Genomic DNA, 461,373 nt, shown 5'->3' on the forward strand with positions numbered 1-461,373 from the left:
AAACACTTCAGCGTGAGCTCATGGCGTTGGTTGATGAGGGAGTTTTACAAAAGTCCGGGAAGCGGAGGTGGACACGGTATTCGTTCGCGTAGCGTCTGCCGGTAAGGGCGTAGTAGAGCGCTCTGCTACGCCCTAGTTCTTGCCCTGGGTCCTTGACTCACACGACGTTTCCTTTTAAAGTAGCCGCACGTTGAAATATGCAATAGAGCTTGTAACCAAACACTTCTTCTGCTGTTTAGTTTTGTGTTCTTCGAGACGTTGTCCGGTGTAAAGATCCGGTGTAAAAGTACAGACCGGACTACGGCTCATAAGAAGAAAAGTGATAAAGAGTAGAAGTGGTGCTTGGTTGTCCACACAATTATTTTGCTCACTAATCAATGTGGGGATATAATTTAAGAGAGGGGATAGGTAATAAGACCTGTGTGCCTGTTTCTCGTACGGAAACAGGCTTCGGTGATACCTCCCCTCTGAGGTGTAAGAGAATAGAAAGTAGACGATAGACAGAAGACGAGCAGTCTTGACAAGCTACTTCTTCTATTCTTTAGAAGATGAAGAAGCTCGCGACGTGTAATATCTGAACGAGTTTCTGAGTCTACACGACCAAGCACTGGAATTGTCAGATATAACGAACATTTTTCGTTCGTCCTGTCTGAAAATTATAGTGCGTATGTCCTTTGACAATTAAATACAGATTCGTGTCACGGTGCTCTTAGCACGGTGACCACTATCCAGTATGCCTAAGGCATACTCACTATAATCCAGAGCAATATACATATTGCCCTGCTGTGTCGCTTGTCGTATACCATTCATTTGTATACCAAGGACATGGAAAAGAAGGCTGTGAAGAGAAAAAGGAAGAGAAGAAAGTAAAAGTATAAGTGATGACTGTTCAACAGTTTCATCACTTTCAATTCAATCGATTGTATTGGAAGAGAAGAATGAAAGGAAGAACGAGGCGGCGGCTCAGAGCGTGCTGAAAAACTGCTTTCGAGTCGAGGGTTCCAATTTTGAGTCGAGGCGCGAGCTGGAGACCGAAAAATATTTTAGATATTTTAAGGTCGAAGCAAAGTGTCGCAGGCCAAAATTGAAATTCGTAGACCGGAATGAGTTTTTCCGGCACGCTCATCCTCTCGGTGCTCGGCTTCGCTCACTAAACACTTCATTGATCCGGCGACACTTTGGTGAGGTCAGATCAAAGAAGAATTGTTTAATAGCGATGCCGGGCGCCGAGGTGAGCGGCCCGACGATACACAATGCGTATCTACACTACTTTGTAGCATAGGTCGCATGGTGTCGTGCGCCAGGTCGGGAAACCGATAGGTGCGCTATTACAAGCATTGCTCCGTATGCTTCGTGCGCAAGTGCGGAGAATACAGTACGGAGGAATAGTGATTACAAAGTCTGCCCGTTACACACAGCTAATTAGTGAATAGTTAGTATTATCAACAAGACAGATAACGGGTAGCAACAAAATTAGTAGAAAATATGACTGCACAAGACACGATAAGAAGTAAAGCAATTGCTGGCTTTGTAGGCCTCGCAATGGCTATGACCTTTGCATTCGCTGGCGCCATGAGCGTAAGCGCGCAGAGTGACAGCGTTGCCGAACTACAAGCACAGATCGAAGCACTGCAAGAAGCGCTTGCAGCATTAACAGGAGGTAATGCATCTGCTGAATGTTCAGTAACTTTCAGCCAGAACCTTTCACAGGGTGACACTGGTTCAGAAGTTATGGCTCTTCAGCAGTTCCTTAACGCCAACGGCTACACTGTAGCTTCAGCTGGCGCAGCAGGATCAGCAGGTATGGAGACCAGCTACTTTGGTCCCGCAACCCACCAGGCTGTTGTAGCGTTCCAGAACGCTAACTCAGCTCAGGTACTTGCACCGGTTGGCCTTTCCATCGGAACAGGTTACTGGGGTCCATCTTCACGCTCACACGCAAACACAATGTGTGCAGCTGACTCAGGCTCTGACTCAGATGACTCTGACTCAGATGGCGACTCAACTTCTGGTGACCTCGAAGGTGGCGTTGGCGACATTGACGACGCTGACTTCATCTCAGGCATCAACAACGAAAGCGTTGGAGAAGGCGAGAGCGACGTAGAGGTTCTCGGTCTTGAGATCGAGGCTGACGACGGTTCAGACATTGAGATTATGGCTGTAACCATCGACTTCGACTACAACGGCACATCAAGCGACGACTTCGATGACTACGCTGAGGAGGTCTCAGTATGGTTCGAGGGAGAGAAGGTTGCTGAAGTTGACGCTGATGAGTTTGAGGACGATGACGACTACAACCGAACTGTCTCACTTGACCGCGGTGCGATCATTCGCGCAGGTGACACAGCTGACTTGACTGTAGCTGTCTCAGGACAGAACACCATCGACTCAGCTGATCTTAACGACAGCGACTGGGACGTATCGGTAGAGCAGGTTCGCATCCGTGATGCAGCCGGCGCTATCCTTACCGTTTCTCAGGGAGATATCGATGCAGCCAAGGAGCGCAGCTTCGACTTTGAGGACGAGGCAGCAGACGAGAGCATCGAGATCAAGTCTTCATCAAACGACCCTGACTCAGACGTCTTCCTCGTAGAGGACGACACCAATGAATCTGACTGGTTCGAGACATTCATCTTCCGACTAGAAGGTGAAGAGAATGACATCGAAGTTGATGAGATCGTTATTAACCTCGAAATCGGCTCAAAGGCATACAGTGCTGTTGTAAGCGACATGGCTCTTGAGATCGACGGCGAGGAGTTCAGCGATTTCGATGTATCAACGAGCTCAGCTAGCTCAACAAACGTTACCTTTGACATCGACGGTGACTTCACTATCGATGCTGATGACGACGTTGAGGTAGTTGTACTCATGGAGTTCCAGGGAACTAACAGCGGAGCTAACTACGCTGACGGTGAGACCATCCAGGTCAACACTGTATCTGTTGAAGGTGAAGGAAACGACGATGTTTCTGACACTGCAACTGTTACCGGTGACGAGCACACGCTCAGCACGTCAGGTGTTGTGATCTCTGGTGTTGACTCTGAGGGAAGTGTCAACGAGGCTGGCGACACAGCATTCATCTCATGGGAGTTCACCATCGGCGCTGAGGACGGTGACATTGACTTCAATGTTGCTGACAAGAACAACGTTGATGGAGACACTGACGATGTACGATTTGATGTCCTCGGTGGAGGAAACGCAACGTCATCGATCATTCTTCTCTCAGGAGACGCTACTTCTGATGGAAGTGGTTGGACTATCAACGAGGGTGACGAGGCAACATTCGGTCTCGACACTACTATCACAGGATCAGGTACACACCGTGTACGACTTGAGACAGTTGAAGGTGTAACCGTAGATGAACTATCTGGTTCACAAAACATCTAACTAACCTTAGTTAGAGGTAACAGCAAAGGATCACGGGTGTAACCCGTAGGACAGTCAAGCAGGTCTCAAACAGAGCCGTTGCAGGTCCGAAACAAAAACCCCGCCTCCCTTTTGGGACGGCGGGGTTTTTGTTATGTATTTTTTGCCAACCCCTGGGGTTGGCAAAAGTGGAAGGATGTGGATTGGACGACGTCTTTAGCTGATATACTAGAAGGTATGCTGAAGTATTTCGACAAAGCTTTTTTCCGATTTATGACCGGATTCCTCATCACGCTGGCTGCCAGCTTGGTGGTTTTGTATATAGCCGTAGATTCTTCTTCGAACCGACCTCCATCTCATACGGCAGATGTTCCTGATCAGAGTGAAGATAACAATGCGGGTCATAGAGAAGACCGCAATAAAAGTCGCAACGAAAGGTGATCATCATCATGGATTTTTGCCAACCCCAGGGGTTGGCAAAAATATTCTAATTCAACGTGTAAAGTAGTTGACGCGGGAGAGTTTGTGCGTATACTGACTCACATAAGGCCGTAGACAAGGGGCGAGGTGGTGCGCAGTGCGTACGCCGGTAAGTCCTCTCGAGGTCACTGAAACATGCGCCGGAGCATGTTTGGTGATGATCTACTTAACCGGCCCTTATAGGTCGATTTTTTATTAGCTGTGAGTGAAGCGAATAGCTAACCCAGTTAAATGATTTCAAATCAGGAGCATGCGTTTTATTACGTTTACGTCCTTTACTCAGTGAAAGATACTAATCTTTACGTTGGGTTTACTAGAGATTTGAAATCACGATTTGAGGATCATCAAAAAGGAATAGTCCCGTCTACAAGGGATCGTGCGCCTCTAAAGTTAATATACTACGAAGCGTACGTTTCAAAATCAGATGCGGTTCACAGGGAAAAGTATCTGAAGACATATCACGGACGTTTTTTCCTTAAGAAAAGACTTAAATCGTATTTAACCGGGTAGGTTTAACTTCACTACGTTACGTTAAACCTATGCCTTTAACCCGAACGCAAAAAGAAAAAGAAGTAGAAAGTCTCGCCGGTGCGGTAAAGAGCTCCGCCTCAACAGTGTTCGTGAACTTTCACGGCCTCACTGTTGATCAGGCAAGCGAGCTTCGAAGCGCGCTTCGTGAGAACGACGTGTCCTACAAGGTTGTTAAAAAGAGTTTGACGAACATTGCTCTTGATAACAGTAAGATCGCCGGGAAGAAGCCTGTACTCGAAGGAGAGCTTGCTATTGCCTACAGCGACGACTACCTTGAGCCGGCTCGCGGAGTGTACGAATTTCAAAAGAAGTTCGAAGGACACCTCTCGATCATCGGAGGTATCTATGATGGCGAGTATCAAAGCCAAGCTCAGATGCTTGATATCGCGCTTATCCCGCCAAAGGACGTCTTGCGTGGTATGTTCGTGAACATCATCAACTCACCGATCCAGGGATTTGTTGGTGCGCTCGGTCAGATCGCAGAACAGAAAGAAGCACAAGCTTAATAGTATTTACCCATAGGCTATACGTTTATTTTTAAACGATACCTTACAATCAATAACTTAATCATATGGCAGAAGAAGACAAAAAAGACGAACAGCAGGCACCTGCTGAGGAAGTAAAGGAAGAGAAAGTCGAAGAAGCACCTGCTGAAGAAGCAAAGGAAGAGGCTCCGGCAGAGGAGAAGAAAGAGGAGGAAACTGAAGAAGCAGGCGAGGATGTAGAGGTTCCGGAGAAGTTCCAAGACCTCGTTACCCAGATCGAGAACATGTCAGTTCTTGACCTTAACGAGTTAGTGAAACTCCTTGAGAAGAAGTTCGGTGTTTCAGCAGTCGCTGCCGCCGCTCCTGCAGCCGCAGCCGGCGAGGAGGCCGAGGAGAAGAGCAGCTTCACCGTTGAGCTTACTGACGCAGGGTCTCAGAAGATCGGTGTTATTAAGGCAGTTAAGAACGCCCTAGGTCTTGGTTTGAAAGAGGCGAAAGATCTTGTGGATGGCGTGCCGGCAAAATTGAAGGACGATATGCCAAAGGAAGAAGCAGAAGCACTAAAATCAGCCATTGAAGAGGCTGGAGGTTCTGTAGAACTTAAGTAAGTTATTGAAGAGCCATCCTTCGGATGGTCGGCCGAAGGCCGAAGGAAGCAGGTGGAAGTGTGGAGCTGAAATAAGTATAGAGATCATAGCTGTACTGAAATACAATAAACCGCCCGGCTTTGCCGGGCGGTTTTTGTGTCCGGCTTCCCGGATCTTCATTGTTTCAACCTAAACAATGGTTTATACTACGATTACCATGGACGTACTGGACCGACTATTTGGAAGTCACGCGCAAGTTAAGATAATGCGCCTATTTTTATTTCACCCTGGGGAGATCTACGAACCCAAGGATGTTGTTCGGTTGGCTCGCGTGGACAGTAAGGTGGTGCGACGTGAGCTTGAGAACCTCTCTAAGGCAGGTCTTGTTCAGAAAAAGTCTGCTTCGAAAGAAACCAAGGTTCTTAATAAGAACGGCAAGCCCAAGAAAAAGAAGGTTTCCGGATGGATGCTGAACGCAGATTTTCCCTACCTCAAGCCGCTTCAGAATATCCTGGTCAATGTGCGTCCGCTTTCATCGGGTGAACTCGCCAAGCGCTTTCACGGCGCAGGGACCATAAAGTTCCTGGTAGTCTCGGGTGTCTTTCTCCAGCAATGGGAAAGCCGAGTTGATCTGTTGGTAGTAGGCGACAAGTTGAGCGAAGCTCGCGTTCATAATGTAGTGAAAGTGCTGGAATCCGAAGTGGGTCGTGAGCTTTCGTACGCTTCTTTTTCAACTCAAGACTTCCTGTACCGCCTAGACGTATACGATAAGCTTATTCGTGACATTCTCGATTACCCTCATGAGAGGATCGTAGACAAATTGCAGATCCAGTAGCTGATTCAAAGCTGCCTGTCTCTATGAATAATGTGTCGTCAGTTGTTTGTGTCTGATAGGACCGATCTAAACACTGAATCTCGTCTTTTTATCCGTGTAACAGCTGGTAAGTGATACTTTTTACTGTCTGAGACATTTGGCTAAAAGAAACTAAGATAGTGACAAAATAGAAGTCGGACAAAAACTGGTGATGTGGGTTGACACAGCATCAAAGCTGTATATAATAGCAAGACAAACTTATGGCAATAGGAACTTGTTTGTATACTTGTTTGAGTACGTAGAGCGGATGGCACCAAACTCCTCACGGAGAACCTAGACGGTGTACCGCTTCACAGGCGGTTTTTCTTTTGTTAACGTAGGTTGTGCGTCAGAAAAGAAAACCGCATCAGCTGCTAAAAATAGTAGGAAGACAGTAAAATATTCTTGCTCCTCACATGGGTCGCTTACGCTTGAGTGGTTGTATGACTTCTCCCGTTCGTACGTGCGAGCCAGGTGAGAGGCCGGAATAGGGCCTGTCCTTTGACAACTAAATAGTTCTAGCAATGACATGAGCCTCATTGTTAGAACGAGGTAACAAACAGCAAATGAAATGTTGATACATTGATTGTATGTATCAGAGCAAAACATTGGTTAATGAATTTCCTAATAGGAAATTAAAGGGCGTATGGTGGATGCCTTGACTTCAAGAGGCGATGAAGGACGTGGTACGGCTGCGATAAGCTTCGGTGAGGTGCCTAACAACCTATGAACCGAAGATCTCCGAATGGGGAAACCCAATTCCGTTTAAGCGGGATTACCCTGTCGTTGAAGAACGGCAGGGAGTACACCCGGGGAAGTGAAACATCTCAGTACCCGGAGGAATATAGACAAATATGCATTCCCTTAGTAGTGGCGAGCGAAACGGGAGGAGCCTAAACCACTGTGCTTGCACAGTGGGGTTGCAGGGTAGAAGTGCGGGGAATCCCGGATTTATTATTATTGTTAGCAGAATCAGCTGGGAAGCTGAACCCAAGGGGGTAATAGTCCCGTACGCGAAAACAATAATGTATTTCTGACTTCTATTCCTAAGTAGTTCAGGACACGAAAAGCCTGAGTGAATCTGCCAGAACTAACTGGTAAGGCTAAATACTCTTGAAGATCGATAGTGAACAAGTACCGTGAGGGAAAGGTGAAAAGAACCCCGATAAGGGGAGTGAAATAGATCCTGAAACCATACGCCTACAAGGAGTCGGAGCGGGCGCTTGCGTCCGTCACGGCGTGCCTATTGAAGAATGAGCCAACGAGTTGATATATGCGGCTTGGGTAAGCTCTGAGAGGAGCGCACCCGTAGGGAAACCGAGTGTGAATAGCGCGTATGCTCCACAATGTGGGGTCGTCGTATGTATCAGACCCGAAACCAGGCGATCTTGCCATGGGCAGGGTGAACTCCGGCGAAAGCCGGAGGGAGGCCCGAACCGAATGGCCGTGCAAAACCATCGGATGACCTGTGGTAAGCAGTGAAAAGCTAATCGAGCTTGGTAATAGCTGGTTCTCTCCGAAACAGCTTTAGGGTTGGCGTCCGGATTACCCGCTTGGGGTAGAGCTACTGGATGGTCTAAATAGGGGCTACGCCTCATTAGACCAATCAAACTCCGAATACAAGCGGTCAACTTCCGGGCAGTTAGACCATGGGCGCTAAGGTCCATTGGTCAAAAGGGAAACAGCCCAGACCTCCAGTTAAGGTCCCTAAATCTATGCTAAGTGCACTTAAGGTGGTGGAATTTCTCAGACACTGAGGAGGTTGGCTTAGAAGCAGCCATCCTTTAAAGAGTGCGTAACAGCTCACTCATTTAGAGATTCTGCGCCGAAGATAATCGGGGCTAAGCATAGTACCGAAACTGAGGATGTTTACGATCTCCGGATCGTAAGCGTGGTAGGAGAGTATTTCACGCTGCGATGAAGCTGAAGGGGTGACCCACAGTGGAGCGCGTGGAAGTAAGAATGTTGGCACAAGTAACCGCAAGGCAGGTGAGATCCCTGCCCGCCGAAAGACTAAGGATTCCTTGGCGATGGTGATCAGCCAAGGGTTAGTCGGGGCCTAAGGCAATCCCGAACGGGGGAGCCGATGGAGACTATGGTTAATATTCCATGACCCCCATATAGTCCGATTGGAGTGACGGAGCGCTGTACTTCTCGCATATTAGCGGATTTATGTCCTTTCTGTGAGGCCGCTCTCTAGGTAAATCCGGAGAGCATAAGCCGAGCAGCGAGGCGAATCCGTCGTACGCGACGGAGAAGGAGGAGGAGCGCGCTTCCAGGAAAAGCTTCTCAGGATAACTATATGGGGCCCGTACCAAAACCGACACAGGTAGTCAGGTCGAGTAGACCAAGGCGAACGAGTGAAATGTCCCTAAGGAACTCGGCAAAACAGCGGCCGTACCTTCGGTATAAGGCCTGCCTTCACTGCTTCGGTAGTGAAGGCCGCAGCTAAAGATTCCCTGGCAACTGTTTACCAAAAACATAGCTCCCTGCGAACTCGATAAGAGGATGTATAGGGAGTGACGCCTGACCAATGCCAGAAGGTTAAACATGGGCTGTACACGCGTTTACGTGTGTGCCGACTTTTGTATGCCCTGGTGAATGTCGGCCGTAACTATAAACCTGACCGTTGTAGTTACGTAAATAAACTTTGCTATATGCGGGAAAACCCGGATGCATCTTGACGGTACTCGCTTCTTGTCGAAGAAGCAGTAACAAGCCGTCAAGTGAGCTTCGCATGAGCGCCGGACGATCCGCAGGAAAGACTTCCGCAAGTCACATCTATGGAAGGATATAAGGTGCAATCAGTAAAACCAGAGCATGGATATTACATAGCCGGCTTTACTGACGGAGAAGGAAGCTTCAACGTTTCGATAAAAAAGAGAAAAGATTATCGAAATACGTGGAAATTAACAGCTTCCTTTAACATTTCTCAACGAGATCGTGTAATACTCAGCTTCATTAAGAAGCAGTTACAATGCGGAACGCTCCGCACACGGAAGGATGGGGTGGTGTACTACGAAGTAACTAACCCAACTTCCTTGTACGAGAATGTTATCCCATTCTTTACACGATTTCGGTTTCTGTCTGCTAAGAAAAAGCGAAATTTCTCGTTATTTTGTCAGATAGTAGAGAAGATGTACCGAAAAGAACATCTCTCAGAGGAAGGATTTCAAGAAATTCTTCAACTGAGGGAAAAACTCAACAAGGGTATTGGAAGGAAGAGAAAGTACGATATTACAAGTTGTAGTTAATGCGGAAGAATCCTCAGAGACTATACGCAAAGTACCACTGAAACAATGATTGGAAGCCGACTGTTTCAGGGTAATGATATAGTCCGATCCTTATGGCGACATAAGGTCTGAGCGTCAATCTGACGCTTGGTAGAAAACAGAGACGAACGGTCCTAAGGTAGCGAAATTCCTTGTCTGGTAAGTTCAGACGCGCACGAATGGCGTAATGACTGGGGAACTGTCTCAGGGGCATGCTCGGTGAAAATACAATACCAGTGAAGATGCTGGTTACCTGCAGCAGGACAAAAAGACCCCAGAAGCTTTACTGTAGTTTGATATTGGATGTACAGTTTCTCTGCGAAGTATAGGTGGGAGACTTTGAAGCGTTGGTTTCGGCTAGCGTGGAGTCGTCAGTGGGATACCACCCTTAGAACCTGTATATTCTAACCCGGTGAGAAAAACTCATCAGGGACAGTATCTTGCGGGCAGTTTGAGTGGGGCGCTCTCCTCCCAAAAAGTAACGGAGGAGCCTATAAGGTCGGCTAGGCGCGAATGGAAACCGTGCCGATAGTGTAATGGCACAAGCCGGCTTAACTGTAAGACGTACATGTCGAGCAGATGCGAAAGCAGAGCATAGTGGTCCGACGGTTCGTCTTAGAGACGGCCGGAGCTTAACGGATAAAAGCTACTCTGGGGATAACAGGCTGGTACCGCCTAAGAGTTCATATCGACGGCGGTGTTCGGCACCTCGATGTCGGCTCGACTTATCCTGGCGCTGGAGAAGGTGCCAAGGGTTCGGCTGTTCGCCGATTAAAAAGTCACGCGAGCTGGGTTCAGACCGACGTAAGTCAGGTTGGTCTTCTATCCGCTGCAGGCGTAGATTCTTGAAGAGATTCGCTCCTAGTACGAGAGGGCCGGAGTGAACTGACCTCTGGTGTATCAGCTGTCACGCCAGTGGCACTGCTGAGTAGCTATGTCGGGAATGGATAACCGCTGAAAGCATCTAAGCGGGAAGCCAACTCTAAGATTAGGAATCATAGATCCCTGGGAGATGACCAGGTTGATAGGCACTAGGTGTGCGCACAGTAATGTGCTTAGCCGAGGTGTACTAATTCATCATATCCTATTAGGAAATTTGGATGCCAGCGTCCGCACCACACAGGTGTGGCGCGGGCGAAAAGTGTTTTGCTCTGTTAGATGGAATGAATGCGTTTGTTTCATTGTTAGTTTGTAATATTGAGTTGTGTGTATTGGGTGTATACGGGATGTAGCCGGTCGTGCTTTCTTAGTAGTGGCGAGCGAACAGAATGTGAGTGAGGGTACGCCTTCGCCGGCTCGACCATAGCGCTCCGTCATGGACGGAGAGTGGGGGAAGGACCCATCATCCCGATTTCTGAAATTAGCGCCAGTTCTTTTCACGCACCACTAACGTGGTGCCTAATATACACAGCTCAATAATACGATCAAAAAGTAACGCGAATTGAGTATTGTATGCTGGTGCTTTGGCGAGAGGGGTACACCTGTTCCCATCCCGAACACAGCAGTTAAGCCTTTCAGCACCGATGATAGTCTTTCAAGGCGAAAGTAGGTCGGCGCCAGCATAGAGTACTTAATTTTCTTTTCAGATATAATTTCGGAATATATTTAGACGGTAGCGAAAGTAAGCAAAGCTTGCTTTGACTGCATTCGGACGAAATGTGAATGCTTCGCATTCCCGTTTCGCTCCTCATTTGTCAAAGTAGGTCGGCGCCAGCACTACAAGAGCACTTCTTGTTTTCTAATTCACAGCAAAGCTGTTCACAAGAAAACAAAGTCGCACTACCAGAGCACTTCTTTATCCCTAATTCACTATCGTTCATAAGGGCTAAATGTCGCATAGAGTACTCAATTTTCTCCATAAACAATCTCCTTCAAGGAGGTTGTTTTTGTTTATAAACACCCGGTATCAACAGTAACGAGTGTTTATTTGATATACTACGTAAATATATGGAAAAAAATGTAGACCAGAGCTCCGCGCCAGTTGAAAAACAAGAAGAGATCTCTGAAAAGCAAACCGGTATTGACTGGGCCACAAAACGAAAGATAACCGTTTTGAGTATGATCGCGGGGGTTTTGTTTGTCGTGACCGCGTTGGCCATGTTTTTCTTGTTTTACGAGGAGTCAGCGCCGGTTTCTGAGGATCTTCCATCCGGCACAGTTTCTGATCCGATCGTGCTGTGGGAGCGTGCGTTTCCGGCGCGTGAAGGAAGTTATAGCCTTGTCGCTTACATTGAGAATCCTAATACAGCAACCCGGGTATCATCAGCGCCATATGAGTTCAGTGTGTATGATCGAGATAACGTGCTTCTTGAAACAATTCAAGGAGCAACAGTTGTTCCACCTGATCAGTTTTTTGCGGTTTTCGAGGGACCTGTTAGTTTTGATCGGGAGCCCGCTCGTGTAACGTTCAGATTTGCTGATGAGCTGCCGTGGAGATCCGTTCAAGATCATGAAAAAAATCTGATCAGTGTATCTAATAGAGTGTTCTCCTCACTGGAAACTCGTCCACGGGTACAGGCTGATTTTACGAACACGTCGATCTTGCCAATAAAGAACATCGAAGCGGTCACGATCGTTTATGACAGTAATAATGTTGCCATTGGCGCGTCGCGCACCGTTATAAGTGAGCTGAAAAAAGGAGAAACTACAAACAAAACATTTACCTGGCCGAGACCGTTTGACGCGGGGACCCGCATTTGCCAGCAACCGGCTGATACCATGCTGGTGATCGACCGTTCAGGTAGTATGCAGTTCGACAGCGAAGATCCGCCGCAACCTCTAACTGATGTTAAAGAGGCGGCCAAGTCGTTTCTGGATATGCTTTCGGATACGGATAAGGCCGGCATGGTGTCGTTTGCGACCGAGGCGAGTGATCCGGTCGATCAGCAGCTGACCTCAAGCCTTGATACGGTTAAACAAGCGATCGACTCGATCTCGATCGGTACACCACACCTCGATGAGCACACGAATATAGCAGACGGTATTCGTCGCTCGCTGGATGAGATGCGCTCATCTCGTCGTTCACCGGAAACGTCTGGCGTGATCGTGTTGCTTAGTGACGGTGTTGCGACAAGACCGCTTCCTCCTGAAGACAGTGACTTGAGTCGGCAGGAGTATCCGAAACAGCAAGCACTCGACGCAGCAGAAGTGGCTGCCGAAGAAAATATAGAACTATACGTAATCGGGCTTGGTGAAGGAGCAAGTGGTGATTTTTTGAGGGAGCTTGCTCCTTCATCGGATAATCATTTCTTTGCCCCTACCACAGATGATCTTGATGGCATCTACCAGGAAGTTGCGACAAGTGTGTGTGAGCAGGACCGTGCTGTTGTGCGGATTCTCACAAAAATACTCGAATAAGGTTTTGTTGAAAGGTGTGCAGGTAGATCTTTTAAGATCGAAAGCTTTTAGGATGGGTGTTTTGCCAGTATGATATGATGTCGCTACATGTTAGGGTATCTTACTGCGTTTTCACGACGAGCGATCGACACAGCCTGGTCGTTTGACTGGATATTGTTCGGCGCTGCTTTGGCGATATCTCTTGCCGGACTTATCACAATGAATTCGTTTACCGGCGAGGATAGGTTTTTTGAAAAACAGATCGTATGGATCGGCGTATCACTCGGAGCCTGTTTTCTGGTTAGTATGATCGATCTTCGATTTCTTCGAAGGACCGGGGTCGTTGTAGCGTTGTATGTGCTCACAGTTGCATCACTTGCGCTTCTCTTTGTTGTAGGAAGCACGTTTCAAGGTGCGGAAAGTTGGTTTTCGATCGGCGGGTTTTCGTTTCAGCCGGTTGAGCCGGCAAAACTTGTGCTCGTTATACTGCTGGCAAAGTATTTTGCCCGCCGGCATATAGAAATAGCTAATATACGACATATTCTATTATCCGGGTTTTACGCGTTTGTACTTTTTGCGCTTGTGTTTCTTCAGCCGGACTTTGGCTCAGCTCTGATCCTAGGGGCTATTTGGCTGGGTATGGTGCTTGTTTCAGGTATTTCTAAAAAGCATCTCATCGCGCTTATTCTCATCGCGGTAGTTACTGTTATCGGTATGTGGTCGTTTGCGCTTCAGGATTACCAAAAATCACGTATCACCTCGTTTCTTGATCCGTTCGCAGATATTCAAGGTACCGGATATAACGCATATCAATCTATGGTCGCTGTCGGCTCCGGGGAGTTAATGGGCAAAGGAGTGGGGTACGGTACTCAGTCAAAGCTTGAATTCTTGCCGGAATACCAGACAGACTTCATTTTCGCGGCGTTTTCCGAAGAGTGGGGTTTTGTCGGCGTCATTGTGCTCTTTAGCCTTTTTGGCGTGCTGTTTTGGCGTATTCTCTCAGCGAGCCTGCAAGGTGCCAGTAATTTCGAGATGCTTTTTATGCTTGGTATCGCGGTGTATTTCATGGCTCACGTTATAATTCACACCGGTATGAATATCGGGCTGTTGCCGGTTACCGGAACAACGATTCCGTTCATGAGTTACGGCGGTACCCACCTGCTTACTGAATTTGTGGCACTTGGTATGATCATGGCGATGCGTAGGTATCGTCGAGAAGTTCAGATGGAAGGGGTTGAATTGGAGGTATAATTGTTGCACTATTGAAACCATGAGGCCAACTCGAGACAGTGTAATATTATTCTTCGGTGACCTGGCGGTCTTTTTTGTATCGCTGTGGCTTACATTGGCGATCCGTCACTTAAGCCTGCCTTCCGAAGAGATCTTTCTTGAGCACCTTGCTCCGTTTTCAGTTCTCTTCGCTGTGTGGGTTGTCGTGTTCTATATTGCCGGCCTTTACGAACGGCGAAGTGTGCTATTTCAGACCGAGCTCCCAAGACTGCTTCTCAAGACGCAATTTGTGAACATTGCTCTGGCAGTGCTTTTCTTCTACGCTGTTCCATACTTTACGATCACTCCAAAGACGAACCTTTTCATATATCTCTTTATTTCGTTCGGGTTCATTCTCTTCTGGCGATTGTACGGGCACGGCTTTCTCGGTCCGCGACAAAAGTACAAAGCGGTCATCATTGGTACCGGCGAGGAAACTGATGAGCTTGTAGAAGAAATAAACAACGGATCACATCTCGATTTTTCCTTTTTGTTTACGGTTGACCTCAATGAGCTTGATGGTCTGGACATTCAGACCGATATCATTGAGCGGGTCTACAGCGAGGATGTGCGGGTTATTGTGGTTGACCTTCGTCACCCGGGTATCGAACCGCTTCTGCCGCATTTATATAATCTTATTTTTTCCCACGTTCGATTCTTTGATATGCATCACGTATATCAGGAGGCGTTTACACGGGTTCCGCTGTCACTGGTTCGATACAACTGGTTTCTTGAAAATGTTTCGGCCAGCCCTCGAATTATGTACGACTCGTTTAAGCGACTCATGGATATACTCCTTTCCGGTACGGTCGGTTTAGCCTCGTTGCTTCTGTACCCTGCGGTGATTATTGCTATTAAACTCGAGGATGGAGGCCCTATTTTTATTCACCAAGAACGAGTGGGTAAGAACAATCAGCGTATTCGTGTCACAAAGTTCAGAACGATGACGACCGATGACGGTGGTGAAGAAGATCGGAAAAAGGGGAATCATGTAACACGTGTCGGTGGTTTTTTGAGAAAAACACGAATCGATGAATTACCTCAATTATGGAATGTGCTTTCCGGATCTTTATCGCTCATTGGTCCCCGGCCCGAGTTGCCGAGTTTAGTAAGGCAATACGAAGAGCAGATCCCATATTACGATGTTCGCCATCTAATAAAGCCCGGTCTTTCAGGGTGGGCTCAGCTGTATCATAAAACACCTCCAAAACGAGATATGGACGTGGTGCAGACTAAGCGCAAGCTCTCCTATGATCTTTACTACATTATCAACCGTTCACCGACCGTCGATCTGGCGATCGCACTCAAGACGCTCAAGGCCTTGCTTTCACGGAGCGGTACATAAAATGAATGTCTTGTTCGGTGTCTAAGATAGGATGTGATAGATTAAGCATATGGCAACAAAATCAATTGTTACAGGAGGGGCTGGATTCATAGGTTCACACCTTGTAGATGCATTGATAGAACGCGGAGACGACGTGCACGTGATCGATGATCTTTCAGGAGGCAAGAGGGAGTTGATACATGAGAAAGCGACTTTTCACGAAGAAACGATCTGCGACCGAGAGGCTATCGCACCGATCTTTGAAGGAGCGGATTATGTTTTTCATACAGCCGCACTCCCGCGAGTACAGTTTTCTATTGAGTATCCTATTGAGACGCATGAGGTGAATGTTACCGGCACACTCAATGTTCTTAAGGCGTGCGTTGATAGCGGAGTGAAAAAAGTAGTATTCTCGTCGTCGAGTTCCATCTACGGCGATCAGCCAACTATGCCGCTTGTTGAAGATATGGATCCGGGTCCGAAGTCGCCGTACGGACTGCACAAGTACATGGGCGAGTTGTACTGCAAAATGTGGAACGAGATCTATGGGCTTCCGAGTGTGTGCCTACGGTATTTCAATGTGTACGGGCCGCGCCAAAGTGCCGAGGGTGCATACGCGCTCGTGATCGCAAAGTTTCTTAAACAGCGCGAGGAGGGAGGATCGCTCACTATTACCGGCGATGGTAAGCAGACGCGCGACTTTACGCACGTAACTGACGTGGTGCAGGCTAATTTGAAAGCAGCTTCAAGTGATTCTGTCGGCAGTGCAGACGTGATCAACGTGGGAGCCGGGAACAATGTCTCGATCAACAAGATCGCGGAGTTGATCGGTGGCGAAGTAGAGCATATCGAAGCTAGATATGAGCCCCATGACACCTTGGCTGATAACACGCGGGCACGAGAATTTCTGAGCTGGGCGCCGAGTGTGACGATAGAAGAAGGGATAGCTGAACTTAAAAAATTACACGGACTTTCCTAGATCTGATAATTGAATAATCATGGCAGATACGTATCATCCAAATAAGAAAACACTAGAGAAGTATGCTGACGTTTTAGTAAATTTTGCTCTGAATAGCGGCAAGGGTATTAAGAAAAATGATGTGGTGCGTGTCGTTGTTAACGAGTCTGCAAAGCCGCTGTATATTGAACTTCAAAAGGCTGTATTGAAAGCCGGTGGGCATATTATCGGTGTGTATCGGCCGGATGACGATCGATCGTTTAATTTTGCAAAAGCTTTTTATGATCTGGCCAACGATAAACAGCTGAAGTATTTTCCGGCAAATTATATGAAAGGTATGGTTACCGATGTCGATCACAATATTGTGATCATAAGCGAAGCAGATAAGCAGGCTCTAAAAGGTGTTGACCCAAAGAAGATGATGGCTCGCGGGCAGGCGATGAAGAAGATCCATGAGTGGCTAGACGAGAAGGAAAATAACGGGAAATTTACCTGGACACTAGGCTTGTACGGCACGCCGGCAATGGCGAAAGAAGCGGGTCTCTCAGAAAAAGAGTATTGGAAGCAGATCACCAAGGCTTGTTTTCTCGACAAAAAAGACCCTATTGCTGAGTGGAAAGCCGTGGCAAAAGAGCTCGAAACGATTCGTCGAAAGCTCAACAAGCTTAAGATCGAGCAGGTTCACCTTCAGGGCGAGGATGTTGATCTTACCGTGAAAATAGGTGCAGATCGGAAGTGGGCCGGAGGAAGCGGGCGCAATATTCCAAGCTTCGAGCTTTTCACGTCGCCTGATTGGCGCGGGACGAACGGATGGATCAGATTCAATCAGCCACTCTACCGTTATGGCAATCTTATTAAAGATGTAGAGCTCGAGTTCAAGAACGGCAAAGTTCTTAGAAGCAAGGCGTCTAAGAACCTGAAACTTTTGCAGGAAATGATCAATACAAAAAATGCAGATAAAGTGGGTGAATTCTCACTGACCGACAAGCGTCATTCGCGCATTACCAAGTTTATGGCAGAGACGCTGTTTGACGAGAATGTGGGCGGCAAGTACGGTAACACCCATATTGCGCTCGGAAAAGCATACTCAAATTGCTATAACGGCGACATCACAAAAATGAAGGCGAAGGATTGGCAGAAGGTCGGGTTCAATGATTCTTCGGTTCACACGGATATTGTCTCAACAACAGACAGAACGGTCACCGCAACACTCCAGGACGGGAGCGAAAGGGTGATTTATAGGAACGGGCAATTTCAGGTCTAGGCCGGAGTAGCCGGCAAAAACGCTTTGCGTTTTTGCCTTTCCTGCGCTAGGATACGTCTATTATTGATTCGAACGAGTGTTTTTGACCGCCATGATCGCCAAATACCGTTTCAGCGCACTTATCATCTTACTCCTCCTTGTTGGGCTGGGGTATTTCATCTATTCAACGCAGACCACTGAAGATTCAAATTTTCCGTTTCAACTCGGACTTGATCTTTCCGGCGGAACCGAGCTTATTTACGAGGCAGATGTTTCTGAGCTATCCGAAGGTGATGTGGATGGCGCAATGCAGAGTCTGCGTGAAGTTATAGAGCGCCGAGTGAACGCGCTTGGAACCGGAAGTCCTATCGTTCAGACCGAGCAGGCCGGAGTCCTTACCGGTGAAATATCTCATCGGCTGGTTGTGGAGTTGCCGGGAGTGACGAATATTGAAGAGGCAACAGCGATGATCGGTGAGACGCCGGTACTTGAATTTAAGTTATTGAGAGAGGGTGCGTCTCCTATTGACGGTGCAGGAATAGAAGTGCAAACAAGTGACGGGACCAGCACGCTTCAAGCGCAGAATGGTACTTCTACCGATGCTTCATCAGACGATCGATACGAAGCTACCGGCTTAACCGGTCGTTATCTTAGCGATGCTCAGCTTCAGTTTAATAACGTTACCGGTGAGCCGCTCGTGACGCTTCAGTTCAATAGCGAAGGCGCGGATCTGTTCGCCGATATAACTCGCGAGAACCAAGGAAGGATCCTGGCGATATTCCTGGATGGTGTGCCAATTTCACAGCCGGTTATCCGTGACACGATCACGGGCGGTCAGGCACAGATATCAGGCGGATTTGGTGGGCCGGACGGTGTTGAGGAAGCGCGTGAGCTCATGAATAACCTTAAGTTCGGCGCACTGCCAATGCCGGTTTCGCTTGTGAACACGCAGACGATCGGTCCGACACTTGGTCAAGAGACATTGAATGCGGGTGTTTTTGCCGGTTTGATCGGTCTGGCTGGAGTGACACTGTTCTTACTTGCGTGGTATCGGCTCCCCGGACTCGTTGCTACTGTGTCACTTGTACTCTATATAGTACTTATGCTGGCCCTTTTTAAGATTTTGGGCATTACTCTGACCGCAGCCGGTATTGCCGGCTTTATTCTCTCGGTCGGTATGGCGGTTGATGCAAATGTTTTAATATTTGAGCGTCTCAAAGAAGAGCGTCGGGCTGGTCGCGATCTTCAGGATGCAATTCACGCCGGTTTTGCTCGGGCATGGCCGTCGATCCGTGACGCTAACATCTCAAGCATCATCAGTGCGGTGATTCTGTACTGGATGGGCACATCACTGGTAAAAGGGTTTGCACTGGTGTTCGGGATCGGTGTGCTGGTATCTATGCTCACCGCTATCACGGTGAGCCGCACATTACTGCTTGCACTCGCGAGTGAACAGGTAGGGAAGACCACCGCTTTGCTTTTTGGTTCCGGAGCTGAAACAACGAGATCGCAGGATACGAAATACTAAATACCTGCCTGCGCAGGCAGGCTGAATACTTCACTTCAACACTAACACTATGTTTATCACTCAGAACAAAACAATATTCTTTGCTGTTGCCGGCGGACTTGCGGCGCTCGCTCTTGTAGCGATCCTGTCGTTCGGTCTTAAATTCGGCATTGAATTTACCGGTGGTTCTACTTTTGAGGTGAGATACGAGACTGAGCGCCCGGCCCAGGAACGAGTTGAAGGAGTCATCACGCCGCTATTCGATCGCAGCGTATCTGTGCGCCCGGCGGGTGACAGCTCATACATTATCCAGACACCGTTTGTTCAAGACGATGAGCACAGCGAGGTTATGGAACAGCTGTCATTCGGGGGAGAGTTGGAGGTGATTGAAGAGCGATTCAGTTCGGTTGGCCCGTCTATTGGCGAGGAGCTTCGGGCGAAAGCGCTAGTCGCGATCGCTTTGGTCGTGACCGGTATCGTGCTGTTCGTGGCATTTAGTTTTCGGCGGGGAATGGATACAGAGGGCAACTATCTTAACGAAGGAGTTTCATCGTGGTATTACAGCCTGGCGGCGATCGTTGCGCTCATCTTTGATATTCTTATTCCGACCGGTTTGTTCGCGCTTTTGGGCGTTGCTCTTGGGGCAGAAGTTGATGTTCTGTTTGTGACGGCTCTGCTCGCGATCATCGGTTTCTCAGTGAACGATACGATCGTGGTCTTTGACCGGGTTCGTGAAAATTTGCAAGTTAATCGAGAGACAAATCACAAAGAGAATTTTGATGAAACAGTTGGCAAAAGTTTGACTCAAAGTTTTGCCCGCTCGATCAATACATCGCTTACTACGTCGCTTGTGCTGATCGCGTTGTATGTATTCGGTGGTGCCGTAACCCAGGCGTTCGCGTTGACGTTGCTGGTCGGCGTACTTGCCGGTACATATTCCTCCTTATTTATCGCCTCACCGCTCTTGGTCAAATTTCAAGAATGGGGAGAAAAGAGAAATTCATAAAATTTGTTGACATCCCCTCGCAGATGTATATAATGGTCCATACCTCAGGAGATGGGGTTTTATTTTGACTAAAGGGTCCTTTGACAACTAAATATTGACGGAACAACTTCGACGTAAAAATCGGAGTTCCGACCAACGCGTCGGAATTGTTTTTTCTTTTGTTCCGTCCACATTAATTACCCTCATATCGGTTTCGATCGATATGAGGGCCCCGTCTTCTTTTTGAATCAAATTGAAGACAAAATGATCAATACTCTTTTAGTTATGATTCATTCTTAACTTAAGAGTTTGATCCTAGCTCAGGATGAACGCTGGCGGCGTGGATAAGGCATGCAAGTCAAGGGGCTCTTCGGAGCACCGGCAAACGGGGTAGTAACACGTAGGTTACGTACCCAGAAGTCGTGAATAGCCCGAGGAAACTCGGGGTAATACACGATACGCCTTCGGGTGAAAGATTTATCGCTTCTGGAACGGCCTGCGGGATATCAGCTTGTTGGTAGGGTAAAAGCCTACCAAGGCTATGACGTCTAGGGGAGGTGAGAGCCTGACCCCCACCATTGGAACTGAGATACGGTCCAAACACCTACGGGTGGCTGCAGTCGAGAATCATTGTCAATGGACGAAAGTCTGAACATGCGACGCCGCGTGGTTGATGAAGTCCTTCGGGGCGTAAAAACCTTTTCTGGAGGAGGAAGTTTATTGACGTTACTCCAGGAATAAGGGGTTGCTAATCATGTGCCAGCAGCAGCGGTAACACATGAACCCCAAGCGTTATCCGGATTTATTGGGCGTAAAGGGTGCGTAGGCTGCTCTGTTAGTCTTTTGTCAAAGACCTCAGCTTAACTGAGGAATGGCAAAGGAAACGGCAGAGCTCGAGGATGTGAGAGGTATACGGAACTCATGGTGTAGAGGTGAAATTCGTTGATATCATGGGGAACACCAAAGGCGAAGGCAGTATACTGGCACATTCCTGACGCTGAGGCACGAAAGCCAGGGTAGCGAACGGGATTAGATACCCCGGTAGTCCTGGCCCTAAACGATGTCCGCTAGCTTTTCGGAGTATCGACCCTCTGAGAGGCGAAGCTAACGCGTTAAGCGGACCGCCTGGGTATTACGGCCGCAAGGCTAAAACTCAAAGGAATAGACGGGGGCTCGCACAAGCAGTGGAGCATGTGGTTTAATTCGATAATAAGCGAAGAACCTTACCAAGGCTAGAAATTCAGCTGTGGGTTCCTAGAAACAGGAACCGTCTTCGAGATCGCTGAACAGGTGTTGCATGGCCGTCGTCAGCTCGTGGCTTGAGCTGTTCCCTTAAGTGGGGTAACGAGCGCAACCCTCATTGCCTGTTATACGTGTCAGGCGAGACTGCCCGGTCCTCCGGGAGGAAGGAGAGGATGACGCCAGGTCAGCATGACCCTAGACGCCTTGGGCTACACACATGCTACAATGGCGAGGACAACAGGATGCGACGGGGTAACCCTGAGCTAATCCTTATAAACCTCGCCCCAGTTCGGATTGTGGGCTGCAACTCGCCCACATGAAGTTGGAATTGCTAGTAATCGCAGGTCAGCCATACTGCGGTGAATACGTTCTCGAGCCTTGTACTCACCGCCTGTCAAGTCAAGGAAACTGAGAGTACCCGAAGTCCCGCCTCTGGCGGGCCGAAGGTAAATTCAGTAACAGGGACTAAGTCATAACAAGGCACGGCTAGCGGAAGCTGGTCGTGGAAATATCCATTTTTCTGAGTTCGCCACCGGTGAACTCAGTGAAACGGTCGGTCCTGCACCTCGATCGAGTGCAGGAAAAATCCTTCGTGGCGTATGTCATGAAGGGCAAAGGTTTTGGTCTCGGAGCCTCAAGTCGAGATCATGTGGACGGAACGAAAGAGAGAAGAATTGTCTAAGATCCTCATTGTTGACAATCAGCAATGGGGATTTTGTATTCAGCTTCTTCCCTTTACAATAGAGCGTATGTATGCTATACTTGCTTTCTATTGTTAAAGTTGTTCTTTTTAAACCACCTACGCTCACGGAGGATCCATGAGTACACCCCAACACATTCGTAGTCTTCTGGGTATGAAGAAGGTTGCGGAAAAACAGCTTCGAGAGCAAGAGCAGAATCCGGATCGCCGCGGTGGCGAACCGGAAGCAATCGGTACTATTGCCAAGCGTGAGCTGGATCGCGTGATCCACGAGCATCGCAAGGCAAGCAACTGAGGGAGGATCGCTATGTCAGGAACGGACTCAGGGGATTCCCAAGGACGGGAACGGAATGATGATCTCGATATGGATCGGGCGGCACAGACAGTGCGTCGGGTGAAAGCTCAGATCGAACAAGGGACGTATCCGGACATTCCCGAAAATCACATGCTCGAGCAGTGCTTGGTTCCGCTTGCTCGGGACATGGGATATGCCCATCTCACTGATTGATCCTGGGGCGGAGGCGGAGGAGAAAGAAGCATCTGTCGGAGGGTCCATTTGGTCCGATCGCTGATGCAAGACCCTGATAGGCAACTATCAGGGTCTTTTTTTGTACTATTGACAATATACTATATTAATAGTATGATTATATCAGATATAACCAGGGTGGTTATTGCCGTTATTTTCAAACAGGGAGTTTATTGATGCGATATACGATGCTGCTTCTTACGTTAGTTGTCACGACTATGGTTGCGACAACCGCTTTCGCAGACGAAACACCGGAGACGACGTTTCAGAAAGCGACGGCATTTGTGCTCGATTCTGAGGGTGGCTACAGCGATCATGTTGCAGACACCGGAGGTGCTACCAACTATGGAGTTACTCAGGTCGCCTACGATTCCTGGCAAGATTCTTTGGATAAGAGGCGTCGACCGGTTTCCCAGATCGAGTTGTGGGAAGTCAAAGGCATTTATTATGCTTACTGGCTTGAGGCTCGTTGCTATGAGATCGAGGAGGTTTCTCCGGCGCTAGCGATCGCTCATTTTGACTGGGCGATCAATGCGGGGCCATCACAGGCGATGCGAACGCTTCAGCGGTGCATCGGGACCGAAGCTGACGGCATTTGGGGTCCGAAAACCCGTGCTGCATTTCTGAAAAGCGATCCGGCAGAGGTGCTCGAGGAGTATTTCGAGCGCCGCGAGCGGTTCTACCGGAGTCAGCCTGAAGAGCGACGCGACGCGTTTCTCTCTGGCTGGCTGAATAGACTCGATAAACTTCGAAATTTTCTATCAGATAGGGAAGAATAATGGTGCTCAGAATTGAAGAAAACGAAACCGGCGGATGGAATGCGGAAGTTGTACATGAAGAAGATCAGCAGATTAAGGTGGCAAAGAAGGACGGGGTTGGGGGAGTCTTCCTCTGCCTTCTTGTCGCAACCCTGGTCATCCTGATTCTCTTGGCAGCTGTCTGGTAATGAGAATGAATCGACTCTCGAAGAACGTTTGCTCCGGCAAGCGTTCTTTTTTATTTTTATTGCATTGATTATGACGGTTTCTTGTCTGAAAGAGGGATTTTTGGTAGTGTAGGCGGGTGTGAGGGTATTTCTATATGGCGTGTAAGTAAACTTGCTTTGCCGGCGCTCGGACGAAACGATAACTAGTTCTCGATCGTTCCTCACTTGGCAAAGTAAGCAGAGCTTTCACACGCTTCACTCAGACGAAATGCCGCTTGGCGCTTGAATGCATTTGCCTTTCAGAAATTATTTGTGTGCAAGCACCCAAAATTTCTTCAATGCAAATGCGCTCACTATCGTGAGCAGCGCCTCGCTCCTCATTTGCGCGTGTAAGCAAAGCTTTCACGCGCGGCACTCGCGAGTCATGCGAGAGCGAGCACAGCTCTCTTCAGCTTCACTCGGGTAACACTGTGAGCAAGCTCCCGTGTTACCCTCGCTTGCTGAAGATCTGGCTCTCGCACGACGTCGCTCACTTGCGCGTGTAGCTCAGCTGGTAGAGCATTCGACTGATACTCGAAAGGTCCCAGGTTCGATCCCTGGCACGCGCACCATAAAATAAATAACCGGCATTTTGTGCCGGTTATTTATTTTATAGACGACAGTCAGGGATCGAACCGTGAAGGGGACGGGAAACGGTAGTTTCCCGTGGAGGAAAATACTAAAAACCGAGAGGTTTTTAGAGCGCAGCGCAAGCGAGCAGTGAGTGTCCCTGGCACGCGCACAAGAATTCTCCCTAGGTTTAACCTAGGGAGAATTTATTTGTATGAAAGTTCAAATTCTACACTGGATACAAAATACTGAATACACTATACTGTTTCTATGATGATCGTATTCTGGACAATTGTTTTTATTGCCGCACTGATCGCGTTGGTCAAAGGGGCGGACTGGCTGATAGGCGGAGCCGAGCGTATCGGTCTTGCTGTCGGCATGTCTTCCTTTATTATCGGTGTGACGATCGTTGCTATCGGAACATCGTTCCCGGAGCTTATTGCTTCAATCTCTGCCCTTATGAAGGGAGTGCCGGAAGTGATCGTCGCGAACGCTGTTGGTTCGAATATTACAAATATTCTTTTGGTTATCGGTCTGTCTGCTCTTATAGGCCGTCAGCTTTCGGTTGAGAAGAATCTGATAGATCTTGATCTTCCGCTTTTAGCAGCGGGGACGGGAATCTTTCTAGTTGTTGCTTGGGATGGAACGATCAACCCTCTCGAGTCGATCGTCCTTGTCCTTAACTTCGCTGTGTATCTCGTTTATACGGTCACTCAACGAGACAGGACGGTGGTGCATTTACCGGAAGAAGAGATTTCCAAAGAAGAGCAAAAGCATCCGAAACGTTACATAAAAAAAGACATAGTGCTTATAATTTGTGGAGCAGCCAGTCTTGCTCTGGGTGCTCATTTTCTTATCGATTCGATCATTGTTTTCTCTACCCTTCTTGGGTACTCAACGGGATTGATCACTATCACTGCGGTGGCGTTGGGAACATCTCTGCCGGAACTTGCTGTTTCAGCTCGGGCGGTAATTCAAGGTAAAACGGAAGTAGCAGTAGGAAATATCTTTGGATCAAACGTTTTTAATATCCTCATGGTTGTCGGTGTTCCGGGTATTTTTAGTACGTTGCCGCTCGATGAGCAGACGCTCGCTGTCGGTGTCCCGGTTCTCGCATTGGCTACTTTCCTTTTTGTTATTTCAGGTATTTCACGATGCATTCATGCATGGGAGGGAAGCTTCTATCTTTCGCTGTACATACTCTTTCTCGCTAAAGTGTTCGGATTGTTTTAAGCAGTATATTGCTAATATGGCTAGAACATGGTATTGTATTTTCTTATGCCATTTAGAAAAAAAACAAAAATTGTTGCAACGATAGGTCCGGTAAGTCAGGACGAAAAAACTCTCGAGAAATTAGCCAAGGCCGGAATGAATGTGGTGCGTTTAAATTTCTCTCACGGTGATTTTGAAGAACACCAGGGCAAGGTGGACGCAGCCCGTGCTGTCGAAAAAACGATCGGCCGACCGATCGCTATTCTCCAAGACCTCTCCGGTCCGAAGATCAGGATCGGAGATTTTTATAAAGAAAAGGTTGTACTCAAGAAGGGAAGCGAATTTACTCTTACAACTCAAAAGATCGTAGGCGATGAAACAAAGGCGCATGTGAACTATAAGTTGCTACCCAAGGAACTCGCTAAGGGTGACCAGGTATTACTTGATGATGGAAAAAAACGCCTCACCGTGGTTCGTACTACAAAAACAGATGTGGTCTGCAAGGTTGTCGTAGGCGGTGAAACAAAAGGTCGCCGTGGAGTTAATCTCCCGGGTGCAAATATTTCTATCGATGCTCTAACACCTAAAGACAAAAAAGATCTTGAATTCGGTATTACAAACGACGTTGATTTCATTGCGCTCTCATTTGTTCGTCGGCCGAAGGATGTGACAAAGCTCCGCACTATTCTCAAGAAGCGTGGTTCGGATGCGATGATCATCTCGAAGATCGAGACACAGGAAGCTATAACAAACATCGATGAGATCATTGAATTATCTGACGGTATCATGGTTGCCCGCGGTGACCTAGCTATCGAAGTGCCGGCTGAAAAAGTTCCGGAGTTGCAGAAAGAGATCATTGCTAAATGTAATCGTCTTGGTAAGCCGGTTATTACCGCCACTCAGATGCTTGAGAGCATGATCCACTCACCGGTACCGACACGCGCTGAGGTGTCCGACGTTGCTAATGCTATTTTTGACGGTACCGACGCGGTTATGCTCTCGGAGGAAACAACGCTTGGTGAATATCCGGTTGAGGCGGTCGAGACAATGGCCCGTGTTGCTCAAGAGGTGGAAAGTAATTATAAAGAGCGTTATGCACTAAACGGAGGCGTGGAAATTAGTACGACTGATGCCGTAACTACATCGGTTGTAGAAACATCTCACGATATAGATGCCACTCTTATTGTTGCGGCTACGCTAAAAGGATTCAGTGCTCGCATGCTCTCACGGCACAAGCCGCTTCCGCTGATCCTCTCGCTTACACCAAACAAGAAAACCTGGCACCAGCTCCAGTTGTCGTTTGGTGTCTTTCCGGTTCTCACAAAAGAGTTAACGTCGGTTGAAGATGTTTTTGACGCGGTACGAGTTCAGGCACCTAAGTTCAAGTTAGCAAAGAAAGGCGACAAGGTTGTCGTGGTTGCTGGTGTGCCGTTCTCTTCCAAGTCACCTATGGAGACGAACATGATGCTGGTGGAAACGGTATAAGAAATTTGGTACAGTTTTTCTGTCGCGAAGGGCACGTGGCGGAATTGGTAAGCAAAGCTTGCTCCGGCTGCGCTCAGGAAAAATAAAAGTAAACTTTTGTTTTCTCCTTCGCTTGTCGGAGTAAGCAAAGCTTCCTTGAACTGCGTTCAGACGGAACGAAAATAAATTTTCGACCGCTCCTCACTTGTTCAAGTAAGCAAAGCTTGCTCCGGCTGCGCTCGCGGATCATGCAAAAGCAAGCTTTTGCGCGATACCGCTCACTTGCCGGAGTAGACGCGTACCGCTTCTATATCTTTAAACATATATAGTTACAATAGTGTAGAGTAATATAGGTTCGCCGTGGTGGCGGAATTGGTAGACGCGTACGCTTCAGGAGCGTATGTCCTTACGGACATGGAGGTTCAAATCCTCTCCACGGCACCGGTACAAAGAGACAGTGCGGCTTTACAAAAAAACACCTGATCGATCAGGTGTTTTTTGTTGTGTAATAAGGTTCTATGTTAGCGCCTTTCAACCGTTCTTTCATTCGTAGCGTCCACTATAAAGTCTACGAGCTCTATCAGGAGCCATCCAATAATTGCGTAGATAAGGATGGCAAAGAGGGTCGAGAATTCTAAGATAAAGTTTGCTTCAACCACAGGCGTGGGAAACATTCCCTGGAACGGCACTAGCAACGGCTCGGTCATGCCGTATATCCAAGCCACAAAGCCGGCATTTGGATTGGCTCCAAGCAGTTTAAGTACTAACCGGAGACCAAGAAAGATCAGAACAAGGCCTATAATTATATTGATCAAGCGAAGGAGAACTATACGAGTTGTCATAATGAAGTAAAACTAAGAATAAATAATACATACTGCTTATTATATTAAGACAGGATAACCCCTGTATTTCTTTCAATAACAGGTTGTTGTCATATTTTAGAATTGTTTATACCACAATGTCTTGAAAATTTTACGGGCACTATCCTTTGTAGTATCATTTTGAAGTAATGAAGAAACGACCTCGAACAGTAGTCCGCTCGCAGGCAATGTATGATAAGTATGTGCAATACAAGGAGACTGCTCCAGAGGGGTGCCCGCTTTGCAAAGCTAATCCTATTAAAGAGTACAAGTACTGGAAACTCATTCCGAATGATTTCCCCTATGACGTGATCGCCCAAGAGCACTGCATGCTGATACCCAAAGACCATACCGGATTCTTTGAAGATCTCAGCGAGGCGGCAAAGAGTGAGTACTACGCGCTGCTCAAAAAACTCGATCACTTTGATTCGCTGTTCAATAACTTTCAAAAAAACCAGACGATCCCCGAGCATTTTCATGTGCATTTGATCACCTATAAATTAGCCCAGTAGCATAACTTCCTTATGAAACAGTACACCCACTATTTTAAAGATAAACACATCACCGTAATGGGTCTAGGGTTGCTGGGGCGCGGCGTGGGAGATGCTCGTTTTTTGGCTGAACAAGGGGCTAAGGTGTTGGTAACTGATCTCAAAACCGAAGACGAGTTACGGGAGAGTGTTGAGCAGTTAAAAGAATATGAGAATATCTCGTTCGTGCTCGGTGGGCACCGCGAAGAAGATTTTGCCGGTAAAGATGGAGAGAATGTGCCGGATATGGTGATCAAGGCTGCCGGCGTGCCGTTTGATTCGCCGTATGTTCAGGCAGCTCAAAATGCCGGCGTGTCGGTGACCATGTCGACAGCACTGTTCGCTAAGCTCACCCCGGCAACGATCATAGGCATAACCGGCACGCGGGGGAAGTCGACCGTTACTCATCTTGTTGCGGATATCCTCGAAGCATCGGGCAAGAATGTGTTTCGAGGAGGGAACGTACAAGGGGTTTCGACACTAGAGCATCTGCCGGAGAGTACCGAAGGGGAAGTTGCCGTGCTTGAGCTGGACTCGTGGCAGCTACAGGGATTCTCTGAGGAAAAGATATCTCCGCACATCGCTGTGTTCGCTACATTCAAGGCTGATCACATGAACTATTATACTTCAACCGGGCTCAGTACAGGCAAAGCGATGGATCGGTATCTCGAAGACAAGGCGAACATTTTTAAATATCAAACTGCTGATGATCTGTTGGTGCTGGGTGAGCAGTGTGCCGAGATCATCCAAGAGAAATATTCCAATATAAAAAGCAATGTCGGTATTGCTTCGGCGAACGATGTGCCGGATGACTGGTCGCTACCACTTCCCGGTGAGCATAACCGGTCGAACATTGCCTGTGCACTGAAAGCAGTAGAGTCATTTGATATACCAAGCGCAACAATCCGGCAGGCGGTAGAAAATTTCAAGAGCGTACCCGGTCGTCTTGAGAGTATTGGTCTAGTGAGTGGAGTGGAGGTGTACAACGACAACAACGCAACCACACCGGATGCAACCGTCGTCGCTCTCAGTGCACTTAGGAGCAAGGCGTCTAAGTCAGTGGTGTTGATCGCCGGCGGTGCGGACAAAGGGCTCGAGACCAATGAGCTACTCGAAGCAATTCAGAAATATTGTAGAACGGTTGTGTGGTTGCCGGGAACCGGGACAGATCGTATAAAAGATAGCGTTGAAGGCGTTGAAACATTTGAGGTTAAAAATATGCAGGAAGCGGTAGAAAAAGCCTTTGATAAAGCAGAGGAAACGGATACCGTGTTGTTCTCTCCGGCCTTTGCGTCGTTTGGGTTGTTTAAGAATGAATATGACCGTGGAGAAAAATTTTTACAGGAGATACAGGAGCTGTAGAAATGCCCGCCCGAGGCTGGTCAGCCTCTGCCTGAAATATCACCTGCGTCGTATAAATGTATTAAAAAACGGCTCGATCCTTGGATCGAGCCGTTTGATTTCCTTTTTGAGAAGGTCAGCAAGAGTCAGCCAGAGAAGACCAGTATGCCGTTGCGCCCGCTTGCGTTGCCATCCCGTCGATGCGAATGCCATTGGTGCGCACCCGTAGGGGAAAGATCGCTTGCGGTGCAAATGGTGTCGTATTCAGCACGTACGTTGTATTCCCTGAACTGTGCCTGCACCAGCGCACGCACATCGATACAGCCTTCCCTCCTTCGCCCCGGGATCAGGGTGTTGGTAACGAAGCTGCCCCAGCGGGTCTGGATGTAGTTCGTGAGAATTTCGTTAAAGGTGCCGTAATCGGCGCGGTCGAACGGGTGCTTGAACATCGAGGCGCGGATGCCGCAGACGCTGTGCGCCGAGAGATCTTCCGGTGAGCAGCCCGGGTAAGACGCGAATTGAGTCATCAGGCGTTGGACCACCGAGTCAAAGTCTCGGGACGATGAGGGTGCTCGGTGAAGGTTGTGGTCAACCAAGGAATTTCGTCCGGTGTGGAGCACGTATACTTCACCGGTTCGGTGGCACTTTACCACGGTCGTGTGGCAGTCTGCGGTCCGAAACAGTGCTCCTACCGTCGGCGAGTCAGGAGGAAGTATCACTCCGTCAGTCGCTACTCCTCGGTGAATGGTCACATTGCCGATCGAAATAGTTGGCTCAAACTCGTCGGCGGTAGTGATCCGGGTGTTGCTTTCGCTGAGATTGGGGACCAGGATGTCCGTGAGTCCGTTCTCTTCAGCGATCGCTTGAAGGGTCTCCAGGTCTGCTCGTGCGACGTTGCTCTCTCCGGTGGGGTCATCACCGATCCAGCGGTAGCGAAAGTCCAGTGGTTTTCCGTACAGCTGAATGTTGACATCTCCATGGACGCGCAGTCGCTTGGTCGGCTTGGTCTGTAGGGTTGGTGGCATAATACGCTCCTCAAAAAAGGTTCACTGAGTTCTACTGAGTAAGGACAGCTTGAAGGATTAAAGCACATTGAACTTCATGCGTCAATTTATCGTGCATATATTGTATGCATGGCAGGTGTGCTATAGTTGCGCTATGGAGAAAAAACACTACTATTTCATCGGCATCGGAGGCATCGGTATGAGCGCGCTGGCGCGAATGATGCTTAATGAAGGCCATACAGTAAGCGGGTCAGACCGGGCTCAGTCTAAGCTTACCGAAACCCTCGAGACCGAAGGAGTTTCTGTGGTATACGAGCAAAACGCTCAAAATATTACGGATGAGATCGATCAGGTGGTGTATACAATGGCGATCCCACAAGATCACCCGGAGCTTGCGGCTGCACGTGAAGGGGGACTGGTGACACTCTCATACCCCGAGATGCTCGGTGAGATCTCCAAGGACAAGTACACCATAGCGATCGCGGGTACGCACGGCAAAACAACCACAACAGCAATGGTGGCGCGTATTCTCATTGAAGCCGGATACGATCCGACAGTGATCGTCGGTAGCTTGCTTCGTAAAGGTTCGGTTGATACATCGACTGACACAGCTGAAAAAGAGCAGTGGGGTTCGAATTTTATTCCCGGCAAAAGCGACTATCTTGTTGTTGAAGCGTGCGAGTACAAGCGCTCATTTCTGCACTTGAATCCGAACGTGCTTATCATTACGAATATCGAGGAAGATCATCTCGACTACTATAAAAATCTAGCTGATATTCAGTCAGCGTTCGATAAGCTTGCGGAGAAGGTTCCCTCTGACGGCGCAATTATTTGTAACCCGCAGAGTACAAATGTGATGCCGGTTGTGGGACGGTATCGCGAGCACGTTGTTGATTACACACAAACACCGCTCGACGGGGTCACCTTGAGGGTTCCGGGCGAACATAATAAGGCAAATGCGCAAGCAGCGCTTTCAGCAGCTGCGACTCTCGGTGTGAAGGGCTCAGCAGCTCAAGATGCATTGAGTGGATTTGAAGGAACGTGGCGACGCTATGAATATAAAGGCGAGCAAAAAGTCGGGAAGGCTACCGGCGCTCTTTTCTATGATGATTACGCTCACCACCCAAGTGAGATCAAGACCACCCTCGCTGCATTTCGCGAGCAGTATCCTGACCGAAATCTGCGCATTATTTTCCAGCCTCACCTCTATTCGCGCACGTCTCAGCTACTCGATGCCTTTGCGGAAAGTTTTGAGCAAGCAGACGAAGTGATCGTGGCACCGATCTACGCCGCTCGAGAAGATCCCGCAGAAGGTGTAGACAATCACGCACTTACCGAGGCGATCGTGAAGCACGGTACTCCCGCGAATGTTCGCGCTCTTGATTCATTTGAAGCGATCGCCGAATATATCTCTGACTCACTTGAGCCGAGCGATCTAGTGGTCACCTTCGGCGCCGGCGATATCAGCGCTATTCACAGTCATTTTGTGTAGCCCTACGCAAGCGCTCTCTGCTATACTTGAGGTGTATTATTATGCTTAAGTTACCCTCTTCATCAACGCTCTATATCAGTAGTGCCTGTATTGTCATAGTAGGCGCTATTACTATGCTTATATTTGCTCCTCACTTAGAGCTTGGATCTATTGAGTACGATGCTTCCGAGGCTTCTGCGACAGGTGTGGTTTCTAGCGCAACAAGTACACAAGGAGAGAAAGAGAAGGAAGATGATCCGGTCGAGACCGTAGCGCATGTTGAGACACCTGATTCGGTCCGAGCGATCTATATGACCACCTGCGCCGCCTCTACACCAAGTTTCCGACAGCGCCTTACTGACTTGCTCAAAACAACCGAGGTTAACTCGATCGTGATCGATATCAAGGATTACTCCGGCGGGATCAGTTTCCCGGTGAATGACCCTGAGCTTAAGCCTGCGCAAGGGATCAATTGTTTCGTGCCGGACATGAAAGAGTTCATTGAGGAGCTTCACGAAATGGGCGTCTATGTTATCGGTCGCATCACGGTCTTTCAGGATCCGTTCTATGCCAGACGCAATCCGGACGTAGCGGTTCAGCGAGGAGACGGAAGTGTCTGGACAGACGGCAAAGGACTTAGCTTTACCGACCCGAGCGCGCGTCAGGTGTGGGAGTATACGATCACGCTTTCCCAGGAGTCGTATGCACTTGGATTTGATGAGCTGAACTATGACTACATTCGGTTCCCCTCTGACGGAAACATGAAGGACATCAAGTTTCCGGTCAGTGGCGACCGAGCCAAGGACGTAGTGATTGAAGAATTCTTTGCGTATTTGTTTGAGAAAGTAAATGACCCGGAAGTGTTCCCGAACGGCTCACCTGTCACCTCGGCTGATCTGTTCGGTATGGTAACAACGAATTACGATCATCTCGGTATTGGCCAGGTGCTGGAGCGAGCGATGCCGTACTTTGATTATATCGCCCCAATGGTTTACCCGAGCCACTATCCAAACGGCTTCAACGGTTGGGCGAATCCAAATCATTACCCGTACGAGATCATCAAATACACCATGAGCCGTGGAGCTGACCGAGCGGTGGCAACAACCACGAGTATTGCTTTTTCCGGCGCAAAACGGATCGGCACCAGCACACCTGCCGTGTATGAAAAGGAGGTGTACGACAAAGACAAGCTTCGTCCGTGGCTTCAAGATTTTGACTATGGTGGGGACTACGGACCCGACGAAGTTCGGGCACAGATCCAAGCAACCTACGACGCCGGGCTCGACAGCTGGATGTTGTGGGACCCGGGAAACTACTACACCCGCGAGGCGCTCAAATCAGCCAGTAGTTCAGGAGGAATGTGATACCGGTAAAATTTTTCTTACAGATACTGTTTGGTGTGATAAAATGCAGACATGAGTAATGAAGAGCGTGTAACGTACTTTGCGAAAACTGATTCACGCAATCGCCAAAAAACCTTCGGCATTAAAGCGAAGGACCGGAGCCGTCATGTCTATGTGATCGGAAAGACCGGCATGGGAAAGTCCACTCTGCTTGAGAACATGGCGATCCAGGACCTCCGCAATGGCGAGGGTATCGCTTTCATTGATCCGCACGGCAAGACCGCTGATCTCTTGCTGGACTATGTACCGGAAGAGCGTCTCGATGATGTGGTATATTTTGCCCCGTTCGACATGGAGCATCCGCTCTCTTTCAACGTGATGGAGGATGTCGGGGCTGATAAGCGCCACTTGGTAGCAAGTGGCTTGATGAGTAGTTTCAAAAAGATCTGGATAGACGCGTGGTCCGCACGAATGGAGTACATTTTAAATAACATTCTCTTAGCGCTTTTGGAGTACCCCGACTCAACCTTGATGGGAGTGAACCGAATGCTTGCTGATAAAGATTATCGAAAGAAGGTGGTAGAGAACGTCACTGACACCTCGGTCCGGGCGTTTTGGACCGATGAGTTTGCCAAGTACGGCGAGCGGTATATGCAGGAGGCCGGCGCCGCTATCCAGAACAAGATCGGTCAGTTTATTTCCAATCCGGTCATTCGCAATATCATTGGTCAGCCACATTCCAGTTTTGATCTGCGTCGGATCATGGATGAGCGTAAGATCGTGATCATTAACCTCTCCAAGGGGCGAGTCGGCGAGACGAACGCCAACCTCTTGGGCGGTATGCTTATCACCAAAATGTATCTCTCTGCCATGTCGCGCGCCGACACTGACCCGGAGACCATGGAGAAGTTGCCGAACTTCTATCTTTTTGTGGATGAGTTCCAGTCCTTCGCCAACGAGTCCTTTGCCGACATTCTCTCCGAGGCACGTAAGTACAAGCTGAACCTCACCATGGCTCACCAGTATATCGAGCAGATGGATGAGACCGTGCGCGCCGCGGTCTTTGGCAACGTCGGTACTATGATCACCTTCCGTGTGGGAGCATATGACGCTGAGTTCCTCGAGAAAGAATTCGAGCCGGTCTTTGATGCCAACGATCTGGTGAACCTCGGCTTTGCGCAGATCTATTTAAAGCTGATGATCGACGGTGTGTCCTCGCCGCCATTCTCAGCTATTACCTTGCCACCGTTAGAAGAAAAAGACACCTCGCACAGAAACGAGGTTATTGATGCGTCACGGGCGAACTATTCGAAGTCGCGCGAGGAGGTAGAAAAGTCTATTAACGAATGGCAAGGTATTCATGTGAAAGACTATGAAGAATCACCGGCGGATAAGCAGCAGAAGAAGAAACCCAAAAGGGACCAGCAGAAGGATCAGCAGAAAGACCCGTCAAAAGCACAAGGTACCGACCGGCAGCGAGGGGAAGCAAGACCGCAATCACAACACTCCGGGCACAGCAACGGGGCTTCTCAAAAGCCGGCGGAAGGAAAGAGTAGCGATGAGTTGCGTGCCGCGCTTGCAGCTATCAGCAAGCAGGTAAGTCAAGGTCAGAAGACAGATCAGACGACCAATCAGAAGGAAAATAAATCTAAACAAGAGAATAGTGCTTCTCGATCGGATCGGAAAAGACCACGAAAAGATACGTCCGGCACATCTCTCAAAGATGCGCTTAAAGAGCGAGGCCTGCTTGGTAGCAACGACTCAGCACCAAAGGAAAAAGAAGAAGTGAAAGAACAGCCGGACAAGAGCGAAAAAATGAACGAAAAGAAGAGCAAGGATGAAAGAGACAACAAAGAAAAAGATCAACAAGAGAGTATTCCGGAGGAAAAACCAAAAGAAAAGAAATTTCGAGAAGTCCCCCGAGAAGTCCTCGATGAGCTTCTTGGTGCTGACGAAGATGACCCAAAGAACGCAAAACGCTAATTATATACCGTTTGGATAATGTCTTGGAAGATCGCACAAACACTCATTCTTATTGCGATTTTCTCTGTGCCGGTGTTTTCACTCCAGGCAGATCATGCGATCAATATAAATACAGCGAGTGTGGAGATGCTCCAAGAGCTCACCGGTGTCGGAGAAGTAAAGGCCGGTGACATTGTTGCGTACAGAGATAATAATGGCCACTTTAGTTCGATCAGCGAGATTGAAGAAGTGAGCGGTATCGGCCCGGCAACCTTCAACGGTATAAAAGACCACATTACGGTAAGCGGTTCTTCCGATACTGATACAGACGACACTGATGACGACGATGATACAGATACCAAGGAGGAGGAAAACACCACGGACGACTCAAAGAGTGAAGAAGACGCAGAGAGAAGTAGTTCCAGCTCCGGCGGTAGCGATGACTACGAGAGCAAGATGGAGTCACCACTTTCGGTCTCGCTCGATCTCTCACCCTCTGTTGCTGTGGCCGGAGCCCCGGTAACCTTTATGGTCGATGCACGCATTGAAGAGAGTGAGGCAAACACAACTTCCTTTGATTGGAATCTGGGCGATGGTACCCAGGCACAGGGAAAGGAAGTGACGCATATCTATGCAGCTCCGGGTACGTACGTTGTGGTGATCAATGCTGAAACACGCACAAAAGAAGCGCGGATCAAAGAGACGATCACGGTCCACGAAGGAGGTGTATCGATACGTGACGTCTCGCTTTCTCCCGATGGGTCGATCACCCTCACCAACAATGACGTTCAGGAATATCTGCTGACCGGTTGGCATCTTTCAGCCGGTGGGCAGACATATACGATCCCCGACGATACATTCATAGCCGGAGGCAGCTCGATCACCTTGCCTTCGGTGGTTACCGGCCTGGAGCTTGCCCGGCCGGATGTCTCACTCTTGTATCCGAACGGCGATCTAGCCGATAAGTATAATACACAGGAGCCAAAACAGGCTGATGCCTCACAGACTAGATTAGAGACCAACCCAAGCAATTCAGCGCCTGTTCAGTCGGCAGCTGAGAATGCGGTTGCCGAAGAAGAAGACGGTGAAGCGGGTGATGAAGGAGGCGGGGAAGTACGAGGCACGACAAGCGTTGCCGCTTCGGTCTCGCTTTCTGATTCATCCGGCAAGCTCTGGCCGTGGCTTGCCGGCTTGCTTGGCGTCGTTGCGCTGGGTATACTCGGGTTTATCGTAGCAAAGCCCCAGGAGGGTCTTGAGGAAGGTCTTGTAGCCCAAGAGACAGCAGAAACAGAGATAGCAGCAGGTGATTCCGCTGATGATTACGAGATCTTAGAGAGTCTTCCTAACGACGAGAGGCAGAAACGAAACGTATGATCGAATCTCACTTTAAAGTACTTATCGTCGTTACCCGAGGAACAGTCGGCGGAGCCCAGACCTCTGTGTTCAACCTTGCCCGCCAACTCGCTCGAAGCCCTCAGGCAGACGTGACCGTCGGCTCCGGCGAGGGAGAGCACCTGGCACTGCGCTGCCGGGCCGCCGGTATTGAGCACGTTCGATTCGAATACTTACGCCGTAGCCTTAATCCGATCTACGCCGTGCGCTCGATCGCCGAGTTTGTGCGGCACTTTAATCAAGAGCAGTACGATGTTGTACACATCAACAGCTCAAATGCACTTTTTGCCGCCCTCGCCGCAAAACTCTCAAAGAAAAAACCATGGATCGTGTTTACATTCCGCGGTCTCTCGCTCCTCGACGAGCACTATGAGATGTCGAGCCTAAAGCGACGACTCTATATCTGGATATACCGGATCCTGCTCGCGTTCGTTGATGAGCCGGTCTTTGTGAGTTTTGAGAATTTCGAGACCGCCACGCGGATGGGGCTGGTTAAGGAAGGCGCCGGCACCGTGATCTACAACGGACTGGACCCTGAGGAGCTTGTCTTTGAAGATCGCTCTGAGGCCCGGCAGGCGCTCGCTGAGTTATCCGGCGCGAAGATAACCGACGAGACGTTTCTTATCGGATCGATCGGCCGACTGGCGTACCAGAAGAATTATGAGTTTTTGATAGATCAAATTGCTGATCTGTCGGGTAAGCATCCTTTACTCAAAGTTGTTATTATTGGCGATGGTCCTTTACATAAAACTATCCTTGGCCATATTCGGAGAGAAGGGCTTGAGCAAATAATATATTTGCCCGGCGAGATCCCTGAAGCTTCTCGTTATATGAGAGGTCTTGATCTTTTTGTTCTACCAAGCCGGTACGAGGGGCTTTCGGTCACCCTGATAGAGACGCTCTTTGCCGGGGTGTCGGTCCTTGCCTCGGATGTCGGTGGAGCGCGTGAGCAGTTCGAGCAAGCGCCGTTTCAGGTATATCCTTTGGATAACAGCGAAGAATTTCAGAAGCGTCTCTCGCGCTTGATCGAGCACGCGGATGTGCGGGCCGAGCTCGCCGAGGCAAACAAAAACCGCGCAAACGATTTTCACATCAGCAAAACCGCCGCCGGGTACCGGAGCGTGTATAATGAAGCACATAATACATCACGGTCGCAATCGTAGATTATGAACACAAAACCGAAAGCATTATATATCAGACGGGATCATTCACGTGAGCCGTTAAAAAAGAGGATCGTTTCAACATGGCGTCATTTTGCGTATTACACCGGTCAGGAAGGGTTTTTTGAAGAAGCGCTTGCGTCCCAGTTTGATGTGACAGAACAGACCGCTGAAGCGTTTCTAAAGAGTGGAAAGAATGCTCAAGGGTACGATGCGGTTGTTGTGAATTTTAAGTGCGATCACAAAGCTATTGCGTCAGATCGATATGAAGCAATGAGGATTATCGCTGAAGGTGTTTCAGTACCAACAGTGTTGTTTATCGGACTTGACCGCGCCGCGCATATGCCCGTTAACGAGGTTTTGGATCAGTATGATGTTGTGGTAAAGCGAGAGCCGTTCATCGACCGCGACAGGTATTCCTTGTCAGAAAGCAATAAGCACAAGATCATCGCGTCTATGCTTTCATGTCCGCTGTTACGCCGGGAGAAAACGCCGATCGTAAAACCGATCACATGGCTCACGAACCAGCGTCAAACCGCTCAAGAAAATGAAGCGTATAAGTATGACGTGTTCTTTTCGGGGGCGGTCACGCGAGAGAATGATGTACGACCGGATGTATGGCGACGGGTCCTCGAGGAGCCAGACATTAACGCGTACGGCGGACTACAGCCGAGCGCCTCACGTGATCGTCTGCCCGATCCTGAACTCGAGTTCGGCAAGCTGACACCCCAGGAGTTCATTGATACGATCCATCGTTCAAAGATAAATCTTGCCCTCGACGGGATCGGCGAGTTCACGTACCGGCATAATGAGCTGTGGCACCTGGGTGCGTTTATGATCAGCAGTCCTTCGTTTCGTGATCTGGAGATACCGCTTCCGGCCAAAGAAGATGTACATTATGTCTCATACAACAACCTCGATGAGTTAATAGAGAAGATCCACTACTATCTCGAGCATGACGCAGAGCGGAATAAAATTGCTCACGCCGGAAAGGAGATGTTTGATCAATACTACAACCCAAAGAGTCACGGGCGAGATATAAAGCAAGCGGTAGATCAGCTGCGTATTAGTGGAGAGTGATGATATAGTATCGACTATGGAAACAGGAGCACTCGCCATATCCACAATCATATTTCTAAGTGTTTGTTTGTTCTTATTGGTTAATAACAAAAGATTGCGTGATGAACTTCGACGAGTGGAGAAAGAGAAGCAAGAAGAGGAAGAATCATTTGAACGGTCAGGTGGTTTAGAGGAATATCACGCTGAACGTCAGCGAGTGAAAGATGAGCGCAAAGATAGCATTCTTGTTCTTTTCGAGGGCAAGAAGAAGATCAAGAACGCTGACGTTGTGAATGTGTTGGATGTATCCTCGGCAACAGCGACCCGGTATTTGGATGAGTTGGAGGAAGAAGGACGTATTCAACAGAATGGCACAACCGGAAGAAGCGTGGTATACGTAGCGGTAAAATAAACAGCTCACATTGCTTGTGAGCCGTTTAGAAAGCCTATATATGGCGGAAAACCAACAAAAACCAAAGATACTGATCGTTATTAGCAACCTCGAAGTCGGTGGTGGTGCTCAGCGGGTTGCATCTACAGTCGGGAACGAACTGAGTGATAAGGGCTTTGAGACGCATCTGCTTACGTTCTATGAATATCCGCAGACGTATCCGTATTACGGGGTTTATTATAGTAGGCATGAGAAGCCAAAGAAATTCAGTAAACCGATAAAAGCAGTGATGCGGGTTTGGGATATTGCACAGTATTGTAAACGACATAATATACAAACGACAGTAGCCTTCCTTGAAGAGGCGAGTTTTTATTCCATACTAACGAAGCTTTTTTTCAACAGAAGTAGAATAATAGTTTCAGTGAGAAACAATCCTCATTATAGAAACACATTATATAAAGTCTTAATGCGGCTCCTATATCCATTTGCTGACAGAGTGATCTCTGTCACAAGAGGTATTGAAGAGATCCTAAAAAAAGATTATAAATTAACGAACACAGCGACGATATATAATCCGATTGATAAAGAGATGATAGAAAAAAGAGCAGAAAACCCCCTTCCGGAAGAATTTCGCTGGGTAGAAAATAGAACACCTTTATTTATATCTATAGGACGTTTGGTCCAACAAAAAGGTCAATGGCATCTCGTACGCGCGTTTCAAAAAGTTGTGGAAAAAAATAATGATGCAACGCTTGTCCTTGTCGGGGATGGGAAATTGAAAGATAAACTAAAAAAACTCATTGCTGATTGCGGCTTGAATAATAATGTTTTTTTGTTCGGAAAACAGAGCAACGTTTTTTCTTTTCTTAAAGCAAGTGATGTATTCATATTTAGTTCTCTCTGGGAAGGGATGCCTAACACGGTACTTGAAGCTCTTGCAGTCAATTTGCCGGTTGTCACAACTGATTGTGCTACTGGTCCGCGTGAGATCATCGCGCCGGAGCTTGGTATTTTTGAAAATATTACATACCCCTACATGACACAGTATGGTATTTTGACCATGCCGCTTGGTTTTGAACAAATTTGGGAAAGCAGTGAATCATGCGCATTGACGCAAGAGGAGAAAGTATTTGCTGATGCTATGATACAGATCTTAGAAAAACCGCTCAAAGATCGGCTAACCGGTCTTAAGGCGTTTCAAATGAATTCTGTTATTGAGCAGTGGTGTAGAGTAGTTAGCGAGAAGGAGGAATAATATCGAGTCGTGGCCGTTCAGTTCTTCGATCGTTTTCTACGGACTGTTCGTCTCGCCGTAAGGCGATCGTGTTTTTACAGCTATCAATTACATACCAGTGGCCGCCTGCAAGCAGTTCGCCAACAACTCGAGTAACGCCCGAAAAAGAAATGTGATCATCAAATATGAGACAGCCTCCATCTCTTACGTACGGTGCGAATTTATCTGCATCCTTGCGGCAGGCTTCATATGAGTGATCTGCATCAATAAAGACAAGGTCAAATGTACTATTTTCTGGAACAGCAACATGATGACTGTTCCCTTGTATCGTTTTGATTATATCTTTCCAGGGATCAGTTGTTTCCTGGAAGGATTCAAATGTATCCTGTTGTCCTTCAGACATTGCATCGTTATTCCAAGTATCAATGCAGTACAAAAACACGGATGTTTCAGGGTTTCTCTTGCTATCTATAAGACCTTGTGCAATAACCGCAGTTGACGCGCCTCGGTAGGATCCAATTTCAAGTGCAACTCCAAGCTTGTGGTGATTGATCATCATGCGGTACAAAAAAAGCCGCTCTTCAGTGTTCGTTGTTCCTTTTGCTTTACTTGCACTGCCGACAATTCTCCCAAGTTGTTTTAAGGGAAAAAAAGTTGTTAGGTAGTGATTGTAAAATCTCCGAATTTTATTTTTTATTTTTTTTATAAATTTCATGTTTGTTTTGTAAGGTTTTAATCTTTTGTGTGATACCCAAAAAAGGGAGATAGGAAATTATTGATTTGATCGTTTAAATATTTTATATCATCAGGCTGTAGAGCATCTTTGTAACCGCCCACCTTCCCTTGACGGACTTTATAGCTTTGTTCGTCTTTTGTTTCTCCTGCGCCAAATCGTCCTTTAATATAAAGTTCACCAGAACGTTCACGTTTTTTCATATTGTCGAATGCTGAAAATGCAATAGCTTGAGTGAGAGCCTCTTCTTTCAAAGGAAGACCTAATATGTTTATTAGACGGACCATTTCATGATAGGTGTCACTAGACATGTCTTCATAACGAAGCAAGGTAAATGATGCAGGTATTTTTTGAGCGTTATTCCAGTGGTTAAGAAAGGTAATAAGCTTGCGTATGCCAAACCGATCATCTCGTATGAAATCGCTCAAAGTACCTTCAAATACTTTTTGACGATGTGTGCAGTGAAAATAGTAAGAAACCAGTACGTCTCGAGGATCCCGGACAAGCAAAACAACTTTTTTTGTTTCAAAAGCGGTTTTGTCTGCATTTAACTCTTCAGAAGGTACGTTGATAGGCTGAGCGTACGTGCTTCCATCATGAACAAAAACTATATGTGGTATATCAGAAATTTGGTGACGTAGGTCTGTAATGTCTTCTTGGTGGTCGAGCGGTTTACCATGGAGCGCGGCTACGTAGGCGCTGATGATCATTCTGAGCCAACTTCTTCCCGATTTTGGGTAAGATACGATCATGACCTCGGCAAATCTGTTGCGATGCATTTCTGGGTATTCTCGAGAAAATGGCCCGCTTCCAAGACCAATGTATTTTGCTGTCCGATACCACTTTTCTGGATGTAGATATGATCTTATTACCATGTTGTGTATAGTTGAGAAAATACATCTTCCACTTTTGACCTTAGTAGCTCCTCGCTTTCAGAAGGTAAAGCATTTTTATTGCTACTTCCTCCGTGCCAAGAAGAAAATATATTTGCAAGTCCTGGATCGATAGCTGCAGCATCTTCTTCTGCATTTTCATACCTGATCAGTATGGGATCCAATTCTTTTTCCTTAAGCAGCAAGTACTCTTCAGCAAGGCCTCTCCAAAGAGTTGAAAATAGAGTTATACCGCCTACTGAATTAACTCCACCATAAGGTTCAACTACACTTAAATGACGGTGTGGCTTGGTCCAGCTAACATATGCGTAGAGTGGGTGGCGGATTAGAAAAACAACATCTTGAACATTGTGCCGACTAAAGAAATTCATCACCGGCATCATGTTAAATAGGGCGGTTTGACCGTGTTCTTTTACATAGCCAAGGTAGTTGACCAAGTTTTCATCAATCGTTTTGTCCAAGACAAGTTGAAATCCTGATCGTTTGTAGAAGGTTGCGCAAGATGTTTCGTTAGGGTATTCCTCATATCCGTTGATTACTTGTCGAGCATTATATTCAGGCAAATTTTGATCTGCTGACATATATTGCCTGGGCACGAAGCTCGTGTCAGGCTTTGAAGAGTGGAATGCCCCATAACCGCTTTTTGGAATAAGGGTATTCAGTGCGCTTGACCCAGAGCCTCCTCGTGAGCAAAAAAAGTGATACCTCATGATGATAGTATTAGCGACGTTTAAAAATAGATAGTTGTCCAGTATTTGTATCTTGATTCATTACTGGGATCTGGTCAAACTCTGAGTCGATCATTGCTCTTGGAAGAAGGTCGTTCGTTCGTATTGCCAAGTATGTTTTCGTGCGTTTAATAATATTTTGAAGTGTGTTTTTAGCATCCTGTTCATTAAGATGATGAAAAACACCAAGGAAAAGAACTATATCATAGGAAGGAAGAAGTAAATCGGCATTTTCATGTTCAAATTTTCCCCAATCATTGATGTCCGCCTGTCGAAATTCAAAAGAAAGATTATCTTTCTCTTTTTCAAATAACTCATTGGCAAGTGTTATTGAAATATCTTGGATGTCGAATCCATGGATGAGACGTATACCTTTTTTGAAAAACTCATATGAAATTAAACCTTCTGCGCACCCAAGATCGAGCAGCGTCGCGTTTTTGCAGATTGTCGTAGTCGCGATTTCTTCAAGTCCACGAAATCGTGTTGAAATATCAACACCTTCTCTTCTTCCTTGTGTATTTAAAACAGTACTTTTGAAGTAGGGTTGATCACTTTCTTTACTGTAGCCCTTTACGGATTGTTTTCTTTTAAAAAAAATCATGAGCTTTTCTTAGGGTGCTATTGCAGGAAGCAGAATTATCTTAGATTCTAACCACAATACCATATACTCTTTGTTTTTAGAGTATGGCGTGGTTGTTATTTGAGCATGTTGTTAATTTTATACCAAAGTCGGCTTGTATAGTAGAAAATAGTAAGAAGAGCTGCTAGTAAATAACTCCACATAACGTGCCCTAAGCGTGTCAGTATATTGTTTGAGGAGGTGTTTGGTGCAAGGATGCCCGTTGAGTTATTAACAGTGATTCCGTTAAAAGTAAGTGGTTTTGGTAGATGTGCTTCGTGATGTGGGTACTGAGGTATTAGTTTGGCAAGGTTCAACACCCCTTTTTCATCTGGCAGCTTAACATCATGTGTCGTTAGTGTTGTAGAAGAATGTGTGTGCTGTGCGATCGAGTGCAGCGTAGGCCGATTGATCGATCCATCAATAAAACAGAAGTCTATCTGTGTGTCTCTAGGTAAATTATCGATAGCCTTTTCGCTCGGTGCGTTAACGAAGGTAATAAATTTATCGTAACTTGAACCTAGTGCATAATAGATATTTATGTCACAGGTGTATATATGACCAGCACCGTTCTTTTTGAGTGCTTCAGCCATAAACATTGAACTCGTACCGATCCATGTACCGATCTCAAAAATAATGTTTGGTTTAAGTTCTCGCACTAATAAATAAAGATAAATACAATCTGATAAACCGGTTGATCCAGCGATGGTTCCGTTTGGGGTTCGCCTGATAGTTGGGAGTTCTTCTTTGGGGGTTGCGTGTAGATTCTGGTGAATCTTTTGAAATTCAGGCATACGTTCTAGTACTTCTTCGGCATATGTTTCCCATAAATGGGACGGCATTACGTTTTTATCCATAATGTATTTATAGTTTAAGATGCCCGAAAAGTGATCCGGTGTCATACGCCAGTATACCTTTTTCATTCAGCTCTGCCGCAAGAATTGTTGCAGTAACTCCACCAGAAATTGCAATGAGGGGGTTTTTAAATTGATTGGCTTCATTTGTGATCTTTTTAAGTAGTGTGTGATAGTACTTGTAGGTGTTGTGGGATGGAATGGGAATTGAGGTTGCTGGTGAAATGTGCTTGGCTACATCCTGCCCGCTGCCTACATAAATGACATCTCTTTCCTTAAATAAGGAAAGAACAAGTTCTTTATATTCTTCGGGGTTATCGTCTATTACATCTTGTAAGCGAAAGCAGAAAGGTGACCCGTACACAGCGCCTTTCTTGAGAAGAGGTAACGCAGCGTATTTCGGGGCTCGCCAGTTTTCCGGTGTGCTGTTGCGCTCAGCGTAGTTCTTGGTCAAGAGAAGATCAAGTGGGACTGCCAAAAGATAGGTTTTTGGTCCGGCGTAGCCTGCAAGAACGTTAGTCAACTTTCTTTTGAGCGTTGCGTTTTGCGTTTGATGTACGGCGGGATAACCGACGGTATAGTTAAGCTCGCCGTCACCGTATCGGACGATGCCGACGTTGCTATTTTTGATGTATTCAATTGTCTCGCGGTCTGAGAGAAACCGAAAATCTTCAAGAGAAGCGTTGAGTTTGAATGGATTGCATGCAAGCCGTGCGGCAATTCTTGACCAAACCTTCAGTTTTCGGATCTTTTTGTTCATACGTGTTTCCAGTGAGAGAGGTCTCTGTTGGTCAGACGCTCGAGTTTCTCGATGTCTGTATAAAAGTATTCTACCAGTTCTTGTTTGAACGTGTCTGAGAGAGGCTTCGCTCCGCCGATGAGTTTCTGGACGAACGGAAGGTTCCGTAGGCTGCGGCGGATGCCGAGTGCTTTCTTAAGTCGGCCAGCCAATTTTATAAGCCGGCGAGCAAGAGGTGAGCGAGTTGCTTTCCTGCGGTGAATAACCGGGAAGTCGTTTCTGCCGTCGTCCTCAACACCGAGAAACGAGAGGGTTTTTTGGTAGACGGCTTTCGGGTCTTTCTTGAGGTCGTCGTAGAAGATAACAAGTACTCGGTCTTCTCCTGCTTGCTTAAATACACGTTCGAGCTGCTCGCCGGTCCGGCAGATCTCGCCGTAGCGAAGTTCACCGTTGTTGGTATCACCGGGTTGGCGCGGCTTTTTGGTGTCTATTTGCTTATGTTTTTCCCACGCTTCTTCCGGAGCATGTGCTTGCTCAGATCCTTCATAGACACGTTGCCAGTAGAGAGACTCGAACATCTCTATCGGATTGCGGAGCATTACGATAAACCGGGTGTCGGGATTATGTTCAAGAATGTTTGGAATAGCTTCCGGGGTCCGTAGAAGTCGTGTCGGTGCTCCGCCGAGAGCCGTGTGCCCGGCGGCGCCGGCGAATGCCTGAGCAAGATATTCCTCGCGTGTGCGGTATTTGTCTCGGGCGCGAGAATAGGCGGTGTAGTACTCAGCCTCTTTTGGTTCCGATACGAATATATCCGGATGATCGCGTAGGTACTCGGAAAGCGCGGTGGTGCCGCATTTTGGCGCGCCGAGAATAAAGAAGGTGGGCTGTGGTGTGTTCGTGAACATTTCTTATACACGCTTGAGCTTCTGTTTGAGCGATCGCTTCCATCGGCGAAAGTAACCGATCAGGACGCGTTTGTTTTGGAACACTTTTTTGAGAAAGAGCCGCGCTCTGTTTTCAAGACGGTCCAGTTGTGTATTCCGATCTACTTTTTGAGCGTATACGGTTGAGCTGGCGATACGCGGCTTTTTGAAGTGAGGAGACCGATATACGGTTTCGTCGACAAGGCGAGAGACGCCTTCCCAAGTAAGAGCGTCGTGAAAGGCAACAATGCCGCCGACGGCAACTTTGGGAAACCACAACTCAAGATCCTCTTTGGCAGATTCGTAGGAATGATCGCCGTCGATAAAAAGCAGTCCGATCGTTTGGTTGTAGGTGCCGGCGAAGGTCTCGGCGGCTTCGGCCGAGGTCGATACGATCGGTGTTACACTCTGAGCAACACCGTGCTTTTCCAGATTATTTTTAAATTCATCAAACGTCCATACCTGGCCGAACAGTTGTTGGTGTTCCTTGGATCCGGTGTGTGGATCGATCGCGTACACCCGCGCGCTGTTTCCCTCGGTTGACCCCGAAGCCAGACAGAGTGTCGAGCGTCCCTTCCAGGAGCCGATCTCGACAATAGCCATATCACTTGGGCACGCTTGAGCAAGTGTATAGAGAACCGCTCCTTCTTTGTCGGTTAGCCAGCCGTCAATAGACCGCATCGACCGGAGTGTTGTAGCAAGATTAATCATGATGGTATACGATCATATGTATGCGAGAATGAGTACAGGCTGATCTATAGTATAGATGCAAGCAGTGTATAATTTTTCTATGGTTAGAGCAAAAGAACGATTGAAGCATTTATTGCGCTGGAGCGAGCAATATACGAAAACCGATATGATCTACGCGGCTCGGGGCGGGTTTTGGTTAACCGTGGGTAAAATCGTTCTCTCCGCCACCTCGTTTGCTACGATGGTGGTGTTTGCCAATCTGCTTCCGGCTGAAATATACGGTAACTATCAGTTCGTGCTTGCTACGGTAAGCGTACTGACCATTTTTTCACTGCCGGGTATTAAGAACGCCCTGGTGCGTAGTGTGGCTCGGGGAGATGAAGGATCATTCCTCACGGCGTTCTGGGTGAGAATGAAATGGTCAGTGCTTACAAGTATTGCGTTGGGTTGTGTCGGGCTTTGGTATTTTTGGAATGAGGATGTTCTTCTTCTCGCGGCTTTTCTCGTCGCAGCCTTTTTGTTCCCACTGCGAATGGCTGAACCAACGACTGAGCAGTTTTGGCAAGGGAGAAAACAGTTCAATATACAGATAGCGACACATTTGATCGTGACCTTTGCTTCAGCGGTGGCCGTTATGGCGACACTGTGGGTAACCGATAATCTTGTCTACATCCTTCTGGCTTTCTTTGGAGTTCAGGCGGTATTCGGGATTGGTGTGTATCTATTTACGATGTCTCGGTTGCGCAACCACCGCGTTGATAAAGATATGGTCTCTTACGGCAAGTCGTTGACGGTCATGAGTGTCATAGGGACAGCTGCAGACCATTTAGATAAAATACTCCTGTTTGCGTTTCTCCCCCCGGCCCATCTCGCGGTGTATTCTTTTGCGATCGATCCGGTAAAAAAGGTGAAGGGATTTTTCTCGATCAAAGAGCTTGCTCTCCCTAAACTCAGTCAGCACGGAGTTGCCGGTGAGGCTCGAAAGAAAAAAGTGTTTTATAAGACGCTTCGATTGTTCGCGGTATCAGTGCCGGCGGCGTTTTTGCTTGCGGTAAGCGCGCCGTATATCTATGAGTTCATATTTCCTCAGTACGTTGAGTCAGTTGTATATTTTCAGGCATTGACCGTTCTTGTTGCATTCACGCCATTTGCCATCTTTGGCGCGTCACTTCTGGCGGAGATGAAAACAACCTCACAATACATACTTCAGATCACGGTGCCTTCGCTTAAGATACTTTTCTTTTTTGTCCTTATACCGCTGTGGGGCATCTGGGGGGTCGTCTTTGCTATTGTTGTAGCTGAAATAGTGCGAGGAGTGTTAGTGACGTTCTTGTACTGGCGGATGTGATCGCTGAATAAATAACAGGTGCAGTGGTGTATACAGTATGTTATCTGATATAGTGTGCGATATATGAAAGACGTGAATGACATTATTCGGTATGCGGTCATCGGACTGGTAATGCTGGTGCCGGCCGTGGCGCTTATTGTTGCCAACGATCTGTTCTTTCCGTACATCACCGGAAAGAACATTATGTTTCGGGTGTTGGTAAGTCTGGCACTTGCCGGCTGGCTCTTGCTCGCTGCTGCGGATCCACGGTATCGACCGCATCGCTCACCGATGCTGTATGCGCTTTTACTATTTGTGCTGGTTGTGGGGCTGGCTGATCTATTCGGTATAAGTCCCGCCCAAAGCTTGTGGTCGAACTTTGAGCGAATGGAGGGCTTCGTTACGATACTTCACCTGCTCGCGTTCTTTGTCGTAGCAAGTTCTGTTCTGACAACCGAGCGATTGTGGAGCTGGTTTTTTCACATATCTATTGGCATCTCGGTCATTGTCGGACTGCATGCTCTAGGAGGTGATTCGGTACGAGCAAGTAACCTGCTCGGAAACTCGATCTACGTGGCGATCTACATGCTCTTCCATGCTTTCCTGGCGTGCTTGTTCTTGGTGCGGACGTGGGGGAAGCATATCGGATACACGATCAGCTACGGCGCGATCATTGCGTTTTTGATATTGATCATGATGCTGACCGATACGCGAGGTACCATGCTCGGACTTCTCGTGGGCTTTGGTGTAATGGCGCTTATAGTTGCTGTTCTTGGGAGGGGATATCCGGCACTTCGTAAGATCGCTCTTGGGGTGGTTGCACTCGGTTTGATCACTGCGATCGGATTTGCTTCGGTTCTGACTATAAACAATGCGTATCCTGACGTTGCTGAGGAGAATAGTTTTGTGCAAGCAGTAAATGATGTGCCGGTGATCGGTACGCTCGCGTCGATCAATCTTACCGGGGTCAATAGCGGTACAACCCGTCTCTACATTTGGGGAATCGCTCTGCAGGGTCTGGAAGAGCGTCCGGTGCTTGGTTGGGGGCAGGAGAACTTTGGTGTGGTGTTCGATAAAAACTATGACCCGATCCTCGCTACTCGTGAGCAGTGGTTCGATCGCGCTCACAATACGTTCGTCGACTGGCTTTCGGCGGCCGGTATTCTTGGTCTGCTCACGTATGTCTCACTGTACGGGGTATTACTCTGGCTTATCTGGAGAGACCCGAGTGAGAACTGGCCGTTTCTCGAGAAGGTGGTGTTGACCGGTATGGTCGTGGCGTATGCGGTACATAATCTATTCGTGTTCGACAGTATCACGAGCTATATTCTGTTCTTTGTGGTGATGGCGTATGTCGCTCGACAGACTGCTTCGGATGATCGGCGCGTGCTTGCCGCTTTGCCGGCGGTAAATATGCCGGTGTACAGTGTTGTTGCATCACTCGCGCTGGTGGGGGTCATCGCTTCGATCTATATGACGGCATACCGGCCGTATGTAGCGAGCAATGAGCTTTTAACCGGACTTCGTAATGTGGCAATGGATCAATACGAAAGTGGACTTCCGCATTTTGAGAACGCTCTGGCGTACGCAGAAAGAGGAATTGGTTCTCAGGAGATACGCGAACAGATCGCTCAGACAGCAGCGGATCTAATAAATCAGGACGTAGACCCGTCGATCACCCAAGGGTATGTTGAGTTAGGAGATTCGGAACTTGAAAAACACGCCGAGAGTTTTCCTCACGATACGAGGCCGTATGTTGTGTGGGGGCAAATGCTGACAGAGGCCGGTCAGTTTGAGTTGGCGGAAGAGAGGCTGCTTTCGGGACTGGAAACATCGCCACACAAACAGATGATCATGTTTCAGTTAATGAGCATTCATGTTGAGCAAGGACAGTACGAGGAAGCGGTAGAGTGGAGCAAGCGGGCATTCGAGTTGAATCCGGATTATGATCAGGCGCGTATTCGCTACGCGATCGCGTTGCGATATGCCGGGGAAATGGAGCAGGCAGAAGAAGTGCTTGAGCCGCTCGGAGAATCCGCTCTTTTTAGTGATCAGCTTCTGGGGCCGTACCTGGCAAGAGGCGAGTATGAAGAGCTTATAGCGGTACGCCGACAGCGTGTTGAGATACTCAATGAACGCCTAGAAGCAAGTGAGGATCCCTCAGTTCTTGAACAGGTCGCGCAGGAGCGAGTGTTGATCGCTGTGACCTATTACGAGATGGGGGACTCAGAGCGAGCGATCCAAGAGTTTGAAAGTATAAAGGCGGACTACCCGAACTTTGCCTCGCAGATCGACTCGTACATCGAACGAATTCAGGAGGAACGGTAATACACTTCTTAGTGTCGGGTATGAATATCGAAGAACAGAAACCACTTGCTCCGTTAACCACGTTCGGTGTTGGTGGACCCGCTACGTATTATGCGCGGGTGACCACGGTCGACGAGTTAGAGGAGGCGCTTGCACACGCGCGGGAGAATCAGCTCCCGGTTTTTATTCTCGGGGGAGGCTCCAACGTGGTCATTGACGATGCGGGGCTCGACGGTCTTGTGATTCATTGCGCACTCACCCGAGTGGGTTATGAGGAGAAAGAAGAAGGGCAGGTGGAGGTGGTTGCCGGGGCCGGCGAGCGTTGGGACGAGCTGGTTGCAGACACAGTGAATCGCGGGTTATGGGGGCTCGAAAATCTCTCCGGCATCCCCGGCAGTGTCGGGGCGGCACCGGTTCAGAATATCGGCGCGTACGGGGTGGAGATACAGGATGTGCTGGAGTGGGTCGAGGCGGTGGATATCGAGACCGGCGAGAAGAAGGTGTTCTCGCCCCAGGAGTGCGAGTTTGCGTATCGCTGGAGTTACTTTAAATCAAACGAAGGCCGGCGCTGGGTCATTGCCCGGGTGGCGTTTCGGCTTGCTGTTGAGACAAATCCAAAACTTTCATACAAAGACCTTCAGGAGTATTTTACGGACATGTCTGTGCAACCGTCGCTGGCTGAGATACGCGAGGCGGTATTGACGATACGGGCAAAGAAGTTTCCCGACCTCACTGAGCTCGGAACCGCCGGCAGTTTTTTTACTAACCCGATCATCTCACGCCAGGAGCTTCCCCGCCTCCTCGAGAAGTACCCGGAGCTTCCGCACTATGAGGTTGATGATCAGGATGTAGACGACAAGGATGGAAAACAGCGGGTGAAGGTGTCGGCCGCCTGGATACTCGACAAAGCGTGCGGACTCAAGGGGTATCATCGTGGTCCGGTCCGGTTGTTTGAGCGCCAGCCGTTGGTTGTGGTGGCTGAGCGAGGGGCAACAGCTGCGGATATTCATGCGTTGGCAGATGATGTGCAAAAGCAGGTCCAAAAGGCAACAGGTATTACACTTGCTCGCGAGGTGCGCTATCTGCCGGAAGAATGATACGAAAGAATAATAGCAAAATGAGGATAGTAGTTTTTCTTTGGTATACTCTAAGGCATGTCTAAAAGCTCTTCAAGAAATACGAAAAGAAACACGAAAGCTACCGCCGGCCGAACGTATCCTGCTCACGGCGGGGACCTGAAAGATCTTTTGTATGCCGGAGACAGTGACGATCTTCGTGAGCGCATTGCGGGTGCCGTGCGCATCATATTGACTCCGCGTCAGCTGTGTGACCTGGAGCTGCTTTTGGTGGGTGGATTTTCTCCGTTGGAAGGGTTTATGGATGAGGTGACATATCGCAGTGTCGTGGATACGATGCGTCTTCCTGGTGGTGCAGTGTGGCCGATGCCGATCGTGCTTGATCAAGATCGGGTACATGTGGCTGAGGGCGATGAGGTTGTACTGTGTGACAGCTACAACAAACCGCTTGCGCTATTGCAGGTGACATCTATCTACAAGCCGGACAAGACAGCCGAAGCCGAGGGTGTGTACGGGACAACGGACAAGTCGCATTTCGGTGTGCGGTATCTATTTGAGAAAACTGGTTCAACTTACATTGGTGGTCCGGTCACCGGTATTAGTTTGCCGGAGTATTTTGATTTTACCGAGTACCGTCTCACCCCGCGGCAGTTGCGTGACCGGTTCAGTGAGCGAGGTGTCTCGCGCGTGGTTGGATTTCAGACACGCAATCCGCTTCACCGTGCCCATCATGACCTGATCCGTCGGGCTGCTCGCGATCACGGTGCGCTGGCGCTCGTTCATCCGTCGGTCGGAGTCACCAAGGACGGGGATATTGATCACGTGACCCGGGTCAAGGCGTATAAAGTGCTCCACGAAAATTATCTCTCAGACATTGCCGAGCTTTCTTTGCTTCCGTTGGCGATGCGAATGGGCGGTCCGCGTGAGGCACTGTGGCATGCGATCATCCGAAAGAATTACGGATGCACGCATTTTATTATCGGTCGTGATCACGCGGGTCCGGGAAAGAACGAGGCGGGCGAACCGTTTTATGGGGATTACGATGCTCACGAGCTCGTTGCTCAATACGCAGATGAACTGGGTATAGAAGTAGTGCCGATGAAGAAGGTTGTGTATGTTGAGGAAAAAGATGAGTTCATACCTGAAGATGAAGTTTCACCGAATCAATCAATAAAAGAACTATCGGGTACGGAGGTGCGCCGCCGGCTTCTCGAGAACGAAGATATTCCGGAATGGTTCTCGTTTCCCGAGGTTGTTTCGATTCTTCGTAAAAGTACTCGTAAAAATAATCAGGAGAACGGACAGGTGGGCACGACCCGTGGTGCCGTTATCTTCTTCACCGGTCTTTCCGGTTCCGGCAAAACAACAGTAGCCCGAACGCTTGCGGCATATATCCTTGAGCGGTATAACCGCGAGGTGACATTGCTCGATGGGGATGTGGTTCGAGAGAATCTTTCAAAAGGACTAACCTTTTCAAAAGAGGATCGAGACACCAATGTTGAGCGGATCGGTTTTGTTGCCGGCGAGGTTGCCAAGCACGGAGGTCTCGCGATCTGCTCTGCCATCGCACCATATATAGCGGCTCGAGAAGCAAATCGGCGCCGAGTGAGCGCAAACGGTGAGTATATTGAGGTGTATGTCTCGACGCCGCTGGAAACCTGCGAAGCACGCGATGTGAAAGGGTTGTACGCCGGAGCACGGGCAGGGAACATAAAAAATTTCACCGGCATTTCTGATCCGTACGAGGAGCCGACCGATCCCGAGATCAAACTTGATACGAGCGCGCAAACACCACAGGAATGTGTTGCCACTATTGTTGCGTATCTTGAATCTCGTGCACTTCTTACTGAATAAACGTCAAAACTGCAAATAACAGGCACGTTCTTCAAAAGGTGCCTTAAAACTTGAAACAGGCCTATTCAGCGTGTATGCTGGTACAGTTATGCTGAATACGATCAAGAAACTATTTGGAGATGAAAGCGCCCGAGCACTTAAACCGCTCTGGCCGATCGTGACTCAGATCAATGAGCTCGAGGAGGGTATCAAGGCCCTATCGGATGAAGAGCTTAAAGCAAAGACTGACGAGTTCAAGCGCCGACTGAATCCGCCGGAAGGCAGGGCTGAGACGCTTGATGACATTCTCCCTGAGGCGTTCGCGGTCGTTCGCGAAGCTGCTCGGCGCACACTCGGCGAGCGGCACTTTGACGTACAGCTGTTAGGAGGTATCGTGTTGCATCGCGGGAACATCGCGGAGATGAGAACCGGTGAAGGAAAGACCTTGGTGGGAACACTGCCGACCTATCTCAATGCGCTAACCGGAAACGGTGTTCATATTGTTACGGTGAACGACTACCTCTCACGGCGTGACGCGGTCTGGATGGGCCAGATCTACCATTTCCTTGGACTCCAGGTCGGCGCGGTCAACACCCAGGTGTCGTATCTGTACGATCCGGCTCGTGCTGAATCACTTGATAAAGAGCGAGACGAAAAAGGGTCGTTCAAGGTCGTTGATGACTATCTGCGCGAAGTAGCTCGTCCCGAAGCGTACGCGGCAGACATTACGTACGGAACCGACAGCGAATTTGGGTTTGACTATCTGCGCGACAACATGGAGCAGGACGCAACCCGGCTTCGACAGCGCGGATTTAATTTTGTGATCATTGATGAGATCGACTCTATTCTTATCGATGAGGCACGAACACCGCTCATCATCTCGGTTCCGGCGGCTGAGTCTGAGCAGCTATACCAGACGTTCACCTCGATCGCGCGTCAGATGAAAGTGAATGAAGACTACGAAGTAGATGAAAAGATGAAGGCGATCTCACTTACTGACGATGGTATCAGCAAGGCGGAGCGTCTATTGGGCGTGGATAATATCTATACAGAAAAGGGAATCAAGTACGTGCACCATCTTGAAACCGCCGTACGAGCTAAGGCGCTCTTCGAGCGTGATACTGATTACGTGGTTCGTGATGGAGAGGTGGTGATCGTGGATCAGTTTACCGGACGTCTCCAGCCGGGGCGCCGATGGTCTGAAGGATTGCACCAAGCGATCGAAGCAAAAGAGGGGATCGAGACGAAGCATGAGTCACGTACTGCCGCGTCTATTACGTATCAGAACTATTTCCGGATGTACCCGAAGATCGCCGGAATGACCGGTACGGCTATTACCTCGGCGGAGGAGTTCCGAAAAGTGTACAACATAGATACGCTTGAGATCCCGACAAACAACCCGATCCAGCGAAAAGATCTCAATGATTTTATTCTTCAGACCGAAGCCGGAAAGCTCAAGGCGATAGCGCGAACGGTAAAGGAGCGCCACGATAAAGGGCAGCCGGTATTAATCGGTACTATCTCGATCGAGAAGAACGAGATCCTTTCTGAATATCTGAAAGCAGAAGGAGTGCCGCACAAGATGCTGAACGCGAAGAACCATGAGAGTGAAGGAGGCACCATCGCGCAAGCCGGACAGAAAGGAGCGGTTACGGTCGCGACCAACATGGCCGGTCGTGGAGTGGACATCAAGCTTGGAGGAAGCCCAACGACTCCGGAGCTTGCCCGAGAAGTGAAAGATCTTGGTGGACTGTATGTTCTGGGAACCGAGCGGCACGAAGCGCGAAGAATCGATGATCAGCTTCGTGGTCGTGCCGGGCGACAGGGTGACCCGGGTGAGACGCAGTTCTTCGTCTCGCTCGAAGATCGTTTGATGCGAGTATTTGCCTCAGACAGGATTAAAGGCATGATGGGTCGGTTCGGCATTGCTGAGGACGAACACATCGAAAATCGAATGATCACCCGTGCGATCGAGAGTGCCCAGCGAAAGATCGAGGGACTCAACTTCGATGCACGTAAGCGTATTCTTGATTTTGATAACATTCTTGACCATCAGCGCAAGACAGTGTATAGCCAGCGGCGAACTATTCTTACCGGTGATCTTGAGATGGTTAAACTTGAAGTGGCTCGACTTATGGACGGCGCTCGCGAGGACGTTGTCGAGATGATCGAAAAGCGCCAAAAAGAGCTTGGTGAGGAGGCGTTCTATACCGGTGCTCGCAAGGTGGTTTTGCAGACCATCGACATGTTGTGGGTGGAGCATCTTGAGGTAATGGACCACCTTCGAAACAGCGTGAATTTGCGCGCGTACGGTCAGCACGATCCATTAACTGAATACAAGAAAGAGGGAGTTCGATTGTTTAGTGAACTTCAGGAGTCGATCGAGAATGAAGTTCTCAAGAGCCTTATGAATCTAGAAGGTGAGAACATTGCCATGGGCGGATTTGGCAAAACTGTTGCCCAGCATCAAGACCCGTCTCAGGTCGCCGCTGTTAACACAACTGGTACGCCGCCGGAAGGATCGTCACAGCTTCCTCCTGTTTCTCGAGGGCTTCAGCGTCCATCCGGAAAGAGTTTTGGTCGTAATGAAAAGGTGATCCTGGTGAAAGATGGAGAGGAGATGGAGATCAAATACAAGAAGGCCGATCCGTATTTCAAGCAAGGCTGGCGCATCAAGAGTAAATAACAGGGTGCCGCCTTTAGTATAGAGGGAGGTAGAGAATACAATAGAAGAGTCATGAGCTCGAAAGCTCTTGGGGTGTAGCCCGTCATACAGTGTATGGCGGGTTTGATACAATGCAGAACTTCCCTCCCTGTTAGTTTGCTCTGAGGGGATATAATGTTTGTGGTATAATCAGTACATGAAATATTGGCTTAAGAATAACGTGGCGTTACTTATAGCACTTACACTGCCGGTTATTCTTATTGTCGCTATTGTATTTGTGGTCTATGTCCCGCGTGTATTTGCGCCTGAACCACAGTACGATCTTCTCTATGGTGTTCCGTATGACGGTCCGCGCGTCATGGGACACTGCTCGTTTGGCTATGAGGTGTTAGATGGCGTCCTCGAGCAGCGCATAACCAACAGTTGTGATGAGGGTGATGAGCCGGAGGCTTTGTACGATCTTTTTGTGCATCGTGTAGCGGATGGCGAGAATGAAAGTATATCGTTCGATGAGGCTCGACAACTGACTCTTGATGAGAATGTTGAGGCTCCGGATGGATATTCGCTGGTTCATAATTCTAATCACCGCGGTATCTTTGAATTGTTCGGCACCTCCGGCGGGCGCACGTGGTATCTTGAGCACGGTGTTGCTCGCCGGTCTATTGAGCTTGATAGATCAGCTTCACCGTACTACTACAATATTCAATTTTACGGCTGGATCATAAACGAATAACATACATTTCTATGGATAGAGACACATTGGTTGCACAGCTGAAGCGAGCACTTGATCAGGGTGAGATAACTGCTCAGGAGGTTCAGTCTATTGTGGCGCCGTATAAAGAGGATCCGGAAGACAAGAATCTCGTTTTGATCCGTATACTTTCGTATATCGGCGGCGCCATTATTTTGATGGGCGTGATCGTGTTTGTGGTAATGAACTGGGATCAACTCGGATCATTGGCTCGTGTACTTTTGAGTTTGGGCGTAAGTGTCTTTGCGTACATTCTCGGTGTTGTTGGGTACATGACCACAACTCTAGATAGATTGAAAAGAAGACAGTCTGAATTTGTGGCAAATGCGCTGCTGCTCATAGGTGTTGTTCTGTTTCCGATCGGGTTAGCGGTGTTGCTGCACGAAGCGGGTATGCAAGTTCACACCGCCGGCACGCAAATAGTGATCAGTGCTTTTAGTGTGATCCTCGCTATTGCGTCATACCTATTGCTTCAAAAGCTTCGACTTTTCTTGTTGGTTGCGATTATTCTGGGTACGTGGTTTTTGGTGGCGTTCATTAATTTTACGACTGACCACGGCAACGCCGTGCCGTTCGATAGTTTTTATCTATATCAGTGGCTCACGATCGTGATCGGGACAATGTATATCGCCGGCGGACAGTGGCTTGTTCAGCGAGGTGAGCAGTCGCTTTCCGGCGCGCTATATGCGTTTGGCGCTATTGGCATACTTGGTGCCGGGCTTGCGGGAGGTGATCTTTGGAACCTTGCGTATCCTCTTTTGTTGATTGGCGGGTTTGCCGGCAGTGTATATCTTACGAGTAGAAGTATTCTTGTTGTGTCATCGTTGGCACTTATCGTCTATCTCATAAAGATCACGTCAGAGTATTTTCCGGATGCGGTAGCTGCATGGCCGATCGCGCTTATTGCGCTCGGAGGTGTTATCATAGCAGTCAGTTACGGTGCCTATCGTTTGCATCAACGAATGAAAACATCATCACATACTGAAGCAGATCAATTTAATAGTTCTCAAAACCTTCGTCTATGATAGAAACACTCATAACGTTTATTGAAGAGACATTGATCCCGCTTGGAGGCGTGGGACTTTTTCTTGCGTCAATCATTGAAGAGGTGGTCGTACCGATCCCGGCAGCCGTGGTTCAATTGGGTGCCGGGTATTTTTTGTTGCCGAATGAAGTAACGACTGATTTTGCAGTTACTATGATCTTTTCAATTATTGTGCCTATCGCACTTGGCGTGTCGATCGGGTCGCTTGCGATCTATTATCTCGGGTACTTCACCGGAAAACCTTTGCTTGAGCGCTGGGGTAAATATGCGGGTTTAAGCTGGCGTGGTGTAGAAAGAAGGCATGACAAGTTTAAGAGCACGCAGGCGGACGCCACGGTGTTGTTCTTCTTGCGAATTGCCCCTCTTGTGCCGAGTGCGGTCATCTCGCTGTCTTGCGGTGTTATTCGCATGAAGCTCTGGAAGTATCTGCTCTATACCTTTTTGGGAACCATGATCAGGGTGGCATTTTTGGCAATGATAGGTTCGCAGGTCGGTGTATTCTATCGTCAGTACTGGACGATCATTGATCGATTCGAATACGTGATACTGATGGCTGTTCTTGTCTCCTTCTTTATATTCATGTTGTATAAATTAGTGTGGTTTCGGTACCAAGAGTCACCTCGTAGATCAATATCGTAGTGCGTAGTATGAACTTATTTACTGATTGGTTTAATAGCATTGCTGCCTCTGCTGTGTTGGTGGGGATGGCGCTTATTGTCCTATACCTCATAGCTGTTTGTTTCTCGTGGGTGAGGTTTTTTGCTTTTCTTCGGGAGAAGTTGCATACATATCATCTTTGGCTGGGTTTTCTTATTTCAACCGGAGCGTTGATCAGTACGCTGATCTACTCACAGATAATCGCTTTTGAGCCGTGTGAGTTTTGTTGGTGGCAGCGGGTTGCGATGTATCCGCAAGTGCTTATTTTTGGTGTTGCACTATTTAGAAGAAGACTTGAAGAATATGTCGTGCTGATCATGTTGTCTGTCATAGGTATGGTGTTAGCCGTTATTCATATTAGTATTCAGTTGCGTGATGACACTATATTTTGCCTGCCAGGAGAAGTGAGTTGCAGTACTATTTACATCACCGAGTTTGGTTTTATAACTATGCCGGTAATGTCGCTTACGGTCTTTACCATACTTGCCTTGATCGCCGGCAACGGTTTGTACGAACAACGCAAGAGCGCTCGAGTCTAAGTAGCTATATAGTCGTACGTCCGGTGTGGATAGTATCTCCTATGCACAGTCTGAGATGATGCGTGGTGTGGTACGATTAGACTATCTTCACATGTCTCGTGACATCATACAGCTTAGTTACTTTTTCGCTCTTCTGGTCGCTGCAGCGGTGCTGATCGGACTGGTGTTTCTGCCGTATATACCGGCTATCTTTTTTGCGATCGTGTTAGCGATCGTTTTTTATCCACTCCATCAAAAAATACTGGATGCAGTTAATGGACGGGCTTGGCTTGCGTCGACTCTGAGTACCACGGTTGTTTTGATAGTAATAATCATTCCGCTTGTTATCTTCAGTATCTTGCTGTTTCAGGAAGCCTCAAGACTCCTGTCCCTCATAGCCGCATCTGAGTTTAATCTTGATGACTCACTTACTGCGTTTGTGGAATGGGTCGCTGCTTTTTCGCCGACCATAGCTGAGTATATTGGCTTGTATACGTTGGATATTGCTCCGCAGGAGCACATCGCTCAGGGTATTTCGTGGGTACTTGAGAGAGCGAACATGTTCGTTGGTCAGGCGTTTCGAATCGTGATAGCGGGCGCGATCAGCTTGCTCGCCCTTTTCTATCTTTTTCGGGATGGTGATCGTGCGGTGCGCTATCTTGTTCGGGTCACGCCACTCGCGCGCGGATACGAAACAATGATCCTGCACAAAATAAAAGATGCGGTAAACTCAGCTGTTCTTGGGAGAATACTTACAGGAGTTATCCAAGGGGTGCTTACAGCTGTTGCGCTCAGTGTCGTGGGTATACCGGCGCCACTGCTTTGGGGGGCTGTTGCGGCGGTCCTCTCTGTAGTGCCTATGTTGGGTCCGGGTTTAGTTATCACGCCGGCCGCGCTGTATCTTATTGCGATCGGCAATACGTGGAGTGGGGTCGGGTTAATTGGATGGGCGGTCCTAGCCATCTACCTTGTGGATGATATTTTGGGACCTATCTTTATTGAACGGGGCATGAAAATTCATCCGTTTTTGATCCTTGTTTCTATATTAGGAGGTGTGTCGTTGTTCGGTCCTATTGGTTTCGTGGCCGGTCCGGTTCTACTTGCATTGCTCTTTGTACTGCTCGACATGTATCCGATGATCCTTGAGAAAGAATTGTCAGCGAAACAAACAGATATATAACGTATGGCCGATCGCACTCAAAAAAACGCTCCCTTGCGAGTTTTGATGTTCGGCTGGGAATATCCGCCGTATAATTCAGGTGGCCTTGGCGTGGCTTGCAAGGGGTTGGTCGAGGCGCTCGCTGCCGACGGAGTAGAAGTGACGTTTGTATTGCCAAAGCGTATACCGGTAACTGACACGTCGTGTCGTTTTATTTTCGCTGATGATTCAGAAGAAATGGTAACCAAAGAAGGTACGCCGGTCTTGTTGTCCGCGTATCTTACCGCTGAAGAGTATCGACTGCGACGTGAGAAGTACGGAGGCAGCGGCGCGTATACGATCTATGAAGCGGCAGCAGAATATGCCGAGAATGCACGTGCGATCGCTCGTGATCATGTCGGTGAGTTTGATGTAATTCATGCGCACGACTGGCTTACGTTCGGGGCGGGTATTGCTGCAAAAGAAGAATTAGGCAAACCCCTTGTGGCGCATGTTCACGCTACTGAGTTTGATAGAGGTGGCGGCAATCAGGTCAATGAATACGTATACGGTATAGAGCGAAAAGGTATCGAAGCGGCTGATCAGGTTGTGAGTGTTTCGGCTTTTACAAAGAATATTCTCACAACTCATTATGGAGTTGACGATCAAAAGATCATGCCAATTCATAACGGTATTAATGCGGCGGAATATGCTCCTGACAAAATAGCTACTGATCATGTGGTCCAACTGAAGCGATGCGGATATAACATTGTGTTATTTGTCGGGCGCCTAACTCTGCAAAAAGGGCCAGACTACTTTGTTCAGACAGCTGCAAGGATTCTTGACCATGAACCGTCTACAATATTCGTTGTTGCGGGTTCCGGCGATATGCATCAGCGTATGCTTCGCGATGTTGCGGCTGCAGGTCTAAGTAACAAGTTCATTTTCGCCGGGTTTGCGCGTGGGGCTGATCTTGCTCAGTTATACAAGGCGGCGGATCTCTATATTATGCCGTCTGTCTCTGAACCGTTCGGCATCACTCCGCTTGAGTCACTTATTAATGGCACGCCGGTGTTGATATCAAAACAGTCCGGAGTGAGTGAGTGTCTCACTAATGCGCTTACGGTTGATTTTTGGGATGTGGAAGAAGCGACCAATAAAGCGGTGTCAGTACTGAGGCACCCCGGTTTGAAGAAAACGCTGTCAAAGAACGGGTATCAGGATGCGTTGCAACAAACATGGCAAAAGGCCGCGGATAAGGTTCGTGAGCTCTATGCTACAATGGTGTTAGTCACGAAGAACTAATTCTCTTTCTTTTATTTGTTATGACCTCTGTTTGTTTTTATTTTCAGGTTCACCAACCCTTTCGACTCGATAAACATAGTATTTTTGATATTGGAACGGGCAAGCCGTACTTTAGTGCTTCGGACGGAACCGATCTCGATAATCAAGCAATTTTAAACAAGGTGGCGGGGAAATGTTATCGACCGATGAACGATCTTCTGCTGGGGCTTTTGGAGCGTCACCCGCAGTTTCGGGTGTCGTTCTCTGTTACAGGCACGGTTCTTGAGCAGCTCGAGCAGTATGCTCCGGATGTGCTTGACCAGTTCAAAGAACTTGCGAAAACGGGTCGTGTTGAGTTTCTCAACGAGACATATCATCACTCGCTCGCGTTCATTCACTCGCCGGAAGAATTTAGGCGGCAGATACAGATGCACACAGATAAGATGAAGGATCTGTTCGGTATTACACCGAAGGTGTTTAGAAATACAGAGCTTATATATAACAACGATCTTGCAGATGTCGTACAAGAACTTGGCTTTACCGGTATGCTTGCCGAGGGCGCAGACCATATTCTTGGCTGGCGTTCACCTAACTTCGTGTATCGGTCTCTTGGGAAAAAACCGTTGCCGCTTTTACTAAAAAATTACAAGCTGTCTGACGATATCGCGTTTCGATTCGGAGAGAAAGGATGGAAAGAATATCCACTTTCAGCTGAAAAATTCGCTAGCTGGGTAAACAGCAACCACGGCTCAGGTGATGTTGTTAATCTCTTCATGGACTACGAAACATTTGGCGAGCACCAATGGGAAGATACCGGTATCTTTGAGTTTATGAAGGCGTTGCCGACCGAACTGTATCGACACCCGGATACCGTGTTTGCTACTCCCTCTGAAGTGCTTGCCTCAGCCGATCCGGTCGGTGAGATCGATGCCCCGCATTACGTGTCATGGGCAGATGTTGAGCGAGATCTGTCGGCGTGGCATTCAAATGACATGCAGGCTGATGCGCTCCGCAGTGTTTTCGATCTTGAAGAAGACGTTCTTTCCAGTGGTGACGAGCAATTGATCGACGATTGGCGTCGACTGACCACCTCGGATCATTTTTATTACATGTGTACGAAGTGGTTTGCTGACGGCGACGTTCATACTTATTTTAATCCGTATCAGTCGCCGTACGATGCTTTTATTGCTTACATGAACGTTATCCATGATGTACAATTACGGGTAAAGGAGATCCAATCGAAGCGTGAGGCGGGCGAGCCGGTACCGTTGCGCAAGGTTACCTGATCAAATGAAGGGCTGATCTTTTGGCAACCTAACACTATTGCAACCTATGTTCATTAAACACAATTACTCACATCCATTACTTCGCAAGTTTTTGAGTCGTCACGAACCGCAGAATGTTCGGCCGGTGCGGGCCGGAAGCGCACGCATGCGTCAGTATCTTTCGGTGTGGCGAAGACAGCCTGAAGCTGCTCGTGTGATACGAGAGTGTCAAAGGGTTGATGAGGAAAATGCGTTCAAAGCGATCGATGGCTCTGCGGTATATACATTGGTAGACCTCCATGAGTTGCTTCGGCGTTTAGAAACAGAACACTACGAGCATCACACCGGTGGCACATGCAATGATTTTTCCTGTTGGTTGCGTGATGTTTGGAACGAAGAGATCGCGGCTGAACTTATCAGTCGAGCAGCTGCTCAGGCGGAGGCGGCAGCTATTCTTGAGCGACTATGTCGCCGACGGGGCGAGCTGTAAAGACAGGGCGGTGTAAAAGTTTCAAAAGAGAAGGTAAAACGACAAATGTAATCTATGTCACGCTCATTAGTTCTTGGTAACGGTACAATATTAGTTTGCATGGACGCAGCCGGTCAGGTGCGTGATTTTTACTTCCCGTATGTTGGGCACGAAAATCATATTGCATCTGGTGACGCGTTGAGCGTGGGTGTGTGGGTTGATAATGAGCTGACCTGGATAGGCGATGAGGGGTGGCACGTAAAGGTTGATTACGAAAAAGAGACTTTGACCTCGAATATTGTAGCGTCTAATGACCGCCTTAAGATCAATGTATATTTCCGCGATGTGGTATATAACGAAGACAACGTTCTTATTCGACACGTCACAGTGGAAAACCTGGGGCACAAACGTGATGTTCGTGTATTTTTTAATCAGCAATTCACTATCAGCGCAACATCGCATGCAGATACGGCATACTATAACCCTAATGAAAAAGCAGTCGTTCACTATAAAGGGCGTCGAGTATTTTTGATAAGCGGACGGGCAAATGGTGAGTCGTTTCAGGATTACACGGTCGGTTTATTCGGTGTAGAAGGGAAAGAGGGGACATGGCGTGATGCAGAAGATGGAGAGCTAGCAAAAAATCCTATTGAACACGGATCAGTGGATTCAACGCTCGGATTTCATCTTACGTTGAAAAAAGGCGAGTCAACAGAGATCACCTATTGGGTGTTGGTCGGGGAGACATACAAGGAAACAAAACACCTTCATGAGATGGTCGCTCGTAAAACAGCGAAGCATATTCTCAAGAGCGCTCCTGATTTCTGGCGGGCCTGGGTCAATAAACGTAATTTTACATTCTCCGGGTTGAGCAGTGACGTTGTCGATCTATTTAAAAAATCGCTATTGATATTGCGTACACATTGTGACGATCGCGGTGGCATACTGGCTTCCGGAGACGGCGCGAGCGGTATGTACGGCAAGGATACGTATGGGTATGTTTGGCCCCGTGACGGTGCTTTTATTGCGCTCGCGCTTGATCATGCCGGGTACGACGATGTTGCTCATCGTTTTGTTGAATTCACGCACGATGTACTGACAGAGAAAGGATATATTTTGCATAAATATCAACCGGACCGATCGCTTGGAAGTTCGTGGCATCCGTGGATCCAGGAAGGTGTTGAGCAGTTGGCGATTCAGGAAGACGAGACCGCTTTGCTCCTCGTCATGTTCTGGGAGCACTATAAACTCAATAAAGATCTTGAGTATTTGGAGGTAGTGTATAACTCATACGTGAAGCGTATGGCGGATTTTCTTGTTTCGTATCGGGACGAGAAAACCGGCCTGCCGAAGCCGAGTTATGATCTGTGGGAGGAAAAAAACGGTGTTTCTACATTTACGTGTGCCAGTGTCTTTGGAGCGCTGAACGCAGCCTGCCAATTCGCAACACTTCTTGGAAAAAATGATGACGCGAAGCTCTATCAAGAAACAGCGGTCACTGTACGTGAGGGTATTTTGACTCATCTGTACGATAGTGAGGCAGGGTATTTTGTAAAGTTGTTGAATATAAATAATGACAAGATCGAATATGATAAAACAGTAGATGCGAGTAGTTTTTACGGGATATTTCGATTTAATATTCTGCCACCGGACGATGAGAGACTGCAACGTACGTTTCAGCTCACCCGAAAGGAACTTTCAGATCCGATCCCGACCGGCGGAGTGGCTCGTTACAAAGGAGATACATACTTCACGGTCGATCATCAATTACCTGGTAATGCCTGGTTTGTGACAACGTTGTGGTTCGTGCAGTATACGATCTTGAAAGCAAAGACGATCGATGATCTTTCGGGCATTAATGAGGAGCTTGAGTGGGTCGCTCAGCACGCGCTAGCTTCCGGGGTTCTTTCCGAGCAGATCGACCCGCACACCGGCGAACAGGTTTCGATAGCACCGCTCGCCTGGAGTCACGCAGAGTATGTCTACACCGTGATCAATTATATGGAAAAACTCGAAGAGCTTGGTGGAAGTGAGGCTACTGCTCCGATCGAAGACGTGATCTAGTCCGCGTATGTTGTGAGGCGTGTTAGGATAATGAAGAAGATGTTCAAAGAGAGTATGTTGGAGAGTTTGCTAGGGGATAGTTTTGGAAAGAAAACTCGCCTGCCTGCTGTCTATAGCAGAAGAGGGTTGTAACTAATTAAACTATATGTATATCATCACTCGTTGGCTACTTATCGCGCTCTCACTCGTTGTCGCTGCTTGGATCGTCAGCGGTGTTTCTCTGAATGGGCTTTATATAACACTTATCGCGGCTGCACTTTTGGGTTTGGTGAATGCGATCATTCGACCGGTCCTTATCTTGCTTACCTTGCCGATCAATATTGTAACCCTGGGATTGTTTATCTTGGTCATCAATAGCTTCCTGTTCTTGTTTGTCGCAAGTTTTGTTGATGGATTTGAAGTTGATGGATTTGGGTCGGCATTTCTCGGGGCGCTCGTGGTTTCGATCGTGAGCTTTCTTGGAAATCGGCTTATTGTCGCCCAGCAAAAACCTCGTAGCGCAGTATCGAATTAATAACGGCGAAAAAGCATTTAAAATAAAATCTACGTATGACCACCATCGTTACTCACAGCGCCCGTTTTCATACTGATGATGTGTATGCCGTTGCTACCCTCGAGCTGATCCTTACAAAGCGAGGCGAAGGGCTTCCTCGTGTTGTGCGAACTCGACAGCAGGAAAAAATAGATGCGGCCGATATTGTTGTCGATGTTGGCGGGGTATATGATCCGGAGAAAAAAAGATTTGATCATCATCAAGGCGGACTCGAACCGAGGACAAACAGTATTCCCTACGCTTCGTTCGGTCTTGTGTGGCGTGAGTACGGGGAAGAGCTTGCGGGAAGTTCTGCGGTGGCTGAGGCGATCGAACATAAACTTGTTCTCTCAATTGATGCGAATGATAACGGAGTAGATCTCTCTGCGTCAGTGCTCGAGGGCATTGAGGTCTACACGCTTGATGATCTGATCGGTTCGTTTGTGCCGGCATATACCGAAAGCGAGCTTGATATCGATAAGCAGTTTCGCTATGTGTGTGATATTGCTAAGGCGCATCTTTTACGTGTTATTGCTCACAAACGTGCGGTGGAGGTTGCACGAGAGGCGGTAGAGGAGGCTTATCAGAAAGCCGCGGACAAACGGATCATCGAGCTTGACTATCCGGTGCCGTGGAAGGAGGTAATAGCGCAGTACTCAGAGCCGCTTTACATGGTGTATCCGATCGAGGCTGACGGCAAAGAGCAGTGGTACGTACGCACTGTTCCTGTGGAGAAGAACAGTTTTGATAATCGTAAGGATCTGCCTGCAAGCTGGGGCGGATTAGAAGGTGAGCCTTTCCGGCAAGAGACTGGTTTGGACGATGCTATTTTTTGCCACAAAGGGCTTTTCTTGGCCGGGGCTTATTCGCATGAATCCGCGCTTATACTTGCTCAAAGAGCGGTAGAAGCATGATAAATGGCTCACAAAGCATGTGAGCCATTTAATAAGGGTGGTTTTGAGCTTTTTTCGTTAAAAAATGGCTTAAAAACTGGATACTGACCACTGAATACGCTATACTCCCCGTATGGCATTTGTAGATGAACTCACGGTACATATAAAGGCAGGGAAAGGAGGGGACGGCGTTGTACGCTGGCTTCGGGAGAAATTCAGGCCCAAGGGCGGCCCGGCTGGCGGTGACGGCGGAGACGGCGGAGATGTGTATATTCGCGCGGTCCGTGACCTCTCTATCCTGCAGGGGTACACGCACACCAAGGAGTTTCGAGCCGAAGATGGAGGCGATGGAGGCAAAAAAAGTTTGCACGGCAAGAACGGTGAGGACCTGACCATCGATCTTCCGATGGGTGCGAAAGTAACGAACCAAACCACGGGCGAGGTTTTTCAGCTTACACGAGCTGACGAGACAATTCGTATTCTTGAGGGAGGAAAAGGTGGTCTGGGTAATGAGCAGTTCAAGTCAGCAACGAACCAACAGCCTCAAGAATGGACTCCGGGCACAAAAGGCGAAGACGCAGATTTTCATATAGAACTAGAGTTGATAGCCGACGTAGGTTTTATCGGACTGCCGAGCGCCGGCAAGTCTACGCTTCTCAATGAACTCACGAATGCGCACAGCAAAGTTGCGGCGTATCACTTCACCACGCTTGATCCGCACTTAGGGGAATACCATGGCTATATTTTTGCGGACATTCCCGGACTGATCGAAGGAGCTTCCGGCGGGCGAGGATTGGGCCATACATTTTTGCGTCATATTAAAAAGACCGCTCTCTTGGTTCACTGTGTCTCGTTTGAAAATGAGGACATGGTGCAGGCATACAAGACGATTCGCAACGAACTTGATAAGTATGACGTCTCGCTCACGGATAAACCCGAGCTGATCGTGTTGACCAAAAGCGACGTGGTAGATGAAGGGATCGTCAGCGAAATGCTGGCAGCGTTTACAAAGATCGGTCAGCAGGTGATAGCGGTTTCTATTATTGATGAAGCGCTGATCAAAAGGCTTGGTGACACGATCGTTGAGTACGTTCGTGACAGTGAACAAGTAGAGGCAAACCATCCTGCTGATAAAGACGATGAGGAAGAGGACGTCATGGAATAGCGGTGTGTTAGAATTGGTGAGATAGATATTAGTATGATCACATCTGTATGACCACATATTTTCCGACAATTGGACTAGAGATACACGCGGAATTGAATACGGTGACCAAGATGTTCTGTAACTCCAAGAATGATCCCGACGCAGAACCAAACACCAACATCTGTCCGGTTTGCATGGCGCATCCCGGTACACTGCCCACGATCAATTTTGAGGCGGTTAAGCATGTGATCAAAGTCGGTCATGCTGTAGGCGGTACGATCGCTGATTTTACAGAGTTCGATCGAAAGAATTATTTTTATCCGGATATTCCTAAGGGATATCAGATAAGTCAGTACGAGCATCCGTTGGTTTCGGGTGGCGCGCTACACGATGTTGAGCTTACGCGTATACACCTTGAAGAGGACACGGCAAAATCTACTCACGATCAAGGTGATTACAGTCTCGTTGACTTTAACCGAGCAGGGGTGCCGTTGATGGAGCTTGTGACCGAACCGGTTATTACAAGCGGTGAGCAAGCTGCCGCGTTTGCGAAAGAACTTCAGCTGCTTCTGCGGTATCTTGGGGCAGGTGAGGCTAATATGGAGAAGGGGCAGATGCGCGTCGAGGCGAATATTTCAGTAAGTGCGGATAAAGATGTTTTTGGTACAAAAGTAGAAGTTAAAAACCTGAATTCGTTTCGGTCAGTTGAAGGAGCTATCGCGTGCGAGATAGAACGACACACAAAGGCACTTGAGAGCGGTGGTGAAGAGATCATTCAGGAAACACGTGGCTGGGATGAGCAAAAACAGACCACATTCTCACAGCGACAGAAAGAAGGATCAGCAGACTATAGGTACTTTCCGGAACCGGACTTGCCGAAGATCTGGATCTCGCGCGTGCCGGAATTTCAGCCGGATAAGATCACGAAGGAAATGCCCGAGTTGCCATGGGAGCGACGAGAGCGCTACGCAACGAGTTATGATCTCGATACGCAGACGAGCGATATATTTGTGCAGTCACTGCCGTGGGCAGCTTACTTTGAAGCGGTCATAAAAGAGATCGGTGAGGACCCAAAACAACAAAAACTGGCGGTGAACTATATCACTTCAGATTTCATTGGCTTGATGAAAAAGGACGAGAACGTGCCGTACTTTGCTGAAGTTGACCCGGCGCGTTTTATCGATCCGATACATTTCGCTAAGGTTATAGAGATGGCGGCCGAACAGAAGCTCTCTTCACGTGGGGCAAAAGACCTGCTTGCTACGCTGTATCGAGAGGGCGGTGATCCTGAGGAGATAGCTGAAAAGGAAGGACTGCTTCAGAAAAGCAACGAAGGAGACCTTGCGCAGATAGTGAGTGATGTAGTTGTCGAGAATCCGGACGAAGCAGAGTCGTATAAGCAAGGAAATGAGAAAGTGCTTCAGTTTTTGGTCGGGCAGGGGATGAAGAAGAGTAAAGGTTCGGCGAACCCGCAGGTTTTAAAGGAATTGTTTGAGAAGGAGTTGGCAGCCTAAGGAATTGAGATACTTGCGTTGTTTTGTTTGAATGGTATAATATAGAAGGTGATATGTTGGACGATCGCTGAGTTTTTTTTGCAAGAACTTAGAGGAAAGTCCGGACACTTATTTCTGTTCCGTCTTTGACGGATAACGGATCTAAAATGGTAGCGGCTCCGACGCTTCGGCATAGCCGAGGTGCGGAGCTCCGACTCCATCATATGATGGACGTCGGAGGTAACACCCGTCATCCGCCCCAGGCGGAAGAGGTGCGAGCAGTGACGCTCGATTCCGAAAGGATAGAGATTCCAGGAATGGAATAACCTTTATATAAGCTTGAGGTTTCCTTAAACGAAATTGAAGGGTGAAACGGCTAAATCCTTACCCAAGTGCAAGGCCGTACTCCAATGCTCTTGTAACAACAAGGTTTCATTGGTTTGTGCCGCACGAGCTGTCTGGTAACAGACAGCCCAGATAAATGATCGTCCAGGGCCCTCTTTTAGGGGTTCGGACAGAATCCGGCTTACAGACATATCGCTTCAAAACACAAAAACCCGCCGAAAGGCGGGTTTTTGAGTATCCTTTTGGATGGAATAGAACAAATGAATTTGAATGGTGTAATGTGCCCTGTGTATAAGATGCATTGATGAGTTTCCGCTGGTAATATATTATTGATGCATTAACCTTTATCAGTAGCTATTAGTAAGTAGCCGCATTTTAAAATATGGTACGTATTCCTTTACTTTCTCGATTGATCGATTCTTCAGCCGCTCGAACTGAGCCCTCACCGCACGCAGGGCAAGCACTAACCCTGGTATCTCGTGGTATTCTGATCGGACTTATATTCCTTCTGCCGTTGTTTTTTGTACCTTCCGCGTTGGTAACATTCCCTTTCTCAAAAATATTATTGGGTGAGGTGTTCGTCATTCTTGCTTTCATTCTCTATCTGATCACGGTTTTGCGGCGCGGTGAGTTCTCGTACCCTCGACACATCGCTCTGCTGGCTATTCCGACAGTAGTTGTTGCGTACTTGCTTGCATCCCTCTTCAGTAGTACGCCTGCTCACTCATTGTTCGGGTATGGGTTTGAGCCGACAGCGTTTAGCTTTATTCTGGTGCTATTCCTGCTTCTGTTCCTTGTCGTTCAGTTGTTCCAAACAAAAGAACATATTTTTTACGCATATCTTGCGTTCTTCGGCGCCTTCATTCTTCTAGGCGTTTTTCACCTACTTCGTTTTATTGGCGGCCCGGATCTTTTGTCGTTCGGAATTTTCCCTTCAATGGCGTCAAACACTATTGGTAGTTGGAATGATCTCACAGCCTTTTTTGCGGTGGGTACTTTGCTGTCACTCGTTACGCTTGAGGAGCTTCGCCTTCGAACTGCGTTTAGGAGCGTGATCTACGTTGTTTTCGGTGTTTCTCTCGTGTTCCTCATTATAGGTAATTCTGCTGTCGTCTGGTACGTTCTCGGCTCGATCTCGCTGCTTTATCTGATCTATGCATTTTTGATGCGAGACAGTTCAGTAGAAAGCGAGACGGACTCGACCGGACCACGTGTTAGCGTGAACGCATTGATCGTATTGATCATTTCGGTCCTATTCGTGCTTGTTGGAGGATCGATCGGCGACAGCGTGTCACAGTACTTGGGCATTTCAACATTTGATGTTCGTCCGTCATGGACAGCAACATTTAATGTTGCCCGAAGCACGCTTTCCGATTCTCCGATCGTTGGAGCGGGTCCTAACCACTTCTCATATGAGTGGAATAATTTCAAGCCTGATGGTGTAAACGAAACACAGTATTGGAACACCGAGTTCAACTACGGTGTTGGTCTTGTTCCGACATTTCTTGTGACCACAGGCCTTCTGGGTGCGCTCGCTTGGATATTCTTCTTGGGCACAATCGGCTATCTCACAATTCGCACGCTCTTCCGTGTTAATTTGGCTCCGCTGAACAGGTACCTTACTCTTTCGTCCGGCGCTGTTACCATCTTTCTCTGGTCCATGGCGATCGTGTCGGTTCCGGGTACGGTGATGATCGCCATAACATTTGTGTTTACAGGTCTTTTCCTTGGATCTGTAGTTGGCAATGGAGTTGTAGATAAACATCTTCTTAAATTCTCAGCTTATCCGCGAGCCGGATTTGTTGCAGTCCTTGTTCTCGTATTACTGTTACTGTCCTCGGTCGTGTTCGGGTATGTTCTCGGTCAGAAAACTGTTGCATCAGTATTCTTCCAACGCAGCTCCCTCGCTGCCGGTGAAGGAGAGCTTGAAAACTCAGATCAACTCATGAGACAGGCTATTCAGTTAGATGAGAACGACATATACTACCGTAGTCTCTCTCGCATCAATATTGCACAAGCAAATACGCTTGTGGCTGAGGCTGGAAATGATGGATTTTCAAATCAGCAGGAAGCTGAGTTTACGCAAAACTTCCAGGACGCCATCGTTGCAGGTGAGATCGCGACTCAAGTGAAGCCGATTGACGCACAGAATTGGTCAGCACTCAGTGGGATCTTTCACCAAGCTGTTCAGTACGGTATCGACGGCGCTTATGATCGGGCAGATCAAGCTCTTGCAGAAGCGATCGAACGAAATCCAAAGAGTCCGGCCCTTCGGCTTCAGCGCGCTCGTCTTGAGATAGCGAATGAGGATCTTCAGGCCGCTCGAACATATATCGCGGAAGCACGAGAGTTAAAATCAAACTACACAGAAGCGATCTTCCTTCTTGCTCAGATCGAAGCGTCCGAGGGTAATATCGCAGAGGCTATCGCACAGACTGAGCAGGTAGCGAACCTGGCACCACGTGACGCAGGATTACTCTTCCAGCTTGGATTACTCTATTACCAGGACGAGAATTATTCAGGTGCCGTACAGGCTCTTGAACGAGCAACGGAGCTTGTAGAGGGATACGCAAACGCTCAATACTTCCTGGGGCTCAGTCAGTACCGCCTAGGAGATACCGAAGAAGCGATCGCACTGTTTGAGGAGCTTATAGAAACAAATCCAGACAATAGCGACCTACAGCAGATCCTTACGAACATGCGAAATAATTTCCCACTCTTTGAGGGTGTAAGTGATCCTATCAGCGATCAGGTAGATAGTGATGCAGAACTCCCGGTAGAGGAGACTTCTCCTGAAGAGGGTACAAGCGAAGCGAACATTAGCGAAGACGAGGTTGTCGAGGGTGCTGATGCCGAAGGGGGGACAGATGAAGAGTAGTCTCTACGACGTTTTGCTATATCCTCGGTGAGTTGACATGATGCATGGATAACGTACCGTGTTTAACGCGGCGTAGTTAAATATGGTCACTAAACTTATCCAATTCATTCATAGAGAAGTGGCTGGCATCCATCAGGCTGCTTACGTCCTCGGTGTATTTGCTTTGAGCTCGCAGTTGCTGGGGCTTCTTCGGGACAGGTTGCTCGCCGGTCTTTTTGGAGCAAGTCGAACACTGGATGTGTACTATGCGGCATTTCGTATACCTGATCTACTGTTCCTTACGGTCGCCTCGATCGTATCGCTTTCGGTATTGCTACCGTTTTTCGTTGAGCGTCTCGAGCGTGATCGTGAGACGGCAAAGATCTTTCTTGATCGAGTCTTCTCTATCTTCTTCCTAACGGTTTCTGTGCTCAGCATTGTTGCGTTCTTTGCTATGCCGTATGTGTTGCCGCTAATATTTCCGGGATTTGCAGGAAGCGACCTAGCACAAGCGATCAGTCTTAGTCGTCTCCTCCTTCTCTCACCTATCTTGTTGGGGATCTCAAATTTGTTGGCGGCAGTAACTCAGGCCCACCAGCGCTTTTTATTGTATGCAATTAGCCCACTCCTGTACAACCTCGGGATCATTGCCGGTGGGATCGCTGTATTCTTTGAGCCGTCGCTGGGCATAACCGGAGTAGTGTATGGAGTATTATTCGGAGCGGTATTGCACCTGGTGGTTCAGGTGCCGTTCGTGATCTCAAAAGGGTTTTTGCCACGTTTTACATTCTCCTGGAATACCCCCGAGATCTGGAGAGTCTTATTTTACTCAGCACCTCGGCGTATCGCGCTTTCGATCAACCACATTGCCATTATCTTTCTAATATCGATCGCTTCGCTTATGGCTGAAGGGTCGATCGCGATCTTCCAATTCTCGTTTAACCTTCAATCAGTCTCGCTTTCTATTATTGGAGCGAGTTATTCTGTAGCGGCATTTCCGGCATTAACTCGATTGTTTGCAAAAGGTGACATGCAAACATTTCTTCAGCAGTTTACGACCGCAGCCCGTCATATCGTTTTTTGGGCGCTTCCGCTTACCGCGCTCTTTATTGTTTTACGTGCCCAGATCGTTCGAACAATACTTGGTAGCGGTAGTTTTGATTGGGCTGACACTCGTTTAACCGCTGCCGCTTTGGCACTTTTTATAATTTCACTTGTGTTCCAGGCGCTTATGCTTCTGTTTGTGCGAGGTTATTTTGCGGTTGGCAATACGCGTACTCCATTTTTGATTAATATTACTTCAGGCGCGGTAATGGTCGTGAGCGCATTCGGCCTCTGGTATCTGTTTGAAGCAAGCGTGCTATTTAGAACGGTTCTGGGCACAGCGTTGCGGGTGACAGATCTCGACGGGATCATTGTATTGGTTCTTCCGCTTGCTTACACTCTTGGATTTCTATTAAATGGTGTGCTGTTGTGGTTCTGGTTTGAGCGTGATTTCGGGCATAGCTTGAAGGGTGTTTTTTCGTCTTTTTGGCAAAGTTTGGCTGGCGCTGTTCTCACCGGTCTAACCGCCTACGGATCTCTTCAGGTATTAAGCGGATTCTTTGATCTTAATACGTTCTTGGGTATCTTTCTCCAGGGCGCATGTGCCGGTTTGGTTGGCGCAAGTGCCGGCCTTGGTGTATTGTGGTTACTTGGATCTAGTGAACTCAATGAGCTGTGGAGCTCTCTTTCGCGTCGATTTGGGCGGAAAAATGTCGTTGCGAGCGGGACAGACACGCTGGAGAACTAATAAACTGCAAATGTGCGGTCAATGCACGTAACTGGATGTCAGGTAGCTATTTCATGGGTAAAAAGTTCGATTTTTGTAAAGGAAGTGTTAGTGTAGAAGGGTATTCATTATGGAACATAGTCAGATCAGAAATTTTAGTATTATAGCTCACATTGATCACGGCAAGTCTACGCTTGCCGATAGAATGCTCGAACTCACTCACAGTGTTGAAGATAGGCGCATGCAGGATCAGGTTCTTGACTCGATGGAGCTTGAACGAGAGCGAGGCATTACCATAAAAATGCAGCCGGTTAGAATGGCGTATTCCTCGGATCGTTCAGGAAAAAAAGAGTCATATATTTTGAATTTGATTGATACCCCGGGGCATATTGATTTTTCGTACGAAGTATCACGAGCAATGAAGGCTGTAGAAGGAGCGATCATGTTGGTAGATGCAACTCAAGGAGTTCAGGCGCAGACACTGACAACGCTTCATATGGCGCAGGATCTTGGTTTGGTTATTATCCCGGTTCTCTCTAAGGTCGACTCTGATCTTGCGCGTATTGACGAGGTAAAGCTCGAAGTCGCTGAGCTTCTTGACTGTTCTCCCGATGACGTGATCGAGACATCCGGAAAGACCGGGGCAGGTGTGGCTGAACTTCTTGAAGAAGTAGTTGAGCGCGTGCCGGCGCCTGAGATAACTGACGAGAAATCACTCAAGGCGCTCGTGTTTGATTTTGAGTACTCGAATCATCGCGGTGTTATTGTGTATGTACGATTGTACTCAGGTAAGGTGAGTGCAAAAGATGATCTGCAATTTCAGGTAGCAAATGAGCGCTTTGGCGCAAATGAGGTTGGTGTGTTCACTCCACAGCTCCTTGCAGCGGATTCGCTGTCAGCCGGCGAGATCGGCTACATTGTGACCGGTATCAAGGAGCCTGGTATTGCCTCAGTAGGTGATACGATCGCTCGGGCCGGTGATTCGACTCCGGTGCTGGATGGGTATCAAAACCCGGCTCCGGTGGTCTGGGCATCGATCTTTCCGGAAAGCCAAGATGACTTTGATTATGTGCGCCGCGCGCTAGATCGGCTGAAACTTGAGGATTCCTCGCTTTCCTTTGAAGAAGAAAGTTCCCGCGTGCTTGGCCGCGGCTTTCGATGCGGGTTTTTGGGGATGCTTCATCTTGAGATTGTTACCGAACGATTGAAGCGTGATTTCGATTGTGCTGTTATAACAACGGCTCCAAGCACGACGTACGAGATAGAGTATGTGGACGGTACGACTGATACCATTTACACGCCGTCCGAATTTCCTGAAGGTCAAGAAGTAAAGACTGTCTACGAGCCCGTCGTCTCACTAACAATAATCACTCCACCGGAGTATATCGGCAATGTTACTCAGATCTTATATGAACATGAAGCCACAACAGGTTCCTCGGATAATTTTGGTGATAACCGAACTGCTATCAAAGCAATAATGCCGCTTCGAGAACTTATGCGGGGCTTCTTTGATGACGTGAAGCGTGTGTCGGCCGGATATGCGTCAGTTTCGTATGAGGTGGGTGAGCGAGCACAGGCAGATGTAGTGCGTATGGATGTGCTGGTGGCAGAAGAGGAGGTGCCGGCCTTAACACGCATTATATCCCGACAAAAGGTTGAGCATGAGGCGCGGCAGGTGGTTGATCAACTTTATACTATACTGCCTCGACAGATGTTCACGACAAAAATTCAAGCGCGCTCGGCCGGGCGAATCATTGCGTCAAAGACACTCTCGGCGCTTAAAAAAGACGTGACCGCGAAGCTCTACGGTGGCGATATTACTCGTAAGCAAAAACTGTGGAAGAAGCAAAAGGAGGGGAAGAAGAAAATGCGTTCCCAGGGCAAGGTGAATATACCTCACGAAGTATTCTTGAAAATGATGCGTCAGCAAAATTCGCCTGATTCTTCCTAAGCAGGACAAAGAAACGTGGACTAATACATAGGAGCACCCGCGCTGAACGCAAAGATCATGCTCAGTATGACAAGAATAGCGAGTACAGCAAATGCGTACTTGATTCGTTTTTGATTTCCCGGATTAAACATCATAATACAGATATCATATCACCAATGAGCGTGTTGCCAAGTGTTTTTCTGTGCATGATATACTGTTTCTATGAGTAGCCGTCTTCATTCAAAACGTCTTCTCAAACGGATTGTTTACTCAAAACCGTTTGTGATATTTTTGGTTATAGTAACGGCGTTTTCCTTGAAGGCTGCTTGGGGGGCGTATCAGAAAATGAGTGAGAGCGGGGAGCGGGTCGCGATCGCCCAGGCAGAAAAGCAAGAGTTGCAGGAAGAGCGGGAAGTTATCAGCGAGAACCTTGAGCGCCTGCAGACACGGCGAGGGATAGAGGAGGAGCTTCGCAAGAAGTATAGTCTGACGAAAGAAGGGGAGGAAATGGTGGTCATTGTAGACAGTCAACCGGAACAAGTTGCTGAGGAGACAAAAGAGAAGTCGGTATTCGGTCAGATCTGGGGTGCGGTAGTTAACTTTTTTGATTGACGATAAGAATGAATTTAAGTAGGTTTAAATGGGTTTTGCAGCGGATATAGTTCAGTGGCAGAACGGATGCTTCCCAAGCATCAGACGCGAGTTCGATTCTCGCTATCCGCACAGGTGTGCATATTTTTATTTCAGTAAAATTCCTTACTACTCCCCGTAGCTCAACTGGATAGAGCAGTCCCCTCCTAAGGGACCGATGTTGGTTCAAGTCCTGCCGGGGAGACAAGAGACAAAAGCAAATACAGCACCAGTTAGAAACTGATGCTGTATTATTTTGGTGCCTGGGGGCGGACTCGGGGTCAGCTCACATCAATATTTTCGTGCGCTTCGCTTCGAAAATATTGTGTGCCCCCCCGGGGCTCGCCCGTCGTACTCGCTATCACTCCGTGCGACACGTCTCCGCCTTTCTCGTCCGCACAGAGGCGCAGCAGTGCGCCTTTTCTCCAGATACACAAAAACCGCCTCGCGGCGGCTTGTTTTGGTGCCTGGGGGCGGACAGAACATCTTGGAAACCCACGGTTTTCCAACACTCCCTCCGGTCGCTGCCTTCCTCCACGGGGAGAAATACTTCTCCCCGACCCCCTCTTGGTTCGAGTCCGTCTACCACATAAAACAATACAGCACTAGTTAGTAACTAGCGCTGTATTGTTCTTGTGCCTGGGGGCGGACTCGAACCGCCGACCCTTCGCTCTTCAGGCGAATGCTCTAGCCAACTGAGCTACCCAGGCAAATGAAAAGTGTTGCGCAAGAGCCTGTATGCTGACAAATGAGTGTAAAAAGTAAAGTTTTACTTTTCTTTTTACACTCATGAAGTCAGCGAGCTTTGCTCGTCTGCCGTTAGGCAGACAGGCTCCTGCATTATCTTTGAGTGCCGCCTGGGCAAGCTTTGCTTTCCCAGGCATTCGGCACCAACTCTGCTCGCTCTCGCATGATTGGCGAGCGCAGTCTGGGCAAGGTATTCCCTTACCCAGTTTTTCAAATACTTACTCCTCCACCACTTCCGTCTCGCCGCCTCCAAAATACCCCTGAGCATTTTCGATGGTCCCCTTGAAGCCGTTGTAGAAATCTCCAAGCTGTTCTATGTATGGCTGAATGAAGTAAAATGCTCCAACGGCTATACCGATAAGGAGCACCCAATAGATGAACGTAAATATACGTCCCCATTGCATGGCGCGGTAAAGCTTGTCTACTCGGGAATGATTATGTTCAACGAGCTCAAGGATCCGTTCCAGTTTCCGACGTTCATCAGGTTCCATACGATGTATACTATACCACAGAGAAGTTAGAATCAAAGTGCGCTATTGCTTCTTTATCCAGTTTTTACACGAACCTTAGCTTCGCGATTTTTGTTTATTTTAGGGAGCTTGATCTCTAAGATGCCGTATCGCTCTGTAGCCTCTGCTTCTTCTACCTCTATTTCTTGCGGCAGGGTAATAGTGCGAGAGAATAATCCCCAGTACAATTCTTGATAATAGTACCTATCATCCGGGACTGATTCATTCATGAGTCTGCGTCCACGGATAGTGACCATTTCACGTGTGATCGTTACGTCAAGGTCGTCCGGAGAAACTCCGGCAACGATTGTTTTAATAATGATCGCGTCACCGCTCTCGTACAGGTCGACCGTGAGGTGCCCTTCCTCTTCTTCTTGTGTTTCTTGCGTCCAGTACGTGTCTTGGTCGGGCTGATTCATTTCTTGTGTGAATCCTTGCGGCTCGACGGGCTGGTCAACTTCGATATCGTCATCATCAAAACGCACTGCCCCGGTTAGTCGTTCAAATAGTGATTGTTTACGTCGTGGCATTGTGTTTTCTAGTTAGAGCCTTAATCTTTTCAAAGAAAAGGAGCAAGATGATAATAGCGCCCCAAACAAGCGCGAAGGCAGCGAATAATAGTTCAGGTGTCTCCTTATGTATACTGTCAATTATAAGGTAGTTAAAAGCTGTATGCAATATGATTGCTATACACAAGCCAACACTTACGTAGATGATTCGCAATATTATTCCTTTATAGTAAGCGAACGCAAGAGCAATACCGACTGTTGCTGAAGCAAGGAGATGGAGAAGCGTGGCACCGATGAAGCGCGTATTGCCTGAAACAAGTCCCTGGGTAAGATTGCCGTCCAGAAGCGGAGTAAGGAGGTAAAAAACATTTTCGAGAGCCGCGAATCCAAGGGCTGCTGTTATCAGATATATTGGTGCGTCAATCGGTTCATCAAAAGATCTTGTATTAATGCCGGCTATGTATGATGCGGCAAATTTAACAACTTCTTCTATCGCTGATACTAAGAATAGGGCTGCTGTAAATGTGACAGTGAAATATTTATCTTGAATGAGCTGAAGCTCTAAGGCAACGATAGCAGCTAGCATTCCGGTAGCAAACGTAATGATAAGCTGCCAGGTCGGTTCCGGGTGCTCTTGGTCTTCTCTAAGCCAAAACCACAGCCAAAAAAGAGCTGGGAGGATACCGCCGGCGATCGCTAATAAAAGAACAGTGGTTTCGGTCATATAACGTTATAGCTATTGAGAAGGTGTCTTCGGCCACTGATGGACCATAAGAATGTCATCGGTGCTTGTGGTCGGAAGTAATGACCAGATCTTTTCAGTTATAAAGGGCATAAAAGGATGGAGTGCAATAATGCTTTGAGTCAAAATATAGTACAGCATCCATTCTGCAGACGCTCGAGTAGCGTCGTCGCTCCCATTTATAGCTTCTTTCTTCTCTTCTATAATAACATCAGCAAATGTATGCCAGAAGTAGTCATAAAGTTTTTCTGAGGCAATATGGAGGTGGTATTGGTCGATCTCCTTTGTGGTCGTTTCAAAAAACTCCCGAAACTCATTTATGCGTTCCTGATCATCTTGCGTGAGTGTGGGTTCTTCTTTTGTTATGTTCTCAGTTGATACATTGCTCAAAACAAAACGAGATGCATTCCATATCTTATTGGCGAAGTGCTTGTAAGCCTTGATCTTGTTCTCAGAGAGCGAAAGATCCGTGCCGGGTGTGTTGCCGACAATGAGAGCCATCCGCAGTGCATCGGTCCCGAATTTTTCTATCTCTTCGAGTGGGTCGATCGCGTTGCCTTTTGATTTACTCATCTTCTCTCCCTTTGCGTCCCGTACCATGCCATGCAGGTATACTTTCTCAAACGGAATTTCTCCAAGGTGGTAGGTGCTCATTAAGACCATGCGTGAAACCCAGAACGGAAGAATGTCGTGCCCGGTCTCGAGCATGCTTGTAGGGTGGTACGTCTCCATATCAGTAGTTTTCTCCGGCCAGCCAAGAGTTGAAAAGGTCCAAAGACCTGAAGAGAACCAGGTATCAAGTGTGTCCGGGTCCTGCTCCCACCCGTCGCCATCAGGTGCTTCTGTTCCTACATAGATCTCTTGCCCGTCAGCCTTCGGCTGATCGGCCGGAGGCCGATACCACACAGGTATTCTGTGACCGTACCAGATCTGCCTGCTAATACACCAATCGCGCAAGTTGTTTACCCAGTTAAGGTAGTTTTTAGTAAATCGATCGGGGATGAATTGTATGTCGCCGCCTTCGATCGCGGCTCGCATTAAGGTTTTTAAGGTTACTGTCGCCCCATTCTCAATTCCGGTTATTTTTGACTGGGGAAGAGTAAATTCTTTGTTAACATCGATAAACCACTGCAACTTCGGTAAAGGCTCGATAATCCCGCCGCTTCTTTGAGCAGTTGAAATGTTCTGCTCGATCACGTCCTCTTTTTCGAGAAGACCATTTTCTCGTAACCACTTTGCTATCTCCTCACGGGCTTCGCGTGTCTTCTTTCCGTTCAGGAGGTCGTTATCCACTGTCATGCGTGCGCGTTCATCGATAACCTGGATCATGGGCAGATCGTGTCGTTCAGCTATCTCTGCGTCGGTCATGCTGTGCGCAGGAGTTACTCCAACAGCACCTGTGCCATATTCAGGATCTATTTCGTTATCGGCAACGATGAGCAGACTGAGGTTAACACCGCAGAATGTTACATCGAACTTCTTTCCGATGTACTGCTTGTATCGTTTGTCCTCCGGGTGAACTGCCACAGCTGTGTCGCCAACCTTTGTCTCCAGACGGGTTGTGGCTACAGGAATGGGGAAGTCAGCGCTGTAACGAAATGTGTACAGCGTTGCGGTGCCTTCCTCGTGCTCGACTTCTTCATCCGAAACGGTTGTCCGTCCTTTGGGATCCCAGTTCACAATACGATGACCACGGTAGATAAGTCCGTCATCGTACATTTTTTTAAAAGCGGTATATACTGCTTTTTGTCTTGGCTCGTCGAGTGTGAATGCCTCCCGCTTCCAATCAACTGACGCCCCCATCCTCCTAATCTGATTTTGAATCGTTGACTGGCTTTCTGAGGCAAATTGATGGACCTCCTTAAGGAATGCTTCGCGACCGAGATCCTGTTTTTTAATACCTTTCTTGTCGAGCAGTTTCTCTACTTTCGATTGGGTTGCAATGGCGGCATGGTCCGTGCCTGGGATCCAGAGAGTTCGATATCCACGCATGCGTTTGTAACGAACCATGATGTCCTCTATCGTGATGGTCAGAGCGTGTCCGTCATGCAATACACCGGTTACGTTCGGTGGCGGGAGAACAATAGAAAAACGTGGGGCATCCGCAGGAATGACACCTTTTTCTATTTGGTCTTCAGGATGAAAACATCCCGACTCTAGCCAGTGGTCATAGATATTTTCTTCAACACTGCCCGGATCGTACGGGGAAAGAAGTTCATTCGGGATATTTTGTTCCATAAAATCTGGCGCATTTGTATACTATTGATAGTAGCATATAAAAATGGGCGTTTACAGTGAGCTCTTTTTGGAAAGAGCAAGTCTTTTTAAGAGACAAAACGATATAATGTCTTTTAAAAATAACGCTTAACCTAGCTGTCCTATTTGGATATATAATGTCCTTTATATAAAAACACGATTATATAAAGGACACTTTCTAAGTATTATAGCTAATTAGAGCCATATTTTGTTTTTTGTAAGGAGTAACACAGCCTTACCACATAATAGATTGTTGATATTGACAAGAGCTAGAGAAGGGGCGTAGTATACATTTGAATATGATCTTTCTCTCAAATTCTATTCCTTCCGCTTAAATAGACCTTCTGTTTATTTAACCGGTTGGCACTAAATGAAATGACATAGATGAAGTGAGTTTCTTTAAGGGCTCTTGTTGTTGTGTGATCGATCAGATCCACTCTTCTTAATTTATTGTTATTGATTGAAGTGTAATTAAAAATCTCCCTAGTTGTCTTAACAGTAGTACGATATGAATTATTACCAACCGATGATGTGCACATATACGAAACGATTACTCTCCGTATGGGTAATTGCCTTCTTTGTGTTTGCTTTTGGTGGCGTTGTGTCAGGTGATGCAACCATTGTGTTTGCGGATAGCGCGACGACATCTGAGCAAACACAGGAGCAAGAGGATGGCGAACAGAGTCAGTCTCAGACTCTTGGTGACATGGAGCAGAGTCAGGACCAGTCATTCTTTAATAATACTAATGATGACAGTGATGATAGTGAAGAGGAGGATAATAAAAATGAACAAGACGACAATAACAAGGACAAGGAAGAAGAGGGTGATGATCAATCTCAAACTCAAACACAAGATCAAACATTAGACTCCACTTCAACCTCAACTTCAACACAAGACCAGTCTCAAGAGCAGGATGATGAGGGACAGTCTCAGTTTCAGTCACAAGATGTGAAAGAAAAGGCTCAGTGTGATAACCCAACCCCAAACGATGATCTGAGCGGTTCTATCGGACAAAATGGCGAGGCAACGGTTACGAACGATTCAGACGTATGTGAATACGAGGTAGGACTTGCGTCATACAAAAAGTTCGACAATATCATCGACAACCAGGAGATATTTGATTTTGCAACAACAACAATAGGAACAAGCACAACGATCGATCTTTCAATTGATGTGCCGCAGTGTGCATATCAGATCGATCTGTTCCACGGAGACGTGCTCATGTCTCTCGATGGACAGCGATATACAGATCGACTTCTTGATGCTGACCACCCAAACAATGCTGCCGGGTTCTGTGAAGTTCCAGAAGATCCTATCCACCCGACAGCTACTATCTCTGCTGATCCGGATGAAGTAGAAGAAGGCGACTCGACCGAGATCACGTGGGGTTCTGAGGATGCAGTTTCGTGTGAAAGTGATGATTTTGACACGGACAACGCAACATCAGGAACGATTACAGTAGACAATATTGTGAACGATACTACGTTTGAAGTGACCTGTGAGTCAGAAACCGGACACACGGCTTCTGACAGCGTGACTGTTGTAGTAACTCAGAAGGAGGAGTCGCAGCAATGTGAAAACCCTGATCCAAATGGTGACCTGAGCGGCTCTATCGGAAAAGATGGCGAGGCAACGGTTACGAACGATTCAGACGTATGTGAATACGAGGTAGGACTTGCGTCATACAAAAAGTTCGACAATATCATCGACAACCAGGAGATATTTGATTTTGCAACAACAACAATAGGAACAAGCACAACGATCGATCTTTCAATTGATGTGCCGCAGTGTGCATATCAGATCGATCTGTTCCACGGAGACGTGCTCATGTCTCTCGATGGACAGCGATATACAGATCGACTTCTTGATGCTGACCACCCAAACAATGCTGCCGGGTTCTGTGAAGTTCCAGAAGATCCTATCCACCCGACAGCTACTATCTCTGCTGATCCGGATGAAGTAGAAGAAGGCGACTCGACCGAGATCACGTGGGGTTCTGAGGATGCAGTTTCGTGTGAAAGTGATGATTTTGACACGGACAACGCAACATCAGGAACGATTACAGTAGACAATATTGTGAACGATACTACGTTTGAAGTGACCTGTGAGTCAGAAACCGGACACACTGATTCAGATAGTGTAACGGTTACTGTTATCGACGATGAGATCGAATGGTGTTCGTTTGAAGGTAAGGTCATTGACCACACGGATCACAGCGATGCTAAAACTCACAATGGTAGTGCTGTAAATTCAGATCGACGTGATGTTGACGGGGTTGAGAACGGACCGGCCTCAAACGTAAATACAGCCGGACAAGAGAAAAACTACTCGACTGACGACTTCTTCTCGTTAGGTGTTAATGGTTATCTTGTGTACGAATTCACAGACTCTGTGGTATTTGACCAAGCAGGAGCTGACATTGCTATCTACGAGATCACCGGTGGAGACGAAGATGAACAAACAGAGGAGAAGATAGAAGTATTGGTAAGTACCGATAACGTTACATATGAATCGCTCGGAATGTATACCGGTGACGCGTATGTAGATATCGATTCTGCAGACCTACCGTTTGTAAAATACATTAAGCTTGTGGACCACACTCCGCACAACGTTCACGGTGGAGGCGGAGATGGCTACGATGTAGACGCGATTATTATTTTGAATGGAAGTTGCGGAGATGCTGTGCTTCCATCAGTAGATCTCAAAGCTAACGGACAAAACGGACCGATCACCATCGACGAAGGATCAACCACAACCCTCTCATGGGATGTAGAGGACGCAGATAGCTGTGTTGCCGGAGGCGACTGGAGCGGTTCAAAGACTGCAACGTCAAGCTCAGAGAACCTTGGCGAGTTGAGCGTCGGCAACTACTCATTCGACCTCACTTGTGCAAACGAACACGGCACCTCAAGTGATAGTGTTGATGTGACTGTCGAGGAGGATACGAATGGTGGCGACGATGATAAAGAAATGACGATCGTTGCTTCTAAGATCGTTTGTGAAGATGAATCCGATCTGCCTAACTGGCACAGTGGTTCAAGTATTGATGCTGATACAGCGCAAACATTTGTCGACAACAATCCATCATGTGAATTTGCTGACGACTGGTCATTCCAATGGGGATATGAGGGAGTTAATGAGCTTCCAGGTGATCACATTGGAGAAGCTGATGGCTCAGCCGGTGTAGGTACTGATACTGGATCAGGGTCTGATGACTGGAAAACGTTCGGCCCTACCAACGCTAGCGGAACAGCTACGGTTGAGATAGAAGATACAAAAGATTCTTCACGTATCTGGGTTCGCGAAGTACTGAAGGATGGATTTGTGTCCTTTAGTGACGCAAACTCACAGTCAGGCAATGTATCCGCTGAGATGTGGTGCCACAATGATGTTCTCAATTACGATAACTACGACTTTATTTCCAACCCACAGCTGGATAAAACATATTACTGTGTTTCAATCAACGCACTGATTGACACTGCAACAACGACGCTTCCATCAGTAGATCTCAAAGCTAACGGACAAAACGGACCGATCACCATCGACGAAGGATCAACCACAACCCTCTCATGGGATGTAGAGGACGCAGATAGCTGTGTTGCCGGAGGCGACTGGAGCGGTTCAAAGACTGCAACGTCAAGCTCAGAGAACCTTGGCGAGTTGAGCGTCGGCAACTACTCATTCGACCTCACTTGTGCAAACGAACACGGCACCTCAAGTGATAGTGTTGATGTGAAGGTTAAGAAAGACGGAAACGGTGGTGGAGGCGACAACAAACCTGACGTTGACCTCAAAGCAAATGGCTCTAACGGACCGATCACTATCGATGAAGGATCGACAACAACATTGTCATGGACACTCGATCATGACCCGGAGACCTGTGTAGCTGGCGGTGACTGGAGTGGTTCAAAGGCTACAAGCTCTGACTCGGAATCACTTGGCCTGCTTAGTGTTGGTGACTACACGTTTGATCTCACGTGTGCAAACGAACACGGCACCTCAACCGATAGCGTTGATGTGACTGTCGAGGAGGACAACAACGGCGGTGGAGGGAACAAAGCTCCGACCGTTGACCTCAAGGCAAATGGCAGCAACTCTCTTACTGTAGATGAGGACACCGAAATAACTCTTGATTGGAGTATTGGCAACAACCCGGAGACATGTGTCGCCGGAGGCGATTGGAGTGGCTCTAAGGCTACAAGTTCTGATTCAGAACTTCTTGGTGAACTCAGTGAGGGAAATTACAGTTACACGCTAACGTGTGCAAACGAACACGGCACCTCAAGTGACAGTGTTAATGTGACTGTTGAGGATGACAACAACGGTGGTGGAGGTGGTACCGGTGGAGGCAGTATAGTTACCGGCGGATGGATCGGCAATGGTATCGAACCTGACAGGAGACCGGAAGGTGAAGTGCTTGGTATTCAGTCATGTTCATACCTTGAAGACTTCTTGCACATTGACTGGAACAACGACCCTGTTGAAGTTGCTAAGCTTCAGTACTTCCTCAGAGAGTTTGAAGGCTACAATATCGATGTGACCACGGTCTTTGACCAGCACACCTATAACACAGTAGTTGATTTCCAGGAGCGATACTTCGACGAAGTACTTGCTCCGTGGGATCACACAGGGGGTACCGGCTTCGTTTACATCACTACTAAAACGAGGATCAACGAGATCGTTTGTCAGGAGGAGATCAACTTCACCGATGCGGAGCGCGAAGAGATGAGAGAGTTCCGTTCCTACCTTGCTTCTATAGGGGGTGATTGGAGAGGTGGTCAAGGTGGTTTTGGAGCGGTTAGCGACACCAATGGTAGTGTTGCCGGAGTGAATGGTGTTGGTGGCGATAGCCCTGCTGCAGATGATCAGGATGATAATGCAGATGAAACAGGAACAACCTCAACCAGTAGTGGAGCAACGGACACCACGAACGGCTATCTAAGTACGGTGGCTGATGTGTTAGGTACAGGTACAGGCACCATGGCCTCCTTCGCCGCTTCAGCTCTTAACTTCCCAAACACTACTGCTGAAGCTGCGCAGTGCTTGGTTAATCTTCTTTTGGTCCTTGCTATCATATTCTTGATAGGTACGATCATTGTGAACGCCCAAGAAACAGAGCACCTTTCAAAGAACACGCTGTGGGCTCGGCGCATCATGATCTATATTCTTGGAACCATTGTTGCCGGAGGTATTGCTTACTTTACAGCGCTATTCTGTCTCATTGTTCCATTGCTCGTTGTTCTTATTATTCTTGCGGTCTCACTCTTGCTTGTGGTCAACAAGGATAATGGAGAAATTGAAAACGACGCAGTGTCTAATGGTGACCATGGATCTTCGTCCGGTAATGGAGAAAAGAAAGGTCTTCGTGATTCAGTTCGATTTCACGAGGGGCATTCACATTCTCACTAGAAAAAGTCTTTATACTAATGAAAAGAAAAACACCGGTTTTTGCACCGGTGTTTTTCTTTTTGTGTAGTAGCACCTAGTCTTTTTTAATTCGCTTTTCTTCAAGAGAAAGGTTGCCAATAGCTTGGATCTGGCTAGGGTCTTGAAGTATAAGTGAAGGGTCGTATTGTGAGCGAATCCATCCAGCTAGGGCGATCATGAGCGCGTTGTCGCCGGTGAGTGCACGTGAGGCAATATGTGCCTCTGGAAGGCCACTATGAGCCTTAAATGAGCTTATAAGGCGTGTATTAGCGGCTACTCCTCCGGCAATAAGGATAGAGGATGCTCCATACGCATCACATGCACGCTCTGTTTTGGTCAGGAGGGTTTCAACGACTGCATCTTCAAATTCTCGAGATATACCCTGCTTTTGTTTATCAGTAAGTTCAGCAGTCGACTCGGCGATCTTTATGTTTTCTATGCCGTTGCGTACGGCTGTTTTTATTCCGGAAAAAGAGAAATTAAGATCGCCGGAGTTAAGCATTGGCCGAGGAAGAGCGAAGGGCGATGCGGTATCATCTTCACGTGCTTGTGTTGCCAGTTTTGATATTTCCGGACCTCCCGGATAGGGAAGCCCTAGCAAGCGCGCCACCTTGTCGAATGCTTCTCCCGCAGCGTCGTCTACCGTCTGGCCAATGATCGAGTAGTCGCCCCAGGCTTTGATGAATACAAGCTCAGTGTGACCACCTGATACAAGAAGCGCGAGAGCGGGAAATTCTATTTTGCGTAATGGCTGCGCGGTGGCGCTTGCGGGGTCTTCTATAAGAAGGGAGGATATATGCCCTTCCATGTGGTTGACCGGTATTACCGGTACCTGCCAAGCGGCGCTGAGTGACTTGGCAAGATTGATACCAACCCAAAGCGTTGGTTCCAGGCCGGGGCCGTGTGTGACAGCGACAGCATCGATGTTTGGCTTGGGAGTTTTGGATAGGAAGGCGAGAAGAGCTTCGGCGAGTCCGGTCTCTCGAGCAAGTAGTTCGGTTATCTGGTTTTGTACCGTTTGTGATATATCGGGGACAGATGTGCCGAGAGCGGTTTTTTCAAGTGTCTTTTTTATAAGAGGAACAGCGTTTTGTGCATGCTCACGCTTTGCCAGGGAAGGAAAGACGCCGCCGTACTCTCGGTGAATGTCAATCTGGGAGAGTATCTCGTGGGCGTGTATTGTGACCGATGAACCGTCGATGTCGATTAATGCAAAGGAGGTTTCATCACAGCTTGTTTCGATCGAGAGAAGCTTCATAGGTAATTATCTATAACTTTGTTGCAATAGCGGTTGAACAGATGTTTCAGCCTCCTTTGTATATGAATGTTGCCACACCTTACATGGCAAACCCCTTTATAGTAAGAATAAGTTTTCGATCCTTTTGTTCTAAGATCTTTGGATACAGTGGTAAAATTTTTCAGAGGTAACTTGAGCTGTTGTGACCAATAGTGTTTGATCGTATCAGGGTCTTGGTCTGCCCGAATATTAAGTTCACAACGTATTTGACTATCTTCGATTCTGTAAAGTTTTCTCAGGCTGGCTATGAAAAACTTTAGCACAAAGGGATCTGAATTTCCGAGTGCCGTTTCCCCATTTCTTTTTGAACCTTCACCTAAATAGAGAAGAGCAAGAGAAAGTTCTAAAAAAGTTTCTTGCGTCGTATCTATTTTTTCGAACACCTCTTCTGCTTCCTTTTGGGCGTGGGCGATTCTTTTCTCCTTTTCGTTCTTATGCCATTGCGTAGCCTTTTTTCGAGCTTCAACAAGACCTCTTTCCCATCTTTTGCGTAACTGGTCTTGGTGTTTTTTAGAAATCTTTATATCTTTGAACCATCCACTAAGAGTGGAACGGGGTATACCAAGCTTGACTTCGATATCTCGTATAGAATTTCCCGATTGGCGCAGAAGCAAAGCTTTTTCTTTTTTATGGAACCACTTAGACTGCATGTATACAGTATATCATCTATGGTTCCAATACTTGATGTGGAAAAGAAATGTGGGCGTGATAGGAGTTGAACCTATGACCTCCTGCGTGTCGAGCAGACGCTCTAACCAACTGAGCTACACGCCCGCGTGTGACCCCACGGGGAATCGAACCCCGATTTTAAGCTTGAAAAGCTCACGTCCTAACCGTTAGACGATGGGGTCAGAACGAAATTATCCTATCATTTTTTTGCGATAAATGCCAAAATTTGCTACTTTTGATACACCAATTTGGAGGGGTCGGATAATGGCTATTCCACCGCTTTCGAAAAGCGGCGCCTTCACGGGCTTGCGGGTTCGAGTCCCGCCCTCTCCGCAGTAAAAATTTAGTATCGGAAGACCCGAATACCCTTATTTTTAGGGATTTCTAGAAACCGATGAAAGTGCAAAAAGTTCGAACCTTTGTGGGGCAGTAGTCACGTGATATAGACAGTGTCTCCTGAAATAACCATATTTTGCAATGCATATTTAGAACGAGTCATGGGTTCGAACTTTTGTGATTTTTGCTAAAAACAATAAAGTTCTATTTCAAGCCATATTTTCAGTTCGAATCTTAGAGACTTTTTTTCCGACATTGATTCCTCGCTCGATTGACTAAGGGTATATTTTCAATAGAATTAAAATAATGTTGCTAGACGCTTATAAAAAAATGTTCCTTATTCGAATTGCAGAGGAACAATTGGCTGATTATTATCTTAAAAATAAGATAATGAGCCTCGTTCATTTTTATGTTGGGCAGGAAGCGATAGCGGTCGGGGTATGTGATGCTTTACATAAAAATGATCGTGTTATGGGTAATCATCGATCCCATGGACACTATTTGGCTAAAGGGGGCGATCTTAAAAAAATGGTATGTGAATTGTTCGGAAAGGAATGTGGTTCGTCACATGGTAAAGGTGGCTCAATGCACATGATTGATACTTCAGTTAATTTCATTGGATCAACACCAATTCTATCTAGCGCTGTACCGCTTTCATGCGGTAGTGCGCTTGAACAAAAATATCACAAAAGCGACATGATAACAGTCGTGTTTTTGGGTGACGGCGCATTTGAAGAAGGAGGTGTATATGAATCTTTGAATTTGTCCACGCTTTTTAAATTACCACTACTTATCGTTCTTGAGAATAATCTCCGGTCTATTGACACACGTCTTTGGGAACGTCGATCTTCCGCACACGATACTAAAAAGATCGTTACTGGATTTGGAGTGCAATATGTAAAAGCTGATGGGAATGATTATTTAGATGTAGTAGGAAAAGTTAGAAAGCTTATTCCTGAAGTGCGCGAAGGAAAACCTGCTCTTATTGAGTGTATGACTTATCGTCATATGGCACACAGCGGACCAACTTTTGAGGAAGAAACCCGCGAGGAGGATACTATAGAACAACGAAAGGAAAACGATTCAGTATTGAAGATTAGACAAAAAATACTCGATTCAGGAATCACGGAGGAAGAGGTTATTGCCGTGGAGAATAATATTAAAAAAACTGTTACCAATGCCATCGTGTTTGCTAAGAGGGCACCTTTTCCGAAGAAAGAAAGCTTATACACCGATCTTTATGTCTAATAGAATTATCACATACACTGAAGCAATTAAAGAAGCCACAGACCAAATAATGGATGTGGATCATAATGTTGTTGTTATGGGACTCGAAGTTTCATATAAAAATGGTGCAGACGGAACAACGGCCGGACTTAAGAAAAAATATCCTCACCGCATAATTGAAACACCTCAATCAGAAAATGCAGTAACAGGAATGGCAGTTGGCGCTGCTATAACAGGCCTTCATCCTATTGTGCATCATGGCCGAGTTGAGTTCGCGCTCTTTGCTGCTGATCAAATATTTACACAGGCTGCGAAGTGGAATTATATGTTTGGCGGTGGACATCCTGTTCCAGTTGTGTTTAGGATAAACATCGGTCGTCAGTGGGGTCAGGGTCCTCAGCATACACAAGCTCTCTATTCACTCTTTGGTAACGCGCTTGGTATTAAAGTCGTTATTCCTTCTACGCCATCTATGGCAAAGGGTCTACTTATCTCGGCGGTTCGTGATAAAAATCCTGTAGTTATATTGGAGCCACGTTGGCTTTTTTCTTTGAAACAAAACGTGTCAATTGAATCATATGATAAACCGCTGGATAAAGCTGTTGTGGTGAATGAGGGAGCGGATGTTACAATTGTTGCTTATGGGGATGGTTTAATCGCGGCACATGAAGCTTTAGAACTGATTGGTGATGATGTCGGCGTGGATCTTATAGATCTTGTTTCTATAAATCCGATTGATTATGAAACCGTCTATAAATCAGTAAAAAAAACAGGTCGAATTATCACAATTGATACTACAAATCACGCCTTTAGTGTTGGCTCAGATATAATTTCTAATGTTGCGCAACAGAAGTTGCTACATTTGAAGAATATTCCAATTTCAATTTCTTGCCCCGATGTTCCGGTTCCGACATCAACAATACTGACTGAATCTTATTACCCAACCAAAGTGGACATTGCTAATACTGTGTTACGTCAATTGGGTAAACCTACCATTAAGCACGATCTAACTTTTGAAGAAATTCACACTTCTCCTAATTACATTATTAAATAAATTGAACAAAAGATATTTATAAATAACATAAAATAAAAATTGATTTCATCCACTCGGACTTATCTATCTTCGATGTTTTGTGGTTTATATAGCTATTAATTACAAATCTATCAAAAGCGATAGGGGTGCTTAGAGATTACATTTTACTATAGACTTAGGTAATGTTTTATGGTACTATAATATGGAAAATATGGAAAATAATAAACAAAAGTTTATAAGAGATAAAAACCTCCCTAAATCTATACGATCTGTAGTCCGCATGTATCCATCTAATCAGATCAACAGATTGTTCTATGGCGGACTACCTCACTTGGGTAATACACTTTTGAACTCTTGGAAATCTGTTGAAATACAAGAAGCCGCCAAAGTGTACGATGAGTATAGTCTATCCACAAACCTTCTCATTAGAGGCTTCAAGGAGCCTACGGTAGATAAAGTAAGATTAGGTGTCGGCAGTCCTGCACGTTTTAAGCCTTTTGATAGGTGTCTTGCGGGTATTAAAAATGCCTTGAAAGATAGAATTCTTTCTGACTATCAATTAGCTGCGGGATATAGTGAGGATAAAAAACCAGTCATGAGATACTTAAAAGTTTCTCATGACTTAGAAACAAATGAGAATAATATTATTTTTACACATTCAAGTACACAGGCATTTACTCTTGTAATGGAAGCCATACTAGATTATGGAGATGTTGTTATTATGACAGCTCCTAATTATGGTCTTTTTTCTTTTATCCCAGAAAGAGTTGGGGGTAAAGTCAGGCTTTTACCTCTTACGAGCACTGACAATTGGAAGATAAACCCTCAAGATCTAAAAAAACTCATTTCTAATACTAATGATGAACTTAAACAAGATTATGATGTGAATCGTGAAAAATATGTTTTAAGACGTTCTGATATAGCACCAAAAGTTTCTGCTTTTCTCAATTTAAATCCACATAACCCAACAGGGGTCGTTTATAGTAAAAAAGATGAGTCATTATTATTAGAAATTTCTAATATTTGCAAGGCCGCTGGTGTATTTATTATAGATGATTTAGCTTATTCTGGTTTAGAATTTGATAGAAGTTCTACTGCATTACCCATGAATAGTTTAAAAGATCACTTTGAGAATACAATATCATTGTACTCTCTTTCTAAATCTTACGGGTTAGCTGGTTTAAGATCGGGTATGATCATTGCTAATGAGGTGATTATCTCTTTAATAAGAGATAAAATTTTTCAGAATCTAGATTCGTTGTCTTTACTGCAATCGGCAGCCATGAGTTCAACCTTCTTAATTGAGGATGATGCCACTACAGAAAAAGAGAAGTACTTTACTGATATTGCTAAGAAATATTATGAGAGATATGTTTTTGCAAAATCAATTATTATAGGAGCTGATAAAATTAAAAGGAAAGAGAGAATACTTCTTAAGAAAATAATTCGTAATAATAATCTTATTCTTGATATCGATAAATCTATGAGTGGTATCAAGGAGGTTAGTATAATACTTGATCCAGAATCAGGATTTTTTGTTCTTTTAGATTTTAGTAAATTGATTGGAAAATCTTATAAAGGATTTAAAATTACTGATGATACGACCTTGTTACAGTTTCTATACACCTCAGGCAATATTAAATTATTGACAGGCAAAGCATTTTGTTGGCCTAATCAAGACCAACTTGTTGCAAGAGTAACTATTGCATTTGATGACTACGAAGAATTACTGAAATCTTTCTTACGCCTCAAATCATCTATAGAATTATTAAAATGAAAATATATATTGTCTCATCAGAAAAGCACGCAGGAAAAATCCAAGAGGATGTTTATATGCGTGATGTTTACAGGAATAATGGTTTTTCTTGCGAAATTCGCATCTTAAAAGACATTGTAAAGATCTCAAAACCCTTTGATGTGGTAATTTTAAAAAGTATCTGGGGATATCACTTACATCATCGTGATTTTCTAAAGCAGATATTAATACTCAAGAAAAAAAATATTAAACTAATAAATGATTATGATTTTATTTTTTGGAATATTGACAAATATAAGTACTTAGAGGAATTAAAGGACGTAAATGTAATTCCAACCACACTACTTAATTTTAAAAATACAAAGAAAAAATCAGAGATTATAGATATAATATTACAAACAAATACAACATTAAATACGGATGTATTAGTTATTAAGCCTTGTATTTCAGAAAGTGGGTACTTAACACTTAAATACGATAAAGCAAAAGATAATAAAATTATTATTTCCTCACTACAAAAGAATAAACAACTTAATTTTATTGCACAACCATATAGATCCAGTGTCTTGTCTGGAGAGATTTCCGTAGTTGTAATCAATGGAGTTCCTTTATACGGTATAAAGAGATTTCCTGGAATTTTTTGCGAAAAATTAAATCCAGTCTATATAAAGTTTGATAGTTTACCAATTACTATAAAAAAAGAAGTGAACGTATTAGGATCGTTTTTCTTAGCCAAGTTTGGTAGTTATCCTAATATATGCAGAATTGATTTCTTGAAGTTTAATACTACTTATGAAGTTTTGGAGGTAGAATTGATAGATCCTGATTTATTCTTTAGGTACACACCAGACAGTTTGAGAGAAAAAGCAACTCTCATGATTAATAAATAATTTATAATTAACTATGTATAGAAAAGGAGTTTCAGCAATTATAGTCAACCAAGAGAATGAGTTTCTCTTGGTTAATTTAGAATCTTTTGAGGAGAAGTATTTTGCTATTCCGGGTGGTGGAGTTGAGCAGGAAGAAGAACTAAAAGATGCTGTGTATAGAGAAATAGAAGAAGAGTTGAATATAGAGAAAAAATCTCTTTTACTGATTGGAAAAAGTAATTTACCAGTAATGATTAAATTTAAAACCATTAAGTTTAATGATGGTGGTAAAGAATTTGATGGAATGGAAAGATATTTTTTCGGATTTAAATTTATTGGTGATGATAAGATAATAACCCCGAACCCCGGAGAGGTGCGAACTTACAAATGGGTTGCGTACGACAATTTGAAAGACTATCTTTTATTTGATAATCAATTAGAAGAAACAACAGAAAAAATACTTGAAATATTCAGCACGGAAATAACCCCTAACAAAGGATCATAAATATTATTATTTGACACCATAATCATATCGTGTTAATTTGTACATAGATTCATTATATGTTGTTCTGATTTTAAGATCTGTTCTTCACATCCAAAAACGGAGGTAAGTCATGAAAGAAGTATCGAAAAGTTACGAAGAAGTTAAGACGATGCAGGAGTCCTTTTGGGAAACCATCCACAGCAGAGGCGAGTGGTGGGATTTGTGTTTCGTTCCCAACCCACTCGCCACTGACCTTCAAGAAATTCTCCCAGCGAGATCAAAAATTTTGGAGGTCGGTTGCTCTTCAGGGAGAGATGCGAGGTACTTCGCATCTCATGGTCACTTCATTGTGGCTATGGATTTTTCAAAAAATGCCTTGAAGCGAATGATGGATCACGCAAGAAAACAAGGCATTGATGTACAAATAACACCTGTACACAAAAACGTGGCGGAAGGTCTCCCTGATTTTCAGGCGGATTCAATTGATTGTTTCTATTCTCGGTCATCTCTTCATGTTGATGATGACACTATGGTGCAGTTGGCTAAAAAGATTAGCCTCTACACAAAAAAGGGTGGTATTATTGCTATCGAAGGAAGAACTGAGAATGACACCCCGATATTGGAAAGTGAGGATATCGGTGATGGGTTGGCAATCAATTGGAAGCAGGGAGGGCACCTACGACGCATTTGGAGAAAAGACTTTTGTATACAACTTGCGAAAGATCTTTCCTGGGAGATTATAACTCTCGAGGATCGTCATGATGATCTAGGAAACGAAAAGAACCTCCTGCGTTTTGTTGCCAAAAAAGGCTCTGTGTAAAATACAGAGCCTTTTTTTATAATTTATAATTTATTTTAAAGTCTGTATACTGATATGTAAGCATACGGAGCTAAATTTTTATGAAAAGACCAACATTATTATTTGTAGAAGAATATGAAAATACACTATCAAGGAGCGTGGTGTCAAACAGAACTATCAACTTAGTCTTGATAAGATTTAAGCAGAATATGTTCTTTAGTCAAACCCATCTCAAAAAAACATCTAATATTCCTTGTTTCGTTTTTAATAAAGCAGAATCCATGGAACATGAAGTTGAGAGGTTTAGAGAATTCTGTAATAAAAATGAAATTGTTGTTGACTATTTTTATAATGACTCTGAATACAACCAAGAAGTGATCCAGAAGTTTGCTTCGTTACTTAGACTTCCCGGCGCTCTTAATGAGTATCAAGCTCTCTGTGTAAGAGATAAAGCGGTAATGAAAGATAAAATGCAGGAACTTGGATATCGAACAATGCCATATCAAGAACTCAATTCCATTGATGATGCCTTGGAATTCTCAGAAAAAAACGATGGTTTCCCATTTATTATTAAATGGCGTAAAGGAATGTCATCGAAAGAAGTGTATAGGATTGAAAATAAGAATCAACTAGAATCATTACAGTTAGATTATTCTACAGGGAGATTTATAGCGGAAACATACTGTCCTTACTTAATATGGAGCTTTGATTCCCTTATTCAGGACGGTGGGGTGGTTGGAACTTTTCTTACTTGGCTTCCATATACTAATCTTAGTTTCGCCGAGAAAAAGGATAAGTTTGCTCAGATTACAGTTGCAGAAGATCATGAGAATATTAAATTCGACGGAAGAAAAATAACCCAAGACATTATCAGTGAGTTTGGCTTGAAAAATGGATATATAGAAATTGAGTTTTTTGTTGACTCTCAAGGGCAGCCTATAATATGTGAGTTTGCATGGAGAACTGCTGGTGAACACATGTTGTCAAATCAAAGCATTGCGTTTGGGGTAGACGCTTGTTCTTTATTAACCGATATTGTGGTTGGAAGAAAAATACAGCCTCTTCCATTAAGTGGTAAACAGTGTGTCGGTGACATGTTCCTGCCGTTGACTAATGGAATTGTCGCTGAAATTTCTACATATCAGGATTTAAGTGACCTTGCTGGGGTAATCGATGGAAACATTACATACAAGGCGGGAGATGTCATTGAGTCAAAAAGGCAATATACGAGTTGTGCTGGCTGGATTCAGGTTACTGGACAAACCCCTGAAGAGGTTTTAGATAGAATGTTAAAAGTATATGAAAAGTTTAAAATTGTCACAGTTTAATCAATCTATCGCAACATGTTTAATTATTAATAAACACCAGACGAAATATGGATAATAAAATTAGGTATGAAAAAATTTAATAAAATAGCAATCATTAACACGGTTAAGATTACTGAAGAATCAAAAGAAAAAATCCAGCTTTACTCAAAAGAGCCTATTGTTTATCCTGAGTTTGACACAGAAAGTGAAGCGGAAATTTGTCAAAGAATTGATAACGCTGACGCAGTCTTGGGTAATTTTCATTCAATTATAAATGCTTCTATTTTGGAACATTCACCGAATCTTAAGTATATTGGAATTTGTGGAACAAGTTTGACGAATATTCATTTAGAGGAGGTGCGAAGAAAAAACATAGTTATAAAAAATGTCACTGATTATGGCGATGATGCGACGGCTGAGTATATTTTTACTCAACTACTTAATCTTCTCAGAGGATTTGGTCAATATATGTGGAGAGATGGCCCTAGTGAGCTTAATTCAAAAACAATTGGAATTGTTGGTTTAGGAGCAACTGGAAAGAAAGTTGCTAATATAGCCTTGGGGTTTAAGATGAAAGTCTTTTATTACAGTAAAACCAGAAAAACAGACTGGGAGAATAAGGGAATTCAATATTTGCCTATCAATGATTTACTTGAAAAAAGTGACATTATAACTATACATGTCCCTAGAGATACTAAAGTAATTGGAACTGATGAACTAGATACAATGGGTAATGGAAAGATTTTAATCGATACATGTCTAGGAAATATTTATAAAGATATTAACGCTGTTAAAAAATGGCTTAAAAATAAAGATAATTTTCTCATAAGAGATCATCATTCTGAAATAAAAAAAGATCTTGGTCATTTGGAGGGTTTAATATATACAGAGGATGTGATAGCTGGAATGACCTTAGAATCTAGAAATTTATTGAGTGTAAAAGTTATAGATAACATTGAAGCATATTTAAAAACTAATTGATTAGATCTTTGAAAAAGTTATAGTGGACACCAAAAAGTTTAGATCTAATCCCCTGATTAAAAAAGTGCCCAGACAGTAAAACTGTTTGGGCACTACAGCATGCGGAAAACCTCGATGTCTTTTTTAGCTTCCGCGCTGTTTCTGGAACGGTGTATGACATTCTTATAATACCTCACACCGTCGATCATGAGTGGTTCTGGTGTACCGAGTTTAAATCGGATACTTTCAGGAGCACAATCAGTGGGACTAAGTTCTGTGCCTGTGATTTGAAGAAGTGTATTAATGGCATCTCTCCCAACCACAAGTCCTGTTTCAACATATGCGTTTACATAGGGTTTAAAGACCGCATTCCTGTACCTTTCGGGAAGGTCGGAATATACGATTTCTAGTGCCCAGTGTGGCATTATAAGCTTCTTAGTCTCTGGGATGCTTAGACCACCATTCTCAATCATTTTCTTGACTTTATCATGGAATACTAAACCGTGAGGCTTGATCATGTAGAAGCTGGTTTCCAAAGTACGGCCCTCCTTTCTTATTTAAGGTTTCCTATTCTGATAAGGATAATATAATATATTTATGTTTCCGTCAAATGCAAAAATTTATAACCTAATAAGAGATTTACATAATATTGTTATACGTAACTAATCTCTTAGTAAAAAATTGATAATTCTCATCAAACTTCAGAATAGATCAGGGATTATGTCTTAAGTAAAATAAGAAAACATATATTCTAAGCCACATTCAGTTTGAGACCGAGACAGTTTCGAACTTTTTCTGTATTTACGCCATCAAATCAACTTTCTTGTCTTTTACTGTTAACCTACTCTTAAGACAATTCATCAGCTCTCGCTTCTCATCGTTGGTACCCTCCTGCAGAAGGTACTTTGCATACGTCCTCATATCAAACTCTTTTATTTTTGATTCATCTTCATGCAAGATTCCTTTCCTAAATTTATTGAATCGTTTCAGTTCATCTTCAAACTTCTTTTGTATACCTAGTTCGCTGACACTCACTTTATCAATGATTCCAATTAGTTGTTTTATTAAATCTTCTTCACGCAGATACGGATTTTTGCAGTGTCGATCTCGTGATCTACCACAACCGTAGTAGATGTATTTGGCGGTCGTGCCGTCACGGAGTTTTTTGTATTTCTCTTCAGCTGAGATACCTGATCCGCACTTGCCACAGAGCATGAGTTTGGTGAAGGCAAACTCCTTATGCTCTCTAACAATCTTATCTCGTTTCAAATGCTCTTGAGCTTCGTCAAATAGCTCTTTAGTGATGAGCGGTTTGTGCTTTCCTTGATACCAGTTGCCGGAGTCTCGTGGATACTCAAAGACACCGTAATAGAACGGATTGTCGAGCAGTCGGTAGATACCGCTAAGAGTAAGTGGTTTGTTTCCTCTGGTATGGAAATTAAGTTCAAATCGAAGCCAATGATACAACTTTCTGCCAGACCATTTATCGTGTGCCACCTTCTCAAACATCTGCCTTACCACATGACCGCGCTCAGGATCGACTAGTAACAAACCTTTCTTGTCGGTTCGTTTTTGGTTGAGATATCCTAATGGTGCCACCGTCGGCCAGTATCCCATCTCACAACGTGCCCTGAGTCCTCGCTTCACGTTAATGCCTCGGTTATCGTTCTCAAGCTTGGCCTGTGAGCCAAGAATCATTAGGAGGAACTTCTCATTCGGATTATTAGTGAACACCTGTCCATATGTTCGTATCTCATGGAGTTTCCCTTGGTCCATTAGATCAACAACTGCGCCGAGGTCTCCGGCATTCCTCGACAGACGATCAGGTGCCCATGCCAGAATACCGGTATACTTGCCAACCCTAACCTCATCCATCAGCTCATTGAATACTGGCCTCTGAGCAGTATCTTTGGCTGAATGACTCTCGCGCTTAATATCTACCACTTCAAGCCCTTCACGCTCAGCCAACTGAAGCATCTCCTTGATCTGCGAATCGATTGAAAGTACCTGACGTTCTTCGCTCTCGGTACTTTTTCGTGAGTACAAGCAGTACTTTATCTTTTCTTTCGGTACTACTTGGTTTTGCTCCTTTTCTTGTACTGGTATCTCCATTACTCCAATGAATGACAGAATAGGTTTGAGGAGTCCAGAGCGTCCCGAGTTGATAAGAAGTTGATAAAAATCACTTTACTTTATTGGTAATTAATGGTAAGTTAGAAGTTAATGGATAATGAATCTAAAAACTTGGAAGATTTGCCTGAGATATTGACCCTGCGACAAGCCGCAAATGTTCTTAATTGTCACCCTAATACCTTGAGAAACTGGGATAATGAAGGAGTACTTAAGGCAATTCGTATCGGTCGCCGGAAAGATCGACGATATAAAAAAGAGGATGTGTTTAAAATTTTGAAACAAAACAATGGCTAAAGATTACTCAAAAATGAATAAGGAAGAATTACTGAATGAGATTACGAAATTAGAATCTCGCAAGTCTTATGGTTTGGTGTGGGAAGATAAGCCAGAGGATGTTGTTGAACAGTGTAAAACTCAAATACCGATTCTTACTGAAGTTAAAAAATATTTTATCGAAAAAGATTTGGATAAGCCGACAAATCTTTTGATCGAAGGAGATAATTATCATGCTTTAGCAACATTGAATTATACTCATAGAAAACAAATTGACATTATTTATATTGACCCACCGTACAATACTGGTGCAAAGGATTGGAAATACAATAACGATTATGTGGATGAGAATGATTCATTTAGACATAGTAAATGGTTGTCGATGATGAACCATCGGTTACGTTTATCTAGAAACTTACTTACGGACGAAGGCGCCTTAATTTGCGCGATTGATCATAATGAACAAGAAGCGCTGGGCGTAATGTTGGATGAGCTTTTTCCAGAAAGAGAGAAAGTTTGTGTAACCATCATACATAATCCTGGTGGGATTCAAGGAAACAATTTTTCTTACACACACGAATATGCATACTTTGTTTTCCCTAAAAATGGCACGTATATCTCAAAGGTTATTAGAGACGATGTAAAGCCTACTCCGCTTAGAGATTGGGGCGGTGAAGAATCTAAACGCGAATCTGCTAGAAATTGTTTTTACCCAATTCATGTAGATAAAGAAATGAATGTTACGGGATTTGGTGATGTGTTACCAGAAAATAAACATCCCAAGTCTGCTGTATTAAAAGAAAAAGATGGATCAATGGTAATTTACCCCATTGACTCTGATGGAGTTGAACGTAAGTGGAGATTTGCGCGACATACTGTTGAAAGTATTGAAGATGAACTTAGATGTGAAATAGTAAATGGTGAACCATCAATACGCCGATACAAACAAAAATATAGATGGAAAACTGTTTGGAATGATAGTAAATACAATGCAAATGTCCACGGTACACAATATCTTGCAGGTATTATTAAGGAAAAATTCCCTTATCCTAAATCAATCTTTACAGTAGAAGATTGTATTAAGGCCATTATTCACGATAAACAAACTGCAACCGTATTAGATTTTTTTGCTGGATCAGGTACAACTGGTCATGCGGTTTTGAAACTTAACGAAGAAGATGGAGGTAATCGTCGATTCATTCTTTGCACTAACAATGAGAATAAAATCGCTGAAGAAGTAACTTATCCTCGGGTTAAGAACGTTATCAAGGGGTACGGTGACGTAGAAGGTATTCCCGCGAATCTCCGATACTACAAAACTGATTTTGTGGATGTTGAATCAGTTCACAGTGTTTCAGATCAAAAGAAAATAGAGCTTACATATAAAGCAGGTCGGATGATTGCTCTACGAGAGGACACGCTAGAGGAGACTGAGAAGAATGACTGGTGGCAAATATTTACTGACAAAAAAGGAAAAACCACAGCTATTTATTTTAAAGAGGATAAAGAAAAACTTGATGATCTTGTAAAGAAAATCAGTAAATCTGAATCTGCTGTTCTTTACATATTTAGCTGGGGTAAAAATGAGTATAAGAACGAGTTTACTGGCCATAAAAACATACGGGTCGAAGATATCCCAGAACCGATCCTTGAGGTATACAAGGAAATTAACAAGAAATAATTATGTTTACACTTAAAACCTTTCAAGAAAAAGCGATAGCTGAATTACGGAAAAACTTCCTAGAACTTTGGAGTACAGGGAATAAGAGGCTAGAACTTATATTCAAATCACCAACTGGATCAGGAAAAACAGTAATGACTGCACAGTTTTTGCGTGACTTAACTGGTGATCCACAATTCAACGCTGACAAAGCATTCGTGTGGTTTACCTTTAACGAGGAATCATACGAACAAAGCAAGAAGAAGCTTTTTAAATATTATGGCGGTGCCGGAGAAATCGAACTCCTTGATTTAAATGATCTTACCCGTAACGCCAAACTGGAGAAAAACAGTGTCTTCTTTATTAACTGGCAGAAGGTAAAGTCTTCTACTAAAGATGGTCGTAAGTTACGAAAAGACAACGAGAATGACATTACTTTTGACTCATTCATAGAAAAATCAAAAGCAGATGGTCGTGAGATTGTATTGATTGTTGATGAAGCACATCGAGATGCGAACACTGACCTTGCTCAGGAACTTATTGATCTCATTGATCCGCGCATTATTCTCAAAATTACAGCCACTCCGAAGAATGAACCGTCGTATTCTGATGTGAAAAATAAGAAGGTCGGTTTTGTAGACGTTGAGCGTAAGGCTGTAATCGAGGAAGGTTTGATTAAAGAAAAAGTTATTACCCAAACTAAGGAAGATATTGAGAAAGAGGCAAAGAGAGAAATTGACCAAGATTTATTATTGCTCGATTTAGCGTATCAAAAGCGTCTCGAGCTTAAGAAGAGTTATGAAAAGCTTGGTATTGATATTAATCCTCTTGTACTGGTCCAACTTCCCAATGATGATAAAGCTCGCAAGGAAACCTTAGATAAATCAAAGAAGGATGTCGTTCTTGATTTTCTAAAAGATAAAGGTGAAGAAGATCACAATGTTGCTGTTTGGCTTTCAAACGACAAAGAAAATTTGGATGAAATTGAAAAAAATGACTCAGAGATAAATTTCTTAGTTTTCAAACAGGCGGCTGCCACTGGTTGGGATTGTCCTCGAGCGGCTATCTTGGTGATGTACCGAGAGATTAAAAGTCCGGTCTTTCACATACAAACTGTCGGGCGAATTCTTCGTATGCCTGAAGCTATTCACTATCCAAGTCCTGATCTAAATATTGGATATCTATATACAAACTACGAGCGAAATCAGATCCTCGCTGAATACGATAAGCAAAAAGGAGAAAATCGTCCTGCGACACAGATAAGTCGACGCAAGAAAGATGTTAAACCAATCAAGCTCGACTCTGTATTTATGAGTCGTGCTGACTACAACGACCTTGGTGACTCATTCCAGAAGACATTTAAGCAAGTCGCGAATAAAGAGTTGGGTATTAAAGATGGAAATACTAAAGCACAGATTAAGAAGACACTGAAAGAACAGAACCTAGATGTCACAGATGTGAAAGTAGAGAGTAGTCTTATTGTGGATGCTGAAATAGAAAACTACGATAATTTTATTGAGGAACTAAGAGCAAATACGGTAGAGCTTTCAAATGAAATTTCACGTAATGATCTGGAGCGTCTCTACAATCTCCTTTGTTTCAATATCATTTCTAAACAAGAGGATGAGAACAAGAAATTTGCTCCTGAACGTTCATGGGGAAAGTTGAAAACTGCACTCAACGTCTACTTCTCAAATATGCTAGACATCCCTCGTGAGGATTACTACAAAGTCATTGTAAATGATCTACTCCGACCAGATAGTGTATTGCGCCCTATTCTTGGGGAGACACTTGAGAAATATCGTCCAATCCGTGAAAAGGAAGTCAAAGAGAAAGCTAAGCGAACTCGACGTGATGAAGTGTTGGAAATACCACGAGAGTATCTATTCTTCACAGATCTGTATGAAGAGATGAAAGTGAAGAAGTCTGCGATGCATCCTTTCTATATTCAGAAGGAACCTGTTCAAAATGAAAATGAGTTTATCAAATATCTTGAGGCATCAAGTAAGGTCGAGTGGTGGTATAAGAATGGTGACTCTGGAAGTGAATATTTCTCAATTCCTTATTATCACGAAACAGAAAATCGTGAACGCCTTTTCTATCCTGACTGGATTGTGAAGACTAAGAACAAAGTTTGGATCCTCGATACCAAAGCTGGCTTTACTGCCGAAAGCAACGATACTCAATACAAAGCAGAAGCATTGAAAGGATGGTTAAAGGGAAAGAATAAATTTGACGGCGGTATTGTGGTGCCAGACGGTCCGAACGGGTGGAAAATTGGTGGTAAGAAATTAATTTTATAATTATGTCATCCCGTCAAGTAACAAATTGGATTTCTCTTTCTGACATGATGACAGGGTTAATGCTGGTCTTTCTCTTGATTGCTGTTTTGAGTATTGCGCAGGTTGTTGCAAAAGAAGAAGAGCGACAGGAATTATTGAATGAATATGATTTATCTAAGGAGGAAATTTACAATGATCTAGAAGATACGTTTGGAGACAAAAAAGAAGAATGGGGAATTGAGATAAGTCGAGATTTGAGCATCAAATTTCAAAATCCTGACGTATTGTTTGGTTATTTAAGTTCTGATATCTCCTCAGAATTTGAAACTATTCTAGAAGAATTTATTCCTTCGTATCTAAAGATAATAAATAAAGAAAAATATCAAGACAAAATTAAAGAAGTTCGCGTTGAGGGTCATACAGCTGATTGGAATGATTATATGTTTACGGTTAAATTGTCTCAAGAAAGGGCAAATGCTGTATTAAGGACTATACTTAACAGTAGCTATTACAACAATTTAGATGCTAAAACAAAAGATAAAATTAAGTTTTGGTTTACAGCTAATGGACTGGGAAATGGTAGAACTTTGGACTCAGAAGGTGAGTTTACTTATTATTCCGATAAAGATATAAGCACAAACTCTCGTCGAGTTGAGTTTAGGATTGTGACAACAAGTGATGAACTAATTGAGGAGATTATCAATAGACAGCAATAGAACATTATGACTTTAATGACAATATTTATAGTGGTTTGGATTGTGCTAACAATTTACATTCCATACAAATTTAAAGAAAGAGGTATCCAAGAGATGCAAACTATTGCAACTACGTTTGGTATCCTTGGAACATTTATCGGTATTATTGTTGCTTTGTATAATTTTGATACTTCGAACATTGAAGCCGCGGTTCCATTGTTGCTCGACGGATTAAAGTTTGCTTTTGTAACATCTATTTTTGGAATGTTAACATCTTTACTTATTGGACTTTTTCCTCAAAAATTTGGACACGGTGTTGCCAATGAAGAGGGTGTAACTGAAGACAAGGATAAATCAGAGCCAGAATTACTCGCTGAGTTACTTTCAGAAGTTAAAATTCTTAATGGGAATATATCTGGAGAAAGCGATACTACTTTAATTACGCAAATTCAAAAAATGCGAACAAGTATTGTAGATAAGCAAGATGATCTAAATAAGGCTTTTGACAAATTTGCCGAAGATATGGTTAATAGTAATATTGACGCTCTCGCAGAAGCTATTGAAAAAGTAATGGGTGATTTTAACACGACAGTTAATGAAAAGTTGGGCAGGACCTTTGATGATTTTAAGAAATCAGTGGAAAATCTTAATGTTTGGCAATCTGAGTATAAAGCTCAGATATTGTCTCAAACTGAAAATATGAAATCAGTTGCAGACTCACTAAGTACTACAGAAAAAAGTATGAGTGAGGTTAAAGATTCTTATCAAGAAATTGTTTCTATAAAAGAAAAATTTGATGAGCTTCTTAAAAACCTGAATGCGCAATTACAAGGTAGTTTAGATTTTGCAGACGCAATGAAAGACTTAACAACTGATCTAGAAGGATCGGGCGATGTTATAAAAGAAGAGATGAAAGAGATTACTTATGGAGCTGCTACAGAAATGGAAAAAACAATGAATAAAACATTAGCTGATTTTGGGAGTAGTTTAGCAGATATTTCTGGAAAATTAGCGGAGAATTTTGGAAAAATGCAGCGAGCACTTGATAGTCATGAAAATAACTAATATCTATGGAAAAGGACGAATTTAACAATAAAATATCGGATATAGTAAGCTATTTTGATGACATTAAACAAAGAATCGGTGCTAAAGATACGGGGTTTGTGATAGTGCCAAGAGAATTGAAAACTCCAACTGGTAAATTTAATGCTGGTAAACCAATTACTGGTGCTGAATTACAAAGAATTTCTAAAAATTGGAAATCAAAAGATCCTTTGATTGATGAGGAAGGTAATGCGTTCGTTCTTTATATACCTGATTTTACAAGTAATCATTATAGGAGAGGCTTTTCTCCAGAAAATTTACCAAAGTATCATACTTCTTGGTGTTGGACATTAGATAATATGAAGGAATCAGGAAGAATGAAAAGATATATTAAAAAGACGGATATAGAAACAAATATCTTTAAAGGGAAAAAGGATGGAGATAGAAATATTGAGAGTGTATTATATGCTTGTCAAAATTGTAGAAAAACATTAGAAGATATTTACGGAAGAAATATGTATTTTGACGTTAAAAATATGGATATGCTCAAGTTTTTCTCTTTGTACGGAAAACATTATTTATATGACCCTAAAGTGAAAAAACCTTATTCTGTAATGTATCCAAAACATTGGGATGAAATTTCAAAGAAATATAGAGAAAAAGCAAATTGGAAGTGTGATCAGTGTGGTGAGTCTTTCGCGAATAACAAAAAGGAATTAGATGTTCACCATATAAATGGAATTAAAAGTGATGTTAGGGATACAAACCTAAAAGTTTTATGTAAAAAACATCATGCTGAACAACCTATGCATAGTCATTATAACAAAATTATAAATTAGTATTTATGAATTTAACAAAAACAGACTTTAAAGAATACTTAATTTGCCCCAAATGGTTATGGGTAAAGAAAAAGAAACCTGAACTTGCAGTTGAGGGTGAGATGTCGCTATTCCTGAAGAAACTTATTAAAGATGGATATGAGGTTGAGGAATTCGCTCAGCAGATGTTTCCAAGTGGTGTTGAGATAACTGGCAACTCAGGTGTACTGAAAGAAAAAACTCAGGAATATCTAGAAAAAAATCAAACAATGTTTCAAGCGACTTTTGAGACAGACAGAGGCTTGTTTGCAAAGGCAGACGTTCTCGAATTTGATGAAGAAAGTGGTAAGTGGAATATCTATGAAATTAAGGCAAGTTCTTCAATCAAGACCGATCTTCAACATAATCATCTAAAAGATATTACATTTCAAACAATCGTCGCCGAAGAATCAGGGATTCCTATAAATAAAAGTTTTATCATCCATATCAATAAGGAATACAAACGAGAGGGTGAAATAAACCCAAGAGAATTATTTGTTATAGAAGACGTCTCTAAAGATGTCCAAGAAGGTAAAGAAAAAGTAAACCAAGAAATTGAGACTGCTTTAGATTTTTTAAGTAAAGATAAAATCTCAATGGAAGGTTGTGAGTGTTTATACAAATCACACGGACAAAGATGTGATTCATTCACAGTCTTTAACCCTAAGGTGCCTGAATATTCAGTTCATCATATCGTTGGTGGAAAGAAACTCCTCTCACTTATTGAAACTGATGTATTTGATGTGAAAGAGATTCCAGAAGATTTTAATCTTACCGATAAGCAACAAGAAAAAGTCACACTCCAAAAAACCGGTAAGCCAATAATCGATGAAGAGTCAATCAGAGAAACGCTTTCTAATTTAACTTTCCCTCTGTATTTCTTAGATTATGAGACTTTTGGTAAGCCATATCCAATACTTGATGGATACACCTCAAATCAGCAGATTGTATTTCAATACTCACTACATATTCTAAAGGAAGATGGTTCTTTAGAGCATCGTGAGTATTTAGCTGATGATTTTGAGAATGCCACAAAAGGACTCCTTGATCATATGAATGAGCATATTGGCCCTACAGGAACTGTTGTCGTCTGGTATGAATCATTTGAAAAAGGAAGAAATAGGGAGCTTGCTGAAATACATTCAGAATATGCTGACTTTCTGCACAATATAAACAGCCGAATCTACGATCTAATGCTTATATTTAAAAAAGATTACCTACACCCTGATTTTTATGGGAGTGCCTCTATCAAAAAAGTGCTTCCTGTAATGCTTCCAGAATTATCCTACAAGAACTTAGAAGTTCAAGACGGAACAATGGCTATGAGCGAATGGGAGAAGATAGCTACTGGAAAAATTACAGGTGAAGAGGCAGAAGAATTACGAAAACATCTACTGGAATACTGTGAACGAGATACGTTTGCGATGGTTGAGTTGTTTAAGAAGCTACAACAATTATAAATATGATGCATGTTATTGAACTTATAAATTATCTTACAGATGTTTTCAAAGTTAATTTTTTTAAAAGACAAACTGTTTCTTAAAATAAGAAACAAAAAGGATGTAAGACTATACACCTTCAAATCAAAACTACTGCTATATGGAAAAAGAAATTTTAAGCAATATTTCACGATAGCAAGAGACGGAACTGTGACAGAGAGGATTCTTTTGAATGTACCTGATGTTTCATTAAGAGAAGAAATTATTTGTAAACACTACCTTTCTTTTTTAGTTAAAAACTTAATAAAGGAACCTATCGGTATCAACTTGCTAAAAAGGGATCAGCCATGGGATTTTAGTGTTGAGCTCAGTAATGGTGATAAGTTTAATATAGAAATCACATCAATCGCTGAAAACAAGGAGTTGTTTGAGAAATTAAAACGTGAAGAGGAGTTTGAAAAAATAGTCGCGAGAAAAAATATTTTATTGCGCGAACTCAAAAAAATCCATTTCTGGTTTCGTAACAAAAAGGCAAAACAGACCATCAATGATGCTGAAGAAAATTTTTTAAATAAAAACGATAAAGTATTGAATCCTTTTTACAATTATCCAAGCAGGATTTTCTATAGTAGTTACATAAAGAATGAGGGGGACTCTCTGAAAGATTTGATATCAGGAGCAATTAAAAGAAAGGTGTCCAAGTCTCATTTAGATAAAGATAAAACTATTTTAATAATTGATAACCGAACTATCCAATTCGGCCTGGAAGACATTTTTTGGGTAATTAAGGAGTTAGAAGTTGAGTGTGCACACATTCCTTTTCCTGAGATTTATTTCTACACAGGCCACTACTCAGATGACGATGGGAATAATGCTAGGTATTCATTCGTACCCCTTAAGTAACCAGAAAAACATTAAAAACATGCTCACGTCCCTCAGCTATCGAGTTTTCTGAGGGGGGTTACCGTTTATTTCTCCTTATCTTTTTTCTATCAAGAAGTTTCTGAAGATTATCCGCCACCTCTTTAGCTCCGTCTATTTTCAATTTATCTTTTACATCATAAAACTGATCAAAGAAATCATTTATAATATGACGCACCTCCTCGCTAGTTCGTTCTTTGGTTCCAAGTTCTTTAATTCTTTTCGATAGCTCGTGAACCAAATCTTCTTTACTTATTTTCTGTTTTTTTCTGCCTCTATACTTTTCTATATTGGGTTCTTTATAACCACAAACCCGACATGTTTCTCCAGATTCAAGTTTGTGTGGATGAGTAACTGGATCGACATAAGTTGTACGAACTGGTTTGTATCTCGGATTGTTGTATTGAAGCCAGAATATAATAAGGCGAGCATTTTCGTTTTTGATGCCTTTAATAACCGCTGACTCAGCCATGTCATTTATGTTCTGCCGACCTATTTCCAATATCGCATCAGTCTGATCACGAAAGTCTTTATCATCCTTACGCCATCTGTAGTAGGTGGTTCGATCAAGGCCGATTTTCTTACAGGCAAAAGACACAATTGGTGTCTCTGCCAATATTTGTAATAGTTTCGATTTATCACCCAACCTAGCCATTAATCTTTACCCGTTTCTTACCCGTATATTTCTCCCATCTATTCAAGATCACTTCCGTATAGACATTCGATTTTTCCATGAGGAAACAACGCCTATTTAACCTATTGGCTGCGATTAAGGTAGATCCGCTTCCACCAAACGGTTCATACACCAATTCGTCTCTTTTCGTTAGTATCTTTATATACGGAATCAGTATTTCTACAGGTTTCGTGCCAAAGATAATTCCCTGACCGCTAGATTTTTCATCCGCCGCATTATGTTCAATAAAGTCAGTTGGGCAGTACTTTTTGTTTTTTCCATATGACTCCCAGTGTGGTTTGCCGGATATAGCAAACAGAGCGGTTTCGTATTCATTTTCAACAAGTTCCCCCTCTTGTTCTAAATTAACCTCTTTGTTATCCGTACCAACCATAGCAATGTCATACTTTGAAAAGAGTTTGTGCTTTCCGGCATACCCTTGATTTCTGTTGGGGAGATGCCAGATAAGCATATTCCTGACTTTCCAGTATTTCTCCATCTCATTCCAGATCGTCCTGATATTTTTCCAGTTTTCATAGACAATGATAGCGAAATGCTCGTCTTGTATTTTATTCACATTCGCCATCCACTTTTCGGTAAAGTCTTCGGGGATAGATTCGGTTTCTAAGTACCTTCTGTTTTTCTTGGCTCCAAAGCCGGTGGTTGCTTCACCGTGTTTAGTCTTGCCGTGTAGGTAATCTAAAATATATGGAGGGTCCGTCATAACCATCTGGGCTTTTTCTTTACCAAACAGTTTTGTGACATCTGCCTCTGTTGTGCTATCACCACACATTAAGCGTGACCCATCGAGATCATAGATATCTCCCTTTTTGACAGTGACTTCTTTGATATCCAGTTTTTCTAGTTCTTTTTGGAGATCAAAAAGTTCTTCTTCGTGATCTTCGTCGAAAATAATATCTAGTTCTTCGGAATCAAATCCGATGTCAGCTAGAATGGTTTCATCGAATTCTGCCAAAAGGTCATAATTAAATTCTCCTTGATTTTTGTTTAAACGAAGATTTAATTCTTTTTCTTTTTCCTCGGTTAGATCAAGAAAAACCACAGGAATAGTTGTGTGACCAAGCTCCTTACACACCTCGAGTCGAAAGTGGCCACCAATAACGACATTGGTTCTCTCTTTATTTTTATTAACAATCAACGGATCAATTGTGCCAAAACGATTGATACTCTCTTTTAATTGTTTTTTCTGAAATTCATCCCATGTACGAGGATTATATTCAGAAGCGTGAAGTAGATTTATATCTACATATTCTATTTTGATGTTGCTCATAATAACTTAATAATTAAACTAATAAACCGTAGCTTTTTGCTACGGTCTTATTTAATCATTAAAAATTTTTGGATTTCATAAAAAAGTACCTCACTTTTTTATGAACTTTTTAAATACCCGATCCCTTATCTTTTTTATTTGGTCGGATATATTATATATCTCTGACTTACTCGGTCTTTTTCCAGTCTTATCTTCTATAAAGTCTGCTATATCCTCTGATGTTCTGGTGATATATTCTTGGTCTCCATAGTCAAAATAAATTCTTTTGTTTTCCCATTGATCTTTGATTGCGAGTTTTCTATCTAAATCTTTTATTTTCTTGTTAGAAAAAAGTCTCTTACCAAAAAACTTATTTGTAAACTCTTTTATAGTTAACCAATCTTTGTCAGTTAATTTATTATTTATAGTAAGTTGTACCGCTCTATTTCCAACAGTTGGTTTGATAGAAAAAGGTAACCCTGGAAGTTTTTTAATTTCACCAGTTATTATGTATTGTCTTATCGTCTCAAACCAGTTATCAGGATAATTAAAGTCCTTAATTATCTCTTGGATACTTGCAGTAAAATAGTTTATGAGTTCCTCCGCATTTTCCTTATGTAGTAATTTATTAAACCAAGCCTCAATTGATTGATCCTCATCTTTAGATTCGCTATCTCCATAAAGGCCTTCAGGGATTTCTAAATAGGATCGAATTTCTTGAATTCTTTTTCCAAATTCTGGATCACTAAAAGCCAATCGTATATTGTCTTTGTTTCTAGAGCCGTATTCACTTATTTTCCGTTTTAAACCCTTATCTTTCATTGTTTTGATGATAGTTTGTTTGTATTATGAAAGCAACAGTTATATGCTCCCTCGTGTAGTATTTGTTGCATTTTTTACAAGTTACAGCCCGACCCGACCTCCTCAAAATCCGCTATACTAAAACCACCAAGAAACCCTTGTGGGGCTTGAAATAATTTATTACTTAACCCGAACTGCCCGCCGAAGAGTTTTGCGATGAGGTGGAGAGGGCGAGCGCAGTATTTTTGAAAAAAATACGTCGCGCGGACTCGAAAAGGTTCTTTAGATATTTTGTGAGCTTGCCTGCTGGCAGGCAGGGAACGAGACAAAATATCAAAAACCTGTACTGATCCTGTAAGGATCGAGTCCCGCCGCCTCCGCAGATTTGAGTGTAGCAAAAAGCTGCGGAGGAGAGCAGGGTGTTTTTAAGCGTTTAGGTGGATTTGAGAGAGTCTGACTTGCACAACATTTGTTTAAGCTGGGTACGTACTTTATTGCGGTTCCTGCGGAATATTTGTATAGTGTTGTTACTATGACAAATAAACAAAACAATGTTAATATCTCACCGCGTAAGAGTAAGAAAGTTGTTGCTATAAGTTTTCTTTTCTCAGTCTTTCTGGCTGTGTTATCAATTTTTATATCAAATCTTATTATTACACCAAGTCCTTGGGGACCGGTGTATTTTTTTTGGGGTTTTGAAATAGCTAAAATTTTTAGTGCGAGTGTGCTTTTTACATTTATAGCATCAGTGCCGTTCATTATTCTAAATTTTTTTGCTGTATTTATTTTTAGAAAACACAGAAGTATTAGGGTTGGATTATTACTGGGTTATTTGAGTATAATATTAATCTATTTAGTATCATTAGCGCTTTATGGATCTATCCCTTCACTGAATACTATAAATCAAGTTGGTCCGGAAGATGCAAGTCAATGTGCAGAAATGCAAGTTACTAATAGTACAGAAGGTGCGTTAAGAAACTATTGTTATATAGAAGTTGCTGAAGAGACCTTGAACATTGATTTGTGTGATGATCTTGTGAGTGAATATGTAGCCGGAGATATACAATCATGTAAAGATAATATAAATCTTAAGCTTGCATTGGAAAACCTGGATGCTAATTATTGTGAAAATATAGTTTACAGCAATAATCGTAATACCTGTAACCTATCTATGTCATTACAAACTGAAAATTATAGTCTTTGCACTAAAATTATTGAGGGAGGCGTCCTTGATACTGAGATGTGCTACATGAGGTTCATCAAGCAATATAACTCAGAGGAGATAAGAAACGAACTTTGTCCACTAATAAAAAACCACAGGGATAATGTGAATAATCCTTGTAATAAACCCATACCTGAGTAGTTTGTTTAACATTTAGTCAGTAAGTTTCAACCTTGCGGTTTGGGACATTTGGCATAATTATTTTTGCTTTAACAAACCCTCGTGAATTATTTCACGAGGGTTTGCTTAAATTCTATAAGCCGTAAGCTGCAACCTATAAGCTAATCTTTACACAAACAACTCCTTATAAATATCTTCCAACGCTCGGACACCGTCACCGGCAGCAATGTTATTCTGGTGATAAAGCACGTTCGTGCAATCTCCGGCAGCCCAAATACCATCATCAGTTGCTTTCTGGGTCCATGGGTCGATCTTGATCTGCTTAAAGTCATTCAGTTCAACAATGTTCTCAACGAAAGAAGTATTCGGTACGAGCCCGATCTCAACAAACACACCGGTTGCTGCAAGCTCGTGTGTTTCTTCGGTTGCGAGGTCTTTGTAAACAATTGCTTCTACCATCGCATCGCCTTTGATCTCGATCGGCTCGGCGTTAGTGATACCGGTGAACTTCTCGTTCTTTTGGAGTTTTTCGACGGTGATCGGGTCACCTTTGAATTCTTCACCTCGGTGAAGAAGAGTAACGCTTTTGGTGTATGCAACAAGTTGCATGGCGGTTTCAAGGCCTGCGTTACCACCACCGACCACAACAACATCCTGATCAGCAAACATCGGCCCGTCGCAAGATGCGCAGTATGTTACTCCTTTGTTGTCAAACTTTTCTGCTCCGGGGATCTTAAGCTTGCGCCGGTGGCTACCGGTACCTACGAGAACCGCCTTGCTCTCTATCTCTGTGCTGTTCTCAGAGATGGTCTTGAAGTGAAACGGTTCGATTTTTTCGATCATTTTGACGCGTTCTCCTTTGAACACAGTCAAGATGTTTTCGGCGTATGCATTAAGGTGTTCCTCGAGTTGTTTTGCAAGGTCGTGTCCGGAGATCGAAGGAGTTCCGATCCAGTTCTGAATATCAGTTGAGACTTCACTTTGTCCTCCGAACGTATCGGTGACAAATGCGGTTTTAAGTCGTTTACGGGAAGCGTATACCCCTGCTGCTACTCCTGCAGGACCGCCACCTATGATCGTTAGGTCGTACATAATTGATTCAGTCTTATTTTATCCGTTCTCATCTCAGTTTTTATCGTTGCATTGTACCAAGTATTCAGTATGCCGTATACCGTATTCAGTGATCGCTCTGCGGCGGAGCCGCAGAGCGATACAGGATACTCGATACTGAATACAGAAGGCTATTTCAATTTGGATCGTCGTAGAAATGCCGGTACTGCGCCCCAGTCGTCATCGTCATCATCGTCCTCCTCAATATCAACTTTCTTCGGAGTTTCCGCTGGCTGACTTTTTGGCTCTGCCTGTTGTTTCGAACCTGTAAAGGTATTAAAGATACGTCCTGACGTTGAGGGTTCTTCGCGTTCCTGTTGAATGGGTTGTGTCTGCTGCGTCGCCTGTTGCTGAGGCGGCGTCATGTTCTCGGGGATACCGCTTCCGGCAATCGGCCCGCCGCTCTGCACGCTTTTCTCAGGGAAGCCACTAGCAATAACCGTGATCTTGATCTCGTCCTTGCGCAGCTTGTCGCTGTTTACTGTACCAAAGATGATCTTGGCGTTCTGGTCAACTGATTCAGTGATCGTTTTAGCTGCTTCCTGGATCTCGAACATGGTTACGTCAGCACCGCCGGCGATAGAGAAGAGTACACCTTGTGCGCCGTCAATAGAAAGCTCGAGAAGAGGGGAGTTGATCGCCGCCTTCGCTGCCTCAACAGCTCGATTTTCACCACTTGCTGTACCGACACCCATAAGTGCGTGTCCGGCGTTTTCCATGATAGATCGAATATCAGCAAAATCGATGTTAGCTACTTCACCCGGTGTGGTGATAAGGTCGGAGATACCTTCAACAGCTTGGCGTAACACTTCATCACACATGGCAAACGCGTCTCTCGCACGTGTTTCTTTGTCGATCGAAGCGAGAAGTTGATCGTTCGGGATGATGATGATCGCGTCAACACTCTTGCGGAGTTCCGAGAGTGCATTATCTGCTATTTCTCGTCGGCGCTGACCTTCAAAAAAGAATGGCTTGGTTACCACACCTACCGTGAGCGCCCCTTGCTCTTTAGCTGCTCGGGCAACAATAGGAGCCGCGCCGGAGTAGGTCCCGCCACCAACACCACCGGCTACAAAAACCATATCCGACCCCTTTATGCTTTCCTGGATCTCCTCAGTGGTTTCTTCGGCAGCCTTGCGTCCCATTTCCGGGTTCATTCCGGCACCGAGCCCGCGGGTTATGTTCTTTCCAATGTGGATCTTTTTCTTCGCTAGTGAATGGTGGAGGTCTTGAGAATCAGTGTTGATAGCAACAAATTCCACTCCTTTTACTTTGGAGTTGATCATGTGGTCAACCGCATGCCTTCCTGAGCCACCGACTCCGAGGACTTTGATGCGTGCAAACGCTTCAACTTCTGGTTTCACTTGTGGCATAAATGAATTTCAGCTTATTTCTTGCCTTTGGTCACGAACATACACGCTGCCAAGTTTTATTGCAGTTGTACCGGCAAAAGACGTTTTTGCCTTACAGCTGCATTCAGAGCAGTTTTGTGCTATGTCTACTGGTCGGTAAGCCCGGTTGCAAACATAGAATGCATAATTTCGTGAGTCAAAGATTACGTTGAAAACATCATATCATACTTTACAGGGATGCAAAGCCACCCTGTACGCTTTATTTGTTACGGAAGAAATTGCTTGATCCAGCGAAATATTTGGGGGACAAGACGCTTAAGCCAAAGACCTCGCCTACCAGCACTATCACCTGATGACAGGCCGTAGATACAGATGCCATAGGCAACTGCCCATCGGGCATCTTGTATCTGTCGCGAAGTTTGTTTACCGAACTCGACTGAAGCTACTCTTGAAGGAAGTTCGAGAGAACTTTTTGCCAGGTCACTTATGTTGGCAATTCTGGCTCCACCTCCGGTAATGATGATGCCCGCCGGAAGCATTTTGTTGCGCTTGATCCGTTTGAGATGTGTTTCTATTAATTCAAAAATATCCGACAGACGGGCGTTTACTATTTCATTGAGTTGTTGACGGGAAATGTTCGTGCCGGTTCGTTCGCCGTGCTTGATCTGTTGCGCTTCTTCAAGAGGTATCTTCAAGCCAAGCGCAATGTCGTTGGTGATATCTGTTGAGCCAAGAGAAAAAGTTTCAAGTGATATTGGAAGATTGTTTTCAAATACAGCTATCGATACGGTCTCAGCGCCGATGTTCGCTAAAACACAGCCGGCGATCTTTTGGCTTTTAGAGAGACTTACTAAACTGGCAGCGATAGGTGAAGCAACGTAGTCGGTGACTTCAACGCCGGCGTTCTCGACTGCGTCGACCAGATCGCTCACGTGTGGTTCGAGGGCTGTTATGAATAGGTACTTTGCCTCAATTCTCATACCTTTGAGGCCAATCGGACTTCCCATTACCGGCTGACCGTCTATGGAGTGTTGGAGAGGGATCCGGTGAATGATTCGACGGTTCTGGAGTTGTGCTGGCGGAATGTTCGCCTCGCAAGCCTCTTCGATCGTGGTAAGATCTAGTTCACTTATTTCGTTGTCGCCCCGAGAAACAGTTGATGTACCTTCGGCAGTTATGCTTTCAAGACTGATACCACCTATAGCAAGATAGCCCTCCTCGACGGTAACCCCACTTGCTTTTTCCGCCTCCGCAAGGGCGACAGCAATACTGCTGGTTACTTCATTGGTGTTTATAATGTAGCCGTGTCGTAGGCCACGAGATTCAGCAATACCGGTACCAATAACGTGAGGAACTGCTTTGCCTTGAGCGTTGCGTGAACGTTCAGCAATAACAACCTTAACGTGGTGAGTTCCAATATCTATTCCTGCTGTTGTGTTGCGTGACATAATAAGGAGAGAAGCACGCCACACGTTTCGTTTTAATTGTGCAAAGTGGTTACACTTTAAAACGGTGGCGGATACGAGCTTCGCTTGCTTCCATTCTACCCCCGTGTTCCATTCCTTTCAAATGAAAACAGCCGTGGATAAAGAGAAAAACTAAAAAGTGATCCAGTTCACGATCAAAATCAGGTGCTTTCATTCGGGCGATCTCCGGGCAGATAACGATCTCGCCGCTTGTGTCTGAATACGTAAAACTCAACACATCGGTCGGCTTGTCTTTGTTGCGATACGTGCGGTTGAGTGTCTGTGATCGCTTTCGTCCAACAAGGACAAGTGAGCATTCAAAGTGTTTGCCGAGGATCGCATTCTTTATAGCTTCATAATCAAACCCCGTCGTCCTGCGGACGACGGGGTTTGAGGTCAATGTTGTGGAGATGGAAAAATGAGAAGCCAAATATTCAGCAAGGATCTTCATAACAGATGTACTGTTTGTCCGCTAGTTTCGTCGTCGGTTATCGGTCTTTTCACCGATTTTGCCGAGTTTTACAAGCCATTCGATACGAGCCTTTCGCTCTAATTTCTCAAGTCGTCTCTGTTTAGTAAGCTCGCTGGAAAGCGGTCGCTGAAAATAGCGGTGCTTACGGGCAGACGAAAGGGTATTTGAGCTTTGTACGCGACGGGTAAAACGACGCAGCAAGCTGGTGTTGTTCTCGTTTCCTTTTTTGATTACTTCTGCATTTCGTGCCATAGGTTGTTTAGATTAGCACAAGAGAAGAAAACAGGCAATATTTTGTTTATTTTTCGTAAAGTGTGTAATAGAAACGTATTTAGTATCCTGCATCCGGTATTCAGTACACCGCGACCAAAAGGTGAGGTGTGCACTGGCTTTTGGATACAGATCACATCGTGTACCGCTTGAGATAACTGACCAGCTGGTCTAGAGGTACGGTTTCTTGGGCTCGAGTGTGGGCGTTACGGACTATAACAACGTTTTCCATTGCCTCCTTTTGACCCATGATGATCGTGTACGGCAGTTTGAGTTGTTCTGCTCGAGCGAGCTGTTCGCGGATCTTGTCGCGGACAAGAGAGTGGTACACCGGAATGCGGGCAATTCGCAATTCGTCAATAAGCGCGAGACTTTTTTGCCGGGCAACATCACCAAGGTGTGCGAAAAAGTGTTTTGGCTGCAAAGGTGTTTTTCTCTGTCGGCGAGTTTTATTTCGAGGTGTATAGGAGAGAGAGATGCCAACGGCACTGATGTCGTGGCCGAGGCGGATCTTTCGACTGAGGCGGTTGTAGCGAGTCCCCATTGCCAGCGGTGCCGTTTTTTCTTCGAAGTCATCGTCCATTTCTCGGATAGAAAAAACGGTTTGGGATGAGATGTTTCGGTTGCCTACCAAGGTGTTCTTGATGCGATACGGCACGCCGAGTTCCTCGAGGTGTTCAAGGACATCCATAAAATGATGGCGGCTGGCGTCGCTGAGATAACTGATCGCTTTGGGCGCTTCCTCGTTAAGCCGCTGGCAGATCTCGTCATTCGAGAACTGAAGCATATCGAACACATCATTTTTTAAAATATCGTGGAATTTTGGTGGCAGGTCGCCAATACGGTCACGATAAAATTGGATCAGTGCTCGTTCGAACCGCTGGATCGATTCACGATCGCCAATACTGTTCACGTCTACGATCAAGTTCTGATAACCTTCCTCGCGCAAAATGCAGTACGCGGTCTGGATCGTAAGTGCGTCAGCAACACTGTGTGATGCACCGATCACATCGAGACCAAGATGGATGTTGCCGTCGCTCGATACGCCACTAACGCTTTTATTACGTGCATAAAAAAGGAGGAGAGGGTAGGAGCACTTATGAAATTTGTTTGCGTGATAAAAACGTAGGAGGGAAGTCTTCTCTTCAGGTGCGCATAAAAAGAGCGAGCGATCATAGGCGTGAAAGCGCTTTGAATCAGTTCGGTCTGTGCGAGATATGGTAGGAGCTTTGATCGGTGCAAATCCGTAATACATTGCGATCTCAGCCGGTGCGTCAAACTGCCGTAAGAGAGGAAGCGGCTCGGGAAATATAGTCGGCGTATCGTACATATTGCGTTCCTCTGGTGCTGAAGAAAATGGTGCCATAGTGCCTATATTAATGGATAAATTATTCGATCATTGATCCTGCTTGTAACTTCCGGGTAACAGGTTTAGTTCTTGAAGTGGAAAAAGGCGGATAAGCGGTCGCCCTTGAATAAGTTCGCGTTCGAGCGGTCCCCAGCTGCGAGAGTCTGAACTTGCCTGGCGGTTATCTCCTAAAACAAAGTATTCATCGTTCTTGAGAGAGGTTCGGAGACTGTCTATTTTTGTATGTTCAACGTATGGTTCATCAAGAAGAATTCCATTGGGGTGTTCAGCGTTGTGTATGATGACATCTCCCCGGTTTATCTCCACTGTTTCTCCGGGCAGACCGACAATACGCTTAATGAAGAACGTGGACCTGTCTTCAGGGGAACGAAATACGATCACGTCACCACGATGAGGATTATTGAGCTGATAACTTAGTTGGTCAACGATCAGATACTCACCGGTATCAAATGTCGGAGCCATTGACTGACCATTGACAATGAACGGTTGGGCAATAAAGATCCTGAACGGTACAACAATGATCAGTGCAATAAATGCAAAGCGAATAACATCAATAAAAAATGAGGAGGCAATCGAGCGCGGCTGAGGAGGGGTTTGGGGATGTTCAAGGCTCATACCACGAGTGTTACAAGAGCTATTGTACTTTACGAATGGTCATTGACACAAGCTCTTATTGATTTTTTAAATTTTTTGGCACATATAGTATGTCAATCAGAGCAGACATTTGCTTACAGTATCGGTGCGTCTTGTTAAGAAATACAAAAATGATCGTTTGACTTGTTTGTAGATGCGAATGGTCTTAGAATACCTTTATGATAACCCACTACATTATTGGTCTTGGCAATCCCGGTGAAAAATATCAGGACACACCTCACAACGTCGGCTTCCACGTGCTCGATGAGCTTTTGAATACTTGGCAGGGCGGCAGCTGGAAGCACGACAATGTACTCAGTGCTTCGATCGCTCGTTTTGAGTTTTCTAATACCTTGTTTGTATTTATAAAACCACAGACATTTATGAATCGTTCTGGTGAGACGCTCCGCGCACTGACCAAACAGGTTGATCCCGGGGACCTCATAGAGAACATGCTCGTTATTCACGATGATATTGATCTGCCTGAAGGAAGGATCAAGATAACGCAACGCAGTGGTGCCGGTGGGCATCGCGGTATTGAGTCTATCGCTCAGGTACTTGGAAGCAATGAGTTTAAACGACTGAAAATAGGTATTGCTCCGCTCGATGAGAATGGGGAGATGCGTAAACCTAAAGGTGAGCGCGCTGTCTCTGACTATGTTCTCGGACAGCGTCCGCGGTTTTCAAAGCGGGTGAGTGAAGAGATCGCACCGCTCACCGCGGATGCTATCTGTGTTCTTGTTCGTGACGGGGTTGAGAAAGCAATGTCATTATATAATGCGCAGTCTGAAGATCGAACCGAGAAACAAGGAGAAGAATAAAACAGTCATTTATTTTGCTTGCGATATGAACGCATTACAAAAACCGATCACGTGAGTGATCGGTTTTTGTATTTTGTTTCGGTAATTTCTCTTACACTATTCTGTCGTATTTGTTGAAGGTTGTTGGGTCGGTCGGCTTACTTGCTTGTTAACCGGATTGCCTTCCTCGTCAACAAGAGTCAATGCCATGCGCTGGCTGTTCGGATCGAACAAGGTGATCTTAAGTGGATACGTTTTTCCGAGCTCGAGAGTTTCACGAAGTGCATCGGTGTTGCCGAACTCAGAAACATGGATCAAGCCGGCGATACCTTCTTCGATCGAAGCGAGGGCGCCGTGCTTGTTGTACTTGATGATCACACCTCGTACGATCTCACCGCGTTGGTAGCGCTTCTCAGCTTCTTTCCATGGATTTGCTTTCAAAGCCTTGATCGAAAGTGAGATCTTACCGTCTTTGATGTCGACGATCTTTACACGCACTTCGTCACCGACATTATAGAGTTCCTTAGGGTCTTCCACCAATGACCAATCGATCTCAGAGATGTGGACAAGTCCTTCAAGTCCGTCTTCGATCTTAACGAAGATACCGAAGTCAACGATACCGGTAACTTCGCCGGCAACTTCATCGCCGAGTTTGTAGCGGTCGATGATCTTCTCTTTGTTCTCGGCGTCAGGAGTTTTCTCTGAGAAGATGAGTTTCGATTCGCTTGGCACTGCCGAGATGATCGAGACCGAAAGTTTTTCGCCAACCAGTTTGCGCAACTCGTCAAGGATGCGGTCTTTGTCGCCGTCCTCAACACGTGGGTAGTGCTCGGTTTTGAGCTGGGAAGCAGGCAAGAAGCCCTGGATGCCTTGCCAGCTGATGATCAAGCCTCCTTTGTTTGCCTCAGTTACCGGTAGTTCGAGAACTGTTTTGTTCGCTACTAACTCCTCAGCCTCGCTCCAGATCAGTGCCTGGCGAGCTTCTTTCAAGCTGATCTCAGTGTAGCCTTGGTAACCCTCGCGCTCTACAACCTTTCCAGTAACGGTATCACCGATCGCGACACGCTTTATAAGGTCGCGAGCGTTTATGTATTCCTTTCCAAAAATGATACCGGTGCCGAACGGAGGCAGATCGATATAAAGAGTGTTTTTACCGTGTCCGATGACCGGTCCTTCTACAATGTCACCTTCTTGAGGCGGTTCCGGTGTTTCCTCGAGAATGCTGGACATCACATCACCGCGATCATCCAAGTTGACGTCCTGCAGATCTTCCGGCGTCTGTCCCTGATGGGTGATCTCCGGTGTTTTGCTTGCGATTCCGCTACCAGCCTTTTCTGGCTCTGCTGCCGGAGCAGCTGTTTGCGTCACTTCGTCTTTATCTGTTGCTGTTGCCATAAAATAAAGGGCCTTACGTGCTCCTATATAAAATTAAGAGGTACGTAAAGCGGGGCAGAGCTCAGGGGTCACCGGCGCCATTTCTCGTTGCCGTATTCATCGCCGGCGGATTAGCCTGTGCTCTGCGGTTTGATAATGCTACCTAATATCGTTTTCCGAGGCTCCTTTTCAGGAATCTCTGGGAAGGCAGTAGTGGTGGAAAGTATACTGAATAAAAAGCCAATGTCAAAGCTTTTTAGAACTCCATAGTGGTTTGGTAGTGGGTTGATTTTACTCTCGCACTACTTGGTTGGGTGTGGTATGCTATGAAAAACTCGGGAAAACTCGATTTTTGAGTGTAATTGACTGTATTTCCATTTCCGACTGTTTTGTTCATATTATTTTGTTTGCCGTATCATTTTTTGACTGACCATGATCATCACCTACCACTCAGCAGCATGCTTCAAAGTGCAATTTGGCGACACTACGCTCGCCTTCAATCCTATATCTAAAAAAAGTTCGTCTTATAAACCGGTTCGATTTAGCGCCGATGTTGCGCTGGTGAGTATCCAGCACCCTGATTTCAATGGGGTTGACCAGGTCAAGCATGGAGATAAAGAGCCTTTCATCGTTCGCGGTCCGGGTGAATACGAAGTAAACGGCGTGGCTATACGTGGATACCTTTCGAGTTCTGAATATGACGGCAAGAGACACCACAACACTATTTATGTGGTCGAACTAGATGGAATGAGACTTTGTTATCTTGGTGCGTTGGGCGAGAAAGAGATCTCGCACGAAGCTCGTGAAGCGCTTGAAGATATCGATATTTTGTTCGCACCGATCGGTGGCAACGGCGTTCTGGATGCGACCAGCGCATATAAGCTATCGGTTGCTCTAGAGCCACGGATCATCATTCCGATGCTTCACGATGGAAGCGGTTCAAGCGATGACAGTATTGCCACCTTCCTTGAGGAAGGTGGCCGGGAAAAGGTGACTTCAGTCGACAAACTAACGGTGAAACAAAAAGATGTTGCCACTAAAGAAGGGGAGATCGTGGTTCTGGCAGCACAATAGTTCGACAGTCTATGGGTTCATGGCTCACAAATTTGCGTAAGAAACCGCCGGAAGCAAGACAGAAGTATGCGCTTTTAACTGCCGGCACGATCACGTTTGTTCTCATTGGTGTGTGGGTTATGATGAGTGTGCCGACCTGGACGAATACACAAAACGAAGAGACGGTCTTCTCTTCTTCGATGTCATCTATCACGTCAACGTTTCAGGATCTGTTCGAGTCTTTTGATCTTGTGAGCACATCGACTCCACCAAACGCTGAGGAAAATGTTGATTCACCGTACATGATCGAAGGGGCAACATCTACTGCAACGTCTATAGATGAAGCGAATGATCAGGAGGCTAACGCCACCTCTTCTGAGGGGTATTCGAGCGCAACTACAAGCACATCGACTATTGATACAGTTGAATGAGGCGAGGGAAAGGTATAAGATACGAGAATTACGCGTTATAGCTTAGCGCTAACGTCACGGACCATGGCAGAAAAAAATAATTCCAATAATAAAAACGAGGAGAACAAAGAAGAAGGCAAGACCTCTACGCCGGAAGAATTGGCGCTGGCGAAACAGGTGGTTAGCGCGAGTATCACTGACGAGATGAAGGAGTCGTATCTCGATTATGCGATGTCAGTTATTACGTCGCGCGCCCTGCCTGATGTAAAAGACGGCTTAAAGCCTGTGCAGCGCCGTATTCTCTATGCAATGCACACAATGAACCTTAACGCCGGGGGGAAGTTTCGTAAGTCGGCCGCTATTGTCGGTGAAGTTCTCGGTAACTATCATCCACACGGTGACTCTTCTGTGTATGCAGCGATGGTTAACCTGGCTCAATCATGGTCGCTACGCTACCCGCTTGTATGGGGTCAAGGAAACTTTGGTTCGATCGACGATGATCCGCCTGCCGCTCAGCGTTATACGGAGGCAAAAATGACCAAGATATCAGGTGACATGCTCAACGATATTGAAAAGAGCACGGTTGACTGGCGGTCTAACTATGACGGTACAAAAAAAGAGCCGATCGTTTTGCCGGCAGGAGTACCGAACCTGCTTTTGAATGGAACATTGGGTATCGCTGTGGGTATGGCGACTAATATTCCGCCACATAATCTCAATGAGGTGATCGATGCGACAATGCATCTGATCGATACCCCGAAGGCTACCAACGAAGACATTCTTGGTTTTATAAAAGGACCTGACTTTCCGACCGGCGGGATCGCTTTTAACGAAGCTGATATTCATCATGCGAGCGCTACTGGAAAAGGGGGAGTGGTTGTGCGTGGAGAAGCGGAGATCGTGGAGGGAGCAAAGGGAACACATCAGATCATTATTACTTCGGTTCCGTATCGTACGAATAAAGCCGATCTGATAATTAAGATCGCTGATCTGGTGCGAAATAAAAAGATCGAGGGTATTAAAGATATCCGCGATGAATCAACTGACGAGATCCGCGTCGTGATCGATCTGAAAGGGGGAGGGCACCCGCAAAATGTGCTTAATAACATTTACAAATACACGCAACTTGAAGATACATTTCATTACAACATCGTAACGCTTGTTGACGGTATTCCGCAGACCCTTTCACTCAAAGGAGTGCTTGAGCAGTTTGTCCTGCACCGAGTTGATGTGATCACCCGGCGCACAAAGCATGATCTGGCGAAAGCAGAGGCTCGTGAGCATATACTGATCGGGCTGAAGAAGGCGCTTGATCACATCGATGCGATCATCAAACTCATAAAGAAATCAAAAGATACGCAGACCGCGCACGCGAATTTGATGAAGGAGTTTAAGTTCTCTGACCGACAGGCGACCGCTATTCTTGAGATGCGCTTGCAAAAACTGGCCGGTCTGGAGCGTCAAAAGATCGAAGAGGAATTGAAAGCAGTACAGCAACTGATCGCTGAACTTAAGGAAATTCTTTCCAGTGAGAAGAAGATCCGGAAGGTTATTAAGGACGAATTGACAGAAATGCAAAAATTGTACGGCGACGATAGGCGAACAAAGATCGTGAAAACGGGAGTTAAGTCAATGTCGGTTGAGGATCTTATTCCGGATGAAGAATCTACGTTGGTGCTGACAGCAAGTGGATACATCAAGCGCATGAGCCCTGACGAGTTTAAAAAGCAGAAGCGAGGTGGTGTTGGCGTGGTAGATATCGCAACCAAAGATGACGACTTTGTTCATACATTCCTGACCGCAAATACGCACAACGATCTGCTCTTCTTTACTGATGCTGGTAAGGTGTACCAGACAAAAATGTATGATGTGCCGGAAGGTAAGCGGGCGACTCGCGGTAAATCGATCATGAACTTCTTGCCAATAGAAGGTGATGAGCGTATTACAACTGTGTTGCCGATGCCCAAGGAGATCAAGAAAAGCGACGACCTTTCAGTTCTCATGATGACAAAACAAGGTGTGACCAAGCGGGTGAAGGCAGAGAATTTTTATGACGTGCGCCGAAGTGGGTTGATCACAATGAAGCTCGGCGACAATGATCAGCTCATCTGTGCTGATTTTGTGAGTGCCGGAGATGATGTGATAACGGTGAGTGCTCATGGTCAAGCAATTCGATCAAGCGCCAAAGAGATCCGTGAGATGGGACGAAGTGCTGCCGGTGTGCGTGGTATGAAACTCGGGAAGGATGACTATGTTATCGGTGCGCAGGTCATAAGAAGCGATGCGGTCAACCCCGGCCTGCTTGTATTGACCGCGGCAGGGTTTGGTAAAATTACCGATATTGATGAGTACAAAAAGCAAAAACGTGGCGGGAGCGGGATCAAAACATCAAAGGTGACAAAGAAAACCGGTGATATTATTGCCGCGCGTGTAGTAACCGACGAAGAAGAGCTTGTGGTAATGTCTAAGAAGAGCCAGGTGATTCGGACCAGTTTGACCGAAATTCCTCGTCTTGGTCGGGTTTCTCAAGGGGTGCGCATCATGAAGCTTCGTGAAAACGACGCAATCGCTTCGTTCATCTGTCTTTAAATGAAATGCACGTAGAGTATTAGGCCGTAAATTCATTTGAACGTAAGGAAAGTAAAAGAAACAATAGTATGGTGCTATTGTTTCTTTTGTTTATCACTATATTTTTTAGGCTTTATCTATATAGAATAGATAGAAAAGTTATCCCCTGGAACTCGTACTCCGCCCTGTTATACTAATTACAATTAATGTAAGCTTGAACCGCCATGACTGACCCTGCACATAACTGCGAACAACTTGGTTTACAGCCCGGACAACATGTAGCTGATCTTGGGTCAGGTGCCGGGTACTATACGATAGAGCTTGCTAAACGTGTTGGCACAGAAGGAAAGGTGTTTGCGATCGATGTGCGCAAGGATCTATTGGAAAAAGTAAAAAGTGCAGCACGAGATGAAGGGTTTGAAAATGTTGAAGTGGCTTGGGGAAATATAGAGGTGGAGAATGGAACCCGACTGCGTAGTGATTCGATCGACGTTGTGATCATAGCGAACACACTTTTTCAGATAGAAGATCAGGCTGGCTTGGCACGGGAGACGGTGCGCATTCTCAAGCCGAAGGGTACGTTGCTCGTGGTTGATTGGACAGGTTCGCACGGTGGAATTGGGCCGGTTGAAGAGCAGGTTGTGCCGGAAGAGAAAGCGCGAGAGTTATTTGAACTTGCCGGTCTTGAATTTGCAAATTCTATATCGACCGGTGAACATCATTACGGATTTATAATGGAAAATCGAACATGACAGATCTATCCCCCTTCAAGGTTGCTGTTTTAATTGGCTTTGGGCTCATGCTTTTTGGCGGTTTTATTGCGCTTACGTTGTTTTCCGGTGCGGGTGGTGGTGAGACGGTGACTATTAATCTATGGGGCACGGCGCCACAAAGTATTGTAAGAGAGGCTATTAAACAATCTGTGCCGGACGATACAACGGTTCGAGTTGAGTATATAGAAAAGGAAGCGGATACATTTGATACAGAGTTATTAGAAGCACTTGCTGCAGGAGAGGGGCCTGACCTGTTTTTCTTGCCGCAAGACAAAATATTGAAGCACCAAGGCAAACTTTGGACTATTCCGTTTGAGTCGTATGAAGAGCGAAGGTTCCAGGATACGTTTGCGAGTGTTACTGAGGTTTACCTTACATCGCAAGGATCGATCGGTCTGCCGATCATTGTTGATCCAATGGTGATGTACTGGAACCGAACGCTTTTCGATCAACATAGAATTTCCGCACCCCCGCAAACATGGGATAGTTTTAACAACGAGCCTCTTCGTTCGTTTATCGACAGAGATGGCCAGCAGATAGACCAAGCAATGATCGCTTTTGGTAACTTTAGTAATATTACAAACGCAAAAGACATACTTACCACACTGGTCATGCAGTCAGGGTCTCCGTTAGTAGAGCGCCAAGGTCTAGATACGTATCGGGCGGTCATGGGCATTTCTCAGGAAGGACAGGTGATCTCTTCGGCTGTCGCTGCAGTGAACTTCTATACCCAATTTGCCGATCCGAATAAGGTTGTCTATACCTGGAACAACTCTCTCCCTGATTCAAAGCAGATGTTCTTGAACGGTGACTTGGCGGTTTACGTAGGTTTTGCCTCAGAGCGTAATGATCTTATGCGGGAGAATCCTAACTTGGATTTTGGGGTGGCTATGCTTCCTCAGTCTTCCGGGAGAGATCAGCAATTAACCGGTGCGCGACTGGAGGCCCTTGCGATACCGTCTCAATCGCAAAAGAAAGGGGTGGCACTCACTGCTGCGGCACTGCTCACGGAAGGTGAGGGTGCGCGCATTATTGCTGAATGGAGCGGCTTGCCACCGGCACGCCGAGATCTGTTGTCTGAAACACAGAGTCGGTCGCATATGGACGTATTCCATGATTCTGCTTTTATTTCTCGAAGCTGGTTCGATCCGGAGCCGGAATCAAGCACAGAGGTTTTTCGGGAAATGATACAGTCGATCCAGTCAGGTCGGTTGCAGCCAGCTGAAGCTATAGGTCGAGCGAATAGAGAGCTGCAAAATCTTTTGGACCAGTGATATGACCACGATACTAAAACACAATAAACTAATGTGGGCGGTATGTAGTACTGTTGCGTTGCTTGCTGTAGTTGTTGGAGGGGTCGCGCCCACGCAAGCTAGCGCGCAGGAGCCTGGTGACTGTCGAGCAGATGGAGGGGGTGGCGTGTTGAGCGGGCTCGTTCCATGCGGGTGCGATACTAATGGGGACGATATAGTGAATGGCGATGAGCGCTGTGATTTTTCAGATATAATGACGCTGATCCAGAATATTATCACCTGGATCATTCTGTTCACTATCCCGGTCGCTGCTTTGATGTTCTCGTATGCTGGCTTCTTATTGATATCTGCGCAGGGTGACGAAGGGAAAATAAGGCAAGGCAAGCAGATATTTGGATATGTGCTGACAGGTTTTGTGTTTGTGCTAGCAGCGTGGCTGATCGTGTACACAGTTGCCAGTGTGTTATTAGACGACGAATTTTTACAATTTCTTGAGTAATAATATGATCAATAAAAAGTATATCTCACTTGTTTTCTCGTATTGTCTCGTGTTCGTTTTTCTTGTAGCGCTGGTCACTCCTGTTGTTGTCGGGGCTCAAAGTGGGACAATCCCCGGTGATTCCGGAATACAGAATCCGCTTGGTGAAGATGGGCCAACTACATTAATGAGTTTCATTGAGATCATCATTACTAATATAGTATTACCTATCGCTTCGGTAGTTGTGGTTCTAGCGATTATTTACAGCGGTTTTCTCTTTGTTGCAGCGCGTGGGAACCCGACTAAGCTTGAACATGCTCGTACGGCATTTACTTGGACAGTTGTTGGTACTGCTGTGCTTTTGGGCTCCTGGGTTATCGCAGCGGCGATCGAGGGGACGCTCTGTGAGATCACTGACGGTAATATTCCGGGACTGTGTAATTAATTCTAGCCATGCGTAACTCTGTTTCTACCCAGTTTAAACTCATAGCAGCCTCACTGTTCGGATTGCTGATCATGACGGCCCCGTTTACAGTCAGTGCTCAGTCACCGGGAACGTTTGCGGAGGTTGTGGGCGAATTTATTAGTATACTTAACGTTCTTTTCCCGCTTCTTGTTCTGGCTGCCATCATGATGTTTTTTTTGGGGCTGGCTAAATACGTTTTTCGAGCTGATGAAGAACCAATGGTGCAGCAAGGAAAGTTCTTGATGACTTGGGGACTCTTGGCGATATTTGTCTTATTCTCGATCTGGGGAATACTAGGTTTTATTTACGGCGAGTTTGGCTTTACTGATCCGTTCGGTGCGTTCTTGCTCCCAACGAGTTAGTTGCCTTCTTGTAGATCGTGTATACAAATTTCTATATGAAAAAATTCTTAAAAGAACAATGTTTTCTTCAAATGGTTATTTCAAGCTTGTTCATGTTACTCGTTGTTCCTGGTGTGGTGCGTGCGAGTAGCCATCTTGAAGTGGAAACAATGCTTGAAAACGTGATAGGGATCATTGAGACATTAATTCAGGTCTCTTTTGTTCTTATATTGGTAGCCTTTTTCTGGGGACTCGCTCGGTATGTTTTTAATGCGGGCAGCGAAGCGTCGATCCAGCAAGGCAAGCGCATTATGACCGGTGGCGTTATTGCTTTGACGGTCGCTTCACTGATCTGGGGAATTATAACGTGGGTTCGTGTTGAATTAGGGATCAGTGACACGTCTACTATAGAAATAATAGAAGGTCCTGGTGGGAGCGGGGCATAGAAGGGGTCGAGCGGAGGAGGAAGTCTACTTCCTCGTTCATCTTATTCCTTCAGGCTGCCCGGCGCAGCCGTGTATATAGTGTTGTTGTCCACAGAAGGGTCTAGTATAATGTTGTATGGGCTATTATAATGTTAAAAGCTACCTTTATTACCAATTATCACTAACAGGAGCTAGTCATATGAAAAAACAATTTTTAATGTACGGAACGCTTGCAGCAGTAATGGTGTTGACACCAGCTGTAGCTCTTGCGCAGGACCTGTCAGGAGTAGAAAACCTCATTGATTCGGTGCAAGATATTGTTAACACTTTAATTCCGATCATGTTTGCATTGATCGTTATCGCATTCTTTTATGGATTGGCGCGATACGTATTCAATGCTGACAACGAAGACGCTCGTGATCAAGGAAAGCGGATTATGGTGGGTGGTGTTATTGCACTAACCGTTGCAGCTTTGATCTGGGGTATTGTTTCTTGGATCGGTAACATTCTTGGAATTGAAGAAGATTCTAACCAGACCGTACCAACTATAAGCGTACGTTAGCTTTAACTGATGCCTTCTAACGTTCCAGAACTGCTCGATAAGATAAACGCCACGATCCTTAATCCACTGATCCTGCTCATGTTTACTGTCGCGACAGTACTCTTTGCATGGGGAGTGATAACATTCATCACGAGTGAAGAAGGGGGAGAGGCTCGACAGCAAGGAAAAACAAACCTTGTATACGGACTGCTCGGACTCTTTATCATGATCGCGGTCTACGGAATTATTAGGATCATTGGTGCGACGTTCGGTATACCTATCGCTGACCTCTATATTTTCTAGCTGAAAGCTAAAAAGAAATGAAAAAAGCTCCCTGTGCGCGCTGCGCAGAGGGAGCTTTGGTTTGATCGAAATGAACAGGTCGCTAATAATCCTTATATAAAGGCTGAACGACGATCGAACGATCAATCGGAGCAGTCACGTACACTGTGTCGTCCTCACCGATGTCTGGTTCTTCTCCGGGCAATATCCAAACCCCTTTATCGTTCCGGTCAGCCTTGAAGAGGTAATAGAAGTTACCCTCTTGGGAGGAAGTAACCTTTAGGGTCCAGGGCGTCCCGGGCTCACCTTCCAACCGGATCATCCGTTCCTCTCCCGCCTCCACGAAAATCTCTTCACCTGCCCGATTGTATTGGGTCCATGGGACCGGCTCATTCCGAGTGCGTTGAACTCGACGATCAGATCTGTGTTCTTGATCGTCGGACAACAGCGGTGGAAGAAAGATAAAGGCGCCGATGATAACACCTGCCCAGATAAGTGTTTTTTTGAGAGAAGAGTTTCTTGCTCCAGAGGGAAGAGACATCTTGGGGATGTACGCCTTCATCGTTGCAAGATCGATCTTCCTCGTTTTTTTGGTTTTGCTCGTGAGGCTTTGGTCTCTAATAAGTCTCCAGACGCCAATGCAGAATACTATGAGTAAAAGGACGCTAACGAGTATAAGTGCCATTTGGGTACCTCCGTGTTTGGTTGTGGTAAGGTTCAGTCAGTAGATATTATTACATATATGAATACATATGTCAATTTATATTGAATATAAAAAACTGCTCGTTGCTTGTGCAACGAGCAGGGGGTTAAAATAACATCTTACGTTTAGTCAATGTGCGCCTTGGAAATTGATGTGACGCTCTTGATAAGATCATCGAAGGTGCCGCCTGTCATAAGCAAGTGATTGTTGCCCTGTTGAAGAGCTCTTTCCATTTGCTGGAGTTGGTAGGCAAGTCTGCCTTCGTCGTCTTTCATTTTCTTGGCTAGCTGTCCAACACCAAGAGCACGGGCCTTGTAGAGAGCTTTCTCAGCTTCTGCACGAGCTTTACCCTCAGATTCAATTACCTTTGCGCTCCCGATCCCTTCGAGTTCTAGTCGTTCTCTCTCTGCTTGGGCGTTCGTTATGGTCGTGCGTTTTTGAGCCAACGCACTGCTTGCCTCGGAAACTGATGCATTAACTACGCGAGGGATCCCAAAATCGGAAACCCAAACGCCTTCAACATCGATACCCCACCACTCCTTTTGTTTTGTGGAAGCATTTGATCCAGCTTCCACATCGTTTTCGGGTGGTTGCGCATCCGGTTCGCCGACCAGGAATTCGACAGCTTTGGTCAGTTGGTCGTTGATCCAGTGATGTCGCCGGGTTCCCTGTGCCAATGTTGTTTTTCCAGCAATGGCCTGAAGTGCAGGCTCAGCTGTCTGCATTTGATGCCGGTTGGCTTTGTTAACACTGCCCACCATTTTCAGAAATAGAGCATGGGCACCGGGTTCCCCATCTATCTTCCAGCGAACGACTACTCGGGGGCATGTGCTGATCCGTGCACCGTATGGTGACTGAGCGTCTTCTTCCCGTAACAGTTTCCCTTCCTCACCATCCGGATACTTAGCTGTTGCTGCCGGCTCCCAGACTACCTCAAAGGCATCTTCAACGATAAACGCTTCATCGTTTTCAGAGGCACTTGTGCTGACAGGATTTCCCAATTCGTCTTTCTTGATGACAGAACCAAACTCAAGTTGTATGTAGTTTTGGGTTGCTGTTTCAAGAGAGGAGATGCCAAAGGGAACGAAGTGAATACCGGTGTCTGCGTGTTTGATCGGTGCTCCAAAGTAGAGTACTGTACCGATTTCGTCTACTCTAACTTTTTTGAAACTAAAGATCGTGTAAATTGCAACCACGATTATGCCGGGAATTAACCAGCGGACGTCTGTAAACACAATAGGCAAGAGTAATCCCGCCAAAGCGATGACTAAGTAGATCCAGATGACTGTGCGAAGGAAGCTTACTTCCGTCTTCTTCATATCTTTACATATCCGTTCGATCGCTTCCTTTTTTCTCTGGTCAGCGGTACTGGGTTTTTCCGAGGCGGTTGAATCAGAACTCATGACGATCTTTCCTTCCTCTCCCAATAGGGAGATATGTTGTAAGGTGCACTTTGTGGGAGAACGAACTGGTTATAATAGTACTTAAATTAATGAATTTGTCAATATATTATATGGGTAATATTTTGACAAATAGGTGTTTAATGTTATATTAAGTACACCTGATTGTTCCTTTTATACACTTGTTTGAAGGAGTGAAGTATGACTTTGTCACCGACTGCATCCGTGTTTGGTTTATTTCTTGTTGTTGGGCTTCCGATCTTCTTAATGGTAGGGGTCTTTTGGGTGCTGATTCGAGGTTCTAAAAACATGGAGATTGAGGCTGAACGTAAGAAGCAGGCTGCGCGTAACCCACGGAAGCGCTACTATGGGCCCCCGTTTAAAGTTTGGCAGACGGTTTATGTTCCGGATATGGAACGTAAAGCTGTTGCTCAAAGTTTCCAAGTCCCAAAAGTAATCAATAAGCGGACAAAGGCAATGCTGCTCTCGGAGCAGTTTCCTTACTGGAGAAGCGGAAAAGTCTCCTTGGTTCGTACAACGCCTTATGACTTAGGTTTCGAGGCGGGGTGCGAAGGCCACGTTGCGGTCGACCTGAAAACTGAGCGTAAAACGATACTCATTAGAAGGGTCTTGGCGCGCGCTAAGAGTCTTGGGTTGAAACCGTGCCACCCGGTACTCCCTCTGTTTTTACGACTCCAATTAGATACCAAGGACAAGATAGAGGTTGTTGTCGATCCGGTCTCCTGTAACGATACACGTTTATTCCGATGCATATTGCACTATGGGTTCAGTAATGATCGGAGTAGTAGTGTGGAGCGCTTCCGTGTTGAAGAGTTTGTGCCAATCGATGAGGGCGACGGAGTGGACGTGTTCACCCGACTGATCTTTGCTTTGCCGAACGAATGATTATTTGGATTGATGTTTTTCACCAAATCAAGCCCTCGCCTATAAAGCGAGGGCTTTTAAACAGGTGTTATATTTCTAACTGTTGAAGGTATTTTTAGTGGTTACTTATTATGTGGGCAGGGGGAGACTCGAACTCCCAAGCCGTAAAGGCACTAGCTCCTAAGGCTAGCGTGTATACCAATTCCACCACCTGCCCATTTATTCTATTGTACTAGCGCCACAACTGGTGTGAGTACGTAGCGCGTTGCCTCGCGCATCCACTCGTGTTCTCGGATCACATCCGCGATCGGCGGGCTCACCGTATAATACAGGGATACGAGAGAATTGCCAACCGGATTCGGCAGAAGTGTGTTGTCACGAAAATTACGAAGATGAACTATATCCTGATCAAGGTCAGTGCCGAATGCAGCTGTTGCGATGAAGCATCCACCACCGTCCTCAGGAGCCTCTTCGACCACGGCTACAGCGCACTGGAAAGTGAGAGTCCGCTCTTCTGTTTGTATGTCTACCTGTGCCTTCTTGATTCCAACGGTACCGTATACTCCAATTGCACGGTCTGGATCATCGTTATCTTGATTAAGATCATTGTCGCCGTCCCATATATAGCTAAACTCTCGCGTATTAGCCCCGAACGCGTTTGCGCGCCATTGGATTTCTTCACCAATAACATGCGGCGGACTTTCAACGTCGCAGGAGAGTCGGGCACTGTCAAGTTCTTCGGGTGGAAACTGCATGAACTCCGCCTTGCAGGGGAGTGTAATAGACTGATTTCCGGATGAGATAGTGACAATGCCATCCTTTATGCCGTCATTAAAGTATTCTTTGGTAACTGTGTGCTCACTGCTTTCAAGTCCCTCTGATCCTTCCCAGTCATACACAACGTCGTTTATACCGCCACGGGCGTTTGCTTCCCAGGTTATTTCATTTGTACGCGTATTTAGTTCTGCAGTGCACGAGCCGGTTAGTGGTGGTTCGATGACCTGTATAGACCGAGAACAAGTAAAGCTGGTACGGCTTTCTCCATCGGTGGAAACCGAAACAGAGGCTGTTTTTTGCCCCGTACTTTCGTATCGGATCACTCTTTGCTCTCCGGTTCCTTCAAGATCACCGCTTCCATCCCACTCATACTGATAGCGACCGGTACTGCCGCCAATAGCAAACGCGCGCCAATTAGCTTCTTGGTTAATTTCTATGCGTTCCTTCTCAGGTTCACATGATCCGGTTATGCCGGTAGTATCTATGTCCTCAGCTATTACTTCCTGTAGAACGGTAAATATCCGCTCTGCCATTATTTCGTATCCCTCGTCGTTTGGATGGACCGGATCGGAAAGACGCGATGGTTTACCGTGAATGTCTTGCATAATGTTGCGCACATACGCCGCATCGGTCTCGTCGGCAAGATCTTGATAGTCTTGTTCACGATCAAATCGAAACAGCTGTCCATGGGCGCTGGCTAAAATGACATGCGCTCCGTTATCCTGGATCCGAGTTACAATTTCCTCGAGGTTATCAAATGTTTCTTCTTTAGGTACATCTTGAAGTATATCGTTGCCGCCAAGTAAAACTATGACAATGTCCGGATCTTTTCTGAGAACCGCGGTATCAAGTCTATTTAGAGCATCTTCAGTTGTGTCGCCGGTTCGACCTTCATTGTCGATCGAAAGTTCTGTCCAACGTTCCAGGTCGGAAACATATCCATTGTCGCTTGAACCAACGCCAACCGTGAGGCTGTCACCGAATGCGACAATATCAAGATTATTGACTGGTGTTGCAGCAGAAAGGGTGAAGACAGGTATAAGTAAGACCGCGCCAACAAGTGCGCCAATGAGGAGCATGATCGTAATGAGTCGGCGGGAAAATATCATGACATTAGTAAACTCCTTCCCAGGGAGAGTGTCAAGGGTCTGGGAAGGAAATTATCTAGAGTTGTCTTATAAAAAGTTCGAGTGTGATAGTACTCGAACGTAACATTATTTTTTCCTCCACGGGAAAACTACGTTTTCTCGACCCCTTTCCTTGGTTCAAATCTAAGATGGCCGAGATATAGAAAATCACCCATATAAAAATGAGTGACGTCACTTGTCCGCCCACTTGGATTTGGCCCCGCGAGTTCTAAGTATTTTGCTTCGCTCACTCTCAAAATAAAACTTCTTGTGTTTTCTTCGAAAAAATCCGCGAAGCGAATGTGTGCTTTTTTGGATATGGAACGTTACACTTGCAAAAAACACACATTCGCCTGGCCGGCGCCTCACATCACTTCGCGATATGTTCCGGCGCTTCAAATCCAAACGAAAGATCATAAATGACCTTTCTCTGGGCGGACAAAAAACCGCTCCGCTTTTTTGTCCGCCCACTTGGATTTGAACCAAGGACCGTTCGCTTAAGAGGCGACTGCTCTACCAACTGAGCTATGGGCGGATATATAGGTTGTTGAAATTTTATAACACAAAAATACTTGTATTGCACGTGTGGGCGAGGCGGGAGTCGCCGTCAGCTCACATCAATCTTTTATTTCGCTTCGCTCATAAAAGATTGTGTGGCTCCTGGCCGGGCTCGCCTGCCTCTCCAGGTATTCGAGACATGGCTCCGCCTTTCGACTCCCGACGAACACGCATAAATGCGTGTTCTCCTCTTCTCTGTGATTAACAATAGTGTAGGTACCATAGGTATCCAGTTTATTGTTGTGTGGGCGAGGCGGGAGTCGAACCCGCATCCGCATGGCGGACAGCATTTTAAGTGCTGCGTGTATACCATTCCACCACTCGCCCTATCGCTTTTTGCCTTTTCCTCCTAAGGCGGACCAGCCTCGGGCTGGCAATTCCCGACGCACCTAAAGCAGTTTAGATGCTCCTCAACCACTGCGAAAACCCGAAGGTTTTCTTGAGGCCGAGGCGGGAATCGAACCCGCGTGTAAGGGTTTTGCAAACCCGTGCCTTACCACTTGGCGACTCGGCCGTCTGTCTCTATAACATCATACTGTATCACAGATCTCGTGACACCTCCTCAATGCGCTGGCGATGTTTTTCGCCACGATCGAGTTCAACGCTCAGCCACGGAATACGACCAAGTTCAGTGTGAGATTTCATGTATTCTTTGAGCTCGTATATTTTTTTCTGGCCGAGAGCAACGATTTCATCGGTTCGCTCGTCAGGGAATACCGTAATGTAGATGGTTGCGTACTGGTAGTCGCTACTCACTTTTGTATTCGTCACTGTCACGAGGCAGTTAGTAGGGGTGACGTCATTAAAAAAAGCAGCAGCTTCGTGCTTTAAAAGTTCAGCTACTTGTTCCTGTCGGCGAGCCATAACGAAGCAATTAAAACATTATCTTTTAATAATGTCAAAAGCCTCAATGAAGTCTCCTGGCTGGATCTCGATCCGCGCCTCGATCTCTGTACCGAATTCCATTCCTTCTTCAACTTTTGATACGTCTGCTTTCTGTTGCTGAAGATTTTTTATGGTGCCTTTGGCTATCTCCGCCTCTCGTCGATAGATAGAGATCTTTTCGCCAACTTTGAGAACACCTTCCTCGACTCGACCGCCGAGAACTTGCCTGTGTTTTGTTTGACTAAACCGTCGAAGAACTTTTGCTTTACCGGTAGTTTCTTTCTCCTCGATCGTTGGTGTGCGTCGTTCAACCGCTGTGGTAAGCCAATCAACAGCGTCATAGATAATATCAAATGTACCCATTTCGATATCATCGCGTTGCGCAATGGTTTTTGCAGTGTTGCTTATATCAATATTAAAACCAACGATGATCGCTTTGTTGTTGGTCGATGCTAGCATGACGTCGTTTTCATTGACCGGACCGATACCTTTGTGAACGACATCGAGCCTCACTCGTTCATTTTCAAGCTTCTTAAGTTCGTGACTCAACCCTTCAATGCCACCGGTTGTATCGGCTTTCAAAATGATCGGAATACTTTCTTGCTCGGGGTTACCTGCATCTTCTGCTGGTCTATCAGTTCCTCCTGATAGCTGTTGTTCAATATCCTGCTCGGCCTCTTTCTTGTTTGCAACTGTTTTCCATTTTGCACCTGCTGCTGGCATGTCGCTCCAGCCGACAATGTTAACAGGTTGAGATAATGTTGCTTCATTAATGGATTCACCGCGAAAGTTTTCCATAATACGTACTGGGGCATACGTAGGTCCGGCGGTAACAAATACATTTTTAGTAAGTGTGCCGTTCGTCACAATAAGTGTTGCGGCTATGCCGCGCTTGGGATCACGTTTACTCTCGAGAACAACGCCGGAAGCGGGTGCGGCCGGGTCAGCTGATAGTTCTTCCATTTCAGCTACCAGTCCGATCATTTCAAGTAGTCCGTCGATGCCGGTGCCTTTGAGTGCCGATATTTCAACGATCGGTACGTTGCCTCCGAATTGTTCAATATAGACCTCATGCTCAAGCAAGCTTTGTTTGGTTCGCTCAACGTCAGCGTTTTCCTTGTCGATCTTGTTAACTGCCACAATGTACGGGATCTCAGCTGCACGTATGGCATCGAGAGCTTCTTTGGTCTGTGGCTTCATACCGTCATCAGCGGCAACGATGAGAATGGCAATGTCGGCAACCTCAGCTCCACGGGCACGGACACCTGAAAACGCTTCGTGGCCGGGTGTGTCCAAAAAGGTCATGCTGTGTTCCTTGCCGTCTGATCCGGTTGAGGTGACTTCGTATGCGGAAACGTGCTGGGTGATACCCCCGGCTTCACTGTCCACTACTTTGGTATGCCGAATAGTATCAAGTAGCGTGGATTTTCCGTGGTCGATATGGCCCATTACGGCTATGATCGGCGGTCGTGTTGTAGTAGAGGTGGTTGTACTCATAGGTAGTAGTTTTTTATTCATCAAACACCCTCTTTCCTCCGGGTGTTACTTCTTGTTGCCTTGCGTTAGAACTCGGGCGAGGTCAATAACATTCTGTTCCTCCTCAGATAATTCCTGGTGGGGCTTAAAGCTCGTCACGCGCTTAGAGAAGACATTTGTTCGCTCGCGTGCATAAAGACTTGAGAGCACAATGCCATCACCGCGCTCAGAAATCAAGGCTGTAGCAAAACTATGGTTGCCACCAGACCCATCTCCGGCGAATGGATTGAACCGAACCGTTTCAACTCCACGAACAGCAGTTTGCATTCTATTTTCTAGATCATTGATGTGGGTTTCTGTTTTTTCCCGAAATCCATTGAGTTTATCGAGGTTCTTGTAGATCGCAACTAATGTGTCCTCTAGAGTTTCAGCGTTTTTTGTAGCTAAGAGGATGCTGAATTTTCGCTCAATACGAATGATCCAGTAAATGAGGAATAGCACAAGTGCTACGAGAACAACAATAACAGCAATTACAAGAATATCGAGTGAAACAGGTAGGTCAATGTTCATAGATGTGCAACAGAGTACGTGAAATGATTAAATATCCCCAATAGGATCGGGGAAGGCAAAACAAGGCCAATAAAGTCACTTTTGATTATATACGGGACACAACAGAAGTGCAATTCAGGGATATTCACGCGTACCCCATAACTAGAAAAATGGGTCTAAATATGATATAGTTTGAGTATAGAAAGAAGCGGGCGAATGACTTCCATGGCAGTGTGTCGGGTATGAATTATCTATTAACTAACGCATATTCTCAAAAATTGTTATGAACATGCCTCCATTCCACAACTTTACAACAAAGGGCAAGGAAGCGATTCGCAAAGCGCACGAGCTTGCGATCGAGCGTGGGCAGAACCACGTGAACCCGCTCCACTTGCTTACGGCTCTGATTCTGCAGGAAGAGTCAATGGTGACATCGATCCTCGACAAACTCGAGATCGATACCATCATGCTGACCGATTCTCTGATTGAGCAGATCGAGGCACCGGAGGCCGCTCACACTATGTCGCCGTCGTACCAGATCTACCTCACTCCTGAGCTGGCAACCATTATCGAGGATTCTGCTCGTATTGCTCAAGAGCTTGGCGATGAGTTTGTTTCAACCGAACACCTTTTTATCTCTACGATCGAATCGCCGGGCAATGCTAAAGAGATGCTGAATCAATTTCACATCGAAAAGGAGAGTGTATTGGCTGTACTTGAGGAGCTTAAGCACAGTTCAATGGTGGATACTGAGGAGACACCAAAGAAAAATAAGAATCTTGCCCGGTATACCCGCAATCTCACTCAGGAAGCGGCTGAAAATAAGATCGACCCGGTCATTGGACGAGAAGAGGAGATCGCTCGCATCATTCAGATCCTCTCACGACGCACAAAAAACAACCCAATGCTTATCGGTGAAGCCGGTGTCGGTAAGACCGCCATCGTCGAGGGTCTGGCAGCAAAAATTGCATCCGGGGATGTGCCGGAGTCATTGAAAGATAAGGAGATCGTTTCGCTCGACCTCGGTCTCTTGATCGCCGGTACGAAATACCGCGGAGAGTTCGAGGAGCGTCTTAAAAATATTATTAAAGAGGTCGAACGATCAGAAGGTCAGATCGTGCTCTTTATCGATGAGATCCACACGATCGTCGGTGCTGGTGCGGCTGACGGTTCGGTTGATGCTTCGAACATGCTTAAACCAGCGCTTGCTCGTGGAGGGTTGCGCGCTGTTGGGGCTACAACATTCAAGGAATATCAGCGTCATATTGAAAAAGATCCGGCACTCACTCGTCGTTTTCAGCCTGTGCATGTAAATGAGCCGACCGATGAAGACACTATTACGATTCTTCGTGGACTCAAGGAACGCTATGAGCTGTACCACGGTGTCGGTATCACCGACGAATCTATCCGCTCAGCGGTGACGCTTTCGAGTCGATATATAACCGATCGTTTTCTGCCAGATAAGGCTGTTGATTTGATCGATGAATCTGCTTCATATCTCAAGATCTCTCTTGAGAATATGCCGCCGCAACTTCAGGAAACTCACCAGCAGATCATGAAACTCGAGATCGAGCGAGAAGCTTTGAGAAAGGAAGCGGAAGAAAATAATAATAAAAAAGCAAAAACGCGTACGAAGCAAATTGATCGCGAGATCGCTGATCTGCGTGAGAAGACATCCGAGTTAGAATTGAAATGGAAGAACGAAAAGGAGACTGTGTCAGGTATTAAAGTAGATAAAGAACAGCTCGAACGGCTGCGCCTAGAAGCGGAAGCGGCAGAATCACAAGCTGACCTCACGAAAGCCGCGGAGATTCGCTACGGAGCCATTCCGGCGATCGAAAAGGATCTGGAAAATAAAACAAAACGCCTCAAGCAACTTCAAAAAAGTCGACGGATCCTGCATGAAGAGATCACAGGCGAGGATGTCGCAAGTGTGGTCTCACGCTGGACCGGTATCCCGGTAGCACGAATGCTTGAGGAGGAAGCAGAGAAACTTAATCGAATGGAAGAGATGCTCAAGGCTCGGGTTATTGGGCAGGAAGAGGCTGTCCAGAAAATAGCTGATACGGTTAAGCGATCGCGCGCAGGTATTGCTGATCCTAACCGACCGATCGGCTCGTTCATGTTCCTTGGTCCGACCGGTGTTGGAAAAACAGAGCTGACCAAGGCCCTTGCTGAATTTATGTTTGACGATGATGAGGCATTGATCCGAGTTGATATGTCAGAGTTCATGGAGCGACACGCTGTGTCCAAGCTCGTCGGTTCACCTCCGGGATATGTAGGTCATGAAGAGGGTGGTAACTTAACCGAACAAGTACGCCATCGACCGTATTCGGTCATTCTTTTTGATGAGATCGAAAAAGCGCATCCGGAAGTGTTCAATATTCTACTTCAGGTGCTCGATAACGGTCACTTAACTGATGCAAAGGGAAAAAAGGTCAACTTTAAGAACACGGTTATTGTTATGACCTCAAACGTTGGAGCAAGCTATATTGATCAAATGCAGCAGATCGGTTTCTCAAGCGCGAATGATCAGGATAAAGAAAATTACGATCATGCAAAAACTAAAGTAATGGAGAGCTTGAAGGAGTCGTTCAAACCTGAGTTTTTGAATCGACTTGATGATATTGTCATGTTCGATATTCTTAGTCGCCAGGCAATACGGGGCATCGTGCGCAACCAGGTTGATATAGTGAAAGATCGACTTGCTGAAAAAGAGATTACCTTGAAGGTTTCTAACAAGGTTATATCGTATCTTGCAGACGAGGGGTACGACCCACAGTACGGTGCGCGCCCGCTTAAGCGCTTGATTCAAAGCAAGATCCTAACACCTGTTGCGTCGATGATGGTCTCACAAGGGGTGATGCGCGGTGGATCGGTCAAGGTTGATCTGGACGATAAAGGAGAATTTTCCTTCGATGTAAAGAAAGGGAAAAAAGGAAGCTTTATACGAGATAAAATTGAGATTGAAGATCAAAGCGCCTCAGAAAAGCCTCAACAGAAAAAGACAACAACAAAGACATCTGCCAACACAAAGTCAAAACCAAAGCAAAAGAGGAAGGAGCCAGTGGGAGCGAAGAAGTAAAAAATACAAAAAACAGCCCAAAGCAAATGGGCTGTTTTTTGTTGAACAACACGAGGAATTGAGTTAGAATGACCGTTCGTTGCCAGTTAGAATGCGTCGGTGGCAGAGCGGTCAAATGCACGAGGCTGTAAACCTCGCGACTTCGGTCTTCGCAGGTTCGAATCCTGCCCGGCGCACAAAATTAAAAACGACACTATTTATTTTAGTGTCGTTTTTAATTTATAGTGGTGACAGGATTCGAACCGTAGGCGCCTAAAAACAAGGAGCCGTGCGACTATGTTTTTAGTGCGTTTCGACCGAAGGGAGAGGCGAATCCTGCCCAGGAAAATTATTTGTGACCGAATCCCTATGTTTTCTAACTAGAGCGCCGGGAGATGAGCGAATTTCTTCGCTCGCGTCAGGATTCGAAGCGCCGGAACATATCGCGTAGCGATGTGAGGCGCCGGCAAGGAGTCTTAGTATTTTCGAAGCGAAGCGCACGAAAATACTTAGAACTCGCGGGGCCGAATCCTGCCCAGAAAAAATATTCTTAACTGAATCCAGCACACCCACACCCTTTTATCTCTCTCCCGAGGTTAAACCTCGGGAAACTCGGTTCGATTTAAGAGAAGGTAGATCCTGCCACACACTCTTGCCCTTTCACTCCTGTTCCATTAGAGTTAACCTAGTTCTTTTGAACAAGAAAGGAGATGATTCGATGGAACAGCAGCATACCAGAAATTGGGTAATGAAATTTCTTCAGCAGAAGAAAGATCGTTTAAATTCAATCGTCGGCCAGTCGTGGAGAAGTATCACCGGATGGTTTTCCCGAGAGCAGAAGGGCCACGTCATTGATCCGTCAATCGCGCTGGCACACTTGAAGGGTTCTGTTCTCATAGACACGTTGCACGTGTCTGTCAGTGATTCAACAGATACGTTGCATGCAGATGCTGACCCGGGACAAAAAAGTGGATCGTATCACGTTGAGCTCGAAGGCAGGTTTACTCCTTCTCTCGAACAGTGTTCAGACGAGGGTATAACCGGCGATAAGGTGCTTCCTGAATCGGTGATGCTTGAAGTGATCACGCAGGCTGTTATGGCTGCGGTGGTTGATCATCTCGATCTCGAAGGTGGGAAGGTTATTAAGCCGCGACACGCTGATATCGATTGGTCCGGCGAGGTGCCCGCTGACTTTCGGTTCATCGTGACCATTCCGTCGATCGAGTTATCACCGGATAACACAGAGGTGTTTGCCAAAAATATCATCGGAGAAGTGAGTGGCGCACGTGTCGTTACTGTGTCGTTGTTCACCTTTGCGATCATTGAGCAGCAGAAAAGTTCCACAAAAGTTTCATAGCCCCGTCACACTTTTTGGTAAGTAATCAGAAGTGTGGTGGGGCTTTTTCATTGTGCTTACTGCTTTTGTAAAAATTTGCTACAGTTGCTCTATGCAACCACGAGAATATAACTCAAACGCACTTCGTACCTGGATCGATGTTGATACCAAGGTACTTGAACACAACTACAATCTTTTTAGGGAGGTTCTCTCTAAAGAGACAACGTTGTGTGCGGTCGTTAAGTCAAACGCGTACGGGCACAGTCTCGTTGATTATGCTAAGCAGATGGAAGGGTTTGGCGTGGATTGGCTTGCGGTCGACACGCTTGTGGAAGGTCTTCGACTGCGCGAAGAAGGTATCACTGCACCGATATTGGTTCTGGGGTATACGCTGCCTGATATGTTCACAAAGGCAGCAGACAATGATATATCCATAATGATCTCCGGGTTTGAATCGCTCGGCCACGCGCTTCGGTATGCGGGCAAGAAACCTCTTAAGATTCATATTAAATGCGACACCGGAATGCATCGGCAAGGATTCTTGGAGGGTCAGATAAAAAAGGCGGTGCGAGACATTCGCAAAGCAGAGAATCCGAAGGTTGTGATTGAGGGCGTCTTCACACATTTTGCGGATGCCAAAAATCCATCCGAGCCGCGCCGGACGCAAGAACAAATAGAGATCTTCGAGAGGGTCAGACAAGAGTTCGTTGACGCAGGGCACTCACCTATTGTTCACGCTGCCGCTACGTCGACTACTGTTATCTTCCCTGAAGCACATTATGACATGGTGCGTGTCGGCATCGGTCTCTATGGCTTGTGGCCCTCTGTCGCTACCAAGCAGTATGCGCAAGAATGGCTTCCACTCCAACCCGTGCTTTCCTGGAAAAGTGTTGTAAGCGAGGTGAAGGCGGTCCCTGCCGGTTCGCAGTTCGGATACGGTTTTACCGAAAGCGTTGCTCGGGATTCAAAGATCGCGGTCATTCCGATCGGCTACTGGCACGGGTATCCACGCTCGCTTTCATCGATCGGTCATATGTTGATCCGTGGCAAGCGTGCCAAAGTGCTCGGCACCGTTTCGATGGATATAACGGTAGTTGATGTTACTGACATTAAGGGAGTTAAGGCAGGGGATGAAGTAATGCTTATTGGAAAAGACGGCAAAGACGACATTACTGCCGATGAGCTCGCCGGTATGACCGGCACGATCAACTACGAGATCGTTACTCGTATCAATCCATTAATTAAGAGGTTTTACGTTTAGTATAAATTGTGACACGGCGTGTTGTACGAGTTATCAAATACACACATGTATTTGATAAGTACGTTGATTTTGGTAGTGTTGCGGTGGGAAGACGGTAAAAACCTTTTTAAGGAGAAAACTCGTGCGTTGGAAAAAACGATTGCTGACGTTGGCAAAGTGTTGTTGGCTCGATAAACAAATCGCCACTCATTGGTTTGGTTGGGAAATGGATCCCGGTGATGCTGGAGCAAAGCCGGGAATTAATGCGTATCATTTTCACGTCCCGCCTGATCACAATATTGTGAACCTCACCGACTACTGGCCGCCGGCGAGATCACAAGCTGTAAAGGAGCGGGAACGAGCAATCAGGCGGGTGTTGAAACATCGGTTTATGCCATAAATGTGCAAAATCAGGCATGATGTTCGTATGCAAGAAAAGCTCAAGCAGAAGGTAACCGCACCTTCTGCTTTTTTTATTTTTGTGGCACACTTGGTCGTATGCGACAAAACATAGTACATCCGGGCGCAGATGAATTAAGTTACGAGATACGAGAGATTGTTGAAGTAGCAAACCAGCTTCAGGCTGCCGGTCAGACGATCTACTGGGAGAACATAGGTGACCCGGTCGCCAAAGGTGAGAAGATCCCCGACTGGATCAAGGAGAAGATCATCGAGGTCATCAAAACAGATGACAGTAGTTTTGGCTATTCTCCCACAAAGGGTGATGTAGGTGCGCGTGAGTACATAGCCCACGAGCGCAACATCGAAGGGGGGATACAGATCACCGCCGATGATATCCTGTTCTTCAATGGGCTTGGTGACGCTATTTCTAAAATATACGAATACGTTCATCCGGATGTTCGCGTCATCGGCCCAAACCCGGCCTACCCGACTCATTCCTCTGCTGAGGCAGCCCACGCCGGCTCTCATCATCTGACCTACCGTCTTGATCCCTATAACAACTGGTATCCGGATCTGGAGGATCTGCGAAGTAAGGTGGAAAAAGATACGTCTATTGGCGGGATCATCCTGATCAATCCGGACAACCCGACGGGTATGGTGTATTCACAAGAAGTGATCGCCGGACTAGTGGATATTGCCCGTGAATTCAACTTGTTCATTATCTCCGATGAGATCTACTCGAACATTTTTTATGGAGGTGTTGAGCATAAGAAATTAGCACAAGTGATCGGTGACGTGCCGGCGATCGCAATGCGCGGTATCTCAAAGGAGTTTCCATGGCCTGGTGCGCGGTGCGGTTGGGTCGAGTTTTATAATCGGGACAAGGATGAAACATTTAATCGGTACTGCCGTTCACTGGTCGACGCCAAGATGCTTGAGGTGTGTTCAACCACGTTGCCGCAGAAAATGATCCCAAAGGTAATGGGAGACGAGCGGTATTATCCATATTTGGCTGAGCGTAATAAACAGTATGAAAAGAGAGCGCAGCAACTGTATGACGCGCTGGCAGATATCGAAGGTCTGGTGGTGAACAAAGCCAACGGCGCATTTTATATGACAGTAATGTTCAAGAAAGGGGTACTCACCGGCACTGAGATGATCCCGATCGAAAATGAGGATGCGAGGGGGATCGTTGCACCATATCTCAAAAATGGTCACGAGGCGGACAAACGCTTTGTTTATAACCTACTCGCTTCGACCGGTATTTGTGTCGTGCCGCTTTCGACCGGGTTCAATTCAGACCTCTTTGGTTTCCGGATCACGCTCCTCGAACGAGATGATGATACATTCGAGTATATAGTGGGTACCTTAAAAGACGCTATAGAGAAATATATTCAGAAAGCTTGATTTTCTGCTACTTTTCTTGTAATCTAGTTCAATACTTCATGTTTATGCCCGTGGTGGCTTAATAGGCCTAATATGTAGCGCCTTATAATCAAATTATGTCACAAGATAACCTAATAAAACTCCAGTGTGGAGACTGCAAACAGATCAACTATTGGTCTCGTAAGAATAAGAAGCTTGATCAGAACAAGATCACGCTTCAGAAGCACTGCAAGTGGTGCCGAAAGCACGCGGAGCACAAAGAGATGAAGAAATAGAAGGGGACAACCCATAAAAAAAGAAAAGCCCTTTATCAGGGCTTTTCTTTTTGCTATAGTAACAGCGATCAATTAGGGGCGTAGCTCACCTGGTAGAGCGTCGGTCTCCAAAACCGAAGGTAGCAGGTTCAAGTCCTGTCGCCCCTGCAATTTAGGATTTTTAGCGTAGATTTCACTCAAATCCCTTTTATCCTCGCCGTATTTAGGTGGTTCTAACCTATCGTGAATAGCGTCCACTGCTTTCTTCATTGATTTCATAGGAAATAGCAGATTATCCCAATCAATTCGCAGTATTTTGTCTTTAAGGATTAGGTTCGAACCTAATGTAGCGAATATTTCTTTTTTCGTTTCCAAATTGTTACTTTCTCTAGCTTCGGCAAAGAGGGAAGACGCCTTTTCAGCAAAACTAAATCCACGTTCTGCTATCTCAAGCCAGTTATCTACACGCTTGTCTGTGCCCTTGAGAAGTTCTTGATATTTATCCTTCTCTTCAAGTAGTTTTTGTTTTCGCTCACGAAACTCTTCCTCACTAAGTTCATCATTGGCACGCATATCAATCAGGTTATCTAACCTGCGTACGCATGATTCATATCCTCGCCTCTGTGAGCTGTAAATGAGTTCTCGGTCATCTACCTCCTTTGAGTTCATTTCCTTGAGCCGTGCCAGTGCCCAGTCTTTGAAATCAGTGGGTATTTCTACAGATTCCAATTCTTTTGCTATTTGCTTTTCAAGCTCCTTTTCTTCAATCGGGGACTGACTGCAATTTGGGTCCTTTCGTTTCGTGCAGTGATAATAGGTGTAATAGTGTGAGTTGCCATTCTTTTGGTGCTTCACTTTCTCCTCAGCTGTAATCATGGCTCCACACTCACCACATTTTAGAGGACCACGGTAGGCAATAGTATGTCGTTTTGGTCGTGTTGTATTTTCTCTGCCTAGCATTTGCTGTACTCGCTCATACTCTTCTCGAGTCACCAGAGGCTCATGTTTCCCCTTATAGGTATTACCGTCGTGCTCAATAACTCCCATATAGAAAGGATTAGTAAGTATCCTGTAGGCAGTACTTCTAGCGACTGGTTTGTTGCCACCTCGCTTTGTTTTACGAGTTCGCAGACCCCATTCATTATTTGCTATATCTAAAATCTGAGTCGGACGATAATTGCCTGTTAGCATTAAATCCCAAATCTTACGGATAAGGTTGAACCGCTCTGGGTCCTTGATGATGGTTTTTTCAGATTTGTCATTTAGGTAACCAATTGGCGGTAGGCTAGTAGCCCATCCTCTTTTTAGTCTACCTAAGTTGCCTCGTTTTACATTTTTACTTAAATCAAGAACGAATTGGTTTGCTACTCCACTTTCCACATTAAATAGCAGTACATTATCTCCAGGGAGGTATTCTCTGTCTACTGTTTGTATGCTCTGGAGTACGTTGCTTTGCAAGAGCCAGCTTAATCTACCACTGTCTACTGGATTGCGAGAGAGGCGGTTGATTTGCCAGCAAAGTATGCCGTCCGCTTCACCGTCCTCAACTCGTTGCAACATCTCCTCAAAAACAGGGCGATTGTTTGGAGTTTTTGCTGATTTCGATTCCGTAAGGTGTTCAATAATTTCAATGTTGAGATTATGAGCAAGTTCCGTGAGGCGGTTTGTTTGGTCCTCTATAGATTGTATCTGTCGGTCCTCACTCTCAGAGGATTTCCGAGCATATAAAAAGTATCGTTTTTTGTTCGTATCTTTGCTCATATAAAAACCCGAAAGGGACGGTCTGTGTTGAACCAACTACACGTGGCAATCACAGGGATAGACACGATAGCGGAGCAGACCGCCCCTCTCGGGCTACTATAGTATCTATCCCCGTGCATACACCTACGCATAGTTGGTTCAACAATTACATTATATCATCTTTTCTCAAGTGAGGACCGAGTAATAAGCTCAAATCTATCAAGTGCTTCGTCCACAAAAGCAATGCCATTGGAGTAGGGTAAGTTCTTGGTTAGTTCTGATGCTTCACGTATCTTCTTTGTGAGACGTTCAGGATGACTTGGACTCCAGCAGCTGGCTACCAATTTACGGAGTTCTTTTACGCCACGGTCTTTAATAATACATGTCAGACCATAGGAAATAAAAGCCCGATTCATACTGTGCACCTCTCCTTTTTTTCTTGCTTCCTCAGCTATGTGAAGAAGCAGCTTAAAGTCGTCCGTGGGACCAATGAGTGCAAGTTGATTTTCTGGTCTTTGTACAAGTGTATGCCATGATTTAAGTAGTATTGTTTTGCTTAAGTTATCAGAAAACAAATCCCTGAACGCCACATAGGTTTTTGGTTTTCTGTCCAAAACAGCGTTTATGTCTCGCTGAACCGCCTGCGTCTTTTTTATACGATATTCGAATCGAAATACCTCTTGATTCTCGAGTCCGTACTTTTCAACGATACTTCTTTCACCCACAATTTTCCCTTTGTCTTTACGTTTCACTTTGGGTCGCATTGCGTCAGCTATTTTGTCGTAGAAAACACGTTCAACGGTTCCAGAATAGATATGAAGGACCTGCCCACCATTCTTGTTCTCTTTAGTGGTTATATCCACAGTTTTATTTATATCTACTTGTTGTAACTCTGCGAGTATGTCTTGCAATCGTATATCTCGCGGAAGTATTACATTCTTACAGAAGTGGACACCTGACACACGAGCGTTCGCAATTACATTTGCTTCAACGATTATCCCAACACTTGAGAGTGATTTCTGAAGAACAGTAAGAGCTTCCCCTAGGTTCTTGTCAGACACTTCTTGCAAGCTGTTACCGTATAGGAGTTTGGGAAGTGAGAACTCTGCTATAAGTACATACAGAACCTCTTTGCGTTCTTTATCAAGCGTCTCCAGAACATCTACTTTTGGTAGATAGGTGTCTTGTGCTGGGGCTTTTAAAACGAAACGACGAAGGTAGTGTCGGTTTGATTGCTTTTCTGTGTCAGAAAGCTCGGTGTATTCTCTGCGAACTATTTCTGGTAGAAACCGTTGTTTGTAACCAATTTTGAACTTGCCTGGTCCGTATATCTTTATGATGACAGTATCCATAGTATTTTTGTTGTTGGCGGTGTTTTTCAAGGAAACCTCTTTAATCAGGTAGATTCTCTGAGGTATGACAAACACTCTCTTTGGCTTCATGCTTAGAAGTAATCTCAATCAAACGGATGAGACGTGAGCCTTTATCAAGAGCCTCGGCTTTGCTGATGTCTTTACCGAAATGTTTTCGATAGAGTGCCTGAAACTCGATTATGTGTTCATCCGTTAGTTGCATGACTAATCAGAGTAGAGCTTGTTTTTAAGAGCTTTCAGGTTGTCAAAGTACGACCGCGCCTTGACTTCTAATTGGTTAGAAAAATACTTATTGGCATGCTCCTCAATTTCTTTATCTCGTTTGAATACAAAAAGGACCTTACGAGAGTTTGTTTTCTCTAGTCCCTGAAGTTGGTAACCGCTAGACAGTAGTGCTGCCGAGGCTCCGAGGTCATACGTTGTGAAGACTGATGATGAGTCCTCGCGGAATGAGACTGCTTCTTGGTTCATGGTAATGATTTCTAAACTCCGAGTAATGCGGGTTTCTCTAAAGAAAAACCCAGTGCCTATAGTGGCAAACTGGGTTACTCAGATATGAAATCTACGCGAAATCTACGGTCAGGACCTCTTTTGTTTTCTACGCCATTCTATTGCTAAACGCCTATTACGCTCCCTTTTACATTCGTCACTTTTACATATCTTTTGAGGTTTACCACCTCGTCTTAATGTTGGTGGGTATTCATTGCCGCAAATCTCACATCTTGAGATTTCAAGAGGAACAGAGTGCATTGAAAGCATAGGGACTATCGCAGGTGAGGTGATTTTCTTTCCAGTAAGGCATTCATAGTAAAAAGCTAAATATTGCACGAGTTCTAGATACCAGTTAGACAATCTGACCGCATTAGCGACTCCGTGTTTTACACCCAGCTTTTTCATTCGTACTGAATCTTTCTGAGAGATTTTTAAAATAGCGGGGGATTCGTGGGCTTTTATAAGAAGAGGATTCAAAAGGAAAGCCTGATGCAACAATGTTTCTATCCAATGAGGAATGTGCTCCTCTGTAACATTCGGGTTTTGCTTTTTAATCAAGTCAGCATAATGCTTACCTGTAATGGCTGAATAGTGACTCATAAAATCATTCATGAGCTTGCTTCTTATTGGACCATTTCCACGACTTTTCCATATTGTTCTTGCTGCATCTTCAAAAAAACAATCCTGTAAATCTCTAATGTCGAGAAGTAGAGTTGCTACTTCATCCCAGTGTTTGCTCCCTTGCATTATCGTTTCCTTGTTAAGGTCGAGAAGCTCCTGCCAAGTTGTAAGTATTGCGTTAGAGTTTTGCTTAGGGTACTCAAGCGTCTTTTCCTTCCATCTTTCTATCTGGACGAGCGAATGTAACTGGTATGTAGCATAGTAGCTGTCACCTTTGTGCTTTGCGAGGGGCGTTATTAAGTTATTTTCTTCATACCAGCGTAAGTGTTTTTCGGGGATAATGAATCCCCTATGTCTATACAAGCCCCTAAGAGTATCCACGGTATGTAAGCGTTCAACGACTATTGTGGAGCTTCTGTGTTCGACTCTTTTTTTAAGAGATGTTGGGGTGTAAACAATTCTCTTCTGAATCTCCTTTGCCTCTTTCTCATTTTTTGTTGGTCTATAGGTTCGTATATTTTCACTAAGAATACCCCACATTTTTAGCCCCAGTTCCCTAGAAGTAGCAGCTTTAACCTCTTCTAGTCGTGCTGCATGTTCAAGTGATAACTTGTCCAACGTGTCTTTGTTTATAGTGAAATACGGACAATGCGTCTTTGACCTTTTGAAAGAGTTTTCTTGCTCTTTTACCCACTTATTATAAGAAGCGATAATCGCTCTTTTGGTTCTTTTTTCTGCCATAGTAATTGTAATATGGTTCCCATACTAGCATCTTTATATACTTTCGAAATCTTGAAGTGTATGGTTTAATAAACCTACACAACTGAATATTGTTACGACCTAACCCTTAGGAATTGCTCTTGAGGCATGGTCCAAAAACGCTACGAACATAGAAAACCCGTCATCAGGGCGTTCGTAGCGTTGCCAGGGGAAACTCTGGTAGAGGTAACCGAAAGGTGCCTTCCTGGTGGCGGGCTTTGTGTATCTGCCGCCAGGCGTTACTAACTATTACTATTTTCGTATGGAAGAACAAAATAAAAAATGGTATCAGAAGCCAGTTGGCATAATTGCTTTATTGGTCCTATTTTTTCCTGTAGGACTTTATTTAATGTGGAAGTACGCTGAGTGGGATAGGAATGTAAAGTGGGTTGTTACGGGGGGTGTTTTAGTGGTTATTATGATTGGTACTGTCGCAGGTGAAGTAGACGAACAATCAACCTTGTCAGAGGGAGAAAACCAGGAAGAAAATAAATCGGTTGATGAATCTAACCTCACAACAGAAGAAAAAGTAACGCGGGCGGCTGAGGAAATCGTAGGTAATCACGACAGTGTCGAGGTAATGGTGTCTGAAGGAGATGCGTTTCTTATATTTGAGGAAGAAACTTTTTATACCATCGAATCGGCTGTTAGAGACACATATGAGTATTTTGTGAAATGGGGAGAGGAAGCACTTGCCTATGATGAAATCGGTTTTGTTTCTGTTGAGGCAAAAACGCAATTTACTGATGAAAAAGGTAGAACATCTATGGGCACAATTATTCGTGTCCAGATGAATGAAGAAAACTTTAATGAATTTGAGTGGAAGAATCTTGATTTTAGACCTATTCACAATCAGATAGACGAGTACGGGACGTTGTTTGTCCATCCACAGGTCTGGAGAGAGGTAGACATGAACGAAGATGCATACCTATCTTTGTAAAAAAGCAAATAGCTCTAGATATAGCTAGTTATGAAAAATCTACTTAAAAAATATTGGGCACTGCCAAAGATATATCAATTTTGTATCGCTGCCGTGGTATTCGTGTGCCTTTTCTTGGTTTTACCCAATGTTATTGCGTATATTTTTGCCGCTGCCGTTTCTTACGATTTGATTGATAAGAAGGTTTGGAAATATAGTGCAGTATCATTTCTTGCAGTTGTTGCTTTTTCTTCGGGCGTTCTGTGGATTGACGGGAAAACAGATTCACAACCAGTTGAAAGTAGTAGTGTTACTCAATCTGTAGACAGTGCAGAGCATAGCGAATCTAACCAAAAAGCAAAAACTACAAACGAAAGTGCTACTACAAGCCAAAATAATGTAGCGGAAGTAGAAGCGAGCCAAGGAGAAAGTAGTCAGCAGGATAATGGAGATGAAGCAGAAACTGATATTACGGGTCAAGAAGAAAATAATGAACAGGATGACAAAGACGAGGACTCACAAATTGAAACTGAATCCAATCAAGTTAATGAAGGAAATGACGAAATCAGTCAAGATTCTCTAGCTGAAAATGATAGTGTCGATGAACCATACGAAGTTGTCGATGTCGTTGATGGGGACACGGTAAAGCTGAGTATTGATGATGAAGTGGAAACTATTCGTCTGATTGGTATCGATACACCCGAGACTGTGCATCCGTCTGAGCCAGTTGAGTGTTTTGGGAAGGAAGCGTCAAACAAGGCAAAGGAGCTGCTTTCTGGGAAAACAGTTGTGCTAGAGGCGGATGAGTCACAAGGGACAAGAGACGCTTACGGTAGATTGCTTGGGTACGTTATTCTGCCTGGCGGCAGGAACTTCAACAAACTGATGATTGAACAAGGGTATGCGTACGAATATACGTACTCTACACCGTATAAGTATCAGGACGCATTCAAGACGGCGGAACAAAATGCTCGAACAAGTGAAGTTGGTTTATGGGCTGATGGGGCGTGTGATGATTGGGAAGAGAAATCCGAACAAGAGGACCAAACGAGCGATAGTACAACGTCAGAAGGTAACTGGTATGTGAGCTCACATCATTCATCGAAGTACTACTACTGCGAAGAGAGTGACGGCTGGAAGTCCCTTTCAGAAAGCTACTTAAAGGTCTATGAAAGCGAATCGGCACTGCTTGCTGACTTCCCAAACCATACCTTGCACGAGAGTTGTGAGTAACATTACCTATTGACAACATCTCACATTGTATTATTTTATCACTATGAAAAGATTTTTAATTCTTACATCTCTCTGCGTAGCTTTCGTGTTCTCGGCGGTAGTACCTAACGTCGTTTCAGCAGATGTGTGGGTAGATGGGTACTATCGGAGTAACGGCACCTATGTTAATGGACATTACCGAAGTAGCCCAGACGGTAACCCTTACAACAACTGGAGTTATCCTGGTAACACCAACCCATATACAGGAGAAACTGCTGACGGAAACGCGAATACTTATTTAGATAACTACTACGACAATAGTAGTGGTTATGATAGTTACAACTGGAGTTACGATTCGTATGACTATGATTATGATAGTTATGACTCATATGATTATGACTACGACAGCTATGACTCGTATGATTACAGTGATTCTTCGTATGACACTTACGACTACAGTTCTACCTACGACTCAACACCTAACTGCCCAATAAACTCCTATTACAGCAGTATTGATGATGCGTGCACGTGCTATTCTGGTTACGCTGCGCAAAATGGTTCTTGCGTGAGAGCAAGTTCAATTTGCAAAGACGAGTATGGTTATAACGCTCGATACAACTCTTTAAGTAACTCGTGTGAATGTAGATATGGTTATATTTTCAGTGGGGGTGAGTGTGTAAGTAAAGACCAAGCCTGTGAGGACCAATTTGGATACGGGTATGACTATAATTCACTTAGCGGATATTGCGAGAAATAGCAATTTACTATGCCTAAAACCAACACTTCTACTGACTGTAAGTATTGTGGGGCTGAAAATAGCTCAATAAACTCTTTCTGTATTAAATGCGGTAGGAAAATTGAAACAGAAGAACTGACAAAATCTTCAGTTACTGGATGGTCTCTGGGCATCCTTTTGGGTGGAGTGTTTATAGCGTTATCTATAATACTTTATGGCTAAATATGAAAATACTTAAGATTATTACAATTATTGCAAATGTTCTCGCTCTCTTTGTTTTGTTAGTCTTATTAGACGGTGGAGATTTGAGTGGCGGTGGCTTCCTTTTCTTTCTGATTATTTTTGTACTTAACACTATATTTGTTATTCGCTTTCGAAAAATGAATACGAATAAAGGATGGATTGGTTTATTTTTGGAGCGGAAAGCGATGGAGGAAAAACGAAAAATAAGAGATTTAGAGGGAGGGTCCGAAAAGCAGGATGATACAGTTAAAGAAAAGCGGGAAGACGAGAAAAGGGAACAAGATTCTGAGCAGGTAGAGCAAGTAGACAGTTCACAGAGTACTGCGGGCGATGTAAAGTACTGTGGTCAATGTGGGGCTAAATCGGATATTGATGATATGTACTGTGAGCAGTGCGGAACTAAACACGAGATATAAACATTACTATGAAATGCAGAGAGTGCGAAAAAGAGGTAAAAGATAGTGCAGTTTTTTGCTCTGATTGCGGATGCAAATTAAGTGGTCCTAAAGAATATAATTCTCCAGTAAATATCAATTACTATGCAAGTGACTGGAGGCAAACGAATACGTTATCAGTAGCTACTTTGGCTTATGTCGACCTTCTAGTGAAAGAAGATGGGTTATACATCATACAACTTCCTCGTTATCGTAGCGGTGTAATACTTGCATCCTTAGTCGGTTTATTAATCGCTAATTTTTTTGGTTTTTTGATTGGTTCGACAATAGCTCACTCAGTGAATAAAGGTAAGCGTAGAGAGTTAAGGAAGAAATGGTTAAATAAAAATAATCAATTGGCTACCGATAGTTTTAAGGAGTACGTACTTTTACATATTCCACAATCAAACCTTGATGCTTCTCTTAAACTCAGGAGACGCAAGGTGGTCATTGAGTACGGTGGAAATAAGGTAGTTGCAAAGAAAAACAAAAAAGAAGTCAACAACTTACAGCGTGCTATAAATGGAGAAAAAGTTCCAATGCCGATTAGAGATGAGCAGCAGGCACAGGAAATACAAGAAGATGAAGCAACGAAGAAAAAACAAGCAATTATTGTTTTATCAATTGTTGTAGGATTGTTTGCTTTTTTGTTGGGAGGTATCTTATTAGTAACTCTACTTATTTAACTAATATATGAATTGTTCGAACTGTAACAAGGAAATAAAAGAGGGTGCTAACTTCTGCTCTGCTTGTGGTACCGAGGCGGTTAATAATCCTGGTGGTGCAGTGAAAGTGCTAGGAGAAACAGATGAAAGGTCTCAGCTTGAAAGAAGTAAATATAATAAAGCTCGACTGCTTTGGATTCTTGTTCCGATTGCCTCTATGTTCGTCTTAGCTATTCTTTGGGGTATTGTCTCATTTCTTGAGGAGGTTGCTCCGTCTTTAAGAGTTCTAGTGGAATTATTTAATGTTTTTGTTCCAATCTTTTTTGCTCTTGCTCTGATATTTATTCCAATTGGAATTGTAGTGGCTATTAGAATCACGAACAAAATAAAGAGATTGGGTGTTGAATATGACTCACGCTCTGGTAAAGGCGATGCGTCTATTGTTCCTGATGAAGTTAAGAAAGGTCTAAACTGGGGTCCAGGACTTGGTATTATATGGGGAGCTTACTTCAACATATGGAGCTCTCTTCTTGTGCTTATTCCATTAGTTAATCTAATCTGGTTTATCGTTGCTTTGGTTGAAGGAAACGAATGGATGTGGAGGAATAATAAATGGGTTTCCGTAGAGGAGTTTCAGGATTCACGTAGAAGATGGAATATAGCTGGTGCTACAGTACTGATAATCTCTCTTTCTCCATATCTGCTAGTCATACTGATAGCCTTAGCATCTGCTTAATACGTTACCCTATGAAACAGCACACAAAGTATTTTTTATTGTCTGGAACACTGGTCTTTATAGTTATCCAAGCAATAGGTAACTATTCAACCTATAGTTTTTTATTGGCAGGTCTATGGCTTGGCTTTTGGGTTGGTGTTGATGTGAAAAATAGATACGAGAACTTCTTAAGTGAGTAATAAAATAACTTTTTTATATGCTAAATGGTTGGGCGATAATAATTGCAGTTGTTGCGGGTTTGTTTGCAGGAGCGATTACTAATGCCTTGCTTCAATTCATATTTGATTCTAACGAGGATTACTCTGGTAGTGCTTTTTTAGTAGGATGGCTTGTTTTGATGTCGATACTCTTTTTTTGGCGTATTATGTTTCACTAAGTGGCAAAAAATCTTTTAGGAGTCTTCAACCATCTCATGTGATTCAACCGAGAGCAGAAAACAATGATGAAAGGAGTGGCGGGGTATATAGTATTTTTGTTTTGATGGTTTGAGCAAACATGACGGAAAAGAATAGCATAACTAAAAGACAGCACTACGTCCCTCAGTTTTACCTGAAGAGGTTTGTAAACCCTGATGGTAAGCTAAACATTCTTGATTGTGAAAGACGTAAAGTCGTTGCTTCAAGAGCACCCAGAAGTGTCTGTAAAGAGGATTACTTCTATGCTCTTAATGGTGAATTGGATGAAGTCAGCCAGTCTTTGGAGGAAGGGCTTCAGAAGATAGAAACTGATATTGCGAATGGTTATGACGATGTAGCAAAAAGGGTCTCTGATTTCAAAGAGATAACGCACGATGATAAAATGCTCGTCGCGACTTTTATGTCCTTGCAGTACTTACGTGGACTTTATATGAGAAAGCAAACGAAAAGAATGGACGAGGACTTTATCAAGAAAATCACTAGGCTACGGTATGGCTCTGGCAATATACATACATCGCTTGATAGGCTTGAAAATGAAACTGGAGAAAAACTATCAGAGAAAGAAAGGGAAGAGTTAATCGAGTTCGCTAAAAGCGGTGATTATAGAGTTGAAACAAATAACGCGTCCCACTTGCAGCTATTATCTCAGATTGAGGGTTTCAGAAATCTGTTTTACGGGAAAAGATGGACTGTTTATGTTTCAAAATCCAGTAAGAAGTTCGTTACGTCTGATAATCCTGTGGCTGAAATGTTTCCAGAATGGACCGGTAGGTTTTTCTACGGACCATCTTTTTTTCAAAGAACTCACTATTTTGCAATGACTCCAGACATACTAATTGTTGCAGGTGATGTTTTGCGTGGTGAGAAAAGAGTAAAACGAAAAACACTTTTTGATAGCAGGGAGGGAAACGCTAAAATCCTCACGCTGAACTTCACTGTCTCTAGACACGCCATTGCTTATGCGTATGCTAACGATAAGACCTTATTACAGGATATCGTGGACGGTGTTAATCTGTACGATAGGCAGCAAAGTAAAAAAGCATAAAATATGTCACCAATAGTTCAAATTGAGATTACTGCATCTGCTGTAGCTTGGTATGCAGCAATAGTCGCAACTCTGGTAGGAATTGCTCAGATTGTGGCTGTATGGAGGGACAGAAAGCATGTCAAAATAAAAATAGAGAAAGGAATAAGGATTATGGGTCCCGATGGTCCTGGTCCGTATGAAGAGAATACAGACTACGTTGCTATTCGTATTATTAATGCAGGGCGTAGAGAAGTTAGCATTCTCACCGCAGGTGCTAGTTTGTTAAAAGGGGGACAGCTTATCCCTACCGATATACTGAAGGCGGGAACGGTAACTCTAGGTGAAGGAAAACGATACGATGCTTTTGTAAAACAAGAGCAGTTAGATTTTTCTCAAATTGCTTATTTTTACGTAACAGATGCCACGGATTCAACTTATAAGAAACCAATCGCGAATCCCTTTAGACGTTTATATTGGTTTGTTAGAAGAAATGTTCAGATTTTTACAGGTTGTTTGTAGAAAAACTCACTCTCTCCTTCAAGCAAACAGGTTCTAACGTCGTCCATAAGTCCCTGCATCGTGAAATTAAAACCCCGACGAGGGGTTTTAATTTTGCGAAATTCAGAGGCGGCGACAGGACTTGAAAGACGGAGGCGGTACACAAGACGACCGTAGGGAGTGCTTGTCGCCGAGTCCGGGGAGAAAGCACTTAGTGAATGAAGACCGAAGGGATGAGTGAGCTTAGTGACTTGACCCCAAGTCCTGTCGCCCCTGCAATAGTTGACAAGAAACATACATATGTTATTTCTATATATAGAAGACATATAGCTAGCCGGCCAGCTAGTATCGTCTTCAGGCCAGGTCCTACGGGATCCTGGCCTTTTTATTTTTCCACAACACAGAGTTTGACCTCTGATTAGACCGCTCTAAACACTAAACCCCCGGTCCTTAGTGTTTAGAATGAGTCTCGTACGCGGGCCTGAACTTTTTATTTTGTCACACACAGAGGCCAGACATCAGTAAGTAATCCATTGACGAGTTTTTGATGCTGTAGTTAAATAGAAATAGCGGATCAGTTCATTGTTTTTCTTCATTTCGTTTGACGCTTAGCGTCAGAAAGGAGGATACCCGATGCGGTATCTGATCCTGATAGCAGCGGTGGCACTGATGAGTGTCCCCGCGCTCGCGAATGCGCCTCCGGAGAATGTCGAGAGCGATACTTTTTATTTGATCAGCCTCGACGTCATCCCGACGGCGGACATCGGCGAGCTTATGCCGGCAATGGCAGAAAAGCGGGATCGATTGTCTCCAACGCCTGTTTCCAGGATCGCGCCGGCATTCGCCAAGAGCATGAATGATTCGTGTCCGAAGGGAGGTGCGCCGGCGATTGCCGGCATGAGTACGCGTTCCCCACGCGGAGCGTAGCAACCTCACGGATGAGGATACCAAGAAAAGCACGGCCCCGGTTCGAGTGAACCGGGGTTTTATCGTGTAAGACTTCTGTTGTGATCTTGCAGTGGGTTCTTAAAACGTGTGGTGCCAGGTAGGTGGCGCGTTACGTATTTTGGGGATAAGTTATTTTGAGTCGGCATTAGCGTGATATACTTTAATTAGTATTAATAATTCACTATTTTTGTATGGCTAAAAAAGTATATTATTACGTAGTTTCGATGGTCTTTTTTGTAGTTATGTTGCTTCACTTGGCCCGCATTGTTTACAGCTGGGATGCTGTGGTTGGCGGGGCAGTCATTCCTCTATGGGTCAGTTGGGCGGCCGTTGTGATAGCCGGGTATCTCTGTGCTCGCGGTTGGATGTTTGCAAAAAATGCTTAAATTATTGATCTATGGATACTATGAATGATCAAGATATACAACAAGAACAAGTTCAATCTACTACTCAAGACTCACATCTGAACACAGCGGGTCCTGAACAACAAGATAGAAAATCTACTGAGGAAGATAACGAATTACTCATGGGTATCTTGGCGTATCTGGGACCCCTTTTCCTTGTGCCGCTTTTGGCAGCGAAGGAAAATGATTTTGCTCAGTATCACGCTAAACAAGGTGCTGCATTATTTATTGGTGCTGTGGCGATCATGATGATAGCCTGGTTTCCGATCATCGGTTGGTTGATCGGTTTCGTCGCCTGGATCGCGTGGGTTGTGTTAACGATCATCGGTATCATGAATGTTGTACAGAAAAAGAAGAAGTCATTGCCGATCGTCGGCGGACTAGCGAAGCATTTCTAGTTCGAATTTTTAAACATAAGACCTTGCCTCTAGTTTGACACCCTTAGCAGTGATGCTGCGCAGGGTGTTTTTTATTGTAGAAATTTTTTTACTGCTGCATGAATCTGCTTATCTTCATCAGGTCGGAACCACTGGATTCGGCTGTCCCGTTTAAACCAGGAACGTTGACGTTTGGCATACTGACCTATCGCTGTTGTAAGCTGGTCAACCATCTCTCCTTTTGAAAGATCTCCCTGGAGGTAGTAAGCGAGATATCGGTACTCGAGCCCGAGTTGTATCATTCGCTCGAATGGTAAACCGTTTTCATGAAGGTTTTTTGCTTCATTGATCATGCCGGCGTGTAAGCGCTTTTCAAGACGACTTTGTATTCGCTCTCGTAGTTCGTTCATTTCAAGCGTAAGACCTATTTCAAGCACGTCATACGGTGATGCGTTAGTTGAAAGGGGTGGCACTTTCCCCACATGCTCAACTACCTCAAGCGCGCGTATAAGTCGTCGTTTGTTATCCGGCTCGATAGTCGCTGCTCGCTGGGAGTCTTTTTCTTGAAGTTCGGCAAAAAGCTCCTCGGTGTTTTTCTGTTCGAGCGTTGCGCGAAGTTCTTCGTCGGGCGGAACTTCAGGAAACGCAACATTGTCAACAACTGCTTGGATATAAAAACCGGTTCCGCCAACTAGAATTGGAAGTTTATCTCTGGAGTGAATACTAGCAATAGTGTCTTGCGCTATCTTCTTATACTCCGTAACAGTTATCTGCTCGTCTGGCTCGGCAATGTCGAGTAAGTAGTGAGGGACACCTTTCATCTCTTCGCGGGTGATCTTGCCTGTGCCGATATCAAGTCCGCGGTAGATCTGTCGCGAGTCGGCGGACACTACTTCGCCGTCGAATGCACGAGCGAGCTCAACCGCGAGGTCGCTTTTACCGGTCGCGGTCGGACCGAGTATGACGAGGAGTTTTTGTTTTTCGTTCATCTGTGCCGGAGGTGGGACTTGAACCCACATCCCTTGCGAGACACGATTTTGAGTCGTGCGCGTATACCAATTCCGCCACTCCGGCAATCATCGTCAGCGTACTATAAAACAAGGGGTATTTCAATTTACATGTGGTTCTGTGGACTGGGTTCGTGTGTTATACTGCAGCTATATCTAATTTCTAAAGCCTAGGACCTAACGCTAAACTATGACCGGTTTTTATCAAGATTCTATATTTTGGGTTGAGGTGGATAAGATCCAACCAAACCCGTATCAACCCCGCAAAGAGTTCAACCAAGAGGAGCTACAGAGTTTGGCGGATTCAATTCGACAGTACGGGGTGCTTCAAGCGCTGGTTGTAACCAGAACTGAATACCAGAAAGAAGACGGCGGATTAGCTGTGCAGTACGAGCTTATTTCCGGTGAACGACGGTTGCGAGCAGCAAAGCTTGGCGGCGTAAAGCAGGTGCCGGTGATGATCCGAACCGGGGAGGACAGCACGCAGATGAAACTCGAACTCGCTATTATTGAAAACATTCAGCGTGAAGAACTGAATGTGGTGGATCGGGCGCGAGCCTTTCAAAAACTAGTAGATGAATTCAGCTTTTCTCACGCCAAGATCGCGCAGAAGGTAGGTAAGAGTCGTGAGTACATCACTAACAACTTACGCGTGCTTTCGCTACCGGATAACATTCTTGATGACCTGAGTGCTGGTAAACTATCTGAGGGTCATGCACGACCATTGATGGCGCTTAAGGACAAGCCGGAGGAACAGGCGGTTTTACATAAAGAGATCATGTACAAGAAGATGAGTGTTCGCGAGGCCGAGCGAGTAGCACGAAAGATAGCGCACGAAAATACTCGCAAAAAAAGCGCTAATTACAATTCTGAGGTCGCCAGTTTAGAAAAGGAGTTTTCCCAGTCACTTGGAACCAGGGTGCATATTGAAAAGCGCGATCAGGGAGGCAAGCTTACCATCGATTATTTTTCAGACGAAGATCTTCAGCAGTTGCTCGAGTTGTTCAAGCAGCATGGTGGATCAAAAAGCCCGACTGAGATGATGGAAAAATTCATTGCATCCAAGCAGGAGAAAAAGCAAGAGAGAGAGCAAACACAAAACCAAGGAAGCATTCAGGAGGAAAAACAAACAGTCGAAGGTTCGGTGTTGCAACAAACACCGGAAGAAAATCAGAATGAAAACCCGAGAGATGAAAAAGTTACACCAGATGAAAGTGATGGGACTATGTCTACAAATGTAACAGCGGGCGCGGGTACGGTTGCTTCGAGTGCTTCTGGTCAAGAGCCTGCACCGGCACCGGAAGATCAACGTCAGGATGATTCTGTAGCGCAAGCCCAGTCTACAGATCAGTTTTCTCCAGAGTCCGTATTAACTTCAAATGAGTTACATGAACCTGTCGCAAATAAGGAGTCAAACGATACTCAAACACATGTATCGCAACCGGGTAGCGAAAGCGGTCAAGCGCAGTCTGAATCAGAGCCTGAATCAAGTCCGATAACCGCACAGTCGTTTGTGGAGGAGGAATACGGCACAGACAATGAACAGTCAAAGGATGCGCCGGAAACCCCTGAAGATGACACAACAACTGACGACGATTTGTATTCGGTTAAGAATTTTACGATATAGCGATATAGATAGAGGCTTGCTACGCTAAGATCAATAAAATAAATGGCTCACATTGCTTGTGAGCCATTTATTTTCACTTATTTACCTTCCTGTTCTTTCTCCTTTTGCTTTTTTTCTTTCGCTTTCTGGCGTTTCTCCTTTTCTTTAAGTATTTCAAGTGCGCGATCGAGCTTTACTGTGTAGACGTCGTCATCTTTTTTAAGACTGGCGTACACATCGTTGTGCCACACGTACGGACCGAATCGGCCAATACTTGCTTTGACCGGTTCACCGGTTTTCGGATGATCGCCAAGATCGCGGGGAAGTGAAAGATACTTTTCTGCATCCTTCATGGTCAACTTTTCTAAGTCCATCTCTTTTGGAACACTGGCACGTTTCGGCTTTTCAGCTTTTTTGTCACCTTTCTCCGGTGATTCGCCAAGCTGGACGTATGGACCAAAGCGTCCGGTAAGCAGGTAAATATTTTCACCGGTCTTTGAGTGCTGGCCGATCGGCTCATCTTCTTTTATCTCCATTCCTTCAAGGGTTAGCGCGCCGTCACAATCAGGAAATGTCGAGCAGGAAAGGAACTTGCCGCCACGTCCGAGTTTGATGACCATGGATTTGCCGCACTTGGGGCACTTGAATTTCTTGTCGGCTTTGCCAAGGTTGGTTATCTTTTCAATATCTTCTTTTGATTTAACAGTTTTAAGGAATGGCTTGTAAAACTCGTTCAGGGTGCCAACATAATCCCCGTTTCCTTCAGCAATATCATCAAGCTTCTGCTCCATTTGAGAGGTAAAGTCATCGTTAATGTACTCCATGAAGTGGCTCTCGAGAAAATCACTCACGACCATGCCGGTGTCTGTTGGTATAAGCGCCTTGCTCTCACTCAGAACATACTCACGGTCCTGAAGTGTTTGAATAATAGAGGCATAGGTACTCGGTCGTCCGATACCTCGCTTTTCGAGCTCCTTAACGAGTCCGGCTTCTGAGTAGTGAGAGGGCGGTTGGGTTTCTTTGCCTTCAGTCGATATGTCTTTAAGATCTAACGGCTCACCGGCTTCAACTCCCGGCACCTCTGTTTCTTCGCCTCGTGCGCCCGGATCTGCTTTAAACCAGCCATCGAACGCGATCTGTGAACCGGTAACACGAAAGTCGGGCAGGTCGTTATCGACGGTGTTAGATACGATCGTGGTTCGAGTGATCTTGGCTGAAGCCATTTGCGAGGCAACCGTTCGCTGCCAGATAAGCTGATACACTTTTTGTTGGTCCGGATTATTGCCGGCTTTGTCTTTTGAGAAGGTGGTGGGACGAATCGCTTCGTGGGCTTCTTGCGCACTTTTGCTTTTCTTTGTGTAGGTGTGTGTTTCAAGGTACTCCTCACCATATTGCTTCTTTATCAGAGATGTGATCTGCGTGATCGCTTCCTTGGCAAGGTTCGTGCTGTCTGTACGCATATACGTGATGTGCCCTGCCTCGTACAGTTTCTGGGCCAGGCGCATTGTGCGCGACGGTGAGAAACCGAGCCGAGAGCTCGCTGCTTGTTGAAGGGTCGATGTGATGAACGGTGGTCGTGGCTTCCGGGTGACTGTTTGTTCTTTTACATCTTTGACGTGCCAATCTTTTTTCTTCGCAGTGGCGACGATATCCTTGGCTTTTTTCTCGTCCGTCGGTTCTTCTGAGCAGACGGCAACAAAACCGGCCTTTTTCTTTGGTTTTAGATCAGCGGTTATTACCCAAAACGGGGTTGGGACAAATGCCTGAATCTCGCGCTCGCGCTCGGCGAGGATCCGGAGTGCAGGGGACTGAACGCGTCCGGCAGAAAGACCGTAGCGTAGTTTCTTCCAGATCAATCCGGAAAGGTCGTACCCAAAGAGTCGGTCAAGAACTCGCCGGGTTTCTTGGGCTTCCTTGAGATTGTGATCAATGTTGCGTGGATGCTTGATCGCTTCTTGAACAGCGTCCTTGGTGATCTCGTTAAAGACAATACGTTTGGCGTTCTTGATACCGGCAGCTTCTCGAACGTGCCAGGCGATCGCTTCGCCTTCTCGGTCGGGGTCAGTCGCGAGATATACATCTTTTGCTTTTGATACTGCTTCTTTGATACCCTCGACCACGTGCTCTTTTCCGGGCGTGATCTGGTAGTGAGGCTTGAAATCATTGTCGATCTCAACAGCGTCAGCGTTCTTCTTCGGCAGGTCACGAATGTGGCCAACCGATGCTTTAACGATAAAGTCACTGCCAAGATATTTCTTTATTGTCTTCTCCTTTGCCGGGGACTCAACAATAACGAGGTTCTTTTTAGTAGTTGTCATAGTGTACGTTTGTATAACAGGATAGCATAGAATGCAAGCTTGGCCAGATACTGTGACCTCAATGCTTCCGGTAAAAAAGGTTTGGAGAACCCGGATAAATTCACTAGGTATGTGAATCGTTCACAGACGAAAGAGTGATCCTCGCTCTTCTTTGATAACACTTTTCATCTCCAGCGCGGCAATGGTCATGTTTGCTTTGCTGGTGCCGAGTCTGCTCAGGCGGATCACTTCATCGCGACCTCTCGGTTCAGCTAGAACCTTGAGGATGATCTGTTCGTCGCCTGAGTAATGTGACAGTTCAAGGGGCTCTTGCGTTACGGTCTCGCTTGTTAGAGCAAGTGCTTCGTGGAGGTCAACGGCCGACGTGATCGGCGTGGCTCCGTCACGGATCAGTTGGTGAGGGCCAACGCTTCCATCAGAGAATAGAGAGCCGGGTGTTGCCAGAACATCACGGTTGTACTCACCGGCTAGACGGGCAGTGATAAGCGTGCCGGAGCGATCGCGGGCCTCAATGATCAGTATGGCATGCGAGAGACCGGCCATGATGCGATTGCGTTGCGGGAAGGCCCAGGGAGTGGACCGAAAGTCGGGTTCAAATTCAGAGACAAGTGCGCCGCCGCACTCAACGATCCGGTCGGCTAGACCGAGGTTGGAGCGGGGAGCGATCACCTTACGACCAAGTCCTGACCCCGGGACGGCTACGGTAGCGAGGCCGGCAGCTAATGCGGCTTCGTGGGCAAGCGCATCGATGCCGAGGGCAAGACCGGAAATGACTGTTACCGGCTTACCTCGAAGCGAACTGATGAGTGTGTCAACCACTTGTTTTCCATACGGAGAGTGTTTGCGAGAGCCGACCACGCACAATGTTGTATTCGTGTCCGGGGGCAGTGTCCCTTTTATGTACAACTGTTTCGGCGGGTCGGGAATCTCTTGGAGCAACAGTGGGAATTGAGCCGGCGCAAGCTTAAAAAGTTTCTCAGAGGTCATTTCCCGCATTGTAACACCTCGTGGTACTATACTAAATACAGAATACGATATACTGAATACTGCATATGTTAGATATACATTTCATTCGAGATAATAAAGACCTAGTGCAAGAAGCTGCTCGTAAAAAACGGATCGATTTTGACGTAGCAAAACTTATCGAAGTAGACGATAGTCGTCGTAAGCTTCAGCAAGAGGTGGACGATCTGCGCGCGAAGCAGAACGTCGCAAGTAGCGCAATTGCGTCAATTGAGAACACCGAAGAGAAACAGCAAAAGATCGCAGAATCAAAAGAAGCAAAAGAGGCGCTCCAGAAGAAAGAAGAGGAGCTCAAAAGCGTAATGGAGGAGTGGAAGAATCTCATGATCGCTGTGCCTAATGTCCCCGACATGTCTGTGCCGGACGGCAATGACGAGAATGACAACCAGGAGGTCAAGCAGGTGGGTGAGAAGCCAACATTTTCGTTTGAACCAAAAGATCATGTTGAGTTAATGACCAACCTCGGCATGGTTGATTTTGATAGGGGAACAAAGATCCATGGTTTTCGCGGATATGTGTTGATCGGAGATGGTGCCCTTCTCTCACACGCTATTTGGGACTGTGCTCGTGATTTTTATCTGAAAAAGAACTTTACCTACGCACTCCCGCCTGCGATTGCAAAGAAAGAGTATTTCTATGGCACCGGACACCTTCCAACTGAGGCTGAGGATCTATATCAAACGCAAGATGACGACTATCTATCGGGCACCTCTGAGGTACCTATGATGGCGTATCACTCAGATGAAACACTTAAAAAAGAAGATTTGCCAAAACGGTATCTGGCTTTTTCTCCATGTTATCGACGTGAGGCGGGCAGCTATGGAAAGGACACCAAAGGACTGTTGCGCGTGCATGAATTTTATAAACTTGAGCAGCTTGTATTGTGTGAAGCAGATCACGAGCAATCGGTTCAATTTCATGAGGAGCTGAATCGAAACACTGAGGAGTTTCTTGAGTTGCTCGGTTTGCCGTATCGGCAAGTATTAATAAGCTCGGGAGATCTTTCCAGTGGAAAGGTGAAACAGTACGATACCGATCTTTGGATACCGTCTCAAAAAACATACCGTGAGATATCCAGTGCATCGTATTATCACGATTTTCAATCTCGTCGATTTAATATTCGCTATGACGATGAGGGTAAGAAGCGGTATGTGCACTCACTGAATGCCACCGCCATACCGACACCTCGCGTACTCATCTCGCTTATTGAAAATAACCAGCAGAGTGACGGGTCGGTTACGATTCCGGAAGCATTGCGTCCGTACCTCGGCGGACGTGAGGCGTTCACTCTGCGTTCATAGTATTTATTCTTATGGCTCCACGACGGCGTAATGTAAAACCATACATGCGACGCCGACGGCGGCGCATAGCGCTTGTCGCCGTACTTTTTATCAGTGCTACTGTTTTAGTTTTCGGTAGTGCGTACATCGCCCGGCTCAGTTGGTGGACGGTACATGATATCGTTGTGCATGGAGCAGACGCGACATCGCCCAGCAAGATGAAGTTCGTCGCTGAGAAGAACTTGTCCGGCTCTTATGCCTGGATTATTCCGAAACGTAACGCGCTGTTCTATCCGAAGTCAGCAATTCGGCAGGATCTTCTGGAAACATTCCCTCGAATCAGTGAGATAGATCTATCGCTCGATGGTTTTAGCAAGTTGGATATAACGATTCGGGAACGGCAAGCGTACGGAATGTGGTGCAACGACAAGATGTCGACAGCAACAAGCACCGATCAAGGAGACGAAGAGCACGAAGACTGCTTCTTTCTCGATGGTCGTGGCTATATTTATGCAAGAGCAGCAACATTCTCAGATGAAGTGTACCTGACCTTCTATGGAGGCAGATTCGATCACGTGGGTGGTGGTGAGAAGAAAGAAGATTCAATCGTTGATGAAACGCATGCAAGCTCTACTTCCAGCGTTGCATCGTCTACCGATCCCATCGGCACCACTTTTCTTGCGAATGAATTTTCTGACTTAAGAGTGTTTCTTGAGCGACTTGAGCATCTAGGTCTGCGTCCACGATCTGTGTACGCGGATCTACCGCAGGATTTTCGTATAGAACTAGATAACGGCAGCTACGTCATAATTAATCTCAAAAATGACCTCGAAAGTACCTTTGGGAATCTTCGATTACTGCTTGAAACAAGAGAGCTTGAACTTCAGGACGGTGACGGTGACTTCCGATTTTCCTCCATTGATCTTCGGTTTGGTAATCGTGTTTTTTATGAGCCACTGGAAAATGAGGATAGTGAAGATGATTCTCCACAATAGAGGTGCCGGCACTCGATTAAGCCGGAAGATCTCGTGATATACTGGTAGTAATGTGGGTCCATTCTTTTCTCGTTGACTATGCACTCTGGCACTATACGCGTGCCATCAGTGATGGTGTGCGTATTCTACGCAATTTTGTGTGGTTTTGTTTTCATTTCTTCTCTCTAGCTCTTCTTGCTCGAACATTATTCGCGCCGTTCGAGAAACTTGGCGAGCGGTATCCTCGCGGTTTTGATGTGCCTCAAATACTGTCTGCCTTTGTGGTAAATATTCTGATGCGTATCGTCGGGGCACTTAGCCGTCTGATTATTATAAGTGTTGGACTTCTTTGCATGGCAGGCGTAGTGCTCTTCGGAGTCATCGGTTTTATTGTCTGGATCATTTTTCCGTTTGCGGCACTTGGTGCCGGGGTGACCGGAATATTACTTATTATCGGGGTATGAATTTTCAGGACCTTTTAAAACAGTCGAGGCGGTACGTACACGCGATCCGATTCAACGATCTGCTGTCACTTTCGCATCGTTTGCAACTAAGCCATGTGCTTGAAGGGGCGATCGTTCTGAGCGTGTTGCTCATCGTTTTTTCGGTCGCCTCGGACATGTTTGACATCTCTCGCTTTGTCGGCTTCACGCTCCTTGCGTCAGGCTGTTGGCTTGTGTTGTTTGCTATTGATGCGTATGTCTTTTCGTACTATCTTCGAGAGTTTAGTTCATCGCCGTCTGTCACGTTCGAGCTGGCTGAAGTAGTTCTTTCAAGTGACCGCCATGATCTGACGGCAGGTCTTTTGGTGCATCCCCACGGAGATAGAATTTTGAGAAGACTTGGCCTTTCTATAGAGGACCTTGAGTCATTTTATGCTGATCGTCGAGAGACGGTGTCAACGGTAACAGTAAAGGATAGTCGGCCGATAGATGTTGCTCAGTACGCGATAGCTCTTTATAAAACAGATGAAGACCTCAGAACCTTTCTTTTTACCCGAGGAGTCACCGAGGAGGTCTTTGTGGGTGCGGTTGAGTGGGTGCACGCGGAGATAGTGGGCCGGAAGCAACGGTATCGATGGTGGAGCCTTGAGCGGCTTCGAGAGATCCCCGGCATTGGAAAAGATTGGTCGTTCGGGAAGGCGTACCATCTTGAGCAGTATTCACGACCTGCAACATCTCTTGTGCGTGTGGGTAGCATCCTGCGCGATTACTATCGAAAAGAGGCGGACCGCCTGGAGTCTATACTGAGTCGCGGACGGAGTGCGAACGCTATATTGGTTGGAGAAGAGGGAAGCGGACTTCGAGATGCGGTGGCGGTTTTTGTTGATCGGATCTATCGTCAGACGATAACGCCCGAGCTGGAGCATTTTCGGGTGTATATCCTCAATACGGATCTTTTGATCGCTGATCATTCCTCGAAAAAGGAGTTTGAGGAGATGCTTGTCCGTATATTTGATGAAGCTTTAAAGACCGAGAATATTGTGATCGTTATTGAGCACTTGCCGACGTTCCTTGCAAACGCAGCTGAGCTGGGAAGTAATCCGGCAAGTCTTATTGAGGGGTATTTGGAAGATCCACGATTGCACGTCGTCGCAACCAGTTCGCCTGATGCATATTACGACCACCTTGAGCATGAGCCGCGGCTGAAGCGATGGTTCGACCGGGTGACAATGGAGCATGACGATCGCGAGAGGGTTATCTGGCTTTTAGAGGAGTTGGCAATGGAACGTGAGCGTCGGGATATTTTTGTAACGTATCCCGCTATACAGTCGGTGTATGATAATGCTAAACGATATTTAACCGGCGGGGTCATGCCAAACGTTGCACTTGATCTGCTCGAGGAGGTTATCTCGCTCGCACGAACCAAGCAGCAAGATCGAGTGACCAGGCGATCTGTAGACAATGTAGTGGGAGAAAAAACCGGCGTGCCGACCGGAGAGGCAAGTAAAAATGAAAAAGAACGATTGCTTAACCTCGAAGATATTTTGCATAGTAAAATAGTTGGCCAGGATGCGGCGGTTGTTGCGGTGAGTGACGCGCTCCGGCGTTCACGAAGCGGAATAGGGAACCCCGATCGACCTCTTGGTGTATTTTTGTTCCTTGGACCTACCGGTGTCGGCAAAACAGAGACAGCCAAAGTGCTAGCGAATACGTTCTTTGATGGACACGATGACATAGTGCGCTTTGATATGACAGAATTTTCAGAGGGCGACTCGCTCTCCCGCTTGATCGGTAATGTTGGCACACAGACCACCGGCATGCTGTCGAGCGCAATAACTGACAATCCTTACAGTGTGCTCCTACTTGATGAATTCGAAAAAACAACCAAGGATGTTCATAATTTGTTCTTGCAGATATTCGATGAAGGTGTATTTCATGACGCGTATGACAGTGAGGTGAACTGTCGTAACATGATCATTATCGCGACCTCTAATGCCGCCAGCGAGACTATTCACTCACTTATTAAGGAAAACGAGAAACTTGCACCACATAAAAATGAGATCATCGACGGTTTGATCAGTTCTCACACATTTCGTCCTGAGTTGATCAACCGTTTTGATGAGGTGGTCCTGTTTCACCCTCTCTCACATGCTGAAACAGCCGCAGTGGCTGAACGGGAGCTGGCTAAGCTTCAGCTCAGACTTAATAAACGCGGTATAGCTTTTGAGATCACGCAAACCCTTATTGATTATCTGGTTGAGCATGGGTACGATGAGAGATTCGGTGCACGAGCGATCCGCAGGATCATTGTTAGCGACATAGAGAAGGTAATATCTCATAAGTTACTGACGGGTGAGATAAAAAAGGGCGATACCGCAATTATTACCGAAAAAGATCTTACCTCACTGGCACAACCCGGCGTGATGCGTAAAGTAGCGGCGGGACTTAGCGGTCGTGCTTCGCACTCAGCTGCGGGGAGCGAGTTGTAGGAATCTTGCGTATTTTGCACACTAATTTTGACGAATGATTGTTTTTATTCTATATTAATTGCTATATGGAAGATTTTATTAAAAAACAGTTTCTTAGAGAGCGGTGGCAAGACGCTTCTGAAAAACAAACTCAACGTATTGAGGAAGAGGAAAGCGAAGCATTGAGATCGTACCAACAGATCAAAAAAACTGTTGCAGATCTACCGGAGCATATATCGGAGGAAAATCGTGAGTTGATCAAAGAATACTTTGAGGAGCTACAGGAAAGTATTCAACGCTATGTTTCGTCTATCGACGCTTTTACCAAGGCACGGATCAGTAAAACCGACACTCAGGACATGACTCGCTTGGATGAAAGTCGGCGTCGTATGCACGACGGCCTAATAACTGTTTTAGAAGTACTTGAACGACTACTTAAGAGGGAAGGACTTGACACATCATGGAGAAGTGTTATAGGATCTAATAGGACAAGAGTTAAAGAGTGGGCGCAGGAAGTGACTGGCCACATATCACGGGAGGCAGAAAGGAGCGTTGAAGAGTGACCATCCAGGAGCTCTATCAGTTCTGCAGGAGAAAAAGTGAGCTTGACCATGCGTGGCGCACTATGGCACTTGCTGCTATCGATCTCTGCTCTGCTCACAATCAAAAGGGCTGGGTTTCAGAGATAAAGAGTCAGCCGCTGCCGACCAATGGAGAACTTGAGAAGCTAAGGGTAAATTTCGAGAGCGCCAAGCAGGTACTTGTGGAGAAGTGTATTGCTCATCGGATCCCTGTGCCGGAATTCACGGCACGGGATGTCTACAACCTCGTCGCTCAATAACCAGCTCCCCGAACAGTGTTTCGGGGAGTTTTTTTATGCTGACAAGTAATTACTTGTACATTAAAGCGAAGAGGTATTTTGTACCTGGGTGCTCGATTGCAATATTTGACAAATATGATATAAATACTCCTGGTTTAGATTTCAGAAGTTCTTTCTAGGAGAAGACATGTTACATTCTGCTGGTGGAAATGGTGCAGGCAAAGTATCTGACCTCAGATTTTCTGAGGTGTACGATGTCGAGGTGGATTACAATCGTCCTACCGCTGAGCTGGCGATTGACTACCATTTGCGTATCGCAACTGAGAGTGTGTTTGATGCAGTGTCTCATTCACACGATCGGCATGGCAACGTGAAGCAGCCCAAGAAAAAGTTCATTCGGATGGCTTCTGTTATGTATGAGCCTGATGGAGATCTCGACGGGGGGTTGGAAAATATGGTTATCCATAACCATCTCTGGCAAGCAAGGATGCGACCAGCCACGCTACATGAGCTCATTAGCTGGTACGCGATGGATCGGACCAGTAATCTCTTCTATCACGATGCTGAAGAAAGCGGGCTCATAGCGCTGGGCGATACGTTTGAGCAGGATGGTGATGATGAGGTGTATGCGCCGGTCATCTACGCCTTCGGTTGGCAACAGCTGTGCGACGAAGAAACAGCCGAAGAGATCGAAGGGGCTATCATGCAAGGCGAATCGTGTGCCATGGCTTTGCTGAAACGCGCCATTGTGCCATCGATCGACATCTACGGCACAAGCGGCAAGCAGTGGGGTGAGTTTGCCGAGTTTGCTGTCGTGCTGATGTGATCGACCAAAGGTGTCTCTTGTGTCCTGTACAACACAAAAGAGCGAGTATGAAACTCGCTCTTTTTTATTACATGCTAGAGATAAATGAGCGGGGATGAGGTTTAGCCATGTTGGCGCAGGTATATTGACATATATACAATATGATGTATTATATATTTCAGTATGTTGTTGCTTTTACATAAGGAGTTTCAGATGAACATGATGTGTGAGTGCCCCGGTTGTTCGGCGAAGCGAATGGTCTTTCTAGTGATCTATCGTGAGGCCGTTGGCGAGTTCCCTTCGATCAAGAGGGGGTGGTGTCCGAATTGCGGCGAGCAGATCTTCTACTATCGAGATAGCGGTCGCGACCGCTTTATCGGTCGTGATCAGTTGGTCGCGCTCGAAGAAAGTCGCTCGGTACAATTGGAGGCGCAGAAAGGAGAGTGAGATGTCGTTCATTCGACTGACCTCGACAGGGAGAAAGATCCTGATCCTGGCGTTTCTTTTGTTTGCGGCGCTGTGTTGAAACAGGGTCGAAAGACGAAACTCCTTCTGGTTGCCCCCGATGGCTTGCGCGTGCAACCATCGGGGGTTTTATTTATCCGACAGATGATTATGTGATAGTGTTTTGATGATATGATCAGCGGTTTTTGGCAACAGCTTAATACACCTATTATGGCACTGGCGCCGATGGCGGACGTGACCGACGCGGCATTCCGGCGCATTATCGCAAAATACGGCAAACCGGATGTGACATGGACCGAATTCGTCTCGGCCGACGGGCTTTTTTTAGGTGGGCGAGACTCGCTGATGCGTGATCTGTGGTTCGACGAATCAGAGCGGCCGATCGTGGCGCAGTTCTTTAGTCCGGATCCAAGCCGAATGAAGCAGGCGGCTGAGTTGGCAGTAGAGCTTGGATTTGACGGGATAGATCTGAATATGGGGTGTCCGGACTCGAGTGTCTGTAAGCAGGGCGCGGGCAGTGCTATGATCCGCACTCCCGAGTTGGCCCAAGATGTTGTGCGGGCAACAATGGACGGCGCCGGCGAGCTGCCTGTATCAGTCAAAACCCGGTCCGGATATTCCTCAGACCGCGAGCTTGATGCCTGGATGAGCGCACTGATTGAAACACAGCCGGCGGCGATTACGGTTCATGCCCGAACCAAAAAGGATATGTCTAAAGTGCCGGCACGCTGGGAGCTACTGCCCCGCGTGGTTGAGTTGCGAGATCAGCATTCTCCCGATACCCGTATTCTGGGAAATGGAGACGTGTCGAGTCTTGAGGAAGCGCATCGGCGGGTCGAGGAGACCGGCGTGGACGGAGTAATGATCGGTCGGGGAATATTCGGCAATCCGTGGTTTTTCAATACTGACAGTGACGCGAGTACGGTTACGATCGAAGAGAAGCTTCGGGTGCTGGTGGAGCACACCAGACTTTTCGAGGAGTTGCTGGGCAACGAGAAGTCCTTTTACTTAATGAAAAAACATTTTAAGGCGTATGTATCCGGTTGGGAGGGGGCAAAAGAGCTACGAGGAAAGTTAATGGAGGCAGAGGATGCCGACGATGTGGAACAAACGATAAATACATATCTGACCCGAAAAACAGAGAAAAATACTTGACAAATAATTTAATGATGTTATCTTATACCCACTGTGGTGAGATCGTCACACGAGTGACACACCGCAGGGTTCTTTCAGAGGAGCCTTTCTATGAGGTCACCCCCGATGCAGCGTCACGAGGAGAATCTTGCTTTGAATAATTCCAGCAACGGTGACAACAGCTCCGGCGACGGCGGCGCCTACGGCGGGCGCTGACCCAGGCCGACGGCCGACTGTTTCCATGGTGGAGACAGTCTGAACGGGTACGCCCTTTAACCAGTGTAAAGCGCGGGAAGAGAGGTAAGCGACGAAGCACCCACACCCCGTAGTTTGGGGAGGGCTCGTTGACTGGAGGCGAAAGTCTCCTGTTGGCAAAAGAAAAAGATGCTTAGTGATTTTTAGGGCGGATTCTAAAATAGGATCCGCCCTTTTTCTATACGTCAGCGCTATCCTGCAGCTATGTCAGGAACTATTGACAAATTTTCAGGTAATCGTACAATAAAACTGTCGTTCTTTGCCTTAAGAAACCCGCAAGCGAAAGGCAGTGCTATGGAAGGTTGCTAAACTCAGTGCCCGAGTTGCCACAATAACGTGATCGTTACAGACCTTGTCGACTCACCGTCGCAGGTTTCGGGGTTGCGTACGAAGGAAGGAACCTGTCCCTTCTGCGAGGAGAAGATTTACCGGGTCTTGGCAGGGAATATTGGGATCTGGTATACCCGAGAGTACATCGAAACAGCGAGGGGTATCTCCAATGATCGTTCGAAATCGCGTTCGCACGCGCATCGGTGAGCCCCGGGAACACTTTCCGCGCAAGATCATTATTCTCGCGGCCCTCGTGTTCGCGGCGCTCTGCTAATGGACATCTGAACAAAAACCCGCTTCTCGAGCGGGTTTTCTTATAGGTATTGACAAAAATACTATATTTAGTATAATCATACGCAGACAATTCACAGCGACAGGGAGTTGCTGTTTAAAATATACGTTCGTTGGAAAGGGAAGAGAGAGAGAGCTCCGTACGGTGGAATCCGTGCGTTAACCAGCCTTTACTAAAGGCAGTGAACGGAAGCACCTACACAGTAGGAGCGTCTCATGTTTGGATGCGATGAAGGTAAGCGGAAAATGCAAGGTGTTGCTTTGGCGGTCGGCCTGTTCGTGGGAATGATGATGTTCGTCATTCTTTCGGGAGGTTGCACAACCCAGGTCGGCACCGGACGCATGGTCGGATTTGAAGCCGGCGTCGGTCTGTCGCTTGGAGAGAACACGTCTCTTCAGACGACGTCCAAAGACGAAACGGAAAGCGGGCGGAACATAACCGGTCGCAGTCCGTATGCCGGCAAATCGAGCACCGATACCTCGGCTGACGGTCGGCGTCAGGCGTGGGACACCCGTTTCTAAGGAGGTTCAGGATGAAATTTGACCTAACACCTTCTCAGAAAACGGCCGTCTGGTTTTTCGGGTTCTGGGTCGTGCTACTGCTCATCGGAGCATTTGCCGGTACTCAGGACCAGTGGGGACAGACCGCAGTGTATGTTGCCGGCGGATTCCTCTGGCTTGCGCTGATGCAGTTTCTTGCAGTGTCAGTGCTCTCGCGTATCATTCTTGGTTTCATTTTGCTGATCGCGTCACTTGGCAGTACGGTTATTTTTTCTGTGACGCTGGCGAACGCGATCGAGCACATCGATCCGTTGATGGTGTGGAGCACAACGCTTCACCATGCTCAGGTGATCGTGATGATGCCTCGGCAGATATTCGAGGGAGCGAGTCAATGGGTCGCAACCGGTGACCCTGACGCGTTTCGACAGACCGGTTGCGCCGGACATCATCTTTTTCTGGCACTCCTTATTGGTATCGCTGTAATAGCGATGGTAGCAAAGGGAATGTCAGGATGGGCCCGAACTTCTTCTTGAACCATTACCGCCACATCGAGCGGTGTATTGAACCCCACAGGTATCGCTACCACCTGTGGGGTTTTTCTATAGGAGGGCTGCTGACTATTGACAAAATATTTGTGTGTATGATATACAAAGGTCAGTTCAGAACCTTGCCCCCCCTCAGCCGACGAAGTGTGCGCCCCCCCCAGCACACTTCGTCGGTTTTTTATTTTTAACTATTATTTAACATGGGGCACTGTCTTTCTGTTATAATACATTTCTATGTCAGAATCAGCTCTCTATCGAAGATATCGCCCGCAGAAATTTTCTGATGTGATCGGTCAGGAACATGTAGTGAAAGCGATCGAAGGCGCGATCAAGAATGAAACGTTCGCTCACGCGTATCTTTTCTCCGGTACGCGCGGTACCGGCAAGACCTCTATTGCCAGGATTTTCGCCAAGGAGATCGGGGTGAGTCAAAACGATCTCTACGAGATAGACGCCGCCTCTAATCGCGGTATCGATGATGTACGTGAACTACGTGACTCAGTGAGCGGTATGCCAATGGAGTCTCCGTATAAGGTCTACATCATAGATGAAGTACACATGCTCACCAAGGAAGCCTTTAACGCGCTTCTTAAAACACTCGAGGAGCCGCCGAAGCATGTATTGTTTATGCTTGCTACAACCGAGCTTCATAAACTGCCGGACACCGTTGTGTCCCGCTGTCAGACATTTCACCTACGACAGCCGAACCAAACGATTCTTCGCGATGTAGTGCTACGGGTTGCGGAAGAAGAAGGCTACGAACTGGAGGGAAGTTCAGCAGATCTGATCGCGCTGTTGGGTGAGGGGAGTTTTCGTGACACGCTGGGTATGCTTCAAAAAGTGCTTTCTGCATCCGGTGGCAAGAAGATAAAGGAAGAAGAGGTGGAGCAGATAACCGGAGCCCCTCGATCCGAAACGATCAACAAGCTGATCAAGGCTATCGGCACCAAGGATCTTGCTGAGGCGCTAACGGTTATTCACGCGGCGTCCGCGCAAAATTCGGACATGCGTTTGCTCATCTCGCTACTTCTGCAAAAGCTTCGTTCGATACTGTTGCTTCGATTCGCTGCCGGCCTTGAGGAGGATCTCAAAGATGAGCTTTCAGAAGATGATTTTGCGTTTCTCTCTGAGAAAGCAAAAGATAAAGATTTTGTATTGACCGCTGAGACCATCCGCGAACTTCTCGACGCATTTGAGCAGACCGGTCGAGCCGCAGTGATTGAGCTTCCCTTGGAGCTTGCGTTGACCCGATTGTTGGGTGACGTTGAGTAAGAAGAGATTTTGGTGTAGTGTAGAATATAAAATATTGCCCGGTCGTCTAATGGCAGGACAGCGGCTTTTGGAGCCGTTAATTGGGGTTCGAGTCCCTGCCGGGCAGCCAAGGAATGAAATGACGAGGATGCCCGGCAGGGCGCAGCCGAATTTGTGTTTTTTGCTAGCGAAGCGCTCCATATCCAAAAAAGCACAAATTCGCTTCGCTGTATTTTCGATAGAAAACACAAGAAGATTTGAGTTATAAATGAAAAAACGCGTCGCGCGGACTCGAAAAGGTTCTTCTGATATTTTGTGAGGAACGAAACAAAATATCGAAAACCTGTACAGAATTCGTAGAATTCGAGTCCCTGCCGGGCAGCAACTGTTGTGATACGACATATAGTAATTCAGCCGCTAAGACGGTAGCTTAGTGTGTTATAATGAACACATTATCAGTAACTGACTTATTACGTATGTTAGATACGATCATAACTAAGACAAAAGACACTATTACAGCTGCGGTCAAAGGGACAGCCGATGTGCTGGGAACGCTTCGCAGCAGCGTTAAGGATCTTGTTGTAGATACGCTCAAGGACGCCGGTGAGGTAACCGGTACGGCGATTGAGGTTGTATCAGGAGTTGTAAAGGGAGCTATCACCGGAGCATCAGAGATGGGCACTTCTGCTGTTGAGGCCTCATCCGATGTTGTAAGTGGTGCCGTGCACGGAGTTTCGGAGGCGGGCGGTGATATTATTGTCGCAGCCAAAGAGGCAACGCGCGGTGTGGTACAAGGAGCTTCGGAGGTTGGCGGTGATGTCGGTACTGCTGCTGTAAACGGTGTGCGCGGAGCCATCAAGGCAACGCAGGACATTGGCGGTGACACCGGAGAGACAGCCAAGTCGGCAGTTCTTGGTGCGGTTCGTGCCGCCGATGAGATCGGCGACGAGACCGGTAAGACTGTTCGAGACGCTCTTCTGGCAAGTGCTGAGCTGCCAAGGGATATCGTGGAAGCTGCTATCGGAAAAGAAGAAAAGGAAGAGTAAGAAGTTTTCGTTCCTTAGTAACTTAGTCTTCTTCGCGAAGCAATAACACATATTCTAGAAAAACCGCCCGAAAGGGTGGTTTTTCTGTTAAAATAGCATAATGGCCATACTTTCTAAAAACACCTGGAAACGTCACGCAAATCCATGGAGCGGCTGGACGCGTGTGCTCGCGATGCCTGTTATTGCTGTGGGACTCTATCTACAAAGCTACTGGATACTTGGTCTGGCGGTGGTTTGGCTTATCGTTAATCCACTTATTTTTCCAAAACCCAAAAGCACGAATAACTGGATGAGTCGGGGTGTCCTAGGAGAAGAAAAGTACTACGCCGACGGCAAAAAGCTGAAAAGAGATCTGCCAACACTTCTGAATAGTATAAATGTACCGGTATTTATAGCCTTCATCTATTTCGGCTGGACCGGGCAACTTATTCCGCTTATTCTTTCCGGGCTCCTCGTAATGACACTTAAATTCTGGTTCATTGATCGCATGAATCTCTTGGTGAAGTAACTACGATCAAACCACATTTTGTATAATGCATATACGTGTTAGCGTGAATATATATGAATAAAAACAAACTTCACCTTGGCACGGGACTTATCTGGGGAGCTGTATTGATCGGCACTTCACTCCTCACTGAAGCAGAGCCGGGAAGAATGCTTGACTGGGAATTGATGTGGGTGATCGTCGGAGGATTCTTGTTGCAGAGCCTACTCATTAACGTCTATTTCAAAAAGTAGAGTACGCTTCATGAAAACAACCCCGGAACACGATAAGAGAATGGCAACAATGACCTTTGCGGAAGTGTATCCGCACTACGTGGCAAAGGTAGAGCGAAAAGGCAGAACAAAAGAGGAGTTGCACCGGGTCATACACTGGCTGACCGGTTTTGATGATACAACAATACATTGATGAGAACGCAACATTTGAAACCTTCTTTGCAAATGCAACGCTCAACCCCAACGCTCACCTCATAACCGGCGTAATATGCGGCTACCGAGTAGAAGAAATTGAGAATCCGCTCACCCAAAAGGTACGTTACCTCGACAAACTCGTCGACGAGCTAGCCAAAGGCAAACCGATTGAGAAGATTCTGCGGAAAGAGTAACCAGTGAAAGATTGAATGTATCGTAGCGAGTCCGTAGGACGAAGCGAGATACGAGATATGTTATCTGCATGCTGGTACAAAGCCGGCTCCATCGAAAAACCTTTTTTAATTTATGTGCTAGTATTTATCAATTAGTATTATATACAATGACTATGAAATACATTGTTTTCAGTATTGTTATGGTAGCGATTATGGTGGCAGGAGTAGGGGGTTCAACGTCTACCGCTCACGCTATGAATAAAGCAGAGCTTATCGAAGCAATGGCTTCAAAAGCAGGGTTAAGTAAGGCAGACAGCAAAAAAGCTCTTGAAGGATTTCTAGATGCAGGAACTGACGCCTTAAAGAAAGGAGATAGACTCTCACTTATTGGTTTTGGTTCTTTCTCAGTATCGAAGCGAGCAGAACGTGGTGGAAGTGTGAATGAAGTAGAGTTCTTCCCTGAGGTACGCAGTAAAGGAGCAGAAAAACGACATGCTGGTGAGACTGTTACCGGAGAAGAAATTGTAAAAATCCTGTCGGATAGATGTGCAAAAGAAAGTAAAGAACGAGAAGGCGAAGCACGTTGCCCGGCATACGAAAAAATGCTTGACGCGCTTATTTCAGTTACCTCGGATGAACTTGTTCGGGGAGAGTTTGTCGAGTGGGGAACGGAAGAGTGGGGTGATTTTGGTACATTGCAATCGGCAATGGCTACCAGTATCAGCAAGCGATCAGCTCGTACCGGTCGAAATCCGCAAACCGGTAAAGAGATCAAAATAGCCGCAAAGAATACAGTAAAATTTAAAGCAGGCGCTGAGCTTTCTAAAGCAGTGAATTAAGCCATACATTTTTGAAAGAAAAACCGGCGTATACTACGTCGGTTTTTCTGTGCATGCTTGATGAATACAAGGTTGTGTAGACTATACGTAGTAGACAAACAAGGATGCTGTTTACAACAAGAGAAATGGGGCAAGCTATCGTTTGTGGTTGTGAGTTTCGACAGCTTGCCGGGATGTTAAAACAGGGAGTAACCGCTCCTCTTTTTTATAACGCGCTTAGCGAAGCTTGTAAAATACTATCGGTTCTGTATGGTGTACTGGTTCATGGATTAAAAAGGAGATATACCATGAAAGCGCTATTTTATTTTGTATGCATGATCGCCTGTCTGATTGTGGCCGTGCTGTTGTTCTTTTCTATTCGAGCTGAAGGGTATGAGCTGTGGCAACGGTCAGCCGCAACTCTTGCAGCGCCGTTCTTCTTTTTTCTCGCGCTCTGGTTTGCATCACTCGGCCTTGTTGCGGCCGCTGAGAAATGTGCTCCGGATACGCCGGGAGGAAAGGAGTAGTTTCGTTCCGTCTGTCTCTGCCCTCTATCCGCATACCACCTGATCCCTTCGGGTGGTTTTATGTACAGTACCGGGGTGTGGTGTTGACAAAGTTATTTATTATACTTATTGTTTACTCAGTTTAAGCACATACAAACAAAAAAGGATATCCTGTGCCATTGAAATATAGGATCGAGTTCGTCTATAGTGATCCGAGAAGTGTCATCATTCACCTTTCCGAGAAACTCTTGTGGGCAGACGAAGACGGTCAGTGGACGATGTTTGATTTTGCCGGCGGCGGTGTAAAGGATCAGGTAGATGAGTGCCCTCGGTATCTAATCGATCTTCTCAACATGGACGGCGTTGAGAGTGTGAGGGTCAGAGCTCATCATCTGTTGATCGAGATCGCTGAGTTGGAAACCATCATCAGTGTGCTGGGGTCGGTGCTGTACCTGCTTGCCGGCAACATTGTCGGGGGTGCCGATGATCTTGAAGAAGACGGAACACCGTTCATGCAGGTTCCTGACGAAAACGGGAACATGATACGAACGGAAGTTGGGTTTGAAAATGCACGATTACCCTCTGTCGGCAACAACAAGGGCAGCACGACTAGCTAAGCCGCTCGCTGGACCGTTTTGATTCGTTCTCTTTCTCCCTCATCCTAAAGCAGCCCCATGGCTGCTTTTTTCTTTTCCACAAATTGCCGGTCTCGTTGTGTGTCACTCCTAATCCTTAATAATCCATACTGAACGAAGCAAATCTTTGAATTGACTTTCAGGTACTTCGCTATATAGTGAGGTCGGAACTTTTAATCGTGCCAGAAACTCCGGTCTCCTTTACCGGATGCCCGGTGCGTCACCGGGTTCTTTGCATGATAGAGGAGTGTGTCCTATGAAGATGTGGAATCGAACCACGATGGAATGGCGTTGTGATTTGGCATATGCCGGCCTCGAGATAAATATCCCGGTTGATGATATGCCCGGCCGGGATGATCTTGTGCACTCGATCAGCGCCTGCAAAGCGGTATCACAGCCCGACCAATGCGGCCGTCTAGAGCTTCAGATCAAGCGCTGTGTGATAACCCCGACCACCAAACACGAAGATATCATCGAGCGCCTGAAGGAGATATGCCAGGCAGTTCGTGAAAATGAGCACGGTTTCAATGGTGTCGGGCTTCGCGAGAAGGGTATTGAGAAAGGGAAGTACCCGATCTGGTTCACGATGAGCCGCGACCTTTCGTTCTGCGACGCGGCGATAAAACTGGTCCGCGGCATCTTTGATGGCCTCGGAGTAGAAGACAAACACCGTATGCGCCTGTCCAGCTTCAGGATCACTCAGGAGACACTTGTTCCGGTCGATGAGGGTTGGATAACGTATGCACGTTGGCTTCGTATGTACCACCGCCTCAATGCGTTTTCATTGGATGAAGTGTGCGGAGCATAACAGCACATTTCGCTCGCTACAAACAACGCCAGGCAATAAACTTGCCTGGCGTTTATTTATGTCCTGTGGGTATAGAGACCTCTCAGTACTTCTTTTTTCTCAGTTTCTATAGTATCGTACGGCGTGGAATACTCTCGTCGAGTACCTATTTGTTCTTCGACACTCTTTCAGTTTCTTGAAAGGAATATGTGCCATGAGCCAGAACACACTGTTCGACAAGATTTGGAGCGCTCACAGCGTTCGGGTTTTGCCCACTGGGCAGACCCAGCTTTTCATCGGGCTGCATCTCATTCATGAGGTGACCAGCCCGCAGGCATTCGACATGTTGCGCAAGCGGGAGCTCACGGTTCGCTTTCCGAAGCGAACCTTTGCCACCGTGGATCACATCGTGCCGACCACCGAGGAGGGTCGCGAGCGTCCGTTCCTGGACGTCATCGCCGATGATATGCTCACGCATATCGAGCAAAACTGCCGAGAATTTGACATTACTTTCTTCGGCCTCGGCCACGAGGGGCAAGGCATTGTCCATGTCATTGGCCCGGAGTTGGGACTGACCCAGCCCGGCTTGACCATTGCCTGCGGCGATAGCCATACCTCGACGCACGGCGCCTTTGGTGCCATCGCGTTCGGTATCGGCACTACGCAGGTGTTCAACGTCCTGGCAACGCAGTGCCTTTTGCTCAAGAAGCCGAAGGTTCGGCAGATCAAGGTTAACGGCGAGCTGCCTCCCGGCGTGTTCGCCAAGGACATTATCCTGGCGATCATCGGGAAGCTCGGCGTGAAGGGCGGCATCGGCTATGCCTACGAATACACCGGCTCGGCGGTTGATGGGCTGGACATGGAAGGTCGTATGACCATCTGCAATATGTCCATCGAGGGCGGTGCCACCTGCGGGTACATCAACCCCGATCAGACGACCGTTGAGTACCTCAAGGGTCGTGCCTTTGTGCCGAAGGGCGCACGGTTCGACCAGGCCGCGAAGCAGTGGCTTGAGCTCAGCTCGGGGTCTGACGCTGTCTATGACGACGTTGTGGAGATCGACGGCAACTCGCTCTCACCGATGACCACGTGGGGTATCACCCCCGGCCAGGTCGTCGGTATGGACGATCCGATTCCGAACGATGCCGACCCTGAGGCTCTTTCTTTCATGGGTCTCACGGTCGGCCAGAGGATCATCGGTACCAAGATCGATGTTGCCTTCATTGGCTCGTGCACCAACGGTCGCATCAGCGACCTGCGGGAAGCGGCTCGCGCCATCACTGAGCATGGTCTCACGGTGGCCTCGCATGTTACCGCCCTGGTTGTTCCCGGCTCAGAGTCGGTGCGCAAGCAGGCGGAGACAGAAGGGCTTCATGAGATCTTTCGGAACGCCGGCTTTGAATGGCGTGAAGCCGGGTGCTCGATGTGCCTGGCTATGAACCCTGACAAGCTCGAAGGGTCGCAGCGTTGTGCCGCTTCGTCAAACCGCAACTTCAAGGGCCGGCAGGGCAGTCCGACCGGACGCACCCACCTGATGTCGCCGGCGTCTGTTGTTGCCTCGGCTGCGGCCGGGGAGATCGCCTCTCTCCAGCAGCTTGTAGCCTGAATTCCCCGAAACGTTCAGATAAAAAGGAACAAAGCTATGACTTCACCGGCAGATATGGCAATTACACGGATCGGGGGGAGGGCATTTCACCTTGCCGGCGCTGACGTTGACACCGACCGGATCATTCCGGCTCGGTACCTCAGGTGCGTGACCTTCGATGGCCTCGAACAGCACGTGTTCGAAGACGACCGAGCGCAGCTGAACGGACAGCATCCCTTCGATCTTTCTGAGAACATCGGCCGCAGTGTCCTCATCGTGGATGCCAATTTCGGCTGCGGCTCAAGCCGTGAGCACGCCGTCGCCGCGATCCAGCGGTGGGGTATCAAGGTTATCATCGGCCAGTCGTTCGCCGAGATCTTCCGGGGGAACGCGACGGCCAACGGTTTGGTCTGTGTCGATGTTTCTGAGCAAGATCACGCTCGCATTCTACACGAGCTCGGCAAAAAGGATTCTGGGGTTATCATCTACCTCGACACTTTGAGGGCAGAGTTGAAGAGGTCTGCAGAATCGATGGCGATCACTATGCCTTTCGCCGATCGCGACATGCTCGTGGGCGGCACCTACGACACGACCGCAACCCTGCTCCAGGCCGGCGACCAGATCGAGGAGACCGCATCGCGTCTTCCGTACATGGTGACTGATTAGTCTCCGTGAAGAAACTGAAAGAATCTAAACCACAGACCCGCTGTCCGTTACGGACACGCGGGTCTTTTTTATCAGTGCCGGCGGCGCCTTGGTTCCGGCGCATGGTTGTTTTTCAAGAACATGTGCTCAGTCAAATGCTCCAGGTTGTGTTATTCCTCCTAATCTTCAATGATCCGTTTTTGTATATGAAAACCCCCTCTCTTGAGAGAGGGGGAAGGGGTTCGGTGCGTGGAGCCTCAGTGTGCCAGCAGGTCGATCACGTCGTGTATTCGGGGCAGGAATGGCGAAGAGCGCAGGAGCTTTGCCACTGCAACCGCTCCGTGGCCATAGGGTGCGCCGCCATTGATCTTGCATGAGTACTCAAGTGGCACGCCGGAAACCTCGACTGTTATCATGTGCCAAGCATGCCAGTCCAGATTCTCTTCAGGGACGCCAAGCGCAAGCTGCTCACCCCGGTCTCTGATAGAACGGGTGTTCTCGTTTGGAATGTTCAGGATCTCCTGAATTTTCCACAGTGTACCCGGCACACTTGTCTTGGTGCTTTGGTGACTCTCGGTGACCCATGCTTCCCAATTAAAGAACTGGGGTTCTAAGTAATCACGAAGCTGTACAAGCTGATTCAGCAGGTAGATAACCGGAAAAGCCAGGTTCGGCGCTCTCACGACCGGTATTCTTTTGGCCGCGTTGAACAGTGGCTGTTCGTGAAGTCCTGTCGAGGCCATGATGAACGGGGCGCCTTGATCGCAGCAGAGCGCCAGAGCGTCATCCAGCTGTCTGCCTGAACCAGTATGGATACATACGGCATCATCCATTGGTCTTGGTTGCTTCGGGTCGTACTGCGACACCGAGACGTTATGTTCTTCGCATGCCGCAATGATGGCGCTGGCAAGCTTCCCGCACCCAACTATGAGAATGTGCATTTGTTGTCTTTCTTCTAAAAGGTACTCGATCTTCTTAATTAGCCAGCTCAAAATATAGCACGGCACCCTAGCAGGTCAACGATAGGTGGCGATTGTTGATGATGGCGGCGCCTTGGTTCCGGCGCATGGTTGTTTCGTCGACGAGCTCGCCAAAGGCAAGGCGACGGAGAAGATCCTGCGGAAAGGGTACCGGGTTGGGTGAATAGGGGTAGAAAGGAAGAAAAGAAGTAAAAGGATACAAAATAAACACTAAAGACCGGGGTCTTTAGTGTTTAGGGATGAAAACATCACTGTTCCTTGTCTGTGGTATAATTAAACTATGAATTTATTTCAATCATATAGATATACATGGTGGCAGATCGGTATTTTTAAGCTGGCGCTCTTGGGTATCGGTGTCGCTATTGGCGCGCAATGGCACGAGTTGCTTGCTGAATACTTGGTGCCGATCCTCTTGGTAGCGCTGGTCGCTACGGTCTATATTATGTACGTCTCGATCAAGCAGGTGAGGGGGTAAACTTGCTTTTACCGTCTGCTCTAAGTATTGAACGAAAGCATACTAAAAGCCCGCGGTTGTGGTAGTGTTCCTTCTGCTGATCGGGTTGAAATTGCTGATCTGGCCGTGGTCTAAGTGAGGCAAGTATGGGGTTGAACCTCATTATTTACAATGTGGGTGTAACTGCTGCGTAAGCGGGGTATGCTTTCGTGTTAAAATGATACCTATGAACATTCTTAAACTAATGATCGCGATCGTAGTGCCGCTTGCGGTCGGGTTTCTCGGGTCGCTGGTGACCATGCCGGCGATCGACAGTTGGTACGTCGAGCTTGCAAAGCCGGCGCTGAATCCGCCGAGCTGGGTGTTCGGACCTGCCTGGACCGCTCTGTATGTGTTGATGGGTGTTGCGGCGTTTCTGGTCTGGAGAAAAGGGCTTGAGAGTAAGGGTGTACGGGTTGCGTTGGGACTCTTTGCAGCTCAGCTTGTACTGAACGGTATCTGGTCTTTTATTTTCTTCGGACTGCAGAATCCGATCGTTGCGCTTATTGATATCGCTGTGTTGTGGATCCTTATTGTGTTCACGATGATCGCGTTCTATCGTGTCTCACCGGTGGCAATGTGTCTGCTCGTTCCGTATCTTCTGTGGGTGAGCTTTGCTACGTACTTGAACGCGGCGATCGCTATGCTGAATTAAACCCGGGATCAGTTTTACCAACTGTTTTTGATGGGTGCGATTTTAATTAGCTCAATAGTGCCACTCTTTCTTTTTCATCTATATCGAGGTTCAAAAAAATAACTACCTGAGTATAAAATTTCAACACAGAGGCCAGACCTCTGTGTTGGTGGGGAGAGATGTGGAGGGGGTGAACGAGTCTACTTCTCGTAGACCTTTCGCCACCAGTAGAAGCCTTGTTGGAGACCGAGTGCGAGACCGGCAAACCAGAGGGCGAAGGCGCCGATGCGATGAATAACGTGCCATGTTTCTATTGAGAGGCCGTAGAATGATCCTTCTGCCATAAATACCAGCAGAATAGGATACTCGATGCCGACGTGGATCACGGTGCTGATCAGTAGGCCTAAAAACGTAAAGGCAAGGATGTATATGTATTTTTTAGCACGTTTCATTGTATTTATACTCTAGCATAGACAGTGGTTCGGTTGTGTGTGGATATACAAAAAGCCCTCGAAGTCTCATATGGTAGTCTCATGCGGTAGACAGGGTAGTTTTTATCAGATCAAAAGTATGCTAGGATATAATTCAAATAAATATTATATATGAAAAATCGAACACGCATTATAGCAATTCTAGTACTTGTTTTCGCGGTTGGCCTTCTCGGATGGTTGTTTTTTGCCGGGGCAGGGTCTTCTGGGGGGAATCAAGTGGTTTCAGAAGAGATTCCGTCGGTTGTTGTTTTAGATTTTTATGATCCGTGGGTATCAGCATTAAAGGATCCTGACACCGATCCATATCAGAAAGGGTTAGCAGAAGCCCCTATCCTTAGTGAAGAACTGCGAGCAAAACTTGCAGCCGCACAGGAGCGTCCGGAAGGCGAACCGGATCCGGTTCTGTGTCAGACTGGTGTACCCGGCGGTATTTCAGCCAGACCTATATTTGAAGACGATGAAAGTGCCCAGGTGCTGGTGATGGCGACGAGACAAGAATTGCCCGGCCAGGCTGTGGTTACCCTCACGAAACTAAATAACGGATGGTATATTGATGACATTGAGTGTTCTTCAGGAGAAACTGCACCGGAGAGAGAGTTTAGTTTTGAGAGAGAGGGGTACTTGCTTAAGGATGTGCCGGCACCGCTCGATCCTCAGTATTGGCATATTGTTTTCGAACAAAACAATCAACAAGGTCACACAGCACCGCTTTTCTTCGGCGCAGAAAGCATGTGTGAAGATGAAAGCGGAGTAGAGTCGGTATGTAACCCTGATCAATTTACAGAAGCTTCAAAGGTGATGGTTAAGGGAGAAATGTCCGAGACAGGTGTTGAGGTTAAGCGCTTGGAGTTGATCGAGTAAACTTAGGAAAATAATTTTAAATAGCCCACGCGTAAGTGTGGGCTATTTATCTGTGTCACTATAGTAACTACATGAGGCGAGGGCTTTTGTGGTGTTACATTAATATAGTGAGATTGAGGGCTATACATAAAAATGATATAGTCAACATCAAAAGAGTACCTTCAGTCAGGTGAACTTTAGTCATTAGCATTTATTAATTGTAAATTATGAGACAGCGTACATATAAAGTATTACGAACCACATTTTCATTTATAACGATGCTTGCCATGGTGGCATCACTAACGGCGGGGTCATTTGTCCCGCAGGCGGTGCAGGCACAGGGGGAGGATGAAGGTGGAGAAAGTGGCTCGGTGACTGGAATCGAGATCACTGAAGGGGGTGATCAAGTGATCGGAGTTGATGAGGAGTCTGATGTTTTAGTTGTGACGTCTATTGATAGCAATGGTGATCCGGTTGATGCGGATAAAAAGCTGGATCTAACTTTTGAGTCAAGTTCAGAGAATGGAGAGTTTTCTGGAGCAAATCAAACAAGTGATAACTGTTCGGGCAACTTCTCAACTGATTATACAAGTCATATATCTACAAACAGTTCTAATAAATCTTTTTGTTACAAAGACAGTACGCCTGGAACACACACAATAACGATAAGTGTAGACGGGGAAGACTGGGAGGCAGAGACAGAGATCACTGTTGAGGAGGCGGGAGACGGAGAAGTGGCTGGAGTTAACGATATTCCCGGTGATGGTGAATATGAATTTCCAAGTACAAACGAAGACAATAAAGAAAAGACTGTTCCCGGACGCGAAGGACAGGACGCTCCGTACGTTGAGTTGGTCGAGTCGCGTGTCGGTGAGGTTGAGCTCAAGTTCTTGAACAACACGAACTCACTAGCTGAGTTTGAGTATCGAATTGATGGTGAAGAAGTCTCCGGAGATGATCACCCGGTTGTTATCGGCGACGTTATCTACCCGACTGTTTCCGTTGACGGCCGAGATGAGGAAGACGAGGTGACCGAAACTGAAACGTTCGAAGCTGATGAGAAAGTGGAGGTCCGTCTAGCGCTCGGAGGTGAGCGGGACTGGGACTTTGATTGGGTGTCTTTTGAAGTTCAGAAAGACTCTGACAGCAACGAAGACGAGACACTCTCAGTGCCACAGTTGATACAGCCTGAAGACGGTTCGGTAATGCAAAATGTTGAATTTACACAAACTTGGAGTGAAGTAGATGATGCGGTTGAGTACGAATACCGAAGCTGTAATAACGATCCGGAAGAAGAATCGTGTGATCTAAAGTACGAAGACACCTATACTGATACTGAAAAAACCGTTGACGCCGGACAACCGGACAGCGTCTTCTGGTGGCAGGTGCGCGCAGTTGATGATGAGGGAAATACGAGCGACTGGAGCGAGGCATGGAAGCTGGTTATTGAGAATACTAATGGTGGTGGAGGATCCTCATCAGGAGATGAAGACACAGAAGACCCTGAGACAGAAGAACTTGCAGACGGCAAGCCGGGAGACAATAGTACATGGAACGGCCCTATTACCGTTGCCGGAACGTCGACTGATAACGAAGGTGTAAGCCACGTAAACATCTATATCAAAGAAGCTGGTGATGGTGATGTATATGGAGACGGCTATGGCGATCCGATCAAAACGATCTACAATGATGATAATGATAGCCCATTCGTCTGGGAGACTACTATTGAACCGGAAGAAGGCGGAACGTATGACATAAAAGTTTCGGCAGTTGATACGTCCGGAAACGAAGAGAGTAGCGCGTACGCCTACAATGTTACGTATAACAGTGGAGATGAGACCGTGCCGGAGATGTCTGACCTTACAATGTATGTTGAGCGGAACGGAAATTATGAAGAGTCGTCCGTTGTTAAGCCGGGCGATAACGTGCGAATTGAAGTAGACGCAACTGACGACGGATCAGGAATTGAGGATGTAGAGTTCCGTGTTCAGTCTCAAGACAAGCAGTACGTTGCACTTACGTCTGTAGATAGCGCTGTTGAGGGTGATACGTATCGTTTTGAGTACCAGGTGCCAACTGACGGTAAGTACATCAATACGCACAATCCGATGAACGAAGATGATGACGGTCACTTTTATTGGGTGCGGGCGACAGATGAAGAAGGAAACTATCACCACGGTATAAGTGATGATTTCACGTTCGACAAGACTCATCCGGAGGTGTTAGTGGTCTCACCGGAAGTGGATGAGTATGTAAGTGGAGATGTAGAATTTAAGGCTGAACTTACAGATAATTATAAACTTGCTGATTACCGCGTCATTGTTCACTACAAAGAAGGCGGGGTAAATGACAGAGTTTACTTTGGAGACTGGACACCGATCAATAATCCGGGAAGTGAGAACACAGTCACTCATAACTGGGACTCGACCGTGGAGGAGAACGGCGAATACCACGTACGTATTTTTGCGCGAGATGAGGCGGGGAATACGGCAGAGCATCACGAAACTGAGGATCGGCACTTCCATGTGGATAATACTGACCCAGAAGGAGAGATCGAGTATAACGGCGGGGATGTAATTGATAATGTGCGCTACTTGAAATCAATAGAGGACTTTTCATTTGAAGGAACCTTTAGTGACAACATGGAGCTTGACCGAACCTCATACGTGGTTTGGGAGGTTGATGAGGAATTCAAAAACCGAAGCCTTTACTGTGGCAACTGGAATGAAAACGCTTCCACCAATGTTGCTCTTAGCGGTTCAAGCGACACTATTAATGAAGTTGTTAAAGATTGCGGTCCAGCGAAAGACTGGGGTAATGGAAATTACGAGATCGGACATCGTGTTCACGACGAAGCAGGCAACTCTATCAGTCTAAACCAGCCGACAGAGAAGTTTGTAATTGACGGTAGTAAGCCGGTTGTTGAAGTTCTTGCTCCTGAAGATGGTCTCGTAACCAACTCTGATTTCGAGATCGAGATCAAGGGAAGTGATGAAGACTCAGGTCTAAAACAACTTGTTATTAATCTCACCAAGGATGGAAGCCACTACGCTTCGTGTTTGAACGAGGGCGTGGGCGGTGAGGAAGAGTACACAGCAAGCTGTGCTATAGACGTTGATGATCTTGGAAACGGATCATACGGCTTTAAAACAAACGTTCGTGATCGAGCTGATAACCTAAGTAATACGGAAATACAGAGTTTCGAAATTGATATTGATAAGCCAAAGGCGATTATCACCAGTCCAGAGAATGGATCGGTCATCCCGTCAGATATTGTGGTCGAAGGAGAGGCTAGTGACGATGAGACCGGAATTGATCACGTAAAGTATACAGTGACACAGATCGATGAGATCGGAGGAAGCTATGCCGGATCGATCGAAAACGGAGTCGCCGTGTACGACAATTCAGAGAAAACCTTTGAGTTCCCGGTAGATGAACTTGAAACTGGTTTTTACAGGCTCAAGGTTCAGGCTTTTGACGAAGCAGGTAACTGGAAGTACCACTACGTTGACGTTGAGGTAGATAACACAGAAGATCCGACGACCACTATTGTAGCGCCGACCGGAATTGTGGGGGCTGTATTTACGGTAAGCGGAAAAGCAAATGCTGATTCAGACGTGGGACTTAATCGAGTATATGTGCAGCTTGTAAATCGTCAGGACAATAATCGATATGGTGGTACTACTATTCATCTTATTGGTGAAGGAGAGAGCGCAGACTGGTCACGAGAATATAATGCAAATGAACTTGGCCTTCCAGACGGTGACTATGCAGCACACGTATCTGTAGTTGATAGAGATGGAAATACCGGTTCAGCTGGCTGGACAGAAAACTTCACAGTAGACAGTACCGCACCGTCCGGATCGTTTATTCACGAAAATCCTCAAAGCGGGATAGATACAATAGAAGTTGTGATCGAAGAGAACGGTTCGGCCGGACTTGGCCAGCAGCAGGTGGTAATGCGAAATTCTGAAGGTGTTGTTGTCGGGAACTTCTTCTACAATGTCGAGACCGAAGCTGTTCGGGTTGATGAGATGGACGACGAAGATGTAAACATTACTTACAGTGGAGATGAGGTTGCAGGCATTATCCAGATCGAATTCGATACAAATGAACTCGAGAACGGCGAGTACAATCTACGCCTTTTCACAAAGGATCAGGTTGGAAACGGTCAGTCAGCGATCTACGGAACAAGCGTGATCGATAATGGCGAGCCGGAAGCCTTGTTGCAAACCGATAATTCATTTCAAATAACCGGTGGGTATAATCCACAGTCTGTGGGTGGTCAGAACAATGGCGAAGGACAAGTGCTTGGTATCCAAACCACCGGCGACCAGGGTCTCTCTGTTGAGGATATTCAGAAACTCAATGCGATCATTGAATCACTCTATGTTCTGCTTGGTTCACTTGACCAAATGTCAGAGGAAGACCGAGAGGAAACAAGCAAGAAGATCAGTGATATCGTGTCTGCTCTAACTGCTATAATAGTTAACAACTAACCGTTGCTAGAAAGAAATCCGGTAGTAAGAATAAAGGCAGTAAATGTAGAAAAACAAAACCACTTACGTTGTAGGTGGTTTTGTTTTTGAAGGTACCTTCTTGGCGATAGTATTGATTGACAATCAGTGTAAGTGGTTGTAATTTGAACGTAGTACTTATACGTATAAAATGTATATCTATGAAAAATATACTTGTATCCGGTTTTTTGGCAGTGTTCGTGTTCTCCGTCTTTGCAGTGCCGGCGCAGGCGCTCGAGAAGGACTTCGACACTATCGATAACGCACCTGAGGAAAAAGAGCGAGGCATGTCAGCCAAGCAATGGGAAAAACTAGAAAAAGTACTTCGAGATACTCCCAACGGCGACAAAGTAGTGCGTATTCTCAAGAAAAGGTTGCCGGGAATCATTAATTAACAAGTACAGACAATTAATTTCCTTACAAAACTCCACGTATATGTGGTGTTTTGTTTTACATATTTTAAATTTCCTGTACCGTGTGGTGATGTCTCGTAATGACGGAATACTCAGTTTTAAGGAAGTTTCTTTTGAACACGGACCGAACAATCCGATCCTCGATGAGGTGAATTTTGTAGTACGCCGCGGTTCCAAGCTGACATTGATGGGTCAGAACGGCGCAGGCAAGAGCACTATCTTTGGCTTGATCACTCAAAAATACGAGCCGGAGGAGGGGTCTATTAATTTTCACGGTAAACCCTCAATTGCCACGGCTCGCCAGGTTATTCCACGTGAGGAACTCGACCTAACGGTTCGTGATTTCTTTCAGAACTGCTTCTCAGAAAAAATATACGCCATTGATCCGAAGATCGACGAGGTTCTTGAGGTGGTTAACCTCAAGGCACCGTACGATCGAACCATTCGCTCTTTCTCCGGCGGACAGCAGGCACGTCTCCTTCTTGCTTCTGCTTTGATCCAGGATCCGGACATTCTTCTTCTCGACGAGCCGACCAACAACCTCGATAAAGAAGGCATTGCGCACCTGACTGACTTTCTGGTCGGCTACCAGAAGACCTGCTTGGTTATCTCGCATGACGCAGACTTTCTTAACGCCTTTACTCACGGCGTGCTCTATCTTGATGTTCACACACATAACGTTGAGCAGTATGTCGGCGACTACTTCGATGTGGTTGAGGAAATATCTGTTCGTATAGAGAAAGAAAACAGAAAGAACGCTCAGCTTGCCAAGAAAGCTCAGGAGAAGAAAGACCAGGCAAATGTTTTTGCTAATAAAGGTGGGGGCATGAGACTCGTTGCCAAGCGAATGCGTGCCGTGGCCGAGGAAATGGAGGAAGACGCTGTCGACGTACGACGAGAAGACAAAGTTATTCGGTCGTTTACGATCCCCGCTCAGGAGGATACACCTCCGGAGATCCTCAAAATATCGTCGGTCAAAGTTATAAAAGACCACGTATCCAAAGATAAAAAAGTGGACTTGCTGGTGCGGCGGCGTGACCATGTGCAGCTGATCGGACCCAACGGTATTGGCAAGACAACACTGCTTGAGTCGCTCACTCATTCACCGCTAAAGAGTGAAGAGCAAAAAGAACCCTCACACGTTCTTTCTTCGGGTGTGAAGGTCGGGTACTATTGCCAGGATTTCTCAACGCTTGATTTTGAAAAGACACCGTATGAGACACTTTTGGAAGTGATGGATCGCAAACACGAAGAAGAGATGCGTTCAGTTGCGGCCGGTTTTTTGATAACGCGTGATCTTATTAATACAAAAATAGGACACCTCTCGGAGGGGCAGAAAGGCCTGGTTGCGTTCGCTCGACTTGTGCTTCTTCGGCCGGGATTGCTTATTCTCGATGAGCCGACCAACCACATTAACTTCCGTCATGTGCCGGTAATCGCGAAAGCACTCGATGAGTATAACGGCGCAATGATCATTGTGAGCCACGTTCCGGAATTTATGGAGCAGATCCGTATCGACCAGGTTGTCGATCTGGAGAAACTACGCAGAAAAAACAGATAGAGAAATAAATAAAAGGCTGCGTGATATACTTATTATAATGCACCGCTTTATGAACTTTCAGCAGATACGTTTCGTTTTTGTCGGTTGTCTGTTAGCCGGGGTGATCTCGCTGTCTTTTGCCGGTGTTGTTCAGGCTCAGTCGGAGCAAGAAGAGGATCTTGAGATCGTATCGGCAACAGTGACGCGTATTTTTGAAACCCGGGAGCAGGAGCTACCGGGCCTCGATCGGACGGTGACTCTTCAGACGGTCGAATTTCGAGTTACCGAGGGAGAGGCTGAAGGGAGACTCGTTGAGCTCGAACAAGATCTTGCTGTGCTGGAGCCGGGGCAGAAGGTTTTTCTTTCAGTGCTCGAGACGGATGAAGGAGTACAGTATTCGCTCTATGAACTTGATCGTCGCACGCCGTTGCTTATCCTCGGCCTTGTTTTTGCGGCTACTGTTGTGGCGATCGGTGGATGGCAGGGAATGCGGTCGCTGGTGAGTCTGGCAATAAGTTTTTTCGCAATACTATACGTTTTGCTACCACTGCTGACACATGGATACTCTCCGGTTCTGGTCAGTATTGCAATTGGAGTAGCGATCTTGACGTTGGCCATATATATAACTCACGGTGTAAGCCGGCAGTCATCGGTCGCGTTATTCGGCACGCTTATTGCCATTACCTTCAGTGGATTACTCGCGCACGGTGCGGTTGAATGGATCACGTTGACCGGCTTTGCCAGTGAGGCTTCGTCGTATCTTAGCGTGACAAGTGATTCGATCACGAACTTTCGTGGATTGCTTTTAGGAGGGATAATTATCGGTATGCTGGGTGCGCTTGATGATATTGCCATTATTCAAGTTTCAATGGTCAACGAATTCAAACGGGCAAAGACGGATCTTTCGTCGTTTGAAATATTTATGCGAGCAATGCGTGTTGGGCGCGAGCACGCCGCTTCGCTCGTGAACACGCTGGTGCTGGCGTATGTGGGTGTAGCGCTTCCGCTTCTTTTATTGATCGTTGGCGCAAACGTATCGTTCGGCGTTCTTGTCAGCAGTGAGCTGTTTGCTACAGAGATCGTCCGTACCCTGGTGGGCAGTATCGGGTTAATACTCACCGTACCGATAACAACTCTTTTCGCTACTATCTGGTTAACGGGTGATGAAGAAACTGCTCACGATCACCATCACTAGAGTAGATATCTGTATGTGAATAGCAGTACACATGTGTAGTGCGGTTGTGCTGCTTAATTAGTGGTACTATTTATTAATGACTCAGCACTATTCTAAAAAACACTATCCTAAAAAATCTGCGGGCAGGAAGGCAACGCGGTCTGTTATAACTGCGCGAGGCGATGAAACGCTCGGCCAGGTCGAAAAACGACTTCATAGTGAGGTAGATTCGCTTAAGATGCTCCAGTATGTCTATGTTCTCGATGAGGAGGACAAACTTCTCGGTGTTTTCTCTATGAGAGATCTCTTTACCCGGCCGGCAAATGTACAAGCGCATGAGGTTATGTCAGATTCGCTTCTTTGGGTTCATCCGCATACAGACCAAGAAGTCGTCGCCACGAAAGCACTTAAGAACGGCATCCGAGCCATGCCTGTTATAGATAAAGACGGGGTCTTTCTCGGTGTCGTAACAGCTGACGCTATTTTTGGGATCCTATCGGAAGAGCACAGCGAGGACTTGCTCTATATGGGAGGAGTTGAACAAGGCTACTCGGCAAGCGCGATCATAAGTGAGCGTCTCTTGGTGTTGCTGAGGGCGCGGCTGCCGTGGCTTTTGATCGGGTTGGCCGGAGGCTTGGTGGCAGCGCTGCTCGTTGAACGGTTTGAAGCGGTTCTGGAGAATTATATCGTCTTAGCATTTTTCCTGCCGCTTGTTGTGTACATGAGCGACGCGGTCGCCAATCAAACGCTTACCATACTCATTAGAGCGATGGCTTTGGACGATGCGTTTTCCCGGAGGCGGTACATTGTACGTGAGCTCGGTCTGGGTACCTCGCTCGCTTTTATTATGGGCGTGCTACTCTTCCTGGTCACTCTGGGATGGTTCGGTGATCCGATGCTTGGCCTGGTGCTCGGCGTCGCCTTGTTCCTCGCGGTCATTGTGGCTGTTTTGGTTGCGCTCGGCATGACCTTTCTTTTGGTTTCATTGAAAAAAGATCCTGCTGTTGGGAGCGGTCCGTTCGCCACGATCATCATCGACCTTGTTACTATACTGATCTATTTTACGATCGCGGCTTTGTTTCTTCCGGTTCTCGGGTGAGGGCATAGGATCGTTCCTTGTGTGGGGTGATAATGGTGTAGGGTAATGGTGTTTTAGTGTGGTATTCTGGATCTAGTCGCTTTTCTTCCTTTTAGGACCACTATTTCCGATTGAGCGGTTCCGCATACTTCTCGCCGTTTATGAGCGCGCTGGTTCTCGTGGGCGCGATCGTTGTGACGTTGTCGGTGGGGGCATATCAGTTCTCGAGAATTGAGGTATAGGAATTCTATGCACCGGTGTGCTGTAATGAGTTTAGCGGATCAAGACTCTATATAACATAGTGTCTCGTAAACAAAGTGCGTATGGAACAACAGCCTCTGTCAGAACATAAAGAAAAGAATCACTACACACCCGGGTCAGTAGGCGAGCGCGTGCGCTTGTTTTTTATCGGTTTTGCTATGGGCGTCGCGGATCTAATACCGGGTATTTCCGGCGGCACGATCGCGCTTATCGCTAATGTGTATGATGAGCTTGTTGCGTCTATCAAGGTCACTACAAACACAGCGGTGAGTCTCTTTTTAAAAGGTAAATCGAGAGAGGCGGTCCGGGTGATCCCGTTCGGTTTCTTAGTGCCGCTTCTCGCAGGGCTTTTATTTGCTGTATTTTCTATGGCAAATATCTTGTCTCGGCTTTTTGATTCGTATGCTGAATTTGTCTGGTCTTTTTTCTTCGGTCTGATCGCTGCCTCGGTCTTTGTTGTTTTCCGGCGTGTTCAGATCCGTTCAACGGGCGTGCTTATAAGCGCACTAATCGGCGCGGTTGCGTCGTATATGATCACCGGCCTTATCCCGGTGGAGACACCTGCTACAGCATTGTTGTTGTTTTTGAGCGGAGCGATCGCTATTACCGCAATGATCCTGCCCGGTATTTCCGGTTCATTTATTTTAATAATACTTGGAAAATATCAGCAGATACTTGCTGCGGTCGTCGAACGTGATGTTATGACGCTGGGTATTTTCCTCTTGGGAATACTTACGGGACTAGCCCTTTTTTCGCGCGTGATCAGCTACTTTTTGCGGACGCATCACGATATAACTATTGCTTTGCTGACCGGATTTATTATCGGTTCGATTCGCACGGTCTGGCCATGGAAGGAGACGACGCCGATCGGTGTCGAGGTGAATGTTCTGCCGGAAGTATTTGATCTGAGTGTTGGTATTTCTATCGCGCTCGCACTTATCGGTGCAACTATTATTTTGGTGGTTGATAGGCTAGAAGTGGGGAAGAAGTAAGAGGTTTTGATATACTGATATATATGCAAACACAACAACACAGCGATATTATAATTACTTCTACCGAGTCCCTTCCCGGCAAAGAGATCTCGGAAATTTTGGGATTGGTTCGAGGGAACACAATTCGAGCACGACATCTTGGTAGTGATATCGGTGCCTCACTTAAAAGTCTGGTCGGCGGTGAGATCAAAGGGTACGTTAAGGTTATGACCGATTCTCGAGAGAAGGCTGTTGAGCGGATGCTCGATGAGGCAAGAGTACTCGGTGCAGACGCGATAGTAGCGACCCGCTTTACAACATCACAGGTCATGGACGGCGCGGCGGAAATAATGGTATACGGAACCGCTGTCACATTAAAGTAGGCCAGAAGATCCTCCTTTATTTATGAGGTGTAACAATACGGTTCGGCCGGTGTCATAATATATAACTATGCGTACCTCGGCGTCCTGTTAAAGGTGCGCATGTTTTGGATATGGAAAAGTTTTATTCATTTTTTGCGATGGCCGTGCTCCTGGCGTCTTTGCTATTTGGAGCATACCTCGTTAAAGCTGCGTTTGAGGGCCTGTGAGAACTGGTCTAGATAGTGCGTCGTTCCGTGTATGTTTGTGTTTATAAGCTAGTAGTTCTCTATAGTAATATGCTTACCCTCGTTCCCTCGATCAGTATCAATGCATCAAAAGAGAAGGTATGGGAAACTATGCTGGATGATCTCACGTATCGTGAATGGACGAGCGAGTTTAGAGAAGGGTCGCACTACGTCGGTGACTGGAGCGAGGGAAGCAAAATACTTTTTCTAGCTCCGGACAAAACAGGCGATGTGAGTTCGGGTATGGTGAGTAAGGTCAAAGAGAGCAGACCGTGTGAATTTCTAGCGCTGGAACATCTCGGTGTTGTGGTAGATGGTAAAGAAGATCTGTCGAGTGAGGCGACACAAGGGTTGGCCGGTGCACTTGAGTGCTATACCTTGAGGGATCTTGGTGGTGGGATTACTGAGGTTGTTGTTGAAATGGATTGTGAAGAAAAGGAACAAAAGGTTCTCGAGCAAGCGTGGCTAAGGGCGCTCAAGAAGCTTAAGGAGTTATCTGAAAAATAAATACTATGAAAACAACACTTAATCCGTACATCATGTTTGACGATGCTACTGCTGACGCTATGAAATTCTATCAGTCGGTATTTGGAGGAGACCTTGAAATGCAAACGTACGGTGAAGCCGGTATGGCACAGTCTTCACCGCAGAAAGATAGGATCATTCATGCTTCGCTAACAAGTGACGTCATTGCTATAATGGCAAGCGATATAGATCCGAAACACAGTCCGACACTGATGGTGGGGAATAATGTCGCTTTAAGTATTGTTGGTTCTGATAAAGAACTCTTAACTGAGTATTTTTTAAAGCTTTCAATGGGAGGTACGGTTGAAATGCGACTCGAAAAACAGTTCTGGGGCGACCTGTTCGGCTCACTGGAAGACAAGTTTGGGATCCACTGGATGGTTAATATATCTGAGGAGTAAGTGTTTCTCTTATACGAAAAGTAATAGATCAAGTGCTGTTGTTTGAACGCCTCAACGCGTTGAGGCGTTGAACAGAGGTCTGGTATACTCAGGGTAATGGAGATCAGATCAACGATGACGTCAGCCATATCAGGATCAACATTTGATGTGATATATCGAGAAGCTGATCCGGTTCAGGATCTCAAGGGCGCATCGTTGCAGGGAGTTCATGCGTATTGTTTTTATGATGACAGACTTGTTATAGTCTATGCTGAATCAAAAGGATACTGGACACCGCCCGGTGGCGGTATCGAAGAACGCGAATCATTTGAAGAGGCGGTAGTGCGAGAAGTGCAAGAGGAAACAAATATGAAAGTGCTTCATCAGGAGTTTATCGGATACCAGGACATCTTTGAGCCTGGTAGGGTTATTCGTCAGACTCGGTCGTTTTGTATTGTTGAACCGTATGGTGATTTTATCTCTGACCCCGACGGTGAGATAACTGAGATAAAGCAGATAGAGCCAGGTGAGTATAAAAAGTATTTTGATTGGGGAGAGATTGGCGATCATATTTTTGACAGAGTAATACAGTGTAAAAGTAGGTATGAGAGTAAGTATGAAAGCTAGTATGAGAGCAAGGATCTATAGTTACGTCGCGGTATGAACTACACTGTTTATATTCTCGAATGCGCTGACGGGACGTTGTATACCGGATCCACTAATGATCTGGAGAAGCGGTTACATCAGCATAACCATGCAAAAGCCGGCGCTCACTACACCAAGATTCGGCGTCCGGTGACTCTTGCATACTCAGAGCGGTTCGAAACCATGAGTGAGGCACGGAAACGTGAGTGTGAACTGAAAAAACTTACGCGCGAGGAGAAAATACTTCTGATCAGCAGTAGCTAGCGTGGTCGTTTTACGGCTTGATATGATAGCATGAATAAAATCATGGTATAGGAAAAGTTTGTATGTATTACTGGAAACGAAGTGTGGTTGCGATAGCTATGGTGGCATTAGGGAGTGCGATCATCTTTTTTGCGTCTCAGGAAACCTCTACGGTGGAATTTTCAAGGAGCGAAAGTAGTGTAGATACCGCCAAAACCCAAGAGGCCGGTACCAGTAGCTCACAACAAGTGAGTGAAGACGAGCTGTTGCCGGACATTAGAGTGTTTGAGCCGCGAGACGTAAAAGTTGTCGAGAAGGATGACCGAACGCTGCTTGTTTTTAGTACGATCTATTACAACCAGGGAGAGGGTCCGCTTGAGCTGGTGGCCGACCCGGATACAGCTGATGAAGAAGGGGATGTTGAGCGCAGTGTATTTCAGAACATTTATAATAACGAGGATGAAATACGCCAGGTACAGGTGGGTACGTTCGTGTGGCATGGTGAGCATGGCCATTATCACTTCTCTGACTTTGTGGACTTTCGTCTTGAGCCGACTTCAAAAACAACAGATGAACATGGTGTTGCTGCTGATGATATCTCTGCGAAAAATAAAGCTACTTTCTGCGTACGTGATGTGAGCCGGGTCTATGCCGGAGTAGAGAGTGCGCCCGATGACGCAATATATCGAGTTTGTGACAAGGAGAAACAAGGCGTTTCAGTGGGGTGGGGCGACACCTACTTTTTTGATTATCCGGATCAGGATATTGACGTGACCGATCTGCCGGCCGGAGAATACCGTTTGGTATTTGAGGGAAATCCCGAACGGAGATTCCGAGAGTCGAATCACGAGAACAATGTAAGCTGGGCTTTGATAGAACTTGACCCTGAGTCACAGACAGTAGATGTGCTTGAGCTTGAACCGTCAGATCCACCGGAGGTTGAGCACTTGTATCCGGAGCAGGATTTTGAGAGCGGTGCGTCAGATATTGAGTATATAAATCAATGGGAAACCGCAAAGAAGCATAGAAATACAGAAAGGGAATAGTGCATCAGGCAGGATTTGCCAATAAGAATAAACTAAGCTATAGTAGTAATCCTACTGGAGCCCCTCCGTACGCGGGGTTTTCTTTTTTACACAGATAGTACGTAGAGATTAGACAAGAAGTTTAAACATTAGTATGGAAATTCGAAATATAGCTATTATTGCCCACGTAGACCACGGCAAGACCACTCTGACTGATGAGATCATCAAGCAGACCGGAACCGGTAAGCAGGGAGTCTCTATGGACTCTAATGATCTCGAAAAGGAGCGAGGAATCACTATCTACGCCAAGAACACCTCGGCGTACTATAAAGATACGAAGATCAATATTCTGGATACACCGGGTCACGCTGACTTTGGCTCTGAGGTTGAGCGTGTACTGCGTTCGGTGGATTCAGTACTGTTGGTTGTGGATGCAGCCGAAGGTCCGATGCCGCAGACCAAATTCGTTTTGAAAAAGTCGCTTGAGTTAGGGCTCAAGCCGATTCTTGTTTTAAATAAAATAGATAAACCGGGAGCTGATGTTGAGAAAGCACATGAAGCAGTGTACGAGCTTTTCTTTGACCTTGGCGCAACCGACGAGCAGCTTGATTTTGAGACGGTGTATGCGATAGGTGTGGAGGGTGTGGCCAAACGAACCATGGAGGAGGAGGCAAAAGATCTCTCTCCGATCCTAGACCTTATCCTCGAGAAAGTAGAGCCTGCTTACAGCGACGAGAGAAAGGCAGAGCCTCTAAAGGCTCAGGTGTTTAACCTTGCGTATGATAACTTTCTTGGGCGTATGGGTATTTGCCGCGTGTATGCCGGCACAGTAAAGAAGAATCAGAGTGTGTTCGTGAAAACAGAAGGAAAAGAAACCTTTAGTGGCAAGGTGAGCAAACTCTTTACCTTCGAGGGTATTGAAAAAATGGAGGTAGATGAAGCGGTGACCGGAGACATTGTGATGATCGCCGGTATTCCGGACATTTTTATCGGCCAGACCCTTCTTGACTCAGAAGAAGGAGAGCCGTTGCCGGCTATTGAGGTGGATGAGCCGACGCTGTCGTTCAATATGCTTGTGAACGACTCACCGTTTGGTGGAAAGGTTGGTAAGTATCTCACGTCACGCCAGATACGAGATAGGCTTGAGAAGGAGCTTGAGGTAAACGTAGGCTTACGGGTTGATTTCTCTAATGACAATGCGTTCAAGGTCTACGGTCGAGGCGAGCTTCATCTTGCGGTACTTATCGAGAATATGCGACGCGAAGGGTTTGAGCTTTCTGTGTCTCAACCTGAGGTTATTGTTAAAGATGTCGATGGGGTAAAGAGCGAACCGTTTGAAGAGGTTACGATTCTTGTACCGGAGGGTATGTCCGGAACGGTTATCGAAAAACTTTCTAACCGACGCGGATCAATGATGGACATGAAGCAAGAGGGAACGCAGAGCAGAATAACGTTTCATGTGCCAACACGCGGTCTTCTGGGATATCGAGGCGAGTTTGTGGTAGATACCAAAGGTGAAGGGATAATGACCAGTGTGTTTCATTCATTTCAGCCGTATGCCGGAGTGATCAACAAGACCGAGTATGGCTCAATGGTATCGATGGCCAACGGCAAAGCGCTTGCGTTTGCTCTGGCAACACTTCAGGAGCGCGGCGTACTGTATATAGACCCGGGAACAGAGGTGTACGAAGGAATGGTGATCGGCTACACCACAAAGGGTGAGGACATGGTCGTGAATCCAACTAAAGGAAAGCAGCTTACAAACATGCGTGCCTCCGGTTCAGACGGTACGGTTCAGTTGGCTCCACCGCTTAAGCTTACTCTTGAGCAGGCACTTGGAGCGATGCTTGATGATGAGTATCTAGAGGTAACACCGGAAGCGATCCGGCTGCGTAAGCGATACCTGACCGAAAATGATCGCAAGAAGCATGGTCGGCAAACGGTTAAAGCAGGGGAATAACTAATACAAAAAAGCGGCTTCAGCCGCTTTTTTACTACCGATTCGCAATGTTATTTTGCCGGATGGATCGTTCGCCAAGTTTTACGCGCCAGTTTTTTTGTACGCTGAACGTTGGAAACCGCGGCAAGAGCTCGAATAACTCGAAGGGATCGGGCGATACGAAGAATGCGAAGTGAACGTGTTGCCTCAGCATTGATCGGTACAGACGAGAGCAGGTTGAGCCAGTTCTCCTTGGCGTATCTGTTCCGTCGGGTGCTTGTTGTAAAACCGACGATGAAATCCGCAAGAAATATCCAGGCGACGGCAAGATCAAAGCTCTGAAGAATAACAAGCTGGTCCGGAGGAGGTGATAGCAGCATCTCGTAGGCGAGAAACAGAAGGCTCAGTATTGCCATCACCCCGAGCGTGGATTCATAGAGGTATCCGTGCTGGGCTTTATATATCTGGGTTCGAATGAAGGTGCTCATAGAAGATATTCACGCAGGATCGTTAGCGTTTTTCGTTGTGACGCCGTGCAACCTTCCAGATCTCATCTACTACGATAACTGATAGGGCAACCGGAATGATCATGAGCCAGTACATTGCCGCGATCGGCTCGAAGCCGAGAAGGTTTGAGAGAAATGGTGTGTAGAGTGCTGAAACATGAAGAATGATAACAAGCGTGAATGCCCCCAGCAGGTACTTGTTGGCAGCCATGCTCTCCTGGAAAACAGAGTCGTAGTCTGAGCGACAAGTCCAGATCTTGGTCCACTGGAAGGCAGCCATGGTCGTTACTGCTACGGTAATAGCATACGGCAGGGTTTCATGAGAAAGAGCGAACACAAACATTCCGAGTGAACCGACAACCATTGTCCCGGCCTTGATCGACATACGCTGAAGCATAAATCCTTCCACGATCCACTTGCTTGGTTTGGGAAATGAGCGTCGAAGCAAATTCTTTTCCTTTGGTTCCATGGCAAGCGCAACATCGAGGAATCCATCGGTAACGAAGTTTAACCAGATGATCTGTGCGGCGGTGATCGGAACCGGCAGACCGACTGCTAGTGCGGTGATAATAATAAAGATCTCACCAAGACTGGTCGTAAAGAGGAAAAGTGTTACTTTCTTGATGTTCTGATGGATCGCTCGGCCTTCTTCGATAGCTGCGGCGATACTTGAGATGTTGTCATCCATCAGCACTAGGTCTGATGCCTCTTTGGCAACTTCGGTCCCTTGTTTACCCATTGCTACACCGAGATTAGCAGAGACGAGTGAAAGCGCGTCATTCACTCCGTCGCCGGTCATGGCGATCGTTTCACCGCGGGCTTTAAAGGCGGCGATGATGCGCAGTTTATGATCCGGAGAGACACGGGCAAACACACTGACATTTTCGACGCGCTCAGCAAGCTCGCTATCGCTGAGGTTGTCGATCTCTACTCCTTCCATGATACCGTCACCATCCTTGTAGATCCCCGAGGCTTTCGCGATCGCTTGAGCGGTGATCTTATGGTCGCCGGTTATCATCATCATGCGCACGCCAGCGCCTTCAATGGTCGCAACCGATTCCGCAACATTTTCTCGTAGTGCATCTCGCATAGCATACAGACCTTCGAATGTGAGACCGGAAATATCATCCGGGGAGAGTGAATCTTTTTCAAGAGAATGTTTGGCAAACGCAAGCACGCGATATCCGTTTCCTGACAGTTCGTTAATCTGACCGGTTATCTTCTCTCGTGCATCTTCTGTTAGCTCGATGGCATTGTCTCCTTCGAAATGTTTGTCGCATTTCTCGAGCAGGATCTCCGGCGCACCTACAACGACCATCATTTTCTCGCCGCTGTCCATTTGGTGCAACATGGCGTGGTACTTTGTCGCAGATTCAAACGGAAGTTCGTCGAGAAGCGGGTGTTGTTGAATAAGTTCTTTGCGTGTCGAGAGGCTGGCTTTTTGAGCAAGCACAGTGAGAGCTGCTTCAGTCGGGTCGCCGCTTATAGACCAGAATTCTTTTTCTGTGTCATATGAAATATTCGCGGTTGAAGCAAGGGTTCCAACAAGTGCTGCACGATGGAGGTGCGGATCGTTCTTTGGGTCAGCGAGGGGAACACCTTCACGTGTGATATCTCCTTTAGGCTCAAACCCAAATCCATCCACTGTGTAATGTGTGCCATGGCTAAAAACTTCTTGAACAGTAAGTTCGTTCTTGGTGATGGTCCCGGTCTTATCAACCGCGACAACATCTGCTTCGCCAAGTGCTTCAACGGCCTGTAGTTGCTTGACTAGAACGTTACGCTTGCTCATCCTCCAGACACCGGTTGCTAGAACAAGAGTAATAACGATCGGTAACCCTTCGGGAACAGCGGAAACAATAACAGACACACCAAGAGTGAACATATGTTCAAACTCTTGGCCGACAATAGTACCGTAGGCGACAATACCCGACGCAAGCACAAGAACAATACCAACGATCACATGAGATAGGCGACGGATGTTCGCTTGGAGCGGTATTTCCATATCTATCTTCTCTACTTTTTGAGAGATACGACCTATTTCAGTTGCTGAGCCGGTCGAGGTAACAATGGCCACTGCGTTGCCGGCAACAATACTGGTTCCACGATAGACCATGTTGCGCCGGTCACCGAGCGGAAGATCGCTCTCGTCAATCCGGTCACTGTGTTTGCTTATCGCCTCCGATTCACCGGTGAGCGCGGACTCTTTTGCGTGTAGGTTATGACTGGAAATGATCCGTGCATCAGCCGGAACTTTTTCGCCTTCTTTTAAGATAATAATGTCACCCGGAACAAGCTCCTCGTCTTTAATGACCACCTCTTCGCCGTTTCGTTTAACGGTGGCGGAGGTTTCGGCAAATTTCTTAAGCGCAAGAAGCGTGTTTTGTGCCTTATATGACTGGATCGTTCCGACGATCGCGTTGAAGAGAAGAATAAAAACGATAATACCACCGTCAATATACTCGCCGAGAGCGAGGACGGTTCCGGCCGCGGCCATCAAAAGATAGATGAGCGGGCTTTTGAATTGGCGAATAAATATTGCCAGGAGTGTATCAGTTGCGGCTTCGGGTAGTGTATTGGCACCGTAGAGTTCACGGCGCTCTACAACTTCTTTGTCGCTCAGACCGGCCTCTTCCTTTACATCAAGATTTTCGAGAGCGTCACTTGCCTCAAGTTTATACCATGCTGCTTCTCTTGTATTTTTTCGTTCGTTCGGTTTTTTCGATGAGGTCATGTAATAAAATGGTTCTATAAAATTCATTTTTCATTATACCTGCTTCACAGCATTCCCGGGTGTGTATTATTAACATAGGTGAACAAATTAGCGTGATATACTTTTAGTGTTATGTTCGACCCCCAGTTACTTTCCCAGCTTTTTATTTTTGCGGTCCTGGTGGCCATGATGTCGGAGTTTATAAGAGGAAAGTTACGCTACGATATAGTTTCTCTACTCGCCTTGCTTGCGATCATATTTGCAGGCTTGCTGGCTCCGGAGGAAGCGTTTGTGAGTTTTGGGCATCCCGCAATTATTATTGTTGCATCGATGTTCATCATTAGTCAGGGGCTTGTGCTCTCCGGCGTGATCGATATTATCGGTCGTAAGTTCATCTCGATCGGCCATCATCCGATCATTCAACTTTTCTTGCTTATTGTCGTGGTGGCGTTTGTTTCTGCGTTCGTTAATAATATCGGGGCGCTTGCGTTGTTTTTGCCGATCGCCATTCACGTTGCAAAGGATAATGATATCTCGCCTTCGAAGTTTCTTATACCACTCGCGTTCGCTTCGCACCTTGGAGGATTTCTTACGTTGATCGGTACGCCAAGGAATATTATTGTTTCAAGTTTTCGAGCTGACGAGTCCGGTTTTGAGCACTTCGGGATGTTTGACTTTGCCCTGGTCGGATTACCGCTAGCGATCGTTGGTATCATTTTTCTCGCCTTCATTAGCTGGCGCTTGCTCCCAAATCGACGCTGCGGATCGCCGGATAAATGCGATCTTTTTGAAGTGAGGAACTATACAACTGAAATAAAAGCAACAGAGGACTCTGAGCTGATCGGTACATATATTAAGGATATACCGGAGCAGACCGGTCTAGCGTTTGCAATACGAGGTATACAGCGTGGTGAAAGCCACCTCCACCAATTTTCAGGTTTCGAAGTACTCCAAGAAGGGGACGTGCTTATTGTCTCGGCGGAGCCTGAGGTCCTCACTGAACTGATCGAGTCCGCAAAATTTGAGACACCACAGAGTAAGGCAAAAGAGGCAGGAGTTACGCCGGATGAGGAACAAGGAGATGTCGAGGCAGTGGTAACACCTCGATCGGTTCTTGTCGGCAGGTCTTGGGGAAGTATACCGCTTCGTTTGCGATACGGTGTTAATCTCTTGGCGGTGGCTCGACAAGGAGCAAGGCTTTCAGTTCCGCTCGAAGAGATCACATTCCGTCAAAGTGACATTCTTTTGTTCCAAGGACGTAAGGAGAGTATTAACGACTCCCTTTCCGCCCTTGGTTGTTATCCGCTTGCTGATAGAGGGCTTTCGTTCGGCAGAAGTCGTCATGTCATCATTTCGTTATCTATTTTTGTTGTCGCTATCGCGCTCGCAACAATGTCTCTTGTGCCCGTCCATATTGCCTTTCTTGCGGCTGCGCTGGCTATGATACTTACGAATATCATGTCTACCAGACAAGCCTATGAAAGTATCGAGTGGCCGGTTCTTATTTTACTGGGTTCAATGCTGGCATTCAGCGAAGCCTTTGAATCAAGCGGTAGCGCCGGTGTGATCAGTGACTTTTTGATAACTGCGAGTGATACAACTACTCCTCTTGTGCTCCTTGGCATCGTTTTGGTGGCAACGGTAATTGTGTCTGATTTTATTAATTCAACCACAGCAGCTGTGCTCATGGCGCCGATCGCTATTATTGTCGCGACCGGTATTGGTGCATCGATCGACCCGTTCTTGATGGCTGTTGCGATCGGGTCAGCGGCTGCATTCCTGACGCCTGTTGGTCATGAGTCAAACACACTTGTTCTTGGTCCTGGTGGGTATAAGTTTATTGATTATGTAAAAGTTGGTTTGCCGATGGATATTATTATTGTTGTTGCATCACTTATCCTCCTGCCTATCTTTTGGCCGCTTTAGAATAGTCTATTTCTGCGAAGTATCTTGAGGAGTACGGCACTTATTGCACTTACAGCCATGTGGTTTGATGTATTCATCAACATACGACTTGCCGTAGTCGTAGGTCAGCTCTTCGCCGGGCTGTATTTTACGCTTAGCGTAGACCTTGATCGTGTGTTTGATAACGTCGGTCTCGCAGTTCGGCCGACAGGAGTGATTAATGTAACGAGCAATGTTTTCTCGGCCGCTTCCGTCCATGGTCCACTTCGTATTGATCTCAAAGAGATACTTGTTTGCGCGTCTGTCAGCTTCGTCGTTCGTTATGATCTCGCCGGTGTATTCGATCACAAACTGTCCTTTCTCTATTACTTGATCAGCAAAAAGACCGAGTCCAGCCTGGGAGCGCTTAACAGAAACGCGTGCTGGTTCTTGTTTTCGATACATAGTGGAAATGCATGATACGCATTATTGCTATTCGATGCAATGTAAAAACCTTATGCTAAATGCTAAAATAGAAAAATGATATCTTCTCGTGCATTTAAATATACGATCATTGGACTGCTTGTTGTTGTGAGTGTTGCTAGTTGGTATTTCACGATCTCCATTTATCAGAATAATAAGGCGGATATTATTACTGCAGTTGCTGATATTGCTCATGAACTAGCTCTACCGTTCCATATGGCCCGAATGGCTGCGCGAGAGCCTGTTACTGAATTGCCGGTGCCGGTCTACGGGGTGGTGCTTGATCAGATCGACGACACGTGGGGTGCGGCACGTAGCGAGGGTCGGACGCACGACGGGACTGACATTTTTGCCACGCGAGGAACGCCGGTTTTCTCCGCAACTGAGGGATATGTTACTCGAACGAATATTGGTACACGTGGTGGTATTAACGTAATGGTGGCCGGTCCGGGCGGGTTGAATTATTACTACGCACATCTAGAGCGGATCGCTGACGGTATTAGACGTGGACAGGCGGTGACCACTGATACGGTGCTTGGTTTTGTTGGTAACTCCGGCAATGCAACGAATACACCGCCGCATCTTCATTTTGCTCTGTATCCCGAACGATGGGACGCGGTTAATCCGTATCCGTTACTCGTTGATCGCTGGGATTAGTGGCAGGAGGTGAGTATGGTAGGATAGAGCGTATGAATCGTATAACAGTATTTTTTATTCTTGTGTTTGTCGTGGCTAGTGCTGCCGGACTCGTGATCTGGATGAGCGCTCAGAGTGAACACGAAGATCTATTGGACCGCTCTCGCTCAGACAGTGTTGGTTCGGATAGTCTCATTCAAGCATCAGAGGATGATCGCGCAGATACAGAGCACGTTACAACTAATTCAGAACAAGCTACTATGGGAACAAAAAACGTAACGCTTACAACATCGAAGGGAGATATTTCAATGGAATTATATGGCGATGATTTTCCAAACACGGTCGGTAACTTCGTAAAACTTGCTAACGAGGAATTTTATGACGGCATTATATTTCACCGGGTTATTGAGGGATTTATGATCCAGGGAGGTGATCCGACAGGCACAGGGACCGGCGGACCCGGGTACGCCTTTGAGGACGAGCTTAAACCGGAGTCAGAAGCTGCTCAGCGCGGCTATGCCAGAGGAACAGTGGCGATGGCAAACAGTGGTCCGGATACGAACGGAAGTCAGTTCTTCATTGTGCACCAAGATGCACCGCTTCCGTATCAATACACGATCTTTGGCCGGGTTACGAGTGGCATGGATGTTGTCGATGCCATAGCAACAAGTGAGACTGATGGGGGTGACAAGCCTCTGGAAGACATAGTGATCGAAAAGGCTGTTGTTGAAGAATAAGTGGGTGATCACGTGTCACGATACATATGTTTATAAAGTACTGCCAGAGTACTGCTTGTTTTCTAATTCACTTCGTTCATAAGAAAACAATGGAGCCCAACCACTTTATAAACATACGAACCGCACCACGCTTAGAGTAGGAGGAAAAGGAAAAATGTCCGAACCCAGGGTTCGGACTTTTTTATTTTAGCAAGAGGTATTAGTTGCTCTAATCCACACGAGACATGTTCTTCGCCGTGGTAATATAAATGTATTACTACGCTAACTACTCAAATGCAATGAAAAATCGTTTTCCGGCCTCGCTTCAGTTATACTTCGGTTTGCTTTTGTTTGGGGTTGCAGGGTTCTTTCTCACGCTATTTTTGTATCCGCCTACCGGGTTTTACGGCTTCGTTCTATTCGTTGCACTTGGAGGTTTCGGGGTTGCTGCCAATATTTTTAGGACCAAGCGATCGGGTGAAGAGCTGGTCTGCCCAAGTGGTTCCGATTGTAACGTGGTGGTCAATAGTCGGTTTTCGAAGTTCTTTGGTATCCCGCTTGAGATCCTTGGGATGACCTACTTCGCCTTAATTGCGATATCGTACTCAATTCTCCTTTTTATTCCGCAGGCCATTGAAGGAAACCTACTTCTTGTTGTCGCACTAGCGACAATGGCGGCAGCACTTTTTTCGCTGTACTTGTTGTTCGTGCAAGCATTCTTGCTCGGCGCATGGTGCATTTGGTGCATTCTTTCTTCTATGTTCTCGCTGGTGATCTTTGCGATATCGTTTGTTACGCTTGAGCGCGCCGGTGTGCCGGTCTATGATTTTCTCATGAGCATAGAGGGGTTGCTTGAGTTTCTCAAATTCTTTGGTTATACCTTGGGAGTAGGGGCGTCTACAAGCGCTGTTATGCTCTTCTTTAATTTCTTGAGAGACTTGGACATAAGCGATAAGGAGCTTACAACCCTCAAAGGACTCACTGAACTTGTGTGGGCCGGATTTGGCTTTGTGCTTGTGACACTTCTGATATCCTTTATCATGCTGATCTCTGTTGAGGTAGAGCCTCTGACATCTGTTGCTGCTCCGCTGGTAACTCAGATCGTTGTGCTCCTAACACTCGGCTTTACTCTTGCTGTGTTGATGATCTTGTACGCACCGTTCCTTGTATTCATGCCGTTCGCTACTAAGAAAGATTCGTGTGCTGAGTGGTTGAACGCACTACGACTTCCGACGTTTATTGTTGGTGGCCTTGTACTTGCAAGTTGGTACTATGCGTTCACGCTTAATTTCCTCCCGGAGTATTCGCTTTCTCTGCTCCTTGGCGCATACGGTATAATACTTGCCGTTGCCGCTGCTGTTGCTTGGTTGGTGGAGCGTCGGTTTCGGGCGGTTAAGCAAGGAAATGAGTAGTTTGCGTAGATAGAGTGCTAATTCAAGGTGTCGGGGTTGACTTTTACATCTATACAAGCTATTATGTTTGCACATCAAATCTCGCGAGTATTTCTCGAGTTCCTCGTTTAGAAACAAGAGTGACTCAGCAGGAAGAAGGAGTCGAACGTACAGTGTCTATCACCAGTTCATTCGTCTCAACGCAGCACGCATAAAGCAGTGTTCAACTCCCGGGACGATGAACGGTATGTAAAAGCACCGGCCGTAGTTTATTACGGTGCATATTTATTTTATGGAAAGACAGAATCAAAGTCGGTCATATGGCCGAAGTGGCTCATATGGACGAGGAGCTGCAAGTACAGGAAACAGACGTTCACGACCGTATAACGGTGGAGGAAATAATCGATCACGCTCACGTAACGGTGGTGGTGGTTTTCGAAGTAAAGGACGCGGAGGCGGTCGAAGAGCTGGAAAGCAGCAGATCGATATCGCACGCTTTATTAACCGAGCAGAACCGGCGGCAGAAGTTAAGGCATACGAGCCACAACACAAATTTGCTGACTTTGCGCTCGATGCTCGTCTAAAGAGCAACATTGCTACGAAGGGCTATGTTGACCCAACACCGATTCAGGATCAGATCATCAAACATGTTCTTGAGGGTAAGGATGTGGTAGGGATCGCTAACACCGGAACCGGTAAGACGGCAGCATTTCTGCTTCCTCTCATTGATAAGGTATTAAATAATCCGAAAGAGCGGGTAATGGTTATTACGCCGACTCGTGAGCTTGCCCAGCAGATCGAGCAAGAACTTATTTCGTTTACGAAAGGACTACGTATTTTTGCCACATCATGTGTCGGAGGTGCGCCGATCGGACGACAGATCTCACGCTTGAAACGACACAATCACTTTGTGATCGGAACTCCCGGTCGACTGAAGGACCTGGTAGAGCGACGAGTGCTTTCTCTGAACGGCTTTAATACGCTTGTTCTGGACGAGGCTGATCGGATGCTTGATATGGGATTTATCGATGACATGAAACAGATCATGGCCGGTATGCCTAAAGAGCGTCATACGCTGTTCTTCTCGGCAACAATGTCGAAGGAGATCACGGCGCTCATCAGCACATTCTTGAAGGAACCGGTAACTGTTTCAGTAAAAACCGGTGACACCTCAAAGCAGGTGGATCAGGATGTTGTGCGAACGCGAGGTGCGGACAAACTTGATGTTCTTCACGATCTCTTGAATCAATCAGATTTCGAACGTGTACTTGTTTTTGGTGAGACCAAGCGTGGTGTTGAGAAACTCTCTGCCTTGCTTACCAAACGCGGTATTCGTGCGGAAGCTATTCACGGCAATAAAAGTCAATCTCAACGTGAGCGAGCATTGAAGAAATTTAAAGACGGACACGCCAAAGTATTGGTGGCAACTGATGTTGCTGCTCGCGGACTCGATATTAATAACGTCTCGCACGTTATCAACTACGATACTCCGCAAACCTACGATGACTACGTTCACCGTATCGGCCGAACAGGTCGCGCCGGAAAAACCGGAAAGGCACTGACGTTCATCGGATAACGTCGATAGTAGCAGGATGATACAAAAACAGACAGCACGTGCTGTCTGTTTTTGCTTTTGCGCAAATTAATCCTGGCGTACCATCGTGCTTGTAGTGTATAGTACCTATTAATTATTGGCAGATAGAGTGTGGTCTAAATATAGATATATATGAAAAAATACAAGAACGGCATAATTATAGTAGTTTTAGCAGTCGTTGCGATCGGATTTTTTGTTTGGGGCGCAGCAACAACTGATGGGTCAACATGGCGAGACACGAATGTTGCTTGCTTGCCAAACGGTCACACGAACCTTGCAGTACATATCCACCCAGCGCTTTCAATCACCGTGGATGGTGAGCCTGAATCGATTCCGGCAAATACTGGAGTAAACGCCGGATGTATGGCAGAAGTACACACACATGATACAAGCGGTCTGCTTCACGTTGAGACAGTTGAGCGTAGCCGAATCGATGAACTCACGCTTGCTGATTTCTTTGATGTCTGGGGCAAGGACCTTGAGCGGGAAGGATACACCCTCACTGCTCGCGTTGACGGTGAGGTGATCGAGGACCCTGCTGGTCTGACATTTGAGGATGAACAGCAGATCGAGCTCGAATACGCTAGCTCATCAAACGAAGATGATGCCGAAGAAGGAGAGGCGGAGGATCAGGCAACATCAACATTAGAGCTCGAGGTTGAAAGTGGGGGAAGCAGTGAGAGTATTTAATCTTTCACCATAGATCGAGTTAGAAGGATAAACGTACAAAAGACCGCAGGATATATTCCCGCGGTCTTTTGACATAACGTAAGCTTATCTGGATGAGATAGGAGAAAATGATACAATGCGCTGATAATTGAGAAATATCTATAAATCAATAATCTATATAAACTCATGAAGCGGATATTTATATTATTTATAATTCTGGTGCTCGTTGGCACTGCGGCGTGGTACTTATTTGGAACAGCCCTGACAAACAATGCAGGCTCAAGTGCAACAAGTACGGACCAGCAGCAAGACGCTAACGGTGATTCAGTCCAGAGGGAAGCAATGCAGGTTATTGCAACAGATCTTGCGGTTCCGTGGGATATTGCCTTCTTGCCCGGCGAGCGAATGCTGGTAACTGAGCGTGGTGGGAGACTTGTGGAAATGGATCTTGATGGGGAAGATCAAGCACACATCTCAGTCGATGGTGTTGTTCAGAGCGGTGAAGGCGGATTGCTTGGTATTGTTCTGCATCCTGAGTTTGAGCAAAATCAACAGATATATCTGTATATGGCCCAGGACACGGATAGAGGAGTGTTCGAGAATAAAGTTGTGCGCTATCGGTATAATAGTGGGGAGCTTTCTGAAGAGGAAGTGGTCATTGAGGGGATTGAAGGTGCGCAGTATCATGATGGCGGACGAATGGAGTTCGGCCCGGACGGTCTGCTTTATGTTACTACCGGCGATGCGGGACTGCGTGATCCGGCTCAAGATATAAATTCGCTTTCCGGTAAAACACTGCGTGTGCATCCGGACGGTTCAATACCGTCGAATAATCCATTTGAGAATGAAGTGTATTCTTACGGTCATCGAAATTCTCAAGGATTGGCCTGGGATGAGAGCGGACGCCTCTGGAGCACTGAGCACGGTCGTTCCGGTGTACAGAGTGGTATGGACGAGATCAATCTCATCGAGTCAGGCAGTAATTATGGCTGGCCGGAGATAGAGGGAGATGAGACCGCAGAGGGGATGATTGCGCCGGCAGAACATTCCGGCCCGGATATTACCTGGGCTCCGGCGAGTGCTACCTACTGGGACGGCAGTATCTTCTTTGGCGGTCTAAGAGGGGCGGCAGTGTATGAGGCGGTGCTCGATGGTGAGGAGGTAACGGAGATCCGTCAACATTTCTTTGAGGAATTTGGTCGGATTCGCACAACCAGACTTGGTCCGGACGGTTATTTCTACTTTACCACTTCAAATCGCGACGGCAGGGGCGAGTCTTCGACAGATGATGACCGCATAATACGTGTTGATCCTGAGCAAGTCTTTCGTAACTAACACAACCTGCTTGAACTTGAATAGATAGCAATACAACACCGGCGGCCATCGCTCGGTGTTGTAACTATTTCTGTAGCAGAACGTTTGTATTGTAACCAGGTGCATGGGTTTTTGCGCTCCCGCCCAACTGTGCAAATGCGCTAAAAATTTCGGTAGATAGTGAAACCCATGAATTCACTATCTGATCACTAAGCTTTGTGGTAGCAGAGAAGCGTCGGCTTTGAATGAATACGTGTTGTATGCCAGCGTATTTATAACCATCCGCTAATGCTGTCTGCCTTTATATGAAGACGCAGTGACAGCTGGTTATCTTACAGAGATCGTAACAATAAAATAGAAATAAAAACCGCACAGGGTTAAACCGTGCGGCAAGATACTCTCCGGTCTGGAAAGATCTGTTTATAAACGAATGATCGATGATCGAGAGACAACCCCGTAAGACAGGTCGACGATAAGCTCAAGTCCCTCGCAGGCTCCGAATTTATGGTCCGTGATCCTGTCGGAGCCAAGTTCCCAGCAGCACCCGCTCCAGGCGATCATTGCCGCCATAAGGATATTATGACCGACAATAAATATGTTGCGTCTCTTGTTTTTTTGAACAGTTTGGAGAAGCCTACTCCAGGCGCTTGTGGCAAGATCCTTGAGTATTTCGCATTCCTTCTCGTGACCACGAAAACTGTAGGAGTCAAGCGCACTGCTCATGACGCTGTTCATGAAGATCTGCATGCTGTCTCGAATGTACGTATCCGATGCATCCTTGCCTTGAGGGTAGAAAAGCTCAGGCATTTCTACTCTCCTGATACTGCATTCTTCCATTACCTCCATGATCGTTTTGATTCCTATTGTGGCTTGCGATGTCACGATGAGATCGAAAACCTTTGCGCCGTTGTGATTTTGAAAGTATTTCCTCAGCTGCTTGGCGCGGTTCGCTCCTTTTTGAGTGAGTTGCTGTGGCAGGTCCTTGATCTCTGTTGGGTAGGGTAGTTTGACCTCTTCTGCCGGTAGCACCAAGGTAAAACGTGCCTCATTAGGTCCAAGTGAGCTCATCGGGTGTCCTCCTGATCCGATCTAAAAAGGTACAACAGACTATACTTTACGGTATAAGGGCGATTCGTCAAATGCTTTTGACGATAGTGTTCTTTTGGTCAGCTGTAGTCGATACGGTATACTACGTGCATATTTATGAATCAAGATACAGCTCTCGACATCCTCAAGATCGGTGCCAATGTATTTCTCACCGGAGAGCCCGGTTCAGGCAAAACGCACACTATAAATCGCTATATTGAGTACCTGGAGCGACACAGCGTAGACCCTGCAGTGACCGCGTCAACCGGTATTGCGGCAACTCACGTGGGAGGTTACACCATCCACTCCTGGAGCGGGATCGGTGCGCGAACCGAGCTTGATGAGTGGGCACTCGAAGAGCTTACGCAAAAAGAGGCTGTGGTCAAACGAGTGAACAAGACCGATGTGTTGATCGTTGAGGAGGTCTCGATGCTCGACGCACGGTTTATCGATACGCTCGACGAGGTCCTCCGGGCGCTGCGTCAAAGCGAAGAGCCGTTTGGCGGAATGCAGGTCGTGTTCGTCGGTGACTTCTTCCAGTTGCCACCGGTCTCACGTGAGCGGCAGATGCAGTTCGCGTTTCGCTCAAATGCCTGGCGCCAGGCAAAACCTGTCGTGTGTTATTTGAGCGAGCAACACCGACAGGAAGATGAGGCATTTCTTTCTCTGCTCACGGCGCTTCGTCGTCGCGATGTGCGAGACGAGCACGTGGATGCACTTCGGGAACGCAAGATGGATCCGGGTGACCAACTCGATGAACCGGCAACGCAGCTGTACAGTCACAACGCGGACGTCGATCGTATCAACGACGAAGAGCTGGGCAAGCTCTCTACAAAGCTCTGTACGTATGAGATGCATTCTGAAGGCACGAAGTCTGTTGTTGAACAGCTTAAACGAGGCTGCCTTTCTCCGGAGACGCTGACATTAAAGATCGGCGCGGTGGTCATGTTCACCAAGAATAATTTTGAAGAGCGGTATGTGAACGGCACAGTCGGCGAAGTGGTGGATTTTGACAGTTCTGACAATCCGATCGTCGAGACCACTACCGGCGAGCGTATCACGGTCGGTCCGATGGATTGGGCAGTCGAGCACAACGGCAAGATCCGGGCCAAGATTAATCAGCTTCCGTTACGTCTTGCCTGGGCGATAACAGTTCACAAGAGTCAGGGAATGAGTATGGACTCGGCGATCGTTGATCTCTCGAAAGCGTTTGAGTATGGGCAGGGGTATGTGGCGCTCTCACGTGTGCGCACACTTAAAGGTCTTCACTTGATAGGCTTTAACGAGCGTGCGCTTCAGGTGCATCCGGATGTAGCTGATCAGGATCAGGAATTTCACAGCCGATCAAAGGCGGCTGAGAAGAGATTTGCTGAATTAGATGCTGCAAAGCTTCAAAAAATGCATGACAACTTTTTAACCGCGATCGACGGGACGCTCGGCGAGATAAGCGATGAGGAATTTCATGGGTCAAAGGAAGAAAAGCGAGCCCGCAGCAGTTCCGGCGAGACGTATGAGAAGACCTTGAACTACCTGAATGAAGGCTGGAAGATCAGTGATATCGCTAAAGAGCGCAGACTAGCGGCATCGACCGTATTTTCACACCTCGAGAAGTTGGTTAATAACGGTCGGCTTGATCCAAATTCGCTCAAATACCTCTGGGAAGAAACGCAACGCTCGTTCGATGAGTTGGATGATATTCACGGTGCGTTCAACGAACTCGATACCATAAAACTCACACCTGTGATGAAGCATTTTGATAATGAGTATACGTTTGATGAGTTAAAGTTGGCGAGAATACTGAAATTGGACTGAGTGTGCTTGCTGTTTCTTTATTACTGTATATACTCTGGAAACAATATAGCAAGAAGGATGAGGTGGCCTACGTGAAAGAGGGCGCAGCTCCACTGAAAGAGTGGAGTATTCTTTGGGTCATATACAGCAGATACATCAATATTATAAATAGAAAAGATAAGCAGGTAGCATGCAGCAGCACAGAAACGTAGTTAAAGTTGATCAGAAGCCAGCGTTCTCATTTAGTGATCGGGTGGTGAAGCTCCTTAAAAAATATGATCCGGAGAATGTGCACGGGGCACGACGACTTACCTTTGGAGGCGTCAGTGAAGGAAGGGATGTTTACAACATCACCGCACCGTTTGTATGGAACGGCAAGAAATATTTACTTGGACGAGTAGAAAGCCGTGACTCGGAGGTGGATACCGAGACGGTGCTTTTTGCAAATGAAGCAACTACAGGGGAATGGATTCGTGAGGAGGCGTTTGCATCACTTTCTCTGCAGGATCCTTTCATCGCCCAGATTCACGGCCAAGTCGTTATTGGCGGAGTGGAGGTGGCTTTCCGAGAGAAGACCCAGCGACTTACTTACCGGACGGTATTTTACCGAGGAGATAACCCGTTTTCTGTAACTCGCTTTGCGCGTGGACCGTGGAAGATGAAGGGTGTGCGCCCGGTTGAGCTAACTGATGGAAGGATCGGTGTCTTTACACGACCGCAAGGAAGAATAGGTCGACGTGGCCGGATCGGCTTTACGATCATCGGATCACTAAATGAGCTGACTCCTCGACGACTCCTTGCTGCACCTCTACTCTCAAAGCAGTTTGCTCGCGGCGAGTGGGGCGGGGTGAATGAGGCCACGTGCATGAGCGATGGCAGAATACAAGTACTCGGTCATGTCGCCAGGTTCTCCCAAAGCGGTCTGCGACATTACTACCCGATCGCGTTTCTGTTTGACCCGTACTCAAGAGGAGTAAGTGATTTTAATATTATTGGATGTCGGAGTGACCTGCCGGCAGGGGAAACAAAGCGCGAGGATCTACATGATGTAGTGTATCCGGGCGGTATTGTTCGAGACGGGGAAGGGTCCGCGCGCCTGTATGTTGGAGTGAGTGACGCTGAGGCGGTAGAGGTGGTGATGAACGATCCGTTCACCGGATTAGAATCTCTCGTATTGAATCCAGCGTAACACTCACATCACTGATCAAGCCAAAATACTCTGGAAGCACTTCCACACACATTTTCTCTGGACCCGGATAGAACCATATATTTGAAAGGGAAGTTTAGATTAAGAGTGATTAGGGTGTGATTACATAAATATAATAAAAAAGAACTCCCGCAGGAGTTCTTTTGTGTAATGAATTGAGGAACGCGTGTGTCAAACGAGCCGCTTAGCCTCGTTTGGATCGGAAAGATCGTTTGCAATAACAATCGGATCACTTTCGCCCGATTGCATTCGGTGCAACAGTTCTTCTGTTGGCGAAAGGACGCGGTCTACAACACCTGGAGGAATCCAGAATCCAGCACGATCTATTCCGGAATCACCACAGTCCCAACGAAGACAGCCCACGAGCTGCACGGGGTCTTGGTTGTAGACCACTGCATATTCGGGTATCTCAAAGCTTTTCGTTGGCGTGTAGAGCGTAATCGGCTCAGCAGGGAAGATTGATTTGCCGCACCAGGCGCACTTGATGCAGGCGGCGGCGAGACATTTGGCACAGTACTGCTCATGCGGTGGCTGGGTGACGTATACCCATTTACCTGTATCGGGGTCGTGAAATCGTTCCACCCGACGGCACGCTTCTTTACATTTTTTGCAAAAACATCGCTTCCCGATCATCTTTAATGTCCAGTAGGATCTCCAAAACTTGAAATGCATCTCGAACCCTTTCGTTGGAGTGTTCAGTTTTGACCGGCACAACTATACCACGAGATTTTATTAACACAAGTTACCTAACATGTAACGTGTTGACCATATACCCCTAGGGGGTATATACTGGAAACATGAAACAAGATATTAAAAAACAGCTTCTGAACCGACTTGCTCGGCTTGAGGGGCAGGTGCGCGGTCTGAAGAATATGGTTGAGAATGAAGAGTACTGTGTGGATATTATTACCCAGTCGCACGCGGTGCGGAGCTCTCTCGGCTCTTTTGAGTCGTTGATGTTGAAGAATCATTTAGAGACGCATGTTCTTGAACAAATAAAGACTGGTGAGGACAAGAAGGCGTGCGAAGAGATCATAAAGATCTATAATCTGTCTAATAAAAAATAGTATGAGCCACGACTGCTGTCAGGGCAATAAACACAGTGAAGCACCAAAGAAAGTCGCCGGTGATAGCGGGGAGATGGTTTACACCTGCCCGATGCATCCGGAGATCGAAAAAAGTGCGCCGGGAATGTGTCCGGAGTGCGGGATGAGCTTGGTCGCAAAGACGAAAAAGGCAACGAAGCAAGTAACAAAAAAGTCCCTGGGCAAAGGAGTACACGGCAAGCATGCCGGTCACTCGACCAATGTTTTTTTGAAAAAGTTCTGGATCGCGCTTACGTTGACCGTCCCCCTGGTCCTCTACTCCGATCTCGTTGAGCTTTTTGTTGGACTTGAGATGCCGCGGTTTTTCGGTTATGAGTATGTGATACTTCTTTTGGGTACGGCGGTCTTCTTCTATGGGGGCTGGGTTTTTCTTGCCGGATCGTACCGCGAGATCCGTGGGCATATGCCCGGGATGATGACCTTGATCGCATTGGCTATAGTGGCAGCGTACACCTGGAGTGTGTATGCAACCTTCACGGCGGATATGACGCTTTTCTGGGAGCTGGGAACTCTTATTACTATAATGCTTTTGGGGCATTGGCTGGAGATGCGCTCGGTTAAAAAAGCGCGCGGGGCATTGAAGGAGCTCTCGGCACTATTGCCTGACACGGTGGAGGTAGAGCGTAATGGGAAGATCGAAACGATCTCTGTCGCTGAGCTTAAAAGTGGGGATGTAGTGCATTTGAAACCCGGCGGAAGAGTGCCGACTGACGGTGAAGTGGTAGAAGGTGTATCTGAGATAGACGAGTCGATCGCTACCGGCGAGTCAAAACCGGTTGCTAAAAAAGAAGGTGATGAGGTTATCGCCGGTACGATAAATGCCGATGGCTTTCTGAAGATCAAGGTAACCAATGTTGGAGAGGAGACGTTTCTGGCGAACGTCATGCGGCTGGTTGCCGAAGCTGAGTCTTCAAAGTCGCGTCTGCAGCTCCTCTCTGACAAAGCAGCGTTTGTACTGACACTCGTCGCTGTTTCTGTCGGTGCGATAACGTTCGTGGCCTGGCTTTCGCTCGGAGGTGAGGTCTCTTTTGCGGTCGCTCGCTTGGTTGCCGTGCTGGTCATTGCCTGTCCGCATGCTCTGGGATTGGCAGTACCGCTGGTTGCCTCTATCTCAACTGGAATGGCGGCCGAGAACGGCTTTGTGGTCAAGAGTCGTCTGGCGTTGGAGTCGGCTCGATCGGTGGATACGGTCCTGTTCGATAAGACCGGCACGCTTACACACGGTGAGTTTTGGCTCGATGAGGTGTTTCCGGCGAACGGGTTCGATACTGCCGATGTTCTAAAGTTTGCCGGTTCAGTCAACAAAGGCTCGGAGCACGCTATTGCCAAAGCAGTGGTGGAAGGTGTGCGCGAGCAAGGTGTCGAGATTGTGGCCGTTACCGGTTTTGAGCGGGTGCCAGGTAAAGGGGCAAAGGGTACGGTTGATGGTGCAAAGGTGTTGATCGGAAGCGAGGCTCTTTTGGATGAGGCGGGGTTCGAGATACCTGAGGATATTACAAGCAGTATTGATGAGGAGGCCAAGAAGGGGAAGACGGTTGTGCACGCTGTAGTTAATGGCAAATACGCTGGTGCGCTGTCTCTCTCGGACAAGGTGCGTACTGAGTCAAAGGAGGCAGTTGAAATGCTTCATAAGGAAGGTATTCGGGTGGCTATGGTTACCGGAGATTCAGAGGAGACGGCGGCGTGGGTTTCCAGCAAGCTTGGTATAGATGAGTACTTTGCGCGGGTTCTGCCGGAGGAGAAGATAGAAAAGGTTCGCGCGCTCCAGGCGCGCGGAGAACGGGTGGCGATGGTCGGCGATGGGGTCAACGACGCGCCGGCGTTAGCGCAGGCAGATCTTGGTATTGCTATCGGTGCTGGAACCAATGTGGCCATTGAGTCGGCCGGTATTGTCTTGGTGAGGAATGATCTGCGCGATATCGGCAAAATAATTCGCCTGTCGCGTCTAACCTGGAGAAAGATGATTCAGAACCTGTTCTGGGCGACCGGGTATAACATTGTGGCACTACCATTGGCGGCGGGCGCTCTGGTTACCTTCGGAGTGCCGGCTATTGATCCGGCGGTTGGGGCGATCTTTATGTCAGCCAGTACGGTGATCGTTGCGTTCAACGCAGTGTTGATGAGACGGGTGAAATTATAATTAGATATAAAATATGCATAAATATAAAAAAAGTATTGGTGCGCTCGCAGGCATTCTAATGTTTGCTCCCCTGGGCGTTATGGCTCACGGAGGTCCGACGGTTCCTCACGACAGTTCAGCATCTGCGATAATGATGATGCATATGGAAGAAGAGGCTTTAGGTTCTGATCGGCACGAGGAGATGGAGGTGTTAATGGAAAAGCTTTTTGCCGGTGAGCTTAGTGAAGAAGAGTCAGTGCAACTTGAAAAGCTCTCTCGTGATCACTCCGGAGCGTTCAGCATGATGGCAAACCGAATGCATCACCATGATGGACAGCAAGCAATGATCCCCGGAAGCTCGATGTTCTCGAGTGCTACCGGGTGGGCCGGAGTACTGATGGCTCTGGCGTGGCTGGTGTGGATCGGTGTTGGCGTAGCACTTCTGGCTTTGCTTCTTAAAAAAATAATCAAGTAACAAATGAAAACATCTGCCTCAATCATCGCGGTTGGTATTGGATTAGTAGTTGTGGCTTCCGTAGGCTATGCATTGCTTAGTACGCCTGTTGAAAGCTCCACGCTGCCCCGGGTCACGGTCCATAAAACTCCTCAGTGTGGTTGTTGCGAAGTATATATCTCGTATCTGAGACAGTACGGCATAGAGGTGGTGGTTAAGGATCACGAAGACCTCACTCCTCTTAAAAATTCTTTATCTATTCCATCTGAGATGTGGAGTTGCCACACCACCATGATCGGTGAATTTATTGCTGAAGGTCATCTGCCGATCGAAGCGCTTGAGAAAGGATATGAAGAGCGAAGTGAAATAGCCGGTATTGCCTTGCCGGGTATGCCAAGCGGGTCACCAGGTATGCCGGGACCGAAAGAAGACTTCAAGATCAATTCTTTGAGTGAATCGAACGATGAAGGAGTCCGCAACTATCAGCTGTGGTTAACATTGTAACTGTACAAAGGTATGAAGATAAAAAGAAAATATGTAGCAGGATCTGGCACTGTTGCGATTGCGTTGCTCGCTCCTCGGTTTGCGTTGGCTCACTGTCCGCTATGTACGGCAGGTGCCGGAGTGTTAGCGGTCGGTGCGTCGTATGTCGGGTTATCTACTGCCGTAGTAGGTGTGTTGATAGGCGCGTTCGCACTCGCGCTTGGGTACTGGTTGGCCGGGATGATCAAGAATCAGTACGTGTCGTATCAGTACGGGGTAATTGTCACGCTGACATTTCTTTTAACGGTCATCCCTATAATGCCGCTTATTCGGGAGTATCGCCCGGTGTACCTCCCGTTCATTGGTGAGTACGGTACAACTTATACTCTGAATATATTTTTGGTTGGATCGATCCTAGGGGCGCTGATCGTGGCGAGCGCGCCGTACGTAAGTAAGGGTGTTACACAGATGCGAGAAGGAGCGAGGGCACCGTATCAAGGTGTTACGGTCACGATCGCTCTGCTTGTGCTCGTCTCGGTAGTAATCCAGTTCATTGTGTAGCAGGCACTATGTTTGAACTATTTATAAGTATTATCGCTTTGTTTCTCGGTGGCTTGGCGGCTAAGAGTCTTTTTCCGGGACTGTGTGCCTTGTGCTTTGCAACCGCCGGAACATGGCTTCTTGGTTTGAGCGTGTTCGTGTTTAGTCTCGAGGCATCGTTGGGGATACAAGAGATCGATCCGGTCATGTTGGCGGTGCTTATGGGCGGCAGCGCGGTGGGCTTGCTTTATTACCTTTCTGCACGACTGCCGGAGCAATACGGATTTTTCAAGCTCCCGTTCCTGCTGACACTTTTCTGGTTGGTCTATCTCATGCTTGCACATGAGCATATGTTCGGCGCTGCTATCCTGGTTGCGGGTGTGTGGGCTGTGTTCATCGGTATGTTTTCACTAAAGGATACCCATACTAGGCAATGGGTTACGAAGATCATTGCCTGTTGTCGGGATTGGTAGCGCAATACACAGGTACATTTTAATAAGGTGGTGATAGAATTAAACTAAAGTAACAATAACGATTTATGGCCTACGCAATATATAAAAATAATCCGTTCGCTGAGTTTTTATTTGCTAATACAAAGATGGCCGGCTTCTGGCTCGTGGTTCGCCTATATCTGGGCTGGCAGTGGACTGCTGCCGGGTGGGGGAAGGTGACCAGTGAGAGCTGGACCGGAGCGGAAGCCGGAAGCTCGGTCGCCGGTTTTGTAAGCGGCGCACTTGAAAAAACATCGGGGTCTCATCCCGACGTAGCCGGCTGGTATGCCTGGTTTCTTGAGAACGTTGTACTACCCAATGCCGAGGTGTGGGGATACATGATCGCCTACGGTGAACTTCTGGTGGGCATTGCCCTGATCATCGGTCTTCTGACCGGTATTGCTGCATTCTTTGGACTGTTCATGAACCTCAATTTCATGCTTGCCGGTACGGTTAGCAGTAATCCGGTATTATTCACACTGGCGATCGGCCTGGTTTTGGCTTGGAAGGTGGCCGGGCATTGGGGTGTTGATCGATGGCTTTTACCTAAATTAGGCACGCCGTGGCAGCCGGGAGATGTATTTAAACGTTCATAATTTCACTACACAGTGTATTCTCCGAAGTTGCAATTTTCTGTCTTGAGGTGACATAAGGATAGTCAGCCTAATTTGACATATTGAAAAAACATTAGGTGCTTTAGTAGGTAATCGGCACGCCACCCAATTCTTGTTTTTGGAGTGATCTCAAAAAGGGCCTTCATATATCGCTGTACTGATCATGTCTTGTGTGGTCATATTCCTGTCATTACTGGACCACATATACAACTTTGAATTAGTACGATCAAAATAATTGACATATATGTCCAGCTGATAGAATTGCTTATCGCCCATTACGTATTAAAACTCTAAAACGTGGGCATAAAAATGGATCTATATAAGATATCTCAGAAGATTGCATGGGTTAGGACGGTAGCTATTATCAGTCTTCTAGCAATTTCTGGAACTCTTGTGCTTCCAGCTCACTCGATGCTAGCAGTAGACAACGCTTCAGAAAGTATTCACGTACAGTGGCCTACACAGGGCCGTTCTGATACGCTCGAGCATACATTTCTGGCGGAAGTTGAAGACATGAATACGGACAGCTACGAGCTGTACTGGTCTGTCGATGGCGGTGATCGTGTCGCTATGAGCGATCGGGATGGATTTGAACAGACTTGGATCAATTTCAGTAGCTGGTACTGGAATGAGGACGGACCGTATGAACTACGTTTTATTGCCGTGGATGACGATGGCGATGAAATAGCTCGTACCGGACTGTCTCTCTATCGTGTTGAAGTTAATGGAAACAAAAGCAACATGGTGACCGATAGTGAGGTTAGTAGTACTAAACGAGAACCGATCGAGGTTGCTGATAGTGATGAGGTTGTAGACAGGGAAGAGGAGGAAAGTGTAGACGATGAGAATAAGACAGAGAAAAGGGCCGAGTCAACGGACGATGAGGAAGTGAGTGAGGAAAGTGAGTTATCTGAAAATACAGATGTGAATGCTGGTGAGGATTCAGGTAGCGAATCTTCTGATGAGGAGTCAGAAGAGCTAACCAGTGAAGAGGCGAGTGCTAACAGCGAAGAGAATAATGATGAAGAGAATGAATCACTCAGTGATCTAGAAGAGGAAAGCAATGACAACGAGTCCTCAAGTGACGACTCTGCTGACAAAAAATCAGAAGAGTTAGATGAAGAGAGTGAAAATGATTCTGACATTTCTGAGTGGTTTACTATTACCGGTAACGTAGAAGATAGTGGTGTAGGTGATACTACCGAGGTTTCGTTTACTGTTGTGAACACCGGAGGCCCTGCAGAGGATACTATAGTTGACCTTGAGATCTTTAACGAAGAAGGCTCTCAGGTATACCAAGACTATAAGATCGATCAGTCATTTGAAAATGATCAGGATCGAGACTATCAGTTCACATGGAAGCCTGATACCGCCGGCACATACAGTGCCTCAGTCGGTATCTTCAAGCCGTCATGGTCATCTATCTATAGCTGGCATGATGACATTGCCTCGTTCGAGATAGTTGATAACGGGTCATCGTCATCTGAAGAAAATGATGACGGTTCTGAATCAGTGGAGTCTAATGACTCAGATCCACAGGATCAGGACGACTTGTTGAACGGCGATAGTAGCGAAATCTCGATGAGCGAAAGTGACTTCTATAATGAAGAAGGTCCTGCGGACCGACAGTACGATGAGTGGAAGGACGATCGACCGGAAGATGCTGAGTTGATCAAAAAAATCGTTGATCAGCCGATAGCCAAGTGGTTCGGTGGCTGGAACAACGATATTAAAAGCGACGTAGACGCGTATGTCTCAAAGGCACACAAGCAAGGAAAGACGCCGGTAATGGTGGCATACAATATTCCTGATCGCGACTGTGGCTCGCACTCAGCCGGTGGATTAAGTAGCCTTTCTGAGTATGAGCAATGGATAAATGATTTTGCTGACGGTATTGATGGCCGTGATTCGATCGTTATCCTTGAGCCCGATGCTGCTGCGTTGACCAACTGTCTGGATGATAACGAACGTGAAGCACGCCTGATCGTTCTTGGTGAGGCGGCAGCAGTTCTTCGTGACCACGGAGCTAAGGCGTACATCGATGCAAGTCATGCAAACTGGCTTAGCGCTAATGATATGGCCGATCGACTGAAGAGTGCCGGTATTGAAAAAGCAAGTGGGTTTGCATTGAATACCTCGAACTTTGTCTCTACCGAAAAGAATCTTCAGTACGGACGAGATATCTCAAAGCAGACAAACGGTGCGCATTTTGTCATTGACACGTCCCGAAACGGAAATGGTGCAGCGAGTGACAATGAGTGGTGTAATCCGGAAGGTCGCGCATTAGGTCAGAAACCGACCTTTGTCGACAACGACCCGCTCCTGGACGCATTTATTTGGACGAAGGTTCCGGGTGAGTCGGATGGTAAATGCAACGGAGGACCTGCTGCAGGTGTGTGGTGGCCAGAGTACGCACTCGGTCTTGCGGAGCGAGCTGATTGGTAAGAACTTCCTTGGGCAGATACTGCCAGTAAGTGGAGCTTGCTCCAACTGGGTTAGAAGGAAGTATTGACGCAAAAAACACTTCACCGATCTGGTGAAGTGTTTTCGTGTACAGTTTTTGTCTACTCAGTAGCTTACTTTTAAGCAGGAGGATCTAGTTTACTACCTGTGCTTCAACTTGTGGCGAATCATCATACCAATCCGGTACCTCGTATACATATAGCTCAAGGCCGGGCGAATACTCTTTACGATATATCTCTGTAAAATTATTATCAAAGTATCTCTTTACTTCTTCTTGGTATCCCTGATCGTAACTGAGTAGAAGCCAAATGCGCTCATGCCACGGTGCTGATTGGCGCATAACAAGATTCATATCTTCTTCTGAAAATGGCGGAAGCTCTTGTCCGCGGTACCTCTCCCACGGGGGAATCATGTAAACGCCGGCATGCCCTTTGTAGTAGTAGTCAAATGGATATACTGAGAATGAAGCAGACAGAACCACCATATCACGAGCTGTTACTTCTTTATTGATGTCTGCAACTGCTTCACGATAATTTTCTCGAACCGGGGTTTCAGGATGGTATGCCTGAATAGTGAGGGTTGAAATCATTAGAAAAACAAGGGCAATCTGGACAGTAGTTGAGAGAGGGCGGGCATAATTAATAACAATCCAGGCAACGAACAGGAAGATCGGCATGACTGCGAGCACCATGTAACGGGAAAGAAAGATCGGAGTGATCAGGATGCTTACCAAAAACACAATCGCAACCGGTAAGATAAAACCAACTAAGAGATAAGAGGTTACCGGTGATGTTGAGCGTTGATTGCGTAGTGCGAAGAATCCGGCCAGAGCAATAAGCGGCCAAAGTGAGACAATCATTGAGTTTATTGGGTCCGGTTGAAATCCAAAGAAAAAATGGGAAAAAACATTGAAGAGGTTCACCGGTGTCGGCGTAACGAGGAATGGTTGTGATCCAACACCACCATCTACACCCATAAATACATAAAGGAGCCAGGGAGAAAACGCAAGAACAACGACCAGTGCCGACGCCAGAAAAGACAAAAATGCTCCTGAATGAAATTGCTTCTGATTGAAGAAGAAATATACTGCTTGAACCAACAGAACAAACGAAAAGAAGTAGTGGGTGTATATGCCGATAATAGCGATCAGTGTATAGCATGCCCAAACCCAGACCGGCTGCTTGCGCCACAGTCTCAGATAAAAATAATGACTCAGAGTGGTAAGGAGAGCAAAAAGTGTGTACATGCGGACCTCGTTACCAAACCAGTTCATGAAAGGGGAGATGGTGAAAAGAGTGGTTGCAAACAAACCAGTTGCCCGATTGTACGCGATCTCTCCCAGCTTATAGAGTGCCGGTATGGTTAGCAGGAAGAAGAGGAGGGACAAGATTCGTCCGTTAACTACCGTTGGCTCCAGTACGGATTGCCAGACATGTAGAGTTAGGTGATAGGCGGGAACATGTACATTGTCAGACAGTATTTTGATGATCTCTCGAGGACTTTGGCTCGTTTGCCATAAGCTTTGCGCTTCATCGAGACGTATTCCTTCGTATAGAAAGAATATATGTGATACTGCTGCTGCAAACACCACAAGCGTGATAAGCGTAAGGAGTGTTGTTTTTTCTGAAATATGTGATGATCGGTCGGTCGGTAGCATATGATGAGATGATTATGAGTTTGAGTGTGGTCCGCGGCCCCCCTGATCTGTTGATGCAAAAGAAGCAGATGGATTTGGAGCACCATGTACTATTTGAATGCGCCGTCGTGGTCTATTGCTCCAGCGACGAAAAGGTTGCTTGAACCAGTTAATCGCGCTTCTCCTCTGGGCCGGTGCGGCAGCGTATATGAAGGGAATAAATACACTCACATAAATAGTTGTCCAAGCAATGTTGTTCATGATGGATGGCGAAAGACCTTCGCGACTTATTCCGACAACTATTGCAATAGCCGCCAATGTTATGTACAAGATCTGAGGAAGCGCTAGGTATAAGAAGTTTCCATTGAGTGCTTTTTTTGAGGTGACAGCGAATACACTTTTGTGTCGTAAGAGGGCTGAGGCTAAAGCTGAGAGATGTATGTTGAACATACTTATTGAGAAAGCAAGCGATCCAAAGGTAAATGAATAGTTGCTCGCGCGTTGGATCGTGTAAAGCGTGGTTATGATGTAAGGTAGAAATATTAGTGCGAGGGTCATTGTGGCAACATCGAATGGAACTATTCCAAAAAAGAGGTAGATCAAAGGTATAAGCGCAAAGGCGATCACGATGATCCCGGATAAGAAGTAAGAGACCGAGGAGAGATACAGTATTCGCTGACGAAAGGTAAGACCGCGACAGAAAACAAGATTGTATCGGAAAATAATATCAAGCGCTCCTCGCGCCCAGCGGTGTTGCTGTTTGTAATAGGAGAAAAAATCCTCCGGCGCAAGCCCTTCTGCTAGCACTTTCGGCACGTAGATCGATTTCCAACCCTGTTGATGGAGGAACATACCGGTTGCAAGGTCTTCCGCGATACTTTCTTCGCACATTCCTCCGATCTTTTCGAGTGCGCTACGGCGGATCACCATGTTTGTGCCGCATAGCGTTGTTGCGTTGAGTCGGTCTTTTCCTCGCACGATCGGTCCGTAGAATAATTGTTGTTGCGCCCAGGCAACTCTGGTAATAAAGCTAAGTCCCGCGTTGTAATAGAATTGCGGTGTCTGAATATACGCTACATTTGGATCGGCACAGTACGGCATGGTTTGAGTTAAAAAATCGGTGTGTGGTTGGTAGTCGGCATCAAAAACAACAATGAAAGGGGCATGGGTGTGCCTAAGTCCGTTATTAATATTTCCAGCCTTGGCACCACCTGGCGTTTTTCTAGTAATGCAGGAAATGCCGCATTCGTAGGCAAGACGTTCGATGTCTTGCCAATTATCTTTACCTGCAACGTAGCCGTCATTTAAAATAGTGATCGAAAAATTCGGATAGACCATTGCCTTGGTCGCAAGAACAGTTCCGCGAACGGTTTCAATCGGTTCTCCGGCTACTGTGATAAATATGTCTACAGGCGGGGTAAAAGATGCATTTTTATAGTGATGCACTTTTTTCCCATACACTGTGTACAGGAAAGTTAGTGATTGCCATAAGAAATAAAGTTGCCCGATCACCAGGACCGTGAAAAGCCAACCACTTGAATATGGCAGCCAAAACGCAATAATGACAAAGTAACTGATCGCCAAGAGTGTATTAATGAGTACAAGCCAGTAGGGTACGTGTGAGTCACGCAGGAATTGCTTGTCGTCTGGTCGAAACGGTTGTGGGGTAGTGGCTGATGTCATGATGAAGAAGGGTACGATGTTACGAGTGCTGTGTAATTTGGAAGTAGCTCATTGTAAAGACCGACACTAAACCACCGCCAATTTGTACCGTAGTAGCCAGGATCATCTTTCCAGGCATACCATGTTGGGTTATAAAGATTTATCATCTTTTCTGTATATATTTCTTCGGCACTTTCTGGATCGGCGACCATAAAATAGCCCAGTGTTCCCGCGTACATTGAAGCGGATTCAAAGTTATCAATGATCGTGCCGTCATGACCATAGGAGGCCTGAAGCTTTTTTTCTGATCTCCATTGAGTTCCTAAAAAATCCATTTTTTCCAGAAGTTCTTTTGATCGCTCGTCCTGAAACCACTGCCAGTCAAGAGCAAGTCGCCACGGTGTTCGAAGAGCTTCAAAACCAAAGTTAGTAGTGAGATCAGGATTATCAGATGCTATGATCTCGCCGGTGGTAGTATCTATCTCGATCCAATCAGGGGGAAGAACGGCGCTCGTCTCTGTATTGAGCGGTTGCTCCATTGATCTCTCAATAATTTCGTAAGAATGTGAGGCCAGATCGTTCCAGCGGTGTTCCGGATCCTCATCTATCTGCGCAAATATTTTATAGGCGTAGGGAGCTAGGTATGACGGGTTCACTATCACTGAGTTTTTCGGTAGCGTTTTTTCAACGTTGTTTGCTAAAAGATACGGGTCGCCATTGATCACGATCACTTCCTTGTTCCAGATATCAGTTATTACTTGGCGTGCCTCTATAAGGTACTGTTCGTCTTGCCATCTACCATAGGCGAGTGCGAGCGCAAGAGCAATATCCGTGTCGGCATCACTAGCTGTATTGTGGCCACCATGCTCATCAAGAACACCGTAGGATCCGTCTTCTCGTTGTCCGAAAAGCCAGCTGAAGAGGTGGTCTTCGCCGTCTCGGCGTAAGTTATCTTTCGTCCAACGCCAGTTATTGTCAAAGGTTTCTTTATCATCCATCCAGACAGCTCTGAGCATGGTATAGCTTTGACCTTCTGATGTCGTAATATTTCCACGTTCGCGATCGAGGGTTCGATGAGTTCCTGCTTCTAAGTAGTCGTTCTTGTAGTTTTCCCAGAGACCGTTCATAACATCACGATTAGAGTAGATAATCGTGTTGTTGTATTGTAAAAAGTCCGTGAGGTTGAATATCGTATTTATGATCACAAAAATACCGATGAGAAACCCGAGCATCGTGATCGTAACAGTGAGCTTTTTTTGTTTCGGGGTCATTCCCATAGAAGTATGATTAAACAGCTTGATCGTTGCCGGCGATGATACGCCTCTCTGATTCACGGGCGCGCTCAGCGGCTGCGTAGTAGATAACAAGGTTGCGAACGTAAATTAATAGAGCAAGGCCCTGTCCCGCGATAAACACAATATCAACGCGGTAGATAGCGTAAACCAAGATCATAGCCGCTCCGGCGATCGACAGGTACCAAAATGAGAGCGGCACGACAGTTTCCCTGGCTCGTTCGCTGGCGATCCACTGAACAATGAACCGTAAAAAGAACACGAATTGAGCCCCAAATCCGAAGAGCACCCAGGGATTAGACAGTTCAGAGAGAATGTAGGTAATAATGTTTGACATAAGATCTATTGGTGGACAATGGTACGAATGTGGTAGTTCATCTGATTATTTGTTTTGAAAAAACTTCTAATATTTAGATCTATAAGTAGACCCATCATAAAGAACTGAGCTCCCATAAGTATGAGAAAAATACCAAGGAGAGGCCAGATTCGATTAGCTATATCTACTCCAAAAATTATTCGTTCAATCGCCATCCACGCGATAAAAAGTCCCCCCAGAAAAATAGATAATAAACCAACCACACCGAAAAGATGTAATGGCCGCGCCCCAAACCTATTCCAGAATCCTATGGCAAGCATATCCACAAGACTTTTAAAACCGCGTCGTAAATTATCGTATTTACTTACACCGTGTATTCGTGGATAGTGATTAACAACAACTTCGGTGACAGCGAATCCTCGAGCTGAGAGTAGTGCTGGTATGAATCGGTGGGTTTCTCCGTACAGATCAAGATTGGAAAAACATTCACGTCGATATATTTGGAGCGCACATCCTGAGTCATGGATTGTGTCATTGAAGATCACTTTACGTAAAGCGTTAGCTGTTCGTGATGTAATTCTTTTAGATAATGTGTCGTTACGTTTCTTGCGCCATCCCACTACCACATCGTAGCCCTCGTCTATTTTTACAAGAAGTTTTGAAATATCAGCCGGATCATTCTGAAGGTCGCCATCTAAGCTTATAATAAGGTCGCCACGTGAATTCTTGATACCCGCATCCATAGCAGCGGTTTTACCATAATTACCGCGAAATTGAATAAAGGTGAGCGGTTTTAAATGTTTACAAACTTCAGCGGTTCCATCGGTCGAACCGTCATCAATAAAGATCAACTCAAAATGTCGATCAAGTTTAGATAATGACTCTATAAGGCGATTGTAGAGATCAATTATGTTATCGCGTTCGTTGTATAACGGCACAACAACGGAGAGATCTATGTGCTGTATAAGTTGATTCATGGTGAATAGAGTGTTAAAAATTTGCTTTTTCTGTCTGGTTTGGGAACCAGATTAGCAGAAGAAATGGCTGATAATACAATGTATGATAGATGCGCACTGTCACTACTAAAACACCGCATATAGGAATGCTCTACTGAACGAGATGTGCCTTTGGATGCGCGCTGTATCTATCAGTATAGACACCAGGAGTGAGACACTATTACAGGAACATCCGCATATGTCCTTAATGTGCTGACGAAAGGTTCGTATTTCTCATCCACAGGCAGGGAGGTGACGGGGGCTTGAGGTTTGATAGTATTAAACGAAGTATGGCGTTATTATCTCACCCGACTTTTATATCTATCTATGAATAATCCATTCGAATCGCCGGACGTTAACCTATCGAAGGGGCAACAGGAGAACTCTCAGTCCAATGAAGGCGCAGAAGAAGGTGCAGAGAGCCGAGAACAGGTCAAGGAAGAAGTAAGCTTGCGACTCGTGGGTGAGTATGATGAGCGCGCTAAAAATCAACAAACTGAGATGGAGCAAAACCCAACGCTTCGCTTGAGAGGTGCTGAGCAAGATGTTGAGGCGGTGTGCGACATGGTAGCGTGTCAGGCAGAGGTTGATCATGGGGTGATGAGGCAGATACTAGAAGAGCTACAGGCAGAGAATGATGCTAAGGATACAAATCAGATCGACTTTCTCTATGAAGTGGTGGCAGCGAAATTCGAAGAAACCCTACGCCGAAGGGAGGCCTTTGCTGAGATGCTCGCAGACGTACAGCATCAGTTTCCTGCACTTGCCGACGAGCTTCGTAAGCGATTTTCAGACATTGACGCTATGTATACCAGAAGCGAGGAGGCGTTTGAGAAAAGTAACGTTACTACGAATAAGAAGGCAGCATAATGACTGACGCACGCACGGAAGCACAACCACATATTGAAAACTTGCATGCACTCAGGGCACCCTCGGGCCTCTTTTTGGCGTCCGCTCAAGATGTCTCTACCGGTTATGACAAGGCTTGGTTGCGGGATAATTTTTACATGTCACTGGCTTTTGAGCGGATAGGTGACTGGGAGACAGTTGAGCAAACTTGGCGAGGTATAGTAAGTATTTTTACCAAGCATAAGGATAAGCTCAGTTGGGCTACGAAAAACAAACCGTATGAAAGCTGGCAGTACATTCACGCACGATATAATCCCGAAACATTTGATGAGTATTGGGAGGAGTGGGGGAACAAGCAGAATGACGCAGTGGGCGCGATACTTTTCGCGCTGTGTACGTGTAATAAGGCCGGTGTTGATATTTTGAATACAAAGGAAGATCAGGAAGTGGTTCAGTTATTGGTGAATTATCTCAATACAATTGAATACTGGCATGATCCGGACAACGGTGTCTGGGAAGAGTACGAAGAAGTTCACGCATCCTCGATCGGTCCATGTGTGGCTGCGCTTAAGCTTCTGCGTGAATATGACTGGATCGAGATCCCCGAGGATCTGATTGAAAAAGGCGAGCAGGCACTTGCTAACCTTCTGCCCCGCGAATCGGAGAGCAAGTACTGCGATCTCGCGCTTCTTTCTCTTATATATCCTTATGATCTGTTGGATCATGAAATAGTCGATACTATTTTGAATAATTTAGAGTATCAGTTCGACCGAGACAGAGGCGTTATTCGCTACAAGAGTGACCACTATTACAATAAGAATAAAGATGGCCATGCTGAGGAAGCAGAATGGACTATGGGCTTTCCGTGGCTGTCCATCATTTACAGCAAGCGAGGAGATCTTGAAAAAGCAAAGCGGTATCTCGATAAAACTCGAGAGGTGATGACTGATGATAAGAAGTTACCGGAACTTTATTATTCGAACTCTTCCACGCCCAATGAGAATATTCCGCTTGGTTGGTCGGAAAGCTTGTTCGTTGTTGCTCTTATAGAGTATGAGCAGGCTGCTGGTAAGACTGAAAAATAGAACATATACTATACAGTATGCTAAGACATTTAATACAACCGGGTGAATGGATACTTATTGCTTCCGGGTTGCTTATGCTTGTAAGTGTTGGGCTGATCTATTTTGGATTGAATTTTACTGCTTGGCTTGCTGCAAAGGCGCTTTACGGTGTCGGAGTGGTTCTGATCGTTATCAAGCTTTTCTATGATAAGAAATAGATATGGAGATAGGAATTGAAAATTTCATAGCTTTTTTTCGTCAAGCAGGACTAGCTGCTGCCGGAGCAGGTGCACTCTGGGGCTGTGTTTTCTTGTTCTGTGCCCGAAGGTCTGAGTCGGAAGCTTCTCAGGTCATTTTTCACTGGATCGCTCGGCGTCTCGAGCTGCTTATGTATGGAGGTATTATTGTTGCTACATCAAGCTGGCTCGCTCTCTCTTTTCTGTATGAAGCTTTTGCGCACGAGGGTATCACGCTGTACCCCTCGGTAGAGCAGACAGTAGCTGCGTTTCCGATTACTGCTCCGGGGTACCTGCTGTTGGTTTTCTTGAGCTGTTTCGGGTTGATCGTACAGCTTATTTGGCCGCGAGTGTTTAACCATATCTCTTTTGGTTATTTTTTAGCTTTATTCGCCACGCTCCTTTTCTTGACCGGTCTATCGAGCGCTTGGACCGGTGATTTATCGAGCGAAAAGGGGTTCTTTGTGATTCATGGCGTTCATTCTATTTTTACCCTTGGGACAGTGGTCGTGTTGGATTTTCTGATACTTACTTCCAAACCTCATCGTATTATTCAGCAGCATGTTTTTCCGCTTTTCCCATGGATAAGTGCGGTTATCTGGGTAGGGCTTGGGTTTGATTTTCTTAGTGTTGCACTCGTGTTCGACCAGGCGTTTATGGAAACGTCACGGTTCTTCTTCTCCCAAACAGTTATAGGTATTCTTATTATTAACGGTACGCTGTTATCAGGCCCGATCACGCGCAAGATCCTTGGATCACTTGAGCTCGGGTTTGAATCTATCGGGCGCCGTTGGATGACGGTAGCCGAGCTAGCAGGGGTGATCTCGATCACGTCTTGGACAGCAATTACTTTTGTTGATTTTTTCCCGGAGGTACCGTTCTCATATCCCCAGCTTATCGGGCTGTATGTCCTTGTTGTCGTAGTTCTTTTTTCCGGCCACTATCTCTGGGAGAGGCTACATTCGTGCGAATCTAGGGCGGTGTAAGTGTGGAAAGCGCTTCCTGGACAAATAAATAATCTCTGCTATACTATATCTCTTAGGTACGAAGGTGTATTCGTCACAGGTAATTACAACCCATTCAGAAAGGGAAACGAGAATGGACAGCGGAACTCTTGCGGAAGGGACTCCACCCGCACCTGATCACGTCGAGCAGTATGCTCGCGTAAAGCTTTGGGTGGAAAACGGATCGATCAATCTTTGCTTTACGTCAGATCGGTCGACGGTTGAGAAATTGTGGGAGGTTTTCCGCGAACACCTGATTTGTATCGAGAAGTGTAACGTACACGTCGTTACGTACATGCGACTCCGTCAGGACTCTCTTGATGGAGTCGCTCGACTTCTTCGAGACGAAGGAGTGCCTGTCGAGATCTCAGGTGCTGACGAAGCCAGTGCCTAAGAACGGCTCTTTATTTGTTTTGCCGCTACTGCGGCTTCACACAGCAACCGCGCCACACTTTCAAGTGTGTTGCGGTTTTTTATTAACTGGAGGTAAAATGGAAAATTTAGTTACACTGTACTCTTTGGAGGTTTAGCTCTTCTGCTATCACGCCGCAGAGTTTCTGAAGACTCGAGTCTTCCCTTAGAATATGGGATTCATTCGGAAGTTCAACAAGCGTTGTGTTCTTGCCAAGTGTTCGGGCGTACGCATGGTAGTCAATAGATTGAGCAGAGGGTATCGTTGAGTCGTTTTCGCCATAGAAGAGTAAGATCGGGGTGTTGTCAGGGACTTCTGGCAGGCCGCTGAATACAGAGGCACTAAAGTATTGTTCTAGATTATGAAGGTCGGGAGCACCGTTAAAGTAGCGAGCAAAAAGGGAGTCGGGAATAGCTGTTAATAAGGTGTACCAGTTGGTGACACCATTGATCGAGATCGCACTGTCAAAAAGATCAGGCTCCTCAGTTATGGCCCGGAGCGCAAGATAGCCACCGTAGCTGTTACCGATCAAATGCACTTTATCGATATTGTCTCGGCTGGCCTGGGACTGAGTTGCTTTCACGATGTCATTGACCTCTACTTTACCAATATTGCCAACAAGTCGTTCCTGGTCTTGAGCGGAATATCCTTCGCTGCCTGTGTAGTCGAGACGAAGAACGCTTGCGCCCGACTCAACGAGCTCTATCAGCACGGCATCATAGACGGCGTAGCTCAGGTAAGGGTGAAAACTGAGGCTTGTCTGGCGCTTGGGGCCGCCGTGAAGCCAGACAAAGAGGGTGTTGGTAGTATTGCCTTCCTCGGGCTCCCAGAGAACAGCGTTACGGCCGTTATATTCAACCGCGGTTCGGGATATAGTATCAAGCGCTGATGGGGTGGTTGTATGAGTGAGTTCAGTAAGTGTTTCGGCTTCGGGGTTATAGGCTGTAACAACTGTTTGCGCATCATTATGAGATAGGAACAAAAGCTTGCCATCTATTTCCCGTATGTACTGACCGTATGAGACGTTCTCTGCAACAAGGGTCCGGTCACCGTTAGTAGAGATACGGAACAGGTCATACGAGTAGAATCCATTATTGTTATCGATCAGGTAGAGATCATTTCCGACATAAAGATAGTCTCGCACAGTAGTACCTCGGGTGAGCTCTTTCTCTGCTGTGTCACTGCTGTAGGGTAGAGGTGCTGTGGTAAGGGTAGTGTGACCGTCTTGTCCTTGTGTCACAAATACGACTTCATCCTCAGTGTCATTGAATTCAACGAATGCGGGTTCAGTTGCATCAATAGAGGTCAGTGTTTTGTTGTCTAGGTTCCAGAGGCGGTGCTCCCCGAAGGAGTAGTTGTAGGCGCTTACATAGGTGCCTCGAGGAGATACCTGAAAGAAGGGGAATGTGCGCTGAGTGGTCGTCATTCGCTCTACAGTGTTGTCAGCTATAGTATAGCGAATAAGATCACCGCTTACTGTTGCAGCAAGAAGGTAAGAGCCGTTATTACTGAACCGAAGCCTGGTAGTGTGATCGGTAAATGGCAAGACGCGGCGCAGAACCGGATCCCCGGAATCTATTGTGTAGAGAAAATGCAGGGATTTGTCCGCTAGCTTAATGGTGTATACAGCGGTATCCCCATTAGGGCCGGTTTCGTAGGTGTGGTCGCCAAGGATTGCAGGGTAGAGGCTAGTGTCCTTATCTACCTGTGTGCATTCGCCGCTGGAGATCGAGCAACGACTAAATTGCTCAACACTTGGACCGTTATGCTCAAGTAAAACGTCTGATTCTCGTACTTCCTTTATGGATGAATATGACACATCATCGATCGTGCTAGAAAAAACTATGCCGGGGATGCCAAGCAAGCACACAAGAATAAAGGGATATAAATAGTATGTGGTAGGTTTCATGATAATTGTAGACACATTTGTTGTCCTAAGATGACAAAATGGTAGTAAACATTACTCTTGTACTAATGTTATCTAAGATGACGGAAGTAGTATAGGTCTGTACATATCCTATAAATTCTGGTATTATCATTTTCAATGAAAGCACTACTACTTGAACTTCCGCATTACCTTATATGGAGCATGGGTATTTTTTCTACGGGGGCTGTGTTCGGGGCGGGCACCTTCTTCATGGCACCTGAATTTACAGCAATAATGCTCATAGATCTCTCTGAGTTTGCCGGTGACGTATTTGCGGGGTCACAGCGTGAGGCGTTTATGTTCATTTTCTTTAATAACGTAACTAAAGTTTTTGGGGCAATGATGTTGGGCTCTCTTTTTGCTATTGTGCCGACTTTGTCACTGATCGTTAATGGCTTTGTTCTTGGTCTTGTTTTTTCATATTCTCTTGCTGCTACAGGTGGGCCGCTTGCATTCATTGCGGCTGTTGTTCCTCACGGTATTTTTGAGTTACCTGCATTCATAGTTGCATCGGCCGTCGGGTTGCTCTTGGGTGTTTGCGTAATTAAGCGTGTCCGTCATGAGGTTGGCACGTCAATAACAAGCTTGTATATTTGGTCAGGTCAGTTATTTATTATCCTCATTGCTCCGCTTCTTCTTGTTGCGGCGATGATAGAGGTGTATGTAACACCTCTTGTTATTCACGCCTTGATAAGTTAACTATGGCATATACAGGCAAATTTATTATCACCGGTCCGATCGGCTCAGGAAGAACAAGCCTGATCCAACACTTGTCCGGACTTGGTTATTGGTGCGCACAGGACGCATCAGAGGAGGTCTTAAAGAATATAAAAAGCCGGAAAAGTTATGCTTTTAATCAGGCAGGGATCGATCTTGGTAAAGAATTGTATTCTTCAGCACCGAGTGAGCAAGCTTGCTTCTTTGACGGCGGAATTCCAGATATAGTTGCAAATGCTCGCCAGAGTAATGATTCCGGCACCGAAGAGTATGAGGAGGTTGCGCGTATGTATCGGTATAAGAATCCTATCTTTTTTCTCCCGTACTGGAGAGCTCTTGCCGGAGATGATGTTCACAGTGAGGCAATCGCAACATCGAGGATAATGGAACGGCATCTTTTTGAGGTATATCGGGATCTGGGTTACAACATATTTACGCTTCCTCGTGACAGTATTCAGGAGCGTGCCGGACTTGTTTTATCGATCATAGGCGGTCAAAAGGACAATGACTGATTGAGTGGTGCTTGTACGAAAGATTATCTCCCAATGAGTGTCTTACCCTATAAAGGGGCTCTTATGTGATGGCCGTGGCGGTATTACAAAAGCCGTAGCTAAGACGTTGTGTCTAAATTCCTTCTATTATATGTCCACCACTATTTCCACTTACAGTATTACGAAGAGCATAATCGCCGTTCCTGATCGGATCGCAGCTTTTAGCGTGCATGTTTTGCGATCGTATGTAAGGCAGGCACCAGCATTTATGATGGTGGGCTTATTGAAACTTGCCGCCCTAACCATTATTTCTCAGGCTCTGTTGCAGACCATTTACCTTCCTTACAGCAGCCCCGACCTCGTTACACCGGTAAGTCTCCTTCTATTTCTTGGTGTTGTTATTGTCTATACGTGGAGCCTCTTGGTATTTATTGTTCTTGTGAAAGGACGTCATACTCACATGGGATTTATTGATGCGGTTAGAGAGAGTATTAGACTGTTGCCGTCGTTTTGGCTGTTAGCTGCGCTTGTGGGAACAGTTGTTGCTGTCAGCAGTATGTTTCTGGTTCTGCCGGGTATTGTATTAGCTGTTTGGTTCGCGCCTGTATTTTTCGTACTCGTGTATGAGCATCAGCGTGGATGGCGAGCACTGGAGACAAGTTTTGAATATGCAGTCGAGCATTTTTGGAGTGTGTTGGTATCTCTGGTCCTCTTTGTCCTCTTTGTTTACAGTATATATAACGGTGTGTACATTCTTGTAGCGGATAGCGCTATAGTTCTTAATCAGGGATTCTTAGAGGTATGGCAGATCGATCAGTGGGTGATCATACCGGTCGTCTCAGTGCTTACCTGGTCTGTTATTTTGCCGCTGGCGGTAACGTTTTCCGCGATAGCCTATGAACGTTTAACAGGTAGAGTTACGATCGAATCATTCCATGTATTTCAGCCATATTTTAGCAAGATGTATAGGCTATTGATGTCGTTTAGCCATCGTCATGGCCACCGACACCCGTAAGGGCATGCATGATACACTGCAGGTATGAGCACTGAACCGCTTGCGGCCCGAATTAGGCCCGGATCACTAGATGAATTTATAGGACAGGATCATTTGGTGGGTCTGGACAAGCCTTTGCGTATTGCCGTAGACAAGCAGCACCGGTTTTCGTTTGTTCTATGGGGGCCACCGGGAGTAGGTAAGACCACCCTGGCCAGGATATATGCCAAGGCTTTGGGCGGAGAATTGTTTGAACTTTCAGCGGTTTCTGCCGGTAAAGCAGACGTCAAGAAGGTGCTTGCACATGAGACCGAAGATCCAAAGATACTTTTTCTCGATGAGATACATCGATTTAATAAAGCACAACAAGATTTTCTTTTGCCATATGTAGAGTCTGGTGATCTAACTTTGGTCGGGGCAACAACCGAAAATCCGAGTTTTGAAGTGATCGGGCCGCTACTTTCACGTTGCCGAGTCTTTACATTAAAACAACTTTCGTATGACGAGTTGAATCAGATCATCGATAGAACAGGTGTTGAAGTCAAGAAAAAGGCGCGGGACTGGCTGATAGAGCTAGCAAACGGTGATGCACGACAACTTATATCAATGATAGAAAGCGTAGCTGCAATATACACAACAGTCACTTCTGAGGCTATTGAGAATACTATTCAAGAACGTAAGCTTCGTTATGATAAAGAGGGTGATGAGCATTACAGTACGATCAGTGCATATATAAAATCCATGCGCGCGAGTCAGCCAAGTGCTGCGTTATACTACCTGGCTCGAATGATCGAGTCAGGAGAGGATCCTTTATTTATCGCTCGTCGAATGGTGATATTCGCAAGCGAAGACATAGGGATGGCTCAACCAACCGCGCTGGTGGTGGCGAATGAAGTATTTCGAGCAGTTGAGATCATTGGTTTGCCGGAGGCGCAGATCAATCTTGCCCACGGGACTGTATATATGGCAGAGGCAGCGAAAGATAAAAAAGCGTATGAAGCGTATTTTGAGGCACTGGGTGATGTGAAAGAGTACGGCAATCTTGAGATTCCGCTTACAATTCGCAATGCTCCCACTGAGCTAATGAAAAACCTTGGCTACGGCAAGGGGTACGAAAAATATACTGAGGAGGATCTCATGCCTGATACGCTTAAAGGGAAAGGGTATTATAAGAAAAGAGACTTAGAAGAAAATAACAATACATAAGCATGCCTTTCGCAACTCCTGGAAGTATTCTTATAGTCGTAGGAATTATTCTTGTTCTGATCGGGTTAGGTGTTGCAGGCTGGCTTGGCCCCGTTGGTCGACTGCCGGGTGATATTTTAATAGAGCGTGAAGGGTTTCGTCTGTACTTTCCGATCGCAACGCTCATTTTGATCAGTGTCGTTGTCTCGCTTATACTTTGGATCATAAAATAACCCCTGGCACTACGGTGTGCCAGGGGGGTACTTCTCTTTTTTCGTTTCTTCGTCTTATTTTTCGCGTCGGGCAGCCTCCTTTCTTTTTACTGTCTGCCGTGTGAGATGGTAGCGAAAATACTAGCCAGATGCAAACGTTCTCAACGTACAGCTCTCAGTCACTGGAGTTAGTGCTGAGTTATTTCCATGAGTCTCTTGAATTTTTCATCGCTTTCTTGTGTGCCCGGGGAGCCTGGTTTTATGCCGTAGCAACCACATCCTACGGCAAGATCGGCAATAAAATCTTCTGTTGTTTCAATGTAGTTATGATCTATGATACAGCGAAGGGATGCATTGTGAGCGGATCGAATAACAGCCAACATGTCCGAAAGTGTGGGTGAATTATTTGGTGAAATAGAAACAGCGGAAATACCTTGCTCCTCCTGAGCTACTTGTAAAATATCACTATTACTTTCTAACACCTCTCCGCCTACGATATCGAGGTCTTCGTGTCGCTGTTTCATAATATGAAATTCATTGAATTCATCGGCAGTGAACGGATCCTCGACGGAGCTAACGTGAAATCTTTCAATTAGATGGTCGTAGTAGTCGTGTAATTGCTGTGCGGATAGACTCTGTTGGTCGAGATGATACTTTCCGTCTTTGAAGAATTTGTTTGCATTAGCGTTAAGAGCGAGCTGTATTTTTACCTCGGGAAAGGCTTCTGCAACACCTTCCAAAATTAACTCTAACGCTTCCTGGTTGAATTCGATAGAGTGCGGTGAGTATGCGCCGTCGCTTCCGATAGGAAGGTCGTTTTCTTGAGTTTTGAGTCTGAGTACAGTTCCGAGGGCTGTTTTTATGTCACGTATAACTTTGTGTGAGCGTCTGACGTTATCTGTTTGTGGGATAATATAAAATGATTGAAAGGCGAGTGGAGATGCACCCTTACTACCCCCTGACACAAGACTTGAGTAGAGTAAGGGTATCGGTGATCCACCATTCGTTACTGAAATATTCCTGAGATGCTCATAAAGTGGAACATCGAGTACCTGGGCTGCGGTTTTTGCGGCCGCAATACTGATGCTGCTAAGGGCGGCGACAGTATCTGCAGAATTGTCTGTGGTACTTAAGACCTGCTTTAAAATATCGTCCACTTCTTGTTGATGTGCAGCATCGATACCGGCGAGTGCGTTTGTTAGTTGTTCTTGGAGCTTGTTAGTTGTTTCGTTGTTGCTCGGAATGTCTTCTGCAGCTGCGGTCTGGTACATATTTGAACCTTCAGTCGTATGTATTGTCGCAGCAAGAATAGAAGATCCGTTGCTCGAGGTTTTTTGTAACTCAATTGTATTTATGATGGCATTGCTCATGATGTGTACATAGTATCACAGCAAAGACGTATCGGAATGAAGACTTGTTCACATATGGGTAATTTATTTAACCCTTTCGTGTCTTACAATAGAGTGAGATAAGAGTGACAATATGATTGATACTCACCCGGTACTTATTTTTGGAGGAGGTGAGATGGGGCAGGCGCTCACTCATCTTGTTAATGTGAACGAATCGCCAGACCAGGCGATCGTTTTTGATGTAAATAAAAATAGGTCAAAATGCAGTGCTGACGAATTGCGGGAGGTGCTGCCTAAAAGTCGGATCATTTTTATTTCGGTTCCGTCTCATGCGATCGAACATGTAACATCAGTAATAAATGAATTACGTAGCACTGATCAGCCGGTAGTGGCTCTTACGAAAGGAATGACCCGTGAAAGTGATCGATTCACCGGTGAGGTTCTTCGTGAGGAACTTGGCGAGAGCGTGGCGGTTCTTACGGGACCAATGCTCGCTGAAGAGATCAGCGGTGGCCTACCGACTCAGGCGCTGTGTGCCGGAAGCAAAGACGCGTATCAAGAGCTGAGAGATGTTTTGCCTTTGTCTCAATTTGAACTTGAATACACTCCGGACATTATTGGTGCTTCTGTATGTGGTTTGCTTAAAAATATATACAGTATCGGATTCGGTATTGCTGACGGACTTGAGCTGGGCGGTAATTTTCGAGGCTTGCTAGCGACGACGGCGTTGTCTGAGATGATGAGTATTGTGGAGCGTTTTGGAGGTGAGCGAGCGACCGCACTTACAGCTGCCGGAATCGGTGATCTGATCGCGACCGTATCGAGTTCATACTCAAACAATTATGCTGCCGGTCTTATGTTGGCACGCCGTGGGCATACTGACATTGTCAGTGAAGGTCGTTGTTCAATGAAGTCGTTTGCGCGTCGTTTTCCTGAGGAATCTTCTTTTGCCCTGCTTTCAAATGTAAAACGGATCATCCTAGAAGAGCAGTCAGTCGATCACTTTCGTGACTATCTTATGCGTACTGCTCATGTCTGATCATATATTTCTTGTTCTTGATAGTGGGGTGAGCGAGGCTAAGGCGTATGTGTTCGATGCACATGATTCGGTGTTGGGACGTGCGTATCAGCCCATCTCAAAGACACGACCGAACAGTGGGTGGGTTGAGCAAGATCCGGACGAATTGATCAGCGCGGCTCGTGCAGCGCTTTCTGTCGCTGTCGATCAAAGCAACGTGTCCCCGAATACCATTATTTCTATGGGTATAGCAAATCAACGGGAGACTGTTGTAGCGTGGGACCTTGCTACAGGCGAGGCTTTAGCCCCGGCAATATTGGGGGATGACTCCCGTACGCAAGGGTGGTGTGAACAATTCTATGGGGATGTGGCGGATAGAATACGAGAAAAAACAGGTCTGCTTGTACGCGCCACGTTTTCAGCATCAAAAATACGCTGGTTGCTGGATATGAACAGCGACGTTGTTAAAGCCGAAGAGGAAGGGAAATTGGCGGTCGGTACGGTTGATTCGTGGTTGCTGTTTAAACTTTCAGAGGAAGGTATGCATATGTGTGACATGACCAACGCTTCGCGCACCCTTCTGTACAATATTCATGGTCTTACTTGGGACCGTGAGCTTCTGGAATTATTCGGTATCGATCCGGAAATACTCCCATCGGTTCGATCATCTCGAGCACTGTACGGCACTCTGAGATCTGATATATGTGGCTGTCCGGCTCCGATAGAAGTTATGTGTGGTGATCAACAGGCGAGCATGGCGGCAGCTGGTTTTACCTCGCATATGACCAAGGTCTCCTATGGCTCAAAGACACATGTAATGCAGACGCTCGGGGATGAGTTTTTACTTGAAGACTCTTTTCTTACGACACTGACCCCGGATGCACCGATCGGTTCAGTGCAGTATGCGCTTGAAGCAAGCATCTGTGACACTGGTGAAAAAGTAACAGACGCTCTTGGTCATGAAGAACAACTTAAAAAAGTGCTGGATGATATCGTACGGCAAGTAGATTCTTCTCTGTCAGACCTGCCGTACCCAACAGACACGCTGATCGTTGACGGCGGCATTACTCAGAATGATCATTTAATACGATTACAAGCAGATGTAACGGGCGCCGAGGTCGTTCGACAGCCGATCTATGACGGAGCTGCGCTTGGAGTAATGAGACTTCTTTCATCTATTCACCATGGCGCTTGAATGTAATTACAGCTATAAAGACCTCTACAAGGCTGCGTTTGGTAAAGAGCCAACGTTCGCTGATTTAAAAGTACTGAAGAATCTACCTTACCCGACTCGAGAGAGAGTGGTTCAAAACTGGATCGAGCGGGCTGGATGGATCAGTAAAACGGTGCACAGTGATGACGGCAAGTCCTATCGTATGTTCAAGCCACCAAGTGCTCTTGATGCTGATGATGAAGAGGTGTTGTAAGAGATCGTGTTTGAAAGGGAATATATATAAAAACCCGCCGAGCTCTACCGTAATGGTGGCTCAAGGCGGGGTTAAAAGGGGATGTATTGCTACAGAATGGCAAGATCGTTTAGGTGATCTCAAACCGCTCTGCGTGTATCCCAAATGTGTGTGTTCAACTGATAGTAGTGTAGCAAATTGACAGCTTTTGTCAACTACTACTGACACAATATTTGGGTGCTTTCTTCTGTCTTTGAATATAAAACCCCGATACGAGCTGGGCGTTGCTCGTATCGGGGCGGAGGGGAAGAAACAGCCACTAGTTAACAGTAGCTTGTGTGTGACGGTGCCGACGAGTGTTCTCAAAGACGACCGTTGCGTTGAGGGGGAGCTCGTAACGAATCGGCTCTTGGCCGGTTTGCAGTCGGCTGTTGTCGGTGCTTGCCACTTCAAGATAGAGGTCTTCATCGAAGTTAATGCACACAACATTCGGGTGAGCGTTGATGTCTGCCCTCATTCGCTTTAGCGCATTGAGGCTGACAGTGCAGGCCGCGATCCCACCCTTGGCGCACTGATCGATGAAGGCGGTAGTGAATGAAGTGCCGATGATGGCGATAACTCGTTTTTTTTGAAGTTTTTCGATGACATTCGACCATTCCTGGGGGGATCCGGAAGGTGGGAGTAGTAGGACCACTTCTTTCTCGTCCGTGTCCGGCAACTCCTCCTCAAGGCCATGATGCACATTAAAACCCAGTCCGCCGCATAGCGCACACATCTGCTTCTCCTTTGCGTAAGAACCATATAAATCCGTTTCTGTCTATACAATAGACCTTTGTGCATAAATTGCAAGCTGTGGACAATATATTTTGACACTACAACAGCAGGTAACATACTAGCCCCAAAACCACGAAAGAAGAACGAGAGCAAGCGCGATGAGCGGCAGGTAGCGAACTGACGTAATGACCCACCAAGCAGTTTTACGCCACGGAGTACCTAGATTATCAACAAGAGTTGCTCGTGGAAGTAGCCACGTAATAAGCGCCCCACCGACGATCGCTGAGGCAACCACGATCTGGTTAGCGGCAAAGAGATCAAGAACTTGTAGAAATGGTGTGCCGCCGACAGTTAGCTCAAGCGGTGAAAAACTTAGGGCTGCGAGTGTGCCAAGAGGGAACACCAGAAGAAAAGAAATAAATACAGCTTTCCAATCGCTTAGGCGCCACTCCTCTTTGAACGCTGTCTTTACAACCTCCATCCCCGCAACACATGAACTAAAGGCGGCTAAGAAAAATAACCAGAAAAATAGAATAGCCAAAGTTGCTCCGTACGGCACAAAATCAAATGCATAAGGCAGCGCCTCAAATGCGAGGCGTGTTCCTTCGTCGGGATTGAGACCAACAGTGAATACCAGCGGAAAGAGCATTAGACCGGCCACGATCGCAAAGGAGGTCTCGACGATGGTGACAAAAAAGGTGGCCCGTGGAATGTTCGTCTTTTGAGGAAGGAAACTTCCGTACGTGATCAAGTATCCTTGACCGACAGCAAGAGAGTAAAAAGCTTGCCCGAACGCAAGCAGCCAAAGCGATGGCTGTGCGAATGAGGCAAGGTCAGGATTAAATAAAAATAAAACTGCTTCGCCGGCTCCCGGTAGGGTTAAACTGTACGCTGTGAGTACGAATACAATGATCGCTAAAAGCGGCATAAGAAGCTTTGCAAAGATCTCGATCGCTCGTACACCCACAATAACAATGAGAGCAGTCAGACCCGAAACGATCATAAAGTAATGCAGAGAGTCGTAGCCTGAGAGAAATTCAGAGAACGGTTTAATGCCGGTTGTTGAGCTCCCGATCGCGTAAGCGAGTGTCCAGCCGGTAATTACGATGTAGTAGCTCATAATGATAATAGTCAGACCTACAACGAGCCATCCAAACCAGCCAGCCGGCCGTAGGATCCTGCGAAAAGTACGCACCGGAGATCCGCGCTGAAGCCGACCGGCCGAAAGCTCCAGCATCATAAGAGGCGTTCCAAGAAAAATAACCGCAATAAGGTATGCGATAACAAAGGCAGCGCCGCCGTTCTCACCTGCTAGGTAGGGGAAGCGCCAGATGTTACCCAGTCCAACAGCGGCAGCAATGGTGGCGTACACAAATGCACGCTCAGAACTCCACTGCACTCGGTGTTCACCAAACACATTTCGTAAGGATTGAAATAGATTCATGAAGTGTTGGCTAACTATACGTTAGTTAAAAAAGTATATCACGATGAATTATATGAGTGTTTACTCATATCTTATTTATCCACACATTGTTATTGTAATAAAAGTAATGTGTTGCGTGTTATAATTAGTAGCAAGAAAACGCCACAAGAGAAGACGACGTTTTCGGGCCATTACGAATCTTCTGCTGCCAGCACACTCATGGATACAACGAAGTGCGGTCGACTGCAGAAGAACGCGCACCTGTTTGTCCGATTGTGGGCAGGCACGGCGCAATTAACCACAGTTCCTTATGCCAGCAAAAAAGAAATCAACTTCAAAGCGCAAGAGCGCTGCTCGAAAGTCGAGCGCGCGTAAGACGTCGGCAAAACGAAAGCCGGCAAAGAAGAAGTCAACGGCACGAAAAACAACAGCGAAGCGAAAGCCTGCAAAGAAGAAAGCAGCTGCAAAACGAAAACCAGCTAAGAAAAAGTCGACCGCAAAAAGAAAAACAGCTCGCAAGAAGACAAGTACACGAAGAAAGCGATAGGTGACATTTTCTCACGCTTAGAAAAATCACTCACAGTACTGTGGGTGATTTTTCTGTATTGACTCTCACACTACCTTCAGCTTAGATGTGTTGTGTGGTTGGGGTTGTAGGTCGTAGCAGGTGGTGTAAATTAGTTTTCAGAACCTGAGACATGTGACAGCGAAGCATTCGCAGCTGTTTTTGATACGGCGTACTCTAATAGTAACTTTGCTATATTTTTGTTGGTATATGTTTCAAACATGTGAAATTGGGGAGAAGTGTTCACTTCAAGAACATACCATGTTCCGTTGTAATGCGTAAGGTCTATTCCTGCTATTTCTATGTTTTGGTACTGTGCTGCGCGCTCACAGATGCTGATCGCTTCATCAGGAAGAGGAAGATGGTCTTTGTGATTACCCGGTCGATTCATTCTGAATTCTCCGTCATCTCTCGTGCGCCGGTATGAGTCTATGTACTGACCGTTAATAACGATGGCACGAATATCGTGGTCTACCGGGAGATATTCTTGGAGAATAACTCGTGGCCCGAGTTTGTCATATGCTTGACAGAGTGACGCAGCATTTTCTACTAAAATAACGTTGCGCCCCATGCTTCCGATCGTGGATTTCATAACCACAGGAAAGACAAGGGTAGGCGTGACGCTCTCGAGTGCTTGTGCGTTCTGGATCATAAGATAATTCGGCATCGGTATCGTGTGGTCAGCCGCACGTAAGAATAGCTTGTCCATGCTAATCGATCCGTTCGCTGTGTTTTCCTCTATGATAGTCGCGCCGTGTCGCTGTAGATATTTTGCGATAACCATAACCTCGTTGTCAGCATCGCCGATCCCTCTAAAAATATAACAGTCGCTGTTAGTAACGTTTCGTCCGTTAGCATCAAAGAGACCGAACACATTGTTCTGTTCGCTCAGTATCAAAGACGAAACGGAAACAGCTTCAAATGTCACGCCAAGTTTCTCTGCCTCTTCTGCTAGTCGCTGTACGTCGTGTCCGGTAGGGTTGCCGATCAAGGTAATGTTCATAGTGTCATTATACAAATCATATACAGTTAGGCGAATACAAAGGCGGTATATGTCAGTATGCTAGTATTAGGATGTGAATAAGAGAGAATACATAGCACGCGGAATTATCTGTAGAAGAGATGAGATACTTTTGTGTAAAAATGTAGATCACGGACATCTTTACTTACCCGGTGGTCATGTTGAAGATGGTGAGTCCTCACAAGAGGCGTTGAAAAGGGAGATGCGAGAGGAGTCCGGCCGGGAAGTTATCGCAACAAGATTTGTGACAACCTTTGAAAACGAGTTCACGCAAAACGGCAGAGAGATACAGGAGCGGTGTGATGTATATTTGGCGCAGCTTGATATCGTTGAGGCTGTTCATAGTAAAGAGAAGCATATTGGCTTTCAGTGGATCTCTTTGGACCAGCTACAAACAGTACGTTTTTTGCCCGAGAAGATCTTGCTGACAGTTTTAGATATAATTCAAGCGAATAGATCTTTTTGGTAGTGCAGTATCTTCTCTGGTATTTGTGTTAGAATATTGCTTAATTGTCAGGTTCTTTATTAATTACTTAATTCCTTATATATAATGAAACAATTTATCGTAATACTAGTGATCGTTCTGATAGCTTTGGGTGTATTCGGTTGGACGCAGGGTTGGTTTAACAGTGATCTCACTACTGAACCTGATACCGAGCAAGATGGTGAAAATGATGAGAACTCAACAGGCACAACAACCGATAAGGAAGATGGAGTTGGACTGGATGAAGATGGTGGAGTCATCGGTTCGTCTGCGGGTGATCGTGACATTATGGCGTATCAGTACGGCGATGGTTCTACGGAACTACTCTTTGTGGGTGGTGTTCATGGTGGATATAGCGCAAATACCGCACTGGTCGCGTTCGAGGTAATGGATTGGCTGGAAGAGAATCCGAATGTTATTCCGGAGAATGTGAAGGTAACTGTTATCCCTGTCTTGAATCCGGACGGACTGAACGAAGTTGTTGGTACAACGGGTCGGTTCTCAGTGTCTGATATTCCGTCTGGAGATCGATCAGCCGGTCGGTTTAACGCAAACAATGTAGATTTGAATCGTAACTTCGATTGTAACTGGCAGTCTACCGGCACATGGCAAAGTCAGGAAGTTGATGCCGGAGACAGCGTATTCTCTGAACCGGAAAGTCAGGCACTTCGAGACTATATTCGTTCAAACGAACCTGACGCAGCGGTCGTATTCTTTAGTGCGGCGGGTGAGGTAGTTGCTTCAAGCTGTAACAACGATTCACTCCCGGAAACACAGCAGATGGTCAGTACCTACGCTAATGCGTCCGGGTACACCGCACAGGAAACGTTCGGATACTATGACATTACCGGAGACGCGGTTGATTGGATGGCTAAGCAAGGTATCCCGGCTATTAGTGTAGTGCTTGGATCACATAATTCAGCTGAATGGAGCAAGAATAGAGCGGGTATTGAGGCATTGTTTGAGCGGTACGAAAACTAGCAACGCACTGTAAGCCATAAGAAATAAATCGGAATCTATAAAAATGGATAAAAAAACATGGGTCATTATTAGCGTTGTTGCCTGTGTCGGACTCGGTCTTATTATTTTGTTTCTCCTTCTTCCCGGAGATTCAGAGCCGGCCAAAACTGCAACGTCAACACCGGAGATAACAAGGGACGAGCCGGTGCGTAGCGTGATCGGTACATCGGTAGAAGGCCGTGAGATAGAGGCGTATACGTTTGGAAACAGTGAAAAACATGTTGCGTTTGTCGGAGGTATTCACGGTGGATATGAATGGAACAGCATTCTTCTGGCGTATCAAATGATGGATCATCTGGAGGAGTACCCCGAGGTGATACCAGATGATGTGCGTGTTACTATTATTCCATCGGCGAATCCTGACGGGCTGGCACGTGTTATGGGTACAACAACCGGACGATTTGCTGCAGCTGATGCGCCGCCTACGGAGCAGACGACAGAAGGTCGGTTTAATGCGAATGGGGTTGACCTCAATCGGAACTTTGATTGTAACTGGGCGCCTGAGAGTAGTTGGCGTGGCGAGACTGTGAGCGCAGGTACCGAAGCGTTCTCAGAGCCGGAAGCTATTGCGATCCGCACCTTTGTTCAAAATACAGATCCTGATGCGGTGATCTTCTGGCACAGTGCGGCCGGGGCGGTTTACGGATCCGAGTGTAATGACGGAATCCTTCCGGGAACGCTCGAGATCATGAATACGTACGCTGACGCTGCCGGCTATGCCGCAGTGCCGTCGTTCGATGCGTATCCTATTACCGGCGATGTGGAGGGCTGGCTGGCTTCTATCGGTGTTCCATCGATTACGGTTGAACTCAGTACGCATGAAGATCTGGAGTGGGAAAAGAACAAAGCCGGGGTAGAAGCGATCCTTCGAAGTGTTGAGTAAGGGTCGGAATTAGATAGTGGGGGTGTGTATCCGTCACCGTTATCTAACGTAAAGTTCTTATGGAAATACCAAAAATACCTCCCGGATATACCGGACCTGAAAATTCAAGTGACCGGGTACAGCCCGTTTCTCCGGTGCCGGAAAAACAGAAGACGAGCGCAAACCCGGAACAGAAACACCACGAACGACAGGGAAGAAGGGGGAGAGATGAGGTAATCGAAGAGGATAATAGCAATAGCTCGAAAGCAGACAGCGGACCATCGGACAACGGGCTTGGCGGAACACTTGACGTAACCGGTTAACGATCAACAAAAAACTGCTTGACTCCAGATCAATGGTCAAGCAGTTTTTTAATATTCTCGGTCTAGAAAGGTAGATAGAAGATCTCGGTCTATTCGAACTCTTCGTCGATAGCATTAAGGTCTTCGTAAATTTCATCATCGTTGGTGCCTCTAAGTTCTTCTTCCAGGTCTTCTGTAGAATCAAGGGATGTTTCTCCTGAAGACAACCAAAAGTAAAATCCACCAAGGCCAATGAGAAGAATAACAACTACAATAATGCCGATAACAGATCTTCCCTTGCTATTGCTCTCAGGTTCTGGATCGTGGGCCAGTAGTTGCTCGTCGATCTGATCTTGTTTCGGTGCTCTATTTTGCTCAGGTCTCTCAGAGATCGGTTGATCGTCCTGCATTTCATTGTTTTGTGGCTGATTGTCCGTCTGGTCCATGATTTGTGTGCTTACTTATATGTAGATAATAATTAATTTTCTTTGTTCTCTTCATCACTGGGCAAGATGTCTTTCGTGTATGTATTCAGAGCTCTCACAACTTCTTCTTTGGATAGATGAACACTGTCCCTGGCCTCAAGCACGAACGCACGAATGCTGAGGTTTGATGCGGTACCATCAAGTTCATCTTGTATTGCAGTAAGGGTCACCTCGATGTCGTTGTGTGCGGTATCGATCGCGTCCCGTGCATCGGCTAGAGCGGCCTCACTTGAAGTTGTGTCGCTTGCGTTTTCTTCTGCTCTCGCCAGCCTCTCTTCAAGTTTATCAAGTATGTTGCTGTGGTTATCAAGTATGTTTCGTAAATTCCCGCTCAAGCGCTCAAGGATCAGAAGGACTCTATCCTTTGCTTGATGATCAAGGTCAGCTCGGCGTTCCTCACGTTCCTGAAGCAACATTTCTCGTCGCTTTGTAACCCGGTCCTGGATAGACTTGCGGCGTTCCTTGGCAAGCTCTCTCATTTCTACGCCTCGAGTGCCGGTAGCTGTCTTCATTTCGTCACGAACTTCTCGAGCTTCTTCACGACTAGAAGTGGCTTGAGTGCCGGGTCGTTCGCGAGCGTGCTCTGCTTGCATTTCCTGTGCGTTTGCTCTTCTTTCGGTTGGCGTGGCTTTAGTAGGCTGAGCTGTTGCGATCGAAGGTGCGAGCACTGCAAGACCGAGGAGTGCACATAACACTGTCTGTGTTGGTTTCTCTGGGTGTGTCATGTATGTTGGCATCTTATTATTTGATAATTCTATGTTGCGTGTACAAGAATACGTACTGTCGCTTGGGCAATTATTGCATAGTTCCGTTAGGTTTTCTGTGTGGATAGTCAGTCTCGTGTAAAAAAACACGTAAAAAACCGTAAAGAAAACACGTATCAGTTTATCCGATACGTGTTTTCTGTGTACCTTGTGCACAAGGTACACGCGCTTTGCTCCATTATGCCTCGGGGCAGGGGTGAGAGTTCTCAGCTTTCACTTCTGCCATACAGACCGGAGGTTTTAGGCGGCTGTCGATGAAGCTATTTCATCAAGCTTTTCATTAAATTTGGGGAGTTTTCTCTTCCAAGGTCGTCTGAGTAGGCGGCCCTGGAGCAAGAGCGCAGAATGGATAAGATCACACCTTCACCGATCAGGTTTTTGCCCTTACAGAGTCGGTCTGATCGCACCGTTCTATCATTCATCCTCATCCAACAATTCATTCATCACGTCGGTAGTTGCCCCTCTCATGGTGACAACTGTCGTCTATTATATCGAAGGGAATTAGGCAATTCAAAATAAAAGATGTGGATAAGGTAGTGAGAAGACACGCAGTCAGTTACGTATATTAGCTCATGTTACAATAGACGAATGAGTGAATCTCTTACGTATACTATTCGCCGTGTGCGACGAGCGAAACGAATGAGAATTATCATTCATCAAGACGGTACTGTTGTGGTGACCAAACCGTGGTGGGCACGGAAGAAAACAGCTGAGGCGTTCCTTTTGAAAAATCAAGAATGGGTTCTTGAAAAAGTTCGGGCGATAACAACAGGTGCCGATCCGGACCTTACTTCTACAGACGAACATCATTACGAGGAACATAAAGAGGCGGCCCGGGCACTCGTTCATGCAAAACTCGAGCAATGGAATCGCTTGTATGCGTTCACGTATCATCGCGTTTCAATTCGCAACCAAAAAACGAGATGGGGGAGCTGTAGCGCCTCCGGTAATTTGAATTTTAGCTACAAGATATTGTTTTTGCCGGAGCGGCTGCAAGACTATCTTGTTGTTCATGAACTGTGTCATCTTAAAGAGATGAATCACTCACAACGTTTCTGGGCGCTGGTCGGACAGGCATTACCGGGATATCGAACGCTGTATAAAGAACTTCATCTTCAAGGCGATACAGTTGATCAGGAGTAACAAAATGCATACCCATATAGTAAAATATAGTACGTATGGCAACATTTATTTTCGATACAACACAGAATGCGGATCTCTATTATGCCATCCGACGATCAATGGATGATCCGGTATTTTTTCTTGAGCAGGACAGCGGGAAGCAGTTTGTTTTTTTGAATAAGATTGAATATGGCGCTTTTACTGAGCAGAACTCTGTGCCGAGCTTAACCGCGATCGAGCTTGAACCTTTTATCGATCGAGCAAAGGGAATTGAAGGAGATGATCCTCTACGCTTAAAAGTGGCTCTGATTATTTTAAAAGAGTACGGATTGGAGGAACAAGCTATAACTGTGCCGGCGAGCTTCCCGGTTCAGATGGCGGACTATCTTAGGAAGAACTCTATTGCGCTTAAGCCTGACTCATCGCTATTCCCGGGTCGAGCTTGTAAGAAAGATGGTGAGATCAACGCTCTGCGCAAGAGTTTGACAAATACCGCTGATGCGTTTGCCTTTGTCGAGGGCATGCTACAGGAGGCATCGATCAGAAATAGCGAGCTTATGCTTGCCGGAGAAGTGTTGACGAGCGAGCGTGTTAAACGAGAGGTTGCAAAGTTCCTGTTTGATCGAGACATGGTGAGCGATTCTGGCATTATTGTCGCGAGCGGTGCGCAGACCGCGATGCCTCACCATGGTGGTGCCGGGGCGCTTTTGGCGAACGAGCCGATCATTGTTGATATATTTCCCCGAGATCAGCATACCGGTTATTACGGTGATATGACCAGGACATATATTAGAGGAGAGCCATCAGAGCGTGTTAGAGTGATGTACCAGGCCGTACATGAAGCGCATCAGGTCGCGTTTGGCATGTTGGCTTCCGGGGTACCTGCTCGTGAGGTGCACAAAGCGGCCGCTGCAGTGTTCGAGCGACACGGTTTTATAACAGATGAAGATTCCGGATTTATTCATGCGACCGGACACGGTCTTGGTGTTGCTGTGCATGAGGCACCCGCGGTCTCAGCAAGCAGTGAGGACACCCTTGAGGCGGGTAATGTTATAACCATTGAACCGGGTCTATATTATTCTGAAAGCGGTGGCGTTCGGATCGAAGACGTTGCTCTCATTACGGATGACGGGTACGTAACACTTTGTGACGATCAGGTTGATGAATGGGTCATCTAAAACCTATATGAAACACAACAAAACAGATGCCGAGTGGCACAATTTGCTTACTCCACAACAGTATCGGGTGATGCGTGAGCAGGGGACCGAACCACCTTTCTCAGGGAAACTCATTGAAAAAAATGAGGGAGGTGTGTATACGTGCAGCGCATGCGGCAGCGAGTTGTTTTCCGTTGACGCAAAATTCGAGAGTGGAAGCGGCTGGCCGAGTTTCGATAAAGCCATCAAGGGAGCAGTGATCTTCAATGAAGACGATTCCGGCCTCGAGAAGCGAGTCGAAGTGCAGTGTGCGGATTGCGGCTCTCATTTGGGTCACGTGTTTAATGACGGGCCGGAAGAGTCAACCGGTAAGCGTTACTGTATTAATGCAGTTTGCTTGAAGTAAAAAATAGATAAATAGTTAGAATAGGAGTTACGTACAAGAAGGCCGCCCATTTCTGGTATGATAGGAAGTATTATGTTCAAACGTCTACGACAATCACTCGGCCTACGATTTAAACGACGTTTGACCCGTTGGCAGGCGTGGTTTGAGCGCAATGAAAGAGTAATCGTCCCGCTCGCTCTTTTAGGGGGTTTTATATTTGATTTCCTCACCTTGACCAGGATCGATCAGCTGTACGAGAACCTTGTTTTGTTAGCGTACCTTGTGTTGGCAGCAGCAGGTATTACGTTCGTTCACTTCTACGAAAGCTGGACCTATCATCGTATGGTCCGAGAGAACGGCTTTGTCGATCGCATGCTTGGCTATCTGCATGCGCCAACGCCGTTTATTATACAGTTCGCATTCGGTGCGTTGTTCAGCGGTTTTTCAGTTTTCTATATGCGAAGCGGCGCCTTCACCGCCAGTTGGCCGTGGTTTTTGGTGTTGGTCGGTCTCATGGTCGGTAACGAGTTTTTCCGTAAACAGTATATACGACTGTCGTTTCAAGTAGCTGTTTTCTTCTTTGCACTATATTCATACGCTATCTTCTCCGTGCCAATGCTGGTCGGTGCGATCGGGTGGTGGGTGTTTCTCCTAAGTGGCATCGTTTCGTTTGTTTTGATCTTTGGATTTCTATACTTCTTGAGATCAATTATCCCGACAAGATTTAATCAAAGCAAAAACGGCCTCTTGGCAGCAATTATCGGCATTTTTGCTGTTGTTAATGTTTTCTACTTTACGAACATTCTTCCTCCGATCCCGCTGTCATTGAAAGATATCGGTGTGCATCATCATATCACTCGTGCTGATGGTGGTGGGTACAACGTAATTACCGAACCGCGTCCCTGGTATAACTTCTTTTCATTCTCAGATGACCATCATGTGATAGAGGGAGATGACGCGTATGTTTTTAGTGCCGTCTTTGCTCCAACCGGTCTTCAAACCGAGGTGGCCCATCACTGGTACTTTTATAACGAGAAGACGTCGCGCTGGATTAGTCAGAACCGGGTGTCGTTTGCAGTTATCGGCGGACGAGATGGCGGTTTCCGTGGTTATTCTCGCAAAGACAGTATATCGCCTGGTAGTTGGCGGGTAGACGTAGAGACGCCAAGCGGACAGTTGATCGGGCGGATCAGGTTCAATGCCATTCGAGTTGCCGGTACTCCTGATCTTGAGACAAGGATTATTGAGTAGAGGTGTGCTGTGCTTACAAATATATAATGAAAAACCCCTGCGAGCGTGTCGCAGGGGGAGAGGGAGAAGGCGATGAGGTCGCTGCTTAGTGCCGGTATCGACGATCACGTCGATCACGTCGACGATAATCTCGATCATCGTCGTAGCTTATCCGGTTACGGTCTCGTCGGTCACCGTAGTCGCGCCGACCAGAGTCCCAGCGGGAATCACGATCGTGACTTTCCCAAACGCAGTTCCGGTTATCACGACGGTCACTAAATCTTCCAGTGTGGCGTTCACGACCAAAGCGTCGATCAGTCCGCACTTCGATCGGGTATAAACTTCGTTCTGGTCTCACGGTAATCGTGCTGCGTGGTTGGCGAACTCGTCGATCGTTCCGATCACTGTGCTGACCTCGCTCGAGATACTCAATGCGCTCCTTCAGGACAGCAGTTTCTCGTTCAAGCTGTTGGACGCGGTCTTCGAGATCGTTGACCTTCTGGTCGTTGCCTGTCTGACCGTACGCCATTGTATGGAGTCCCAGTAGGAACATCAGTGTCGCCACGGTAGCAGGGACAAGAATTCTCATCTTTATTCTCCCGTGTAAAATGTGCAAAAGTACAAATCAAACGTGTTTAGTTATACATTACCTATAAAAACGTGTTGTGTCAATAGGGCTTGCCGGAGGATGTATATGCTACACTTACTGGTACTATGCTACGAATCGGAGCACATAAATCCAGTTCGGGTGGTTACACGACAGGCGTTGCGGAGGTACATGAAATAGGCGGTAACTGTCTTCAGATCTTTTCGTCTGCGCCACGAAATTGGCGACCGGGTAATCCTACTGAGGAGGATAAGCAAACATTCCTAGAACTTCGTAAAGAATATGATATCGATCCGGTATATTTTCACGCCTCGTACATGATCAATCTAGCTGGAAGTCCGGAAAACCGAGAGAAATCTATTAACGCGCTGGTAGCTGAACTTGTTATAGCTCATAAGTTCAATGTGCGCGGAAGCGTGATCCATCTTGGTTCATTTAAAAACGGCGTACGAGAAACAAATGATCAGGGATTATTCGCAGAAGAAGCAGCGTATGACGTTCTGTTCAAAAGTATTGAGCGAATACTTACAGAGACGCCTGACGACATCTTGTTCATTATTGAGAACATGGGCATGCGCAAGATAGGCATGTCGCTTGAGGAGATCGGTTATATTGTGAAGAAACTCAATTCTCCACGAGTGAAGATTTGCCTTGATACTTGTCATTTGCACGCTGCGGGGTACGACATCTCTTCGCCGGAAAAGCTCGATGCTTTTTTGGACAAGTTCGATCAACTGATCGGACTGGATCTGCTTGAGCTGTGGCATGTAAACGATAGTCGCGATACATTCGGCGCCTTGCGTGATCGTCACGAGAACATTGGTGAAGGTAGTGTGGGAAGTGGTGTTTTTGAGGCACTGATAAACAGCACTCGTGTTAATGATAGACCGTTTATAATTGAGACACCAGGCTTTAGCGGCGGTGGACCTGACAAAGAAAATCTAGATCGACTTAAAGCTTTTGTCCACTGAGATGTGAGACGACACTGAATAAAATAGTTATCCACTTATACCTTCGGCAATATTGACAAAAAGGTTATATAATGAGGAAAGAAGAGATTATTATATAATGTACATTGCTTGTGGAATTTTCAACAGAATTACTCGGAAAAATAGCCAGCGTTTATTTACTCATCGTTGGTATTTCGTTGTTGGTGAGACAGAAGAGCTGGATGTCGATCGTGAGAAAGATCCAGACAAGGCCGGGTACGCTTATGCTCGTTGCGTTTGCTGAGCTTGCGCTTGGTCTGCTTATTGTTATTACCCACAACGTATGGGTCACTGATTGGGCGGTGGTTGTAACTATTATCGGATGGTTAATGGTGGTAGAAGGTATCATGAATATGGTCCTTCCCCACGGTGTTATCGAGCGAATGATCAAGTACTTTAACAAACCTAAATGGTATGTTGTTGGAGGCATCTTCTCGATCATGGTCGGTGTGTATCTGGCATCATTCTCATTTGGACTTGCTTTGTTCTAACCACTGACTCGGTCATTGAGCAAAGATGTAAAAACCGTTCGCTAGTGGGCGGTTTTTGCTATTGTCTAGCGCATGTTCTCTTGATGTGTGTGAGGTTGTATTGAGTTAGTGGAGTGGGTGATATGGTATGATGCTTCTATGAGTCAAGATAAATACAGTGCGGTGTGGGTATCGTATTCAGGATTAAGTACGTTCCTGAAATGTCCGCGAGCCTATTACCTACAGTATATGTATAAAGATCCGCAAACGCGACGCAAGATCTCTGAGATGACCCCGCACCTTGCACTTGGTCAGGTTGTGCACAATACGATCGAGCCGTTGGCGAACGTCCCGGCTGAAAAACGATTCGATCAGCCGATCATGGATATTTTTGAGCGCCACTGGTCTACGATCAGTGGCGAGAAAGGTGGGTTTATAAGCATTGAGGAGGAAGTAGAAATGAAAGAACGAGGTAGATCTATGATCAAACGAGTTGTTGAGCATCCGGGCGCATTAAAACGAAAAGCAACTCGCATTCCTCCGACGCCGAGTGGTATGCCACCAAACTTTTATCTTTCTGAGGAGGATAACATTATTCTATGCGGAAGTATCGACTGGCTCGAGTATCTTGAGGACACAGACAGCGTCCACATAATTGATTTTAAAACCGGTAAACGAGAAGAAGAGGGCAGATCGTTGCAGCTGCCGATGTATTTATTGCTTGCACGTAATTTACAAAAACGTTCGGTAGCAAAGGCGAGTTACTGGTATCTCGATCGATCAGATACTCTTGATGAAAAAGAGTTGCCGACATACGAGGATGCATTTGAGCAAGTTTTAACTGAGTCAAGAAAGTTAAAAAAAGCACGAGAAGCAAAGGATCTTTCTTGCCCGCAGGGCGGCAGCTGTTTTGCCTGTAGTTCATTTGAGAAAATTATTGTGGGCGAAGCGACCTGTATTGGTTCAAATGAGATGAATAAAGACGTGTATGTCGTATCTCGCTAAATGTGTGACAGGACGAGTGAAAAGCAAGGTGGTGCTTGCGGTGATGATCGCGAGTATTTTTGTAGGTGTAGTAGTCGCGATCGGATTTCTTGCCTTCACGGTAGATGAACTCACCGATCAACAAGCGAGTATTGAGCAGGATTTGGCAGACATTACAGGGGAGTTGCAAACTACTAGCGTATCACTTGAGCAGGCCCAATTAGCGCTCGATACGATCATTGAAAATAATCAAGAACTTCAAGAGAAGCTAGCTCTTGCTCAGGAAAATCGAGAAAATACTGAACGTGTGCTGAGTCAGACCAGAGAGCAGGTCGGTGAACTCGAAGTTGAGTTGGATGGAAAGATAGGCGAGGAGCAGCTTAGTGCGCTTGTTCAGGAGTGGGAGCCCCGTATCGCCCGAATAGAATGCGTGTTTCGTAATAATGATGGGGGCACCTCGCGTTCAAATGCCTCTGCGGTCTCCGTGCTTCGGCAGGGAGAAGTGCAATTCATAACAAATAAGCATGTGTTGGTCCAGAAGGGTCATTCACTGGTAAATTGCGAATTGGCTGTGCCGGGAATCGGTGATGGCTTGCGTGTAGAACCTGAGTCAGCCGAATTTTCAGGCACACTCGATATCGCCTATGTTACCTTGTCTGATCAGCCGGCTGAGCTTGTGGCAGAGGCGTCGGGCGTTAGAGTCTGTAGTGAGCCGCCGTCATTTGGCTCAAGAGTGCTTATACTCGGCTATCCAGCGACCGGTTCCAAAAGCGGGATAACCGCAACAGACGGGATACTATCCGGGTTTGAAGAAAATTACTATATTACGTCCGCCAAGATAGAGCGCGGTAATTCCGGCGGGGCGGCAGTTCTTGTAAAAGAAGGTTGCTTTATCGGCTTGCCGACATTGGTGGTGGTTGGTCAGGTGGAATCTTTGGCGCGAATTCTGCCTGTTACGTCTCTCTAGAATCTAGAATAACTAAACGAAAGTTAGTTATTTGGAAGGTCGAGGAGCGGTAGGCATGAGCGTTCATCGTAGGTTCTTTGAAGAGGGTCATGGGTAAACAGTGTTATCTCACACGTTGGCTCCGCAATAGCTTCTTTGAGGTGTCCGCCACATGCTTGATGATCTGCTCCGGCAAGTGTGATGTGCGCATGTATCAGTAGCGTCTCGTCATAGAGAGCTACATTTCCTGTGAGGTTAGTGATCTCGTGAGGTTTTGTGATATCAGAATACGTATACTCAAAATTATTTATGTGATACATGCCGATCGTTGCTGAGCGGACGGCACCGATACCAAAGAACGATCCGCCATTGATTTTTTGATCTGCACAAAATTCTTCAAGTGTTTGTTTGATCCCGTCGCCCTGAGGGATGCGAATAATATAACCAAATGTAGTGTGTTGGTACGACATGTTCAAAAGTATTGGGATAGAGACTAGTAATAAGTGTAAAAAGCTAGGTTAAGTATATCGTAAAAAACAAGAGATATTAAAAAACCACCATACGCTCAGGGCGTATGGTGGGTCACTGGTTTGAGTTGCCTTAGCTACAGCAGGTCCTCGATCGCAACGCCTTCTCTTCTTTTTGCTTCAGCAAGCTCTCGGCGGTTTATCTCGACATCCTTTGGAAAGTCAAACCCCAGGCGAACTTTATCGCCATGAACTTCAACCACTCGGATAACGCCGATCGGATTTCTCGGGTCACCAACCACAATTTCCTCTCCCACTCTTCTGGTAAGGGCCAGCATAACTCCCTCCTTGTAAAAGGTACATCGTCCGTGTAAATCACTCGGCAAAGGTAAATAACTATACTGATTTTTCCTAAATATGCAAGAAACAGGTATACTGGACTCTATGCAGGACCGCTCGGAAAAAAATAAAAGTAGACAAGGAAAGACGGAGACCGAGCCTGATAGGGAAGAGTTTCCGGATCAGCGACTCTTTGAGCCGGACCCGGAATTAGAAGGAAGGCCGCCGGGTTTTTGGGAGCAGGTCTGGCCGTTTATTCGCTTTGTGGGTGCTGGCCTTGCTGTCGGTGGTTTGTTGTACGTTTCCGGAGCGTATCAAGCCTTTCTTTTGCGCGAGACTCCACAAAGTGTTCGCCAGGAACCTATACCCTCGAAAGTAGAATCGGAACTAGTAACAGTGCCGGTACACGTTTTCCTGGTAACAACTAATACCAGTAATTTTGGCACACAAAGAGATATAGAAAACGCCGAACGATTGGTCGAGAATGCCGGTAACATCTGGGCGCAGGCTAATATACGCTTTTCCCTGTCCGGTGTTCAGCGTCTTGAAGTGAGTCCGTTTGACATAGATCAGTTTCATCGAGATCCACAAGCGTTCGTCTCAAGCGTCTTTCAATATAATGACCGACAGATAAATATATTTTTAACAGGTACACTTTCGGGTCTGAACGGCGTTGCTTTCGGTGGAACGGAGGGTCTCGCTGTTGCCGACAGAGTTAGTCATTTTGACTTTCGAACACTGGCGCACGAGATCGGTCATCTTTTTGGTTTAGGCCATACACAACGATCAAAATGGCTTATGTCTCAAGGGGCATACGGCAATGAGCTGTCTCTGGAGGAGATCCAAATCGCTCGAACACATGCTAAGCGGCTTGTGGATTAATCGGTTTTTTTCTCACTATTACGTGATATGATAGTGTACCAGTAGTCAGTAGGTTGGTTACCGCTAAGATTTATTTATAAAATAGAGATCATAAACATGGAAATGGAAAACGAAACACAACAAGATGTAACACAAGACAAACAGTCGAGTGAGCAACAGAGCGCTCCGACAAACTCAGGCGGCGCAAATAAAATGTTGATCGGGGGGATCGTTGTCGTAGTTATAGCTGCTATCATCGGTGCTGCTATGTGGTTCCTTGGCGGCGATATGTCTACAAACGCTGACCCATCTGCCGCTGTTGCGGTGGTAAATGGTGAGGAGATCACCCGGGCCGAGTATGATGCACAGCTACAGAATGTAGAGCAGTCATTTCAGGCACAGGGCCAAACGGTTACTGATGAAATAAGACAGCAGCTACTTAATAGCCTTATTGAACGAGAGCTTATAGTTCAGTACGCACAAGAGAACAACATTACTGCCTCTTCTGAAGATGTAGACGAACAGTACGAGCGGTTCTCATCTCAGTTTGGTGACGAGGAGGAATTTAATAGTTTTCTCGAGAGTCAGTCTGTAACAGAAGCAGAGGTACGAGAAGATATTGAGAAGCAACTTGTTGTTCAGGCGGTACTTGAAGCACAAGCAGAAGGAGCAGGGCTTGGTGAAGTGTCTGATGAGGATGTGCAGGCTCGCTATGATGAGCTTGTTGCCGGAACAGGAGAAGGACAGGAGGCTCCAGAGCTTTCTGAAGTAGAGCCACAGGTACGAGCTCAGTTAGAACAAGAGCAGCAAGGAGAGGTGTACGAAGCATTTGTTGCTGAATTGCGACAGGATGCTGATATAGAAGTGCTCCTCTAGTACTTTTACTTTAAAAGACAGAATAGCCAAAGCAAAACGCCGTAACAAACGGCGTTTTGCTTTGGTGGCTGTATTGAAAGAGGGTATACTGAATCAACTCACACGATGTGTGGCCAATTATTTAAAAGTACTCGTTCACATTAATTTGATCTACCATGTTCATTACCGCAATAACTGACTGTCAGGACGATAATGCGATCAACCGCATGATGACACGTGCTTTGTCACTTTTGGATACCGGCACATTCTCTGGCGTTACTCGGCTTACAAGCGGTCTAAATAGACGAGCAGAACTCGAAGCTGCTGGTAATCTTGTTGATATACTAGACGCGTCTGAGGGTCGTCCGGGTATTGTTATGGGCAATGTTGCTCCCCGGAATGGTGATGCGCACGACCGGTGGGATAATGGAACACCTTTTGGCTACTTTCGTTACCGGGAAACACTGGTTGTAACAACAATCGATGGAGCCATGCTATCGCTTGTTAAAAAGCTGGGTATTGTAGATACGATCAATAGTATCGATATGGAAAAAGTGGTTACGGATGAACTTGACCATACAACCATTTCATACGCTCCCGGGAAAATTCTGGGGTCACAGTTTCGAAGTTTTGATTTTCTTCCACGTGTTGCTGTGCACTTGTATCAACACGGGGATGTTACCTCTATACCTAAGTCACTTGAAGGTGTTCCGGATGTGAACAACGTCATCTGGTGGATCGACAGTTTTGGTAACTGTAAGACAACTCTGACACCGGAAGATATACAGCATCGACCAGATGAGCCGATAGAGACGGAGTTCGGACCGATCGGATATAGGTACTCGCTCAAGAGCGTGCCGGACGGTGAGACTGCGCTTATTGTCGGCAGCTCCGGTTTTAAAGAGACTCGTTTTCTAGAGATCGCAACCCAGGGCGGGAACGCTGCTAAGGAGATATCAGCGAACGTAGGTGATTCAGTGCTTCTGTAGCGCACACAGGGAGTAGTTCTAAACAGCTCAACCGTCGGTTGAGCTGTTTAGTGGGTGTTGAGCGTCCCCGGATCGGTTTGGTTAACCGAGAATGGCATCAAAATCCTCGCTGTCGGCGGTCATAAAGTAGAAGTTAACTGCTGCCAGTATCAACAGTGCGGCGATAGTTATGACGAAGGCGATCTCGAAGACGTTCGCAAAAAGAAAAATGCCGGCAAAGAGGAAAAGCTTCACGCTCATCGCGGTCACGTTTTTGAGTACAGCTGTTTTGAGCGGATCAATACGTCGAGCGCGAATAAATAGGTTACTGTCGAGCGGAATACTGACGAAGAGCGCAAAGATACCGACAAGTACGATACTGATGTAGTAAAACGGACTCCAGTCAATGGTCATGCGAATAACCCAGATCAAGGCAAGCGCCAGAGCGCCGGTCATGATAAGTTTTTCCCGGGTTCGGGCATTTATACGGCGGGTAAAGAGAGAAAAAATAATTGTCGTAGCAGCGATCAGTACCGGTATTACCGCTACGGATTCGATAGATTGAAAGATCAGGAAAATAAAGATCGGCCAGAGAACTAATTCTGAAAAGTTATGGATCGAATACAATCCATTGGTAATGAAATTGTTCTTCTCAACAGGACTTTTGAAAAAATTCAAAAAGGAAGAGAAACGGTCCCATTGGGTTGGCTTGTCAGAAAATGTGTTCACATAGATAAGCGGTATGATCGAAGCGAAGAACAACGTGATACTTGCTGCCAGTAGCATTGTTTGACTACCAAAGGCAAGAATGATCGCGCCGGCGATCGGCCCCATCATGGTGGCAACTTGCTTGGCACTGTAGAGGGCGCCGGTTTTGCCGTTGGTCTGTTTCGGGTCATCGTTACTTTTGATAAACAGATAAAGGTGGGCAACCCAGTACAGTGCGTCGTAGAGAGCGCCGAGAAAGGCGAGGGCAATAAGGATCACGAAGCTGTCTACTGTTAGAAAGTCAAATGCAATAAAATATCCAATGATCGCAAAATTTGATAAGACAATGACCCAGCGAGCGCCAATACGACGAATAAGGTCACCGGCAAGAAAGTTAAGGGGGACGTTTATTAAGTGGAAGAGGAAGTAGTAGCCGATAATGGCATTAAGTGAGTAGCCCATCTGATACATCAGGATCGGAATAAAAATGGTGATCAGTGAACGGGCGATAACATGCAGCCAGATGGAGAGTTCAAACAACCAGAAATCATCTTTCAGCAAATTTCTGATCGCGTGGTGATGATGGTAGAAATGAAATAACTGCATATTTTTGATAGAGTGCCGTAGCCGACGCTTTTAGAGAAAGAATATCACAAGACTCTGATTTGAAAACGTATTGCTTTGTATCAACGAGTTCAGGCGGTGGAGCACGTATCAAAAAGTGTTTCAGTATTTGATGCCGGGACATGTTACTATTTGGATATACTCGTATGGAACTATTTACACGCTCAGATCAAAATCCGATCCTTGCTCCGGATCCTTCTCATTCGTGGGAGTCGCGCGCAGTGTTCAATCCGGCTGTTACTGAATTGAACGGTACGATCTATATGCTCTACCGAGCGATCGGAGATGATGAAAATTATATTTCTCGACTCGGACTCGCGACAAGTACAGACGGCATCTCGTTTAAGCGCTCAAGCGAGCCCTGGCTCGCGCCGTCAACCGCGGACGATCGTTGGGGCACAGAAGATCCGCGTATGACTCGTATTGACGACACGGTCTTTATAACCTACACCGCGATCTCTCAGCCGGTAAAAGAAACAGAAAGCGCAATGCGCACAGATCCGCTTCTGGCACAGGTTAACCTGGTCTCTACAACAGACTTTTCGTATTACTCGCACCAAGGTCTTATAACGCCGGACTACTCGGATAACAAAGACACACTTCTTTTTCCGGAAAAAATAAACGATTGTTATGTATTGCTTCATCGTCCGCATCGTTGGTCAAAAGAATGGTACCGGGAGTCCGGTCAAAATGCCGCGGCCAACGTACCGGTGCCAATAGATGGTCTTCCGGAAAAACCAAGTATCTGGATCTCATATTCAAAAGATCTGATCACGTGGTTCGATCACTCGGTGGTTATGGAGCCAACGCATGACACAGATGAGAAGATCGGTGCCGGTGCTCCGCCGATCAGAACTGAGCAGGGCTGGCTGCTTCTGTACCACCATGTGACAAATCATTCCGGAGTCAAACGTATGTACGCGGCAAAAGCCGCATTGCTTGATATCAACGATCCCTCTCAGATCATATCGCGAACTCGGGAGCATGTTCTCGAACCGCGGGAAGCATATGAGACGACCGGTGATGTTGCTGACGTTGTATTTCCGACCGGTGCGTTTATTCGCGGCGGTGATCTGTATATGTACTACGGCGCCGCGGATACGTATTGCGCACTTGCCACCGCACCGATCACTGCCGTTCTTGATGCGCTTGAAATACACACGTCCTGATCTAAAAAGCCATAGATGCCGTGTGCTATAATGAACGTATGATATTTACCTCAAAGATAAAATTGGCTTTAGAGCGTGCGACAACCCTTCACGACGGTCAGTATCGCAAGGATGGAAGTACTCCATATATTGCCCATCCGGTCGCGGTCGCAATGATCCTGGCGCAGTACACGAGTGATGAAGATATTATCTGCGCTGGTCTACTGCACGATGTACTCGAAGATGTTGCTGGCTATTTTGAGCAAGACATGAGAGTGGAGTTTGGTGATACGATAACCGACATTGTCAAAGGAGTGACGGAACCCAAAGATCCAAACAAAGATGTCTCTGAGCAATTGCCGTGGCGTGAGATCAAGGAGAAGTACATGGAGAACCTGAGAACAGCTCCGAGTGGTTCGGTTATGGTTGCTGCCGCCGACAAGATCCACAATCTCGAGTCATTTATATCACTCATCGAGAGAGAGGGTAAAAATACATGGAAGATATTCAATTCTGCGCCGGAAGAGCGTATTTGGTATTTTGATCAAGTGCTTGCCATTGTTGCGGATAGGGTCGAGAACGAACTTGTCGACAAATTCAGAGAGTTAAATATTCAATTTCAAGAAGCAATAGCGACGAGAAGCTTATAGGTTTCTATGGAGAGAACTAAGAAAAAAGTTGCGGTGTTTGATATCGACGGGACTATTTTTCGTTCGAGTTTATTGATAGAGCTTGTTGAGAATTTGATCGATCGCGGACTGTTTCCACAGGAAGCGCGCGAGCTGTATCGTAAAGAGCGGGCCGGTTGGCTCGATCGAACGAGTGGGTATGAAGCGTACATCAACGCTGTTGTGCGTTCTTTTTTAAAGCACATTAAGGGTGTTCCATTCCTTGAGTTTGATGAGATCGCAAGTGACATGGTCGATCGGCATCGTTCTCGAGTGTATCGCTTTACCCGTGATCTTATTGCCCAGCTTAAAAGTGAGGACTTTTATTTATTAGCGATCTCACAATCTCCCAAAGGGGTGCTAGACAAGTTTTGTGACAGTTTCGGTTTCGACAAAGTCTACGGTCGATTTTACGAGCTTGGCCCGGGTGATCGGTTTACCGGCAAAGTGGTCGATGAACATCTGATAGCGAACAAGGCAAATATTGTGAAGCGGGCAGTTGAGAAAGAAGGGTTGACCCTGGAAGGTTCCTACGGTGTCGGCGATACAGAAGACGACATGCCATTTCTTGAACTCGTGACTCACCCGATCGCTTTCAATCCTAATAGCGGTTTGTACCGATATGCGAAGATAAACGATTGGCGAGTGGTTGTGGAAAGAAAGGATGTTATCTACGAGGTGCATGAAAATTTCTAGTGTATAATAGAAAGCAATGGCGGAGTTTATGTCTACACCTACCGATCAAGACGACCACACAGATGTATATGGCTTGGAGGCTGACCGGCATCGTGAAGTAAAGCACGATGAAGACAGTTCTTTGAGTGAGCAAGCAAAGGAAAAGGAAAGCGGGTCTGATATAAATACTGAAACTCAGGCTGAGCAAGTCAAAAATATTGCTGTCGGTGACCTGGTTGAGGTCAATGGTTTTTTTGATGAACCTAAAAAAGTAGTGAGTATAGATTCAGATGGAAAGATCGAAATAGAGGGAGGTGAGGGAAGTTTAAATATGGTTGTGGATCCTGCTATCCACACAATAGACTCCGTATACAAGGCTCCGAGAGAGTCGATGAAGAGTGAGCAGGTCAGTGCAGGTCAAGGTGTGAACGATGGAGATCAGACTCAGTGGCAGGCTGAAGTGGGTATGCCAAATGCTGAACCGGCATCAAGCGATCAAAAAGAAGCAGACGAATGGCGAGCCGCTTTTGATTCAGAGAAAGTGAATACAAGTGGTCAAGACTCGTCCGGGGTTTCTGAGGGTGAGCCTACAGCAGGTGAAAGCGGTCCTGAAGTGAGTAGTGCGGAGGTGAAGAGCCTGGTAGATATGATGTCTACGTTTTTGCAATTGAAGAAGGAGAGTATACACAACCGACTGAAGAGAAAATGGGGTGAGATGTCGGATCGGGCGAAGGTATCAGCTGTGCTTGCTATCGGAGTAACGCTTCCGACGGTCGCAATAGCGGCATACAAGTATTTTCCACTGATCGCCTTGGCGCTGCGGGCTACAGGATCGGAAGGGTTTGATTCTATGGAAATGGATGGAACAGGGATGGCAGATGGGAAAGAGCCTGAATCAGTTGAGCAAGGCACTGAAACTGAACCGGTTGCCGATGCGGGCACTGATCCTGTTGGTGAAACACAACGCGGATCACAAGCGGGAGAACGATCTACAGATTCCGACAATGGCAGAATCCAGATGACAGAACCCGAAGAGATCGAGGTTATCGGTGGACCTGAGGGAGAAAGTTTACCTCCTGATGAGGTTCAAAAAGATGAGGGTGAGGAAGAGGAATACGATCCGTATGCCTGGAGGCCTGAGGCGCCGGAGTACACTATTGGTACAGGGTCGCGTGGGAGTGATGGAAGTGAAGGAGGGGAAAGTGGTGGAGCAGTAGAAAGTGATGAGAAAGAGAGTGGTGGTACCGAGCAAATAGTGCGATCGTCAGAAAGCGCGGAGGTAGTAACGAATGTAGAAACAAGCGATAGTACCCACGTAGAGTTGGTGGAAGATGAAGAGACGGGAAAGGATGTTCTGTATGAGGTGGATAGCAGCAATGGAGAGCGTTTGCAAAGGCTTGTAACAGAGGAACCCGGGAAAGGAGCTACATTTTTTGATACTGGCGACTCTGAAACACATGTAAAAATAGTTCATAATGAAAATGGAACTTCTACACTGCAAATTGTAAACAGTGAAGATGGTCGTATTACAAAGGAGGCGGTTGTGGACTTTCCGTTGGATTTTACCGATTCTGATACATCAGAAGAAGCGCCGGCGGAGAGCTCTGACGAGAAACAACACGATAGCTCGGTATCTGCGCCGGAAACGCATAAAGAAGATCTTGGCGAGGTTGGTCTTTCTGATCGGGTCGAATGGCAGGCGGGGCGTGCGTACGGCTACGAGAACGGCGATCCGGTTGTGCTGTCTGATCCGAATTCAGAAGTTGTTCAAGGGGCGTATGCTGACGATCTTGTCGACGGAAAGGCGCATGTTGAGCAGGTAAAAATGTATTCGAATAGCGACGCAACGAAGCTTATGCTTGTTGATAGTGAGACCGGGGAGCAACTGAAGCGTGTTGACGTACTCGATGACGGCAACGTGGTCGTGCATTCAGGCAATGCCTCTGAGGTAGTGGTCGGGCCGCAGTTCGAGACGGGAGATCCGGATACACACATCGAGCAGGCGCAACGCTACGATGGTCAGATGTATGTGTTCTATGTTGTTGATAGCACGAGCGGTGAAGTTTTGGAGACCCGGCAGGCTTCGGCATCAGATTATGATCCCGGTCCGGCTGAGTTGCATGCACCTGCGTGGAAGCAAGAAGGGGTACAAGAAAGTGAAGGGAGTGCGACAATTGAGCCGGAAACTCGTTCAAATGCTAATGAATCCGCTGATCGTTCTGAGTCTGAGAGGCGATTCCGTGCGCCAATTGACGACGCAGGATCTTCTAGTGAAAGTAGATCAGATCAGGAGGATCAAGAACCATCCACATCTACCGATCCATACGCCGGGTACTCAAAAGCCGCTTAAACCATTGATCATATGAACATAATTCCCGACACCATTAAGAAGGAACTCGATCTTGAGAAATGCACTCCAGAACAGCAGCAACAGCTCGTAGCAGAGCTCGAAGACCTGGTCGAGCATCGTGTTACCGCCGAACTTCTAGACGAGCTTGATACTGAGTCAGCAGAGAAACTCAAAAAACTCATGGAGAGTGGGAGTGACGAAGAGGTAAGCGCGTATTTTGAGCAACTTGTCTCAAAAAACAAACAGGTGGTTGCCCGAGCAATTACCAAGACAGTACAGGAGTTTAAACAAGTTTCAAAAACGATCGGCCTTTCATAAAGGGTCAATGATGCAAAACCGGTTAACTATAAGTAAAATAAATGGCTCACATTGCTTGTGAGCCATTTATTATCTGTTTTAAGGTGTTTTTCGGGCAGTCTTTTTAGTAGTGGGTTTACCTTTTTCGAACACTATTGATTCACCCTTTAATTTTGCCACGATCGAGTCGCCGTCTTGAATCGTATTTTCAATGATCTGAGTCGAAAGTTCGTCCATGAGCGTGTCTTGGATAACGCGCTTGAGCGGACGCGCACCGAAGGCGGGGTCGTAGCCGGTACTCGTGAGCATTTTCTTTACCTCATCGGTTATCTCAAGCTCGATGTTCTTTTCTTGGCGCAGTGTTTCCTGAAGGTCGGTAAGTTGTATCTCGACGATCTCGTCGAGGTTCTCTTCGGTTAGACGATGGAAAAGCGTAATACTGTCGAGGCGGTTAAGAAACTCGGGGCGGAAGGTTTGGTGTACCACGCCCATAACGCTTTCGCGGAGTTTCTCTTCGTCTTTAAATTCACCGCCGGTAATAAGATCACTCCCAACGTTCGAGGTCATAATGATGATCGTGTTTGAAAAGTCTACGGTACGACCTTGTCCGTCCGTCAGGCGTCCGTCGTCAAGTACCTGCAAGAGCATATTAAATACGTCAGGATGAGCCTTCTCTATTTCGTCGAGAAGTACTACCTGATACGGTCGTCGTCGAACCGGTTCGGTCAATTGTCCGCCTTCTTCGTACCCAACATAGCCGGGAGGAGCGCCGACGAGACGGGATGTTGCAAACCGTTCCATGTACTCGGACATGTCTATTCGCACCATTGCGTTCTCATCATCAAAAAGAAATTCAGCAAGTGCTCGGGCTAGCTCAGTCTTTCCGACACCGGTCGGCCCGAGGAACATGAACGATCCGATCGGCTTTGCGGTAGCCTTCAGTCCGGCTCGGGACCGCCGAACAGCCTTTGCCACCCGTTCCACCGCTTCCTTCTGACCAACAACTCGCTTAGCCAGCTCGTCTTCCAGGTGTGATAGCTTGTCTGCCTCAGTTTCAAGCATTCGAGTAGACGGGATGCCGGTCCATCTCGATACAACGCGGGCAATATCTTCTTCGGTCACTTCCTCGCGAAGAACGCGCTGGCCCTTCGGAATATCAGCTAGTGCGCTTTGTGCCTCCTTAACCTTCTTTTCGAGCTGAGGTATTTCGCTGTACTGTATTTCGGCTACACGTTCGTAATTACCGGCGCGCTCTTCGCGCTCTTGCTCCGCCTTTAATTCGTCTATTTTTGCAGAAACCTCACGTGTATTCTCAATCATGTCTTTCTCTCGTTTCCATTCAGCTTGTTTAGCGTTAAACGATTCATTTAGATCTGCCAGGTCCTTCGATACTTGCTCGAGACGGTCTTTGCTTTGTTTGTCTTTCTCTTTTTTAAGAGCCTCGCGTTCGATCTCGAGTTGCGTTATGCGTCGTTTGAGCTGGTCAAGCTCTGTCGGCATGCTTTCCACTTCCATTTTAAGGGTAGAGGTTGCTTCATCTATGAGGTCAACCGCTTTATCCGGAAGAAATCGGGAAGGGATGTAGCGGGCAGAAAGCTTTGCTGCGGCAACCAGTGCAGGGTCGGTAATATGAACCCCGTGATGTACTTCGTACTTTTCTTTAAGTCCGCGCAGGATCGCCACGGTATTTTCTATGGTTGGTTCATCAACAAAGACAGGTTGGTAGCGGCGTTCCAGTGCTTGGTCTTTCTCGATGTGCTCGCGATACTCGCTTAGCGTGGTGGCGCCGATCATGTGTAGCGTGCCACGAGCGAGCATCGGTTTGATCATGTTTGCAGCGTCGACTGCGCCTTCAGCTGAACCGGCGCCGACGATCGTGTGTAGCTCGTCAATAAAGAGAATGATCTTACCTTCTGCTTTCTCTACTTCCTCGAGTACCGAGCGCATACGCTCTTCAAACTCACCGCGGTATTTTGCACCGGCTAAAAGTGAGCCGATCTGCAAGCTCATTACTTTTTTATTCTTGATAGAATCAGGCACGTCGCCGGAGACGATCCGTTGAGCTAGCCCCTCAACGATGGCGGTTTTACCAACACCCGGGTCACCGATTAGCACCGGGTTATTTTTGGTACGGCGGGCGAGTACCTGCATGACGCGTCGAATCTCTTCGTCTCGACCGATGACCGGATCCAACTTTCCGCTATCGGCAAGCGCGGTTAGATCCTGACCGTACTGTTCCAGGACATTGTATTTGCTTTCCGGGTTTTGATCTTTGATGTTCATAGAGCCACGTACGTTTTCTAGCTTGCTAATAATGGTTTCATACGTAATGCCTGTCTCTTCAAGCAGTTTCTTAGCAGGCGTATCTGTACTAAGTATGGCGAGTAGGGCGTGTTCGGTCGAGACATACGAATCGTTGAGGCCGGTCATCTCCTTCTGTGCCTGCTCAAGAATAGTTGCAGTATCGCGGGAGAGTCGCGGTTGCTCCACCTGCTTGAGTACGGGAAGTTTTTCGACCTCGTTTGTAACCTGCTTGTGAAGTGTTTCAGGGGAGCCACCGGCTTCTCGAATGAGTGGTGAGAAGATGGTGTCACCGTGCTCTGCTCCTTGCTGAAGCAGAGCATTAAGTAAATGCACTGCCTCGATCTGCGGGTTGCCGTGAGCTGTGGCGAGCTCAATAGCGCTTTGGAGCGCTTCTTGTGTTCGCTGGGTGTACTGTTCCGGATTGATAGTCATACTATTATAGACATAAAGTATTATACCACACTTGTCAACATTGCCGAGATATAATATGCTCAATCCATCGTTGTTGTTCGTTCTTATAAAACAGATCTCGAAAGGGTGCGAGATGCCACGCAAGATCAAACAATGGTTCGTCGAACCGATCGGCAGTCACGGCAATTCCTTGATCGCGAACCTTCTGGGAGACGATCGAACTCGTGAGGACATCGTTGGCCCTCGTGGGTACCGACCAAAGCTTTACGAGTGCACACGCGAGGAGGTTACATCCATCACCCAGTCGGACATCTATGTCCGCGTCTGGAAACAGTACTCAAACGATCAGTTGGTCCGAGACACAGGCCTAAGCAGGGAGCCCAAAGACACCGCTGATGTTTGACCTGTATATAATGGTCACTCTTCGCTATACCGCCCGGTTTTATGCCGTGCGGTTTTTTCTTAGGTTATTATAGTTTACAATAGATAGTATATGAATGAATTCGAAACAATTTCACGAGATGAGTTAAAAGAGAAGATCGATCACGAGAGTGACTTTGTACTTATCGATGTTCTTGGCGAGCACTCGTTTGAGCGAGCGCACATACCGGGAGCGATCTCAATAGATGCCCATGATGATAATTTTATTTCTGAGATCGAAGCAAAGGTCCCTAACAAGGAAAGTGAATTAGTTATCTACTGTGCAAGTTTTGCCTGTGGTCTGAGTACCGATGTCGCCCGTAAACTGATCGAGGCGGGGTACCATGCTGTCGTTGATTTTGAAGGAGGTTTGCGAGACTGGGCACGCGGGGGTTACCTGTTTGAGGGATCAGATGCAGAAGAAGTTGCTGAGCAATTATCAAAAGATTCAGATCAATAAAACACGCTCTATATGAATGAACATCCTACGTTTTCTCTTGTATGGGTTGTAGTAACAGTGCTTGTGGCAATTGGCTTAGGGGTTCTTGTGCTTGCCATGATCGTTTTTTCTGGTGATGATCAAATGTCTCCTGTTGATGACGTAGTGGATGAGGGTGTTGACACGAGCGATTGGCAGACATACACAAGTGACGAGTATGATTTTTCTATCTCGCATCCGTCAGATTGGACGGTTGCCTCGCACGCCCCTACCGACGACAACATTTCTGAGACCGGTATGATATCGCCTGCGATCAATATATTCCCTGAGGATGCCGATGTATCAGCACCGTTTGATCATCACAATGAAGTGGCTAATGTCTCAGTGTTTCCCAGCGGAGTTCCAACTGAAGGGGTGGCCGGAGAACAAGAGCAGTCAGGTATGTTGTTTAATACACAGCCTGCCGAGGCCTTTGATTATGTGCTTGATGATGGAACGTCATGGGCAACACTCGTTCGGTTTGAAGATGTGCCGGAGAGCTGGGAGCCGTACGGATTTATCTGGGCGCGAGCCGATATCGCTGATCTAGAAGTAGAGTGTATTTCAGATGGGGAGGTTGTTTCAAGCGAGCAGTGTGATCCGCTTACCGGGGACCGGGTTATTCGATCGGGGTCAGTTGATAATGACCAGCGAGAGATACAGGAAGAGATCATCAAAAGCTTTGAATTTCATCGGGAGTAGGTGAAGCTAGTAAACGTTTTACTTTTTTAGAGTAAATGTTGTATACTGTCGCAGTATGAATGAACAGGAAAATGATCATATAACGCAAGCGCAGCAAGATATGTCCGGGCGATCGTATGAGTCGATTGAACCTGAACCTCAAGCCGGTCAAAATCCTGCTGGTCAAGATTCACTCGCAGAAAGACCGCGAAAAGGGTTTCTGGAACGATATCGCGCGGGTCGTGTCTTTGGTAGCTTTGTATATGTTTACTTTGCGCTGTTCGTCGTTTTCCACGTTGCAGTAGCGCTTGTTTTCCTGATGACCAGCATGAACCCGATGGTTGGTCTTGTTCTTTGGATTATTATGATGCTTCTCGGCGGTTTCTCTGTAGTCGCGCTGAGCCTTTGGCGCGATCACTTACGAACATTTTGGGACCGCTAAGAATAGATAACATAAAATATAATATAAATACTATGCAGAATCAGTCACAAAAACAGCAGATCATTATCGCCGTGGTGATGCTGCTCATCGGTTTTTTGATCGGAGTACTCATTACTGCCGGTTGGTATCAAGGAAACGATGGTACATCGAATGATATTGATACAACCGATGACACTGAGCAGGTAATGGAAGATGATACTGACGATACGAGCGGTGAAGAAGACAACGATCTACCTGATCGATCCTCACTAAATAACAACAGTTCATCGAACACGTCTGGATCAGAGGATGTATCCGTATCCGCGAATGATCAGAGTGCCGGCAATGAAGTGGTTGTATCAAATGTAGAGGTTGATAGAACAACATGGGTAGCTGTTCGCGAGGGCGTGAACGGTTCCATGGGTAACGTGCTTGGTGCTAAGCGCGTTGAGCAAGGTTCTCACTCAGATCTCACTATACGATTGCTACGAGGGACTGAGGCAGGTGGAACCTACTTTGTAACACTCTATGAAGACAACGGAGATGGTGAGTTTAGTCACATCAGCGATTCGTTAGTAGAGGTAGATGGCTCAACAGTGTTTTCAACGTTTGAAGCATCAGCAGAGTAGTACTGGATGTACGGCACATGCCTCCTGTTTGTTTGCGCAGACAGGAGGCATTGTTGTTTTCCGGTTTATCCGTTACCCCATAATTTCATATGGTGTGGAGTGGCGGTAGAATGATCAGTAACGTATAAACAATTATGAAGATCACGATCTGCGGACTAGCCGGTACAGGAACGAGCACAACCGGAAAAAAACTTGCGAGCGTGCTTGAGTATGAATTTATCTCAAGCGGCGGCATTTTTCGTGCGAAGGCTGCTGAATACGGAATGGATCTCCATGAGTTTGAGGATCTCTGTCGTAGCGACGAAAAGTACGACCGTGCTGTAGATGATGAAATAGCAACAATAGGGAAGAGTAAAGATGATATTGTGGTTGAGAGTCGACTTGCGTGGTATTTTATTCCGGACTCATTCAAAGTGCTGCTCGTGTGTGATCGTCACACACGAGTTTCCCGGGTTGCCGGACGGGACAAGATCTCACGCAGCGAAGCTGATCAAAAAACTGCACATCGGGAAGATTCTATTCGGGCTCGGTTTCGTGATTATTACGGTATTGAACAATTTGACGATGAAGCCAACTTTGACCTGGTTCTGGATACGACAAAAGTGAGCGTATCAAGTACGGTGGATTCTATTGCGAAGAAGCTTTCAGAGTTACATTCCACATAGTCGTCAACACCCTTGTGAGGTATCAATGCTATAATTAGCGTAGCACTTTTCGTGTTGCTGTTTAAAGTTACAGACGCTCCTGTGCACAACCAAATGGAACAATTTCTACCATTCTTTCTTATATTGCTTGCCGGCGTTTTTTTCTCGGAAGTATTTCGTCGCTTTAATTTGCCGTGGGTAATCGCACTCTTGCTCGCCGGAGTTGTTATCGGTCCTCATGCGGCGGGTTTCATAGAGTTGGACGAAACCCTGAGTTTTATCGGTCAGATCGGCCTTGTATTCCTGATGTTCATGGCCGGTATCGAGACAAAAATAACGCCGGTACGAGGAATGCGGACTCGGGTTATATTTTTCAGTCTTGTAAACTCGTTTATTCCATTCGTAGTAGGTGTGGGACTCACTGTCTTTCTGGGTTTTAGTATTCAGGCAGCGCTTTTGGTCGGCATCATCTTCATTTCCTCGTCACTGTCAGTGGTTGTTCCGACCCTCACTCAAGTAGGGCTTATTAATAATCGGATGGGGCACCTTATTGTACCTTCGGCGGTACTTCAGGATGTTCTTTCTTTGGCTGTTCTTTCGATCGTTTTTCAGGCTGTTGATCCAATCTCCAGCCTGCCGCTACCGCTGTTCTATCTCATCTTATTTAGCTCACTGTTCTTACTCCGCTGGGTTGTACCGAAGATAGAAACACTCATGACCCAACGATATGTTGATAAGGCCGATATATTTCAGCAACAGTTGCGCATGGTGCTTACGCTGATGATCGGCACGGTTATTATCTTTGAGCTATTGGGGCTTCATCCGATCATAGCCGGTTTCTTCGCCGGCCTGATACTCTCAGATACAATTAAAGGTGATTACTTCAAGGAGAAGCTTCGGGCGGTTAGCTACGGAGTGTTCATCCCTGTTTTTTTTGTTATTACCGGCGCCCGCACGGACGTATCAGTATTTTTTGAGGCCGGGCGAGCACTCGCCTTAACAGCGTTGATCGTGACAGGTTCGATCATTGCAAAGTTCGGTAGCGGCTGGCTTGCTGCCCGAGCCATAGGAGAGAAGGGTATTGATGCAACCTTGGTCGCGAGTGCCACCATTCCACAACTCACCACAACCCTGGCCGTGATAACCATAGGCATCGAACTCGGCCTGCTTACTCCGTCGCTTGTGACCGGTCTTATTACCTTGAGTATTGTAACCACTATCGTGAGTCCGCTGTTGCTGAACGCCCTTGCCGCGGAGCGAAGTAAATTGTGGGAGCAGTATCTTGCCAAGACCCAGGATCCGGATCAGATCGCAGAACCTACGGTATAGAAGCTATTCAGTGTTCTCAGGGTTTGTCTGCCGTGATAGTATGCACATATCGCCCAGAAAAGTAACTACAAAGATATCTAATAAAGAATACAAGTATGGATAGACTTAATCAGTATGTGATCGAAACGCTTCAAACCCATTCATTGTGGGGTAATACGGGGAATGAGTATGTAATAGCTTTTGTGGTATTCTTTCTTTTCTTCGCCATCTTTCGGATGTTTCATCACGCTGTTCTCTGGCGCCTGGAAATACTGTGCAGCCGAACCTGTACCGATCTCGACGATCTTTTGGTCAAACTGTTGCAAAGTGTGACCGGCTGGTTCTATACGATAGCAGCTGCTTTCATCGCCCTGCTTTTTTTGACCGTATCACCTCTGGTCTGGGATATTGCGACCGTAATATTTGTAGTGGCAATTGTTTATCAGGTCGTTCGAGCAGCCGGTATCGTAGTTGAATTTGTTGTTTCAAAACAGCTTGGAACAAGCGACGGGCAGGCTCATTCGATGATATCGTTACTCAGTAAGGTTGTAAAAACGATACTCTGGGCTCTCGGTGGACTATTTATACTTTCGAATTTCGGCGTGGACATTACAGCTCTCATTACCGGGCTCGGTGTCGGTGGTATCGCTATAGCGCTTGCGTTACAAAATATCCTGGGTGACCTTTTTAGTTCGTTTTCGATCTACTTTGATAAACCGTTTGAGGTAGGTGACTTCATTGCGGTAGGAGATAAGCTAGGAACAGTCGAGAACATCGGTATCAAGACAACTCGCTTGAGATCACTGCAAGGAGAGGAGATAATTCTATCGAACCGCGAACTTACAAATGCTCAGATCCACAATTATCGCGGCATGAAAGAGTGGCGTGGCGAGATACCGATCGGTGTCACCTATGCTACTGCCCCGGAGGATCTTGACCAGGTGAAGAAGCTTATAACCTCGATCATTAACGAGCGATCAGGAGCACGGCTTGATCGGGTCAACGCTGTTACATTCGGTGAATCAGCAATTGATTTTGAAGTCGTCTTTTACTCTGAAACAGATGTGTTTGCTGATCATCTGGCGACGCAACACTCACTTATCACTGAGATCAAGCGCCAATTTGAGGAAAAGGGTATTGAGATCGCGTTTCCAACTCGAACGGTTCACCTGGTAAATCAGCCCGCCTCGTAGAAGAAGTAGGCAGTTCAATATGCAGGGTCTTGAACAGGTGATACAGGTCTTGTCCATGGGCGGGGTATGTGTTGTTCCTACCGATACTGTTTACGGGATCACTGCTTGTGCGCGTAACAAAGACGCAGTTGAGCGGGTCTATCACTGTAAGAGGCGTAGTTCGACAAAACCTTGTATAGTGTTAATTGACAAGCTTGAACAGCTTGCCGGGTTTGGGGTAATACTTAACTCATATCAACGAGGTGTATGTGACACAATGTGGCCGGGTCCGGTGACGCTTGTCCTATCTGTTTTGAGAGAAGGTGAAACACTGGATTGGCTTCATCGAGGCTCGCTCTCGATCGGATTCCGGTTGACCGCTGATCCTGTTATTCAAAGTATCGTTGCCGAAGTTAGGCCAATCATTGCTCCAAGCGCCAATCCGCAGGGCTCGCCTCCGGCCACTACGGCAGAAGATGCAAGGAGATACTTTGGCAATAGCGTTGACTATTATGTTGACGGTGGCGTATGTGATACAAAACCATCTACGGTAATCTCGCTTGAGAGTGCTTCGTGTACTGTATTGCGAGAATAGTGTACCCGAAGAAATATAAACGTATTTATAAAAGAATAATCAAAAATCATATGAGACAAATAGGAGTTGTACTGTTTATAATCGCGCTACTTGTTGTTATAGGAGGTCTTATTTACTGGTCGGTAAGCTCAACGCCGGCTTCGCAAGACGCGCAGATCGTTTCTTTTGAGGTCGAAGAGTCTGATCTCGTTGTTGAAACCCGCGGAGACGTGGCGTCAGTATCGATCTATGGTGTTGTAAATGATACAAACGCAACAGGTACCGCCACGACAAGTGAGGACATACTTATCGGTGAAGCAACACAGACAGAGACAGAGACTGCCGAAGGAGTCACTCAGTGGCGCTTGCAGATACCATCAGCACCACTGCCACTGATGGCTGTGTATGCTCAAGCGTACGGAGAGGATGGTGAGGAGTTGGACCGCGAATCTCTATCCCAAACCGGACCAAGCGAGATCCGTAATGAGCTTTGGGGAGGTGTCGGTCAAACAAATCTTACGCTCAGTGTAGGAGAGACCGGTTCAGTTGGTGAAGCTGAGCTTACGCTCGAGGAAATAGTAGATGACGCCCGGCCCGAGGGCGGGCTTACTGCTCGAGTGACACTTGCACCGGAGGATGAAGAGGCGCAAGAGGTAACACTCTCTACTGATGATGAGCAGGAAACAGTTGGGATGTATATCTTGCAGATCCTTGAGGTGTCACCTGAAATGTCAGATGGAACTAAGATAAGTGAAGAGGACTACGAGATTCGATTCCTGGTCTTTAGAGAAGCAAAGCTCTAATTTTACTTGCATCATAGCTTTTAAAAACATGCCACGTGGATAGTGGCATGTTTTATGTCAGTAACCGTTGACAAATCAAATGGTGGGAGTAGCATTAATTTTGGAATTCGTGTTCATGGATTGTGCTTATGGACAAGCACAGCCGGCCCGGCGGTTTCCGGGATGTACATCTTATGAGGGCATGTCATATGACATCCACCAGCACTTCTGTTAGCGGGACGGTTGCTCAAGGCCGGGATGACGATGTGTTCGAGGATGAAGCAATTCATTCTCTTACCAGGATTCCCGCCCCGGGCGACGTCCTTGGGAGGGTTCCTTTCAAGGAGCTAGAACGAGAGGGGGTCTGGGAGGCGGTTTTGCCGGTTTTCTCGAAGAAAGGGAGCCGCAAGCGCAAGAACGAATTCGTGGTCTTTCGCACGATTCACACGCCACCGCGACATCTTCGGAAAGGCGAGGTCGAGCCGATGGATCTGCGTATTCTTCGGCGCGAGGAGTCAGTATCTCGCCGCAAGTGGTGGGAAGAAGACGAGGACGAGGGCAACGAGTTGGCTCTCTGCCATAACTTCATTGTGGAACTCGCTCCGTCGCCGGCCTCTCACGACTAACAATTGATCTCTGCAGAAGAGGGTCAGAAAATAAACCGCACCAGCAACCCTGGTGCGGTCTTTTTTTATTTTGGCGTACTTCTCTAGTAGAGATGTTATTGAAGATAGCACTTAAAGCCCGTCGATCTTGGTTGCTAGTATAAAGTCGTTCTCGGAGAGTCCGCCGATAGAGTGCGTGGAGAGGGTAATAGTTACGTTCTTATAATCGTGGATCAAGATATCCGGATGATGTCCTTCCTTTTCAGCGATCTCGCCAATGGCATTAACAAGTGTCAGAGCATCGGAAAAGTCACTGCGGGTAACGGTCTTGGTGATAGCTGTTGCTTCACCATTCAGCTGCCATCCGGAAACACACGATAGTTGTTGCTCAGCTGCTTGTCGTGAAAGAGGGGGTACATCACCTTCGCACGGCACGCAGTGTTTGTTGGTGAGATCGTTCATAGTGATAGTGCTTAGGCGTCTATCTCGGATCCTCGCTCGAGAGGATTGTTTTTGATGGTCTCAATTATTTGGTCCATATCATCAGTGATCGTGACAATATTCATATCCTCGGGGCTGATCGTTTTTCTTTCAAGAAGATTCTCTCGAATAAATTTATCGAGGTTTTCCCAGTAGCCGTGATCAACCAAGAAAATAGGAACTTGCTTGATCTTCTTGGTCTGAATAAGGGTTATGAGTTCAAAAAGCTCATCCATAGTGCCGAATCCGCCGGGGAAGAAGACATATGCTTCTGCTGAGAAGGCCAGTAATACTTTGCGTACAAAAAAGTAGTGAAAATCAACAGATTCTTTTACGTACGGGTTTGTGGATTGTTCCTTGGGTAGCTGGATGGTCAAACCAAGAGATGTGCCATCTGCGTCACAGGCACCACGGTTTGCCGCTTCCATGATGCCGGGTCCTCCGCCGGTGACGATAGAATAATCGAGTTCTGTAACTATTCGAGTCGCTAGCTCTTGTGCACTTAGATAGTCCGGGGCGGTCTCATCGGTGCGAGCAGAGCCAAAGAACGAGACCGATCGTTTCTTCTGTTGCTGCAAAAAACGAAAACCGCGAATGAATTCGTCGAGTATTAAGGAGAGTCGATGCTGTTCGTCTGGCGCTATGTTCTCAAAAAGAAGCGATGTGAAACTAAGTTTTTCTTGATCTGTCGCAGTCTCACCAAGTGTGGTGTCCACTCCTGGTTCAATTGTATTTTTTGTTGCGTTAGGCTCTTGGTTCGTATCGGACATGGAGAAAATATTAATCGTATGTCTTTATTGTAGTTGTCGCAGGTGTATATTGCAACCCGATATTTTGATTGATCCAAAACTTTTTTAAAGACAAGCTATAGAGGTATCTGTAGAGAGTCAACCTGATGTGGTATAGTTTCGCTTATGGAAAAGTTCAAGCTACGCAGTGAATACAAGCCGGCTGGCGATCAACCCAAGGCAATCGAGGAGCTCTCACAAGGAGTTTTAGATAACCTCGATCATCAAACCCTGCTTGGAGTGACCGGCTCCGGCAAAACCTTCACCATGGCCAATGTTATAGCAAATGCGGGTATGCCAACACTGGTTATTGCTCACAACAAAACACTGGCAGCTCAGCTTGCCCAGGAATATCGAGAGTTTTTTCCGGAGAATGCTGTACATTACTTTGTTTCTTATTATGACTATTATCAGCCGGAAGCGTATATGCCGTCGAGCGACACGTATATTGAAAAGGAGGCACAGATCAACGCAGAGATCGATCGTCTTCGCCATGCGTCCACTCAAGCGCTCCTCACTCGCTCTGATGTCATTATTGTTGCATCAGTTTCTTGTATATACGGCTTAGGTAGCCCTGAGGAATACGAGAAGGTCCACAAGCGTGTTGAAGTTGGGGTGGAGATCACCAGACGTCAGCTGATCAACGGTTTTGTTGATATATATTTCGAGCGCACAAATGCCGATCTTGAGCCGGGACGCTTTCGGGCTATCGGTACTACTGTCGAGGTAATGCCGGTCAACGAGCGGATCATTTACCGGATCGAGCTTGTGGGCGATCGAATCGAACGGATACAAAAGGTTGATGCCACAACGCGAAGCATCATAAGTGAAGAGCAGGTGTTTTATTTGTTCCCGGCTCAGCACTTTGTCACACCAAAGGACGAGAAAGAGCGGGCAGTGAAGCAGATCAAAGACGAGCTCGAAGAGCAGCTGGCGAAATTTAAGCGACAAGGAAAATTACTCGAAGCAGAGCGGCTTAAGCGCCGCACCAACTATGACATCGCGATGATCCGGGAGATAGGGTATTGCCAGGGTATCGAGAATTACTCCCGACACTTTGACGGGCGCACTGCTGGCGAGGCGCCACACACGCTACTTTCGTATTTTCCGCATGATGATCAAGGGAATCCGCAGTTTTTAACGATCATAGATGAGTCGCACGTAACCGTCCCGCAGATAGGCGGTATGTATGGCGGTGATCGTTCAAGAAAAGAGACACTGGTCGAGCATGGTTTTCGTTTGCCTAGCGCCAAGGATAACCGTCCATTAACTTTTGATGAATTTGAGCAGACTGTCGGTCAGCGTATATATACTTCAGCAACACCCTCCGCATATGAATACGAACACAGCAAGAAAGTAGCGGAGCAGATTATCCGGCCAACCGGTCTGGTTGATCCGAAGATCGAGGTGCATCCGGTCACTGAAACCGAGACCCTGCAAAGCCAGATCAATGATTTTATTGATCGGGCTGAAAAAGCTATTGCAAAAGGCGGTCGGGTCATCGCAACCACGCTGACCAAGCGTATGGCCGAGGATCTGACCGAGTATCTAAAGGAGCGGGGTGTAGAGACTCAGTATGTGCACAGCGATATCAAGACGATCGAGCGTATCGATATCCTCACTGCTTTTCGTCGCGGGGAGTTCGATTGCTTGGTCGGTGTGAACTTACTCCGTGAGGGTCTCGACCTGCCTGAGGTAACGTTCATCGGTATACTTGATGCGGACAAAGAAGGCTTTTTGCGCTCTGAGACATCGTTGATCCAGATCATCGGTCGGGCCGCTCGTAATGTTGAGGGTGCTGTTGTACTCTATGCTGACAAGATGACCAAAGCAATGAATTCAGCGATCAGTGAGACAGATCGCCGCCGAAAAATTCAGCTGGCGTATAACAAAAAGCACAACATCACACCTCAGACGATCAAGAAACAGATCCACGACATTACGGATCAGATGCGGAGCGAGCATGACAAGGTCGTTGATCGTGAGTTATTGATTGATCAGCAGTCTGACAAAACGCTCAAGCAGCTGATAAAAGAGAAGGAGAAGCAGATGAATTCAGCGGTAAAGATCCTGGATTTTGAGACGGCGGCAATTCTTCGAGACGAGATAAAGAAGCTTACAGAGAAAATGCAAAACGAAAACAAGTAAGCGTAAAAGTACAAACACAGCAATCTACCGGCCCACATGTGCATAGCTAATTTGCATTTTCTGCTTAAGCTCATTACAATAAACACATTAAATACACGTATCAATTATGGCAGATTCAAACAAACTTGAAGGCGTTACAGTAATGTGGGTAGAAGACGACAATTTCCTGAGCGAAATGATAGCCAAGAAGCTTAAAGACCAGGGTGCAAATCTTGAATTTGCTGCCAGTGGTGAAGACGCGGTGAAGCAACTAGACGAAAGGAAGCCTGACGTCCTTCTTCTCGATATTCTCCTTCCCGGAATGGATGGATACGAAGTGCTTAAGCAGATGAAACAAAAGGAAGAGCTGAAAGATGTGCCGGTTATTCTATTCTCTAATCTTGGTCAACAGGAAGATATCGACAAAGGATACAAGCTTGGAGCCGATAAGTTTCTCGTAAAGGCTACTATCGATCTTAATGGTGTAGTTGATGAGATAACGAAACTTCTCAAGGAAAAACAATCAGCATAGAAAATAGACGGGAGTAAAGGAACGGCCTGATCTTGCTGCATATTTATAGCCTCTCTCAAAATGAGAATGAGGGCCTGTTTAGAATGTGTATCCTAGACTCTTACTGTCAGTCGTGTATGATAATAACCCCGAGTGAATTTCTACGGGGCATTTTGCATTTCCGCCCCATATTTTTTCATAACAGACGAGCTTTATGACAAACGTCAATAATAAAAAAGAGAATAAAAAGAAGACTGTGCCCACGAGCAATAAAAAAAACTCAAAAAAGAGTGCCGGAGCAGCTAACAAAGCTGGTAAGAAAAACCCTACTAAGCAGGGTGTAGCAAACAAACTCGCAAAAGTACATCATGAGCTTAAACCTGGCGAGTTGGGTGAGGAAAATATTACGGTGCGCGGAGCACGGACACACAACCTTCAGAATGTGACGCTAACTATTCCACGAAACCAGTTGGTGGTATTCACCGGTCTCTCCGGTTCCGGCAAATCATCGCTTGCATTTGATACTATTTTTGCCGAAGGACAGCGTCGGTACATTGAGTCGCTTTCGAGCTACGCCCGGCAGTTTCTTCAGCAAATGCAAAAACCGGATGTAGATGAGATCGCCGGTCTTTCACCGGCCATTTCGATCGATCAGAAGTCTCGCTCTTCAAACCCACGCTCTACTGTGGCGACGATCACCGAGATCTATGACTACTTGCGTGTACTGTATGCCCGTATCGGCAAGCCGCACTGTCTTGAGTGCGGGCGTGAGATCGAGAAACTTTCTCACAACGAGATCAAGGAGCTCATTATTGATCGCGTGGAGGAAAAAAACAGCGCGATTCAGAAAAACGAAAGCAAACTAAGCCTGCCGGTCTATGTTGAGATCTATGCGCCGGTCGTGCGTGGGAGAAAAGGGGAGTACTACCAGATGCTGTACGATCTGTTGAACAAAGGGTACAGCAAAGTACGGGTGGATGGGGAGATCAAGGATCTACGTGAACAGATCATTCTCGACAAGAATAAGCGCCACGACATTGATCTTTTGATCGATCAGATCAATATCACTGATTTTACTGAGGGAAAGACCGACGAGGAGAAAGCAGATCTCAAAGAAGCAGAAGAGCGACTTTCGGAAGCGCTCGAAGGGGCCTTGAATGAGACTGAGGGGCTTGTGCGGATAGTGTTCCGTGACAGTGCCGGGGCGCGCAGCGAAGGTGCCGGAGTGTTAGAAGAATTTATGATGTCTTCGAAATACGTCTGTCCGTATGACGGTTATTCATTTCCGGAAGTCGAGCCGCGGTTGTTTTCATTCAACTCTCCGTACGGAGCATGTCCGGAGTGTAACGGTCTGGGCACTCGGTTCTTTTTCTCAAACGAGACCTGTCCTGTCTGTAACGGTGCTCGGCTGAGAAAGGAGGCGCTTAACGTCACCATTGGCGGAAAGAGTATTGTTGAATTTACCGACCAGTCAAATACAGACGCAAAAGCGTTTCTAGAAGCCATGACCCTGACCAAACGAGAAGAAAAGATCTCGTCGGTCGTATTTCGGGAGATCGAAGACCGTCTTCAGTTCATGATGGATGTCGGTATCGGCTATCTCACACTCAACCGAAGTGCTAAGACACTTTCCGGCGGGGAGGCACAACGCATCCGGCTAGCCACTCAGCTGGGCTCCAAACTTGTAGGTGCTCTATATGTGCTTGATGAGCCGACTATCGGCCTACATCCGCGCGACAATGAGCGACTGGTGAACACGCTCAAAAACCTGCGTGATGTAGGAAACACGATAATTGTTGTAGAACACGACGAAGATACGATATTCTCGAGCGACTACTTGGTTGACATCGGGCCGGGCGCAGGCGTGCACGGCGGCCAGATCGTAGCATCCGGTTATCTTGAGAATCTTCTTGTGCCCGACCTAGACAACAAGCAGCTCGTTAAAAAGTCGCTGACCTTGCAATATCTTCGTGGAGAAAAGAAAGTTGAATTGCCGGACAAGCGCCGGACTGCCCAGAAGGGTGCTATTCAGATCCGTGGAGGTAAAGCTTTTAATATTAAGAACCTAAGCGTAGACATTCCACTCAATAAACTTATCACGGTCACCGGTGTGTCCGGCTCCGGCAAGTCCACGTTCGTCTATGAGATCCTCTACAAGAACCTCAAAGCTCGGCTCGAAAAGCGCCACCGTAGTGCTGAGACTTTCAACGCCAAGCGAGTAGAAGGTACGGAGTATCTTGGTCGAACGGTTATGATCGACCAGTCGCCGATAGGTCGCACACCGCGATCAAATCCGGCAACCTATACCGGCGCTTTCACACCGATCCGGGAACTTTTCGCTGAGACAACCGAGGCAAAAGCTCGCGGCTGGAAACCCCGACGGTTCAGTTTCAACGTAAAAGGCGGACGCTGTGAGACCTGCCAAGGCAACGGCTACATTGCGGTAGAGATGCACTTCCTGCCAACGGTGTATGTACCGTGTGATGTCTGTAACGGCAAGCGTTTTATGAAAGAGACGCTCGAAGTGGAGTATCGTGGAAAGAATATACACGACGTTCTTCACATGACCGTGGAAGAGTCCATGAAATTCTTTGATGATATTCCTCAGATATCTGATCGACTTCGCTCACTCAACGACGTAGGCCTCGGCTACTTAGAACTCGGCCAATCTGCTACCACTCTTTCGGGTGGTGAGGCGCAGCGCGTAAAGATAGCGTCCGAGTTGTATCGACAACACACCCAAAAGACCATGTATATTCTCGACGAGCCAACCATCGGCCTGCATTACGAGGACGTGGCAAACCTGATCGTGATCCTGCAGAAGTTAGTGGAGAAGGGGAATACGGTCCTGGTGATCGAGCATAACATGGACCTTATTAAGAGCTCGGATTATGTTATCGATATTGGACCGGAAGGAGGAGAGGGTGGTGGAACGATCGTGGCTAAAGGCACACCGGAAGAAGTGGCTGAAGTAGAAAACTCTCACACCGGACAGTATCTCAAACGATCACTGAAAAATTGATCTCACTTACAATGTATCGTTCAATAACGATAGAATACTAAAAAAAACCCCGCCGGCTTAGTGCGACGGGGTGAGCTTTTGGGGTTTAGGCCGGACGCAGCCATAGTTGCGACGCCACTTCTAGGACCGCGGCATATGGAATTGTCTGTGCCTACTTGGTAGTCACACAGTCTGCTCCATAACCTGTGGGCACAGGTTATCCGCGGCCTGCAGGCCTTCTCCTGTCGTCCAGCAGCATAACCTGGTTGGCTCAGCAACAAGATCTTTCAAGGTCGGTATCTAATCGACCCTTGTTGGACAGAAATGTACTCCGCCAAAAGCTAGACAAATTTTAACTTAGCGCGCGGTCGCTGTACAGCCAGCACTCGAATTAATTATTTTCTTGTATGTGGATACCAGTATTAAACAGCTTTTTTATTAGTGAGATTCCAGTAGCCTAAAAGTGACTGCAGATGACGAAAGCAGAGAGCAAATACGTCAGTTTACTTTTATGCAGAAGGTCTTGAAAACTCCCTTTGAGTATGTGACTATTAGATTAGGATGGATGCACGTTGCATCATAGTAATTCGCACCTCTTACAGGGAGTAGCTGGTATGCCTGACACCGAAACTGTAGATGGCGTGGTACTGAAGCTCGAAGATCTCAAGGAAGGAGATCGAGTGATAGTGGAAACCATAGGCGAAGAGGCCAAAGACGGAAGCAGGTACGAACTGGATGTCCTTAGAAACAATTCACAGGAAGGGGTCATCGTTCACCTGAAGGGCGGCAATGGTGAATTTTCCGAGGGCCAAGAAACGCAGTTGATCGGCTGCAAGCACCCCGACTCACTGAAGGCAGACACGAAGGTTATTTGCGAGGGGTCTCGCGTTCTTGCGAGGGTTCCGAACTCACCTCGTCGCCTGTATGTCACGTCGGAGGTGCTCAAGATCGATCTGAGCTCATCGGAATAACTCCGGCTCTGGGCACATTAAACCAATACTACAAACCCCGGACGCAACAGCGTCGCGGGGTTTTACTGACTTTTTGTGTAAAACAGATAGGTAATATAGTATGGAGGTAGACAGGCGGAAGCACGATGGGGTAGTCGCCGGAGACAACGCAGTGGCTGAAAATCGCCGGCTAAATCCAGCCAGTAAGCCGTTGGATCTGACGACAAAGCACCGGTCGGCTGATCCCCGGCCGGGCAAAAAGTGAATAGTAAGCCCCTAAACCCAAGCTTCCTTCCTGACCACCTTTTCGGCTCCCGCTCGTGCCGGAAAGGTGGTTTTATTTTTTTAACAATCCTAGACTTCAACAATCAGTTTTTTGTTCAGTTGACTCTGTTTTCTTGAGCTTATACTTCAAAAACTTGCTATACTACTGAATATGAAAATAAAGAACATACTTCGTATCCTGCTCGGTGTAATTCTTATTCTGCTTATACCGCTTGTGCTGCAACTGACGATCGGCTCGGGAGTTGACGGAAATGGCTTTAATTGGATGCCGGGTGATTTTGTGATCATGGGCGTTCTTCTCTTTGTGGCAGGTCTTGGGGCGCACTTAGCCTGGATAAAATTGGGAAAGTATAGAATCGTTGGACTAGCATTTGCAGCCACAGCATTTCTTTGGGTTTGGGCCGAACTGGCTGTGGGTGTCTTTACCAACTGGGGGAGTTAGTGTGTATTGGTTTAGAACATACTGAATCTGTTTAACACAACGTATCTATTACCATATTGCCTACCGACAGACGATGTACGAATTTGCCAGAGTTACGTAAAAAGTTAGTTAGAAGGTCGAAATTCCCACAGTGCACAAACACGGTCGACGGATTCAATCGTGTTCTTTACCCATAATGACTATGAGTTTTTGTTTTAGCAGGGTAATATATGCGAATGGAAAACTTTGACGAGAGACATGAAGTGAATGAGGTTGAGGCGAAGATAGAGCGCTCCACCGTAAACTTTTTCGGTAAAGAAGGTGAGATCTTAGAAGCGGTCAAGAGAGGTAGGGAAAGATTTTTAAATGATTCTGAAAATTACGGCGTGCGACCTGAGTGCTTTCGTGATAGAAAAGATGTCGAGGCGGAGGCTTTTATAGCTGCGCTAACTTCTACTGATCAGCAAGAACGAGAAAATAAGGCGTATTTTGTTCATGCAATTCATGTACTCGATGATTACTTTGACGAGATTGGCTGGGTCAATGACCCGGAGATATTGTATGAAAATCGTTCTGATATTGAGAAGGTCCTCAAAAGTCTAGGAGACGTTGGCAAATTCGGTACGAATATGATCGAAAGTGTAGAAGACCATTCATCGGTCAGGAAAGGTATTCAAAAAGTCATGTACGGCGGCTTACTTGCCCAAAATTCTTCTGATAAAGAGAAGAGAGGTAAGCTTATTCAGGAGTATGTAAAAGTAGGAACTGAACTGATTGACGAAAATTTTACTTCAGATATTGAAAAAATAGATCCAACAGCTTACTTTATGACGAATAAAGTGGCTATGGAATTGATCAATGCAAACGAGAAGGATCACGATGTGAATGTGTCTGAGGCATGGAATCTTATTTTTACTCCGGCACTTTATTACCATAATCTTTCTGAGGAGGAAAAAAGAGAGGTTTCCGGATTTAATAAAGACGAAGAGCCTGATCTGGAAGAAGAAATGATAAAAATGGTCAATCTCGGTTTTTCTTATACCAATGCATTTTCAGATAGTGAAGAAAAAAGAAAGTTACGAATGGATCAATTTAAATTGGTCTGCTACTCCTTTAAAAAAGTATTGCCTGAAGCAATTTTTGCTGAATATATGAGACACCTGGAGTAAGCATACGTATTTGTTATTATTTGACTATAAGGTTAGACGCTTGTGAGATACAATAAAGGCATGGAAAAAGCAACATTTGCAGGTGGATGCTTTTGGTGTCAGGACGCAGTATTTCGGATGCTCAAAGGTGTCCATTTGGTACGCTCCGGCTACTCAGGCGGTGATACGAAAGATCCGTCATACGAAACGGTTTCAGAGGGGGTAACCTGGCATCGTGAGGCGGTACAGATAGAGTATGATCCAGACGAGATATCGTTTGAAGATCTGTTGGAAGTATTTTGGACCTCGCATGACCCCACGCAGGTTGGCGGGCAAGGGAGTGATATCGGGCCTCAGTACGAGGCGGCTATTTTCTACCATACTGAGGAGCAGAGAAGCGCTGCTGAGCAATCAAAGCAAGCTCTCGAGGGCTCAACGGTATATGATGCACCGATCGCTACCGAGATTCTGCCTTACAAGAACTTTTATCCGGCCGAGGAGTATCATCAGGGCTATTATCAGAACAATAGTGACGCACCCTACTGTCAGTTGGTGATAAATCCAAAAGTGGAGAAAGTAAGGGAATTGTTTTCTAAAAAATTAAAATAACGTCTTACAATAGCTTCTGCTGGTTTTTATAAAGTAAAAGCGTGTGAGAAACATTCTCACACGCTTTGCTAGTAGGTGTGCCCCCTTTAACTGTCACCATTTCCTCTTCGAGATCCTTTTCTCTCTAGGACCTCTCCGGCAACGTCAGCAATGTTCATCGCTTGCTCTGATATTCGCTCGCAATGGGTCTTCAACTGCTCAACTTCCTCATTGCTACGCGAGGCGATCGCCTCGCGTAGTTTTCTTGGGTTGAGATCCGTTAGTGACGCGAGTGTATTTTCGGCAAGCCGATTTACTCGCTGAAATCGTCGGGCCGGTTGCTGTCGTTGTGGAATCCGTCCGCCGTGCTTCTCGTTCACTTCGTCTATTATCTTACTCGCTCTTGCAACAGAAATGCGCTGCCCGATCAGACGGTGGGCAACAAGTTGCTGAACCTTGTGGTCGCATTCAGTCAGAAGCCTCGCTATCTGAAGCTTCATTCTGTTTTCAGCCGGAAGTGCCGGATCAATGTATTTCACCACATCGGGATGGAGCTTAAGCAGACGATAGTAGCTGTGGATCCAGTAAACTGATTTGCCGGTTAGTACCTCGATCTCCTTACCACTGAGTCCGTCGTGTTTGAGGCGCTCGATACTCCGTGCGATCTCCATCGGCGTATGTTCTTCACGATTGAAGTTTGCCGCAATGGAGAACATAAAGGCTTGCTCTGCGCTTCTTATGTTCTTCGCGACGAATGCGCGTATCTCAGTTGATTCACGCATCCGCATTGCTCGCCAGCGTCGCTCGCCATCAACGATCTGATAATCGGCTTCATCAGATGCTTCGAACGGAACAACAATGATCGGCATAAGTTGGCCGATCGCTTCAACCCCGTCCGCGAAGTGAGCGAGCACCACTTCATCAAAATACTTTCTCGGCTGGCCGGGGTCGGGGACGACTCGGTCAATCGGGATCATTCGGATGCTTCCAAGAAGCTTTGTGAGTTGAGGTGTGCGTTCTGTGGTCGGAGTAGCAAACTGGTTCATGTCGAGGGACTCCTCTTCAAGGAACTGTATCTTCTACCCCGGTGGTAGTGTTTCTAAAATGATACTGACAGAAATAATATTGAAATGCAACGTGTTCTCTGCGTGCGGTTGTGTATATAAAACTGAGGTGAGGTATTGCGGTGTTTGTCACTGTATGGTTCACTGGCTAATGGATCCTCTTTTTCTCGACATTCTTCACAATGGAGGTGCCGTATGCCATATGACGAGTATTGTCCTGCTATCGAGCTTCGCTTTCGTGACAAAATAAAGTTCTGGATGGTATTTCTTCCGACGTTGGTATTATTTGGGGCCTTGCTCGCTGTTTGCCTCGTTTGGTTGCTTATTGCCTGCGTGCTCTTGTCACCTTTTCTTCTTCCCATCATGGTCGGAAAGCTTGTAGGACGATGGGTTAAGCGACGGCAGAGCAGGTTGACAGTTCGGTACAACTTCATTTGTGAGGAGGAAACGTGCTCGGGTTTTTGGGTCGTTGTCCCGCACAGTAGGTGTACATTGTGTGGCGCATTAACGAATATATACGGACAAGACCGTGGAGCAACTCGGCTACAAGAATCTCAACGATTGCGGCGACGTTACGTGAGGTAGCCTCAATTTTTGCATGTCCTCTATCCAAACCCCTGTTCAAATAGATAGGGGTTTATTTATTAAGTAGATAATCTACAGTAAGGTAACTGTAATAAAAGTACCACTGTCGGGTGTCAACAAATGTGTATTAATAGCATCTAAACCTATACAGTATGAAACAAGCCATTATTTGGATAATTATCGTCCTTATCGTAATAGCGGGTATTATTTGGTTCGTAAACCGCACTGATATCGAGGAACCTCTTGTAAACAATGGGCAGGAGGAAGAGGAGTCTATCGAAATTGATTTAAACGAGCAGAATGATTCAGGCGTGTCAGGAACAGCTCTGTTGACCGAGGTTGATGGAGGCACGCGTGTTGAGCTTGATCTAGATGGAGCTCCGGAAGATATCGCTCAGCCGGCACATATTCATAGCGGAACTTGTGCTGATATCGGCGAGGTTGTGTACCCGCTGGAGTTTCCAATGAATGGTGAGTCCGAGACCACGATCAGTGTCTCACTCGATGACCTACGTAATGAGCTTCCACTCGCAATCAATGTGCACCAGTCACCTGAGGAGATCGAGGTATATGTAGCCTGCGGTGACATAGAAGAGTAAGTCGATTATTAACCCCGTAAAATCTGTTATTACGAGAATAGAAAAAGCGCCGATGCATTCTCGCATCGGCGCTTTTGTAATGGTTTATGTTCAGCAGGCAATGAATTTCGGTTGTGCTCACACGCGGCGACGCCTGAGCAGGAGAGTAGATCCGATAGCAAGCAGTGTCACTGAGGCCGGTTCGGGGACGGGATATTCGACTACATAGCCGAACTGCAGATCTTTATCTGCATCATTCCAGCCCACACCTTCGCTTGCCGTGATGTACTGGGCGTCAAACTGGAGTCTTTCCTCGGAAACAAGGTTGTCGTCAGGCTGACCTGTTCCCCAGTTGGTGTAGTCCCATTGCTCGCCGGTGATCCAGCCCCAGCCATCTTCCGGACCGCTGGCCGTGGATAGTTGTCTGCCGCCCAGCCACTTGTGATCCAGTGCATCAGAACCAAAAGTGTCATAGAGGAAAAGATTTTCCTCCACTGAGGTGATCGTGGCCAGGTGGCCATCTACACCCTGGTGGGTTTGATTCATCGCAACTGACGCTGCGGCGATCCAGAAATACGGCTCATTAATCACGTCGTAGTAGTGGTCGTTGCCGCCGTCAGCGACAGTCCACTGAACCGGAGCAGCCAGCGCATTCGAAGTAAACACCAGGACGATAAAAGTGATCACGAGTCGGATACTGGCCATGCGAGATTCCTTCCATGAATTTCATGCCAAACTGAGTAAGGTACACTATAAATACTATACGCTGAAATATTTTTTTGTCAAAACAATTCAAGTATGCCGTACCTAAGTGAAAAAATATCTGTCCTTTATTTTTCTGAAGAAAAAGCATAAAAATCCCACAGGCAAGCAAAGCTTGTCTGTGGGATGGTTTTGTCACATCAGGTCATTTGTCAGCGGAAGTCCTGTTGCCCTGATCGTCGTCGGCCTGGCTTGCGGCGGGGTCATCGACAGCAGAAAATTGCTGTCGCAGTTTCTGGGGAATGTCCTCATAAGGCATTCCCATTCGTGGTACATATTGATCCTGACCCTCAGTCACAGGACGCACTTGACCATTGCTGTTTGTGCACATGAGTTACCTCCAAAAGAACAGAGAAAAGAAAACCAGCCCTTTTCGTAAAGGGCTGGCGCGTATTTCTCAGAAGATGTGATGTATTGATTATTGAGATGCACGAGTAAGCCCTCTACCGAGGTTGGTAGATGTGACGATAATCACCACACTGTGCTTACGTATTCGTTGCATTAATTAACATTGTACAAATATCTCTGTATTTAACAAGGGTGGAGAGAACACAATAGGTGTCTAAATAAAAAACCCGATATGTATTTTGCATACATATCGGGTAAGAGAGGATGTGAACGACACCAAGACGCTAATCCAGCGGCTGGTGATCAACATGATGACGCCGATCTCTTTCCATCTCCAAACTGAGTTGTTCGTCCAGTCGAGAGGTTGGACGATGGTCGTTTGGCTCCACGCGCACACGCTGTGTCGGGAGCGGCTGACCGGAAGTACTCTTCGCTACCTGCCTGTCTGTGCTCGTTGTGGTCATATACCACCTCCAAAAGAAAAAGAACAAAATTACTGCCTATCTGCCGCACCGTACGCTAAACAAAAACCAGCTCTTTGGTGAAGAGCTGGCGCGTATTTCCTAGGAGTTATTGTTACTTAAGAGACACGAGTAAGACCTTCACCAGTTGAACTGGTACTACTAAGGTTCTTGACCACAATAATGCTTGTTCGCATAGCTATTTTAGTGGCTACAACTCGTTGCATGTGGAAATTATAACGCCACGTATTGAGTTTGCAAGGTGTGGATAGTATTGTAATAGGGTTATGAAACGACAGGATATTGCTAAAAAGCAGCTTCCGGATCAGCCCGGTGTATATTTCTTTAAGAAAGGACGGCAAATACTCTACATTGGTAAGGCCACATCCCTTCGCGACCGTGTGCGGAGTTATTTCAGCGGCGACATAATACTCTCTCGCAGTCATCTTATCCAGCAGATGGTCGAAGAGGCGGTTACGGTTACCTTTCAACAAACTGACTCAGTTCTTGAGGCGCTCGTGCTGGAGGCAGAGTTGATCAAGCGGTATCAGCCACTGTACAACACTCGTGACAAAGATAACAAGAGTTTCAACTACGTTGTCGTAACCGATGAAGATTTTCCTCGAATACTTACCGTACGAGGTCGTGAACTTGAAAAAATAGAGTATGAACGACCGCTTGCGTCCAGCAAACCATCACGGTCAACCTCCGTATCGGCAATTCTGCGCCGAACTTCTGTTAAGAGAACCTTTGGTCCGTTTACATCAGGAAGCTCCCTTCAAGAGGGGTTCAAAATAATACGAAGAATATTTCCGTATCGAGACAGAAAATGCATCCCTGCAGAAGAGCAACGTGATCCACGCAACCCAAAACCATGCTTTAACCAACAGATAGGTCTGTGCCCGGGAGTATGCACCGGCGGGATAACGAAACGGGAATACCAGCGACACATTCGCAATATAGTGCTTTTCTTTGAAGGAAAAAAGAAACAGCTTCTTAAGAAACTTACCACACAGATGAATCGTGCAGCGAAGAATCAGGAGTTTGAAAAAGCAACTGATATTCGCCGACAGATATATGCACTAACGCATATTAACGATACCGCACTGCTTACCCGTGACTTTTTTGGAAACTCCTCTGGGAACGGAAAAATATTCCGGGTTGAAGCGTATGATATCGCTCACTTAAGCGGAAGTGCACACGTCGGAGTAATGACGGTGGTGGAAGATGGGGAAGTGAATACTGACGAATATAGGAAGTTTCGAATACGCGGACAAGAAGGGGTGAACGACACGAAAGCACTACGTGAGATCATCTCGCGTCGGCTCGACCATCCGGAATGGCGTATGCCGAACCTGATCGTTGTTGACGGCGGAAAGGCGCAGAAAAATGTTGCTACGCGTTTGCTCGAAGATGTTGGTGTGGTGATACCTATTGTTGCAGTTGTAAAGGATGAACGGCACAAGCCGCGCGACTTGATCGGCAAAGAAGACATCGTAAGAAAACATCAAGACGACATTCTTTTGGCAAATAGTGAGTCTCATCGCTACGCGATACAGTTCCACCGCCAGCGATTGCGAAAAGGGCGGGAATAGCTGTGATACAATTGGTATGTATGTCCCCACAACTGATCACTGTTGGTGTGCTCCGCGGCGGTCCGTCCTCAGAGCACGACGTGTCGCTTAGATCAGGCGAGACAATGCTCCGTGAGCTCGGTAAGCGATTTGAAGTGCGCGACCTCCTTGTCGATACATATGGTCAGTGGATCCGTAACGGTGTTCCAACTCGGCCGGAGAAAGCCCTCCGACACGTAGATGTTGTTGTGAACGGAATGCATGGTGAGTATGGAGAGGATGGGAAGGTTCAGCGACTACTCGACTCAATGGGGGTGCCGTATACCGGTTCCAATGCCTTTGCTTCAGCACTAGCGATAAATAAAAGTAAAGCACGGCAACACTTGTCAAAACGAAATATCAAACAACCGGTCCATCGCGATATAAGGAAAACTGAGTTATGCCAAGAGCTTGTCGATGAATTGTTCGAGACTTTTCCGCAACCATCAGTTGTAAAACCGCGTTCGCTTGGTTCTTCAGTAGGGGTTTCGATAGTTCGTACCCGGGATGATCTGCGCAATGCCCTTGATCACGTATTCACGTTCTGTGAGAACGCGCTTATTGAAGAGTATATTAAGGGAAAAGAAGCAACCTGCGGAGTTATTGACGGATATAGAAACGAGCGCATGTACGCGTTACCGATAGTCGAGATACGTCCGTCTGACCGCGACTTTTTCGATTATGAGGCAAAGTATGGCGGGTCAACTCACGAGATCTGCCCGGGCAACTTTACTGAAAAAGAGCGTAAGGAAATGCAACAGATCGCGCGAGATGCCCACACTCATCTGGGGCTGAGACACTATTCACGATCTGATTTTATTGTCACTCCGCGACGAGGCGTGTACTTGCTCGAAGTGAATACGCTACCGGGGATGACCCCGGAGTCATTGTTTCCAAAGTCACTCGCTGCGGTTGGGAGCAGTCTGGAGGAATTCCTAACTTATCTTGTCGGACTGGCTCATTCAGGCGCTCGTCGATAGTCATTCTTTGCTTTTTTTGAAAAATACTTTAGAATATGATTCTTGCTAGGGTCGGTAGGCAAAGCCTGCTCCAGCTGCGCTCAGGAAAAATAAAAGTAAACTTTTGTTTTCTCTTTCGCTTGTTGGAGTAAGAAAATCTTGCGGGCCCGGCATTCCAAGGAAATAGAAGTGAACTTCAATTTTGCTTCTCACTTGGGCACGTAAGAAAATCTTTCAAACCCTGCATTCGGATGAAATGATCCGCCCGAGGCGGACCGTTTCTATCCTCACTTGGGCCCGTAGCTCATCTGGTAGAGCGCCTCACTTGCACTGAGGAGGTGGCAGGTTCGAGTCCTGTCGGGTCCACCAATATCAAACTTTCGGATTTTTTCCCAACCGATTCGGCGGCGCGTTGCGCCGCAAAGTAGGCAGGCAAAGGGTTTCCGCGCGCTTCGCGCGCGTCCAAACGGAGGTTCGAGCCAAAGATTTCTTTGGCTATGACCTTTTTGCGGGAAAGGTCATCATCACTTGCGATTTTGACGAGGTTTGAAGCGACTTTTATCCAATTCTGGAACGGTTCGAGCCAATCATTCTGCTTTTGCTCAAGTTGGGCAATTTGGCCTTCCAGCGACTTCTTTTCTGAAAGGAGTTTTGCTTTTTTCTCGCGATATACCTCTCGCTCAATGTCCTGTTCCAAATAACCGTCAAGAAGTCGCTGGAGCTTAATTTCAATATTTTTGATTTTCTCTCTTGCTTCGTCAGCAAAAGCAGAAACGGATTGGGCGGATTTTTCTTTATCGACTTTCGCCATTTTCAACAATTTTTCCGCCCAATCCGAACGCAAAGAAACTTTTTGAATTTTGGATGATAACTGCCGATTTAATTCTTCCTCTCGCACATAGGGTTGCGAGCACTTTTGTTTGCCCTTTTTAGTACAGCGATAGTAAATATGTCCTTTTTGCTTTTCGGCAGTTATCATCATGCCGCATTCGGCGCAAGAGATAAGACCACAGAACGCCTGCGGTTCATTCTTCTGTTTCTTTCTCGGTCGTCCGCGCTCTTGCAATACCTCTTGCGCCGTATCAAAAAGTTTCTTTGTGATGATTGGCTCGTGCTTTCCTTCGTGTATTTCGCCAGCGTAGCGAAATAAACCTGTATAAAAAGGATTGGAGAGGATAAAAGTCACCCTCGTCTTGTGGATTCTCTTTCCGCCGCGGGATAGTATCCCGCGTTGCGCCAAAAAGTTAGAAATATCCTCCAACCGCGAATTTCCTTTTGCGTACAATTCAAAAGCCCCGCGAATAATCCGAGCTTTCTTTTTGTCCACTACAACTGTTTTTGTGCGACTGTCGTTTATATAGCCAATAGGCGCAACGCTCGGATATTCGCCCCGCTTAACTTTTTGGCGCAAACCACGCTTCGTATTTTCGGAAAGAGAATCCACATAGTATTTGCTTTGCCCAAAGGCAATATTGAGCATGAACTTTCCTTGCGGCGTTGACTCAAACCAAAATTGTGGAAACTTCAACGCCGTAATACGCCCGCAATCTAAAAGATAAATAATGCGCCCGCCGTCAACAGAATTGCGCGCCAATCTATCAGGATGCCAAGCCAAAATCCCCGCGGCCTCGCCTTTTTCAATACGCTCTAACATTTCACCGAATATCGGCCGTCCGGGGATTTTAGCACTCTGCTTTTCAATAAAAGTATCAACGATATCTAATTCTTCCTGTTTGGCAAAGGCGCGCAATTCTGCGGTCTGGTCTTCAATAGAGCGCACTTGTTTATCTTCCACATCGGTGGACTTGCGGGCGTATATGAAAAATTTTGTGTTGTTCATGCTCATATATTTTTAATTGATTGGGCAAAGCAAGTACTTAAAATCGCAAGTGATGTCGAACCTCCGTTTGGACGCGCGCGAAGCGCGCGGAAACCCTTTGCCTGCCTACTTTGCGGCGCAACGCGCCGCCGAATCGGTTGGGAAAAAATCCGAAAGTTTGATATTGGTGGAATTATACGACTTCGCTCGAACGCATTTTGAACAGAACCCCGACTGACGCACGCGCGGAGCGCGTGGTGGCTCTGAACTAAATCGTACGCTCTCGCCCCGCCCCTCGCCTCCGCTATCGCTACGGCGAGAACCTCGCAGAAATTTTCCCTTACAATTTTCTTTTGCGCGCGCCCCCTGAAAAAAATTCTAAAAAGGAAAGGGAAATTTCTGCTCGGTTCCGCCCTCCAAGTATTCGGGCAAGGCGGGGCTACCAACGCTCGGACGGCTCGGCATTCCTCCCCCTGACCCCCTCCTGCCGAGCCGTCCTCGCTTCGGGGAACGGGCGGGCGGTTATTTACAATAGCGTAATAATTTAGTATCATTTTAGTAGTGATTGAGAATATCACTTATACCTACTTTAATACTACTAAATTATTAGTCAAATGGCAACAATAGCAGAAAATCTAAGAAAAGCCCGGAAGAAGGCGGGATTATCGCAAGACAAGCTCGCCCGCGAAGCGGACGTTGCCTACAATACGGTTGTTAAGATTGAATCAGGCGAAAATAAAAATCCGACCATTGAAACTTTGCGAAATATCGCAAAGGCGTTGGATGTTTCCGTTGGTGAATTGATTAATTAAGAATAATTTATGAGCATGTCTAAAGAACAATTTTATGCTAAAAAACCACTTGAAATGGTAAAACATGCCGAAGGATTGATAGCCCCTTTCGGACCTTTGTATTGTGCAGACAGAGATTTCCTAACGTTTGAATTATTGTTTTTCTATTACTTCGTCTACGACTATAAGATGTTTAGCCAGTTAGACAATGAATTAAGAGGAAAAATCTTGAATGCATTTCTAGAAAAAATTCAATCAAGCAGGCCCGATGACTTTCCTGATTTGAAAGCCGTCGATAAGTTTTACGAAAAACGCATTTTTACTTATTTCACAATTACTCAAAAAATTGGGAAAATGGGAGAATTTGGCGAAAAATGTGCAGACTATATAAACACTCTCCTTACTTATTCTGAGAAAAACAATGTATTTACCTGCCACAATTTTGATCAGGCCGAAAAAGAACTGAAGCTCAACATTGAACCAAATAAATACACTGACGAATTGAAAGTGCTACTTACAATATCAAGCTCCCCCATGATGATTCATGGAATTGACCCTACAGAAATGGATAAAGGTATTTAACAATCTAATTGCGTACATTATGGAAAAAGAACAAGAACAAAAGCCAAAACCGAAGCGCGTTGAAGAATTGGAATACTTTCCATTCAAGAGTTTTGATGAGCTTAAAAAGCGAGTAAATGAGGGTGTTGCAAATCTTGGTGTTGATAGAAGCGTTGCGCTCCAATGGATTCAAAACGGCATTCATTCTACTGGCTGGCAAAGGGCACAAGCTTTGTTTTTAGCTTCCCTAACTTTCATCGTCCCAATAGGTCTGATTATTTACATTATTGTGACGCAAACTTGGCTTTTGCTCTTGGCCTTGCCGCTCCTATTGATTGGTTTCTTCATCTTTCATCCTAGCCAAGCGATGATGCTTGGGTCAATACGAAGCGGGCTTATTTTACTCACTTTTGGAGGATTGATTTGGGGATTCATCAACGGCATTGGCTGGCTCACTGCTCTCACTCTTTCGCTTGCAGTACTTTGGTACGCACAGCGTACAATTTATCGCAAAGCCGTTGATGGCTTACTCCGTGCGGCAATACAACACGAGGATTTACTTTGCATTTTGTGGAGCGGTAACGCGTTGAACGTAACGATGTACAATGGCGATAGCTATTGGTCGAAATGGAAAAAAGAGGGTGGTAAAAATACGCACTATGACACAGGTAATACTTATGACGAATAAACTATGTTGATACTCGGAATAATTTTAACGGTTCTTGGCTTCATTGTTTTTCAATGGGCGGCGAATGCACAAAGCAAGTCGGTTTTTGAGCGACCAATGATTTTTAATAGAGCAACTGCCGTAATTATCATCAACCTAATTTGGATAGGACTTTTCATTGGTGGTTTTTATAGCTTATGGCAAGTTAGCCCCAAAATAGTTTTAACGATTATTGGTATTTACGCGGTACTATGGATACTAGGTTATTTCATGGGGAGCGAAAAAACAAGGGCGAAAAAGATTTTTAAGATTTATAGACAGCTAAAACTTTTTCGTCCTAAAGCAAGTGATGAAGAAATTTTCAGAGAAACAGCCAACGCATACTTTCGAGGTTTGAGGTGGGATGAGGACAAAATCAGAATGACCGTTGACGCAATTTTTGAGAAAAGGATTGGCAGTAAAGAGGACAAAGACATAAAGGATGTGGCAAGCTCCATTCTGATTTTTGAAAATCCACATGGCGATTTCATGAGCTATGACTTTAGAAAATCAATGAAGCGTTTCTCAAAGAAACAAAAAGCCATAGATGACGCTTACAATGCAATTATCGGCAATGCACCAAAAGTTACAGAACGACCAGATCTATCAGAAAACACAACCAAGTGGATTAAATCCATTGGATTTAATCCAGACGAAATGACCAATGAGCAGCTGGCTGTTTTCTCTGAAATAGACGACCATGGCAAGAGTAATTGGGCAGTTAGGTTTTTCTATGGCGCTTCTCTTCTTTTTCTGATTTTGGCTGGACTTAGTTTAATAGGTCTGAAGCTCGGCGGTGTACTTGTATATGGGATAATTTCTTTTGTAATTTGGTATATTGGACACAAAATACAAATGAAGCGGGTTAGCAAAAAGTTTTATGAGGCGAGCGTAATGAAATACGCGCAAGAACAAGCGGAAAATGGTAACAATCTTTAATATGGACACAAGCAATACAGCAGAAATCAATAACTATCGCGAAAGCGAGAGCAAGAAAATTAAAACAAAAACTTTTGTTTTAATTATTCTTTTTGCAATCGTTTTCAGTTTTATTATCAATGACGGGATACGATTAGTTATCCAAAAGTTTTTAGAGATTCCCTCTGATTCGATAGGACTTGCGCAGTGGGGAGACACATTTTTTCTCCGTATCCTCGCCTCTCTTGTAGCAATGGCGGCGGGAACTTTTGTAATAGGTACATTTTTGAAAGAAAAAGTGAGGTTAGCAGGAGTAATAGCAGCTCTCCCAGCGACTTTGTTTTGGATTGCAACTTTGATATTTGGAATAACTATTGTTTCAGATTATGGATATTCGTTTGAGAGCGTTAAGGCAATGTTGCTATTGCCGGCTATTTTAGCAATCTCATTACCAGTGGTGGGATATTTTAGCTCCGGGTGGGGTCAAGAGTATCGCGATCATTTTCAAAAACCAAAAAGTGTCCTAGATATAAAGTGGTATCACTGGCTTTGGATTTTCCCATTCTATTTAAATAAGATTGTCGCTATTTTGCTGTTTAGTATAATTTTGTTGGTACAGTTTGACTTTAGCGAGGGGTGGACTGGAATGTATCCTGGAATTTTAGATTTTATAACAAATTGGGGTTATTACTTGGGGAGAATAATTCTACTTTTCATCATCATTGGCCTCTTTTTGTCTGTTAAACATGTCTACACTCTACTTTCGGAAAAAAGTAAAACCAGAAAAGAGAAGTGGGGTAAGGGAGCGATAATATTTGGTCATGTTTTTCTGTTCTCTATACTTTACGTCCTAATTTTTGGACAGTATTTATAATTCTATGGATTTAAACAAAAAGAAAAACATAGCACTGCTTATTGCCGCCGCTTTCTTGTTCGTGGCTTTGTTTGACGGCTGGCCTTACGGCTTTTTTACGCTCTTGCGATTTGTGGTGTTTGCAAGCTCTGTGTATGTCGCATGGATGGCGTATGAAGCGCAAAAAGAGAAATGGGTTTGGATTTTCGGATTTCTCGCGGTGCTTTTCAATCCGTTCATTGTCATTCACCTTGACCGCGAGATTTGGAGTATTATTGATTTGATTGTTGGAGTATTTATGATTGTTTCTCTTTTTGCGCTAAAATTGGATAAGCCAAAGACAGAATAACAACCCGCCCGTTCCCCGAAGCGAGGACGGCTCGGCAGGAGGGGTTCAAGGGGAGGAATGCCGAGCCGTCCGAGCGTGGAAGCCCCGCCCCGCCCGAAAACTTGGAGGGCGGAACCGAGCAGAAATTTCCCTTTCCTTTTTAGAATTTTTTTCAGGGGGCGCGCGCAAAAGAAAATTGTAAGGGAAAATTTCTGCGAGGTTCTCGCCGTAGCGATAGCGGAGGCGAGGGGCGGGGCGAGAGCGTACGATTTAGTTCAGAGCCACCACGCGCTCCGCGCGTGCGTCAGTCGGGGTTCTGTTCAAAATGCGTTCGAGCGAAGTCGTATAATTCCACAATAAACCCCGCGTAAAGCGGGTTTTTGTGTGCCCGGAACAAGAGCACTGCTGCTCTTGTGTCTGGACGAGAAAGGCGAAGCGATGTCGCGATAGCGACCGTGAGCCCGGCCAGGAGCCCACTTAGTGAATGACGAGCGAAACGAGGAGTGAGCTTAGTGAGCTGACGGCGAGTCCTGTCGGGTCCACACGAACAAAGTGAGCTTGAGTCGAAGAAAGCTCCGGGGGAGCTTTTGTCAGGACTCGAAAAGGTTCTCCGGCTCAGAGATGACCGAAGAGAGTCGATGAGCGGAAACCTGCACTGATCCTGTAAGGATCGAGTCCTGTCGGGTCCACTGTTCCAAAAAACTTCCATATTCATTCGGGAGTTTTTTGTTTGCGCGGTCTCGTGAGTTGTTATTGGTTCAAATATAGTAAGGTCAACAGAATTGACATCTATTCTATTCGCGCTAGATTGATAGCGATCGTACTATGTTCTTTACCTACCTCTGACCGAAGGGAATCCGTCATGAACAGAGAAGAAATTTTCGAAAAAGTCGTGAGTATCGTTGCTGATCGCATGAACGTGCATCCGGACGAGGTCAATGATGATACGAACTTCACTCTCGACCTTTGTGCTGACTCGCTCGACATGGTCGAACTCGTCATGGAGTTCGAGGAAAAATTTGAGATAACAATACCTGAAGGGGAGACCGAAAGAATCAAGTCTGTTGGTGAAGCGGTCAACTTTATTTTCGACAGCATCATTTCCTCCTCGGCACAGGCGTAGCAGTGGTCGCCCGCAATTTCATAGCCAGTCGATATGTATGTATCGGCTGGTTTTTTGTGTCACTAGAACAGTACTGCCAACGTGATAGAATGAAATTACTATATAGATAACCTTTTGTATTTTATGGCAATGATCGATTCAATTTTAAAATTTCCGGAACAATTCGACTATGAACCGGAGATCGAAAATAGCGATGCGCTCGTCGACGAGTATAGGCATTTTGTTCTCGACGGCATGGGTGGATCGCATCTTCACGCAGACCTTCTCAAAGATCACGATCCGTCGATCGATCTATATGTCCACCGAAGCTACGGCGTACCGCTTGAAGCACATCATCCACCGATAGATGAACTGGAAAAAGATCGAACCTTGTTCATTGCCAGCTCGCATTCGGGAAACACCGAAGAGGTGTTGGATTTTGCAGAGGAAGCTCATAAGAAAGGATACCACGTAGCCTGTATAGCTACCGGCGGCAAGCTTATTGAATTTGCTCAGAAGAATGATCTGCCGTATATCCAGTTTCCTGATACAGGCATCCAGCCCAGAACTGCTCTCGGCTTCGCACTCCTCGCGTTGGTAAAGTTCGTTAAGCCGGACCTTCTGTCGGATCTGCACTCACTCAAAAAAGTGATCAACCCTGAATCTGTGCGCGAAAGAGGGGAAGAGCTTGCAGAACTGCTTAAAGATCATGTCCCGGTTATTTATAGTTCAGCAGATAATAGTGCGATCGCTTACAACTGGAAGATCAAGTTCAACGAGACCGGAAAGATACCGGCTTTCTATAACGTTTTGCCGGAACTCAATCATAATGAAATGACCGGCTTTGATGTGCAAGACGCAAATAAGCATCTTTCGAAGCAGTTCATGTTTGTCTTTCTCAAAGACACAAATGACCACGACCAGATCCAAAAGCGAATGAAAGTATGTGCCCAGCTATATACTGACCGTGGCTTCACGGTCATTGAGCAGCCGCTGACCGGCAAAACGTATTTCGAGCGAGCTCTTCATTCACTGCTTATGGCTGATTGGGCTGCGCTTAAGACAGCTGAACTTTACGGAACCGAACCGGAGCAGGTACCTATGGTGGAGGAATTTAAAAAGAAGATAGCGTAAAATGTACACCTGCTGCAAAGTACAATCCTTAATGTAACCTGAATATGTATATCCTCTTTGACATCGGTGCTACCAAAACACGAATTGCCGCAACCGTTGATCGCCAGACATTTACTGAACCGACAATAATCAAGACACCGGCCTCATTTGATGAATTCAAAAACACGTTCACTCAGACTGCCCGCGAGCATATCGGCAGTGAATCGATAGACGGCGCAGTTGGTGGGATGACCGGCGCACTCGATAAGGAACGAGGTGTAATGATCGACTCACCTCATTTGCCGGAATGGAATGGCAGACTCATTTGTGACGAATTAGGCAGCGAGCTGGGTGCACATATAACCATAGAAAACGATTCTGCGGTTGTCGGTCTTGGTGAGGCAGTGTATGGAGCCGGGAAGGGATATCGTATAGCAAGTTACGTCACGGTATCTACCGGAGTTGGTGGTGCGCGTTTTATAAACGGAAAAATAGACGAAAATGCACACGGATTTGAGCCGGGGCGTCAGATCGTGGATATTTCCGGATCGCTCGACGGAGGTAACTCTGACGGTACCCTGGAAGGTCTTGTTTCCGGGACGGCACTTGAGAAACGATTTGGCATGCCGGCGATCGAGGTGAGTGACCCAAAAGTGTGGGATGATCTTGCTCAACAGCTTGCGGTCGGACTGTATAACCTTTCGCTCATTTGGTCACCGGAAGTGATCGTTCTGGGCGGATCAATGATCACCGGAGACCCAGCTATTGATGTTACTGCTACTGAAAAAGCATTTCGAGAGAGGATAGAGCAGGTATTCGCTACCGCACCGGACATTAGGAAGGCTGAACTGGGAGATATTAACGGTGTATGGGGCGCTTTGGCGTATCTCAACAACCTGGACCTGCCTTAGATCACGAGCGCAGACGTGATATACTAGGCTTCTAACGATACTAATCATATACACTATGGGACTTAAAAACTACGTAATGCGGAAGATGATGCAATCGAAACTCAAAGACGCTCCGCCACAGCAGCAGGAAATGATCATGAACTTGGTAGAAAATAATCCGGAACTGTTCGAAAAGATCAGCAAAGAAATAAAGCAAGAGATGAAGAACGGTAAGGACCAAATGGCGGCAAGCATGCTCGTGATGAAGAAATACCAAGGTGAAATCCAGAAGGCTCTACAGAAGAAATAAAAAGTCAAAAGTAGGACATGATCATTCGCTATCGATTTAATTTTGCCTTTCAGATTACATTGGGAGCAGCAGCGTTCGTGGGTGTGCTACTCACTGCAAGTAACACACAGCCCAGTAGTTATCTGTGGCTTGGTGCGGGACTGATTGGCGTGGGGTGTTTTGTATTAAGCGGCTTTCGTCTACGTCGGAGAATACGAAAAGTTTACATACTTGTCGGTCATCCAAATCCGAACAAAACCTACTCTGATGAATTAGCTAATGCCTACGAACAGGGGGCTCGTGATAGCGGGTATACGGTCGTGCGTCAGGACATTTCAAAGCTATCATTTGATCCAATCCTCCATAAGGGATATGACGAGATCCAGGAACTTGAACCGGATCTTAAGAAGGTGCAGGACAACATTTTGTGGGCCGATCACTTTGTATTGATCTACCCTAACTGGTGGTCAACAATGCCGGCGATCCTGAAGGGGTTATTCGACCGTATTTGGTTGCCCGGATTTGCGTTTAACTTCCACGCATTTGGCTGGAAAAAGCTTCTTAAAGGCAGAACCGCTCGGGTACTGATCACTCTTGACAATCATCCCTTGCTAGCTTGGATGGTCTTCGGAGATTATACAAACGAGATACAAAACGCACTGCTTGAGTTTGCCGGTATTCAGCCAGCAGATGTGACGCAATTTGGATCTCTTAAATTCCGGTCACAGAAAAGTAAAAAACGTCTTGTCCGGAAGGCGTATCGAATGGGCCGGTGGGCACTGTAATTTTGATTTTACTGATACAAGTTGATATAGTGTAATATGTTCCTTACGAAAACACCATTGGGTCAGAAAGGAGAAACCTTGTGACTCTAAACTCTGATGTCGCTCAAAAAGATCGTGACACCTTAATAAAGGAGTACGAAAAAGAGCTGCGTAAGCACTTCAAGTGGAGAGCGCGGGTGCATCACGACACGAAAAACAAGTTCGAGCCCGGAGAGTATCGTGGTATCGAAAGCTGGAACAAGATGCACAAACGGCGACTTGCTCAAGACAAGAAGAAGTTTGCTGACCGCCGGCGCAGCCTCGGTCTCCGCAAGGGCGAAGACGAGGTGATCCAGAACAGGGTTATCCGAGAACTTGGCTTACGATAGTCGCCCACGGTCAGGGAGAACTTCTCATGCAGCAACGGAATACAGCACAGCAGACTCAAGGGTGTTGACCGGTACCCGTCGAAAGATGTGTGCCGGTTTTTTCATTTATGATACGCTATGAGTCCGGAACGTTAATTATAATACTAGTATGTCACTCTCGATCGGAATTGTAGGACTACCAAACGTCGGTAAATCGACGCTTTTTAATGCGTTAACAAAGAAATCAGTCGATGCAGCGAACTATCCGTTCTGCACGATCGATCCCGCAGTCGGTGTGGTGCCGGTTCCGGACGAGCGACTCTGGAAGCTCAGCGAATTTAGCAGATCAGAAAACACGCTACCGGCCGTGGTCGAGTTTGTTGATATTGCCGGACTGGTCAAAGGAGCGGCTGAAGGAGAGGGGCTTGGCAACGCGTTTCTCTCGAATATTCGGGAAGTGGATGCGATCGCGCACGTCGTGCGTATTTTCGATGATCCCAATATTGTTCATGTAAATGGAGCGATCGATCCACTTGCGGATATCGAGACGATACACCTCGAACTTATATTTGCCGATCTTGATACCGTAAACAAGCGACTTTCATCACTTGAACGCGATGTAAAGCGAGGCGATAAAGCTGCCGTGAAAGAAAATGTCGTGGTAGCAAAAGTAAAGGAAGCCCTTGAGGCAAGCCAGCTTGTCTCGAGCCTTTCGCTAAGCGAGGAAGAGCGCACTGAGCTTCAGGGGCTCCACCTACTTACCGCCAAGCCCATCCTTTTTGTTTTAAATAAGCAGTCAGGTGGACAGAATATCGATGAAACTGACTCGGAGAAGTTTACAAATCTCACCAATGCAATAAAAGAGATGGGGGCGCAGTATGTACTGGTGGATGCCAATATTGAGAACGAGGTAAAGGAACTTGAAGGCGAGGAAAAGCAGACCTTCCGCGAAGAGCTCGGAGCAAAAGATTCCGGATTTGATTCTTTTATACAGCAAAGTTACGACTTGCTTGGATTGATCACCTACTTCACTACCGGAGAAAAAGAGACACGAGCCTGGACAACACACGTCGGAGCAACGGCACCTGAGGCAGGTGCGTCGATTCACTCTGACTTTCAGGACAAATTCATTCGAGCTGACATTATTCAGTGGAATGTACTACTTGATGCAGGATCTCGCGCCGCAGCTCGTGACCAAGGACTCATTAGAACAGAAGGGAAGGAATATATTGTGCAAGACGGTGACGTGATAGAGTTTAAGATATAAAGCAGATTAAGCAGTCGGACAGATCGGAATCTCTTCGCCTAGTTAAAATAAACACTAAAGACCGGGGTCTTTAGTGTTTATTTGTTACGTATAGGGGTGTTGTTACCTACAAACACCCGTTTGGCTTGTTTGCTGGCGGTTCCTACTTACGGTATAGTACGAATCACAAACCACGTAGTCACATGAAGAAATACGACCCAAACAAAATAGAAAAAAAATGGCAAAAACAATGGGAGAAAGATGGTATATACAAAACGTCTGAGCGCTCAAAGAAACCTACTCAGTATGTTCTGGATATGTTCCCGTATCCGTCCGGTGAAGGGCTGCACGTGGGTCACCCGAAGGGGTATATTGCCACCGACATCTACTCTCGCTTCAAACGAATGAACGGCTACAACGTCCTACATCCAATGGGGTGGGACGCTTTTGGATTGCCGGCCGAGAATTATGCCATCAAAAACAAGACTCAACCCCAGACCGCGGTCAAAAAAAATATCAAACGCTATAAAGAGCAGCTAGGAATGATCGGGCTCGACTACGACTGGTCACGTGAGATAAATACAACCGATCCGGAATACTATAAATGGACACAGTGGACTTTTCTTCAGATGTACAAAAAGGGATTAGCCTACCAGTCATTCGAGCCGATAAACTGGTGTCCGTCCTGTAAAACAGGGCTCGCCAATGAAGACCTTGAGACCCGTTCGACAGACTCAGGGCAGGCGGCCGTATGCGAACGATGCGGTTCAGAAGTAGAGCAGAGACCAATGCGCCAATGGGTTTTGAAAATAACCGACTATGCCGACCGTCTACTCAAAGACCTGACTGATCTGGACTGGCCGGAGTCGATCAAGGAGTCTCAGCGTAACTGGATCGGACGCTCAGAAGGAGCTGAGTTCAGTTTTCCGATAACCCAGAAGAACCACTATGTGCTTCTGCACGGCTTTGAAGGTTCACCTAAAAAGAACTTTTTCCCGTGGCTTGCCCGCGAGCTTGAGAAGCGCGGACATTCGGTCGAGGCGCCGACTCTACCAAAAACAAAGAATCCGGATATCGAGAAGCAGGTCCATCACGTGCTCGACACCTGCCACTTCACCGAAAATACGATCCTTGTTGGCCACAGCCTGGGAGGAGTCGTCGGACAGATCATTACTGAACGACTCAAGACACCTATAAAGAAGATGGTCTTAGTAGGGAGTTTTACCAAACCGAATTTCTTAGATAGCAAAGATCAACCGTTCGTCGATACTTTTAGCTGGAACCTCGACCTCGAGAAAGTTCGTGATAATGCGCGACGTATTGTGATACTGCACGATCAAAATGACCCGATCATACCTACTCGAGAAGCAGATATCCTGGCAGAAGCAACTGCCGGAGAACTTCGCTCTGTAGTAGCACGAAAAGAGCATTTTTGCGGTCCTCGTGAGCCTGAGATCCTTAACGCATGCCTTGAAGAGGTCAGGGTGTTTACTACCCGGCCCGATACTATCTACGGGGTAACGTATATGGTCTTAGCTCCGGAGCACGCATTAGTAAATGAGCTTCAGTCAAATATAACAAACTGGCAAGAAGTAACGCAGTACCAAAAAGAAGCAAACAAGAAAACTCAGCTCGAACGTACCGCTCAAGACAGAGCCAAGAGCGGTGTTCAGCTCGAAGGTATCTATGCTAAAAATCCGGCCAACGGCGAAGAAATACCGGTCTATATTGCTGACTATGTTATGACCGGCTACGGTACCGGGGCGATCATGGCAGTACCGGCGCACGATGAACGTGACTGGGAATTCGCCAAAGTGTACGGCCTGCCGATCCGGCAAGTGATACGTCCGGTGAGAGTAGACACAACAAACCCGCCGCGCAAGGGTGCCAAGGTATCTCCGCGATATGTTGTGCACTGCATCGTTAAGCATCCATCTGAAGACACCGTAGTAACTCTGCGCTGGAAAGAACATGATTGGCAAACACTGATCATTGGCGGAATAGAGAAAGGAGAGAGCCCGGAAGAAGCTGCTCGCCGCGAGATCTATGAGGAGACCGGCTACAAGAATCTAATACTTGAAGACCAGCTAGGCGACGAAGTCAGAGCGGAATTTTACGCAGCCCACAAAGAGGTAAATCGAATCGCGTACACGAAAGCCCTCGTTTTCCGCCTTAGCGATCTTGAAAAAGACGATGTTACTGAGGAGGAGAAAGCCAAGCATGAGCCGGTCTGGACACCGATCGTTGATCTTGAAAAAACTCTTCGTCCGTGTGCCGAGCTCGACCTGTGGATACATCGTCTTAAAACAGGTAATTACGCCTACAGCGGGAAGGGTGAGCTCGTAAACTCAGGCGGCTGGGACGGTATGAGCTCAGACCATGTACAAGACCTGATCACACAGACGGCTAGCGGAGTAAAACGGGTAACGTACCGTCTCAATGATTGGGTTTTCTCGCGTCAGCGCTACTGGGGTGAACCTATTCCGCTTGTGCACTGTGAACACTGTGGTGTCGTGCCGGTCCCGGAGAAGGACCTACCGGTTGAGTTGCCGAATGTAAAGAAATACGAGCCGACCGGAACAGGGGAATCGCCGCTTGCTGCTATCGACTCCTGGGTCAACACAACCTGCCCTGAGTGTGGAGAGAAGGCAAAGCGGGAAACAAACACCATGCCACAGTGGGCAGGAAGCTGTTGGTATTACCTACGCTATATTGACCCAAGCAATACAAAGCAACTTGTTTCCGAGAAAAAAGAGCGTCATTGGATGCCGGTCGATATGTATGTTGGCGGTGTTGAGCACGCGACGCGACACTTGATCTACGCACGCTTCTGGCACAAGTTCCTCTACGATATAGACGCTGTTTCTACTACAGAGCCATTCGCAACGCTTAAGAACCAGGGAATGATCGCCGGTCCGGACGGACGAAAGATGAGCAAACGTTACGGCAACATCATAAATCCTGACGATGTGATCAAACAGCACGGTGCGGACTCTTTCCGAACGTACGAAATGTTTATGGGGCCGTTCGATCAGGGAGGTGGCTGGAACACTGATAACCTTATCGGGGTTAGGCGTTTTTTGGAAAAGGTGTGGAGACTTCAGGAAAAAGTACAAGATGAAACAACTCATACCAAAACCGAAACAGACAAAAAAATTGAGATTCGAATGCATCAAACCATTCAGAAAGTGACTGAGGACATTGAAACATTCAGCTTCAACACGGCAATATCAGCCCTTATGGTGCTCGCGAATCAACTTGATAAGCAAGAGAACATTGATCGCTCTGTGTACACTGTTCTTGTCCAGCTTCTCGCGCCGCTTGCTCCGCATATGTGTGAAGAACTGTGGCTGAATGTGCTTAAAAATAAGATCTCTGTACATACAAGTGACTGGCCGGTGTACGACGAGACGAAACTAGTGGAAGACACCGTAACAATAGTGATTCAGGTAAACGGCAAGGTTCGTGATGAGTTTGAGATCAACAAAGACATGCCCGGGGCAGAGGTTATCGCTCAAGCTAAAGCTCGAGATGCGGTTAAGCGCTGGGTAGGTGATAGCAAGGTTGCTCGTGAGATCTATGTCCCAGGAAAACTGGTAAGTATCGCAACAGATACAAAGTAGGCAATTTGCCCTTTTGCCAGGTTCGTGATACTGTATAAAAGACAGAAGTAAATCTACGTCAATAGCTTACCAAGGCCTTCCTCAGTGACAGTGCTCACCGTTTGGCGGCATTGTAATATTTGACACTATTTCCTTTATATGCTTATATTATAGTACGTATTACGAATATGAAAAAACAGCAAGGAGCCACACTATCATTCCAGCCAAAGCAGGTCACCAAACGCCTGCTTTCTGTGCTACCTGAGCGCGCTCGGGATATCCTTATTTGCCGATACGGCCTTGGGAAGAACACTGACCGCATGACGCTTGAAGCGATCGGGACCAAATACGGTATCACCCGTGAGCGCGTTCGTCAGATCGAGAACTACGCGATACAGACGATTCGCAAGTCAAAACAATACGAAAAAGAGCGAAAAACATTCACTGAGTTAAAGAATCTTCTTAAATCATCTGGCGGTATTGTTGCTGAGCGCGACCTCATGAACATCGTTTCACGAAGCATAAGCGTACAAAATCATGTGCACTTTTTCCTTGTTGTAGGCGAAGAATTTACCCGTTACAAAGAAGATGAGAAATTTCATCATCGCTGGCATGTAGACAACGAGATCGCTGACGAGATCCACGAGGCGCTCGATAAGCTTTACAAAAATCTTAATGACGACGACATTATTCCTGAATCAGAGATGCTGGCTCAGTTTCTTGACCAGGTGCGCAACACATCTGAAAAATACAAAAACCATGAGATCGCTAAACGATGGCTCGGTATCTCTAAAAAGATCGATCGCAACCCACTTGGCGAATGGGGAATAGCTCATTCACCAAACATCAACGCCAAGGGAATGCGTGACTATGCCTATCTCGTCCTGAGAAAGCACGGCTCACCGATCCACTTTGAGGAGGTTGCAAAAGCTATTGAAAAACTATTTAACAAAAAGGCGCACGTTGCCACCACTCACAACGAACTTATTAAGGATTCACGCTTTGTGTTAGTCGGTCGCGGTCTTTATGCACTCAAGGATTGGGGATACGTCAGCGGAGTTGTGAAAGACGTTATTCAAAAAATACTCCAGCAGAATGGACCTCTCACAAAAGACGAGATCATCGACAAAGTAATGAAGGAGCGCTACGTTAAGGAAAATACTATTCTGGTTAATCTTCAAAACCCGCGTTACTTTAAAAAACGCTCTGACGGGCGATTCGAGAACGCTAAATAATCAATTCTCATTCAAAAAACCACATTTCCTCAGAGGGATGTGGTTTTTTCTATGTAGAAAAAGTGTGAAAGTTGGTGATTTACTACAAGCTCGGTATAATGACCTCACCTATGATTGATCAACTGCTCTCATTTATTAGTACTCAATACGGTGAATCTGCCGGACTCGTCGCAGAGGTATTGCTCGATACCTCTTTTATCTGGATTCCTGTTATCCTCATCATAGGATTTTGGCAGGTCTGGATCCAGTATATTCACGCATACTTTATCAGCAAACAAGTACCTGTCCTACTCGAGATACGCATTCCCCGAGAGGTCTCACGCACACCGGCCGCTATGGAGATGGTGTTCAATACGCTCTACCAGAAGAGTCAGCCTCAATCGTTTGCGGAGGCGTACTGGGACGGCAAGGTGCCGCCGTGGTTTTCTATAGAATTGGTTTCACTTGGTGGGTATGTCCATCTCTATATCTGGACCTGGCAAAAATTCAAAAATTTGATCGAGTCACAACTTTACGCTCAGTACCCAAGTATTGAAGTGGTTGAAGCAGAAGACTACTCGACCAAGATCACGAATGATCCGGAAAAGTTTAATATGGTCGGTTTCCAATGGACGTTTACAAAGCCGGTCGCATACCCCATCAAAACATATATAGACTACGGATTAGACAAGAAGGCTGACAAAGAGGAGCAGAAAGATGACCCGCTTACATCAGTACTTGAACTACTCGGGTCACTTAAGCCCAAGGAGCAACTTTGGTTCCAGATCGTGATTCAGGCTCACAAAAAAATGGGCATGAAGGACGGTTATGTTTTCCCGCGCCCTGATTGGCGAGCCGAAGCTGAGAGGGAGGCCGGGAAAATACGAGACCAATATTTGGTCGACAAAGAGAAAGGGCTGTACATGCCTATAACAGAAGCAGATATGGACTCGATCAAGGCTATTCACCGCAGCCTGGACAAGCAAGCCTTTGATGCTGTTGTGCGAACACTCTATGTTGCTGAAGGTGATAACTTCGATACGGGTACGATCGCCGGACTTCTCGGAGTGATGCAACAATTTAATTCAAACAACATGAACGGTTTCCGGATCAACTGGAAAACCGACTTCAGCCACCCGTGGAAAGACTTCCGAAATGTTCGCCGACGTAAGAAGGAGCGTCAATACCTCGATGCATGGCGTCGGCGATCCTACTTTTCTGAACCATACAAGTATTTCAAACAAAAGCCGATCGTTCTTACCACAGAAGAACTTGCAACGATCTTTCATATACCCGGAACAGTGGTTCAGACTCCAACACTCAACCGAGTAAGTTCACGAAAAGGAGAAGCTCCATCAAACATTCCAACAGAATAATATGCAGATGTTATTTCAAAATGCAGCACAGCAAGTAATTTATGGTTTACGATGGCTTGGAGATCATCCTTGGCGTGTTGTTGGTGGAGGTAGTATTGTCTTTTCCTTTGCTCTGGCTACTACTCTGATCGTTCTTATCTTGCCGTCGCCATATTTTCCCACCGACGAGATAATACACATTGAAGAGGGTACGGGGCTTAACACTATAGCCTTAACACTTGAGCAAAAAGGGGTAATCCGGTCGGCAAGTATTTTTCGTTACGTGATCGCTATTAGAGGAAATGATAAGAGTATTGTGTCTGGAGACTACTATCTCGAAAAACCCCTGACCACCTTTGATCTAGCGGATCGACTTGTGAACGGTCACTACAACATGAAGAACCGTGTTGTGTTAATACCGGAGGGATACAACGTTTTTCAAATGGCAAAACGATTTGATGATCAACTGATAGATTTCGATGTCATAAACTTTATAAAACTTGCTCGTCCGCTAGAAGGCCGACTATTTCCGGACACCTATGAGGTTCAGCCGACGATATCCGAAGAGCGCTTGATTGAAAAGATGCACACCACTTTTAAAAAACGGATCGAGGAATTAGATGAGGAGATCCAAGCCTTCGACAAATCGCTCAACGAGATCATCATAATGGCCTCTATTCTTGAGCGAGAAGCGTATAAAATGGAGGATAGGCGACGTATCGCCGGTGTGCTCTGGCATCGAATTGAGATCGGAATGCCGCTTCAAGTTGACGCTGTCTTTTCTCACGTGAACGGCAAGCACACGTATCAACTTACCTCAGCTGATCTTTTAGCAGACGACCCTTTCAATACGTATACCCGTAAAGGACTACCGCCGGCACCAATTGCTAATCCCGGACTCAGCTCAATAGAAGCCGCCGTTACCCCTGTTGAAAGTAACGATCTCTTCTTTCTCTCAGACAGAAGTGGGAACATGTACTACTCAGAGACACATGATGAGCATGTGAGACTTAAGAATCTATACGTAAACTAGTATTTTATTTTGTATATAGTATGTAGTATCCCGGGCACTATTACATATTAACAAGCTAAGCTAGGTACAGTTTACAGACACTAGATACGCCATGCTATTTATGGCATAGTACTGACATGCCCAGTGAGAATCAAGATACTCCCCATATTTACGTCGCCCTCTCCGGCGGGGTGGACAGTGCTGTATCCGCAGCACTTCTCAAAGAACAAGGGTATCAGGTGACCGGGGCATTCATTAAAACGTGGCAACCGGACTTTCTTGAGTGTCGAGCGCCGGTTGACCGCGAAGACGCGCGACAGGTTGCAGCTCACCTCAATATTCCGTTTACAACGATCGATCTTGAGGATGAGTACAAACAAGGCGTAGCTGATCTCATGATCGAGGAATACCGATCGGGGCGAACACCGAACCCTGATGTCCTCTGCAACCAGAAGGTAAAATTCGGTGCCTTTCTTAATGAAGCACTTGCGCGTGGAGCTGACGGCATCGCGACCGGCCATTACTGCAGAAAAGGACAGCGGCTTACGGATAACACGTCTGAAGTAGGGGAACATACACTTTTGCGAGGTGTCGATACTAATAAAGACCAGTCATACTTCCTATGGACACTGCGGCAAGACCAACTTTCTAAAACACTATTTCCTGTTGGTGAATACACGAAACCGAAAGTACGAGAACTTGCAAAAAAGTTTGCGTTGCCGGTCGCGACAAAAAAAGATAGCCAAGGGGTATGCTTTCTTGGCAAGCTTAATATGAAAAGCTTTCTTTCCCACTATATTGATACACAGCCGGGTGATGTTTTAAATCTACGCGGTGAGAAGATCGGACACCACGACGGAGCTCTTTTCTACACACTCGGACAGCGGCACGGGTTTGAAGTAACTAAGAAAACACCTACGACCGGTGCTTTGTATGTGGTTACAAAAAATACTACCTCTAACACCATAACAGTAGCCGAGCAGGACCAGCGCTCAGCGATAGACCAGACTCACGTGCTAACTCTTATGCGGGTAAACTGGATCGGAGGAGAATGTATCGACGGTGAATACGACGCACAGTTCCGTTACCGCCAACCCACCCGCAAAGTAATTGTAGCAACAGACGAAAAAGGGGTAACGGTTACATTCGCCGAGCCGCAGCAAGCAGTGTCTCCGGGCCAGTCACTTGTTTTATACAAAGATCAAGAATGTATTGGGGGAGGGATCATCGAGAAAACAGTTCCGAAAGCTACCTTTCAAAAACCTTTCGAAGCGTTGCAGAGTAACGTATAATGCCAACAATGACAGAAAAACAAATCGAGATCATTAAAGCAAACGGGGAACGAGAAATGTTTGTCCCGATGAAACTAGAGAACTCACTGCTTAGATCGGGCGCAGAACCGGAGCTCGTTGAAGAAGTTATTGCTCATATACGTGAGGAGTTAAATGACGGCATGACCACCAAGGAGATATACAAGCATGCTTTCGAGGTACTTGCCAGAAAAAAGAAAAGCGTAGCCAGCCGCTACAGTCTACGTAACGCAGTAATAGGTATGGGTCCTACCGGATTTCCTTTTGAGCAATTTGTTGCTCGCATATTTACAGAAAAAGGGTATCAAACTCACACCGGCGTTATTATGCGCGGCAAATGCGGCGAGCACGAGATAGACGTTATAGCTCATACAAACGACTCGTTGATCATGATGGAGGCTAAATTTCATAACGAACACGGCATATCGTCCGGGATCAAAACAGCGCTTTACGTCAAAGCCCGTTTTGAGGACCTGAAGGATCAGCCAATACCCGGCATTGAAGGCAGAACCCTTGACCAGGGATGGCTGGTAACCAACACAAAATTTACATCCTCAGCAATAGAATACGGCGCATGCGCAGGACTCTCAATGGTAGGCTGGAACTATCCGGCAACAGGCAATCTACAGGACCTGATCGAAGAGAGCGGACTTCATCCGATCACCTGTCTTACTTCGCTTACCGACACCGCAAAGCGGTCTTTACTTGAAAATAACACTGTACTGTGTCGAATGGTAAAGGACGATGACGAGCTGCTCCGGGCTGCCGGACTAACCACTGCTGAGATCACGGAGGTCCGGGAAGAAGCAGGTGAGCTGTGTATATAAAGCACGCCAACCTCTCTTGAAATACATTCACAAGGGTATATAGTAATAATGGATCTCATTGTCCTTTCACTTGAAGGGGTGCCCATGACAGCATCAACGTTAGAAACACGGTATACAACATCCGTAGCAAAATGTGACCGATACACTTCACCGATCGTTAACAAGGCATTCATTCTTCTCGAGTGCCGTCTAGCGCTTGGCAAACGAAATGCCTATTTTGCACAAACAACGAATGAGGATCTTCTCGTCTACCACTTCGTAGAACACTGTCGAAAGCTACTCGCGCAGTGGTTCGAATGTTCATCACATTACGAACGCTGGGTTTTACTGAGCGTACGAAACGAAGAACATCTTGAACAACTTGTCCGGGAAGGGGAGATCGCTGACCATGTCGGATGGTTTTCTTATCAAAACACATAGCAGTGAGTGACTTTTAGAGTCGCTTACGACGGGCGTCGACACACAGACGCCCGTTTTCTTATACGTTTGATATACTAGATTAATTATGAATACATTTCGCACTAATGTACTTGCTGTTGTTCGCCATATCCCAAGCGGACAGACGCTATCCTACAAAGAGGTTGCGTGTCGAGCCGGCAACCCGCAAGCTGCTCGAGCAGTCGGCGCTATCATGCGCACAAACTACGACCCGGATATTCCGTGTCATCGAGTTATTCGATCAGACGGAACCGCCGGTGGGTATAATCGAGGTGCAGATAAAAAACGAGAGATCCTTGCTCAAGAATCCCTCTAGAGATCTTTGATCAAAAAGTTTTAGAAAATTTTGACACAGCGCTTTGATACGCTAGTATAAGCTACATATGACACTTACGTCTGAAGAAATACGCAAGCGTTTCTTACATTTTTTTGAAAAGCGAGGGCACGCAATTCTCCCATCGGTATCACTTGTGCCCGAAAACGATCCGTCGGCTTTATTCACAACTGCCGGTGTACAGCCTCTTGTGCCGTACATCCTGCAAGGCTCACACCCACAAGGCAGACGACTTGCGAGTGTACAGAAATGCGTACGAACCACCGATATTGATGAGGTTGGCGACAAAACACACGCAACTTTTTTTGAGATGCTTGGCAACTGGTCTATCGGTGATTATTTCAAAGAGGACGCTATTGCGTGGAGCTATGAACTTTTAACCAATGCCGATGAAGGATTCGGACTCGACCCAAAGCGACTGTACGTGACGGTCTACGAAGGCGACGACGAATCACCTAGGGACACTGAATCTGTAGAATTCTGGAAGAAAGCGGGAGTTCCGGAAGATCGCATTTATTTTTTAGGTGAGAGTAATTTCTGGAGTGCCGGCGAGAACGGTCCGTGTGGACCAAGTACCGAAATGTTCTACGATCTCACACAGGAGGGTTTAGGGGACCTGACTCCAGAGGAATTTAAAAAAGCAGACAACGATCAGCAGGTTGTTGAGATATGGAACGATGTTTTCATGGAGTATCGAAAAGAGAACGGAAGAGTCGTTGAAAAACTTCCACAGAAGAATGTAGACACCGGATCAGGATTAGAACGCCTCATGGCGGTTTTACAGAATAAAGAAAGTATTTTTGAAACAGATGTGTTTAGGGATCTAATGCAAGCAGCAGGAGACCTCTCTCAAGACCCGCGAGCACAGCGAATTATAGCGGATCATATAAGAAGCGCCACATTTCTTATTGGCGACGGTGTACTTCCATCAAACACAGATGCCGGATACATACTTCGCCGTCTATTGCGACGAGCCATCGTTAAAACAACAGCAAAGAACCTTTCAGCTGAAGAGGTATCAGACCTTGTAGGCGCCGTTACTAAGGTTTACAAAAGTTCTTATCCTGAACTTACTGAGAAACAAGGTAACATTGAACAGGTTATCAAGGATGAAGCTGCCAAGTTTGAGAAAACACTCCAACAAGGCCTTAAAAAATTAGAGAAGATCGAAGGTGACATTTCCGGGCAGGATGCATTTCTGCTCTTTGCCACCTACGGCTTCCCGATTGAAATGACGGCTGAACTTGCACAGGAGCGAGGCATTTCTATTGACAGAGAAGGATTTGAAAAGGAACTTTTAGAACACCAGGAAAAATCCCGAACCGCGTCAGCAGGGAAATTTAGAGGCGGACTTGGTGGTGGGGGTGAGATGGAAGTTAAGTATCACACTGCAACCCATCTTCTCAATGCAGCACTTCAGCGAGTTCTTGGTGAGCACGTGCAACAAAAGGGATCGAACATCACCGAAGAAAGACTTCGTTTCGACTTCTCACATAGCGAAAAACTTACTGACGAACAAAAACAGCATGTTGAGAAACTTATAAATACTTGGATACAAGAGGATCTGCCGGTCACCTGCAAGGAAACAACCGTAGAAGAAGCAAAGGCGGAAGGCGCCCAAGGAGTATTTGAAAGTAAATACGGCGATAAAGTTACTGTGTATTCAGTAGGAGATGGAGAGACAGTCGCCAGCAAAGAAATTTGTGGCGGACCACATGTTAATCGAACCGGAGAGTTAACCGGCACTTTTCGAATCAAAAAAGAAGAATCAGCTTCAGCTGGTGTGCGCCGCATCAAAGCAGTACTCGAATAACCACTCCGGCTCCTACACTCGACTACTGGGCGTGTATTGATCAATGGTCTTTATGCACACCTAGATAGCACATTACGCATGTTGTATACTAAATACTGTATACACATTACGTTTTCATGTTCTCCTTTTTTTCAAAAAACGATACGCAGACACATTTTCTAATCGAGTGCGGTAGCGGAAGTGCTGCGTGCGCTCTTATTGTTACTGACGCAGACCGGAAACCGAAGATCGTGTACCAAAAACGCATTCCTTTTGAAACGCAGGAGAACAAAGACCATCGGGGGACAGTATCTTCACTTACTAAAACACTCGCTCAACTTTTAAAAGAAGTTCGCTCTACGGGCTTTGAAAAGCTTACCCGACTCGACGCACCGAGAAAACTCAGTGACATTACCGTTACATTTACAGCCCCTTGGTATGCTGTGCGCACCCCACACATAAGCCAGGATTATAAAGAAGAAAGGGTTATCACGGATGATTTCCTCACAGGTCTTAAAGAACAGGAGAAGCAAAAGATGGTTGTTAACGGAGCGTCGCTATTCTCTGATGAGTTTCAGAATGAATCTCCGATCATCGTCGAAAGCATTATTCTCCAGTCAAAATTGAACGGCTACACGACAGAGAATCCAGTCAATAAGAGAACTACTTCATTTGAGGCTCAACTTTACGTTAGTGCGGTCCAACAGTCAGTTTTAGACAAGATCGAATCTCTGATCGGCGAGACATTTGATATTTCTAATGTGTCATATCACACACTTCCACTGATCACATTCTTTGCGCTCCGTGATCTCTTCACCACAACTTCAAACGCACTCTTTGTTGATATCAGCGGAGAAGCTACAACTATATCTGCCGTTCATGACGGTTCAATTCGAGATGTTTTGTCTTTTACCAAGGGCACACACGGTCTAGTCCACCACGTTGCCGACACACTTCATATTGGTACCAAAGCAGCGGCTTCCGCACTGGCGATGCATGATCTTTCTGTGCTGAATCCATCGACTCACAGCAATATAAATGAGTATATTCAGAAGTACACTCATGAATGGTTTACAGATTTTTCAAATACAGTAGACACTATTAAAGAGAAACATCATGTAGGCAATCGGGTGGTCATTGTCGCCGGTGTGGGGTTGACGGATTATTTCCACGACCAACTTACAAAACAAAATGCTGGATCAGAAAATGCCAAACATCAGGTGATAGAGCTAAAAGCCGGGCAACTGGCCAGGCGACTTCGCTTTCCAAAGACATTTCAGCCGGACTCGTTTATCGCACTTGAAGCGATCGTGCTGGCAGACAATGAGCTTTGATACATTTCCTTCACTTCACAGATAAACATGATCCGCGTTATAATAAAAAAAATAAAGTAACCAACCTACTATGCCAAAAAAAGACATGCAAGACGTTGTGCCGCCCGAGAGACGCTCTATTCGAAATGTGCCGCTCCCGAAACACAAAGAGAAGGATGCTGAAACTCCCCACTATGGGTCAGGAACTACAGATGAAACATCTTCGGCACCAACACCGGGAACCCAACCTGAAAACGAGGGAGAGAAGTATGCCGTGAGACAGCCGATACGCTCTCGGCCACGGCGTCATGTTCCGATGTGGGGAATATGGTTGGTTACAATAATCTCCTTACTCGTCGTTGTATTTGCGGCGTCAACACTATTTACAAGCGCCAACATTATTGTTACCCCGAAGCAAGAGACCCACGAGGCCTCTCTTCCACTTTCAGCCGGACCAGATGGTGATATATCCTTTGAAACTGTGTCGATAAGTACAGATGCAAGCACGAAGGTCAGTATCAGTGGTACCGGCGAAGTATCTGAAGAAGCTGTTGGTGAACTTACTTTATACAATGAGTATACAACCAGTGAGTTTCCACTAATGGTTAATACCCGATTTGAATCATCTGACGGAAACATCTACCACATAACTGAGGCTGTTCGAATACCGGGCATGACCGAGAACGAGGAAGACACACTTCCCGGACAGATAACCGTTCGAGTGAGAGCAAGTGAGCCGGGAGAAGAATACAACCTTACAGAGGGAGAACTTACCGTGCCGGGGCTTGTTGGGGATCCGAGCTATGAAGACGTCTACGCAATGGTGTCAAGTCCGATCACCGGTGGTTTTGTTGGAGAGCGCGGAATCGTAAATGACGATGATAAAAATCGTGCCGAAGATGAGCTCAGAGTTCTATTAGAAGAGGAGGCGACCGCAAGCATACAGAGCCAGATCCCGGATCGGTTCATACTGTATCCTGAAACAATTACCATAAGCTTTGGCCCAACTCAGCAGAAGTCTACTGATGGAGGTGAAGCGACGCTGGAACAGGAGGCCACTGTACGAGCAGTTATGTTCCCACGAGAAGAGCTTGAGCAATTCCTAGCCGAAACACTGCTATCAGACGAAGAGGATCCATCAGCTATTCATGTAAATAATCTTAACGATCTATCATTCACTCCAAACAATAATTACAGTCCGCAGCAATCAACAGTTAACGGCACGCTTTCGGGAAGTGCGGTCTTTGTATGGAACATTGACGAAGACGCTATAAAGGATAGTATAAGCGGACGGGATAAAGGCAGGCTAAAAAGTGCCCTGTCACGGTTCAGCGAGATCGAAGAAGCTAGTGCCTCAGTACAGCCTTTCTGGCTCATGTCGTTTCCAAGCGACCACGATGACATAACGATCTCTATCCAATTAGATAGTGAAGTTGTCAACGAAGAGGACACCGAACCGACCCCTGAATCGTAGGGTTCAATGAGAAACTGACGAAAAAATTTGACAGGGAAAGTGAAAGTTTGTTAGTATAGCGCTCATCCCTTACAGGAGGTAAGGCACATGTGATGGCAAAAAATGCACAGCAAAAAGAAGAAGTAACTGGTCTCGTGACCGAAGCTCTACCCAACGCAATGTTTCGTGTTGAACGCGATGACACGAAAGAAGAGATGCTTGCATTTCTAGCGGGAAAGATGCGACTGTATCGTATCAAGGTATTGATCGGTGATAAAGTAAAAATGCAGCTTGATCCGTATGGCGGAAAAGCACGCATTACGCAACGACTGTAGTATCAGGTATTCTAGAGAACAAGATGCCGGAATAACCGGCATTCATAATTCTCTTAGTACCCAACACCACGTTATGAGAATCCTCGGTATAACCATTCCAGACAATAAGCGACTCGAGATCGGTTTGACCGCGCTTTACGGCGTTGGTTATTCTCGTGCCAGCGATATTCTTGAAAACGCAGGCATCGAGCCCGGTAAAAAGCCGACTGACCTGACTTCGGATCAAGAAAACAAGATCCGCGAACAGCTTGAGCAATTTACTCTGGAAGGTGACCTTAAGCGAGAAGTTGGCGGAAACATCAAGCGACTGAAGGATGTTCAGAGTTACCGCGGAGCGCGCCACACACACGGACTTCCATCACGCGGCCAACGGACAAAGACCAACTCACGCACACGTCGAGGAAACGTACGAAAAACCATGGGTACCGGACGACGAGCCGCAGAGAAGAAATAGATCGAGATTCTAGACTTTAGGCGCTAGCTTCTACTAACTCCTTAAGCCTAGTATCTAGATCATAGTAACCAGATATATGGGAAAGAAAAGAATCGCACAAAAATCAGGAGACGGAAAAAACAAAAAAGCCAAAGCTGGTGGTGTTCAAGCTCCACGCAAAAAGCTGGATGTCGGCCGCTTGCATGTTGAAGCAACGTACAACAACACAAAAGTTCACCTAAGCGATACAAAAGGCAATGTGATCTGCTGGTCATCATCTGGATCACTCGGTTTTAACGGAGCCCGCAAGGGAACACCGTATGCTGCAGCAAAAGTAGGCGAACAGATCGGTGAGATCGCCCGTCAAATGGGCGTAAAAGACGTAAATGTGGCCATCACAGGCGTTGGTTCAGGTCGAGAATCAGCGGTGCGCGGTTTTGTTTCAAAGGGCATTAATTTGTTAGGGATCGAAGATCTTACACCGGTACCGCACAATGGTCCGCGCCCGCCGAAAGCACGGAGAGTTTAATTACACCTTCTAGGTTTTGAGTTTTAGGCGAATAGAGAAACACCTCACACCTAAAGCTTAGTACCTAGATCCTAGCAACCAAGTCAATATGAAAATTGGACCAAAATATAAGATCGCACGGCGACTCGGAGCAGCTGTGTTCGACAAGACACAGACACAGAAATACGACCTTGCGCTTCAAAAAAAGGGGCAGCAACGTCGTACCGGAAGACGACCAAAACAATTGTCTCAGTATGGTGTTCAGCTGCGAGAGAAGCAGAAGGCTCGTTACTCCTACCTTGTGCCTGAAAAGCAGTTTGCAAACTATGTAAAAGCAGCCATGAGCACGAACGCCGGCACGCCGGCAGACCAACTCTACCAGCGCCTCGAGATGCGCTTAGACAACGTAGCGCACCGTCTTGGTCTTGCTCCGACCAAAACAGCGGCTCGCCAGCTCGTGAGTCACGGCCATGTACACGTGAACGGTCGACGAAACAACATCGCGTCGCACGGTGTATCCGTCGGTGACGTAATATCAATACGAGAGCAGAGCAAGAACACGAAATTATTTGATAACCTCAAAGAAAGATTAGAGAATTATAACCCGCCAGCATGGCTTTCATTTGATGAAAATTCACTTACCGGGAAAGTGGAAGGGAGACCGCAACTAAAAGGCGCCGACCTTCTGTTCGATATCCAAGCAATCCTTGAGTTTTATAGCCGTTAATCGTTATCTATTATTTAGCAGTGCTTATGTCAGATCAAACTATCGTTTTACCTTCGAAGCCAAAGACCGTATCTGAAGACAACATCTTCGGGCAATACGAGATCAATGGACTCTACCCCGGCTACGGCCACACCCTCGGAAACTCACTTCGACGGATCATACTTTCATCATTGCCAGGCACGTCTATTACCACCGTTAAGATCGACGGCGTAAACAATGAATTTTCTTCCGTTGAAGGAATACGTGAAGATGTTATTACAGTTCTCCTGAACCTGAAGAATATTCGTATTCAGATGGATACAGATGAGCCACAAACACTCAAACTTAGAGCTAAAGGCGACAAGACAGTTACCGCCGGTGACATTGAAACAACCGGTCAAACAACTATCACTAACCCTGAGCTTGAGATCGCTCACCTGACCGGCAAGAACGCCTCACTCGACATGGAAATGGTTGTTGAGCGGGGGCTTGGATACGTAGCAAAGGAGGAATTTGAAGGCAATGACCGTGAGATCGGTGTAATTAAACTCGACGCGGTTTTCACACCGATCAAGCGCGTACGCTATGAAGTTGAAGATATGCGTGTCGGGGACAGAACTGACTACAACCGACTTCGTCTCTTTATTGAAACCGACGGTACGATCGAGCCGCGCGAGGCTCTCGATCGCTCGATCGCTACAATGATCCAGCAGATGCAGGCCTTGACCGGCGAAAACGGATCAGACGAGCCTCAAGAAGCAACTCTTGAATACACACCCTCTGAATCATCAGGTGAAACAGCTTCTGAGATAGAACAAGACGAATCAGGCGAGGACGAAACAGAGTTCTTGAAAACCCGCATCGACGATCTAAACCTTTCACAGCGCACCCTCAACGCACTTGCTGAAGCAAACATACGAACGGTTGGCGGACTTGCGCGAAAGCGTGAAGCTGACATACAGGACATCGACGGCATCGGCGACAAGGGGATTCAGGAGATCAAGGATCTTTTAAGCACTAAGGGCATTGAACTGAAAGAGTAATCATAGTACATTATGCGCTAACCCGTAGCGTCTAATTATTTAACGACCCACGACATGAGACACCACAAAACACATCGAACTCTTGGACGAGTTTCACGACAACGCAAAGCTTTGCTGTGCTCTCTTGCTCGATCACTGGTTTTACACGACCGAATCCAAACAACTGAAGCAAAGGCGAAAGAACTTCGTCCATTTGCAGAGAAACTCCTCACCGAGGCAAAGAAGAACACCCAGGCATCGATTCGCCGAGTTGAGAACAAGATCGGACCGGATGCGCGTGTAAAGCTTTGTGGCGAGCTCGCGTCTCGCTATCAAGAGAGAGAAGGGGGTTATACGCGGATCGTGAAGCTTCCATACCGAAAGTCAGACTCGGCCAGCCTTGCAATCATTGAGTTCGTCGAGTAGGATACCCACTATCGTTATGCAAGAACATACTATAAATGCACAGAACAGATCACTCGGCCGAGTTGCAAGCGAGGCGGCTAAAATTCTCATGGGGAAGCATGAGCCGTCTTTTGAGCGACACGAGATAGCCCAGGTAACTGTACGAATCCAGAACGCTGCAAAAGCAGATATTTCTTCAAAGAAGATGGATGAAAAAGTATACATGAGTTATTCAGGATATCCCGGAGGTCGTACAGACCGTACCCGACGCAAAGTTATCGAACAAAAAGGATACGGTGATGTTTTTCGCCGAGCGGTTTACGGCATGTTGCCGGCCAACAAGCTTCGCAAGCAAATAATGAAGAATCTCGTCATCGAAGAGTAATATTTTCTATAATATACACGCTACTTATATGCCATCAAAAGCAACAGCTAAAGACGCCTACTACGAAGCCGTTGGTCGCCGAAAGACATCGGTCGCCCGTGTTCGTTTGTACCCAAACCATCCGGGCAAGGAATTTACCGTAAATACTCGGGATAAAAAAGATTATTTTCCTACACCTGAACTCGACCAAGTCGTCACCCAGGCACTTACCGAAACTGATCTTGCTGACACTTTTGCCGTAAGTGTTATTGTAAGCGGTGGAGGTATTCACTCACAGGCGGAAGCAGTACGACACGGTATTGCTCGAGCACTTGAGGAATACGATGAAGAGCTTCGTACCACTTTGAAAAAAGCCGGATACTTCAAGCGAGATCCGCGCACCAAAGAACGTAAGAAGTTCGGTCTCAAGAAAGCACGCAAGGCCCCGCAGTGGAGCAAACGATAGTTTGCGAGACTGTCTGTGGAAGGGTCGGAAACCGGTAGGTTTCCGTGAAGGAGAGCAGTGAGTGTAACGAGCGTTGAGAACCGTGGGTTCTCAAAAGAGCGCCTCGCGCTCTGCAATGGTCAAAACGATAATTATTTTTACGATCACACCATCAAAACCCTCGGGGCCACCACGAGGGTTTTGTTTTACCCAATTTTTAGGTATCATAGTCTCACCTTATGAGCACACACAAGAAACATCATTCAGAAGATAGCGCAGACCTTGATACGCAAATGGATAGTGAGGCGTTTGATGAAGATATCGAACCGATCCTCGACGATGAAGGAGACGCCGGGCAAGCAAAGAAAGACAAGACAGCCAAACTTAAAGAAAAGCTAAAGCATTGTGAGAAAGAAAAGCAGCAGTATCTTGATTCATGGCAACGCGAGAAAGCTGAATTTCTCAATGCCCGAAAGCGCGATGAGGAAGCCAAGAAACAGGCGGTCAATTTTGCCCGCGAGGATGTGATCATCTCGCTTTTACCGGTGCTCGATAGTTTTGAAATGGCTTTTGCAGACACAAAAGCCTACAACGATACACCGGAGCAGTGGCGCATCGGTGTAGAACAGATCCACGCGCAACTCCTTACCGCGCTCGAGTCACACAACGTAAAGCAGATAAGCCCGGAAGGTCAACCGTTTGACCCTGCATACCATGAAGCCGTGGACCAAACACTTGTACACGAGAAAGAAAAAGACAATACGATAGTAGAAGTGGTTCAAAAAGGCTATTCAATGAACGACCGAGTTATTCGGTCTGCCAAAGTAAAAGTTGGGGCTCATACAGATACCTCGAGCGAAAAAAGAGACGAAGCATAATTTGCAAATGGCTTGACAGCGTGTTATAGTATTAAAGATACATACAAGATACCATTATAGCTAACAACCTTTAACAACATTCACATACTATGGGAAAGATACTTGGAATCGATCTTGGAACAACAAACTCAGCCATGGCCATTATGGAGGCCGGCGAACCGAAGATCATTGAGAATGCCGAGGGCAATCGAACAACTCCATCGATAGTAGCGATATCTAAAGGAGGCGAACGGCTTGTGGGACAGCTAGCAAAACGCCAGGCGGTCACTAATCCGGAAAACACTGTTTTCGGTATCAAGCGATTTATCGGACACGACTTCGATGATACTGCGGTACAGCGAGATAAAGATATTGTTCCGTACACTATTGAGAAATCCGGCCAGGGAGGCGTTGAGATCACCCTGGGAGGCAAGAAATACCGACCTGAAGAGATCTCCGCAATGATCCTTCAGAAAATGAAGACGGATGCGGAAGCAAAACTTGGCGAGACCATCACGGAGGCAGTAATTACCGTTCCTGCGTACTTTAACGACTCACAACGCAAGGCGACCAAGGACGCCGGAAAGATCGCCGGGCTTGACGTAAAGCGTATTATAAACGAACCGACCGCAGCTGCGCTCTCGTACGGTTTTAATGAGAAGAAGGATCAGAAAATAGCAGTCTTTGACTTTGGAGGCGGAACGTTCGACATGTCTATCCTGGAAGTAGGAGATGAGGTGGTTGAAGTAAAAGCCACCGAAGGAGACAGCCACCTAGGTGGTAAGGATATTGACCAACGGATAATCGATCACCTGGTCAACGAGTTCAAAAAAGAAAGCGGGATCGATATTAGCAAGGACAAACTTGCTCTCCAGCGACTTGATGAGTCTGCCGAAAAAGCTAAGATTGAACTCTCATCTACACAGGAATCAGAAGTCAATATTCCGTTCATTACCTCAGATGCCGACGGCCCAAAGCACCTGATGATCAAATTAACTCGATCTAAACTCGAAGAGCTTGCTCAAGAATTTATTGACCGAGCAATGACCATTACTGAAAACTCACTCAAGAGTTCAAAATTCTCAAAAGATGATATAGACGAAGTTGTTCTGGTCGGCGGACAAACACGAATGCCGAAGATCCAGGAGCGCGTTAAGGAATTCTTTGGTAAAGAGCCAAATAAGACCATCAACCCGGACGAGGTTGTGGCACTCGGCGCGGCTATTCAGGGCGGTATTATCGGTGGTGATGTTAAAGACGTCCTGTTGCTCGATGTAACACCGCTCACGCTCGGTATAGAGACCATGGGGGGTGTATCAACGCCGTTGATCGAGCGTAACTCGACCATCCCAACTCAGCAAACGCAGACATTCTCTACGGCTGCAGATAACCAGCCATCTGTAGAGATCCATGTTCTTCAAGGCGAACGCCCGATGGCGGCAGACAACAAATCACTGGGTCGCTTTATTCTCGACGGTATCCCTCCGGCACCGCGAGGCACTCCTCAGATCGAAGTATCCTTTGATGTTGACGCAAACGGCATACTGAACGTAACCGCCAAAGACAAGGCAAGCGGGAAAGAGCAGTCTATCCGGATCGAGGCAACTTCCGGTCTCTCAGAGGAGGATATTCAAAAAATGCAGAAAGAAGCCGAGGAACACGCTGACGAAGACAAGAAACGCAAAGAGGCTGTCGAAGCACGCAATATTGCTGAGCAACTGATCTATACGGCTGAAAAATCACTTAGTGAACACAAAGACAAGGTACCAGGGGACGTACAGAAATCTATTCAAGAAAAGATAGACGCAGCCAAAGCAGCGCGTGACAAGGAAGACAACGACGCAGCAGTGATCCAACAGGCCACCGAGGAACTCTCGGCTGAGCTCCAGAAGATCGGCCAGCATGTCCAACAAGAATCTGCAAACGCAGAGGCGCAAAGCCAGCCAAAAGCAGACAGCGATCAATCAAAAACCGATGAGAATGTTCGCGACGCCGAGTACGAAGAAAACGCCGACGAGAATAAGAGTGAAGATAATGATTCGAACGAAGAATCAAAAGGAGAGAGTGAACAAAAAGACAAATAACTCATCTCAATTTTATTGCCTCATTTATTGTTAAAAAACCGCCAACCCGATACGACGGGGTGGCGGTTTTTGTTTTGCCCGTCCTAAAAAAGAGGACGGGTGGCGTGCGATCAATTCAGCGAGCTCTCCCTGGGGCTTTGAAATTCGATCTCACTTGCAGGGAGTTTTCGAACAACGTGCGCGCAGGTGTCTCCACAGAAGCACGGATTCAAAACGCGACGGTGAAATTCTCTACCGATCCCGAGTGTGAGCTCAACATGATAGCGAGCTCCACCAGGCAATTCGACACACTCAATTGAGGTCATCGCAAACCAACGATTTTGCCTATTTCCACGGCATGATCTAAACATGCTGATCTCCTCAACACAAGGAATGAAACAATGAGGAACGCCTTATATTTTATACGTTACATTGAGTATCAGCGCAAGTTTCAGGACTTGAGTTACAACGTTTTTCGTAGTACCATTGGTCTGTATTAAACGGCGCCACCTCCTTATACGCCACTCTATAAATTCGCATACGCTACATAAGCTATCTATGGCAGAAAAAAATTATTACCAAATACTCGGTGTCGAGAAAAAAGCCTCAAAGGATGAGATAAAAAAGGCTTTTCGAAAGTTGGCTCAAAAATACCATCCGGACAAGAAAGGTGGGGATGAGAAAAAATTTAAGGAAATAAACGAAGCATACAACATCCTTGCCGATGATAAAAAACGTGCTGAATACGATTCATACGGCCGGGTGTTTAGCGGTAGCGGTGGTGGCGGAGCCAGTCAAGGTGGTGGATTTGGCGGCTTCGATTTTAGTGACTTCGCACAGCAATTTGGTGGCGCTCAGGGCGGCCAAGGTTTCGAGGAGTATGATCTCGGTGACATATTTGGTGAGTTTTTCGGAGGTGGCGCTCGACGCGGACGCACTCGTCGTGGGAACGACATCGCTATTGATGTAGAACTTGATTTCAGTGAATCTGTTTTTGGCACAACACGAACTGTCCAACTCAAGAAAACGTCAAACTGTGAAAACTGTCAGGGTACCGGCGCAGAGGCGGGAAGCGGTACCGAAACCTGCTCAACGTGTAACGGGAAAGGACAGGTTCAGGAAGTTAAACGCTCTTTCATGGGTACGTTCCAGACAAACCGAACATGCGAGATTTGTCGTGGTAGCGGTCAGGTCCCAAAAACAAAATGCAAAAGCTGTTCCGGAGAAGGAGTTACCCGGAAAGAAGAAAAGGTAAGCATTACAATTCCTGCAGGCATAGAAGACGGTCAGATGATCCGCATGACCGGCGGCGGGGAAGCAGTTGCCGGCGGACAGCCGGGTGATCTTTACATTAAAGTACATGTCCGAGCTCATTCCACATTTACAAAGCAAGGTCGTGATCTTTATATGCCGCTCAGTGTTAAACTTTCTGACGCTCTTCTTGGTGCAACCTACCGGATCGATACACTAGACGGCACAATTGATCTAAAAATACCTCAAGGGGTAACACATGGTGAATTGCTACGTATCAAAGGCAAAGGAGTGCCGGTAGGAAACAACCCTTCCGCTTCGGCGAGCAAGCGTGGTGATATTCTGGTCAAAGTACAGATACAGCTTCCACAAAAGCTTTCTCGGGAAGCAAAGAAAGCTGTTGAAAAACTAAAAGAAGAAGGGATTTGAGACTCATTGAATTATCTAACTACTGATGAGCGGTATCCACACGCCACTTAATGCAGAGCGTGTATAATTAATACATGGCTCCGGTTACAAATGTTATAGGAGATGTTATCGATAGAATAACGTCATTTCCCACAGACATTATCGTCATTGCGGTAATGATCATCGTTCTTTTTATCGGCGCTTTATATGTCGGTCAAAGAAAGTTCACAACAGCTATCATAGCCTTGTATCCGGCAATAGTTGCTTATTCATTTCTACCACCCTCACTGGTGAACATGGTTACAGACACTGATCCATCCTGGATCAGCTACAGTAGTCAGCTAGGGATATTTGCGGCGCTCTCGATCTTGTCGTTCATTGTTATCAAAAAATATATCAAGAAGCGATCAATTGAGTCCGGAAAGCGAGACACCGTATTTTCATTTCTCCAAGCATTAGCGGCGTCTGCCACTATACTTGCCATTGTTGTGGTCCTTGTTCCGATCGCTCCGGTATACCAACTCTCGTCACTGGTCACAGACCTTATAACAGAGACGACCATTGTCGCCTGGATGATCGCTCCGCTGGCAGTACTGTATCTATTTTCGCGTGATTAATTAACACCTTGTATCTTAGAGACACAACTTCGTACACCCGCAATTATGTCAGATAAAGCCTCACAGGAATCAAACTCACCGATCTCCGACCTTCTATCGCGTATTTTCCAGTTTCGTCTTACGATCATTGCGGAGACAATGACCTTATTCATCCTTTTGGTCATCATTAGTCAGACGCTTTTTCTCGAACACGTTGAAGATGTTATTCTCACGATCATTGTTTTTTCTTTCGCTTCATTTGTTGGTGCCTTTTTGGTTTACAGTGTTCGCGCACTAGACACCCAGCGAGATGAGAGTGTAAAGCTTGCTGAATATCTTCGAAACGCCAACATCCAGTTGCGTCAGATCGATAAAATGAAATCAGAATTTGTCTACTTGGCCACACACCAGATCCGGACACCACTCACATCTATACGAGGATATCTTTCAATGATACTAGAAGGCGACTACGGTCGAGTACCGGAACGCCTTGAATCACCTATACACATGGCTTTTGTCTCAAGTAAAGAGATGGTGGACACCATAGAGTATTTCTTAAATGTTACCCGTATCGAACGCGGTCAACTTGATTACGATATGGAACTATTCGATATGAGAAGACTTGTTGAATCTACCGCAAATCAAATGAGGCCGATCATTGAACGAGCGGGTCTCAACATGCACCTCGATATAGACGAGCACAATGACTACACAGTCAAGGGTGACGCTGACAAACTTCGCCAGGTAATAACCAATCTGATCGACAACGGCATTCAATACACAAAAGAAGGGTCGGTCAGTATCCATCTTTGGAAATACGACGAAAAAGTACGCATTGAAGTAAAGGACACCGGCGTAGGGCTGAGCAAGAAGGACAAGGAACACGTCTTCATGAAGTTCGGGCGAGCGGATGATGCGGAAAAATATAACGTATTCGGTGTCGGACTCGGTCTCTATATTTCAAAACGGGTCATTAGCGATCACGAAGGGACCCTTCTCGCGTCCTCGCTTGGTCGGGGAAAAGGGACAACCTTTGTTGTAGAGCTTAAAGCTATTTCAACAAAGCAGGAGCATCCTAAGGAGAATAAAGAAAACCGGGAAATGAGTAAGATATGATCAGACTATGAGGCATCTTTATCGAACACGAATAGATGATGAGATCCTGGCAGAATTCTTACCCCCTTCAACTCCTCAAAAACGAACAGAGGAACGAACACGAGTATTGATCCTCGCTCAAGGGATCCCAAGTATTCCGTACAAAGATGATGTTATACAGTACTGGTCAGAGCAAGGATATTTTGTTGTATTTCCACGCTACCGTGGCACCTGGGAGAGCCGAGGATCGTTTTTAAAAGAATCACCGACCAAAGATGTCACCGACACAGTTAACGCCGTTTTTCACCCCCTACGAGATATTTATTCCGGCGAAGAGTTCACTATTGTGCCGGACGCGGTATATGTTCTCGGTTCAAGTTTCGGCGGGCCGGCCGCATTGTTCAGCTCTTCTGATCCGCGTGTCACTAAAGTGATCGGCCTCTCGTCGGTTATTGATTGGCGAATACCGACTCCTGCGGAAAGTAACGATGCTCTCAAACAATTTATCACTGAAGGATTTGGTCCGACGTATCGTTTTGACGATACAGACTGGGCTAAACTGGAAGAAGATACACATTTTTATAACCCGATCACTATGCAGGACAGGATCGATCCTGAGAAAGTATTACTGATCCATGCTGAGGACGATCCATTTTGCCCTGCACAAGCACTCAAAACATTTGCAAAAGAAACAGGAGTAACAACAGAGCTCTACGCGCAAGGAGGTCACTTGGGGATATCTGACACATGCACTCTAGAGATACGTACCCGAATCAAAGCATGGTTCCAATAAAAATTCCGCAATTCAACGCGTGACATATTTTTCTTTCCACTAAGCGGATAGTTTGCTAGTATTTGACCTATGTCTACAGACTCTAAAAAAATCCTTGTCTCCGGAGTGAAGCCGACCGCACGACCGCATGTCGGTAACTACCTTGGCGCAATGAAGCAATTTGTCGATATGCAAAACGAGTATGACACCCGCATTTTCATTGCTGACTATCATGCACTGACAACTATTCGTGACGCAGAAACGCTTCGTGAGATGAGTTTTAACATCGCTGTCGACTATCTTGCTATCGGTCTTGACCCGAAGACAACACGTATTTATAAACAGTCCGATATACCAAGCCACACTGAACTGGCAGTTATACTTTCAAACATAGTTCCAGCCTCGTACCTGACCCGTGCTCACGCATATAAAGACGCTGAGCAGAAAGGCAAGGAGATTAATGCCGGCACACTTTACTATCCGATCCTCATGGCCGCGGATATCATTATGTATGACGCAGACGTGGTTCCGGTCGGCTCTGACCAAAAACAGCACGTTGAGTATGCCCGCGACTTCGCCGAAAAATTTAACACTGTCTATGGTGATACCTTTCGTATTCCTGAACCGTATATTCTCGAGGAAACAAAAACCGTGCCCGGTACTGACGGACGAAAAATGAGTAAAAGCTATAACAACTATATAGGACTTTTCGCCAGTGACGAGGAAATAGAGAAAGGGATAATGAGTATACCAACTGATTCTCAGCCGCTCGAGAGCCCCAAGACAAACTACGAGAATGATACGCTCTATCAGCTTCATACTCACTTTACGACCGGTTCCGAGCTCGACAAGGTGAACGAGGGCTACCGGGAAGGCGGGCTTGGCTATAAAGAATCCAAAGAGATACTTATTAAAAGCCTCAAGGAATTCATCGACCCGCTTCGCCGGAAACGAGAGGTTGTCGCGAACGATACAGACCATGTCTTCTCCGTACTTGACGAAGGGGCACGAGCTGCACAAGGAGAAGCGACTGAGAAGATGAACGAAGTACGCACAAAGATCGGTCTTACTTCTTGATCAAGAACAAACTATTTAGTAATACTCATTTATGGAAAATCGAATTTACATACAAGATCTACACGAACATATCGGCTCAGAAGTAACTCTGGCTGGATGGGTTGATGTACGCCGAGACCACGGGAAGCTTATTTTCATAGACCTACGTGACGCAACCGGAAAAGTACAGATGGTCGCCTTACCTAAGAACAAAGCTGCTCACGTGGCCGCAAGCGCAGTGCGTCCGGAGTGGGTCATCAAGGTTGTAGGGGAAGTAAAGGAACGCCCGGAAAAGATGGTTAATCCGGATCTGCCAAACGGCGATCTTGAGTTTGTCGTTACCGAGATGGAGGTGCTTGCTGAGGCGCAGTCACTGCCGTTTGATCTCGATAGCGATCTGAACCTCGATACACTGCTTGATTATCGACCGCTCACGCTCCGAAGAAGTCGTGAACACGCTATTTTCAAGGTTCAATCTGCTATCGTCAACGCCTATCGAACTTTTTTAAACAATGAAGGCTTTACTGAGTTCCAGTCACCTAAGATCATCGGGGCTGATGCCGAAGGGAGCGGTGAAGTATTTGAGGTTAAATATCTTTACGATCGCATTGCTCACTTAGCGACTTCGCCCCAGCTTTACAAACAAATGCTCGTTGGTGTCTTTGAGCGGGTATTCACTGTCGGGAATGTTTTTCGCTCAGAAAAACACGCGACGTCGCGCCACTTGAATGAATATACCTCGCTCGACATGGAGATGGGGTTCATCACTGATCATACTGACATTATGAAAGTTGAAACGAACCTTCTTCGTTCTGTGTGCGAACATTTACGTAACACCTGCGAGAAGGAGTTTTCCTTGTGTGGCTCCGAGATCCCTACTGTCCCTGAGAATATTCCAAGCATGAAGCTCCGAGAGGCTCAAGAGCTTATATACAAAGAAACCGGGAAAGATGTCAGGGAAGAGCCGGACCTTGAACCCGAAGATGAACGGTGGATGTGTGAATGGTCCAAACGCGAACATGATTCAGATTTTATGTTCATAACTCACTACCCGGTCTCGAAGCGACCATTCTATACCTATGAAGATGAACAAGATCCGGGCTTTACGAAAAGTTTCGATCTTTTATTCCGTGGCGTAGAAATAACCACCGGCGGGCAACGTCGCCACCTCTATGAGAGCATAGTAGAAGGAGCACGGCTGAAAAACCTGGATCCTGAGAACTTTGAATTTTATCTACAGGCATTCAAATACGGTATGCCGCCTCATGGGGGGTGGGGAATGGGGCTCGAACGGCTTACCGCACGATTTCTGAACATTCCAAACGTAAAAGAAGCAACCTTGTTCCCGCGAGATATTAATCGTATCGATACACGATTATCATCGGATGAGGAAGAGGGTTCAAGCGAAGCACCCGAAGAAAATATCAAAAATAATGCATCCTAAACCCGGTATTTATAAGCATTTTAAAGGCGATAAATATCGCGTGATTGGTGTTTGCAAACACAGCGAGACCCTTGAAGAACTAGTGATGTATGAAGCGCTGTACGACAACCCGGAGTCGAAACTTTGGGTTCGACCGCTTGGTATCTTTATGGAGACAATAGAGAGAGGAGATACAAAAACACCGCGGTTTCAATTTTTGAAAGACTAAATACGTATTTATGGAACTTATTTACATTATACTGGCGGCTATCGTAGGTGGTGGAGTCATGTATACGGCAATTTCACGTATCCGGTGCAAAAACGAAGGATTCGAAAAGGAAGCGGGAAGTAGCGACTTGATCGCTACGCAATCGCTGGAAAAAGAAGAGAACCTTGCTCAGGTAATGCATCTGTTTGACACAAAAGACGAGATCGCCAACGACGATGTCGAGAATACGCTCGGCGTATCCGACGCCACTGCAAGCAGGTACTTATCCGAGCTTGAAGAACAGGGACAGGTAAAACAAATAGGAGAAACCGGTCACGCAGTGACCTACAAAAAGGTGATCTAGAAAGATATTTCAACGCCTCAACGCGTTGAGGCGTTGAAACGTAAGCACATCAAGAAATGAAAACTGTTCACCTGATGTAAAAAGCGACAAGGGTAAAACAAAAGCCGCCGGTTACACCGGTGGCTTTTGTTCAGTATAGCGCTCACTCAATTCAATATCGCTAGTGATGGCGCTGCTGATCTCCTGCATGTCCTCCCTGATGACTTCCTGTGGTCGTATCAAGTCGTTCCAAGATCTCACTTGCCTTACTCTGTCCACCAAGACCAAACGCCAGAGCAACAGCTAATACAAGACCGGCAAACAAGATCTCGATAAGTGACTCAGCGATACCAAGCTGTAAGAGGGCAGCGAGTGTTGCAAAGGTTATGACGGCGACCTTCGCTATTGTTCCCAGCAAAGCTGTATTTTTAACCGGTAATCGTGTTGCTGTTGCGCCGGAACTTATCAGGCGACCCAAGAAATTGCCGGCGATCATACCAACCGCAAGAATAATGATCGCTACAATAACGTTAGGAATGTAAAACAGGATCTCTCGCAAGAACGATGTCACTTCCTCCCAGCCCAGAATATCAGCTGCGGCGAGAAGAAAAACAATGATAAAGAACCACTTTACTACCTTACCGATCAGCCACGAGAACGTGAAGTTCAACTGAGAACGCCTCATCATATCAGTGAGTCCACTGCGCTCACTTAATTCATCGATCTTGGCGAGTGAGAGCAATTTTTGAGTTAGCGATCCCAGGAACGAAGCGATAATAAGACCCAGGATAAAAACGAACAAGGCACTCAGCACCTCGGGTAGGTAGTCGAGGAAGGTGAGCCAAACGTTGTTCAATGACTCAAGTATTTGATCAACGATCACGGTAAATTGGTTTTGCATAAATACGTATCTTAAATAATTAATAATGTATAACTCATTATGGTGATTTGACTCCCGGCACTATTAGTGGGGATACACAGTATTGAAGACACGCTATACCATTCTGCACATACACCCTAAAAATTAGAACACAAAGAAGAGGGGGATGGTCAAGTTACCGCTATAATACAGGGCTTCCAGGCATCCCCACGGGCGCTTTGGAGTAAAGTAAAATAAGTAAAGGAATACGTAATACCAAAGCAATACACCAGAGCAATACATACGGTCGACATGATCAATAAAAAACCCCTCGCATAGCAAGGGGTAGGACGGTGGGTGGCCAAAAGGCCGAAGGAAGAAACGTAGTGTGTAGTACTGCTTTTGATTATAACCAGTATTAAACCTTTTGCAAGTAGCAGGGTTGTGGATAAGTTCTTACGGTGCTGTTTGTATACGCCTCCTTTCGCCAACGTTAGCAATACTATATCAGCTCAATAACACATATCTATTCGCATCTAATAAACACTGATCTTCTGCTATACTACAAGCAATGTCCGACCTGCTGGCGAATAATCAAATAGACGACCAGGACGCTCAAATTAATGGAAAGAAGGGTTTCAAGGTCAAAACAGAGGCTTTTGAAGGGCCATTGGACCTACTGCTGTCTCTGATCCAGAAGCGCAAACTTTTCATTAGTGATATTTCACTTGCTCAGGTAACCGACGACTATTTGACTCACCTTCAAGAACTTGAGCAATTTCCGGTTGCCGATAGCGCTCAGTTCATTCTCACCTCATCAACCTTGGTTTTGATAAAGTCAAAATCGCTTTTACCGACTCTGGACCTTACCGACGAAGAGGAAGAGGACATCGAAGAGCTTGAGGAACGACTCAAGGCATACCAGAGAATACAGGATCTTTCGGTACACATACGCGACCTCTATGGTGAACAACTCATGGCGAGCGGGTGCTCACATCTTAATAAGACACCGGTTTTTTCACCAACTGACGAGATAACACCAGCCAACCTCAGCGAAGCAATGAGAAGTGTCCTGAGCAGACTTCCAAAGCAAGAGCAAATACCGCAGACACAGGTAAAGAAGGTGGTGAGTCTCAAAGAGACGATAGAACGGCTGAGTGAGCGTATTCAAAGGAGTTTACGGGGCCGATTCTCTGAATTCTCCGGCTATCATCGAGGCAAGGAACTGAGCATGGAAGAGCGGGTAACGGTAGTGGTGAGTTTTCTGGCTATGCTCGAATTAGTCAAAACCGGACTGGTTCAGGTGAGCCAGCGATCTCATTTTGATGAGATCGAAATGGAGCACAGTGATATTGGTATTCCTCGTTATAATTCGTTAGAATAGTTGAGCTTTGCATTATGAAAACTGAATCTCAGATAGAAAGCATATTGTTCGTCAAAGGGGAGCCGGTAAAGCACTCTACGCTGTGCGAGGTCCTTGATATCTCTACTGAAGAGCTGAGAAATGCTCTTGTAAAACTTGAGCAGAACCTTCAGATCGAAGGAAGTGAGCGGGGTATACGGCTTGTACAAACCACTGACACCGTAGAACTGGCAGCAGCACCTGAGGCACACGAGCTTGTTGAAACACTTAACAAAAAAGAGCTAACGAAACGACTTGGTCGAGCAGGCCTCGAGACCCTGACCATAGTACTGTACCAAGGGCCGGTAAGCCGCCGAGATATTGACTACATACGCGGGGTAAATTCCACTGCCATTTTACGCAACCTGACCATTCGCGGCCTTATCGAACGACGCGAATCAGAAGACGGTAAACAAGCGATCGTGTACCAACCGACCACTCAGCTTTTGCGCCATCTTGGTATATCGAGCACCAAGGAATTACCGGAACATGATGATATAGGAGATAAAGTAGAGCAATTTTACGAGACCAATGAGCCGGACGACGTTCAAGCCATTGAGCAAGATGAGGAGCAGAGCGACACTTCAGGTTCACCTGATGAAGAAAGGAGCGAAAGCCAACAACGTACCTCCTAACGCCTGGTACCCGATCCAACACCTAAATCATGAGATCATTACGATCATTTTTTCAAAAAATTAACCTACCGGAAGAAAACACCGGAATAAAAGCACTCAGTTATGGAGTGCTTGTTTTAGCAATGTCGGCTTTGATCCTTACCACAACACTCTGGAACCCTGAAACCAAAAGTGACGAGAGCAATAGTCAAACAGCCACTCAGGATGAAGTTATCCGGGAGACGGAGGAGAAACCTGATCCGTTCAAGGGAATCCGCCTTCAAGCTGAAGCAGCGTACGTACTTGATACAACAACGGGTGAAGTACTGTTCGAGAAGAATGCCACCAAACATTGGCCTCTTGCTTCTATCACAAAGGTTATGACCGCAATGACCGCCCTAGATCTTATCCCTGATCATACAGTAGTGACGGTTGACCAGAACGCGATGCTGATAGAAGGGGACAACGGACTGTACCGGGATGAGCAATGGTCACTTCAAGATCTGCTTGATTTTAGTTTAGTAACATCTTCAAACAGTGGATCCGGGGCGATCGCCTCTATTGCCGGGGCGATACATAACGGACCGGCCACAACGACTTTTGATGATAACGTCGCATTTTTTGTTTCCGCAATGAACCAAAAAGCCCGAGAAATAGGACTTGCTGACACTGAGTTTCATAATCCTCACGGACTGGACACCGATGAGGAAAACAGCGGATCATACAGCACTGCACGAGATACTGCGCTCATGATGGAATATGCTCTTGCCAACTATCCCGACCTTCTTGATTCAACTCGACGGCCATACATAACTCGCACATCACTAGCAGACATAACTCATGTGGTAAATAATACAAACAAGGTTGTAAACCGTATACCCGGTGTTATTGCCTCTAAAACCGGGTATACCGACCTATCAGGAGGTAACCTTGTGGTCGCGTTTGATGCAGGGCTTAACCACCCGATCATTGTTGTGGTGCTTGGTTCCGGCTATGATGAGCGATTCAGTGATGTGCTACAATTAGTAAACGCCTCTATTGACGCAACATCTGATATTACACAAACGGAGTAGGTCACTATTTTCAACATACACCGCCATGAAGGCTTCACGCTATAATCTCGTCTATGATCATCGATATCGTTAAAGTTATTCTCCCGGCAATTCTTGCGTTTTGGATCGGTATCGCGATCACGCCGTTTCTGACTGATTTTCTTTACAAGCACCAGATGTGGAAGAAGAGATCCGGGAAGAAGGACTCGAACGGCATTGCTACGAAGATATTCAACCAACTTCACAAGACACGTGAGGTGGGCACACCGAGATTAGGCGGTGTTGTTATTTGGGCATCGGCCACCATTACCATTGCAACTATCTGGTTGATGGCTTTCTTTGCCCCCAACGATCTGACCACCAAGCTAGACTTCCTCTCGCGGAGCCAAACCTGGGTACCGCTTGTAACACTGCTCGTGGGTGCGTTTGTTGGTCTTGTCGATGATCTCTTTGAGATAACCGGTGTTATTTCAAGAGTGTCGGGTGGACTTTCGCTTAAGGTACGTCTCGCGATCGTAACAACTGTCGGCGTGCTATGCGGCCTCTGGTTCTTTATGAAACTCGATGTGACCGCTATAGGACTGCCGTTCGTTGACGCGCTCCAGATCGGCTGGCTTATTGTTCCACTTTTTGCCATTGTCCTGATCGCCATCTACTCAGGTGGTGTCATAGACGGGATAGACGGTCTTGCCGGCGGTGTTTTTGCGTCTATGTTTGCCGCTTACGCAGGCATTGCGTTCTATCAACAACAGATCAATCTTGCCGCTTTCAGTGCAATGATGGTCGGTGCAATCCTAGCGTTCCTCTGGTTTAATATTCCACCCGCCCGTTTTTATATGTCTGAGACCGGCTCGATGGCTCTCACGATCACGCTTGGAGTCATCGCCTTCATGACCGACTCGCTTGGTGGGGGATACGGTCTTTTGGTGCTTCCGATCATCGGATTTCCGCTCGTGATGACCGTTCTCTCAAATATTATCCAGGTTACCTCAAAACGATTACGAGGAGGCAAAAAAGTATTCCTTGTTGCTCCGATTCACCATCATTTTGAAGCTATCGGCTGGCCCGCATACAAGGTCACGATGCGTTACTGGATCCTCGGTATCGTTGCCGCACTCTTAGGAATGATCTTAGCCCTCATTGGTTAGGTCTTCGCAAGATACAAGATCGAGCTGTTTCAGCGGCACGTACGCACAACTCGAAAAGTCACGCCTCGTACGTACACCATGACTACTCACAAACGCACATTTGACCGACCGTTTTTCATAGCCGCTCTCATTCTTGTTGTAGGCGGCTTTTTCATATTTATTTCTGCCTCACTAGGACTCCTTGCACAAGAGAGGGTTACTTTTTCTGATGTTGTATTAAAGCAGTTCCTTTTTGGTTTAGTTGGTGGAACCGGGGCAATGTTCATTGTGAGTCATATACACTACCGTAACTGGCGCGCGTATGCGTTCTATGTTTTTTGTGCGTCGATTATTCTGACGCTTCTTGTTTTTATACCTCAGATCAGTTTTGAGCATGGTGGCGCCCGGCGATGGCTTTCACTCGGGCCGTTCACACTTCAACCATCTGAGGTTCTTAAGATCGGATTCGTTATCTATTTTGCTGCTTGGCTTTCCGGTGTGCGAAAGCGTGTTCACACATATTTATACGGGCTTCTACCATTTCTTGTTTTACTTGTTATAACCGGAGCAATAGTACTCGGTCAGCGAGATACTGACACCTTTGCCATGATCGTGTTCGCGGGACTCGCTATGTACATGGTTGCCGGAGCGCGCTGGCGTCATATAGGTATTGTGATAGCAGCCGGACTAAGCGGGGCAGTGGTACTCGCATTATCACGACCATATATTATGGGTCGCATTCTTACGTTTCTTGATCCCACGCAGGATCCGCTTGGCGCCAGTTACCAGATCCGTCAATCCTTGATCGCGATCGGTTCCGGTGGATTTTCCGGACGAGGTTTTGGCCAGAGCATCCAAAAGTTTGGCTTTCTGCCTGAACCTATCGGAGACTCCATCTTTGCAGTTGCCGCAGAGGAGTTCGGTTTCATTGGAAGCTTCGCGATCATTGCGCTTTTTATCTTTTTTGCATATCGAGGTCTTTACATCGCGGCTCGGGCTCCTGATTTCTTTTCTCGACTTTTGGTGGTCGGAATTGTTATACTGATCGTTGTCCAATCATTTATGAACATAGCGGCAATGCTTGGCATGATTCCGCTCTCCGGAATGCCGCTCTTGTTCATAAGTCACGGCGGTACTGCACTTATAATAACCCTTGTTGAGGTTGGTATTATACTCAACGTATCCAAATATATGACCAGTAAACCTTCTAACTTTTAAGCCTGATACATGAAAATAGTATTTACCGGAGGCGGAACAGGCGGACACTTCTACCCGATCATAGCCGTTGCTGAACAGCTCCAGAAAAAACTAGAGAACGAACACCAGAGCGATTCGTCAACGCTGTACTATATTGCTCCCGAAGCATACGACGAAGCGATGCTTCAAGCTGTCGGACTACAGTATGACAGCATCCCGGCCGGCAAAGTGCGACGGTATTTTTCCTTTCAAAACGTACTCGATGTTTTTAAAACCATTGCCGGTATTTTCTTGGCTATTTGGAAACTATTCTTACTCTATCCTGATGCCGTATTTGCGAAAGGCGCGTACGGGAGCGTGCCGGTACTCTGGGCGGCTCGTATACTACGTATCCCGGTCGTGATCCACGAATCAGACAGTGTGCCCGGCAGAACAAATAGGTGGGCCGCAAAATTTGCTACTAGAATCGCTGTTTCCTACAAAGATGCCGCTCGTTATTTTCCAAAGGAAAAGGTTGCCCACACCGGCCAGCCGGTACGAGAACATATTCAGAAACCAATTAAGGAAGGGGCTCGAGATCACTTTGGCATCACATCAGACGTGCCGGTATTACTGATACTTGGCGGGTCACAAGGAGCACAGAACATTAACAGCGCGATCATTAACGTATTACCTCAACTCCTCAATGAGTACGTTGTGATCCATCAGACAGGGGAGGGGAATCTCGAAGAAACAAGTGAGGTGGCACGAGCGATCCTTCATGAACATGAACACGGTGAACGTTATATTCCGGTTGGCTCACTGAATAGCACCGAAATGGCGTACGCGGCGGGTGCGGCGTCGCTTGTGATTTCTCGAGCCGGATCAACGATCTTTGAGATCGCTCAGTGGGGGATTCCGAGTATTATAATTCCGATTGAAGACTCAAATGGAGACCATCAGCGTACAAACGCCTTTTCCTACGCCCGCATCGGCGCCGCAAGCGTTGTCGAAGAGTCAAATCTCACAGTCAATATTCTTCCTTCAGAGATCCGACGAATTCTCAAGCAGCCAGAGGTGTATGAACAGATGAAGAAAAGCACCCAATTCTTCGTATACCCTGACGCCGCAGAGATCATTGCTAACGAACTCTACACCATTGCACAGCACTAACACCAGAACTAAAACTATTTATGAATTCAGACCCATCAGCAGCGATCATAACTCGTTTCCCACCCTCACCAACAGGGGTTCTTCATGTTGGTAGCTACCGCACAGCCCTCTACAGCTGGTTATATGCACGGCAGAATAACGGTACCTTTGTTCTTCGAATCGAAGACACGGACAAGGAACGAAGTACTCCGGAATTCGAAACGAATATTTACGAGAGCCTTAACTGGCTCGGCATCGAGGCCGATGACGCATACAGGCAGTCCGATCGTAGTGCCCGTCACGCCGAGGTGCTCCAACAACTTATTGATAACGGACAAGCATATATATCAAAAGAAGAAGTCAAAAAAGAAGGACAGCGAGCAGAAGTGATCCGCTTTAAAAACCCGAACGAAGAGGTCGTGTTTCGTGATGCAGTGCGAGGAGACGTTACATTTGATACAACCGACCTAGGAGATTTTGTAATAGCCAAAAGCATGAACGAGCCGCTCTACCATCTAGCAGTTGTTGTTGACGACTACGACTCCGGCATCACTCACGTCATTCGCGGTGAAGACCATATATCAAATACACCTCGTCATATACTGATCCAGAAAGCGATCCAGGCACCTCGTCCGATCTATGCGCATATACCGCTTATACTAGCAACGGACAAAAGCAAACTATCCAAAAGAAACGGAGCCCGAGCGATCCTTGAATATCGTGATGAGGGATTTCTCCCTGACGCAATTTTAAACTACATGGCTCTCTTGGGCTGGAACCCGGGAACTGAACAAGAAATATTTTCCCGTGATGAACTTCTTAAGGAATTCTCACTTGAACGCATCCACAAAGGCGGGGCAATATTCAGTGAAGAAAAAATGCGCTGGATAAATCGTGAACACATTAAACGTCTTCCAGTAGACACTCTTCATACATTCCTGCGAGAATTCCTTTTGCGATCACCGCGATTAACCGAGAAGAAATGGAAACTAACGAACGAGGTCTTTGATCGTATCGTACCTATCATAACTGAGCGGATCGAGACCTTTAAGGATGCCACTGAGCTGCTCACCAGCGGCGAGCTTGATTATTTTTTCGAAGCCCCGACCTACCCTGACGCACAAGCACTCGTTTGGAAAAAGAGCACCCTTGAAAAAGCACGCGAGCACCTATCTACTGTATACAACACTCTTGAGGGTCTGCCGGAAAATGCATTCGAGTACGACAAGCTAAAGGAGTCGCTCTGGGACTATGCAGAGGCAGAAGGGAAAGGGGATGTTCTCTGGCCACTTCGCTACGCCCTTTCCGGGAAAGAAAAGTCACCTGACCCATTTACATTAACTGAAGCACTCGGAAAAACAGAAACACTTACGCGCGTAAAAAACGCTCAACAAAAACTAGATTCAGCGTTATAATAGCTTTACGTTACAAATTTCGTAATTAAGAGTTCGTAAGGTATCATATACTGTTGATGCAACTATTTCTAAAACACTGGCGTGAGCTCATATTCGGACTCTTTAGCGTTGCTCTCCTGGCAACAAGCATTGTTGCTGGCCCAACCGGCCTACAGGGAAGCGAGATCGATGACCTTCGTAGGCATATCCAAGAGAGACAAGGGCAGATCGACAACCTAGAAAAGGAGATCAAAAAATACGAAAACGAGCTCAACCAAACCAGCGCTGAAGCAGAAACCATTGAGCAAAAATTAGCTGAATTGAGAGCCTCCCGATCAAAACTTGAAGCAGAGATAGGAGTTGCTCAAAACCAGATCTCTTCTAAGAGCTATACCATAGACAAGCTAGCGCTTGAAATGGGCGACATTGAAGAACGTGTTGCACTCCACCGAGAAGCGGTAGCTGAGATCCTCCGAGAAATAGATCAAGAGGACAATACCACATTGATCGAAGCAATGTTGATCCACGGCACTATTTCCGGCCTCTGGGATGAGATAGAATCACTCGACCAGCTCCAGGAAGGAGTGCATTCACGGATTGAGTCACTTATAGAACTGAGGGAAGAAATGGAAGAAAAGCAGATCGAGACGATCCAAACCAAAGAAGAACTTGAAAAGTGGCGTGCCACACTGAGCGACAAGAAACAAATACTAGAGAGCAACGAACACGAGCAATCAAAAGTGCTTGGTGCAACTCGAAGCAAGGAGGAGCAGTATCGAGCTATCTTGGCCGAGAAAAACCGTCAACATGAGGAATTTGAAAAGGATGTAGCACGACTTGAATCCGAGCTTCAGATCGCCATTGACCCGAACAAGTTCCCGGAAAGAGGGACCGGTGTATTAGCAAGCCCGGTACCTGACATGTCACTACGTTCATGTTGGGACGGTGGAGGAAGCCATGCCAACTGTGTTACCCAATACTTTGGACACACAAGCTTTTCAAAACGCACAGCTGCCTATAAAGGCAACGGGCACAACGGTCTTGATTTTCGAACGAGTGTCGGCACTCCAATCTCCGCACCACTTGGCGGAGTAGTAAGAGCAACAGGCAACACTGATGCTATACCGGGTTGCTACTCGTATGGTAAATGGGTGCTCCTAGAGCATTCGAACGGCCTTTCTACCATGTACGCTCATCTTTCCTTAATTAAAGTATCACAAGGTCAAGGCGTATCTACGGGAGACGTGATCGGGTACGCCGGAAATACAGGATTCTCGACCGGACCACACCTTCACTTCACCGTATACGCTACCGAGGGTGTGCGTGTGGTAAAATATACTAGCAGCAACGGATGCAAAGATGCGACCATTCCGATCGCCGACCTTAATGCATATCTAGACCCGATCGACTACCTGAAATAATAGAAGAGTACCGTATGGCAAGACATCCATCACATGATAAATCGGGGAGTAGTGGATTTATCAGACATGTAATTCTTGTCGTCGTCGCCTTATTATTCATCCAATTCTATTTTGGCGTTGATGTATATGGCTGGCTGCTGTCCTGGGGACCACTTTTCGACCAGTATCTGATACAACCGATAGCATCACTGTTTTAAATCTGTTTTTAATACAGGAAAATATTGTGCGAACCTAATTTACAATAACTCTACCTATGCCAAAAATACTAAAACGAATTCTGTTCTTTCTCTTACTGCCGATCTACGGGCCGATCTATCTCTTTTTAAATCTGACCGGGGAATGGTGGGAAGGATTACTTGATTAAGTTTTTTTATTACTGTTTTATTTCTGTACGATCGCAATTAAGTATCAAGAGTTACGATCGAAGAACATAGTTAGGACAAACTCTAAAAAATTCTATCCAAATTCAATCTCACCGGGTTATTTTATCTTCAAAGGTAGATTTGTATCTATAAATGATTTAAAACGCTCACAGAGGCGCACAGAGGCTCAATATAACCTCTAAACCGTTCGCCTGCTCATAAAAGAGCTTAACGAATGATCAACAGTACCAAAAATCAGCCCGCGCCTACAAACCTAGTGGTAGGTAGCATCCTCTAGAAAGGCTATGGGAAGAAGAGCAAACAACATTATTAAGCACGCGACCAAACGAGAATAGAGATAGAAGTAAAAAAGCATAATAATAAAAGAGGTGGGGGTAGATAGTACTAACCATGTCGTCACCACTTTTTACGCACTTTTTTATGTATGGGCAGGGAGGTGGAAAGACGCAGGATGAGGGTTTATAATTAGACTGTGTTTATGAGAAAAAACAGGTCTTGTTCGTTTTACATATATTGTGCGAACAATACTCTATGATACACTTATACTATGAAAAGCGACAAACCTATCACTGCTCATATACTCCCCTTTCTCGATTACTGCGAGATCGAGAAAGGGCTGTCGAGTAATACTCAACGCAACTACAAACAGTACCTGCAGGTCTTTGAACTCTGGCTTACAAAGACGGGGAACAGCACTCTCCTCCCCCACAACCTTACTGCCGAACATGTTTGGGAATATCGATTATATCTTGCTCGAACCTATAAGTCCCCTGCCGGTAAGCATTTGAGTAAAAAATCTCAGAATTATTATTTGATCGCGCTCCGGGCTTTACTTAATTACTTTTCTGATCGCGACATGGGGTCACTACCTTCTACAAAAGTGAAACTTGCAAAGCAGAAGACCGAAGAGGCTATATCTTTTCTTGAATACAACGACATTGAATCCATTGTGGCAGTACCGGACACTTCTACCCCGAAAGGTCTGCGAGACCGAGCGATTATGGAACTCCTGTTTTCATCAGGAATGCGTATTGCGGAACTCGTCGCGCTTGATCAAGATCAAATGTCTTTTCTCAAGGACGGCTCAACTGACAAAACATATGAGCTTGCGATCGTAGGCAAAGGCAATCGTGTTCGTACAATTTTCATCTCTCCTCGAGCAGCTCAGTGGCTTCGCGAATATCTTGGTTCACGAGGTGATGTAGAGAAACCACTTTTCAGTAACATCCGATCACGTGACCCGGGAAACAAGCGACTCTCTCCCCGATATATTCAAAAGATGATCTCCCAATGCGCCATGCTTGCCGGCATCTCAAAGAAAGTAACTCCGCACACGCTTCGCCACACATACGCCACCGACCTTCTCTCCCACGGAGCAGACCTCAGAAGTGTACAAGAGCTTCTTGGTCACAAAAATGTCTCCACTACTCAGGTATACACACACGTCACCAACAAACAGCTTAAAAATATTCACGAAAAATTTCACGGTAAGAAATAAGCAACAGAAAGCATATAGATGGAACGAACAAAAACCTCTCGCCAAAGGCGAGAGGTTTTTGAGATGCTATCGTTGAGCGATCTGACTTCTTCCCGACCAACACGGTTTAGATGCTGACCATGGCTGAAGTCCTTGATCCTCGTAGAGAAGCTTGGCATATGCCAGGTTTCCCTCAAGACTGTAAATGTTGTAACCGAGCTCTTCCGCGCGTTCGAGGTGGTATCGCTCGTTGATCTGCATGACACCAACGTCATTTGAATCAACATAACCTCGTAAAACAGAACCGTTCTCTTTATACTGTCTTACTCGAGACTCACACCAAGCGACATCATACATCTCCGGTGAATCAGCGAAATAAGCGCGCACGATCTCGTCGGTAGTTAATCCTTTGTTTGATCCTTCCTTATCTGCCTGAGCCTCATCAACATCATTACTTTGGGCAATTTCAGCATCCTGTTGCTCGCTTTGCTCAACTGCAATAACGTTTATCGGTTCAAGTGATATCGGTGAATCAGCGGTAACTCCTGCTACTGATATATGCGTTACAAGCATTCCAATCGTTGCAAGACGTAATATAAGCCTATCACTAGTAGTAATGCCCTTATATCAAGCCGGGTACCACAATTACTAGAGAGGACTTCCCTCTCTACAACCGCAGTGAGTGAGAAAAAGTGGCTTGCTAAGGGGTGCTCTCGTCTCATTTCGTGCAGGGTCAACCCATCGATCCTGCTGTGAAATGACGAGATCTCCGCAGCCTTCAACAGGTATACAATAACACACTGTTATATTTTGTCAAGTATTTTTGAATTTAAGTTTAACTCTCCTGGATCCGTGGTATAGACGGGATCACAGACGCCAAAAATGAACTGAAAACAAAAAAATGCCGGCTACGGCAACGCAGATAAACTAGCACACTTCCCTCTTCCTTGCAAGAGATATTTCAATAATACTGCTCTATTGAGCGTTATTTTATAAATACCATACTTGTGAATACGTTGCACCATTCTATCGAATCAGTAAGGCAGACAAGTAGAGTGATATTTACTCTGTTCCCTCCCCTTGCCTAACTCAACTGTACTTTCATTAGGATATGTGAGGTTTTTTGAGCATACTTTTTTTCATACGAGCTATACCTGGACAGTACCTAGACATTTTTCTAATATGTGATATAACTGTTTCAGTAATTCTTACGTATTTTGTTCAACCTGGCAGGGACCGCCAACCATGGAGAAAGGCCATGAAAGAAATTATGAGGAAAAGAGAGGAAAAGATCCGAGCGTTCCACCGAATGACCGCAGAGGAAGATCTCTGGGGAATCTATGAGTTCTGCCAAAGGGACCGGAGACTCACTGTGCTGTGGAAGGACATGTGCGAATATGCCAGCGTCTACCATAGGCACGCCGTTCGTCCACTTGCAAGAAAGTTTAAAGAAGGACGAGGGGTCTCTGAGGCAGAGAAGATTTTCTACCTCTACCTACAGGCTGAGTTCCTCAGGAGACAGCAGATGCTTCGAAAACAGCTTGCGAAAAAAGGCAAAGAGATGAAAGCTGTTTACGCTTCCACGTTGGCAAACAAGTTCTGTTAACCGCCCCAGCAGTATGGCTGCGGGCGGTTTTTCATTTTAATAGCTACGCCTTTTACTCCTTAGGGTGCCATTTACCATCACTTCCCTTTTCGTATTTTTCCTTAACTGCCGCCCAGGCAACACGGGCAGCGCGACTTTCTTCTCCGTCATATTGCTCCATTGCACTATTGTACGCCTCCATCCAAATATCCTGTGCGTGAGGCACGTCCTCTAATGGATCTTGAACCTGCTTTGGAAGATCTTCCCTTTTTGAATATGGCATGCAATAAAAGACACACCTCCGGACAGATGATTACACAAATACTTCCTGTCGGGAGTATTTTGACGCAGTACTTCGCACTATCGTGCTTGCACTGCGTAGCTCGATGCGGCAGCATCGAGCGAAGCAGTGGACCTGAGGGGATTTGAACCCCTTGCCTCACGCATGCCATGCGTGCGCTCTACCAATTGAGCTACAGGCCCCAGTGAGGAGCGGTCGAAAGCTTGCTTTCGTTCCGTCCGAACGCCGGGTCTGCAAGATCTTCTTACAGGCCCGAGTGAGAAGCAGAATGCAAATTTTTAATTTATATTCTCTTCGAACGAGGGTTTGCAAGCTTTGCTTACTCCAACAAGCGAAGGAGAAAACAAAAGTTTACTTTTATTTTTCCTGAGCGCAGTTGGAGCAGGCTTTGCCTACAGGCCCCAGTGAGGAGCGGTCGAAAGCTTGCTTTCGTTCCGTCCGAATGCTGAGTCTGCAAGTTTCGTCTAACCCCTCCTCCTATCTGCTAGAGAATACCACATGTCTCGAACGATAGAAATAATAATACTCCGAATCTCTATTCTTTCGTATGGGACGTAGCAGATGAGACGCACCGACCACAACACTCTCCCCTATCTTCAGACGAGCACGACGTACAACAGATAAAATGCCTATTGCACTCAGCCTCTTTGCAATTAATATACCGTTCGCACTTTTCTTCACACAGCTCACAGTGACCAACAACATCCGACGAGGAAGTATCCATTACAACACGACCGTCAAATACATACAATTTCCCCTTGAAATGCTTTCCCGGGTACTTCTTCACATACTGATCAATTCCACCCTGGAGCTGATACACATTCTTTAATCCTCCCTGTTTAAGCACGTGAGCAGTCGCCTTTTCACAACGTACCCCTCCGGTACAAACAGACACAACAGGGCGATCTCCAAGGTCTTTTACTTTTTCCGGAAGCTTTTGAACATCACGAAAGGTATTCATGCCTGATGGTACTGTTTTATCTAAACACCCGACCGCAAGCTCGTAGTCATTTCGCATATCAAGCACATAGAACTCCCTACCTTCTTCATACCATTTATGCAGTTCATCCGGAGTAATATATGGTGCACTCTCCTTACTAGGATCCACTCCCTTCACACCCGAGCTCACGATCTCATTACGTACCTTTATCGATAGTTTTGGAAAAGAAGAACCGGTGCCCTCGCTCTTCTTGAAAACAATATCCGCAAATCGCGCATCCTTCTTGAGTGTCTCACAGTACACCTCGATACTCTCTGATTCCCCCTCAAGGGTTCCATTTATACCCTCTTCAGCAAGAATAACCCGTCCGGTCAGACCAAGCTCACTACACAGCTTCCACTGGGCATCACGAAGAGCAGCAGGATCTTCAACGGTAACGTACTTGTAATATAGAATGACATTGTGACTGCTTTGCATAGGTAGTTACTTTACCTTTTTGCACCACTCTCTTCAAGCCACGGAATCGAGTGGTCAAAGAACTTCTCAAAACTTGAGCGTTGATACAGTAGCCGTGACAACGACTCCGCTTCCCAAACGGCGCCATTAAGCGAGTTGTGCGGATGAGGCTCGGCTGGAATACCAACGTATTTGTAGATATCCTCACCTCGAAGTTTTGAAAAGCCATTTTCAGACACCGGAGGCGCTACGCCACGCGCTACCATGTGTGCGTAGCAAACAGAGTGGAGATCCACAATGCGTTTTGGCACAACGCTCCCCGACTCAAGACCAACCGTGATCCCGCCCCGCCTTGCTGCAGCCATAATAAATAGAAGATCAAAATGATGATTAAGTCCACCAAAAACATAGTCATTTTGTTGAGCAAGCCACTCTGAGAACTTCGCGATAAGCTGTGCATCACTGCACTTCTCCTCATCCATAATCTCGTCTCGGGTAAAACCATTCACATTGAGCGCCTCCTGATGTATCTCAGCCCCATTCCAAACCCGACACTCCATATAAAAGGTCTTATTGGTATCTACCAAGGAAACCGCCCCGAGAGACACAATGCTCGATCGATCTGGATCAAGTCCGGTTGTTTCGATATCAAGAACTATCATTTGCTACTACGTATGTGATACGTTACATCTAATAAAAATTACTGATACGACAACGTGCGCCTTACCCTCTCGCTGAATCGCACTGCTTTCACCCGAACATATGCATACTGCCTGCCAATGAGCGGGTATCGAACAAGAAAACTGTCTCGCTTATGAGCAAGCCATGGCCAGCGCAAAGACAGAATGCTAAGCCCAATGATAATAAACAATACTCCTTGCAAAATAGGTAAGACAAGGCCAATAACACCGATGAGGAGACACAAGATCCCGCTTACATATATACCTATTGTTTTAACTGATGCTTTCATATATTAATTATCCAAACCCGGGCAGTTTTTTGCCGGCGTATATCCAGACCGTCGCGCCTCCTCTTCTGTAGCAAATGAGATCTTGTTCTGATCTGCTATTCTGGAAGCGCCTGAACACCAGGCAAAGTGAAATATGTCAGAATTCTTAGAAGCCACGTATAACCCGACATCACCTTCACCTTTTGCCGGAACCGTTCTCTCGATAGTCGGTTCTATGTGTACACTGTCACTCCCGGCCAACCAGCCAAGCGCAAACGATGAAAGCCCGACGCACGCAATTATCAGCGCTACAAGTGCAGACTGCGAAAGCAGGGTCGACCTTACAGGCAATGTGCGTGACTTGGTTTCTTCAGTATAGGGTCGCATCGAGATCTCGTGTTACAGTATACAGGACTCAGGTTTGCTGATAAAGCTTATCTTCTTGATTTATATAAATTTTCTTTGAGAACCAGATATGCTACGCTCCCAAGAGCTAAAAATCGCTTGCAAAAAACTCGTCTTCTTGGCGTTTTCTTCGAAAACGTCCGCGAAGCGAATTTAAGCTTTTTTGGATAACGAACGTTCCATACTACCAGAGCACTGCTTGTATTTCTAATTCACAGCAAAGCTGTTCATAAGAAAACAATGGAGCTTGCAAAAAACTCAAATTCGTATATACTCGTTTTTAAATAGTATCATAGTAGTAGCAATATATGGCACACAAAAAAGCAGGTGGATCTACAAATAACACACGAGATTCAAATCCAAAATATCTCGGTATTAAGAAAAACCACGGTGAAAAGGTTCGCCCGGGGCATATTTTAGTACGTCAGCGAGGCACAAAATTCGTGCCAAGCGACAATGTTGGTATCGGTACTGACCACACTCTCTTTGCACTCGTTCCTGGAATCGTACGTTACTTCGAGCGACGCAAGAAGCGTTTCGACAATACAACCTCACGAAAGAAATTTATAGCTATTGACGAGACTACCGTATAGAACACAGTAGACCCGGACAGATAACAGGCAAACAAACGAAAAAGACCTCGCACATGTGCGAGGTCTTTTTCTATATAATATAATATCTACCTTTGAATCAGATCGCTAAGCGGTAGTGGCTGCCTCTTCAGCAGCACTCACTACAACCGGAACCCCAAGTTCTTCCTCACCTACTGCCACCACGACCTTATACTCACCCACCTCCTTTACCTCCTTACCAACAGAGATCACTGACTCAGGTATTTCAACACCTGATCTTTCTGTAAGCGTCTGGGCGATATCAGCACTGTGAATGGCAGCAAAAAGGTGTCCCTTTTCATTAGCGGCAGCACTAAGAGTAATACCTGACTCCATAAGTGGCTTGAGAGCTGATTTTATAGCCTCAGAGCGCTCAGCAACAGCTACGGCATTCCTTTCGTGTCGTCTCTCAGCTTCGGCAAGGGCGCTCATGGTCGCAACCTCAGCCCGTTTCTGCGGAACGAGAAAATTAAGTGCGTAGCCTTTTGCCACCTCAATAATATCTCCTTTTCGGCCTAATTTTTTAACGTCTGTGGTAAGGATAACTTTCATGATGTGTTATTAGTTCAGTTATATTGTGATTCTATACTACACAGGAAACAGTAAAAGTAAACCCTAAAATGTATTTTAAAGCACTTTAGAGTTTGCTGTAACTACGCCTGCCTGCCGGCAGAGGCAGGCTTTCAACCGCTCCTCGCTGGTTGCAGTAAAGCTATACAACTCTACAGAACTCTCCTAACCTCCCGGCTTAATTACTGATTAAGCAACTCAATAGCCTTATCCATCTGCGGGTCTACACCCTGCTGATACTGCTCCGGTGTACGCTCCACCTCGATCTGTGGAGTAAGGCCGGCTTCTGAGATCGAGTTTCCGCCTGGGGTTACCCATTGGGCAATCGTTACTTTTAGCGATGTTTTCGGATTACTTGTTATCTGCACCAATTCCTGAACCGACCCCTTTCCGAATGTTTGAGTACCTACAAGAGTTGCTTTTCCGTGCTCACTCAAAGCTCCGGCAAGAATTTCTGAGGCAGACGCAGACCCTCCATCTACGAGTATCGCTATTTCAACATCGTCGTCTACCACATTGTATCCTTTGCTTCGCCAAACCTGATCTTCACGTTTGTCTCCATAGTCTTCGCGAACAACAACACTTCCTTCCGGAAGAAAGTGGCTTGCCATGTCTACTGCTGCGGTAAGAAAGCCGCCCGGATTCTGACGTACATCAATGATTAACTTATCACTACCACTTTCGATAAAGCTTTTCATGCTCTGCCGAAAAAGCGAAGCAGATGGTTCAGAGAAATTATACAGCTCGATCACGTAAATACCGTCATTGCGCTCATACGCATTGATCGTCGGAATATCGATCGCGTCTCGAACCACAGGTATTGTGAGCGGCTCTTCTTCTCCCTCGCGGATGATCGTAAATGTCACCGTAGTCCCTTTCTCGCCACGAATGATCTGCACCGCTTCATCCACAGCCATATCTTGGGTAGACCTACCATCAATTTCAACGATCATATCTTGAGACTGAATACCCGCTCGTTTTGCCGGTGTTCCTTCAAGCGGTGCAATTACCGTCAAGACACCGTCACGCATGCCAACCTCCATCCCTACCCCTTCGAAGTTGCCGCTAATATCTTCCTCGAACGACTTATTGTCCTTTGGTGGTAAGAAAACCGTATACGGGTCACCGAGCGAAGATGTTAAGCCCTGAATAGAGCCCCACAACTTTTCTTCAGCGGTTATCGTGCTTTCTGAGGATGTTCCCGCAGGAACATACTTTTCATCAATTGATTTCCAAGCGCGCCAGTACGCACTGAAATCAACATCATCAGACTTGTCCTGAGTGATATTCTTTAAACCGTTCGCTCGGTCGTCGCTGTTTTGATACAGGCCAACATAAACTCCGGTTCCAAATGAAAAGACCATCAGTCCGAGAGCTATAACCACAGAGAGTGTTTGTTTCCCGTATTGACTCATACACACATGACATTGCTCATAAGTAATCAACTTATGATACCATAAATACAAAGCACACCAACTATGCGACGAGACTACCAACACAACGGCGTTACCTGGATCGACCTTCATCAACCAACTCACGAGGAGTTGCGAGAACTGATGAACGAAATAATGCTGTCTCCGGATATTATTAATGACTTATCCACTCCTTCGCCGCGTCCAACCACGGAATTACACGGCGACCTCTTATACACTGCGTTTCTTTTTCCCGCCTTTCAGCACACCCACAAAGAAGGTGGCACAAAGCAAGAAATAGACTTTGTGCTTACTCAAAACACACTCATCACTGTTCACTATGACACGATCGATGCTCTCCACAAGTTCGGCAAGATGGTCGAGACTCGATCGATACTCAATAACAAAACAAGTCCTTCTACAAGCAGCTCCCTCTTTTTTGCACTACTTAAAAAACTCTATAAATCGGTATACCACGAGATAGAATACGCCGAAGATTGGCTTGATCGTACCGAGGACGATATTTTTTCCGGTCAAGAGCGCGAGATGGTCACTACACTTTCCCAGATCAATCGTCGCTTCCTTGATATTAGAAAAACGATCCACCTCCACGACGAGCAGCTCCGCTCTCTGAAAGACGCATCTCATCACGTTGATCAAAACGATTTCGCTCACAATATTGACTCTTTGCTTGAGGAATACAGCAAGATACAGGAAACGATCGTCCACGATCTGGCTCTTGTACGTGAGCTTCAGGACACGAACAATTCACTTGTCCGAACGAAACAAAACGAGAGCATGCAAACTCTAACCTCTATCGCCTACATCGCACTTCCGATCACGCTTGTTGCGTCTATCTTTGGAATGAACGCATCCAACATGCCTATCGTTGGCGCCGCGTATGATTTCTGGTTCATACTGAGCATTATGGCTGTTTCTGCAGCCGTTCTCTTCCTTACCTTTAGAGGTAAAGGGTGGTTATAAATTATTTTTTCTATTTAATTACTAGAAAGAAGAAATGCCCGTATTCGACCGCATCCTGTGGTATCATTTCCCTATGCTTACGCTATATAATGATCTGACAAACAAAAAGGAGGTATTCGAACCGCTCGATCCTCCACGAGTGACCATGTACAACTGCGGCCCGACCGTATACCACTATGCCCATATCGGTAATCTGCGCTCCTTTGTCTTTGCCGACACGCTACGTCGTGCCCTGGAAAGCAACGGCTACACCGTTGACCAAGTTATCAACATTACCGATGTCGGTCATCTGACCGGTGACACTAACGATACCGGCGCTGACAAAATAGAAGCTCAAGCCAAAAGAGAGAACAAAACCGCAGAAGAGATAGCGCAATTCTACACCGACGCATTTCTTTGTGACCTTGATCATCTTGGTATTGACCGGAATACCATTCGCTTCCCGATGGCGACCGCGCATATCGACCAGCAAATTGAACTCATCGAGCAACTAGAGAAAAAAGGAGTGACGTACGCTACCGATGATGGCATTTACTTTGATACATCAGCCGCTGAGAACTATCCAAAACTTGGCACAATACAAGCGAGTGGTCTTCAGGCCGGAGCTCGAGTTGAGGAAAATAAACAAAAGCGACAACCGGCTGATTTTGCATTGTGGAAATTCTCCAAGACCAAAACACAACAGAGTGAAAAGCGGCTTCAAGAATGGAATTCACCATGGGGAGTAGGTTTTCCCGGCTGGCATCTTGAGTGTTCAGCAATGGCTATTCAATACCTAGGAGAGACCATTGATATTCACACCGGAGGAATCGATCTTGAGTTCCCTCACCACGCCAACGAGATCGCCCAGAGCGAATGCGCCACCGGTAAACCGTTCGCTCGCTACTGGCTTCACAGTGAACACCTTAATCTGAAGGGTGCAAAAATGGCCAAGTCTGATGGCAACATTATTACCCTTCAGGATCTGATACAAGACGGTATTCACCCTCTCTCGTACCGGTACTGGCTCTTGACCGCTCACTACCGCTCACCGATCACATTTGACCCTGAAGCTGTCCTCGGAACCCAGCGAGCACTCGAACGGCTCAAGACACAGCTCGATCAACTCCCTCAGAAAGACACGGAGGGAAACACAAAGACTGACACGGTAGTACCGGAAGCATATCTGATCAAAATAACTGAAGCAATAAATGACGATCTTGACACGCCGACACTAACAGCTCTTATCTGGGAAACCCTCAAAGACACTGAACTAACCGGTATAGCAGAACGCTATACGGTTGAATACATTCTTGATCTCCTTGGCATTGACCTTGCTGACTTCTCCGGCAGAGAATCTATTGGCATTACCGAACTTCCTCCAGAAGTAGCTGAACTTGCACAGGAACGTGAAAACGCTCGTGCATCTAAAGACTTCGACCGTGCAGACAAACTCCGTGCAGATATTAAACAAGCCGGCTATGAGATCCACGACACCGAAACCGGACCTGAATTCACCCACGTCTAAATAGTATTTATCTTCTCGAAAGAATCTGACGAGAAGTACTGCTCTGCCCTTTCGATATCTTCCGGGGAGGTCATTTGCATCCAAAACTGTGACTCAACCAATGCGATAAGATGACCGTCCTTTGCGGCAGACAAAATAGTTTGCGGCAACCCGTATTCATCCTTACCCGGTAATTTTACAAGATCGTACGAGAAAATATCTGGCTGCAACACGAACATACCAATGTTCACTGTTCCATTTTTCACCTGATGCACTCCCTCAACAATATCGGCAAGCGTACCGTCGTCATTCAACGTCACGCGACCTCCCCGCTCAAGATACGGCAGTGTCGTTACTCCCATTGACCAGCCATGCCCTAAAAGCGCTTCCATGTCCTGCCGACAGTAAATGTCATCGCCCATCATCACAAGAAAACGCTCAGTGAGATGCTCACGCGCCTTCCAAAGCGCTCCGCCGGTTCCGTCAAGCACATCAGTATGAACGTAGGTTATTTTGCGTCCGTCGTAGGAATCGCCAAAATGTGAGCGAACCTGGTCGCCGTGATATCCGACCACAAGCACCACCTCATCGATCTCACCGGGCATCATTGCTATTTTGTGCTCCAGCAATGTCTTTCCTGCAACCTGAAGCATGGGTTTCGGTGTATCCTCAGTCAAGTGAAGCATGCGTTTTCCGCGCCCGGCTGCAAGAATAACTGCTTTCATACGTGAAGGTAAGTGCTCATCTTATATACGGGTAACTATTCATCTATACTACCATATTTAAGCATGCGCACATCACACGCTACGCACAGAGTTCTGACTATACACATATTAACCACACGCTCTCCCCCATCACTTTTTGAAAGCGTCATCCAGCATGGTAGGATACATACGACTTCATATGAGCACCACGGTAACTACACCCAAAAAAAGTACGAGCGGACTGCGCGTCCCCCCGCAAAATATCGAGAGTGAACAAGCTTTGATCGGCTCTATTCTACTACGTCCGGAGGCCATGTACGAAGTGACCGATATGGTAACCGCAAACTCTTTCTACGCCGATAAGCACCGCCTCATCTACGAGGCAATGATCGAGCTGTTTCAAAAACATGAACCGATCGACATGCTCTCGCTTTCAAACCGTCTCAAGGAAAAAGGTATACTTGACCAGATCGGTGGCAACGAGTATCTGACCGATCTCACAAACGCGGTCCCTTCCTCAGCCAACCTGAAATATTACGCCAAGTTAATACAGAAGAAATTCATGATGCGTGGTCTGATCGATGCTTCAGAGTTTATCGGTGCACTTGGGTACGATGACAACAGCGAACTCGAAGAGATCCTGGACAAGGCCGAAAAACGTATTTATGAACTCAGCAACGCTTCAGCAACGCACAAATTTGTTGAGATGAAGGACGAACTTACAGAGGCCTGGGAACGCCTCGACAAACTTCACAATTCAAAAGAAGATATTCGAGGTGTACCGACCGGCTTTCCAGCAATTGATAATACTATTGCCGGCCTACAGCCTTCTGATCTTATTATTTTAGCCGCTCGTCCTTCCATGGGTAAGACCGCACTCGCACTTGATATCGCCCGCCAGGCTGCCGTTAACCATAATGTATCAGTTGGTATCTTCTCACTCGAAATGAGCTCTCAGCAACTCGTAGACCGTATGCTCGCTGCCCAGGCTCTTGTTGATGCCTGGAAACTGCGTACCGGCAAACTCACCAGCGACGAGGATTTCAAATCGATTCAAGAATCCCTCGACAAGCTCTCTCGAGCACCTATCTATATTGACGACGAGGCAACCAACAACATCCTTAAGATGCGCTCTGTAGCCCGTCGGCTCAAGAGTGAAAAAGGGCTCGACCTTATCATCGTGGACTACCTGCAGCTTATGCAACCAATTGAATCACGAGGTAGCGACTCGACCGTCCAGCAAATTACTGAGATCTCGCGAAGCTTGAAGCAGCTCGCACGTGAACTCGATGTGCCCGTTCTGGCTCTCTCTCAGCTTTCTCGTGCTGTTGAACAGCGCGGCGGTCGACCGAAGCTATCTGACCTTCGTGATTCCGGTGCGATTGAGCAAGATGCCGATGTCGTGATGTTCATTCATCGTGAGAAGGGGCACGAGGCAGACGAGGACAACGACAACATTGCTGAAATCCTGATCGAAAAACACCGAAACGGTCCGACCGGTATCGCTCAGCTCCATTTCAATGACAAAAAATCTACCTTCCAGAGTATAGAGAAAGGTCAGTATGCCGGAGTCGAAGATGAATTCGCTAGCTTTTAAATTAGACTCTACCGGCAGACAGAGTCTAATATCTAACGTCTAACGCATGTCTTCATTCGACAAACTTCAACAACTTCTTACAGAGCTTCCCGGCATTGGTCCACGTCAAGCGCAGCGTTTTGCTACTTTTCTTACCCGAAAAAACAGTGCCTACATCAATCAGCTTATACACGCACTGAATGATACCCGGTCGCACATGAAGCTCTGTACCGACAGCTATATGCTTTTTTATGCGACAGACCCCAAACAAACACTTTCCCCTATTGCCCGCGATACCAATCGAGAAAAGAGTCAACTTCTCATTGTTGAAAAAGATGTTGACGTGACCCAGATCGAGCGAAGTAATTCGTATCACGGTCACTATTTCGTCATCGGCGGAACTGTTCCCTTTGTTGAATCAGATCCAAAGCAACAGATCCGTCTCAATGAGTTAAAAGCAGTGATCGAACGCAAAGTACCGGAAGGATTGAACGAGATAATACTCGGACTCTCAGCTACCCCTGAGAGCGAGCACACAGCAGCAATCCTCAAGGCAGAGCTTCAACCGATCGCTGAAAAAAATACCCTCACTATTTCCACACTCGGTCGCGGGCTTTCCACCGGTACCGAACTCGAGTACTCCGACGAGAATACGATCAAATACGCGCTCAAAAATCGACAGTCTAGTGGTCAATAGCTACTTGATAATAGGTATCCCCACACTACGGTCGAAACTCCGACCCGAAGGGGTGTCAACGTGGCATGTTGACACACAAATGTCCTAACCCAGGGTTAGGACATTTTTTATACTAAAAAATCCGCTTCCGCGGATCCTTGCGCCTAAAGCCAAAAGCCTAATGCCTATCTAATTGCTTCGATCTTCACCTTTATAAATTGCTGACGGTGTCCTTTCTGCTTGAAGTAACGACTCTTTGATTTATACTTGATAACATCTACCTTCTTTGAGCGGCCTTTTGACTCGTAGATACCTTCAACTTTTGCTTTTTCAATAAATGGAGTACCGATCGTTGTGTCGCTTCCATTGTCAACAAAGAGTACATTCTCAAATACTACTTTGTCTCCTTCTTTGAGCTCGTCGTTAAGCTTTTCAATAGTAATACTATCTCCCACAGCAACACTGTATTGCTTGCCACCAGTTTCGATAACCGCGAACTCGTCTGAGTTAGTCTTTGTTGCAGTCTTCTTCTTTGCTTCTTTTTTCGGGGCAGCTTTTTTTACAGCTGTCTTTTTAGAAGCTGTTTTGCTCGTTGATTTCTTGGTTGCTTTTGTCTTTTTCTCTGCCATATATGTCTCGCTATTGTACATATTCCCTCAAAAAACGCAACATCTCGCCTCTATTCTTCCCGCTCTTGGGGTCTGTCCAGCTGCATCCCCTCAACTCCACTTGCCACACCGGTGATCTTAGTCACATCCTTATCTATTTTTACCAACTCTTTATCAGCAGCATTATAATGGTTTACGGTTGTTGAGAGTGACTTACCGATCTTTTTAAAATACTCATCATACCGATTAATATGACGTGAAAGTTCACCAACATTCTTCTGTATTTGCTCGGCATTCTTTTCTATTTTAAAAGCATTAAAGCCATAGAGCACGGACTGTAAATACGCATAGAACGTAGTCGGTGAGACAATGATCACTTTTTTGTCGTTCATTGCATAATCAACGAGGTTGCGAGCATTAACATCCAGCCCGCCGACTCTATTGACCAAAAGATCGTAATAAATCCCCTCCGCCGGTATGAACATGAACGCAAACGGCAGTGTTCCCTCCTTGGGCTTTATATACTTTGCAGTCTCATCTATACGTTTCTTGAGATCGTCCTTGAACTGTTTAATGAACTGGTCCCGGCGCATTTCATCTTTCTCATTCGATAACTGACTGTAGCTTTCAAGCGAAAATTTAGCGTCCACTGGAATAATACCGTCACGTGCGTGAATGACAGCGTCGACCGCGGTGCCGTCGTCAAATCGATACTGAAGCTCATATACATCCGGGGGCAATATATTAGAAAGAATAAGGTCAAGACTGGCCTCCCCAAAATTTCCCCGCTCCTTCTGGCTTTTGAGCGTTCGCTGCAGATCTTGCAACTGCTCCGCAACCGTGAATATCTGATTTGAGCGCTCTTTCATCTCCACCTGACCTTTTGAAACTTCGCTCAACTGCTTATTTACCTGTTCATTGATCTGCTGTATGAGTCGCTGTGAGTCATGGAACTGATTACGCACCGTATCACTCATCTGCTTCGAGGTCTCGCCGATCTTGCTGTCGACCACCTTAGAAAGCTCATTCATCTGCTGAAGCACCAGCTCTAGCCCTTCCCCTTTTGGCGCCTGCTGCTTAAGCTGACGAAGTATGAGCCAACCGACGAACCCCACGGCTGCCATAATAGCGACACCAACAAATACAATCAATGTAGTCTCTGACATAGTGTGGTAAAGTATATCATGTATAGACATTTCATCTAATCACCACCTATATGTCACTTCAGCAACAAATAAAAGACGACCTCAAAGCATCAATGCGCGAGAAAAACGCAGTAAAAGTAAGCGTACTCCGCAATATAACCAGCGAGATAACCAACCAACTTCTTAAGGAAGGTCAGACCCCACAAGGAGCACTCGCCGACGAAAGCGTTCAGAACGTCATTGAGCGTCTGGCTAAACAGCGTCGCGAATCAGTTCAACAATATGAGCAGAACGATCGACCAGAGGCAGCCCTACAGGAAAAGCAAGAACTAGAGGTACTTGAAGCCTATCTTCCCGAAAAAATGAGCGAAGATGAGGTACGTGTCATTGTTATAGAAAAGATCAAAGAGACTGGCGCAAGCTCTCCTTCAGATATAGGTAAAGTAATGGGTCCGATAATGCAAGCCCTAAAAGGTAAAGCCGACGGTGAAACAGTAAAGAAAGTGGTAACAGAGGAACTGTCAGCCTAGATTGACAGTCTTTTATAATAGTCGTAGTATTATAACGGGGTACACATCGTAGTGTACAGCACATGACAGTGACAATTTCTGAAGGGGCTCACCATGAGCGAACGAAACGATGACCAAGCTCCGCGCCCGGAAGAGGATGGCAAAGGTCTCCTGGAGGCGCTTGAAAACTCCACTCAAGGACTGTCCGATGATTGGCTCTTTCCAGGCGCCACCGGAAGAAAACGCTCGTCTCCCCTTACTCCCAATGACGAACTCGACAGACAATCTGCGGGTTAAACATTTGTACGGAGATCTGACATGTACCACGGCAGACAGGAAACTGCTTCGCTCGACCGATTTGATATCGCGCGCGAGGTGGTACGGAATCGAAACGCACGACGGAGAGACGACAGGCCACTGATAGAGCTAGGTACCCACATTAGAGAAGTGCTTCGAATGCACTCTCTTGATGCGGGTGACGTAGCTCTTATCCGGTCCGTCCGTCGGGCGGTTCTAGATCAAGAAGAAGATCGTTCCGGTTTGTTCCCCGGATAAACAAACCGATACGGTTTATCCGCCCAATCCCCCGCATAGGCGACGCCTATCCGCGGGGTTTTTTCTATTTTATTTTCAGGGATAATTATCCCACTATCCTCAAACCACACGCCGGTATCAGGTATCGAAGGTAATCCATGTATTGATCTATCTATACCAAGATCTCTGGTTAACTTACCTGGACCGTTAAAACCTTCTACACCACGAATAAGCACCGCGGAGGGATACCCCCTCTCCCCCGTCACTATATTGAGCATATGGTACATTCCATACACGAGATACACATAAAACACACCGCCCTCCCTATACATTACTTCTGTACGAGCAGTTCTGCCCTTTGAGGCATGGCACGCAAGATCATTTTGCCCGTCATACGCCTCCACCTCGGTTATACAATACCGTTCAACACCATCCTCCCTTGCTAGCACAAGGTACTGACCTAGTAGTTCCGGAGCAACTTTCAAAACAGGGCGTTGAAACCATTCTTTCGATAGGATTGTACTCATGGAAAAACAGGTAATAATTGACATTTAGTCAAAAAAGATTATAATAGCTGATGGAGTCGACGAGAAAGACATGCTGGAATAGAGATTGCGTATCAGTCTCTACATCTGAAGGGATTCCAGCCCAAGGCAAATGTTCTTTGGTCATTCGTGATCCAGCAAGTTAACGGCGCAGCATACGCGTCTATAATCGCAGTGAGATATGCTTGAATCATACATGGACTTGCTCGGAAACTCGGATGCCCGAAAAGGAGCCTGTCATGGACTTCTAAAGAAACATGACTAGCGACTACGCCCCGGATAAGACAACATCTTATCCGGGGCAATTTTTTTAAAATTATTCCTCCTCACCTGCTGCACTTTTTTTCTTTGTATCGTACACAAAATTAATAAGGCTGCGTATAGTTTCCGCAAACTCAGGGCTTTGAATATACACGCCCGACACAGTATCCCCTAGAATACTCACTCTTACCTTATCTCCAAAAACCCCCACGTCACATTGAATCGGATACTTTGAAGCATCAAGCCAAACAGCTTCACTTTTTTCTTGCTTAGGTAAAACATTCTTTTCTTTGGATGTATAAACAGCTCGAGCGGAGACGCCGCGGTCGAGGCGTATTTGCCGGTAACGATCTCTCTCTTGCTTCGTAAACTTTTCCTGCAACATATCAAATGGGAAAAGAATATGAAGCATCTTGTCCTCCGACTCTGACCGACTAAACTCATCGAGAATACTAAGGACTCCCTCGTGTCCTTCATAATATTTCACAACAGGTCGCTCTCCTGTTCCGCGTTGCATACTTCTTAGTTGCGGAATAACATCACTTTTCAGCTCTTTTGACTGTTCGTTGAGCTCCTGTTTCCGACGCTCCACGTATGTCTCAAGCCGCTCCGGTGACTCTGCTTGAAACTGTGTCCGCTTCCCTACCGTCGTCTCACTTACTAGCCCCTTCTCTGCCAGCGACTCTATGATCACATAGACAGTCGGACGCTTAATATCTGTCGTACGGGACAACTCTGTCGCCGACGCAGAATCAACTTGCAATAAAGCCAAATACACTTTGGCTTCTTTTTCGCTCATTCCCAGATTTTGGAGGTTTTTTTCCAACATATTTCCTAAAAATAGCGTCTATTTCATGTGTTTACTATACCATAGTTATGCTACTTTTTACAAGAATTGTTGTATGACAAAAATTGCATTTAGTGACAATTTGTGATAATATAAAAAATGGAGGTTCGATGAAAGACAGGGCAAAAACACGGGGTTTTTGCCTAGGTGTGGAGGACTGTCCATTGTGTTGATGGAACAAAAGTAGTTTCCTCTACATGCTGCCTTTCATTGTAGGTTCTTTCATGGGTATTAGCCCAGCGCTCAGCTGATCTGGGACACCGCCCGAGAAAGGAGCGAAAGAGGCATGGATGTATAACATCCCCGAACAAGGCCCGGCGAATCTAATTCGCCGGGCCATTTATTTGTTTCTACCTTGTACTCTGACTTTTATACTTATGCGTTTTCCTCACTTTCTTTTTTACTTTTCTTATATTCAAATGCCAAATTAAAAAGTGTGCCGAGCGTTTCTGCTATGTCTTTACTATGTATAACTATGCCGGTTATATCACCGCCGAGCGTATTAATACGAACTCGATCTTTATAAATACCAATATCGCAACTAATTGGATACTCCTGACCTTCAATACGATATTGATTTACCATTTTATCTGATGGCAACTCCGCACCACTGTATACATACAGAGCTTTTGAACTCGCACCATTTTTTAATCGTAAATGTCTAAAGTCGTCTAGTTCGTGCTCGGAGAAACGACTTTCAACCAGATCTTTATCATAAACGGTATAGGCAGGTCCTTCAGTTTTTTCACCACCTTGATACTCCTCTTGTATTGCACTTAGAGCACCTTTCTTTCCGGTATAATACTTCACAACAGGCTTCTCCCCTTCACTCAACTCAATACTCTTAAGCTTAGGGATTAAATCATGAGTTAGTGATTCCTCATGATTTTTTAAACTTCGGATTCGCTGAGAGAGATATACCTCCAATCGCTCCGGTGACTCCGCCTGATAATGCGTTCGTTTTCCGACTGTTGTTTCACTTACTACCCCTTTCTCTGCAAGTCCTTCAATTGTTGAATAAACAGTCGGGCGCTTAATTCCGGTTGCTCGAGCTATTTCAGTGGCAGAAGCGTTATTAACTTTTAACAACATTACATAAACTGTCGCTTCTTTTGCTGTAAATCCTATTTTTTTTAGATAGTCTTCCATAAAAATCAAAACTCCCGCGTTTATGTTATTGGTAATTCCTACTTACCTAGTTATGACACTTAAAAACCAAAAGTGTTACAAAAAAGTACATTATATTTTTCATAGTGTCCGATAGAATAATCAGAAAAGCGCTTTGACAAACAGTAGTCAGTCGCAAAAAATGAATTTTGACAATTCAAATAAATTGAGTATAATTTCTAAATCGTGTTCTTTTGTTTTGAAACCACCAGTGAAGGTTAACGCATGTTGAAGATATCAGTACTTACCGTTTCGATTTTAGCCCTAATCACTCTTGGCACAGGAGGATGTGCCAGCGTCACAGACGTGCAAAGCGTCCAAGGTAACCGTTGGATGCATGAGTTGGAAGGTGAACTTCTGGCAAAGCGCTACATGAGCGATTACGACCAAACGTTCGCTTACATCAGACGGCAGGTCGACGATCAGGACATCGTTGAGGCATGGACAGCAAATCCATACGACATGGAGGGGCCGTACAAGGTGGCGCAGATGCTGTACAGCCAGTACGACATCGAGAAAATGGACATCCTGGTGAACATGAACCTGAGTAACAAGTGAAGCAGAGACCGGCGATCTCTGTCCGGCACGCATAGCAATATGCGTGCTGATTTTTTTACATAAAGATCTACCTTATCGGTAAGCTAAAAATTTTATGAGCCTATAAGAATCGGTGGAGCTCACAACAAAAGCCGGAACGCATTCGCGTATCCGGCTGGCTGATTTGTGATGATGTACTAGCCTTTGCTCGAACCCATTTCGAGGAAAGACTAGTACATCATCACAAAAAGAAACTTCCTCGGCGCAAAGCGCCAACTCGCGCCTACGGCGCGGAATGTGGGGAGCCAAAATACCACGTCGCTTCGCGACGAATTGGGACGGGACGGGCGCGCCGAAGCGCGCGGATTTGTCTTTGTTTCGTATCTAAAAACTTTTATATGATCAAACCAAAATATTTTCTATACGCTCGCAAGAGCACTGAAGATGATGATAAGCAGGTGATGTCTATCGAGGCACAGTTGTTTGAGCTTCGTGAATTTGCGCGTAAAGAAAATCTTGAAATCCTAACGGAGTTTCAAGAGTCGAAAAGCGCAAAGACTCCTGGACGTGAGCAGTTTGCGGAAATGATGACGCGCATTGAAGCGGGAGAAGCACAGGGTATTCTCTCGTGGCACCCAGACCGTTTAGCCAGAAATAGTATCGATGGAGGGCGCGTCATTTATGCTGTCGATACTTCCAAGATATCGTCTTTGCGCTTTCCGACATTTTGGTTTGAACCCACCCCGCAAGGGCTCTTTATGTTGCAAGTGGCGTTCGGACAATCGAAATATTATTCAGACAATCTGACGCAGAATGTGAAGCGCGGGATGCGCCAAAAAGTTCGGCGAGGCGAGTGGCTCACCAAAGCTCCCTTTGGCTATGTGAACAATCCACGTACGAGAAATATCGAACCGCATCCAGTTCATAGCAAGATCATTGTGAAAGCGTTTGAGGAATACGCCAAAGGTGAGCATGGATTGGTTTCGCTCGCCGACTTTTTGGCGCTGCATGGAGTAACTACCCAGAAAGGAACGCCACTTGGCAAAGCTTCCATCAAACGAATGCTGACGAACCGAGCATATCTTGGATTTGTCCGTCATCATGGCGAATGGTTTGACGGAAGCTTTGCGCCAATTATTTCCCCGAAATTGTTTGAAGCCGTACAAAAAGTATTGTCGGCAAGAGAACGTCCTCGCAAGCGGAAAGTGAAGCATGACTTTCCCTTTGTTGGTATTTTTGAGTGCGGTGAGTGTGGGAGCATGTTCACGGCACAGTGGGCTACGGGCAAGTGCGGAGGAAAGTATCGGTATTATCGTTGTACCAAAAAGAAAGGGTCATGCTCCCAAGGATATGTGCGTGAGGACGTTCTCGCCGACCAAGTAAAGGAACAGCTTCAAACAATTTCGATTTGCGATGCATACACTGATTATATGCTCGACAAAGTCGAGGAAATGGAGAAAACAGAAAATACTGCATCGCAAAGCGGTGTCCAAAATCTTTCCGATAGAATCAAAGCCAGTGAGGCACGCATGGATAAGCTAGTCGGTGCATATCTTGATGGCGACATTCCGCGAGACATCTACACCAAGAAAAAAGACGAGATCATGCGTGCCACCCTTGCTTTGAAAGAGGAAAAGAAAGATTTTGCACACCAAGGAAATAATTGGGTCGAACCCCTGCGGGAGTGGATTTTAGATACGAAACAAGCCACCTTTTTATCCTCATCCGACAATTTCCCTGAAATTGCCTCCTTCGTCAAAAAAGTTGGAACGAACCCCTTGGTTCGTGACAAATCCGCGCGCTTCGGCGCGCCCGTCCCGTCCCAATTCGTCGCGAAGCGACGTGGTATTTTGGCTCCCCACATTCCGCGCCGTAGGCGCGAGTTGGCGCTTTGCGCCGAGGAAGTTTCTTTTTGTGACCCTACGGGGAATCGAACCCCGGTTTCATCCGTGAGAGGGATGTGTCCTAGCCGCTAGACGATAGGGTCAGTGTTTGTATTGTATCAGAACCTTGCGGGTTCGATTCCAAAGGAATCGGTCACACTAATTTAAGGCTTAAAATGAGGCCCACGTATGAAAAAATATAACACACAACACTCGTGCCATCAACACTCTCCTAAGCATACCCCGTGCGATTCAGAACAGTCCAGACTCTACGTTATACTTTGTCCCAACTTGATCATACTTAATCACCCTAATCCCAAAGGTTACAGCAAGAGTGTTTGGAAAGTAATTAGGCGTATTCCTCCTTCAATCACCCCTCATCGATGACTTTTCTATGTAGTCTTCTCAGGTGGTTGGGCTTGGGTCTGGGCCTGAGAAGACTACATGGAAAGGCATCTTTACTCACCCTTCCACTCACTTCCCTGCCTGACCAAGAGCTCATCGGCTCTCATCGGTTCTGCCATTACCTCTTCGACCACTTTTTCACATCGTACCGCTTGAGAACCCTTCACAAGTACCACGTCACCCGCTTCCAGAACCTTCTCAAGCTCTTTTCCCGCCTTTTGAGCATCATCAAAGGAAAACACCTTGCTCTCGCTCATGCCTGCGCTTAGTGCTCCTTCAGCGATTGCGCGCGCATCGACACCTACGGTAAACAGAGTATCGCAAAAACTTGCTGCTTGTTCTCCAACATTCATATGCGCTGTCTTAGAATGCTCTCCCAGCTCGCGCATGTCACCAAGCACAGCTATTCGATGGTTTGGAACCCGTATCTCCTTGAGTACACTCAACGCTTCCTGAACCGCGACCGGCGAAGCATTATACGAATCGTCGATTATAAGTGAATTTTTTATCCCACGCAAAAGATTCATTCTCCCTTGTGGAGGAGCGTGTTTGGCCAGCGCCTGTGCGATTGTGATCAGATTCATTTGCTGACTGACACCGACCGCAACCGCAGCAAGCACCGGATAGATGTGCTGAAGACCGAGCACTCCCTGAAGCATAACCGGCACTGAGCTGCCGTTTGTATTTGCTTTTACACTAACACCAGCGGGCATCTCTATCTTTTCCTGGCTCTGATACACCACCGACTCATGAGACGCAAAAACATGCGCTTGGCTGTGAAAACCGTAATATAAAACACTGCCATTCGCATGACGAGCAAAGTCCCGAACATCACTATCGTCATAGTTAAGTATTGCTACACCCTCCTTTTTCACGGCCCGGATAAGCTGGCTTTTTTCCTCGATCAGCTGTTCTCGTGAACGAAAGAATTCAATATGAACCGGCGTCTCACTGAGGCGTGTGACGATAGCTATATCTGGTTTGAGCCAGCGGGTAATTGAGCGAATATCTCCGGGCCGATCTGCTCCCACTTCAAGAACAAGCCATTCAGGATATGAGCCCGGAAACACGATCATCGTTGCCCCTTTGAAGATGGTTACGATCCAATGCAGTGGATTGCTCCAGCCACTAGAGCGACCAATGATCGTGAGTGGAACACCGATCTCGCTGTTATAACTTTTTTGACTTTTGCGGATGGTATATGTTGCCGAAAGAACTGTTGCAACAGCATCTTTGGTTGATGTTTTACCTACACTTCCGGTAACCGCTACGATCCGCGGCTGAAAACGGCGAAGAATAGCACGGGCTTCCCAGGTTATGATCTTTATAATAATACGTTTGAGTATTTGTTTCATAGTGCAGAATAGTAAAGCGAAGTTGTAAGGATAGAGCTATCGGTCAGGCGGAACTTCGTAATAATTTATTAAATAAGTTATCAGATCCATAAACGGGTCTGTCAGTGTTTGTGAAGCGTACTGGGTTCCTTGCGGTTCGATCGTGTACAGGAACACAAGAAACTTGGGGTCGTACGCGGGGGCATACCCGAAAAACGAGTGAAGGTATTTATTCTCATAGTAACCGCTACCGCCAACAATTGGGATCTGAGCTGTGCCGGTCTTTGCCGCTATTGAGTGGCGATCACGTGCATGTTCGCCACCAGCTAATGCTTCATCGACAACATTCACCAGCATCCTGGTAATAGTCTCTGACGTAGTTGGATCGATCACTTGTTCACCGACATCCGGCACCAGTGACGTTGACCCGCCAATATCATAAACGATCTTCCTGCCAACATGAGGTGTCACAAGGCGACCTCCATTTGCCAGAACAGCAAGGGCGCGTGTCGTACTGATCGGTGACATAGCGATTCCTTGCCCGTATGACGCAGTAGCAACTTCAATATCTCGAGCTGTTTCCAGGTTACTGATCAATCCGCTTGTCTCGCTTGGTAGATCAATTTTGGTTTTCTCGCCAAGTCCGAAGGCCCGCATTTTATTAGCAAACCTCTCAACATCTACTTGCTGAGCAACAAATGCTGATCCGGTATTAAGTGATTCATTGAGAACATCCTGCATTGACACAATACCTCGGCCAACACCGTCGTAGTTCTTTATTGTATATCCGCTTAATTCAAGAAATCCTTTGTCATTGTATGTAGTGTCAGGTGTGATTGCGCCGGCATCGAGCCCGATCGCCATAGTTATCGGTTTTATGATCGACCCCATTTCATGAACATTCTCGATAAGTGGATTCTTGAACATCGACTGATCTGTACCACTGCGATCGTTGGGATCATACGTTGGATCTACTGCCATCGCCAGTATCTGACCGGTTGCAGGATCCATAATAATGCCACCCGTCAAACGAGAATTCCAGGTATTCGATATCTTTTCTAGCTGACTTTCGAGAAGAGCCTGGACGTTCGGCTCAATACCGGTAACAATGCTACCTTGCTTTGCTGATCCTTGAAATATCGTGTCCTTCATATTTGAGAACACCTCGGCAAAGAAATTTACATGAAGCTGACTATTGCCGCGCCTTAAGACTTCTTCATAAAACCTCTCAAGTCCGTATTGACCGACGTTTTTACCGTCCTGATACCCTACGATCCCAAGCGTGTGAGCTGCCATTGAATCGCCCGGATAATGCCGCCATTTCTCCTTATAAAGCTGCACACCTTCAAGTGGCAGTTCATCGAGAGCATCAGCTGTTACTCTATCGAGACGTTTTGCTATCTCCTCGTAGGGATCATCTTCTTTGGCCGCCTTTTCTAAAAAAGATTCCTTTTCTATATCAATAATTGAACTCAGGAGTCTATAGGTCTCCTCAGGTCTACTGACTTGCTGAGGATTTATCGCGACAGTAAAACCGGAATCGAGAGTTGCCGCCGGGAGTGGCTCGCCGTCATGCGGTTGAAAGTATATAGTACCTCTATTATACAAGTTGTGATTGGGGCGAACATACTGATGATCTGCCTCTTCACTGTACTGAGCTCCATTAACGATCTGAACGAGATACAATTTCCCGACCAGCCCGATACCAACAAGTATTACTAAAAATAGAAGTGCTCGAATTCGACCTGTTGATCCAATAACCGCCATGTGATATCCAGACTACACTATGATCGGACTAGATACTACCTTGAGTACCGCCGGCCTGACCAAGTGCAGGTCTTGTTATATATGTCACCCGGTCTTCCTCGACAAATCCAAGCTCCTTTGCCTTTTCCAGATCAATATCATTCTTCTGGTGAATATATTCAAACTCAAGGCTGCCTATCTCAGAACTCAATAGCGCTAGCTCCTGCTGAAGATCCTGCCGCTCAACAACATTATATACCGTTTGGTTGATGGCGTAGAAATAAAACCCTACTGAAAGTAGGAACATAGATCCAAGCACCCACACGGCAAAACCGTCGGAATAATATTGTGATACTGTTTTTTTAAATTGAGTCATAGTAGTTTATATTTTCTTTACTCATGCTTCTTTGTCATAAAAGTATCTTCCAGTACAAAAATAATTTTGTATTCGAAGATAATTTCATAATGCAGGATTCTTTTGGAATATTCGTAATTTTGCACTTCTTGATCGCGGATTTGCTTCTCGTTCCTCATCGTCTGGTCCAACCGGCTTCTTGGTCACGATTGTGCCAAGCTTTTCTTTTGACCATTCACGAAACTGACGCTTAACTATTCGGTCTTCCAGACTATGAAAGCTGATCACTGCAACACGCCCGTCAGGAGAAAGAACCTCGAGGCTCTTTCGTAGACCCTCTTCGAGCACCGTGATCTCATCGTTTACCGCCATTCGTATTGCCTGGAAGGTCAAGGTGGCCGAATGAAGTCTGCCGTGTCGATACCATACCGGAACAGCCTCCTCAATGATCTGTGCGAGCTCCTTGGTACTTTCGATCCGCTTTCGCTCTCGTGCCTCTGTTATGCATCGTGCGATGCGACCGGCGAATCGCTCCTCACCATATCCTCGGATGATCGTTCGAAGTGCCTTCTCATCCCAGGAATTAACGACGGTCTCTGCTGTCACGCCACTGTCGCCCATCTCGCTTGCATACATCATCTTCAGAGGCTCGTCGCGCCGAAAACTGAAACCTCTGCCTGACTGTTCGATCTGCGGAGTGCTCCAGCCAAGATCAAATAGGATCTTGTCAACAGAATCATGTCCTACCGTTTTTAGAGACTGATCCAGATCGCGGAAATTATTGACAACGAACGTTACACGGCATTTGTTGTCAGCGATTACTCCGGAAAGCCTCTCCTTAGCCCGAGCGATCTGTTGACCATCAGCATCGGTCCCAATAAGCTCAACTGAGTCACCGTAGCGATCACAGAAGGCTGATAAATGTCCGCCGTCACCGGCAGTAACATCAAGGATGATATCGCCTTCTTTCACCGCTAGCCCGCCGAGCACTTCCTGAACTAATACTGACTCATGCCATTCCATATACGTATACTTCATTTCTATCGTTCTCAGAATTCCTTCGTTTCGCCGAGCTGTTCGGCGAGAACATCCGCCTGCCCTTCTATCTTGCGTTTGTACTTACTCCACGCCTGGTCATTCCAGATCTCGATCCGATCATAGACTCCGGCAAAAACAACCTTACTCTTGAGACCGGCAAATGTTTTAAGAAAATCCGGGATCAGAATACGGCCGTTCTTGTCGATGTCTACTTCTTGAGCTCCGGCGAACAAGAATCGGTTGAGGCCTCGTTTATCTGCTTTTGAAAGACCAAGCTCACCAACATGCTTACTCAGTTTTTCCCATTCACTCATCGAATACAGAAAGAGGCAGGTATCTAAACCGCGGGTGATGATCACTTTTTTACCAAGCTCTTTACGAAATTTGCTCGGTAGCGCGATTCGAGATTTATCGTCTACTGAATGGGTATATTCGCCGATCAGCATATGGTTGTGAGAGTGAGGTTAGGTAACCTGTCGGGTTCCGCTCGGTAATACCGGGCGGAAACTGACAGGTTTTTCTATACCACTTTCTCCCACTCATCTACCATTATATCCCACCACCTCCCACTTGCAAGCCCCTGTATGTGGACAACCAGTGACTATTCAGGCAAGTAAATGCACACAAAAAGAACGGCTCACATTGCTTGTGAGCCGTTCTAGTCCATCTTTTATGAATCACTGACCCTCTTTGGGTTTCAGTAGCGGGAACAATATAACGTCGCGTATATTGTGGGAATCTGTCAGAAGCATCGTCATGCGATCTATCGAAATAGCTGAGCCGGCTGCCGGCGGTAGACCGTACTCAATAGCTTCAATGTATTCCTGATCGAACGGCTGAGCCTCCTCGTCTCCGGCTTCTTTTACCTTCTGTTGCGCTTCAAACCGCCTCTTTTGCTCGACCGGATCATTTAATTCTGAGAATCCATTAACTATCTCCAGACCGCCAACTACTAACTGGTACCGGTCAACCATTGTCGGGTCATCGTCCTTTTGTTTAGCCAGCGGAGAAAAATCAGTTGGGTATTCGACAATATACGTAGGCTGAATGAGCTTTGGCTTGCATGTTTTTTTATAAATATTATCAACTATCTTTACGGTTGTATCAGAATCGGCTACCGGCACACAGAGCTCTTGAGCTTTTGCTTTTGCTTGCTCGAGCGAGAGGCTTCCTACATCCTCAATGCCGGCGTGCGTTTTGAGCAAATCGGTATAGGTAATAACATCAAACGGCGCAGCATACGAGATCATATCATCGCCAAACAGAACATCGGTGCCGCCGGTGACTCGTTCTACGGTACCTTGAATGACTTGCTCAATAAAACCGCGGTGTCGCTCGGCCGTGCTGTAGGCAACATAAAATTCTACCGTCGTAAACTCCGGATTATGAGTTACATCTATTCCCTCATTTCGAAATAGACGTCCAAGCTCGTACACCTTCTGGTAACCGGCCACAAGCAATTCTTTGAGGTACAGCTCGGGGGCCACACGCAAGTACAGATCTAGATCGAGCGCGTTGTGGTGCGTTTGAAACGGCTGAGCAGTCGCGCCACCGGCAAGACGCTGAAGGACCGGTGTTTCAACCTCCAAGTATCCGTCGTCATCCAAAAATGAGCGTATCGCCTGAACGATCTTTGAGCGAGCTACGAACCGATCACGCGTTTCGTCAGACATTAAAATATCAAGGTATCGCTGTCGGTACTTTGTTTCCTGATCCTGTAGACCGTGCCATTTCTCGGGCAAAGGACGCAGTGACTTGGTCAGCATTGACCAGTCGCTGACCTCGAGCGTTTCTTCACCACGCTTTGTGACCAAGAGTGTCCCGGTCCACTGAATAACATCCCCTACATCAACTGTTTCCTCCCAAAGATCGAAGAGTTCTTCGCTCACTCCTTCACCGCGCTTAAGCAGACCCTGGAAGCGAGCTGTTCCGTCGCTTATATTGCAAAACGTTATCTTCCCTTGCGGGCGCAGCGACAGAACTCTACCGACAAGCGTAACCTTCTCTCCAACCTCAGAAAGCTCAGTAAAACGCCCTCGCAGATCTGCGAGTGTATAGTCCGCACGTGATTCTACCGGATACGGATTCACACCCCGTTCACGTAGTTTTTCAAGTTTTTGGAGTCGTTCCTGTCGGATCTCCTCGATTGATGCCATAACAAATTACTGATACTTCACCTACGAAATATCTTTTATAACATAACTCTTAGCCCCACCCGGTGTTTGGGCAACCACCTCGTCGCCTTTCTTTTTACCAAAGATCACCTCACCGATCGGTGATTTAATTGATATCTTACCCTGTGTTGTGTCTGCTTCTTCAGTTCCTACGATCGTAAATTCTTGAGTTTTTCCTTTTTCCTTCTGGACCAAAACAACATGCGACCCTACGGTTACCGAATCTACTCCGTGAGTAGAGACGATCTCAGCGTTCTTCAAAAGATGTTCGAGGTGCGCAATACGATCCTCAACTTTAGCTTGCATGTCACGTGCCTCCTGGTACTCTGCGTTCTCAGAAAGGTCGCCAAGTGACTTGGCGTATTCGAGCTGATCAGCAACTTCCTTGCGACGACGTGTCCGTAGATATTCAAGTTCGTCTTGCACTTCCTGATGCTTTTCCGGAGTTAAATATTCTTTCTCATCAGCCATGAAATGAAAGTTAGTTCGTAATTTTACTATATTCTCTCCTCGCCAGGTTTTAAAAAAGCCCGCGTTCTGCGAGTAGTCAGTAAGTACTTATCTTGTTGAAGACCACTAACTACCCTATTACTGTCATATCTGTGACGGTAATAAACGCGGCGCCCTTAAAACCAAGGCTTGAATGTAGTCTCATTCTTTTCATCCCGTCTATTATAACGAGGAGTTTATTGTATTGTCAATGTTTTTATGTGTGCGCACAGAAAACCAAAAATATTTAGCTTTATAGAGCCGTATATATTGATTTCTCCTGATGCATCCAGTCAATAAGATTTCTCATGACCCAGACTCCTCCGTATAAGTTTTCTCGAGGACCCCGTTCCATCACTACAACAAATGCATATTTCGGCTCGTCATACGGATAAAAACCAATGATCCAAGAGTTCACGCTAGCCTTTCCGATCTCGGCAGTACCGGTTTTTGCGGCAACATCAAGGAATGAAGTGTTCAATCCCGCAGCAGTGCCGCTCGTTACTGCGCGGCGCATTCCCTCTCGTACCACTTGGAAATCTTCTTCGGCAATAGGAATATCTTTCTCACCGGTCACCTGAGATCGATCACTCTGCCGCAACATCGGCTGCACCCGATAACCACCGTTGGCAATAGCAGCGGTTGCCTGAAGCGCCTGAATAGGCGTGACCAGTGTTCCATACTGACCGATAGAGGTGTTATACGTATCACCTACTCGCCACACCTGATCTTCAAAGTTATCTTGTTTCCACTGCGGTGAAGGTATTACACCCTTTATCTCACCTGCCAGATCAATGCCCGTCTTCTCACCAAATCCAAACATATTCATGTACTTCTTGATCTTGGTGATACCCAAGCCGGGCTGACTCTCAAAGCCGCCGCCGATCTGATAAAAATACACGTTTGAAGAGACAGCAAGGGCTTCGCGCATGTCCACCGCGCCATGAGCTTTCCAGTCAGCAAAAGATGTCGACTCATCCGGATCGTAGGGATTCGGCACAACAAGAGATCCGGTACTCATGATGGTTTTGGATGGTGAGATAATGTCCTCATGAAGCGCCCCAAGCGCAAGAAATGGCTTCACGATCGATCCGGCAACAAATGAACCTCCGATAACCCGGTTAAGAAACGGATTTCCTTCTATCTCTTGGATTTTTTGGATGGCCTCACTGTCCCCTTCGGTCATGATGCCCGAATCGTATTCAGGATAACTGGTTAGAGCGAGCACTTCCCCGGTTTCTACATCCATGATAGCACCGGCTCCGCCCTGAAAACCGGAATCGATCGATCGGTCACGTATAAGTTCGAAAAGTTTATGTTGAACATCACTATCGATCGCGAGATGAAGATTTTTACCGTTTTGAGGATGACGTACAGTGCTCCCCGAGCGAATAGTATTTTGTGCATCGATCTCAACGATCTGGATGCCATGCTGACCACTCAAATAATTATTAAAAGATTCTTCAACACCGCTTTTTCCATCGTAACTTACTCGATAATAGACACCCGACGAATCACGCGATGGATATTTAAGATACCCAAGTAAATGTGACAGACCAGTCTTCGACGTGTATTTACGATGTGCAAAATCATCTGTTGAAGTGGCAGTGTAATTCCAAGCCAGGCGTGTACGATCTCGATCGAATACCGCTCCGCGTTCAGAAAATATAAGAGCATGCCGCAACCGATTCTCCTGACTACGCTGCGCAAAATCCTCCCCTCTCACAATCTGAAGACTTGCGATCCTACCTGTATAGATAAGTGACACGAGAAGAAACACCATCCCCGTCATGACCACTACCCGAAACGAAATTCGGCGGTCAAATCTTCCTTCCATGTGGTGTCGATCAAATTGAGGAAGGTTGTGAGAATCCAGCAACACATCTTCGGGGTATATTTCAAGACCCCGTCCTCGGCCGAAAAATCGCCTGATTGCTTTAAGTATAGTTCGCATAAATAGAGTCTTTGACCTCCCCAACCGCACCAGAGAACCTAGCTTGACTGACGCACCTCATAAAAACGCAGCCGCGACTTTAAGGTCTGCACAACGAGAAACAGTACAAGCATGAAGACTGCCTGCCACGGCACACCAACACCGACCGTAGATGCCCCGAAGAGAATATCACCCAGAAGCGCCACCGCGATCGCCTCAGCATAATAATTAAAAACGAACAGCCCTAAGGCTGTCATAGGCAACACTACCCACCATGGTGCGAGCAAGACACCAAGTATAAGTACGAGACTGCTAAGAAGCCTGATCATAGGTGATGTATCTGATCTTTTACAATTATATTCATCTAAAACAACTGCTCATTATGGTCTACGATCCGCACCCAGCGAAGCTGGGTAACATTAAGGGGTGATCGAGCTCGAATATGCTGGAATGAGTCCGTTGGATCGACCCTCACCTCAACTACGCGGGCAAATTCAAGTGCGCGCGAGTCAGGAAGCGTTATTATATCATCCTCATAAACATCAATATCTTTTGGGATCTCAGCACGAAAAGACCCACCTCCCTCGCCTAGTAAGGTTACCGTTATATCTTCGCCCACAATGATACCGGGAGTTTCAACGCCGGTGGTTGAATACAATTCAGCAACTGCTGTATTTGCATACACCTCGTGAATACGCCCTAGTCCCACATCACCATAGATCACTCTATCCTCAACATCTATCCCTTGCTGACTACCCACATCAAGAACCACCAGATCATGAGGTGATTGTGGCGGCGTCGTCAGAACAGAGGCAAGAATTCCACTGCTCGTCGTCGCCCGAGACCACATATCACGAAACAATGTATTCTCCTCTTCAAGGATCAGTCGCTGACCTAGCTCTACTTCAGCAAGCTTTATCTTCTCACGAAGCTCCTCGTTCGTGTGCTGTAGAGAACTTTTTGTTGTGAAGTAGCCAGTAAAAGACGATGAGCCATCCGAAAATAAGCCGCCTATACTCCATATAGGCGAAGCTACTGCATGAAACACTCCGGTGATACCACCCGGTGCGAACATATACAAACCACCAACGAGAACGGTAACTATAATTACAATAGTTCCCGACAAACGACGGCGACGTCTCTGTTGTATTTTACGCTGTTGGAGGTAGTTCATCTTCATTAACAATAAGAACCTCTTCAAATGCTTCCATATTCTCCAAGATAACCCCTGTACCGCGCGCAACAGCTGTCAGTGGATCATCCGCGACATGAACAGGAACCTTAATATACTCCGTAAGCAATTGATCCAGTCCGGTCAGCAGCGCACCACCACCGACAAGATAGATACCTCGTTGCATCACGTCAGCCAAGACTTCCGGCGGTGTTGCTTCCAGCACCTCACGCACCGATTCAACAAGTGTATCTATCGAGTGAGAGATAGCCTCGCGCACATCAGTATCAGTGATCACTACTTCTCGAGGCAAGCCGGTAACAAGATCTCGACCTTTGACCGGCGCCTCAGTCGGCTCATCACTGCCAATAACCGTTCCGAGTTTCAACTTGATCAGCTCTGCAGTTTTCTCACCGACCAATATCTTAAACTCGCTTCGAATATACGACATAATATCGTTGTTGAGTTTGTCACCGGCAATGCGCAAGTTCTTAGCCTGAACGACACCGTTGAGTGATATAACCGCGATATCAGACGTTCCGCCACCGATATCAATGATCATGCTTCCCATTGGATCACGCACCGGAAGCCGGACCCCGATAGCTGCTGCCATAGGCTCTTCAACAATATGCACTTCACGTGCCCCGGCGTTCTTTGTCGCATCGCGCACGGCGCGTATCTCAACGTTGGTGATACCTGAGGGCACCCCAACCACAACGCGGGGACCGAGAAGCTTACGTGACTTCTCCTGAGCTTTATTAAGTAAATAGGCGATCATCTCCTCAGTGACCTCGAAATCAGAGATAACCCCGTCAATCAACGGATGGACCGCAGTGATGTGTGGCGGAGTTCGACCGAGCATTTGCTTGGCCTGCACACCGACTGCTACTACTTGATCTGTTTTTTGATTCACCGCAACGACCGACGGCTCATTGATCACAATTCCTTTACCACGAACGTACACCAGCGTATTTGCTGTTCCAAGATCGATGCCGATATCATTCGACATCCATCGCTTCATACGATCAAGTGACGGAAATTCGGGTAAGAAATCCATATATTCTCTATTCAGTAACGTATCGATTTATAATCACCTCGGATGCAACCACTTCAACGCTGTCTTCGATGCGATCCGTAAACTCTACCCCTCCTGCCTCGCGTGCTTTTGTGCTCACCACGGCGCGGGACGGAATACCGATGAGATCAGCATCAGCAAATTTTGCACCGGCCGACACCGCCCGATCATCCCACAGTACTTCCACGCCTAACTGAGTCAGTTTTTGATATAGCGCTTCAGCTTCGCTCTTCGTTTGCTCGTCATCGCTAAGCTGGATAAGATGCAGATCAAACGGCGCCACCTCCTTCGGCCAGATCATTTCATTTTTGCCTCCAAGTACTTCAACGATAGCCCCCATAAGTCGCCCTGGTCCGATACCGTATGAACCCATAATAACCGGTCTCTTTTCGTTCGTTTCATCGATATAGGTAAGACCGAACGCATCCGAGAATTTTGTTCCAAGACTAAATATATTACCCACCTCAACTGCTGTTACTTTCTCGAGATCATCCTTTAAAAGACCGAGGTCTTTCAAAACATCTTCTGAGTAGATCTCATCGTTTACGGCTATCTTTCGAGTACGATCTAGGTAGATCGTATCTTCACCGGCGTCCGTGAGTGTTTGAAACTCATGAGAGTACGGGCTAAAACTACCTCCGGAAGCAGACGTAAAGAACGTCCGCTCCCCAATACCGGCTCGATCAAAAATGCGAATATATGCATTCTTAGCTTCTTCGTAAAAAGCACTATGCTCTTCTTGCGACCGTGAGAAAGAGTACAGATCCTTCATTAAAAACTCACGTCCGCGCATTATACCGCTTTTCGCACGCTTCTCATTTCGAAATTTCGTTTGAAACTGATATACGTATGCCGGCAGATCTTTATATGAATGAATGAATTCGGTCATTAGGTTCGTCAACGGCTCTTCGTGAGTCGTCGCCAATCCCACCTCGCCTCCAGCACTCAATGTTGTTTTAAACCAGTTATCGATCACCTCATCGCTCCAGCGCCCGGTCTTCTCCCAAACTCGCTTGTCCTGAAGCGATGTTAAATGGAGTTCCTGGCCACCGATGCCGTTCATCTCGTCACGGATAATGCCACAGATCCGTTGCAGTACCCGGTACCCTAGGGGGAGATACGCGTAAGCACCGGCCATCTCCTTGTGAATAAACCCGCTTCTGATAAGCAGCTTAGCATTCTTCGCCGTTTCGTCTTTTGGTGCCTCTTTTCTTGTTTTTGTGAATAGTTCGCTCTGTCGCATACGGCTCATCTTACCGCAAACACCGCACCTCGACAATACGAGGTGCGGTGTTTGTACACGAACAAAGTTACATCAACTGTTTACGCCTGAATATCTGCTCGCCGCCTCAGGATATCATCAAGGGTGATAGACGGAACAAATGCCGGAGCGCTAGTTTCCGAAACAGTCCCATCGTCCGGCTGCGTCTTTACCTCGCCATCTTCTTCATCCTTACCTGGGCGCTGATCACTTAAAAGACCTTGGAACGCAAGTTCGAGTCCGTGCTCGTTCCAGATATCAAAAGCCTCACCCTGAAGCTCTTTGCGATCCAAAAATTCAGCAAGATCTATCTCTTCACCACGTTGCTGTTTGTACGTTTGAAAATACTCCCACATAAGTTGGAAGTGGCGGTCATACTCATTTTGAGGCTCTTCCTCGCCCGCGAGAACATTACGTGTATGCTCGTTTATATCATCTGAACTGAAAAGTTTTGAAGTGGTGTCGGTCATATGAAATATGATAATAATAGCTTTTTCACGTATATAAACTATATCACGAGCATAATTACAGGCGCAACAAACATTACTACGCAGCACGTTGCTGTTCCCTACTCTCACGAAGCTGCTCAAGTAGGTTATCTGAATCTACTTGGGTCACATTAATATCGGCCGATACCTCTTTATGGAACGCATCAAGCATGCCTTCCCTTGACCACATCCCAAGAACGGCACCTTGAACCGATTCAAAGTCATCCGGATCAAGAGATTCTCCGGTTACTTTTTCGTAGAAGTGCCACATAAGCTGAAGCTGAAGTTCGTTACGGGTTTCAGGCACCACTTCTCCGCTTAGCACCTTCGCCAAACGTTCACGTACTCCTTCTGCAGATTCTGCCGATGTGTGAGGAGGTTGTTCAAGTGACATAGTGAATAGTAGCTACGTTACAAAAGATTCAGAATATCATTATACGTCACCGCGATCATCAGGAGAATGAGTAGCGCAAAACCAACCAAATTAAGCCCATTGGCTACTTTTGGATTTATCGGTGAGCGCTTAACCGCCTCGATAGCCACCATTACTAACCGACCGCCATCGAGCGCCGGAAACGGCAGCAAGTTAATGATCGCCAGGTTTATCGAGATAAGCGCCGTAAACTGAAGAAGGTAGACGAACCCAAGCACGGAAGCGTCACCAACGAGCCCGACAATACCCACAGGGCCGGCGACCTGAGAGTAGTCAGCCGCACCGGTGAATGCATCAAAAACAAATACTGAAATACCGATCGCTATAGACTTCGTAAGCTCACCCGTGACCAAATACCCCTGCCAGAGTGCCTGGTGCGGTGCAAGTCGCAACGTTCCCATCATACTCATGGTAATACCGACCGCTTGACCATCCTCAATGACACCTTCTGCAGGTTCAATACTCTCGGTCAAAAGCTGATCTCCCCGTTCTATCGAAAAAGCAAGTTCACTATCCGGATTCGATTGAATGAAAGCACTTACGTCCCCGGGTAACAACGGTGCTTCCAATTGAGTTTCGCCTGAAGAAAGTCCGACAATGACATCACCGGACCGTAAACCCGCCAACTCTGCCGGAGAATCCGGCGCGACTGTTATAACCATGAGCTCAGGATCGGTTACGGTGCCAAGCGCGTCATACTCCACCGGCGTTGGCTGACCGATCATAAAACCAACTGATATTAAAAGCCAAGCAAAGATCATATTAAAGGTGACGCCCGCAACTAACACGAGCGCCTGCTTGTACCGCGGCTTGCTGACAAAACTACGCGGGCTACTCTGCGCTCCGGGGTCATCCGCGTCGTCGTAGTTTTCTCCGAATATCTTTACAAACCCACCTATCGGCAAGAGATTAAGTGTGTATTCAGTCTCTCCGATCTTAAATAAACGAAGAACTCGAGGCGGAAGCCCGAGTCCGAATTCATCAACTCGAATACCGGATGCTTTTGCAACAATGAAGTGCCCAAATTCGTGCACTAAGATCAAAAGTGCCAGTATGATTATAAAATAGAGTATGGTCATGACGATTTAAATCTCAAATTCCAAGCACCAAATTTCAATGTTCCCAAATATTCCAGCGCGCGGACTACTTTGATCTTTGATATTAGAATTAATGATAGTGATTGCTATTTGTAATTTAGTGCTTTTGCTTAATGTAATTACTCAGTAATTTCTTTTTTCTTTCGTTCCTCCATTTCTTCAAGGCCCTTGTTGGTTTTCTTTACCAGATCTTCCATCTGTTCTTTCAGACGATACTTATCATCTTCGCTAATATCACCATCTTTCTGTTGATTCTGGATATCGTCCCAAACCTCATCTCGAGCAGTACGCACCGAAACCCGAGCCTCTTCAAGCTTTTGTTTTGAAAGCTTTAAAAGCTGCTCTCTTCGCTCACTCGTTAATTCAGGAAACGTCACACGCAAACCCTGATCATCCACATTGACCGACAGACCAACGTTTGCATTTTCGATCGCGCTCTCAATAGCGCTTGAAACACTCTTGTCCCACGGTACGATCCGGATCGTCTTCGCATCTTCGGTTGTTACCGTTGCAACCTGGTTGATCGGCATCTGTGAGCCGTACACCTCCACTTTTACTGAATCGAGCACGGCGGGTGCCGCGCGTCCAGTACGGATACCTTTGAACTCGCTACTTAGCCAGTCCTCTGCGTCTTGAAGCTGTTTTTTAAAATCACTAAAATCGTAATTCATACGTGAGCGCCTAAGTTTAAAGAAGGGTTTAAGAGAAGTGTTCGTATCATACCAAGGAATATAAATTGGAACAATATTACAAAATATCAATAAAGGTCATAACGCCTGCCCAAACCATAACTGCAAGGACAGCTATAAGAAACTGTGAGAAAGCGCCCACCAAAGGCTGTGGGATCTCATATTCACTATGGATCCACTCATGAAATGACTGCAACCAGCCGAGTGGCCGAGGAGCCAAAAAATAACCAAACTGAAGCACGTCCGGCAACACGCCACCGACAAGACCGGCAACGAGCACCGATGCAAAGCTTGGTGTAAGAACAACGAACGCAAGCACGGCAAGTATACCCAGACCAAAATCAACTCCCAGCTTTACACAATCACCGAGAAACGATCGATCGAACACCATTGTCTTGTGAACCACACCGTGACTCTCCGGCGTTCGCTTAGACACAAGCGTATAATCCCAATGCGGGATCATATCCAGCAAAAAATGACTCGCCACACCAACAGCAACACCGACAACCGGGTCTGTAGTTATCACCGCTGCTGCTGCGGCGCCAACAACTGAATGCGTACTAAGGATCATAGGTCACATCTAGAGGCGCAGGGCAATATACTCGAGCAGTAATTTTAATGATGATCCCGGATCATCAAGATACTGTTTATATTTAGTAATAATTTCCAGTCCGTCTCTGCTTCGCCGGGTAAGAGTGCCATCAGCCGCTCTCAGGCCGGCAAGTACGCGCTCGCAATTATCCACAAGACGTCTGGCGGCTGTCTTATCCTTTGCCTCGATAATAGGTTTGAGTAGCTCTATCCGCTCAGGCGCACTCGCGCGAAGAAATATTTCAGCGTCAACTCCCCTGCTTGTGTCTTGTCTCTGGTCACCCAGCTCAGCCAGCGAACCATCAGTCAATGAAATAAGAGCAAGCCTGGAACGGAGAGTCGGCAAAAGACCGTCAGCGTGAGGCAGGCAGAGAACGAATACGGTTGACTGGGCCGGATCCTCAAACGTTTTCAGTAATGCGTTTTGGGACGCCTGTGGTAAATGATCAGTTTCAATAACAATAAGTGTTCGCGCTGCAAGAACCGGCTTGCGCGCCTGCTCCTCTCGTATACGTCGCGCTGTCTCTATGGACAGTGGTGACTCGATGTAACGATAGAGATCAGGATGACCCTGCGGCGGAACCTCGAATACTTGTTCTATCGCTTGCGCAATACTGTCTCGCACATGACCTCCTTCACCCACCACACAAATAGCGTGATGCTGTGAAAGAAGTTGAACAAGATTATCTATCATATACTGCGTACCTATCGCTCCTTATAACGTATAAAAATATAACGAGATCAAAAACAACTCTTTATCTTTTAGCAGCGATCGTTCTCTTGTACATCTCTAGATGTTCCAGTGCAATACCGGTCCCTTTAACCACACACAGCATCGCCTCATCAGCGAGTGCACATTTTACACCGGTTCTTCTATACACCAACTCCGGTAGATTACGAAGCTGAGATGACCCGCCCGTCATGATGATCCCCCGGTCAATAATGTCAGAAGACAACTCCGGTGGAGTTTCCTGGAGCACATCTTTGATAGCGTTTATCATCTCCTTGAGTTCCTGATTGATCGCCTTGGTGATCTCGTTCGTCTTGATCTCGACCGAGCGTGGCAGACCGGAAACATAGTCACGACCTTTGATCGTGATCGAACTCTCTTCATCGAGCGGCACAGCTGAACCGATCTTGATCTTAATATCCTCAGCTGTTTTATCACCAACCGCGAGATTGAACGTTTTTTTAATGTAATCAGTTATCGCCGCGTCTACACGATTTCCTGCACACTTCACAGATGTAGAAGCAACAATACCGCCCAGCGAGATGACCGCAACATCGGTCGTACCGCCACCAATGTCAACGATCATGTGTCCGGCCGCTTCGTGAATAGGAATCCCGGCCCCGATAGCGCTAAGGATCGGCTCTTTGACCACGTATGCGTGCTTAGCACCTGCACGAACCGCCGCCTCAACGACGGCCCGGCGCTCGGTTGAGGTGACGCCCGCAGGCACCGACACAAGCACCTCAGGTTTAAAGAATGTCCATTTACCGAGGGCTTTGCTTATGTAATAGCGAAGCATTGCCTCAGTCACTCGATAGTCAGCGATCACACCGTCCTTCATGGGCCGATACGCGATCACGTTATCCGGTGTGCGGCCGATCATGATCTTCGCCTCGTTGCCGACCGCCAAGATCTTATTGTCTTCCTGCGAGACGGCGACAACCGACGGCTCGTTGAGCACGATACCCTTACCAGGTACGTATACGAGCGTATTTGCTGTTCCAAGATCGATACCAAGTTTTCGAGTGAATAGTGCCATACCATTGAGAAGTAAGTATCTAGTATACAGTATTATGGAGTATGGTACCCCTTGCCCCCTTTTTTGACAAACCTGTTCTCAGTGAAGCGGCTTTTCTATTCTGTGACACCTCTAACTATTTCTAGAACGTAAACTATAGAGGCGGCATGTCACATCCGTGAGAGGGATATTTAAGGGGATGACAAAAAGTAATATCTCATATATGATATACTCTTAAATCACTTAACTTCATACGCCATGACATCCCAATCTCAAGAATTTCTTACCCACCTCGGCTCTCTGATCCACCAGCTTCGTGAAGAGCGTGGGATCACTCAAAAAACCTTTGCTACTAAACTCGGTACGGCCCAAAGCGCAATTGCTCGCATTGAAGCCGGCCAGCAGAACATCTCAACTGAAATGCTTTCTCGCATTAGCGCCGTACTTGAGCGAGACTTGGTCAACCTCTCCGAGGGTTCTTTAAGTATCCAGATCAACGGAGGCAAGAAATTAAGCGGCACTATCCCTGTCAAAACCTCCAAGAATGCCGCCGTTGCCCTACTAGCGGCCTCCCTTTTGAATAAAAGCACCACCACTCTCAAAAGGGTTCCGAAGATCGAGGAGGTTCACCGACTCATTGAAGTGCTTAAAAGTATCGGTGTGAGTGTGGTCTGGAATAACGGCGATCTTACCATCACACCCCCCGAAAAACTCTCCCTGTCTGATATTGACGCAGTTGCTGCCGGGCGCACGCGCAGCATTATTCTCTTTATCGGCGCTCTCCTTCATCGGAGCAAACGTTTTCGTATCCCTCAGGCGGCCGGGTGCAAACTTGGCGCGCGCACGATCAAACCACACCTCTACGCTCTCGAAGAACTCGGTGTATCTATCACGACCAAACATGATAACTACACGATCGAACATAAAGGGCTCTCAAGCGGACGTATCGTGTTATATGAATCCGGTGACACAGTCACAGAGAACGTCCTCATGGCTGCTGCTCTAACGCCCGGCACGACCACAATTCGCTACGCTTCTGCTAATTACCAGGTCCAGGATCTTTGCTACTTTCTTGAGACGCTTGGTGTAAAGATCGAGGGTATTGGCACCACAACTCTTGTGGTTCATGGCATAAAGGAGATCAACACACCGGTCGAATATCACCTTTCTGAAGATCCAATCGAAGCAATGTTCTTTATTGCGGCAGCCGCGGTCACCCGCTCCGCGATCAAGATAGAACGATGTCCGATCGATTTTCTCGAGCTTGAATTACTCACACTCGAAAAGATGGGCTTCAAGTATACCGCAAGCAAGCGCTACAAAGCCGCCAACGGCAAGACAGACCTCGTTGATATTAAAACACGGCCTTCTCGACTGATAGCGCCGAGCGAAAAGATCCACCCACGCCCATACCCGGGGCTCAATATTGACAACCTTCCATTTTTTGCAGTTATTGCCACGCAGGCCGAAGGTCAGACGTTTATTCACGACTGGGTGTTCGAGAACAGAGCGATCTATTACAAAGAGCTCGACAAACTCGGTGCTGACACGATCCTCGGCGACCAGCATCGCTTCTATGTGACCGGACCGACCAAGTTAAAGGCCCAAGAGATCGTCTGCCCCCCTGCCCTACGACCCGCGGCCATCATCTTAATCGCCATGCTTGCAGCTGAAGGAACATCAACGCTACGTAACATCTACAGCATCAACCGCGGATACGAAGACCTTGTAAAGCGTTTGAACAGCCTCGGTGCTGACATTCACTTATTGCGGTCGGTGTAAGAGATCCACCATTGCAATTACCTGTGTTTTTTGAAACGATGGGAGCTAACCTATACCGCCATGGTACATACAGACCGTATTCGTGAACAATTGCGTGAGAAGAGAGCATACGTGTGGACTGCTTTCAGCTTTCTCATCTTTTTTCTGCTACTCGGTCTTGTTACTGAGACCGGATATCGGATCTTCTCGACATTAGGACTCACAGACGCCGGAACCGTGAAGATCGTTCTGCCGGACACAAATATGCAGGTGTACCATAACGATACGTATGTCGATCAGAGCTCAGAGCAAGGCGAGATCATTACGCTCAACAACCTTCCTACCGGCGAGCACAGTATTATTGTTGCACGACAAGGATCATATCCTTGGGCAAAAAAATTCAAACTCACGGCCGACGAAACACGTGTTCTTGAGCCGTTTCTGATACGACACAAACTCCCCCAAAGAACAGTTGATTCAAGCGCCGATCATTTCGCTGAGCTCGTGAGCGAAGTACAACGAACACAAGTACCGACAAAAGAATCACCGCTTTCTTCCCCGGATCAACCGGTTTTAGTCTGGGTAGAGAACAATGTGATCCAAGCGCAGTGGGAAGGTGACCTAGATAACGCACCTCACTCATTTTGCGTAGACTCAGAACAGTGCCTCAAGAGCATTTCTGCACTCCCTTCTGACGAACCTATAAAAAACATCACTTTTTACCATAACCGAAGTGACGTAATACTATTCTCTTCCGGAAACGGTATCTACGCGCTTGAATTAGTGGCCAGTGGCGCACCAAGCTTTCAGCCGATCTTCGAAGGAACTGACCCGAATTTCATAAAGACCGGAACCACTACGATCGCCGTCTTGGACGATGGTCAACTTTTTGAGGTTGGACTCTAACTACGCTTTACAGAGCGAGATTCTGACCCCCTCCTTTTTCTTTGTGACAAGCGACGCTTGATACAAAATACGAAATACTAGATACTAGCCACATGTATATCATTGACGTTATCCCCATAGCAAAAGGAATGGGCAAAGATCATTTGTCATATTTTACCTCACAAGAGGTCCTGCCGGGCAAACTGGTCACCGTACCCGTACGCAAACGCACGCTTTCCGCGCTTGTCGTGAACTGTGAAAGCGCACAGAAGCGCAAGACCGAATTGAAATCCTCCGGCTTTGCACTCAAGAAGATAGCCAAGCTTCACAAGACATCCTTTTTAGACGAAGGACTGATCACCGCTGCTCGAGATACAGCAACATATTTTGCCACAACGCCCGGCCGAGTACTTCAGACGATCATTCCAAGCGCGATCCTAAACGATCTATCTTCGATAAAAAAACCCAAGAATTCAACACGGAATACGAAAAAGAACCTTGAGCAGACGAAAACAACGCACGAAAAGTTCCTGCTCCAAACACAGCCAAGTGAACGCCTGGCACACTACAAAAGCCTGATCCGAGAAGACTTCGCCAAGGATCAGTCTGTTTTTTTCTGTCTCCCGACGATCGAAGATATCAACAAAGCAAAAGCAACCTTAGAGAAAGGTATCGATACCTACACTTATGTTTTGCACAGCAACTTAAGTAAAAACAAACTCCAAGAGATCTGGAATGAGATCACGCAACAGAACCATCCGGTACTGATCATTGCCACACCGCTTTTCCTATCGATCCCCCGAAATGATCTCGGCACGATCATAGTCGAACGTGAAGCTTCCCAAAGTTATAAGCAACAGTCCGCGCCATTTCTTGATATGCGCACTTACGCTGAGTTCTTATCACGCGCACGCGGTGTTCGTTTTGTTCTCGGCGATACACTTCTTCGAGTTGAGACACTCAAACGATACCATGACCTTGAGTTTACTGAATACATGCCGCTCAAATACCGATCACTGACCTCTGCACAAACATCACTAGTAGATATGCGCGAAAGCGTCGCTAACGAGAATGATGAATTCCCGATCATCAGCCCGGAACTCAAGGAACTTCTTTCAAACGCTCTCGAGAAAAGTGAATTAACCTTCTTGTTTGCAAGTCGCCGGGGACTTGCTCCAATAACTGTCTGCGGAGACTGTGGTGCCCTGGTTCGTTGTAAGTACTGCGAGACTCCTGTTGTGCTTCACGAAATAAGTGAGAATACTGAACACAATGTATTTCAATGTCACAAATGTGGCACAACTCGCTCGGCCCATGAAACCTGTAAAAGCTGTGGTAGTTGGCGACTCAACGCTCTCGGTGTCGGCGTCGAAAGAGTTATTGAATCGATCACAAAGTCATTTCCTGATGTCACCATCTTTCGAATAGACAAAGACAACACACGCACCCATAAACAGGCCCTCAGCGTCATTGAAAAATTTTACCAAACACCCGGCAGCGTCCTGATCGGCACTGAAATGGGTATCCTCTATCTTTCTGAGGAGATCGAGAATATTGGCGTTGTCTCCCTCGACAGCCTGTTTTCGGTACCTGACTTTCGCATTAACGAAAAGATCATCAATATTCTCATTACGCTTCGCCTTCTCGCGCAGAAACAGTTTCTGGTCCAAAGCCGAAACGCTGAACAACCTATTCTTCAGCACGGTCTTTCCGGAAACCTGATCGACTTTTATCGACAAGAGGTGACGGTCCGCAAACAATTTTCCTATCCACCTTTCACTGTTCTTGTTAAGATCACTCGTCGTGGAACCCAAGACAAGGTTGAAGCAGATATGAAGTGGCTTCAAGATACGGTTGGATCTGATCGCATAACCATGTATGCCGGATCCCCACCGATCGTAAAAGGAAAATTTGTAATGAACGCTCTTATTAAAGTTCCACGTGAGCAGTGGGTGGACGAACCCCTCCTTACGTTACTTAATTCCCTTCCACCTCAATTCATTATTCAGATCGATCCGCAAAATATTCTTTGATCACGTTTGGCACGTAGACAAACCATTTGTAACAATGCTATAACATGGTGGACTGTTCTTCACCATCAACCATGGAGATCACTGATGCGACGACTCATCGCTACCGCTCACACTCCTGTGCACATTGTACGCACACGCGTACTGCACCTGAGAATACTCTATAGACGCGGCCGCGGGAGGTTCAACGGACACGATTTCACCCCTTGTCCCAAGTGCGGAAACGACACGCTCGCGAAAGCCAACTTTGATCTTAAAAAGAGCGACATCGCTGGTCCCGGCATCTGGCCAGGCGAATACCACGGTCAATGCATACATCCGCACTGTGATCATCGTGAATCTGTGTGACCTTCCGGTTTGATCTCCATAACAACCTTCTGCCCTCTCCGTAAAACGGTCCAGGGCTTTTTCTTTTCTCACTATTCCGATACAATTCACTGATCATGCCTATATCAAAGATCGTTCAGGAAGGGGAAGGCACTATACTGCGCAAACGAGCCAAGGACATTAAAGAATCCGAGATCGGCTCTGAGACTCTTTCGAATATCATCCAAAAAATGAAAGACGTTCTCGCCCTCCAAGACGACGGGGTGGCAATAGCAGCGCCACAGATCGGCGAATCACTGAGAGTATTCGTGGTATCCGGTAAAGTCTATGATCAACTTGAGAGATCTGATCAACCAGAACTCGACAGAATCGATGAGTCCCGCAAAAAAAGAAGCCCCGACAAAACATTTATTAATCCCGAGATCATTAAAACCTCAAAGGAAACCCTTCCTCTTGACGAAGGATGCCTGTCGGTTCGTCACTACTACGGGCAAGTACTTCGCCACAGTAAAGTTACTGTCAGAGCACTCGATGAAGAGGGCAACGCATTCACAGAAGGGCGTTCCGGTCTTCTCGCGCAGATCTTTCAGCACGAGACCGATCATCTCAACGGTGTTCTATTTATAGATAAAGCAAAGAAAGTTGATTATCGAGCGCCGAAGGAGAAAAATGAAACAAAATAAATGGAAGGATCTGAAAATAAAATATTAAAGTGTAAGATCCTTGTAAAATAATAGATCACCTTTAGATACTTTTCATACATGAATACAAACATAAAAATGGTTTTTTTCGGCACCGACGATTTTTCAATACTTGTTCTCGAAGAACTAGCTCGTCGCGATATCCTTCCTGACCTTGTTGTCACCGCGCCGGACACACCACAAGGTCGACAGCTCAAGGTTCTGCCACCCTCGGTAAAGGTCTGGGCACTCGCTCACAACATACCGTTCCTTCAACCGTACTCACTAAACGAGGCATTCGGCAACGAACTCAAACGTCAGGAATGGGATGTTTTCCTGGTAGCTTCATACGGCAAAATAATACCCAAGGAGATACTGGATATTCCAACCAATGGATCATTAAATATTCACCCTTCCCTGCTTCCGAAGCTTCGCGGGGCTTCACCGATCCAGAGTGCTATTCTTACTGAAGAAGAAACCGGAGTAACACTCATGCTTATGGACGAAAAAATGGATCACGGCCCCATAATTGCTCAGAAAAAAGTTTCTATCGACAGCTGGCCACCTAAGGCAAATATCCTAGAAGCCATTCTTGCGCGTGAAGGAGGTGCGCTATTTGCTGATAATCTTCATCCGTGGATCAAAGGAGAGAAAAAGTCAGAAGAACAAGACCACTCACAAGCCACGTTCACTAAAAAAATAACAAAAGACCAAGCCGAGCTTGATCTATCAGACGATCCTGAGAAAAACTTTCGCAAGATCCAGGCGTTTCATGAATGGCCACGTGCGTACTTTTTTACGACCAAAGACAACAAGCAGTTTCGGGTGATCGTTACCGATGCAAAACTTCAGAACGACCAACTGGTCATTAAACGAGTTATCCCTGAGGGCAAGAAAGAAATGGATTTTGAATCGTTCGAACGAGGATATCGAGAATAAAAGATTCTCTACCGGATATCTTGTGAGTCATTCGGCTCGTTATCGCCCTCACTCATATCCTGCAGAAGATCACTTCCTACTCCGCCCGGATTTAACATACGAGAATGACTATGCGCCTGCTCAGCATCCTGATACAAGGCGGTCATGATAATTGTTATTGCAACCGCCCAAACGAGTACTGCCACAAAAAGATATGGGTGGATAGGCTTATGTTTACTCGTGCGTATATACATACATTATTATGTCTATTTACGACCCCAGCCGCGAAGCATCTCTTTTAATTTCTTTCCACCTTTCCGTAGCAGAGTTGTTTGTTTTTTCTGGTGAGACTTCAACTGCCTCTCAAGATCATCGCGCGCCTCATCAATAGCGGCATATAGGTCTATTTCTTCAGCCTCGGCATACAGGTCTTTGCCGGCAATATGTAGATTAAATTCCGCACGATATACCTCACCGGTTTTGTGGTGTTCGGTTGTCCTGCCCAGGTCAACATCGCACATCGCACTTTCATCATTCGGGTCAACTAATTTTTCACTAACTCTGCTAAGCTTTTTTTCAAGATAATTGGTTATTGCATCGCTAAGATCAATGTTCGTTGCCTGCACAATATTGATTTTCATACAAGTATATATTTATTGGCCGTAGTTTAATTACGATACCCTTAGTATATCACAGCAGTATTTACACTATTCCCCACCTCGTCCGCCACACTCTGAGTTATGTGATAACGGACCACCTGCACTATCCCGCACTATCTTTGATCAATGACAGTGTGCAGAGATAATACTTACCAACACAGATAAACAAACGTTATACACCTCGTCTTTTAAAATGCGTAGGTAATACGATCTTCTGGAGCACATTCCCGGTCATTGCCACCATAACATCGTCTTTCGTTACTCCTTCCGAAAGATTTAGTAATGCGTCCAAGCTGTACAAGGTAAAGAGGTATCGATGGCGCTCTCCGACAGGAGGGCACGGACCGTAATATCCGATATTCCCGGACGTACCTACCCCCAATGTACCGTCTGGATCTTGGCCTTCAGGTATATCAGTTGTCTCCGGCAGTATGTCAAACACTATCCAGTGATCGAATACACCGGTTGGGGCATCAGGATCATCCATTGTCAACACAAGAGACCGGGCTTCTTCATCAACACCGCTAATAGTAAGAGGTGGACTAATATTGTCACCGTCACATGTATATTTAACCGGTAGATCTTTACCTTCCTCAAAAGCAGTACTGGAAAGTGTAAGTCCATTCCTTTCTAGATCGTTCATTTTGCTCATTTCTCTTTAGACAGCGCAACAACCGTATTTATGACACACCGGAGATAATAAAACCGCCCAGCTAATGCTGAGACGGTGTCGAAACGCTTCTATCATGTGATGACGCTTATTTTTTGATCTTTCTCTTCCTCGGGACTAAACTTTTCTTGGTGAATTTCCCCGTGCGCCGACCGGCCGGTTTCCCATGGATCGGACAATCCGGATTTTTTGAGCTGATGGGGCCGAATATCACTCCGAGTGAATTGCGATATCGAGAACAAGAACATTTCTTCCCGTAAATTACATCATCACATACAGGACAGGTTGGATACGTAGTACTGTGCTCGTTACCACATTTTCCGCATCTGATTTCAATCATCTCTCACTCTCCTTGTTGCATTTTTGAAGCAAAAAATAACTCTCAGCCTCCCTCTCCCCACGTATAGTACCGTTCTTTACACTTCGTGCAAGCAAGCAAATTAATGTGCAACCAAACCTACAATAGTGTGTAACAACCTGTATTACATGCTCTTATATCGCTTCACTGTTGCACAAAAGACATCCTCTCTCACAACAAAAGCTAAAGGAACAGCGTACCAATCTGCGCCAGAACAAAAAATAAGTATAGCACAACGAGCAAGAGTCCTTCCCTTCGAGAGATCGATCTTTTTGACTTCAAGAAAAGCGACGCAAAGAAGAAAGACAAAGCAGTAAAAACAATACCGACCATCAAAATGTGCGAGTCATTCAAACGAACGGGAGAAATGAGTGCCACTATTCCAAGCGTCAATGTTGAGTTGATAGCCGCCGCCCCAAAAATATCGCCGAGCGCCACACCGCCGTGTTTTTTCAATACACTTCGCAAGCCAATAGTAAGTTCAGGCAGACTGGTACATGTACCGACGATCAATACCCCCACGAGTACTTCAGATATACCAATTGCGAGCGAGAAGTCCTTTGCGTTTACAACTATCGTAAGTGTAGCAACGATCAAAGCAGCAACACCTATCGCAAAAATAAGTAAGTGTTTAGAGAAATCTTTCCAACTCGTAGCAACCTCATTCACTGAAGCAACTAGGTGAGGACGGAGAACTTTGCGGCCCAAAATAGTATCGTCAATGTCTAGAAGTCTAAATATAAGCACAACAAAAAGCACTAACAGTATTGAACCGTCAAGCCGCGAAAGCGTACCATCGAGCGCCAGCATAAGTGGGGCAAGCATCACAGAGAGTTCGATGAGCCGATTTTCCTTAAAGTGTGCGTAATCTTTAAGATTGATTGAACCACCCACAACAGCAACGGCACCAAGTATAAGCGTGAGATTCACTATGTTAGTACCGAGAATATCTCCAAATGAAAGCTCTGATACACCCAAAAGAGCGGAATTGATACCCACCGATAACTCAGGAAGCGCGGTCGCGAGTGCGATCAAGAAGAAAGAAAGCACGTACTCAGAGACGGAAAGAAAACGCGCCAGCACACTCAGCGACCGAACAACGTACTTCCCTGCCTGGATCAAGGCAAAGATCGCTATAAAAATGACAAGAAGAGAATAAAAAATATCCATAGATTCTAAGTTCTGAATAATGTGAAATCCTAACGATCTCTTCACAATCGGTATCTAACATATATCAGTATAACTGAAATAGTATCTTACCGTATGGGGACTGGACATTCTAAATACAGAAATTCTAAAAGCCACCATTACACCGATCAATTTCTGTGGCAGAAAATCTTCGGTTTGCTAAGATGGTTACATGTCAAAAAAGAAGATGTCCAGCGGCACAGCACACAAACTACCGAGCGATCTGCGAAGAGCGCTTTCCTCCTCTTCGAAAGCCCTTGTGACATGGGAGGACATTACACCCCTTGCCCGCAATGAATGGATCTGCTGGACGATATCGGTCAAGACCAAAGAAACAAGAAAAAAACATATTGAACGAGCAATTGAGGAACTCGCGGAAGGAAAGCGCCGCCCGTGCTGCTGGATGGGTTGCGTCCATCGGAAAGACAAGCCGGCAAGCCCTTCACAAAAATACCTACTCAATAGACATTCCAAGAAGTCATCGTGAGGACCATCAAATCTATGAACGCCTCAACGCGTTGAGGCGTTCAGCATAATACATTACTGCTATCGCGATGAGGTTAAACCGGTGTTTGCTCCGATTGATAAAGGAAGTTAGAACGTGTTTGGTATAAAAAGAACCCTTCGCTTGTCGCTAAGGGCTCAGTACGCAATATGGATTTCAGAGAGCTTAAGTGCCCTCAGCCAACGTCGGTGTAACTGTACTCTTTGCCTTGTAGGTCAGGGCATAGCTCTTCGAGCTTTGCACGAATAACTTCAAAGCGTTTTTCGGAGAGTGATTCCCAATCACACACCTCAAACCAAGCAACTTTGTGCAACTCTTGAAGCAGCTTGTGCGCGGCGTCGCTTTGGTTGCCAATACTCGAATCTCGTTGTTGCACAAGAGCGCGTATTCTTCGATGTAACTCCCCACAAGCGTTATTCGCTGTCTCATGTGCTTGAGGAGAGTTCGAACCAGAAAGACCTTCTTCATATCTGACTTTATCTACGAGCTTGTTTATTTCCAGGTCAGATGTGTGCTGGGGATAATAAGGTGCTCCACCGGGCATGGTGCATCCTTTCAGTTAAGAATTAAAGGAACAGGAGTGTTTGCCAACAATAGTACCACTGAGAATGAAGTTCGACTTCACTATTTCCACCACGTCTATCTCTTCCTCTGAAGCCTCTTCGGGTGATTCGATTTCAGGATGCTTCTTTCTTTGGGCTGGAGCTCAGACTATATCATCTGTGACAGTAGAGAAGGTCTTGAATTCTTCGGAATTTAAGTAAGCCTGAGTTTTGATCAATAGCAAGGCTTTATCGCTAGGATCACGAGGAACAAGTCGGCAGATTATCCTTAATCGCGTTGTATCTTGGTTTGTCAGGCACTCTATTCCCAGAGGATAGTCCTCCTCAGGTTCTGGTGTTCGAAGACCGCTTCCACCAATTGATCGATAGTACCGATCAACGTTATGCACCGCACTTTTGAGCTTGAAAACAACAAATGATTGCCCAGACTCAAGAGCTTGGATCAGACCACCCTCCCACGCAGAAACAGGCTCGTATTGAGTGATCTCCATGTAGAAGCTTACATATCTTCTCTGACGGATCTTTATTTGCAGCAAACGTCTCCATTGCGTTTTAATGAACGTAAGCATCTACAGCTCCTTCTGTTTTGTCAGGTTGGGAAACTCTTCATAAATACTGACATTTAAATTTAAAATGTCAATATTTGTTCTTGAATTCTAACCTGAATCGCAACGAAGACTTTTGAACGCCTCAACGCGTTGAGGCGTTCAGCATAATACATTACTGCTATCGCGATGAGGCTAACCTAACTCCCGAGGTTAAACCTCGGGAGGATAGAAATTTGCTCACTCCCCACGGAGGCAAGAACAACAAAACGGCTACGCGCAAGGCGTAGCCGTTTTGATCGTTTGCTCCGGGGGTGGGGATCGGGGTCAAGTCACTAAGCTCACTCATCCCTTCGGTCTTCATTCACTAAGTGCTTCCTCCCCGGACTCGGCGACAAGCACTCCCTTCGGTCGTCTTGTAATACCGCCTCCGTCTTTCGATCCCCACCGCCGAAGAGAACCAGAAAGACCCTACCGCTGTCGCGATAGGGTCTAACTGGTTCTAGCTCCGGGGGTGGGGATCGAACCCACGACCACTCGATTACACTTATCCAACTGTTTCCAGAAGGGGTGGACTATATCATCTCCCGTTGTTTTATAACACGAGGGAGCGAGGCGCTTCCCATTCGCTGTTAGGCGAACGGTACTCCGTAAAGGATAGTCTCTGAACCTTTCCGCCGACTGGCGGACTTGGCTGCGGATTTCCATATTCTTTCGAACGTAGGATTCCCGACAATTCACCTCGTTATCATTCCTGAGTTTCCTCAGGAAGCTGCGAGACACCGTCGTGAACCTCCATATGGCAATTGGCACAAAGTAACACACACTTTTCGATTTCAGCTTTTATCTTTTCCCATGACCTTGTAAGACCACGAGCAGACATGCCGAACTCTTTCTTTGATTCATCCTTATGATGAAAACTAAGTGCGCGCGGAGATTTGTGGTAACCACACAAGGCACACTTACCGCCCATATGGTCGCGAGCCATCTGACGAAGTTTTTTTCTTCGTTTCTTCACAGCTTCACGCATATATACGGCGCGGTCGGCGTATGTTCGTTTTTCTGGCATACATAGTTGAGTATACCATCTTCAACAAACAAGTAGTTCACAGTCGAGCGCTCTGCCGCTGAGCTACCCCGGATTATGAGGAGCGGAACGGGATAATTTTTCTACAGCACCCGCTTTTTGAGAAATTTCATTTCTCAGATTCCGTGGGGCGAAATATACTGAAAAGCTTGTTTTTCTGTATATTGAGCCTCAACGGAACGAGGACTCAGTCCTCGGAAAGCGGGTGCTGACAAAAGAATTATCACATTGCGTCCGAACTGCACGCCGTGGCAAGGTTTCCTTCCCCCGGATATTCTGTATGTGTAAGTACATCTACGCCGTCAGCGCAAGCTCTGCTTGCCAGTACGCTTTTGCATAACTCTCGCACATCTTCGGGGCAAGGTCTGCTTACCCCGAAATGATTTCTGTAAAATACAAACGCTCACTGAGCGTCTTAACATTGTACTTAAAAAGAACAACTTCGCAAATTATACATGACCATATTTTCATTGCTATTGTATTTAAAGTAACGTACACTGTATGAAATCGACTCTGCAACAGATACTCTGTTTCAGCTCACCGGTTTACATTATCCACGTTTCTCAAACAACACAAGAATGGCACAAGGAACAATCAAAAAGCTAATGTCAGATCGAAACTTCGGTTTCATCGACATTGAAGGACAGGACAAAGACCTCTTCTTCCACGCAGACCAGCTGCAGGGCGTAACATACGACGAGCTTAACGAGGGCGACACCGTAGAGTTTGAAGTAGCTGAGACCGAAAAAGGTCCAAGCGCAAGCAACGTTACTCGAGTTTAAGTACAACTCAAGCAAATCAAAAACACCCGCCAGGAGGCGGGTGTTTTTGTATTCTCGTACTCGTACGTAATTGGATGGCTAGTTAGAATGACTAGCATCTGAAAAAACTAATTCTCCTCTCCCTCATCTCGAACAGTTCGTTCCACTCCTTCCTCTTCTACCGAGATCATAGCGTCATGATCTGCACGAATAGTAGCTGCGAGCGTGGAGCCAAAACTCTGATCACCCTTACGGGAAAGAAACCCGTACCACGGGTAGTCCACTGAAACATCGCCGTCAGCCTCAGCTCGAGCAACTGCCGTTACACTCTTAGGAATGAATCCGAACAGATACACCCGTGAATTGTATGTAACCTCGGTCGCCTCAGCGTCAGTTGCAATGTCCTCCACTTCCTCGTTTTCTATCGCGGCTGAAGCAACCTTGATGCCGAAGTCATTTGCTGAATTCACCTCATTTGCAGCCGCTAGCCGTGCCCGCACTGCTTCTTTCTGCTCAGGATTCCACCCTCTGACTTCAGCCCCAGAAACACGCAGGCTTATATTGCTCCTTGTTAGCGATTCAACGGAATCCTCATCATCACAATCGTCGCTCCCGCATACTTGTCGAATTGACACTCCTTGATACAGAAGCGGACTCGACTGATCTATCATAAGAACATCCATTAGCTTCGGGCTTGCCGCATCAATTTCCTTTGTTGCCCTAAGACTTGGTGTTGCTTTATCAAGCTCCTTGGTCACGCCCGTACGAGTTGGAACACCGTCACCATCATCGTCTTCATCGTGTGGATCAACAACTCCTTCGGTTTCATTAGATCGCGATGAGTTATGATTTTGTGCCCGACCGTCTGAATCACTTTCTGTCCTGACATCAGCGTGACCGTCAGCATCTGTGTCTGAATCGTTCATCTCTCGCTCTTCCTCTGAGTCATCCGAAACACCGTCGTCGTCACTATCCTCATCCTGAGCAGAAACAGTGGCTGACCCCTCAGCTTGGATCCGTACCGGTGATTCTTCGTCTGTGTCATGATCGTCTCCATCGTGCCCTTGCACCACAAGAGCGCCTCCGGAGAGCGCCATGAGCATACACATCGCAACGAGTACTGAAAAATTCTTCATATTACGCTTATATTATACTTATATTACATCCGGTTAATTACTGTTATTTATCCTTTTACGTATCACTGCCACTAGCAAGTAGTCTACCACACAAGTCTATTAATCTACCTCAGGTAGGTCCTTTAGTGATAGTCCTGCCGACTATCAAAAACAGTTTGTGCTTTTTGCATCCCCTCTTCCGGTGTTATGTCGCCTTTACGCACCGCCTCTGTTATAGAAGCCATCTGCGCCGGCTCACCGTCCAAACTCCCCGTACTCATTTCTTGTAAAAGACGCTGGTTGATCCGTTCGATGGCTTCCTCAGGGCTTATCTCGGGTTGTGGTTCAGGTGTTTTTTCATTCATATACAAACTATATCACTTTATGTCTACCACGGTATCATGCTACAATCCACATATGACATTTTCACATCCGGCGGTCTATATTCCCACAACCCTTACCGTACTGCTTGCTGCAGGGCTCGGATATACCTATTACGACTTCTCAATGAAGCTTGAGGCGACGCAAAGCGAGCTTGCTTCGAGTACCGAACGTGTTGCCGCGCTTGAAGATGAGCTTGCGAGCTCAGAGAAGATCAGTACAGAGCTTGCTGAGCGACTACGCGAGGAGGAGGCGATCGTTGATGAATTCAGCGACACGATCCGAGAACTTTCCGGTGATATTGGTCACCTAACCCGACTTGAAGAAGTTGACGAGGAACTTTTGCAAAAATACTCTAAAGTATATTTCTTAAATGAACACTATCACCCGGGACAGCTCGAGAAGATCGACCAGGAATACGTTCAAAAAAGCGAAGAAGAATATGTCCACAAAAAGGTCTGGCCTTTCTTGGAGGAAATGCTTGAAGACGCAGAAGATGATGACGTAGAACTACGTATCATTTCCGCCTTCCGTTCGTTTGACGAACAAACCTCGCTCAAATCACACTACGATGTCGTCTACGGTGCCGGAACGGCAAACCAATTTTCAGCCTCGCAAGGATACTCAGAACACCAGCTCGGAACAACTATTGACTTCACAACCCCTCAGCTTGGCACAAACTTCAATAGCTTTGACCAAACCGAGGCATACGAGTGGCTAGAAAACAACGCACATAAATACGGCTTTGTTCTCTCCTACCCCGAAGACAACGCCTACTACCAATTCGAACCATGGCACTGGCGTTTTGTTGGCGAAGAACTTGCTGAAGATATTCACGACGACAACACAAGCTTCTACGACATGGACCAGCGCGAGATCAACAAATACCGCGCAGACATGTTTGACTAACCTGTCGTCTACCCTTCATATTCAGAATGGAAAAATACATTCTCTTCGTTTGGCATGCTGCTTGGGATCCGATCGAGCGTCTGTATCGAGCAAACGCAATCGGCTCGGCATTTATAATAGCCGTAGGTAGTATTATTGGCTTTCTTTTCCTGCCAATTACGATCGGAATTTTTCTTCTTTGGCTTACGCTCCGTTATGTTTCAAACAAAACACTGCGCTACACACTCTCCGGTCTGATCGTCCTTATTACCGCTTTTGTAGGAACAACCTGGATCTATGTCATGATAACGGAGCCGTCACTTGATGCGCACAAAACAGGACTAGAGGAACGAACCGGAAGGACACAGCAAAAAAAGAATAGTGACCAACACTAAAAAGATAGTGGATCTTTCATTCATTTTGCATTGACTTTTCAAGTATGTGGTATATACTATTGGGACCAAAACGCACTCTCTTGAGGTTGAGGAGAAGCTGACGTTTGGTGTATTATTTTTAGGTCAATACCACGATGCAAACAGGAACAATTGCGAAGGTAACTGACCGTGGCTACGGCTTCATCAAAACTGATGATCAGGAAGAAGACATTTTCTTCCACGCCAGCGAGCTCACGGAAGGTGACTTCAACAGCCTTCAAGAAGGCGACAAAGTTACGTTTGAAGTTGGCGAGAATGACAAAGGTCCATTCGCCCAGAACGTTACTCCAGCAGCTGAGTAATCTTGCTCACTGATGAATAAAACCCCCACTTTCGAGTGGGGGTTTTATTTTGCCTTACTATTTATTTTATTACCTGTTACCTGACACGACTGTCAATGTATTTTGTCAAAAATACATATGAGTATATGATACAGACAGTTGTTGTTTTCAGTTTGCACTTTCAACCAACCACAAGGAGGGGGTTCGTGACCGTACGCAACATACCTCGGGAACACTGCAACGAGTTTGATCCACTCGTTCCGATAGACCTCACGGCGATATCATTCAATCTCACAAAGGAGTACAACGAGATCATCTTCGTTCCAAGCGTCGGACGACTCGCCTTCGTAAACCAGTGGCCCGCCGGGTTGCAAGAGGATCTGGCCGCTGATTCTTTCTTGTTCGATGAGCAAGCAGTTCCTGTCTGCAATAAACTCGGCATTAGCCGAGGCAGAACATTGCTTCTGCGAACAGGAGCGGATCAGAAGACGACCGTGGAATGTAACGCTATGGACGCACTCACAGAAACTCCGTACAGGATATACTGCGGAGTGAACAGTGAAATGCTGAGCAGTCCTGAGTCATGCAGAGACATCAGCCCGATGAGCATGCTCGTCGTCTTCGATCAGCGACTAACACCCAGGGCACAGAGCTCACTCCTAGAGCATCTGAGCTGGGGGCTGTTTACTCAAAAGTCGCTCGGGGCACTCATCTCACATGGAAACGCTGCCCCTCTCTCGATCGCAGTATGCTCCCCGTCAGCTCATCTCAAAGAGGTGCGCGAGGCCGATGGAGAAACGTCGGTTGAAGTAGCGGTGAAGCAAACCCTCTGCACTGCTGTCCAGCAGGCACTTGAACGTAGCTCGTCGGCTTCGACCTCGCTTGCATAAACACCGTCACGCTCGACACCTTCAAAGCACAAACGCCATACCGCCTTGCTATCACGCAAGATCGGTATGGCGTTTTTTTACAGCTTAAGAGACTTGAGATATTTTTTAAATTCTTTCTTTGTCTCACCGTGGTAAAGACCAAGATGGACCGTTGCCTTAAGAAAGCCAAGTTTGGAACCACAGTCAAACCGATATCCCTCGAACATATCTCCATACAGAGGGTTTTTATCGTTTACATAGGCATGTAAGGCATCTGCTAAACGGATCTCCCCTTCTAGCTGCGTTTTCTCAAGCTTACGCAAATACTGCCAGATCTCAGGCGTGATAATGTATTTGCCAACGACGCCAAGCCTCGAAGGCGCTTCTGCGGGAGTTGGTTTCTCAACCAGATCACTTATCTTATACAGACGATCTTCTACCTTTTTCGCTTTCACAATACCGTACTGCGAGACGAGCGATTTAGGAACCTGCTCAAGACCGATAATAGGCGCCTGTAGCTTTTCGAATGCATCTCGCATCTGAGTCAAACAATGATCTTTGCCGATAATAACATCGTCACCGAACAACACAGCCACCGGCTCATCACCTATGAGATGCGCAGCTGCCAAAAGCGCGTGACCGTCGCCCCGCGCTTCTTTTTGGCGTACATACGTGAAGTTGGCCATCGAAGAGATGCGCCTGGTCTCATCAAGCATCTGCTTTTTTCCTTTTTGCTCAAGTATCCGCTCGAGCTCAGGAGCGGAATCAAAATGATCTTCGATAGCTCGTTTCCCTTTACCGGTAACGAATATCACCTCCTCAATACCCGCGGCAACAGCTTCCTCAACCAAAAACTGAATAACCGGCTTATCAACAAGCGGCAGCATTTCTTTTGGCTGAGCCTTTGTAGCCGGCAAAAATCGAGTTCCGAGACCGGCTACCGGCAAGATCGCCTTTCGTATACGTGTCTTCATAGTAAGCTGTTTTAAAAACGTTTAGTAATGCATCCGTTTCTTTACCTTTTTTTGTTTTTCTAGAGAGCAGGCGTACAATAACGATTATACACGTAACTTTTACCCTTATGAACTTTAGCGACATTATAAAGTCCTACGACGTCCGAGGTGTTTATCCTGATCAGATCAATGAAGAGCATGTCCGTATTTTAGGCGGCGCCTTTGTGAAGTATCTCGGCGCAAAGACCGTTGCCGTTGGACGTGATTGCCGCACCTCTAGTCCGGCTTTTCACACTGCGCTTATTGCCGGTATCACTGAGCAAGGCGCTAACGTGATCGACATTGGAGAGGCTACTACACCAATGGTGTACCACGCTGCCGGCACGCTTGATGTTGATGGCGCAATAATGATCACCGCCTCTCACAATCCTCCGGAGTACAACGGCATGAAGTTCGTACGCTCCGGAGCAATACCGATCGGCAAGGAATCGGGACTAGCGGAGATCAGTGAGATCGCCGAACAAAGTCCTTTCACTCCTGCAGAGCACCCAGGAGATGTTCACCCGATCGACATCAAAACCTCCTACAGCGACTTCATTACAAAGTACGCGGACATTGATGGTAGCGTGCTTACCGCTGTTGTGGATCCCGGGAACATGATGGGGGTGTTGGATATTGAAATCCTCAAGAAACTCTCCCCTGCCCTAAGTGTGTCGGCTATTTTCGATAAGCTTGACGGCACTATGCCAAATCACGAAGCCAACCCGCTCAACAAGGAAACCCTGACAGACTTGCAAACAGAGGTAACCAAACAGGAGGCTGATATAGGTATTGCGTATGACGGAGACGCTGACCGGATCGGCTTTGTAGACGAACAAGGCCGCGTGATCCAACCTCATCTGATCACCGCCCTGCTTGCCCGACATATTCTTTCTAAGAACCCCGCAGCAGCTATAGCGTACGATGTTCCCTCATCCCGTTCAGTGAACGAAGAGATCACGAAGCATGGCGGCACCCCGCTCCTTACCAAGGTTGGAACTGCCAACATAAAGTCAGAAATGCGTGAGCAAGAAGCGATCTTTGGAGGTGAATTTTCCGGTCACTACTACTTTAAGGACCACTTCTACTCTGAGGCACCAACCCTCGTGGCAATTCTCGTGTTGAACATGATGGTTAGAGAAAACAAGCCGCTCTCAGAACTCATTGACGCGGTTCAACACTACCACCACAGTGGCGAGATGAATTACGAGCTTGCGCCGAACACGAACAAGAACGCCATGCTCACCCAATTTAAAGACACATATAGTGACGGAGAGCTTACCGAACTCGATGGAATCCGCGTCGACTTTCCCGACTGGTGGTTCCTTGTACGCCCATCAAACACAGAGCCACTCATGCGAATGGTAGTGGAAGCAGCAACGCCTAAACTACTCGAAGAAAAGAAATTGGAGCTATCAAAAATCATTGACAAATAGTATTAAAACGTTATCTTATACATAGAAAGGAGGTTGTCATGTATATCCCTAATCCCAGGGAAGCAGCACAGGAGGCTGACGCCTCCGTTCTTACGTTTCTCGCCAAGAGTGAGGACAAGGTAGTGCGCCACACTGTTGCGAGTAATCTTGACTGCCCGGATAAAGTTATCGAGGCATTACTTTTCGACCCGGACGAAGATGTTCGCCGGGCAGCACAAGACACAGCTGATATCTGGACGTCAATGGCAGACGCGCGAGACAGCACTGACAGTGATCGTCTCCGCGAGTTAGCTAGCCATAAGCATCCTGCGGTTCGACGGCAGATTGCTGAAAACGCCTCGTGCCCTCAAGAAATTCGTGAAATTCTCAAGAAAGACGGAAACGATGAAGTTCGGAAAGCGGCACAGACCGGCCCCAGAGAACCTCCGACCATCATGTAGATTCTCTCTGTTCCATACCCTGCTCCACACAGAGCAACAAATAAATAAGTGCATCGCTCGTAGCGATGCACTTTTTTCTTTATTAAATTCAGCTTACAACTTTTTTACTTCACCGGGTGTCACCTCAAAGACCTGCATCTGCTCAAACGCCTGCGCTTCAAGACCTGCAAGATCACACCTTGACTCGGCTCGCTCCACATCCCGGAGACGAGCTTTGGTTTTAGGTTCGCTCGGCGTAAACACGCTGCAACAATCCTCGAACGGTCGCGTTGATATCTCATAGGTACCGATACGTTTCGAAAGCTGAATCGTCTCAAACTTATCGTATCCAATGAGCGGCCGAATGGTCAGCATGCTCGAGACCGCATCTACTGCCGTAAGATTTTCGGATGTCTGGCTTGCAACTTGCGCCAAGCTGTCTCCGGTAACCAAGAGTCCGTAGTGCTTCTCCTGCGCTATCCGCTCAGCGATCCGATGCATGGACCGACGAAAAAGGATCGTCCAGTACCCTTCCGACGCCTGCTGGGCTATCTGTTTCTGGATCTCTGCAAGCGACGGGGCGTAGACAGTCATTGACTCCCCTTTGAAGCGAGCGAGCACGCGAGCAAGATCTAGCGCTTTTTCTTTTGCTTTCTCGCCGGTATACGGCGCGGAGTGAAAATACACTGCATCCATCGAAAGCCCGCGTTTCATCCCTATCCAACAAGCAACCGGACTATCGATACCGCCGGACATTAGCGCAAGCCCCCTGCCGGACATACCGACCGGCAAGCCACCCGGACCTGACGTCTGGTCTTTGTCAGTATAAAGATAAGTTCCACCCTCACGCACTTCTATAAAAAGTGTAACATCGGGATCATCAAGATCCACGCCTAGACCAGGGATCTCGTCCTGAAGCACCTTACCCACCTGCACATTGATCTGCTGGGAGCTATATGAAAAATCTTTATCGGCTCGCCTTGTGACGAGGGCAAATTTCAAGTTTGTATTCCCCTTTATTAAAGTCCGGAATTTTTCTATCGCCACTTGCGTGATCACTTCAATATCATTTTCTACCATCACTGCCTCAGCAAACAAATGAATACCAAACACTCGCGACAGCGCCTCACGCGCAGGCCTTAGATCTCCGTCATTCTCAAGCGTGACCCGAATTCGTCCACGCTCCCTCTTGATCGTTGTATCCTTAGAAATAACGGCTTTTATATTAGAGACTAACCGCTCCTCAAAAAGACGCCGATTACGTCCTTTGAGGGCTATTTCCGAGTATTTTACTAAAATGCAATTCATGTTCTGTATTCAGTATTATGTATTAAAGATAAATACCGTATACGGAATACCGGATACTACACCGTCCGCGTTGCAGACCTTAATTCTTCCACCGCTTCTCTCACTATCTGTGACGCATTCTCAATTTCTTCCGTCGTATTCAATCGAGATAATCCGAATCGAACACTCGAATTCTTCACGTCTTGTCGATCTGTAACATGCTCCAGTACGTGACTCTTAATCTTGTTATTTGTTGAGCAAGCCGAACCGGTAGAAAAGTACACCCCTTTCTCTTCAAGCGTATGAAGTAGTGTTTCAGCTGAAACACCCAAAAAAGAAACGTTCAGTGTAGTCTCCAGTCCACTTTCTGGTGAGTTAATGACTACATCATCGATCTGTGTGAACACGCTCAACAGATACTCACGTAAATTCTGAATATGATCCCGATTTTGCCTCAGGTTGCTATACGCCAATTCCACAGCTTTCCCGAGTCCTACTATAGCCGGAACATTCTGTGTACCTGAACGAATACCAAATTCCTGTCCTCCCCCAACAATAAGCGGCTTCATACGCTGTTTTACTCCTTCTTTTACGACCAGCGCACCGACACCTTTCGGTCCATGAAACTTATGCGCACTGATCGCGTATGCATCAATATGCGTCAGATCAACAGACATCTTACCAAACGCTTGAACCCCATCCACCACCACATACACATCATCTTTCTTTTTCTTCACTGCATACGCAATATCATTCACCGGATTGATCGTACCGAGTTCATTGTTGACCTGCATTACCGCAACAAGCGCGGTATCTTCACGCACTACCTCACTCACTTGCTCCGGTGTAACCATGCCATACTGATCAGTCTTAAGATAACTCACTTCCCAGCCTTCTTCTTCAAGAACCTGGCACGATGAAAGAACCGCATCATGCTCTACTGCCGTAGTGACAATGTGCCGGCCTTTGCGCTTATTCGCTCGCGCAATACCCAGAATGGCTGTATTGAGCGACTCAGTTGCCCCGGAAGTAAATACGACCTCACTCTCTTTAACACCCAACAGCTCTGCCAGCTGATATCTGACGTTGCTCACCGCTCGCTCAGCCTCCGTTCCTTTGGAGTGCAAGCTCGAGGGATTGCCATACCGCTCGGTAAAATACGGAAGCATCGCCTCTATCACAACCGAGTCAACCGGTGTAGTAGCATTGTTATCTAGATAGATACTTTCTTTTTTCATGAAGTTGACAGTATAAACCTTTTGTTTTAATACTTCAACATATTGTCTTATTACATGTTGCCCTTCGACCTGTTACATTCCGAAAACGTGCCGTATGAACAATACGCTAACTTCACACCGAATACCTACCGATAGGTAGAGACAGGCCGGATACGGTATACTAAATACTGCACATGGATGATCGAGCTAAAAAAATGAGAGCGGTCAAAAAAGAGGTTGAGGCTCTTACTCGTTCTCCTCTTTGCCAAGAGCGCATCAAAAACGAAAAACTTCCGGTCGTCGGTGAAGGCGCACTCGATGCCGATATTATGCTCATCGGCGAAGCACCGGGCAAGAATGAGGCGATCACCGGCCGGCCGTTTTGCGGAGCCGCCGGACGGATTCTTGACCACCTTTTTCTATCAGTCGGAATACAGCGCGAGGATGTTTATATTACGAGCATCGTCAAGGACCGTCCGCCAAATAACCGCGACCCGACCCCTCAAGAGATCGCTGACTACGCTCCTTTCCTGGACCGACAGATAGAGATCATTCAGCCTAAGGTGATCGCCACACTCGGACGCTTTGCGATGAACTATATTCTTGAGCGATACGGCACACCGGAGATGATCCGACCGATCAGCCAGAACCATGGCAAAAAATACAAGATACAAATGACCTACGGCGACATTGATGTTATACCGCTTTATCACCCAACCGCTACGGTTTACAATAAAACAGTACGCAAAGATCTGGCAGAAGATTTTAAAATCTTGGCGAAACCTAATCAACCAATAAAATAATCCTATGCAAACAGAACACGGAATATTTGGCGTCGGAGTGGGAGTGATGATCAAGCGGGGCAACACAGTGCTTCTGGGCAAACGCCACAGCGACCGCGACAAGGCAGACAGCGATCTTGAAGGTCAAGGTTCCTGGACCTTCCCGGGCGGATCAGTTGAGTTCAACGAGAATTTGGCGGACGCAGTACTGCGCGAGGTAAAAGAAGAAACCGGTCTAGAAGTAGACCCAACGTCACTCCAGCTGATCAGTGTTGCGGACGATAAACTTGAAAAGAAGAAGGTTCACTTCGTCACGATAGGCTTTCTTGTCCCGGACATCACCGGTGAAGCAACAGTGATGGAGCCGGACGAAATAACAGAATGGCGCTGGTTTGAGATCGATGACCTTCCCACTCCTTTATTCAAACCTACAAAAAAGATGGTCGAGCAACATAGAGAAAACAAGCTTTATGTCCACAGGTAGCGCATTCGGAACTTCACCTTTAGAATGGAATAGTACTAACCATTAATCTTCATCTATGGACCTCATCCTTGACCCGCTCGCATCCACAAACCTGATACTCGCGCTTACCGTTGTTGTTTTCGGCACACTCGCCTACAGAGCAAGTAAAGATAAGACAACGCTCTATCTCGCCGCCGGATTCTGTCTTTTCGCCATCACTGATCTTCTCACCATCTTTGGTATCGGTACTCGTTTTGACGCACTTCACATCATCACTTTGATCAGCGGGTATATTGCTGTCGTTGCGGCACTCTACTTACTCTGGCAGAAGAAACCGGAGCCAAAGCGAAGCTTTATTAAGCGACTGTTCAGCCGTAAATAAATAAAAGCCCGTACATAAAAGTTTAAACAAAAAAGACCCGCTCTGAAGAGAGCGGGTCTTTCCCAATATGAATCCACTATATCAAGTTTGACCCCACTAAAACCCAAAACCGCCCAGCACTCTGGGTGCAAGGCAGTAAAGGTGGCGGCGGCATCCTCTCGGTACAAAGAGGAGAATTCCAGGCGACATTTTATAGTGGTACCCAGGAGATCCAGACTTATAAGCTTTATTATAATTGCTGAATCAGCTCGGGTCCTTTTTTTGTCTTATTATGATTGGAACTCCTCTTTAGAGAAGATTACCTATATTGTATTATGCCACTATCGGCGAATATTACAATAAGCGAGTCACACCGGTTTCGTGTATATCCTGTGGAAATCTTGTTTATATCAGTGGATACACAGGGGACAACTTCGGGATAACTCAGCGGCCCTCATGGTCATATTCTCAATTTAGACCTCAACTAAGCTTCCGTTAGATAACCTCGCCCAAATTTAAAACATATACACAACTTAAACCCGCCTAGCCTGAGCCAAGCGGGTTTAAGACTGAGATCAAAACAAAGGTTTACTACTCTACCTCTACTTCAGCACCTGCTGAGGCGCCATCATCATCCTCGTCCTCAACATCATTAGTTTCGTCCATAGTATCATCGTTTCCTTCTTCAAGCTGCTCATCAACATCACCATCCGGCAACGTTGTGTCTTCACCTCCTCCAGCAAACAAGATAATACCGAGTACAATAATAATGATAACGACTACTACGATCAAAATTGTGTTTGTAGAGCTTTTGCTATCGCCACCTTGTGGTTCTTGTGTTGAACCCATGTCGTTCTGCGGCTGTTGGTTAAAATCTTCTGGCATAAAGTTGACTTAAAATTATAATTGAGGCGTATCCGGAAGCACCGCTAAGCGGACACGCCCCAGGTACACTAGTTTGATTATAGAAGGTATAGTTACAAAAGACAATAGACGAAACGGAAAAGCTGTGGAAAGTACTGCATGGCAAGGCTATTCCTTCCATTTGCAGAATGCGCTATACTAATGGGAGTTACTTAAAAACCACTATTACATCTATGTTACGAACACCGATCATCATCGCAGTAGCCCTTCTTGTTGCGGGAGGCATTGGCTACGCCGTACTTTCCCAGACCAACACTTCTATCCCGATACAAGATGAGTTCTCTGATAAAGTTGTATACACGATCGATCTTGGTGTTGATACCCAGCCGCTGATCGAAGATTGCAGCGAGAGAGGCGGTGAATTCAGTGAATGCGGAAGCGTGTGCGAGCCGGAGGCCGAGATGTGTGCCAGCGTTTGCGCATATACCTGTGATGGTATTCCCGAACGAAATTAGGGACCTTGAACAGCCTCATAAAATGTGCTATATACTATATATCTATGCCGAACAATAAATCACAACGAAAAAAAGACAAGACCCTCCGCAAACACAAAAAGGGCCTCAAGAGCGGTCGCGAACTCGAAAAGCTGAAAAAACAAAAAATACGGAGCTAACAAAAATCCTCTAGCTAACGTTTGTACCTACAATAACCCGCTTTCTCTACTCTAGCGGGTTATTTTACTATATGGGTATGAGGACTTGCGTTCCCCTATTATCCCCCATATGATGGAACCGTTATGAGCAACACTCCAAAAATTCAGATTGAACATCTCTATAAGATCTTTGAAAAGAAGCCAAACACCGTCGACGAACTTCCTAAAGACCTCGTCTCAAAAAAAGAGACCGCGACGCAGATCGGGCAAGTGGTCGCACTCCAAGACATCAACTTTGATGTAAAAGAGGGTGAGATATTCGCTATCACAGGACCGACCGACTCCGGCAAATCTACGTTACTTCGCTGTATCAGCCGGCTCCAAGAGATAACCCACGGCTCGATTCTGATCAATAACGTAGACATTACCCAACTCTCTCAAGATAAGATACGTCAGTTCCGCCAAACTACTTTTGGAATGGTCTTTCAACACGTTTCTCTCTTCCCTCACCGAAGTGTGTTTGAGAACGTTATCTTCGGCCTGGAGGTCCAAGGAGTCCCAAAAAAGGAACGTGTTGAAAAGGGACAACACGTTATAGATATGGTTGGACTCAATCAGTGGTCAAACAGACTCACCGGCGAACTCTCCGGTGACATACAGCAACGTGTTGGTCTCGCTCGAGCGTTAGCCGTCAATCCTGAGGTACTCCTTATGGACGAGCCCTTCTCAGCACTCGATCCCCTCACTCGAAACGGCCTGCAAGACGAGTTTTTAAAACTTCATTCTAAAATAGGTAAAACAGTCCTTTTTGCTACCGACGACCTCAATGAAGCTGTCCGTATTGCCGACCGCATCGGCATCATCAACAGCGAAGGCGAACTGATCCAGGTCGGATCACCTGAGGAGATCTTACTCGACCCCGCAGACGAATACATAGAAAGATTCTTGAACGATATCGATAGACCGTCGGTTATCCGTGTCGAAAGCCTTATGCAGCAGCCCCGCCATGTTATTCAAGAGAACAAAACACCGGCAAGCGCTCTCGCAAAAATGAACGAGACAAAGACCGATTACGTATTTGTAATAACATCGGGTAAAGGTTTCCGAGGCATCGTAACCCGTGAACGTGCCGTGAGCGTGACCGATCCCAGCTCAACTCTTGCCGATATAACCCGCGCCTCAGATATCACGCACACGAACCGAACGATCAAAGAAGTTCTGCCACATGTGCTTGAAGGCGGCCGACCAATTGCTGTGCTGGATGACGAAGAACAATTTGTGGGCGAAGTCAGCCGAAGTGAGATCGCTGCTGTTCTAAAAAAGCAACAGAGAAGCAGTGTCTAAGTCTTTATTTTTTATCGCCCAAAAGCTATACGCAACAGTATGCCCCACTCAACAAACACCTACCTTTTCGTTGCCCTCGTCGTGGTCTTAGCAGCCACGGCAGGATTGGTTGGATCCTTAGATATTGCTGCTCGTATCCCGTACATACCGTTTCAGGAAACTGCGGACACCGTGATCGGCTGGCTAAATACGAATCTTGACCCACTATTCAGCAGTATAGCCTTTATCATCACCTCTCTTCTTACACCAATTCACTATTTTTTTACCCAGGCTCCGTCCGTACTCGTCATTGCTGTGCTTGCCTCTCTCGGCTACCTTCTCGATACATGGCGACTATGCTTACTCATCCTTATTTCTCTCTTGTTTGTAACCTCCTTCGGCCTCTTTGACGAAACAATGATCACCCTATCACTGGTCATTACCTCAACCCTCTTCGCCCTTCTCGTTGGCATACCACTAGGAATCGCCAAAGCCCACTCGCACACGCTAGCAAATAGTGTCGATCCGCTGCTTGATTTTATGCAGATCGTACCGCTGTTCATATACCTGATACCGGCAATACTCTTCTTCTCGATCGGAATCATACCCGGCATCGTAGCGACCTTTATCTTCTCAATACCTCCGGCTGTACACCTCACCGCCCTCGGAATCAAACAGATCCCGGATGAATACCTTGAAGTCAGCCGAGCTTTTGGCGCTACCCCCTTTCAGTCACTAAGAAAAATAGAGCTTCCGCTTGCCTTACCATCGATCATGGCTGGCGTACATCAGACCACCCTGCTCTCCCTCTCGATGATCGTCGCAGCTTCAGTGGTCGGAGTGCCTGGGCTCGGAGAGGTCGTGTACGCATCTCTCACCCAGTCACAGATAGGCCAAAGTATTGTGAGTGGCATAAGTGTCGTACTGCTGGCAGTAATGCTTGACCGAGTTGCCCGAGCGACAAACAAACATGTCTCCCGGCACTCCTAATTCGAACGTGTATTAAAAAAGGAGCAAAACAACTGATACAATGTAATATATGAATACTATTTTTAGATCATTCACCTTTCGCTGGTGGCAACTAGCACTATATGAGACCGCTCTTATTTCGCTCGGACTCGGAGTCGGATCGATCTGGAGCGACACATTTGAAGATCTAGCGCCGTGGCTGCTACTTGTCTTTATCTGCATCGCTCCGTATATCCTGTACCTGTACCTTGACCAGGTCTCACAAAAGGCAATTATTTCACGAAAAGATGACCCACGAGATCCGTCGCAAAAAGAAGGACGTTGATACTACACAGCTCGACAACGCATACTGAAGGCGTATAATGCCCAAAGCTACGCCCTCCCACTGCTTACGTGGATGAGGTTAGTACGTTAGTAAACAAACATTAATTACCTTAATACGAATTTCTTATGAATAAAGCCATCACTATCATCGCCATTCTTGCAATTGTTTTCCTCGCCGGAATACTCTTGTTCGGCGCGGGAGAGGAGCCAAAAGCAAGTGGCCAGGTATACTTCGGTATAACTGATGCCGCTGCTGACATGGGCAACATTAGCGAGATCACCATGACAACCGAGCGCGTTGAGCTTCACAGCCAAACCGAAGGCTGGATGACCGCTTCAAGCGAGCAGGAAAGTTTTAACCTCCTTGAACTTAACGCATCAGGCCAAAACCAGCTATGGGCTCAGGCAGATGTTAATGAGGGTGCGTACGACCGAGTACGAGTCACTATTGCTAGCGTAGAAGTTACAACCGAGGACGGCGAAACGACCGAGGCAACGCTTCCTTCAAACCACGTTACTCTTGATGGAACAGTAAACGTAACGACCGGTGCAACATCAAGCGTACTGCTCGATGTTGAAGCAGACCGATCTATCCACGTCGCAGCAGACAGCAGCTTTGTTTTCGCTCCGGTTATTCAGATGGAGACGCGAAGCAATTCAAACGTAGAAGTTACTAGCGAAAACATGCTCACTATTACTGGTGGGTCTGTGGACGCAGATGTTACCTTCGGCGTGGATCTCGCTGGAAACAGCCAAGCGAACTTCTCACTCGATGCCGACCAGGCAATTGAGCTAAACGAAGACGGCTCTATCAACGTTGACCTTGGAGGTGAGTCAGCTACGAGCTCTGATGATAACGATTCCTCAGCTGATGTAGAGACTGACACAGAAATTAATGCTGAAACAGACGGCGCGGGAGCCGGTGTAGAAGTGGAGACCGAAGCCAACGTACAGTAATTGATCAGGTTTAAGGTTCCAGTTTATAGAGAAAAGCCGGTCGCGTACGCGACCGGCTTTTCTGGTTTGACGGATAACTCTAACCATCATATCCGAAAGAATCGGGCAGGTCACGTGTCTATGATATAATAGAAACATACATAACCTTTTAGGCCTATGAAGATCACCGAAAAACTTCCTCAATTTGAGAACGAGACCGCGCTCCTTGTGGTTACCGGCAAACAAGACGCGGTCTTTTATATTGCTCAAAACGGTGAAGTGAACGCGGTTGAATCATTCAAGGTAGACAAGCCAAAATACACCGACCTGCACGGCCACTTTGAAACACGCGCCCACGGCAAAGTAACTCGGGCCGGCTCACCGTATGAACCAACTGATCTCAGCGACGACGCAGTTCGTCAATTCCTCAAAGAACTTGAGGAAGAACTAAAAAACGTCTCCCGCCACTACGCTCTTGATTCTCTCTACATTTTTTACCCGTCTCATATGAAAAACAGGATCAGCGAGGTCTTGCCTCCCAAACTTGCCCGCAAGCAACAGATCGCGATCGAAGGAAACTTTTATGAACACCACCCGTTCAAACTACTGGAACGAATACAGAAAAAGAACTCCTCTGGAGTGATCAAACCTATCACTGCTACCGCACAGAAGATCCTGAGCAAGATCAAAGGAACAAAAAAATAATTCTCTTGCTCGTCTCCCTGCTAACCCCCCTAATCTTCCAAAGCACAGCACGAACAGAACAAAAGCGCCACTGGCGCTTTTGTTCTGTTTACTTTGCCGACTACTTAAGCAAGCTCTAGCGTAACAATTCATTTCCCTTCTCCTCATCGCTTTCCGGCTCATGGCCCTCCGGTGAGCTTCCGTACATGTTCTCTTGTGCAGCCTCCTGATCGCCAGCGTCCGGCAATTCGCTCATGTCTTCCGGCTGACCCGGGGTTTTATCGCGATCGACTAGTTTAAAATTCTCTTCTGGCGAGCCATCTATACCATTATCGTTATACTCGAAAGCAAGGTTGCCGCTTTCGAACTGATCAAAAAACTCCTCCCAGGTAATTCGGCGGTAGCCTGGATCACCGCTAAAATCAAAACGCAGCGTTCCGGAATTGTTCTCGGTTGTTGTACCGGATATAACCGCCGGCTCTCCACCATGCCCCTCGATCCACGAGCGGATCTCATCATGATCGGTTGTTGTTTTATATGCCATTGCATCAGTATACCAAATCCAAAATTCTTGAAAAAGAACAAGGATTATGCAAAGCTATGTACCCAGTTGTCCTCGTTGCCCATACAACACTCATTCTGCCTACAACAACTAAGGAGATACCGTGACAAACGCCACTGATGTACACATCGTAGAGGGATTTCAGGAAGTTTACAATGAACTCTGCGAGCTCGACAACGCCCGCATCATTCCCCACCCCACGAGCAGGAACGTAACGTATGTTGGACTCAAGGCCGCAATTCAGACCATCGAGAGTGAGCGGCAAACAAATCTTCACATTATGACGGTGAACGGTGAACAATGGTTCAGTATCACCGGACTTAGCACGGAGGCAGTCATCAACATTCTGAAGAAGTACAATTTTGAGATCGAGGGACCGCGCGCTCTCTAACACCTCATGAACATATTCACAGCCTCAACCGACGCATCGGTTGAGGCTTTTTTATTCTTTAGCGCTATTTTCCGGAACCTTATGCAGCAGGGCCATTCGGTTCTTCAGCCATCACCACCTTCTGCGGCATCTCTCTAACCTTCTTAAGTTGCTCGTTCAATTTCTCGCGAGCTTCAAAAGGATCACGTGCTCCCGCGAGAACAACCTCCCGCTCTTCGCCGGCGCTCTGCACGCGCAACTGGCCAAAATTAAACATGGTCGCTATAAAACCGGGAACTTCTGAGCTTATATCTTGAATTCGATCGAATCGCAAACTAGCGATATCTCGGTGAAACAACCCATGTTGTTCAATATCAATAATGCGCTGTGGTGTCACAACCCATTCGTCAAGATAATAATCCGTCCACAAAATAAAGGCGAGAACCCAAAGCAGAAGCAACCATATGCTGTACAGAAAAGATCCGAGAGCAATATGAGATAACTCGACAGCGATCGGCAGCTCAATATCAGCTGCAAGTAACCCGAGCAAAGCAGTCGGTGGCACAAGTGCCACCAGTGGCAGCGCCCATACTTTGGCAACATACACAAACCAATGTTTGCGAACCTCAAACAGAACGTGCTCTCCTTTTTCTAATATCATATTTGCAGGTAAAAACTCATAACAAGAAATACAGAGTTAATGAAAGAAACGTCACACTAAGAATAATCGCCACACCGACGAAATAGATGAACTGGGCACGAACGATAACCGTTCTATTCACCCCATAGTACCGCCAATGGTAGTGAAGAATAAAACTTACCGTGGCAATAAGCCCAAGAACAAGCCCGAACAATGCCCAGAGTCCGCCGGGAGATGTCGCGTATTCCGCGATCACACTGGTAAGATCAGATCCCATTATGTATATATTATATCGTACCAGGCACAGTTATGCGAGAGAGCTACCGTACTGCTATTACGATGCTTTTAAGCAAGATTCGATTGATACCACAGGAGGAAACCACTAATAGTGTTGATAACCTTTGACACAGGGCTCGAATGTGTATAATAGGGGCACCTCAGCAAAGAGAAGATCTTTGTACTGCAGTATCATTTTCGAGCCAAGGAGACGAGCAAAGAATTAATCCCTTAAAGCTTGTTCAAAGGCTCTTTACTACAGCGTTTTATTTTCATTTTATGACAACAGACGACACCACAACACAGACAAAATCAGAGCAAGGAGTGATCGAAAGCATCAGCGGTCTTTTGATCAAGGCGAGCGGTATGGGACAGGCAAAAATGTATGAAGTTGTCTTTGTTTCCGGCGAAAAACTCATGGGTGAGGTTATTGAGCTTAACGGTGACGTAGCCTCCATTCAGGTATACGAAGATACGTCCGGCCTCACGCCGGGCGATATTGTTACCCGAACCGGCGAGACCATGTCAGCGGAACTCGCTCCTGGGCTCCTCGAATCAATTTACGACGGTATCCAGCGCCCACTAAAACTTATCGAGGAAAAGTCTGACAGTTTTTACATTCAGCGCGGTGTTAAGGCCGACGGTATCGACCGAGAGAAAAAGTGGGATTTTCAAGCACTTGCAAAAACCGGTGACACGGTAGTGACCGGTGACATTCTCGGAACGGTTGAAGAAACCTCACTTATCACCCACAAGATCATGGTGCCACCAGAATGCGACGGTATCGTTGAATCTGTTAAAAGCGGCTCATACACGGTCACCGATACGGTTGCCGTTATCAAAACAAAGGACGGCACAACAAAGGAAATACAGATGCTTCAGCGTTGGCCGATCCGCACACCACGCGGAAAAAAAGGTAAGCTTTTTCCGAACACCCCACTGGCGACCGGTATCCGATCCGTCGACAGCCTCTTCCCCATTGCCAAAGGAGGTGCCGGCGCTGTTCCTGGGCCGTTCGGATCCGGCAAGACCGTTATCCAGCAATCACTGGCCAAGTACTGTGACGCACAGGTTATCGTCTACATTGGATGCGGAGAGCGCGGTAACGAGATGACCGAAGTGCTCAATGAATTCCCTGAGCTTCTCGACCCGAACACCGGTGAACCGCTTATTAAGCGCACTGTTCTTATCGCCAACACATCGAACATGCCGGTAGCAGCTCGTGAAGCATCTATTTACACCGGCGTTACCATCGCTGAATACTATCGTGACATGGGATACTCCGTTGCGCTTATGGCCGATTCAACATCCCGTTGGGCGGAAGCAATGCGTGAGATCTCCGGACGCCTCGAAGAAATGCCGGGTGAAGAAGGATATCCGGCCTATCTTGCATCAAAAACCTCCGCTTTCTATGAGCGTGCGGGGTATGTTGAGTGCCTCGGCTCAGACGACCGCACCGGCGCACTTACTATCATTGGCGCCGTATCACCTCCGGGAGGAGACCTCTCCGAGCCGGTCTCACAGGCAACACTTCGTGTTACCAAAACATTCTGGGGTCTCGACGCAGCACTTGCCTACAAGAAACACTTCCCGACCATTAACTGGCTCAACTCGTACAGTCTATATGTCGACAACTTCCGAGCTTTCTGGAAAGAAAATGTCGGAGAGGATTTCGAGCAGATCCGTGAAGATGTCATGACGCTTCTATCAGAAGAGGATCGTTTGAACGAGATCGTTCGTCTTGTCGGCATGGAGGCACTTGCTGACGGCGAAAAGATCATCCTTGAGATCGCTCGATCGATCCGGGAAGACTTCCTTTTCCAAAACGCTTTTGACGAATACGATGCATACACTCCACTACAAAAACAATACGAAATACTAAAATCAATAGTATCGGTATATCAAAATGCAAAAGACGCTTCGAGTGCTGAGGAATTTGAATTTGAATCATTCGCTCAACTTCCGGTCGTAAAAGAACTAGCCAATCTTAAAAATTATGACGTTGATAAACCTGAGTTATTTGAACAATTCCGTGAGCAAGCTGAACGAGAGATCCAAAACCTTATCAGCGTACCGGCTAACATAACCGCCTAACTAGAAATCTATGCCGCAGCAACAACACAAAGAATACAAAACAGTAGATACCGTCGCCGGTCCGCTCATTACCGTTATCGATATCGAAGGTGTTTCATACGATGAACTGGTTGAGGTGCAGGTTCCGGGAGAAAGCAAAGTACGAAAAGGAAAAGTGCTGACTGCTTCACGAGATAAAGCTGTCGTTCAGCTATTCGAGCCAAACTACGGAATGCAGGTCGAAGATACGAAAGTACGCTTCACCGGCGAAGTAGCAACAATGGGTCTGTCTAAGTCAATGCTCGGCCGTACCTTCTCCGGAGGTGGCGACGTTATTGATGACGGTCCGGCCATCATTCCGGAAACAAAGCGCCCGATCGAAGGGTCTCCTATCAATCCATGGAGCCGACAATTCCCGGACGACTTCATCCAGACCGGTATCTCCTCGATCGACGTAATGAACACACTTGTTCGTGGACAGAAGCTTCCGATCTTCTCCGCTTCCGGACTACCGCACGGCAAGCTTGCCGCTCAAATTGCTCGACAGGCGAAAGTGACTACGGGAGAGGACTTCGCTATTGTCTTCGGAACCATGGGTGTGACCTTTGAAGAAGCTGACTATTTCCGCCAAGAATTTGAAGAGACCGGCGCGATCGAGCGAAGTGTTCTTCTTCTGAACACAGCTGCCGACCCGGTAGTTGAGCGCATCTCAACTCCGCGCATCGCACTGACCACTGCTGAGTATCTTGCCTTTGAGCACGGTATGCACGTACTGGTCATTTTAACCGACATGACAAACTACTGTGACGCGCTTCGTGAGGTATCCAGCGCCCGCAAAGAGATCCCGGGGCGACGTGGGTATCCGGGTTATATGTACACTGACCTTGCCGGTCTCTACGAGCGAGCAGGTCGAGTTAAAGGTAAAGAAGGTTCTATCACCCAGATACCGATCCTCTCGATGCCGGATGACGATAAGACTCATCCAATTCCCGACCTTACCGGCTACATTACTGAGGGACAATTCATTATCTCGCGGGAACTTAGTGCTAAAGGTATCTTCCCGCCGGTTGATGTGCAGGACTCGCTCTCACGACTCTGGTCAGCCGGTGTAGGTGAAGGTAAAACACGCGAAGAGCACAAGGATGTGAAGGACCAGCTATTTGCGTCCTACGCGACCGGACGTGAAGCACGCGAACTTGCCGTAGTGCTCGGTGAAAGTTCCCTCTCTGAAAGCGACCAAGCACATCTCAAGTTTGCCGAGGCGTTTGAAAAGGAATTTATTAACCAAGGCGAGTTTGAAGACCGAGACGTTGTCGACTCACTTGATCTAGGCTGGAAACTCTTAACGCTCGTCCCACGCGACTCACTCAAGCGCGTAAAACCGGATACCGTAGAAAAGTATCTCCCTAAAGAAAAATTTGAGATAAAAAGTTCATAGCACACCGCTAACCTATGCTGAAAGTTAATCCCACACGTGTTAATCTCCTTGCCCTTAAGAAGCGGTTAAAAACCGCTAAAAAAGGTCATAAACTTCTGAAAGACAAGCGCGACGGCCTTATCCAGAAGTTCATGCAGATCATCAAAGAAACACGTGAACTTCGCAGTCAGGTCGATCAAGAGCTCGGCGAGGCCTTGCACACCTACGTTCGTGGATCATCAATGATCAACAAAAAAGTTATCGATGTCGCTTTTATGGTCCCTGCAGCAAATGTCTCCCTGGAGGTCGCGACCGAATCGGTCATGGCGGTACGTATCCCCCGTTTTTCTATCCAGAAGGAAGGTAACGGCTTTTCGTACGGATTTCTTGAGACAAATGGTGACATCGATACCGCTATCAACAAGATCGATACCATCTTCCCGAACCTGGTCAAGCTTGCGGAGTTAGAGAAAACAATAGAAAACTTAGCCGACGAGATCGAGAAGACCCGCCGACGCACAAATGCTCTTGAGAACGTTATGATCCCGAACCTGAATACCACGATCCGCTACATCAATAGCCGGCTTGAAGAACAGCAACGGGATGCCGTGATCTCAAGCATGAAGATCAAGGAGATGATCATGGAACGTGGCGATTAGCCAGAAGTATATTATGTAGTCAACTTTATTTCGATCATGGAAACGATACAAACAATTTTAAACACCGAGCAGGAAGCGAAACAGCTTCTTGAAAAGGCACGACACGAACGAGGCCAGAAACTTGAGCGAGCGCACGCAAAAGCCCGTGAGGAACTAGAGAAATACCGCGAAGAACTTGCCCGAGAATATGATGACGCCCTTGCCACAGTAGAAAAAGAAGCGGAGACAACCAAGAAAAAGGTTCTTGAAGAACAAAAAAAAGAACAGGCAGCTATTGAAAACAAAGCTCGAGGCAATCACAGTAAAGCAATAAACCAACTTTTAGACACACTTGTACTGAGTAAATAAACCACATTTACCTAGCTACCAACCACTCTTATGGCCATTCTCCCCATGCAAAAGATCAGACTAGCTCTCTCGCAAAGCGACACATCGCGTGTGCTTGAAGCTATCCAGAAACTCGGCGTGATCGAGTTTCGAAAGAGTAACCTGGAATCTCTGCAAAGCCAACAACAAACTGATTTTGAGTATAGCTACGCAGCGTCGCGTCTTGATTTTGCTGTATCGTTTCTCTCTCAATACGAGAAGCAAAGCATGGTGAGCAAGATCCTTGAAGGAACAGCGGTGCACACGAGTGAAGAAGATATCCTGAAAACAGTTGAGGCATTCGATGCTACTCCCGTTATTACAGAAGCCCAGCACCTTGAAGAGCGTTTAAACAAAATTGAGGCTCGACGTCGTGAGCTAAACGAAGAAGAACTAGCTATTCAACCATGGGTTGGTCTTAGTATCGATCTTTCCCAAGAACTGGTGACCGACCGCACGACCACCACCCTTTTACGTATTGACCCGAATACGATCTCTGAGTTTGAGCAGTCACTTGGTGAGGCAGACCTGGATGTCCACATAGAGAACGTAGCTGAAGAGGCATATCGATTGACCTATCTAACAGAAGACGAGGAGTCGGTCCAGAATATTTTTAACCGGCTTTCCATAGAGATCGTAACTCTACCAAACAAGGAAGGCACGCCGAAAGAAGCGCTACGAGCGATCAGTGAAGAGCGTCAGGAGCTTACCCAGGAACATGAAGCATGCATCGAGCAAGCTCAAAGTCTCACCGAACATCTCCCAAACTTACGCAAGCTGGCTGACTATATGCACTGGAAAGAGCAGTCCACCGCTCTTATTTATGACCACGGCAGATCGTCCTCCTCGGTGCATGTTTTTGAAGGATGGTGCCCAAAACGCGAACTTGACCAGCTTTACCACACAATTGATGAGATCACCCACGCATTCACCCTGGAACATATCGAACCGGCAGAAAACGAGGAGCCACCTGTTGCGATAGAAAACAAGAAACGAATCCGACCGTTCGAAACCGTTACCAATCTGTACGGGGTACCAACATACAAAGATATAGACCCGACACCTTTCTTCTCCGGATTCTTTTTCATTTCATTCGGACTATGCCTTACGGATGTAGGGTACGGTATTTTTCTCTCAATACTTACCGGGCTCATTATGCTGCTCTACCGAGTACCTCGTGGAATGAAACAACTCCTCACCCTCCTCTTCTACGGTGGTATTGCCTCCACCATCGTCGGGTTGTTCTTTGGCGGATATTTTGGTATCAACATGAACCTTATGCCTGAAGTACTTCAGAACCTCCAGTACTTTGACCCGATCGCTTCTCCTCTTCCTTTCTTCTACCTCACGCTGGCTATTGGATTCGCTCAGATCTATCTTGGACTGATCCTCGACGTTGTACGATCCAAACGAAACGGCGAGCTAAACGAAGGAATCATGGACAGCGGGCCGTGGCTACTTCTTCTCGCCGGTGTTGCGCTCTACATTGGTGATATGGTTCAGGTGCTTCCTTCCTCACCGCTCTACCTTTGGACCATTATTACCGGTGTTGTTGCTCTTGTTCTTACCCAGGGTCGCAAAGAATCGAACATCTTTGCTAAAGGATTCAAGGGAGTGCTCTCACTTTACGGCGCCATCGATTACTTTTCGAATGTACTCTCCTATTCCCGTCTTTTGGCGCTCGGACTAGCTACCAGTGCCCTGGCCTTCTCGGTCAACCTGATCGCAACTATGCTGCGGGACATGGTACCGGTAGTAGGCCTGTTAGTGATGGTGCTCGTGCTTCTTGTGGGGCACAGCTTCAACCTGATCATTAACGTTTTAGGTGCATTCATTCATACAGCTCGTTTGCAATTCGTTGAGTTCTTCGGTAAATTTATCCAAGGAACAGGCAACGTATTCCAGCCTTTTGAGCGAATAGAGCGCAACGTTGCTCTCGATGAGGTTATCATCACTGAACAGAAACCGACTTCCGCAGATAGCGGGTAAAGTTTTATTTTATCAATTACCACATAATAACTACAGTAATATGGAATTTGGATTAGTATTTGTATTTGCAGGAGCAGCAGTAGCAGCACTACTTGGATTTATCGGATCAGCAATCGGTATGGGTATCGCCGGAAGAGCCGGATCAGCAGTAACAGCAGAACGACCGGAATTGTTCGGTAAGGTGCTTCTGATGCAGGCGCTACCGGGATCACAGGGTATTTACGGTCTTGTAGGAGCCTTTTTGATCCTCAACTTTGCCGGCCTTCTTGGGGGTGGCGATGCGACCAACCTAACTATTGGAATGGGACTACAGTACCTCATGGTCGCATTACCGATCGGACTTGCCGGTCTTTTCTCAGGCATTCAGCAGGGAGCAGTATCCGGAACGGGTATCTCGATGATCGCCAAGGACGATACGCTTATCGGTCGCGCGATCGTGCTTTCAGCTATGGTTGAAACCTGGGCTATTTTCGGACTGCTCGTTTCATTCATTCTTCTTACCGTAATCTAACAGCTTAGAGCCTATAGCTTGTAGTCGTTTACTCACAAAGCAAGTAAACACCATTTCCTATAAGCTATCAGCTATAACCTACACTATGGCCTTAAACGACATTACTCAAAAAATTCTCGACGACGCGCGCACACACGTGACAGAAATAGAAAAAGAAACGATCGAAGAGGTCGCGGTGATTGAGAATGAAAATAAAAAAAGAAAAGACCAGATCAAACTCGAGCACGACAGTCGTGTGGAGCGCGAGGCAAAGCACCAGCGAAAGCAAGTCATCTCTCACTCAGAACAAGCTAAGAAGCGCGCGGTCGAAACAACGAAACGTCAGCATATTGACAGTGTTTTTGCTGATACTCACCAAAAGATGATCGACCTGGACGGCGAGAAGTACCAAAAAATGATAACCTCTCTCCTCCAAGAACTACCGGAGAACGTGCAGGGAACACTACACGCACCGAGCACCCGAATGGCAGAAACCAAGGAGGCTCTCCAGTCGGCCGGAAAAGGTGACCTAGACATTGCCGAGGATTCGTCGCTCGACGGAGGCTTTCGTATCTCTGGTAAAACAGCAGATTATGACTATAGCTTTGCACGCCTTATAGAGGACGCTCGAGATGCCCACGAGCTTACTATTGCATCAACGCTCTTCGGGGAAACGAACTAGCGCACAAAAGATCCTATGCAATCAAAATACATCTACGCCGGGACCAGAGCAAAGACACTCGAACAAGAACTACTGACCGACACTCAGCGGGAAGTTTTGCTTGGAGCAAAAACAATGGATGAATTTTTTGCCGGTCTGCAGGATACATTTCTTGCTCCGTACCTTGCCCGCGAGTCAGGCGATCTGTCTACAGCACTGGAAGAGGCAGTAACAGACGCCAAGCAACTTCTTGAGCAGATCGCACCGGAGCCGGAGCTCCTGAATGTCCTCTGGCTTAAGTATGATTTCTATAACCTTAAAGCAGCCATCAAAGGCACGATCGCCGGTCTTTCCTACGATGAAATAAAAGAGAACTGTTATAAAACCGGCATATACGATGCTGACCGTCTGCTTCAGGCGTATCAAAGCGATCGTATCGGCGTGCTCGATAGTCGACTCGGACGCGCCAATACTGAAGCACAGACATACAACCGCATTGCAGACATTGATCTTATCCTTAATCTTCACTATCTTATCTCAATACGAGAAGTTGCCTTCAAAACAGGCAATCTTTTTGTCCGCTCTTACATAATTCTGCTTATAGACCTTTTCAACCTTAAGGCTGCTCTTCGAACCAAAGCGTTCCAAAAAACACCGATCCGAGACATGTTCATCAATGGAGGCACCTTCCACAAACATGAATTAGAAGATGCAGAAACCGTGCTCGACCAGTTTCATCGGATCGGAGGACCGGCTATATGGAAAGACGCGATCGAGGAGTACCGCAAGAACGGCAGCTTCACCCAGATCGAGAAGATATCTGAGAACTACATAGCCGCCTGGCTTCGCGATCAAAGCTATGAGATATTTTCAGCTGCACCGCTTTTTGCGTATTTCACTGCAAGGAAGAACAACGTTCAGCAGATCCGCGCTATTCATGTAAGCAAGGCAGCTAACCTTCCTGAACACGACACTCGTGCCACCCTCCGTAATCTTTACTCTAGCCTGTAATATGAGCACTCAATACAAAATAGCTGTTGTTGGCCCTCAAGATCTTGTTTCCGGTTTTCGCGCTCTTGGCGTAGACGTCTTTGACGCAGAAAAAGGAGAAACTGCACTTGAAGCGATCAAGAAGATCAAGCGCATGACCTCCCGAGAGCAGACCGGAACCAATGACGAAGCGCGTTACGCTGCTGTTTTTGTGATCGACTCACTTGTTAACGATATTCCCGAAGACGAATACCTAAAAGCAACTGAAGGGGCGCTTCCTTCGGTAATAACTATTCCCGGCCTCAACGCCGACAAAGAAGCCGGCACTCGAAAACTCCGCCAGCTGACGGAAAAAGCAATAGGTAGCGACATACTCTCAAACGACTAGCCTTGCCAACACGAAGAATAAGTAAAATGCCTCTGAGCTTGCTCAGAGGCATTTTACACGTCTTCCTGCCGGCAGGCAGGCTCGGCTCGTAAATCATACAAACTCTTCAAGTCCATACTTCCCCACTCTCTCTCGTCGGATCCAGAACGCACACGCACCACACTCTTTCTTCTTCCCCATTTCATGCGCCAGCGAGCGCATATACGTCCCACTCGAACAACTCACCACAAACCGCGATATGACAAATACATCTTCATATGACGTAGGGCCTTTGCGTCTAAGTACCTGCTCCCAAGCGAACCCGATCTCTTCTTGGCGGAAATCACCTTCGACAAGCGAGAGACGGTGTTGAACTACTCTCGAAAGCTCGTCTGCGCTCGTCGAGTGATCACCGCAGCGCTCAATACTGTGTATCGTCACCTGCTTACTCGGCACATCGACCTCGCCTATTCGTCCTTCTCTTGCCCACTGCCAAAGCTGTTTTCCTTCAACACTCTTCGAGGAATACGGTGGGTACGACTGGTCGAATATACCAACAAAGTCTTCGGTACTTACTTCCCTCGCCGTGCCCGGACCTCGAGCTGTCGGTAAGCCAAGCAGATCATAGGTATCAGTTTCAATTCCCCAGAGTACATCAAGTGTGTACGTTTTATCGAGTCCGGTAAACTCATCCTTCCGATGAACATCTTCATCGGAAAGCGCGATCATTACCCCTTCGGCCATTGGATCAAGACGACCGGCGTAGGTCAAAGGATGATTTTGTGAGAGACCTTCTTTTGCACGCAAACGCCCAAGCGACTGCAACGGAGTTTCTCCAAGCTTTTTATATATCTGAAAGACAGCCATCGTGCTTCAAAAATAGCACAAACGTGGTAAAATCAAAGGACAATGGCAGACCAGCAACCATCCATGGAACCCTACAAAGGCGTACGCGACTTCTATCCGGAGGACCAGTTCATTCAGCGCTATCTCTACGCGATCATGCGAGAAAGCGCTGAATCATTTGGCTACGAAGAATACGACGCGTCACTATTAGAGCCGGCGGAACTCTACGAGGCAAAAAGCTCTGAAGAAATAGTCAGCGAACAAACCTACACGTTTACTGATCGCGGCGAACGCAAAGTGACACTGCGGCCGGAAATGACCCCGACCGTCGCTCGCATGGTCGCCAAGCAACGCAAATCACTTTCGCTTCCTCTTCGCTGGTTCACTATCGCCAACCTCTTTCGTTATGAGCGACCACAGAAAGGTCGCCTACGTGAACACATTCAACTTAACGCTGATCTCTTTGGTCTTTCAAGCCAGGAAGCCGATATTGAGGTCATCGAGCTTGCTGCAACCACGCTTCTCAACGCCGGCGCGACCTCTGACGACTTTGTTATCTCCATTTCAAGTCGCGGACTGTTGCAAGATCTCTATGAACTTTACGCCGTTGATAACGAGACACGACCTCAACTCACTCGGCTTCTAGATAAGAAAAACAAGATGAAAGAAGACGCCTTTAGAGAAGCTGTGAGTGAGCTGATCGGCGATAGAGCTGATGACTTTCTTACCACCATCAACTCTGCAGACGCCACCATGAAAATGCTTGGCGACGATCACAAGGAACTTCAAGATCTTAAGGTGCTTGTAGAAAAGTTACACCAACGAGGTATTGATAACGTCGAGATCCTGCCAACATTAGTCCGCGGTTTCGATTACTATACCGGCATGGTCTTTGAAGTGAATGATACCGATCCGGAAAATAATCGCTCAATGTTCGGTGGCGGACGATACGACAACTTGCTCGCAACCTTTGGTGCTGAGCCAACTCCGGCTGTTGGCTTCGGTATGGGCGACGTTACACTTTACGAGTTTCTCAAGAGCCGTGACCTCCTTCCTGCTTACCGCTCAAATGCTGACGTAGCACTGTGCCGAATAGACGATACGGACGCAAACGATATTGATGCACTCGCCAACCGTTTACGAAACGAACAAGGTCTGCATGTGCGCGTAGACATAACCGGTAAGAAGATCGGCGATCAGATCAATAGCGCAGATAAAGCAGCAATTCCTTTCGTGATATGTGTGGGTCAAAAAGAACTCGAGAGCGGTCAGTACACCGTAAAGCATCTTTCCACCGGTAGAGAAAGCACCGTACCTGAAGATGAGATACTCGATATCATGGAAGAGTTGGCATCTACCGACGAAGAGACACCGGAATGGTCAAGCGAAATCTAGCTGTATGTAAATACGGTGAGCTTTGATAGAATAGTATTTAATTACTCTAACATTTGAAGAAAATGTATGCGAAAGATAACTTTTGATATCGAAACGAAAAACATGTTTAGCGATGTCGGTTCTAACAATGCCGCCGATCTTGACCTCTCTGTTGTCTGCATTCACGACTCCGAGACGGATGAATACAGCGCTTTTCTAGAAGAAGATCTTCCTAGCCTCTGGCCGATCATTGAAAAAGCCGACATGTTGATCGGTTACAACTCGGATCATTTCGATGTTCCCCTTCTGGACAAATACTACCCGGGAGACCTTTTTTCTATTAAAAGCCTAGATATCTTAAAGGAGATCAAAAATTCATTCGGTCGGCGAATGAAACTCGATCAGGTGGCCGAAGGTACCCTGGGCGTTAAAAAATCAGGACACGGACTTGAGGCTATTGCCTGGTGGAAAAAGGGTGAGATCGAGAAGATCAAGAAATACTGTATTGATGATGTACGTATCACAAAGGATGTATACGATTTTGCAATAGCGAACGGTAAGCTTAAGTTCACCGAAGGTGGCACAGTAAACGAATTTCCACTCGACACGACTCACTGGGAGGTTATCGAAGACAGTGCAATGACTCACACCCTACCCTTCTAACGCATAAAGATCGCTCTGATAACCAAAAAATGTCCAAAGCCAGGCTTTGGACATTTTTTCATTGTGTTACGGCTGTTCTAAATTAGATAAGAAACGCGAACAACACCACAGCAACGAACACACGATATATCACGAAAATAGTAAGTCGGTTGGTCCGCAGGTATCGAACCAAAAAATGCATCGCGGTAAGACCAACCGCAAAAGCGACCGCTGCGCCGAGGAGCGCGGGTGCCTGAAAGACATCAGCCGGTGACGACGCATGGTACAGCGCGCGAGCTCCTGCACCGGCGATGATCGGCAAACCCAAAAGAAAACTGAATCGTACGGCTTCTTCACGACTCAATCCAAGTAAAAGACCTCCGGCGATCGTTGATCCTGACCGAGACATGCCGGGAATAAGCGCAAGAACCTGAAACACACCGATACCAAAACCTCGATTACCTGAAATGATCTTAGTATAACGAGCGGATGCTTCAGCGACCGCAAACAAAAGACTGCCGAGAAGTAACGAGAATACAACAACCATCGGTGCACGCAGTACATGCTCGATAATATCCTCAAAGAGGAAGCCGACCAATACCGCCGGAATCGTACCGAGAATGATCGCGAGCAGTAACCGCTCTTGCGTTTTGTCAATCGGTTTGGCTGCGGCATACGCAATAGCCGTCTTTACAAGCTGAAACACGTCACGCCTAAAATACACAACAATAGCGGCCAATGTTGCCAAATGAAGAAGCACATCAAACGCCAGTGCTCCTTCCACGCCAAAACCCAATACGCTGCGGGCAGCAATGAGATGACCAGAGGAAGATATCGGTAAAAACTCGGTCAAGCCTTGGACAATTCCCAACAAGATAGCTTCGGTATACGACATACAATAATGGCCTTACAATGGCTGTTCATAACCTTGTAAATACGCTTATCACAATACCACAATCTCCGTTGCCGTGGTAGAATATCAGCTATATTCAGGTAATTTATTATATATGCAAAAATTAGGTATTCCGATAGCGATAGTCATAGCCGGAGTCATCATTGCCGGCGCAATTGTATGGGGTGGCGACCTTAGCCTCTCAGGCGAACGATCGGCAAACAGTACTACCGGACAGAATTTAAACTACGACCCTGCTGAGATGCAGACAGTGATCGACGAAGTAGGTGTTGAAGGCAAGATCCTTGGCGACCCAAACGCACCGATCATCATTACTGAGTATTCAGACACTGAGTGTCCTTTCTGTCAGCGCTTCCACAACACCATGATGGAGGTTATCAACAAATACGGAGCGAGCGGCGAAGTTGCTTGGGAATACAAGCATTTCCCTATTCCACAACTCCACCGAAAAGCGGCGGCTGAATCACACGCCCTCGAATGCATCTATGAGCTAGGCGGAGACGAGGCCTTCTGGATCGCTATCGATACGATCTACACGATCACACCAAGTAACGACGGACTCAACCACGCTCTCCTCCCAGAGATCGCCGAAATAGCAGGAGTCGATGCAGGAGAGTTCAACGAATGTCAGGAAAGTGGTGACCATCAGCAACTCGTCGAAGCAGAGGCGCGAGAAGCACAAGAGAATGGCGGCAGAGGAACACCTTACTCGGTCATTCATCTTAACTCAGCCCTAAGTGCAGAAGGACGAGCGGCAGTAGAAGAGGTCGACGCCCAGGCCTCGCAGGACAGAGAACTATTTAAGATTGTTGAAGACGGTACCCAGATCCAAATGAGTGGGGCAATGCCGTTTAACCTGATCGACCAACTAGTAACAGCTATTCTTGAGAGCAACGCCTAGTATCTCTTTCTACTCCAAAGAGTTACCGCAACGTTAAAAAACTCCGTACAACCTGTACGGAGTTTTCTTTTAAATTTTCTCCTCTATAAGATCTTGTTCAAACTGCTCCACCCCCTTTACATCAGGACTGTACTCACTCACGTCAGGAAAATCGAGGTTCACAATGTGCCGATACACCGCTTCGATGAGGGAACGCGTACGGGCTGCATCTTCGTCTGTTATACCGAGAACAAGGTCTATACATATGCCATTCGTAGGCTCTACAAACTCCAGTACACCCTTTTCAACACAATATTGACCATAATCACGCGACTCCTCCACCAACAGCTTATACACGACAAGCTGCTGCTTATAGCTATGCAGTTGGATCTTCTCGATCGGGTTCGATCCGTTCCACTTGGACTTTGCTTTTCCGGTCTTGTAATCGTGTACAACTGCAGTTGTTTTATCCAAAGGCGCCAACTTGTCTATCTTTCCGGCCAGCTGTGCGTCGCCAATGATAACACCCTGGTCTTTAAAGTTCACCTCAACTTTGTGTGCCGGGTCGAATGTATCCTTCTTTTGTTCAAGATATATCGCTAATGCTTTCTCTCCTCGCGCGCAATTCACCTCAAAGTCACGAGCCGACAGTCGCTCTTTTCTCAGTGACTCGCTAAACCAATGTACAACCTGCTCTAGCGACGGAAGTTCATTGTGCTTGCGCAAATGTATATACAATAATTCCAGTGCCTTATGCACAGCGGTACCGAACGCGGCTGACGCTGTTTTCGCTTGCGGGAAACGAAGCAGGTTTTGCTCCAAAAACTGCTGAGGACCACCTCGAGCAACATTCACAAAGTTATTCAAATGCGTCACACTCATCTTATACTCCTCTACCAGCGAACCGAGCAAGGCCTCCTCGTCATGAATAAACGGTCCGGCATGCACACTCATGACTGACGCAGTGAGCACATCAGTGGTCGCCGGCATGTCTGCCGCGTCTACCGATCCTTCACGCTCAAGTAAAAGCTTTTTAACCGATTCAGCATACGTATCCGTGTCAGCGACGGGCGCAAGAAACTGTACTGCCATCCGCTCCTTACCACTCTCATCTGCCTGATATAACGTTATATACAACTGACGCTTGGCACGAGTAAGCGCCACATAAAAAAGACGCAACTGGTCATCGAGCGTGTCGCCTGCGGTTGTGATCGGCATATTGATCGGAAACGCGAGATTACTTCCACGCGGTTTTGGTGTCCAAACCTCATCAACACAACTCAACACAAAAACCGTGTCGAACTCAAGACCTTTTGCTTTGTGCGCGGTCAAAAGCTGTACTGCCTCGTGCGCTGATACGAACGGACTCGCGTCTACAACCGGTATACTGTTTTGCTCGTGAAGGTCTACAAACGCGATAAGATCCTCGACCCCCAATACCTCGCCTTGTTTGTATTCACGAACAGCATCAAGAAATACCCGCAAACTGGAGAGAAACGTAAGGTACTGATCTTTATTTTGTTCAAACTCCAGCTCGCTGAAATAGTATTCACGGAGAGGACTTTGCATCGGTAACGGATCAGACTCATCGGCACCACTTCCTACATTCAACAGCGGTTCCCCTTCATCTTCATTTTCTTGCTTAAGCGGCATGTGTGATCCGATCAAATGATCTAGCGTAAGCTCAAGTGGTTGTGAGAGCGATCGTATAGCGACATCAATAAAAAACGCCGCAATATCGCGTACCTGTTTATCTGCGTGTTCTTCCATTACCTCAAGCCACAGTTTATTCTCACGTGCCGCGGTAACCGATATACGCCAGACAATGCTTCGCTCAAGGCCCCAAAAAGGATACGCTAAGATCTCCGGCAGAAGCTCGTCCGCCTCTCTGCGCTGTTTACGCGCCAATGACCCGATGAACCGCGTCATCTGAATAAGCTGACGGACGTGCGCCTCCTGAAGCACGTTCTGCTGACGCTCATAGCGAAGGGGCACATTCTCTTTATACAGATACCCCAACAACTCCTTAAGATGCTTATGCTGTCGGGCGATCACGGCTATTTCACTCGGATTCGTTCCGTTAGCTATTTGACGCGCTATCTCCTTGGCGACAAAACTGTACTCATGTGCGCGAGACGGAAACGCCGCATAGCGTATATCACCTTCAGTTAGCTCGGTATTTGATGCTATCAGCTCCTTGGAAATATTCGGCAGTCGAGTCTCGAGCCGTTCCTCCCCCTTAGCGATAACAAATCGAGCGACATCAAGAATATCCTGACTCGAGCGGTAGTTCTCGGTCATAGTAACAATGGTCGGATCACGATACGTTTCCTTAAAATTCAAGATGTTCGATATCTCTGCTCCCTGAAATTTGTAAATGGCCTGATCATCATCACCAACCACCATAAGATTCGGTCTCCCTTCATTAACCGGGCTGTCAGTAATAGCCCGCAGGAGACGCATCTGAGCATCGTTGGTATCCTGAAACTCATCTACTAAAATATAACGATACTGTTCCTGAAGCTCACTCTTGAGAACCGGATTGTTCTCGACCGCCTGAATAGTGTCGAGGATCATATCGTCAAAGTCTATATAACCTCGTCGATACATTTCACTGCTGTATGCTTCATACAGATCAGCGAGAGCATACATCCGATCAATTGATAGTGTGTCTTTAAATACTCGAGAGCCCTCTTCCCCTTTAGGTGCCCACTTTTGTTTCCACTTTGATACCGGCGAAGTGCTTTCTTGTTCAGCTGCCTGATTCATCGCATGCTCTAGCGAATCCGCAACCACTTCCTCCAGAGGATAAAAAAGAGAGACTGACAAATTACGTTTTAGAGCTTTTTTTCTCAGGTCCGCAATGGCCCGCTCAATCTCCCCCACCTTCTCTTTCGTTAACCGCTCGCTAAAAAGTTTGTCCATCCAAGTGTTTACCGTCTTAAGCGAATCAGCATCGGCATTTAAGACAGCCCTGAATTCATCCGGGGTCAGTCCGGCCTTCTTAAGCTGACCAATAGCCTCTTTGATCGAGCGAAGATAGGTATATCCCTGTTCAGGGTGCTGACTTTTAAGCGGGTTGTCGTGCTCAACCGCATCAAGTATGCCGGTGATCACCTCTATCTGGACCAACTCGTCAGCCGGAGACAACAAAGCGTTATTATAAAAATACTCGGGATGTCGACCAATGATGTCGACTCCAAAGTTATGAAAAGTGTGAATTGCTACCCGATACGCGTCCCGACCAATGAGACCGTCCAGGCGCTCGCGCATATTGGCGGCTGCTGACTCCGTGAATGTAAGACAGAGAATATTACTCGGGAATGCATCCGTCTGATTCAGAATATTTCCTACCCGCATCGAGAGTATCTGGGTCTTACCGGACCCAGGTCCGGCGATCACCATCACCGGCCCTTCTATCGCGTCTACCGCTTCTTTCTGTTTCGTATTAAGTTTTGCGTACGCTTGGTCAAACGTTTCAGTTGATGCCATAACGGCATTCTATCACAGTGCTCCTACCCTAAGCACCTACACTTTTCAGCCCCTATATTTACAAAATACCCCACAATAGTAGAGTATACTTAATTAGCTCCTTACCATCCGGCAAACTTATCTCAGAGAGGAGATCATCCATGCAGTCACAACAAATATTTAACTTTGCTGTTGGATTCTTCTTATTTATTATTTTTGCAGGACTTTTTGCTGTTATTACACAAGTTGGACCAGATCCGCTGAGAATACGCTGGCGCCTGGTCACTCCTATTATTTTCATTTCAGCGACTCTCTTTGGAGTATTAACTGCAATAAACCTCTGACTTGTGCAAAATGATAAACGGTTGCCTCACCAAATAAAACCAGACTAAAATTGCCAACCCCTGGGGTTGGCAATTTTCAATTGGTTTCGGCTTGATCGGTCATTGTTCTTTAGTAATTCCTCAATCGCTCTACGTTATCGTGCTGACGGATCTTTTCGTGAGCTTTCGCTTCAATCTGACGAATACGCTCTCTCGTCACACTAAATTCTCGACCCACTTCCTCAAGTGTGTGCGTAATACCATCCTTCAAACCGTGACGCATCTCAAGGATCCGGCGCTCCTTTTCCGGCAGATCGGCCAGTATCTCCTTCACCTGGTCGCGAATGATTCGACGAGACGACTCCTGGTCAGGCGAAAGCACCGAATCATCTGACAGGAAGTCGCCGAGGGTTGATTTACCATCCTCGTCATCTTCTTTGGTCGGACTATCAAGAGAAGCAGTGTTCTGATCGATCTTCTCGATCTGATAAATCTTTTCGATATCCAGATTCATTTCAGTAGCTATCTCCTCCGGAAGTGGCTCTCGACCAAGATCCTGAGATATTCGTCGGACGACCTGCTTGTACTTTGCAATGGTCTCAACCATGTGAACCGGCACGCGAATGGTTCGAGACTGGTCAGCGAGTGCACGAGTGATCGCCTGGCGAATCCACCACGTCGCGTACGTTGAGAATTTATACCCCTTTGTCCAGTCAAATTTATCAACTGCCTTAAAGAGTCCGAGGTTCCCTTCTTGGATTAGGTCAAGCAATGTAAGATCCGGGCTGCGGCCGACATACTTCTTTGCAATAGAAACCACAAGTCGAAGGTTAGCGCGGGCAAGGAGTGTTCGCGCCTCCTCGTCGCCGGACTCAATACGTCGCGCAAGCTCTTTTTCCTGAGCAGCGGTAATAAGCGGGTATTTTCCGATCTCACGCAGATACATTTGAATAGAATCGTACGAAGAGGATTCATTGCTTACCGGCCCCTGCTTAGCTGATATCTCCTCCGCGGTCTCGAGAAGACTTCCTGACTCAAGAACATCCACGCCTGCTGTTGATAGCTTTGCGTACATATCTTCAAGAAGCTCAATGTCCTCCTCTACATCAGGAAACGATTTAAGGATCTCGTCATAGGTAATGAATCCTCGGCGCTTTCCTTTAGCAATAAGTTCATTCTCCAATTTTTCAAGTTCCTGAGCTATGGTTTTCTTAGAACGACGCTTAACCGGCGCCTTCTTAGTTGCTTTTTTCGAAGACTTCTTCGCTGCGGTCTTTTTCGAAGTTTTCTTTGTGGTTTTCTTCGCTGTCTTTTTTGTGACGGTCTTTTTCTTTGCGGATGCTTTTGAGGTCGCTTTCTTGGCTGCTGCTCTTGTTACAACCTGATCACCCCCTTTCTTGGCACCTTTTTTACCACGACTTTTTTGAGAAGCGGTCTTTTTCTGCGTCTTTTTTGTTCCCGAGCTGGATACTCGCTTGCTCTGACGCGTATTCGATTGTGTTTTCTTTGCCTGTGGCATATGGTAATTCGTTACTTTGAATCCGTTCAGCTGTATGTAAATATCAACGTTATGTTTTTTCGCTATCCGGCTGTCTCATTCTGTCTATTTGCGCTTGCAGCTCTTGATACGCTTTCATCTTTTGGGCGACCCGCTCATCATCACGATCACGACCGGCCTCTTGCAATTCATGACGTATCCGATCCCGTCTCTGAATAAGAAGCTCAATATCTAATTCCTGGAACAGCTCTTCAACCGTTCTGTCTGTGACATTACTCTCACCGTACTGCTGCTCAATTCGGAAGACCGCATCAGGGTGATCGGCAACGTTATCAAGAAAGGTTTGCGCGTCATCACCGAGCCGCTCTTCGAGCTTTGCTCGCGCGCTAGCCACATCGATAAGCGACTCCTCCTTAGCCCCCTGCCAAAGAATTAGTCCGGCAAGATCTTGAGCAACGATTCCCAGTCTATTTCGGGTTGTTGCCCGCGACTCTTGCGGTGCGGCATCTGACCCAACTCCGGCAGCCGCACCGGCCTGCTCTTGCTCAGCACGAGTATCCCGCTGGCTTTCGGTGATCGGCCGGGTCTTTTTTAGATCGCTCCAGAGCGCGTCTTCACGAATGCCGACCTTTTTTGCTACCTCCTCAATGAAGAATGACTGTTCGCTTGATTGAGGCAGTGCGGCAATGTATGGCAGAACCTCTGTGGAAACTCGACGCGAGAGTGATCGCTTATCAGAACCAACTTCCGCAATAATGTGGTTGAGAAGATAGGTCACAACCGGCTGAGCATTGCTGAGGATCATTTTCCACTCACCCGGATCCCGCTTGAGCACATCGGCCGGGTCATCACCTTCAGGAGTTACCGCCACCTTAACGTCCATCCCCAACGCCAAAGCAATACCGGCACTCTTTTGTACCGCACCTACCCCGGCACTGTCCGCATCAAAGGCAAGCATGATCTTGCGGGACAGACGATTAAGTCGTTTCAGATGATCCTGAGTAATAGCCGTACCTGATGTAGCAACTGTGTTCTGGAACCCTGACTGATGACTCAGCACCAGGTCCATCTGCCCCTCAACCAATGTCGTGAAGTCCATCTGCCGAATCGCTTGTTTAGCCCGATCCAGACCGTACAAAACATTTGACTTGTGAAAGATCGGTGTGTCGGGACTGTTAAGATACTTTGGAGCATCATCGGTCTCTTGAAAGATTCTACCCGAGAATGCGATAGCCCGGCCGGCCGGATCGTTGATCGGAAACATGATCCGATCACGAAAGGTGTCGTAGAGTCTTGTGGTGCCGCTTGAGGTCTTGTTACTTCGCTTCACTAACCCGGCAGTGATCATGTCCTCATCAGAATATCCCTTAGCTGAGAGATGCTCATAGAGACTTCGCCACTCACCGGGCGCATAACCGAGCCGCCAGACTGAAACACTTGCATCACTTACCCCACGCCCTTTCAGGTATGAGCGAACCGCATTCGCACCGTTGAGCTGATTACAGTAATACAGACACGCCACTTCGAGCAGCTCATACAATGTATCCTTTGCCTCATGCTCTTTTTTCGTTACCGGCTCAAACGTGATGCCTGCGCGCTCAGCCAGGATCTTCATCGCTCCGTAGAAATCAACACCCTCGATCCTCTCTACAAAGTTGATCATGTCTCCACCCGCTCCGCAACCAAAACAGTAATACATCTGACGCTCAGAGCTAACCGAAAAGGATGGTGTCCGCTCATTATGAAACGGACATCGCGCCTTCCAGTTCACACCGGCGCTGGTAAGAGTTACATAACTCTCCACAACATCCACAATGTCAAGTTTTGATTTTATCTCGTCAACAGAACTCATGATCGAGTGATGGGGCCTTAAAGCGTCTCTCGCTCTTGCAAAGCTCACTCCCCCGCAAGTACACGACAGCGCCCGGAACACATTCATCCGTCCTCTGCAATTCTCAGCCTTAGCCGACAATCTGGCAATGTACTACTTTGAAGCCTCAACCGCTCCCCCGCTCTGTATCTCGTCTTTCATGTTTCGCTTAACTTCTTCGATCACCTCATATTTCGGACTTCCTACAAATCCGGTACCGGCCGGAATAAGGTTACCGATAATGACGTTCTCTTTCAGCCCGATAAGCGGATCCTTGCTACCTCGAACTGCCGCATCGATCAGGACACGTGTTGTGTGCTGGAACGATGCTGACGATAGGAAACTTCGTCGTGAAAGCGAGACCTCAGTAATACCCATGATCACATCTTCACCTTTAGCTTCCTCGCCACCTTCTTCAGCTACGCGCGCGTTCTCTTCTTCGAACTGTGACAGCTCAACCACATCGCCTTGTGTGAGTGTGGTGTCCCCGGTCTTCGTGATACGTCGACGGGAAAACATCTGGCGAGCGATCGTCTCAATGTGCTTGTGACTCACACTCTCACCCTGAAGCTCATACGGCTTCACAATCTCGTGGATAATGTACTCTTGCGCTCGTTCTGTACCGGCGTATTTGAAGAGTTCATCGATATCAACCGATCCGTCAGTGAGAATGTCACCCTTTTTCACCTCCTGACCCTCACTCACCGTGATCGTACGGTTAAAGTACACGGAGTAGGTTACTTCCTTCTTTGCTTTTCCTGAACCTTTTTCCTCAAGGTCCTGAATGATCGTGATCGATTTATCGTTATCATCTTTTGTATCAACGCTTGAAACAACACCACTTACCCGACTCACTACAGCAGAGTGCTTCGGCTTTCGCTTCTCGAATACCTCCTCAACACGAGGAAGACCTGAGGTAATATCACCGCCGACAGACGCTGCACCACCGGAGTGGAACGTACGCATGGTCAGCTGCGTACCCGGCTCACCGATCGCCTGCGCCGCGATCGTTCCGACTGCTTCACCGATATCGATCGGTTTGTTTGTGCCGAGGTCAGCACCATAACAGGTTCGACAAACTCCGTATCGGGTCTTACACGACATTGGAGAACGCACGTAAACTGACTCAATACCTTTCTCTTCTATCAGCTCAGAATCCTGTTTCGAAAGATAATGGTTGCGCTTAAAGAGCACGGTACCTTCAGCATCTGTTACGTCTTTTGCCAGGTAACGACCTCGCACGTTTTCCGCAATAGGGATCTCAATACCGGAAGCCGTCTTCTTCTGAATCCACAAACCGTTCTTAGTATTACAATCATCCTCGCTGACAATAATATCCTGTGCTACATCGAACAGGCGTCGGGTAAGATATCCAGCCTGAGCGGTCTTGAGCGCTGTGTCAGACAGACCCTTACGTGATCCGTGAGTAGTTATAAAGTACTCGATCGGTGAAAGCCCCTCTTTCATAGAAGCAAGGATCGGGAATTCAATAGTTGATCCACTGGTTGACTGGATCAAACCTTTCATTCCGGCCATCTGCGTGATCTGTGAGAACGAACCTCGAGCACCGGAGTAGATCATGTCATATACTGGTCCTGTTTTTGAAAGCGTGGCCGGGAGAAGTTCCTCTACCTCACTTTTCGCGGCGTGCCAGATCTCGAGGCTTTTACGCTTGCGCTCATCTTCAGAAAGAAGACCATCTTCGTACTGCTCGTGTATCTCGCCTTCCTCCACTTTGGCACGAGCAATAACAGCGTGCTTCTCTTCCGGTATTTTAATATCGTCAAGTCCCCACGTAATACCTGAGTGAGTCGCGTAAGAGAAACCGAACGTCTTGATCTCGTCAAGGATCGGCGGCAGGCCGTCGAGTCCATATCGCTCGATCAACGCGTCGATCAGGCGACCCATCGTCTTTCGCTCCACATCTTCATTTATGTATGGGAAATCGTCCGGAAGAACATTGTTGAATTTCAGTCGACCAACAGTGGTCTCGAAGGGCTTATGCTCAAAGTCAGCAAATTTCTCGGCCTCGTTTGGAAGCACATGTATCTTCGCTCGAAATCCAACCTGACCGAAGTCGTAGGCGGTCACCGCGTGTGACGGTGATGGGAAGTATTTTCCTTCACCTTTATCACCTTCAACTATTTTGGTCATCCAGTACGTACCCAGGACAATATCGAGCATCTTCGCCGAAACAACCGGATCTCCACTTCCCGGCTTCAGAATGTTTTTGTTCGCCGCCATAAAGTGACGCGCTTCAGCTTGTGCTTCAGTCGAAAGCGGAACGTGGACCGCCATCTGGTCACCGTCGAAGTCCGCGTTAAATGCGGTACAGATAAGCGGGTGGATCTGAATAGCGTTACCTTCGATCAAAGTCGGACGAAACGCCTGGATACCCAGTCGGTGAAGGGTTGGTGCGCGGTTCAAAAGCACGTGCTTATTGGCAATTACTTCTTCGAGGATCGCCCATACTTCATCAGCTCCGTCCTCGATCAGCTTGCTAGCGCTTCGAATATTGTACGCGAGCTCGCGTGAGAGAAGCTTGGAAATAACAAATGGCTTGAAGAGCTCAAGTGCCATATGCTTTGGCAGACCACACTCATCTATCTCGAGGTGTGGACCAACAACGATCACACTACGGCCAGAGTAGTCAACACGCTTACCAAGAAGGTTCTGACGGAAGAGACCACGCTTCCCTTTCAAGCTGTCAGCAAGTGACTTCAATGGTCGATTCTGCGCCTGATTCACTGCAGACGGCATCGTGTTACCGTGTCTGATCGAATTATCAATAAGTGAGTCAGCAGCTTCCTGGAGAATTCGCTTCTCGTTTCGGAGAATAACGTCAGGGGCCATGATATCCTTCAGACGCTTCAGACGATTATTACGGTTGATAACTCGACGGTAGAGATCGTTTACATCCGATGTGGCGTAACGTCCACCATCAAGTGGAACCATGGGGCGAAGTGCTGGCGGAATAACCGGAATACGAGTTAAGAACATCCATTCTGGCCGGATACCTGAGCTACGCATTGCTCGTACTGCAGAGAGACGACGATTGATCTTGCCTTTCTCTATTGAGCCTGCTTTCTCTAGGCGTGTCTCGAGAGCCTTTTCAAGCTCATCAAGATCCATCCCCTTGAGCATGTTGTATATTGCCTCGGCACCGATCTCAGCCTCAAAAAGCGTACCGTACTTCACTGAGTAGTTGTGGTACGCCACCTCATCAAGAACGGTGTTTTCCTTGATCAGCTCAAGCTCCTGCTTTGCCTTTACAAAGCGCTCTTTGATATCTTCTTTTGCGTCCTTGTCATCTGCACCTTTTACTTTTGATTTATATTCAGTATCAAGCTGCTTCAAAAGACGCAGTCGTTCTTCCTCCTCAACCTTTGTTACCAAGTAACCGGCAAAGTAAATAACCTTCTCAAGGTCGGAAGTGGTGAGACCGGTGATGAGACTGATTCGAGACGGCATACTTCGAAGAAACCAGATGTGAGAAACCGGAGTCGCAAGCTCGATGTGACCCATGCGTTCTCGACGCACGATAGACCGAGTGATCTCGACACCACATTTTTCGCAAATAATGCCCTTATAACGAACACCGCGATACTTACCGCAGTAACATTCATAGTCGCGGTCAGGGCCGAAGATCTTCTCGTCGAAAAGACCGTTCTTCTCACTACGCTGAGTACGGTAGTTGATCGTTTCCGGTTTGGTGATCTCACCCCACGACCAGGAAAGGATAGCTTCCGGCGATGCCATGCGAAGCGAAACAGAATCGAAATCGTTGATGAATTTGTGTGATTGTGACATAGGATTCAGGTTTAGTCGCTAATAGCTATTCATCGCCGCGGTGAAGCTGTACATCCAGAGACAGACCGCGTAGATAACTGAGTAATACATTGAATGAAGCGGGTGTATTGATCTGGGTGATCGGTTCGCCCTTTACGATCGAGTCAAACGCCGCTGATCGTCCGAGAATATCGTCGGACTTGATCGTCAATACTTCGCGCAGGTTATATGCCGCACCGTACCCGAGAAGCGCCCAGACCTCCATTTCTCCAAATCGCTGTCCACCTCCTTGCGCCTTTCCTCCCAATGGTTGCTGAGTAATAAGTGAGTACGGTCCGATCGAACGCTGGTGGATCTTGTCGTCTACCATGTGGTGAAGCTTTAAGATATACATATATCCAACCGCAACATCTTGCTCATACGGAATACCGGTATGTCCATCGAATACACGCACCTTGCCGTTCTCCGGGTATCCGGCCTCCTTGAGTTCACTGCGAATCTCTTCACCGGTCGCACTGGCAAACGGCGGCACGACTGCCTGATATCCAAGTGTATGTGCTGCCAACCCAAGATGGAGCTCAAGGATCTGACCGAGGTTCATTCGAGACGGAACACCAAGCGGGGTCAGGATAACATCAAGCGGCTCGCCATCTTCGGTGAACGGCATGTCCTCCTCTGGCAAGATCTTGGAGATAACACCCTTGTTACCGTGTCGTCCAGCCAGCTTGTCACCGACTGAAATATTACGTAATTCAGCCACTTCAATGTGAACGCGCTTTATGATGCCGCTCTCGAGTTTGTCCCCTTGCTCACGAGAAAAGACCTTCACGTTTATCACGCGACCGCGCTTCCCTGCCTCTAGTCGCTTAGAGGTGTCCTTTACATCACGAGCCTTCTCTCCGAAGAGTGATCGCAAGAGTCTCTCTTCCGGTGTAAGCTGTGTTTCACCTTTTGGTGTGATTTTACCAACAAGAATATCGCCCGGTTCTACTTCTGCACCAACACGGACAATACCGTCTTCAGCGAGGTTCTTAAGTTTTCCTTCTCCTACGTTCGGGATATCACAGGTTGTCACTTCCGGACCAAGCTTGGTATCACGTACATTGACCACGAACTCTTCGATATGAATACTGGTAAGCTTTTTGTTCTTTACCAATCGCTCGGAAATAATAATAGCGTCTTCATAGTTAGCACCGTGCCACGAGAGGAAGCCGACCCGAAGGTTCTGACCAAGCGCCATCTCACCACGATCGCTCGAAGAAATATCAGCAAGCACGTCTCCCTTCTTTACTTTGTCACCAGCCCAGACACTCGGGCGCTGGTGAAATGCGGTGTAGTCATTGGTTCGGTTATAAACAATAAGCTCGTATTCTTTCTTCTTTCCTTTGTTTGTCTTAACAATGATCTTTGTTGAATCTGCGTAGGTCACTTCACCCGGTTCATCAGCAATAACAAGACGATTTGTATCAGCAACTGCCTGTCGCTCCATACCGGTCGCAACTACCGGAGCGTCCGGGATCAAACACGGTGTAGCCTGCTTCTGCATGTTAGAACCCATGAGTGCGCGGTTTGCGTCATCATGCTGCAAGAATGGGATCATTGATGTTGCCACTGAGAATGCCTGATTTGGCGCAATATCAATAAAGTCAATATTCTTATTCGACACCATTACCGGATCTCCGTTATGTCGTGCTTCAACTGACTTATCAGTTATAACACCGTTTTCGTCATAGTTCGTACCAGCGTGAGCGATGGTGAAGTTCTCTTCTTCCATCGCATTCATGTATCTGATCTCTCCGGTCATCTTTCCTTTCTCTACCTTTGCGTACGGCGTTTCTATCATACCGAACTCATTTACCTGAGCAAAAACACTCAAACGAAGAATAAGCCCGATGTTCCCACCTTCCGGTGTATGGATCGGACAGACACGACCGTAGTGACTTGAGTGAACGTCTCGAACCTCAAAACCAGCGCGAGCTCGGTTCAAACCTCCCGGTCCGAGCGCAGAGAGTGTGCGCAGGTGTTCAACCTCAGCAAGCGGGTTCTCCTGTTGCATGTACTGAGAAAGCTGGTTAGTAGTGAAGAACTCCTTAATACGTGCCTGGAGAGGCTTCGCGCTGATGAACTGAACCGGTGTAGAGACATCACTCTCGATCGTCGACATTCGGTTTTGAATGTTGCGCTTGATCTGCGACATACCGACTCGCAATTTCTGCTGAAAAAGTTCACCAATGTAACGTACACGACGGCTTCCAAGGTGGTCGATGTCATCCTCCATTGAACCCGGTGTCGTATTCAACTCAACGACATGATTGAGCACGAGCGCAAAGTCCTCAAGAGAAAGCGTTCGACGTTCAAGTTCTTTTTTATCAAGCTCAATCCCAAAACGCTTATTAAACGTGGAGCGACCTACACGAGAAAGGTCGTATCGCTCTTCACTAAAGAGCGTAGTAATGAATTCTTTCGCGTTCTCAGCGGTTGCCAGGTCTCCATCGCGAAGTCTCTTGTAGATCTCAATAGCAGCCTCATCAACTGTTTCAGCCGCATCTTTTGCTAATGTTTGCTTAATATACTCTTTTGCAACATCTGATTTAAAGAGCTTCTCCATGTCTTTGTTCGTCTCGGCACCAAGAACTCGGAGGAGTGTGGTGACCGGGAACTTTCGCTTGCGATCAATACGAACATGAAGCGCATTATCAGCATCCGTTTCGAATTCTATCCATGCCCCGCGTGTAGGAATAATCTTTGCACCAAAATAGGTCTTTCCTTTCAAGACCTGTGACGTAAAGAATGCGCCGTAGGAACGGGCAAGCTGGGGAACAATAACTCGTTCAATACCACCAATGACAAAAGTCCCGCGTGAGGTCATCAACGGGAAATCAGCAAGAAATATCTCCTGCTCTTCTTCACTACCGGTTGTCTTGTTGATCAGCTTTACTTTAACTTTAAGCGGAGCGTCGTACGTAAGCTTCTGATCTTTTGCGTGCAACTCACTGTGCTGAGGCTCACCGATCTCAAAACCATAAAATTCAAGGTCGAACTTTTTCTCGGAAAAGTCTCGTACCGGACTGAATTCCTGGAAGATCTCTTTTAGTCCTTCTTCAATAAGCCACTCAAAAGAATGACGTTGTGCCTCGATCAAATTTGGAATCGGAACGAGTGGGTCTTTATATGCTTTAAAGTACTTCTTGGTGATCCCGGAGACCTCCTTGGTGTGTACTTCATTCTTCACGTCTTTAATCTGAGTTGTTTGTGCCATAAAGCTGCCTTGCTATATAATGAGGTTACTGCACTTACCCACATGTACGAACGCGTCGAGTAACGCCCGCAATGCTTCTAAGTGACAGGTGGTAATGACAACTACAAACGTTTAAAAAGTGTCTATTCGTATGAACGAAAAAGTGACCTTTTCACCTTTTCGCCTGCGTCGAAACGCAAAATGCCCCTTTCCCGACAAAGGTCGCGCATGAATATCTCTATACTATTATTTGACTATTAGGCCGTACAAAGTATTTCGTCAACGAGTAATATTACGTATGCTATCCCCTCGTGACAGATAGACGTGTAGTATACTCGTCACGCAAATTCTGTCAACCGTGTCAAGTCAAACCTGTGGATAAGAAGGGAGGACGGTTCCATCGAATAGGTATTTTCTAAGCCCAGACCCTACGCCCAACAACTTAGAAAATACCTATTCGCTAGGACCTAGGAAGGAAGATGCGAACGAAAGTCTCAGTCCTAACATAAAATAAAAATGGAACTGAGACTTTCGTTCTAAATCGCGGCAAAACTTCTTTAAAACATATACTTTACACCACGCTTAAGAAGTTGAGGTAAACTGCCCAACTACTTTCAGCAAATACGTCGCACCCCTAACTACAAAAAAGTAAATGTCGAAAACTGAGTTTTCGACATTTACAGCTCACAAACATTCTAGGACCGTTCCTCTCTCCACTGATCAATCTTTTTATGATCTCCCGAACGCAACACCTCCGGCACCTCATACACCTTCCCTTTCCACTTTAATTTTTCAGGTCGGGTGTACACCTCATGCGAAGCGATCCTCTCTTCCTCCCGACTCTTTTCATCACCGAGTACGCCTTCGATCTGTCTCGCTGTCGCATCCATTATCACCATCGCCGGCAACTCTCCGCCGGTCAGAACATACGGACCTATTGTCACCGCATCTGCGTTAAGCGCCCTGCGCGCCCGGGCATCAATTCCTTCGTACCGACCGGCAACAAGGACAATATGTTTATATTTTTTACTCCAAGTCCGAGCATATTCATTACTGAATTCATCTCCATCAGCTTCCATAAAAACTATCTTTACATTTTTCTTTCTGCCAACCGCGTCTTTTACCGCACGAAGAACCGGTTCGGCTTGGATCACCATTCCCGGACCACCACCGTACGGCTTTTGATCTACTCGAACGTGTTTGTCTTTTGTATAGTCACGCGGGTTATAAAATGACACCTTGATATTTCCGTCATGAACAGCCCGTCCAATGATGGACGAGCGAAGATATGATTCAAACGATTCGGGAAACAATGTAATTATGTGGAAATGCATAAACAGTATTCCGTATGCTGTAGTTAGTATTCAGTATAGTAGACGAAACGAAACAAAAATAAAAGCGAAGTAAAAGATAAAATCCGCCGAAGCGGATTTTATCTTTTACGCAGTGATTTATTTCTAACGTCTCAAATTAGTTCCCATTCTTAAAATCATCCATCACTTCGTCAACACTTTGTTGAGAATCAGCTGCCTGTGGCTGCTCCGGGGTTTCGCCTGCTTCTTTTTGGACCGCTTGAGAAGCTCCGGCATCTGCTGTATTCGCACCGGTATCACGAATCCCGCCTTCCGGCTCATTGATCTTAAGATTTACTCGAGCGTTATTTTTCATACCCACAACTCGCAAAAGCGTTCGGACTGCTTTCGCTGTATTTCCTGACCGTCCGATGATCTTACCCATATCCTCACGCGAGACATCAAGAGTGATCAGAACACCCATTTCATCTACTGTTCGATTGATCCTAACCTTATCAGGATTATCGACCAATGATTTAACAACAAACTCAAGAAATCGCGCATCTTCGTGCTCCTGTGTGGTATCTACCATAAATACTGAAGTTAGCTATCAATCCATTCATCACCACCTTATCGCCTCCGCCACGATCTTCTGCTATCAATTAAGCCAGTAGCCGATTCGCACTTCACCACTGCCTATCACCATAATTTTACGGCAACAAAAAACCTCCGTCAAGAGAACGGAGGTCGCCTATCAGCTCTATTTTTTACTTACGCTTTCTTTTCTTCTGCCTGTTCAGTATCTGACTTTTCCTCTGTCCCGACGCTTTCAGGTCGGGACTCCGACTCGTCTTGCGACGTCGGAGCCGGAGCCTCCTCTTCCTTGGAAGCTTCTGCTTCTGCTGGAGCTTCTTCCTTCACCTCTTCAGTAGCTGGCTCCTCTTTCTTTTCCTCTTCAGCTGGCTCCTCTTTTACTTCTTCTTTTTCCTCTACCTTGGGTGCTTGTGCTTCAGGTTCACCAGCAGGCTCAGATTCAGATGAAGCCTCCTCTTTCTTTTCTCCTTCAGGCTCATCCTTCACCAGTGGAGTTTTCTTAGGAAGCACGTTCTTCTTTCCGCCCTTCACAAGACCAAGGTCGACGAACAAGTTATAGACGGTGCCGGAGGCCTGTGCTCCATTTGAAAGCCAGTATGAAGCTCGCTCAGAATCAATAACGGGAGCGTCCTTACGTGGATCATACGAACCAAGTATCTCAACCACACGACCGCTCTTCGGGCTCTGATGAGAATCCTGAACAACAACCCGGTGAGCCGGGATGCCTTTGCGTCCAATGCGTTGTAAGCGAATCGATAACATGCGGGCAATACTAACAAAAAGCCCGGAAAGCGTCAAACATATTGTAAGTGTCGCCATCCTAAAGTTATATGTGTTATAGTCTTTTCATGAAAAAGCACCACAATAATCAAAGAAATAGAGGTCGAAGTACTAAGAGATCCCAGGAGAAACCGCTTCCTCTTCCAGAGCAAACCACCTACGAAGGGCGCATCTCGGTTAACTTCCGTGGTGTCGGTTATTTACGAACAGAGCTTCTTGACGAAGATATCGAGATTCCTCAGGAGAGCATGAACACCGCACTTCACGGTGACACTGTTCGAGTTGATCTTCTTCCAAAACGAAGCGATCGGAATCGTATCCAGGGCGAGGTAACCAAGGTCATGGAACGCGGCCGCACTGAATTCGTCGGCACACTTATCAAAAACAATGGCACGGTCACCTGCAAAGCTGATGATGCGCGCGTCTATCGAGACATTTACCTAGACAAGGACGAGGTGCGCGACATAGAACCCGGCACAAAAATATTTGTCCGCCTCAATGACTGGCACGACCCCAAGCAGAACCCTGAAGGAAAACTTCTCAAGGTACTTGGCAAACAAGGAGAGCATGATGTTGAGATGAACTCAATCGTTCTCGAACATGGCTTTCGTGTAGAATTTCCTAAAGCCGTTCAAGAAGAAGCAGAAGACATCCAACAAAAGGCGCACGAAAATATTCAAAACGAGGCAAAAACACGACGTGATTTTCGGGGAGTTACCACGTTCACGATCGACCCCTGGGACGCAAAGGACTTTGACGACGCCCTCTCGTACAAGAAACTCGAGAATGACAACGTCGAGATCGGTATCCATATCGCCGATGTCTCCCACTACGTCACTCCGGATAGCGAGCTTGATAAAGAAGCCAAAAAGCGCGGATTCTCCGTATACCTGGTAGATCGCACTATCCCGATGCTACCTGAAGAACTTTCGAACGATGTCTGCAGCCTCAACGAAGGCAATGATAAGCTCACCTTCTCCGCCGTGTTCGAACTGGACGCAAGCGGTAATGTCCAGGATAGTTGGTTCGGGCGAACGATCATCAACTCCGACAAACGCTTTACGTACGAGGAGGCCCAAAAAATGATCGATGCCGGTGAAGGGCAATTCTTTGAAGAGCTCCACACCATGAATGAAATTGCCAAGAAAACGAGCGAGCGACGATCAAAGGAAGGCGCGGTGGACTTTGAGACCGACGAAGTAGAGATCGAGCTTGACGAGAACATGGACCCGGTCAAGATCTACAAGAAGGAGCGTATCGATACTCAGAAACTTATCGAGGAATACATGCTCCTCGCCAACCGCGAAGTTGCTCGCTACGTAGCCAAGAAACAGGAAAAAACCCAAGGCAGCTTCCTCTACCGAGTCCACGACCAACCGGACCCGGAAAAGATCGACTCGCTCACTATATTCACCGACGCCCTCGGCTATGATCTTGAGCGGCTCGGCAACGGCAGTATCACCAGCCAGGCTCTTAATGACCTTATGGCAAAGATCGAGGGCGAGCCATCTGAAAGCATTATCAAGGTTGCTGCTATTAAGTCGATGGCAAAAGCAGTCTACTCAACCAAGAACATCGGTCACTTCGGTCTAGCCTTTGAGTACTACACTCATTTCACCTCACCGATCCGCCGCTACGCGGACCTTGCGGTGCACCGTATCCTCGGCAAATACGTAGCCGGCAAAAAGATCAGTCCGGAAGAATTTGCAGAGCTCAAAGGCGTTGCTGAACGCACCGCCCAGCAAGAACTGGATTCCATGCACGCTGAACGCGACTCGGTCAAATACAAGCAAGTTGAGTACATGGCCGATCATATCGGTGAGACCTTCGAGGGCGTGATCTCCGGCATCTCCCAAAATGGTATCTTCATTGCCGAGGAATCAACCGGGGCGGAAGGTATGGTTCGCCTGCGAGACGTCGGCGATGACTACTTTGAGCTCGACGAATCGAACTTTGCTATCGTAGGCAGAAAGACCGGCCAGCGATTTCAACTTGGTGATGAAGTAGCTATTAAGGTGATGAGCGCCAACCTTGACCAAAAACAACTTGATTATAAGTTGGTTGCCGGCAATAAAGCACCTACAGATACTAAAAAGTAAGCAATGTAAATGGCTCACATTGCTTGTGAGCCATTTAAAATTACTCCCGCCTTTATATTCTGCAATACTATACAGTAAAGACATCAAGATCCTTGCCATATTTTACCACCCCTTTGTAGTTCTTCTTTATTTCTTTTACTAATCCTGTAGCAGAAACATGCCGATGGATCTGATGGACTAAAACAAGCTTTTTAGGATTGGTCTGTGAAGCGATCTCAGCAAGTTCAGAGGAAGAAGTGTGAAAATTTCTCATGTATTTTTCCCAGTTTTTATCTTTACCGTACTCCGTATCAGACGCAACTTCGTGGATCATTAAGTCCGCGTCTTTTCCTTCCCGGACAACATTCTTGTGAGGCTTCGTGTCCCCGGAGATAACGATCTTCTTTGAACCAACAGTGATCGTAAAACCGTATGCATGCTTCCAGCTCCCGTGCTTTACCCGAAACGCCTTTACTGCTATCTGTTCATCCTTGTAAATCACACCATTTGAAAACTCAGTGACTGTTGTTTTATATCCGGTCGTATCCCCTTTCTCCAGACCGGTTGTTCGCACATGAACATCCTCCTCATACGCTTTTTGAATATTACGAACCATTGCCTTTGTCCCCGGAGGACCGAAGATGTTAAACGGTACACTTCTTCCCATTACCCATGGTGTATAGATCGCGTCCGGTAGTCCAAGTGTATGGTCACTATGTAAATGAGTAAAAAATAGAGTACAAAGATCTCGCTGAGCTATAGCGTCGTTTTTAGTCGAATTGATATACTCCTGCAATCGACGAACAACTCCCGGCCCGGCATCAATGACGTACAGAGATGAATTAACAATAATTGCGATAGACGGGCCGCTTCGTTCAGGATCAGGGAACGGATAGCCGGTTCCAAGAAGTACTACTTTAACAGTATTTTTTGCCATATATCACCGATACTATCAAAATGTTCTGTAAAAATCGATCAGGCACATTTCAAACACACTTAAAAACGCAACCCCTGGGGTTGCGTGTTTTAACGTCGCCACCGCAAACCATTGACATATGGCAAGTATGGTGTTACTATGTAATCTGCGTTAGAAGTTCGTTTCAATCACCCAAAGATCCAGGAGAGACGTCCATGGAATTCAGAATCCGAGTTTGCAGGCATGGTCATTCTCCCCACGAAGGAAATGACGCGGCTCGCGGTCTTGACGACCTCGGTCGTCAACAGATCCGGGACACGGCGCAAAACCGATTTCCCAAGACTGTCGAACCAATTTTGGTTTTGACGAGTCGCAAGGAGCGAGCACGCGAGACGCTGGAGATCTTGCTTCGGGAGACCGGCAACGAGAAACTGATCCCGGAGATCATACCGCTTCACGGTCTGGACTACTCCTGGCCGATGGCAAACGGAGGTGTCACTAACTTCATGTACGGCCCCGAGCACGACAACGTGCTCACTGTCAGCCAGATCATGAAAAATCATCCCGAGTTCACCTCGCTCATTCGAGGCATGCTCTGGGGGTCGCTCATGACCGCGATCCGAATGCACCGGTACAGTTGGAAGGCGTACGCACCGGATGAGATCTGGGTCGCCAGCCATTCGCCCTTCGGCGAATTTCTGACTCCGGATCCTGTCAGCACCACGCGGCGCCCGAACGGCGGCGGCTTTACCTTCATCCTCGACATCCCTCGTGATGAAGAGGAAGGAGTGGTCACCGGCCATTCTCTGGAACTGTTTTGATTTGCTTTTTTCGTGACCCGTAGCCCGACACCCTTGTGGTGCCGGGCTTTTTTATTGTGAACTGACAACGGTTATGGTTCCGGCCTCAGTATCTACTTCGATCTCATCGCCGTCTTTTATTTTAGATGTGGCATTTTGCACACCAACCAAACAAGGTATCTGCAGTTCTCTCGAGACAATTGCCGCGTGAGACAACAGCCCGCCCAGCTCGGCAATGATCGCCTTAGAGCGCTTCATGGCAGGGAGTAAATCGGGGTATGTTCGTGAAGATACAAGGATGTCTCCCTCGTTTACCTTATCCATCTGACCCACATCCTGAACCAAACGCGCGATACCGATAACTTTTCCTTTGCTATACGCGATCTCTCCCTGCATAGGCGTATCATCAGCAACAATAATCTTATTTAGCTCATGTTCTATCTCCTTCGCCTCAGAGCCTGTGTAGAAAGTCGGTTCTTCGTTCTCGAGAACACACACCGTGAGCTCCATCCTATCTCTAATTACATCTTTAGAAACTTTGCTTCTTTTCATCAGATTATCCTTAAGTTCCTCAGGCCATAGGTACTTTGCCTCAGTCTCGGATACAGCCAGTCGTTTCCCAAACTCTTCAAATACCCCACGACGCAGATACAGAAACCTCATCGTCTCATCGACAAGTACGCTCCCGACCTCAGCGCTCTTTGTAGCAAACGTGATCACTCTCTGTTGGTCAGGATCAGCTTTTTCCATAACTCCTTCGAACACCCGTTGTCGTTCATCTTTTTTCTCTTGCTTGTCCTCTTCTCGCTCCTTGAGAATACGCTCTAAGTCCGAACCAAAAGATAGCAGATCGTTTATATCTCTGATGATCGTCTCTACGGATTTAGGAGGATTAGTTAAGCTTGCGTCAAGCCAGCCGTAGGAATCTTGAATTTCATGAATTTTTTCTTTTATCTCCGGATTTTTACCCAACACATCTTCATTCAACTCAGAGATGCTCTCCTTGCCGGCTTTCCGCGCTACCTCACTGATCGCGTTGTCGTACTCTATTACTCCGAGCTTTCGGGTTGTTCGAAAAAGGATCGGCGCGATTGCGTGAGGTGAAAAGCCAATATCCTTTAACGTTTTCTCGAGTGTTTTGTGGATGAGATTCGTTCCATAATTGATCGTTATTATGTCAGCCACCTGCATGCCGTTCGTTTTTTCAAACCCGATAATAGAATCAAGAGCTATACAAAGTGAACGATTAGTTAATTGCTCAAAGTTGAGCTTTTTATGAGCCGAATTAAGTGCCTCTATATACTCAAGCCACTCGTTCATTCTTCCCTCCCAATCTTCTATACGCTCGTCACTAGCGAGCGTATAATCTAATACCTTCTGCCCGGCATCAAACCACTTGTCCTTTTCAATGAATAATTTATAAGAGCCCTCATGAAAGATGAGAACCATTGACCCCTGATCCTGAACTCCGAACTCAGGTCGTTGCGTGAGCATCATATGACCAAGGTTTACGAACACCACATCCATAGGGTGTCCGCCGGGCACATGCTCTAGGAACATATATTTTTCAGCTTTTTCCATAGCTACGTGTTTAGTATTCTAACCACCCCCTCATCCGCATCCACCTCTACTTCATCGCCGTCTTTGAGGATTTGTGTGGCGTGTTGCGTACCAATCACACACGGCTTATTCATTTCTCTTGATACAATAGCTGCGTGAGAAGTAATACCACCGATATCAGTCACGAATGCCGCTGCTTTTGCCATTCCACTAAGAAAGTCCGGGGTGGACATTGTAGCCACCAGAATATCCCCTTTTTCAATTTTTGAACACTCCTTTGGACTTAACACTACCCTTACCTTACCTCGAACCTTCCCTTTATTCGCGATCTGCCCTTTTATTTCTTTAACTTCTTCGTTTCTCTCTTCTTCCTTATTCTGTTTATCCTCGCTCTTCAGTTCAACTCCCTGGTCAGTTATCTCAAGTATAAATGATTCTCTCTCATAGAACACTGAGCGTGATGGAAATTCTTTTTTAAACAGATCAACAACATCTTTCATACGCAGACTAAGAAGATCATCGTAGTGAACGATATCAGAATAGTGATCAATGACCATTTTCCTAAAAAGATACGTTCCATAACACATAGTCTCCCACTTTTCAGTTCGAAGTCGCATCAAACTTTCAAGATAGCGTGCATACTGGGAATCAACGGTTTGTTGATCATTGCCTTGATGATCGTCAGAGCTCGAAAGGTCCACAGCCATCTGGTACGCTTCCCAAATACACCATGACCTGCCTTGAAAATACTTCATCCCTAAATATCCATACCGGTCTATCACTTTCTGTAGTTCACTCACCATCTCTTCGCTAACGGACAAATCGTAGGCATTATACTTTTTCCCTATTTCCGCCAATTCTTTAGCTGCCCTAGAAATATCGGTTTCAGATCCTGCAACCTGGCTTGGAGAAAAACCTTCATCTTCTAGCTTCTGACCAAGCTGAATTTCAAAAATAAAACGAGGAATCGTGCCGGCAGCCTGAATCGAACGTTGGAAGTACTCATCAACAAGACCGGGGGCGACGTGAGACTTTTCTATTTTTTCTTTAAAGGTCTTTAGGTATGAGCGATATTCGGAAAGTGATCGCTCAAAATACTTGATGAGCTGTTCGTACTGATCGTCAATTAGATGATTTTTTTCAACGTACTCAAGCCTATCTTTGGACCACTGTATATCACCGGTTGAATGGATATACCGCAAGTATGGATAATCGAACGGATAACCAAACTCCTTAAAATTAGAGTGATACCGAATACCGCTAAGGATCAGGTCTTGCGTCAAAAGATCTGATCGATGATTAACAAGTGTTTTCCATTCCTTTTGCATACTAGTTTTTAGATATTTTCCTGACCACTCCTTTGTCCGCATCCACCTCCACCTCGTCACCGTCTTTGAGGATTTGTGTGGCGTGTTTGGTGCCGATAATGCATGGTTTTTGCATCTCCCGAGCCACAATAGCAGCGTGGCAAGTAATCCCACCCTCATCAGTCACAAAGGCAGAAGCATTTTTCATGTACTGAACTATCTCAGGCCGAGTCATAGGGGTAACTAAGACATAATCTTTTTGACCACCCAGAACCTTACCAGCATTGCCGTAATCAAGCGCACTTAACACAATAACTTTCCCTGACACCTTTCCTGCTGTTGCTGAAACGCCCGAGATAGAAGAAGCGTTCTCAGTTCCCGGTTTATTTTGCTCCTTTAGATAGTTTTCTATTTCTGTAAACTCCTCTTGATCAGTAACGTAAGAAACCTCACCGTTAGCAAAGACAATTGCTATTTTTCTATCTTTATCGATATCTACTTGCTTGCCTGACAAAATATCTTCTATTTCAAGAGGCGTTGCTTTGGTAATCACATCCTCAGGAATAGAATGTTTCTCAGATGCCTTGGTTAATATTTTATACAAAAGAGGAAAAACATCGTTAACAACGAACTCTGATACCTCTAATCGGATCTCCGGCAACCCTTTTAGGAGTTGTTCGTCATTCGTTTCAAAGTTTTCATCCGCAAAAAAGCTATAGGGTTTATATAGGATGGTTATTTTTCCTATAAGTTCTTTAAACGTATCTAGCTCAAGAAAATCATCAACTTTATTTTTTTCTATGTATTCTTTCAGCTCACGATAAGATTCGAGGCAGTCATTACTAATTTTCTTAATAGTTTCCGTATCTTTAACTATTACTTTTTTTGTTTCATCGATCCAAACATCAACACCTTCGTTTAACATGAAGATCAATCCGGGGCCTTCCCCGTTCTGTAAATACGGGTTGTCTACATACCGATTGGCCGGTGGGCCGAAATAGGCCGCTGGAAACATCGGGTACTGAGAACGAAGAGTAAAGTCATGCTTTTTTATGGAATCTATAGTTTTCTGTAATTCTGGCTGTCCCGCTGTCAACGTTGTGATCGGCCTACTTTGGACAATATAGAACTCGCCGTTTTCAAACGCCCACTCAATATCACACGGGAACCCGTAGTGATCTTCGACGCGCAAAATAAGCTCCGAGAGCTCGGTAACCTGATCTTCCACCAGAACCTGTGAAGACGCAACGGGTTCACTAATGTCTTTCCATTCATTGCCGCCGTCATCTACTCGGTACAGCCCTCTTGTCTGGGTTGAGATGTTAACATCGATGATCCTTCTTGGCTTCTTTTCTACCACGTAACTATCAGGTGTAACTGAACCGGAAACAATCGCCTCGCCGAGTCCGAAGCCGGCCTCGATAATAAACTGGTTATAATCCTGAGTAACCGGATGGACCGAGAAAGCAATGCCCGAGCACTCTGAGTTGACCATTTTCTGCACCACCACCGCCACGGATACTTTGCGCGTATGCGTATCATCGCCAAAGCGTTCGAAGCGATAAAAGATAGCGCGAGGCGTAAAAAGAGACGCCCAACAGTTGCGAACGTTCTCAAGCAGCGTATCCCGATTTGTGTTAAGAAAACTATCCAGCTGTCCGGCCCAGGCATCGCTCGATGAGTCCTCGGCGGTGGCTGACGAACGAACCGCCACAAAATCCGCACCGAGTTTGTCGAATTCAGAGAGAATCTCCTCGCGCAGATCATCCGGCATTTCCCGCTCTTTGATCAGCCCCTGTATCTGCTCGGAAGCATTTTCAACAGTGTGCATTACCTGCGGATCAACTTCGTGAAGAATATTGTCGATCTCGACATTGATATCAGTCTCCTCGATAAAACGCTCAAACGCATCAGCAAGCACCACGAAACCGGGCGGTACCGGAATACCCGCCTGTGTCATCTCGCCGAGCGACGCGCCTTTCCCGCCCGCTTTATCGACACTGCCTTTGTTTAGCTCACTAAA

441 protein-coding genes, 19 tRNA genes, 3 rRNA genes, 1 other RNA gene and 4 pseudogenes (2 of these 468 running past the window's edge) are annotated in these 461,373 nt (G+C 46.5%); 323 read left to right on the forward strand and 145 right to left on the reverse strand.

Features of this window, described 5'->3' with window-relative positions; translation table 11 throughout:
* The 25 genes and pseudogenes from WD312_01395 to WD312_01515 form a co-directional block, all read left to right on the forward strand.
* Positions 1–92, forward strand: partial view of a hypothetical protein gene (locus WD312_01395; GenBank protein MEX2563759.1) — the end only. Its footprint begins 760 nt before the window's first position; only the last 92 of its 852 coding nucleotides appear in the window; the start codon falls outside the window, past its left edge; it ends in the stop codon at positions 90–92.
* A gap of 1,393 nt (positions 93–1,485) precedes the next feature.
* On the forward strand, positions 1,486–3,387 hold the full coding sequence (locus tag WD312_01400) for a peptidoglycan-binding protein (protein ID MEX2563760.1): 1,902 nt from the start codon (positions 1,486–1,488) through the stop codon (positions 3,385–3,387).
* A 216-nt stretch (positions 3,388–3,603) separates the two neighbouring features.
* A complete protein-coding gene (locus tag WD312_01405; GenBank protein ID MEX2563761.1) occupies positions 3,604–3,807 on the forward strand; it encodes a hypothetical protein in 204 nt (67 codons plus the stop codon).
* A gap of 270 nt (positions 3,808–4,077) precedes the next feature.
* Positions 4,078–4,356, forward strand: coding sequence for a GIY-YIG nuclease family protein (locus tag WD312_01410; protein MEX2563762.1), 279 nt, complete (start codon positions 4,078–4,080; stop codon positions 4,354–4,356).
* A gap of 29 nt (positions 4,357–4,385) precedes the next feature.
* Positions 4,386–4,883, forward strand: a complete 498-nt coding sequence (gene rplJ, locus WD312_01415) for a 50S ribosomal protein L10 (protein MEX2563763.1) — start codon at positions 4,386–4,388, stop codon at positions 4,881–4,883.
* A gap of 236 nt (positions 4,884–5,119) precedes the next feature.
* Positions 5,120–5,470, forward strand: a pseudogene (gene rplL, locus WD312_01420) (50S ribosomal protein L7/L12).
* 244 nt (positions 5,471–5,714) lie between these two features.
* Positions 5,715–6,284, forward strand: coding sequence for a hypothetical protein (locus WD312_01425; GenBank protein MEX2563764.1), 570 nt, complete (start codon positions 5,715–5,717; stop codon positions 6,282–6,284).
* Between the two features lie 643 nt (positions 6,285–6,927).
* Positions 6,928–10,666, forward strand: a 23S ribosomal RNA gene (locus WD312_01430).
* 362 nt (positions 10,667–11,028) lie between these two features.
* Positions 11,029–11,136: ribosomal RNA gene (gene rrf / locus WD312_01435) — 5S ribosomal RNA — on the forward strand.
* 385 nt (positions 11,137–11,521) lie between these two features.
* On the forward strand, positions 11,522–12,931 hold the full coding sequence (locus WD312_01440; GenBank protein MEX2563765.1) for a vWA domain-containing protein: 1,410 nt from the start codon (positions 11,522–11,524) through the stop codon (positions 12,929–12,931).
* An 87-nt stretch (positions 12,932–13,018) separates the two neighbouring features.
* Positions 13,019–14,161 (forward strand): rod shape-determining protein RodA, encoded by a 1,143-nt coding sequence (gene rodA, locus WD312_01445; GenBank protein MEX2563766.1) that lies wholly within the window; start codon positions 13,019–13,021, stop codon positions 14,159–14,161.
* 19 nt (positions 14,162–14,180) lie between these two features.
* Complete coding sequence (locus tag WD312_01450) at positions 14,181–15,524, forward strand: exopolysaccharide biosynthesis polyprenyl glycosylphosphotransferase (protein ID MEX2563767.1); 1,344 nt, start codon at positions 14,181–14,183, stop codon at positions 15,522–15,524.
* Positions 15,525–15,573: 49 nt separating this feature from the next.
* The gene (locus tag WD312_01455; GenBank protein ID MEX2563768.1) at positions 15,574–16,482 is read left to right on the forward strand and encodes an NAD-dependent epimerase/dehydratase family protein; all 909 of its coding nucleotides are present in this window, start codon (positions 15,574–15,576) and stop codon (positions 16,480–16,482) included.
* Between the two features lie 19 nt (positions 16,483–16,501).
* Positions 16,502–17,725 (forward strand): aminopeptidase, encoded by a 1,224-nt coding sequence (locus tag WD312_01460; GenBank protein ID MEX2563769.1) that lies wholly within the window; start codon positions 16,502–16,504, stop codon positions 17,723–17,725.
* A gap of 91 nt (positions 17,726–17,816) precedes the next feature.
* Positions 17,817–19,232 carry a protein translocase subunit SecD gene (gene secD / locus WD312_01465; protein MEX2563770.1) on the forward strand — a complete coding sequence of 472 codons (1,416 nt, stop codon included), beginning with the start codon at positions 17,817–17,819 and terminating at the stop codon, positions 19,230–19,232.
* Positions 19,233–19,281: 49 nt separating this feature from the next.
* Entirely contained in the window at positions 19,282–20,217 is a 936-nt protein-coding gene (gene secF, locus WD312_01470) for a protein translocase subunit SecF (protein ID MEX2563771.1), read from the forward strand.
* Between the two features lie 276 nt (positions 20,218–20,493).
* A 16S ribosomal RNA gene (locus WD312_01475) occupies positions 20,494–21,956 on the forward strand.
* A 300-nt stretch (positions 21,957–22,256) separates the two neighbouring features.
* On the forward strand, positions 22,257–22,433 hold the full coding sequence (locus tag WD312_01480) for a hypothetical protein (protein MEX2563772.1): 177 nt from the start codon (positions 22,257–22,259) through the stop codon (positions 22,431–22,433).
* A gap of 12 nt (positions 22,434–22,445) precedes the next feature.
* Positions 22,446–22,646 (forward strand): hypothetical protein, encoded by a 201-nt coding sequence (locus WD312_01485; protein MEX2563773.1) that lies wholly within the window; start codon positions 22,446–22,448, stop codon positions 22,644–22,646.
* A gap of 206 nt (positions 22,647–22,852) precedes the next feature.
* Positions 22,853–23,443, forward strand: a complete 591-nt coding sequence (locus WD312_01490; protein MEX2563774.1) for a glycosyl hydrolase 108 family protein — start codon at positions 22,853–22,855, stop codon at positions 23,441–23,443.
* Entirely contained in the window at positions 23,443–23,610 is a 168-nt protein-coding gene (locus WD312_01495) for a hypothetical protein (protein ID MEX2563775.1), read from the forward strand. The genes WD312_01490 and WD312_01495 overlap by 1 nt, the downstream gene beginning before the upstream one ends.
* A gap of 514 nt (positions 23,611–24,124) precedes the next feature.
* Positions 24,125–24,200 (forward strand) — tRNA-Ile (locus WD312_01500).
* Between the two features lie 268 nt (positions 24,201–24,468).
* Positions 24,469–25,431, forward strand: coding sequence for a calcium/sodium antiporter (locus WD312_01505; protein MEX2563776.1), 963 nt, complete (start codon positions 24,469–24,471; stop codon positions 25,429–25,431).
* 45 nt (positions 25,432–25,476) lie between these two features.
* Entirely contained in the window at positions 25,477–26,895 is a 1,419-nt protein-coding gene (gene pyk / locus WD312_01510; GenBank protein ID MEX2563777.1) for a pyruvate kinase, read from the forward strand.
* 336 nt (positions 26,896–27,231) lie between these two features.
* Positions 27,232–27,315, forward strand: a tRNA-Leu gene (locus WD312_01515).
* Positions 27,316–27,395: 80 nt separating this feature from the next.
* On the opposite strand, the gene WD312_01520 is transcribed toward WD312_01515, so the two are convergent.
* Positions 27,396–27,716, reverse strand: a complete 321-nt coding sequence (locus tag WD312_01520; protein ID MEX2563778.1) for a YggT family protein — start codon at positions 27,714–27,716, stop codon at positions 27,396–27,398.
* Between the two features lie 167 nt (positions 27,717–27,883).
* On the opposite strand from WD312_01520, the gene WD312_01525 reads away from it, so the two are divergent.
* Positions 27,884–28,246 (forward strand): hypothetical protein, encoded by a 363-nt coding sequence (locus tag WD312_01525; GenBank protein MEX2563779.1) that lies wholly within the window; start codon positions 27,884–27,886, stop codon positions 28,244–28,246.
* Between the two features lie 12 nt (positions 28,247–28,258).
* Positions 28,259–29,626 (forward strand): UDP-N-acetylmuramoyl-L-alanine--D-glutamate ligase, encoded by a 1,368-nt coding sequence (gene murD, locus WD312_01530; protein ID MEX2563780.1) that lies wholly within the window; start codon positions 28,259–28,261, stop codon positions 29,624–29,626.
* A 125-nt stretch (positions 29,627–29,751) separates the two neighbouring features.
* Here murD and WD312_01535 read toward each other — a convergent pair whose 3' ends face one another.
* Positions 29,752–30,630 carry a laccase domain-containing protein gene (locus WD312_01535; protein MEX2563781.1) on the reverse strand — a complete coding sequence of 293 codons (879 nt, stop codon included), beginning with the start codon at positions 30,628–30,630 and terminating at the stop codon, positions 29,752–29,754.
* Between the two features lie 133 nt (positions 30,631–30,763).
* Between WD312_01535 and murC the strand changes: the two genes are divergently transcribed.
* From murC to WD312_01575, 8 genes are all read left to right on the forward strand, one after another.
* Complete coding sequence (murC, locus tag WD312_01540) at positions 30,764–32,101, forward strand: UDP-N-acetylmuramate--L-alanine ligase (protein ID MEX2563782.1); 1,338 nt, start codon at positions 30,764–30,766, stop codon at positions 32,099–32,101.
* A 113-nt stretch (positions 32,102–32,214) separates the two neighbouring features.
* Positions 32,215–33,444, forward strand: coding sequence for a putative glycoside hydrolase (locus WD312_01545; GenBank protein MEX2563783.1), 1,230 nt, complete (start codon positions 32,215–32,217; stop codon positions 33,442–33,444).
* A 51-nt stretch (positions 33,445–33,495) separates the two neighbouring features.
* On the forward strand, positions 33,496–35,406 hold the full coding sequence (locus tag WD312_01550; protein MEX2563784.1) for a type IV secretory system conjugative DNA transfer family protein: 1,911 nt from the start codon (positions 33,496–33,498) through the stop codon (positions 35,404–35,406).
* 18 nt (positions 35,407–35,424) lie between these two features.
* Positions 35,425–36,759: a helix-hairpin-helix domain-containing protein gene (locus WD312_01555; protein ID MEX2563785.1), complete on the forward strand. Its 1,335-nt coding sequence runs from the start codon at positions 35,425–35,427 to the stop codon at positions 36,757–36,759.
* The gene (locus WD312_01560) at positions 36,756–37,940 is read left to right on the forward strand and encodes a glycosyltransferase (protein ID MEX2563786.1); all 1,185 of its coding nucleotides are present in this window, start codon (positions 36,756–36,758) and stop codon (positions 37,938–37,940) included. Before WD312_01555 ends, WD312_01560 begins: the two co-directional genes overlap by 4 nt.
* A 3-nt stretch (positions 37,941–37,943) precedes the next feature.
* On the forward strand, positions 37,944–39,017 hold the full coding sequence (locus WD312_01565) for a glycosyltransferase (protein ID MEX2563787.1): 1,074 nt from the start codon (positions 37,944–37,946) through the stop codon (positions 39,015–39,017).
* A 16-nt stretch (positions 39,018–39,033) separates the two neighbouring features.
* On the forward strand, positions 39,034–39,408 hold the full coding sequence (locus WD312_01570; GenBank protein ID MEX2563788.1) for a hypothetical protein: 375 nt from the start codon (positions 39,034–39,036) through the stop codon (positions 39,406–39,408).
* A 40-nt stretch (positions 39,409–39,448) separates the two neighbouring features.
* A complete protein-coding gene (locus WD312_01575) occupies positions 39,449–40,642 on the forward strand; it encodes a glycosyltransferase (protein ID MEX2563789.1) in 1,194 nt (397 codons plus the stop codon).
* Here the strand turns inward: WD312_01575 and WD312_01580 are convergent.
* The 8 genes from WD312_01580 to WD312_01615 all read right to left on the reverse strand — a co-directional run bounded on the left by WD312_01580 (position 40,623) and on the right by WD312_01615 (position 46,821).
* Positions 40,623–41,336, reverse strand: coding sequence for a class I SAM-dependent methyltransferase (locus tag WD312_01580; protein ID MEX2563790.1), 714 nt, complete (start codon positions 41,334–41,336; stop codon positions 40,623–40,625). The genes WD312_01575 and WD312_01580 overlap by 20 nt on opposite strands.
* A 17-nt stretch (positions 41,337–41,353) precedes the next feature.
* A complete protein-coding gene (locus WD312_01585) occupies positions 41,354–42,229 on the reverse strand; it encodes a sulfotransferase domain-containing protein (GenBank protein MEX2563791.1) in 876 nt (291 codons plus the stop codon).
* Positions 42,223–42,828, reverse strand: coding sequence for a hypothetical protein (locus WD312_01590; GenBank protein MEX2563792.1), 606 nt, complete (start codon positions 42,826–42,828; stop codon positions 42,223–42,225). The genes WD312_01585 and WD312_01590 overlap by 7 nt, the downstream gene beginning before the upstream one ends.
* A 139-nt stretch (positions 42,829–42,967) precedes the next feature.
* On the reverse strand, positions 42,968–43,576 hold the full coding sequence (locus tag WD312_01595) for a class I SAM-dependent methyltransferase (protein ID MEX2563793.1): 609 nt from the start codon (positions 43,574–43,576) through the stop codon (positions 42,968–42,970).
* 95 nt (positions 43,577–43,671) lie between these two features.
* Entirely contained in the window at positions 43,672–44,451 is a 780-nt protein-coding gene (locus WD312_01600; protein MEX2563794.1) for a class I SAM-dependent methyltransferase, read from the reverse strand.
* A 7-nt stretch (positions 44,452–44,458) separates the two neighbouring features.
* Complete coding sequence (locus WD312_01605) at positions 44,459–45,208, reverse strand: GT-D fold domain-containing glycosyltransferase (protein MEX2563795.1); 750 nt, start codon at positions 45,206–45,208, stop codon at positions 44,459–44,461.
* The gene (locus WD312_01610; GenBank protein MEX2563796.1) at positions 45,205–46,092 is read right to left on the reverse strand and encodes a sulfotransferase domain-containing protein; all 888 of its coding nucleotides are present in this window, start codon (positions 46,090–46,092) and stop codon (positions 45,205–45,207) included. Before WD312_01610 ends, WD312_01605 begins: the two co-directional genes overlap by 4 nt.
* A 3-nt stretch (positions 46,093–46,095) precedes the next feature.
* Positions 46,096–46,821, reverse strand: coding sequence for a class I SAM-dependent methyltransferase (locus WD312_01615; protein ID MEX2563797.1), 726 nt, complete (start codon positions 46,819–46,821; stop codon positions 46,096–46,098).
* A 79-nt stretch (positions 46,822–46,900) separates the two neighbouring features.
* Here WD312_01615 and WD312_01620 point away from each other — a divergent pair, with 79 nt between their 5' ends.
* From WD312_01620 to WD312_01740, 25 genes are all read left to right on the forward strand, one after another.
* Complete coding sequence (locus tag WD312_01620) at positions 46,901–48,148, forward strand: oligosaccharide flippase family protein (GenBank protein MEX2563798.1); 1,248 nt, start codon at positions 46,901–46,903, stop codon at positions 48,146–48,148.
* Between the two features lie 63 nt (positions 48,149–48,211).
* Positions 48,212–50,455, forward strand: a complete 2,244-nt coding sequence (locus WD312_01625) for an O-antigen ligase family protein (GenBank protein ID MEX2563799.1) — start codon at positions 48,212–48,214, stop codon at positions 50,453–50,455.
* Between the two features lie 20 nt (positions 50,456–50,475).
* A complete protein-coding gene (murB, locus tag WD312_01630; GenBank protein MEX2563800.1) occupies positions 50,476–51,531 on the forward strand; it encodes a UDP-N-acetylmuramate dehydrogenase in 1,056 nt (351 codons plus the stop codon).
* Between the two features lie 57 nt (positions 51,532–51,588).
* A complete protein-coding gene (locus WD312_01635) occupies positions 51,589–53,364 on the forward strand; it encodes a bifunctional sulfate adenylyltransferase/adenylylsulfate kinase (GenBank protein MEX2563801.1) in 1,776 nt (591 codons plus the stop codon).
* Positions 53,365–53,452: 88 nt separating this feature from the next.
* On the forward strand, positions 53,453–56,029 hold the full coding sequence (gene secA, locus WD312_01640; GenBank protein ID MEX2563802.1) for a preprotein translocase subunit SecA: 2,577 nt from the start codon (positions 53,453–53,455) through the stop codon (positions 56,027–56,029).
* A gap of 175 nt (positions 56,030–56,204) precedes the next feature.
* Positions 56,205–56,741, forward strand: coding sequence for a hypothetical protein (locus WD312_01645; GenBank protein ID MEX2563803.1), 537 nt, complete (start codon positions 56,205–56,207; stop codon positions 56,739–56,741).
* A gap of 11 nt (positions 56,742–56,752) precedes the next feature.
* On the forward strand, positions 56,753–57,784 hold the full coding sequence (locus tag WD312_01650; protein ID MEX2563804.1) for a DUF2157 domain-containing protein: 1,032 nt from the start codon (positions 56,753–56,755) through the stop codon (positions 57,782–57,784).
* Positions 57,781–58,443, forward strand: coding sequence for a VTT domain-containing protein (locus WD312_01655; GenBank protein MEX2563805.1), 663 nt, complete (start codon positions 57,781–57,783; stop codon positions 58,441–58,443). Before WD312_01650 ends, WD312_01655 begins: the two co-directional genes overlap by 4 nt.
* 8 nt (positions 58,444–58,451) lie before the next feature.
* Positions 58,452–59,000, forward strand: a complete 549-nt coding sequence (locus tag WD312_01660; GenBank protein ID MEX2563806.1) for a disulfide bond formation protein B — start codon at positions 58,452–58,454, stop codon at positions 58,998–59,000.
* A 91-nt stretch (positions 59,001–59,091) separates the two neighbouring features.
* Entirely contained in the window at positions 59,092–60,159 is a 1,068-nt protein-coding gene (locus WD312_01665) for an AI-2E family transporter (protein ID MEX2563807.1), read from the forward strand.
* Between the two features lie 3 nt (positions 60,160–60,162).
* Positions 60,163–61,422 (forward strand): glycosyltransferase family 4 protein, encoded by a 1,260-nt coding sequence (locus tag WD312_01670; GenBank protein MEX2563808.1) that lies wholly within the window; start codon positions 60,163–60,165, stop codon positions 61,420–61,422.
* 20 nt (positions 61,423–61,442) lie between these two features.
* Positions 61,443–62,687 carry a glycoside hydrolase family 57 protein gene (locus tag WD312_01675; GenBank protein ID MEX2563809.1) on the forward strand — a complete coding sequence of 415 codons (1,245 nt, stop codon included), beginning with the start codon at positions 61,443–61,445 and terminating at the stop codon, positions 62,685–62,687.
* A gap of 46 nt (positions 62,688–62,733) precedes the next feature.
* On the forward strand, positions 62,734–63,156 hold the full coding sequence (locus WD312_01680) for a hypothetical protein (GenBank protein ID MEX2563810.1): 423 nt from the start codon (positions 62,734–62,736) through the stop codon (positions 63,154–63,156).
* A 54-nt stretch (positions 63,157–63,210) separates the two neighbouring features.
* On the forward strand, positions 63,211–65,199 hold the full coding sequence (locus tag WD312_01685) for a glycoside hydrolase family 15 protein (protein MEX2563811.1): 1,989 nt from the start codon (positions 63,211–63,213) through the stop codon (positions 65,197–65,199).
* A gap of 145 nt (positions 65,200–65,344) precedes the next feature.
* Complete coding sequence (locus WD312_01690) at positions 65,345–65,713, forward strand: phage holin family protein (protein MEX2563812.1); 369 nt, start codon at positions 65,345–65,347, stop codon at positions 65,711–65,713.
* Between the two features lie 35 nt (positions 65,714–65,748).
* Positions 65,749–66,645, forward strand: a complete 897-nt coding sequence (locus tag WD312_01695; GenBank protein ID MEX2563813.1) for an MYG1 family protein — start codon at positions 65,749–65,751, stop codon at positions 66,643–66,645.
* A 112-nt stretch (positions 66,646–66,757) separates the two neighbouring features.
* Positions 66,758–67,789 (forward strand): GTPase ObgE, encoded by a 1,032-nt coding sequence (gene obgE / locus WD312_01700; protein MEX2563814.1) that lies wholly within the window; start codon positions 66,758–66,760, stop codon positions 67,787–67,789.
* A gap of 47 nt (positions 67,790–67,836) precedes the next feature.
* Positions 67,837–69,282: an Asp-tRNA(Asn)/Glu-tRNA(Gln) amidotransferase subunit GatB gene (gene gatB, locus WD312_01705; protein MEX2563815.1), complete on the forward strand. Its 1,446-nt coding sequence runs from the start codon at positions 67,837–67,839 to the stop codon at positions 69,280–69,282.
* A gap of 48 nt (positions 69,283–69,330) precedes the next feature.
* An RNA gene (gene rnpB, locus WD312_01710) (RNase P RNA component class A) lies at positions 69,331–69,806 on the forward strand.
* A 182-nt stretch (positions 69,807–69,988) separates the two neighbouring features.
* Positions 69,989–72,484, forward strand: coding sequence for a tetratricopeptide repeat protein (locus WD312_01715; protein MEX2563816.1), 2,496 nt, complete (start codon positions 69,989–69,991; stop codon positions 72,482–72,484).
* An 82-nt stretch (positions 72,485–72,566) separates the two neighbouring features.
* Positions 72,567–74,255 (forward strand): lipid II flippase MurJ, encoded by a 1,689-nt coding sequence (locus WD312_01720; GenBank protein ID MEX2563817.1) that lies wholly within the window; start codon positions 72,567–72,569, stop codon positions 74,253–74,255.
* Positions 74,256–74,364: 109 nt separating this feature from the next.
* Complete coding sequence (lepA, locus tag WD312_01725; protein MEX2563818.1) at positions 74,365–76,185, forward strand: translation elongation factor 4; 1,821 nt, start codon at positions 74,365–74,367, stop codon at positions 76,183–76,185.
* 201 nt (positions 76,186–76,386) lie between these two features.
* A complete protein-coding gene (locus tag WD312_01730; protein ID MEX2563819.1) occupies positions 76,387–76,776 on the forward strand; it encodes a septum formation initiator family protein in 390 nt (129 codons plus the stop codon).
* A gap of 40 nt (positions 76,777–76,816) precedes the next feature.
* Positions 76,817–76,887, forward strand: a tRNA-Gly gene (locus WD312_01735).
* A 39-nt stretch (positions 76,888–76,926) separates the two neighbouring features.
* Positions 76,927–76,999: transfer RNA gene (locus tag WD312_01740), tRNA-Arg, on the forward strand.
* 431 nt (positions 77,000–77,430) lie between these two features.
* On the opposite strand, the gene WD312_01745 is transcribed toward WD312_01740, so the two are convergent.
* From WD312_01745 to WD312_01765, 5 genes are all read right to left on the reverse strand, one after another.
* A tRNA-Phe gene (locus WD312_01745) sits at positions 77,431–77,504 on the reverse strand.
* 255 nt (positions 77,505–77,759) lie between these two features.
* Positions 77,760–78,032 carry a hypothetical protein gene (locus WD312_01750; protein MEX2563820.1) on the reverse strand — a complete coding sequence of 91 codons (273 nt, stop codon included), beginning with the start codon at positions 78,030–78,032 and terminating at the stop codon, positions 77,760–77,762.
* 53 nt (positions 78,033–78,085) lie between these two features.
* A complete protein-coding gene (locus tag WD312_01755; protein MEX2563821.1) occupies positions 78,086–78,580 on the reverse strand; it encodes an Hsp20/alpha crystallin family protein in 495 nt (164 codons plus the stop codon).
* Complete coding sequence (locus tag WD312_01760; GenBank protein ID MEX2563822.1) at positions 78,567–79,283, reverse strand: PrsW family glutamic-type intramembrane protease; 717 nt, start codon at positions 79,281–79,283, stop codon at positions 78,567–78,569. The genes WD312_01755 and WD312_01760 overlap by 14 nt, the downstream gene beginning before the upstream one ends.
* Before the next feature lie 12 nt (positions 79,284–79,295).
* Positions 79,296–81,539 carry a valine--tRNA ligase gene (locus WD312_01765; GenBank protein MEX2563823.1) on the reverse strand — a complete coding sequence of 748 codons (2,244 nt, stop codon included), beginning with the start codon at positions 81,537–81,539 and terminating at the stop codon, positions 79,296–79,298.
* Between the two features lie 526 nt (positions 81,540–82,065).
* Between WD312_01765 and WD312_01770 the strand changes: the two genes are divergently transcribed.
* On the forward strand, positions 82,066–86,967 hold the full coding sequence (locus tag WD312_01770; protein MEX2563824.1) for a hypothetical protein: 4,902 nt from the start codon (positions 82,066–82,068) through the stop codon (positions 86,965–86,967).
* A gap of 73 nt (positions 86,968–87,040) precedes the next feature.
* Here WD312_01770 and tsaD read toward each other — a convergent pair whose 3' ends face one another.
* The 4 genes from tsaD to WD312_01790 form a co-directional block, all read right to left on the reverse strand.
* Positions 87,041–88,243 (reverse strand): tRNA (adenosine(37)-N6)-threonylcarbamoyltransferase complex transferase subunit TsaD, encoded by a 1,203-nt coding sequence (gene tsaD, locus WD312_01775; protein MEX2563825.1) that lies wholly within the window; start codon positions 88,241–88,243, stop codon positions 87,041–87,043.
* Complete coding sequence (locus tag WD312_01780) at positions 88,240–88,932, reverse strand: hypothetical protein (protein ID MEX2563826.1); 693 nt, start codon at positions 88,930–88,932, stop codon at positions 88,240–88,242. Before WD312_01780 ends, tsaD begins: the two co-directional genes overlap by 4 nt.
* A 50-nt stretch (positions 88,933–88,982) precedes the next feature.
* A tRNA-Val gene (locus tag WD312_01785) sits at positions 88,983–89,056 on the reverse strand.
* A 5-nt stretch (positions 89,057–89,061) separates the two neighbouring features.
* Positions 89,062–89,133: transfer RNA gene (locus WD312_01790), tRNA-Glu, on the reverse strand.
* 68 nt (positions 89,134–89,201) lie between these two features.
* Between WD312_01790 and WD312_01795 the strand changes: the two genes are divergently transcribed.
* The 9 genes from WD312_01795 to WD312_01835 all read left to right on the forward strand — a co-directional run bounded on the left by WD312_01795 (position 89,202) and on the right by WD312_01835 (position 97,743).
* Positions 89,202–89,284 (forward strand) — tRNA-Ser (locus tag WD312_01795).
* 309 nt (positions 89,285–89,593) lie between these two features.
* Positions 89,594–90,535: a thiamine pyrophosphate-dependent dehydrogenase E1 component subunit alpha gene (locus WD312_01800; protein ID MEX2563827.1), complete on the forward strand. Its 942-nt coding sequence runs from the start codon at positions 89,594–89,596 to the stop codon at positions 90,533–90,535.
* A complete protein-coding gene (locus WD312_01805) occupies positions 90,528–91,568 on the forward strand; it encodes a transketolase C-terminal domain-containing protein (GenBank protein MEX2563828.1) in 1,041 nt (346 codons plus the stop codon). Before WD312_01800 ends, WD312_01805 begins: the two co-directional genes overlap by 8 nt.
* A gap of 181 nt (positions 91,569–91,749) precedes the next feature.
* Positions 91,750–93,324 (forward strand): pyridoxal phosphate-dependent aminotransferase, encoded by a 1,575-nt coding sequence (locus WD312_01810; protein ID MEX2563829.1) that lies wholly within the window; start codon positions 91,750–91,752, stop codon positions 93,322–93,324.
* Positions 93,321–94,193: a hypothetical protein gene (locus WD312_01815; GenBank protein ID MEX2563830.1), complete on the forward strand. Its 873-nt coding sequence runs from the start codon at positions 93,321–93,323 to the stop codon at positions 94,191–94,193. The genes WD312_01810 and WD312_01815 overlap by 4 nt, the downstream gene beginning before the upstream one ends.
* 13 nt (positions 94,194–94,206) lie before the next feature.
* Positions 94,207–94,677 carry an NUDIX domain-containing protein gene (locus WD312_01820; protein MEX2563831.1) on the forward strand — a complete coding sequence of 157 codons (471 nt, stop codon included), beginning with the start codon at positions 94,207–94,209 and terminating at the stop codon, positions 94,675–94,677.
* A gap of 148 nt (positions 94,678–94,825) precedes the next feature.
* On the forward strand, positions 94,826–95,476 hold the full coding sequence (locus tag WD312_01825) for a class I SAM-dependent methyltransferase (GenBank protein ID MEX2563832.1): 651 nt from the start codon (positions 94,826–94,828) through the stop codon (positions 95,474–95,476).
* 80 nt (positions 95,477–95,556) lie between these two features.
* On the forward strand, positions 95,557–96,783 hold the full coding sequence (locus WD312_01830; GenBank protein ID MEX2563833.1) for a hypothetical protein: 1,227 nt from the start codon (positions 95,557–95,559) through the stop codon (positions 96,781–96,783).
* Positions 96,784–96,849: 66 nt separating this feature from the next.
* Positions 96,850–97,743 carry an NAD(P)-dependent oxidoreductase gene (locus tag WD312_01835; protein ID MEX2563834.1) on the forward strand — a complete coding sequence of 298 codons (894 nt, stop codon included), beginning with the start codon at positions 96,850–96,852 and terminating at the stop codon, positions 97,741–97,743.
* Positions 97,744–97,835: 92 nt separating this feature from the next.
* Here the strand turns inward: WD312_01835 and WD312_01840 are convergent, their stop codons facing one another.
* Together WD312_01840 and WD312_01845 are read right to left on the reverse strand one after the other, a co-directional pair.
* Positions 97,836–98,258 (reverse strand): nucleoside-diphosphate kinase, encoded by a 423-nt coding sequence (locus tag WD312_01840; GenBank protein ID MEX2563835.1) that lies wholly within the window; start codon positions 98,256–98,258, stop codon positions 97,836–97,838.
* A 265-nt stretch (positions 98,259–98,523) separates the two neighbouring features.
* The gene (locus WD312_01845; GenBank protein ID MEX2563836.1) at positions 98,524–99,834 is read right to left on the reverse strand and encodes a recombinase family protein; all 1,311 of its coding nucleotides are present in this window, start codon (positions 99,832–99,834) and stop codon (positions 98,524–98,526) included.
* 111 nt (positions 99,835–99,945) lie between these two features.
* On the opposite strand from WD312_01845, the gene WD312_01850 reads away from it, so the two are divergent.
* From WD312_01850 to WD312_01885, 8 genes are read left to right on the forward strand one after another with little or no spacing between them, the layout of a single operon-like run.
* Positions 99,946–100,149 (forward strand): helix-turn-helix domain-containing protein, encoded by a 204-nt coding sequence (locus WD312_01850; protein ID MEX2563837.1) that lies wholly within the window; start codon positions 99,946–99,948, stop codon positions 100,147–100,149.
* Between the two features lie 13 nt (positions 100,150–100,162).
* Positions 100,163–101,809: a site-specific DNA-methyltransferase gene (locus WD312_01855; GenBank protein MEX2563838.1), complete on the forward strand. Its 1,647-nt coding sequence runs from the start codon at positions 100,163–100,165 to the stop codon at positions 101,807–101,809.
* Positions 101,810–101,811: 2 nt separating this feature from the next.
* Complete coding sequence (locus WD312_01860; GenBank protein ID MEX2563839.1) at positions 101,812–104,091, forward strand: DEAD/DEAH box helicase family protein; 2,280 nt, start codon at positions 101,812–101,814, stop codon at positions 104,089–104,091.
* A gap of 2 nt (positions 104,092–104,093) precedes the next feature.
* Positions 104,094–104,786: a hypothetical protein gene (locus tag WD312_01865; GenBank protein ID MEX2563840.1), complete on the forward strand. Its 693-nt coding sequence runs from the start codon at positions 104,094–104,096 to the stop codon at positions 104,784–104,786.
* Positions 104,787–104,792: 6 nt separating this feature from the next.
* The gene (locus WD312_01870) at positions 104,793–105,830 is read left to right on the forward strand and encodes a MotA/TolQ/ExbB proton channel family protein (protein ID MEX2563841.1); all 1,038 of its coding nucleotides are present in this window, start codon (positions 104,793–104,795) and stop codon (positions 105,828–105,830) included.
* A 5-nt stretch (positions 105,831–105,835) separates the two neighbouring features.
* Positions 105,836–106,648 (forward strand): HNH endonuclease, encoded by an 813-nt coding sequence (locus WD312_01875; protein MEX2563842.1) that lies wholly within the window; start codon positions 105,836–105,838, stop codon positions 106,646–106,648.
* Between the two features lie 5 nt (positions 106,649–106,653).
* Positions 106,654–108,126 (forward strand): DUF2779 domain-containing protein, encoded by a 1,473-nt coding sequence (locus tag WD312_01880; GenBank protein ID MEX2563843.1) that lies wholly within the window; start codon positions 106,654–106,656, stop codon positions 108,124–108,126.
* Between the two features lie 39 nt (positions 108,127–108,165).
* On the forward strand, positions 108,166–109,008 hold the full coding sequence (locus WD312_01885) for a hypothetical protein (protein MEX2563844.1): 843 nt from the start codon (positions 108,166–108,168) through the stop codon (positions 109,006–109,008).
* A 58-nt stretch (positions 109,009–109,066) separates the two neighbouring features.
* On the opposite strand, the gene WD312_01890 is transcribed toward WD312_01885, so the two are convergent.
* From WD312_01890 to WD312_01900, 3 genes are all read right to left on the reverse strand, one after another.
* Positions 109,067–109,681: a hypothetical protein gene (locus WD312_01890; GenBank protein MEX2563845.1), complete on the reverse strand. Its 615-nt coding sequence runs from the start codon at positions 109,679–109,681 to the stop codon at positions 109,067–109,069.
* Positions 109,674–110,990 (reverse strand): DNA methyltransferase, encoded by a 1,317-nt coding sequence (locus WD312_01895; GenBank protein ID MEX2563846.1) that lies wholly within the window; start codon positions 110,988–110,990, stop codon positions 109,674–109,676. The genes WD312_01890 and WD312_01895 overlap by 8 nt, the downstream gene beginning before the upstream one ends.
* Positions 110,991–111,080: 90 nt before the next feature.
* A complete protein-coding gene (locus tag WD312_01900; GenBank protein MEX2563847.1) occupies positions 111,081–111,791 on the reverse strand; it encodes a hypothetical protein in 711 nt (236 codons plus the stop codon).
* A 511-nt stretch (positions 111,792–112,302) separates the two neighbouring features.
* Between WD312_01900 and WD312_01905 the strand changes: the two genes are divergently transcribed.
* The gene (locus WD312_01905; GenBank protein MEX2563848.1) at positions 112,303–113,133 is read left to right on the forward strand and encodes a G-protein coupled receptor; all 831 of its coding nucleotides are present in this window, start codon (positions 112,303–112,305) and stop codon (positions 113,131–113,133) included.
* Between the two features lie 147 nt (positions 113,134–113,280).
* Here the strand turns inward: WD312_01905 and WD312_01910 are convergent, their stop codons facing one another.
* The 7 genes from WD312_01910 to lepB form a co-directional block, all read right to left on the reverse strand.
* On the reverse strand, positions 113,281–114,204 hold the full coding sequence (locus WD312_01910) for an FAD-dependent oxidoreductase (GenBank protein ID MEX2563849.1): 924 nt from the start codon (positions 114,202–114,204) through the stop codon (positions 113,281–113,283).
* A gap of 149 nt (positions 114,205–114,353) precedes the next feature.
* Positions 114,354–115,595, reverse strand: coding sequence for a cell division protein FtsZ (gene ftsZ, locus WD312_01915; protein ID MEX2563850.1), 1,242 nt, complete (start codon positions 115,593–115,595; stop codon positions 114,354–114,356).
* Between the two features lie 245 nt (positions 115,596–115,840).
* Entirely contained in the window at positions 115,841–117,022 is a 1,182-nt protein-coding gene (gene ftsA / locus WD312_01920) for a cell division protein FtsA (GenBank protein MEX2563851.1), read from the reverse strand.
* 49 nt (positions 117,023–117,071) lie between these two features.
* Positions 117,072–117,491, reverse strand: a complete 420-nt coding sequence (gene ybeY / locus WD312_01925) for an rRNA maturation RNase YbeY (protein MEX2563852.1) — start codon at positions 117,489–117,491, stop codon at positions 117,072–117,074.
* 21 nt (positions 117,492–117,512) lie between these two features.
* Positions 117,513–117,764 carry a hypothetical protein gene (locus WD312_01930; protein ID MEX2563853.1) on the reverse strand — a complete coding sequence of 84 codons (252 nt, stop codon included), beginning with the start codon at positions 117,762–117,764 and terminating at the stop codon, positions 117,513–117,515.
* Between the two features lie 151 nt (positions 117,765–117,915).
* On the reverse strand, positions 117,916–119,148 hold the full coding sequence (locus WD312_01935) for a His/Gly/Thr/Pro-type tRNA ligase C-terminal domain-containing protein (GenBank protein MEX2563854.1): 1,233 nt from the start codon (positions 119,146–119,148) through the stop codon (positions 117,916–117,918).
* 30 nt (positions 119,149–119,178) lie between these two features.
* On the reverse strand, positions 119,179–119,766 hold the full coding sequence (lepB, locus tag WD312_01940) for a signal peptidase I (protein MEX2563855.1): 588 nt from the start codon (positions 119,764–119,766) through the stop codon (positions 119,179–119,181).
* 197 nt (positions 119,767–119,963) lie between these two features.
* Between lepB and pth the strand changes: the two genes are divergently transcribed.
* Complete coding sequence (pth, locus tag WD312_01945) at positions 119,964–120,605, forward strand: aminoacyl-tRNA hydrolase (protein ID MEX2563856.1); 642 nt, start codon at positions 119,964–119,966, stop codon at positions 120,603–120,605.
* A 96-nt stretch (positions 120,606–120,701) separates the two neighbouring features.
* Here the strand turns inward: pth and WD312_01950 are convergent, their stop codons facing one another.
* Positions 120,702–121,979, reverse strand: a complete 1,278-nt coding sequence (locus tag WD312_01950; GenBank protein ID MEX2563857.1) for a S1 RNA-binding domain-containing protein — start codon at positions 121,977–121,979, stop codon at positions 120,702–120,704.
* 411 nt (positions 121,980–122,390) lie between these two features.
* On the opposite strand from WD312_01950, the gene WD312_01955 reads away from it, so the two are divergent.
* The 11 genes from WD312_01955 to WD312_02005 all read left to right on the forward strand — a co-directional run bounded on the left by WD312_01955 (position 122,391) and on the right by WD312_02005 (position 130,569).
* On the forward strand, positions 122,391–123,032 hold the full coding sequence (locus tag WD312_01955) for an MBL fold metallo-hydrolase (protein MEX2563858.1): 642 nt from the start codon (positions 122,391–122,393) through the stop codon (positions 123,030–123,032).
* Positions 123,033–123,043: 11 nt separating this feature from the next.
* Positions 123,044–123,442: a hypothetical protein gene (locus tag WD312_01960; protein MEX2563859.1), complete on the forward strand. Its 399-nt coding sequence runs from the start codon at positions 123,044–123,046 to the stop codon at positions 123,440–123,442.
* A gap of 63 nt (positions 123,443–123,505) precedes the next feature.
* Positions 123,506–126,010: a DNA gyrase subunit A gene (gene gyrA / locus WD312_01965; protein MEX2563860.1), complete on the forward strand. Its 2,505-nt coding sequence runs from the start codon at positions 123,506–123,508 to the stop codon at positions 126,008–126,010.
* 203 nt (positions 126,011–126,213) lie between these two features.
* Positions 126,214–126,741, forward strand: a complete 528-nt coding sequence (locus WD312_01970; protein ID MEX2563861.1) for a methyltransferase domain-containing protein — start codon at positions 126,214–126,216, stop codon at positions 126,739–126,741.
* The gene (locus WD312_01975; GenBank protein MEX2563862.1) at positions 126,738–128,036 is read left to right on the forward strand and encodes an extracellular solute-binding protein; all 1,299 of its coding nucleotides are present in this window, start codon (positions 126,738–126,740) and stop codon (positions 128,034–128,036) included. Before WD312_01970 ends, WD312_01975 begins: the two co-directional genes overlap by 4 nt.
* A 1-nt stretch (position 128,037) precedes the next feature.
* Complete coding sequence (locus tag WD312_01980; GenBank protein MEX2563863.1) at positions 128,038–128,514, forward strand: pilin; 477 nt, start codon at positions 128,038–128,040, stop codon at positions 128,512–128,514.
* A 4-nt stretch (positions 128,515–128,518) separates the two neighbouring features.
* Positions 128,519–128,938 carry a hypothetical protein gene (locus tag WD312_01985; protein ID MEX2563864.1) on the forward strand — a complete coding sequence of 140 codons (420 nt, stop codon included), beginning with the start codon at positions 128,519–128,521 and terminating at the stop codon, positions 128,936–128,938.
* Between the two features lie 8 nt (positions 128,939–128,946).
* A complete protein-coding gene (locus WD312_01990) occupies positions 128,947–129,321 on the forward strand; it encodes a hypothetical protein (protein ID MEX2563865.1) in 375 nt (124 codons plus the stop codon).
* A gap of 35 nt (positions 129,322–129,356) precedes the next feature.
* Positions 129,357–129,746 (forward strand): hypothetical protein, encoded by a 390-nt coding sequence (locus tag WD312_01995; protein MEX2563866.1) that lies wholly within the window; start codon positions 129,357–129,359, stop codon positions 129,744–129,746.
* A gap of 178 nt (positions 129,747–129,924) precedes the next feature.
* On the forward strand, positions 129,925–130,287 hold the full coding sequence (locus WD312_02000) for a hypothetical protein (protein MEX2563867.1): 363 nt from the start codon (positions 129,925–129,927) through the stop codon (positions 130,285–130,287).
* A 9-nt stretch (positions 130,288–130,296) separates the two neighbouring features.
* Positions 130,297–130,569 carry a hypothetical protein gene (locus WD312_02005; GenBank protein ID MEX2563868.1) on the forward strand — a complete coding sequence of 91 codons (273 nt, stop codon included), beginning with the start codon at positions 130,297–130,299 and terminating at the stop codon, positions 130,567–130,569.
* A gap of 82 nt (positions 130,570–130,651) precedes the next feature.
* On the opposite strand, the gene WD312_02010 is transcribed toward WD312_02005, so the two are convergent.
* Both WD312_02010 and WD312_02015 read right to left on the reverse strand, forming a co-directional pair.
* The gene (locus tag WD312_02010; GenBank protein ID MEX2563869.1) at positions 130,652–131,233 is read right to left on the reverse strand and encodes a hypothetical protein; all 582 of its coding nucleotides are present in this window, start codon (positions 131,231–131,233) and stop codon (positions 130,652–130,654) included.
* 143 nt (positions 131,234–131,376) lie between these two features.
* Positions 131,377–132,654, reverse strand: a complete 1,278-nt coding sequence (locus WD312_02015; GenBank protein MEX2563870.1) for a hypothetical protein — start codon at positions 132,652–132,654, stop codon at positions 131,377–131,379.
* A 408-nt stretch (positions 132,655–133,062) separates the two neighbouring features.
* On the opposite strand from WD312_02015, the gene WD312_02020 reads away from it, so the two are divergent.
* Entirely contained in the window at positions 133,063–133,557 is a 495-nt protein-coding gene (locus WD312_02020) for a hypothetical protein (protein MEX2563871.1), read from the forward strand.
* A gap of 113 nt (positions 133,558–133,670) precedes the next feature.
* On the opposite strand, the gene WD312_02025 is transcribed toward WD312_02020, so the two are convergent.
* From WD312_02025 to WD312_02060, 8 genes are all read right to left on the reverse strand, one after another.
* A tRNA-Leu gene (locus WD312_02025) sits at positions 133,671–133,753 on the reverse strand.
* A 7-nt stretch (positions 133,754–133,760) separates the two neighbouring features.
* The gene (locus tag WD312_02030) at positions 133,761–135,422 is read right to left on the reverse strand and encodes a CFI-box-CTERM domain-containing protein (GenBank protein MEX2563872.1); all 1,662 of its coding nucleotides are present in this window, start codon (positions 135,420–135,422) and stop codon (positions 133,761–133,763) included.
* A gap of 480 nt (positions 135,423–135,902) precedes the next feature.
* A tRNA-Lys gene (locus WD312_02035) sits at positions 135,903–135,975 on the reverse strand.
* Positions 135,976–136,243: 268 nt separating this feature from the next.
* Positions 136,244–136,325 (reverse strand) — tRNA-Leu (locus tag WD312_02040).
* A 115-nt stretch (positions 136,326–136,440) separates the two neighbouring features.
* Positions 136,441–136,512, reverse strand: a tRNA-Cys gene (locus WD312_02045).
* Between the two features lie 26 nt (positions 136,513–136,538).
* Positions 136,539–136,862: a ribosome-binding factor A gene (locus tag WD312_02050; protein ID MEX2563873.1), complete on the reverse strand. Its 324-nt coding sequence runs from the start codon at positions 136,860–136,862 to the stop codon at positions 136,539–136,541.
* 18 nt (positions 136,863–136,880) lie between these two features.
* Positions 136,881–138,380, reverse strand: coding sequence for a translation initiation factor IF-2 (gene infB / locus WD312_02055; GenBank protein ID MEX2563874.1), 1,500 nt, complete (start codon positions 138,378–138,380; stop codon positions 136,881–136,883).
* A 45-nt stretch (positions 138,381–138,425) separates the two neighbouring features.
* Complete coding sequence (locus tag WD312_02060) at positions 138,426–138,929, reverse strand: DUF4446 family protein (protein MEX2563875.1); 504 nt, start codon at positions 138,927–138,929, stop codon at positions 138,426–138,428.
* A 262-nt stretch (positions 138,930–139,191) separates the two neighbouring features.
* Here WD312_02060 and WD312_02065 point away from each other — a divergent pair, with 262 nt between their 5' ends.
* The 7 genes from WD312_02065 to WD312_02095 all read left to right on the forward strand — a co-directional run bounded on the left by WD312_02065 (position 139,192) and on the right by WD312_02095 (position 146,758).
* Positions 139,192–141,993 carry an AAA family ATPase gene (locus tag WD312_02065; GenBank protein MEX2563876.1) on the forward strand — a complete coding sequence of 934 codons (2,802 nt, stop codon included), beginning with the start codon at positions 139,192–139,194 and terminating at the stop codon, positions 141,991–141,993.
* Positions 141,994–142,086: 93 nt separating this feature from the next.
* Positions 142,087–142,169 (forward strand) — tRNA-Tyr (locus tag WD312_02070).
* Positions 142,170–142,690: 521 nt separating this feature from the next.
* Entirely contained in the window at positions 142,691–143,329 is a 639-nt protein-coding gene (locus tag WD312_02075) for a hypothetical protein (protein ID MEX2563877.1), read from the forward strand.
* A gap of 91 nt (positions 143,330–143,420) precedes the next feature.
* A complete protein-coding gene (gene alr / locus WD312_02080; protein ID MEX2563878.1) occupies positions 143,421–144,569 on the forward strand; it encodes an alanine racemase in 1,149 nt (382 codons plus the stop codon).
* A 477-nt stretch (positions 144,570–145,046) separates the two neighbouring features.
* Positions 145,047–146,357, forward strand: coding sequence for a pyridoxal phosphate-dependent aminotransferase (locus WD312_02085; protein ID MEX2563879.1), 1,311 nt, complete (start codon positions 145,047–145,049; stop codon positions 146,355–146,357).
* Positions 146,358–146,452: 95 nt separating this feature from the next.
* Positions 146,453–146,611 (forward strand): 50S ribosomal protein L33, encoded by a 159-nt coding sequence (gene rpmG / locus WD312_02090; protein ID MEX2563880.1) that lies wholly within the window; start codon positions 146,453–146,455, stop codon positions 146,609–146,611.
* A gap of 74 nt (positions 146,612–146,685) precedes the next feature.
* Positions 146,686–146,758, forward strand: a tRNA-Trp gene (locus tag WD312_02095).
* A 1,748-nt stretch (positions 146,759–148,506) separates the two neighbouring features.
* On the opposite strand, the gene WD312_02100 is transcribed toward WD312_02095, so the two are convergent.
* From WD312_02100 to WD312_02115, 4 genes are all read right to left on the reverse strand, one after another.
* Positions 148,507–149,682 (reverse strand): hypothetical protein, encoded by a 1,176-nt coding sequence (locus WD312_02100; GenBank protein ID MEX2563881.1) that lies wholly within the window; start codon positions 149,680–149,682, stop codon positions 148,507–148,509.
* A 40-nt stretch (positions 149,683–149,722) separates the two neighbouring features.
* The gene (locus tag WD312_02105; GenBank protein MEX2563882.1) at positions 149,723–149,905 is read right to left on the reverse strand and encodes a hypothetical protein; all 183 of its coding nucleotides are present in this window, start codon (positions 149,903–149,905) and stop codon (positions 149,723–149,725) included.
* Between the two features lie 2 nt (positions 149,906–149,907).
* Positions 149,908–150,174, reverse strand: coding sequence for a DUF5659 domain-containing protein (locus WD312_02110; protein ID MEX2563883.1), 267 nt, complete (start codon positions 150,172–150,174; stop codon positions 149,908–149,910).
* A gap of 108 nt (positions 150,175–150,282) precedes the next feature.
* On the reverse strand, positions 150,283–151,557 hold the full coding sequence (locus WD312_02115; GenBank protein ID MEX2563884.1) for a hypothetical protein: 1,275 nt from the start codon (positions 151,555–151,557) through the stop codon (positions 150,283–150,285).
* Positions 151,558–151,837: 280 nt separating this feature from the next.
* Here WD312_02115 and WD312_02120 point away from each other — a divergent pair, with 280 nt between their 5' ends.
* From WD312_02120 to WD312_02170, 11 genes are all read left to right on the forward strand, one after another.
* On the forward strand, positions 151,838–152,515 hold the full coding sequence (locus WD312_02120) for a hypothetical protein (GenBank protein ID MEX2563885.1): 678 nt from the start codon (positions 151,838–151,840) through the stop codon (positions 152,513–152,515).
* Between the two features lie 30 nt (positions 152,516–152,545).
* Positions 152,546–153,727, forward strand: a complete 1,182-nt coding sequence (locus tag WD312_02125) for a thermonuclease family protein (protein MEX2563886.1) — start codon at positions 152,546–152,548, stop codon at positions 153,725–153,727.
* A gap of 939 nt (positions 153,728–154,666) precedes the next feature.
* Positions 154,667–155,101 carry a hypothetical protein gene (locus WD312_02130; protein MEX2563887.1) on the forward strand — a complete coding sequence of 145 codons (435 nt, stop codon included), beginning with the start codon at positions 154,667–154,669 and terminating at the stop codon, positions 155,099–155,101.
* 8 nt (positions 155,102–155,109) lie between these two features.
* The gene (locus WD312_02135) at positions 155,110–155,805 is read left to right on the forward strand and encodes a hypothetical protein (GenBank protein MEX2563888.1); all 696 of its coding nucleotides are present in this window, start codon (positions 155,110–155,112) and stop codon (positions 155,803–155,805) included.
* Between the two features lie 7 nt (positions 155,806–155,812).
* Positions 155,813–156,520: a zinc-ribbon domain-containing protein gene (locus tag WD312_02140; protein ID MEX2563889.1), complete on the forward strand. Its 708-nt coding sequence runs from the start codon at positions 155,813–155,815 to the stop codon at positions 156,518–156,520.
* Between the two features lie 11 nt (positions 156,521–156,531).
* A complete protein-coding gene (locus WD312_02145) occupies positions 156,532–156,699 on the forward strand; it encodes a hypothetical protein (GenBank protein MEX2563890.1) in 168 nt (55 codons plus the stop codon).
* 316 nt (positions 156,700–157,015) lie between these two features.
* Complete coding sequence (locus tag WD312_02150; protein MEX2563891.1) at positions 157,016–157,981, forward strand: DUF4238 domain-containing protein; 966 nt, start codon at positions 157,016–157,018, stop codon at positions 157,979–157,981.
* A 3-nt stretch (positions 157,982–157,984) separates the two neighbouring features.
* Positions 157,985–158,482 (forward strand): hypothetical protein, encoded by a 498-nt coding sequence (locus tag WD312_02155; GenBank protein ID MEX2563892.1) that lies wholly within the window; start codon positions 157,985–157,987, stop codon positions 158,480–158,482.
* 612 nt (positions 158,483–159,094) lie between these two features.
* Positions 159,095–159,388, forward strand: coding sequence for a hypothetical protein (locus tag WD312_02160; protein ID MEX2563893.1), 294 nt, complete (start codon positions 159,095–159,097; stop codon positions 159,386–159,388).
* A gap of 212 nt (positions 159,389–159,600) precedes the next feature.
* Positions 159,601–159,795, forward strand: coding sequence for a hypothetical protein (locus tag WD312_02165; protein ID MEX2563894.1), 195 nt, complete (start codon positions 159,601–159,603; stop codon positions 159,793–159,795).
* An 11-nt stretch (positions 159,796–159,806) separates the two neighbouring features.
* Complete coding sequence (locus WD312_02170) at positions 159,807–160,211, forward strand: DUF4870 domain-containing protein (protein MEX2563895.1); 405 nt, start codon at positions 159,807–159,809, stop codon at positions 160,209–160,211.
* A gap of 71 nt (positions 160,212–160,282) precedes the next feature.
* Here WD312_02170 and miaA read toward each other — a convergent pair whose 3' ends face one another.
* Positions 160,283–161,209 carry a tRNA (adenosine(37)-N6)-dimethylallyltransferase MiaA gene (gene miaA / locus WD312_02175; GenBank protein MEX2563896.1) on the reverse strand — a complete coding sequence of 309 codons (927 nt, stop codon included), beginning with the start codon at positions 161,207–161,209 and terminating at the stop codon, positions 160,283–160,285.
* Positions 161,183–161,264: transfer RNA gene (locus WD312_02180), tRNA-Leu, on the reverse strand. Before WD312_02180 ends, miaA begins: the two co-directional genes overlap by 27 nt.
* A 123-nt stretch (positions 161,265–161,387) precedes the next feature.
* On the opposite strand from WD312_02180, the gene WD312_02185 reads away from it, so the two are divergent.
* Complete coding sequence (locus tag WD312_02185) at positions 161,388–162,824, forward strand: ParB/RepB/Spo0J family partition protein (protein MEX2563897.1); 1,437 nt, start codon at positions 161,388–161,390, stop codon at positions 162,822–162,824.
* 77 nt (positions 162,825–162,901) lie between these two features.
* Here the strand turns inward: WD312_02185 and topA are convergent, their stop codons facing one another.
* Positions 162,902–165,121 (reverse strand): type I DNA topoisomerase, encoded by a 2,220-nt coding sequence (gene topA, locus WD312_02190; protein ID MEX2563898.1) that lies wholly within the window; start codon positions 165,119–165,121, stop codon positions 162,902–162,904.
* A 120-nt stretch (positions 165,122–165,241) separates the two neighbouring features.
* The gene (gene dprA / locus WD312_02195; protein ID MEX2563899.1) at positions 165,242–166,108 is read right to left on the reverse strand and encodes a DNA-processing protein DprA; all 867 of its coding nucleotides are present in this window, start codon (positions 166,106–166,108) and stop codon (positions 165,242–165,244) included.
* Between the two features lie 65 nt (positions 166,109–166,173).
* Here dprA and serS point away from each other — a divergent pair, with 65 nt between their 5' ends.
* The 24 genes and pseudogenes from serS (at position 166,174) to WD312_02315 (ending at position 184,834) form a co-directional block, all read left to right on the forward strand.
* Positions 166,174–167,445, forward strand: a complete 1,272-nt coding sequence (gene serS, locus WD312_02200; GenBank protein MEX2563900.1) for a serine--tRNA ligase — start codon at positions 166,174–166,176, stop codon at positions 167,443–167,445.
* Positions 167,446–167,456: 11 nt separating this feature from the next.
* The gene (locus tag WD312_02205) at positions 167,457–168,419 is read left to right on the forward strand and encodes a hypothetical protein (GenBank protein ID MEX2563901.1); all 963 of its coding nucleotides are present in this window, start codon (positions 167,457–167,459) and stop codon (positions 168,417–168,419) included.
* Positions 168,420–168,469: 50 nt separating this feature from the next.
* On the forward strand, positions 168,470–168,862 hold the full coding sequence (locus WD312_02210; protein ID MEX2563902.1) for a hypothetical protein: 393 nt from the start codon (positions 168,470–168,472) through the stop codon (positions 168,860–168,862).
* Positions 168,859–171,330 carry an AAA family ATPase gene (locus WD312_02215; protein ID MEX2563903.1) on the forward strand — a complete coding sequence of 824 codons (2,472 nt, stop codon included), beginning with the start codon at positions 168,859–168,861 and terminating at the stop codon, positions 171,328–171,330. Before WD312_02210 ends, WD312_02215 begins: the two co-directional genes overlap by 4 nt.
* Before the next feature lie 65 nt (positions 171,331–171,395).
* On the forward strand, positions 171,396–171,872 hold the full coding sequence (locus WD312_02220; GenBank protein MEX2563904.1) for a hypothetical protein: 477 nt from the start codon (positions 171,396–171,398) through the stop codon (positions 171,870–171,872).
* Between the two features lie 62 nt (positions 171,873–171,934).
* Entirely contained in the window at positions 171,935–172,150 is a 216-nt protein-coding gene (locus WD312_02225) for a hypothetical protein (protein ID MEX2563905.1), read from the forward strand.
* Positions 172,151–172,316: 166 nt separating this feature from the next.
* The gene (locus WD312_02230) at positions 172,317–172,955 is read left to right on the forward strand and encodes a hypothetical protein (GenBank protein MEX2563906.1); all 639 of its coding nucleotides are present in this window, start codon (positions 172,317–172,319) and stop codon (positions 172,953–172,955) included.
* Between the two features lie 162 nt (positions 172,956–173,117).
* Complete coding sequence (locus WD312_02235; protein ID MEX2563907.1) at positions 173,118–173,381, forward strand: hypothetical protein; 264 nt, start codon at positions 173,118–173,120, stop codon at positions 173,379–173,381.
* Positions 173,382–173,570: 189 nt separating this feature from the next.
* Positions 173,571–174,554, forward strand: a complete 984-nt coding sequence (locus tag WD312_02240) for a tRNA-dihydrouridine synthase (GenBank protein MEX2563908.1) — start codon at positions 173,571–173,573, stop codon at positions 174,552–174,554.
* A gap of 1,071 nt (positions 174,555–175,625) precedes the next feature.
* Positions 175,626–175,931, forward strand: a complete 306-nt coding sequence (locus WD312_02245; protein MEX2563909.1) for a hypothetical protein — start codon at positions 175,626–175,628, stop codon at positions 175,929–175,931.
* Positions 175,932–175,942: 11 nt separating this feature from the next.
* Complete coding sequence (locus WD312_02250) at positions 175,943–176,443, forward strand: hypothetical protein (protein MEX2563910.1); 501 nt, start codon at positions 175,943–175,945, stop codon at positions 176,441–176,443.
* A gap of 246 nt (positions 176,444–176,689) precedes the next feature.
* Complete coding sequence (gene dnaX / locus WD312_02255) at positions 176,690–177,727, forward strand: DNA polymerase III subunit gamma/tau (protein MEX2563911.1); 1,038 nt, start codon at positions 176,690–176,692, stop codon at positions 177,725–177,727.
* A gap of 35 nt (positions 177,728–177,762) precedes the next feature.
* Positions 177,763–177,836, forward strand: a tRNA-Gln gene (locus WD312_02260).
* A gap of 346 nt (positions 177,837–178,182) precedes the next feature.
* Positions 178,183–178,752 carry a hypothetical protein gene (locus tag WD312_02265; protein MEX2563912.1) on the forward strand — a complete coding sequence of 190 codons (570 nt, stop codon included), beginning with the start codon at positions 178,183–178,185 and terminating at the stop codon, positions 178,750–178,752.
* 100 nt (positions 178,753–178,852) lie between these two features.
* Positions 178,853–179,260, forward strand: coding sequence for a DUF6653 family protein (locus tag WD312_02270; GenBank protein ID MEX2563913.1), 408 nt, complete (start codon positions 178,853–178,855; stop codon positions 179,258–179,260).
* 53 nt (positions 179,261–179,313) lie between these two features.
* Positions 179,314–179,490: a hypothetical protein gene (locus WD312_02275; GenBank protein ID MEX2563914.1), complete on the forward strand. Its 177-nt coding sequence runs from the start codon at positions 179,314–179,316 to the stop codon at positions 179,488–179,490.
* Between the two features lie 10 nt (positions 179,491–179,500).
* Positions 179,501–179,858 (forward strand): annotated as a pseudogene (locus WD312_02280) (DUF2200 domain-containing protein).
* A gap of 233 nt (positions 179,859–180,091) precedes the next feature.
* Positions 180,092–180,271, forward strand: a pseudogene (locus WD312_02285) (HU family DNA-binding protein).
* 168 nt (positions 180,272–180,439) lie between these two features.
* Positions 180,440–180,676, forward strand: a complete 237-nt coding sequence (locus WD312_02290; GenBank protein ID MEX2563915.1) for an HU family DNA-binding protein — start codon at positions 180,440–180,442, stop codon at positions 180,674–180,676.
* A gap of 104 nt (positions 180,677–180,780) precedes the next feature.
* Positions 180,781–181,182 carry a hypothetical protein gene (locus tag WD312_02295; protein MEX2563916.1) on the forward strand — a complete coding sequence of 134 codons (402 nt, stop codon included), beginning with the start codon at positions 180,781–180,783 and terminating at the stop codon, positions 181,180–181,182.
* Positions 181,183–181,334: 152 nt separating this feature from the next.
* Entirely contained in the window at positions 181,335–181,778 is a 444-nt protein-coding gene (locus WD312_02300) for a hypothetical protein (protein MEX2563917.1), read from the forward strand.
* Positions 181,779–182,052: 274 nt separating this feature from the next.
* Positions 182,053–182,604 (forward strand): hypothetical protein, encoded by a 552-nt coding sequence (locus WD312_02305; GenBank protein MEX2563918.1) that lies wholly within the window; start codon positions 182,053–182,055, stop codon positions 182,602–182,604.
* 193 nt (positions 182,605–182,797) lie between these two features.
* Positions 182,798–184,189, forward strand: a complete 1,392-nt coding sequence (gene leuC / locus WD312_02310) for a 3-isopropylmalate dehydratase large subunit (protein ID MEX2563919.1) — start codon at positions 182,798–182,800, stop codon at positions 184,187–184,189.
* 36 nt (positions 184,190–184,225) lie between these two features.
* Positions 184,226–184,834, forward strand: coding sequence for an isopropylmalate isomerase (locus tag WD312_02315; protein ID MEX2563920.1), 609 nt, complete (start codon positions 184,226–184,228; stop codon positions 184,832–184,834).
* Positions 184,835–185,070: 236 nt separating this feature from the next.
* Here WD312_02315 and WD312_02320 read toward each other — a convergent pair whose 3' ends face one another.
* Positions 185,071–185,754: a hypothetical protein gene (locus WD312_02320; GenBank protein ID MEX2563921.1), complete on the reverse strand. Its 684-nt coding sequence runs from the start codon at positions 185,752–185,754 to the stop codon at positions 185,071–185,073.
* A gap of 319 nt (positions 185,755–186,073) precedes the next feature.
* Here WD312_02320 and WD312_02325 point away from each other — a divergent pair, with 319 nt between their 5' ends.
* Positions 186,074–186,268 carry a hypothetical protein gene (locus tag WD312_02325; GenBank protein MEX2563922.1) on the forward strand — a complete coding sequence of 65 codons (195 nt, stop codon included), beginning with the start codon at positions 186,074–186,076 and terminating at the stop codon, positions 186,266–186,268.
* Between the two features lie 205 nt (positions 186,269–186,473).
* Positions 186,474–186,941, forward strand: a complete 468-nt coding sequence (locus tag WD312_02330; GenBank protein MEX2563923.1) for a TspO/MBR family protein — start codon at positions 186,474–186,476, stop codon at positions 186,939–186,941.
* Between the two features lie 179 nt (positions 186,942–187,120).
* Here the strand turns inward: WD312_02330 and WD312_02335 are convergent, their stop codons facing one another.
* The gene (locus WD312_02335) at positions 187,121–187,372 is read right to left on the reverse strand and encodes a hypothetical protein (protein ID MEX2563924.1); all 252 of its coding nucleotides are present in this window, start codon (positions 187,370–187,372) and stop codon (positions 187,121–187,123) included.
* Positions 187,373–187,522: 150 nt separating this feature from the next.
* Between WD312_02335 and WD312_02340 the strand changes: the two genes are divergently transcribed.
* From WD312_02340 to typA, 14 genes are all read left to right on the forward strand, one after another.
* On the forward strand, positions 187,523–188,272 hold the full coding sequence (locus tag WD312_02340) for a hypothetical protein (GenBank protein MEX2563925.1): 750 nt from the start codon (positions 187,523–187,525) through the stop codon (positions 188,270–188,272).
* 206 nt (positions 188,273–188,478) lie between these two features.
* Positions 188,479–192,750, forward strand: coding sequence for an Ig-like domain-containing protein (locus WD312_02345; GenBank protein MEX2563926.1), 4,272 nt, complete (start codon positions 188,479–188,481; stop codon positions 192,748–192,750).
* Between the two features lie 179 nt (positions 192,751–192,929).
* A complete protein-coding gene (locus WD312_02350; protein MEX2563927.1) occupies positions 192,930–193,163 on the forward strand; it encodes a hypothetical protein in 234 nt (77 codons plus the stop codon).
* Between the two features lie 88 nt (positions 193,164–193,251).
* The gene (locus WD312_02355; protein ID MEX2563928.1) at positions 193,252–194,742 is read left to right on the forward strand and encodes an ATP-binding cassette domain-containing protein; all 1,491 of its coding nucleotides are present in this window, start codon (positions 193,252–193,254) and stop codon (positions 194,740–194,742) included.
* Between the two features lie 49 nt (positions 194,743–194,791).
* Positions 194,792–195,916 carry a YibE/F family protein gene (locus WD312_02360; protein ID MEX2563929.1) on the forward strand — a complete coding sequence of 375 codons (1,125 nt, stop codon included), beginning with the start codon at positions 194,792–194,794 and terminating at the stop codon, positions 195,914–195,916.
* Between the two features lie 76 nt (positions 195,917–195,992).
* A complete protein-coding gene (locus WD312_02365) occupies positions 195,993–196,994 on the forward strand; it encodes a magnesium transporter (GenBank protein ID MEX2563930.1) in 1,002 nt (333 codons plus the stop codon).
* Positions 196,995–197,296: 302 nt separating this feature from the next.
* The gene (locus tag WD312_02370; protein ID MEX2563931.1) at positions 197,297–198,226 is read left to right on the forward strand and encodes a DUF368 domain-containing protein; all 930 of its coding nucleotides are present in this window, start codon (positions 197,297–197,299) and stop codon (positions 198,224–198,226) included.
* A 47-nt stretch (positions 198,227–198,273) separates the two neighbouring features.
* Positions 198,274–198,588, forward strand: a complete 315-nt coding sequence (locus tag WD312_02375) for a heavy metal-binding domain-containing protein (protein MEX2563932.1) — start codon at positions 198,274–198,276, stop codon at positions 198,586–198,588.
* Between the two features lie 275 nt (positions 198,589–198,863).
* Positions 198,864–199,319, forward strand: a complete 456-nt coding sequence (locus WD312_02380; protein MEX2563933.1) for an SRPBCC domain-containing protein — start codon at positions 198,864–198,866, stop codon at positions 199,317–199,319.
* Between the two features lie 5 nt (positions 199,320–199,324).
* Positions 199,325–199,738, forward strand: coding sequence for a VOC family protein (locus tag WD312_02385; protein MEX2563934.1), 414 nt, complete (start codon positions 199,325–199,327; stop codon positions 199,736–199,738).
* A 96-nt stretch (positions 199,739–199,834) separates the two neighbouring features.
* A complete protein-coding gene (locus WD312_02390; protein MEX2563935.1) occupies positions 199,835–200,344 on the forward strand; it encodes an NUDIX hydrolase in 510 nt (169 codons plus the stop codon).
* Between the two features lie 33 nt (positions 200,345–200,377).
* Entirely contained in the window at positions 200,378–200,626 is a 249-nt protein-coding gene (locus tag WD312_02395; GenBank protein MEX2563936.1) for a GIY-YIG nuclease family protein, read from the forward strand.
* A gap of 62 nt (positions 200,627–200,688) precedes the next feature.
* Entirely contained in the window at positions 200,689–201,651 is a 963-nt protein-coding gene (locus WD312_02400; protein MEX2563937.1) for a lysyl oxidase family protein, read from the forward strand.
* A gap of 133 nt (positions 201,652–201,784) precedes the next feature.
* Entirely contained in the window at positions 201,785–203,590 is a 1,806-nt protein-coding gene (gene typA, locus WD312_02405) for a translational GTPase TypA (protein ID MEX2563938.1), read from the forward strand.
* Positions 203,591–203,640: 50 nt separating this feature from the next.
* Here the strand turns inward: typA and WD312_02410 are convergent, their stop codons facing one another.
* Together WD312_02410 and WD312_02415 are read right to left on the reverse strand one after the other, a co-directional pair.
* Positions 203,641–204,057 (reverse strand): ion transporter, encoded by a 417-nt coding sequence (locus WD312_02410; protein MEX2563939.1) that lies wholly within the window; start codon positions 204,055–204,057, stop codon positions 203,641–203,643.
* 22 nt (positions 204,058–204,079) lie between these two features.
* Positions 204,080–206,836 (reverse strand): HAD-IC family P-type ATPase, encoded by a 2,757-nt coding sequence (locus tag WD312_02415; GenBank protein ID MEX2563940.1) that lies wholly within the window; start codon positions 206,834–206,836, stop codon positions 204,080–204,082.
* An 84-nt stretch (positions 206,837–206,920) separates the two neighbouring features.
* Here WD312_02415 and WD312_02420 point away from each other — a divergent pair, with 84 nt between their 5' ends.
* Positions 206,921–208,714, forward strand: a complete 1,794-nt coding sequence (locus tag WD312_02420; GenBank protein ID MEX2563941.1) for an SLC13 family permease — start codon at positions 206,921–206,923, stop codon at positions 208,712–208,714.
* 6 nt (positions 208,715–208,720) lie between these two features.
* Here the strand turns inward: WD312_02420 and WD312_02425 are convergent, their stop codons facing one another.
* The gene (locus tag WD312_02425; protein MEX2563942.1) at positions 208,721–209,137 is read right to left on the reverse strand and encodes an SET domain-containing protein-lysine N-methyltransferase; all 417 of its coding nucleotides are present in this window, start codon (positions 209,135–209,137) and stop codon (positions 208,721–208,723) included.
* A 75-nt stretch (positions 209,138–209,212) separates the two neighbouring features.
* Here WD312_02425 and WD312_02430 point away from each other — a divergent pair, with 75 nt between their 5' ends.
* The 6 genes from WD312_02430 to WD312_02455 all read left to right on the forward strand — a co-directional run bounded on the left by WD312_02430 (position 209,213) and on the right by WD312_02455 (position 215,496).
* On the forward strand, positions 209,213–209,812 hold the full coding sequence (locus WD312_02430; GenBank protein ID MEX2563943.1) for a M23 family metallopeptidase: 600 nt from the start codon (positions 209,213–209,215) through the stop codon (positions 209,810–209,812).
* 32 nt (positions 209,813–209,844) lie between these two features.
* Positions 209,845–210,528: a peptidylprolyl isomerase gene (locus WD312_02435; protein ID MEX2563944.1), complete on the forward strand. Its 684-nt coding sequence runs from the start codon at positions 209,845–209,847 to the stop codon at positions 210,526–210,528.
* A gap of 278 nt (positions 210,529–210,806) precedes the next feature.
* The gene (locus WD312_02440; protein ID MEX2563945.1) at positions 210,807–211,919 is read left to right on the forward strand and encodes a vitamin K epoxide reductase family protein; all 1,113 of its coding nucleotides are present in this window, start codon (positions 210,807–210,809) and stop codon (positions 211,917–211,919) included.
* Positions 211,920–212,190: 271 nt separating this feature from the next.
* Entirely contained in the window at positions 212,191–213,474 is a 1,284-nt protein-coding gene (locus tag WD312_02445; GenBank protein MEX2563946.1) for a DEAD/DEAH box helicase, read from the forward strand.
* Between the two features lie 150 nt (positions 213,475–213,624).
* On the forward strand, positions 213,625–214,182 hold the full coding sequence (locus WD312_02450) for a hypothetical protein (GenBank protein ID MEX2563947.1): 558 nt from the start codon (positions 213,625–213,627) through the stop codon (positions 214,180–214,182).
* A 165-nt stretch (positions 214,183–214,347) separates the two neighbouring features.
* Positions 214,348–215,496, forward strand: coding sequence for a PQQ-dependent sugar dehydrogenase (locus tag WD312_02455; protein MEX2563948.1), 1,149 nt, complete (start codon positions 214,348–214,350; stop codon positions 215,494–215,496).
* A gap of 399 nt (positions 215,497–215,895) precedes the next feature.
* Here WD312_02455 and WD312_02460 read toward each other — a convergent pair whose 3' ends face one another.
* Positions 215,896–216,543 carry a hypothetical protein gene (locus WD312_02460; GenBank protein ID MEX2563949.1) on the reverse strand — a complete coding sequence of 216 codons (648 nt, stop codon included), beginning with the start codon at positions 216,541–216,543 and terminating at the stop codon, positions 215,896–215,898.
* A 135-nt stretch (positions 216,544–216,678) separates the two neighbouring features.
* Here WD312_02460 and WD312_02465 point away from each other — a divergent pair, with 135 nt between their 5' ends.
* On the forward strand, positions 216,679–218,373 hold the full coding sequence (locus WD312_02465) for a helix-turn-helix domain-containing protein (GenBank protein MEX2563950.1): 1,695 nt from the start codon (positions 216,679–216,681) through the stop codon (positions 218,371–218,373).
* Positions 218,374–218,542: 169 nt separating this feature from the next.
* The gene (locus WD312_02470) at positions 218,543–219,541 is read left to right on the forward strand and encodes a DUF1861 family protein (GenBank protein ID MEX2563951.1); all 999 of its coding nucleotides are present in this window, start codon (positions 218,543–218,545) and stop codon (positions 219,539–219,541) included.
* 189 nt (positions 219,542–219,730) lie between these two features.
* On the opposite strand, the gene WD312_02475 is transcribed toward WD312_02470, so the two are convergent.
* Positions 219,731–220,231: a hypothetical protein gene (locus WD312_02475; protein MEX2563952.1), complete on the reverse strand. Its 501-nt coding sequence runs from the start codon at positions 220,229–220,231 to the stop codon at positions 219,731–219,733.
* 125 nt (positions 220,232–220,356) lie between these two features.
* On the opposite strand from WD312_02475, the gene WD312_02480 reads away from it, so the two are divergent.
* The 8 genes from WD312_02480 to WD312_02515 all read left to right on the forward strand — a co-directional run bounded on the left by WD312_02480 (position 220,357) and on the right by WD312_02515 (position 227,811).
* Positions 220,357–220,626, forward strand: a complete 270-nt coding sequence (locus tag WD312_02480) for a metal-sensitive transcriptional regulator (GenBank protein ID MEX2563953.1) — start codon at positions 220,357–220,359, stop codon at positions 220,624–220,626.
* Between the two features lies 1 nt (position 220,627).
* On the forward strand, positions 220,628–222,805 hold the full coding sequence (locus WD312_02485; protein ID MEX2563954.1) for a heavy metal translocating P-type ATPase: 2,178 nt from the start codon (positions 220,628–220,630) through the stop codon (positions 222,803–222,805).
* 13 nt (positions 222,806–222,818) lie between these two features.
* Positions 222,819–223,259 carry a hypothetical protein gene (locus WD312_02490; GenBank protein MEX2563955.1) on the forward strand — a complete coding sequence of 147 codons (441 nt, stop codon included), beginning with the start codon at positions 222,819–222,821 and terminating at the stop codon, positions 223,257–223,259.
* A 3-nt stretch (positions 223,260–223,262) separates the two neighbouring features.
* Entirely contained in the window at positions 223,263–223,742 is a 480-nt protein-coding gene (locus WD312_02495) for a DUF411 domain-containing protein (protein ID MEX2563956.1), read from the forward strand.
* A 12-nt stretch (positions 223,743–223,754) separates the two neighbouring features.
* Entirely contained in the window at positions 223,755–224,282 is a 528-nt protein-coding gene (locus WD312_02500; GenBank protein ID MEX2563957.1) for a hypothetical protein, read from the forward strand.
* 8 nt (positions 224,283–224,290) lie between these two features.
* Positions 224,291–224,734: a hypothetical protein gene (locus tag WD312_02505; protein ID MEX2563958.1), complete on the forward strand. Its 444-nt coding sequence runs from the start codon at positions 224,291–224,293 to the stop codon at positions 224,732–224,734.
* A 65-nt stretch (positions 224,735–224,799) separates the two neighbouring features.
* Positions 224,800–225,348, forward strand: coding sequence for a DoxX family membrane protein (locus WD312_02510; protein ID MEX2563959.1), 549 nt, complete (start codon positions 224,800–224,802; stop codon positions 225,346–225,348).
* A 327-nt stretch (positions 225,349–225,675) separates the two neighbouring features.
* Positions 225,676–227,811, forward strand: coding sequence for a glycoside hydrolase family 6 protein (locus WD312_02515; GenBank protein MEX2563960.1), 2,136 nt, complete (start codon positions 225,676–225,678; stop codon positions 227,809–227,811).
* Positions 227,812–227,962: 151 nt separating this feature from the next.
* Here the strand turns inward: WD312_02515 and WD312_02520 are convergent, their stop codons facing one another.
* Genes WD312_02520 through WD312_02540 form a run of 5 tightly spaced genes read right to left on the reverse strand, consistent with a single transcriptional unit; the run spans position 227,963 to position 233,712 of the window.
* Positions 227,963–229,486: a glycosyltransferase family 39 protein gene (locus WD312_02520; GenBank protein ID MEX2563961.1), complete on the reverse strand. Its 1,524-nt coding sequence runs from the start codon at positions 229,484–229,486 to the stop codon at positions 227,963–227,965.
* 12 nt (positions 229,487–229,498) lie between these two features.
* Positions 229,499–231,148, reverse strand: a complete 1,650-nt coding sequence (locus tag WD312_02525) for a glycosyltransferase family 2 protein (GenBank protein ID MEX2563962.1) — start codon at positions 231,146–231,148, stop codon at positions 229,499–229,501.
* Positions 231,145–232,398 (reverse strand): glycosyl hydrolase family 8, encoded by a 1,254-nt coding sequence (locus tag WD312_02530; GenBank protein ID MEX2563963.1) that lies wholly within the window; start codon positions 232,396–232,398, stop codon positions 231,145–231,147. Before WD312_02530 ends, WD312_02525 begins: the two co-directional genes overlap by 4 nt.
* 16 nt (positions 232,399–232,414) lie before the next feature.
* Positions 232,415–232,756: a lipid-A-disaccharide synthase N-terminal domain-containing protein gene (locus WD312_02535; protein ID MEX2563964.1), complete on the reverse strand. Its 342-nt coding sequence runs from the start codon at positions 232,754–232,756 to the stop codon at positions 232,415–232,417.
* A gap of 5 nt (positions 232,757–232,761) precedes the next feature.
* Positions 232,762–233,712, reverse strand: coding sequence for a glycosyltransferase family 2 protein (locus WD312_02540; GenBank protein ID MEX2563965.1), 951 nt, complete (start codon positions 233,710–233,712; stop codon positions 232,762–232,764).
* Positions 233,713–234,057: 345 nt separating this feature from the next.
* Here WD312_02540 and WD312_02545 point away from each other — a divergent pair, with 345 nt between their 5' ends.
* The 5 genes from WD312_02545 (at position 234,058) to WD312_02565 (ending at position 237,277) form a co-directional block, all read left to right on the forward strand.
* Entirely contained in the window at positions 234,058–234,600 is a 543-nt protein-coding gene (locus tag WD312_02545) for a hypothetical protein (GenBank protein MEX2563966.1), read from the forward strand.
* Positions 234,600–235,664 carry a glycoside hydrolase family 15 protein gene (locus WD312_02550; GenBank protein MEX2563967.1) on the forward strand — a complete coding sequence of 355 codons (1,065 nt, stop codon included), beginning with the start codon at positions 234,600–234,602 and terminating at the stop codon, positions 235,662–235,664. The genes WD312_02545 and WD312_02550 overlap by 1 nt, the downstream gene beginning before the upstream one ends.
* Positions 235,665–235,681: 17 nt before the next feature.
* Entirely contained in the window at positions 235,682–235,861 is a 180-nt protein-coding gene (locus WD312_02555) for a hypothetical protein (protein MEX2563968.1), read from the forward strand.
* Positions 235,862–235,863: 2 nt separating this feature from the next.
* Positions 235,864–236,865: a hypothetical protein gene (locus WD312_02560; GenBank protein ID MEX2563969.1), complete on the forward strand. Its 1,002-nt coding sequence runs from the start codon at positions 235,864–235,866 to the stop codon at positions 236,863–236,865.
* A gap of 112 nt (positions 236,866–236,977) precedes the next feature.
* Positions 236,978–237,277 carry a hypothetical protein gene (locus WD312_02565; protein MEX2563970.1) on the forward strand — a complete coding sequence of 100 codons (300 nt, stop codon included), beginning with the start codon at positions 236,978–236,980 and terminating at the stop codon, positions 237,275–237,277.
* A gap of 106 nt (positions 237,278–237,383) precedes the next feature.
* On the opposite strand, the gene WD312_02570 is transcribed toward WD312_02565, so the two are convergent.
* Positions 237,384–239,204 carry an alpha/beta fold hydrolase gene (locus WD312_02570; protein ID MEX2563971.1) on the reverse strand — a complete coding sequence of 607 codons (1,821 nt, stop codon included), beginning with the start codon at positions 239,202–239,204 and terminating at the stop codon, positions 237,384–237,386.
* A 135-nt stretch (positions 239,205–239,339) separates the two neighbouring features.
* On the opposite strand from WD312_02570, the gene WD312_02575 reads away from it, so the two are divergent.
* The 5 genes from WD312_02575 to WD312_02595 all read left to right on the forward strand — a co-directional run bounded on the left by WD312_02575 (position 239,340) and on the right by WD312_02595 (position 242,842).
* Entirely contained in the window at positions 239,340–239,921 is a 582-nt protein-coding gene (locus WD312_02575) for a stage II sporulation protein M (GenBank protein MEX2563972.1), read from the forward strand.
* Between the two features lie 2 nt (positions 239,922–239,923).
* Positions 239,924–240,451, forward strand: coding sequence for an AAA family ATPase (locus WD312_02580; GenBank protein ID MEX2563973.1), 528 nt, complete (start codon positions 239,924–239,926; stop codon positions 240,449–240,451).
* 130 nt (positions 240,452–240,581) lie between these two features.
* Complete coding sequence (locus WD312_02585) at positions 240,582–241,445, forward strand: hypothetical protein (GenBank protein MEX2563974.1); 864 nt, start codon at positions 240,582–240,584, stop codon at positions 241,443–241,445.
* A 24-nt stretch (positions 241,446–241,469) separates the two neighbouring features.
* The gene (locus WD312_02590; protein MEX2563975.1) at positions 241,470–242,630 is read left to right on the forward strand and encodes a replication-associated recombination protein A; all 1,161 of its coding nucleotides are present in this window, start codon (positions 241,470–241,472) and stop codon (positions 242,628–242,630) included.
* Between the two features lie 2 nt (positions 242,631–242,632).
* Positions 242,633–242,842 (forward strand): DUF2905 domain-containing protein, encoded by a 210-nt coding sequence (locus WD312_02595; GenBank protein MEX2563976.1) that lies wholly within the window; start codon positions 242,633–242,635, stop codon positions 242,840–242,842.
* Between the two features lie 167 nt (positions 242,843–243,009).
* Here WD312_02595 and WD312_02600 read toward each other — a convergent pair whose 3' ends face one another.
* Positions 243,010–244,191 (reverse strand): hypothetical protein, encoded by a 1,182-nt coding sequence (locus WD312_02600; protein MEX2563977.1) that lies wholly within the window; start codon positions 244,189–244,191, stop codon positions 243,010–243,012.
* A gap of 112 nt (positions 244,192–244,303) precedes the next feature.
* Between WD312_02600 and WD312_02605 the strand changes: the two genes are divergently transcribed.
* The 3 genes from WD312_02605 to WD312_02615 are packed head-to-tail and all read left to right on the forward strand — an operon-like array spanning position 244,304 to position 246,615.
* A complete protein-coding gene (locus WD312_02605; GenBank protein MEX2563978.1) occupies positions 244,304–245,209 on the forward strand; it encodes a hypothetical protein in 906 nt (301 codons plus the stop codon).
* Positions 245,202–246,383 (forward strand): FGGY family carbohydrate kinase, encoded by a 1,182-nt coding sequence (locus WD312_02610; protein ID MEX2563979.1) that lies wholly within the window; start codon positions 245,202–245,204, stop codon positions 246,381–246,383. The genes WD312_02605 and WD312_02610 overlap by 8 nt, the downstream gene beginning before the upstream one ends.
* Positions 246,373–246,615 carry a hypothetical protein gene (locus tag WD312_02615; protein ID MEX2563980.1) on the forward strand — a complete coding sequence of 81 codons (243 nt, stop codon included), beginning with the start codon at positions 246,373–246,375 and terminating at the stop codon, positions 246,613–246,615. The genes WD312_02610 and WD312_02615 overlap by 11 nt, the downstream gene beginning before the upstream one ends.
* Before the next feature lie 298 nt (positions 246,616–246,913).
* Here the strand turns inward: WD312_02615 and WD312_02620 are convergent, their stop codons facing one another.
* Both WD312_02620 and WD312_02625 read right to left on the reverse strand, forming a co-directional pair.
* A complete protein-coding gene (locus WD312_02620; GenBank protein ID MEX2563981.1) occupies positions 246,914–247,369 on the reverse strand; it encodes a hypothetical protein in 456 nt (151 codons plus the stop codon).
* A 117-nt stretch (positions 247,370–247,486) separates the two neighbouring features.
* A complete protein-coding gene (locus tag WD312_02625; protein MEX2563982.1) occupies positions 247,487–248,812 on the reverse strand; it encodes a sodium-dependent transporter in 1,326 nt (441 codons plus the stop codon).
* A 289-nt stretch (positions 248,813–249,101) separates the two neighbouring features.
* Here WD312_02625 and WD312_02630 point away from each other — a divergent pair, with 289 nt between their 5' ends.
* The gene (locus WD312_02630) at positions 249,102–249,338 is read left to right on the forward strand and encodes a hypothetical protein (GenBank protein MEX2563983.1); all 237 of its coding nucleotides are present in this window, start codon (positions 249,102–249,104) and stop codon (positions 249,336–249,338) included.
* A 130-nt stretch (positions 249,339–249,468) separates the two neighbouring features.
* On the opposite strand, the gene WD312_02635 is transcribed toward WD312_02630, so the two are convergent.
* Complete coding sequence (locus WD312_02635) at positions 249,469–250,359, reverse strand: ATP-grasp domain-containing protein (protein MEX2563984.1); 891 nt, start codon at positions 250,357–250,359, stop codon at positions 249,469–249,471.
* Positions 250,360–250,432: 73 nt separating this feature from the next.
* Here WD312_02635 and WD312_02640 point away from each other — a divergent pair, with 73 nt between their 5' ends.
* The 4 genes from WD312_02640 (at position 250,433) to WD312_02655 (ending at position 253,066) form a co-directional block, all read left to right on the forward strand.
* Positions 250,433–250,846 (forward strand): NUDIX domain-containing protein, encoded by a 414-nt coding sequence (locus WD312_02640; protein ID MEX2563985.1) that lies wholly within the window; start codon positions 250,433–250,435, stop codon positions 250,844–250,846.
* Between the two features lie 81 nt (positions 250,847–250,927).
* Positions 250,928–251,842, forward strand: a complete 915-nt coding sequence (locus WD312_02645; protein MEX2563986.1) for a M14 family metallopeptidase — start codon at positions 250,928–250,930, stop codon at positions 251,840–251,842.
* A 43-nt stretch (positions 251,843–251,885) separates the two neighbouring features.
* Positions 251,886–252,764 (forward strand): M14 family metallopeptidase, encoded by an 879-nt coding sequence (locus WD312_02650; protein MEX2563987.1) that lies wholly within the window; start codon positions 251,886–251,888, stop codon positions 252,762–252,764.
* A 59-nt stretch (positions 252,765–252,823) separates the two neighbouring features.
* On the forward strand, positions 252,824–253,066 hold the full coding sequence (locus WD312_02655) for a hypothetical protein (GenBank protein ID MEX2563988.1): 243 nt from the start codon (positions 252,824–252,826) through the stop codon (positions 253,064–253,066).
* Between the two features lie 89 nt (positions 253,067–253,155).
* On the opposite strand, the gene WD312_02660 is transcribed toward WD312_02655, so the two are convergent.
* Together WD312_02660 and WD312_02665 are read right to left on the reverse strand one after the other, a co-directional pair.
* The gene (locus WD312_02660; protein MEX2563989.1) at positions 253,156–253,491 is read right to left on the reverse strand and encodes a hypothetical protein; all 336 of its coding nucleotides are present in this window, start codon (positions 253,489–253,491) and stop codon (positions 253,156–253,158) included.
* 32 nt (positions 253,492–253,523) lie between these two features.
* Complete coding sequence (locus WD312_02665) at positions 253,524–254,255, reverse strand: hypothetical protein (protein ID MEX2563990.1); 732 nt, start codon at positions 254,253–254,255, stop codon at positions 253,524–253,526.
* Positions 254,256–254,882: 627 nt separating this feature from the next.
* On the opposite strand from WD312_02665, the gene WD312_02670 reads away from it, so the two are divergent.
* The 4 genes from WD312_02670 (at position 254,883) to WD312_02685 (ending at position 258,209) form a co-directional block, all read left to right on the forward strand.
* Positions 254,883–255,437, forward strand: coding sequence for a M48 family metallopeptidase (locus WD312_02670; protein MEX2563991.1), 555 nt, complete (start codon positions 254,883–254,885; stop codon positions 255,435–255,437).
* Between the two features lie 35 nt (positions 255,438–255,472).
* Positions 255,473–256,594 carry a Xaa-Pro peptidase family protein gene (locus tag WD312_02675; protein MEX2563992.1) on the forward strand — a complete coding sequence of 374 codons (1,122 nt, stop codon included), beginning with the start codon at positions 255,473–255,475 and terminating at the stop codon, positions 256,592–256,594.
* Positions 256,595–256,601: 7 nt separating this feature from the next.
* Complete coding sequence (msrB, locus tag WD312_02680) at positions 256,602–256,979, forward strand: peptide-methionine (R)-S-oxide reductase MsrB (GenBank protein ID MEX2563993.1); 378 nt, start codon at positions 256,602–256,604, stop codon at positions 256,977–256,979.
* 72 nt (positions 256,980–257,051) lie between these two features.
* A complete protein-coding gene (locus WD312_02685; protein ID MEX2563994.1) occupies positions 257,052–258,209 on the forward strand; it encodes a DUF2914 domain-containing protein in 1,158 nt (385 codons plus the stop codon).
* A gap of 85 nt (positions 258,210–258,294) precedes the next feature.
* Here the strand turns inward: WD312_02685 and WD312_02690 are convergent, their stop codons facing one another.
* Positions 258,295–258,777, reverse strand: coding sequence for a hypothetical protein (locus WD312_02690; protein ID MEX2563995.1), 483 nt, complete (start codon positions 258,775–258,777; stop codon positions 258,295–258,297).
* A gap of 125 nt (positions 258,778–258,902) precedes the next feature.
* On the opposite strand from WD312_02690, the gene WD312_02695 reads away from it, so the two are divergent.
* The 4 genes from WD312_02695 (at position 258,903) to WD312_02710 (ending at position 262,205) form a co-directional block, all read left to right on the forward strand.
* Complete coding sequence (locus WD312_02695) at positions 258,903–259,766, forward strand: deoxyribonuclease IV (protein ID MEX2563996.1); 864 nt, start codon at positions 258,903–258,905, stop codon at positions 259,764–259,766.
* A gap of 110 nt (positions 259,767–259,876) precedes the next feature.
* Complete coding sequence (locus tag WD312_02700; protein MEX2563997.1) at positions 259,877–260,275, forward strand: hypothetical protein; 399 nt, start codon at positions 259,877–259,879, stop codon at positions 260,273–260,275.
* Between the two features lie 138 nt (positions 260,276–260,413).
* On the forward strand, positions 260,414–261,259 hold the full coding sequence (locus WD312_02705) for a PD-(D/E)XK nuclease family protein (GenBank protein MEX2563998.1): 846 nt from the start codon (positions 260,414–260,416) through the stop codon (positions 261,257–261,259).
* Positions 261,243–262,205 (forward strand): trypsin-like peptidase domain-containing protein, encoded by a 963-nt coding sequence (locus tag WD312_02710; protein ID MEX2563999.1) that lies wholly within the window; start codon positions 261,243–261,245, stop codon positions 262,203–262,205. Before WD312_02705 ends, WD312_02710 begins: the two co-directional genes overlap by 17 nt.
* 23 nt (positions 262,206–262,228) lie before the next feature.
* On the opposite strand, the gene WD312_02715 is transcribed toward WD312_02710, so the two are convergent.
* Together WD312_02715 and WD312_02720 are read right to left on the reverse strand one after the other, a co-directional pair.
* Entirely contained in the window at positions 262,229–262,654 is a 426-nt protein-coding gene (locus WD312_02715) for a PPC domain-containing DNA-binding protein (protein ID MEX2564000.1), read from the reverse strand.
* 134 nt (positions 262,655–262,788) lie between these two features.
* The gene (locus tag WD312_02720) at positions 262,789–262,989 is read right to left on the reverse strand and encodes a carbon storage regulator (GenBank protein MEX2564001.1); all 201 of its coding nucleotides are present in this window, start codon (positions 262,987–262,989) and stop codon (positions 262,789–262,791) included.
* Positions 262,990–263,095: 106 nt separating this feature from the next.
* Between WD312_02720 and WD312_02725 the strand changes: the two genes are divergently transcribed.
* The 3 genes from WD312_02725 (at position 263,096) to WD312_02735 (ending at position 265,695) form a co-directional block, all read left to right on the forward strand.
* Complete coding sequence (locus WD312_02725; GenBank protein ID MEX2564002.1) at positions 263,096–263,872, forward strand: hypothetical protein; 777 nt, start codon at positions 263,096–263,098, stop codon at positions 263,870–263,872.
* A 96-nt stretch (positions 263,873–263,968) separates the two neighbouring features.
* Positions 263,969–264,727 carry a SurA N-terminal domain-containing protein gene (locus tag WD312_02730; GenBank protein MEX2564003.1) on the forward strand — a complete coding sequence of 253 codons (759 nt, stop codon included), beginning with the start codon at positions 263,969–263,971 and terminating at the stop codon, positions 264,725–264,727.
* A gap of 155 nt (positions 264,728–264,882) precedes the next feature.
* Entirely contained in the window at positions 264,883–265,695 is an 813-nt protein-coding gene (locus WD312_02735; GenBank protein ID MEX2564004.1) for an SAM hydroxide adenosyltransferase, read from the forward strand.
* Positions 265,696–265,776: 81 nt separating this feature from the next.
* Here WD312_02735 and WD312_02740 read toward each other — a convergent pair whose 3' ends face one another.
* On the reverse strand, positions 265,777–266,988 hold the full coding sequence (locus WD312_02740) for an MFS transporter (GenBank protein ID MEX2564005.1): 1,212 nt from the start codon (positions 266,986–266,988) through the stop codon (positions 265,777–265,779).
* Between the two features lie 164 nt (positions 266,989–267,152).
* On the opposite strand from WD312_02740, the gene WD312_02745 reads away from it, so the two are divergent.
* Genes WD312_02745 through WD312_02765 form a run of 5 tightly spaced genes read left to right on the forward strand, consistent with a single transcriptional unit; the run spans position 267,153 to position 272,165 of the window.
* The gene (locus WD312_02745; GenBank protein ID MEX2564006.1) at positions 267,153–268,175 is read left to right on the forward strand and encodes a glycosidase; all 1,023 of its coding nucleotides are present in this window, start codon (positions 267,153–267,155) and stop codon (positions 268,173–268,175) included.
* A 38-nt stretch (positions 268,176–268,213) separates the two neighbouring features.
* Positions 268,214–268,804 carry an HD domain-containing protein gene (locus tag WD312_02750; protein ID MEX2564007.1) on the forward strand — a complete coding sequence of 197 codons (591 nt, stop codon included), beginning with the start codon at positions 268,214–268,216 and terminating at the stop codon, positions 268,802–268,804.
* 6 nt (positions 268,805–268,810) lie between these two features.
* Positions 268,811–269,518 carry an HAD-IB family hydrolase gene (locus WD312_02755; GenBank protein MEX2564008.1) on the forward strand — a complete coding sequence of 236 codons (708 nt, stop codon included), beginning with the start codon at positions 268,811–268,813 and terminating at the stop codon, positions 269,516–269,518.
* 28 nt (positions 269,519–269,546) lie between these two features.
* Positions 269,547–271,847 (forward strand): hypothetical protein, encoded by a 2,301-nt coding sequence (locus tag WD312_02760; GenBank protein MEX2564009.1) that lies wholly within the window; start codon positions 269,547–269,549, stop codon positions 271,845–271,847.
* Positions 271,848–271,859: 12 nt separating this feature from the next.
* A complete protein-coding gene (locus WD312_02765) occupies positions 271,860–272,165 on the forward strand; it encodes a hypothetical protein (protein ID MEX2564010.1) in 306 nt (101 codons plus the stop codon).
* 78 nt (positions 272,166–272,243) lie between these two features.
* On the opposite strand, the gene clpB is transcribed toward WD312_02765, so the two are convergent.
* A complete protein-coding gene (gene clpB / locus WD312_02770) occupies positions 272,244–274,880 on the reverse strand; it encodes an ATP-dependent chaperone ClpB (GenBank protein MEX2564011.1) in 2,637 nt (878 codons plus the stop codon).
* Positions 274,881–274,935: 55 nt separating this feature from the next.
* Here clpB and WD312_02775 point away from each other — a divergent pair, with 55 nt between their 5' ends.
* From WD312_02775 to WD312_02825, 11 genes are all read left to right on the forward strand, one after another.
* On the forward strand, positions 274,936–275,262 hold the full coding sequence (locus WD312_02775; GenBank protein MEX2564012.1) for a hypothetical protein: 327 nt from the start codon (positions 274,936–274,938) through the stop codon (positions 275,260–275,262).
* A gap of 90 nt (positions 275,263–275,352) precedes the next feature.
* Positions 275,353–275,739 (forward strand): rhodanese-like domain-containing protein, encoded by a 387-nt coding sequence (locus tag WD312_02780; GenBank protein ID MEX2564013.1) that lies wholly within the window; start codon positions 275,353–275,355, stop codon positions 275,737–275,739.
* Positions 275,740–275,751: 12 nt separating this feature from the next.
* Positions 275,752–276,459 carry a hypothetical protein gene (locus WD312_02785; GenBank protein ID MEX2564014.1) on the forward strand — a complete coding sequence of 236 codons (708 nt, stop codon included), beginning with the start codon at positions 275,752–275,754 and terminating at the stop codon, positions 276,457–276,459.
* 55 nt (positions 276,460–276,514) lie between these two features.
* Entirely contained in the window at positions 276,515–276,880 is a 366-nt protein-coding gene (locus tag WD312_02790; GenBank protein ID MEX2564015.1) for a hypothetical protein, read from the forward strand.
* Positions 276,881–276,912: 32 nt separating this feature from the next.
* A complete protein-coding gene (locus tag WD312_02795) occupies positions 276,913–277,488 on the forward strand; it encodes a hypothetical protein (GenBank protein MEX2564016.1) in 576 nt (191 codons plus the stop codon).
* Positions 277,489–277,622: 134 nt separating this feature from the next.
* Positions 277,623–278,153, forward strand: a complete 531-nt coding sequence (locus WD312_02800; GenBank protein ID MEX2564017.1) for a cytidylate kinase family protein — start codon at positions 277,623–277,625, stop codon at positions 278,151–278,153.
* Positions 278,154–278,246: 93 nt separating this feature from the next.
* Positions 278,247–279,461: a cation:proton antiporter gene (locus tag WD312_02805; GenBank protein ID MEX2564018.1), complete on the forward strand. Its 1,215-nt coding sequence runs from the start codon at positions 278,247–278,249 to the stop codon at positions 279,459–279,461.
* Positions 279,462–279,556: 95 nt separating this feature from the next.
* Positions 279,557–280,633, forward strand: a complete 1,077-nt coding sequence (locus WD312_02810; protein MEX2564019.1) for a mechanosensitive ion channel family protein — start codon at positions 279,557–279,559, stop codon at positions 280,631–280,633.
* A gap of 19 nt (positions 280,634–280,652) precedes the next feature.
* Positions 280,653–281,207: an L-threonylcarbamoyladenylate synthase gene (locus WD312_02815; protein ID MEX2564020.1), complete on the forward strand. Its 555-nt coding sequence runs from the start codon at positions 280,653–280,655 to the stop codon at positions 281,205–281,207.
* 50 nt (positions 281,208–281,257) lie between these two features.
* On the forward strand, positions 281,258–281,989 hold the full coding sequence (locus WD312_02820) for a hypothetical protein (protein MEX2564021.1): 732 nt from the start codon (positions 281,258–281,260) through the stop codon (positions 281,987–281,989).
* 188 nt (positions 281,990–282,177) lie between these two features.
* Positions 282,178–282,594, forward strand: coding sequence for a hypothetical protein (locus WD312_02825; GenBank protein MEX2564022.1), 417 nt, complete (start codon positions 282,178–282,180; stop codon positions 282,592–282,594).
* Between the two features lie 111 nt (positions 282,595–282,705).
* Here the strand turns inward: WD312_02825 and WD312_02830 are convergent, their stop codons facing one another.
* Both WD312_02830 and WD312_02835 read right to left on the reverse strand, forming a co-directional pair.
* A complete protein-coding gene (locus tag WD312_02830) occupies positions 282,706–283,035 on the reverse strand; it encodes a 4a-hydroxytetrahydrobiopterin dehydratase (GenBank protein ID MEX2564023.1) in 330 nt (109 codons plus the stop codon).
* A gap of 11 nt (positions 283,036–283,046) precedes the next feature.
* Positions 283,047–283,823 carry a TIGR00730 family Rossman fold protein gene (locus WD312_02835; protein ID MEX2564024.1) on the reverse strand — a complete coding sequence of 259 codons (777 nt, stop codon included), beginning with the start codon at positions 283,821–283,823 and terminating at the stop codon, positions 283,047–283,049.
* A 144-nt stretch (positions 283,824–283,967) separates the two neighbouring features.
* Here WD312_02835 and uvrB point away from each other — a divergent pair, with 144 nt between their 5' ends.
* The 7 genes from uvrB (at position 283,968) to msrA (ending at position 292,893) form a co-directional block, all read left to right on the forward strand.
* Positions 283,968–285,989, forward strand: a complete 2,022-nt coding sequence (uvrB, locus tag WD312_02840) for an excinuclease ABC subunit UvrB (protein MEX2564025.1) — start codon at positions 283,968–283,970, stop codon at positions 285,987–285,989.
* Between the two features lie 106 nt (positions 285,990–286,095).
* Positions 286,096–286,500: a response regulator gene (locus tag WD312_02845; protein MEX2564026.1), complete on the forward strand. Its 405-nt coding sequence runs from the start codon at positions 286,096–286,098 to the stop codon at positions 286,498–286,500.
* Between the two features lie 193 nt (positions 286,501–286,693).
* Positions 286,694–289,501 (forward strand): excinuclease ABC subunit UvrA, encoded by a 2,808-nt coding sequence (uvrA, locus tag WD312_02850; protein ID MEX2564027.1) that lies wholly within the window; start codon positions 286,694–286,696, stop codon positions 289,499–289,501.
* Between the two features lie 593 nt (positions 289,502–290,094).
* A complete protein-coding gene (locus WD312_02855; protein ID MEX2564028.1) occupies positions 290,095–290,451 on the forward strand; it encodes a hypothetical protein in 357 nt (118 codons plus the stop codon).
* Between the two features lie 415 nt (positions 290,452–290,866).
* The gene (locus WD312_02860) at positions 290,867–291,157 is read left to right on the forward strand and encodes a hypothetical protein (GenBank protein ID MEX2564029.1); all 291 of its coding nucleotides are present in this window, start codon (positions 290,867–290,869) and stop codon (positions 291,155–291,157) included.
* Between the two features lie 215 nt (positions 291,158–291,372).
* Positions 291,373–292,305 (forward strand): hypothetical protein, encoded by a 933-nt coding sequence (locus tag WD312_02865; GenBank protein MEX2564030.1) that lies wholly within the window; start codon positions 291,373–291,375, stop codon positions 292,303–292,305.
* Between the two features lie 60 nt (positions 292,306–292,365).
* Entirely contained in the window at positions 292,366–292,893 is a 528-nt protein-coding gene (msrA, locus tag WD312_02870; GenBank protein ID MEX2564031.1) for a peptide-methionine (S)-S-oxide reductase MsrA, read from the forward strand.
* An 86-nt stretch (positions 292,894–292,979) separates the two neighbouring features.
* Here msrA and WD312_02875 read toward each other — a convergent pair whose 3' ends face one another.
* Positions 292,980–293,918, reverse strand: coding sequence for a ParB/RepB/Spo0J family partition protein (locus WD312_02875; GenBank protein ID MEX2564032.1), 939 nt, complete (start codon positions 293,916–293,918; stop codon positions 292,980–292,982).
* A 755-nt stretch (positions 293,919–294,673) separates the two neighbouring features.
* Here WD312_02875 and WD312_02880 point away from each other — a divergent pair.
* Positions 294,674–295,120, forward strand: coding sequence for a hypothetical protein (locus WD312_02880; protein MEX2564033.1), 447 nt, complete (start codon positions 294,674–294,676; stop codon positions 295,118–295,120).
* 117 nt (positions 295,121–295,237) lie between these two features.
* On the opposite strand, the gene WD312_02885 is transcribed toward WD312_02880, so the two are convergent.
* Both WD312_02885 and WD312_02890 read right to left on the reverse strand, forming a co-directional pair.
* Positions 295,238–295,765, reverse strand: coding sequence for a PEP-CTERM sorting domain-containing protein (locus tag WD312_02885; protein ID MEX2564034.1), 528 nt, complete (start codon positions 295,763–295,765; stop codon positions 295,238–295,240).
* 728 nt (positions 295,766–296,493) lie between these two features.
* The gene (locus WD312_02890; GenBank protein ID MEX2564035.1) at positions 296,494–296,673 is read right to left on the reverse strand and encodes a hypothetical protein; all 180 of its coding nucleotides are present in this window, start codon (positions 296,671–296,673) and stop codon (positions 296,494–296,496) included.
* Between the two features lie 284 nt (positions 296,674–296,957).
* On the opposite strand from WD312_02890, the gene WD312_02895 reads away from it, so the two are divergent.
* The 47 genes and pseudogenes from WD312_02895 (at position 296,958) to WD312_03125 (ending at position 339,951) form a co-directional block, all read left to right on the forward strand.
* Positions 296,958–298,265, forward strand: coding sequence for a UvrB/UvrC motif-containing protein (locus WD312_02895; GenBank protein ID MEX2564036.1), 1,308 nt, complete (start codon positions 296,958–296,960; stop codon positions 298,263–298,265).
* 20 nt (positions 298,266–298,285) lie between these two features.
* Positions 298,286–299,263 (forward strand): D-alanine--D-alanine ligase, encoded by a 978-nt coding sequence (locus tag WD312_02900; protein ID MEX2564037.1) that lies wholly within the window; start codon positions 298,286–298,288, stop codon positions 299,261–299,263.
* A 272-nt stretch (positions 299,264–299,535) separates the two neighbouring features.
* A tRNA-Ala gene (locus WD312_02905) sits at positions 299,536–299,611 on the forward strand.
* A gap of 580 nt (positions 299,612–300,191) precedes the next feature.
* Positions 300,192–300,392, forward strand: a complete 201-nt coding sequence (locus WD312_02910; protein ID MEX2564038.1) for a hypothetical protein — start codon at positions 300,192–300,194, stop codon at positions 300,390–300,392.
* Between the two features lie 1,283 nt (positions 300,393–301,675).
* Positions 301,676–301,873 (forward strand): helix-turn-helix transcriptional regulator, encoded by a 198-nt coding sequence (locus WD312_02915; protein ID MEX2564039.1) that lies wholly within the window; start codon positions 301,676–301,678, stop codon positions 301,871–301,873.
* A gap of 15 nt (positions 301,874–301,888) precedes the next feature.
* Entirely contained in the window at positions 301,889–302,434 is a 546-nt protein-coding gene (locus WD312_02920) for a hypothetical protein (protein ID MEX2564040.1), read from the forward strand.
* A gap of 19 nt (positions 302,435–302,453) precedes the next feature.
* Positions 302,454–303,101 (forward strand): hypothetical protein, encoded by a 648-nt coding sequence (locus WD312_02925; GenBank protein MEX2564041.1) that lies wholly within the window; start codon positions 302,454–302,456, stop codon positions 303,099–303,101.
* A gap of 3 nt (positions 303,102–303,104) precedes the next feature.
* On the forward strand, positions 303,105–304,058 hold the full coding sequence (locus tag WD312_02930; GenBank protein ID MEX2564042.1) for a hypothetical protein: 954 nt from the start codon (positions 303,105–303,107) through the stop codon (positions 304,056–304,058).
* Position 304,059: 1 nt separating this feature from the next.
* Positions 304,060–304,911 (forward strand): hypothetical protein, encoded by an 852-nt coding sequence (locus tag WD312_02935; protein ID MEX2564043.1) that lies wholly within the window; start codon positions 304,060–304,062, stop codon positions 304,909–304,911.
* A gap of 4 nt (positions 304,912–304,915) precedes the next feature.
* Positions 304,916–305,239 carry a DUF6804 family protein gene (locus tag WD312_02940; protein MEX2564044.1) on the forward strand — a complete coding sequence of 108 codons (324 nt, stop codon included), beginning with the start codon at positions 304,916–304,918 and terminating at the stop codon, positions 305,237–305,239.
* Between the two features lie 841 nt (positions 305,240–306,080).
* The gene (gene acpP, locus WD312_02945; protein ID MEX2564045.1) at positions 306,081–306,341 is read left to right on the forward strand and encodes an acyl carrier protein; all 261 of its coding nucleotides are present in this window, start codon (positions 306,081–306,083) and stop codon (positions 306,339–306,341) included.
* 123 nt (positions 306,342–306,464) lie between these two features.
* Positions 306,465–307,454 carry an SIS domain-containing protein gene (locus WD312_02950; protein ID MEX2564046.1) on the forward strand — a complete coding sequence of 330 codons (990 nt, stop codon included), beginning with the start codon at positions 306,465–306,467 and terminating at the stop codon, positions 307,452–307,454.
* Positions 307,455–307,498: 44 nt separating this feature from the next.
* Positions 307,499–308,344, forward strand: a complete 846-nt coding sequence (locus WD312_02955) for an ROK family protein (GenBank protein ID MEX2564047.1) — start codon at positions 307,499–307,501, stop codon at positions 308,342–308,344.
* 55 nt (positions 308,345–308,399) lie between these two features.
* Entirely contained in the window at positions 308,400–308,633 is a 234-nt protein-coding gene (locus WD312_02960) for a hypothetical protein (GenBank protein MEX2564048.1), read from the forward strand.
* Positions 308,634–308,650: 17 nt separating this feature from the next.
* Positions 308,651–309,397 carry an NAD(P)H-dependent oxidoreductase gene (locus WD312_02965; protein MEX2564049.1) on the forward strand — a complete coding sequence of 249 codons (747 nt, stop codon included), beginning with the start codon at positions 308,651–308,653 and terminating at the stop codon, positions 309,395–309,397.
* Positions 309,398–309,477: 80 nt separating this feature from the next.
* The gene (locus WD312_02970; GenBank protein ID MEX2564050.1) at positions 309,478–309,765 is read left to right on the forward strand and encodes a hypothetical protein; all 288 of its coding nucleotides are present in this window, start codon (positions 309,478–309,480) and stop codon (positions 309,763–309,765) included.
* A 148-nt stretch (positions 309,766–309,913) separates the two neighbouring features.
* Positions 309,914–311,011 carry a redox-regulated ATPase YchF gene (ychF, locus tag WD312_02975; protein MEX2564051.1) on the forward strand — a complete coding sequence of 366 codons (1,098 nt, stop codon included), beginning with the start codon at positions 309,914–309,916 and terminating at the stop codon, positions 311,009–311,011.
* Between the two features lie 182 nt (positions 311,012–311,193).
* Positions 311,194–311,907: pseudogene (locus WD312_02980) on the forward strand (class I tRNA ligase family protein).
* A 33-nt stretch (positions 311,908–311,940) separates the two neighbouring features.
* The gene (locus tag WD312_02985) at positions 311,941–314,613 is read left to right on the forward strand and encodes an alpha/beta fold hydrolase (protein MEX2564052.1); all 2,673 of its coding nucleotides are present in this window, start codon (positions 311,941–311,943) and stop codon (positions 314,611–314,613) included.
* A gap of 167 nt (positions 314,614–314,780) precedes the next feature.
* Entirely contained in the window at positions 314,781–315,827 is a 1,047-nt protein-coding gene (locus tag WD312_02990) for a sigma factor-like helix-turn-helix DNA-binding protein (protein MEX2564053.1), read from the forward strand.
* A gap of 110 nt (positions 315,828–315,937) precedes the next feature.
* Positions 315,938–317,182: a hypothetical protein gene (locus tag WD312_02995; protein ID MEX2564054.1), complete on the forward strand. Its 1,245-nt coding sequence runs from the start codon at positions 315,938–315,940 to the stop codon at positions 317,180–317,182.
* 1 nt (position 317,183) lies between these two features.
* Positions 317,184–318,194: an endolytic transglycosylase MltG gene (gene mltG, locus WD312_03000; GenBank protein MEX2564055.1), complete on the forward strand. Its 1,011-nt coding sequence runs from the start codon at positions 317,184–317,186 to the stop codon at positions 318,192–318,194.
* Positions 318,195–318,310: 116 nt separating this feature from the next.
* Positions 318,311–319,465 carry a tRNA 2-thiouridine(34) synthase MnmA gene (gene mnmA / locus WD312_03005; protein ID MEX2564056.1) on the forward strand — a complete coding sequence of 385 codons (1,155 nt, stop codon included), beginning with the start codon at positions 318,311–318,313 and terminating at the stop codon, positions 319,463–319,465.
* 8 nt (positions 319,466–319,473) lie between these two features.
* Positions 319,474–320,310: an ATP cone domain-containing protein gene (locus tag WD312_03010; GenBank protein ID MEX2564057.1), complete on the forward strand. Its 837-nt coding sequence runs from the start codon at positions 319,474–319,476 to the stop codon at positions 320,308–320,310.
* Between the two features lie 48 nt (positions 320,311–320,358).
* Positions 320,359–320,730, forward strand: coding sequence for a hypothetical protein (locus WD312_03015; protein ID MEX2564058.1), 372 nt, complete (start codon positions 320,359–320,361; stop codon positions 320,728–320,730).
* Between the two features lie 85 nt (positions 320,731–320,815).
* A complete protein-coding gene (locus WD312_03020) occupies positions 320,816–321,064 on the forward strand; it encodes an MGMT family protein (GenBank protein MEX2564059.1) in 249 nt (82 codons plus the stop codon).
* A 67-nt stretch (positions 321,065–321,131) separates the two neighbouring features.
* Positions 321,132–322,895 (forward strand): alanine--tRNA ligase, encoded by a 1,764-nt coding sequence (locus tag WD312_03025; protein ID MEX2564060.1) that lies wholly within the window; start codon positions 321,132–321,134, stop codon positions 322,893–322,895.
* Between the two features lie 116 nt (positions 322,896–323,011).
* Positions 323,012–324,208: a hypothetical protein gene (locus WD312_03030; protein ID MEX2564061.1), complete on the forward strand. Its 1,197-nt coding sequence runs from the start codon at positions 323,012–323,014 to the stop codon at positions 324,206–324,208.
* Positions 324,209–324,278: 70 nt separating this feature from the next.
* Positions 324,279–325,661: a hypothetical protein gene (locus WD312_03035; protein ID MEX2564062.1), complete on the forward strand. Its 1,383-nt coding sequence runs from the start codon at positions 324,279–324,281 to the stop codon at positions 325,659–325,661.
* Positions 325,662–325,753: 92 nt separating this feature from the next.
* The gene (gene infA, locus WD312_03040) at positions 325,754–325,975 is read left to right on the forward strand and encodes a translation initiation factor IF-1 (GenBank protein ID MEX2564063.1); all 222 of its coding nucleotides are present in this window, start codon (positions 325,754–325,756) and stop codon (positions 325,973–325,975) included.
* Positions 325,976–326,048: 73 nt separating this feature from the next.
* Complete coding sequence (rpsM, locus tag WD312_03045) at positions 326,049–326,429, forward strand: 30S ribosomal protein S13 (GenBank protein ID MEX2564064.1); 381 nt, start codon at positions 326,049–326,051, stop codon at positions 326,427–326,429.
* Between the two features lie 76 nt (positions 326,430–326,505).
* On the forward strand, positions 326,506–326,937 hold the full coding sequence (gene rpsK / locus WD312_03050; protein ID MEX2564065.1) for a 30S ribosomal protein S11: 432 nt from the start codon (positions 326,506–326,508) through the stop codon (positions 326,935–326,937).
* Positions 326,938–327,025: 88 nt separating this feature from the next.
* On the forward strand, positions 327,026–327,643 hold the full coding sequence (rpsD, locus tag WD312_03055) for a 30S ribosomal protein S4 (GenBank protein ID MEX2564066.1): 618 nt from the start codon (positions 327,026–327,028) through the stop codon (positions 327,641–327,643).
* Between the two features lie 26 nt (positions 327,644–327,669).
* The gene (locus WD312_03060; GenBank protein MEX2564067.1) at positions 327,670–328,665 is read left to right on the forward strand and encodes a DNA-directed RNA polymerase subunit alpha; all 996 of its coding nucleotides are present in this window, start codon (positions 327,670–327,672) and stop codon (positions 328,663–328,665) included.
* A 54-nt stretch (positions 328,666–328,719) separates the two neighbouring features.
* Complete coding sequence (gene rplQ, locus WD312_03065) at positions 328,720–329,070, forward strand: 50S ribosomal protein L17 (GenBank protein ID MEX2564068.1); 351 nt, start codon at positions 328,720–328,722, stop codon at positions 329,068–329,070.
* A gap of 16 nt (positions 329,071–329,086) precedes the next feature.
* Complete coding sequence (gene rplM, locus WD312_03070; GenBank protein MEX2564069.1) at positions 329,087–329,434, forward strand: 50S ribosomal protein L13; 348 nt, start codon at positions 329,087–329,089, stop codon at positions 329,432–329,434.
* A 28-nt stretch (positions 329,435–329,462) separates the two neighbouring features.
* Positions 329,463–329,879 (forward strand): 30S ribosomal protein S9, encoded by a 417-nt coding sequence (rpsI, locus tag WD312_03075; protein ID MEX2564070.1) that lies wholly within the window; start codon positions 329,463–329,465, stop codon positions 329,877–329,879.
* Between the two features lie 218 nt (positions 329,880–330,097).
* The gene (locus WD312_03080) at positions 330,098–330,736 is read left to right on the forward strand and encodes a nucleotide exchange factor GrpE (protein MEX2564071.1); all 639 of its coding nucleotides are present in this window, start codon (positions 330,098–330,100) and stop codon (positions 330,734–330,736) included.
* A gap of 89 nt (positions 330,737–330,825) precedes the next feature.
* Entirely contained in the window at positions 330,826–332,799 is a 1,974-nt protein-coding gene (gene dnaK / locus WD312_03085) for a molecular chaperone DnaK (GenBank protein MEX2564072.1), read from the forward strand.
* 537 nt (positions 332,800–333,336) lie between these two features.
* A complete protein-coding gene (gene dnaJ, locus WD312_03090) occupies positions 333,337–334,458 on the forward strand; it encodes a molecular chaperone DnaJ (GenBank protein MEX2564073.1) in 1,122 nt (373 codons plus the stop codon).
* Positions 334,459–334,532: 74 nt separating this feature from the next.
* Positions 334,533–335,054 carry a hypothetical protein gene (locus WD312_03095; protein ID MEX2564074.1) on the forward strand — a complete coding sequence of 174 codons (522 nt, stop codon included), beginning with the start codon at positions 334,533–334,535 and terminating at the stop codon, positions 335,052–335,054.
* A gap of 45 nt (positions 335,055–335,099) precedes the next feature.
* Positions 335,100–336,149 (forward strand): HAMP domain-containing sensor histidine kinase, encoded by a 1,050-nt coding sequence (locus WD312_03100; GenBank protein MEX2564075.1) that lies wholly within the window; start codon positions 335,100–335,102, stop codon positions 336,147–336,149.
* A gap of 7 nt (positions 336,150–336,156) precedes the next feature.
* Positions 336,157–336,921 (forward strand): prolyl oligopeptidase family serine peptidase, encoded by a 765-nt coding sequence (locus WD312_03105; protein MEX2564076.1) that lies wholly within the window; start codon positions 336,157–336,159, stop codon positions 336,919–336,921.
* 69 nt (positions 336,922–336,990) lie between these two features.
* Entirely contained in the window at positions 336,991–337,977 is a 987-nt protein-coding gene (gene trpS / locus WD312_03110) for a tryptophan--tRNA ligase (protein ID MEX2564077.1), read from the forward strand.
* Positions 337,978–338,008: 31 nt separating this feature from the next.
* Positions 338,009–339,400 carry an aspartate--tRNA(Asn) ligase gene (gene aspS, locus WD312_03115; protein MEX2564078.1) on the forward strand — a complete coding sequence of 464 codons (1,392 nt, stop codon included), beginning with the start codon at positions 338,009–338,011 and terminating at the stop codon, positions 339,398–339,400.
* Positions 339,390–339,608, forward strand: coding sequence for a DUF1653 domain-containing protein (locus WD312_03120; protein MEX2564079.1), 219 nt, complete (start codon positions 339,390–339,392; stop codon positions 339,606–339,608). Before aspS ends, WD312_03120 begins: the two co-directional genes overlap by 11 nt.
* 10 nt (positions 339,609–339,618) lie before the next feature.
* A complete protein-coding gene (locus WD312_03125; GenBank protein ID MEX2564080.1) occupies positions 339,619–339,951 on the forward strand; it encodes a helix-turn-helix domain-containing protein in 333 nt (110 codons plus the stop codon).
* Positions 339,952–340,111: 160 nt separating this feature from the next.
* Here WD312_03125 and WD312_03130 read toward each other — a convergent pair whose 3' ends face one another.
* Complete coding sequence (locus WD312_03130; GenBank protein ID MEX2564081.1) at positions 340,112–340,831, reverse strand: hypothetical protein; 720 nt, start codon at positions 340,829–340,831, stop codon at positions 340,112–340,114.
* Between the two features lie 529 nt (positions 340,832–341,360).
* Between WD312_03130 and WD312_03135 the strand changes: the two genes are divergently transcribed.
* The 9 genes from WD312_03135 to WD312_03175 all read left to right on the forward strand — a co-directional run bounded on the left by WD312_03135 (position 341,361) and on the right by WD312_03175 (position 352,008).
* Positions 341,361–342,173 (forward strand): ScpA family protein, encoded by an 813-nt coding sequence (locus WD312_03135; GenBank protein ID MEX2564082.1) that lies wholly within the window; start codon positions 341,361–341,363, stop codon positions 342,171–342,173.
* A gap of 14 nt (positions 342,174–342,187) precedes the next feature.
* Positions 342,188–342,826: an SMC-Scp complex subunit ScpB gene (locus WD312_03140; protein MEX2564083.1), complete on the forward strand. Its 639-nt coding sequence runs from the start codon at positions 342,188–342,190 to the stop codon at positions 342,824–342,826.
* A 29-nt stretch (positions 342,827–342,855) separates the two neighbouring features.
* Entirely contained in the window at positions 342,856–343,878 is a 1,023-nt protein-coding gene (locus WD312_03145) for a serine hydrolase (protein ID MEX2564084.1), read from the forward strand.
* 53 nt (positions 343,879–343,931) lie between these two features.
* A complete protein-coding gene (locus WD312_03150) occupies positions 343,932–345,005 on the forward strand; it encodes a hypothetical protein (protein MEX2564085.1) in 1,074 nt (357 codons plus the stop codon).
* A 78-nt stretch (positions 345,006–345,083) separates the two neighbouring features.
* The gene (locus WD312_03155) at positions 345,084–346,202 is read left to right on the forward strand and encodes a putative peptidoglycan glycosyltransferase FtsW (protein MEX2564086.1); all 1,119 of its coding nucleotides are present in this window, start codon (positions 345,084–345,086) and stop codon (positions 346,200–346,202) included.
* A 9-nt stretch (positions 346,203–346,211) separates the two neighbouring features.
* Positions 346,212–347,333: a UDP-N-acetylglucosamine--N-acetylmuramyl-(pentapeptide) pyrophosphoryl-undecaprenol N-acetylglucosamine transferase gene (locus tag WD312_03160; protein ID MEX2564087.1), complete on the forward strand. Its 1,122-nt coding sequence runs from the start codon at positions 346,212–346,214 to the stop codon at positions 347,331–347,333.
* A 20-nt stretch (positions 347,334–347,353) separates the two neighbouring features.
* Positions 347,354–348,727 (forward strand): glutamate--tRNA ligase, encoded by a 1,374-nt coding sequence (gltX, locus tag WD312_03165; protein MEX2564088.1) that lies wholly within the window; start codon positions 347,354–347,356, stop codon positions 348,725–348,727.
* A gap of 56 nt (positions 348,728–348,783) precedes the next feature.
* Positions 348,784–350,127, forward strand: coding sequence for a peptidoglycan DD-metalloendopeptidase family protein (locus WD312_03170; protein MEX2564089.1), 1,344 nt, complete (start codon positions 348,784–348,786; stop codon positions 350,125–350,127).
* Between the two features lie 930 nt (positions 350,128–351,057).
* Positions 351,058–352,008, forward strand: a complete 951-nt coding sequence (locus tag WD312_03175; protein ID MEX2564090.1) for a tyrosine-type recombinase/integrase — start codon at positions 351,058–351,060, stop codon at positions 352,006–352,008.
* Positions 352,009–352,074: 66 nt separating this feature from the next.
* Here WD312_03175 and WD312_03180 read toward each other — a convergent pair whose 3' ends face one another.
* A complete protein-coding gene (locus WD312_03180; protein MEX2564091.1) occupies positions 352,075–352,560 on the reverse strand; it encodes a hypothetical protein in 486 nt (161 codons plus the stop codon).
* Positions 352,561–353,245: 685 nt separating this feature from the next.
* Here WD312_03180 and WD312_03185 point away from each other — a divergent pair.
* Positions 353,246–353,593, forward strand: coding sequence for a hypothetical protein (locus WD312_03185; protein MEX2564092.1), 348 nt, complete (start codon positions 353,246–353,248; stop codon positions 353,591–353,593).
* 52 nt (positions 353,594–353,645) lie between these two features.
* Here WD312_03185 and WD312_03190 read toward each other — a convergent pair whose 3' ends face one another.
* The 5 genes from WD312_03190 to WD312_03210 all read right to left on the reverse strand — a co-directional run bounded on the left by WD312_03190 (position 353,646) and on the right by WD312_03210 (position 356,605).
* On the reverse strand, positions 353,646–353,855 hold the full coding sequence (locus tag WD312_03190) for a ChaB family protein (GenBank protein ID MEX2564093.1): 210 nt from the start codon (positions 353,853–353,855) through the stop codon (positions 353,646–353,648).
* Between the two features lie 127 nt (positions 353,856–353,982).
* Positions 353,983–354,055: transfer RNA gene (locus WD312_03195), tRNA-Ala, on the reverse strand.
* Between the two features lie 353 nt (positions 354,056–354,408).
* Positions 354,409–355,290, reverse strand: a complete 882-nt coding sequence (locus WD312_03200; GenBank protein ID MEX2564094.1) for a rhodanese-related sulfurtransferase — start codon at positions 355,288–355,290, stop codon at positions 354,409–354,411.
* Between the two features lie 11 nt (positions 355,291–355,301).
* Positions 355,302–355,931 (reverse strand): exonuclease domain-containing protein, encoded by a 630-nt coding sequence (locus WD312_03205; GenBank protein ID MEX2564095.1) that lies wholly within the window; start codon positions 355,929–355,931, stop codon positions 355,302–355,304.
* Between the two features lie 311 nt (positions 355,932–356,242).
* Positions 356,243–356,605 carry a hypothetical protein gene (locus tag WD312_03210; GenBank protein MEX2564096.1) on the reverse strand — a complete coding sequence of 121 codons (363 nt, stop codon included), beginning with the start codon at positions 356,603–356,605 and terminating at the stop codon, positions 356,243–356,245.
* Positions 356,606–356,931: 326 nt separating this feature from the next.
* Between WD312_03210 and rpmA the strand changes: the two genes are divergently transcribed.
* The gene (gene rpmA / locus WD312_03215; GenBank protein MEX2564097.1) at positions 356,932–357,216 is read left to right on the forward strand and encodes a 50S ribosomal protein L27; all 285 of its coding nucleotides are present in this window, start codon (positions 356,932–356,934) and stop codon (positions 357,214–357,216) included.
* A 105-nt stretch (positions 357,217–357,321) separates the two neighbouring features.
* Here the strand turns inward: rpmA and rplI are convergent, their stop codons facing one another.
* Both rplI and WD312_03225 read right to left on the reverse strand, forming a co-directional pair.
* Positions 357,322–357,786 carry a 50S ribosomal protein L9 gene (gene rplI / locus WD312_03220; GenBank protein MEX2564098.1) on the reverse strand — a complete coding sequence of 155 codons (465 nt, stop codon included), beginning with the start codon at positions 357,784–357,786 and terminating at the stop codon, positions 357,322–357,324.
* A gap of 200 nt (positions 357,787–357,986) precedes the next feature.
* Positions 357,987–359,219 carry a S41 family peptidase gene (locus WD312_03225; protein MEX2564099.1) on the reverse strand — a complete coding sequence of 411 codons (1,233 nt, stop codon included), beginning with the start codon at positions 359,217–359,219 and terminating at the stop codon, positions 357,987–357,989.
* 63 nt (positions 359,220–359,282) lie between these two features.
* On the opposite strand from WD312_03225, the gene WD312_03230 reads away from it, so the two are divergent.
* Both WD312_03230 and cysS read left to right on the forward strand, forming a co-directional pair.
* Positions 359,283–360,200 carry a CorA family divalent cation transporter gene (locus tag WD312_03230; protein MEX2564100.1) on the forward strand — a complete coding sequence of 306 codons (918 nt, stop codon included), beginning with the start codon at positions 359,283–359,285 and terminating at the stop codon, positions 360,198–360,200.
* A 73-nt stretch (positions 360,201–360,273) separates the two neighbouring features.
* Entirely contained in the window at positions 360,274–361,707 is a 1,434-nt protein-coding gene (gene cysS / locus WD312_03235) for a cysteine--tRNA ligase (protein ID MEX2564101.1), read from the forward strand.
* On the opposite strand, the gene WD312_03240 is transcribed toward cysS, so the two are convergent.
* Complete coding sequence (locus WD312_03240; GenBank protein MEX2564102.1) at positions 361,704–362,411, reverse strand: nucleotidyltransferase family protein; 708 nt, start codon at positions 362,409–362,411, stop codon at positions 361,704–361,706. The two genes, cysS and WD312_03240, sit on opposite strands and share 4 nt — an antisense overlap.
* 178 nt (positions 362,412–362,589) lie before the next feature.
* On the opposite strand from WD312_03240, the gene dnaB reads away from it, so the two are divergent.
* Both dnaB and WD312_03250 read left to right on the forward strand, forming a co-directional pair.
* Positions 362,590–363,987 (forward strand): replicative DNA helicase, encoded by a 1,398-nt coding sequence (gene dnaB / locus WD312_03245; protein MEX2564103.1) that lies wholly within the window; start codon positions 362,590–362,592, stop codon positions 363,985–363,987.
* Between the two features lie 46 nt (positions 363,988–364,033).
* Complete coding sequence (locus WD312_03250) at positions 364,034–364,663, forward strand: toprim domain-containing protein (GenBank protein MEX2564104.1); 630 nt, start codon at positions 364,034–364,036, stop codon at positions 364,661–364,663.
* Between the two features lie 164 nt (positions 364,664–364,827).
* Here WD312_03250 and rplU read toward each other — a convergent pair whose 3' ends face one another.
* Together rplU and WD312_03260 are read right to left on the reverse strand one after the other, a co-directional pair.
* Complete coding sequence (gene rplU, locus WD312_03255; GenBank protein MEX2564105.1) at positions 364,828–365,130, reverse strand: 50S ribosomal protein L21; 303 nt, start codon at positions 365,128–365,130, stop codon at positions 364,828–364,830.
* Between the two features lie 191 nt (positions 365,131–365,321).
* A complete protein-coding gene (locus WD312_03260) occupies positions 365,322–366,416 on the reverse strand; it encodes a DNA recombination protein RmuC (protein ID MEX2564106.1) in 1,095 nt (364 codons plus the stop codon).
* Positions 366,417–366,466: 50 nt separating this feature from the next.
* Between WD312_03260 and WD312_03265 the strand changes: the two genes are divergently transcribed.
* Positions 366,467–366,925 carry a GatB/YqeY domain-containing protein gene (locus WD312_03265; protein MEX2564107.1) on the forward strand — a complete coding sequence of 153 codons (459 nt, stop codon included), beginning with the start codon at positions 366,467–366,469 and terminating at the stop codon, positions 366,923–366,925.
* Positions 366,926–367,222: 297 nt separating this feature from the next.
* Positions 367,223–367,459, forward strand: coding sequence for a hypothetical protein (locus WD312_03270; GenBank protein MEX2564108.1), 237 nt, complete (start codon positions 367,223–367,225; stop codon positions 367,457–367,459).
* On the opposite strand, the gene WD312_03275 is transcribed toward WD312_03270, so the two are convergent.
* The 3 genes from WD312_03275 to WD312_03285 all read right to left on the reverse strand — a co-directional run bounded on the left by WD312_03275 (position 367,423) and on the right by WD312_03285 (position 370,240).
* Positions 367,423–367,965 (reverse strand): DNA-3-methyladenine glycosylase, encoded by a 543-nt coding sequence (locus WD312_03275; GenBank protein ID MEX2564109.1) that lies wholly within the window; start codon positions 367,963–367,965, stop codon positions 367,423–367,425. The two genes, WD312_03270 and WD312_03275, sit on opposite strands and share 37 nt — an antisense overlap.
* 334 nt (positions 367,966–368,299) lie before the next feature.
* Complete coding sequence (locus WD312_03280; protein MEX2564110.1) at positions 368,300–369,073, reverse strand: helix-turn-helix domain-containing protein; 774 nt, start codon at positions 369,071–369,073, stop codon at positions 368,300–368,302.
* Between the two features lie 393 nt (positions 369,074–369,466).
* On the reverse strand, positions 369,467–370,240 hold the full coding sequence (locus WD312_03285; protein ID MEX2564111.1) for a helix-turn-helix domain-containing protein: 774 nt from the start codon (positions 370,238–370,240) through the stop codon (positions 369,467–369,469).
* Between the two features lie 324 nt (positions 370,241–370,564).
* Here WD312_03285 and WD312_03290 point away from each other — a divergent pair, with 324 nt between their 5' ends.
* Positions 370,565–370,816, forward strand: a complete 252-nt coding sequence (locus tag WD312_03290; protein ID MEX2564112.1) for a hypothetical protein — start codon at positions 370,565–370,567, stop codon at positions 370,814–370,816.
* Positions 370,817–371,589: 773 nt separating this feature from the next.
* Here WD312_03290 and WD312_03295 read toward each other — a convergent pair.
* The 21 genes from WD312_03295 to WD312_03395 all read right to left on the reverse strand — a co-directional run bounded on the left by WD312_03295 (position 371,590) and on the right by WD312_03395 (position 390,726).
* On the reverse strand, positions 371,590–372,009 hold the full coding sequence (locus tag WD312_03295) for a hypothetical protein (GenBank protein ID MEX2564113.1): 420 nt from the start codon (positions 372,007–372,009) through the stop codon (positions 371,590–371,592).
* A gap of 701 nt (positions 372,010–372,710) precedes the next feature.
* Positions 372,711–372,782, reverse strand: a tRNA-Glu gene (locus WD312_03300).
* Between the two features lie 354 nt (positions 372,783–373,136).
* Positions 373,137–374,438 (reverse strand): UDP-N-acetylmuramoyl-tripeptide--D-alanyl-D-alanine ligase, encoded by a 1,302-nt coding sequence (murF, locus tag WD312_03305; GenBank protein MEX2564114.1) that lies wholly within the window; start codon positions 374,436–374,438, stop codon positions 373,137–373,139.
* 36 nt (positions 374,439–374,474) lie between these two features.
* Positions 374,475–376,184: a penicillin-binding protein 2 gene (locus WD312_03310; GenBank protein MEX2564115.1), complete on the reverse strand. Its 1,710-nt coding sequence runs from the start codon at positions 376,182–376,184 to the stop codon at positions 374,475–374,477.
* A gap of 28 nt (positions 376,185–376,212) precedes the next feature.
* Entirely contained in the window at positions 376,213–376,539 is a 327-nt protein-coding gene (locus WD312_03315; GenBank protein ID MEX2564116.1) for a hypothetical protein, read from the reverse strand.
* Positions 376,540–376,623: 84 nt separating this feature from the next.
* Complete coding sequence (rsmH, locus tag WD312_03320; protein ID MEX2564117.1) at positions 376,624–377,556, reverse strand: 16S rRNA (cytosine(1402)-N(4))-methyltransferase RsmH; 933 nt, start codon at positions 377,554–377,556, stop codon at positions 376,624–376,626.
* An 11-nt stretch (positions 377,557–377,567) separates the two neighbouring features.
* Positions 377,568–378,002 (reverse strand): division/cell wall cluster transcriptional repressor MraZ, encoded by a 435-nt coding sequence (mraZ, locus tag WD312_03325; protein ID MEX2564118.1) that lies wholly within the window; start codon positions 378,000–378,002, stop codon positions 377,568–377,570.
* Positions 378,003–378,233: 231 nt separating this feature from the next.
* The gene (gene lysS / locus WD312_03330; GenBank protein MEX2564119.1) at positions 378,234–379,712 is read right to left on the reverse strand and encodes a lysine--tRNA ligase; all 1,479 of its coding nucleotides are present in this window, start codon (positions 379,710–379,712) and stop codon (positions 378,234–378,236) included.
* A 21-nt stretch (positions 379,713–379,733) separates the two neighbouring features.
* Positions 379,734–380,201: a transcription elongation factor GreA gene (greA, locus tag WD312_03335; GenBank protein MEX2564120.1), complete on the reverse strand. Its 468-nt coding sequence runs from the start codon at positions 380,199–380,201 to the stop codon at positions 379,734–379,736.
* A gap of 271 nt (positions 380,202–380,472) precedes the next feature.
* A complete protein-coding gene (locus WD312_03340) occupies positions 380,473–382,173 on the reverse strand; it encodes a penicillin-binding transpeptidase domain-containing protein (protein MEX2564121.1) in 1,701 nt (566 codons plus the stop codon).
* A 38-nt stretch (positions 382,174–382,211) separates the two neighbouring features.
* Positions 382,212–382,481, reverse strand: a complete 270-nt coding sequence (locus WD312_03345) for a hypothetical protein (GenBank protein MEX2564122.1) — start codon at positions 382,479–382,481, stop codon at positions 382,212–382,214.
* 35 nt (positions 382,482–382,516) lie between these two features.
* Complete coding sequence (mreC, locus tag WD312_03350) at positions 382,517–383,332, reverse strand: rod shape-determining protein MreC (GenBank protein MEX2564123.1); 816 nt, start codon at positions 383,330–383,332, stop codon at positions 382,517–382,519.
* Complete coding sequence (locus tag WD312_03355; protein MEX2564124.1) at positions 383,304–384,380, reverse strand: rod shape-determining protein; 1,077 nt, start codon at positions 384,378–384,380, stop codon at positions 383,304–383,306. The genes mreC and WD312_03355 overlap by 29 nt, the downstream gene beginning before the upstream one ends.
* 7 nt (positions 384,381–384,387) lie before the next feature.
* On the reverse strand, positions 384,388–385,641 hold the full coding sequence (locus tag WD312_03360; protein ID MEX2564125.1) for an aminoacyl--tRNA ligase-related protein: 1,254 nt from the start codon (positions 385,639–385,641) through the stop codon (positions 384,388–384,390).
* 80 nt (positions 385,642–385,721) lie between these two features.
* Positions 385,722–386,129, reverse strand: coding sequence for a hypothetical protein (locus tag WD312_03365; protein ID MEX2564126.1), 408 nt, complete (start codon positions 386,127–386,129; stop codon positions 385,722–385,724).
* Between the two features lie 76 nt (positions 386,130–386,205).
* Positions 386,206–386,541 (reverse strand): hypothetical protein, encoded by a 336-nt coding sequence (locus WD312_03370; GenBank protein ID MEX2564127.1) that lies wholly within the window; start codon positions 386,539–386,541, stop codon positions 386,206–386,208.
* Between the two features lie 17 nt (positions 386,542–386,558).
* A complete protein-coding gene (gene rseP / locus WD312_03375) occupies positions 386,559–387,659 on the reverse strand; it encodes an RIP metalloprotease RseP (protein ID MEX2564128.1) in 1,101 nt (366 codons plus the stop codon).
* A gap of 137 nt (positions 387,660–387,796) precedes the next feature.
* Positions 387,797–388,348 (reverse strand): ribosome recycling factor, encoded by a 552-nt coding sequence (frr, locus tag WD312_03380; GenBank protein ID MEX2564129.1) that lies wholly within the window; start codon positions 388,346–388,348, stop codon positions 387,797–387,799.
* Between the two features lie 76 nt (positions 388,349–388,424).
* Positions 388,425–388,937, reverse strand: a complete 513-nt coding sequence (locus tag WD312_03385; GenBank protein MEX2564130.1) for a hypothetical protein — start codon at positions 388,935–388,937, stop codon at positions 388,425–388,427.
* Between the two features lie 9 nt (positions 388,938–388,946).
* On the reverse strand, positions 388,947–389,651 hold the full coding sequence (locus WD312_03390) for a hypothetical protein (GenBank protein MEX2564131.1): 705 nt from the start codon (positions 389,649–389,651) through the stop codon (positions 388,947–388,949).
* Positions 389,652–389,712: 61 nt separating this feature from the next.
* A complete protein-coding gene (locus WD312_03395; GenBank protein MEX2564132.1) occupies positions 389,713–390,726 on the reverse strand; it encodes a rod shape-determining protein in 1,014 nt (337 codons plus the stop codon).
* Between the two features lie 237 nt (positions 390,727–390,963).
* Between WD312_03395 and WD312_03400 the strand changes: the two genes are divergently transcribed.
* From WD312_03400 to fmt, 5 genes are all read left to right on the forward strand, one after another.
* On the forward strand, positions 390,964–392,487 hold the full coding sequence (locus WD312_03400; protein ID MEX2564133.1) for a UDP-N-acetylglucosamine 1-carboxyvinyltransferase: 1,524 nt from the start codon (positions 390,964–390,966) through the stop codon (positions 392,485–392,487).
* A gap of 60 nt (positions 392,488–392,547) precedes the next feature.
* Positions 392,548–393,372 carry a hypothetical protein gene (locus WD312_03405; protein MEX2564134.1) on the forward strand — a complete coding sequence of 275 codons (825 nt, stop codon included), beginning with the start codon at positions 392,548–392,550 and terminating at the stop codon, positions 393,370–393,372.
* A 92-nt stretch (positions 393,373–393,464) separates the two neighbouring features.
* Positions 393,465–395,384, forward strand: a complete 1,920-nt coding sequence (gene priA, locus WD312_03410; protein ID MEX2564135.1) for a primosomal protein N' — start codon at positions 393,465–393,467, stop codon at positions 395,382–395,384.
* A gap of 440 nt (positions 395,385–395,824) precedes the next feature.
* Positions 395,825–396,391, forward strand: coding sequence for a peptide deformylase (gene def / locus WD312_03415; GenBank protein MEX2564136.1), 567 nt, complete (start codon positions 395,825–395,827; stop codon positions 396,389–396,391).
* Between the two features lie 78 nt (positions 396,392–396,469).
* Complete coding sequence (gene fmt, locus WD312_03420) at positions 396,470–397,327, forward strand: methionyl-tRNA formyltransferase (protein MEX2564137.1); 858 nt, start codon at positions 396,470–396,472, stop codon at positions 397,325–397,327.
* 8 nt (positions 397,328–397,335) lie between these two features.
* Here the strand turns inward: fmt and WD312_03425 are convergent, their stop codons facing one another.
* The 4 genes from WD312_03425 to WD312_03440 all read right to left on the reverse strand — a co-directional run bounded on the left by WD312_03425 (position 397,336) and on the right by WD312_03440 (position 400,163).
* Positions 397,336–397,560, reverse strand: coding sequence for a hypothetical protein (locus WD312_03425; protein ID MEX2564138.1), 225 nt, complete (start codon positions 397,558–397,560; stop codon positions 397,336–397,338).
* A 12-nt stretch (positions 397,561–397,572) separates the two neighbouring features.
* Entirely contained in the window at positions 397,573–397,947 is a 375-nt protein-coding gene (gene raiA / locus WD312_03430; protein ID MEX2564139.1) for a ribosome-associated translation inhibitor RaiA, read from the reverse strand.
* Between the two features lie 190 nt (positions 397,948–398,137).
* Positions 398,138–398,608, reverse strand: coding sequence for a YbhB/YbcL family Raf kinase inhibitor-like protein (locus tag WD312_03435; protein ID MEX2564140.1), 471 nt, complete (start codon positions 398,606–398,608; stop codon positions 398,138–398,140).
* Positions 398,609–399,176: 568 nt separating this feature from the next.
* Positions 399,177–400,163 carry a hypothetical protein gene (locus tag WD312_03440; GenBank protein ID MEX2564141.1) on the reverse strand — a complete coding sequence of 329 codons (987 nt, stop codon included), beginning with the start codon at positions 400,161–400,163 and terminating at the stop codon, positions 399,177–399,179.
* 190 nt (positions 400,164–400,353) lie between these two features.
* Here WD312_03440 and WD312_03445 point away from each other — a divergent pair, with 190 nt between their 5' ends.
* Complete coding sequence (locus WD312_03445) at positions 400,354–400,668, forward strand: YdeI/OmpD-associated family protein (GenBank protein MEX2564142.1); 315 nt, start codon at positions 400,354–400,356, stop codon at positions 400,666–400,668.
* Positions 400,669–400,861: 193 nt separating this feature from the next.
* On the opposite strand, the gene WD312_03450 is transcribed toward WD312_03445, so the two are convergent.
* The 3 genes from WD312_03450 to WD312_03460 all read right to left on the reverse strand — a co-directional run bounded on the left by WD312_03450 (position 400,862) and on the right by WD312_03460 (position 402,863).
* On the reverse strand, positions 400,862–401,230 hold the full coding sequence (locus WD312_03450; protein ID MEX2564143.1) for a hypothetical protein: 369 nt from the start codon (positions 401,228–401,230) through the stop codon (positions 400,862–400,864).
* 162 nt (positions 401,231–401,392) lie between these two features.
* Positions 401,393–401,740, reverse strand: a complete 348-nt coding sequence (locus WD312_03455) for a hypothetical protein (protein MEX2564144.1) — start codon at positions 401,738–401,740, stop codon at positions 401,393–401,395.
* An 802-nt stretch (positions 401,741–402,542) separates the two neighbouring features.
* Complete coding sequence (locus WD312_03460) at positions 402,543–402,863, reverse strand: hypothetical protein (protein ID MEX2564145.1); 321 nt, start codon at positions 402,861–402,863, stop codon at positions 402,543–402,545.
* Between the two features lie 596 nt (positions 402,864–403,459).
* On the opposite strand from WD312_03460, the gene WD312_03465 reads away from it, so the two are divergent.
* A complete protein-coding gene (locus WD312_03465) occupies positions 403,460–403,663 on the forward strand; it encodes a cold shock domain-containing protein (protein ID MEX2564146.1) in 204 nt (67 codons plus the stop codon).
* A gap of 107 nt (positions 403,664–403,770) precedes the next feature.
* Here WD312_03465 and WD312_03470 read toward each other — a convergent pair whose 3' ends face one another.
* Together WD312_03470 and WD312_03475 are read right to left on the reverse strand one after the other, a co-directional pair.
* Positions 403,771–404,778 carry a hypothetical protein gene (locus tag WD312_03470; GenBank protein MEX2564147.1) on the reverse strand — a complete coding sequence of 336 codons (1,008 nt, stop codon included), beginning with the start codon at positions 404,776–404,778 and terminating at the stop codon, positions 403,771–403,773.
* Positions 404,779–404,900: 122 nt separating this feature from the next.
* Positions 404,901–405,122, reverse strand: a complete 222-nt coding sequence (locus tag WD312_03475; protein ID MEX2564148.1) for a hypothetical protein — start codon at positions 405,120–405,122, stop codon at positions 404,901–404,903.
* Positions 405,123–405,174: 52 nt separating this feature from the next.
* Between WD312_03475 and WD312_03480 the strand changes: the two genes are divergently transcribed.
* The 4 genes from WD312_03480 (at position 405,175) to WD312_03495 (ending at position 407,631) form a co-directional block, all read left to right on the forward strand.
* Positions 405,175–406,047 carry a M15 family metallopeptidase gene (locus WD312_03480; GenBank protein MEX2564149.1) on the forward strand — a complete coding sequence of 291 codons (873 nt, stop codon included), beginning with the start codon at positions 405,175–405,177 and terminating at the stop codon, positions 406,045–406,047.
* Between the two features lie 26 nt (positions 406,048–406,073).
* Positions 406,074–406,421 carry a hypothetical protein gene (locus WD312_03485; protein MEX2564150.1) on the forward strand — a complete coding sequence of 116 codons (348 nt, stop codon included), beginning with the start codon at positions 406,074–406,076 and terminating at the stop codon, positions 406,419–406,421.
* A gap of 134 nt (positions 406,422–406,555) precedes the next feature.
* On the forward strand, positions 406,556–406,762 hold the full coding sequence (locus WD312_03490; protein MEX2564151.1) for a cold shock domain-containing protein: 207 nt from the start codon (positions 406,556–406,558) through the stop codon (positions 406,760–406,762).
* Between the two features lie 125 nt (positions 406,763–406,887).
* On the forward strand, positions 406,888–407,631 hold the full coding sequence (locus tag WD312_03495) for a hypothetical protein (GenBank protein MEX2564152.1): 744 nt from the start codon (positions 406,888–406,890) through the stop codon (positions 407,629–407,631).
* A gap of 77 nt (positions 407,632–407,708) precedes the next feature.
* Here the strand turns inward: WD312_03495 and galU are convergent, their stop codons facing one another.
* Positions 407,709–408,584 carry a UTP--glucose-1-phosphate uridylyltransferase GalU gene (gene galU, locus WD312_03500; GenBank protein MEX2564153.1) on the reverse strand — a complete coding sequence of 292 codons (876 nt, stop codon included), beginning with the start codon at positions 408,582–408,584 and terminating at the stop codon, positions 407,709–407,711.
* 107 nt (positions 408,585–408,691) lie between these two features.
* On the opposite strand from galU, the gene WD312_03505 reads away from it, so the two are divergent.
* Positions 408,692–410,038, forward strand: a complete 1,347-nt coding sequence (locus WD312_03505) for a phosphomannomutase/phosphoglucomutase (GenBank protein MEX2564154.1) — start codon at positions 408,692–408,694, stop codon at positions 410,036–410,038.
* A 38-nt stretch (positions 410,039–410,076) separates the two neighbouring features.
* Positions 410,077–410,478 (forward strand): HEAT repeat domain-containing protein, encoded by a 402-nt coding sequence (locus WD312_03510; protein MEX2564155.1) that lies wholly within the window; start codon positions 410,077–410,079, stop codon positions 410,476–410,478.
* Positions 410,479–410,571: 93 nt separating this feature from the next.
* Here WD312_03510 and thiI read toward each other — a convergent pair whose 3' ends face one another.
* Complete coding sequence (thiI, locus tag WD312_03515; GenBank protein ID MEX2564156.1) at positions 410,572–411,765, reverse strand: tRNA uracil 4-sulfurtransferase ThiI; 1,194 nt, start codon at positions 411,763–411,765, stop codon at positions 410,572–410,574.
* A gap of 56 nt (positions 411,766–411,821) precedes the next feature.
* Complete coding sequence (locus tag WD312_03520; GenBank protein ID MEX2564157.1) at positions 411,822–412,982, reverse strand: cysteine desulfurase family protein; 1,161 nt, start codon at positions 412,980–412,982, stop codon at positions 411,822–411,824.
* 173 nt (positions 412,983–413,155) lie between these two features.
* Here WD312_03520 and WD312_03525 point away from each other — a divergent pair, with 173 nt between their 5' ends.
* From WD312_03525 to WD312_03535, 3 genes are read left to right on the forward strand one after another with little or no spacing between them, the layout of a single operon-like run.
* A complete protein-coding gene (locus WD312_03525) occupies positions 413,156–413,764 on the forward strand; it encodes a uracil-DNA glycosylase (protein MEX2564158.1) in 609 nt (202 codons plus the stop codon).
* Between the two features lie 4 nt (positions 413,765–413,768).
* Positions 413,769–414,227 carry an NUDIX domain-containing protein gene (locus WD312_03530; GenBank protein ID MEX2564159.1) on the forward strand — a complete coding sequence of 153 codons (459 nt, stop codon included), beginning with the start codon at positions 413,769–413,771 and terminating at the stop codon, positions 414,225–414,227.
* A gap of 55 nt (positions 414,228–414,282) precedes the next feature.
* Positions 414,283–414,588 carry a hypothetical protein gene (locus WD312_03535; GenBank protein ID MEX2564160.1) on the forward strand — a complete coding sequence of 102 codons (306 nt, stop codon included), beginning with the start codon at positions 414,283–414,285 and terminating at the stop codon, positions 414,586–414,588.
* A gap of 570 nt (positions 414,589–415,158) precedes the next feature.
* Here WD312_03535 and WD312_03540 read toward each other — a convergent pair.
* On the reverse strand, positions 415,159–415,452 hold the full coding sequence (locus WD312_03540) for a hypothetical protein (protein MEX2564161.1): 294 nt from the start codon (positions 415,450–415,452) through the stop codon (positions 415,159–415,161).
* Positions 415,453–415,664: 212 nt separating this feature from the next.
* Here WD312_03540 and WD312_03545 point away from each other — a divergent pair, with 212 nt between their 5' ends.
* The 6 genes from WD312_03545 to WD312_03570 all read left to right on the forward strand — a co-directional run bounded on the left by WD312_03545 (position 415,665) and on the right by WD312_03570 (position 420,340).
* Positions 415,665–415,946 carry a hypothetical protein gene (locus WD312_03545; protein ID MEX2564162.1) on the forward strand — a complete coding sequence of 94 codons (282 nt, stop codon included), beginning with the start codon at positions 415,665–415,667 and terminating at the stop codon, positions 415,944–415,946.
* Between the two features lie 281 nt (positions 415,947–416,227).
* Positions 416,228–417,427 (forward strand): betaine/proline/choline family ABC transporter ATP-binding protein, encoded by a 1,200-nt coding sequence (locus WD312_03550; protein MEX2564163.1) that lies wholly within the window; start codon positions 416,228–416,230, stop codon positions 417,425–417,427.
* Between the two features lie 39 nt (positions 417,428–417,466).
* Positions 417,467–418,396: an ABC transporter permease subunit gene (locus tag WD312_03555; GenBank protein ID MEX2564164.1), complete on the forward strand. Its 930-nt coding sequence runs from the start codon at positions 417,467–417,469 to the stop codon at positions 418,394–418,396.
* A gap of 49 nt (positions 418,397–418,445) precedes the next feature.
* Positions 418,446–418,700, forward strand: a complete 255-nt coding sequence (locus tag WD312_03560) for a hypothetical protein (GenBank protein MEX2564165.1) — start codon at positions 418,446–418,448, stop codon at positions 418,698–418,700.
* A gap of 125 nt (positions 418,701–418,825) precedes the next feature.
* Complete coding sequence (locus WD312_03565) at positions 418,826–419,656, forward strand: DUF4382 domain-containing protein (GenBank protein MEX2564166.1); 831 nt, start codon at positions 418,826–418,828, stop codon at positions 419,654–419,656.
* A 156-nt stretch (positions 419,657–419,812) separates the two neighbouring features.
* Positions 419,813–420,340 (forward strand): host attachment protein, encoded by a 528-nt coding sequence (locus WD312_03570; protein MEX2564167.1) that lies wholly within the window; start codon positions 419,813–419,815, stop codon positions 420,338–420,340.
* 115 nt (positions 420,341–420,455) lie between these two features.
* Here the strand turns inward: WD312_03570 and WD312_03575 are convergent, their stop codons facing one another.
* Positions 420,456–420,863: a hypothetical protein gene (locus tag WD312_03575; GenBank protein MEX2564168.1), complete on the reverse strand. Its 408-nt coding sequence runs from the start codon at positions 420,861–420,863 to the stop codon at positions 420,456–420,458.
* A 121-nt stretch (positions 420,864–420,984) separates the two neighbouring features.
* Here WD312_03575 and WD312_03580 point away from each other — a divergent pair, with 121 nt between their 5' ends.
* Positions 420,985–421,272, forward strand: coding sequence for a hypothetical protein (locus tag WD312_03580; protein ID MEX2564169.1), 288 nt, complete (start codon positions 420,985–420,987; stop codon positions 421,270–421,272).
* Between the two features lie 79 nt (positions 421,273–421,351).
* On the opposite strand, the gene WD312_03585 is transcribed toward WD312_03580, so the two are convergent.
* On the reverse strand, positions 421,352–421,912 hold the full coding sequence (locus WD312_03585; protein MEX2564170.1) for a PH domain-containing protein: 561 nt from the start codon (positions 421,910–421,912) through the stop codon (positions 421,352–421,354).
* A gap of 16 nt (positions 421,913–421,928) precedes the next feature.
* A complete protein-coding gene (locus tag WD312_03590) occupies positions 421,929–422,168 on the reverse strand; it encodes a hypothetical protein (protein ID MEX2564171.1) in 240 nt (79 codons plus the stop codon).
* A gap of 278 nt (positions 422,169–422,446) precedes the next feature.
* Between WD312_03590 and WD312_03595 the strand changes: the two genes are divergently transcribed.
* The 9 genes from WD312_03595 to WD312_03635 all read left to right on the forward strand — a co-directional run bounded on the left by WD312_03595 (position 422,447) and on the right by WD312_03635 (position 431,200).
* Positions 422,447–424,261 carry a V-type ATP synthase subunit A gene (locus tag WD312_03595; protein MEX2564172.1) on the forward strand — a complete coding sequence of 605 codons (1,815 nt, stop codon included), beginning with the start codon at positions 422,447–422,449 and terminating at the stop codon, positions 424,259–424,261.
* 10 nt (positions 424,262–424,271) lie between these two features.
* Entirely contained in the window at positions 424,272–425,678 is a 1,407-nt protein-coding gene (locus WD312_03600) for a V-type ATP synthase subunit B (GenBank protein ID MEX2564173.1), read from the forward strand.
* Positions 425,679–425,692: 14 nt separating this feature from the next.
* Positions 425,693–426,316: a V-type ATP synthase subunit D gene (locus WD312_03605; protein MEX2564174.1), complete on the forward strand. Its 624-nt coding sequence runs from the start codon at positions 425,693–425,695 to the stop codon at positions 426,314–426,316.
* Positions 426,317–426,352: 36 nt separating this feature from the next.
* Entirely contained in the window at positions 426,353–426,664 is a 312-nt protein-coding gene (locus tag WD312_03610) for a hypothetical protein (protein MEX2564175.1), read from the forward strand.
* 30 nt (positions 426,665–426,694) lie between these two features.
* Positions 426,695–428,671 (forward strand): V-type ATPase 116kDa subunit family protein, encoded by a 1,977-nt coding sequence (locus WD312_03615; GenBank protein ID MEX2564176.1) that lies wholly within the window; start codon positions 426,695–426,697, stop codon positions 428,669–428,671.
* 40 nt (positions 428,672–428,711) lie between these two features.
* The gene (locus tag WD312_03620; protein MEX2564177.1) at positions 428,712–429,182 is read left to right on the forward strand and encodes a V-type ATP synthase subunit K; all 471 of its coding nucleotides are present in this window, start codon (positions 428,712–428,714) and stop codon (positions 429,180–429,182) included.
* 85 nt (positions 429,183–429,267) lie between these two features.
* Positions 429,268–429,843 (forward strand): V-type ATP synthase subunit E family protein, encoded by a 576-nt coding sequence (locus tag WD312_03625; protein MEX2564178.1) that lies wholly within the window; start codon positions 429,268–429,270, stop codon positions 429,841–429,843.
* 15 nt (positions 429,844–429,858) lie between these two features.
* Complete coding sequence (locus tag WD312_03630; protein MEX2564179.1) at positions 429,859–430,833, forward strand: V-type ATPase subunit; 975 nt, start codon at positions 429,859–429,861, stop codon at positions 430,831–430,833.
* A 1-nt stretch (position 430,834) separates the two neighbouring features.
* Positions 430,835–431,200 (forward strand): V-type ATP synthase subunit F, encoded by a 366-nt coding sequence (locus WD312_03635; protein ID MEX2564180.1) that lies wholly within the window; start codon positions 430,835–430,837, stop codon positions 431,198–431,200.
* Positions 431,201–431,293: 93 nt separating this feature from the next.
* On the opposite strand, the gene WD312_03640 is transcribed toward WD312_03635, so the two are convergent.
* Entirely contained in the window at positions 431,294–432,046 is a 753-nt protein-coding gene (locus tag WD312_03640; GenBank protein MEX2564181.1) for a hypothetical protein, read from the reverse strand.
* A gap of 42 nt (positions 432,047–432,088) precedes the next feature.
* On the opposite strand from WD312_03640, the gene hisS reads away from it, so the two are divergent.
* On the forward strand, positions 432,089–433,420 hold the full coding sequence (gene hisS, locus WD312_03645) for a histidine--tRNA ligase (GenBank protein MEX2564182.1): 1,332 nt from the start codon (positions 432,089–432,091) through the stop codon (positions 433,418–433,420).
* Positions 433,421–433,486: 66 nt separating this feature from the next.
* Entirely contained in the window at positions 433,487–434,062 is a 576-nt protein-coding gene (locus WD312_03650; GenBank protein ID MEX2564183.1) for a ribonuclease H-like domain-containing protein, read from the forward strand.
* A gap of 82 nt (positions 434,063–434,144) precedes the next feature.
* On the opposite strand, the gene uppP is transcribed toward WD312_03650, so the two are convergent.
* A complete protein-coding gene (gene uppP, locus WD312_03655; protein ID MEX2564184.1) occupies positions 434,145–434,936 on the reverse strand; it encodes an undecaprenyl-diphosphatase UppP in 792 nt (263 codons plus the stop codon).
* A 112-nt stretch (positions 434,937–435,048) separates the two neighbouring features.
* On the opposite strand from uppP, the gene WD312_03660 reads away from it, so the two are divergent.
* Positions 435,049–435,855, forward strand: coding sequence for a thioredoxin domain-containing protein (locus WD312_03660; protein ID MEX2564185.1), 807 nt, complete (start codon positions 435,049–435,051; stop codon positions 435,853–435,855).
* A gap of 69 nt (positions 435,856–435,924) precedes the next feature.
* On the opposite strand, the gene WD312_03665 is transcribed toward WD312_03660, so the two are convergent.
* The 8 genes from WD312_03665 to rpsP all read right to left on the reverse strand — a co-directional run bounded on the left by WD312_03665 (position 435,925) and on the right by rpsP (position 452,728).
* Entirely contained in the window at positions 435,925–439,326 is a 3,402-nt protein-coding gene (locus WD312_03665) for an ATP-dependent DNA helicase (GenBank protein ID MEX2564186.1), read from the reverse strand.
* A 432-nt stretch (positions 439,327–439,758) separates the two neighbouring features.
* Positions 439,759–441,147, reverse strand: coding sequence for a sigma-70 family RNA polymerase sigma factor (locus tag WD312_03670; GenBank protein MEX2564187.1), 1,389 nt, complete (start codon positions 441,145–441,147; stop codon positions 439,759–439,761).
* Between the two features lie 49 nt (positions 441,148–441,196).
* Complete coding sequence (gene dnaG / locus WD312_03675) at positions 441,197–442,978, reverse strand: DNA primase (GenBank protein MEX2564188.1); 1,782 nt, start codon at positions 442,976–442,978, stop codon at positions 441,197–441,199.
* Between the two features lie 132 nt (positions 442,979–443,110).
* A complete protein-coding gene (rpoC, locus tag WD312_03680; GenBank protein MEX2564189.1) occupies positions 443,111–446,806 on the reverse strand; it encodes a DNA-directed RNA polymerase subunit beta' in 3,696 nt (1,231 codons plus the stop codon).
* 25 nt (positions 446,807–446,831) lie between these two features.
* The gene (locus tag WD312_03685; GenBank protein ID MEX2564190.1) at positions 446,832–450,044 is read right to left on the reverse strand and encodes a DNA-directed RNA polymerase subunit beta; all 3,213 of its coding nucleotides are present in this window, start codon (positions 450,042–450,044) and stop codon (positions 446,832–446,834) included.
* Between the two features lie 674 nt (positions 450,045–450,718).
* Positions 450,719–451,357 carry a tRNA (guanosine(37)-N1)-methyltransferase TrmD gene (trmD, locus tag WD312_03690; GenBank protein MEX2564191.1) on the reverse strand — a complete coding sequence of 213 codons (639 nt, stop codon included), beginning with the start codon at positions 451,355–451,357 and terminating at the stop codon, positions 450,719–450,721.
* Positions 451,358–451,493: 136 nt separating this feature from the next.
* Complete coding sequence (locus WD312_03695) at positions 451,494–451,907, reverse strand: KH domain-containing protein (protein ID MEX2564192.1); 414 nt, start codon at positions 451,905–451,907, stop codon at positions 451,494–451,496.
* A gap of 179 nt (positions 451,908–452,086) precedes the next feature.
* A complete protein-coding gene (gene rpsP / locus WD312_03700; protein MEX2564193.1) occupies positions 452,087–452,728 on the reverse strand; it encodes a 30S ribosomal protein S16 in 642 nt (213 codons plus the stop codon).
* A gap of 29 nt (positions 452,729–452,757) precedes the next feature.
* Between rpsP and rnr the strand changes: the two genes are divergently transcribed.
* Positions 452,758–454,788 (forward strand): ribonuclease R, encoded by a 2,031-nt coding sequence (gene rnr / locus WD312_03705; GenBank protein ID MEX2564194.1) that lies wholly within the window; start codon positions 452,758–452,760, stop codon positions 454,786–454,788.
* 67 nt (positions 454,789–454,855) lie between these two features.
* Here rnr and WD312_03710 read toward each other — a convergent pair whose 3' ends face one another.
* On the reverse strand, positions 454,856–455,704 hold the full coding sequence (locus WD312_03710; protein ID MEX2564195.1) for an MBL fold metallo-hydrolase: 849 nt from the start codon (positions 455,702–455,704) through the stop codon (positions 454,856–454,858).
* A 194-nt stretch (positions 455,705–455,898) separates the two neighbouring features.
* Here WD312_03710 and WD312_03715 point away from each other — a divergent pair, with 194 nt between their 5' ends.
* Entirely contained in the window at positions 455,899–456,504 is a 606-nt protein-coding gene (locus WD312_03715) for a hypothetical protein (GenBank protein ID MEX2564196.1), read from the forward strand.
* A 51-nt stretch (positions 456,505–456,555) separates the two neighbouring features.
* Here the strand turns inward: WD312_03715 and WD312_03720 are convergent, their stop codons facing one another.
* The 3 genes in view from WD312_03720 to WD312_03730 are tightly spaced (at most 2 nt apart) and all read right to left on the reverse strand, a layout consistent with a single transcriptional unit that may run on beyond the window.
* Entirely contained in the window at positions 456,556–458,064 is a 1,509-nt protein-coding gene (locus WD312_03720) for a PEP-utilizing enzyme (GenBank protein MEX2564197.1), read from the reverse strand.
* A gap of 2 nt (positions 458,065–458,066) precedes the next feature.
* Entirely contained in the window at positions 458,067–459,371 is a 1,305-nt protein-coding gene (locus tag WD312_03725; protein ID MEX2564198.1) for a PEP-utilizing enzyme, read from the reverse strand.
* Position 459,372: 1 nt separating this feature from the next.
* Positions 459,373–461,373 carry the 3' portion of a PEP/pyruvate-binding domain-containing protein gene (locus WD312_03730; GenBank protein ID MEX2564199.1) on the reverse strand. The gene runs 18 nt beyond the window's last position, so the window shows 2,001 of its 2,019 coding nt (coding positions 19–2,019); its start codon lies beyond the right edge, outside the window; the stop codon is at positions 459,373–459,375.

The organism is Candidatus Paceibacterota bacterium (assembly GCA_040905715.1).
Lineage (GTDB): Bacteria > Patescibacteriota > Minisyncoccia > Phycocordibacterales > CSBR16-193 > JBBDHZ01.

What these genes read in the sequence shown, in the direction of transcription:
- WD312_03665 (MEX2564186.1), bottom strand. Translation starts at nt 439,326, where the DNA reads ATGGCATCAACTGAAACGTTTGACCAAGCGTACGCAAAACTTAATACG.
- WD312_01620 (MEX2563798.1), top strand. Translation starts at nt 46,901, where the DNA reads ATGGTTAGAGCAAAAGAACGATTGAAGCATTTATTGCGCTGGAGCGAG.
- WD312_02410 (MEX2563939.1), bottom strand. Translation starts at nt 204,057, where the DNA reads ATGAGCACCTTCATTCGAACCCAGATATATAAAGCCCAGCACGGATAC.
- WD312_02630 (MEX2563983.1), top strand. Translation starts at nt 249,102, where the DNA reads ATGCCAGCAAAAAAGAAATCAACTTCAAAGCGCAAGAGCGCTGCTCGA.
- fmt (MEX2564137.1), top strand. Translation starts at nt 396,470, where the DNA reads ATGAATACAAACATAAAAATGGTTTTTTTCGGCACCGACGATTTTTCA.
- WD312_01535 (MEX2563781.1), bottom strand. Translation starts at nt 30,630, where the DNA reads ATGCCACCAACCCTACAGACCAAGCCGACCAAGCGACTGCGCGTCCAT.
- WD312_01890 (MEX2563845.1), bottom strand. Translation starts at nt 109,681, where the DNA reads ATGGCTAGGTTGGGTGATAAATCGAAACTATTACAAATATTGGCAGAG.
- WD312_03470 (MEX2564147.1), bottom strand. Translation starts at nt 404,778, where the DNA reads ATGAAGAATTTTTCAGTACTCGTTGCGATGTGTATGCTCATGGCGCTC.
- WD312_02740 (MEX2564005.1), bottom strand. Translation starts at nt 266,988, where the DNA reads ATGCAGTTATTTCATTTCTACCATCATCACCACGCGATCAGAAATTTG.
- trpS (MEX2564077.1), top strand. Translation starts at nt 336,991, where the DNA reads ATGTCTACAGACTCTAAAAAAATCCTTGTCTCCGGAGTGAAGCCGACC.
- WD312_02270 (MEX2563913.1), top strand. Translation starts at nt 178,853, where the DNA reads ATGGCCATACTTTCTAAAAACACCTGGAAACGTCACGCAAATCCATGG.
- WD312_03015 (MEX2564058.1), top strand. Translation starts at nt 320,359, where the DNA reads ATGGATCTCATTGTCCTTTCACTTGAAGGGGTGCCCATGACAGCATCA.
- WD312_02125 (MEX2563886.1), top strand. Translation starts at nt 152,546, where the DNA reads ATGAAAAATCTACTTAAAAAATATTGGGCACTGCCAAAGATATATCAA.
- WD312_02335 (MEX2563924.1), bottom strand. Translation starts at nt 187,372, where the DNA reads ATGAAACGTGCTAAAAAATACATATACATCCTTGCCTTTACGTTTTTA.
- WD312_02320 (MEX2563921.1), bottom strand. Translation starts at nt 185,754, where the DNA reads ATGCACATTCTCATAGTTGGGTGCGGGAAGCTTGCCAGCGCCATCATT.
- WD312_01595 (MEX2563793.1), bottom strand. Translation starts at nt 43,576, where the DNA reads ATGATTTTTTTTAAAAGAAAACAATCCGTAAAGGGCTACAGTAAAGAA.
- WD312_01455 (MEX2563768.1), top strand. Translation starts at nt 15,574, where the DNA reads ATGGCAACAAAATCAATTGTTACAGGAGGGGCTGGATTCATAGGTTCA.
- WD312_02610 (MEX2563979.1), top strand. Translation starts at nt 245,202, where the DNA reads ATGTCTGATCATATATTTCTTGTTCTTGATAGTGGGGTGAGCGAGGCT.
- pyk (MEX2563777.1), top strand. Translation starts at nt 25,477, where the DNA reads ATGCCATTTAGAAAAAAAACAAAAATTGTTGCAACGATAGGTCCGGTA.
- rpoC (MEX2564189.1), bottom strand. Translation starts at nt 446,806, where the DNA reads ATGTCACAATCACACAAATTCATCAACGATTTCGATTCTGTTTCGCTT.
- WD312_03030 (MEX2564061.1), top strand. Translation starts at nt 323,012, where the DNA reads ATGTTCTCCTTTTTTTCAAAAAACGATACGCAGACACATTTTCTAATC.
- WD312_01880 (MEX2563843.1), top strand. Translation starts at nt 106,654, where the DNA reads ATGAATTTAACAAAAACAGACTTTAAAGAATACTTAATTTGCCCCAAA.
- WD312_02160 (MEX2563893.1), top strand. Translation starts at nt 159,095, where the DNA reads ATGCGGTATCTGATCCTGATAGCAGCGGTGGCACTGATGAGTGTCCCC.
- WD312_02800 (MEX2564017.1), top strand. Translation starts at nt 277,623, where the DNA reads ATGAAGATCACGATCTGCGGACTAGCCGGTACAGGAACGAGCACAACC.
- WD312_03615 (MEX2564176.1), top strand. Translation starts at nt 426,695, where the DNA reads ATGGCCATTCTCCCCATGCAAAAGATCAGACTAGCTCTCTCGCAAAGC.
- WD312_02990 (MEX2564053.1), top strand. Translation starts at nt 314,781, where the DNA reads ATGAAAAAACAGCAAGGAGCCACACTATCATTCCAGCCAAAGCAGGTC.
- infA (MEX2564063.1), top strand. Translation starts at nt 325,754, where the DNA reads ATGGCAAAAAATGCACAGCAAAAAGAAGAAGTAACTGGTCTCGTGACC.
- WD312_02355 (MEX2563928.1), top strand. Translation starts at nt 193,252, where the DNA reads ATGTCTCGTAATGACGGAATACTCAGTTTTAAGGAAGTTTCTTTTGAA.
- WD312_03010 (MEX2564057.1), top strand. Translation starts at nt 319,474, where the DNA reads ATGACAGAAAAACAAATCGAGATCATTAAAGCAAACGGGGAACGAGAA.
- mltG (MEX2564055.1), top strand. Translation starts at nt 317,184, where the DNA reads ATGCAGATGTTATTTCAAAATGCAGCACAGCAAGTAATTTATGGTTTA.
- WD312_01485 (MEX2563773.1), top strand. Translation starts at nt 22,446, where the DNA reads ATGTCAGGAACGGACTCAGGGGATTCCCAAGGACGGGAACGGAATGAT.
- WD312_02485 (MEX2563954.1), top strand. Translation starts at nt 220,628, where the DNA reads ATGAGCCACGACTGCTGTCAGGGCAATAAACACAGTGAAGCACCAAAG.
- WD312_01440 (MEX2563765.1), top strand. Translation starts at nt 11,522, where the DNA reads ATGGAAAAAAATGTAGACCAGAGCTCCGCGCCAGTTGAAAAACAAGAA.
- mraZ (MEX2564118.1), bottom strand. Translation starts at nt 378,002, where the DNA reads ATGCTGATCGGCGAATATACCCATTCAGTAGACGATAAATCTCGAATC.
- WD312_03280 (MEX2564110.1), bottom strand. Translation starts at nt 369,073, where the DNA reads ATGTTGGAAAAAAACCTCCAAAATCTGGGAATGAGCGAAAAAGAAGCC.
- miaA (MEX2563896.1), bottom strand. Translation starts at nt 161,209, where the DNA reads ATGTGGGTTCAAGTCCCACCTCCGGCACAGATGAACGAAAAACAAAAA.
- WD312_02340 (MEX2563925.1), top strand. Translation starts at nt 187,523, where the DNA reads ATGAAAAATCGAACACGCATTATAGCAATTCTAGTACTTGTTTTCGCG.
- WD312_03545 (MEX2564162.1), top strand. Translation starts at nt 415,665, where the DNA reads ATGTTACGAACACCGATCATCATCGCAGTAGCCCTTCTTGTTGCGGGA.
- WD312_03365 (MEX2564126.1), bottom strand. Translation starts at nt 386,129, where the DNA reads ATGACCGACACCACTTCAAAACTTTTCAGTTCAGATGATATAAACGAG.
- WD312_01720 (MEX2563817.1), top strand. Translation starts at nt 72,567, where the DNA reads ATGGTCACTAAACTTATCCAATTCATTCATAGAGAAGTGGCTGGCATC.
- WD312_02085 (MEX2563879.1), top strand. Translation starts at nt 145,047, where the DNA reads ATGCGACAAAACATAGTACATCCGGGCGCAGATGAATTAAGTTACGAG.
- rplQ (MEX2564068.1), top strand. Translation starts at nt 328,720, where the DNA reads ATGAGACACCACAAAACACATCGAACTCTTGGACGAGTTTCACGACAA.
- WD312_02830 (MEX2564023.1), bottom strand. Translation starts at nt 283,035, where the DNA reads ATGAACGATCTCACCAACAAACACTGCGTGCCGTGCGAAGGTGATGTA.
- topA (MEX2563898.1), bottom strand. Translation starts at nt 165,121, where the DNA reads ATGACAACTACTAAAAAGAACCTCGTTATTGTTGAGTCCCCGGCAAAG.
- WD312_02725 (MEX2564002.1), top strand. Translation starts at nt 263,096, where the DNA reads ATGCAGGACCGCTCGGAAAAAAATAAAAGTAGACAAGGAAAGACGGAG.
- WD312_03625 (MEX2564178.1), top strand. Translation starts at nt 429,268, where the DNA reads ATGGCCTTAAACGACATTACTCAAAAAATTCTCGACGACGCGCGCACA.
- dnaX (MEX2563911.1), top strand. Translation starts at nt 176,690, where the DNA reads ATGTCAGAATCAGCTCTCTATCGAAGATATCGCCCGCAGAAATTTTCT.
- WD312_01975 (MEX2563862.1), top strand. Translation starts at nt 126,738, where the DNA reads ATGACAGATCTATCCCCCTTCAAGGTTGCTGTTTTAATTGGCTTTGGG.
- WD312_02170 (MEX2563895.1), top strand. Translation starts at nt 159,807, where the DNA reads ATGGATACTATGAATGATCAAGATATACAACAAGAACAAGTTCAATCT.
- WD312_03250 (MEX2564104.1), top strand. Translation starts at nt 364,034, where the DNA reads ATGTCTTCATTCGACAAACTTCAACAACTTCTTACAGAGCTTCCCGGC.
- WD312_03385 (MEX2564130.1), bottom strand. Translation starts at nt 388,937, where the DNA reads ATGATCCTTAGTACGCATTCAGTTGTTGGCGCCGCAGCAGCAGCGGTG.
- WD312_01560 (MEX2563786.1), top strand. Translation starts at nt 36,756, where the DNA reads ATGATCGAATCTCACTTTAAAGTACTTATCGTCGTTACCCGAGGAACA.
- WD312_03285 (MEX2564111.1), bottom strand. Translation starts at nt 370,240, where the DNA reads ATGGAAGACTATCTAAAAAAAATAGGATTTACAGCAAAAGAAGCGACA.
- WD312_02705 (MEX2563998.1), top strand. Translation starts at nt 260,414, where the DNA reads ATGAGTCAAGATAAATACAGTGCGGTGTGGGTATCGTATTCAGGATTA.
- WD312_02625 (MEX2563982.1), bottom strand. Translation starts at nt 248,812, where the DNA reads ATGAATCTATTTCAATCCTTACGAAATGTGTTTGGTGAACACCGAGTG.
- WD312_02020 (MEX2563871.1), top strand. Translation starts at nt 133,063, where the DNA reads ATGGAACGTAAAGCTGTTGCTCAAAGTTTCCAAGTCCCAAAAGTAATC.
- WD312_03535 (MEX2564160.1), top strand. Translation starts at nt 414,283, where the DNA reads ATGGACCTCATCCTTGACCCGCTCGCATCCACAAACCTGATACTCGCG.
- WD312_02925 (MEX2564041.1), top strand. Translation starts at nt 302,454, where the DNA reads ATGGAAAAAGAACAAGAACAAAAGCCAAAACCGAAGCGCGTTGAAGAA.
- WD312_01935 (MEX2563854.1), bottom strand. Translation starts at nt 119,148, where the DNA reads ATGGCACCATTTTCTTCAGCACCAGAGGAACGCAATATGTACGATACG.
- WD312_03620 (MEX2564177.1), top strand. Translation starts at nt 428,712, where the DNA reads ATGGAATTTGGATTAGTATTTGTATTTGCAGGAGCAGCAGTAGCAGCA.
- WD312_01690 (MEX2563812.1), top strand. Translation starts at nt 65,345, where the DNA reads ATGTATATCATCACTCGTTGGCTACTTATCGCGCTCTCACTCGTTGTC.
- WD312_02615 (MEX2563980.1), top strand. Translation starts at nt 246,373, where the DNA reads ATGGCGCTTGAATGTAATTACAGCTATAAAGACCTCTACAAGGCTGCG.
- WD312_01400 (MEX2563760.1), top strand. Translation starts at nt 1,486, where the DNA reads ATGACTGCACAAGACACGATAAGAAGTAAAGCAATTGCTGGCTTTGTA.
- rpsD (MEX2564066.1), top strand. Translation starts at nt 327,026, where the DNA reads ATGAAAATTGGACCAAAATATAAGATCGCACGGCGACTCGGAGCAGCT.
- WD312_02395 (MEX2563936.1), top strand. Translation starts at nt 200,378, where the DNA reads ATGAACTACACTGTTTATATTCTCGAATGCGCTGACGGGACGTTGTAT.
- WD312_01875 (MEX2563842.1), top strand. Translation starts at nt 105,836, where the DNA reads ATGGAAAAGGACGAATTTAACAATAAAATATCGGATATAGTAAGCTAT.
- WD312_02565 (MEX2563970.1), top strand. Translation starts at nt 236,978, where the DNA reads ATGGACAGCGGAACTCTTGCGGAAGGGACTCCACCCGCACCTGATCAC.
- WD312_02220 (MEX2563904.1), top strand. Translation starts at nt 171,396, where the DNA reads ATGGAAGATTTTATTAAAAAACAGTTTCTTAGAGAGCGGTGGCAAGAC.
- priA (MEX2564135.1), top strand. Translation starts at nt 393,465, where the DNA reads ATGTATATCATTGACGTTATCCCCATAGCAAAAGGAATGGGCAAAGAT.
- WD312_02540 (MEX2563965.1), bottom strand. Translation starts at nt 233,712, where the DNA reads ATGAATCAACTTATACAGCACATAGATCTCTCCGTTGTTGTGCCGTTA.
- WD312_02120 (MEX2563885.1), top strand. Translation starts at nt 151,838, where the DNA reads ATGGAAGAACAAAATAAAAAATGGTATCAGAAGCCAGTTGGCATAATT.
- WD312_01895 (MEX2563846.1), bottom strand. Translation starts at nt 110,990, where the DNA reads ATGAGCAACATCAAAATAGAATATGTAGATATAAATCTACTTCACGCT.
- mnmA (MEX2564056.1), top strand. Translation starts at nt 318,311, where the DNA reads ATGCCCAGTGAGAATCAAGATACTCCCCATATTTACGTCGCCCTCTCC.
- lysS (MEX2564119.1), bottom strand. Translation starts at nt 379,712, where the DNA reads ATGGCATCAATCGAGGAGATCCGACAGGAACGACTCCAAAAACTTGAA.
- WD312_01635 (MEX2563801.1), top strand. Translation starts at nt 51,589, where the DNA reads ATGTCTAAAAGCTCTTCAAGAAATACGAAAAGAAACACGAAAGCTACC.
- WD312_01680 (MEX2563810.1), top strand. Translation starts at nt 62,734, where the DNA reads ATGTTCATTAAACACAATTACTCACATCCATTACTTCGCAAGTTTTTG.
- WD312_03570 (MEX2564167.1), top strand. Translation starts at nt 419,813, where the DNA reads ATGAAGATCACCGAAAAACTTCCTCAATTTGAGAACGAGACCGCGCTC.
- WD312_02445 (MEX2563946.1), top strand. Translation starts at nt 212,191, where the DNA reads ATGGAAAGACAGAATCAAAGTCGGTCATATGGCCGAAGTGGCTCATAT.
- WD312_02815 (MEX2564020.1), top strand. Translation starts at nt 280,653, where the DNA reads ATGCAGGGTCTTGAACAGGTGATACAGGTCTTGTCCATGGGCGGGGTA.
- WD312_03465 (MEX2564146.1), top strand. Translation starts at nt 403,460, where the DNA reads ATGGCACAAGGAACAATCAAAAAGCTAATGTCAGATCGAAACTTCGGT.
- WD312_02330 (MEX2563923.1), top strand. Translation starts at nt 186,474, where the DNA reads ATGAACATTCTTAAACTAATGATCGCGATCGTAGTGCCGCTTGCGGTC.
- WD312_01675 (MEX2563809.1), top strand. Translation starts at nt 61,443, where the DNA reads ATGACCTCTGTTTGTTTTTATTTTCAGGTTCACCAACCCTTTCGACTC.
- uppP (MEX2564184.1), bottom strand. Translation starts at nt 434,936, where the DNA reads ATGTCGTATACCGAAGCTATCTTGTTGGGAATTGTCCAAGGCTTGACC.
- WD312_03715 (MEX2564196.1), top strand. Translation starts at nt 455,899, where the DNA reads ATGGAATTCAGAATCCGAGTTTGCAGGCATGGTCATTCTCCCCACGAA.
- rpsM (MEX2564064.1), top strand. Translation starts at nt 326,049, where the DNA reads ATGAGAATCCTCGGTATAACCATTCCAGACAATAAGCGACTCGAGATC.
- WD312_03020 (MEX2564059.1), top strand. Translation starts at nt 320,816, where the DNA reads ATGAATACATTTCGCACTAATGTACTTGCTGTTGTTCGCCATATCCCA.
- rpsK (MEX2564065.1), top strand. Translation starts at nt 326,506, where the DNA reads ATGGGAAAGAAAAGAATCGCACAAAAATCAGGAGACGGAAAAAACAAA.
- WD312_03260 (MEX2564106.1), bottom strand. Translation starts at nt 366,416, where the DNA reads ATGTCAGAGACTACATTGATTGTATTTGTTGGTGTCGCTATTATGGCA.
- WD312_02560 (MEX2563969.1), top strand. Translation starts at nt 235,864, where the DNA reads ATGGAGATAGGAATTGAAAATTTCATAGCTTTTTTTCGTCAAGCAGGA.
- WD312_02185 (MEX2563897.1), top strand. Translation starts at nt 161,388, where the DNA reads ATGACCGGTTTTTATCAAGATTCTATATTTTGGGTTGAGGTGGATAAG.
- WD312_02875 (MEX2564032.1), bottom strand. Translation starts at nt 293,918, where the DNA reads ATGAACCAGTTTGCTACTCCGACCACAGAACGCACACCTCAACTCACA.
- WD312_01770 (MEX2563824.1), top strand. Translation starts at nt 82,066, where the DNA reads ATGAATTATTACCAACCGATGATGTGCACATATACGAAACGATTACTC.
- WD312_02215 (MEX2563903.1), top strand. Translation starts at nt 168,859, where the DNA reads ATGAATTTTCAGGACCTTTTAAAACAGTCGAGGCGGTACGTACACGCG.
- WD312_02715 (MEX2564000.1), bottom strand. Translation starts at nt 262,654, where the DNA reads ATGTCGTACCAACACACTACATTTGGTTATATTATTCGCATCCCTCAG.
- WD312_01815 (MEX2563830.1), top strand. Translation starts at nt 93,321, where the DNA reads ATGAAAATATATATTGTCTCATCAGAAAAGCACGCAGGAAAAATCCAA.
- WD312_02390 (MEX2563935.1), top strand. Translation starts at nt 199,835, where the DNA reads ATGGAGATCAGATCAACGATGACGTCAGCCATATCAGGATCAACATTT.
- WD312_02470 (MEX2563951.1), top strand. Translation starts at nt 218,543, where the DNA reads ATGCAGCAGCACAGAAACGTAGTTAAAGTTGATCAGAAGCCAGCGTTC.
- WD312_01625 (MEX2563799.1), top strand. Translation starts at nt 48,212, where the DNA reads ATGAAAGACGTGAATGACATTATTCGGTATGCGGTCATCGGACTGGTA.
- WD312_02250 (MEX2563910.1), top strand. Translation starts at nt 175,943, where the DNA reads ATGAAATTTGACCTAACACCTTCTCAGAAAACGGCCGTCTGGTTTTTC.
- WD312_03490 (MEX2564151.1), top strand. Translation starts at nt 406,556, where the DNA reads ATGCAAACAGGAACAATTGCGAAGGTAACTGACCGTGGCTACGGCTTC.
- WD312_03310 (MEX2564115.1), bottom strand. Translation starts at nt 376,184, where the DNA reads ATGGCGGTTATTGGATCAACAGGTCGAATTCGAGCACTTCTATTTTTA.
- WD312_01860 (MEX2563839.1), top strand. Translation starts at nt 101,812, where the DNA reads ATGTTTACACTTAAAACCTTTCAAGAAAAAGCGATAGCTGAATTACGG.
- gatB (MEX2563815.1), top strand. Translation starts at nt 67,837, where the DNA reads ATGACCACATATTTTCCGACAATTGGACTAGAGATACACGCGGAATTG.
- WD312_01495 (MEX2563775.1), top strand. Translation starts at nt 23,443, where the DNA reads ATGGTGCTCAGAATTGAAGAAAACGAAACCGGCGGATGGAATGCGGAA.
- WD312_02535 (MEX2563964.1), bottom strand. Translation starts at nt 232,756, where the DNA reads ATGTCAAACATTATTACCTACATTCTCTCTGAACTGTCTAATCCCTGG.
- uvrA (MEX2564027.1), top strand. Translation starts at nt 286,694, where the DNA reads ATGACAAACGTCAATAATAAAAAAGAGAATAAAAAGAAGACTGTGCCC.
- WD312_01980 (MEX2563863.1), top strand. Translation starts at nt 128,038, where the DNA reads ATGACCACGATACTAAAACACAATAAACTAATGTGGGCGGTATGTAGT.
- WD312_02460 (MEX2563949.1), bottom strand. Translation starts at nt 216,543, where the DNA reads ATGAGCTCACTTGGACCTAATGAGGCACGTTTTACCTTGGTGCTACCG.
- WD312_02380 (MEX2563933.1), top strand. Translation starts at nt 198,864, where the DNA reads ATGCTTACCCTCGTTCCCTCGATCAGTATCAATGCATCAAAAGAGAAG.
- WD312_03400 (MEX2564133.1), top strand. Translation starts at nt 390,964, where the DNA reads ATGACATCCCAATCTCAAGAATTTCTTACCCACCTCGGCTCTCTGATC.
- WD312_01865 (MEX2563840.1), top strand. Translation starts at nt 104,094, where the DNA reads ATGTCATCCCGTCAAGTAACAAATTGGATTTCTCTTTCTGACATGATG.
- WD312_02290 (MEX2563915.1), top strand. Translation starts at nt 180,440, where the DNA reads ATGCTTGACGCGCTTATTTCAGTTACCTCGGATGAACTTGTTCGGGGA.
- WD312_01655 (MEX2563805.1), top strand. Translation starts at nt 57,781, where the DNA reads ATGATAGAAACACTCATAACGTTTATTGAAGAGACATTGATCCCGCTT.
- WD312_02100 (MEX2563881.1), bottom strand. Translation starts at nt 149,682, where the DNA reads ATGGATACTGTCATCATAAAGATATACGGACCAGGCAAGTTCAAAATT.
- WD312_01905 (MEX2563848.1), top strand. Translation starts at nt 112,303, where the DNA reads ATGACAAATAAACAAAACAATGTTAATATCTCACCGCGTAAGAGTAAG.
- WD312_01900 (MEX2563847.1), bottom strand. Translation starts at nt 111,791, where the DNA reads ATGAAAGATAAGGGTTTAAAACGGAAAATAAGTGAATACGGCTCTAGA.
- WD312_02030 (MEX2563872.1), bottom strand. Translation starts at nt 135,422, where the DNA reads ATGATATTTTCCCGCCGACTCATTACGATCATGCTCCTCATTGGCGCA.
- WD312_03660 (MEX2564185.1), top strand. Translation starts at nt 435,049, where the DNA reads ATGCAAAAATTAGGTATTCCGATAGCGATAGTCATAGCCGGAGTCATC.
- WD312_03520 (MEX2564157.1), bottom strand. Translation starts at nt 412,982, where the DNA reads ATGAAAAAAGAAAGTATCTATCTAGATAACAATGCTACTACACCGGTT.
- WD312_02695 (MEX2563996.1), top strand. Translation starts at nt 258,903, where the DNA reads ATGCTACGAATCGGAGCACATAAATCCAGTTCGGGTGGTTACACGACA.
- WD312_02755 (MEX2564008.1), top strand. Translation starts at nt 268,811, where the DNA reads ATGGAGAGAACTAAGAAAAAAGTTGCGGTGTTTGATATCGACGGGACT.
- WD312_02415 (MEX2563940.1), bottom strand. Translation starts at nt 206,836, where the DNA reads ATGAATTTTATAGAACCATTTTATTACATGACCTCATCGAAAAAACCG.
- WD312_02595 (MEX2563976.1), top strand. Translation starts at nt 242,633, where the DNA reads ATGCCTTTCGCAACTCCTGGAAGTATTCTTATAGTCGTAGGAATTATT.
- WD312_02580 (MEX2563973.1), top strand. Translation starts at nt 239,924, where the DNA reads ATGGCATATACAGGCAAATTTATTATCACCGGTCCGATCGGCTCAGGA.
- WD312_02795 (MEX2564016.1), top strand. Translation starts at nt 276,913, where the DNA reads ATGCAGAATCAGTCACAAAAACAGCAGATCATTATCGCCGTGGTGATG.
- WD312_01750 (MEX2563820.1), bottom strand. Translation starts at nt 78,032, where the DNA reads ATGGAACCTGATGAACGTCGGAAACTGGAACGGATCCTTGAGCTCGTT.
- msrA (MEX2564031.1), top strand. Translation starts at nt 292,366, where the DNA reads ATGGAAAAAGCAACATTTGCAGGTGGATGCTTTTGGTGTCAGGACGCA.
- WD312_02350 (MEX2563927.1), top strand. Translation starts at nt 192,930, where the DNA reads ATGAAAAATATACTTGTATCCGGTTTTTTGGCAGTGTTCGTGTTCTCC.
- galU (MEX2564153.1), bottom strand. Translation starts at nt 408,584, where the DNA reads ATGAAGACACGTATACGAAAGGCGATCTTGCCGGTAGCCGGTCTCGGA.
- WD312_02835 (MEX2564024.1), bottom strand. Translation starts at nt 283,823, where the DNA reads ATGTCCGATACGAACCAAGAGCCTAACGCAACAAAAAATACAATTGAA.
- WD312_03720 (MEX2564197.1), bottom strand. Translation starts at nt 458,064, where the DNA reads ATGGAAAAAGCTGAAAAATATATGTTCCTAGAGCATGTGCCCGGCGGA.
- WD312_02965 (MEX2564049.1), top strand. Translation starts at nt 308,651, where the DNA reads ATGATCATTCGCTATCGATTTAATTTTGCCTTTCAGATTACATTGGGA.
- WD312_02730 (MEX2564003.1), top strand. Translation starts at nt 263,969, where the DNA reads ATGGAAATGGAAAACGAAACACAACAAGATGTAACACAAGACAAACAG.
- cysS (MEX2564101.1), top strand. Translation starts at nt 360,274, where the DNA reads ATGCTTACGCTATATAATGATCTGACAAACAAAAAGGAGGTATTCGAA.
- WD312_03360 (MEX2564125.1), bottom strand. Translation starts at nt 385,641, where the DNA reads ATGCGACAGAGCGAACTATTCACAAAAACAAGAAAAGAGGCACCAAAA.
- WD312_03080 (MEX2564071.1), top strand. Translation starts at nt 330,098, where the DNA reads ATGAGCACACACAAGAAACATCATTCAGAAGATAGCGCAGACCTTGAT.
- WD312_01450 (MEX2563767.1), top strand. Translation starts at nt 14,181, where the DNA reads ATGAGGCCAACTCGAGACAGTGTAATATTATTCTTCGGTGACCTGGCG.
- WD312_02000 (MEX2563867.1), top strand. Translation starts at nt 129,925, where the DNA reads ATGAAAAAACAATTTTTAATGTACGGAACGCTTGCAGCAGTAATGGTG.
- WD312_02765 (MEX2564010.1), top strand. Translation starts at nt 271,860, where the DNA reads ATGAACATAATTCCCGACACCATTAAGAAGGAACTCGATCTTGAGAAA.
- WD312_01805 (MEX2563828.1), top strand. Translation starts at nt 90,528, where the DNA reads ATGTCTAATAGAATTATCACATACACTGAAGCAATTAAAGAAGCCACA.
- secF (MEX2563771.1), top strand. Translation starts at nt 19,282, where the DNA reads ATGTTTATCACTCAGAACAAAACAATATTCTTTGCTGTTGCCGGCGGA.
- WD312_03105 (MEX2564076.1), top strand. Translation starts at nt 336,157, where the DNA reads ATGAGGCATCTTTATCGAACACGAATAGATGATGAGATCCTGGCAGAA.
- rpsI (MEX2564070.1), top strand. Translation starts at nt 329,463, where the DNA reads ATGCCATCAAAAGCAACAGCTAAAGACGCCTACTACGAAGCCGTTGGT.
- WD312_02455 (MEX2563948.1), top strand. Translation starts at nt 214,348, where the DNA reads ATGAAGCGGATATTTATATTATTTATAATTCTGGTGCTCGTTGGCACT.
- WD312_03480 (MEX2564149.1), top strand. Translation starts at nt 405,175, where the DNA reads ATGACATTTTCACATCCGGCGGTCTATATTCCCACAACCCTTACCGTA.
- WD312_02600 (MEX2563977.1), bottom strand. Translation starts at nt 244,191, where the DNA reads ATGAGCAATGCCATCATAAATACAATTGAGTTACAAAAAACCTCGAGC.
- frr (MEX2564129.1), bottom strand. Translation starts at nt 388,348, where the DNA reads ATGAATTACGATTTTAGTGATTTTAAAAAACAGCTTCAAGACGCAGAG.
- WD312_02305 (MEX2563918.1), top strand. Translation starts at nt 182,053, where the DNA reads ATGAAGATGTGGAATCGAACCACGATGGAATGGCGTTGTGATTTGGCA.
- WD312_03575 (MEX2564168.1), bottom strand. Translation starts at nt 420,863, where the DNA reads ATGGCATATAAAACAACAACCGATCATGATGAGATCCGCTCGTGGATC.
- dnaJ (MEX2564073.1), top strand. Translation starts at nt 333,337, where the DNA reads ATGGCAGAAAAAAATTATTACCAAATACTCGGTGTCGAGAAAAAAGCC.
- WD312_03590 (MEX2564171.1), bottom strand. Translation starts at nt 422,168, where the DNA reads ATGGGATCTGATCTTACCAGTGTGATCGCGGAATACGCGACATCTCCC.
- raiA (MEX2564139.1), bottom strand. Translation starts at nt 397,947, where the DNA reads ATGAAAATCAATATTGTGCAGGCAACGAACATTGATCTTAGCGATGCA.
- WD312_02005 (MEX2563868.1), top strand. Translation starts at nt 130,297, where the DNA reads ATGCCTTCTAACGTTCCAGAACTGCTCGATAAGATAAACGCCACGATC.
- WD312_02910 (MEX2564038.1), top strand. Translation starts at nt 300,192, where the DNA reads ATGTCCTTTTTGCTTTTCGGCAGTTATCATCATGCCGCATTCGGCGCA.
- WD312_02825 (MEX2564022.1), top strand. Translation starts at nt 282,178, where the DNA reads ATGACATCCACCAGCACTTCTGTTAGCGGGACGGTTGCTCAAGGCCGG.
- WD312_02895 (MEX2564036.1), top strand. Translation starts at nt 296,958, where the DNA reads ATGAAACGACAGGATATTGCTAAAAAGCAGCTTCCGGATCAGCCCGGT.
- lepB (MEX2563855.1), bottom strand. Translation starts at nt 119,766, where the DNA reads ATGAGCCTTGAACATCCCCAAACCCCTCCTCAGCCGCGCTCGATTGCC.
- WD312_01405 (MEX2563761.1), top strand. Translation starts at nt 3,604, where the DNA reads ATGCTGAAGTATTTCGACAAAGCTTTTTTCCGATTTATGACCGGATTC.
- WD312_01830 (MEX2563833.1), top strand. Translation starts at nt 95,557, where the DNA reads ATGAAAAGACCAACATTATTATTTGTAGAAGAATATGAAAATACACTA.
- ybeY (MEX2563852.1), bottom strand. Translation starts at nt 117,491, where the DNA reads ATGAAGATCCTTGCTGAATATTTGGCTTCTCATTTTTCCATCTCCACA.
- WD312_03495 (MEX2564152.1), top strand. Translation starts at nt 406,888, where the DNA reads ATGATACAGACAGTTGTTGTTTTCAGTTTGCACTTTCAACCAACCACA.
- WD312_02240 (MEX2563908.1), top strand. Translation starts at nt 173,571, where the DNA reads ATGATCAGCGGTTTTTGGCAACAGCTTAATACACCTATTATGGCACTG.
- WD312_03440 (MEX2564141.1), bottom strand. Translation starts at nt 400,163, where the DNA reads ATGGATATTTTTTATTCTCTTCTTGTCATTTTTATAGCGATCTTTGCC.
- WD312_01490 (MEX2563774.1), top strand. Translation starts at nt 22,853, where the DNA reads ATGCTGCTTCTTACGTTAGTTGTCACGACTATGGTTGCGACAACCGCT.
- WD312_01780 (MEX2563826.1), bottom strand. Translation starts at nt 88,932, where the DNA reads ATGCAGTCTAAGTGGTTCCATAAAAAAGAAAAAGCTTTGCTTCTGCGC.
- WD312_02620 (MEX2563981.1), bottom strand. Translation starts at nt 247,369, where the DNA reads ATGTGTGCGCTATGCGGCGGACTGGGTTTTAATGTGCATCATGGCCTT.
- WD312_01810 (MEX2563829.1), top strand. Translation starts at nt 91,750, where the DNA reads ATGGAAAATATGGAAAATAATAAACAAAAGTTTATAAGAGATAAAAAC.
- WD312_02745 (MEX2564006.1), top strand. Translation starts at nt 267,153, where the DNA reads ATGGAACTATTTACACGCTCAGATCAAAATCCGATCCTTGCTCCGGAT.
- WD312_03725 (MEX2564198.1), bottom strand. Translation starts at nt 459,371, where the DNA reads ATGCAAAAGGAATGGAAAACACTTGTTAATCATCGATCAGATCTTTTG.
- WD312_03525 (MEX2564158.1), top strand. Translation starts at nt 413,156, where the DNA reads ATGGATGATCGAGCTAAAAAAATGAGAGCGGTCAAAAAAGAGGTTGAG.
- murB (MEX2563800.1), top strand. Translation starts at nt 50,476, where the DNA reads ATGAATATCGAAGAACAGAAACCACTTGCTCCGTTAACCACGTTCGGT.
- uvrB (MEX2564025.1), top strand. Translation starts at nt 283,968, where the DNA reads ATGGAAAAGTTCAAGCTACGCAGTGAATACAAGCCGGCTGGCGATCAA.
- WD312_01660 (MEX2563806.1), top strand. Translation starts at nt 58,452, where the DNA reads ATGAACTTATTTACTGATTGGTTTAATAGCATTGCTGCCTCTGCTGTG.
- WD312_01970 (MEX2563861.1), top strand. Translation starts at nt 126,214, where the DNA reads ATGACTGACCCTGCACATAACTGCGAACAACTTGGTTTACAGCCCGGA.
- WD312_03185 (MEX2564092.1), top strand. Translation starts at nt 353,246, where the DNA reads ATGAAAGAAATTATGAGGAAAAGAGAGGAAAAGATCCGAGCGTTCCAC.
- WD312_03125 (MEX2564080.1), top strand. Translation starts at nt 339,619, where the DNA reads ATGGAACTTATTTACATTATACTGGCGGCTATCGTAGGTGGTGGAGTC.
- WD312_02660 (MEX2563989.1), bottom strand. Translation starts at nt 253,491, where the DNA reads ATGGACCAGACGGACAATCAGCCACAAAACAATGAAATGCAGGACGAT.
- WD312_01670 (MEX2563808.1), top strand. Translation starts at nt 60,163, where the DNA reads ATGGCCGATCGCACTCAAAAAAACGCTCCCTTGCGAGTTTTGATGTTC.
- WD312_01600 (MEX2563794.1), bottom strand. Translation starts at nt 44,451, where the DNA reads ATGGATAAAAACGTAATGCCGTCCCATTTATGGGAAACATATGCCGAA.
- WD312_01930 (MEX2563853.1), bottom strand. Translation starts at nt 117,764, where the DNA reads ATGGCACGAAATGCAGAAGTAATCAAAAAAGGAAACGAGAACAACACC.
- rplM (MEX2564069.1), top strand. Translation starts at nt 329,087, where the DNA reads ATGCAAGAACATACTATAAATGCACAGAACAGATCACTCGGCCGAGTT.
- WD312_02845 (MEX2564026.1), top strand. Translation starts at nt 286,096, where the DNA reads ATGGCAGATTCAAACAAACTTGAAGGCGTTACAGTAATGTGGGTAGAA.
- WD312_02655 (MEX2563988.1), top strand. Translation starts at nt 252,824, where the DNA reads ATGGAAATACCAAAAATACCTCCCGGATATACCGGACCTGAAAATTCA.
- WD312_02525 (MEX2563962.1), bottom strand. Translation starts at nt 231,148, where the DNA reads ATGACATCAGCCACTACCCCACAACCGTTTCGACCAGACGACAAGCAA.
- WD312_03160 (MEX2564087.1), top strand. Translation starts at nt 346,212, where the DNA reads ATGAAAATAGTATTTACCGGAGGCGGAACAGGCGGACACTTCTACCCG.
- WD312_01760 (MEX2563822.1), bottom strand. Translation starts at nt 79,283, where the DNA reads ATGACCGAAACCACTGTTCTTTTATTAGCGATCGCCGGCGGTATCCTC.
- WD312_02805 (MEX2564018.1), top strand. Translation starts at nt 278,247, where the DNA reads ATGGAACAATTTCTACCATTCTTTCTTATATTGCTTGCCGGCGTTTTT.
- WD312_01755 (MEX2563821.1), bottom strand. Translation starts at nt 78,580, where the DNA reads ATGCCACGACGTAAACAATCACTATTTGAACGACTAACCGGGGCAGTG.
- WD312_03670 (MEX2564187.1), bottom strand. Translation starts at nt 441,147, where the DNA reads ATGCCACAGGCAAAGAAAACACAATCGAATACGCGTCAGAGCAAGCGA.
- WD312_01590 (MEX2563792.1), bottom strand. Translation starts at nt 42,828, where the DNA reads ATGTCAGCAGATCAAAATTTGCCTGAATATAATGCTCGACAAGTAATC.
- WD312_02295 (MEX2563916.1), top strand. Translation starts at nt 180,781, where the DNA reads ATGCTGTTTACAACAAGAGAAATGGGGCAAGCTATCGTTTGTGGTTGT.
- WD312_02150 (MEX2563891.1), top strand. Translation starts at nt 157,016, where the DNA reads ATGACGGAAAAGAATAGCATAACTAAAAGACAGCACTACGTCCCTCAG.
- WD312_02015 (MEX2563870.1), bottom strand. Translation starts at nt 132,654, where the DNA reads ATGAGTTCTGATTCAACCGCCTCGGAAAAACCCAGTACCGCTGACCAG.
- WD312_01855 (MEX2563838.1), top strand. Translation starts at nt 100,163, where the DNA reads ATGAATAAGGAAGAATTACTGAATGAGATTACGAAATTAGAATCTCGC.
- WD312_03240 (MEX2564102.1), bottom strand. Translation starts at nt 362,411, where the DNA reads ATGAAAGCAGTTATTCTTGCAGCCGGGCGCGGAAAACGCATGCTTCAC.
- WD312_01525 (MEX2563779.1), top strand. Translation starts at nt 27,884, where the DNA reads ATGAAGAAACGACCTCGAACAGTAGTCCGCTCGCAGGCAATGTATGAT.
- WD312_02585 (MEX2563974.1), top strand. Translation starts at nt 240,582, where the DNA reads ATGTCCACCACTATTTCCACTTACAGTATTACGAAGAGCATAATCGCC.
- WD312_02370 (MEX2563931.1), top strand. Translation starts at nt 197,297, where the DNA reads ATGGAACAACAGCCTCTGTCAGAACATAAAGAAAAGAATCACTACACA.
- WD312_03200 (MEX2564094.1), bottom strand. Translation starts at nt 355,290, where the DNA reads ATGCAAAGCAGTCACAATGTCATTCTATATTACAAGTACGTTACCGTT.
- WD312_01845 (MEX2563836.1), bottom strand. Translation starts at nt 99,834, where the DNA reads ATGGAGATACCAGTACAAGAAAAGGAGCAAAACCAAGTAGTACCGAAA.
- WD312_03035 (MEX2564062.1), top strand. Translation starts at nt 324,279, where the DNA reads ATGCCAAAAAAAGACATGCAAGACGTTGTGCCGCCCGAGAGACGCTCT.
- WD312_03475 (MEX2564148.1), bottom strand. Translation starts at nt 405,122, where the DNA reads ATGAATGAAAAAACACCTGAACCACAACCCGAGATAAGCCCTGAGGAA.
- WD312_01850 (MEX2563837.1), top strand. Translation starts at nt 99,946, where the DNA reads ATGGATAATGAATCTAAAAACTTGGAAGATTTGCCTGAGATATTGACC.
- WD312_03155 (MEX2564086.1), top strand. Translation starts at nt 345,084, where the DNA reads ATGACTACTCACAAACGCACATTTGACCGACCGTTTTTCATAGCCGCT.
- WD312_02775 (MEX2564012.1), top strand. Translation starts at nt 274,936, where the DNA reads ATGCTCAATCCATCGTTGTTGTTCGTTCTTATAAAACAGATCTCGAAA.
- WD312_02440 (MEX2563945.1), top strand. Translation starts at nt 210,807, where the DNA reads ATGAAAAATCGTTTTCCGGCCTCGCTTCAGTTATACTTCGGTTTGCTT.
- ftsA (MEX2563851.1), bottom strand. Translation starts at nt 117,022, where the DNA reads ATGTCACGCAACACAACAGCAGGAATAGATATTGGAACTCACCACGTT.
- WD312_03435 (MEX2564140.1), bottom strand. Translation starts at nt 398,608, where the DNA reads ATGAACGATCTAGAAAGGAATGGACTTACACTTTCCAGTACTGCTTTT.
- WD312_02550 (MEX2563967.1), top strand. Translation starts at nt 234,600, where the DNA reads ATGACTGACGCACGCACGGAAGCACAACCACATATTGAAAACTTGCAT.
- WD312_02515 (MEX2563960.1), top strand. Translation starts at nt 225,676, where the DNA reads ATGGATCTATATAAGATATCTCAGAAGATTGCATGGGTTAGGACGGTA.
- WD312_03175 (MEX2564090.1), top strand. Translation starts at nt 351,058, where the DNA reads ATGAAAAGCGACAAACCTATCACTGCTCATATACTCCCCTTTCTCGAT.
- WD312_02165 (MEX2563894.1), top strand. Translation starts at nt 159,601, where the DNA reads ATGGCTAAAAAAGTATATTATTACGTAGTTTCGATGGTCTTTTTTGTA.
- WD312_02060 (MEX2563875.1), bottom strand. Translation starts at nt 138,929, where the DNA reads ATGAACATTGACCTACCTGTTTCACTCGATATTCTTGTAATTGCTGTT.
- WD312_02790 (MEX2564015.1), top strand. Translation starts at nt 276,515, where the DNA reads ATGAATGAACAGGAAAATGATCATATAACGCAAGCGCAGCAAGATATG.
- WD312_02205 (MEX2563901.1), top strand. Translation starts at nt 167,457, where the DNA reads ATGGCTCCACGACGGCGTAATGTAAAACCATACATGCGACGCCGACGG.
- WD312_01715 (MEX2563816.1), top strand. Translation starts at nt 69,989, where the DNA reads ATGGTACGTATTCCTTTACTTTCTCGATTGATCGATTCTTCAGCCGCT.
- WD312_02425 (MEX2563942.1), bottom strand. Translation starts at nt 209,137, where the DNA reads ATGTATCGAAAACAAGAACCAGCACGCGTTTCTGTTAAGCGCTCCCAG.
- WD312_01410 (MEX2563762.1), top strand. Translation starts at nt 4,078, where the DNA reads ATGATTTCAAATCAGGAGCATGCGTTTTATTACGTTTACGTCCTTTAC.
- rpmA (MEX2564097.1), top strand. Translation starts at nt 356,932, where the DNA reads ATGGCACACAAAAAAGCAGGTGGATCTACAAATAACACACGAGATTCA.
- secA (MEX2563802.1), top strand. Translation starts at nt 53,453, where the DNA reads ATGCTGAATACGATCAAGAAACTATTTGGAGATGAAAGCGCCCGAGCA.
- WD312_03425 (MEX2564138.1), bottom strand. Translation starts at nt 397,560, where the DNA reads ATGTATATACGCACGAGTAAACATAAGCCTATCCACCCATATCTTTTT.
- WD312_02920 (MEX2564040.1), top strand. Translation starts at nt 301,889, where the DNA reads ATGTCTAAAGAACAATTTTATGCTAAAAAACCACTTGAAATGGTAAAA.
- gyrA (MEX2563860.1), top strand. Translation starts at nt 123,506, where the DNA reads ATGGCAGAAAAAAATAATTCCAATAATAAAAACGAGGAGAACAAAGAA.
- WD312_03640 (MEX2564181.1), bottom strand. Translation starts at nt 432,046, where the DNA reads ATGGCTGTCTTTCAGATATATAAAAAGCTTGGAGAAACTCCGTTGCAG.
- WD312_02500 (MEX2563957.1), top strand. Translation starts at nt 223,755, where the DNA reads ATGAAGATAAAAAGAAAATATGTAGCAGGATCTGGCACTGTTGCGATT.
- WD312_02555 (MEX2563968.1), top strand. Translation starts at nt 235,682, where the DNA reads ATGCTAAGACATTTAATACAACCGGGTGAATGGATACTTATTGCTTCC.
- WD312_02675 (MEX2563992.1), top strand. Translation starts at nt 255,473, where the DNA reads ATGGCAACATTTATTTTCGATACAACACAGAATGCGGATCTCTATTAT.
- WD312_02710 (MEX2563999.1), top strand. Translation starts at nt 261,243, where the DNA reads ATGTCGTATCTCGCTAAATGTGTGACAGGACGAGTGAAAAGCAAGGTG.
- WD312_02265 (MEX2563912.1), top strand. Translation starts at nt 178,183, where the DNA reads ATGTTAGATACGATCATAACTAAGACAAAAGACACTATTACAGCTGCG.
- WD312_01460 (MEX2563769.1), top strand. Translation starts at nt 16,502, where the DNA reads ATGGCAGATACGTATCATCCAAATAAGAAAACACTAGAGAAGTATGCT.
- WD312_02860 (MEX2564029.1), top strand. Translation starts at nt 290,867, where the DNA reads ATGAAAATAAAGAACATACTTCGTATCCTGCTCGGTGTAATTCTTATT.
- WD312_02110 (MEX2563883.1), bottom strand. Translation starts at nt 150,174, where the DNA reads ATGAACCAAGAAGCAGTCTCATTCCGCGAGGACTCATCATCAGTCTTC.
- msrB (MEX2563993.1), top strand. Translation starts at nt 256,602, where the DNA reads ATGAAACACAACAAAACAGATGCCGAGTGGCACAATTTGCTTACTCCA.
- rplI (MEX2564098.1), bottom strand. Translation starts at nt 357,786, where the DNA reads ATGAAAGTTATCCTTACCACAGACGTTAAAAAATTAGGCCGAAAAGGA.
- WD312_03135 (MEX2564082.1), top strand. Translation starts at nt 341,361, where the DNA reads ATGTCCGACCTGCTGGCGAATAATCAAATAGACGACCAGGACGCTCAA.
- WD312_02490 (MEX2563955.1), top strand. Translation starts at nt 222,819, where the DNA reads ATGCATAAATATAAAAAAAGTATTGGTGCGCTCGCAGGCATTCTAATG.
- WD312_03265 (MEX2564107.1), top strand. Translation starts at nt 366,467, where the DNA reads ATGTCACTTCAGCAACAAATAAAAGACGACCTCAAAGCATCAATGCGC.
- WD312_02510 (MEX2563959.1), top strand. Translation starts at nt 224,800, where the DNA reads ATGGCCTACGCAATATATAAAAATAATCCGTTCGCTGAGTTTTTATTT.
- WD312_02400 (MEX2563937.1), top strand. Translation starts at nt 200,689, where the DNA reads ATGTATTACTGGAAACGAAGTGTGGTTGCGATAGCTATGGTGGCATTA.
- WD312_02780 (MEX2564013.1), top strand. Translation starts at nt 275,353, where the DNA reads ATGAATGAATTCGAAACAATTTCACGAGATGAGTTAAAAGAGAAGATC.
- mreC (MEX2564123.1), bottom strand. Translation starts at nt 383,332, where the DNA reads ATGAAGATGAACTACCTCCAACAGCGTAAAATACAACAGAGACGTCGC.
- hisS (MEX2564182.1), top strand. Translation starts at nt 432,089, where the DNA reads ATGGCAGACCAGCAACCATCCATGGAACCCTACAAAGGCGTACGCGAC.
- WD312_02430 (MEX2563943.1), top strand. Translation starts at nt 209,213, where the DNA reads ATGATATCTTCTCGTGCATTTAAATATACGATCATTGGACTGCTTGTT.
- WD312_03600 (MEX2564173.1), top strand. Translation starts at nt 424,272, where the DNA reads ATGCCGCAGCAACAACACAAAGAATACAAAACAGTAGATACCGTCGCC.
- WD312_02900 (MEX2564037.1), top strand. Translation starts at nt 298,286, where the DNA reads ATGTCCCCACAACTGATCACTGTTGGTGTGCTCCGCGGCGGTCCGTCC.
- WD312_03585 (MEX2564170.1), bottom strand. Translation starts at nt 421,912, where the DNA reads ATGATATTAGAAAAAGGAGAGCACGTTCTGTTTGAGGTTCGCAAACAT.
- WD312_03635 (MEX2564180.1), top strand. Translation starts at nt 430,835, where the DNA reads ATGAGCACTCAATACAAAATAGCTGTTGTTGGCCCTCAAGATCTTGTT.
- WD312_03095 (MEX2564074.1), top strand. Translation starts at nt 334,533, where the DNA reads ATGGCTCCGGTTACAAATGTTATAGGAGATGTTATCGATAGAATAACG.
- WD312_03100 (MEX2564075.1), top strand. Translation starts at nt 335,100, where the DNA reads ATGTCAGATAAAGCCTCACAGGAATCAAACTCACCGATCTCCGACCTT.
- WD312_02495 (MEX2563956.1), top strand. Translation starts at nt 223,263, where the DNA reads ATGAAAACATCTGCCTCAATCATCGCGGTTGGTATTGGATTAGTAGTT.
- WD312_03315 (MEX2564116.1), bottom strand. Translation starts at nt 376,539, where the DNA reads ATGACTCAATTTAAAAAAACAGTATCACAATATTATTCCGACGGTTTT.
- WD312_02075 (MEX2563877.1), top strand. Translation starts at nt 142,691, where the DNA reads ATGGAACAGCAGCATACCAGAAATTGGGTAATGAAATTTCTTCAGCAG.
- WD312_03120 (MEX2564079.1), top strand. Translation starts at nt 339,390, where the DNA reads ATGCATCCTAAACCCGGTATTTATAAGCATTTTAAAGGCGATAAATAT.
- WD312_01990 (MEX2563865.1), top strand. Translation starts at nt 128,947, where the DNA reads ATGCGTAACTCTGTTTCTACCCAGTTTAAACTCATAGCAGCCTCACTG.
- WD312_02665 (MEX2563990.1), bottom strand. Translation starts at nt 254,255, where the DNA reads ATGACACACCCAGAGAAACCAACACAGACAGTGTTATGTGCACTCCTC.
- WD312_03485 (MEX2564150.1), top strand. Translation starts at nt 406,074, where the DNA reads ATGGAAAAATACATTCTCTTCGTTTGGCATGCTGCTTGGGATCCGATC.
- WD312_01955 (MEX2563858.1), top strand. Translation starts at nt 122,391, where the DNA reads ATGATCATCACCTACCACTCAGCAGCATGCTTCAAAGTGCAATTTGGC.
- WD312_02365 (MEX2563930.1), top strand. Translation starts at nt 195,993, where the DNA reads ATGACTCAGCACTATTCTAAAAAACACTATCCTAAAAAATCTGCGGGC.
- WD312_01645 (MEX2563803.1), top strand. Translation starts at nt 56,205, where the DNA reads ATGAAATATTGGCTTAAGAATAACGTGGCGTTACTTATAGCACTTACA.
- ychF (MEX2564051.1), top strand. Translation starts at nt 309,914, where the DNA reads ATGTCACTCTCGATCGGAATTGTAGGACTACCAAACGTCGGTAAATCG.
- WD312_03610 (MEX2564175.1), top strand. Translation starts at nt 426,353, where the DNA reads ATGGAAACGATACAAACAATTTTAAACACCGAGCAGGAAGCGAAACAG.
- WD312_02930 (MEX2564042.1), top strand. Translation starts at nt 303,105, where the DNA reads ATGTTGATACTCGGAATAATTTTAACGGTTCTTGGCTTCATTGTTTTT.
- dnaG (MEX2564188.1), bottom strand. Translation starts at nt 442,978, where the DNA reads ATGAGTTCTGTTGACGAGATAAAATCAAAACTTGACATTGTGGATGTT.
- WD312_02050 (MEX2563873.1), bottom strand. Translation starts at nt 136,862, where the DNA reads ATGGCTCGCCGACAGGAACAAGTAGCTGAACTTTTAAAGCACGAAGCT.
- WD312_03450 (MEX2564143.1), bottom strand. Translation starts at nt 401,230, where the DNA reads ATGCCCGGTGGAGCACCTTATTATCCCCAGCACACATCTGACCTGGAA.
- WD312_02750 (MEX2564007.1), top strand. Translation starts at nt 268,214, where the DNA reads ATGATATTTACCTCAAAGATAAAATTGGCTTTAGAGCGTGCGACAACC.
- WD312_02230 (MEX2563906.1), top strand. Translation starts at nt 172,317, where the DNA reads ATGTTACATTCTGCTGGTGGAAATGGTGCAGGCAAAGTATCTGACCTC.
- WD312_02360 (MEX2563929.1), top strand. Translation starts at nt 194,792, where the DNA reads ATGAACTTTCAGCAGATACGTTTCGTTTTTGTCGGTTGTCTGTTAGCC.
- WD312_02960 (MEX2564048.1), top strand. Translation starts at nt 308,400, where the DNA reads ATGGGACTTAAAAACTACGTAATGCGGAAGATGATGCAATCGAAACTC.
- WD312_03210 (MEX2564096.1), bottom strand. Translation starts at nt 356,605, where the DNA reads ATGCGACCCTATACTGAAGAAACCAAGTCACGCACATTGCCTGTAAGG.
- WD312_02010 (MEX2563869.1), bottom strand. Translation starts at nt 131,233, where the DNA reads ATGGCACTTATACTCGTTAGCGTCCTTTTACTCATAGTATTCTGCATT.
- WD312_02645 (MEX2563986.1), top strand. Translation starts at nt 250,928, where the DNA reads ATGAAACAATTTATCGTAATACTAGTGATCGTTCTGATAGCTTTGGGT.
- WD312_01885 (MEX2563844.1), top strand. Translation starts at nt 108,166, where the DNA reads ATGTTTTCAAAGTTAATTTTTTTAAAAGACAAACTGTTTCTTAAAATA.
- WD312_01825 (MEX2563832.1), top strand. Translation starts at nt 94,826, where the DNA reads ATGCAGGAGTCCTTTTGGGAAACCATCCACAGCAGAGGCGAGTGGTGG.
- infB (MEX2563874.1), bottom strand. Translation starts at nt 138,380, where the DNA reads ATGAGTACAACCACCTCTACTACAACACGACCGCCGATCATAGCCGTA.
- aspS (MEX2564078.1), top strand. Translation starts at nt 338,009, where the DNA reads ATGGAAAATCGAATTTACATACAAGATCTACACGAACATATCGGCTCA.
- WD312_03650 (MEX2564183.1), top strand. Translation starts at nt 433,487, where the DNA reads ATGCGAAAGATAACTTTTGATATCGAAACGAAAAACATGTTTAGCGAT.
- WD312_02480 (MEX2563953.1), top strand. Translation starts at nt 220,357, where the DNA reads ATGAAACAAGATATTAAAAAACAGCTTCTGAACCGACTTGCTCGGCTT.
- WD312_02130 (MEX2563887.1), top strand. Translation starts at nt 154,667, where the DNA reads ATGAAAATACTTAAGATTATTACAATTATTGCAAATGTTCTCGCTCTC.
- WD312_02245 (MEX2563909.1), top strand. Translation starts at nt 175,626, where the DNA reads ATGTTTGGATGCGATGAAGGTAAGCGGAAAATGCAAGGTGTTGCTTTG.
- WD312_03340 (MEX2564121.1), bottom strand. Translation starts at nt 382,173, where the DNA reads ATGCGAACTATACTTAAAGCAATCAGGCGATTTTTCGGCCGAGGACGG.
- WD312_02670 (MEX2563991.1), top strand. Translation starts at nt 254,883, where the DNA reads ATGAGTGAATCTCTTACGTATACTATTCGCCGTGTGCGACGAGCGAAA.
- WD312_01960 (MEX2563859.1), top strand. Translation starts at nt 123,044, where the DNA reads ATGGGTTCATGGCTCACAAATTTGCGTAAGAAACCGCCGGAAGCAAGA.
- WD312_02950 (MEX2564046.1), top strand. Translation starts at nt 306,465, where the DNA reads ATGGCAATGATCGATTCAATTTTAAAATTTCCGGAACAATTCGACTAT.
- WD312_01575 (MEX2563789.1), top strand. Translation starts at nt 39,449, where the DNA reads ATGGCGGAAAACCAACAAAAACCAAAGATACTGATCGTTATTAGCAAC.
- WD312_01800 (MEX2563827.1), top strand. Translation starts at nt 89,594, where the DNA reads ATGTTGCTAGACGCTTATAAAAAAATGTTCCTTATTCGAATTGCAGAG.
- WD312_03555 (MEX2564164.1), top strand. Translation starts at nt 417,467, where the DNA reads ATGCCCCACTCAACAAACACCTACCTTTTCGTTGCCCTCGTCGTGGTC.
- rpmG (MEX2563880.1), top strand. Translation starts at nt 146,453, where the DNA reads ATGTCACAAGATAACCTAATAAAACTCCAGTGTGGAGACTGCAAACAG.
- WD312_03370 (MEX2564127.1), bottom strand. Translation starts at nt 386,541, where the DNA reads ATGTCACTTGAACAACCTCCTCACACATCGGCAGAATCTGCAGAAGGA.
- WD312_02225 (MEX2563905.1), top strand. Translation starts at nt 171,935, where the DNA reads ATGGCACTTGCTGCTATCGATCTCTGCTCTGCTCACAATCAAAAGGGC.
- WD312_03685 (MEX2564190.1), bottom strand. Translation starts at nt 450,044, where the DNA reads ATGGCACAAACAACTCAGATTAAAGACGTGAAGAATGAAGTACACACC.
- dnaK (MEX2564072.1), top strand. Translation starts at nt 330,826, where the DNA reads ATGGGAAAGATACTTGGAATCGATCTTGGAACAACAAACTCAGCCATG.
- WD312_02855 (MEX2564028.1), top strand. Translation starts at nt 290,095, where the DNA reads ATGCCTGACACCGAAACTGTAGATGGCGTGGTACTGAAGCTCGAAGAT.
- rsmH (MEX2564117.1), bottom strand. Translation starts at nt 377,556, where the DNA reads ATGAAGTATACGTATATGGAATGGCATGAGTCAGTATTAGTTCAGGAA.
- WD312_03510 (MEX2564155.1), top strand. Translation starts at nt 410,077, where the DNA reads ATGTATATCCCTAATCCCAGGGAAGCAGCACAGGAGGCTGACGCCTCC.
- WD312_02890 (MEX2564035.1), bottom strand. Translation starts at nt 296,673, where the DNA reads ATGACCACAACGAGCACAGACAGGCAGGTAGCGAAGAGTACTTCCGGT.
- rodA (MEX2563766.1), top strand. Translation starts at nt 13,019, where the DNA reads ATGTTAGGGTATCTTACTGCGTTTTCACGACGAGCGATCGACACAGCC.
- WD312_01555 (MEX2563785.1), top strand. Translation starts at nt 35,425, where the DNA reads ATGTCTTGGAAGATCGCACAAACACTCATTCTTATTGCGATTTTCTCT.
- WD312_02135 (MEX2563888.1), top strand. Translation starts at nt 155,110, where the DNA reads ATGAAATGCAGAGAGTGCGAAAAAGAGGTAAAAGATAGTGCAGTTTTT.
- thiI (MEX2564156.1), bottom strand. Translation starts at nt 411,765, where the DNA reads ATGAATTGCATTTTAGTAAAATACTCGGAAATAGCCCTCAAAGGACGT.
- WD312_01665 (MEX2563807.1), top strand. Translation starts at nt 59,092, where the DNA reads ATGTCTCGTGACATCATACAGCTTAGTTACTTTTTCGCTCTTCTGGTC.
- WD312_02590 (MEX2563975.1), top strand. Translation starts at nt 241,470, where the DNA reads ATGAGCACTGAACCGCTTGCGGCCCGAATTAGGCCCGGATCACTAGAT.
- WD312_01730 (MEX2563819.1), top strand. Translation starts at nt 76,387, where the DNA reads ATGAGTAGCCGTCTTCATTCAAAACGTCTTCTCAAACGGATTGTTTAC.
- WD312_03270 (MEX2564108.1), top strand. Translation starts at nt 367,223, where the DNA reads ATGTACCACGGCAGACAGGAAACTGCTTCGCTCGACCGATTTGATATC.
- WD312_01520 (MEX2563778.1), bottom strand. Translation starts at nt 27,716, where the DNA reads ATGACAACTCGTATAGTTCTCCTTCGCTTGATCAATATAATTATAGGC.
- WD312_02720 (MEX2564001.1), bottom strand. Translation starts at nt 262,989, where the DNA reads ATGCTGGCCCTTACCAGAAGAGTGGGAGAGGAAATTGTGGTTGGTGAC.
- WD312_02520 (MEX2563961.1), bottom strand. Translation starts at nt 229,486, where the DNA reads ATGCTACCGACCGACCGATCATCACATATTTCAGAAAAAACAACACTC.
- rpsP (MEX2564193.1), bottom strand. Translation starts at nt 452,728, where the DNA reads ATGGCGACACTTACAATATGTTTGACGCTTTCCGGGCTTTTTGTTAGT.
- WD312_03530 (MEX2564159.1), top strand. Translation starts at nt 413,769, where the DNA reads ATGCAAACAGAACACGGAATATTTGGCGTCGGAGTGGGAGTGATGATC.
- WD312_01650 (MEX2563804.1), top strand. Translation starts at nt 56,753, where the DNA reads ATGGATAGAGACACATTGGTTGCACAGCTGAAGCGAGCACTTGATCAG.
- WD312_01910 (MEX2563849.1), bottom strand. Translation starts at nt 114,204, where the DNA reads ATGTACGACCTAACGATCATAGGTGGCGGTCCTGCAGGAGTAGCAGCA.
- def (MEX2564136.1), top strand. Translation starts at nt 395,825, where the DNA reads ATGCCTATATCAAAGATCGTTCAGGAAGGGGAAGGCACTATACTGCGC.
- WD312_02635 (MEX2563984.1), bottom strand. Translation starts at nt 250,359, where the DNA reads ATGAACATTACCTTGATCGGCAACCCTACCGGACACGACGTACAGCGA.
- trmD (MEX2564191.1), bottom strand. Translation starts at nt 451,357, where the DNA reads ATGCATTTCCACATAATTACATTGTTTCCCGAATCGTTTGAATCATAT.
- WD312_02570 (MEX2563971.1), bottom strand. Translation starts at nt 239,204, where the DNA reads ATGAAACCTACCACATACTATTTATATCCCTTTATTCTTGTGTGCTTG.
- WD312_02865 (MEX2564030.1), top strand. Translation starts at nt 291,373, where the DNA reads ATGGAAAACTTTGACGAGAGACATGAAGTGAATGAGGTTGAGGCGAAG.
- secD (MEX2563770.1), top strand. Translation starts at nt 17,817, where the DNA reads ATGATCGCCAAATACCGTTTCAGCGCACTTATCATCTTACTCCTCCTT.
- WD312_02760 (MEX2564009.1), top strand. Translation starts at nt 269,547, where the DNA reads ATGTCTACACCTACCGATCAAGACGACCACACAGATGTATATGGCTTG.
- WD312_02145 (MEX2563890.1), top strand. Translation starts at nt 156,532, where the DNA reads ATGAAACAGCACACAAAGTATTTTTTATTGTCTGGAACACTGGTCTTT.
- WD312_01615 (MEX2563797.1), bottom strand. Translation starts at nt 46,821, where the DNA reads ATGATTAATCTTGCTACAACACTCCGGTCGATGCGGTCTATTGACGGC.
- WD312_03695 (MEX2564192.1), bottom strand. Translation starts at nt 451,907, where the DNA reads ATGGTAGATACCACACAGGAGCACGAAGATGCGCGATTTCTTGAGTTT.
- WD312_02530 (MEX2563963.1), bottom strand. Translation starts at nt 232,398, where the DNA reads ATGACCCCGAAACAAAAAAAGCTCACTGTTACGATCACGATGCTCGGG.
- WD312_03460 (MEX2564145.1), bottom strand. Translation starts at nt 402,863, where the DNA reads ATGCCAGAAAAACGAACATACGCCGACCGCGCCGTATATATGCGTGAA.
- murF (MEX2564114.1), bottom strand. Translation starts at nt 374,438, where the DNA reads ATGAAACAAATACTCAAACGTATTATTATAAAGATCATAACCTGGGAA.
- WD312_03225 (MEX2564099.1), bottom strand. Translation starts at nt 359,219, where the DNA reads ATGAGTCAATACGGGAAACAAACACTCTCTGTGGTTATAGCTCTCGGA.
- WD312_02065 (MEX2563876.1), top strand. Translation starts at nt 139,192, where the DNA reads ATGAACATGCCTCCATTCCACAACTTTACAACAAAGGGCAAGGAAGCG.
- WD312_03605 (MEX2564174.1), top strand. Translation starts at nt 425,693, where the DNA reads ATGCTGAAAGTTAATCCCACACGTGTTAATCTCCTTGCCCTTAAGAAG.
- WD312_01995 (MEX2563866.1), top strand. Translation starts at nt 129,357, where the DNA reads ATGAAAAAATTCTTAAAAGAACAATGTTTTCTTCAAATGGTTATTTCA.
- ftsZ (MEX2563850.1), bottom strand. Translation starts at nt 115,595, where the DNA reads ATGCCACAAGTGAAACCAGAAGTTGAAGCGTTTGCACGCATCAAAGTC.
- tsaD (MEX2563825.1), bottom strand. Translation starts at nt 88,243, where the DNA reads ATGAAGCTTCTCTCGATCGAAACAAGCTGTGATGAAACCTCCTTTGCA.
- WD312_01870 (MEX2563841.1), top strand. Translation starts at nt 104,793, where the DNA reads ATGACTTTAATGACAATATTTATAGTGGTTTGGATTGTGCTAACAATT.
- WD312_03150 (MEX2564085.1), top strand. Translation starts at nt 343,932, where the DNA reads ATGATCATCGATATCGTTAAAGTTATTCTCCCGGCAATTCTTGCGTTT.
- WD312_03395 (MEX2564132.1), bottom strand. Translation starts at nt 390,726, where the DNA reads ATGGCACTATTCACTCGAAAACTTGGTATCGATCTTGGAACAGCAAAT.
- WD312_02820 (MEX2564021.1), top strand. Translation starts at nt 281,258, where the DNA reads ATGAGACAAATAGGAGTTGTACTGTTTATAATCGCGCTACTTGTTGTT.
- WD312_02505 (MEX2563958.1), top strand. Translation starts at nt 224,291, where the DNA reads ATGTTTGAACTATTTATAAGTATTATCGCTTTGTTTCTCGGTGGCTTG.
- WD312_02385 (MEX2563934.1), top strand. Translation starts at nt 199,325, where the DNA reads ATGAAAACAACACTTAATCCGTACATCATGTTTGACGATGCTACTGCT.
- WD312_02955 (MEX2564047.1), top strand. Translation starts at nt 307,499, where the DNA reads ATGTATATCCTCTTTGACATCGGTGCTACCAAAACACGAATTGCCGCA.
- WD312_01820 (MEX2563831.1), top strand. Translation starts at nt 94,207, where the DNA reads ATGTATAGAAAAGGAGTTTCAGCAATTATAGTCAACCAAGAGAATGAG.
- WD312_03540 (MEX2564161.1), bottom strand. Translation starts at nt 415,452, where the DNA reads ATGCCAGAAGATTTTAACCAACAGCCGCAGAACGACATGGGTTCAACA.
- WD312_03130 (MEX2564081.1), bottom strand. Translation starts at nt 340,831, where the DNA reads ATGCAAAACCAATTTACCGTGATCGTTGATCAAATACTTGAGTCATTG.
- WD312_02420 (MEX2563941.1), top strand. Translation starts at nt 206,921, where the DNA reads ATGTTCGACCCCCAGTTACTTTCCCAGCTTTTTATTTTTGCGGTCCTG.
- pth (MEX2563856.1), top strand. Translation starts at nt 119,964, where the DNA reads ATGATAACCCACTACATTATTGGTCTTGGCAATCCCGGTGAAAAATAT.
- WD312_03405 (MEX2564134.1), top strand. Translation starts at nt 392,548, where the DNA reads ATGGTACATACAGACCGTATTCGTGAACAATTGCGTGAGAAGAGAGCA.
- WD312_02140 (MEX2563889.1), top strand. Translation starts at nt 155,813, where the DNA reads ATGAATTGTTCGAACTGTAACAAGGAAATAAAAGAGGGTGCTAACTTC.
- rseP (MEX2564128.1), bottom strand. Translation starts at nt 387,659, where the DNA reads ATGACCATACTCTATTTTATAATCATACTGGCACTTTTGATCTTAGTG.
- WD312_02690 (MEX2563995.1), bottom strand. Translation starts at nt 258,777, where the DNA reads ATGAGAATTCTTGTCCCTGCTACCGTGGCGACACTGATGTTCCTACTG.
- WD312_02155 (MEX2563892.1), top strand. Translation starts at nt 157,985, where the DNA reads ATGTCACCAATAGTTCAAATTGAGATTACTGCATCTGCTGTAGCTTGG.
- WD312_03390 (MEX2564131.1), bottom strand. Translation starts at nt 389,651, where the DNA reads ATGATAGATAATCTTGTTCAACTTCTTTCACAGCATCACGCTATTTGT.
- WD312_02235 (MEX2563907.1), top strand. Translation starts at nt 173,118, where the DNA reads ATGTTGTTGCTTTTACATAAGGAGTTTCAGATGAACATGATGTGTGAG.
- WD312_02810 (MEX2564019.1), top strand. Translation starts at nt 279,557, where the DNA reads ATGGATAGACTTAATCAGTATGTGATCGAAACGCTTCAAACCCATTCA.
- WD312_01505 (MEX2563776.1), top strand. Translation starts at nt 24,469, where the DNA reads ATGATGATCGTATTCTGGACAATTGTTTTTATTGCCGCACTGATCGCG.
- leuC (MEX2563919.1), top strand. Translation starts at nt 182,798, where the DNA reads ATGAGCCAGAACACACTGTTCGACAAGATTTGGAGCGCTCACAGCGTT.
- WD312_03505 (MEX2564154.1), top strand. Translation starts at nt 408,692, where the DNA reads ATGAACTTTAGCGACATTATAAAGTCCTACGACGTCCGAGGTGTTTAT.
- WD312_01695 (MEX2563813.1), top strand. Translation starts at nt 65,749, where the DNA reads ATGACCACCATCGTTACTCACAGCGCCCGTTTTCATACTGATGATGTG.
- WD312_02315 (MEX2563920.1), top strand. Translation starts at nt 184,226, where the DNA reads ATGACTTCACCGGCAGATATGGCAATTACACGGATCGGGGGGAGGGCA.
- WD312_03560 (MEX2564165.1), top strand. Translation starts at nt 418,446, where the DNA reads ATGAATACTATTTTTAGATCATTCACCTTTCGCTGGTGGCAACTAGCA.
- WD312_02785 (MEX2564014.1), top strand. Translation starts at nt 275,752, where the DNA reads ATGAATGAACATCCTACGTTTTCTCTTGTATGGGTTGTAGTAACAGTG.
- WD312_01550 (MEX2563784.1), top strand. Translation starts at nt 33,496, where the DNA reads ATGAGTAATGAAGAGCGTGTAACGTACTTTGCGAAAACTGATTCACGC.
- alr (MEX2563878.1), top strand. Translation starts at nt 143,421, where the DNA reads ATGCAACCACGAGAATATAACTCAAACGCACTTCGTACCTGGATCGAT.
- WD312_01565 (MEX2563787.1), top strand. Translation starts at nt 37,944, where the DNA reads ATGAACACAAAACCGAAAGCATTATATATCAGACGGGATCATTCACGT.
- WD312_03205 (MEX2564095.1), bottom strand. Translation starts at nt 355,931, where the DNA reads ATGATAGTTCTTGATATCGAAACAACCGGACTTGATCCAGATCGATCG.
- WD312_02465 (MEX2563950.1), top strand. Translation starts at nt 216,679, where the DNA reads ATGAATCAAGATACAGCTCTCGACATCCTCAAGATCGGTGCCAATGTA.
- WD312_01480 (MEX2563772.1), top strand. Translation starts at nt 22,257, where the DNA reads ATGAGTACACCCCAACACATTCGTAGTCTTCTGGGTATGAAGAAGGTT.
- clpB (MEX2564011.1), bottom strand. Translation starts at nt 274,880, where the DNA reads ATGACTATCAATCCGGAACAGTACACCCAGCGAACACAAGAAGCGCTC.
- WD312_01835 (MEX2563834.1), top strand. Translation starts at nt 96,850, where the DNA reads ATGAAAAAATTTAATAAAATAGCAATCATTAACACGGTTAAGATTACT.
- WD312_03190 (MEX2564093.1), bottom strand. Translation starts at nt 353,855, where the DNA reads ATGCCATATTCAAAAAGGGAAGATCTTCCAAAGCAGGTTCAAGATCCA.
- WD312_03345 (MEX2564122.1), bottom strand. Translation starts at nt 382,481, where the DNA reads ATGATCAGGCTTCTTAGCAGTCTCGTACTTATACTTGGTGTCTTGCTC.
- WD312_03445 (MEX2564142.1), top strand. Translation starts at nt 400,354, where the DNA reads ATGTCAAAAAAGAAGATGTCCAGCGGCACAGCACACAAACTACCGAGC.
- dprA (MEX2563899.1), bottom strand. Translation starts at nt 166,108, where the DNA reads ATGACCTCTGAGAAACTTTTTAAGCTTGCGCCGGCTCAATTCCCACTG.
- WD312_03295 (MEX2564113.1), bottom strand. Translation starts at nt 372,009, where the DNA reads ATGCTTCACTTTCCGCTTGCGAGGACGTTCTCTTGCCGACAATACTTT.
- WD312_01610 (MEX2563796.1), bottom strand. Translation starts at nt 46,092, where the DNA reads ATGTTCACGAACACACCACAGCCCACCTTCTTTATTCTCGGCGCGCCA.
- WD312_01585 (MEX2563791.1), bottom strand. Translation starts at nt 42,229, where the DNA reads ATGGTAATAAGATCATATCTACATCCAGAAAAGTGGTATCGGACAGCA.
- greA (MEX2564120.1), bottom strand. Translation starts at nt 380,201, where the DNA reads ATGGCTGATGAGAAAGAATATTTAACTCCGGAAAAGCATCAGGAAGTG.
- WD312_03170 (MEX2564089.1), top strand. Translation starts at nt 348,784, where the DNA reads ATGCAACTATTTCTAAAACACTGGCGTGAGCTCATATTCGGACTCTTT.
- obgE (MEX2563814.1), top strand. Translation starts at nt 66,758, where the DNA reads ATGGCATTTGTAGATGAACTCACGGTACATATAAAGGCAGGGAAAGGA.
- dnaB (MEX2564103.1), top strand. Translation starts at nt 362,590, where the DNA reads ATGAGCACCACGGTAACTACACCCAAAAAAAGTACGAGCGGACTGCGC.
- WD312_02575 (MEX2563972.1), top strand. Translation starts at nt 239,340, where the DNA reads ATGAAAGCACTACTACTTGAACTTCCGCATTACCTTATATGGAGCATG.
- WD312_01950 (MEX2563857.1), bottom strand. Translation starts at nt 121,979, where the DNA reads ATGGCAACAGCAACAGATAAAGACGAAGTGACGCAAACAGCTGCTCCG.
- WD312_02325 (MEX2563922.1), top strand. Translation starts at nt 186,074, where the DNA reads ATGAATTTATTTCAATCATATAGATATACATGGTGGCAGATCGGTATT.
- murC (MEX2563782.1), top strand. Translation starts at nt 30,764, where the DNA reads ATGGAGAAAAAACACTACTATTTCATCGGCATCGGAGGCATCGGTATG.
- WD312_03060 (MEX2564067.1), top strand. Translation starts at nt 327,670, where the DNA reads ATGTCAGATCAAACTATCGTTTTACCTTCGAAGCCAAAGACCGTATCT.
- WD312_03595 (MEX2564172.1), top strand. Translation starts at nt 422,447, where the DNA reads ATGACAACAGACGACACCACAACACAGACAAAATCAGAGCAAGGAGTG.
- WD312_02650 (MEX2563987.1), top strand. Translation starts at nt 251,886, where the DNA reads ATGGATAAAAAAACATGGGTCATTATTAGCGTTGTTGCCTGTGTCGGA.
- WD312_02105 (MEX2563882.1), bottom strand. Translation starts at nt 149,905, where the DNA reads ATGCAACTAACGGATGAACACATAATCGAGTTTCAGGCACTCTATCGA.
- WD312_03145 (MEX2564084.1), top strand. Translation starts at nt 342,856, where the DNA reads ATGAGATCATTACGATCATTTTTTCAAAAAATTAACCTACCGGAAGAA.
- WD312_01545 (MEX2563783.1), top strand. Translation starts at nt 32,215, where the DNA reads ATGCTTATATTTGCTCCTCACTTAGAGCTTGGATCTATTGAGTACGAT.
- WD312_02605 (MEX2563978.1), top strand. Translation starts at nt 244,304, where the DNA reads ATGATTGATACTCACCCGGTACTTATTTTTGGAGGAGGTGAGATGGGG.
- WD312_01425 (MEX2563764.1), top strand. Translation starts at nt 5,715, where the DNA reads ATGCGCCTATTTTTATTTCACCCTGGGGAGATCTACGAACCCAAGGAT.
- WD312_02995 (MEX2564054.1), top strand. Translation starts at nt 315,938, where the DNA reads ATGATTGATCAACTGCTCTCATTTATTAGTACTCAATACGGTGAATCT.
- WD312_01985 (MEX2563864.1), top strand. Translation starts at nt 128,519, where the DNA reads ATGATCAATAAAAAGTATATCTCACTTGTTTTCTCGTATTGTCTCGTG.
- WD312_03630 (MEX2564179.1), top strand. Translation starts at nt 429,859, where the DNA reads ATGCAATCAAAATACATCTACGCCGGGACCAGAGCAAAGACACTCGAA.
- serS (MEX2563900.1), top strand. Translation starts at nt 166,174, where the DNA reads ATGTTAGATATACATTTCATTCGAGATAATAAAGACCTAGTGCAAGAA.
- WD312_02685 (MEX2563994.1), top strand. Translation starts at nt 257,052, where the DNA reads ATGTTCAAACGTCTACGACAATCACTCGGCCTACGATTTAAACGACGT.
- WD312_02915 (MEX2564039.1), top strand. Translation starts at nt 301,676, where the DNA reads ATGGCAACAATAGCAGAAAATCTAAGAAAAGCCCGGAAGAAGGCGGGA.
- gltX (MEX2564088.1), top strand. Translation starts at nt 347,354, where the DNA reads ATGAATTCAGACCCATCAGCAGCGATCATAACTCGTTTCCCACCCTCA.
- acpP (MEX2564045.1), top strand. Translation starts at nt 306,081, where the DNA reads ATGAACAGAGAAGAAATTTTCGAAAAAGTCGTGAGTATCGTTGCTGAT.
- WD312_03455 (MEX2564144.1), bottom strand. Translation starts at nt 401,740, where the DNA reads ATGGAGATCACTCAATACGAGCCTGTTTCTGCGTGGGAGGGTGGTCTG.
- WD312_02940 (MEX2564044.1), top strand. Translation starts at nt 304,916, where the DNA reads ATGGATTTAAACAAAAAGAAAAACATAGCACTGCTTATTGCCGCCGCT.
- murD (MEX2563780.1), top strand. Translation starts at nt 28,259, where the DNA reads ATGAAACAGTACACCCACTATTTTAAAGATAAACACATCACCGTAATG.
- WD312_03180 (MEX2564091.1), bottom strand. Translation starts at nt 352,560, where the DNA reads ATGCTTGTAACGCATATATCAGTAGCAGGAGTTACCGCTGATTCACCG.
- WD312_02935 (MEX2564043.1), top strand. Translation starts at nt 304,060, where the DNA reads ATGGACACAAGCAATACAGCAGAAATCAATAACTATCGCGAAAGCGAG.
- WD312_01605 (MEX2563795.1), bottom strand. Translation starts at nt 45,208, where the DNA reads ATGAACAAAAAGATCCGAAAACTGAAGGTTTGGTCAAGAATTGCCGCA.
- WD312_03355 (MEX2564124.1), bottom strand. Translation starts at nt 384,380, where the DNA reads ATGGATTTCTTACCCGAATTTCCGTCACTTGATCGTATGAAGCGATGG.
- WD312_03140 (MEX2564083.1), top strand. Translation starts at nt 342,188, where the DNA reads ATGAAAACTGAATCTCAGATAGAAAGCATATTGTTCGTCAAAGGGGAG.
- WD312_01765 (MEX2563823.1), bottom strand. Translation starts at nt 81,539, where the DNA reads ATGGAACAAAATATCCCGAATGAACTTCTTTCCCCGTACGATCCGGGC.
- WD312_02475 (MEX2563952.1), bottom strand. Translation starts at nt 220,231, where the DNA reads ATGCATTTCAAGTTTTGGAGATCCTACTGGACATTAAAGATGATCGGG.
- WD312_01570 (MEX2563788.1), top strand. Translation starts at nt 39,034, where the DNA reads ATGGAAACAGGAGCACTCGCCATATCCACAATCATATTTCTAAGTGTT.
- WD312_01580 (MEX2563790.1), bottom strand. Translation starts at nt 41,336, where the DNA reads ATGAAATTTATAAAAAAAATAAAAAATAAAATTCGGAGATTTTACAAT.
- WD312_02345 (MEX2563926.1), top strand. Translation starts at nt 188,479, where the DNA reads ATGAGACAGCGTACATATAAAGTATTACGAACCACATTTTCATTTATA.
- WD312_03565 (MEX2564166.1), top strand. Translation starts at nt 418,826, where the DNA reads ATGAATAAAGCCATCACTATCATCGCCATTCTTGCAATTGTTTTCCTC.
- WD312_03710 (MEX2564195.1), bottom strand. Translation starts at nt 455,704, where the DNA reads ATGGCAAAAAATACTGTTAAAGTAGTACTTCTTGGAACCGGCTATCCG.
- WD312_03025 (MEX2564060.1), top strand. Translation starts at nt 321,132, where the DNA reads ATGACACTTACGTCTGAAGAAATACGCAAGCGTTTCTTACATTTTTTT.
- WD312_02880 (MEX2564033.1), top strand. Translation starts at nt 294,674, where the DNA reads ATGAAACAAGCCATTATTTGGATAATTATCGTCCTTATCGTAATAGCG.
- lepA (MEX2563818.1), top strand. Translation starts at nt 74,365, where the DNA reads ATGGAACATAGTCAGATCAGAAATTTTAGTATTATAGCTCACATTGAT.
- WD312_02435 (MEX2563944.1), top strand. Translation starts at nt 209,845, where the DNA reads ATGAATCGTATAACAGTATTTTTTATTCTTGTGTTTGTCGTGGCTAGT.
- WD312_02735 (MEX2564004.1), top strand. Translation starts at nt 264,883, where the DNA reads ATGTTCATTACCGCAATAACTGACTGTCAGGACGATAATGCGATCAAC.
- rnr (MEX2564194.1), top strand. Translation starts at nt 452,758, where the DNA reads ATGAAAAAGCACCACAATAATCAAAGAAATAGAGGTCGAAGTACTAAG.
- WD312_03230 (MEX2564100.1), top strand. Translation starts at nt 359,283, where the DNA reads ATGCGACGAGACTACCAACACAACGGCGTTACCTGGATCGACCTTCAT.
- WD312_03275 (MEX2564109.1), bottom strand. Translation starts at nt 367,965, where the DNA reads ATGAGTACAATCCTATCGAAAGAATGGTTTCAACGCCCTGTTTTGAAA.
- typA (MEX2563938.1), top strand. Translation starts at nt 201,785, where the DNA reads ATGGAAATTCGAAATATAGCTATTATTGCCCACGTAGACCACGGCAAG.
- WD312_02450 (MEX2563947.1), top strand. Translation starts at nt 213,625, where the DNA reads ATGAAAAAATACAAGAACGGCATAATTATAGTAGTTTTAGCAGTCGTT.
- rplJ (MEX2563763.1), top strand. Translation starts at nt 4,386, where the DNA reads ATGCCTTTAACCCGAACGCAAAAAGAAAAAGAAGTAGAAAGTCTCGCC.
- WD312_02275 (MEX2563914.1), top strand. Translation starts at nt 179,314, where the DNA reads ATGAATAAAAACAAACTTCACCTTGGCACGGGACTTATCTGGGGAGCT.
- WD312_02545 (MEX2563966.1), top strand. Translation starts at nt 234,058, where the DNA reads ATGAATAATCCATTCGAATCGCCGGACGTTAACCTATCGAAGGGGCAA.
- WD312_02210 (MEX2563902.1), top strand. Translation starts at nt 168,470, where the DNA reads ATGTGGGTCCATTCTTTTCTCGTTGACTATGCACTCTGGCACTATACG.
- WD312_01685 (MEX2563811.1), top strand. Translation starts at nt 63,211, where the DNA reads ATGTCACGCTCATTAGTTCTTGGTAACGGTACAATATTAGTTTGCATG.
- WD312_03550 (MEX2564163.1), top strand. Translation starts at nt 416,228, where the DNA reads ATGAGCAACACTCCAAAAATTCAGATTGAACATCTCTATAAGATCTTT.
- WD312_02115 (MEX2563884.1), bottom strand. Translation starts at nt 151,557, where the DNA reads ATGGCAGAAAAAAGAACCAAAAGAGCGATTATCGCTTCTTATAATAAG.